Origin of the sequence: Rheinheimera sp. 1928-s (assembly GCF_029269265.1) — a bacterium.
Classification (GTDB): Bacteria; Pseudomonadota; Gammaproteobacteria; order Enterobacterales; family Alteromonadaceae; genus Pararheinheimera.
Map to the genome: position 1 here is coordinate 516437 of NZ_JARIXP010000001.1, position 461373 is coordinate 977809.

Genomic DNA, 461373 nt, shown 5'->3' on the forward strand with positions numbered 1-461373 from the left:
ACTGACATTATTCATTGCCATTGTTCCTTGTGCCGCAAATCCAGCGGCACAGCCTACGCGACCAATGGTTTTGTTATAAGTGCTGAATTTAGTCTGGTGCAAGGTAAAGAACTGCTCAACGCGTTTTCGTTAAAGCAAGGCAGGCAACGGCATTTTTGTTCCCGCTGTGGCTCACCTGTATATAGCTCAAACGCTGCAGATCCGAATCGGATCCGCATTCGTTTGGGCATACTGGATTCCGCTATTACTGAGCGGCCCATAAGCCATAACTTTGTGTCTTCCAAAGCCAACTGGGAAAACCTGGATGCAGATTTGCCCCGCTATGATGGCCATGAACCAGGCAGAATCTAGAAAGGTCAACAGGCTCTAAGGCTTTACTGGGGTTCAGCTGCGATACACCAGACTAACAGATGGTGTTTCGCATCCAGTGGTAATTGCAGTACTCCCTCGTTGTAATACTGTGGATCAGCAGCTATATCTTTGCCATCTAAAGTGACTGAAGCTGCAGACTGATGTTGCTGCAACTCCAGTTGATAGACTGTACCAGCAACAGACAAGCTAATGCTAAAGCCCGGCCAGGCCGCTGGAATACAAGGCGCAAACTGCAGCCATTGGCCTTTGCGGCTCAGGCCTAAAATAGCTTCAATACCAGAGCGGTACATCCAGGCGGCAGCTCCGGTGTACCAACTCCAGCCACCGCGGCCGTTATGAGGCTCAACTGAATAAATATCGGCGGAAACCACATAAGGTTCGGTTTGATAACGAGCCACAGCTTCTGGTGTCAGCGCATGTTGAATGGGGTTCAGCATCTGAAACAGCTCAGTGGCTTTTTCCGCTTGATCCAGCTTAGCAAAGGCAAAAATAGCCCACATGGCAGCATGACTGTATTGACCACCATTTTCGCGTAAGCCTGCCGGATAGCCTTTGATATAACCGGGGTTGGGTTCGATATGTTCAAAAGGCGGGCTGAACAATAAGGCCAAACCTTGTTCTGTGTTGATTAAATGCTGACCGACTGAAGCCATGGCCACTTTGGCTCTGTCGGGGCGTGCAGCTGCAGACAACACAGCCCAGGACTGGGCAATAGAATCAATTTTACACTCAGGCGATGCTTTGCTGCCAAGCCAGCTGCCTTGATCAAAAGTCGCTCTTTTATACCATTCGCCGTCCCATGCATGTTGCTCCAGCGCTTGCGTTAATCTTTTGGCATACTGCTGCCAGCGACTGGCTCTGTCTCGTTCTTCATCGGGTACAAAAGGCAAAAACAGTTTAATGCTGGCAAGTACTAACCAGCCCAGCCAGATACTCTGGCCTTTACCTTCAGCCCCCACTAAATCCATACCATCATTCCAGTCGCCAGAGCCCATCAAGGGCAAACCCAGCTCCCCAGTAAGAGCTATACAAAGGTCCAGGCCTCTGGCGCAATGCTCAAACAAAGACGCGCTATGATCCGACGGCATAGGCTGATAAAAAGCGTCGTGTTGATCGGCCGTCAGCGCCGGGCCTTGCAGAAAGGGCAGCTGCTCTGCCAGCACAGCCTGATCGCCAGAGCTTTGGATATAACTGGCACAAGCAAAGACTAACCAGACTTTATCGTCAGAAATCCGGCTGCGTACACCGGCGCCTGAATGGGGTAACCACCAATGCTGCACATCGCCTTCAATAAACTGTCGGCCAGCGGCTTTTAACAAATGTTGACGGGCAAAAGCAGGATCGGCAAAACTCAGCGCCATGCTGTCTTGTAATTGATCGCGGAAACCATAAGCGCCGCTGGCCTGATAAAAGGCCGCTCTGGCGTAGAGCCGACAGACGATGGTTTGATACAGCAACCAGCCGTTCAGCATAATATTCATGGCCGGATCCGGTGTTTTCACTTGCACAGCGTTTAGTTTTTGTTGCCAGAAATCCCACACTTGCTGGTATACATTGTGTAAATCCAGCTGCTGATATTGCCGTACCAGAGCAGTTGCACTCTGGCTGTCAGCCGTTTGTCCCAGTAAAAATACCAGTTCACAACTTTCTCCCGGTGCCAGACTGAGTTCGAGTTGCAGGGCGGTGCAAGGGTCTAAAGCTGCACCACTGCGTTTGGATAAAGGCTGTGCGCAGGTTAAAGCCAATGGGCTGGCCAAAGAGCCATGCCTGCCAATAAATTCGGTGCGATCCGCTGTCCAGCCAGACAGCAGATCGACAGAACCAGGAGTGGTGTTGTGACGGCTGAAGGCGGCAAAAGCGATACGACCGGCAAAAGCTGTATTCCATGGATTAGACACCAGCATGGCCTGACTGTCCTGATGCAAAACGCTTTGTAAAAAGCCACTACTGGCACTGCGGTCTCTGCCCAGGACCCATTCGGTATAGGCTGTGACTGTTAAATTTCGTAGGGTAGCTGATGTATTGGTTAGGGTTAAACGCGATATCTTCACGGGGTCGGCCACTGGTACATACTGCAGTAATTGCATGTCTATACCTGCTGCCTGATGGCCGAACTTACTGTAACCGAAGCCATGGCAGGCCCTGTACAAACCGCCGTCATTGATTGGCTGTGCTGTTGGGCTTATCAGTTCAGAGCTGCCTTGATCCTGTACATAAAAAGCTTCACCACAAGGATCGGTCACTGGATCGTTTGACCATGGGGTCAGCTGATTTTCCCTGCTGTTTTCCGACCAGCTATAACCACTGCCCAAAGTCGACACCTGAAAACCAAAAGCCGGATTGGCAATCACATTGATCCAGGGCATAGGAGGGCGTTGATGCTGTTGCATATGAGTATGGTACTCGCGACCATCTGCGCTGAAGCCCCCTAAGCCATTAAAAAACTGCAGTTGTGGCTCAGCCTTTTGCTCCTGTTCAGGCTGTCTTCTGGCTGCTTTAGCAGTGCTGATCCTCAAAGGTTCAGCTGCAGCAGCAGGGATCCGGCTTAACTGAGTGGCCAGACTTCCGCGGTTTGCGTAAAGCACAACACGGGCCACGGCTGCTAACAAAGCCCTGGATTCGACTGTCATTAAATCTGCGCGCAGGCAAAATACACTGCCTCCGGCTAAACGTAAGCCCAGATTGGGTTTACTTTGGCTGCTGCGCACCTGAGTTTCGATAGCAGATTGTAATTCCTGCACATAAGACGCTGCTCTTTCATTGATAATAACCAAATCCACAGCCAGCTGTTTCATGCGCCAGTATTCGTGGGCTCGCAGCAGTTGCTGTACCACAGACAAGTCTTCGATATCGTCAATATGCAGCAGCACTATAGGTAAATCGCCGGAAATGGCGTGTTGCCATAAACCGGACTGAGCTGCTGCCCCTCTTGTAATAGTGGCGCCTGAAGCTCTGAAGCGCCGATCATTGTATAAAAGCGGGCCTGTCAGGCGCTGAAAATCAGCAGCTTCGGCGACGCTGATGGCCAGATGGCGCAATTGCACCTGAGCCTGAGTCCAGGCCAAGGTACAGGCTCTGTCATAAGCGCTGCGTTCATTATGCTGATCCACCAGATCCAGCAATTCCTGCCGCGATGACGCGACTAAAGTCCAGAACGCAACACGGCAGACCTGACTGGGGGCAATACGCACCGACTGACGCAAAGAAAAAATTGCGTCCAATACTGTGCCGCTGCTGTTGGTCAGCGCCTTGTGTTGCATGGCCGCTGCGTCTTCCAAATAATGGCCCTGACCAAAGAATAAAGCCCTGTTGGTTTCGTATTGTAAGGGTGCACAAATCTCACCTTCTACCACAGCAAAATGCGCGGCAAACACAGCAGTTTCATCGGCTGAACGCAAACGGCGAGTGGCAACTAAAGCGCCAAACTCGGCGACAAATTCGGTCTGGACAAACAATTTGGCAAAAGCAGGATGGGCATTGTCTGTGCTGACAGGGGCTAACACCACTTCTGCATAGGAGGTTAATTCAATATCCCGGCTGAATTTACTGTGATTGATCAGCGAAACCCTTCTGACTTCGCCATGATGTTCGGTGGAGACGACCACTTCGACAGTGCAGGTCAGATCATGATACTGACGGCTGAATTCGGCATGATCTTCGCTGAAGATAGCAACAGGTGCAGTGTTCTGGCTGAAGGTGGAGTGATCAGAACTGGCGAGAGCCGGTAGCTCTGGCGTCAGGGTACTGGACCAGATCTGCTCACTTTGCTTATCCCGCAACAACACAAAAGCTCCCCAGGGATCTCTGCTGCTGTCTTCGCGCCAACGGGTGATGGCTATATTGCCCCAGCGACTATAACCAGCGCCTGCAGCTGTTAACATCACGGCATAACCGCTGCTGGATAGCACATGACTGCACGGAGGGCCAGAAGCCTCTGCATGCATTCTGCGTTCTGTCAGTTGCTGTGCTGCAGCAGAGTTGGCTGCAATACTGACTTCTTCGGCTTTGGGGTGAGCTATGGCGACATAACGTGGCAATCGCTCCTGCAATAATAACTCACAAGCCTGGATCATAGGTTCACGGTGGAAGCGGCCACGCATCAGGCCCTGTTGCAAGGTATTGGCTATGGCCACTATCGTCATGCCCTGATGGTGTGCCATAAAACTTTGCACTAAAGCGAAAGAGGTGTCGTCTGGTAAGCGGGAAGGGGTATAGTCTATGGCTTCAAAAAAGCCATAATCGGCCAAAGCGCCTGACTGTTTTAACAACTCAAAATTGGCGCAGGCGGCCACAGGATCGACCATAGTGGCCAATGCCGTAGCGTAGGGCGCTATCACTTTGTTTTCCGCCAAACCACGTTTTAAACCAAGACCCGGCACACCAAAGTTGGAATACTGATAGGTAAATTCCAAATCTCTGGCATTGTAAGCCGATTCGGAAATGCCCCATGGAATACCCAACTGGCGGCCATAACTGATTTGCCGTTCAACAATAAGTCTGTTGCTTTGCTCCAGTAAACTGCCTGCAGCTGCTCTCATCACCAACGAAGGCATCAGGTATTCAAACATAGAACCTGACCAGGATAATAAGGCTGAGCCATAACCCAAAGGGGTAGCGCTGCGGCCTAAACGGAACCAGTGTTTGCTGTCTGCATCTCCTTTGGCTATGGCAAATAAACTGGCAAGCCGGGCTTCAGAGGCCAGCAGATCGTAACAACTGGTATCCATCCGGTTTTCTTCCACTGCATAACCTATGGATAATAAATTGCGCTCCGGGTCGATAAAAAAGGCGAAATTCATCGCCATGGCAAATTGGCGCGACTCTGTTGCCAGCTTCTGCAGCTGCAGTATTTGCTGTTGTTGTTCTGCTGCGGGCAAATGCAGCTGCGCCAGTTGTTCCGTCAGAGCCTGTTGTAATGCTTGTAAATAAAAGATCAGGCTATGCTGAGCTGACACTTGCTGATCTGTGTCGCGCTGAAAGGTAACACTTTGTCGTGCACTGGCAATCAGCGTGGCTTGCTGGCAGAGTTCCGTTAATTGCTCTGGCTGGTGCTGTAGGCAATCCGGCAGCTGCAGCACTACATTCAGCTGACTCAGAATGGCCTGTAGCTGCAAACCACTTTGGCTTTGCAGCATGGCTTCAGGAGCTTGTTGCAGGCTAAGCTGAGCTAAAGCTAAGTTATCGCATAAACCTGTTCTGGCAGTAGGGCTACAGAGCTGCTGTTGCCATTCATCGCAGGCATTGGCCAGAGCAATCAGGTGGCCAGCCAGATTGCCGCTGTCGACTGAGGAGACATAAGCGGGTTCAAGTGGGCGTAAATCACGGGTATCGTACCAGTTAAACAAGTGACCATGGCAGGTACGCAGTTGTTTCATAGTCGCAAAAGTAGCTTCCAGTCTTTGTATCGCCTGGCCTGTTGTAAGCCAGCCAAAATCCCGTGCTGCCGCCACAGATAACAAATACATACCTATGTTGGTTGGCGAAGTGCGGTGGGCTATTGCAGGTTGCGGCTGTTGCTGGAAATTGTCCGGTGGCAGCATATGATCTTCTGCTGTGACAAACCGCTCGAAGTACCGCCAGGTGCGTCTGGCGATCAGGCGTAGTTCAGTTTCCTGCAAGGGTGACAGCTGCAAAGCGGCTTTGAGGCGAACCGCTTTACTTAAGGCTAAAGCCACAGCAGGAGCTGCACACCACAGCAGTAGTACAGGTAAAAACAGTGGCCAGTTGGCCGGATTCAGCCATAGCAGAAAACCAAGGCCAGCACAGGCCAGCAGTACAGCTGGGCCCATCAACAGATAATATCGGGGCAAGGTTAAGCTGGAATCACGCTGGTTTTGCGCCGCAGTGGTCCATTGCAGCAGATGTTTTTTACTGACCAGCAAACGATACAAGGTAATGCCAATAGCATGCAGCATGCGCCAGCTATGGTCGGCCAGAAACACCAGATTCAACAGACCTGTACTCAAGGCCAGTTTGAAATCTGTCAGCAGGTTATTCAAATGGTTTGGCCATTGAATACCTTTGCGGTGTGGTAACAGATTCAGGCTGCAGGGTAATAAAGCGGGCAGCATCAGAGCACAACCAATCAACAGCAAAGCAGCAAGGGCAGCAGAAAATGGCAATAGCACAGATAACAACAGCAAAATAAAGCAGGCCGGTTGCACTAAAGAACGGCGTATATTATCCAGCATCTTCCAGCGTCCAAGCGGCGGCAATGGGGGGGGCGTTGATGATGGGCTTTGCTGCTTCGGCGGGCGACCTATCAACCATGGCAACAGTTGCCAGTCACCCCTAGTCCAGCGGTGTTGGCGTTTGACCGCAACATCGTAACGGGCGGGGAAATCTTCGACCACTTCAATATCAGAGACTAAAGCAGCACGAACATAGATACCCTCGAATAAGTCGTGACTGAGCATAGTATTGTCAGCAACGCGGTCGGCCATAGCGGCGCTAAAGGCATCCACATCATAAATACCCTTGCCTGTGAAAGAGCCTTCAGCAAACAGATCCTGATACAAATCCGATACTGCTGCGGCGTAAGGGTCTAAACCTGCAGGGCCTGAATACAGCAGCTGGTAAGCCGAACCTTGTTGACCACAAGTCAGAGCTGGTGTCACTCTTGGCTGCAACAGGCCATAGCCGCTGATCACCCGTTGCTGTGTCGGGCAAAACTGAGCCTGGTTTAACGGGTGAGCCAGCTTGCCCACCATCCGCAGTGCAGCATCTCTGGGTAATTGCGTATCGGCGTCCAGGGTAATGACATAACGGACGCCGCTCGGAACAAGGCTGGATAGCAGAGGATATTCAGCAGAGCTATCCATAAAGCTGGTGGTGGTTGCACCACGAAGCAATTGATTAAGTTCCACCAATTTGCCTCGTTTTCGCTCCCAACCCATCCATAGCTGTTCTTTTTCGTTCCATAAACGGCGGCGATGCAAGAGTAAAAATGCCGGACCGGCAGGGCCTGATGGGTAGCGTTGATTCAGCTGCATGATTAGCGTGCTGGCAAGCTGCAATAACGCTTGATCTGTGGGCTGTTCCTGCTCTGCTGCGTCCTGACCGTCTGTTAATAACGCAAAGCTTAAATCACCAACACCACAAGAGAGATAATGTACTTCCAGCCGGGAGACTAACTCTTCTACATCCGCTTCGTTCGTCAGCATGCATGGCACCACCACTAAAGTGCGCAATGCTGTGGGTACCCCAGAGGTTAAATCTAAAGCAGGTAGCAAAATTGGGCTTATAGAGCGGGTAATACAACACTGGAGCAATGCGCTTGCAAGTTCGCTGGCAGGTAATACAGCCAGAGGAATCAGCATCAACCACCACAGAGTGTAATCAGCCTGCTCAGAAAGAAAGACTGCTGCTACAGCTAAAAAAGCCAGAGTAAGCAGAGCCAAAGTTGTCAAATAACCGGCCAGTCCTGTCGTGGCCAAAGCTCTGTGCAGTGTTAAGCCCCTGCCAGGCTGAAAGCCAATACGATGTTCAAACTTCAGACGACCAGCGCCAATCAGGTAATAACCGGGGTCCGCTTCGCGTGCTTGTTGTACCGGATCCTCCCCAGCTTCTGCAGATAAAGCTGCTTCTACTGCGGCTCTGGCCACATCAAATTCAGGCAAGTCAGCGCCACGGGCCAATTGTTCGATGGCACTGCGGTATAAATTTCTGCTGGCAAAGTCCATTGAGGCAAAGGTGCTGTGTTTCGATGGCTCCTGACAAGCAGCGCTCACGCTATGCTGGCACAAATACCGGTCGACCAGACTGACTTGCTCAAATAATTCAGACCAGTCTATCGCGGAGATACGTCTCATGCTGGTCATGACATTACGCACACTGACATTGGAAGCGCCCAGCCTTTGCTGCGCGTACAACACCACCAGTTCAATACTGCTGTGTTGTTGCAGTAGCCGTTGTTCCAGCCAATGCAAAGCCGGGGTGCTGTGAGGGTCTTGTCCTCGTAAACGTTTAGCCAATTGAGCCGCAAAGGTATGGCTTAATGCTTTGTCCGCCAGAGTGTGGATATAAGAATGCAGTGCCTGTTGACTGGTTTCGGGTTGCAGCAACTGGTCGGCAAGCTCGTCTGCTGCAGTTCTGTCTGTTAAACCCAGACTGATTTGGTCTGTTAAGCGGCGTAAGTTTTCAATCAGCACTATGCGTAAGGTAATAGCGACAGCCCATAATTCGCCAATAGTCAGTACATCCACTTGCTGATAAGCATTTAAAAAGCGTTGCAAAATAACGGGGTCAAAGTGACTGTCGGTATGGGCAATAAAAGCCCAGGCTATAGCAAAAACTCTGGGGTAACCGACAAAAGGGCCTTGTTGTAGTTTGGGCAACTGCCGATAAAAACCTAAGGGTAGATCGTCATAAATTTCACGGATCTGTTGGTCGACCAGATGGTAGTTGTCCAGTAACCACTCGGCGGCCGGAACTATAGCGTGACCTGCTGTAAGTTCTGCGGCACTGGTGCGATAGGCTGCCAGCAGCACAGTTGCATTGCTATCCAGCCTGGTATGCAAAGGGCTTTGCCAGTCACGCCAGCCTGAAGCACTTTGTTTTTTATTGAGGATCCGCTGTTCTGTAGCCAGACTGACTGCATGTTGCTCCAGCCGTTCAACACTAAAAAGCTCAGCGCGAACCGGGTTTTTGTCCTGCCAGACTAAAGCATTTTTTTCAGGCCAAAAGAGTTGGGCATAACCAGAGGCTGTGTGGAGAAATGAATTCATAAAGCTGGAGCCTGCTTGGGAAGTAGGCTAACAGGCTAGAATACCAGCTGATTTTTCTCAGTTCGCTGTCGTACAGACTGGGAGCTATAAGAAGCCAGAGCCTGGGCTCTGGCCCACAGATCGTTTTTCTGAGAATCAGGCTTCGATATTATCAATCAGACGGGTGTTGCCCAAAGCAGCAGCAGCCAGTATGACCACGGCAGTTGTTGTATCTGTCGCTGGTACTAAGGTTTGGCGATTGGAGATATTAATGTAATCCGCTTTAAAACCTGAGGCAGCAAGCTGCTCTTTTGCTTGTTGCTCCAAAGCCCGTAAATCGCTGAAGCCTTGATTTAACTGCTGTTTCATCCACTGCAAAGTGCGGTACAAAACCGGTGCTGTGGCACGTTGTTCTGCTGTCAAATAACCATTGCGAGAACTTAATGCCAAACCATCTTCAGCTCTGATTGTTGGCACCCCAATGATTTCAATCGGCATGGACAAGTCAGCCACCATCTGGCGGATAATAGCCAGTTGCTGATAATCCTTCTGACCAAAACAGGCGATATCAGGCTGTACCAGATTAAACAGTTTGGTGACTATGGTGGATACGCCCCTGAAATGTCCGGCACGACTGGCACCACAGTGATAATCACCCAATAGCGGTACTTCAACAAAAGTCTGCACATCCAGACCACGTGGATAGATCATTGCAGGTGTGGGGGTGAACACTGCATCAGCACCATGTTCAGTCAGACCCTGGCAGTCCTGCTCTAAAGTGCGGGGGTATTTGTCTAAATCTTCATTGGCACCAAACTGCATCGGATTGACAAAAATACTGACAATGACTCTGTCGGCATGTTGCTTCGCCGTATCGACCAGTTGCAAATGGCCCTGATGCAAGTTGCCCATGGTGGGCACAAAAGCAATACGTTCGCCCGCCTGACGCCATTGGCGTATTAAAGCACGTAGCTGGGCTATATCCTGAATCATTAACATAGGAAGCTGACCTTTAGAAACTATGTTCCGGACCAGGAAACTGGCCTTGTTTCACGTCCTGAATGTATTTGCCGATGGCTTGTTTAATTTCACCGGTTTCCTGCAGGAAGTTCTTGGAGAATTTTGGAATATAGCCAGAGCTGATGCCTAATAAGTCATGCATCACTAAAATCTGACCATCCGTTTCTTTGCCTGCACCTATGCCAATCACCGGAATAACCAGTGCTTTGGAAATACGTTCAGCTAAAGCAGATGGAATGCATTCAACCACCAAAAGCTGAGCGCCTGCTTCCTGCAAGGCAATAGCCTGTTGCACCATTAGATCTGCGGCCTGCTCATCGCGGCCCTGCACTTTAAAGCCACCAAATACATGCACAGACTGCGGAGTTAAGCCTAAATGACCACAGACCGGAATACCACGTTCTGTCAGAGCTTTGATGGTGGGCAGTAAGAAGTCACCGCCTTCGAGCTTGACCATATTAGCGCCAGACTGCATCAGTGGCGTGGCGTTTTGCATCGCCTGTTCCACTGTGGCGTAACTCATAAAAGGCATATCGGCAATGACAAAAGCCAAAGGCGCACCAGCGCGGACGCAGCGGGTGTGGTACGCAATTTCGGCAGTGGTGACTGGCAGCGTATCGCTATGGCCCTGTAACACCATACCCAAAGAGTCACCGATCAGAATGACTTCTACACCGGCATCGGCAAACAATTTAGCGAAACTGGCATCATAGGCCGTTAAGGCGGTAATTTTTTCGCCTTTTTGTTTCAACTTCAGCAATTGAGCAGTGGTAATTTTTGCCATTTTTCTCTCATCCGACCACAAGGGAATAATTCGGGGCGCACCTTGGCATAAAACCAAGTGTTGCGCAAGTTATCAGAGACGACTCAGGCCATTGCGCGGCACTGTGGCCAGTAATTCTGTAAGCAAAGTGCCATCAGGTAACACCAGGCTTAAGTTTAGTTCTGCCAGCGGATAAAGCACAAACTCACGCACCTTCATGCCGTAATGTGGCACTGTTAAACGTTCTGTCTGAATCACTTCATCACCAAACAACAGAATGTCCAAATCCAGAGTACGAGGCCCCCAGCGTTCATCTTTGCGCTGCCGGCCTTGTTCCAGTTCAATTTGTTGTAACTGAGTCAGCATGTCTTCGGCAGATAAGCAGGTACTCAGCAAAGCTACTGCATTGACGTAATCCGGCTGGTCTTGTGGCCCCATAGGTTTGGAGCCATAAAAACCAGAGACCTTTACCAGTTCAGTATCTTTGATGTGCTGCAAGGCCAAAACAGCGCGTTCTAACTGCTGCACAGGCTGGTTTAAATTCGCACCCAGTCCGATATAGACCTGAGTACCAGAAGCCTGCATACAAACAGCTTGTGTATCAGCCATTCGCTGCAGGGCCAGGTGGGCGGCGTTTAGTCGGCGGGCGACGACGGCGTGGCCGACGTTCAATGCCTTCTTTGCCGAGGTTTTGCACTAAAATTTCACGACCAGCTTCGTCATCCTGTTGGAAACGTTGCCACCAGTTGGCCAGTTCCAGCAGTTCGCCGCCTTCGGCTTGCGCACGCAGTTGCAGGAAATCGTAAGCACCACGGAATTTCACCTGTTCCATCAATTTAAAGGCACGACGGCCAGCGCGTTTGCTTAAACGGCTTTGTAGGAACCAGATGTCTTTAATGGTCAGGCTAAAACGTTTTGGAATAGCGATAGAACGCTGCACTTCGTCCAGCACTTCCATCATGGCAATATTCAGTGCGTCGACTTCGTTTAAACCACTTTCAACCAGTAATTTTTCTGCGCGTTGTTCTACCGGATACCATAACAAAGCGGCAAAGGTGAAAGCCGGAGTCACAGGTTTATCAATGGCAACCCGCTGATCTGTGTCCTGCATGGCTTTGGTGATCATGTTAAAGACTTTGCCATTACTGTCTTGTTTTAACACCTTGGCCAATTGTGGCAATAGCTGTTTGATAATGCCTAAGTCATTCAGCATCACAAAGTTATCAAAGGCTTTGCCCGCCATAAATAACTTGAGGAATTCTTCAAATAAACGAGCGGCCGGAATGTTTTTTAAAAGCACAGCCAGCTCTTTAATCGGCTCTTTGCTTTCTGGCGCTATATCCATATTCAGCTTGGTGGCAAAACGCACAGCACGCAGCATCCGCACCGGATCTTCCCGGTAACGGGTTTCAGGATCGCCAATCAGCTCAATTTTTCGCTGCGCTATAGCTTCAATACCATTAGCGAAGTCGTAAATGGCAAAGTCAGCGACTGAGTAGTACAAGGCATTGATGCTAAAGTCGCGACGTTCTGCGTCTTCTTCAATAGTGCCGTAAACATTGTCACGTAAAATCTGGCCTGCATCACTTTGGCTGGCTTTAGGGCTGGTTTCATCATCCCCTGTATGGTGGCCACGAAAGGTAGCGACTTCAATTACTTCACGGCCAAACACCACATGAGCTAAACGAAAACGGCGGCCAATCAGGCGGCTATTTTTGAACACCTGACGCACTTGTTCAGGGTGAGCATTGGTCACCACGTCAAAATCTTTTGGTTTTAATCCAAGCAGAATGTCACGAATACAACCACCGACCAGATAGGCTTCATAACCTGCATCTTTTAAGCGGTATAACACCTTGAGTGCATTGGGGCTGATGTCTTTGCGCGACACAGAATGAGCATCACGTGAGATTTTTTTCAGCTCAGGCAGAATGGACTGACGGCTTTTTTTGGGTTGAGCAACGCTCTCAACGCTTTTGCTGCCAAGGGTGCGGCGGCAAAAATCCAGGACTCGCGAAATAATGGCAGTACTCCTTGTGAGCATCTATAAATGAACTCGATGAAAAAAGCGGCTAATGATACCGCAGCAGCCAGAAAAATAGAACGTGCGGCCTTGTGCTTTATAAAAAATCTGTAGCTTTTTGTTCAGTTTGGCTGGGTATTTGTCTGATTTGCCAGTGAGAACCAGCCCAGGCCAGTAATTCTCTGGCATCTGCCCCAGCTAATTCTACTGGTGGCTGATGACCCAAAAAACGTAAAACAGCAGTTAAAGTTTCACTGACAGGCCAGAATTCGACGCTCGGTGCGTGGTTTTGTTTACTGAGTTTAAAGCCAGGTTCAGTCACAGCCAAGGGCAAATGCAGATAATCAGGTGCTGCTGCGCCAAGTAAATGAAACAGCGATTGTTGTCTGGTGGTCAGGTCAATTAAGTCTGCACCTCGCACCACTTCAGTAATGCCCTGATCCATGTCATCCACCACCACCACTAACTGATAGGCAAATAAGCCATCACGGCGTTTTAAAATATAATCTTCAGCGGCAAGAGTGGCCGGAATTTGTATTTCCCCTGCCAGTATGTCGATAAAATTTGTGTCTGTGGCAGGCGCTTTTAAGCGCCATGCAAGCGTACCTTCAGCCAGGTTTTTGTCGCGGCAAAACCCATCATAACCTTGCCCCAGGCTTTGAATACGGGATCTGTTGCAGTTGCAGGCGTAGGTGAGTTGTTGCTGTTTTAATTGCTCCAGTACCTGCTGGTAGCGGTCTAATCTGTTGCTTTGCACCCAGACCTCGCCATCCCATAACAACTGATAACGCTCTAAAGTACGTAAAATACTGTCGGCTGCACCAGCTTGCATACGGGGTGTATCGATATCTTCCATCCGCACCAGCCACTGGCCTTGTTGGGATTTGGCTTGCAGATAGCTGCCCACAGCAGCAATGAGGGATCCAAAATGCAAAGGGCCGGATGGCGATGGCGCAAACCGGCCCCTGTAAGCAGGAGGTACAACAGGCATCATTAACCGCCCAGTTGTTTTTCCTTGATTTCAGCTAGTGTCTTGCAGTCGATACACATATCGGCAGTAGGACGGGCTTCTAAACGTTTGATACCAATTTCGATACCACAGGTGTCGCAGTAACCAAAGTCTTCGTCTTCGATTTTCTGCAGAGTTTTTTCAATCTTTTTCAGTAATTTACGTTCGCGATCACGAGCGCGTAATTCCAGACTGAACTCTTCTTCCTGAGCAGCACGATCCACTGGGTCCGGGAAGTTTGCTGCTTCATCGGCCATATGGTTTTTGGTGCGATCCACTTCTTCACGTAACTGTTGACGCCATGCGTCCAGAATGCGGCGGAAATGGTCCAGCTGTTTTGGGTTCATGTATTCTTCGCCTTGCGCGGCCTGATATGGCTCTACGCCAGCAAGGGCTAACAGTCCCAAGGTTTTTACGGTTTTGCCTTCTGGCATGATCATCTCCTGTAAAACAGTGCCAAGCAAAAAGTTGGCGGCTAGTGATAGCAGAAAAATATGACAGCTGCAATCACTATTAAAAAAGCCGCCGAAGTATACAGAGCAGAACCGCCTCCGTCACCTTTTTTCCTGCAGTCCACAAATTTGACTGCGTTTAAAAAAAACACACTCTAAACCGCTGAAACACCTGTTGGGAAGCATTGTTCTGCTCTACCTAAACTAACTTGTTAAAAACTGAAGATTTTTACCACTTGTCTTTGTTAAAGTAAGGCTCTTTTTCTGACCAAAAGGCAGGCTGATATGGCCATTGAATGGATTGTTGCTTATTTGCTGCTGGGTGCCGCTGTAGGGTTTTTTGCCGGATTATTAGGGGTTGGCGGTGGCGGTATTATGGTGCCCGTACTGACAGCTTTATTTTTAGCCCAACAATTTCCTGCTGAATTATCTGTGCATATGGCACTGGCCACTTCGATGGCGGCTATTATTGTCACTTCTTTTTCCAGTATGCGCAGTCACCAGCGGCATGGTGCTGTGTTATGGCCTGTGGTCTGGAAATTAACTCCGGCTATTTTAATAGGCACAGTGGCTGCTGCTTATCTGGCAGCTGCTTTATCTTCTTTGGCTTTGGCGATATTTTTCTGCTGTTTTATGAGCTATGTCGCGCTGCAGATGCTGCTGAATGTCAAACCCAAAGCCAGCCGACAGCTGCCCGGACTGGTTGGGTTTAGCCTTACAGGTCTGGTCATTGGTGCGGTATCGGCTTTAGTGGCTATAGGCGGTGGCTCTTTGACTGTGCCTTTTTTAACCTGGTGTAATGTCAAAATTCAGCAGGCCATTGGCACTTCTGCCGCAGTGGGTTTACCTATTGCTATCAGCGGTACTTTGGGGTATTTCCTCGCTGGTGCTTCGACAGATGCTGTGTTGCCAGACTACAGTCTGGGTTATGTCTATCTGCCAGCTATGCTGCTGATAGCTTCCGTCAGTTATTTTACTGCGCCGCTTGGCGCTTCGTTGGCGCACCGTTTGCCAGTGGCCACCTTAAAGAAAGTATTTGCCGCTTTGCTTATCGCATTAAGCGCTAAAATGTTACACAGCGTCTTAACCTCTTAAAGGGCTGTGAAGGCCTGTGATACACTCGGGCCTATACGTTATCCGGACTTTATAGCCAGAAATGAAGAGAATAAAAACTATGTCTGACCTGATCCAAATTCGTTTAAGTAGTGCTGTTGCAGATGCCAAATGGGGCAAAAATGTGCTGCTGACACCAGACGCAACTGGCTATCAATTGCATGTCAAAGTTGCTGATTTACGCTCTGTGCAAAAAGCAGGTCGTCAATTAGATGCTTTAGGTATTCAGCAATTTCAGCTGTCAGGTGATGGTTGGACTGTCGACAGTCAGTGGGCTTTGTATCAGGGTTTTTGTAACGCGAAAAAGCTTGGCGCTATCGGCTGGACAGGCACTGAAGCAGAACAGCAACAGTTGCAGCAATTGCACCAGACCTTTAGCTGGGCTAAAGCCATTATTAACCAGACGCCTGAAGATTTAGCTCCTGTGGCTTTGGCTGAGCAGGCTGTGGCTTTTATCAGCTCAATTGCACCAGTAGGTACAGTGTCCAGCGAAATTATTGAGGGCTCTGCCTTGTTAGAACAGGGCTGGGTAGGTATTCATGCGGTTGGCCGTGGCAGTGAGCGTGCTCCTGCCATGTTAGTGCTGGATTACAACCCAACAGCTAAAGCTGACGCACCGGTGTTTGCCGCTTTAGTAGGTAAAGGCATTACCTTTGATTCGGGTGGTTATTCGATTAAAGCCAGCGAAGGCATGGTCACCATGAAATGTGATATGGGCGGTGCAGCCACTGTCACAGCCGCTTTAGCTTTGGCAATTTTGCAGGGCTTAAACAAAAGAGTGCAGCTGATTTTATGCTGTGCCGAAAACCTGATCTCAGGTGGTGCCTTTAAACTCGGTGATATCCTGACCTATAAAAATGGCGTGACAGTAGAGATCGTCAATACGGATGCTGAAGGCCGTTTAGTGCTGGCTGATGGTCTGCAAAAAGCTGCAGAGTCAGGTACCGGATTGATTATTGATGCAGCCACTTTAACTGGTGCTGCGATGAATGCTTTAGGTTCTGACTACAATGCAGTGTTTGCTTTAGATAAAGACTTAGCACAACGTGTGTTAGGTTATGCCGAACAAGTGCAGGAAGGTGCCTGGCAATTGCCGCTGGAGAAATGGCATCAAGGCCAATGTCCTTCACCTTATGCTGATACGGCCAACAGCCGACCGGTGAAAGGCGGCGGTACAGGTGGCGCCAGCAATGCCGCAGGTTTTTTAAGCCGTTTTGTGCCTAACGATGGCAAAGGCTGGGTGCATTTAGATTTAGCTGCAGCTTTCCATAACTCAGCTAATGGTTTCTGGGCCGCTGGCGCTACAGGTATGGGCATCCGTTTAGTGGCTCAAACCCTGACACAGGAATAGTTTTCTGATATTTAGGTTCACCTTAAAAAGCAGCTAAGATAAGGCTGCTTTTTACTTTTTGTTTTTGTTTTTAGCGAGACGTGATTTGTTACCTGTTGCAGAGATTTGCCCAGCGCTGATCCAGAGCCTGAAGCAGCACAATAAACTGATTTTATCTGCACCGCCCGGTGCAGGTAAGTCTACCTATCTGCCGCTGTTTTTATTAAAACATGCCGATTTTTCCGGAAAAACTATTCTGCTGTTAGAACCCAGGCGATTAGCGGCTAAAAGTATTGCCTGTTATCTGGCCAGCCAGCTCAATGAAGCTGTGGGTCAGCAGGTGGGTTATCAAATCCGCCATGAAAAAAGTGTCAGTAAAAATACCCGACTGTTGATAGTCACGGAAGGTGTGTTGATCCGGAAAATTCAGCAAGACCCTGAGCTTGCAGGCATAGACCTGATTATCTTTGATGAATTTCATGAACGTTCCCTGCAAGCGGATTTGGCATTAGCCCTGGCATTAGAAGTACAGCAACTGAATAGCGATTTACAGCTGCTGATTATGTCTGCGACTTTAGATCAGCAAAAACTTGCATTAGCTTTGGATGCACCTGTGCTTAGCAGCGAAGGTCGCAGTTATCCTGTGGATGTTGTGTATCAGCCGCCGACATCCGAACCTATCTGGTTACAAAGTGCCAGATTAAGTCTGCAAGCCAGCCAAAAACATCAGGGCAGTATTCTGACCTTTTTACCGGGGCAGCGTGATATTAATCAGGTAAAGGACTGGCTGCTGGAGCAAAACAGCGACAGCAACTTAGATATTTATGCTTTATCCGGTGCTTTAACTTTGGCTGAGCAACAGCAAGCTATAGCACCAAGTCCTGCTGGGCGGCGTAAACTGGTGCTGACCACTAATATTGCGGAAACCAGTCTGACTATTGAAGGTATTCAGGTGGTGGTGGATTCAGGCTGGTGTCGTCAGGCTGTGTATCATCCGAAACATGGTTTAACCAGGCTCGACACTGTTGCCGTCAGTCAGGCCGCTGCTATTCAAAGAGCGGGCCGGGCCGGGCGTTTATCGGCTGGGATCTGTTATCGCCTTGACAGCGCTGAATTATGGCAACGTCGTATTGCTTTTACCCCAGCTTCTATACTGCAATCGGATTTAACCTCGCTGCTATTGGAAATCTCGGCCTGGGGCTGTTCAGCAGAGCAACTCTTCTGGTTGGATCAACCGCCACAAGCCAACCTGAAATCAGCAGCCTGGGTGTTGTTGCAACTGAAAGCCATCACTCACAAAGGCCAAATTACCGACTTTGGCAGGCAGTTGTTAGCTACAGGTACTGAACCCAGACTGGCGGCTTTAGTACTGTATGGCAAACAACTGGAACAACAAGGTGAGCAAGGGGCTGGCTGGCTGGCCGTGGTGCTGGCTACTTTGCTGGAAAACCCGAATCGCAGCCGGGAGCAGGATATAGACCAGTTGCTGCAGCAACCCTTGTATGGCGCTTTACTGCAACAGGCAAAACAACTGGCGCAGCAGAATCAAGTTAAAGTTTGTGCATTTTTACCGCAACATTTAACTGCGATGTTATTAAGCCGGGCTTTCCCTGACAGAATAGCGTTGTTAAGAGGCAAAGGTTATCTGCTGACCAACAGCGCCGGAGCTGCGTTGTTTCCGGATAGCCCTTTGTCTGGCGCTGAAGTGCTGGTGATCTGTGATTTGTATTTTGGTCAGAGTACTCAAATTAGTCTGGCGGCCCGATGGAGCATGGCAGAGCTGGTAAAGGAGTGGCAGGCTGATTTACAACAACAGCAGTATGTGGGTTTTGATGCTCAGCAGGGGCGTTTTATCGCGGAACAACGTTTAACACTGGGCAGTTGTGTGCTGGAACGTAAACCGCTGAATATCAAACTAACAGAAACACAGCAGCAACAGGCCTGGCTGGATTGGTTAAAACAACAAGGTTTGCAGGCTTTAGCCTGGACAGAGCAAGCCCTGCAGCTGCGGTACAGGCTGCAGCTGATGCAAGTTTATATGCCTGAACATCATTTGCCCAAAGTGGATGAAGATAGCTTGTGGGCTGATGCTGAAGTCTGGTTAGCGCCCGCTTTGGGCAAATTTACAAAGTTGAATGATTTGAATAAGTTAGATCTTTACACTTTATTGTGGCAACGTTTAACTTATAAAGAGCAGCAGCTGTTAAATAGCTGCATGCCAGACAGTTGGCGTTCAGCTGTGGGATCTATGATCCCTGTTCACTACAGCGACGAAGGAGAAGCCATTTTGTCGATCCGAATTCAGGAAATGTTTGGTCAGCTTGATACTCCTGCTGTAGCAAACGGGCGTTTAGCCATGAAAATTCATTTATTGTCGCCAGCGCGTCGCCCTTTACAGGTGACGCAGGATTTAGCCAGTTTCTGGACCAATAGTTATGCCGAAGTGAAAAAGGAAATGAAAGGGCGTTATCCAAAACACTATTGGCCAGACAATCCTGCAGACGCCATGCCGACCAATAAAACTAAAAAAGCTATGCAAAAATGACTCAAAAACAAAGCCGTACCCCAAGAAAAAAACCAGCCGCTAAAACTACCAAAGGCTCCCAGTTTGCCCGGCAAATGCTGTGGCTTGGGCTGAAAGTAGGGCTGGTGCTACTGCTTACATTATTTATCTACCTGATTTATCTGGACAGCAAAATTACCACTTTGTTCTCTGGCCATAAATGGCAGTTTCCGGCTCAGGTTTATGCCCGTAGTCTGGAGTTAATACCAGGTAAAAGTCTGACACAAAAGCAATTAATCAGTGAGCTTGATTTACTGCAGTACAGAGCTGTGGATGCAGTCAAAGGTCCAGGGCAATACAGTCAGAGTGGCGATAAAGTGGTGGTGTTTCGCCGTGCTTTTCAGTTTGCCGATGGTTATGATCAGGAAGAGGCTTTTACTGTGTCTTTTGCCGGTCAAAGAGTGCATAACATTTATGATCATCAGCTGAAAAAGTCGGTACAAAAAGCCCGGATTGAGCCTCAACTAGTGCAGCATTTGGTCTCTTCCGAACAAGAAGACAGAGAAATGGTGTTTTTGGCTGATCTGCCTGAACATATTAAAGACGCTTTGCTGACGATAGAAGATCGTGATTTTTATCAACATCATGGTGTATCAGTCTGGTCTGTAATCAGAGCGTTCTGGGCAAATTTGCAAGCAGGAAGAACAGTACAGGGCGGCTCGACTTTGACTCAGCAGCTGGCAAAAAACATGTATCTGACGTCTGAACAAACACTGATCCGCAAAGTAAACGAAGCACTGATCGCGCTGATCCTTGATTACCGCTACAGCAAAGATCAAATTCTTGAAGCCTATCTGAACGAAATATTTATCGGCCAGTTCCATAACAATGCAGTGCATGGTTTTGCTTTGGGCAGTAAATTTTATTTTGGCAAGCCGTTGAATGAGTTATTGCCGGAAGAATATGCGCTGTTGGTGGCTATTGTAAAAGGCCCCTCTTATTACGACCCACGTCGTTTTGGCGCCAGAGCTAAAAGCAGGCGTGATCTGGTGCTGAAAATGCTGCATAACGAAAAGTTATTGTCAGAGGCTGAATATAAGCGTGCTGTCAGTAAACCTTTGGCCGTGATCCCTATGGGCCATCATTTAAAAGGCCGTTCACCTTCTTATCTGGATGCAGTAAAACGTGAACTGAAGGATTTAGTGACAGATCCGGCTACCATTGAAAGCGGTATGAAAATTTTTACTTATATGGATCCCCAGGCTCAACTGGCAGCAGAGCATACAGTGAAACAACGTTTGTCTGAGCTGGATAGCAAACTGGAAGCTGCTATGGTGGTAACGGATTATCAGGCCGGTGCATACAAAGCCATAGTGGGTGGCAAAGCCGTGCATTTTGCTGGTTATAACAGAGCCTTAGATGCCCGTCGTCAGATTGGCAGTATAGTAAAACCTGTATTGTATTTGCAGGCGCTGGCGAAACCTAATCAGTTCAGTCTGGCCACTATGCTGGATGACAGCCCTATCCATCTGAAAGGTAATCCGAAGGGCTGGAGTCCACAGAATTTTGACAAGAAATTCCGCGGCCAGGTCACCTTGATCCAGGCGTTATCAGAATCACTCAATGTCCCTACAGTGCGTTTGGGTTTAAAGCTAGGTTTACCTGCATTGCAGGATGGCTTTCAACGTTTAGGGCTTGAGCGTGAATTGAAACTGCAGCCTGCAGCCTTTTTAGGAGCTGTAGAGCTGACTCCTGCTGAAGTGGCGCAGCTGTATCAGGTTATTGCCAATAAAGGCCGTTATATAAAATTAGCCAGCATAGAGTCAATTACTAAAACTGACGGTACTATGCTTTATCAGCGCAGAAACATTGTGCAACAAAGAGTTACAGAAGAAGCAGACTACCTGTTGCAATATGCGATGCAGCAAAGCACCCGCAGCGGTACTGCAAAAACTCTGGCAAATCAGTTTGCAGGTATACGTTTTGCGGGAAAAACCGGCACCTCCAGTGATCACAAAGACAGCTGGTTCACAGGTTTTGAGCATGAAAGCTCGGTCACCATCTGGTTAGGACGAGATGATAATAAATCTATAGGTTTGACAGGGGGATCGGGTGCTTTAACCTTATTTAGTCAGTACTTCAGAATGGTGCCTCCGAACTCTTTGTTCAGAGCTGTGCCACCAGATGTCACTTTAGGGCGTTTTTCTGCCAGCACGGGCAGGGCTTTAGCCGAGCATTGTGGCGGAACTCTGTTATTGCCAAAAGTTGTCAGTGCGACACTACTTACGGAATGCGAATAAACGGGAATTATTGACTTATGTCGTTCAGGCCAGAGAAGCAGTTAAAAGTAGAAGAGTGGTGGTATTTGCCGCAGCTGGATAAGCTGGCAAAGCTAAATGACAGAATGGAAGTCAGTGAAGTGGCTGATCTCGATCATTTGTGCCAAAGCGTATTAAACTTTTTCCTACTGAACTCAGGCCGTTTGATCAGTAAGGAAGAATTACTGAGAGAAGTCTGGCGAATGACCTCTGTCACTGATGGCCGTGTTGCCAGGGTGATCAGTATTCTGCGTGATGTGTTGGGTGATGACGTAAAGTCGCCGCGTTATATTGAAACCATTCCAAAGCGCGGCTACCGCTTTATCGCTAAAGTGATTGAGCAGGAGCAACAAATCGCTCTGGCTTCCGATGGTCAAGATGAACCTCAAAGTGCAGCGGAACGCAAAGTCAACCGCATCTGGTGGGCAGCTCTCACTGTATCTACATTGCTGTTAGGCCTGTTAGCCAGTTGGATCTTCTGGCCTTCCAGCTCAGCTGTGGAAGAGCAAGCCCCTTTTGTGAACTGGAGCCCGGTGTCTTCGCTGGATGGGTTTGAGTATTATCCTGCTATTTCAAATGATAAAAACTTTCTGGTTTATAGTTATCAGAAAGATAAAAATCACTCTAATGTACTGATGCTGCAAAATTTGCAGACGCATCAGACTCAACAATTAACAGATAGTGATTCCCACGACTTTGGTGCCAGTTTTCGGCCAGATGGCAAAGCTATTGCCTATCAGCGAATCAAATACAGAGAACTTTGTGAAATTCGCTTATTGAGTTTTGCCGAAGACTCTGCTCAGTCTGTTGTGGAAGATAAATTGCTCACTTCATGTGGCCTCGATGGTACTTCTACTCGCATCTCTTGGGCTCCTGATGGCAGGTCTTTATTATTCGGTAGCAATGAAAACAACGCCCAGCGTATGAGCATTTTTTCATTAGATATAGCTTCAGGTACTAAAACGCAACTGGTTTTACCCAGCAACTCTGGCATAGGAGACTTTACTGCCCGTTACTCGCATGGTGGCGATAAAATAGCCTTTTTGCGGGATGTGGCCAGCAACTCAGTGCAAATTTGGATTATGGATTTAAATAGCAGAGAAACTTCGTTGTTGCTGCATCTAAAGCATAGTTATCCGGGAGATTTGGCTTGGAGTCATAACGATGAGTTTATTTATTACCCTGCCCGTAAATGGAATATTGAAAGTGTGAATATCAATACAGCTGAACAACAGACTGTGGCCTTAACCAATAATCATGCTTATGAAATTGCTTTAGGAGGCGACGGTGAGTTTTATGGCTCGATAGGGCGTTATGGCAATTATTATATTAAAAAATTTAATAATCCTATAACGAACCCAACAGCCTCAGAAGAAATAGTATTTAAGTCCAATCGCAGCGAACGCCTGGTCGAGGCTAACCCTGCTGTAGACGGACCCACAGCAGCTGTTTCTATGCGAACTGGTTTGCCGCAAATCTGGTTATTTTATCCGAATGGCAGACAAGAGATGATTAGTCAGTTTGAAAGTTCTGTGGTGATTTCTGATATGGAATTTTCAGGAGACGGCAAGCAGTTGTTGGTGCTGATTGATCAGGAGGTCTGGCTATTTAATTTAGCAGGCAAGTCTAAAAAAATCAGTGCAAAAGGTGAAGTGGTTAAAAATTTAAGCTGGGGTCAGCAAACCAATAACGTGTTTTATACGGTGAATAATAAAGGCAACTGGCAGGTTATGTCTTATCAGTTGGATAAGGAGAGCCAAACTGAGGTTTATCTGAATGGTGTGGATTTATTTGTTCAAAGTAAAGGTAGTGATCACCAGTTAAAAAGACTTGCCTTGACAGGCGATTACATTCTGTTCAGCGGTGAAGGGGAGGTGCTTTTAAACGCAAACACTCAAGATTTGATGTTTGCTGAGTCTTCTACTTTTGTACTTCGCGAAAACGGCATTTATTTTTCAGCCGTTAATGATAAGCAACAAAGTCAGTTATTTTTTTACTCCTATAAAGAGAAAGCAATATACCCTTTAGATCTTGTTTCTGATTTATATTCGTCCAGATTCTCTTTAAGCCATGATGGCCAATATATTTATATGGTGATAGGTGAAAGTCAGGATTTGGATATTGCCAAATTTGAGTTAAAAACCACAAATTAATCATTAATTTATAATCATTTCATCAGTTTATGTTTTTTAATGGAACCGATACTTCAGTGGTCAAATTCAACCACTCAACATTGGAACTCTATTATGAAACTGATTAAATTTATCGCTGCCGCTGCTTTAATTGCTTCAACTTCTTTAGTTTCTGGCGCTAACCCTGCGCCTGTTAGTGTGGCACCAGATACAATAGCTGCTTGCATGAATTGGCCATTTTGCCGTGATGTGGAAATTTCTGAGCAAACAACAGAGGTGAAACAATATATTGCTTATTGCATGAACTGGCCATTCTGCCGTGATGTTGAAGTGACAGACCAGGTGCTGCCACAACAACTGCAAACAGAAACAGTTCGCAAAGCCGCATAACTCCCGCTCTACTTTTCGCCTGAATTGGTTATAATCCGCCTACTTGTTTATGTAGGCGGATCCTTATGCAACATACAGCAGACTACCTGACCTTTGGTCAATGGCGGTATCTGCGTACCATTGGTCAATTACAGCCTCTGTCAGCGTCCGCTGATCCGGAGGTGCTGACATTGGAACCCCGGTTGCATAAGCTGCTTAATTTTTTCCTCGATCATAAAGATTTGGTGGTCAGTCGCGAGCAAATTCTGTCCGGAGTCTGGGGAGAAGGGCTTGGATCGGATGAGTCGTTAACCCGAGCCATAGCTGCACTAAGGCGTGCTTTACAAGACAGCAGAGTGGAACCGACTTATATCGCAACCTTGTCGAAAAAAGGCTACTGCTGGCTGGCTCCTGTGGCAGCGGTTGATTTGCCTCCAGTCAGTCATACTGCAGAACCAGACACGGCGGCTCCTCTGGATTTGCTTAGCACTCAACACGCCATAGACAGCTGGCACAGTGGTAAAAAGAGTAAACTAAAACGTATTCGCTATATCTGGTTCAGTACCTTAGTCTTGTTACTTTTTAGTCTGAGTTTTGCTTTGCTGGTCATTAAAATGAACGAAAAAGCAACCTTACCCCGTTACTTGCAAGTCACGCCTGTCAGCGCTTTGGACGGTAAAGAGCAAACGCCATTATTATCCAGTGATCAGTCTTTATTGCTATTTCAACATCAGTTGCCCAATGAATCCAATTGGCGCTGGGTGGCGCAACAATTACCTTCGATGCAATCCCGCCGTGATGAGCAAACTTTTCAGCAGCTTTCTCAGCCTCATTGGGACAAGGCAAATCAGATTATATTCCGCGCTCAGCAGCAACAGGATTGTGTGTTCTGGCGTAAAACTGTTAAACCCCAGTTTTCGGCCGCTACTCCGTTGTTTTCCTGCCATCAGTTTATCGCCGCAGGGCAAGCCATAACGGCCGATGGCCTCTATTGGCTGGATTTAGATCCGGCTACCGGACAAAGCCAACTCTGGCTGTGGCAGCAGGACAGCTCGCAACGCTTGTTGATGCAGTTTCCAGCCTGGTGGCGCGGTGTCAGCCATTTGATTGTCAGAGATAAAACCGCTTATGCCTTAGCTCAGTTAGGTTACAGTCGTTCTTCGCTGATCGAACTTGATTTGACAGATTCGGACTGGAAACTTATTGCGGACTTTGACTTCTCGGCGAATCAATTAACCTGGTGGGGGGAGCATGACTTGTTGGTGAATAAGTCTGCTCACCAGCTTCAGGTGTTGTCGCTGCGTACAGGCAACAGCAGGGTCTTTGGTGAAATGACCTTCAATCTGGCCGATAGTTCTGTATGGAAACAGTCTTTACTGGCAGTTTATCCTGCGCAAGCTGTGACGGATTTACGTCAGTTGCAATGGCAGGAGCAAAGCAGTCATATAGTGGCTCTGCCTTTTGTGGAAAGTAATAGATCCGAATCTTTATTACTGGTGCTACAGGACCAGTATTTCTTTGTATCAGACCGCTCAGGTTTACCCCAACTGTGGCGTTCGGACGGGCAAAACACACAGCAAATCAGCCATTTTAAAACACAGTTGGCGATTCAGCAGCTGTTATGGTTTGGCGGCAAATTGGTGCTATTGATTGATAGACAACTCTTTGAGTATTCATCAGCGCAAGATGAGTTGTTGCCTTTGACCGAAATATTGCCAGGCAGTGAACGTTTTGTCGTCTGCAATGACGCTTTGTACTGGACGTCCTATGGTCAGAAAGGCTGGGCATTACATCAGCTAGAGCAAGCTAAGGTGAGTCAACTGTTGACGGATATAGTGAATGTGCAGTGCGGACCGGATCAAAGCCTGGTTGTGCAGCAGCAGGATTCATCTTATCTGAAACAATGGCAACAAGGACAGCTTATGACACTGCCAGTGCAAATCAACTGGCGGACAACGCCAGCAGAGGCATGGGCCAGCACTGAAACCGGTTTGTATTGGTTATCTGACAAGGGATCAGAGTTAAATTATTACGACTGGAATACTAAACAGCAGCAACAATGGCCGCTGTCAGAAGCGGCTCATGCCTTGATAGCAGGGAAGGGCGCTTTGTTTACAGAGCAATTCAGGGTTCAGGACACAGACATTGTCTGGCTGCATCCTGAGCCTGATTTGTGATAGCGAAGACTTTAAGCCTTCAGTTGGATAAAAGCTTTTTTGGCTGCAGCTATGGTGTAGGCCAGATCGTCATCTGTATGAGCGACAGACAAGAAACCCGCCTCATAAGCTGAAGGGGCCAGATAAACGCCCTGGTCCAACATCAGATGGAAAAAACGCTTAAAGGCAGCGATATCACACTGAGTGGCTTGCTGATAGTTGGTGATTTGCGCTTCATTGCTGAAAAATACCCCAAACATACCACCGACCTGAGTGGTCGCAAGTGGAATGCCCACTTCCTTAGCCGCTGCTGCTAAACCTTCAATCAACTGCGTGGTTTTGGCTGTGAGTACATCATAAACACCAGGCTTACGGATTTCTGTCAGTGCAGCTAAACCAGCAGCCATAGCTATAGGGTTACCTGATAAAGTGCCCGCCTGATAGACACCACCTAAAGGTGCGATGTGCTGCATAATGTCGCGACGGCCACCAAAAGCGCCAACCGGCATACCACCACCTATAATTTTACCTAAAGTGGTCAGGTCAGGTTTGATGTTGTAATAAGCCTGAGCGCCCCCTAAAGCAACCCGGAAGCCTGTCATCACTTCATCAAAAATCAGCACAGCACCGTACTGGTCACAAAGGGCACGTAAACCTGCTAAAAAGCCTGGGGCAGGCGGAATACAGTTCATATTGCCTGCAACTGGTTCGACAATAATACAAGCCAGATCAGCACCTTGTTCGGCAAAAATCTGTTTCACCTGCTCTAAGTTATTAAACTCTGCCGTCAGAGTGTATTTAGCAAAATCAGCTGGTACGCCAGGTGAATTCGGTACACCCAAAGTTAAAGCGCCAGAACCGGCTTTGACCAATAAAGAGTCGGCATGACCGTGGTAACAACCTTCGAATTTTAAAATGCTGTTGCGACCGGTAAAACCACGGGCTAAGCGAATAGCGCTCATAGTGGCTTCTGTGCCTGAGCTGACCATACGAACCATTTCCATGCTGGGCACTAATTCGCAAATGGTTTCCGCCATGGTTATTTCAGCAGGGCAAGGTGCACCAAAACTTAAGCCTTTTTCAGCAGCTTTAATCACAGCTTCGCGGATAGCAGGGTGGTTGTGACCCAGCAACATGGGGCCCCAGGAGCCTATGTAATCGATATATTTTTTGCCATCGACATCATATAAATAGGCACCATTGGCGCTGTCGATAAAAACCGGTGTGCCGCCGACGCTTTTAAAAGCACGAACTGGTGAATTTACACCACCAGGAATAGTTTTTTGGGCTTGCTGAAATAACTGCTCTGACTTGGACATAGAAGATCCTTAAAACGAAACCTTTAAAAGAAGGTCGGGCACAAAGCCCGACTTAAAGATAATTTTGTTGTAGCTTACTTATTACTGTACCAGGGCACTTCACGTTCGTATTTACTAACCAGTTGATCCACACCTAAGGTCAGAGCAAACAAGGCCATACGTACTAAAACGCCGTTATCTGCCTGACGGAAAATCGCCAGATGAGGGTTCAGGTTTAAGTCGTTGTCCAACTCATTGGCTTCGATACGGGAATCCCGTGGCAGCGGATGCATAATCACGGTGTTGGATTTACAGTGCTTGGTATAAATATCCTGATTTAAGCGAAATTTACCACGGTATTTATTCGCTTCTTCCTGAGACGGAAAACGCTCTTCCTGAATACGGGTTTGATAGACAATATCAGCGCTTAAGTTACCGGCCAATTGATCCGTCACTGTCACTCTGTGACCAGCATTTTCGATCAGGGAAACAATATCATCCGGCATTGCCAGTTCGTTCGGCGCTATCAAAGTGAACTGAATATTTTTATACAGCGCCAGTAACTTTGATAGCGAATGAACGGTACGGCCAAACTTTAAATCACCAATCATGGCGATATGCATACCATCTATAGGTTGCTGAGACGCAGCCAGTTCTTTTTCAATGGTGAATAAATCCAGTAAAGCCTGAGTTGGGTGTTCATTGGCACCGTCACCACCATTGAGTACAGGCACCCGGCTGCCCTCGGCAAATTCTGCCACTGAACCGGCTTGTGGATGACGCATGGCGATGACATCACTGTAACTGCTGATCACCCGGGCTGTATCAAACAAAGACTCGCCTTTGGATAAAGCTGAGGACTGCATACCTGTAGTTTCGCGAACTTCGCCACCCAATAAATTAAAAGCGCAGCCAAAGCTGACACGGGTTCTGGTGCTGGGTTCAAAAAACAGATTCCCTAAAATCGCACCTTCCAGCACTGTAGTGCGCTTCTGGCGTTTGGCATAAGGTTCCATGCTGCGGGCAATATCAAAAACCTGCTGAATTTTGTCGCGGTCAAACTGTTTGACGGAGAGGATATGTTCGCCTTTAAAGCTCATACTGGGTGCTCATCTGCTAGAGGTTGCGGGGGCGCCGAAACTGGCTGAAAGTCGGCGCGTATCATAGCAAATAAGCCGCTTAAAATCAGCCTAGAGCGGCTTCAAAATCGCCAGAAAAATAATGGCAAAAAGCAACAGTACCGGGAACTCATTAAAGAAGCGGTAAAACCTGCTGCTTTTGCTGTTTTTGCCCTGTTTAAAATCGCTTAACAGCTTAAAACAGTAACCATGATAGATATAAAGCAAAATCACCAATATGAGTTTGTAATGCAGCCAGCTACTTGCTGCAAACCAGGCTGCACCATACAGATGGATCAGCCATAGCCCAAACACCAGCGTCAGCACCGCAAAAGGTGTGACAAAATACAGTAATCGCCTTTCCATCACCTTAAACTGCGCATCGACGGCTGGGTCTTTGGTTTCGGCGTGATACACAAAAAGCCGCGGCAGATAAAAAATTCCGGCAAACCAGGCCACCATAAAACTGACATGCAAGGCTTTAATGACAAGTAGTGTATTCATCAGATCAAATTATTCTGTTTAGTTAAAAGGGCGCGGACCTGTTCCCAGCGGATCAGACCCAGCAGTTGTTGGGGTTGTTGTGGGTCGAAAATATACACCACCCCACCTTTTTGTTCGTCCAGAAGGGTATGGACTTCAGCCATAGTCGCCTGATGACTTAACCCCTGTATTGGCAGATGTAATAAAGTCGACTGACCTGTCATGGATGCGTCCAGATCATAATCGATCAGCAGGAAAGGCTGTTCTGGATTACCAGTGTATTGGATCAATAGCTGGTGAGCTTCTTTTTCCGTCAGTTTTTGCTCAATCTGTTGCTGCTCTGCGGCTGTGATCAGCAAATAGTCTTTATCCAGCATCGCCAGCACACCAACCTTTTGCAGCACATCGTCGGCTGGTGCCAGTTTATAAGGCAGTTGTTGCAGTTCTAACTGCAGCACAAAAATGGATTTGTTTTTAAACAGCTGCACTGTGGTGACATAAGCACAGGTAATCACCAGCATGGCGGGCACTATAATATCCGGGTTGTAAGACAGCTCCATCACAGCGACTAAAGCGGCCAAAGGCGCATGTAAAGTGGCCGCCATAAAACCCGCCATACCTAAAGTGGCATAAGTGCCGGATAAGCTGGCATCGCCCGATACAAACACAGGTAAAAAGGCCAGTAAAGTACCAGCCAGAATGCCTATACCAAAAACCGGACCTATCACACCGCCTGGTACAGCCAGACCTACTGCGACTATGGTCAAAAGAAATTTCGCCAGCAAAATAGTCAGCAATAACCAAAATTCGGTGGATGCAGTCACAGCATAAAATATGGCCCCTGTTTCAGCGCCCATGGCCTGAGGAACCAGATGACCCACAGCTGCTGTAATAGCTGCAGCGAGTAATAACTTCAGCGCTAAATGCCATTTCTGAAACCATTTTAAAATACGCCAGATGCTTTGATTAAACACATAAGCTGCAGCGCCTATGGCGATACCGCAAAGCACCAGATAAGGCAGATGCCAGCCACTGATAGACACAATCTTTAATGCCGCCAAATCATTGCCCATACCAAACACACCACGGGTCAACAAAGCGCCCACTACTGATGCCAGCATCACAGGCACAAAGACATGAATTCGGTATTCCCGCAGTACCACTTCCATCACAAAAATTACTGCAGCTAAAGGCGTGTTAAAAGAAGCTGAGATTGCCGCTGCTATGCCACAGCCGGCCAGAATACGAATACTGTTATAAGGCAGGTGGAAATATTGTCCAAGCAAACCGGCACCAAAAGCACCTAAATGCACCGAAGGACCTTCACGTCCAACAGAGAAACCACTGGTCAGGGCGATAATGCCACCAAAAAACTGGTTAAAGGTATTCCAGAATGGCATCACCCCATAGCGGGTTTTTATACGGTGGATCACATAGGCTATACCCATACGATAGTGAGAAAGCCCCACCAGCATAGCCATAATACTGATCAGAATGGCAGCAATAAAAGGCAAAGCCCAACGATAACCTTCAGCTATACCTGAAAAGTCATCTGTGCGTTCTAAAAAGAAACTTTGGATGCCGATAATAGTCAGACGGAACAGCAGAATAATTAATGCAGCTAAAAAACCTGCCACTATAGCCAGTAGGCAGAGTTGTACTGACGTAAGAGGGAAAGCCAATCGAAGTCGTAATTTTGCTTGCCAGTCCGCTGGTAGTAACATGCTATAGTGTCTGAGTCCGCGATAGGCAAAGTGTAACATAACTATTTGAGTAGGTTGATGAATCGTATGCAGTTTATGCTCTGGCTCAAAGGCAGTTGGAGACAAGTATTGGTAACCGCAGGTCTGATGGGGCTTGCTGCTTTGGCCGGACAGTTGTTTGGCAATTATTATTATGTGAAACAAGTGAATGTGCTGTCGTCCAAACTGGAAGAAAGTCAGAAAAAAACCAACAGTCTGACAGCGAGTATGAATGAACAGTTAAAACAAAATGACTATTTAACGGCTGAACTTGCGGTAGAGAAAAGTGCCGGGCAGTTGATCCAGCAAGAACTAAAAGCCGAACAGCAAAAATTGTTCGATACCCGTAAAGAACTGGCTTTTTACCAGCGTATTATTTCCCCTGAATTACAGGCCGATAGCCTGATTATTGACAGCTTCAGCATCAGTCCTGGCGCTTCTGCCACTAAGTACAGATTTAATCTGGTGCTTATTCAGCAGGATAAACAACGTAATTTTGCCAAGGGTACAGTCGATTTAAAATTACATGGGTTTAGCGGCGATAAACGAGACAGTATCGATTTGTTGCAATTGGCCGGATTCAGCAAAAGTGACAAAGCTTTTAGCTTTAAATATTTTCAGATCATCGAAGGTGAGTTTTCTTTGCCAGAAGGCTTTAAACCAGAAAAAGTGGATGTGGCACTCAAGGTTGCCGCAGCCCGTTCGGCCAAGTCAGCTAAGGTCGATAAGAGCTTTTTCTGGCCTGCTGAACAGCCCGGCGAAATACTTGAATAAATTAGTCAGGTATTAGATAATCCGCGCCCAGTTATACCGGAGGACATATGTCAGAGTTACAGCTTCCTATTCAGTTTACCGACGCCGCCGCCAATAAAGTATTGGCCCTAGTCACCGAAGAGGAAAACCCTGAGTTAAAACTGCGGGTTTACATTACAGGGGGTGGTTGTTCAGGCTTCCAGTACGGTTTTACTTTTGATGAAAAAGTAAACGAAGGTGATCTGGTTGTCGAAAAAAATGGCGTGATTATGGTGGTAGACCCAATGAGTCTGCAGTATCTGGCAGGTGGCGTGGTGGATTACACTGATGGTCTGCAAGGTAGCCGTTTTATTGTGCAAAACCCCAATGCAACTACAACCTGTGGTTGCGGATCCAGTTTCTCCGTTTAGTCCATTCAAGTCAGTGCGACTTAGAAAGAGGCTTCTGCAGTGCAGAGGCCTTTTTAATTTTCACTCCTTACAAAACTTCATTCAGCTGCCAGTCAGACCTGTTGTGGAAACATAGCTGATAGTCGTTTGCATTGGTTGCTATGCCTTATGCAAAACCCTTTGTTCCCTTTATTTAACTGGAACGATTAATCGACAAAAATCAGAGATAAGTGGCTACTTTTTCAACCATGCAACTATACGCTCTGAACAACCTATGGTTTAATGAAATGCTTTTTTTGCTTATTGGGACATTCTCATAAGCTTTTGGATTTTTTTTGGCAGGAAGTTTAAGTCGTAAACAGAAGGCGTTCGCACGCCGGGAGAACAACAAATGAAAGGTACTAAAAGCGTTATTTCAGATGAAAATAAAAGATTGTGTGTATGGCTGAAGCGTCAGCGTCAGGAAAAAGGCCATACCATGCGTAGTTTGTCTGAAATTTTAGGCACTCCGCATTCTTTTATCGGTAAAGTGGAGAATCAGGAACGTCGTCTCGATGTTGTTGAATATGTTCGTTATTGCCAGGCCCTGGCCATAGATCCTATGGATGGGTTAAAGCAAGTTCTGATTGAAGCCTAATCCGCTTTCATCTGAAAAAAAACGCCGCATTAATGCGGCGTTTTTTTTATCAGTATCAAACAAAGCACTATGGCGGGTAATCCCATCAGTGCTGTCATGATAAAAAAGGCCTGATAGTCCATCACTTCTACCCAGCCGCCAGAAAAGCCGCCGAGGAACTTAGGTAATAACAACATCAGGGAACTAAACAAAGCATATTGTGTTGCAGTAAAGGCCAGGTTTACCAAAGAGGAGAGGTAAGCAATAAAAGCACTGGTCGCTATACCAGCGCTTAAATTATCAGCAGAGATCACCGCGACTAACAGTGGAATGTTGTGCCCTTGGGTACTCAGGTAACAATAAAGCAAATTGGTACATGCACTGAGCAGCGCACCCACTAACAATATTCGTAAAATACCAAAGCTGTTGATCAGCAAGCCACCCAAAGCTGCTCCAAGCAAGGTCATCAGCACACCAAATATTTTCGACACGCTGGCTACTTCTTCTTTGCTGAATCCCATATCGACATAAAACACATTAGCCATTACCCCCATCACCACGTCTGATACGCGATAACAGGCGATTAAACTTAAGATCAATAAGGCATTCAGACCATGGCGGGCAAAGAAGTCGACAAAAGGACCGACTACGGCCACCTTGAGCCAGTTCAGTAATTTTTGGCTGACAGAGCTCTTTGTTGTCTGGATATGGATTTGTGGTTCAACAACAGGTTCAGGAGAGAGCAGGGTCGTCAATAAACCTAAAGCCATACAACCAGCCATCACCAGATATGTAGATTGCCAGGCATTCAGATCATAACCTGTTTCAGAACTGCTGAATAAAGCGGCTATCCATAAAGTACCAGCAGACGAGAAAATCATCGCCAGCCGATAACCAGCCAGATAAGCAGCTGCCAGTACCGCCTGTAAACGCTCTGGTGCCGCTTCAATCCGATAGGCATCTATAGTGATGTCCTGTGTAGCCGAGGCTATGGCCAGTAACACAGCACACAATGCCATCCATTTCAGCTCTGTTTGTGGGTCCATACTGGCCATTAAAAGTACGGCCAGAATGATTAGACTTTGCGACAAAATCAGCCAGCTGCGCCGACGTCCCAGCCAGCGTTTCAGGCCTGGTAAACTTAAGTGGTCTATCAAAGGAGACCAGATAAATTTGATCGCATAGACCATAATCACCCAGCTGAAGTAACCTATTTGTTCACGGGATACTCCGGCCTCTCTGAGCCAGAAAGACAACACTCCAAACACCAGCATTAACGGCAGACCACCGGAGAAACCCAAAATAAAGATGGTTAATACCCGGCGTTGGCAATAGAGTTGCAAAGAGGAGAAAAACGTAGCGATGGCAGACAAGACAGCAGTCCGAGCAAAAAAAGATGAAACCAGCTTACAGCTTCAATAAATTAGATCAAGGCCTTACCCCGACACAATAGTAAGGCAGTTGGCCGTAGCCATGTAAAAAGCTCAAACAATACTGTAATTCGCGCCGTACTCTGAGGTTTTGTTTCAGTTCTGGCTCCGACCAGTATTCAATCTGGTACAGCAAATGCCAGAACACCTGTTCACGCAAAGTTTCAGGCCGCCAGCTTCTGACACGAAGCTGTGACCATTCTTCCAGCGTATCCCAGACAAATAAATGCAGTTCTCTGTGCGGCAGACGGCCACGCAGGAAACGGGAAAGGTAAAAAATCAACTGTCGTGATTTTTGTTCAATAAAGGGCTCTAACATAGGTCTGATCCCTGTCAGAGCTGGCACCACGCCAGCTCTGTGCGCTCAGGGCAAGTATAGTCGGGCTTTATTGTTCTGGCTGTAAAATCACTTGTTTTAAAATGATGGGCTGTTTAGGCACATTTTGCCAGCCTGTTTTTTCATCGGTATGGGTTTCCAGCAGCTTTATTTTTTCAAGCACTTCAAAGCCATCCTGGATTTGACCAAAGACTGTGTAACCCCAGTTTCTGCCAGGATCTAAACTGGTATTGTCATTGAGGTTAAAAAAGAACTGACTGGTCGCACTGTGTGGATCGTTGTTACGAGCCATGGCTATACTGCCCAACTGATTTTTTGCGCCATTACCTGACTCATTAAATACAGCCGGAAATTCGTCTATGGGCGCCAGATCAGGTTTATAACCGCCGCCCTGTACAACAAACTCAGGCTCAAGACGGTGGAATACCGTATTGTCATAGGCTTTGATATTGACGTAGCTCAGAAAGTTATTCACCGCCAAAGGGGCTCTGGTTCTGTCCAGCTCAACAGTGATATCGCCCACTGAAGTGACCAGCTTTACTTTAGGGAACAAATTATCTTGCTGCACATATTTGCCAGTTGGTTTTTTCATATCAACTGCAGCCAAAGCAGATACAGAAAACAGCGCAAGCAAAGTGAAAGTAACCAGGCGCATAGCTTAGCCCTTCACGTAAGAATGCCAACTGCTGTCGTTCAGCAATTCAGCCAGCACTTGTTCAGTTAATACACGTAACTTCACTTCGGCCGCAGCGTTGTCTAATTTAAATGGGCCAGAGAAGCTACTTTTGCCTGCATAGACTTTATCAAAAGAGCCATTGTGGTTTTGAATAGCGATACGCAGTTCCACATCGTTTTTCACCACGTGCTCTACTGTACGTTGGTCTGCATCAGCGGACAGTTTCAGAATTTGAATGGTCATGGTGGTAACGCTGCTGGACGTTAATTTAGCGCCTTGAGCCGTCATCGCGTCTGTTAATGTAGATTCGAGCTGTTGAGCCAGGTTATTGCTGGTCGGCATGCTGGTGACAGCAGTGCCTTTGCGTAAAAACAAGGTTTGATCAGAAGGGCGCTGATCCACCACTGTTAATACAAATTCGGCACCAGACAGTGCTTTGCTTTGATTCCAGAACACTTGAGGTGTGACTAAAAAAGAAGACGAAGTGCTGCTACAGGCGGCTAAAGCCAGACTGAAAGCTAATAAAACCGGACGCATAAGAGAAGCCATAGTTATTTCCTTTTGGTTGATTCGAGGATCACAAATTTATTATTGCTGGCAATATGGCGGCAACCGCCCAGCAGTACTGTCATTTTTTCGTAATAAGGCAAATGTCTGTTGGCCACGATACGTAGTTTGCCACCGGCTTTCAAACAACGCTTTGCGTCATTAAACATCTGCCATGCAATATGTTCTGTTACAGCCTGCTGTTGATGAAAAGGCGGATTACAGATCACATAGTCCAGGCTCTGATCGGCCTGAGTGGCTAAACAGTCGTCTGTTCTGAACTCGGCCTGAGCTATTAGTTCAGGTACATTCGCTTCGACAGAGGCTTTGGAAGATGCCACAGCCATATAAGAGTCATCAGTAAATATTACTTTGGCTTCAGGCTGTTGTTTTAACAAAGCAATGCCAAGCACACCGTTGCCGCAGCCTAAATCAGCCACTAAAGCGCCTGCATCAAGCACAGGTAAATGTTCCAGCAGGAAACGCGCGCCTATGTCCAGTTGCTCTTTGGCAAACACATTGGCATGGTTCACCAGTGTTAACTGATAATCAGGTAATTCCCATTGAATAGGGTAAGTAAAAGCACGGGCTTCACCGCGAGGCTTACAATGGATAGTTCGGCATTTTTTCTGTGCCAGAGAAGCCTGAGTTGCGCCTAATTCCTGCTCAAAAATAGCCAATAAGTTTTTATGAATATCTTTGGCTTTGGCTGCAGCGATAATGATGGTGTCAGGCCGAACCACCTGACTCAATTGCTGCAACATAAAACGCAGATAACCATGGTTGTTGGGTACTTTTAACAGCACCAGATCCAAATCGGCTGGTAAAGCCGTAACACTGTCCAGAAAGCTGACGGCATCGGCAGACAAGCCGTTTTGTTGTCTGTTATGAACAGTTGCTTGCTGGCTTAGTACTGAATCGTTTTGCTGACTGTGTGGGTAGTTACCTAAAGCACAGGACAAAGCGCCAAACAAATCGTGCATCACTAATACCTTTAAGCCGGCGCGTTCATTGATCAAAGGCAGCGCTTGTTGCAACAGCAACTCATCGGCTGCATCCCAGGCTTGTAAGCTGCGATTACTTTGCCCCAGTGGTAATCTGTCCAGCTGCAGTTGCTTGTCAGCGACGGTAAAAATAGTATTCATGCCATTCAACTTAAAGAAGAGAAGGTTGTATTTTGACACGAGCACACCAGAGCGACAACCATGGATCGTTGCAACACTTTGTATTACCGCAAGCAGAGTTGTTATTTTGGCCGAAGTGGCTCTCGCCAGAGCAGGCAGAGCGCTGTTATCAGCAATTGGTGCAGCAATTAAACTGGCAGCAGCCAGCGATAAAAATCTTTGGCAAAGCCGTGCTTATTCCAAGGCTGCAGGTATGGATGGGCGATCCGCACTGCAGTTACAAATATTCAGGCGTATTATTTGAGCCTGAACCCTGGCATCCGCTGGTAAAGCAATTAACAGACAGGGTAAATCAGCTGTGTCAGACGCGCTTTAATTCGGTATTGCTGAACTGGTACGCTGATGGACAGCAACATATGGGCTGGCATAGTGATGACGAACCGGAGCTGGGTGAAAATCCACACATTGCGTCGTTAAGCTTGGGGCAGCAGCGATTTTTCGATTTAAAACACAAGAACTTAGGTACACTGCTTAAGCTTGAGTTGGGGCATGGTTCTTTATTGTTGATGACTGGTCAATGTCAGCAGTATTGGCAACACAGAGTTCCTAAAATGGCTGCGGCAACACAAGGTCGCGTAAACCTGACTTTCCGTGAAATCAAGCAAAAAACAACTTAATTATATTTTCTCTATGGCAGCAGTCGCTTAGCGGATTTTCCTTCACTTTCGCAAAAAATCGGGCTGACAAGGCGCATTGCCTTAACTAGAGTAGAGGTGAGGGAGCAATAAAGGGGTTCAGCTATGTTGGTTCATACCGCAATAGAACAGAAGTTATTGAGCGCATTTGATCCTGTGTTCCTTGACGTGGTCAATGAAAGCCATATGCACAGTGTGGCACCGGGTTCTGAATCACATTTCAAAGTCGTGATAGTAACAAATGCCTTTGATGGCATGAGATTGTTAAACCGCCACAGAGCAGTCAATGCCATAGTGGCCGAGGAGTTAGCCGAAAAAATTCATGCTTTAGCCTTGCATACCTATACGCCTGGCGAATGGTACGAGTATTACGCCGAAAAACCACCGGCTTCGCCTAAATGTTTTGGTGGCAGTAAAAAAGAAAAAACTGCCTTGCCGGAGTCCTGAGACCCTACTTAGTCAAAGCGTCGTAAGACGCTTTGACTTTATCCGCTGCTTTATTTTATTTTGTGTTTTTCATCCAGCTGCAGATGTGACTAAGTTCTTGTTTTTGAATGCTCAATGCTGCTATTTTTGCTGATCAGACCTGTTTTTTAAGCTAACGGCTTAAACTAGCTGACAATTTTCAACCAACAATAGGTTTTGTTATGGTTATCCAACCTAAAATTCGTGGTTTTATCTGCACTAACGCCCATCCAGTCGGTTGTGCGGCTCATGTGCAAGAACAAATTGATTATGTCAAAGCCAAAGGCCCTGTGGCCGGCGGTCCAAAAAATGTATTAGTTATTGGCGCTTCAACAGGTTATGGCCTGGCCTCCCGTATTACATCAGCTTTTGCTTCTGGCGCTAAAACCTTAGGGATTTTTTTTGAAAAAGAACCTACCGAAGGAAAAACAGCTTCAGCCGGTTGGTACAACACTGTAGCTTTTGAACAGGCTGCAGCAGCTGAGGGCTTGTGGAACAAGCACCTGAATGGTGATGCTTTTACTGACGAGCTAAAGTCTCAGGCTATTGATTTAATCCGCAGTGAAATGGGCAAAATTGATTTAGTGGTTTACAGCCTGGCTGCTCCACGTCGCAAAGACCCGGTAACAGGCGAAGTGTACAGCTCAGTTTTAAAGCCTATTGCTCAGGCTTATACCGCCAAGACGTTAAACACCAGTAAACGTGAAATTGAAAGTGTTTCTGTTGAACCTGCATCTGATGAAGAAATCTTCAATACCGTCAAAGTCATGGGGGGGGAAGACTGGGAACGCTGGTTGGATCAGCTGCATGCTGCAGGTGTTTTAGCTGAGGGTTGTCAAACCGTTGCTTACACCTACATTGGTAAAGAGCTGACCTGGCCTATCTATGGCAAAGCCACTATCGGCAAAGCGAAAGAAGATTTAGACCGTGCTGCTACTGCGATCACGCAAAAACTGGATTCGGTTGCTGGTCACGCTTATGTGGCTTCCTTAAAAGCTTTAGTGACTCAAGCCAGTTCCGCTATTCCTATTATGCCGCTGTATATCTCTTTGTTGTACCGGGTGATGAAAGCTGAAGGTACGCATGAAGGCTGTATCGAACAGATTTATGGTTTGTTCCAGCAAGCTCTTTACAACAACAGCCGTACTTTAGATGAAGGCGGTCGTTTGCGTATGGATGGCAAAGAATTGTCTGATCATATTCAGTCTGCGGTAAAAGACTTATGGGGACAGGTGACGACAGAAAACATTGATGAGCTGACCGATTACAAAGGCTATCACAATGAATTCCTGCGCTTGTTTGGTTTTGGTTACAACCATGTCGATTACGACGCCGATGTGCCGGCCTTATTGCCACTGAAAAATCTGGTGCAGTAACTTTGAAAAGCCGCTTCATGCGGCTTTTTTTTAATCATTCTTTGGTTTTTGGCCAAATTAACTGAATTTGAAAGCATTGAAGCTGCGGCAAAAGGCAAAGTTAAAAAACTTGGCTACACTGAGCTTCAGTCGGCTGAAATGCCGGATAATTTTGTTGATTAACATAGATAGCACTTATGTTTAGTGCTAGAATCCGCGACTTTGGTACGAGTGTCCGCCACCTGCAACAGAGGTTAGGCTGTTGAGGTCCCGGATGCTACGCGCGGCGAGCAGCCGATTAAACCAGGCCCTGTTTCTTCCCGTTAAAAAGTGCAAGTACGTATGATAAAAATCAAAAAAGGATTGGACATTCCCCTCTCGGGCAGTCCCAAACAAGACATACATGATGGCCCGGCCATCAAACACGTTGCTGTACTAGGCGAAGAGTACGTCGGTATGCGTCCTACAATGCTGGTAGAGGTTGGGGACCGTGTGAAAAAAGGTCAGGCTCTTTTTGAAGATAAAAAGAATCTTGGCGTGTTTTTCACGGCGTCTGTTGCCGGTACAGTCAAAGAAATCAACCGCGGTGCTAAGCGTGTGTTGCAGTCTGTTGTGATTGAAGCTGAAGGTGACGATTCTGTTACTTTTGATTCCTTTACCGCTGCAGAACTTGCTTCGTTAACTGTTGAACAAGTGAAGAAGAACTTAACAGGTTCAGGTTTGTGGACTGCTTTACGCACCAGACCATTCAGCACTTCACCAGCTGTTGACAGCACGCCACGAGCTATTTTCGTCACTGCTATGGATACCAATCCATTAGCTGCTGATCCGACAGTAGTGATAGCGCAGCGTAGTGCTGACTTCAGCAATGGTTTAACAGTGTTATCCCGTTTGTCTGATAAAGTCTATTTGTGTAAAAAAGCGGGTGCCTCAATTCCTTCAGTTCCTGCAGTGCAGGTTGAAGAGTTCGACGGTCCACACCCTGCTGGTTTACCAGGCACTCATATTCACTACCTTGATCCAGTCAGCATCAAAAAAGTGGTGTGGCATATTAACTATCAGGACGTCATTGCTATAGGCGCACTGTTCACTTCAGGTCAACTGAATGCTGAACGTGTGATCTCTTTAGCCGGTCCTGTAGTGAAAAATCCACGTTTGCTGAAAACTATTGCTGGTGCATCTCTGGCTGAACTGACCGCAGGTGAGCTGCAGGAAGGTCAGAACCGTATTATTTCCGGTTCTGTATTAGCAGGTGCGGCAGCCACTGGTGTTCACGGTTATTTAGGCCGTTTCCACAATCAGGTGTCTGTGTTGGCTGAAGGCTACGACAAAGAGTTTTTAGGCTGGGTTATGCCTGGTTCTGAAAAATTCTCAGTCACCCGTGCTTATTTATCGCATTTAAATCCAAAGCGTCTGTTTAACATGACCACTACTACCAATGGTTCATCTCGGGCTATGGTTCCTATTGGAAACTATGAACGTGTGATGCCACTGGATATTCTGCCTACTCTGCTATTACGTGACCTGTTGGTTGGTGATTCAGATGGTGCAGTCTCTTTAGGTTGTTTAGAGCTGGATGAAGAAGATTTGGCATTATGTACCTTTGTTTGCCCTGGTAAATATGACTATGGCGTAGCATTGCGTGAGTGCCTGACGACGATCCAGAAGGAAGGCTAAAAATGGGTTTAAAGCATTTTTTAGAAAGTATTGAGCCGCAGTTCGAGAAAGGCGGTAAGTACGAGAAGTGGTACGCTTTATACGAAGCCGTAGCTACAGTTCTGTATACCCCAGGTCTTGTGACCAAAGCGGGTACTCATGTGCGTGACAGTATCGATCTGAAACGTATCATGATTTTTGTCTGGTTAATGTTATTCCCTGCATTGTTTTTTGGCATGTTCAATATCGGTCATCAGGCGGTTATCGCGCTGCAGGCTGGTTTTGGTACGCCTGACACCTGGCAGGTGGCTTTGTTCCAGTTACTCGGTGGTGAACTGAGTGCTGAATCTGGCTGGGGCAGTAAAATGTGGTACGGTGCTGTTTGGTTCCTGCCTATTTACGCCACTGTATTTATCGTCGGTGGTTTCTGGGAAGTATTGTTTGCTTCAGTGCGTAAGCATGAAGTGAACGAAGGCTTCTTTGTCACCTCTATCCTGTTTGCCTTAATTCTTCCTGCTTCTATCCCTCTGTGGCAAGCCGCTTTAGGTATTACCTTTGGTGTGGTTGTAGCAAAAGAAGTCTTTGGTGGTACAGGTCGTAACTTCTTAAACCCGGCGTTAGCTGGTCGTGCTTTCCTGTTCTTTGCTTACCCTGCACAGATTTCAGGCGACAAAGTATGGACAGTGGCTGATGGCTATTCAGGTGCAACCTGGTTGTCTAAAGCAGTGAATGGCGAAGTGTCTGACTGGTCTATTAATGCCCAGTGGTGGGATGCTTTCTATGGTTTTATCCCAGGTTCAGTCGGTGAAACATCCTTCTTAGCTCTGATGATCGGTGGTTTAGCCTTAATTTATTTCCGTATTGCTTCATGGCGCATTGTGTTGGGTGTATTAGCTGGTACTGCTTTATTTGCCACTATGTTCAATATGATTGGTTCAGAAACTAACGCTATGTTTGCTATGCCTTGGTACTGGCACATTGTTCTGGGTGGTTTTGCTATTGGTATGTTCTTTATGGCAACTGACCCAGTCTCAGCGTCATTCACTAATCCTGGAAAATGGGCTTATGGTTTCCTGATCGGCTTTATGGTGGTGATGATCCGTGTGGTCAACCCTGCTTACCCTGAAGGCATGATGTTAGCTATTTTGTTCGCTAACTTATTCTCCCCATTGTTTGACTACATGGTGGCTCAGGCGAATATCAATCGGAGGCTTGCCCGTAATGTTTAGTAATAACGATAGTATTGGCAAAACCTTTTTTGTGGTGATTGCTTTATGTTTAGTCTGCGCCATTTTGGTATCAACAGCTGCTGTTCAGCTGCGGCCAAAACAAGTTGAAAACAAGTTACTGGACTCTCAGAAAAACGTTCTGGCAGTGACAGGCTTATTGAGTGAAGGCAATATCAAAGAGTTATACACCAAACATATTCAGGAGCGTTTAGTTGATCTGAATACGGGTGAATTCGTTGATATGGCTCCTGAAAGCTATGATTACCGCAGAGCAATGAAAGCACCAGAAACCAGCATCAAGTTGGAAGGTGCTGATGACAAGGCTTCGATTAAAAGCCGTGCCAATGTTGCTCCTGTGTATTTTGCTTATAACGAAGGCGTTGAGTCAGGCAAGTTGTCTGCCATTGTGCTACCGGTACATGGTTATGGCTTGTGGTCAACTATGCATGCGTTTTTAGCTTTGGATAATGACGGTAATACCATCAAAGGTATTAACTACTATGAACAAGGCGAAACGGCCGGTTTAGGTGGTGAAGTGCAGAATCCAAAATGGACAGCTCAGTTCGTTGGTAAAAAGTTGTTAGATGAGTCTGGTGCCCCAGCCATTAAAGTGATGAAACCAGGCAACGCCAATCCAACTTCAGCTTATGAAGTAGATGGTCTGTCAGGCGCCACTTTAACCAGCAATGGTGTGCAGAATACTTTCGATTTCTGGGCAGGAGCCAAAGGTTTTGCACCTTTCCTGACCAAAGTTCGTGACGGAGCATTAAACAATGGCTAGTGCAAAAGAAATTAAAACCGTTCTGTTTGGCCCTATATTTGCCAACAACCCTATAGCTTTGCAGGTTTTGGGTATTTGTTCTGCTTTGGCAGTAACAACCAAAATGGAAAAAGCCTTGGTTATGGGTATTGCACTTACTGTGGTAACTGCATTCTCTAACCTGTTTATCTCCTTGATCCGTAACCATATACCTTCCAGCGTTCGTATCATAGTTCAGATGACTATTATTGCGTCCCTGGTTATTGTGGTGGATCAGGTGTTAAAAGCTTTTGCTTATAATGTGGCGAAAGAGCTGTCGGTATTCGTAGGCTTGATTATCACCAACTGTATCGTGATGGGCCGTGCTGAAGCTTATGCGATGAAAACAGGTCCTGGTATGAGTTTCCTGGACGGTATTGGTAATGGTCTGGGTTACTCGGTGCTGTTGCTGATTGTTGCCTTTATCCGTGAACTCTTTGGTTCTGGTACTTTATTTGGTGTGGAAATTCTGCCTTTAGTCAGTGCCGGCGGCTGGTATCAGCCTATGGGTATGATGTTGATTGCACCTAGTGCGTTTATCATTATTGGCTTGTTGATCTGGATACTGCGTGCTTTCCGTCCAGAACAAGTTGAGAAGGCATAAGGGGCTATCGATGGAACATTACATTAGTTTATTTGTCCGTGCTGTCTTTATCGAGAACCTGGCTTTGGCCTTTTTCCTCGGTATGTGTACTTTTATTGCAGTGTCTAAACAAGTCAAAACGGCGTTCAGCTTAGGTATTGCTGTCACTTTCGTTTTGGGTTTATCTGTGCCTGTGAACAACCTGGTTTTCCATAACCTGTTAGCTCCTGGAGCTTTAGCCTGGGCTGGTTTTCCTGATACAGATTTAAGTTTCCTTGGCTTTATCACCTACATTGGTGTGATCGCGGCTTTGGTACAAATCGTAGAAATGTTCTTAGACAAGTACGTACCTGCTTTGTACAACGCCTTAGGTATTTTCTTACCTTTGATCACCGTAAACTGCGCGATTTTTGGTGCTGTAGCCTTTATGGTTGAGCGCGACTATAACTTCGGTGAAAGCGTAGTCTTTGGTTTAGGTAGTGGTGTTGGCTGGACTCTGGCTATCACATTAATGGCCGCCGTCAGTGAAAAACTGAAATATGCCGACATGCCAGCAGGCGTGCGTGGTTTAGGTTCACGTTTTATCATGGTTGGTTTAATGGGCTTGGGCTTTATGTCCTTCTCAGGCGTTTCACTGTAAGCAATTGCTGTAAAAGGAAAGAACAATGCAAGAGATATATCTTGGCGTTGGGATGTTCACCCTGCTGGTTGTAGCCTTAGTTGTTATGATTTTAGCTGCTAAAGCCAAACTGGTGTCTTCAGGTGACATTACCATTGGAGTGAATGGCGACCCTAAGTTAGCTATTCAGACAAAAGCCGGCGGCAAATTACTGAACGCTTTAGCTGACAGAGGCATTTTCCTGTCGTCAGCTTGTGGTGGCGGTGGTTCTTGCGGTCAGTGTCGTGTTCATGTTCATGCAGGTGGCGGCGACGTTTTACCTGTGGAAATGGGCCATCTGACTAAAGGTGATCGTCGTGAAGGTTGTCGTTTAGCTTGTCAGGTCAGTGTAAAAACTGACATGGAAATTGAAGTTGAACCAGAAATCTTTGGTATTAAAAAATGGGAATGTACTGTTATCTCTAACGATAACAAAGCAACCTTTATCAAAGAATTGAAGCTGGCTATTCCTGACGGCGAATCAGTACCTTTCCGTGCTGGTGGTTACATTCAGATTGAAGCCCCTGCGCACCATGTGAAGTATGCTGATTTTGATATTCCGGCTGAATACCGCGGTGACTGGGAACGCTTTAAGTTCTTTACGTTGGAGTCCAAAGTAGACGAAGAAACTATTCGAGCTTACTCTATGGCGAACTATCCGGAAGAAGAAGGCATTATCATGTTAAACGTGCGGATCGCGTCTCCGCCGCCAAATAACCTGAGCTTACCTTGCGGTAAAATGTCTTCGTACATCTGGAGCTTAAAAGCTGGCGATAAAGTAACGATTTCTGGTCCATTTGGTGAATTCTTCGCGAAACAAACTGAAGCAGAAATGGTATTCGTAGGTGGTGGTGCTGGTATGGCCCCAATGCGTTCGCACATTTTTGACCAGTTACGTCGTCTGAAATCCAAACGTAAGATGAGCTTCTGGTACGGTGCCCGTTCTAAGCGTGAAATGTTTTATGTTGAAGACTTCGACATGCTGGCTGCCGAAAATGAAAACTTTGTCTGGCATACAGCGCTGTCTGATCCGCAGCCGGAAGATAACTGGACTGGTTACACAGGTTTTATTCACAACGTATTGTTTGAAAACTACCTGAAAAACCACAAAGCTCCGGAAGACTGTGAGTTCTATATGTGTGGTCCACCGATGATGAACAAAGCGGTGATCAACATGCTCAAAGACTTAGGCGTAGAAGACGACAACATACTGTTGGATGACTTCGGCGGTTAAGCCAAAGCAAATTGAGAATGGGGTCCCTGGGACCCCATTTTTATTTGTCTGCTATTTGTTTTTACTTAGGGTATGTGGCCGAAACTTGTTACAATAGCGGCCTGTAACGGGCAAGCAGGCAGACTGTTTGTTCAGAACTTCTAAGTTTGATGAGGTTGCTATGGAAGTTTTTATTTTTACTTTTGTCATCCTGATAGTTGTAGTTGCTGCTATGGCTATCGGCTATATGGTGCAACGTAAAACCATAGCAGGCAGCTGTGGTGGTTTAGGTGCTTTAGGTATAGAAAAGGCCTGTGATTGCGATACGCCTTGTGAAAAACGCAAAGAGCGGATGAAAAAAGAGCAGGAATGGCAGCAGAATAAAATTATCTGATGCAGTATATGTTCATCTGTTAAATGTCCGTCAAGCCAGCTTTAGCTGGCTTGTCAGTTTTTAGCTACAAGCCCTGTACCTCTCCTCATTTCGCTCTATTGCCTCAAAGCCCAACCTATTCAATAATGCAGCTCATTTTTTTCCTGAGGTCATCTTTATGTCTTATCCTGTCGCTGTTGCTATCTCTTCTGTTCAGGCTGCACTGAATGACACCCAATGGGATGCACTGATTATTGTTGCAGCCGGTTTTACTGCGGTGACTGAATTACAGTCTGAAATCGACGCTGCTGCAGCGATCGACAGTCGAATTGGTAAAGAAACTGTACTGTTACTGTCAGGAAAAGCGCCGGGCCAACGTCTGGTGCTTTCGCCTACAGGCCCGCTGGACAGGGATTATGATGATGTCCGTAGCTTTTATGATGCAGCGAAGCAGGGGATTGCTCAGGCTAAAGCTGCAGGTGCTAAATCTCCTGCTTTATATGTGATAGCGCCAGACTCTGATGCTTATCAATATGCAGCTGAAGTGGCCTATTTAGGTGCTTGTCAGGCCTTATGGCAGCCTTTAGAGGGCCGTGAAGCCCGTGGTGAAGCAGTGCTTGAACCTGTTATCCAGATTGGTGTGATTGGAGTATCGGAACAGCAAGCCAGTTATATGAGTGCTGTGGAAGCCGGGAAGCGTGTCGCCCGTGACTTATGTGGTACTGAGCCTGAACGTATGGCTCCGCGTCGTTTTGCCGATTATTGTGTGGAAGCTTTTGCGGGTACTGATGTTCAGGTTTCGGTAGAAACCAAAGTCGACGTGTTGCAAAAAGACTATCCATTGCTGATGGCCGTAGCCCGTTGCTCTTTGCAGGTGGACCGCCATAAACCAGCAGTGATCCGGTTGGAATATCAGGGCGAAGGCGAAATCGAACAAACCCTGTTATTTGCCGGCAAAGGTCTGGTGTATGACACTGGTGGTGCCGACTTAAAAATCGGCGGCGGCATGGCAGGTATGAGCCGTGACAAAGGTGGTGCTGCTGCTGTGGCTGGTTTTCTGAAAACTGTAGCTTTGCTGAAGCCTAAAGGGTTAAAAATTATTGCTGAAATTGGCGCTGTACGTAACAGCATAGGTGCAGATGCTTTTGTGCCGGATGAAATTATTACCAGCCATGCTGGTATGCGGGTACGTATCGGTAATACGGACGCTGAAGGCCGTCTGGTACTGGCCGACTTACTATCGCATTTACGTGAAGACGCCAAAACTGCGGTCAATCCGACCTTGTATTCGATTGCGACTTTAACAGGCCATGCTGCACGTGCTGTTGGCCCTTATACTGCTTTGGTGGAAAACGGTGCCGCCCGTCGTATAGCTTTGTCCGCCGATTTAGCGATGATTGGTGATTTATGGGCAGACCCAAGCGAAATATCCCGCAGTCGTCGTGAAGACTTCAGCTTTATCAAAGGCCGCACTTCTGCCGATGATTTATTAAGCTGCAATAATGCTGCTTCTTCGGTAACTCCTCGTGGCCACCAGTTCCCAATGGCGTTTTTAGTGGCTGCTGCTGGTTTGGATCAACATGGATTAAATGCAGAACATCCACTGCCTTATTGTCATATTGATATAGCGGGCAGTGGTGTGGACGGCGGCGACTGGCAACATGGTAAACCATCAGCCGCACCAGTGGCTGCTTTGGCCGCTTACTACTGCCTCTAAACTAAAATTTGCTTGGCTGTTTAAAGACCCGGGGCTATGCTTCGGGTTTTTGCTTTATAGATCATGGCACATAGGCAAGTGACAGATTGGCTTTTCACAAATGGATAATTCTTTATGAATTTTATAGATCGTTATTTTGAGCTGACGGCGCGCCAGACCAGTATCAAACAAGAGCTGATCGCAGGTTTAACCACTTTTATGGCGATGAGTTATATCCTGTTTGTGAACCCCAGTATGCTGGCGCAAACCGGCATGGATCACGGCGCTGTTTTTGTTGCCACTTGTCTGGCTGCAGCTTTTGGTTCTATTGCTATGGGCATGCTGGCGAATCTGCCTGTGGCTTTGGCTCCGGGTATGGGGCTGAATGCTTTTTTTACTTATGTGATAGTGCTGGAACAAGGTCATAGCTGGCAGACGGCTTTAGCTGCAGTATTTTGTTCAGGTGTTTTGTTTTTATTGCTAAGCATTTTTAGAATTCGCGAGTGGATTATTCAAAGTATCCCTTTTGCGTTAAAGATGGGTATAGCTGCTGGTATAGGTATGTTTCTGGCGCTGATTGCATTAAAAACGGCCACTATTATAGTGGCTAGTCCTGCCACTTTGGTGACTCTGGGGGACTTACATGACCCTAAAGTGCTGCTGGCCATCGCAGGTTTTTTCCTGATTTTTGCACTGGCGCATCGTAAGCAACATGCTGCTGTGTTTATCAGTATTTTAGTGATCACTGCTATAGGTTGGTGGCGGGGCGATACAGAATTTAATGGCATAGTGGCTATACCCCCTTCTTTAGCTCCTACTTTTTTGCAGCTGGATTTCGCCTCGGTGCTGCAATTGGCCATGATTCCGGTCATTTTAAGTTTGTTGTTTTTAGACCTATTTGACACCTCAGGCACTTTGGTGGCGGTCAGTCAAAGAGCGGGTTTAATGAAACCCAACGGTGATATCCCCCGTTTAAAAGATGCTTTATTGGCCGATAGTTCTGCCACTATAGCAGGCTCTTTATTGGGTACCTCCACTACCACCAGTTATGTGGAAAGCACCGCGGGTGTCAGTGCAGGAGGGCGTACTGGGTTAACTGCAATAGTGGTTGGGCTGGCCTTTTTAGCTGCACTTTGGTTATCTCCGCTGGCGGCTATGGTGCCAGCTTATGCCACGGCAGGGGCACTACTTTATGTTGCCACTCTAATGCTGAGCAGTTTGCAGCATGTAGAGTGGAATGATCTGATCGAATCTGTGCCAGTGGTCGTAATCCTGATAATGATGCCGCTGACGTTTTCTATTGCCGATGGTATAGGCATGGGCTTTATTACCTATGCGGTTCTGTGTTTGGTCACAGGACGTTTATCGAAAACGACCTTGAGCGTCTGGGTGTTAACCGCAGTTTTTGCTGCGAAATTTTTCTTTGCATAAGGAAGGGTATGAAAAAAGTAACGGTTTTACTGGCATTGATGTTATCCGCTGCTGTCACTGCTCAGGATAAAGTACAGGTCACAAGCACTGAATTAGCACCGCATATATATATGATTAAAGGGGCTGGCGGTAATATTGCTGCTGTTGTAGGGCCACAAGGTGCGCTGGTGGTGGATTCACAGTACGAGCATATGGCAGCTCAAATCAAGGCTGAGCTTGAAAGCAAACAAGCCGGGGTGCAGATCAAGACTCTTATCAATACCCATTTTCATGGTGATCATGTCAATGGCAATGCGGCTTTAGCTTCTGGTGCTGAGATTATTGCACATACCAATGTATTAACCCGGTTAAAAGCGGACAGCAAATTCCCGGTGGCAGGTTTGCCTACAGAGACTTTTATCGGTGAAAAACAATTAAGCCTCAATGGCGTGAATTTAGAGCTGGTAACTATGCCTGTTAGTCACACCGATGGTGATTTGGTCGTCTGGTTTAAAGAGGCCAATGTGTTGCATTTGGGCGATTTGTTTTTTGCTGACCGTTTTCCTTTTATTGATCTGAATAGCGGTGGTTCAGTTGCGGGCTATATTAGCAACGTCAAACTGTTGCTCAGTCAGATTGATGACAAAACCAAGCTGATACCAGGCCATGGTGATTTGATGGATAAGGCTGGCTTACAGCGCTTTTTAGCCATGATGGAACAGACGCTGGCTGAAGTGAATGCGTTAAAAGCTGAAGGAAAAACCGAAGATCAAATAGTGGCACAAGGGTTATCAGCACAATGGAAAAACTGGAGCTGGAACTTTATTACTGAAGAGCGTTGGATCCGTACGCTATTTAAAGCTTAGTCTTGTAGTTCGTTAGCGCTCTGGTTATGCTTTGCCACATCATTGAGCGCTTTTAGGGCATAAACCAGGATCTTCATGAGGTTACGTGAAACTTTAGTAGTCTACATGCTGCCGATCCTGGTCTTGCCTTCATTAATTCTGGGTTATTTGTCTTATCACTTCAGTGCTCGCTATTACGAGCAGCAGCTTTTTCTACAGATTAAAAATGAGCTGGTGCAAAGGCAACAGGATATAAGGCTGAAGTTATCCTCCTATCAGCAAAGCTTACAGATTTTATCTGCTCAGCATCTTGTTGCACGTTTTATCTCAGGCGAACTGCAGCCAGCTTCAGAGTTGGTGCATGAGTTTGAGCGTTACCTCAGAACCGATCCGGAAATTAGCTCTGTTAAGTTTATTCGCTTAAATGGCGACTATCAGTTGACCATCCCTTTACAGAAAAAGACAGTAGAGACCAGCAGGTTCAGGAAGCAGTATTTTTCTGCCTTGCAGTCTATGCTGGATGACAATGGCTTTTTTCTGTCCAGTGAGCAAGGCTCCAGTCAGGTTAATTTGTATGTTGCTCAAAAGCTCTACTTATCGGGGCAGTCGCCCGGTGATATCAAACGTTTGTGGGGATACGTGGTTCTGGTGATAAAGCCTGAACTTTTCCGGACTGCTATCACTGAGTTAGCTGGTGAGTTTAGGGCTCCTCTGGTTGTGAGTCAGGCCGCTACAATAGCTTTCTCCGAAAATACTTTACTGATGGGCAGTGCATTTTCTCCGGTTCATTTCACTGAAATTCAGGCCAGTGTTGACCAACATCAGTTTGTGCCAACCTTGTTACTTGGCCAGTCTATGCTGGTGACTGGAGTGTCTCTGGCCGGACCTTATCAGCTAGTGATGGGGATCCAACCTGCATTGTTAGCCAGAAGTATGGAGTATAAGCCTTCATTAATTGCTTTGTTTTGTGTGCTGTTTTGTATAGGTTTGCCGGTATTGATTTACAGGGTGCTGGCCCGTTTTGTGTTGACGCCAATACGAGAACTCACTGCTGCTAAAACTGCGGTAGGGCGAGGGGATTTATCTACAGTACTGACCGTCAAAAAGCAGGACGAATTAGGTGATATGTTTGCTGCGTTTAATGTGATGGTGCGACAGCTGCGAGTGTACCGTGAACGTGAGCGGGCTTATCAGCTGCAGTTAGAAGACAAAGTCGCGGCCAGAACTCAGGATTTAGCCAATGCGAATCAGCAACTGGAAGATGCTAATCAGCAATTGATCCTGGCTCGCGAAGTGGCAGAACAAGCCAACCGATTAAAAAGCGTATTTTTGGCCAATATGAGCCATGAAATTCGCACACCTTTGACCGCTATTATTGGTTTTAGTGAGCAGGCCATTCATGAAAATGATCCTCACCGCCAACTGGATTACCTGAGTCGGGTGCTGCGTAGCGGTGATCATTTGCTGGCATTGATTAACGATATTCTCGACTTGTCTAAAATCGAAGCCGACAAGTTAGAGTTGCTGACCGAGCAGGTCAATCTGTTAGCCATAGTGGATGATATTTATCAGCTGACTAAACAACAGGCCGAACAAAAAGGTCTGCAATGTCTGCTGGAATTAAGCTATCCCTTGCCTCAGTTTATCTACACCGACACCTTAAGATTCCGCCAGGTACTGCTGAACCTGAGTTCTAATGCAGTGAAGTTTACTCAAAAGGGCAAGGTGGTGATTAGTATTTCCTACCAAACCCCGGAAGAAGTGCTGCGGATCAAAATTAAAGACACAGGCATTGGCATTACCGATCAAGAATTAAGTAAGTTGTTTCAGCCTTTTGTGCAAGCCGATGCCGCTGTCACCCGTAATTTTGGTGGTTCAGGGCTTGGCCTTTGTATTTCAAAAAAACTGATGGAGCAGATGAAAGGCGACATTCAGGTAGAGAGTGTCAAAGGTATTGGCAGTTGTTTTGAGATTGTGATGGCTTGTGAGCATCAACATATTAGTCTGGTGCACAGTTATCAGCGCACTGCTGCGGAAACCCCGGAAGTCGAAGCGCCGACAGACTACCACAAGCTCAAATTGCTGGTGGCCGAAGACAATCCTGACAATCAGCTACTTATTCAGGTGTTGTTGCAGAAGTTGGGTATTCAGGCTGTAATTGTGGAAAATGGCCATAAAGCCGTTGAGCGGGTGCTGCTTGAAAGTTTTGATCTGGTCTTGATGGATATGCAGATGCCGGAAATGGGTGGGGAAGAAGCCACAGCCTTGATACGCCATGCCGGCATGGACTTACCTATAGTGGCTCTGACTGCCAACGTGATGAGTGAAGATCAAAGCCGTTATCTCAAAGCTGGCTGCCAGGCCGTTTTATCTAAACCTATAGTGCAAAAAGAGTTCTTAGCTGTGATACAAAAGTTTTGTCAGGCAGGCACCATGCTGGATGAACAGCTAGAGGCACAACTGGCATCTGATCCTGTCATTATTCAGCTGAAAAAAGACTTTAAGCTGGCGCTGCCGGCCATGCTGAGCGACTTTCAGCTTTGGTTGTCTTCAGCCAACTGGAGTCGTATGCAATACGAAGCTCATAGTGTCAAAGGCAGTGCCGGCAGTATGGGCTATCCGAAGTTAACTGAATTGATGTCAAAACTTGAACTGGCAGCGCAAAGTGCCAATTTCGAGCAGGTGAACCAGCTTATGGCTGAATTTGCGGCTTTGGTGTCAGCAGATCAAGAGACAGAACAGGAGGTGAGTAGTGAGTCATCATGAGTTTAAGCTGGCGTCAGAGCTGGAACGCGATAGTATCTGGTTAGCCGATTGGCCTTTGTGCCAGTTACGAGTGCAGAACGATGCCAATTACCCTTGGTTTGTTTTGATCCCAAGGCGTTTGGACATGGTTGAAATTATTGATTTATCAGCAACTGAAAGACAACAGCTGTGGCATGAAAGTATGCATTTGTCGACATTTCTGAAAGTGGAGTTTCAAGCCAAAAAACTGAATGTGGCGGCGCTTGGCAATATGGTACCGCAGTTACATCTGCATCATATAGTGCGTTATGAAAATGACAGTGCATGGCCAGCTCCGGTTTGGGGTAAAGTGCCGGCCAGAGCTTATAGTGAAACCGCCTTGCAACAGTTAAAACAAAAGCTGGCGTTATTAACCTCACCCTCATGACGGTTCCGGCCTAAACTAGTAGAATTAGCGCGTTGTTTGTGGTGTATCTGAGTGAGCATCAAGCCTTGATTGTCTGAAATTTATTGTTGTAAGGAACCTTGTTATGTCGGCTGAAAATGCCTTATTGACCATATTGGTTGAGAAGATCCGCACAGATATGCTGGTGCTGCCAACTTTACCTGAAATGGCTATTCGGGTCAGAAGAACTGCAGACGATCCAGACAGCAACCTGCAAATGATGACGGATGTCATAGCACAGGATCCTGCTTTAGCTGCCCGTATGATCAAAGTGGCCAACAGTGCCTTTATGGGGCGCTCTATTAAAGTAAATTCGCTGAATCAGGCGATCACTCGTATAGGTTTAAGTCAGGTAAAAAATATCGCTACGGCTATGGCGATGGAGCAACTTTTTGTCTCTCAGCATGAACAAATCAAAGAAAGGATGTCACAGGTCTGGCGCGATAGCGTGAATGTCACCAGCATAGCCCTGGCTTGCTTAAAGCTGTATCTGGCAGAGAACAAACACTGCAATTTAAATCTGGACGTGATGACACTGGCTGGTTTGATGCACTTGATTGGCGCTTTGCCTATTCTGACTGAGGCTGAACGTTATCAAACCGTGTTTGGCGATCCGCAATTTTTAGAAAATGCCATCAGCACTTTATCTGGTCAGATAGGGTCCAGCATTATGCGGGCCTGGGACTTTTCAGATACTTATGTGCAAATAGTATTGAACTGGAACAATTCGTCCTATCAGGCTGGTGAGGTCAGTTATATAGACTTTATCCGGCTTGGCGCTCTGGTGCAGAGCCCATTGGAAGGAACTGCCCGTTTGCAGGCATTTCAACCTTATATTGAGCGCAATATAGTACCGGATGCTAATTTTATGGATATCGCAGAAATTCGTCTGATTTCTCAGGAAGTAAAAGCATTATTTAGCTAACTAAGTGGCGGCAAATGAAGCCCCGCAGCAATGCAGGGCTTCTCAGCGAGACCTTTACTGAGCGGCGATATTGGCTTTCAGTGGCAGCAAAGCGTGGCGCAGTGCGTCTGTCATCAGCAATAAATCTGCGTCTAAGCGACCAATCACATCATCCCACCCCATTTCTTCGTTGGAACCCGACAGCAAGTCGTGGAATTTCAGACGTTTAATACTGCCATCTTCACAGATCAAAAAGGTGACCTTTTCGTCTTGTTCTAAGGCCAGCTTAGTCACCAGTTTATCCTGTAAATGACTTTGTACTTCATCTGCACTCAACAAGTGGTTGATAAAGCGTACTTTAGCGCCTTCTTCATCCGGTGCTTTTAATTCAGCTTCGGCACCTAACTGAAAACCTTCCGGTAATTCTTTGCCTTGCAACCAGAAATGCAGTTGCTGATTGAGCTGATGATTATCCAAAAGTGGCATCGCAGGTAAGGAACCAAAAGCTTTACGTAATAAAGCCAGTAGTTCCTCAGCTCTGCTGGCGCTGCTGGTATCGACCAGTAACCAGCCTTGCTGTTTGTCATACAAAGCGGTAGTCACGCTGGATTTGCTGAAAGCACGGGGTAACAGAGTTTGGATCAGTTCTTCTTTTAACGCCTGCTTTTCTTTGCGGCTTAAAGGACGGCCTTTTTCCTGCTCCATTGCATCAATTTTTGGTGCCAGCTCTTCATTGACCACTGAACCTGGCAGTACTTTTTCCTGACGTTTCACCGCAAATAACATCACGTCATTGGTCTGGTGGCAATATTGCTTCAGGCTTGGATGCAAAGGGCTGGTGAAGCCCATTTTAATGGCTTCCTGTGAGGTGCAAGGGGTAAATTTGAATGCAGCTAAGGCCTGCTCTAATTGATCCTGGTCGGTGTTTAGGTTTTCGGTGACTTGATACAAACGTAAATTTTTAAACCACATAATTTGACTACTCTAGCTTGAAGAATTGCGGCTTAGTATACAGAGTTCAACTGCAGGATTTTGACTTTTTCCGCTGAAAATAATAAAGCCCGGTGCTTTAGACCGGGCTCTTTAATGATGGATCAGCGTCAGGAATTACGTTTTAAATTTTTCGGGAAACGAATATGGTAACTCAGGCCATGACCAGGTTCGCTGCTAACCTGAATTGAACCGCCCAGCGTCTGACGGACCAGATTATAGGTAATATGAGTACCTAAACCGCTACCGCCCTGATCTCGTTTTGTGGTGAAAAACGGATGGAACAGTTTTTCCAGCTGCTCCTGGGTCAAGCCCCGACCATTGTCGGAGTAGGTAATATCGACCATTTGCCCTTCATCCAGTACAGTAATACGGATATAACCTTCTTCCAGCTCTTCAAAACCGTGAATTAAAGAGTTCATTAAAAGGTTAGTAAAAATCTGTGAAATAGCACCGGCAGGGCAGCTGAGCATCAGGCTCTCGGGGCAGTTCACATCAATATGATGGCGGGTTTTTTTAAAGTTTGGCTGCAAGGAACGAATGACTTCGTGCAGGTATTCGGCCAGATTAATGGTACGAATGGCATCACTGGTCTGATCGACCGCTATTTGTTTAAAGCTGGCGATCAGCTCAGAGGCGCGGGTCAGGTTGGACTGCAGCAAAGAGGTACTTTGTTTGGCTTCTTCAATAAAATGCTCCAGCACTTTGGGTGACAAGGTTTTGTCTTTATAGGCCAAATCCAACGCAGCCAATTTTTCTGCCAGAAAACTGGTGGCTGTAACGCCAATGCCTACCGGAGTATTCACTTCATGGGTAATACCAGCGACAAAACCACCTAAAGCCGCCATTTTTTCCGACTGCACTAAGCGATCCTGAGCCTGCTTTAAATCATCCACAGTTTTTTCCAGCTCGCTTTGTTTACCACGCAAGGCTTCTTCACTATGGCGGCGGCGCTCTATTTCTTCCCGTAAGGCTTGTTGTTTAACTTCCAGCTCTTGTTTTTGCTGCTGTAAATCCATCATGGCCTGACTTAAGCCTGAGGTTTTACGTGCAACCTCCTGCTCCAGCAGCAAGTTATGCTGATCGAGTTTTTCATTCGAATGCAGCAGCTGTTTCTGCGTACTTTCCAACTGAACTTTATAATCCTGTACACGAGCGATCAGGCGGTTAAAGGCATCCGCCATTACACTGAGTTCATTGGCTTCGTCGTGGCGCACTTCAACTTTGGTGCCTTCCAGATGATCCAGCTCCAAATCTTCAATTTGTTGGGTCAGTTCGCTCAGAGGCAAGGTCAACTGACTGCGGAAAGCCAATAAAAACAAAATAATTAAAAAGGTGGTTTTTAATACTGCGTTACCGACCAGGAAATAAATACCAATTTTAATCCGGTCAAGCACCACAGCGCGGCTGGAGAACAGCGTGACATCGCCCACTTGAGTCGCGCGGCCGGAGAATTCAAAGATAAGCGGAAAGGTATAACCGAATAACCCCGAGTTTTGTTCTGTTAACCGAATACCTTCCTGCACCAACTGATTGCTGTAACGTTCACTGATATCGATATAACGACCCAGTTGTGTAATAACAGCGCCACTATCATCCCTTACTATAATGCCTTCAATAGCAGGAATGGCCAGCAAGCCATCAGCGATAATCAATGCTTGTTGGGTGTTTAGCTCCCAAATAGCCCGGGTCAGACTGCCGGAAAAGGTCTGTTGTAATGTCGCCAATTCACCATTGATATGATCTTTGGTGTTGAAGTACTCCGCAACAATCTGGCCTAAAGTCACAATAAAGGTCAGGATAAAATACACTGACAAAACTTTAGTCAGCAGCTTACGCGATAAACTTTTCTGCTGCATGAAACAACCTTGTTTGGTTCGGCTTAATGATGAATACCATTGAAACACTAACTTATAGAAGATCTGTTTAAATGAAAATACTATATGTAATAAATAACTTAGAGACTAGGCAACAAGAGCTGCTTTGGCAACACACTGCTGCAAATTGTTAGATTAGGGCAAAAGACGCATTTAATGGTGTTCAATTGCAGTGGCATTCAGTATGGTATCGATGTCCAATAATTGAACTGTGCGCTTCGACGTGAAAACAAATAAAACCATAATAAAGAGGCTGTGTTAATGGCGTTACCCGTATTAATTTGTGACGACTCTTTACTGGCACGAAAACAAGTGCGTAAATCTTTACCTGAGTCTTTTGATGCCGATATTCTGACTGCTGGCAATGGTGTGGAAGCGTTAGCTATTCTGCGCAGCCAGGAGATTGGCTTAGTATTTTTAGACCTGACGATGCCTGAGCTGGATGGTATAGGTGTGCTGGAAGCCATTAAACAGGAAGGTCTGGATTGTTTTGTCATTGTGATTTCGGCTGATATTCAGCCTGAAATGCAAAAACGAGTGACAGAACTGGGGGCTTTGGCTTTTGTCCACAAACCCGTCAATCCGGAAAAGCTTGTCGTGATTTTGAAACAATATGGATTGATATGAGTACAGTATTCTCTGAAGAACAAAGGGATTGTTTGCAGGAGCTGATCAATGTCGCTATGGGCCTGGCCAGCGACAAACTTGCCCGTTTTTTAAATACCTTTGTGCATTTACAGGTGCCGGCCATTGAGTTGGTAAGCTCGGCGCAAATTCCGGCTCAATTTGAAGCTCGTTACAGCAATACAGAAGCGGCTTTAGTTAGTCAGGGCTTTTTAGGCAATGACGGCTTACGAGGCGAGGCGATAGTTTTATACCAGTTAGATAACGCACATCGAATTGCTGCTTTGTTGGGATATGACACGGACAGTGCTTCTGAGCTTGAAATGCTGACGGACATCAGTTCAATTTTAACCACCACCTTTTTAAATGGGCTGGCCGATCAAATTGATAACGCACTGTCCTACAGTGCGCCGCGGGTTTTATCGTCACGGCAAACGAATGTGAGCCAGGCTTTGCAGGAAACCGCTTTCCACTGGGAACTGGCATTAAAAGTAGACATCAGTTATCAGTTAATCGATCATTCTTTTAATTGCGATATGTTGTTGTTAATTCCAGGAGAAGCTGTGTCAAATATACAGCACATTCTGGATCGGATTTTGGAAGAGTATTGATGTCTGAAGACTGGTTAACCGGCCCTGTATTAGAGCAACTGAATAGTGGCGTGCTGGTGGTCGATGAACACTTACAGCTGGTGTACCTGAATAGCTTTTTACAGCGCCATAGTTCAGTGCAGCTGTCTGAGGTAAAAGGAAAAAGCTTATTTCAGGTATTCACCGATGTACCTGAAGCCTGGCTCAGACGTAAGTTTGCCTCAGTACTGGAATTACAAAGCCCGTCGTTCAGCAGTTGGGAGCAACGCCAATATATTATTAAGCTGCCGCACCTGAGGCCCGTCACCAGTTCCAGCCAGTATATGGCGCAAAATTGCACTATGTTACCGCTGAAGGATCCGGCTGGCCGACGTTACGTATGTTTACTGATTGAAGATGCCACAGATGCTTTTGTCTACCAGCAACATTTACAAACTACCTTAGAAAAACTGGAACTCAGTAACCGCATTGATGGTTTAACTCAGGCGTTAAACCGACGTTATTGGGAAGAGCAACTGAAACTGGAAGTGCAACGCTCACAGCGCTACCAGCAGCCTTTGTCGCTGTTATTGTTTGATTTGGATAAATTTAAGCAGCTTAATGATCAGTATGGCCATTTAGGTGGAGATTCTGTGTTGATTGAGTTAACGGCGCGGGTAAGAGCTTTATTGCGTGATACGGACTGGTTTGGTCGTTATGGTGGAGAAGAATTTGGCGTAGTGCTGACCAATACTGCTTTGGCTGGTGCTATCGAAGTAGCTGAACGTATTTGTCTGGCGGTCAATAGTACAGCTGTCACATTCCATGAGCAGTCTATAGCTACATCAGTCAGTATTGGTGTGGCGCAACTGGATGCTGAGGGAGACAGAGCGCACGAAGTATTGATAGGTCAGGCTGATATAGCGCTTTATAACGCCAAAAGAGAAGGTCGCAACAGAGTGGTTTCTTTTAGTGAAGGCGAAACAGAGTTTCTGCTGAAGGCAAATTAAGCCTCAGCGCATTTTAGAATAATCTAAACATTTAGATTGACAGACGTCTAAAACTTTGAGCATATAGACAGTATGAAAAAGACACAAATCCGCAATACACTCACCATTATTATTACCACCAACCCTGCGGGGTAGGAGGTCGGCGGCGTATTGTTTTCAAAAAGGCCCGTGACCTCCCTGTCACGGGCCTTTTTCGTTTAGCAAGGAGTAAAACATGAGGGTGCTTAAGTTTGGTGGTTCGTCTCTGGCGTCGGTAACCCGCTTCCTCGAGGTGGCGGATATAGTGCAACAGCAAATTGGCAATCAGAGCGTAGGCTTGGTGTTGTCTGCGCCGCAGGGCGTCACCAACTTACTGGTGGAACTGACGGATCTGGCTTTTTTAGGCTCGGACTATCAGCCGCTGTTGCTGCAGTGGAAGCAGCGGCTGGCTCAATTAGTATCGGAAGCCAGTTTACGGGTAAGTAGCGAGCAGTTAAAAGCAGTGCAACAACTGGCTGATGAACAAGAGCAAAAGCTGACTGAACGTTTGCAGGGCATCAGTTTATTAAGTTATTGCCCCGATCATATCAAAGCGCAAATTTTGGGTATGGGCGAGCAGTTTAGTGTTTGCCTGATGACAGCGTTGTTTAAATCCCGTCAGGTCAATGTGGTGCTGCTGGACTCAGTGGCTTTAGTAAAAAGTCAGGGCGATTATTTAAATGCCGTGGCCGACATTCCTGCTTCTGAACAAACTTTTGCTGCAGCTTTGGCCAAACAATCGGCGCAGGTCTATGTAATGGCCGGTTTTGTCTCCAGCAATGCGCAGGGTGAGCTGTGTTTATTAGGCCGCAATGGCTCAGACTATTCAGCTGCTATTGTCGCTGCTGCGGTCAAAGCGTCAGTCTGTGAGATATGGACTGATGTAGATGGCGTCTACAGCGCCGACCCACGTCAGGTGAAACAAGCCAAACTGATTGACCATTTATCTTATGATGAAGCTATGGAGCTGTCGTACTTTGGTGCCAAAGTGCTGCATCCAAAAACCATTGGGCCTCTAGCTCGTTTTCAAATTCCTTGTTATATCAAAAACACCTTAAACCCTGCAGCACCAGGCACTTGCATTGATGCCGATAATAACGGTGACTCGCTGGTCAAAGGCATTTCCAGCCTTGAGCATCTGGCGCTGATCACTGTCTCTGGCCCAGGACTCAAAGGTGTGGTCGGTATGGCCTCCCGTGTGTTTGCCACTATGGCGCGTGAGCAGGTATCGGTTAGTTTAATTACTCAGTCGTCTTCTGAATTTAGTATCAGCTTCTGTGTGGCGCAGCTGGATTTAGCTTCGGCGAAAAAAGCACTTGAGGCTGAATTTGAACTGGAACTGCAAGGTAAGTTATTACGTCCGCTGCAAATATTATCCGATATGGCGATAGTCAGTTTGGTCGGCGATGGCATGCGCCAGCACCGTGGTGTAGCAGCTAAGTTTTTTGCCTCTTTAGCGCAAGCTCGTGTCAATGTGGTGGCTATAGCGCAGGACAGCAGCGAACGTTCTATCTCAGCTGTAGTAGAACAAAAGGCCTGTCAGAATGCGGTGAAGGTCTGCCATGAGAACTTCTTCAGCCATATCCCAAGCATCGATGTATTTCTGGTCGGTTGTGGTGTGGTGGGTAGTGAATTACTGGCACAGTTCCAGCGTCAGCAGCAGTTTTTGCAGCAACGTAACGTCAAGCTGAAGGTGTATGGTATAGCCAATTCCAAAGCTTTGTTGCTGGATGAAAAAGGCATAGATTTAAGCCAGTGGCAACAGCAAATGCAGCAAGCCAAAGCGCAGTTTTCTGTGGCGGATTTAAGCCGTTTTGTGCAGGAACAGCATTTAACCAATCCGGTACTGATTGATTGCAGCAGTGCAGAACCTGTGGCTAATTTGTATGTTGATTTCTTAAAAGCCGGTTTCCATGTGGTCACGCCCAACAAAAAAGCCAATACGGGTTCACTGGATTATTACCATCAGCTGCGTCAGGTGGCACAGCAGCATAGACGTCGTTTCCTTTATGAAACCACAGTTGGCGCAGGCTTGCCGGTGATCGATACCTTACAGGGCTTGTTTAATGCCGGTGACGAGCTGGTGGCTTTTGAAGGCATTTTATCTGGCTCTTTATCTTATATCTTTGGATTGTTGGAGCAGGGGCAGTCGTTATCTGAAGTTACTACTAAAGCCCGTGAACTGGGTTTTACCGAACCCGATCCTCGCGATGATTTATCCGGTATGGATGTGGCGCGTAAGTTATTGATCATGGCGCGCGAGTCTGGTTTGATGCTGAACTTAGCCGATGTCGAAGTGGAAGGTGTATTACCTGCTGATTTTGCGCCTGGCACAGATGTACCAACTTTTATGCAGCAGTTGCCAGAGCTTAATCAACAATTTGCAGAACGAATTGCAGAGGCTAAAGCCAAAGGTCAGGTGCTGCGTTACATTGGCGAAATTAACGAAGGTCGCTGCAAAGTAGCCATTAAAGCTTTGGATCTGGATCATCCGCTTGCCAAAGTGAAAGACGGTGAAAATGCCTTGGCTATTCATACCCGTTATTACCAGCCTATTCCTTTTGTGTTGCGTGGTTATGGTGCTGGTGCTGCGGTCACAGCAGCCGGTGTGTTCAGTGATGTAATGCGGACTTTGTCCTGGCAGCAGGAGATGTAATATGAAGTCGTATTTTGCGCCTGCGTCCACAGGGAATTTTTCTGTTGGATTTGATTTATTAGGTGCTGCTTTTGAACCAGTCGATGGTTCTTTATTTGGCGATGAACTGCGTATTCACTCTGAGCAGGCTGAACTGAGTTTGCAACTGACCGGCCGTTATGTGCATCAGCTGCCAAAAGACACGGACCATAACTTAGTGCTGCAGTGTTTTTACGCCTTTGAAAAGGCGATAGGGCGAACTTTGCCACGACTGCAACTGGAGCTGGTGAAAAACCTGCCGGTTGGCAGTGGTTTGGGTTCCAGCGCCTGTTCTATTGTCGTGGCCTGTTATGCCTTTAATGACTATTTCGGTAAACCTCTGGATGACTATCAGTTGTTGCAACTGATGGCGCAACTGGAAGGTGGCGTTAGCGGTTCAGTGCATTACGATAACGTGGCTCCGTCCTTTTATGGCGGCTTATTGTTGATGTTGCCGGATAGCCCCTTGTTATGCCGGGCTTTACCCTGGTTTGAACACTGGCAAGTGGTGCTTTGCTACCCCGGTACTGTGCTGTCGACCAAAGAAGCCCGCGCTGTATTGCCACAGCAATTGACGCTGAAGCACAGCATAGCTTTTGCCGGTATGTTAAGTCGTTTTATCAGCGCTTTGTATGCCAAAGATGAAACAGAAGCTTTTGCCGCTTTACAGGATTTAATAGCCGAGCCTGCCCGTCAGCACCTGATGCCTGAACTTTTGCCTATACGTGAAAAGTTAACAGCACAAGGGATTGGCCATGTAGGTATTTCCGGCGCTGGCCCTACTATTTTTGCGGTCTGCCAGAATGATACTCAGGCCCAATTTGCCGCTGATTATTTACAACAGCATTACGCTAAAAACTCAGATGCCATGACTACTGTATGTCGTTTGGCGAGACAAGGCGCACGTGCGCTGTAGGATGTAAAAATGCAATTAACAAATACGAAAGTCGCTTCACAACAAGTCAGTTTTTTAGATGCTGTCCGTATTGGTTTGGGTGATCAGCAAGGCCTGTTTTTCCCAACTCAGTGGCCAACCCTGGATATAGAAGCTTTATTGGAGCTGCCTTTTGTTGAGCGCAGCGCCAAAGTACTGGAAGCTTTAATAGGTGATGAGCTTTCTGCTGAACAAATCCATCAGATGGTAAGTAACGCTTTTCAGTTTCCGGCGCCTTTAGCGCAAGTGACAGAGGATGTGGCTTGCTTAGAGTTATTCCATGGTCCCACTTTAGCTTTTAAAGACTTTGGTGGCCGTTTTATGGCGCAGGCGTTAATTCAGGCGCAAAAGCAGCAGAATGTCAGTAAAACTACTATTGTCACTGCCACTTCGGGTGATACAGGTGCGGCTGTGGCTCATGCTTTTTATCAGCAGGCTGGTGTGGATGTAGTGATTTTATTTCCAAAAGGAAAAATCAGCCCACTGCAAGAGAAGCTGTTTACTACTTTAGGTCATAACATCCATACACTAGCGGTAGAAGCAGACTTTGACCAATGCCAGGCGCTGGTGAAAGATGTATTTAACGACCGGGATTTGGTCAAACAGCTGAATATCAACTCAGCCAACTCTATTAATATCAGCCGTTTATTTGCTCAAATCTGTTATTACTTTGAAGCTGTGGCTCAGGTGCCAAAAGATAAGCGTGATCAAATTGTCATTGCTGTGCCTAGTGGTAATTTCGGCAACCTGACTGCAGGGTTAATTGCCAAGGTGTTAGGTTTACCTATCAAACGTATGATTGCCGCTACTAACTTAAACGACACTGTGCCGCGCTATTGGAAAGATGGCCAGTGGGCGCCCAACAAAACTATCCCCACTTTATCTAACGCCATGGACGTCAGTGCGCCGAATAACTGGCCACGGGTCGAAGCTTTATTGGCGCAAGGCAAAATTTCCCGCGACGATTTAGAAGCTGTGATGGTTGACGAAGAAGATACCCAGGTCTCTATGCGCTTATTGGCGCATTTAGGTTATGTCAGTGAGCCTCATGCTGCTATTGCTTATAAAGCCTTAAAACGCAGCCTGCAGGACGGCGAATTTGGTATTTTCTTAGGCACAGCTCATCCGGCTAAATTTAAAGAGCAGGTCGAAAACATTCTTGGCAGTCCTATTGCCTTACCACCTGAGTTAGCTGCTGTGGCATCTGAGACAAGTTTAAGTGCAGATATGGCGCCGGATTTTGTACAATTACGCCAATTCTTACTGACTCTGGATGAATAAACTGTGTCTTTAAACTGGCAAGACGTGATTGGGGCTGAAAAAAATCAGCCCTATTTTCTGCAAACTATGGATTACTTAAAGCAACAACGTGCCGCAGGCCAGGTGATTTATCCACCTGAATCCCTGGTGTTTAATGCCTTTAAGTTAACGCCTTTTTCAGAGATGAAAGTGGTAGTCATAGGGCAGGACCCTTACCATGGTCCGAACCAGGCTCATGGTTTAAGTTTCTCTGTGCCTGCAGGAGTAGCTATTCCACCTTCGCTACGCAATATCTACAAAGAGCTCGCGCTGGAGTATGTGGATTTTCAAACCCCAAAACATGGGTGTCTGGAAAGTTGGGCAGAGCAGGGCGTGTTGTTACTCAATACCGCATTAACTGTGGTGGCCAATGAAGCTAATTCGCACCGTCACTTAGGTTGGGAGCAGTTTACCGATCAGGTGATCCGGGCTATCAGTGCTAATGCAGAAGGCATAGTGTTTTTGTTATGGGGCAGCCACGCGATTAAAAAATCTCAGCTGATCGATAAAACCAAACATCATATTCTGACTGCACCTCATCCATCACCTTTGTCAGCGCACCGCGGCTTTTTGGGCTGTGGACATTTTGCAAAGGCAAATGAGCTATTGCAGCAACAAGGTAAAACCCCAATCTGCTGGCAAGTTTAAATACCGTCGATAACGGGCGGGTGCAAGACCCGCCCCTACGTTAGATGACTGTAAAATAAAAAGCCCCGACATTGCTGTCGGGGCTTAATTTAACTTAATTCGATGTCTACTAATTCAGGTTCTATGGTCCAGTCTATATCTTCTAGTTCTCGTTTTAAGCGCTGGCGTTCTTTGACTGCTTCAATTTCCCGCCACTTGCGTTTGACTGCACGGCTCTTCGTCGCAGGACGTTCCAACATATTCAGTAAGTCTTCGAAGCTTTCCATGGTTGCCCCTCTGAGTTGTTGTTATTTTCAACAAATTAGTACCACACTTTGTTTAAAAATAAAATAACTCTTTGACACAAATATGAACGAAAAATGAATGTTTTTCGTTCATTCAACAGGTTAGCTCAAGTTCAACTGCTTAAATTTTGCGATAAGTGCCTCTGTGGACGCATCAAAGCTGTTTTTTTGTTGATCAGATAACACCTGATAAATAGGCGTCGACAGCTGTTTACCCAGCTCCACGCCCCACTGATCAAAAGAGTTGATATTCCAGAGCACACCCTGACAAAACACCTTCTGCTCATAAAGCGCTATTAAAGCACCTAAGTAGTAAGGGGACAGTTCTGGCAGCAATAAAGTGTTGCTTGGCTTATTTCCAGGTGACACTTTATGTGGTGCCAAAGCAATAGCTTCAGCTTCGGATGCACCGCTTGCTAAAACTTCAGCTTTGGCTTCTTCAAAAGTTTTGCCTTGCATCAGCGCCTGAGTTTGGGCAAAGCAGTGCGCTGCTAATCTGTGGTGGTGATCGCCAAGCTCGTGACTGACTTTGGCAGGCAGAATAAAGTCTGACGGCACAGCCAGTGCACTTTGGTGTAATAACTGATGGTACGCATGTTGACCATTGGTACCTGCATCACCCCAAATCACCGGCGCTGTGGCATCTGTTAGCGGCTTACCGTCAACATCTACCCCTTTACCATTACTTTCCATATCCAGTTGCTGCACGTAAGAGGGCAGGAAACGTAAATAATGGCTGTACGGTAATAAGGCTTGCGCCTGACAACCTTTGGCATTGATATACCAGACGCCAAGCAATGCCAGAATCACAGGCATATTCTGCTCAAGCGGGGCATGGATAAAATGCTGGTCCATATCGCGGGCGCCTTTGAGCAGTTGTTGGAATTGCTCCATGCCCAATTGCAATGCGACCGGGAAGCCGATGGCAGACCATAACGAATATCGACCACCGACCCAGTCCCACATCGGCAGAATATGTTCAGCCACTATGCCAAACTCGGCTGCGGCTTTGATATTGGACGAAGTCGCCCAGAAATGCTGAGCTATAGCGGCTTTGTCTGCACCTTTGTCGGTGAACCACTGACGCACAGCCAAAGCGTTTTGTTTGGTTTCTTCAGTACCAAAGGACTTAGAGGCTACAAACACCAGCGTAGTGGCAGGATTTAAGTTTTTCACCACATCAGAGACGACGGCGCCGTCGATATTACCAGCAAAGTGAATACGCACAGGGCTTGTATTAAAAGGCGCTAAAGCTTCACAGGCCATTTGTGGGCCTAATAACGAGCCACCAATACCAATCCAAATCAGATCGGTAATGGCATCGCCCTGATAACCTTTATAGTCGCCTTGATGCAACTGGCCAATCAGTTCTGCCATTTGCGCATGGCAGGCCTGAATTTCTGGCTGTAAATCAACACCATCTAGCACTAAAGCAGTTTTTGTATCTGCACGTAACGCCATATGCCAGACGGCACGTTGTTCCGTGTTGTTTATTTTGTCGCCATTAAGCATCTGCTGAGTTTTGCTGTGGATCTGGCTTTGTTTTGCCAACTCCAGCAGCTTTTGCCAGATGCCATCTGTGATCAGGTTTTTGGCAAAATCCAGGTGAATACCACAGGCATTAACCTGAAATTTTTCAGCACGCTTTGGATCTGCGGCAAACTCTTGACGCAAAGATAAAGGCTGTTGCGCCAGCTGTTTTAACTCAGCCCAGACTGCAGACGACATCATATAAACTCCTGTAGTGATCCGATGGTGATAAAGATTAAGCCTGTACCAGTTGTGTAACTAGGCCTGTAATTGGGCCTGAATTAAAGATTCCAGCTTACGTTGGTCTACGGCAAATTTACGGATACCTTCCGACAGTTTTTCTGTCGCCATTGCATCCTCATTCAGTGCCCAGCGGAATTCTGCTTCAGTTAAAGCCGCAGTTTCTTTGGCTGTAGCACCCGTATCTTGCAGATGAACTGTTAAGGTGCCTTGCTGCTGGCTGAGTTCTTCCAGTAAGCCTGGGCTGATGGTTAAGCGGTCACAGCCTGCTAAAGCTAATACTTCGCCGATGTTACGGAAGCTTGCACCCATCACCACAGTTTTATGGCCATAGCTTTTGAAATAACGATAAATCTCACGCACTGAAACTACACCAGGGTCAGTTTCTGCTGTGTAGTCTTGCTTGGTGTTGGCTTTGTACCAATCCAGAATACGGCCAACAAAAGGAGAAATTAAGAATATGCCAGCTTCTGCACAAGCACGGGCTTGCGCCATATGAAACAGCAGCGTCAGGTTACACTGAATACCTTGTTGCTCAAGATGGCGTGCTGCCTGAATACCTTCCCAGGTTGAGGCTATTTTGATCAAAATGCGATCTTTACTGACGCCATTTTCTTCATACAAAGCAACCAGTTGCAGTGCTTTAGTGATGCTGGCTTGGGTATCAAAAGATAAACGGGCATCCACTTCGGTAGAAACACGGCCTGGTACTAACTTGCTGATCTGAGTGCCGATATCGACTGCAAACTTATCGCTGGCTATGCTGATCTGTGTCGCCAGATCTGAGCTTTTGCTTTTGGCATAAGCCACGGCCTGAGCTAATAACGGCTTAGAAAACTCCAGCTGACTGGCGTTTAATAATAAAGAAGGGTTTGTTGTCGCGTCTACAGGGCGGAATTGTTCAATGGCGCCTAAGTCACCACTGTCGACTACGACTGTAGTCACTGCTTTTAGCTGTTCAAGTAAAGTGCTCATATTGTTTTATTACCGTTTTTCTGATCACAAGTCAGTGATGTGGGGCTTAATACTAAATAAATGTAGGAAAATTACAACACAAAAGCAGGCTTTTGTGGCAAGTTTCTGACATTCGGAATTCTGTTTGTTTTGCTGCTCATAGCCTTATTTTATAAGGTCTCTATAGTGTTCAGAGCTTACCATGAAAAAAAGTAAAAACCATGTCTAAGCCCCGTCCGTATTGAGTTTTGTTATCGAGCTCTGCCATAGTTTTTGTTATAGTCGCTTTATCTTGCTGTATAGGAAACCAAAACCCATGTTGATGGTGATATCACCCGCCAAAGATTTAGATTACCAAAGCCCTTTATCCGTCACTGCATTCAGCCAGCCTGCTTTGCTGGATCAAAGCCTTGAACTCATGCCCTATTGCCGCGAGCTGACGCCAGTTCAACTGTCAGGCTTAATGCATATCAGTGATAAGCTGGCTGGCCTGAATGCGGCGCGGTTTGCACAGTGGTCTACACCTTTTACGCCAGAGAATGCCCGTCAGGCTCTGTTTGCTTTTAATGGGGATGTGTATCAGGGCTTGCAAGCGTCCAGCCTGAAACAAAAAGATCTGGACTATGCTCAGCAGCATTTACGCATTTTAAGTGGTTTGTATGGGGTGTTACGGCCTTTGGATTTGATGCAGCCTTACCGTCTGGAGATGGGAACTTCGTTAGAAAATGGCCGTGGTAAAAATTTATATCAGTTCTGGGGCGATCGCATCAGTACTGAATTGAATCAACAGCTGGATCAGTTAAATTCAGAGATGCTGTTGAATTTAGCTTCGCAGGAATACTTTAAAGCTGTGGACAAAAAAGCGCTGAAGGCCAAAGTGCTGAATGTGGAATTTAAAGATTTCAAAAATGGTCAGTATAAAATTATCAGCTTCTTCGCCAAAAAAGCCCGAGGCCTGATGGCGCGTTATGTCATTGAACAGCAAATTGACCAGGTCGAAGGCTTAAAGCAATTTAACAGTGCCGGTTATCAGTTTAGCAGCGCCGAATCGAAAGCCGATAAACTGGTGTTTACACGAATGCAACAACAAGACTAATACTTCGTCTTCTTTAGGCGAAGTAAGCTGAAAAAGCCGCATAAAACTGCGGCTTTTTAGTGCGCTTTTTTAATTGGCTTTTGCTAAAATGCGCGGCTCTATTGATCCGAGTGTTGCCCTATGAAATTCCCTGGTCGTCGTAAACTCAAACATTATTTCCCAGTGTCTCAGCCTAAGCTGACTTTACCCAGCTACGAAGTGCGGCCTGAGCTGGACACTTATATTGTGGGTTTGGACCAAACCATAGTGGATGTGATTGCCAATGTCAGCGACGAATTTCTTGAAAAATACGGCATAGGCAAAGGCTTATCGAACTTAGTGGAACATGGCAAAGCGGATCTGATTTATCAGGAGCTGGTGGGTTCTAATGCGATTTCTGATCACTTTGCCGGCGGCACCATAGGCAATACAGTACATAACTATTCTGTACTGGCTGACGATAAATCCGTGTTATTAGGTGTGATGTCAGCCAATATTCAGCTGGGTTCTCCTGCCTATCACTACCTATGCCATACCAGCAGTAAAGTAGATATGAACCACCTGCAAGGCGTATCAGGTGATATAGGCCGTGGTATTACCATGATTACTCCGGATGGCGAACGCACCTTTGTGATAGACCCGGGTGATATGGACGAGCTGGCACCAGCTTATATTCCTACGGATATTATTTCTAAAGCTGCCGCCATTGTGGTCAGTGCCTATCCGCTGCGTGCCACCGATCAGCCTATCCAGCAGGCGATGGTTAAAATGTTATCCGATGCTAAAGCTGCAGATGTTCCTGTGGTGATGAGCTTAGGCACTAAACATTTAGTGGAAGAGCACAGGGAGCTTATTCAGCAAACGCTGGCTCAGTATGTCAATGTGCTGGCGATGAATGAACTGGAAGCTGAAGCTTTAACTGGTTTTTCTGATCCATTGCTTGCGGCCGAAGCTGCGCTGGATTATGTCGATATGGTGCTGTTAACCGCAGGCCCTGAAGGCTTGTATTTGTGTGGATACACAGACGCATCAGCCAAACGTGAAACCACCAATCCAATTAAATCTGGTGCTTTGGCTGATTACAACGAGTTTGAATTCAGCCGTCCTATGCAGAAAAAAGACTGCCAGCAGCCGGTTAAGGTGTACTCGCATATCGACCCCTACTTAGGCGGGCCTGAGCGGATAAAAAATACCAATGGCGCAGGCGATGGCGCTTTAGCTGCTATTTTGCATGACATAGCGGCTAATCATTTCCACCGCCAAACTTTGCCTTTATCCAGTAAACACGAGCAGCCTTATCTGGCTTATTCGTCTTTTGCTCAGATCTGTAAATACGCCAACCGGGTTAGTTACGCCATTCTGGTGCAAAATGCGCCACGTTTATCCAAGGGTTTACCGGAAAAAGAAGACTCTCTGGAAGAAAGTTACTGGGACAGGTAACCACAGTCTGTAGAACGGCAAAGACGAGTAGGGCTGAACTTGGGATCAAAACCTTTGAACTGATGGCTCTGCAAGTGATCGGATCTTAGATCAGCTTCAGCCCGATCAGGCCGCAGGGCTTATGACGACCAGGGGCGGAACCGATGCTGGGCAGATTGACACAGTTGCCGGAGGATTTCTGCCCTGTCTGGATTTGTCAGTAAAAGCACTGCCTGCAGAGCGCAGAGATAAATTAATTCGGCTTTATCACAGTCTATGTTGTTGAATTAATGTCGCAAAATCACTTTGGTCCGCTATGCTTTATAGCTTGTTGGCAACAAAGGTGGGCTCTGGATGCGTGTCTGTTTACTGCTGGTTGTATTCTTGATGGCACCTTGGCAAGCAAGGGCTATTGATGTTGATTTTCAAAGCAAAATGCCACCTGGTTGGCTTGATTCAAAGCCGCCTGTCGATGAGTCACTAGATAAACAGCTAATCCGCAAAATATTGCTCAGCGCAAAAGGGCTCAACTATAACTTTGTGCTGATTAATCATACCAAAGCTATGCAGTTAACTTTGCAGCAGACGAATAGTTGTATGGCTGGCGTGTTAGCAAGCCCTGAGCGACGTCAGCTTTATCACTTCAGCAAAGCTTTTATCCTCGTGCAAGGTATGCATCTGTATGTGCTCAAAGGCAGCGCCTGGCAGAAAAAACTGACGGCAATGCAGAATGAAGGAAAAGTCAGTATTCAAAATAGTTGGTCCAAAGACGCCCGCGCTTTACTGGGGCTGGATTATGAGCGCTCTTATGGTGCTGAATTGGACCCTCTGGTGCGAGACCCTGCAATGGCCAAGTACTTATATCAAAAACAAAGTGGCGTTGGTATTGGCGAGCTGTGGCCTATGCTAAAACAAAAACGGGTTGATATGATTCTGGAGTATCCATTTTTATTGCCTGCTGACTATGAAACGCTGGTGACAGGTTATCCTGTTGCGGAAGCTGAACCCGACACTGCTGCTTATTTTGCTTGTCACAAAGGCCCTGTAGGAGAAAAAATAATCAAAAGATTGAATGACGCAATAACTGAGTTGGTTATGGACGAAGAATACCTGCGGGTCCAGCTTGAACAAGTGGAACCGCAGTATCACAGAGCGTTTTTACACACTTACCATCAACTAATGGCAGAGCCTTAACACTATTAACCTTTGGCTTTGGCGGCTTTTTTCAGCGCTTTTTTCTTGGCTGCTGTTTTAGGTTTTTTCTGTTTAGTCGGCGCTTTGGCTTCTTTGTGTTTAGGGCGCATACCTTCAATAAAGCGACGTTTTAACGGCTGCTCTGTATAACGCTCCACTTTACCTACTACGCCAATATCGTGAGCTTCCACTAACGAAATTGCAGTACCTTTTTTACCGGCTCGGCCGGTACGGCCAATACGGTGCACGTACACATCGGCAGTACGTGGCATATCGTAGTTAATCACATGAGTAATATCGTCTATATCCAGACCACGGGCCGCTATGTCGGTGGCCACCAGAATACGCACCTGATTGTTACTGAAACGAGCTAAAGCAGTCTGACGTTTGTCCTGTGCCATTTCACCCTGTAACCAGCAACATTTTAAACCTGCGGCTTCAAGCTGACCTGTTAAGGTGGCTAAACGCTCACGGGTCTTCACAAAAACAATAACTTTGCTGACGTCTTCTTGTTTCAGGATATGGATAAGCAGCGCCAGTTTATGATCGGCGTCGTCAGCAGCGTGCATCCACTGCAGAATTTTGGCTTTTTCGCGGCGTGGCGGTGTGGCTTCAACCAGCACTGGTTCACGTAAAGCTCGTTCAGAAAACTTGTTGACGCCATTGCCTTCCAAAGTCGCCGAGAACAACATAGTCTGACGGCGACGTTTAGCTTCCAGAATAATGCGGTTCATTTCACCAACAAACCCCATATCCAGCATACGGTCGGCTTCGTCGAGGATCAGTACTTCTACTTCGTCAGCATGGAAGCTTTCGTTATCCAGATACTCAATTAAACGACCTGGTGTCGCTACCAGAATATCGTTATTTTTTTCTAAAGTTTCTTTGTGACTGCCGTAGTTGATACCGCCGGTGATCACACCAGCGTGCAGGTCGGTCAGCATAATCAGCTGTTGTACCTGTTCAAAAATCTGATAAGCCAGTTCACGGGTAGGCGTCATGATCAATACACGGGCGAAACCCGGATCACGGCGCGGAAAATCCAGCAGGTACTGAATAGCTGGCAATAAAAACGCCAGCGTTTTGCCTGTGCCTGTAGGCGCACTGGCCAGTATGTCGCGGCCTTCCAAAGCCACAGGAATAGCCAGTTTCTGAATGCTGGTCGCTTCTTTAAAACCCGCTTTACTCAGGGTTTTCTCTAAGCTCTCATCCAGTTGAAACTCAGCAAAGGTCATTTTTTCCTGTGCAGTGTTAATTTCGCTCACGCTGTTCTTACCTTCTGTTTAGATAGTCCGGGGATGCTGTCTGTCAGTGACAGAACTTCTAGCATCTTTTACACTGCCACTCTTTTGACCTTAGTAAGTAAGGACAGTAGTGAGCGGCTTTTGGTGTAAAGAATTTTTTGTTGGCCACGACCGCTGTGCGATGAAAGTCAGCACTGACGCCTTCCTGTTGGGCGCCTGGGCAACTTTACCCAAGGCTGGCACTGCACTGGATATAGGCGCAGGTAGTGGCATTTTGTCTCTGATGCTGGCGCAGCGACTGCAAAAATTGGGGTTGAACCCTATGGTTTATGCAATAGAGCTGGACCAGGATGCGGCCTTACAGGCGCAGGATAATGTGGCGGCCAGTCGCTGGGCGGCACAAATCCAAGTCATTCAGGCCGATATTCTAACCTATGCGGCGACGGATAACCAACCAGAGCATGGATTTGAGCTGATTATCAGCAATCCTCCCTATTTTCAGCAGAGTTTAGGCGCTTCAGATCCAAAGCGGCATCAGGCCCGTCATACCGATCGCTTGTCTTTTACTGATTTGGCTGTTGTTGCCAAAAAGCTTGCTACAGCTGATGCACATTTTTGCTTAGTGTTGCCTGCTGATGCAGATTTTGTCTCTGTCGCAGAACAGGCTGGCTGGACTTTACAGCGGCGTTGTCTGGTTAAAACCGCTGCGCATAAAGCGGCTAAGTTACAGCTGCTGGATTTTAGTGCCAGTGCCGTATCCAGCCAGGTTGAACAGACAGAACTCTTGATACAGCAAAGCCCAGGACAGTACAGTGATGACTATCGAACCCTTCTGGCCGATTTTTATTTAAGGTTTTAACTTATGACTGCTTCCTGCCCCTTTAGCCCAAAAGAGTTACGCCAGTTGGTGTTACAGCACCAAGGGTTGCTTCAACCAGCGTCAGGCAAAGCAGCTGTGGCAGAGGTTCTGAAGCAAATTAGCTATGTGCAGCTGGATTCTATTTATGTGGTGGAACGGGCGCATCATCATGTGCTGTATAACAGAGTAAAAAACTATCAGCCGAAGCTGCTGGACAAAGCGCTGGAGCAAAAACAAAGTTTTGAATACTGGTCGCACGCCGCTGCATTTTTACCAGCCGAAGATTATCGTTTTAGTTTGCAACGCAAACTCTTACTGCAAAACGGCAACAACCACTGGTTTAACCCTGAACAGCAACTGATGAATGAAGTGCTGGCCCGTGTTGAAGCCGAAGGGCCGCTGAAAGCCAGTGATTTTATCAGCTCTGGTCAGAAAAACGGTGCCTGGTGGGACTGGCAGCCGGCTAAACAGGCGCTGGAGCAGCTATTTATGCAAGGCAAGCTAATGGTGGCCAAAAGAGACAAGTTCCAGAAGGTCTACGATCTGGCGGAACGGGTTTGGCCTGATCATCATCAACATCAGCCACCTACAGACTCTGAGTTTGCTGATTATTTAATAGAGCGTTGCCTGCAAAGTCAGGCCGTGGCGACAGTGCAGCAGATAGGTTATCTGCGTAAGAATATGCAGTTGGCGTTAAAGCAGCAGCTAAAACAACAACTGGAGCAGAGCAGGCTGCAGACTTTTCTGCTGGATGGAAAAACCTGGTACTACAGGCCTCAGTTAGCGCTTACTAACGGTTTGCCTAATAAAGTGCCCAATAAAGTCTGGTTCTTGTCGCCTTTTGATAATTTAGTGATCCAGCGCGACCGGCTAAAGCAGCTGTTTAATTTTGATTACCAGATTGAAGTTTATGTGCCCGCCGCCAAACGGAAGATTGGTTATTACAGCCTGCCCGTGTTGTATAAAGACCAGTTTATAGGCCAGGTCGATGTTAAAGCAGACAGAGCTAGCAAAATCTTGTTGCTGCAGCATTTAGTGTTGGATGAGCAGGTGAAACTGACGGATGCATTAAAAGTGGCTTTGACCAAAGCTGTGCTGGACTATGCCGCTTTTAATGGGTGTGACTCCTGGCAACTGGTGAAAACCAGCGCCAGAACCCGCGACTGGTTTGTCGGTTAAAGCCGATTAGAGTTTTGTTCTGTAGATATACCTGGCTAGCGGATGTTGTTGTTTCTGTAGTTCCTGTACAAAAAGCTGAGCCACTTTAGAGGCTCCTTGCACTGACAAATGGGTGTTGTCGGTTTTGCCATCCGGGAACTTCTGATACAAGCCAGCTGGCACCTGAATAAAATACGGCTGACTGCCAGCAGGGCCTAACTCTTGCCATAAATCGCAGCTTTGCTGCTGTAAATCAAAAAAGTCGATTTGTGCCAATGCAGCTTGCTGTTTAGCTTGGGCTGCATAAGCTGCTAAATCCCGCTCTAAAGTTTTACCTTTAAAATTCCGCCTGCAGATAGAACTGGCAAGTAGTGGAATGGCGGCTTTGGCTTTGACCTCGCGGATAAACTGCTGCAGCAGCTCTGGGTAACGCGTATTCACTTCGGCATAACGCTTAGGGTCGTCTTGTTTTTGATCGTTATGACCAAACTGGATCAGCACATAATCACCAGCTTGCAGCTCATCGAGCAGCATTTGCCAGCGACCTTCGTTTAAAAAACGTAAAGTGCTACGGCCATTGGCCGCTAAATTGATGACTTGCAACTGCGGCAACATAAATTCAGGTAATAACTGACCCCAGCCACGCTCCGGATAAGCCAGGTTGGTTTTATCCGACATAGTGGAATCACCGACCAGATAGAGTTTGGCAGGCATAGGTTGAGCTTTGGCTTTTAACCAGCTACGGATGGTTTTTAACAACAGTTCTGGTTGCCACTGACCCTGATAGACCCAATCTTCGGTGATCTGAGATACTGCTTTAGGCCAGTTGTTTTGCAGCCAGCCGTAATTGGCACCACTAGACCCACTAAAATAACTACGCTCGCCCCATAAGTTAGCCCTGTCGCGGCTGGGTTCATCCGGATAGGTTTTACGGAATATAGGCTTATCCGCCATCAAGGGGGAATACTGATTATTCTGCAGGTAAAACTGGGCGTCATAATGACGACGGCCGAGTAAAAAGCCCTGAATACCAGAGAGCTTCGAGTCTGTGACCACTAACTTCGCGTTATGATCCAATTCGCCATCGTGCCAGAGTGAGGCTTCGGTGGCCTGACTATAAAACTGGCTTTGCTTAACCCAGGCTGTGCCGCGTGGGCAAACATAATCGACATGGCCTTCAAAGTAGCAGTTGCTGTGGTAATACAATCCTTTTTTATTCCATAAGCTTAAGCTGTCGGCGCCACCTGCTATCACTCGGCATTGGTCTGTGATGATACGGCTGGCTTGCTCAAAACCACGAATGGCAAACTGATGATCATGATCGCCATAGACTGCGCCGTAGCTGTTAAATACAGTTAAATCTAACAGCACTATATCCGAGGCTTTGATATTAACCACGGCAGAACCCCAGTCGTCTGAGTGCTGTTTTAAATAGTTTTTACGAAGTTCCGGAAATTCTATAGTGGTGCTGGTTTTGCCGCTGCCCGCCAAAACCACTTTGTCGCGATTAAGGTAGAGCTTTTCTTTATAAATACCGGGGCCAATCTCTATCAAAGCCCATTCTTTGGTCGAAGGTAAGGAGTCCAGCGCCTGTTGAATGGAGTTAAAAGGCGCTGAGCCATCTAAAGCCACCTGCAGGCGCAGTGGTTGCTCACTGGCGTGCAGGTTCAGGCAAAGCAGGTACAGCGCCAGTGCACTCAGCCAGGCAGTAATAAACTTCATCAGTTTAGTCTTTTAACAGCTGTGCCATTTGCACACCAGCCATAATAAAAGGCCCTGTGCCTTTGCTGTCGTTGCGGTAGATAGGCTCACTCATGTAATAATGATAGCTACCGTCGCGACCTGCACCTAAACCTGCGACCTGCACCATAGTGGTCAGGCTGATGCTGCCATCCGGATGCACCAGTACAAATTCATTTAACAGGCCTTGCCAGGCTTTTTTACTGATCTGCAGGTACTGCTCTTTTGGCAAATAACCTTTGTTGATGGCTTTAGCATAAAAATAAACAAACATGCTGCTGCCGCTCGATTCCAGATAATTACCACGCTCACCGGCTTTATCCATAATCTGATACCACACGCCCGTTTCGGCATCCTGATACTTGGCTAAATCTGCTGCCAGTTCGGTGACCATATTCAGCAGTGGCTGGCGTAATTCGGTGTTATCCGCTGGTATATAATCCAACACATCCACCAGTGCCATAGCTAACCAGCCAATAGCACGACCCCAGAAGTAAGCGGAGCGACCTGTTTCTTTATCAGCCCAATCCATTTGTTTGGATTCATCCCAGGCATGGAAATACAGGCCTGTTTTGTCGTCGCGTAACTGCTCCCGGGTCACGACAAACTCATGCACGGCTTGATCCAGGCTGGCACCTTGCTCAAACAGGCTGCTGTAATATGCTAAAAACGGCATGCCCATATAAACCCCATCTAACCACAACTGATGCGGATAAATATTTTTATGCCAGAAAGCGCTGTTTGAGGTTTTAGGATGATGCTTTAACTGCTCACGTAAGGCTTGAGCTGCCAGTTGATATTTGGGCTCTTTTGTTTGTTCAAATACCCGCAGCAGCAGGTTACCGCTATTGATACTGTCGATATTAAATTTGCTGGCGTCATAGCTGTGAATGCTGCCGTCTTCGGTGACAAATGTATCTGCCATTTTACTGATCACGGCCTGATAAGCTGGATCTGCGGCGTATTTATTTAAATCATCAAAAGCCTGGATCAATAAGCCTGTGGTGTATTCAAAGCTGACAGGGCGATCTCGCTCAGTGTCCCAACCACCCCAATAATACTGGCCTGCCTGACGATTCAGTTCAGAGTTAGCCAGTTGCTGGCTCCAGTATAAAGCCCGTTCGCTGGTCAGAGGCTGACTGGTTTGGGCTTTGGTAAGTTCTGTTTTTAATCTCAGGCGCGGCGTTAGAGTTAAACGCTCCACTTCCTGCTGCAAATACTCAATAAACTGTTGTTCGTTAGTAATGCCATTCAGCTCATGTTGCCAGGCACCTAACAGGTAATACTCCAGATGTTGCCCAGATACACTCATCACAGCTACATGGTTATGTTCGTCTGTAGTTAATTCTTTGAGCTTGCCGCGTTTAAATAAAATCGCCATGCCCAAATTGGCGCCATCCAGACTTTGTTTGCCATAAGTTGCCAGGTAAGTGTAGGTATGGCCGCTGCTTTCCAGTGTGCCTGTTAACAGCTTAGTGTCAGGGAGTTTTACTATACCCAGCGCCAGATTATCCAGTGGCTGGCTTAAGGTCAGACGATTTTGCAGCAAACGGCTGCCTGCTGTCATGGATAAATGTGCTCTGATATCCAGAGTTTTACCGGCAATTTGCCAGTTTTTGTAGTCTATGGTCAGAGCTGAATACAGAGCGCCATTTTCGATAATATTAACAGTATGGCCGTCCAGCTTGGAGACTCGTTCTACTTTGCTGCCATCCCAATAGCCAAAACCACCGGCGCCTACAGCTTTGCCTACTTTCAGTACATCCATGCCCCAGTCTGCTGGTTCATGGTAAGACTGGTAGCCGTCTAACCCCACTTGAAGCAGCACAGGCTGACCGGTTTTATTGCCAAAAATATCAAAGCCATTACGCCAGTCGAGATAAATACGATAAGCCACTTTATCGGATTCAATGCCCGGGCCTTCGTAACGGATAAATTCACTGTGATCGGTGTACTGTGGCGGGGGCGTCAGATGCTTTACATTTTCAAAATGGCCACCTATATATTTTTTGTCTTGCCACTGCCCGCCGGTTTTTTGCGAAATTTCAGCCTGAGTTTGTTTTGGCAACTCTGTGGCTGTGCCTGCAGTGATTTGCAGTGCTAAGGTTTCACCAGCGCTCAGAGTAGGGCTGATAAGTAAGGTATCTTTTTGACCATCAGCGTTGCGGTCAATCCACTGTGAAGGCAATGGGCCTTTTGCACTGGTAGCAATAAAAGCCGAATTCTGCACTGTGCTTTCTGTTAAACCTAAATCTGCAGCAGAAACATAGATGGCTTCTTGCACTCTGGCGAAATCAGAGGGGTTATGAATGCTTAAGCTGGCGACAGATGCGGTGGTAGCAGGCTGAGCAACCACTGCCAGTTGTTCCGGTGCTGGGGCTGGTTTACCGCAGGCTGCTAAAAAACTTAAGGTGAGGCTGGAAATCAGCAAAGGTCGCTTCAAGACATAGATCACGGCTAGTACCTATTGTAAAAGTAAAACAAAATCGTGACTTGCAGCAGAGCACCACAAGTCACGCCAAAGCCGCCATCCCTGGCTAAGCGATGAGATTCTTATCCAAAACTGGATTAGAACTTGTATTGAGCGCCTAAGTAGTACTGACGACCCGTTTCATGGTAGTAAGTCAGGCGGTCACCCGCTGAATCTACCCATTGGTCATCTACTTCGTCGGTCAGGTTCAGTGCTTCAAAACTGATTTTCCAGTTGTCGTTTAACGCATAGGAAACCGATGCATCCACGTTAGTGGTGGCGTTGGTGCCTTCCATATCGTTGTTATCACGACCTACTGCTGTGGTCAGGTATTTACCACGTTTCGCCATAGAGACTCGGGCATTTAAAGCTTCATGTTCGTAGTAAATAGTGGCGGCAGAGGTATTTTTTGACAAACCATTTAAGTCACGTGTGGCCTGTACTACACCGGCTGCGTTGATATAATCCATCTGCGCGTCGACATAAGTGTAGTTAGCAATAAAACCAAATCTGTTCCAGAACTCAGGCAAGAAGGTGAAAGGTAACTGGTAGCTGACTTCCATACCTTTTAAGTCACCACCAGGGCCGTTCAGTGGTGTAGTGACTTGCCAGTCTACATTTTCATTACAATCTGCATTGTAACCAGGGCCAGCAGTACAGGCGTCAATAGCAGCCTGAATAGGTAAACCCGTTTCAGTAAAGGCTTTGGTTTCACGTAAAGTCTGGACATGGCTGTCGATATCTTTGAAGAAAAATGCCACACCCAACATCGATTCGTCAGAGAAATAAAATTCAAAGCCTAAATCGTAAGTGCGGGCTTTGGTTGGCTCCAGTTGTGGATTACCACCACCTACAGAACGACTGCCGCCTGATACAGAAACCGATACATCAGGACGAATAGCACCTAAACCAGCTCGTGCCATTACTTCTGCTGCGCCAAAACGTATGATCACATCTTCCCAAGGCTCTAAAGCCAGGTTAAGGGACGGCAATACTTCGTTGTAATCATGTTCTGCAGTGATCTGAGTTGGACTGGCTGCAATTGTCGCCCAGGCTGTCGATTTCTGGTCTGATTTGACATGACGTACACCTATATTACCCCGTAAAGGCATATCAGCAATGTCTGTATCAAAACCTAATTGCAGGTAGGTACCTAAACTTCTTTCGTTGGCTGAATAGTTATCAGGACGACGGAAGTCTGCACTAACGGCAAACTCGCCTGTGTTGCTATAAATATCATACTGGGCATCAATGGCCGCAAAATCAGGCACTAACCAGACCGGCTGGCTGCCTAAACCTGAATCATGTTGTTTTAACAAATCCGGGGTATAAACAATACCTGCACCATTTTCAGATCTGCGACGGGCTTCGTAGGTTTCAAAGCTAAAATCTTTGTAATGCAAACCCGCTTTTAACGTCATATTGTCGGTGAGCAAATAAGTAAAATTCAGCTCAGCCGTATCAAAAGTATTTTCTGCGCCCAGTGGACGTAAACGTACACTGTTGGAGGTCCAGCCATTTGGATCAAATACACCGGCGCCATAAGTCAGAGCCGGGCTTTCTCTGTTACTGCCACGATAATCATATGCAAATTCAACACCTGATTTCTGTGCTACCAAAGTGGTTTGTACCGGGTTGTCAAATTCTGAAGTTGCAGAGCCTACCATGGCATCCATGCTCAGGTTATCTGTCAGGTGTTGCTTCAGCGTCACGTTGTACTGCAAAAATTCAGTGCTGAGTTCGTCAAAGCGGTTTTCGGCACGGATAGTGGCATTTTCAAAACTACCGTAAGTCATGGTATTGGTATTATCGATAAAATAATCCAGCACATTCATACCACCTGTAATGCCTGATGGTGGTACGTCTGGCCCGGTGATGTTTGCCCCGGCGTTTAAAATACCCTGTAAAAATACTTCGTTACGGCTTGCATCTGTTTTTGCATACAAAATATCTACATCAATTTTAGTATCGTCATTCAGTCTGAACTGAAAAGACGAACTTAAGCCCAGGCGGTCCATATCATGGGTGTAGGAGTCATAACGTGGTAAACGTGGTCTTGCAGCGGCGTTAATTTCAGCTAATTCCGGAGCATCTGCATCACCTTGATAACTACCAAAGTCATTGACACTGTTCCAGCGTACTGTACTGGCACCCTGATCTTTTAACTGACGTTCTGAATAAGAAGCGGAAAATAAAGCGCCAATTTTACCGTCAGCAAAAATATTGCTGACTAAAAATGAGGTTTTAGGATCAGATTTTTCCGACAAGTCGTTGTAACCCATCTGGCCTGATGCTGCAAAAGTAAAACCATCGTAGTCAAAAGGCTGAGCAGCTCTTAAATCAACAGTGGCACCTAGTGAACCTTCTTCGACATCAGCTGATGCTGTTTTACGCACGGTCAAAGAGCTGAATAAATCTGAAGAAAAGGTATTGAAGTCAAAACCACGGCCACGGTTGGCGCCACCAATCTGGTCTGTACCACCACTGGTCGACACTGCTTCCATACCGTTGATACGAACACGGGTAAATTCAGGGCCCAGGCCCCGCACTGAAATTTGACGGCCTTCACCTGCTGCACGCGAAATAGCAATACCTGGAATACGTTGTAAAGATTCGGCCAGGTTTAAATCCGGGAAGTCGGCAATATCTTCAGCCAGAATGGCGTCGATGGCACCATCTGATTGGCGTTTTTGATTTAAAGCGTTGGATAACGAATCGCGGAAACTGCCTTTCACTTCGATCACTTCAATTCTTTCTTCTGCTTGCGCAGTTTCAGCTGTTTCTTGTGCTGATACAGAAAATAGTGAAGTACAACCTGCGATAGCTAAAGCTAAAGCAACTTTATTCGGGTGAAATGGCGTGTTGGTTTTGGCCATGATCTCTACCTCGTCCTGTCTGGTTCAAAGCGTTCAGCCAGTACATGCCAGCTGTATTTTTAATAATGGAAGACGCTTTGTGCGACTCCCTGTTGATTTTGTCTACCGGTGGCAAAAAATGCTTGCAATTTTGTGCCACCGATGGCAAAAAGCTAACACCAAGCTTAGATTACTGTCAAACGTCGCACAAAAAAAAATCAATGATGTTCTGAGGTTTTATTTAGTGTTGATGGTTAACTTGTTGTTTTGTATTGATAATGTTGCACATTTTTGAGCGGGATAAAATAGGTTTTGTTCCAGATGTGAAATTAATTCTGATTGGACTGAACTTCACGGGCATTTTGAGCATTAAATGTGCAATGGTTTAGCAAAGAGTTTAGCGAACGGTTAGGCAATAACCATGCAGTAAAAAAATGCAGTGCTTCAGACAAAAAAGGAGTCAAACAATGTCGGCTTTATTTTCGTTACAAGGGCAAACAGCTTTAGTTACAGGTGCCAGTCGTGGCTTGGGCAAAGCTATTGCACAGGCATTGGCGCAAGCCGGCGCTTCAGTGATTTGTTGCAGCTCTCAATTAGACGGAGCCAGCGCCACAGCCAATCAGATTAAAGCTGAAGGTGGGCAGGCTTTTGCGCTGGCTGCTGATTTGTCTGATTTGGAACAGGTGCGTGCACTGGCACAAAGTGCTTTGGCATTGGGCGAAGTACATATTCTGGTGAACTGCGGAGGCACTATTTTCCGTGCTCCTGCTGTGGATTACCCGATGGAAGAGTGGCAGACGGTGATGCGGGTCAATTTGGATTCGGCATTTTTACTCAGCCAGTTGCTTGGCGCTGAAATGCTTCAACGTGGCAAGGGCAAAATTATCAATATTGCTTCTATGTTGTCCTACAGCGGTGGAATTACCGTGCCAGCTTACACCGCCAGTAAACATGCCATCACAGGGTTAACCAAAGCTTTGGCGAATGAATGGGCCGCTTCTGGTTTAAATATCAATGCGATAGCTCCGGGTTATTTCCGAACCGACAACACTTTTGCCTTACAGCAAGATCAGGTTCGCAATCAGGCTATTCTGGCGCGGATCCCATCTGGGCGCTGGGGAGAACCTGAAGATTTAGCAGGCGCAGCTGTGTTTTTAGCAAGCAGCGCCAGTAATTATGTCAATGGCCATGTGTTGGCTGTAGATGGAGGCTGGCTGGCCCGTTAAGGCTTGCCATAGCAGGAGAATAAAATGAACGTAATTTTTGAAAACCGTTTTGCCACAGCACCCTTGGATGTCAAACACTACGACACCGAAAAGCTACGGCAAAACTTTCTGATCGACAACCTGATGCAGGCCGATCAACTAGTGTTGTGTTACACCCACTACGAACGTTTGATTGTTGGCAGTGCTGTGCCTGTTCAGGCTCCCGTCCTGTTGCAAACAGTGGACGCGCTGAAAGCTGAGTATTTTCTGCAACGCCGTGAACTGGGTGTGATCAATGTCGGTGGCACTGGGTATGTGGAAGTCGATGGCAACAAATACGAGCTGGCGAACAAAGAGGCGTTGTATGTCGGTATGGGCTGTAAAAATGTCAGTTTCCATAGTGTAAACAGCGAAACTCCGGCCAAATTCTATCTAAACTCCACTCCTGCACATCATGCTTATCCGGTCCAGCATGTGCGGATGGCCGATTGTAAAAAGCTAGAGATGGGCGCTTTAGCCACCAGTAACGAGCGCATTATTTATCAGTTGATGATTAAAGAAGTAGTGCAAACCTGTCAGTTGCAAATGGGCTTAACAGTGTTGAGTCAGGGTAGTGTCTGGAACACCATGCCTGCGCATCAGCATGACAGGCGGATGGAAGCCTATTTCTATTTTGATCTGACCCCAGGCCAGGCTGTGTGCCACTTTATGGGCGAGCCTAAAGAGACCCGCCATTTGTGGATGGGCAATGATCAAGCTGTGGTCTCTCCACCCTGGTCTATTCACAGTGGTGTGGGTACAGGCAGCTACGCCTTTATCTGGGGTATGGCTGGTGAAAATCTGGATTATCACGATATGGATAAATTTGGCCCTGATCAATTGAGATAAGGACCACGAAGCCCTGGGGAGGGCTTCGTTTATCAGTAATAGCTTAGTAAAACAGGGCAGCAATCACTGCAATAGACAGTGTGCCCTTCGACAGCGCCAGCCTTACGAGCGCTGACTTATTATAAAAATGCAAAACAGGCAGGTTAGACGATGAAATCTTTTTCACTGCGCGGCGTATTGCTGTGCTGCGGTTTGGCGACTCTGCTATTCACTACAGGTTGTCAGCGCCAGCAAGAGCAGATCACCTTACGCATGGGCCATTCACTGGATCAGGAGCATGTGGTTCACAAAGCTATGGTCCATATGGCAGAACGGCTGGAACACTACTCCAAAGGCCAGATGCATATTCAGATTTACAGTGGTGGGCAGCTTGGTTCAGAACGTGAGCTGATTGAACTGCTGCAGATTGGCAGCCTGGCTTTAACGAAAGTGTCGGCCAGTCCGCTGGAAGGTTTTGTGCCTAAGATGCAAGTATTCAGTGTGCCTTATGTGTTCAGAGACAGTGCGCATTTATGGGCTGTACTGAATGGTCCCATAGGCCAGGATTTACTCAATTCGATGCAAAACGCCCGCTTGCATGGTTTAGGTTATTACGACGCGGGCAGCCGCAGTTTTTATACCACCAACAAAGCTGTGCATCAGCCTTCTGATTTAAAAGGTTTAAAGTTCCGGGTGCCTAATAGCCAAACTGCAGTGCAGATGGTGCAAACCTTAGGTGGCGCTGCGACTCCTGTTGACTGGGGTGAGCTCTATACCGCATTACAGCAAGGTGTAGTGGATGGTGCTGAAAACAATCCGCCTAGTTTCTATTTATCCCGTCATTACGAATTATCCAAATACTACAGTCTGGACGAACACACTTCAGTGCCAGACGTGATTTTAATAAGTTTACCTGTCTGGAAAAGCCTGAATGCGCAGCAGCAAGGCTGGGTGCAACAAGCCATGAATGATTCAGTGCGTTATCAGCGCGAGTTGTGGCAAGAGGCCAGTGATGATGCCTTAGCGAAAGTCAAAGCTGCTGGTGTGGAAGTGATTTATCCGGACAAAGCCGCTTTTGCCGAAGCAGTACAGCCACTGCATCAATCGCTGCAAGGCACGGAAGTGGGCGATTTGATGGCGGAAATTGCGTTGATCCAGGCTGAAACAGCAGGAGCGTCCAATGACTAAATTAGTGTTGTGGGTAGATTGGTTGTTAAAGCGCAGTTTAATGCTGCTGATGGCCACCATAGTGCTGGTGGTGTGCTGGCAAGTGTTGTCACGTTTTTTACTGACCAATCCCAGTTCAATGACCGAAGAAATTGCCCGTTGTTTATTATTGTGGATTGCCATGTTAGGCGCAGCTTATGCCTACCGGACAGGCCAGCATTTAGGTCTGGATATAGTCACCAGCCGGATGCCATCTTTGTGGCAGCACCGTATCGCTTTTGTGTTAACTGCTGCTGTGGTGGTGTTTGCGTCCATAGTGATGGTGTGGGGCGGTGGTGAACTGGTGTGGCTCACCTGGGAGCTGAACCAAATGTCAGCAGCACTGGGTATCCGCATGGCCTGGATCTATATGGTCTTGCCTTTAGCCGGGCTCTTGATCGCTTTTTATGGGGTATGTCAGCTACGTTGTCTGGCGGAAAAGATTCAATTAGTCCCGGCAGAGGAGGCTGAATAATGGAATGGTCTGTACTTATTTTAATCTCTGTATTTTTTACCTTGTTGTTACTGAATGTACCTATTTCATTTTGTATTGGTTTAGCCACTTTATGCACCATGTTGCTGTCGATGGATTTGCTGCCAGCTGTCACTACCCTGGCGCAGCGGATGGCGGGTGGTTTAAATAGCTTTGCCTTACTGGCTATCCCGTTTTTTGTGTTATCAGGACTCTTGATGGGGCGGGGCGGTATCGCCAAACGATTAATTGAAGCAGCTATGGCTTTGGTCGGCAGCTTGCCAGGTGGCTTGGCGCTGGTGAATGTATTGTCCTGTATGTTATTTGGCGCTATCTCAGGTTCGGCAGTTGCTGCGACTTCTGCTATAGGCAGCTTTATGGTGCCTGAGATGAAAAAGCAGGGCTATGATGTCAACTACAGTGCTGCTGTCACTGCCGCGGCTGCGACCACAGGCATGTTAATTCCCCCTAGTAATATTATGATTGTTTACGCCATTGCCAGTGGTGGTGTGTCTATTGCCGCTTTATTTGTGGCTGGTTATTTACCGGGCATTTTGTTAGGTACTGCTTTAATGCTGGTTTGTGCTGGCTACGCCAAAATGAAAGGTTATCCGCTGGCGGCCCGCTTGCCTTTGTCTTTAACCTTCAAAAAGCTGGCTGCAGCTATTCCTAGCTTGTTGATGATAGTGCTGGTGATCGGCGGCATTATCAGTGGTGCTTTTACTGCGACTGAAGCTGGTGCAATAGCAGTGGTTTATTCATTTATTCTTGCGGTCTGTGTGTATCGCGAAGTGAAAGTGAAAGAACTGCCGGCTATTTTACTGAAGTCTGCTGAAACTACAGCCATAGTGATGGCATTAATCGCCACCTCTGCTGCCATGTCCTGGATATTATCCTACGAAAACATTCCGCAAACTGTCAGTCAGGGTTTACTGACCTTAAGTGAAAATCCGCTGCTGATTTTATTGTTAATCAACATTATTTTGTTGGTGGTAGGTGCCTTTATGGATATGACGCCAGCAGTGCTGATTTTCACGCCTATCTTCCTGCCAGTGGCGGTGGAGCTGGGTATGAGCCCGCTGCACTTTGGCATTATGATGATTTTGAACCTGTCTATTGGTTTAGTTTCCCCTCCTGTTGGTAGTGTGTTGTTTGTCGCTTGTGCTGTGGCCAAAACCAAACTGGAAGCATTGATCAAGCCGCTGCTACCTATGTATCTGGCTATGGTGGTGGTGTTATTGCTGGTGACTTATGTGCCAGCCATCAGTGAATTCTTGCCTAATCTGTTTGGGCTATAGGAGCTGTTATGACCAGTTATTTGATCCCAAATCTTGCCAATGCCTGCCGCATGATGGAGTTAGTGGCGGCATCAGGTTCTGGTTTAACCTTATCCCAGTTGGAACAGCAACTGCAGGTACCCAGAACCAGTGCTTTTCGTATTTTACAAACCCTTTGTCAGCAGCAAATGTTGTACAAAGAGGGCAAAAAATACCGGGTGGGCAGCAGTTTATACAAGATGGGGCTGGATTTATTGCAGCACCATCATTTGCATCAGTTGGCTGTGCCTGTGCTGCATAAATTGACGATCAGTACAGGACTCACCAGCCACCTGGCTTTGCCTCGGCCCGATGGTGCTTTAATAGCCGAAGTCTGTGACAGTCCAAATCCCAGCCATCTGGCAGCCAGACCGGGTTTTTTAGCGGATCTGCATTGTTCTGCCGGTGGCAAAGTGTTTTTGGCTTTTAACTACTTTGATCAACTGGCTACTTTACCGGGGTTGCAGCAAATGAGCGCCAGAACAGCACAAAGCATTACCGATCTCAATCGCTTGCGGGTAGAATTGCAAAGCGTTTTGGGCCGGGGTTATGCACTGGACGATCAGGAGTATCAAGCCAACGTACGCTGTATTGCAGTGCCTATCCGCAATGCGCAGGGCATAGTGGTTGCTTCTGTTGGGGTGACAGGTTTAAGCAGTATTTTATGCAAACAACGTCTACCTTTGTTGGTTGCTGCCGTAAAACAAGCTGCTATCGATATTAGTCTCGCGTGCTACAGGCCTGCTTTGCTGGCCAATGATAAATAACAGGACAAGTGGATGATACAAAAAAGTTCGACCATTAATGATGTAGCCCGTTTGGCTGGTGTGTCCAAGCGCACAGTGTCACGGGTGATTAATGGCTCTTTAAGTGTGGGAGACAGTACCAGAGTCCGGGTCGAAAAAATTATCGCTGAACTGAATTATTCGCCAAACACTCAGGCTCGTGGCCTGGCCTCAAGCCGCTCGTATTTATTAGGCTTAATTTACGACAACCCGGATGCTTTGTATCTGGATGATGTGCAACGTGGTGTGCTGGAGATTTGTTCTACGCTGGGCTACGAGCTGGTGGTGCATCCTTGCCGTTATCGCAGCGAAACTCTGGTGCAGGATTGTCTGAATTTCATCAACAGATCCAAGCTCGATGGTGTCATTGTGTTACCTCCGGTTTCCGAACTTGAGTCTTTGGCTGAAGCGCTGAAAAACGCAGGACGGCCTTATGTTCGCCTGACTTCTGTGGCAATAGACGAACCGCAGCATATAGTGGTGTCGGACGACCGCTCTGCTGCTGCCGAAATGGCGCGTTATTTTGCTCAGTTAGGCCATCAGGACATAGCTTTTATCAGCGGTCCACAGCGTTATAAGTCGTCGACTGAGCGGATGGAAGGGTTTAAATTGGGTTTATCTGCTTATGGTATAGCCCTGAAAGCCGATCGCATTATGGAAGGTAATAATACCTATGAAACCGGTATTGAATGTGCCCGTAGTTTGCTAAGCCAAAGCCCTTTACCAACAGCAATTTTTGCCAATAACGATCAAATGGCCGCTGGCGTGCTGAAAGTAGCGCATCAAATGGGGATAGCTATTCCACAGCAATTGTCGGTGGCTGGTTTTGATGACAACTTACTGGCGTCCAGAGTAATACCTGCTTTAACTACAATCAGACGTCCGGTACGACAAATGGCGCAGCTGGCGACCACCAAAATGATTATGGTGATTGAACAAAACGATAAAGCAGCACAACAAGTCGCAGCGAAAGTTGCACCGACTCTGGTTGTGCGGGAATCCACAGCCCAGGTTGCAACAGCAGTTTCTTCATAAGTTCAGATGAATTTATAGTTTTTTAGTTTTCCCGGTCAAAAAAATAGAGTAAGGTAACTTTATTAGAAAAAATGAAACCATCTTTTGACTGGGATGGCGCTGATGTCTATTTTTGCAGAATTTATCAAAATATTACCTAACAAAAACTTCAGTGGCATAGTCACTGTACTTCTACTACAGCTTTTTTTGGTTCTGCCATTTTCTGCCACTGCCGCAACAGCGGCTTTAACGGATTACTTTCGCGAAAGCTGGAATACCCGCCAGGGCTTGCCCCACAACACTATTAACAGTATTAGTCAGACTCCGGATGGTTACCTTTGGTTTGCTACCTGGGAAGGTGTCGCCCGTTACAATGGCCGTGAATTTAAAGTGTTTGGCCGTGAACAACAAACCGGGTTGCCAGACTCTGGCATCCGGGCTTTGCATCTGGATCCCAAAGGGCGTTTGCTCGTTGGCGGATCCCGTGGTGGTTTGGCTTTGTTACAGGATCAGCAATGGCGTCCAGTGGATGCCGTATCTTCTTTAGTCAATGAAGTTAGAGGGGATGCCAAAGGACAGCTATGGGTGGGTACTGAAGGCGGAGGTTTGTTTTGTTTGCAAACGGACGGCTCTCGCCAGCAATGGACGCGGCACCATGGTTTACCCAGCAACACCTTGTACAGCCTGCTGCATGATGATAACCAAGGGCTCTGGATTGGCACAGCCGAAGGCTTAGCTTATTTGCATCAGGGCAAACTCAGTACTGTGGTCAGTAGCCCAAAACTTCCGGTGTTCGCTTTGGCTTATTACCAGGGAAAACTTTATCTCGGTACTGAACGTGGCTTGTATCAGCAACAAGAGAACGACTTTGTCTTAGTGCTGCCTGAACTGCATCAAACCGCCATCTCCAGATTATTAGTCGATCATCAGGGGGATTTATGGATAGGCACAGTCGAAGAGGGCGTGTTTCGCCTGAGTAATTATGGTTTAGAGCAACTGACAGCGCAGCACGGCATGCCGAATAACAGGGTGCTGGCAATCTATGAAGATAATGAACACAGCATCTGGCTCGGTACCAATGGTGGAGTGTTCCGTTTACGGGATGCACCTTTCACGACCTTAAGTACTGAACAAGGCCTGCCAGATAATTTTGTCCGCACCGTATTACAGCATTCGGATGGCAGTATCTGGATTGGCACAGCGCGTGGAGTGGCGCGTTACAAAGACGGCCGATTGCTTGCTGAAACTAATCTGTTGCCGGAGCAGTCGGTGTTAAGTTTAGCTGAAACACCAAAGGGAGATGTGCTGATAGGAACCTACTCTTCAGGAGTCTTTCACTATAGCCATGGCACCTTGACCAAATTGCTGGACCGCAATTCAGGTTTATTGTCCAACGAAGTCAGGGCCATTTTACCTTTGACTGATGGAGATATTTGGCTCGGGACAGCGCAGGGACTCAACCATTATCAGCATCAGCAGATGCGCAGTTACACCACTCGCGAGGGCTTGCCTGCAGATTTTGTGATAGCGCTGCACAAAACAAAGGATGTGTTGTGGGTGGGGACTGGCACTGGTGTCACCCGTCTGGTGAATGGCAAGTTTGAGCCTTTACCTTTGTCGGTTTTAGATCAGGCCGAGTATGCTTTTGACTTTTATGAACAACCTGACAAAAACTTGCTATGGCTTGCGACAGACCGGGGCTTGGTGCGTTATCGATTAGATACAGCAGAGTTGGCAATGGTAGGGCGTAAAGCCGGTATGCCTTTTGATAAATTTTTTCAGGTGCAGGCGGACTTGCATGGCAACTTCTGGTTGAGCAGCAACAGAGGCATTTTACGTATCAACCGTCAGGACGCGAATGCGGTAGCGGACGGCACCTTAGCTAATATTTCCTTTGATTTGTATGGTGAAAGTGACGGCATGCTCAGTGCGCAAGCCAATGGTGGATCAAACCCTGCTGCTATGATGGCAACGGATGGCGCTTTATGGTTTGCCACTGCTTCAGGTGTCAGCCGGGTGCAGCCCAGCCGTTTGGCTGCATTTGCTGAAGCTATTCCTCCTGTGGTTCTGGAAGAGCTGCTGGTGAATGGGGTTGCGAAAAAAATCAGTGGCAGCATTGAATTACCACCGGACAGTGACAGGGTGGAATTGCATTTCGCTGGTTTAGGTTATGTGATGCCGGAACGTATTCAGTACCGCAGCCGTTTAGTTGGGTTTGATGCTAACTGGCTGGACAGAGGCAAACAGAACTTTGCTGAATACACCAATCTGGCGCCGGGTCGTTATGAATTTTTGGTGCAGGCAGCAAATTCGGGTGGTCCTTGGAGTGAAGCTGCCCGCATAGAACTGATTAAACATCCACACTGGTGGCAAACCCGTCATTTCCAGTGGTTGGGCACCTTATTTACCATAGCAGTGTTGTTGTTGCTGCTGTATTGGCGTATGTCCAGCCTGCGCAATTCAGAGCAGCGTTTAAAGCGTCAGGTTGCAGAAAAAACGGCAGAACTGCAGCAAAAAGCCAATAGTCTGCAGGCTGCAGATGAAGAAAAATCAGCTTTGTTGGCTCAGTTACACCAGCAGACTTTAGCTTTGGCTTTGCAAGCCAGGCAGGATGGTTTGACTGGGCTTGCTAATCGCCGTGCTTTTGATGAGGTGCTGAGTAAAGAATTTATGCGTTCACAACGATTAAAGCAGTCGTTGGCTTTGGCTTTTATCGACATTGATCACTTTAAACAGATCAACGACACCTGGTCTCATAATGCCGGTGATTTGGCATTAGTGGCCATAGCAGAAAAAATCCGTCAGCACTCCCGCTCCGTCGATTGTGCTGCCCGTTGGGGGGGCGAAGAGTTTGCGTTACTGATGCCATCGACCAGTCTGGAACAAGCACAGTTAGTATGTGAACGGTTACGACTGGAGATTATGGCACTGGACTGGCTGGATATAGCCGAAGGTATCAGTATTACCGTCAGTATAGGTATTGCCATCAGCGACGAGCTGAATGACGCTAAACAACTGCTGTTTTTAGCCGATCAGGCTTTGTATCAGGCCAAACAACAAGGTCGTAATCGCGTCTGTGCAGCCTGAGTTTAAGGCTTTTCCCTGCCTTTTGGGTTCAATAATGGAATCTTGCCTTTGAAGTTCTCTGACCAGTTGCCATCGGTGGCAAAATTTTTTGTCAATCTCTTGCTACCGGTGGCAAATGCGTTATTATGCTTTTTAAATAAGCATAAAGCAGAAGAAAACCCATCGCTTTATGCAGAAAAAGGGAAAACTAATGCTGATACCTGATCTGAAAAAACGTTTTTTACTCAAAGCTTGTGCTGCTTCGGCGGTACTGCAACCTTTGTTAAGTTTTAAAGTGACGGCTGCTGCACCTAAAGTTGTGGACCCTGTCTGGGCTGTGGCTGAACAAATACTGCGGGATATAAAACTTACATCCTTTGCACAGCGGGATTTTGTTATCACTGCTTTTGGTGCTGAAAAAAATCAACGTTGTGATTTAGCTATTAAAAAAGCCATAGCCGCTTGTCATGAAGCTGGTGGTGGTCGTGTGGTGGTGCCTGAAGGTGTTTGGTCCACTGGTCCTGTGCATTTAAAATCCAACGTGAATTTACATCTGCAAAAAAATGCAGTCTTGTCTTTTGTCACAGACCCACAAGCTTATTTACCGGAAGTCTTTACCCGCTGGGAAGGGGTGGAACTGATGGGGTTTTCACCGTTAATTTATGCTTATCAGCAACAGAATATAGCGGTGACAGGTGAAGGTATTTTGGAAGGCAATGCCAGTAGTGAAAACTGGTGGCCCTGGAAAGGGGTATGGAAACATACACCATGGAAGCTGGACCCTGCAACGGACCAAAAACCAGGCCGTGATCAGCTGTTTGCTATGGCTGAAGCTGGTGTGCCGGTTGAAAAACGTTTTCTGGACAATAACAGATTAAGGCCACCTTTTATTCAGCCTTATGGCTGTGAAAGGGTATTGATTGAAGGCGTCACTATTCGTAATTCACCCTTTTGGCTGATCAACCCTGTGCTATGCAAAGACGTGGTGATCCGGGGTGTGAACTGTGTCAGTTTTGGCCCCAATTCCGATGGCTGCGACCCTGAATCCTGTCAGCGTGTGCTGATCGAAAACTGTTTGTTTGACACAGGGGATGACTGCATCGCTTTGAAATCTGGCCGCAATGCGGAAGGCCGCCGTTTAGCCAATCCTATACAGCAAGTGGTTATTCAGGATTGTCTGATGAAATCCGGTCACGGTGGTGTAGTGATTGGCAGTGAAATCTCCGGTGGTGCTAAGCAAATATTTGCCCGCCGTTGCCGCATGAGCAGCCCGGATCTGGAGCGGGGTTTACGCATTAAAACCAACTCAGTGCGGGGCGGCTTAATTGAACAAATTGCGGTAGACGATATTGAGATTGGTGAAGTGAAAGATGCCATTGTGATCAACTTCTATTACGAAGAAGGGGATGCAGGCAACTTTTTACMTGAAGTCAAAGATCTGAAGATCAGTAACTTCAGAGTGAAAAAAGCCCAGCGTGCTTTTGAAATTCGTGGCTTACCCCGTGCTGGTATCAGCGGTATTCAGATGACGGATGTTAGCTTTGAGCAAGCAAGCTTAGGTGTATTAGAACATAGCAGTGATTTTAAACTGGAAAACGTCAGTCTGAATGGTAAAGCACTCACTGCTGCTCTGTTAAAGCAGAGCAGCTAGTGTTTTTTTAAATTCAATTTGCCACCGATAGACAAGCTATTTAGCAGGTTAAACATGACAGAACAAACAAAAGGTTGTAGCCCACATATTGCCGACCCCGCGGCTATTCAGCTGAGCCTGTTACAGGTGCATCCACGCGATAATGTGTTGGTGGTGTTGCAGCCTTTGGCTTCAGGCCAATCTTTAATTGAACCCTGGCACGAAGTACAGGCAAAAGAAGATATTCAGCCTGGTCATAAAGTGGCATTGAAGTTGATTAAAAAAGGCGAAGCTGTGATCAAATATGGTTACGCCATAGGAGTCGCTCAAGAAGATATTCCCTCTGGCAGTTGGGTGCATTCACATAATCTGAAAACCTTATTGTCCGACCAAATTGACTACCAGTATCAGGGCTGCAACGCTGAAGATTTAGCTTTCCCAGCCGAATTGCCAACGCATTTTATGGGCTATCGTCGCGCCAATGGCAGAGTGGGGACCCGCAACGAACTGTGGATCTTAAATACTGTGGGTTGTGTCAATCGGGCTGCAATGAAAATTGCCGAAAAAGCCAATCAACAGTTCTCCGGTTTAACGGACGGTGTCTTTGCTTATACCCATCCTTTTGGTTGCTCTCAGTTGGGTGACGATTTAAACCATACCCGCGCCGTATTGGCTGGGCTGATGCAAAACCCCAATGCCGGTGCTGTGCTGGTGCTGGGTTTAGGCTGCGAAAACAATCAACTGGCGGCTCTACTTAAAGCCTGCCCTGAGTTGGATCAAAGCCGTTTACGTTCTTTCAATGCTCAGCAAGTGGAAGATGAATTAGAGCAAGGCCTGGAAGCCGCAGCAGAACTTATTCAACTGATGCAACAGGACCAACGCACTGCCTGTCCTGTGTCCGATTTAGTGGTTGGTATGAAATGTGGTGGCTCAGATGGTTTAAGTGGGTTAACTGCTAATCCGCTGGTGGGCCGTATTGCCGATTTAGTTTGCGCTGCTGGTGGCAAAGTGGTGCTGACTGAAACCCCTGAAATGTTTGGTGCCGAACAAGTGCTGATGAGCCGTGCTGTCAACGAGGCGGTGTTTTCCGACATAGTCAGCTTGGTGAACGACTTTAAACAGTACTTTATCGACAACAAACAGCCTGTGTACGAAAACCCAAGCCCGGGCAATAAAGCCGGTGGTTTAACCACGCTGGAAGAGAAATCCTTAGGTGCCATTCAAAAAGGCGGTTCAGCCAAAGTGACACAAGTGATCCCTTATGGCGCTTTAGTGCAGCAACACGGCTTAACTTTACTGCAAGGCCCAGGCAATGATGCGGTGTCGTCCACTGCTTTAGCAGCCAGCGGCGCGACAATGCTTTTGTTTACCACAGGCCGTGGCACACCGCTGGGGTTTCCTGTGCCTACAGTAAAAATTTCGTCCAACAGCGATTTAGCCAAACGTAAACCTCAGTGGATAGATTTTGATGCCGGCGCTTTGTTGCAACAAGGCCAGAATGCGCAGGATTTCTCTTACCAGTTTTTCCGCTACCTGATCGATATAGCTTCAGGTAAGCCCACGCAAAATGAATTATCAGACAACAAAGAAATTGCCATTTGGAAAAATGGCGTGACCCTGTAAGGAATTTATATGGCCAACTTTAAACCTTTAGTACTTGATCAAGACAGATTATTTCCGGCCGATCCAACAGTTCGCGCCATAGCCCGACGTTTGTATGCCGGCATTAAAGACTTGCCTATTGTCAGTCCGCATGGTCATACAGACCCAAGCTGGTTTGCCAGCAATGCCAATTTTGACAATGCCACCAGCTTACTGCTGCTGCCGGATCATTATGTGTTTCGCATGCTGTACAGTCAGGGGATTTCGCTGGAATCTTTGGGGATCCGCACTAAAGACGGCACGCCGGTTGAAACGGATTACCGCAAAATTTTCCACACTTTTGCCAAAAATTATCATTTATTCCGTGGCACACCTTCACGCATTTGGCTCGACAGCGTATTCCATGACGTCTTTGGTTTGGAGCACGCATTAAACAGCGATACCGCCGATTTGTATTACGACAGTATTAACGAGCAGTTGGTCAAACCTGAATTTAAGCCCCGTGCTTTGCTGGACAAATTTAATATCGAACTGATTGCCACTACCGAAGGCGCAGTCAATTCGTTAAAACACCATGCCGCCTTAAAAGGCACAGGTTATGAAAAACGGGTGATCACCACCTTCAGACCTGACGATGTGATAGACGCCGACCGTGCTGATTTTCTGAGTAATATCAAAAAACTGGCCGAACAAACAGGTCAGGACACGCATAGCTGGCATGGTTATTTACAGGCGCTGCGTATTCGTCGACAGTTTTTCCGCGACCACGGCGCTACGGCGACAGATCACGGTCATCCAACAGCCAAAACAGCCAATTTATCAGAGCATGAAGCAAGTGCTTTGTTTCAGCTGTGTTTATCAGGTACTGCCAGCAAAGAGCAAACCGAGTTGTTCCGTGGCCAGATGCTGACGGAAATGGCTGGTATGAGTAGTGAAGATGGCATGACGATGCAAATTCACCCTGGTGCGTTTCGTAACCATAACCCATCTATTTTTGAGCGTTTTGGTGCCGACAAAGGCGCCGATATTCCAAGCCCGACTGAATTTGTCAGCAACTTAAAGCCTCTGCTGGATAAATACGGTAACAATGCCGCTTTGAAAATTATTCTGTTCACCCTGGATGAAACTACTTATGCCCGTGAACTGGCGCCTTTGGCTGGCCATTATCCGGCGTTAAAACTGGGTCCTGCCTGGTGGTTCCATGACAGCCCTGAAGGTATGTTGCGTTTCAGGCATCAGGTCACTGAAACCGCTGGTTTTTACAACACTGTAGGCTTTAACGACGATACCCGTGCGTTTTTGTCTATTCCTGCCCGCCATGATGTGGCACGCCGCATTGATTGTCGCTTTTTAGCAGGTTTGGTGGCTGAGCATCGCTTAAACGAAGATGAAGCCCATGAACTGGCACAGCAGCTGACCTATCAGTTGGTAAAACAAGCTTATCAGCTGGATTAAAAGGACAAAAAATGAGCATCGATATTCCTCGTTTAGAGCCGGCTTTACTGGAACAGCTGCAAGGCAAATTGAAGCTGCCAGCTTATGACCCAGCGACTACTGGCATTGGCATAGTGCATATTGGCCCTGGCGCTTTTTTTCGCGCGCATCAGGCCTGGTACACAGACCTCGCGCTGAAATATGGCGGTGACTGGGGCATTTCTGTAGTGTCGATGCGATCGAACGATTTAGCCAAAGCTCTAACACCACAGCAGGGTTTATACAGTCTGGTATTACTGGATAAGACAACCGAATATCAGCTGGTAGGGTCTATTCGTGAGCTGCTGGTTGCGGCTGAGCAGTACGAGCAGGTGTTGCAGCGTTTAGCTGCGCGAACCAGCTGTTATGTGACTTTAACCATCACAGAAAAAGGTTACTGTTTAAATACCTTGGGTGAGCTGGATTTAACTCATGCCGATATTCAGCATGATTTAGAAACTAACGTCAAAGCCCGCTCTGCTATAGGTTTATTAGTGCAGGCGTTGGCTTTGCGATTCGCTGCCAATGTACCTCCTTTTGTCGTGCTGAGCTGCGATAATCTGACTGACAATGGCCATAAATTACGTAATGCGCTGCTGACTTTTGCCCGGCAAAAACAACCTGCTTTGGCCAACTGGCTGGAACAGCAACTGTTATGCCCTTGCACTATGGTCGACAGCATAACCCCTGCCACAGATGAAGAATTGCCAAAACAGCTGGCAGCAGAACTGGGGTATCAGGACAACTGGCCTATTAAACGCGAAAAATTTTGTCAGTGGGTGATTGAAGATATTCTGCCGGCCCACAGACCGGCCTGGCATCAGGTGGGTGTGACTTACACTCAGGACGTCAAAGCTTTTGAAAAAGCCAAACTGCGGTTACTCAACGCACCCCATTCGGCTTTGGCTTATTTAGGCTCTTTATGTGGTTTGGAAACTGTGTTTGATGCGATGCAGCAAACACAGCTGCGCAATTTTGTGCAAAAGCTGGCACAAGATGAAATTATTGGCTCTTTTCATGCACCGGCCGAATTAAACCCGGCAGAGTACAGTGGCGATATTTTCCAGCGTTTTGACAACCCGGCCATCCGGCATTTGTTGGCTCAAATTGCCTGGGATGGTTCACAAAAATTGCCGATGCGGGTATTTCCGATCATTTTGGATAACTTAGCCAGCGGCCGCTCTATTCGCTTATTAAGTCTGGTGGTGGCCAGTTGGATGCTGTTTATCCGGCTGCGTTATCAGCAACAACCTGATACGGCTTTGGTTGATCCGTTAGCCATAAGCTTATTGGATTGCGCTGCAGCTTGTACTGGTGATGCACAAACTGACACCACATTATTTTTAGCTCTGGGTCAGGTATTTCCCGCGGCCTTGCAGCAGTCAGATGCTTTTAAAGCTGAATTAACTACTGCTTACCAGCAGCTTTGCCCCTTACTTTTATTACTCAAAGGCACTGACGTTGCCGCTTTTTTACAGGACCTCGTTGAATGACCTCTTTATCTTCCTTACTCAAAGGTGGCTTGTTGTTACCTATCATTCAGGCCGATCAACCAGCCCAGGCTGTTGCAGTTGCCAAAGCGATGCAACAAGGTGGAGTCACAGCTGTGGAAGTGGTATTGCGCACAGCTGCAGCATTGGATTGCATCAGCGCTATTCGTGCTGAAGTACCAGAGCTTTTAACTGGGGCCGGTACTATTTTGTCGGCCAAAGATGCCACGAATGCCAAAGCTGCGGGCGCGCAGTTTTTGGTCAGTCCAGCCAGTACGCCTGATTTGCTCAAAGCTATGATCAATACCGAACTAGCCATAGCGCCAGGTGTGGCTACGCCTTCTGAAATGGCGATGGCGCTGGAATTAGGTTTAACAGAATTAAAATTTTTCCCGGCGCATTTAGCTGGCGGCATAGAAATGCTGAAAGCTTTGTCTGGTATTTTTCAACAGGTTAAATTTTGCCCTACAGGTGGTGTGCAGCTGAATAATCTGGCAGAGTTTTTGACTCTACCTAATGTGTTTGTTGCTGGTGGTTCCTGGTTGTCACCTAAAGATTTGGTACAACAACAAAACTGGGCTGCCATTACTGAATTGACCCGTCAGTCTGTGACTGTGGCAGAGCAAAGCCGTGTTCGGCATAGCTGCGTTGCCTGAGGCAAAACTTAAGGATTGATCCATGAAACAAGTGATAATTTTTGGCGAATGTATGGTCGAGTTATTCCAGCTCGTGGATAACGTTTACCATCAGGCGTTTGCCGGAGATGTTTACAACACTGCGGTGTACTGCAAACGCAGCGCACCACAGCAGCTGAACCTGAAGTTTTTATCCGCAGTGGGCACTGATTTAGTTAGTGACAAACTGATAGCCCAACTGGAGCAGGAAAAACTCGATAGCTCCTTGGTGTTGCGCAGCAAAACAGCCCGCCCTGGCTTGTATATGATCAATACCGACTGTTTTGGCGAACGTAGTTTTGTCTATTGGCGTGACAGCTCAGCGGCCAAACAAAGCCTGGCCTTGTTTCGTCAGCAGGGCTCAGTGGCGCAATTATTACCTGCAGATGTATTTTATTTTTCTGGTATTAGTCTGGCGATTTTATCGCTGGATGATCGCAGCTATCTGTTTGCGCTGATCAAAGAGTTAAAAGCTCAGGGCGTACAAATCGTATTTGATCCAAATTACAGGCCCGCACTCTGGCCTGATGCCGAAATTTGCCGTGCTAATTTTGATCAGGCTTATGCGTTGTCAGATATAGCTTTGCCAGGGCTGGATGACCATAAAGTGCTGTACGGCAGTACCTCTGCCGCCGATGTATTGGCGCAACTACAGAAGCTGGGTGTGAAAGAAATTATCGTCAAAAATGGCCCGGCAGGTGTGTTGGGTTATAGCGATGGCAAGAGTTTCCAGAGCCCTGCAGTGCCTGTTAAAAAAGTGATAGACACCACAGCCGCAGGAGATTCCTTTAATGGCGGTTATTTGTCAGGTCGTCTGAATGGCTTGTCGCCTTTAGCCTCTTGCCAGTATGCCGCTGCTTTGGCCAGCTTTGTGGTAGAACACACCGGAGCTATTGTGACCAAAGAGCAATTCCGTAGTTTTTCCGGTCGTTTTAATTTGAGTACATTTAGCTAAAAGGAAATTTGTCATGTCTGCTGATCTGTCTTTGTATTTTCCAACGCCTGCTGAGATCCCAAGCCAATGGCAACTCACAGGTCCGATAGAGCAGCGTGACTATTTACTCAATGGCACCCTCTGCCAGTGGCAGGGAGATTTAGCTCCTGTCTACAGCCCGGTCGCGCTTCGCAACAGTGCAGGTGAACTGACACCCACTTTATTAGGCGCAACGCCTTTAATGGATGAAGCAGCCGCCAAAGCTGCATTAGACGCTGCGTTAAAAGCTTATGATTTAGGCCGTGGCGTCTGGCCTTCGATGGCCGTGATGGAACGTGTAGTGGCGGTGGAGAAATTCCTTGCCGCTATGCTTTTGCAACGCGACGCAGTGATCCGTTTATTAATGTGGGAAATTGGTAAACCTTTGCCGGATGCAGCCAAAGAGTTTGACCGCACCTGCGATTATATCCGCGATACGATACAGGCTTTAAAACAGCAAGACCGCAGTGCCAGTCACTTTGTGATAGAGCAGGGCACTTTAGGCAAAATACGCCGGGTTGCTGTGGGTGTGGCGCTTTGTATGGGGCCTTTTAACTACCCGCTGAATGAAACCTTTACCACTCTGATCCCGGCTTTGATCATGGGCAACACTGTTATTTTTAAACCTGCTAAATACGGTGTGTTGTTAATCCAGCCGCTGTTAAAAGCTTTTGCAGAGTCTTTTCCGCCCGGTGTTATTAACGTGATTTACGGCCGTGGTCGGGAAACTGTGGGTGCTTTAATGGAAAGTGGCAGTGTCGACTTATTTGCTTTTATCGGCACCAATAAAGGCGCCAGTGATTTAAAAAAACTGCACCCACGACCACATCGCCTGCGTGCAGTACTTGGATTAGATGCCAAAAACCCGGCCATAGTACTGCCGGGCGCTGATTTAAATTTAACTATCAAAGAAGCTGTAGCTGGTGCTTTGTCCTTTAATGGCCAGCGCTGCACTGCGTTAAAGATCTTTTTTGTGCAGCGTTCAATTGCAGACGCTTTTGTCCAGCAATTGTCGGACGCCATCAGTGCCTTGCAGCTGGGGTTACCCTGGACCGACAAAGTGCAGATTACGCCTTTGCCTGAACCTGGCAAAGTCGACTTTTTACAAGGCTTAATAGCGGATGCTATAGAGCATGGTGCACAGGTGATTAACCCTGAAGGTGGCCAAAGCGCAGGCTCGTTAATGCGTCCTGCTTTGCTATATCCGGTCAACAGCCAGATGAGGTTGTATCAGGAAGAGCAGTTTGGACCTTTAGTGCCGGTAGTGCCTTATGACGATATCAGTGAAGTGATCCATTATGTGATTCATTCTGATTTTGGCCAGCAGCTGAGTATCTTTGGTCAGGACGCGCAACAAATAGGTGAGTTGGTGGATCTATTTGCCAATCAGGTGGGCCGTATCAATATCAACAGCCAATGCCAGCGCAGCCCGGATAGTTTCCCTTTTACCGGCCGGAAAAACTCAGCCGAAGGCACTTTGTCGGTGGAAGATGCCTTACTGCAATTTTCTATTCCCACCTTAGTGGCTTGTAAATACAATACTGAACAAATAGCGCTGATGAAAGAGATGATCAAACAAGGTTCATCACAGTTTTTAGCCACAGATTTTCTGTTTTAATAGAGTGGAAAAATACGATGAGATTTGAGCATGTGGCGCTAAATGTCGCCGAACCTAAAGCCATGGCTGCCTGGTATTGCCAGCATCTGGGGCTGAGAGTCCGGCGTGCTTTAGCTGATGACGCTCAGACACACTTTCTGGTCGATGATAGCGATCAGATGATGCTGGAGATTTATTGCAATCCAGCTGATCAGGTGCCGGATTATGCAAAGATGCATCCCTTGTTATTGCATCTGGCGTTGGTCAGCACCGATCCTTATGCCGATAGCCGCAGGCTGCAACAGGCAGGCGCGCAACAAGTCGATGAAGTGAATTTAGCTGATGGCTCTTTGCTTCTGATGTTACGTGATCCTTGGGGATTGGCACTTCAGCTGTGCAGACGTGGTGCAACTCTGAATCAGACTTAAGATGTTTAGGCTGCGCATGGCGCTACTGGCTTTGAGTCTTGTTGCAGAAGTCTTAGTAGCAGAACCACTTAGCAACTCCTGGCGGGAGCAATTGACTACGGACCCAGAGTGGCAGCTGTATTTTTTACGCTCAACACAGTTACAACAGCTGGATCAGCAACAACTGGATGATGAATTGAGTCAGTTGCCCCAAACAGCCCCGACCTTGCCAGCCAGACATCTGAAGTTTGGCTTTCCGACTGAGCCCGACAGTGCTTTCTGGTTATCCGATGAAGCATCCCGTATTGCGAAGGTTGTTTTGTCTTTTCAGACGCCTTCAGGCGGCTGGAGTAAAAGAACGGATATGGCCACTCAGCCCCGGGAGCCTGGTCAGCTGTATGGCACCGAAGCTGGCTATATTCCGACATTTGACAATGACGCCACCAGCACACAAATTCTCTGGTTGAGCGCTTTTTTGCCTTATGCCAGTGAGGCTATGAGGCCTGAGCTGCAGCAATCTATTGAGCGGGCTATTCGGTTTGTGTTGGCAGCGCAATACCCCAATGGAGGTTTTGCTCAGACCTACCCGCTGCGGGGTGGTTACCACGATGCTATTACTCTGAATGACAATGTGATGGTGCAGCTGTTGAGACTTTTACAAAAGGTAGCCACAGAGCCGCAATTTGCTTTTGTCGAAGCCGATATAAAGCAACAAGCGCAGCAGCAGTTTTTACGTGGCATAGAGTTATTGTTAAAAGCTCAAATCAGACTCAAGGGTGAACTGACCGTTTGGGCTGCCCAGCATCATCCGCTGACACTTTCGGCTGTAAAAGCCAGAGCTTATGAGTTACCAGCTTTGGTCAGCAGTGAAAGTGCGGAAGTCACCTTGTTATTGATGCAGTTGCCAAAGCCATCCAGAGCAGTGATCCAAAGTGTAGAAGCCGCAGTTGCCTGGTTTAAAGCCAAACAAATCCACAATACTGAAATGCAGCGCAGCGATAGCGGAGTACGTTTTTTCAAAAAAGCTGGCGCTAGGCCGCTATGGGCGAGATTTTACGATTTACAAAAGCAGCAGCCACTCTTTGTCGATCGTGACGGTACTATAGTTCGCAGCATGGCAGAGCTTTCAATTGAACGACAAAAAGGCTATGGCTGGTATCAATCTAATGCTGACGCTGTACTCAAAGCGTATCCGGTCTGGCAAACGAAGCTTGGCACTCAGAGGTAAAAAAACGAAGGTGTTGCTGTCTGTACACAAAAGCCCGGCGAACTCACCGGGCTGGCCTCTTCATTAAAAGTTATCTTTTTTACTTGCGTCTTTGGTGATTTTATCCAGATAACCCATAGCAAAAGCGGATAATACAAAAGTCAGGTGGATCAGCAAATACCACATGATTTTATCGTTCGGGATATTTTGGGTATCCATAAAGACTTTCAGCAAATGAATAGATGAAATAGCCACAATAGAAGCTGCGACTTTATTTTTCAGTGAGTTGGAGTCGAGCTTGCCTAACCAGCCCAGTTTATCGCCGTTGTCATTGATATCCATTCTGGAAACAAAATTTTCGTAGCCAGAAAACATCACCATCACCAGTAAACCACCAACCAGCGAAATATCTATTAAAGACAGCACCACTAAAATCAGGTCTACTTCTTTCATGCTGAAAATGACTGGCACTATATGCAGCACTTCCTGAAAAAACTTAATGCCCAAGGCCAGCAGAGCTAAACTCAACCCAAGATAAATAGGCGCCATCAGCCAGCGGGTGGCATACATTGTTTTTTCTATTAGCTGTTCCATTATTGCTCCCGTCTCATTATTGACATCACTTTATGGGGTAAATACTACAGAAATTCAAGCGTCTGGCCGTTTTACTTTGCTGTAAAATATCGCACAATGAGCGCCGTTACCCGAAACAGCATGCGCACTGAGCATTGATGCTGTTAGTTTGTCTGGGCCTCTATGCCAAGGAATTTCCGAATGAAAAAAACTCTGCTTGCGCTGGCTTTGTCTGCCGCTGCTTTTGCCCATGCCGACGAAGGTATGTGGCAACCTCATCAGTTACCTGAACTTGAACAACTCCTCAAAGAAAAAGGTTTAGAAATTGATGCCAAAAGTATTGCCCAATTAACAGCATTTCCAATGAATGCTGTGATTAGCCTGGGCGGATGTACTGCCTCTTTTGTCTCAAATCAGGGCCTGGTGGTGACCAATCATCACTGTGCTTATGGCAGTATTCAGCACAATAGTACAGCAGCGAACAATTTGCTGGCTAAAGGTTTTTTAGCCAAAGATTTAGATGAAGAATTGCCGGCAGCTCCGGGTTCTAAGGTATTTGTCACTCAGGAAGTGACCAATATCACTGCGCAAATTAACCAGGAGTTGACTCCTGCGCTTAAAGGCAAAGAGCGTTTTGAGCGCATCAGCGAGTTGCGTAAAGAACAAATCGCCGCTTGTGAAACGCCGGGCTACCGCTGTGATGTCTACAGTTTTCACGGTGGTCTTGAGTATTACCTGATCAAACAAATGGAAATCCGTGATGTACGTTTAGTGCATGCGCCTGCTTCAGGTGTGGGTAAATTTGGTGGTGATATCGACAACTGGATGTGGCCACGTCATACAGGGGATTATGCGTTTTACCGCGCTTATGTTGGCAAGGATGGTCAGCCGGCAGATTTCGATGCTGAGAATATTCCATTTACCCCACCTTCTTATCTAAAAGTGTCAGCAAAACCACTGAAAGAAAACGATTTTGTGATGGTGATTGGTTATCCGGGCCGCACCAACAGATACAACACGGCCGCTGAAGTGGAAAATCAGTTCACGCAAGTTTTGCCTTTATCCAAGGCCTACCGTGAAGAAGCTATTGAGGTCATTAAACAGCATTCAGCCGAAGGTTCAGAAGAGCGTATTAAATACGAAAGCATTCTGGCGTCTTTGGCGAACTATGCGAAAAACTTTGAAGGCATGATCCATAGCTACAAAACCGGTGATATTCAACAGCGTAAAAATCAGTTTGATAAAGCACTGAACCTGTGGATTAAATCCAGCCCGGCTCGTCAGGCAAAATATGCGCCAGCTGTGCGCAGTCTGCAGCAGTTACTGACAGAAGAGCAGGAAAATCAGCAACGAGATCTGATTTTAGGTTACTTAAGTTATGGTCAGCTGTTTAGCACGGCCAAACGCTTATACCGCTTAGCTCATGAACAGCAAAAACCAGATGCAGAACGTGAAATGGGGTATCAAGAGCGCGATTTAGAACGTTTTTCTGCCAGCATGAAAAGATTATCCCGCAGCTTCGATGCCAAAGTTGAGCAAGAGCTGATGCTGCATTTCCTGCAACATTACGCAAAATTGCCAAAGGAGCAGCGGTTAAAAGCACTGGATGGTTATTTTGCTATAGGTTCTGGTGAGCTTGAAGTGGCGGCGCTTCGCAGCAAACTTGAGGGCTTGTATCAGGCCACTAAGCTGTCGGATGAAGTGGAACGTTTAGCCTGGATGGGTAAATCAGTAGACGATTTTAAAGCCAGTGAAGATCCACTGATCCAATACGCTGTGGCTATGTACGACACTGATATGGCATTGGAAACTGCTGACAAAGAACACAAAGGTAAACTGGCCGTCGCTCGTCCACAGGTGATGGAAGCTATTATTGCCTTTAATAAAGCCAATGGTAAGGCAGTGTATGCCGATGCTAACAGCACGCTGCGTGTGACTTATGGTTCTATCAAAGGCTACCAGCCAAAAGATGCGGTGTCTTATCAGCCATTTACGACAGCTGCTGGTATTTTACAGAAACAAACAGGTATAGACCCATTTGATGCACCACCAGCTCAGGTTGAAGCCTTAAAAGAGGGCGACTTTGGTATTTATAAAGATGCGGTCTATAACAACCTGCCGGTGAATTTCTTAAGTACAGTAGATACCACAGGCGGAAACTCAGGTTCACCCACACTGAATGGTAAAGCCGAATTAGTAGGTTTGTTATTTGATGGGGTGATTGAAGGCATCATCGGCAACTGGGACTACGACCCGGCCACCAACCGCTCTATCCATGTCGACAGCCGTTATATGCTGTGGCAAATGGAGAAAGTAGACGGTGCTACCAACCTTCTGAAAGAAATGACAATAGTAAAATAGCCCTGTAGGGGCGGGTCTTGTACCCGCCCGTCTCAAATTCAAATCAAAACCGGGGACAGTTGCTTTAAGGCGTTACAGTAAAACTAATAGCCCCAAGCAATTGCCCCGAATCTGTCACTACACGAATTTTCCACTGACCTACAGCATGTTGCGGAAATTGTTGTTTGCGAGTCCAGGCTCTGTAGCCTTGTTCCCGTCCGCCGGAAATATCCAGTCGAATGCGTTCTACTGACTTACCATTGTGAACCCATTCATGATAAATCTGTTCTTTCAGGCCTCGTGGTGCCCGCACTGAGGTATAGGCATATACGCCTTGTTGCAATTGTGACAGGGTCAGCTCTGTAAAAGTTGAACCAGGTAAACGTTGCTCATAATCCAGTTGCTGACTCAATTGAATGTCGTTTAAGCGCAAGACAGGAGCGGGGATCAAACTGCGGCCAAACCATATGCCTGTGACAAGTACAACTAATAACAGGGATAACACAGGCAAGCGCCAGCGGCCTGGTTGCGCCAATAAAGGGCGGATACTGGGAATACTCAGCAAAGCAGAAATAATCAAAGCCAGACCCAGACTCTGGGTGGTGGTCATAAAAAATAACAGTGGCAATACCACCATCAATACGGCAAATAAAGAAAAGCAGTGATAGACCAGAAACAAGGCTCGTCGTCGGGTCAACAGTTTGTTGTACACCGGGTCAATGACCGCTACCACAGCACAAAGCAATAGCAATGAGGTAAAAAGAGCCTGAGGTTGGTCCCAGTCGGTGGCCGCCAGAAAAAAGGGTAAGGCAAAAAACAAACTTTCCTGGTGCAATAACTGGGTCACAAAGCTGGTTAAATCTTTGGATAAACTTACACCGAATTTTTTTAATAATCCTTTACGCAGCCAGTATTCGCCTGTCAGCCATACCCAGCCAACAACCATTAAAATGGCAAAAAACTGAGCGAACTGCTCACGCTGCTCCACTTGCCACAAGCTGAATAAGCCAGTGCAAAAACCAAATAAGGCCATCAGGCCGGAGTATTTTTTTGTTAATTCAATAATCCAGACAAAAGCACTGCTTATTTTATTCATCAAGCCCCCAACAGTATTCATCCCTGTCCTTCTGCGGCGGTTTGAATTTATGCTGCCGCACTATACGCTGTAATGACCCTGAAAAGCTGTTTTGGTTTCAGATTGACGGTGCTTGCTGTTAATTTCCATAATCCACAGCTAAAACCGCCTTTTTCTGCTCCAGCTATTCTTAGTAACCCTGCTTTTGCAGTAAGATACGCTTCGTTTCGTGACCATGTGGGTTGCGACTGCAGAAGTGACAGAAGGGTTAACGTTCGTGGATCAGAAAGTTCAGGTAAAACTTATCATACGCCGGGTGCCGATGCAGGCCGCTCTGTCATGGCTGAGCAAAGCCTGGGAATTATTCCGTCAGGCGCCGTCCACTATGATAGCTATGGTTGCCTTTATGACGGTGCTGGGTTTAGTCGCTCAGTTTCACCCTGTACTTGGCGTTCTGCTGGTGCTGGTGAATCCATTTTTAACGGCCGGTTTTTACAAAAGCATAGTGCTGCTGCAACAGCAAAAAGAAGTGAATTTCCAGCTGATGTTTAGCGTCTTTAGCGAAGCCCGTTACCGTCGTACTTTTATCCGGCTGGCTGGGGCTAATTTACTGGCGAATATTCCGTTAATATTGCTGATGGATCAGTTAATGGAACAGACACAGGCTAAAGCGGTTGAGCCGTTGACGGCTTTGTTCTTTGTGGCCGCACTGAGTTTGGTGTTTATGTTATTTGCTTATGCGGTAGCTATAGCTTATTTCCTGAATGAACAACGTTTACAGGCCATTTTAACCGCCAGTCTGACGGCCTGCTGGCGTAATGTCGGCGCCTTAACCTTGTTTGGTATGATGGCTGTGGCACTGGGACTCTTAGGTATTGTTACTTTTGGTTTTGCTTTTATTGTGATTGTTCCTGTGCTGCAAATCGCATTCTTTTTATCCTTTAGTGCTTTTTTTGCCCTGCAGCTGGATGATTCAGCACCTGCAGTGCTGGAAGTATAAGCATGACAGAGCCCGAGCCTTCGCAAGAGCCAAAGCTTCTAACAGAGCAGGAATTGCGGCAATGGCTGTTGGGTTTGTTGTCACGCCGTGAATACAGCGCACTGGAGCTCAAACAAAAGCTCAAACAAAAAGGTGCTTCGGCAGAACAAATTACTGAATTACTGGACTGGGCACAGCAACGGGATTACCAAAACGAGTTGCGTTATGCTCGTATGCAGGTCAATGCAAAGTTGCATAAAGGCTATGGATGGTTTTACATTAGCCAGTTTTGTGCGCAGCAGGGCATTAAAAAAGAACTACAACAGCAACTGCTGGAAGAATTAGACATCGATTGGTTTGAGGTCGCCTCACAGGCGTACCGGAAAAAATATGCTGATAAACCCATAGCGGATTATCAGGACAAACTTAAACGGATGCGTTACTTACAAAGCCGGGGCTTTGGCAGTGACACTATCCAACTTGTATTTGCAGAGCTTAAAGAAGAGTAAGATATGTATATGACTTCGGCACAACTTCGCCGCGCTTTCCTGGACTTTTTTGCCAGCAAAGGCCACCAAATCGTTAGCAGCAGTTCGCTGATCCCGGGCAATGACCCGACTTTACTTTTCACCAACGCAGGTATGGTGCAGTTTAAAGATGTGTTTTTAGGTCAGGACAAACGCAGCTACAACCGCGCAGTGACAGCACAACGTTGTTTACGTGCCGGTGGTAAACATAACGATTTAGAAAACGTAGGCTATACAGCCCGTCACCATACCTTCTTTGAAATGCTGGGTAACTTCAGCTTCGGTGATTACTTCAAACAGGACGCTATTCAATACGCCTGGGAATTTTTAACTGAAGTGGTCAAGCTGCCAAAAGAAAAACTCTGGATCACTGTCTACGCCACAGACGATGAAGCTTTTGATATCTGGACCAAACAGATTGGTGTGCCAGCTGAGCGCGCTATCCGCATTGGTGATAACAAAGGCGCACCTTACGCCTCTGATAACTTCTGGGCTATGGGCGACACAGGTCCTTGTGGTCCTTGTACTGAAATTTTCTACGATCACGGCGATCATATCTGGGGTGGCCCACCGGGTTCACCAGAAGAAGATGGTGACCGTTTTATTGAGATCTGGAACAACGTTTTTATGCAGTTTAACCGTCATGCCGATGGCCGGATGGAACCACTGCCAAAACCAAGCGTAGATACAGGCATGGGCTTAGAGCGTATTGCTGCTATTTTGCAAAACGTGCACAGCAACTACGAAATCGACACTTTTGCGGCGCTGATTAAGGCCACTGCAGCAATCACAGGCGCTACCGACTTAAACGACAAGTCGTTACGTGTAGTGGCTGACCACATTCGCAGCTGTTCATTTTTAGTGGCTGATGGGGTGATGCCATCCAACGAAGGCCGTGGTTATGTGCTGCGCCGTATTATTCGCCGTGCTATCCGTCATGGCAACAAGCTGGGTGCTAAAGGTGTGTTCTTCAGTAAATTGGTTGGCGCTTTGGCAGAACAAATGGGTGAAGCTTACCCTGAGCTTGTAGAAAAGCAGGCCGTAATTGAAAAAGTGCTGGCATTAGAAGAAGAGCAGTTTGGTAAAACCCTGGAGCGTGGTCTGGGTATTCTGGAAGAGGCTTTAGCAGAGCTTAATGGCAGCACTGTTATTCCGGGCGAAGTGGCCTTTAAGTTATATGACACTTACGGTTTCCCTTTGGATTTAACCAGCGATGTGGCGCGTGAGCGTGGTTTAACTGTGGACCAGCCAGGCTTTGAAGCCTCAATGGAAGCACAGCGTAAACGAGCTCAGCAAGCCTCTAACTTTGGCGCTGATTACAACCAGGCTTTAACTTCGACGCAGTGCACTGACTTTACTGGCTACACCCAAATTCAGGGCAAAGCCAAAGTGGTCGAAATTCTGCTGGAAGGCAATGCGGTTAACTCATTGACCGATGGACAACAGGCGCTGGTGATTTTAGATCAAACCCCATTTTATGCCGAGTCTGGTGGTCAATCCGGTGATGCTGGTGTATTAACACTGGCCAATGGCGCTGTGTTTACTGTGGCGGACACCATCAAAGTGGGTAAAGCTTTTGCCCATAAAGGCAGCTTAAAAGGTACTTTGGCTATAGGCGATTTAGTCGATGCGGCCATTGATAATACCCGTCGTGAAGCTATCCGTAAAAATCACTCTGCCACTCACTTATTACATGCCGCACTTCGCACCGTCTTAGGTGAGCATGTGACGCAAAAAGGTTCTTTAGTAGGTTCAGAGCGTTTACGTTTTGACTTCTCGCATTTTGAAGCGGTCAAAGCGGACGAGATTCGCCGTATCGAACAAATGGTCAACGAGCAAGTGCAACAAAACCATGAAGTGCTGACCCGTCTGATGAATGTCGATGAGGCCAAAGCTGCAGGCGCTATGGCGCTCTTTGGTGAGAAATACGATGACGAAGTGCGTGTGCTGAGCATGGGCGACTTCTCTATTGAACTCTGTGGTGGTACTCACGTATCGCGCACTGGTGATATCGGCTTATTTAAAATTGTGGTCGAAAGCGGCATAGCTGCCGGTATTCGCCGTATTGAAGCTGTGACAGGCGAAGGCGCTTTAGCTTTTGTACATAAGCTGGAACAGCAGGCTCAAACTGTAGCTTCCATGCTGAAGGGCGATGTATTTTCTATTGCTGACAAAGTACAGCAAGCGATGGACAGCCGAAAAGCTTTAGAGAAAGAGCTGGAACAATTAAAAGCCAAGCTCGCCAGCGCTGCCGGTGCTTCGTTATTGGATCAAGTACAAGTCATTAATGGCGTCAAAGTCTTGATTGCAGAACTGAAAGGCGCTGATCCAAAAGCTTTCCGTACTATGGTAGATGAGCTGAAGAACAAATTAGGTTCAGGTATTTTGTTATTGGCAACAGCTGCTGATGGCAAAGTGAGTTTAATTGCCGGCGTGACCTCAGACTTAACCGCCAAAGTTCAGGCTGGCCAGTTAATTGGCTGGGCTGCAGAACAAGTAGGTGGTAAAGGTGGTGGTAAGCCGGACTTAGCTCAGGCAGGTGGCACTGATGTGGCAGCTTTACCTGGCGTGCTGAAAGCTGCTGCCGACTATATTGCGGCTAAGCTGTAAAGCTCAGTGGCTTTATATGTACAAAAATTCGGGGGTACCTCAGTCGGTACCCCCGAACGTATCGAAGCTGTGGCAGAGCAGGTGATTCAAACTGTGCATGCCGGTCATAAAGTGGTTGTAGTGGTGTCTGCTATGGCAGGCGAAACCAACAGGCTGCTTGGGCTGGCGCATCAGATTGATAGTCGTCCTTCGACTCGCGAACTGGATATGCTCGCCGCCAGCGGTGAACAGGTCAGTATTGCATTGCTGGCGATGGCGCTGATTAAACGGGGTCATCCGGCCGTATCGCTGCTGGCCGATCAGATTGGTATTCTGACTGACAATAAATTCAGCCGTGCCCGTATTTTATCTGTCGGCACTGAGCGTTTGTGGCAGGAGCTGGAGCAGGGCCATATTGTGATCGCTGCTGGTTTTCAGGGCAGAGACATTGAAGGCAATATCACCACCTTAGGCCGTGGCGGTTCTGATACCACAGCAGTGGCTTTAGCCGCCGCTTTAAAAGCTGACGAATGTCAGATTTTTACCGATGTCGACGGTATTTACAGTATGGACCCGCGTATTTGTGCTGAAGCGTACCGACTGCCTTATGTCGACGCGTCCAGTATGCTCGAGCTTGCCAGTTTAGGCGCCAAAGTATTGCACTCCCGTTCTGTCGAATACGCAGCTATGCATCGGGTGCCGGTACGGGTGTTATCTAGCTTCAGGCCCGATCAGGGAACTTTAGTGTGTTATGAGGACCAGAGCATGAGTGTACCTGCAGTAACAGGGCTGGCATGCCAGACCGGCGAAGTCTGGTTGGAGCTGAATGAGTTAAGTAGTGAGCTGCATATCGCATTACTGAAGGAGTTCGCCCGTTTAGCTATTGAGACCGATATGTTAAAGGTGCAGTATGCGCCGTCCGGTTTAGTGCAGATGCAGTTCAGTTTGAACCAAAATGATCTGAATACTGTAGAAGATATTTGTAATGAACTGAAAAAGAAGCAAAATTTTACGCTACAAAGCAGGAAGTCTTTGGGCAAGTTATCTATAGTAGGGATAGGGCTGAAATCAAATCCTGCCATTACAGCGACAGTATTTGAACAATTGCAGTTATTAACAGTGCAGGTTATTGCTGTCAGTTGTGCCGAAATTAAATTATCAATAGTAGTGCCAGAAGCTGAATTGAATAAAGTGGCAATCACTTTACATTCCGCCTTATTGGGTTCAGTTAATTAATTTCAAGGTTTTCATAAATTTGTCGGCTGAGTTATCATAAGGCTGACAGGTCTGCGCAGTACGATCAAACAAGCGCAACCATTGGAAGCTGGGATCATACAAAAGGAGCAAAGAATGCTTATTTTAACGCGTCGTGTTGGTGAGACACTGATGATCGGTGATGAAGTCACGGTCACGGTTTTAGGCGTCAAAGGAAATCAGGTTCGTATCGGTGTGAATGCACCAAAAGAAGTTTCTGTGCACAGAGAAGAGATTTATATGCGTATTCAGGCTGAAAAAGGCACCCCTGGTGGCTTTAGCGGCGATGACGATCAATAAGTTATAAGCTTTATTATTTTTAGAAATTGTATATTTTTAACGCTTTGTAGCGAATATTTAGTCGAATTGTTTAAAAGGTCAGCAAACGCGCTTTCCAGCTCCAAAAATTGTTTGACTTATTTTCCTGAGACATTAATATACACGCCGCAACGTAGTGCGGAGAAGTGGCCGAGTGGCTGAAGGCGCACCCCTGCTAAGGGTGTATAGGGGAAACTCTATCGAGGGTTCGAATCCCTCCTTCTCCGCCAGTTGTACTGTTAAGATTGGATGCATAGCTCAGCTGGATAGAGTACTCGGCTACGAACCGAGCGGTCGGAGGTTCGAATCCTCCTGCGTCCACCACTTAACTACAACGACGATGTGAAAAAGAAAGTACCAGATGGATGCATAGCTCAGCTGGATAGAGTACTCGGCTACGAACCGAGCGGTCGGAGGTTCGAATCCTCCTGCGTCCACCACAACTAAACCTGCTAAGTGCAGGTTTTTTTGTGCCTAAAATTCAGCTAAATAGATCGGCGATGGTGGACGCAGTAGGTGAGAACCTCCGTCAGGTTCGACAAAATCGCCGGGAGCGATTTTGGACGAGCGAAGCTCGGCCCGCAGGGCAAGGGGCAGGACGCCACTTGCAATCCTCCTGGGTCCACCACAACTAAACCTGCTAAGTGCAGGTTTTTTTGTTTTTCGCATCCCTGCGAAAAATCCCTTCGGGACCCGCCGTGCGGCGGTCCAAAAACGCTCCAGGCGTTTTTGTGTATCTAAAATTCAGTTAAATAGATCGGCGATGGTGGACGCAGTAGGTGAAAACCTCCGTCAGGTTCGAGCCATTTGCCGGGAGCAAATGGCGACAGCCGAAGGCTGGCCCGCAGGGCTCGTGGCAGGACAGCCACGAGCAATCCTCCTGCCGCGAACTATTCGCTTCAACAGTTTCTCTTTTGCTCTTTCGAGTTCCTGCAGAGTTAAACCACCAAACCCCAACCAACTAAGCCGCTCTCTCCCCCCCAAAACAGTCCCCAAGCGACGCCTCAAGAGCTCTAACCACTTGACCTCTATTCAGTACCCCAACCACCACGCCATTTTCAAGCACAGGCAACTGATGTAAATGCAGACTGGTAAAGATCACTGCGCTATCCACCACGCTATCGGACGCAAGTACTGTCACCACCTTCTTACTCATCACTTGCGCTATGGTGTTGTGCAGGCTACAAAAATAGCTGGCATGTAACATAGCGGCTAAACAGTCCTGCTCAGACAAATAACCGACCAGGTTATTGTCTTTATTAAACACTGGTGCGCCAGTCAGGTTAAACTGTCGCAGTTGCTGCACAGCCTGAACTATCGTATCGTCTTGTTGCAGGCGTGGAAATTCGCGTTGGTATATATCTTGTACTTTGCTCATGGTTTTTCTCCTTTGAAGCTATGGAAGTAGCATAAGCTCGATAAATGCTTCGATGAAAACGAATTAATAAGCTTGTCAGTATCGTAATTTTTGATTAGAAAATTGGATAACAAGTGGGGAAGGGGCCTTAAAGGAATGAAACGTATGTTTTATGTGCAGTTAAATCAGTGCAGACAGATTTTTGCTTTACCTTTGATGCCTCTTTTGTATAATGGCGCCTCCAACGCTAGGGGCATAGTTCCAATTGGTAGAACAGCGGTCTCCAAAACCGATGGTTGGGGGTTCGAATCCCTCTGCCCCTGCCACTTCATTCTGATATGAATTCTTTATCGTCTAAGCAGCAACTGCTGCACTTACTCCAGATACAACCACTTGAATTACATCAAGAGTTTTCTGCTATGGCCAAAACGCCTGAAGCTGAAATTGGTGTGCTGGCAGAAGCTGTTGCTGATATAAAAGCTGTAGTTGAAGCTGTCGAACCAGCAGTGCCTGTTTACTCTGAACCTGACGCAGAACTGACCTTATCCAAAGACGTCTTCATGGCACTCAGCGAGTATCAACCAGAGCTGCAGTGGCGGTTAAACCCGGCCAGTACTGAACCTATGTTGCAAAACGGACTCTTAGTAACACCTTCGATTGAATTATTACAGTCAGCCCAGCAGAAAAAGCTGCTCTGGTTGTGCCTCCAGCAAGAGAGCTGATGCATGCCGTTAATACGTAGTGCCACCCCTGCCGATATCCCTGCGATGCTGCAGATAGAACAAAGCGCTAATAGCCATCCCTGGTCGGAAGGCACCTTTCACACCTGCTTTAGCGAGCGTTATTTTAATGCAGTGCTGATGGATGATAACGACGCTATTATAGGTTTCTACATAGGCGAAAAAGTCGCAGTAGAAGCCAGTTTATTTAATATTGGTGTGGCGCCAAAAGCGCAGGGCCAGGGTTATGGCCAGCAACTGATGCAGCATTTTATTGCGCAGGCTCAGGATTTAGAGGCGCTGGACTGCTGGCTGGAAGTACGCCAATCCAATGCCAATGCCATTAAGCTGTATGAGAAATGCGGTTTTATTCAAACCGGTTTACGCCCCAGTTATTACCCAACAGCCACTGGCCGTGAAGACGCCATTTTAATGGCTTTGCCCTTAGGCTAAGATTAAATCATCTCCCCCGGAAAGATAATTTCCAGAGCAAAGTGGCTAAATTCTGTGCCTATGCTCTGCTTGCTGCTATAATCGCGCGAAATTTCCCTTTATACCCAAGTAACCCAAGCCCACTCTGCTTCTTGGCTATGTTGTGGGCTTCGTTTATTGATCAAGTTGGATGGCATGACTACCGAACTGTTTTTAGAAGAAATTAACAAACGCCGCACTTTTGCGATCATCTCTCACCCGGATGCCGGTAAAACCACTATCACTGAAAAAGTGTTGTTGTTTGGACAGTTGATCCAAAAAGCAGGTACGGTCAAAGGTAAAAAGTCTGGCCAATACGCCACCTCCGACTGGATGGAAATGGAGAAAGAGCGGGGCATCTCGGTCACGACTTCTGTGATGCAGTTCCCTTATGCGGATTGTTTAGTCAACCTGCTGGATACTCCAGGTCACGAAGACTTCTCGGAAGATACCTACCGTACTTTAACGGCGGTAGACTCCTGCTTAATGGTCATCGACGGCGCTAAAGGTGTTGAAGACCGGACCATTAAGCTGATGGAAGTCACCCGTTTACGTGACACGCCTATCATCACTTTTATGAACAAAATGGACCGGGATATTCGTGATCCTGTTGATTTATTAGATGAAGTAGAAAGCGTATTAAAAATCGCCTGTGCTCCTATCACCTGGCCAATCGCCTCGGGTAAAGAGTTTAAAGGTGTCTATCACATTTACCGTGACGAAATTATTTTATACAAGTCAGGTATGGGCCATACCATTCAGGAACTGGATGTGATTAAAGGCATCAACAATCCTGAACTGGATAAAAGAGTGGGTTATTACGCCGGTCAGTTGCGCGAAGAAATGGAACTGGTCAAAGGCGCAAGCCATGAGTTTGACTTAGAACTGTTCCGCAAAGGTGAACTCACCCCGGTGTTTTTTGGTACAGCCTTAGGTAACTTTGGTGTCGATCATATGCTGGATGGTTTAACCGAATGGGCGCCTGCACCACAACACCGTGCCACCACCAGCCGTGTTGTTGAGCCATCAGAGCCAGCCTTTACCGGTTTTGTTTTTAAAATTCAGGCTAATATGGACCCGAAACACCGTGACCGCGTGGCCTTTTTGCGCATCTGTTCAGGTAAATATGAAAAGGGCATGAAAATGCACCATGTGCGTATTGGCAAAGATATGCTGGTGCCACAGGCTTTAACTTTTTTAGCGGGCGATCGTGAACACGTCGAACAAGCTTTCCCAGGCGATATCATAGGTTTACATAACCACGGCACTATTCAGATTGGTGATACCTTCACATCAGGTGAGAAGTTTAACTTCACAGGTATTCCAAACTTTGCGCCTGAATTATTCCGCCGTATTCGTTTGCGTGATCCACTAAAACAAAAGCAGCTGCTCAAAGGTTTAGTACAGTTGTCAGAAGAGGGCGCTGTGCAGGTATTCCGTCCGCTGGATAACAACGATTTGATTGTAGGCGCAGTGGGTGTGTTGCAGTTTGACGTGGTGGTGCATCGCTTAAAATCTGAATACAGCGTCGATGCGATTTACGAAAGCGTCAACGTGACGACTGCGCGTTGGGTTTATAGCGACGATCACAAAGCCATGACTGAATTAAAGAGCAAAGCCAGCATGAACCTGGCGCTCGACGGTGGCGATAATCTGACCTATCTGGCTCCTACTATGGTCAACCTGAACTTGTCGATAGAGCGTTATCCGAAGATCAAATTCCATAAGACCCGTGAACATTAATTCAGGCTCGAGCAAAGGTTTGTTATGAATATCAAAGAATTATTATCCGCAAAAACTCAGGCCGCTATGCTGGCTTTAGGTTTGCCTGCCGATACCAATACAGCTGTGACCATCAGCACTAAAGTTGAATTTGGTGACTACCAGATCAACGGTGCTATGGCGGCTGCCAAGTTATTAAAAACCAATCCCCGCGCTTTGGCGCAGCAGCTGGTGCAACAACTGGATTTAGCCGATATGGCTGAAAAAGTGGAGATTGCTGGCCCAGGTTTTATTAACGTCACTTTACGTAAAGACTGGTTAGCAGCGCAGTTAGTTGGAGCTTCACAAAACCCACGTTTAACTTTAAGCGCTAATCCAGCCCCGCAAACTGTAGTCGTCGATTACTCAGCGCCTAACCTGGCTAAAGAGATGCACGTTGGCCATTTGCGCTCCACCATTATTGGCGACGCCGTGGTGCGCTGTCTTGAGTTCTGGGGTGACAACGTCATTCGTCAGAACCATATGGGCGACTGGGGTACGCAGTTTGGTATGTTGATTGCGCATCTGGAAGACAAGCTGGCAGCTGGTATAGACTTAGAGCAAGTAGCTTTAGCCGATCTGGAAGACTTCTACCGCGAAGCGAAAAAACGTTTTGACGATGAAGCAGGTTTTGCCGATAAGTCGCGTGACTATGTAGTGAAACTACAAAGTGGCGACGCCCACTGCCAGAAGTTATGGCAGCTGTTTATCGACACTTCTATTAAGCACAGCGATGAGGTGTATAAAACCTTAAAAGTCACGTTAGGCCATGAGCATATCAAGCCTGAAAGTGCCTATAACTCTATGCTGCAGCCTATAGTGGATAGCTTAAAACAGCAGGGTTTAGCTGTGGAAAGTGAAGGCGCTTTAGTGGTGTTTTTACAGGAGCTGGCGGATAAAGAAGGCAATCCTTCGCCTTTTATTGTGCAAAAAACCGGTGGTGGTTTCCTCTATGCCACTACAGATTTAGCGGCTTGCCAGTACCGTAGTGTTGATTTAGCTGCGGATCGCATCGTGATTTTTACCGACGCCCGTCAGGCGCTGCACTTTAAACAAGTGGAATTAGTGGCCCGCAAAGCTGGTTTATTAAAAGATCATGTCGCTTATGATCACTGCCCCTTTGGCACCATGATGGGTGAAGACGGTAAGCCGTTTAAAACACGTACCGGTGGCACTGTTAAACTGGCTGAGTTGTTAGAAGAAGCCGTAGTGCGTGCTCAAGCAGTGGTAGAGCAAAAATCATCAGACTTAAGCACCGAAGAAATGGCTGAAGTGGCGCGTAAAGTAGGTATAGGTGCAGTGAAGTTTGCTGACTTATCGAAAAACCGCACCAGCGATTATGTGTTTAGCTGGGATGCCATGTTAAGTTTTGATGGTGCCACAGCCCCTTATCTGCAATACGCTTATACTCGTGTCAGCGGTATTTTGCGCCGCGCTGGTATCGATGAGAGCTTTGTGGCTCCGCTGCAACTTCTGGAAGAGCAGGAAAAACAGTTAGCCGTCAAACTGTTACGTTTAGAAGAAACGCTACAGGCCGTGATGAAAGATGCGGTGCCTAACTTGCTTTGTAACTACTTATACGAGTTATCCAGCCAGTTTATGAGTTTCTACGAAGCTTGCCCTATTTTAAAAGAAGGCATTGAACCAGATTTAAAAAACAGCCGTTTAATGCTGAGTATTTTGGTGGCCCGTACTTTAAAACAAGGCTTAGACTTATTAGGTATTGAGGTAATGGAGCGGATGTAATCCGCTTTGCCCCAGTCGCGTCTTGATCTGAAAGGACAAACTGATGAAAATTGCTGATATTCGCCGCAGTTACAGCATGGACAAACTGGATCTGGATAAGCTCAATGCCGATCCTTTTCTGCAGTTTGAAGCCTGGCTGAAAGATGCGGTAGCTGCTGAATTACCCGATCCAACAGCTATGTGTGTGGCCACAGTGGATGCGTCAGGTCAGCCATCACAACGTCTGGTGTTGCTTAAAGATGTCAGCAGCAAGGGGTTCGTGTTTTACACCAACTTAGGTAGCCGTAAGGCTTCTGAGTTGGAACATAACCCTAAAGTCTGTCTGCATTTCCCATGGCATCCGCTGGAGCGTCAGGTCATTGTTTATGGCACTGCTGAGCGGGTTCCGACCAGCCAGGTGATGAGTTACTTCTTGTCCAGGCCTAAAGAGAGCCAGCTGGCGGCATGGGCTTCAGAGCAAAGCCGTCCTGTGTCAACCCGTCAGGTGTTGATGCAAAAGTTTGCTGAAATTAAACATAAATTTGAGCAAGGCGAAGTGCCGGTTCCTTCCTTTTGGGGCGGCTTTTTAGTCAAACCCCATCAGATTGAGTTCTGGCAAGGCGGTGAGCACAGGCTGCATGACCGCTTTATGTATAAGCAGCAAGCAGACAGCAGCTGGGCCATAGAGCGTTTATGTCCATAGTCCCTCCTTTACAGGCCGCCGATACGCGGCCTGTATTATTTGATAGCCACTGCCATCTGGATTTGCCAGAGTTGTTGCCACAACTAGAGTTGCATCTGGCGAACGCCAAAGCTGTGGGCGTTGAAGGCTTTTTAGTGCCTGCAGTGCAATCTTCAGCCTGGTTGCCTTTGCTGGCATTAAAACAACGTTATGGTTTTTACATTGCTTTGGGTGTACATCCCTGGTGGGCCAGCCAATCGGAGCTAGAGGCTTTATCCGGACTTGAGGCTTTAGCGGCTTTACCCGAAGTAAACGCCATAGGTGAGATAGGGCTGGATTTTGCGTTGGATGAACAAAGTTTCGCTTTGCAACGGCAGTGTTTTGAGCTTCAGTTGCAGCTGGCAGGCCAACTGAAAAAGCCTGTGGTTTTGCACCATCGCAAATCACAGAATGAATTACTGCAGGTCATTAAACAACAGCAGTTTAGTCAAGGCGGCATTTTGCATGCGTTTTCGGGCAGCTTTGCCCAGGGCAAAGCTTTTATAGATATGGGTTTTAAGCTTGGGATTGGCGGTACTATTACTTATGAGCGCGCTGAGAAAACCCGCAAGGCAGTAAAACAGTTTCCGCTCGATGCTTTAGTGCTGGAAACCGATTCCCCTTCGATGCCGCTGCATGGTTTTCAGGGGCAAATCAATACACCAGCCCAGTTGCCTTTGGTGCTGAAAGAGCTGGCGGGGTTAAGAGGCGAAGATCAGCAGCCGATAGCACAAATACTGTTTAACACTACGGTTCAGTTGTTCCCAACCTAAAGCAAATTCGCCGCATCCGCTTGTTTATTGCGACGCCATTTTTGCCATTGATGCACAATTTTGCTCCAGGTGCCGCGCAGCATAAAAGCCACTACCCCAGCGAGTAATAACATCCAGAATACTTGTCGCATCAACTGCTGCCAGGCTTGAGTCACAGGCAACAAGCTGGCATCAAGTTTCATACTGATTTTGATATAACCAATGACCCGATCGTCCTGCGTAATTTCCTGCACCATAGCAAGCAAAGCTTGTTCATGTTGAGGTGCATACAACAACTGAGCTGCGGCAGTACCTTGTGAAGCAGATAACTTCACGCCGTTGGCGTCATACACCACTACATCCTGCAGATAAGGTGTAGCGGCAATATTGGTAGTCAGTTGGTTTAAGCTTTCCAATTGGTCGTTGTTTATGAGATAAGCTGCGGTATGAGACAAAGCCACCAGAGTCGAACGCATCAGTTCGGCACTTTGTTGCTGGAACAAAAGTTCACCTTGCTGGTTACTGTTCCACCACCATTGTGAGAGCACCCAAATACCCAGCAATGCCAGCAACAGCTGGGCCAACCTGAAGTATTTTGAATTTTTGTTGTGCTGATATCCGCTTAATTGCATTAATTTGCCTGATTTTTACACTGACAATGGCTTAAAAATGTCGGTAGAATGCCACGGCAACAGAATGAAGTACAGGTGGCCCTTTGAGCTTTTATTATAAGATTGACCCAAACTCCTTTGCTGACAACAGTTTAATTCAGTGGCTGACGGCGCAAGGCGAAACACAAGGCGCAATAAAAGGCGCAGTACAAATGCATGCCTCCGGCTTTTATCAAAGCGAACGTGAGGCAGCTGGTTCGGTCTGTACGCCAGAATTCTGGTCTGGATTAGTTACAGGGCAAAGTACCGCCAGCCTGAGGATTTTTTCCGGAAGTTTCACGTTACAGCAGCTATTTGCTGTGTTGCAGTTATTGCCTGCTGATGCGGCTTATTCCTTAAGTTTGTATCGTCCTCACGCCGATTTAGCTTTGGCGGTGCGTATCGATTTACCTTTCGCCTTAAGCACAGCGCAAATTCAGGCCTTACGCCAGTTGAGTGAGCCCTGGGCTGCTGAATTGGTCTATCTGCCAGCGCCGGTGTTTTTACAGCAACCTGGCGTGCTGGTGATGGATATGGATTCCACTGCTATTCAGATTGAATGTATTGATGAAATCGCCAAATTGGCCGGTGTTGGTGAGCAGGTCGCTGCTGTGACTGCCCGAGCGATGAACGGTGAACTGGATTTTGCCCAAAGCTTACGTCAACGTGTCGCCACCTTAAAAGATGCCCCTGATACAGTGCTGAAGCAAGTGCTGGATGCTGTGCCGCTGATGCCGGGGTTAGAAGCCTTAGTGGCATTCTTACAGCAACATCAATGGCAAGTGGTGATCGCATCCGGTGGCTTTACTTATTTTACTGAAGCCTTAAAGCAGCGTTTACAACTGACGGCTACTTATGCCAATCAGCTGGAGATTGTTGATGGCAAGCTGACTGGCCAGGTGTTGGGGGCTGTAGTTGACGCTCAGACCAAAGCCGATGTGGTGCAGCAGATTGCCAGTCAATACCAGATCCCAACCAGCCAGACAGTGGCTATTGGGGATGGCGCCAACGATTTACCTATGCTGGCTGTCGCAGCCCTTGGTGTAGCTTTTCATGCCAAACCCAAGGTACAGGCTCAGGCCAAAGCGGCGATACGGCAAGGTTCGTTATTGCAGTTGCTGTATTTACTGGAGAGCTGATGCAACACCAGCAAAGCTCAGAATGGCTGACGGTCGCTGATTATCAGCTGCATTTGCGGCAGTTGACACCGGATCAGGCAGAGTCAGCTTATCCAGTGCTGATGCTGCATGGCGCTATTGAAAACAGCCGGATTTTTTACAATGAAAAAGGCCGGGGTTTGGGCTGCTTTCTGGCCGATCGTGGTTTTGCTGTCACTTGTGCTGATTTCGCAGGTCGTGGTTTATCCAATCCTCAAGCCAGCAGGCGTTTTAATCACAGTCAGCAGCAACTGATTTGCCAGGACATTCCAGCTTTAATTCATCATCTGTACGAGCAGCATCAGCAGCCCGCTGTGGTGATGGCACATTCCTGGGCTGGTGTGGTGTTGGCGGCAAGTTTAGCGCGTTTTCCAGAGCTGCTGCTGAAGGTCAAAGCCATCATCACTTTTGGTACCAAACGAGTGATTAGCGTAGGTGGTTTTAAAAAACGGCTGCATATTGATTTGGTCTGGAACAGGCTTTCGCCGCTGCTTTGTCGTTTTTATGGCTATTTACCGGCCAAACAATGGCGTTTTGGCGCAGACAACGAACCTGCGCAGTATTTGCTGGATACCATTGGTTGGATCCGTGGTCAGGCTTTTGTTGATCCAACTGATGGTTTTGATTATGCCGCGGCTTGCACTGATGTGAACTGGCCGGTCAGCTGGCATTTTGCCGCTATTAACGATCAGCTGTTAGGACATCCGCAAGATGTGCAGGCTTTTCTGGCAGAAACAGGGTTAAACTCAGGGCGTTATAGCTTGCTCGGCAAAGCGCAGGGTCATCAGCATGATTATGATCATATTTCCATGCTGACTCACCCCGGTGCCAGTTCAGATCATTTTTCCGAACTGCTGTTGTGGCTGAAACGGATTTAGCAGGCCGAATTTAAACAGGTTGTTTGAGACTGGCCAATAAAGCCAGCCGTTTGTGCTGTTGCTCTGCTATTTGTTCGTTGCTTAAGTTAAAACGCAGTAAAACTTCATCTGTGATATCTACGACATCACCTACGCCCACCACACTCCAAAGTTCTTCTTCGAGTACTTTCGCTTTATGAATGGCGTAAGTGCTGACATAACCCAGCTCTTTGGCAATATGTTCTGTATCAGGCCGGCCTGTGCGGGATAAAAAGATCTTAAAAGCAAACAGCAGATCGGTACTGACCACATCATCGACAAAAGCTTTTTTCGCACTATGGAGCTGGAAATCAAAATCAAACTTTGTTTCAAAGCTATGTTCTGTATTGTCCTGATCCGGCGTAAAACGCAAAAAGACTTCGTAGCTAAAGGGGATCTCCTGGCGCTTCATTTTTTTCAGCTGATTGGCAAACTGCAAATTGGTGGCATTGTTTTTCAGTAGTGGCAACATAGTTATAGAATCAGCTTCTTCACTGAACTGAGCCAGTAACTTGTGCAATGCACTGGGTTTAGCACCCAGTGCTACTACGTCCAGATTGTAACGGACGCCCTGACGATGCACATAAAAGGCGAAGGTGTCCAAAGCTTTAACGTACATATTACGCAAGGCAGGGCCCAGGCCCGGAAACTTAGGTGTCTCCTCGGCCATCGTCAGTTTGCTTCTGTTGTTATTAATGAGCTGCTGAAAGAATATTTTGCCTGGATGATCGTTGGTTGGATCTATCACTCTCATATTCATAATCAGTTTGTTTTTACTGACCGCCATTACTTCATAAGGCAGGCCTGAGAGCTGATGCTTAGTGGTGATCTTTTGCAATTCAGGCAAGCTGATTTGTACTGTATCGCCTTTTGAAAAACTGACAGGTTCGGCACATTCCAGTTGAATGCCCTTACTGGAGAAATCGCGGCTAAAGGACTGAATATCGCCGCCTTTATCCCTTTCCAGCAGTACTGTGGTTTTATATAAAAACCGACTTTCAGAACGTAAATTAACATACTGCACTGAAGCACTTTCAATAGGCGGGATCTGTTCAAGTTTGGCATGTCCAAACACTTTCAACTGATTCAACAAAGCCGCGTCGTAGGTCATGGCTTTATACAGACTGCTGCTTTGGGCCGTGCTGATATCGGTCAGCGCCACTATATAGCGCAAGTTGCGAATGAAATTTGCGATCAAAGGTGTTGGTGGTTGATTCAGCTTTTGTACTTCCTGATCCGCAGTAGCGGGTAATGACAGCGGAATATGGGCATGAGCAGGTACAGTGCGTAACACCGACATACGGAATGCGCGGAAGCTGGGTTTGGCTGCACCAAAACCGAAGAATACGGCTTTCAGTTCAGGGTGTTGCAGTAATTCTTCTGTCGTAGCCGAATAAAAAAACAATCGGCCTTTGGCCGCATGGGTAAAGGTATAAAGTACGGTGCTATTTTCATTGGCCTCTTTAGCCAGACATTGTTTTAACCGTCGCACGTGCAACAGTTGTGGCAAAACATTCTGCTGACGTTCATCCTGAAAATAGTGCATCAGGTGCCTGTTGTTTTCAGTGGTTAATACACAGGCGGGTGAGGCCTTGCCGTCGTTAACCGCCAGAAATACCGGTAGAGAGCTGATGCGGGGTAAATAAAATTGCTCATAACCTTTGATAAACACCGCTTCGTAGGTGTTATCCAGATTCACTTTGTAGCGTCTTTTATTGCCATGAATAAAATTTTGCAGGAAATCTGAAAAGCCTTTTTCATCAGCTAAAGGCAAGCGTTTTAACCGCACGTAATAACTTTTGTCGGCAGGTTCAACATCAATTACCTGATAAGGGATGCCGTTATTGATACCAAGGGCAAACTCCTGCTCTAAGCCGCGGAAAAATATGGCAACTTTTTGCCCGGCTGTCATTTCTATTGCCAGCGGGATTTTGATTTTACAGCCGGATACGGATAGGTCACTGGTGGTTGCAGGAAAACGTTCTTCATCCTGCAATACCACTTCAATATCGATAGAGAAATTCATTCGCTCTTCACGGCGCACGCTGTAACCGGCAAAGCGGATCAGTTGAGCTGCTTTGTAGTCATTGGCCGTAGCATCCAGATCTGAAGGAATAGCGGCTAAGTCTCTGGTGTCAGAAACTTCTCCTGATAATACGTCCTGCAGCCTTTTATTGGTTTCTTGCTGATGCCGCACTCTGAAGTTGTTATTGGTATTGGTAACGTCTTCAAAAATGCCAATAGTGTATTGGCCGTATTGCTTCAGCCCTTTCTCAAAGGTTTGGATCGCAAGTTCATCCAGATAATGGGTTTGGCCTTTATGCTCAAAAGGGCGAACTTCGCCGTCGACCCTGCCACGTAAATCGATATAATAGGTGCATGGCTGCGCCAGACGCTTTAATTCCATTTTGATCAGAAATTGCTGCGATTTGGCTAAGTCGCCGGTCAATAGCCGAAACTCCTCATCAAACAATTGAGTGTTGATAAGGGGTTTCAGACGTTCCAGGACGCTGCTATAAGCTTGTAAGTCGTTTGTTGTCATGCTCGCTTAAACACTGACAGGGGAGTGGCAAGCCCTGTATGAATAATTTGGGTTAGAGTAAAACCAGTACGATGTAAAAGCAATAATCGTGCCTTTTAATAAGAAGAGATAAAAAATGGCTAAAACTAAGAGCGCGTACGTCTGTAATGACTGTGGCGCTGACTTTGTGCGCTGGCAGGGCCAGTGTACTGAGTGTGGTACCTGGAATAGTATCAGCGAAGTACGTTTGCCCAGTGTAACAAAACAACAACGTTTTGACGGTTATGCCGGAGCCACCGCCGCTAAAGTGATTCGGTTGGATCAGGTTGACTTGCAGGACGTGCCACGTTTTAGTTCTGGTTTTGCTGAATTTGACCGGGTGTTGGGCGGCGGTATAGTGCCGGGTTCAGCGATATTGATTGGCGGTAGTCCGGGCGCAGGTAAAAGTACCTTGCTGCTGCAAATTATGTGTGGACTGGCAGTAACAGACAAAGCTTTGTATGTCACAGGTGAGGAATCGCTGCAACAAGTGGCATTGCGAGCCAACAGATTGGGCTTACCGACACAAAATTTAATGATGCTGGCTGAAACCAATGTTGAAACTATTTGCCAGCTGGCACAGCAAGAAAAACCGCGCATTATGGTCATCGACTCGATTCAGGTGATGCAGATGTCGGATATTCAGTCTGCTCCAGGCAGCGTATCTCAGGTACGGGAAAGTGCGGCTTATTTAACCCGTTTTGCTAAACAACATAATGTGGCTGTGATTATGGTCGGTCACGTCACTAAAGATGGTTCTCTGGCTGGTCCTAAGGTACTGGAGCACTGCATCGACTGTTCTATTTTACTGGATGGGGACACCGACAACAGATTCCGCACTTTACGCGGCAATAAAAACCGTTTTGGTGCTGTCAATGAGCTGGGCGTTTTTGCGATGACAGGCCAGGGTATGCGGGAAGTGAAAAACCCTTCCGCTATATTTTTAAGCCGTGGCAAAGAAGATACGCCAGGCTCTATTGTGATGGTGTTATGGGAAGGGACCCGACCTTTGCTGGTTGAAATTCAGGGGCTCGTAGATTATTCGCCATTAAATAATCCACGCCGGGTTACTTTGGGCATGGAACAAAACCGTATTTCGATGTTGCTCGCAGTATTGCACCGTCATGCTGGTATTCAAATGGCCGATCAGGATGTATTCGTCAATGTGGTGGGGGGCGTGAAGGTGAATGAAACCAGCGCTGACTTAGCTACTTTGCTGGCGCTTGTGTCGAGCTTTAAAAATAAAGCCTTGCCCAATGAGCTGGTGGTTTTTGGTGAAGTGGGGTTGTCCGGTGAGATTAGGCCTGTACCCAGTGGTCAGGAACGTTTAAAAGAAGCAGCAAAACATGGCTTTAAACGTGCCATAGTGCCAGTGGCCAATGCGCCTAAAGAAGCGATACCAGGTATGACAGTAGTAGCAGTCAGTAAGTTATCAGAAGCTTTGGATGCGTTGTAAATGCAAAGTTAAGCATAAGCAGAAATAAAAAAACGGCCTAAAAGCCGTTTTTTTATTTCTGTTTTTATACCCTAAGTCATAGTACGACTAGGATATTAATTCAGAGCGTTAGGAAAATTCAGTAATAACACAGCTTTGGCATCATCACGTAATTTCACTAAACCTAATTTGTCATAGCTTTCGACCATAATAACCAAGGCTTGCTCTACCTGAGGCGAATCACGGTAATACTCGACAATGTATTTACAACGGTTGGCTGCCGCTAAATGAGCGCCACGACGGACGTAATAATCAGCAACCAGTAATTCGTAACGTACCAGTCTTTCTTTAATGGCGAACATACGCTTTCTGGCGTCATCGGCGTATTTACTATTTGGATAAGTGCTGACCAGTATTTTAAAGTCATCAAAACCTTGTTTGGTGCTGGACATATCTCGGTCGGCACGGTCTATACCAACAAATTCCTGAAAAGAGTTTTCGTCAGCTTTAACGTTATTTAAACCACGCATGTAGTAGGCGTAGTCTAAATCCGGGTGGTTTGGGTTCAGACGAATAAAACGGTCTATGCTGGCTAAAGACTGAGTGGTATCACCGCTTTGGTAATAAGCGTAGATCAGATCCAATTGCACCTGACGGGACAAAGGACCAAATGGATAACGGCTTTCCATGCCTCTTAACAGCTCAATAGCTCTGTTATACAGACCTGAATCCAGCACATTTTTGGCTTCTTCATACATTTGCTGAGCAGACTGGTTGGTATTGACCAGTTCTTCTTCGGCTTTTTTGTTCCCCGCACAGGCGGTTAGTGTTAAAGCTAGGGCGATTATGGCTAAAAAATTCACTTTCATTTAAAAATCCGCTACTACTTAAACCTATTGGCTATTTAGTCTGGAGTAAAACCGTTAAAATAACCTTTTATGGCCCGATTCTAACCCAGACAGTTCGGGTATGCACACAGGATAACTGGTTCCGACATGACAAAACAGATAAAACTTGCAGAAATTGTACCTGACCATCTATTTGGTAAACGCTTAGATCAGGTATTGGCCGAAATGTTCCCGGACTATTCGCGTTCCAGAATAAAAGAGTGGATCTTAGCCGATTGGGTTCAAATCAATGGCCAGCTCTGTAACACCCCCAGAGAAAAGTTACTGGGCGGGGAGTCTGTGTTGATCCAGGCCGAGTTACCGGATGATGAACGCTTTGAAGCTGAGCCTATAGACCTGAATATTGTTTACGAAGACGAACATATTATGGTGATCAATAAACCTGCGGGTTTAGTGGTGCATCCTGGTGCGGGTAATGCCGACGGTACTTTGTTAAATGCCTTATTACACCACTGTCCTTCTATTGCTGAAGTGCCAAGGGCCGGTATAGTGCATCGTCTGGACAAAGACACCACAGGTTTAATGGTGATAGCCAAAACTATCCCTGCTCAGACCCATTTGGTAGAAGCTATGCAGGAGCGGGAAATTACCCGTGAATACGAAGCGATTTGCCACGGCACTATGACAGCGGGCGGTACAGTGGATGAGCCTATAGGCCGTCACCCCACCAAACGTACTCATATGGCGGTGACCAGTTCAGGTCGCCCTGCCGTCACTCACTACCGTGTGATGGAAAAGTTCCGTGCTCATACCCGTTTGCGTTTACGTCTGGAATCTGGCCGTACTCACCAAATTCGTGTGCATATGACCTACATTAACTATCCGCTGGTGGGTGATCCTGTGTACGCAGGCCGTCCACGCCCTCCGCGTAAAGCGGATGAAGCGCTGTTAACTGTATTACGTGCCTTTAAACGTCAGGCGCTGCATGCAGCTATGCTGCGTTTAGCTCACCCTATTACCAGTGAAATTATGGAATGGCATGCGCCAATTCCTGACGATATGGTAGAGCTGACTCAGGCCTTACGTGAAGACACTGACATTCACGGTCTGGATTTCGCCTGATGTTCAAAGCTGACTGGCCTGCGCCTTTGCATGTAAAAACTGCAGTTAGTACTCGGGAAGGTGGTGTGTCCTTGCCACCTTACGACGGGTTGAATTTGGGCAGTCATGTCAATGACAGACCTGAAGCTGTGGCGCAGAATCGTCAGCTTTTCAAACAACAGGCGGGGATGCCTGCTGAACCTTTATGGCTCAATCAAGTGCACGGTAAAGAGTGCGTCCTATTGGAACAGACTGATTTTTCAGTGGGTCCTTTTACAGCCGATGCCAGTACGACCAAAACCAAAGGTGTGGTGTCAGTGGTTCTTACCGCTGATTGCCTGCCGGTGTTGTTTTGTGATGCAGCTGGTACTCAGGTGGCTGCAGCTCATGCTGGCTGGCGTGGTTTAGTCGATGGCGTGCTGGAACAAACCCTGACACAGTTTACTGATCCTAGTCAGGTGATGGCTTGGCTAGGCCCAGCTATTGGCCCCACAGCTTTTGAAGTGGGGGATGAAGTACGGCTGGCTTTTATGGCAAAAGATGCCAAAGCTGACGCAGCTTTTATGGCTGTTCCGAATAAAACAGGTAAATGGCTGGCTGATTTATATCAACTGGCGCGTTTGCGTTTGAATGCTGCCGGAGTCTCACAAGTTTACGGTGGCGGTTTTTGCACTTACACCGACTCACAGCGTTTTTATTCCTATCGTCGTGATGGCCAAACAGGCCGGATGGCATCCTGTATCTGGATTGACTGATCTAAGTCAATTTTTTGACGTTTATCGCTTGATAATTAACCTGCTCTGCCCCATCTTAATGCCAACAGCAGTTTGATGTATGCGGAGATGTTATGAGACTCGACAGATTTACCAGTAAATTCCAATTGGCAATTGCCGAAGCTCAGTCTATGGCTTTAGGCCGTGATCATCAGTTTATTGAACCCATTCATTTAATGCATGCTTTGCTGAATCAGGAAGGTGGATCCACCAAAGATCTGTTCAGCAAAATTGGCATCAATACCAATGAACTGCGTTCCAAATTATCCCAGGCTTTAGAGCGCTTACCCAAAGTGGAAGGTGCAGATGCTAATGTGCAGCTGTCTGCTGCCACTATTAACCTTCTGAATCTGTGTGATAAATATGCGCAAAAACGCAAAGACCAATATATTTCCAGCGAGTTGTTCGTGTTGGCTGCCTGTGAGGACAAATCTGAATTAGGCCATTTATTACGCCTGCTGGGTGTGGATAAAGCTGTGGTAGAAAAAACCATAGAACAAATCCGTGGCGGCCAGAATGTCGATGACCCTAATGCCGAAGATAGTCGCCAGGCACTCACTAAGTACACTGTCGATTTAACAGCGCGGGCTGAAGCTGGCAAGTTAGATCCGGTCATAGGTCGTGATGAAGAAATCCGCCGTTGTATTCAGGTTTTGCAGCGGCGCACTAAAAACAATCCTGTGCTGATTGGTGAACCTGGTGTGGGTAAAACCGCCATAGTCGAAGGTTTAGCGCTGCGTATTATCAATAAAGAAGTGCCGGAAGGTTTAAAAGACAAACGTGTTTTGTCTTTGGATATGGGTTCTTTGTTGGCTGGAGCTAAGTATCGTGGTGAATTTGAAGAGCGTTTAAAAGCAGTGCTGAACGAGCTTTCTAAAGAAGAAGGCCGGGTTATTTTGTTTATCGACGAAATTCATACCATGGTCGGTGCAGGCAAAGCCGACGGTGCTATGGATGCCGGCAATATGCTCAAACCTGCGTTAGCGCGGGGCGAGCTGCATTGTTTAGGCGCCACCACTTTGGATGAATACCGCAAATACATTGAAAAAGATGCGGCGCTGGAGCGACGTTTCCAGAAAGTCATAGTGGATGAGCCTTCAGTGGAAGACACTATCGCTATTTTACGGGGTTTAAAAGAACGCTACGAGCTGCACCACGCGGTAGAGATTACCGATCCGGCCATAGTGGCGGCCGCTACTTTGTCGCATCGTTATGTCAGCGACCGACAGCTGCCGGATAAAGCCATTGATTTAATTGATGAAGCGGCGTCCAGCATTCGGATGCAGATGGACTCTAAGCCAGAAGAGCTGGACAGATTAGAGCGGCGTATTATTCAGTTGAAGCTGGAAGACAATGCGCTGGCGAAAGAAACAGACGAAGCGACCAAAAAACGCCGTGACATGATCCAGGAACAAATCCGTGAACTGGATTTGAAATACAACGAGCTGGATGAAGTCTGGTCTTCAGAAAAAGCGGCCTTACAAGGCACACAAAATATCAAAGCCGATCTTGAACAAGCCCGGCTGGATATGGAAGTGGCGCGCCGTGCCGGTGATTTAAACCGTATGTCGCAATTGAAATACGAACGTATTCCTGCTTTAGAAAAACGCTTGGATTTGGCGTCACAAGTGGAAATGCATGAAATGACGCTGCTTCGAAATAAAGTGACGGAGCAGGAAATTGCCGATGTGTTATCCAAAGCGACGGGAATTCCGGTCAGCAAAATGCTGGAAGGTGAACGCGACAAACTGCTGCGTATGGAGCAGGAACTGCAAAAACGGGTGGTAGGCCAGGCCGAAGCCCTGGAGGCCGTGTCGAACTCCATCCGTCGTTCCCGCGCAGGTTTGGCCGATCCGAATAAGCCTATAGGTTCATTCCTGTTTTTAGGCCCTACAGGTGTGGGTAAAACCGAGCTGACCAAAGCCTTAGCCCAGTTCCTGTTTGATACCGAAGATGCGTTAATTCGCATTGATATGTCGGAATTTATGGAAAAACACACTGTCTCGCGTTTGGTCGGAGCACCGCCTGGCTATGTGGGTTACGAAGAAGGCGGTTATTTAACTGAAGCTGTGCGGCGTAAACCTTATTCTGTAGTGTTATTGGATGAAGTGGAAAAAGCGCATCCAGATGTATTTAATATTTTGCTGCAAGTACTGGACGATGGCCGTTTAACCGACGGGCAGGGCCGTACAGTCGACTTTAAAAACACTGTGATCATTATGACCTCGAACTTAGGCTCAGATTTGATCCAGGAGCATTACCAACATCAGGATTATCAGCAAATGAAAGATATGCTGATGGACGTATTGAGCAAGCACTTCAGACCTGAGTTTTTAAACCGGTTAGATGAAACTGTGGTGTTCCACCCGCTGGACAGCGCGCATATCCGCCATATAGCGTCTATTCAGTTGCAACGCCTGCGTTTGCGTTTGCAGGATAAAGGCTTTGGTTTGTCGGTGACAGATGCTGCTTTGGATCTGTTGGCAGCAGCTGGTTTTGATGCAGTCTTTGGCGCGCGGCCGTTAAAAAGGGCTATTCAGCATTATATTGAAAACCCGTTGGCTCAAACCTTACTGAAAGGTCAGATTAAGCCAAATGCAATAGTGTCAGTCGATGCCAAAGCAGGACAATTTGTGATTGAGTCCGGACCTGTTCAGTAAAACTTGTGGTCACTAAAAAGCCCGCAGCTGCGGGCTTTTTTATAGCCAGAGGTTACTGGTTAAAGGTCTTACTCAAATTGGCAATCTCAGCAGCTTGCTGGTGCAGACGTTGGTTGTTGTCGGCGACCAGTTGCATATTGCCTAAGTTTTCATCTGCAATATGCTGAATATTTTGCACATTGCTGGCCACTTCACTGGCAACCTGTCCTTGCTGAGTCGCAGCGGTCGCAATTTGCGACGATAAATGATCGATGGTATTGACCATAGCGACAATTTCCGATAATTGCTCTGTGCTGTGAGTGGTCTGGGTCACACATTCTTCTACCTGTTCACGGCTTTGCGTCATGGTTTTGCCCCAACTTAATAGAGTTTGTTGGATTTCACCAATAGAACGTTGAATTTGCTCTGTAGCTTTATGAGTGCGGGATGATAAAGCCCTTACTTCATCAGCGACTACGGCAAAACCACGGCCATGTTCGCCTGCCCGAGCCGCTTCAATGGCTGCGTTTAATGCCAGCAAGTTGGTTTGATTAGCTATACCCTGAATTTCTGTCATCACAGCGCCAATACGTTCAGCTTCTACTGCTAAATTATCTGCAGTGCTGGCCGCACCTTGTACTTCTACAGCCAGTTTTTTTACTGTGTTGGCGGTTAATTGCATCACTTGTTCTGCCTGCTGGCAAATCTGCTGAGCTTCGCCCACTTTTTGGTTGGTTTCGCCTGTGCGTTCGGCGATATCCAGCACTGTACTGCTTAATTGCTGGGTGGCTGTAGCAATAGAGACTAATTCCTGACTTTGCTGATGAATGCCACGTTGTGTTAAATGAACGGCCTCTTCCAGCGTGTCGGCAATGCTGGTTAGTTTGTTAGTGCTGTCTTTGGTACGCCCTAATACGGTTCGCAAGCGGGCCTGATGCATCTGATGGCGGAAGTCTGCTACTGAAAATGCCGTTTTACCGCTATAGACATAACGGGATACAGAATCGAAGTCCTGACGCATTTTGCTTAACTGAGCCGGAATATCTACTAATTCGTCATACATCAGCACAAAGAAAATAGCCGGAATAAGCAACGCCAACCATAACGCATGAGACCACAGCAAAGCACCTGCCGCTATTAAAACAAAGCTGCTAAGCAGTGCAATAAGACGACGTAAATTGCTGTTACCATTCCACTGGCTGATGGTTTTACCTGTATTGATCGCCTGGTAACAGCGATCGGCTTTTTGGATTAAATCCGGAGTTGCTTTTACGCGTACTGACTGGTAGCCCACCAGTTGCTGCTGCTGATAAATAGGGGTGACAAAAGCATCCACCCAATAATAGCGACCATCTTTGCAACGATTTTTCACCATGCCACGCCAGGATTGTCCTTGCTTTAAGTGACTCCACAGATCAGCAAAAGCGGCGGCCGGCATATCAGGGTGGCGCACCAGATTGTGGTTTTTACCGACCAGTTCGTCTTCTGTATAACCGGCAACCAGGCAAAATGCAGGGTTGGCATAAGTGATCACCCCACGTGTATCTGTAGTTGAGACTAACTCTTGTCCGGCGTCGTATTGAACTTCCTGGTCAACAAGGTTCTGGTTGCGGCGGTTCATGCTTATTTCCTTTTTATTTATCATTCAGTTAATCTGAATCAAAGCGGCGGCATTATTTCAAAGATCTCTCGGATAAGCGAGCTTAGGAGCATTATGCAAGTATCTGCCATTATGACCAGAAAATTGACGATGGTTGACCCGGATATGAGTTTGTCTGCGCTAAAAGACATTTTTAATCAGTCTAAATTTCAGCATGTGCCAGTGATTGATGCCGGGCGACGTTTAGTAGGTATAGTTTCCGTCAAAGATTATTTCAAAGCATTGGCACCTGTGATGGATGCGGCCTCAGAGAAAACCTTGGATATTTTTGTCACCAGCCGCAAAATTAAACATGTAATGAGCAGTCCAGTGATAGCGGTGCCTGAAGATTATCCAGTGGTCAAAGCTGCAGCCTTGTTGCTCAAACATAATATTGGCTGTTTGCCGGTGACGGATCAGGATAATGTGGCTATAGGCATAGTGTCGTGGAAAGACATTATGCGAATAGTGGTGTTGCAGGCGGCGCGCAAAAGCAGATTGGCATATGGCGCTACTGCTGAAGAAGAGTAGAATACAGCGTCAATTTATCTCACAAAACTTAATTTCTGGACACTCTTGTTTTTTAATTTGAGTCGCCCCATTTTAACGTTTGCTCATTATCAGAAATAAGGGATCAGCTTGAGTCATTTCCTCGAACAACGTCTGGCTGCGCTTGGCACCACGTCATTTCAAACTGCAATTAAAGGTATCAGACGGGGTATTGAGCGGGAGACATTGCGGATTAAGCCGGATGGTCATCTGGCTCAAACTGGTCATACAAAAGCTTTAGGATCGGCTTTGACTCACCCTTTAATCACCACAGATTTTTCAGAGTCTCTGCTGGAGTTTATTACCCCGGCACAAACTGATATTGATGTGACTTTAAAGCAACTGACTGATATTCATAAATTTGCGTTATCTCATATAGGTGAAGAGCGGCTTTGGGCTGGTTCTATGCCTTGTTATATCGATCATCAGGATGAGATCCAACTGGCACAGTACGGTAGCTCCAACGTCGGAACTATGAAAACTGTTTATCGCCAGGGCCTTAAAAACCGTTATGGCAGCATGATGCAGGCCATCAGCGGTGTACATTTTAATTTCTCTATTCCAGAAGAGTTCTGGCAGCAGTATCAGCAGTTGTTGGGAGACTCGGGATCCTTGCAGGATTTTATTTCTGCTCAGTACCTTCACCTTATTCGCAACTACAAAAGATATGTTTGGCTGGTGGTGTATTTGTTTGGTGCATCCCCTGCTATGTGCAGCTCGTTTTTACAAGGCCGCGAACCTAAGTATAAGTTCCAAACCTTGGGCAAAGGCTCTTTATACTTACCTTATGCCACCTCTTTACGAATGAGTGATTTGGGCTATACCAACAGTGCACAATCCAGTTTAAATATCAGCTATAACAATTTGCCGGATTATATCGAAGGTTTACGTCAGGCTATTTCGACGCCTTCTGCCGAATACGCTTCCATAGGCGTTAAAGTCGACGGGCAGTACAAGCAGCTCAACAGCAATATTCTTCAAATCGAAAACGAATTTTATTCGACCATACGGCCTAAACGTACCACGCAAAGTGGCGAGCGCCCAACCTGCGCTTTAAAGCGCCGTGGTGTGGAATACATTGAAGTGCGGGCTTTGGATGTCAATCCGTTCAGCGCTGTGGGTATTAATGCCGAACAAATGCGTTTTCTGGATTTGTTTTTGATCTACTGTTTACTCGAAAAAAGCCCGGATTTATCGGCTGACGAACAGGCGGTGACAGAGCAAAACCTGCGTAAAGTGGTAACCGAAGGACGCAAACGTAACCTTGATCTGAATGAGAATGGCCAGCCTCGTTTAATGTTGGATTGGGCTGAACAGCTGTTCGCTGATCTGATGCCTATAGCGAACTGGATGGACGCAGCTCACAGCGGTGATTCGTACAGTGCTGCTATCAAAGAGTTTTATTTAGGCTTGTTAGACCCGAACCAAACCTATTCGGGTAAGTTATTAAGCCGTTTAATAGCTCAGCAGCAGGATAGTCCTTATTACGCTTTGGCTTTGGCTGAGCAGTACAGGCAGCAATTGGCTGCAATGGACTATCAGCTGTATACCGAAGCCGAGTTTGAACAAATGGCTACGGTATCCTTGCTTGAGCAACAGAAGATTGAACAGGCTGACTCGGTGAGTTTTGATCAGTACCTTGAACAGTATTTTGCTGATTTATAAGCAAAAAGTTGGATACTAAATCCGGCTTTTTAATATCCACTAAAACTCAGACATAAAAAAGCGGCCAGCAAGCTGGCCGTGAAAACTAAGGATAAGGATAATCCAGGGATGAAAAACAAAAACTTGGTTGAATCCATTCGTTAGGTTAGTCTGAGTTGTGTTTTGAAAAGTTCAGCGTGTTATGAAAAAAATTAAAAAAACTTTACTCTTCTTATCGCTCGCTACTGTATTAACAGGCTGCGCTACAGCCCCACCTAAAAACAGCTCCAATTTATGTGAAATTTTCCGCGAACATGACGACTGGTATGATGCGGCATCCGATATGCGTGATAAATGGGATGTGCCCATTCATGTGCCTATGGCAATGATGTATCAGGAAAGCAGTTTTAAGCATAATGCCCAGCCGCCTATGGAATATTGGTTTGGTTTTATTCCAGTCGGTCGTGCCAGCACAGCTTATGGTTATGCTCAGGTCAAAGACGAGACATGGGAAGACTATGGCCGTGAAACGGGCAGCTATTTTGCGGCACGCTCAAACTTTGATGATGCTTTGGATTTTATGGGCTGGTATATCAACAAAAGCAGCAAAATCAATAAAGTGGCAAAATCTGATGCCTATGCTCAGTATCTGAATTATCACGAAGGTTGGGGTGGTTATAAGCGCGGGACCTATTACAAAAAACGCTGGCTGATGGAGACCTCCCGTAAAGTACAGCAAAGAGCAACTATGTATCAGAAGCAATTGCAAAGTTGTGAAGAAGAATTTAAACGCGGTTGGTTTTTTGGTTTGTTTGGTTAACTGGATAAAGACAGATGTAAGAAGGGCGCCGCAGGGCGCCCTTTTGCTTTTATGCTTTTTGCAAATGCGGCATTAACCGCACTGTTTTAATCATATTATCCTGCACTTCGATAATCTCCATTGGGCACCCTGCCAGAGTCAAACCTAAACTGGCTTCAGGGATCTCTTCCAGATACTCAAGCACCAGACCATTTAATGTTTTAGGCCCATCCGTTGGGAAATTCAGTTGCATATCCCGGTTTAAATCCCGTAAGTTGATACCCCCATCGACCAGGAAGCTACCGTCAGGCTGAGGCTGAATTTCCTCGCTCTGGTGATCTGTGATATCAGTCGTGAAATTACCTACCACTTCTTCGAGTATATCTTCCAACGTCACCAGGCCCTGAATATCACCGTATTCGTCGACTACCAGACCTATACGCTCTTTGGAGCTTTGAAACTTATGCAGCTGGGTATTGAGTGGGGTGTTTTCCGGAATAAAATAAATTTCCCGCACTGAACGTAATAAAGATGCTTTGTTCAGTTGTTCTTTTAAAGCCAGACGGGCCAGATCACGGCTGTGAATAAAACCTAATGCATCGTCCACGCTGTCGCGATACAACAAAATGCGGTTATGCTGACTGTTAGACAACTGACGAACAATGTCTTTCCACTCGTCGTTGATATCAATGCCCACCAACTCGTTGCGTGGGATCATAATATCTTCCACTGTGGCTTTTTCTAAATCCAGCACGCCAACCAGCATACTTTGGTTGTGCTCCGGGATCAGAGCGCCAGCTTCATACACTACAGTGCGTAATTCTTCGCTGCTTAAGCTGTTGCCATGATGTTGCTCAGCACTGACGCCAAGCCAGCCCAACAGGGTGTTACAGATTTTGTTCAGTAACCAGACCACAGGATAAAGCAGTTTCATCAGAGGTTTGAGGACAACCGAACTTGGAAACGCAACTTTTTCCGGGTGCAAAGCCGCCAGAGTTTTTGGCGTCACTTCACCAAAAATAAGAATAATCAGGGTAAGAGCTATGCCCGCTATAAGGATACCGTAATCACCATATAGCCTCATACCTATCAGTGTCGCAATAGATGATGCGGCCACATTTACCAGATTGTTACCGACCAGAATTAAACCAATCAGCCTGTCGCGGCGTTCCAGCATAGCGGTTACACGCAAGGCAGCTTTATGCTGTTCATTGGCAAGATGTTTAAGCTTGTATGGGTTCACCGACATCATGCCGGTTTCAGAAGCTGAGAAAAATGCGGAACATAACACCAGCAGTCCCAATACAATAAAGAGGGTGCTGGTTGAGATCTCGTCCAAAAGTAGTTTACCTGTAGGGCTAATCGAAGCTATTTGATATTACGAACAGCCAATCAAGTCAAGACTTAATGGGCTATAGCGGGAAAAAGCTGTTATCCGAGCCGGTCTAACACCACTTCACGGACAAAACGGCTGCCAAAATAAGCAAGTGTCAGCAAAATGCTGCCAGTAAAGGTTAAGGCTATGGCCAGACGACCACGCCAGCCTAATTGAGCATGACCCCATAACAGCAGTACAAAGACCAGAAAAGCGATGGAACTCAGTATATTTTTATGCAGGTTTTGCGCTGCCAGCCAATTGTCAGTAAAAGCGGCACCACTGAATAAAGTTAACCCCAGCAACAAAGTACCAAGCAGCAAAACTCTGAACTGCAGCCGCTCGACCTGAAGCAGCGGCGGCAAAAACTGATTGCCCAGCATAAAGTCTTTTTGTTTCAGTTTTTTACTGATGTAATGCACTTGCAGCGAATGCAAAGTGGCCACTATTAATAAGGTGTAAGCAACGAATGCAACTATGATGTGCATCAGCAAAATAGGACTATGCTCAAAGTGCTGCATTTGCACTTCAGCAGGCAACACTAAAACGGCTAGCTGAGTCAGAGCTGAAAAACCATAAACTATAGGTAGCAATAATACGGTTGGGGTGCGAAGTGCCGTAATAGTAATTGCAGTGCTGATCAACCAGCACACCAGCGAAATGACGTTTAGCAAGCTGAAGTTCTGACCCGCGTCGGCAAAAATAGAATCAGCCAGAAACAGCATATGGCAAACAATAGCTAACAAGGCCGCACTGAACATTAATTTATAGTTAGGGCCTTGTGGATGCACCAGACGGGACAATACCATACCGGTTGCCAGCAAATAACCAACCAACGCCACACCGGGTAACAGCTCAACTAACATAAATCAGATCCTGTTGATTCGTGAAGATTTAACATTCTATTGCAAATTACTCGCATTTGACAGCTCAAGCTCGAGGAATTGCAGTGACAGCTTCAGCTAAGATGGCGGCTGACTCCTTACTCGCTCTGGGGTATAATCCGGCCATATTGTATATCAGGTGCTAAGTTATGTTTGAAAACCTGTCGGACCGCCTAACCAAAACGCTGAAGAACATCAGTGGTCGTGGTCGTTTAACTGAAGATAATATCAAGGAAACCTTACGTGAAGTACGGATGGCTTTATTAGAAGCCGACGTTGCTTTGCCTGTGGTGCGTGACTTTGTTAATCAGGTCAAAGAGCGTTCTGTTGGCATTGAAGTCAGCAAAAGTCTGACACCTGGTCAGGAATTCCTGAAAATCGTCCGCAAAGCCTTAGAAGATGCGATGGGCGAAGCCAACGAAGAGCTGGCACTCAATGTTCAGCCGCCAGCCGTTGTTTTAATGGCGGGTTTACAAGGTGCGGGTAAAACCACCTCTGTGGCTAAACTGGCGAAATTCTTAAAAGATCGCAAAAAGAAAAAAGTATTAGTGGTCTCTGCGGATATCTATCGTCCGGCTGCTATTAAACAGTTAGAAACGCTGGCTAAAGAAGTCGGCGTAGAGTTTTTTCCAAGCGATGTCAGTCAGAAACCTATCGATATAGTGAACGCTGCTATAGCGCATGCCCGCTTACAAATTTTTGATGTGCTGCTCGTCGATACCGCAGGTCGTCTGCATGTTGATGAAGAAATGATGGGCGAAATTAAAGCTCTGCATGCAGCGGTCAAACCTGTCGAAACTTTGTTTGTGGTCGATGCCATGACAGGTCAGGATGCGGCCAATACGGCTAAAGCTTTTAATGAAGCTTTGCCTTTAACTGGTGTGATCCTGACGAAAGCCGATGGTGATGCCCGTGGTGGTGCTGCTTTATCTATTCGTCATATCACAGGCAAGCCGATTAAGTTTATCGGTATGGGCGAAAAAATTGATGCCTTAGAGCCGTTCCATCCGGATCGTATTGCCTCCCGTATTCTGGGCATGGGCGATGTGATGAGCCTGATTGAGCAAATCGAGCAGAAGGTCGACAAAGAACAAGCTGCTAAAGTCGCTGCCAAAGTGATGAAAGGGCAGGGCTTTAGTTTAGAAGACTTCCGTGACCAGCTCGTGCAGATGCGTGGTATGGGCGGCATGATGTCGATGCTGGACAAACTACCAGGTATGAAAAACTTACCTGCTGGTGCTATGGATCAGATGGGCAATAAGCAGTTCAATAAAATGGAAGCCATTATTAATTCCATGACGAAAAAAGAACGTTTATTTCCTGATTTGATTAAAGGCTCACGCAAAAAACGTATCGCTGCAGGTTCAGGTACTCAGGTACAGGATGTGAACCAGTTGCTGAAACAATTTACCCAAATGCAAAAAATGATGAAGCAGATGTCGGGTAAAGGCGGCTTAATGAAGATGATGCGTGGCATGGGCGGTAAGTTACCACCTGGCCTGTTACCTCCACGTTAAGTCCAATTCCAGCCTGCCGTCAGTGGGTTTTGGTAAAAGCTGAAATATGCGGCCAAAGCCCGAAAAACCTTGCAATGCAGGCAAAAATCCGTACAATTCACCGACCCCACGGTCTGACCGCGGGGTTTGTTATTTTTTTAAATCCTGAACGATTATTAGAGGACGGTATGGTAACTATTCGTTTACAACGTGGTGGCGCGAAAAAGCGTCCATTTTACCAAGTTGTGGTAGCGGACAGCCGTTTTGCCCGTGATGGCCGCTTCATTGAGCGCGTGGGTTTTTTCAACCCAATCGCTAGCGGTACTGAAGAGCAAACGCGTATTGACTTAGAGCGTATCAACCACTGGGTATCGCAAGGCGCTTCTTTAAGCGACCGCGTTGCTTCATTGGTGAAAGCTGCTAAGAAAACTGCTGCTTAATAGCTAAAATAAATAAAGGTCGGAGTTTCACCTTGAACGGTAAAGATTTAGTTGTCTTAGGTAAGTTTGGCGCTGTTTACGGCATCAACGGGTGGCTAAAAGTAAACTCCTATACCGATATCCCGGAAGGGATTTTTGATTACACACCCTGGCAAATTCAAGTGCAGGGTAACTGGCGTCAAATGCAAATCTCCGGTAAAAAACGGCATGGCAACGGCCTTATCGTAAAACTGGCAGACGTGGCTGACCGCGACCAGGCTCAACTCTACGTAAATGCGGATATCGCAGTAGAGCGTTCTGCATTACCCCAGCTTGCTGAGGGTGATTTCTATTGGCGTGACCTGATGGGCATGGCAGTAGTGAACGAGGCTGGTTATCACTTAGGTGAAGTGGTCGACATGATGGAAACTGGCTCAAACGACGTTCTCGTTGTGAAAGCCAATAAATCCGATGCATTTGGCAAGACGGAGCGTTTACTCCCTTTCCTGACTGACTCTGTCATTAAGGAAGTGAATAACGCTGAAAGACGTATCTTAGTAGACTGGGATCCGGACTTTTAATGTCGCAGCAAGCTGGTTTGTGGGTTGGGGTTATTACTCTGTTCCCGCAAATGTTTGATGCTATTACAAAGTTTGGTGTAACAAGCCGTGCTGTAAAGCAAGGGTTGTTGCAGGTGGAGTGCTGGAATCCGCGGGATTATACTTCGGATAAACACAATACCGTCGATGATCGCCCTTTTGGTGGTGGTCCCGGAATGTTGATGATGGTGCAGCCGCTGACCGACGCTATTCGCGCCGCCAAGCAAGCTGCCGGAGGAAATGTACATACGGTGTATTTGTCGCCGCAAGGCCGCAAATTAGACCAAAAAGGTGTACAGGAACTTTCACGTTACCCGAAACTGCTGTTAGTGGCAGGCCGTTACGAAGGCATTGATGAACGCGTAATTGAAACCGAAATTGACGAAGAATGGTCAATTGGGGATTACGTGCTGAGTGGAGGCGAGTTGCCTGCGATGACGCTGATTGATGCGGTATCGCGACTAGTACCTGGCGTACTGGGGCACGAAGAGTCGGCAGAACAGGATTCGTTTGCAACTGGTTTGTTAGACTGCCCACACTACACCAGACCTGCGGTGTTAGCAGACAAAGAGGTTCCACCGGTGTTGCTGAGTGGACACCATGAAAATATACGACGCTGGCGTCTGAAACAGGCTCTTGGTAGAACCTGGTTAAGACGGCCGGATATGTTAAATGCCCTGGCTCTGACTAAGGAGCAACGCAAATTACTGGATGAATTCCAATTGGAACACCAGGCGTTGCAGCAACACGATAGTTAATTCCAGGTAAAGTGAGATTGTTATGAGCAAAGTTAGCCAAAACATTATCAAGCAACTTGAAGACGAACAGTTAAAAACTGACGTGCCAGCATTTGGCCCAGGTGACACTGTAGTTGTTCAGGTTAAAGTGAAAGAAGGTGACAAAACCCGTCTGCAGGCTTACGAAGGCGTAGTTATCGCCAAACGTAACCGTGGTCTGCATTCAGCTTTCACAGTTCGTAAAATTTCCAACGGCGAAGGTGTTGAGCGTGTATTCCAGACGCACAGCCCTATGATTGACAGCATTACGCTGAAACGCCGTGGCGCAGTCCGCCGTGCCAAGCTTTACTACTTACGCGATCGTTCAGGTAAATCAGCGCGTATCCGCGAAAAGCTTAACTAAGCGACTGGAAAGGCTGACCTTGTGTCAGCCTTTTTTTATTCGCAGCCATCCCTGGCGCTCACCCTTTGGGCCAATGCTTCGCATTGTTAAAAATTGATCCTGACAATTTTTTATTCGCAGCCATCCTTGGCGCTCACCCTTTGGGTCAATGCTTCGCATTGTTAAAAATTGATCCTGACAATTTTTTGGTCTGTAATGTGACTATGCATACCGAACTGCAAGCCGATTTAGTTACCGCACTCGAAGCTTTCCTGTTGTCCAGACAAGGAGAGATCAGCGAGCAGGAATTGCTGCACCAATTAAAAGCCTTTTTTCCTGAACCCCGCACTCTCGCTGTCGACTCTTTGTTATTCCAGCAACACTTTATTCTTTATCATCATTTATTTGTACTGCAGGCGCAGTGGCAGCAGGAACAGGTAGCCTTATTGCATATTGGTTACGCCAAAGTGATGGTTTATACCGTCACGGCACTGCCTGATAATGCGTTGGCGTTGTGGCAAGAGCAGCAGGAGAAAGCGGCTTATTATCTGGATTGGCAAAATATGCGGGCTATGACGGATGATAAATTGCAGGCTGTTTTGAATGAGTTTTGGAAAAAAATGGCGTTGTATCGGCAAAATAAAGCGCTCGATACAGGCCTGCTGCAACAAAAGTGGCAGTTAACCCCACCCTATTCTGTGGCTCAGATTAAAAAAATCTACCGACAGCAGGCGCTGCGTTTACACCCTGATAAAGGCGGAGATGCCGCCGCTTTTCAGCTGTTGCAGCAGGAATACCAATGGTTGCTGGCTGAACTTTCTTTGTAAACAGCATAGCTAACTTAGCGTTTATCAATCACTTAGCAATATCCTCTTCTATCCTTACTTTATAAAGCCCACTACAATAGCTGTATTGTGTTGCAACGCGACAAGGACCCTCAAGTGGATTCCGCCAGTTTTATTGAAAAACGCCGTTTTATCGTCAAGCTTGGCAAAATGCTGCATAAGTTTGGTACCCCTGCTTATCGTTTGGAGGCGCACTTACAGGAAGTGGCACAGTTGCTGAAAATTGGCGGCTCTTTTGCTATTACGCCTACAGTGCTGACTTTTGTGCTGTGGATCCCAGGTGATGAAAATGAATATACTCATGTTGCACGAGTCTTACCCGGCGAACTGGATTTAGGCTCCTTATCGTACACAGACGAGCTGGTGGATGCGCTTGCCAGCAGCAAGCTGACCTTGCAGGATGTGGATCAACGTCTTGATCAAATAGCAGCTGCGCCGAACCCTTATTCCCGTTGGGCGACATTAGCTGCTTTTGGTGCCGCAGGCGGTGCTTTTGCCATGTTAATGCGGGCCAGCTGGCACGATGTATTCTGGGCAACAGTGCTGAGTCTTATTGTGTATTTGTTTGTGCTCTGGTCTGTGAGGTCGCGTCGCGTGGCTCATATGCTGGAGCCTTTAGTTGCTTTAGTCTCTGCGTCACTGGCCACAGCTGTGGCTGTCTATATTGACCCGATGATCAATGTGCCCTTGGTGATATTGTCTTCCATCATTGTATTTATTCCTGGTTTAGCTTTAACCCTTGGATTAGCTGAGCTGGCGGCCCGTCACTTGGTATCAGGTACTGCCCGGGTGATGGATGCAGTCATGCTGTTGTTTAAGTTGTATTTTGGTGCATTTTTAGGTGTTGCTTTAGGGCAAGTATTATTTGGCCAAATTCCGCCACAAATTGCACCTTCAGTGCCGCAGTGGACCAGTTGGCTGGCTGTCTCGATTTTATGTGGCAGCTTAGTGGTGGTATTTAAAGCCAGGCTGAAGCATGCACTGTGGGGCTTGCTCTCAGGTTTTATTGCCTATGCCGCCAGCTTAATAGGCGCCTATTATCTGGGATTAGCATTAGGAGCTTTTGTTGGTGCTTTCGCTGTGGGTTTATACGGCAACTTATTTAACCGACTGATGAATGCACCTGCCAGCATCGTCTCTTTACAAGGCATGATAGTACTGGTGCCTGGCAGTAAAACTTATATGGGTTTAAATGCTTTTGTTTCAGGGCAACAGATGGTATCCACTGAGCAATTAGGTCAGCAAACCTTTCTGATTTTTATGTCGCTGGTGGCAGGCTTTATTTTTGCCAACGTGGCATTGCCACCGAGGAAGGCGTTGTAGAAAATTCGATTTTCACTCACATCGTCCATGATGCTCGCCTTCGGCAGCTGAAGCTGTGAAAAACGGCTATCTTGCCGTTTTTTTTAACATTGGAGCGAAGCGACGATGGCCCGTCAGGGCGAAGCCAATAAAAGCATTGCCAACAGTTTGGCAATGCTCGGGTGAGCGCCAGTGGCTCTGCCCGCTGGCCGGAACATTTTGCAGGACAGCAAAATGTAAAAAAGCTGCGATTAACGCAGCTCTTGTAGTAACTTCTCTAAGCGGTCTTTTAAGTCGCTGAACAGCAGTGGTTTGCGCATCAGTTGGACTGAATCCGGTAAACCGCCACCAGAGGCAATTTCTGCATCTGTTAAAGCAGTCACCACAATAATTTTCATATTCTCGTGGCGAGGAGATAACTTCAGTTCACGGATCATCTGAAAACCATCCAGTTCAGGCATTTGCAAATCTGAGATCAGAATTTGTGGTGCCCATTCGCCGATTTTTAATAAACCAGCTATACCGTTGGTAACTGATTGCAAACTGATAGGTAAACCCCAGGATTCAATTTGCAGACTATAAAGTTGTTTGAGTAACTCATCATCTTCCGCCAAGAGAATGCGAACTGAATTATCAACAGGTTGAGTTTGATTTTTCAGCAGAAGGCGTTCGACAGAAGATTGAGTGACGCGACGATGACCACCAGGAGTTTTCCAGGCGTCCAGAGCACCTTTCTCCACCCATAACTGCACGGTGCGTAAAGAAACACCAAGTAAATCAGCAGCTTGTTGAGTCGACAATAAAGGTTCTGTGTGCTTACTTTTGTTCATACGGGGCTAATGGGTATCATATTTTGTATTTTTATCAATTCTAGACGAGAACACAGGTCGCTGTCACTTTATTTTTTGTGATTTTAAACCGCTTTTTTTTCACTTATCGCTCCTGACTCTTTGACCTGAAAGGCAAAATGGTAGCACAAGGCTTTTTCGGCGGTTTTTGCGGCGCGCATAACTGCTCCAGGGCATCCTGCATCCGGCTCATTTCTGACAACATGAGTTGATAGGCTCTGGTTAGCCGGACCAGAGGCGCTTTATATCTTAACTGTTCTGACTGCAGCCTGAACAAGGTTTGTTGAATAGCTTTTTTCCCTTTGTCATCACTTTGTGCATCGATCAGTTCTTGATTTAATTTTTTCTGTAGTTCATCCAGCGCAGCCGGATTTTGTTTTGCCATGCTAAGCAGTTCATCAAAAGCGGGCAGTGGTGAATAAGGGGGCGCAGCCATACGCAAGCCTGTACAGAGTTTGAGTGGACTATGTTTTAGTGTAGACCATCCAATTCAGAGCGTTGTTCCTGTGATTTTAATACTCGCAACAGGTAGAAACCTGAACTATTGTGCCCATCGTTCTAGGGTGTAACTCTAAGTGTACGATTGGCTTTTTGTCATATTTTCCATAATTATCTTTATTTGTTTGGCTTTAATGGTTGACTTGTGGGCCTTTGGTTTTTAATATGCCTGAATTCGTAATTAATTAAATACGTGTTGTAAATATAAGTTTACTGGTGTTCTGCTTGCATTTATCAAGTAAAAACCGGCGCTTTGGCAACGCATGATGCAAACAGGAACATTTAAATGAGCAAGATTGTTGACGATTTACGTATAGTCTCGGAGCAGCTATTAAGCCCGCCAGCGGTATTGAAGCAGGCTTTACCTTTATCCGGTGCAGGTTCTGACTTTATTCAGAAATCCCGCCAGGAGATTGCAGATATAGTGCATGGTCGCGATCCGCGTTTACTGGTGATCACTGGTCCTTGCTCTATTCATGACCCTGTGTCGGCTATGGATTACGCCCGTCGCCTGAAACAGCTGCAACTGCAATACAAAGATACGTTGTACATTGTGATGCGGGTGTACTTTGAAAAACCCCGCACTACAGTCGGCTGGAAAGGTTTTATCAACGATCCTCATCTGGATGACTCTTTTGATCTGGAAACAGGCTTAACCAAAGGGCGTCGTTTACTGTTGGATTTAGTGGAGATGGAATTACCTGCGGCAACTGAAGCTTTGGATCCAATCAGCCCACAGTACCTGTCTGATTTAATCAGTTGGGCAGCCGTAGGTGCCCGTACTGTGGAATCACAAACTCACCGTGAAATGGCCAGCGGCTTGTCGATGCCTGTTGGTTTTAAAAATGGCACGGACGGTAATTTAAATATTGCACTTAATGCGCTGCAATCAGCTGCCAGTGGCCACAGCTTTATTGGTATCAACCAAAAAGGTCAGGTTTCTCTGGTGCAAACCGCAGGTAACCCAGACGGTCATGTTATTTTACGGGGTGGCACTAAACCTAACTATGACGAAGACAGCGTGCAAGCTGCTTTAGCTGCGCTGCGTAAACATGGGTTGCCAGAAGGTTTGGTGATTGACTGCAGTCATGGCAATTCCAGTAAAGATCACAACAGACAAGGTATTGTGGCTCAGTCAGTGATTGAACAGCGTATCAACGGCAATAAAGCTATTATAGGCATTATGCTTGAGAGCCATATTCATGCTGGCCGTCAGGATTTAGTGGATGGTAAAGCAGAACTCTATGGCGTGTCTGTGACGGACGCCTGTATCGACTGGGCAAGTACAGCCGGATTATTGGCTGGCCTGGATCAACAGCTGTCGTCCCAAAGATCGTCAGAACAATCATCACGTGAAGTTGCAGCCTGAGAACAGCAAATGAATGATGTAGAAGTTCAAGACCCAATGGCTGCTCTGCTGCCGCTGCGTCAGCAAATCGATCAGTTGGATAGCCAACTGGTCGAGTTATTGGCCAAAAGAGCCGCAGTAACGGCAGAAGTAGGGCGGGTGAAGCAGCACTATGCTTTGCCTTTGTATGTGCCAGAACGTGAGCAAGCCTTAATTAAAGCCCGTCGTCAGCAAGCGGAAGATGCAGGGGTTTCTGCTGATCTGATTGAGGATGTATTACGTCGTGTGATGCGTGAGTCTTATCAGACTCAGGAAGCAGGTTTTGTTTGCTGCCGTAACACCGGTGATAAAGTGGTGGTAGTGGGTGGCGCAGGTGCTTTGGGCAAACGTTTTGTCAGTTTATTTCAGCGCTCTGGTTATCTGGTTGAAGTGCTGGAGCAACGCAACTGGCATCAGGCTAAAGATTTGGTGCAGGGCGCGGCTTTAGTGCTTATTGCAGTGCCCATAGCTGTCACTGAACAGGTGATAACGCAATTGCCTGAATTGGATGCCGATACTGTACTGGCCGATTTAACCAGCACCAAAACCGGGCCTCTGAGCGCTATGCTGGCGAAACACAGTGGTGCTGTTGTTGGGTTACATCCTATGTTTGGCCCTGATATCAGCAATATAGCCAAACAAGTCGTAGTGCTTAGCCATGGCCGTGATGCTGAAAAGTATCAGTGGCTCGTTCAGCAATTCAAAGTATGGGGCGCTGTACTGACAGAAAAATCTGCGCAGCAGCATGATGAACTGATGCAGCTGATTCAGGCAATGCGCCATTTCAGTTCTTTAGTCTACGGCGTGCATCTGGCAGAAGAGCAGGCAGATTTAAAGCAGTTGCTGGAGTTGAGCTCACCTATTTACCGGCTGGAGCTGGCGATGGTAGGCCGCTTGTTTGCGCAAAATGCTGAGCTGTATGCCGACATTATGTTGTCTTCCAGCGCTGTCACTGGTTTATTGCAGCGGTATCAGCACAGGTTTAATCAACTATCGCACTTGCTCGCTGCGCGGGACAAAGCAGGTTTAATGGCCGAGTTTGCCAAAGGTCAGCAGTTTTTTGGACCCTTAGCCGAACAATTCTTACAGGAAAGCCGTCGTCTGTTGCAAAAAGCGTCGGATGAACGCAGTTAAAGTGTCGTGTTCCCCCAAATGATTCCACCTATATACCCAAAGCAATTGGAGTTGCAGTGCGGCGACCAGTGAGCGAGACCCCATGAGCATAGATACACTATGCGATTGGGGCGAGTAGCGCCGCCAACAATGCTGCGACTTCAAGTGTGAAAGGTATACAGTAACTAATGCTGGCTCATTTTGTTATGTCGCTTTACACTCAAATTCCAATAATGCTGACACTTATCTGGAAAGTCTTTGATTTCACTTTGGTTTGGTAAATTTCTAAAGCTTATTAAATACCTGATTGTTCTGGCTTTAAGCTTGGTGCTTATCTTTGCTTTTGTGCCAGTCCCTGTCACTGGAGTGATGATAGAGCGGCAAATTCAGGCGTTGTGGAATAATCATAAAAGTTATGAATTGCAGCATGACTGGGTGCCTTTTGAGCAAATTTCTGCCGCTATGAAACAAGCTGTAGTGGCTGCTGAAGATCAAAAGTTTCCGGAACATTACGGCTTTGATACTCAAGCTATCGAAAAAGCTTTGGAGTACAACAGCAGAGGCCAGAAAGTGCGTGGTGCTTCCACCATCAGTCAGCAAACAGCAAAAAATGTATTTTTATGGACGGGGCGCAGCTGGTTTCGCAAAGGACTGGAGCTGGTGTTTACCGGTCTGATTGAATTAGTTTGGGGTAAAGAACGTATTTTAGAAGTGTATTTAAACAGCGTGGAGTTTGGCCCTGGGGTATTTGGGGTGGAGGCCGCCGCACAGAAGTTTTTCAAGCGGCCAGCCAGTAAGTTGAGTCGTCATCAGGCGGCCTTGTTGGCAGCTGTGTTACCTAATCCGCTGCGTTTTAAAGTACAGTCCCCATCGCCTTATATGTATAAACGCCAGCAATGGATTTTAAAGCAAATGGGACAGTTGGCTCCTATTGAACAACGTTTAGCTGATAATTAAACAAGTGTGACTTTTTTATGACTCAGGTATGACTGTTCGATGAAGATTTCTGATTTTTAACGCTTTTTCGATGCAAACTTTGCTCAGGCTGTTTAGGATCCGGCGCAACTGAAGAGTTGAAGCGGAGTTTAATCATGGGCAAAAGAACATCTGAATTTATGCGCTCTGTGCATATAAAAACTATCCGGGCCGGTTTGTTGCAAGGTGAAACTATAGAGCAAGCAGAACAACATTTACGTTTTGTTGGCGTTTGCGAAGAGGAGCTGGCGGATTTGCTGCTTGAAGCTGGTTACAGCCCTGATCAACATGCTAACCAAGTCTCTTCAGAGCACTGCGGAATTTGAGCTGCAGTTTCCCATTGAGCACATATAAAAATGCAAAAAAGCAGGGACTGCATGCAGTCCCTGAATCGCAAGGTATAGAACAGGAATAGAGCTGCGTCTTGCTGCAGCCATGGCTAAGATGGCCAAAACTTGTGTCAGTTCTGTGACAATTTCTAATCCACCCCCTGTGAATACGTATTCAAGTTGTGATTTCAGCTCAAATTCGGCTGATTTACGATTTTTCTGCAGGAAAAACAGGTCGGATTAGAGGAATTTTCTGCAAAATAAAGTATTCTTTGCGCACTTTTAATCGGCTTGGGGTACTCCATGCGTTTTTACTTTCCTCTGATCATCATTGATGAAGATTTCAGAACCGAAAATACCAGTGGTTCAGGTATTCGTGAACTGGCTGCAGCCATTGAAGCTGAAGGCATGGATGTAGTGGGGTACACCAGCTATGGTGACCTGACCTCTTTTGCTCAGCAACAAAGCCGGGCCGCTGGTTTTATTTTGTCTATTGATGACGAAGAATTTGGTGGTGGCTCTGCAGAAGACAGCCATTCCGTACTGGCAAACTTAAAAGGTTTTGTCGATAAAATCCGTCATCGCAATCCGGACATTCCAATTTATCTGTATGGTGAAACCCGTACTTCACGCCATATTCCTAATGCTATTTTGCGTGAGTTGCATGGTTTTATTCATATGCACGAAGACACGCCGGAGTTTGTGGCGCGGCATATTATCCGTGAGGCGAAAAGCTATTTAGATACGCTGGCTCCACCGTTTTTCCGTGCTTTAACCAACTACGCACAGGACGGTTCCTACTCATGGCACTGCCCTGGACACTCAGGTGGTGTGGCCTTTTTAAAATCGCCTGTAGGTCAGATGTTCCACCAGTTCTTTGGTGAAAACATGCTACGTGCAGACGTCTGTAATGCGGTTGATGAATTGGGGCAGTTATTGGATCACACAGGTCCAGTGGCGGCGTCTGAGCGTAATGCGGCTCGTATTTTTAACGCCGACCATTTATTTTTTGTGACTAACGGCACTTCAACCTCCAACAAAATTGTCTGGAACTCCACTGTAGCGCCGGGTGATATCGTAGTGGTTGACCGTAACTGCCATAAATCTATTTTGCACGCCATTATGATGACGGGCGCTGTACCGGTATTTTTAATGCCAACGCGCAACCACTACGGCATTATTGGTCCTATTCCTCGTAGCGAGTTTGAACCTGCCACTATCCGTAAGAAGATGATGGCAAACCCATTTTGCCGGGAAAAACTGGAACAAAATCCAGATGTGAAACCACGGGTTCTGACTATTACTCAGTCGACTTATGATGGCGTCTTGTATAACGTCGAAGAAATTAAATCCATGCTCGACGGCGAAATTGAAACTCTGCACTTTGATGAAGCCTGGTTACCTCACGCTGCTTTCCACGACTTCTATGGCGATTACCATGCGATAGGTGAAGGCCGTCCGCGTTGCGAAACTTCGATGGTGTTCTCGACTCAGTCGACGCACAAACTGCTGGCCGGTATCTCACAAGCTTCGCAAATTCTGGTGCAGGACGCCAAGCAGAACAAGCTGGATCAGCATTTGTTTAACGAAGCCTACCTGATGCATACCTCTACCAGCCCACAGTACGCCATTATTGCCTCCTGTGACGTGGCTGCGGCCATGATGGAAGCGCCAGGTGGCACAGCCTTAGTGGAAGAGTCACTGGACGAAGCACTGGAATTCCGCCGTGCTATGCGTAAAGTCGACGACGAATACGGTGATGATTGGTGGTTTAAAGTCTGGGGACCGGATGATTTAACTGACGAAGGTTTGGATCACCGCGACGCCTGGATGTTAAAAGCGGGCGAAAGCTGGCATGGTTTCGGTGATATTGCCGAAGGTTTTAACCTGCTTGACCCAATCAAAGCGACTATTTTAACGCCAGGACTGAACGTAGACGGCGACTTTGATGATTCAGGTATTCCAGCTGCTATCGTGGCTAAGTACTTGTCTGAGCACGGTGTCGTCATCGAAAAAACTGGTTTGTATTCGTTCTTCATTATGTTCACCATCGGTATTACCAAAGGCCGCTGGAATACTATGGTGACAGCGCTGCAGCAGTTTAAAGACGATTACGATAAAAATGCGCCATTGTGGCGCGTGTTACCTGAGTTTATCGCCAAGTACCCTCAATACGAGCGTATTGGTTTAAAAGACTTATGTGATCAAATTCACCAAATTTACCGTGAAAACAACGTCGCGAAGATGACCACTGAGATGTATTTATCTGAGTTGGTACCAGCGATGAAACCATCCAAAGCCTTTGCTGCTATGGCACATAAAGAACTGGACAGGGTGCCACTGGATAACCTGATAGGCCGCATTACTGCTGTGATGTTAACGCCTTATCCACCAGGTATCCCACTGTTGGTGCCGGGTGAAGTGTTCAACACTATTATTGTGGATTACCTGAAATTCGCCCGCGAGTTTAACGGCCGCTTCCCAGGCTTTGAGACTTATATTCACGGTCTGGTTTGTGAAGAGCGTAATGGTAAAAAAGAGTACTTTGTTGACTGCGTAAAAGCTCAATAAGTTACAGGGTCAGAGCCTTGGCTCTGACCCTCACATTGAATTCCGCGACCTGATTTGCGGGTCAGAGCTGATAGCTCTGACCCTTAGTTACAACTGATAACAATGGCAAATCGCTTGCCAGGCTTGTTCCGGTGTATCGACAAATTGGATCAGCTGCATATCTTCCGCTTTAATCAATCCTTCCTCGACCAGTAAATCGAAGTTAATCAAACGGCTCCAGAAATTTTTGTCATACAGGATCACTGGTACTGTATTGGCTTTGCCGGTTTGCAATAAAGTCAGGGTTTCAAACAGCTCATCCAAAGTGCCAAAACCACCAGGAAAGGCGACTAAAGCTCGGGCTCGTTGTAGGAAATGCATTTTACGAATGGCAAAATAATGAAAGCGGAAACAAAACTCTGGAGTGATGTAAGGGTTAGGCTTTTGCTCGTGCGGCAGTACTATATTCAGGCCAATACTTTGCCCACCCGCCTGATAGGCGCCTTTATTCGCAGCCTCCATGACACCTGGTCCACCACCGCTGATAATCATCAACGAGGTATCGGGGCAACTTTGACTATGCTCTGTCACAATACGCGAAAACTTCGCCGCCGCTTCATAATAGGCACTGTTTTTGAGCTGACGTTGTGCCACTTTCAGCTTTTGCTGCAGTTCCAAAGCTTCAGGGTATTGTGTCAATTGAGTAGTGGCTTCGGCTACCATTTGCTCTGCCTGTTGACGCGATACAAAGCGGGCGCTGCCAAAGACTACCACAGTAGCTTTGATCTGATTTTGTTCAAGGATCAGCTGAGGTTTCAGATACTCCAGTTGCAAACGTACATGCCGCAATTCGTCCTGCATTAAAAAGTCGTCATCGGCAAAAGCCAGTCGATAGGAAGGGTGTTCGAGTAAATCCTGACTTTGTTGCTCCGTCGCTTCGCGGGCTGAACTCAGATGGCGTTGATATAAGGGGTTGTCACCGGACATAAAAGAGCTCCATACAAAGGAAAGCTGAATAAACTAACATGTTGTTTGATATAGACTAATCTTTTAACACTTCAGTTCAGTTATAACATGGACATAACACCACCACAGCCAAGAAGAAAGTCGGAGTGTACCCAATGCCATTAGATGCCAGTTTAACCTTTTTAGGGGCTGCCGAGCAGGTCACAGGCTCTTGTTATCTGCTGAAGCTGCAAGACAAACAAATTCTGCTCGACTGTGGCATGACCCAGGGCGAAAACCAAATCACCGAATGGAATAAATTCCGTTTTGCCTTTCGCCCCAAAGATATCGATTACGTGATTTTATCGCACGCTCATATAGACCATAGTGGTTTATTGCCATTGCTGGTGGCTAAAGGTTTTCAGGGCAAAATTTATTGTACTCAGGGTACGGCCTTATTGCTTGGCGTGTTATTAAAAGATTCAGTGCACCTGTATTTAAAAGATCTGGAATGGCAAAACAAGCAGTTGGCCCGACAAGGTAAAAAGCTGCTGGACCCTGTGATGGCGGTACAGGATGTAGAGCAGGTGCTGGAGTACTGTCATCCGGTCGGGTACAAGCAAAAAGTAACGGTCTGCGAAGGGCTGGAGCTGGAGTTTCTCGACGCCGGTCATATTCTGGGGTCTGCTATAGTGCAGCTTGCCGTCAAACAAGGCAAGGCGATGCGTCAGTTAGTGTTTTCCGGTGATTTAGGCAACCCGGCTACAGTGCTGATGCCAGATCCAAGCCCGGTCAAAACAGCCGATCTGGTACTGATGGAAAGTACCTATGGCGATCGTAACCACCAGCCATTACAAAATACCTTAGAAGAGTTTGCCACTGCGCTGGATGAAGCCCACAAAGCGGGCGGCAATGTATTTATTCCGGCTTTTGCCTTAGGCCGTAGTCAGGAAATATTGTATTACCTCGGACTCTTGTACCATCAGGGCAGGCTGAAACAAAAAATGGTGGTGCTGGATAGCCCTATGGCGATAGAGATCACTAAAATTTATAGTGAGCTGATGGCCGAGTTTGATCGCAAAGACACCAAAGTACTGCATGGCTACGGTGCCCGTGATTTGCAGTCCTTTTTGCCTATCTTACGGCTTGCATCCAGTATGGAAGAGTCTATGGCCATGAACCGCATCAGTGGCGGTGCTATTGTGATTGCAGGTTCTGGCATGTGTAATGGTGGTCGTATAGTGCATCACTTAAAACACAACTTATGGAAAAGTAGCAACCATCTGATTTTTGTTGGTTTTCAGGCTAAAGGCACTTTAGGGCGACGACTGGTGGACGGCGAAAAACGAGTGAAATTGTTTGGTCAAAATGTAGCGGTTAAAGCCGCTATACACACCATAGGTGGTTTTTCCGCTCATGCAGGGCAGGATGAGTTATTAGGCTGGGCTAGAATGATAGGCGGTCAGCCACGGTTCTATCTGGTACATGGTGAGCCTAAAGCTCAGGTAGCGCTGCAAAGCCGTATGCTGGAATACGGCCTGCATTGCCAAATTGCTGAAAAAGGTCAGCAAATTAAATTATGAAGTCTGTTGGTTCACCACTGTTGGACTGACATCCTCACTTGGATAACAGCCCAACACTTTGACAAAACGGGTGATGCGGTTCAGTTCATCCAAAGCACGGGTCATAGCGTAGTCATCCAGATTGGCGAACACATCCACATAAAACATCTCTTCCCATGGATTACCGGGAATAGGGCGGGATTCGAGTTTACCCATGCTGATACCATGTTGTTTCAACACAGTTAAGGCATCAACCAAAGCACCAGGTTGCTGGCCTGTGTACATAATGAAAGTGGTTTTGGCCGGTATGGCTTTCGCCACATTAATAGCCTTACGCGCCACGACAATAAAGCGGCTGGCGTTGTCTTTTTGATTGGCTAAACCCCGGCCTAATACTTCCAGGCCATAGAGTCTGCCACCTTCTTCACCGCCAATGGCGACCACAGATTTATCCTGAGCTTTGCGTACCCGTTCAAAAGCATCAGATGAAGCATCACAGTATTCAATTTTGACGTTGGATAAACCCTGTAAATAGTTACTGCACTGAGCTATCACCTGAGGGTGAGCACAAATCTGGCGGATTTTACTCAGCTCTGTACCTTCCACACCTAACAAACAATGTTCAATAGGGTGGGTCAGCTCGCCTACGATCGACAAACGGGTATGCTGCAGTAAGTCGTACACTTCGTTGATACTGCCGGACGATGTATTTTCAATAGGCAATACTGCATAGTCGGCATGACCTGTTTCTACTGCTTGTACTATTTCATTAAAACTGTCGCAGCCAATTTCAATCAGCTTTTCAGCACGACGGGTGAAGTACTTTTGTGTTGCCCAGTAACTGTATGAACCCTGACGCCCCAAAAAGGCGACCCGGCAAACCGGACCATTGTCACCATTCAGCTGGCCTTGTACTTTGGCTTGCTGCTGCAATACAGAGTCTTCAATAATCACATGGTAAATTTTAGTGACGTACTGAGCGTCCAGTCCCAGTGTTTTGCCGCGTTCAATCAGTGACACCAACAACTCTTCTTCCCGCTTTTGATCACGAATAGGTTTGTTTTGCGCCAGTTTGGCGTCGGCTACGCTTAAGGCGAGCTGACGTCGGCTTGCCAGTAATTGCAGCAGATCTTTGTCCGTACTGCTGATCTGCTGGCGAATGTGGTCTAAATCTATGCTCATAAAAGCGTCCTTTAAGCTAAAAAAAAACCTCCCGATGCTGGGAGGTTTTTTGGTTTATCACGCGCGCGCGACTTACCGCCTCCCCGTTGGGGTGGTAAAGAGGCGAAAAAAGCGAGCGATCTGAATTGGTTTCATGGCCACCACAATAGTAAGTCTGGACGTCTAAAGTCAAGCTTTAGGTTGCAACTTCAGTAAGTATTTTTGCTCACCAGGTAAAAAGCCTAAAGCCTGCTCCTTTAACCAGAAGTCGTGGTCCGCATCATAAAAGGGGGATAACGGATGGCCTGACTGACCTGCCGGTATCACTAAAATACCTTCAGCTTCTTTGCCTGGTGACACCACCATACGTTCTGACTGGCCATGCACTCTGTTTTGTACTCTTGGCATATGACTGTCACCATTCATCGGCATTGCAGGCATATTCAGCCAGTCGCCGAAGAAAGGTACTGCAGCTGAGAGTGGATGCACTATAGAGCTTTGATTGATGTTGCCCCAGCTTGCGCTGGCTAAAGAGCCATAATCTGTTTCCAGCTTTTGTTTACTTTGCAGAACGGCTTGTTGCAATAAGCTGCGCCAGGAGCTGAATGTGGCAGGTAGGGTGTCAGTTCGCTGTTGCTGCAGCATTGCCCAGCCTGCAGTCTCCAGAGAGTATTTCAGGTCCCGCCCTGATAAGTTATTTTCCTCCAGCAGAGCCGTTAAAGGCGCAAAGCTCAACTCCAGTGTTTTGGCCCGAAAAGAGCGCAGCAATGCGTAGCCCACTGAGCCAATACTGGCATGGCTGGCATCTTTCATCACGTAATCCAGATAAGACTCTAAGTTATGTTCTGCGACAAAGTCTTTGGTCAGCACTGTGTCTAATAACAACTGTTGCCAGCGGGCCAGCATTAAGGCGCGGTGATCCAGCTGAATGTCATGCAAACTTTGTTCGGTATGCAGGGCTGTTGCTGTTAAGGCATCACGGATTTGCTGGCCACGGGCACCTAAGTCGTAACCGCCATTACCAATCAATGCTAAGTCTTTGCCGCCTATCACTCTGCTGTTGGCTGTCCAGAGCTGACCGGATTGCGGCTGGTAAATTTGTGGGGAACGGCTTTGTGACAAATAACCTGTCCATTGATTCTGGCCATTGCTCCAGTCCTGAGGCGTATCCATGTGCTGCACTTTACGTTCTGGTAAAGCACCGATCAGAGTCCAGCCTATGGCGCCGTCTTTATCTGCTACCAGTAAATTTTGAGTCGGCACACCGGCACTGGCTGCCAGTTTTAACGTTTCACGTACGCCCTGACTTTTTTCCAGTGCTAATAAATTAAAGTTGGCACCTTCCACATCATGAGCCACCCAACGATAGGCATAGTTCTGAAAAGGCGGTGGCAACACCGGGCCCCAAATGGTTTCTTTTTGCAGCACCAGTTCATCCGGCTGGCCTTTGACTTTAAACACTTCATTCTGGTAACTGAATTCCTGCCAGCCATCAGTGGTTTGATACTTTTCACCTTTTTCATCCAGCTTCAAGGCTATGACATCAGACCAATCTGCTGTGCTGTTGGTAAAACCCCAGGCTATATGGCCATTGCTGCCTGCAACTATAGCCGGAGTGCCAGGTAAGCTGACTCCTGCAACTTCAAACGCCTGCTCGTTTTCTGTCCATTTCAACTGAGCTTTAAACCAGGTGCCTGGTACACGGATCCCCAGGTGCATATCGTCAGCCAAAATAGCACGGCCATCTTTGGTTCTTTGGCCGGACACTGCAAAGTTATTACTGCCAATGTCGGCACTGTCATGCAAAGAACAGTCAGTGCAGGCGGTTTTTTGTCCTGCCAGCAGCGCCGGATAGGGTGATTTTGGCATAGGGATAAGACTGACTTTGCTGTTGTCCATGGCAGCTTGCCAGTCCGGGCTGTGCTGGAATAAAAAATCGTACCAGTCTTGTGGCAGTTTTTGTTGCATCAGGCCCATTGCCAGCTCGTCTTTGCCCTCAGAGCCCTGTAAATCCAGATACATGCTATAGAGTGCCAAAAAGGAATCCGCTTCCACCCAGTTTCGTGGTGTTTGTGCTAATAAACCGTATTCAAAGGGCGGCCAGCCTAACTCGGCCAAACCTGCATTGACTCCGGCTGTATAGCGCTGAAGCAGTAGCTTTTGCTCTGCAGGTAAATGGGCAAAACCCCGCTGCGCTTTGGCTCTGAATCTGTGAATACGACGTTTTTTATCCAAATCCAGCGCCATTTCACCAAAAAGTTCGGACAACTCTCCGGCTGCATTACGGCGCAATAAATCCATCTGGAAAAATCGCTCCTGAGCATGGACAAAACCTAAGGCATAAGCCACGTCATTGCGATTTTGCCCTTTGATGCTGGCATAGCCTTGCGCATCCCGGCTGATTTCAACCTGTTGTCTGACTTCCGCAGGCAATTCGCCTTCATAGGCTGGTAAGGTGCTACGCAGAGCAAAATATAAAAAACCAGCGACCAGCAGGATCAGCATCAATAAGACAATAGAAATCCGTTTGAACCAAAGCATAGGTTTTTGCTTCCAATGGGGTAAAATCAATAACTTATCATAATAGAGGACTGAGAAAAGATGAAAGTGATTCAGTTATGGGATAAAGCCATACGATTTTACCACTGGAGTCAGCTGCTGTTATTGGCTGGCTTATGGTTTACCGCTGATCAGGGTTATCTGGTGGTGCATCAGGTTTTGGCGTATTCACTTGCTGCTATTTTACTTGGTCGCTTGATTTGGGGTTTTGTTGGCAGCGAGACTGCCCGTTTCAGTCATTTTCTGCAAAGCCCGTTTCAGTTAGTACGGATGTGGAATAAAGCCAAACATGGCATTGGTCACAGAGGCTTGTCAGGTTATATGAGTCTGGCTTTGATGACGCTGATTTTGTTGCAGTTTATCTCAGGGTTAATGACCACTGATGATGTGATGACAGAAGGACCGCTTTACGCTTCAGTGTCGTCTGACTGGTCTTCTTTTGCCTCCTGGTTTCACCATAACAATTTTGATCTGTTGCTGATACTGATTGCAGTGCATGTGGTTGCAGCGCTTGTTCACGGGGTGAGAAAAGATGGGGTCTTAGGTGCTATGTTGCATGGCAAACTGAACACGGACGCACAACAACCTGTAATCAAATCATCGCGTTGGTATTTGCTGTTGGTGCTGGTTTTTGCCGGGGTTTTTGCGCTGTGGCAAGGGCTGTCTTTGTATCAACAGTGGTAATGTGCCGTAGGGGCGGGGCTTGTCCCCGCCCGTCACTAAGGAGATCAGTCGGCTTTGTATTGGTCGTGACAAGCCTTGCAGTTTTTGGCGAAATTGCCAAAGGCTGGTTTAATAGTAGCCTGGTCGCCTGATTTAGCAGCAGTTTGTAGCGCTAAAGCATCAGTTTGGAATTGCTGGGCTTTTTGTTGAAAATCCTGCAGGTTTTTCCAGATATCTGCTTTGGCTTCACTTTTTACTTTATCAGCTCCAGCTACTTCAAAGGCTTCCCATGGTAAGGTGGTCAGGCTTGCCAGTGCATCAGCGCGTTTTTCTGCGCGTTTAGCATCAAAAGGCACTTTCCCGCGCATCATGTCGCCTAAATCGACGAAATTATGTCGGATTAATTGGAAACTGTGTTGACGGTAAGTGACCGCGTCTTCGGCGTCGGTAAAGGCGCTGCCTGCGATAGCACATGCAGAAGACAATCCTAAAGACAGTAAGATAAACAGATTTTTCATTGGCTTAATTCTCATTTGTTTGATTTTGATGCAATAATGGTTTGATGCTTTTGTGTGTCACAATAGCATTACAACTGAACCCCGTCGCTGTCAACTCAGGAAATCATGTGAAGGACGTTAATTTTCACAAACCTACAGGTATGAATTCCCTTAGCATCAAGTTTGCGCTACTGGTGTTTATGCTGACTGTAGTTGCAAGCGCAGCCATCGCCTATGCTGTATTAATGCTGCAACAAAATGTGCTGGTTCAACAAGAGAAACACGAATTAAAGCGGCAATCTGAAAAATATGCCCGCGAACTGGATGCCGATTTTTTAACTCGTGAGAAAAAGGCCATCAGTGCCAACAATATAGTAGTGCGCTACTTAAGCAAAACTACAGCCTCATCTCTGGAGTTGCCAGCGGTTCTGCCAGATGGCAGTGTACGTATTCAGGATGACTTGTCTGCTGCTTTTATTCCTCAGTCAAAATTAGATCCTCAGCAAAGTGCCTGGTTAATGCAAACTGAAGAGTTATGGCAGCAGTTGGCTCCTCTGATGCTGGAGGAGTTTTTTAACTTTTATTTTATTTCCAAGCAAGGCCTGATACGAATAGCGCCGGCAGACTGGGCGCTGGAAGTGCCTGTCACTCATGATTTCACCAAAGATATCTTCTTTGATATTGCCACGCCGGAACAAAACCCCAGCCGTTTACCACGCTGGACTCCGATTTATTACGATCCGATCTGGCAAAAATGGATGACCAGTCTGGTGATCCCAGTGTATGCCGCAGATGAGTTTTTAGGGGTGACGGCTAGCGATTATATTCTGGATGAATTGTTTCTTGATTTAGCCAGCATTGAACAATCGTCCAGCGGCTTGCGCAGTATGTTGTTTGATCCTCAAGGCAATTTATTACTCGATGGCAAAAAACCTGTGCCGCTGCAAAAAAGCGGACAACAAAACTTTGATGCCCGCTATAGTTCAGTGGCACCAAGACGACCTGAGCTGGCTGCTTTTATTCAACAAGTCACAACCAACCCAACAGCGTCGGAGTTGCTGCAGGCCGATTTAGCCAACTATCTGGTGTCAGCCGCCAAAGTGCAACGTTTGGATTGGTATCTGACCTTGTATCAGGATAAACAGGTGGTCGTTAGCGGCCTGCAGGATTTTCGTGACAATGTGATGCTGATTTTTCTGACTGTTGCAGTCGTGGTGGCATTGTCTCTGCAGTTTTTTATTTACCAGTTTATTTTAAAGCGCTTAACCCGTTTGTCTTCTGCCGTGCAACGGATCAGTAGGGGCGATTTACAGCAACTTACTCTGGATCAGAATGACGATGAAATTGGCATGCTCAATCGTGCTTTTAATGGCATGGCTGAAGAAATCCATCAACTGATCTCCGGGTTAAATACTCGCATAGGCGAAAAAGAAGAAGCCGAACGAGCTACCCGTAAACTGACCAAAGCCGTAGCCTTTTCCAGTTCGGGTATTTTGCTGACCGATAAAGAGTTGCATATCGAATACGTGAACCCTTTTATGCTGGAGCTGATGGGCTGCACAGCCGAGCAGATGATGCAAAAGCCATTGTCGTCTTTATTTGCCGCTGAGATGTTTTTTGTTGGAGAAGAAATCAGCCAAACTCTGAAAGAGCGCCATCACTGGCGTGGCGATATGCTGTTGCAACATGTGCTACGTAAAATTTGGGTGTCATTGGCGATAGCCCCTATCCGCGATGAAAAGGGAGAGGTCAGTAACTATGTCTGCGCTATGCAGGACATCTCTTTTATCAAAGAAAGTCAGCGAAAAATGGAGCAACTGGCTTACTACGATATGTTAACTGGCCTTGCCAACCGCAGTTATTTTCGTGACCAGTTACGCAAAGCTATTGCGATGTCGTCCCGTGGTTATTACCACTTTGCGTTGTTGTATTTTGATCTGGACGAATTTAAACGCATCAACGATACACTGGGCCATGACGCCGGCGACGAACTATTGAAAGAAGTAGCACGCAGGTTGATTAGCCGTTTACGGGAAGAAGACACCATAGCGCGTTTGGGCGGCGATGAGTTTGCAGTGATTTTAAGTGGTATTAAAGACAGGGCTCACGCAGCCTTGATCGCCGAAAACCTGCAGCAAAGTTTTGCAGCTCCGGTAAAACTGACTGGCCAGGAAGTTGCTATCAGCGCCAGTATCGGCATCACTATAGCGCCTGAAGATGCGGCCGATGAGGAACTGCTGCTCAAACATGCCGATTTGGCCATGTACGAAGCCAAGGCCCGTGGTCGCAATACCTATCATTTTTTCAGTCAGGATTTAAACGACGCAGCCAAAGAAAAACTGCAGATAGAAAACCATTTGCGTGAAGCCATTCGTGAACATCAGTTTGTATTGTATTACCAGCCGAAAATCGACATTCGTACTAATGTGGTGATTGGTTATGAAGCCTTATTGCGCTGGGTCCGGCCGGACGGTTCTATGATCCCGCCACTGCGGTTTATTCCTGTGGCGGAAAGCACGGGGCTGATTGTTGAAATAGGCGAATGGATTATCTGGGAGGCCTGTCGTTTTATCAGTCGCCAGCAATCCAGAGGCCATGATGTGACTATTTCTATTAACCTGTCGGCACGGCAATTTACCGATCAAAACCTGGCTGAAGTGGTGGAGCGGGTATTACAACGAACTGGTGCTCAGCCAGACAAACTGATCTTTGAAATTACCGAGTCGATGCTGATGGGGGACACTGATGCGGCTATTGCCCAGTTAAATGAGTTAAAAGGACTGGGGGTGACTTTATCTATTGATGACTTTGGTACAGGCTATTCATCGCTGAGTTATTTAAAGCGATTCCCGGTAGACGAGCTGAAAATAGATCGTTCTTTTGTCAAAGATATTCCGGCAGACACCAACGACATGGACATAGTTGCGGCCATTATCGCTATGGCGCAAAAAATGAACCTGCGAGTCGTGGCTGAAGGCGTTGAAACCATAGAACAGATCGAATTCTTAAAAAACAATGCTTGCTATCTGGTACAAGGTTATTACTTCAGCATGCCAAGGGCAGAGCAGGACTTATATAACCTGAGTTATCAACCATTACTAATAGGGGCTGCTTCACTGTAACCTGCTGTTGGGAGTACGCCAGCCCCGCTGAGTGCTTTTCTTCATACAGTTTACAGGGCGACACCCCAATAAAACCAGGAAACATCCATGATCAAACTAAGACTGTCCTTGTGCAGTACGGCAATGCTTTGCGCTTTATTGCCCGCTGCTTCGGCGGATCAAACCACGCCGGTTCAAGGGATCCGTGATAAATCACCACAACTTTATGCCTTAACGAATGCCACTGTGATCACTGAACCAGGCAAACGCCTGGACAATGCCACTGTACTGATTAGCAATGGAAAAATCAGCAAAATCCAAAATAAAGCTGATGTGCCAGCTGGCTATCAGAGCATAGATGCCAGTGGTTATTTTATTTATCCGGGTTTTATCGATTTATACAGTCAGTATGGTCTGCCCAAAGCAGAAAAAGACGCTAAAGCTGGCTTTGGTCGCAAGCCAAATTACAGCAATGATCGCAAAGGTGGCAACGCCAGTAATGCGGCTATTCATGCCCGTCAGCAGTGGGTTAATGAATTTAAACCTGATGCTGAACAAGCAAAAAACTATCAGCAACAGGGTTTTACCACAGTTCAATCGGCCCGTTTTGATGGTATTTTCCGTGGTCAGGCTTTTGTTGCGTCCTTAGTCGCAGGTTTACCGAACGAAGCTGTATTACGTGCTCAGGCCAATCAGTTTATGGCCTTTAGTAAAGGTACTTCAGTTCAAAGTTATCCATCTTCTTTAATGGGCAGCATAGCCCTTATTCGCCAGACTCTGGCCGATGCCAACTGGTACAGTCAGGCTTATGGCAAAGATAACTGGCGTTTTTATAACCAGCCTATTGAATTTAATGCTGATTTAGCTGCTTTAGCCCAGCTGAAAACTCAGGGGGTGGTATTTGAGGCGGCTGACGATCAGGCGCTGTTGCGTGCGGATAACCTGTTAAAGGAATTTGGACTGGATAAAGTGACATTGGTGGCTTCTGGCTACGAATACAGTCGTATTGAACAGGTCAAAGCGACTGGCCGTCCTCTGATTTTACCGCTGGCCTTTCCTGCCGCTCCTGCTGTGCAGCAGTTAAATGATCAACTGGATGTCGAGCTGGCTGCGTTACGTCACTGGGAAAGAGCGCCATCCAATGCTGCGGTATTGGAACAGGCTAAAATTCCTTTTGCCCTGACTCTGCATAAATTGGAAAAACCAGAGCAGTTCTGGCCGAATTTACGTAAAGCCCTATCTTATGGATTAAGCCAGCAAAAAGCTTTAGCAGCGCTGACCACAGAGCCGGCAAAATGGTTAGGTATGGACAAACAGATCGGTAAAATTGCTGTGGGTTATCAGGCCGATTTAGTGGTCAGTAAAGGTGATTTATTTGCTGACGGTGAAATAGTTGCGACTTGGGTTCGTGGTCAACAGCAGCAATTTACCGCCATGGATTTACCAGCCTTTGCCGGTACTTATCAGTTGAGTGTGAACGGCAGCAACTTGCCACTAGAACTGACAGATAAAAAAGGCTCAGTGGAAGGTTCGGTTAAACTGGGCGATAAAACCAGCAAACTGAATCATGTGGCTGTGCAAAAAAATCAGCTGCAATTTGCATTGGATTTAAAAGCGCTGGGACAAGGTTCTGGTGTGGCGCAGTTTAGTGGTGAACTTAAAGGCAAAACCTTGCAAGGTAAGTTAGTCACAGCAGAGGGCACTATTGTTGCCATCAGCAGCCTGCAACAGCCTCTGGTTGCTAAAACGGATCAGAAAAAGGCGGCGGAAAAGCCTGTTCTGCTGTCAAAAGTGACGATGCCAAATCGTGCGTTTGGTGTGACACAACAAGCAAAGCAGCAAAATGTGCATATTAAAAATGCCACAGTCTGGACTTCAGCAAAGGCTGGTAAGTTAGAAAATACGGACGTACTGGTGAAGGATGGTAAGTTTGTCAAAATTGGCAAAAACTTATCTACGCCTTCAGGTTATCAAGCCATTGACGCGACTGGCATGCACCTGACAGCTGGTATTATCGATGAACACTCGCATATTGCTATTGACCAGGGCGTCAACGAAGGCTCTGATGCCGTGACCTCTGAAGTGCGTATTGCCGATGTGTTAGACGCCGATGATATTAATATTTACCGCGGTTTAGCTGGTGGTACTACGACAGCTCAGTTGTTGCATGGCAGCGCCAATCCTATTGGCGGCCAGGCACAAATTATTCAGCTGCGCTGGGGCGATAGCTCAGATCAACTGAAATTCAAAGGCGCACCAGAAAGCATCAAGCTTGCTTTAGGTGAAAACGTCAAACAATCCAACTGGGGCGAAGATTTTGTCAGCCGTTACCCACAAACCCGCAGTGGTGTCGATACCATTATTCGTGATGCCTTCCAGGCCGCCAAAGAATACAAAGCGCAGTGGGCTGAGTATGAAGATTTATCCAGCTCTGAACGGGCAAAAACTGCACCGCCGCGGGTGGATTACCGCATCAAAACTTTGGTCGAGATTTTAGACAAAGAACGCTTTATCCATATTCACTCCTATGTGGCATCAGAAATTCTGATGATCATCAAATTAGCCGACGAAATGGGTTTTAACATCACTACTTTTACGCACATTCTGGAAGGCTACAAAGTAGCAGACGAGATGAAAGCGCATGGTGCCAGTGCTTCGAGCTTTGCCGATTGGTGGGCTTATAAAATGGAAGTGCAGGATGCTATTCCAACCAACGTCTGTTTAATGCAACAACAAGGTGTGTTGGTCAGCATCAACTCAGACAGTCCGGATTTGCAGCGCCGCCTGAACCAGGAAGCCGCTAAAGCTGTGGTGTATTGTGGCATGGATGAGCAACAAGCCTTGAATATGGTGACTATTAATCCGGCCATACAGCTGAAAATAGACTCTAAAGTAGGTTCAGTGGAAGAAGGTAAACAGGCTGACTTCGTCTTATGGTCTGCCCATCCATTGTCTGTGTACGCCCGTGCTCAGCAAACCTGGATTGAAGGAGCACCTTATTATCAGCTGACTGCAGACGAACAGTTACAACTGCAGGTCAAAAACGAAAAACAACAGCTGATCCAGAAGGTGTTACAGGCTTCTGACAGCGAAAAAGCAGGTTCTGGTGCGTCATACAAAGCCAATAACCCGGTTTGGCACTGTGAAGATAATCACGACGTGTTATCTGTTGCTTTTGGTCATCAGCATTAATGGAGTCATCAATGAAATTCTCTAAACTTTTTTTACTGGTGACTGCAGCGCTGAGCCTGACTGCACAGGCGAACGACATAGTGCCAGCACCTAAACAAACTGCAGCCATTTTGTTACAGGATGCCACAGTGCATACAGTGACCAACGGCGTATTAAAAGACACAGATGTATTGCTGGTGGACGGAAAAATCAGTGCTATAGGCACAGATTTAGCAGTACCTGCTGGTGCTCAGGTGCTGTCTTTACAGGGCAAGCAGTTGTATCCCGGCTTGATTGCTCTGGCGAATCAGCTGGGTTTAACTGAAATTGAAGCGGTGCGAGCCACGGACGACAGCACTGAAGTCACTCAGACCAACCCGGATATTAAAGCTCAGGTGGCGTATAACGCGGATTCTGAAGTAGTGCCTACTATTCGTGCCAATGGTTTTAGTTACACTTTGGTGTATCCAAATGGCTCTTTGATTATGGGGCAGTCCGCTTTTATGCAACTGGATGCCTGGAACTGGAAAGATGCCACAGTGGTGGATTCAGTGGCTTTGCATATCAAATGGCCACGAGCTGACGTGATGCCTCATCCATGGCGTCCACAAAAGCCTGAAGATATTCGTAAAGCCAGCCAAAAAGCGATGACTGAGCTTGAAGGCTATTTCAAAACAGCCAAAGCTTATGCGCAAGCTGTCGGCGATGGCGTGAAACTGCCAGTGGATTCACGCTGGCAGGCGATGATCCCGGTATTTAAAGGTGAGTTGCCGGTATTTGTGCATGCCAATGACGAGCGTCAAATTGAACAAGCGATGAAGTTTGCCCAGCACTATGGTTTTGCCCTGACCATAGTAGGTGGACGTGATGCATGGCGTATCGCACCGCAACTGGCTGCGGCCAATGTGTCGGTTATTTATACTTCGCCTTATGGCATTCCTGAACGTGCCGATGAAGCCAGCAGCCAGTCGTTCCAGACTCCGGCTCAGTTGGCTAAAGCAGGGGTGAAATTTGCGTTGTCTCTGGATGGGTACTGGGATACCCGCAATGTGGTATTTGCTGCAGGACAAGCCATTAGCTATGGCTTAAGCCCGGAGCAGGCGTTACGTTCTGTTACACTTGATGCCGCAGCTATTGCTGGCGTAGCTGATAAAATCGGTAGCATCGAAGTGGGTAAGGCTGCCACTCTGGTGGTGTCTGATGGTGATATTTTTGATTATCTCGGGCACAAAGTACGTTATATGTGGATTGATGGCCGTGCTGTTGATTTAAATAGCCGCCACAAACAACTGCATGACAAATACCAGCAGCGTTATCAGGCTAAAAACTGAGTAGTCAGGGGCGAAAGCCCCTGAATTTTTTAAGGAAATACTATGAAACTGATGTCAATCAGTGCTTTATCCGCCATGCTGGTGCTGGCGGGCTGTCAAAGTACCCCAACACCTTCTTCTGTGGCTGCGTTGCCAAAAGCCAGCGCCAAAGCCATTGAAGCTCATATGACGTTTTTAGGCGATGACAGCCTGGAAGGCCGGGATACCGGTAGCCGTGGTCATCAAATTGCGTCGAATTATATTGCCACTCAACTGGCTGCTTTAGGTTTAGAGCCGGCTGGTGAGCAGGGCTATTTCCAGTCTGTGCCTTTACGCAAAGCTATGCTGGTACAAAGCAGTGCCAAAATGTCGTTGACGAAAAATGGCAAAACCACAGACTTTGAGTATCCAAAACAATTTTTTACGGGTCCAAGCACTTTGCATGCGAAAGCCGATGTCACAGCGCCATTGGTCTTTGTCGGCTATGGCCTGGTCTCCAAAGAGTTTAATCTGGATGACTACGCCAATCTGGATGTGAAAGGCAAAATAGTGGTGATGTTGGGTGGTCGCCCTAAATCTTTACCCAGTGAAGAAGCGGCTCATATCCAAAGTTTAAAAGCCGAGAATGCTGCTGAACGTGGTGCTGTGGGTATCCTTACCCTGCATACTCCTTCAGAAGAGAAAGTACGGCCTTATGCCAATAGCCTGATGTATTTAACCAGCCCTCGTATGCGCTGGCTGCATAAAGACGGTAAAGCCGAAGGTGAATTTGAGTCATTACTGGGTGGTGCTTACTTACATCCTGACGCTGCCAAAAACCTGTTTGAAGGGGCCAGCCGTTCTCTGGACGATATTTTTGCTGACTTAGCCGCAGAAAAAGTGCCTACAGGTTTTGCCTTAGAAGGTACTGTTAATTTAAAACGTGAATCCACTATGGAAGATATCACCAGCCCGAACGTGGTTGCAGTATTGCCAGGTTCTGATCCGGTGCTTAAAGATGAATATGTGGTGGTGACGGCTCACTCTGATCACATTGGTTTTTCCAACGATGTACGCAGCAAAGATAAAATTAACAACGGCCTGATGGACAATGCCGCTGGTGTCAGCATTATGCTGGAAACTGCGCGTTTATTTGCTCAGCAGGCAGAACGGCCAAAACGTTCTATCTTATTTGTTGCTGTAACAGGTGAAGAGAAAGGCTTATTGGGTGCTGACTATTTTGCTCATAACCCAACCCGTCCAATCGACAAGCTGGTGGCGAACGTCAATATCGATATGCCAGTCTTGTTGTATCCTTTTGCTGACATAGTGGCCTTTGGAGCTAACCATTCCAGTTTAGGTGCAACAGTGGATACAGCTGCAGCTGCAGTGGGTATTAGTCAAAGCCCGGATCCGATGCCGGAGCAGGCTATTTTTACCCGTTCAGATCACTACACTTTAGTGCAGCAAGGTGTGCCATCTGTATTTCTGATGACAGGCTTTACGTCTAAAGATCCTGCTCAAAAAGGTGGCGAAGTCTGGGGCAAATTTTTTGCCAAGCACTACCACAAACCGACTGATGACAAGGCGGGTTTAACGGCTGACTTTGGTGCTATTCGTTACGATGCCGGCGCTACTTTCGCCGACATTAACTTCGGTATTACCACTGAGGTCGCGAACAACCCACAGCGGCCAGTCTGGTTAAAAGACAGTTTCTTTGGCAAGATTTTTGGCAAAGACTACAACCAACAGAAGTAGTTGATGCGGGTCAGAGCTTGCGCTCTGCCCCATCTTCTTTTTAGTGTTCCATAATGCGGCTTAATAAAGCCCGCACTGTTTCAGGTTCAAAAGGTTTATCACACAAGGCATTGACGCCCGACTGCGCAATATTAGCTAAGTGTGATTCATTGGCCTCACTGGTCACCATCAACACCGGTATATGGCTTTGCTGGCTATGTTCACGGATATACTGGGTTAGCTCCTGACCGTTCACTTCCGGCATATTAAAATCCGTCACCACCAAATCAAACATGTTGTTTTGCAGCAGCTCAATGGCTTGTTGTCCATCTTCGGCTTCGGTTAAATGCTGAATGCCCAGATTTTGCAGTACACGTTTAATATGGTTGCGGGCCAGGCGACTATCGTCTACCACTAACACTCGTACGTCATGCACATCAAATAAACTCAGTTCCAGCTCAGCCGGACTTAACAAGTCGATGGCCGCATTTAAGGCTTTGCCCAACTGAATTGAGTTAAAAGGTTTAGGTAAAATGGCCACCACACCGGATTGCTTAAACTGTTCCAACTGAGCCTTTTTGGTTTCAGAAGAAATTAATACAAAAGGCACTTCAGCTAAATCAGCGTCGTTTTTTAGTTTCGCCAGCAGTTCCAGACTAGTGCCTTGTTCAAAGTACAAACTACTGATCACTAAATCGGCTTTGTGTTGCTTCAGCTGCACCATGGCCGTGGCAATACTGTCGGCTGTGCTGACTTGAGTTGCGCCTTCTTCGGCCAGTTGTTTGATAATAATTTTGCGCTGAACATCAGAAGGTTCAATCAGTAGAATAGATAAATCGGCAGGGGAGAGTTGTTGCATCAGACACTCGCTTGATGATGGGGTGACGGCTTAACCACCAGCCCATTTATGTTTATAACCTAGTTTGGTTAACTCCTGCTGCACCAGTTCGCGTTGATCACCCTGAATTTCAATCACGCCATCCTTGACCGAACCGCCACAACCACACTTTTTCTTTAATAAAGCCGCGATTTCTGTCAGTTTTTCTGCGCTTTCAGCAAGGCCAGAAATAGTGATCACGGCTTTGCCATTGCGGCCTTTGGTTTCACGTTTTAAACGTGCGTGGCCATCCGTAAAACTTTGAGCCACAGCTTTTTGCTGTTTGGGTTTATCAATACGGCCTGAATCTGTACTGTAGACCAAATCATCTGCTTTTGCTGCTGTCGCAGCTTCAGCAGGTCGCCCCAATTGTTGTTGCCAGTCGGCTAACGAGATTTTTTTGCCACTCATAAAACAATCTGTGTAAGTCCTCAGAAAGCGCACGATAAACAACAAATGAATAAACAGCAAGCTTGAAAATAAGGAGGCAAAAAAAGCCATTGGCAAATAAAAGGCTTCTGGTAAACTACGGCTAATTTTAGAAATCTGGATGGCTGAAGTGTCTATTACCTTATATCTGGAACAGTCTGGGTTAGCGGCCGTATTGCAAGGGCAAGAAACGGCTATAGAGCAGGCAGTTACCGCATTAAAAAAACAACTTTCTATCGCAGCGGCTCCTGCTGTCACCTGGTCTTATCAGGTGCCTGAATTAGGTGAAGGTGGAGCTTGTTCTTTGTTTGGCCAACTGGCTGATGAACCTTACGACCTGGCCGCCACTATTGGCCAAAGTGAAGTAACAGCTGCAGCTTTAGCTCAGCTCACTGCGGTGGTGCAGAACTATCAGCAAACCAATGACAGTGATTGGTTTGGTATTTACCAAAAACGTCAGAACCCTCAAGGTGAAACCGTACTGGTGAAACTGGCCTATTTTGGAGCTGCTTCCCGTGCTGAGTTTCCGTTAACGGTTGAATTTGCAGCTATCAGCAATAACAGTACTGTTGGACTGACTGGCAAAGCGAAAGTGATTAACGATGTTACAGCTTATTTAACAGCGGGTGGTGAATATTACACCTGCGATCCGAAGGTCTTATCCGAAGCTTGTTTGCCTTTATTTAACGGCAAAGGTGAACTGGCAGGTATTATTGACGCTGAGGCTTTTAAACGTCAGGCCTACCATACAGAAGCGCTGATCCGCTTAGTCGCCATTTGTCTTGTGCTGCCGGGTCTGTTGCCCGCATGATAAGATGAAACCGAATTGATTCATTAACACCGCAAACTAACAGGTAATTACTATGTTTTCGCACTTACAGCCAACCCCTATCGATCCAATTTTAGGTTTAATGGCCGCTTATAAAGAAGATCCAAATCCATTGAAAGTGGACCTTGGGGTGGGTGTCTACAAAGACGAGCAAGGCCATACGGCTGTGCTGGATTGTGTGAAAAAAGCCGAAGCGCTGCGTTTAAAAAACGAAGACAGTAAAACCTATATTGGTATGGCAGGTGATTTATCTTTTAACAGCCATATTGAAAAACTGGCCTTTGGTCAGCACAAAGTACTGTTATCAGGCCGTGTCACTACAGCTCATACTCCAGGTGGCACAGGTGCTTTGCGGGTGGCTGCTGAATTTATTAAAAAAGCCAATCCGGACGCTACAGTCTGGGTCACTAACCCAACCTGGGCCAACCATATCTCCTTGTTTCAGGCCGCGGGTCTGAAAGTAAAAGAATATGCTTACTACGACTGGGATACCAAAGGCTTAAAGTTTGACGCCATGTTGACTGAACTGGCACAAGTTCCTGCTGGTGATGTGGTGCTGGTGCACGCTTGCTGCCATAACCCAAGTGGTATGGATTTAAACTTTGAGCAGTGGAAACAATTTGCTGACTTAGCCAAAGAAAAAGGTTTTACCCCGCTGGTTGACATGGCGTATCAGGGTTTTGGTTTAGGTCTGGATGAAGATACCCAGGGCTTACGCTATTTAGCGGATCAGGTTGAAGAGATGATCCTGTGCAGCTCCTGCTCGAAAAACTTCGGTTTATACCGTGAGCGTATTGGTGCCTGCAGCATAGTGGCAGCCGACAGCAAAACAGCAGACATAGCTAAATCTGTGCTGTTGAGTGTAGTGCGCAGTATTTATTCTATGCCGCCTGCCCATGGCGCTATCATCGTCAGTCATATTCTGGACAGTCAGGAATTAACGGCTTTATGGCATCAGGAACTGGCTGTGATGCGCAATCGTATCAATGACTATCGCCAGCTGATCATCGACAAATTTGCCGCTGAAGGCATCACACAGGATTTCAGCTTTATCACTAAACAACACGGTATGTTCTCTTTCCTTGGTATTAACAAAGAGCAAATTGAACGCCTGCGTCAGGATTACAGCATCTATATGGTTGGCTCAAGTCGCGTAAGTATTGCGGGTTTAAACCACAGCAATATTGATTACTTCGCTAAAGCCATGGCGCAGGTGTTAAAAGGTTAATAGCTTAACCTGCGTACAGAGGGCGGCGATAGCTGCCCTTTTTCATAGAGTAAAAAATCAGCTGTTGTCAGGAAAGCTCAGGATAACTAAGCTAGGATAGACAAAGTTTTGTATGCAAAGTGATCTGTCAAGCTGGAGTTGGGCTGTGAGAAAAAGCTTAGTGGTTGTGCCGTTGTGTTTATTTTTCACCTTCACTGTACATGCTGATGGTCCTGCGCTGAGAGTAGTGACTGAATTATCGCCCCCTCATCAGACAATCAAAGACGGCAAAGTGGATGGGCTTAGCACTCAGATTATAGAAGCGACGCTAAAACAAGCCGGGCTGCAAAGCCGTATTGAGGTTTATCCCTGGGCCAGAGCTTTTTATATCGCCAGCTCTACACCCAATGTACTGATTTACAATATGGCCAGAACACCGGAGCGGGAAAACGAGTTCCACTGGATTGGCCCTGTGGCCAAATACCGATTTGGTTTGGTGCGGTTAACGGATCGTACTGACTTAAGCCCAAACCATATCAAAGATTTAGGTTCTGCTGTTATCGCAGTACAACGAGGTGATTTTTCGGGGCAATGGCTTAAACAACAAGGCATGAAAGAAGGCAAAGAACTGCAGTTGTCGGCTGATATTCTGGAGTCCTGGCGTTTACTGCTCAAAGGCAAAGTGGACTACGTGATCGATGATCAAGCGGCTTTACCTTCTATGGAGCAACAATTAGCTCTGCCTGCAGGCATCACAACTTTTGTATTGGCTATTCCGCAACTTGAGCAACAAACCTACCTGGCCGCCAGCAAAAACAGTGACGCAGAGCTGGTGAAGAAGCTACAGCAGGCCCATCTTGAAGTGCAAAAAACTCAGCTGTATCAGGACGTGATGACTGGGCGCTTTTAAACTCTCTATGTTACAGGGCTATCAACTCATTCATCAGTTGAGTTAGCCATTGATCCAGGCGCTGATCGGTTAAATCGTATTGATTCTCTTCATCCAAAGCTAAGCCATAAAACCATTCATTGTCAGCCGTGACTGCTTTGGAGGCGATAAAGTCATAACCTTCAGTCGGCCAGAAACCAATACGACTACAGTCTTGTGGCGCTATGGCCTGATGCAACATACCTACAGCATCCTGGAACCACTCGGCGTAGCCCAGCTGATCGCCCATGCCATAAATAGCCACAATTTTGCCGCTTAAATCCACTTCAGCGATATCATCCCAATGGGCTTCCCAGTCTTCCTGCAGTTCGCCAAAGTCCCAGGTTGAAATACCTAAAATAAGCAGATCATAGTCAGCCATCAGTGCCAGAGGCTGATCTTTAATATTATGAAGTGTTACACTGCTGCCATCCGGCAGGCTTGGGTCAGCACTTAACAGTGCCTGAATTTTTTCCGCCACTATTTGGGTGTAGCAGGTGGTGGAGCCGTAAAAAAGACCAATTTTCATCTGGCGGGACTCAGCATTTTCGGTGGGCGGCAGTGTAGCAGAACAGCGCAAATCAACAAAGTCAGACAAGGTAAATTAACCAGGGAGCAGCAAGTGGCAGCAGTGTTGGCCATCTCAGAACAACAGCTTATTAAAGCCTTTTTAGACCAGCTCTGGCTGGATAAAGGCGTCAGCGAGCATACGCTAAGTGCTTACGGTACAGACCTGACTAAATTCGCGTTATTTTTGCAACAACAGGGCCAGCAACTGACGGCTGTGGATCAAATGCTGCTGAATAGTTATTTGGCGTTTCGGGTGGATCAAGGCTTTAGTCCACGTAGCACCTCAAGAACTTTAAGCAGTTTGCGACGTTTTTATCGTCATCTGCATAAAACCCGGCAAATCACCGAAAACCCGCTGTCGGACGTATTTAACCCTAAAATTGGCCGCTCTTTGCCTAAAACCTTGTCCGAGCAGGATGTGGATTTACTGCTGTCTGCCCCGGATGTCAGCGATTTAATTCAGTTTCGCGACAAAGTGATGTTAGAAATTCTGTATGCGGCCGGTCTTCGAGTATCGGAGCTGGTGGGTTTAACCTTACAGCAAATTAATTTGCGGCAGGGTTTAGTGCGGGTCACAGGCAAAGGTAAAAAAGAACGGCTGGTCCCTTTAGGCGAAACTGCGGTGGAATGGTTGGATAATTACCTGAAGCAAGGCCGTGCTTTGTTGCTTGATGGTCAGAGTGATGTGGTGTTTCCAAGCAACAGAGGCCAACAAATGACCCGACAAACTTTCTGGCACCGAATTAAGTTTTATGCCAAAGTGGCGGGCATTAGTGCAGAGTTGTCACCGCATACGGTACGGCATGCTTTTGCCACCCATTTATTGAATCATGGTGCAGATTTGAGGGTCGTACAGCTGTTATTAGGGCATAGCGATTTATCGACCACCCAAATTTATACTCATGTGGCGCAGGCGCGTTTGCAAAGTTTACATCAACAACATCATCCCAGAGGCTAGCTTTGGGTGCAGGAAATACAGATGAAGAAGTTTAGCTATCTCGCCGTTATGGCAACCTTTTTAAGTACTGGTTTAACAGCTCAGGTGAGCTCACCTGAAGTGAACAAAGCCTTTTCAGACATTGGTTTAAATGTTAAAGCTGTGGCAGATTCTGCAGTACCTGGCATGCTACAAGTGCATACCGACAAAGGTTTATTCTTTATTTCGGACAATCAACAGTATTTGTTTGAAGGCAATATTTACGATTTAAAAAATAAAAAACTGGTCAATGAAGACATTCTGAAGGATATCCGTAAAGCGGGCGTCAAAGAATTTACCGACTCAGCGATCGAGTTTAAAGCTGCTGATGAAAAATACGTGGTGCATATATTTACTGACACCAGTTGCGGTTATTGCCGTAAGTTACATAACGAAATGGCAGACCTGAACAAAGCTGGTATTACAGTGCGTTATCTGGCTTTTCCGCGGGGTGGCGTGCAGTCTGCAACTTATGATGAACTGCAATCCATCTGGTGTGCAAAAGACACCCAACAGGCGATGACAGACGGTAAAGCCGGTAAAGCGGTAAAGCAGGCAAGTTGCAAGAACACTGTGGCTCAGCAGTATGAGTTAGGCCAAAGTTTTGGTATCACTGGCACTCCGGCACTCATTTTACCTGATGGCCGTTTAATTCCTGGCTATCAACCAGCTGCCGCTTTAGCTGCCGCCTTGAGCCAAAATGCGCCATAAGCAGGTTTCAGTTTGAGTATTATTAAAGCATTACAACGCCGGCCTGTACCGGCTATTTCATCGGAACTCTCCCAATACCATCCGGTGATCCAGCGTATTTATGCCAGCCGTGGCATTGATAGCTCGCTGCAACTGGCCCGAGGTGCCGCTCAGTTACTGCCTTTCACTTTGCTCAAAGGTATTTCTGCTGCTGTGACTTTGTTGATTGAGGCGTTGCAGCAGCAACAGCATATTGTCATAGTCGGCGATTTTGACGCAGATGGCGCCACCAGCACAGCTACTTTGCTGACCGGTTTAAAAAGCCTGGGTTTTAAGCATGTGGAATATCTGGTGCCAAACCGTTTTGAATACGGTTATGGTTTGTCTGTCGAGATGGCAGAAATTGCTGTGGCTCAGGGCGCTCAGCTGATAGTCACAGTCGACAATGGCATTTCAGCCATTGACGGTATAGCGCTGGCGAAAAAAATGGGTGTCAAAGTGCTGGTCACAGACCACCATTTAGCTGGCAACGAGCTGCCGGATGCTGACGCTATTGTTAATCCAAACCAGCCAGGTTGTGATTTCCCCAGTAAACAGCTTGCTGGTGTCGGGGTGGCGTTTTACCTGTTGCTAGCACTGCGTGCTGAACTTCGTACTCAAGGTTATTTTACTGAAGCCTTTCCTGCACCTAATTTAGCGGATCTGTTGGACCTGGTGGCTTTAGGTACGGTAGCTGACGTAGTTCCGCTTGATACGAATAACCGTATTCTGGTGCATCAGGGCTTGCAGCGTATCCGCAGTGGCAAAGCAAGGCCAGGCATTCAGGCGCTTATTGATATTGCCAACCGCAAAGCGGAAAAGTTGACGGCGCAGGATTTTGGTTTTGCTTTAGCACCGCGCTTAAATGCAGCAGGGCGTTTGGATGATATGGGACTTGGCATCAGCTGCTTATTAGCGCCTGATTTACCCCGTGCCCGCATGTATGCTGCAGAGCTCGATAGCTTAAACGTCGAGCGTCGTGAAATAGAGCAGGGCATGCAGCAGGAAGCGCAAGCTTATCTGCAGCGGTTGTCTTTTGCCTCTGAAGAGCTGCCGGACGCTTTGTGTTTGTACCAAAGTGACTGGCATCAAGGCGTGATAGGTATTTTGGCTGGCCGGATTAAAGAGCAATACCACAGACCTGTGTTGGTGTTCGCACAAGGCGACGAAGGCGAGCTGAAAGGTTCTGCCCGTTCTATTCCAGGCTTACATATCCGTGATTTATTAGATGAAGTCTCTACTCAATACCCAGGCCTGATTAAAAAGTTTGGTGGCCACGCCATGGCGGCGGGTTTAACTATTGCCGAAGAGCGTTTTGAAACCTTTAAACTGGCACTGAATTTTGTGGCCAAAAAGTACCTGACGCCAGAGCTGTTGACCGCAGTGCTTTATACAGACGGCGATTTGAGCAGTGATTGTTTATCTGTACCTTTTGCCCAGCTGTTACAACAGGCTGGCCCCTGGGGGCAGGCCTTCCCTGAACCTGTATTTGAAGGCGAGTTTGTCATACGCCAACAACGTCTGCTGGCAGATAAACACCTCAAACTGATGTTGGAATCGAGCGATGGCGCTCTGGTCGATGCCATCTGGTTTAACGCTGACAACAAAGCCTGGCCTGATGCCAACGTGAAAAAAATCCGCGTCGCTTATCAGTTGGATATCAACGACTACCGTGACCAACAATCGGTGCAGTTGATTGTTCGGCTGATTGAAAAAATCTGTTAGTTCCATGCTAAACGGATCCTGCACAGCTTTTGTTGAAAAGTCAGTGCAGGATCCTGTTCAACTCTTTCAATAGAAAATCGTCGGGATGGCTGCATGTCTGCTGAAATATTGCTACAATCGCCACCAATTTTTTCCTAAGCGCCTTAAATCATGTTTGAAGTAAATCCGGTATACAACGCCATTAAAGATCTGACTGAACGCACGAACGTGCTTCGGGGGTATCTTTGACTACGACGCCAAAAAAGAAAAGCTAGAAGAAGTCAGCCGTGAGCTGGAAGATTCTGCCGTCTGGAACAACCCCGAAAATGCACAGGCATTAGGCAAAGAACGTTCAGCGCTGGAACAGATTGTTGGCACCATCGACAAGCTGGATCAGGGTCTGGAAGACGTGGCTGGCTTAGTAGAGCTGGCAGTTGAAGCCGAAGACGAAGATACCTTTATCGAAGCTCAGACTGAACTGGCCGACTTAGAATTACAGCTGGCTAAGCTGGAATTCCGTCGTATGTTTTCCGGCCAAAGTGATCCGGCCGATTGTTACCTGGATATTCAATCTGGTTCTGGTGGTACTGAAGCTCAAGACTGGGCCAGTATTTTAATGCGTATGTATCTGCGTTGGGGCGAAGCCAAAGGCTTTAAACCTGAGTTATACGAAGTGACAGACGGCGACGTGGCTGGTATCAAAGGCTGTACCATCAAATTTACTGGCGAATATGCCTATGGTTGGTTACGTACTGAAACCGGTGTGCACCGTTTAGTGCGTAAAAGCCCGTTTGACTCAGGCAACCGTCGCCATACCTCTTTTGCGTCAGTTTTTGTGTCGCCAGAAGTGGATGACGATATTGAAATCGAGATCAACCCGGCCGACTTACGTATAGATACTTACCGTGCTTCAGGCGCTGGTGGTCAGCACGTTAACAGAACCGACTCAGCGGTCCGTATTACTCACTTACCAACCAATATTGTGGTGCAGTGTCAGAACGACAGGTCACAACATAAAAACCGTGATAACGCCTACAAGCAGTTACGCGCCAAGTTGTATGAGTTTGAACTGCAAAAACAAAACGCCGAAAAACAAGCACTGGAAGACACCAAGTCGGACATCGGCTGGGGCAGTCAAATCCGCTCTTACGTGCTGGATGACTCGCGTATTAAAGACTTACGCACAGGCGTCGAAACCCGCAATACCCAGGCGGTGTTGGACGGCGATTTAGACAAATTTATTGAAGCCAGCTTAAAAGCCGGTTTGTAATTTAGCTTACTATCAGGAACTTACTATGTCTGAACAGAACACTCCTATTGAAGAACATCAGGACGTTAATAAACTGATTGCTGAGCGTAAACATAAGCTGGCCGGATTACGTGAACTAGGTAACCCATTTCCAAATGACTTTCGCCGTGATGCCACTTCCGATCAGATCCATGCTCAGTACGAGCACCTGAGCAAAGAAGAGCTGGAAGAGAAAAAAATCCGTGTCACTGTGGCAGGTCGTATGATGCTGCGCCGTATTATGGGTAAAGCCAGCTTTACTACGATTCAGGACGTGGGCGGTAAGCTGCAGTTGTATGTAGCACGCGATAGTCTGGCAGAAAATGTCTACAACGAAGGTTTTAAAAAGTGGGATTTAGGTGACATAGTCGGCGGTAGCGGCGTGTTGTTTAAAACTCAGACCGGTGAGCTGACGGTCTGGTTAGACGAAATTCGTTTACTGACCAAAGCGCTGCGTCCACTGCCGGACAAATTCCACGGTTTAACCGATCAGGAAGCTTGTTACCGTCAGCGTTATTTAGATTTGATCGTGAACGACCAGTCACGCAAAACCTTTTTAATCCGTTCAAAAACTGTGGCTTATATCCGTCAGTTTTTTAACAGCAAAGGCTTTTTAGAAGTAGAAACCCCAATGCTGCAAAGCATTCCAGGTGGTGCTTCGGCCCGTCCGTTTGAAACACACCACAATGCGCTGGATATGCAAATGTTCCTGCGTATTGCACCAGAGCTGTATTTAAAACGTTTAGTGGTGGGTGGTTTTGAAAAAGTATTTGAGCTGAACCGTAACTTCCGTAACGAAGGCGTTTCAACCCGTCATAACCCAGAATTCACTATGCTGGAATTCTACTGGGCTTATGCTGATTACAACGATTTAATGGATATCACTGAAGAGTTATTCCGTGGTTTGGCGCAGTCTGTGCTGGGCACGACTGAAGTGCCTTATCAGGGTAATCTGTTTGACTTCGGTAAGCCTTTTGCCCGTATGTCAGTGACTGAATCTATTCTGCACTACAACCCGGAAGTTAAACTGGAGCAGTTAACGACTCGTGAAGCTGTGGCTGAATTGGCCAAGTCGTTAGGTATTGAAGTCAAAGCCAACTATGGTCATGGTCGTATTCTGATGGAAGTCTTTGATGAGCTGGTCGAAACCAAGCTGCAACAACCTACTTTTATCACTGAATACCCGGCCGAGATTTCTCCGCTGGCCCGCCGTAATGACCATAATCCGGAAATCACTGACCGTTTTGAGTTCTTTATCGGTGGTCGTGAATTAGGCAATGGGTTCAGCGAATTAAACGATGCTGAAGATCAGGCTGAACGTTTCCGTGAGCAAGTTGCGCAAAAAGAAGCCGGTGATGATGAAGCCATGTACTACGACGAAGATTTCGTCACAGCACTGGAACATGGTTTACCGCCAACAGCAGGCCAGGGTATAGGTATCGACCGTCTGGTGATGTTACTGGCCGACGCGCCAAGCATTCGTGATGTCATTCTGTTCCCGCATATGCGCCATACCGATAAACACGGCTCATAAGTTTTGAATTTAAAAGGCAGCGCAAGCTGCCTTTTTCTTCTGCGCTCATGCAAAATCAGCGCCTTTCGCTGCGCTTTGCTGATTTATTATTTTTTTATCCTGCCTTTTGATTGAGCGGCAAGCCGCCCTTTGTTATAATTTTCACCCGTCCTAAGTTCGTAAATTCTTTATTGCCAATGGCGTCTCAGGGGTCTCATGACTACAAGATACATCTTCGTGACGGGTGGGGTTGTCTCATCCTTAGGTAAAGGCATTGCTGCTGCATCTTTAGCTGCTATTTTAGAAGCCCGTGGCCTGAAAGTGACCATCCTTAAACTGGATCCGTACATCAACCTGGATCCGGGCACCATGAGCCCAATTCAGCACGGTGAAGTGTACGTCACAGAAGACGGCGCAGAAACCGACCTCGATTTAGGTCACTATGAGCGGTTTATCCGCACCAAAATGACCAAACGTAATAACTTCACCCAAGGCCGCATTTACTCAGACGTATTACGTCGTGAGCGTCGTGGTGATTATTTAGGTGCCACTATTCAGGTGATCCCTCATATCACCAACGAAATCAAAAGTCGTGTGATTGCCGGTGCCGAAGGTTATGACATTGCCATAGTAGAAATTGGTGGCACTGTAGGTGATATCGAATCCTTACCATTTTTAGAAGCTATTCGTCAGTTAGGCACTGAACTTGGCCGCGAACGCGCCATGTATATGCACCTGACGTTGGTGCCGTACCTGGGCACTGCTGGTGAAATCAAAACCAAACCTACTCAGCATTCTGTCAAAGAACTGCGTTCTATTGGTATTCAACCGGATATTCTGGTCTGTCGTTCAGACCGCGCTATTCCGTCGAACGAGCGCGCTAAAATTGCCCTCTTCACCAACGTGGAAGAGCGTGCTGTTATTTCGTTAAAAGACGTGTCCAGTATTTACCAAATTCCTGCGCTGTTAAAATCCCAGGGGCTGGATGAATTAGTGGTGCGTCGTTTCCATATTACCTGCCCTGAAGCAGACCTGACCGAATGGGAACAGGTGTTGTATCAGGAGTCCAACCCTACAGGTGAAATCACCGTAGGTATGGTGGGTAAATATGTTGAACTGCCGGACGCTTATAAATCAGTGAACGAAGCCTTAAACCATGCAGGTTTAAAAAACCGTTTAACTGTGCATATCAAATACATCGACTCGCAAGACGTAGAAAGCAAAGGCACAGATATTCTGTCTACTGTGGATGCGATTCTGGTACCAGGTGGCTTTGGTGAGCGTGGCGTGGAAGGCAAAATTTTAGCGGCCCGTTATGCCCGTGAAAACAAAGTACCATACCTCGGTATTTGTTTAGGTATGCAAGTAGCGCTGATCGAATATGCCCGCCATGTGGCAGGTATGAAAGACGCACACTCGACCGAATTTAATAAGAATACGCCTTACCCTGTGGTGGGTCTCATCACAGAATGGCTGGACTCTGATGGTAATGTTGAACAGCGGACCGACAGGTCTGATATGGGCGGCACTATGCGTCTGGGCAGCCAAAACTGTAACCTCAAAGCCAATACAAAAGCCCGCGAGATCTATGGCAGCGACATCGTCAGCGAACGTCATCGTCACAGATACGAAGTGAACAACAACTATGTTGCTCAGCTCGAAGAGGCTGGCTTAAAGATCTCTGGTTTGTCGGCGGACAACCAGTTGGTTGAAATGATTGAAATACCTACACACCCATGGTTTGTGGCGGGTCAGTTCCATCCGGAATTTAACTCAACACCACGTGACGGGCATCCGTTATTCCAGGGCTTCGTGGCCGCCGCTTATAAATATCAGAAACAGCAACTCGTATAACCAGTTGCAGCCGGGCTATTAGTCCGGCTTTTTTATGCGACAAATAGAAGGGGATTTACATGTCTGAGATCGTCAATATCATCGCCCGTGAGATCATGGATTCACGCGGTAACCCAACAGTAGAAGCCGACGTTTTCCTGGCCAGTGGCGCTATGGGTCGTGGCTGTGCGCCATCTGGTGCTTCTACCGGTACCCGTGAAGCTTTAGAGCTGCGTGACGGCGACAAAAGCCGTTATTTAGGTAAAGGCGTGCGTACTGCTGTTGCCAATATCGATGGCCCAATCAAAGCCGCTTTACTGGGAAAAAATGCGTATAAGCAAGCTGAAGTGGACCAGATCATGATCGATCTGGATGGCACTGAGTCTAAATCTAAATTAGGCGCTAATGCTATTCTGGCTGTGTCTTTAGCTGTAGCCCGTGCAGCTGCGGCTGACAAAAAAATCCCACTGTATCAGCACATTGCCGACTTAAACGGCACACCAGGTGTGTACTCCATGCCAGTCCCTATGATGAACATCATCAACGGTGGTGAGCACGCGGATAACAACGTCGATATTCAGGAATTTATGGTGCAGCCTGTTGGTGCCAAAACTTTCGCTGAAGCTCTGCGTATGGGCGCCGAAATTTTCCATCAGCTGAAAAAAGAACTGCACAGTCAGGGCTTAAACACAGCTGTAGGTGATGAAGGTGGTTTTGCGCCGGATCTGAAATCAAACGAAGAAGCTTTAACTGTCATTTCTAAAGCTGTGGCTTCAGCAGGTTACGAGCTGAACAAAGACATCACTTTAGCCTTAGACTGCGCTGCATCTGAGTTTTATGTTGATGGTAAATACAAACTGTCTGGTGAAGGCAAAGAATTCACTTCGTATGAGTTCAACGACTTCCTGGCTGGTTTAGCAAGCCGTTTCCCGATCATTTCTATTGAAGACGGTTTAGACGAGTCGGATTGGGATGGCTGGAAAGACATGACCAATAAAATGGGCGATAAAATCCAGTTAGTAGGCGACGATTTATTTGTCACCAACACCAAGATTCTGACCCGTGGTATTGAGCAGGGCATTGGTAACTCTATCCTGATCAAATTTAACCAAATCGGTAGCTTAACTGAAACTTTAGCAGCTATTAAAATGGCAAAAGACGCGGGTTTCACTGCAGTTATTTCACACCGTTCAGGCGAAACTGAAGACTCCTTTATTGCTGACTTAGCTGTAGGTACAGCTGCTGGTCAAATCAAAACAGGTTCTTTATGCCGCTCAGACCGCGTGTCTAAGTACAACCAGTTACTGCGTATAGAGCAGGAATTAGGTGCTAAGGCTCCGTACCGTGGCCGTGTAGAAATTAAAGGTCAGGCGTAAGCCAGGTCAGATAAACCAATCAAGGGGTCGAGTACAGACCCCTTGATTGGTTTTGCTCCCTTGATTACCATCAACGGATGAAAAAACATTCAGCCGATCAACATCAGCTGTGGCATGGCCCGGCGCAGGACCTGACTTATACAGAGCTTTGTAATGCTTTGTATGAACGGGAGTTGATGCGTTATGCCAAAATGCCGCCCGAATTTTTAGCCAGTCTGCAAAAACGATTAGCCAGTTTACCTTTTTATATCCGCCGCGCTGCCAGCAGTATTTTGTCGCATAAATCCCCACTTGAAATTGATAGTCAAAATGCCAGTTGGATGGGACGTCAAAGCCCACAATGCCCGGCCAAAGAGCAGGGTATAGAACAAATTGAACAGTTTTACCTGAAACACAACAAACTGGCCTTATTAGTGCCTGTGTACCAGAACCAGCAGTCTCTGGAAACCGTCTGGCTGGATTCAGTGGATGAAATTGATTTGCCAGGGCAGAGATTACACTGCAATGAACATGGCTGGTTTAGTTTTAACGGCACCCCTCTTACCGACGAAAACAGCGATAAATTCCTGCTTAAGCCAACCAAAAGCCTAATGACGGCTGCTTGTTGTGGTCATCAATGGCTTAACAGCGAACGCAAAACCCCACGAGTCTTGAGTTTAAGAGAGTTATTGCTGGCAAGCCGACTGAATTGGCAGAACTTTGCTAAGCCTTTTCAGCCTTAAGTGGCGTTTTTGTGCAGCACGCCTTTATTTTCGGCCTTATTAGGGCTTTCCAGTCCGGCCGATAAGCTTCATAATACTTTCATCTCTTTATTTTTTGGTTCGATATGCGCCTGTTAGTTTTATTGCTTCTTACGCTGCTTGCAGCACTTCAACATCGCTTATGGCTTGGCCAGCACAGCGTGATGGAGTATTGGGCACATAAAACTGAACTCGCCAAGATGGAACAACAAAATGAAGTGCTGACTAAACGTAATAAATTGCTCAAAGCCGACGTCACCGACCTGCAAATAGGTTTGGATGCGATTGAAGAGCGAGCCCGCAACGAGCTGGGTTTGATTAGACAAGACGAAGTGTTTTTCCGGATTATTACCCCGCTGGACAAAAAATGACCGCTATTCCTGCTATTGCGACTGTGATCCCGGCCGCTGGTGTTGGCAAACGAATGAAGGCGGATAAGCCCAAACAGTACCTGCAGCTTTGTGGTCTGACTGTGCTGGAGCAAACTCTGCATCGCTTAAAACAAGTTCCTGCTTTACAGCAGTTTTATCTGGCGTTAAGCCCGGACGATCCTTATTTTCCCACATTGCCTTTAGCGACTGATTCAGACATTCAACGACTGGATGGTGGTGCTGAACGTGCCAACTCGGTGCTGAATGCTTTAGTGCAGATTGATGCCAAAGCCTTTCCATGGGTGCTGGTGCATGACGCTGCCCGCCCTGTGGTGCGGGTTAGTGATATCGAACTTTTAATTGATAGCTGCATCGAAGCTGGTCAGGGTGGCATTTTGGCTACGCCTGTGCGCGATACCATGAAACGCAGCTCTACTGCCGTAAAACAGACTGTCGACCAGACTGTTGATCGAGCCAATTTATGGCATGCCTATACGCCGCAATTGTTTCCGACAGCTTTGCTCAGAGATGCACTGCAACAGGCTTTAGCCCAAGGTGTGGCCATTACCGATGAAGCCAGTGCTATGGAATGGGCAGGATTGCCTGTACTTTTAGTACAGGGGCATGCCGACAATATCAAAATTACTCAGGCTGAAGATTTAGCTTTGGCCGCTTTTTATCTGGAGCATTCTGTATGATGCCGTTTCGTATTGGTCATGGTTTTGACGTACACGCTTTTGGTGGCGAAGGCCCCATCACTTTAGGTGGCGTTAAAATTCCTTATCAGCAAGGTTTGCTGGCGCATTCAGATGGTGATGTGGTGTTGCATGCTGTATCAGATGCGTTGTTAGGAGCTATGGCCTTAGGCGATATTGGCCATCATTTCCCCGACACAGACTCAGCCTTTAAAGGTATAGACAGCCGTATCTTATTGCGCAAAGTGTTTGCTGATGTCAAAGCTTTAGGTTATGAAGTAGGCAATCTGGACGTGACTATTATGGCGCAGGCACCAAAAATGGCTCCTCATGTCGATGCGATGCGTGCCTGTATTGCCGAAGATCTGGTCTGTGGTTTATCGCAGGTGAATGTAAAAGCTACCACTACTGAAAAACTGGGGTTTGTCGGGCGCAAAGAAGGTATTGCCGTAGAAGCCGTAGTGCTGTTGGTGAAGTCCTGATGCAAAAAAAAGTGGAGCTGCCAAAACTAAGTTATTTATACGGCCAGCCTGAAACTACAGCCTTATTGCGTGTACAACCTGATGATTTTATTGTGCACGAAGAATTGAGTTTTACGCCCACTGGCGCAGGCGAGCATATGTTGTTGCTGGTGGAAAAAATTGGTCAAAATACTCAGTATGTCGCCAAGCTGCTGGCTGAATTAGTCGGCTGTAAAGCCCGTCAGGTCAGTTATGCCGGTTTAAAAGACCGACACGCTGTAACCCGTCAGTGGTTTTGTGTGCCTGTACCAATCAAACAACAGCTGAACTGGCAGGAATGGAATATCGAGGGCGTTAAAATTCTCGACAGTATTCGTCATCAGCGTCGGTTAAAGTTGGGCTCGATAAAATACAACGAATTTACCCTGACGTTACGGGATGTCAGTGATATTCCTGCGCTTTTAACACGGTTAGAGTTAGTGAAACAAGGCGTGCCGAATTATTACGGCGAACAACGTTTTGGTATTCAGGGCGGTAATTTAGCTTTAGCAGAGCAGCTGTTTTGTGGTGGTGGTATTGAAGATCGGAAAATCCGTGGTTTAGCTTTATCGGCAAGCCGTTCTTTTTTGTTTAACTTGCAGGTTGATGCGCGGGTCAAAGCTGGTACTTTTAACCAGATTTTGTCAGGTGAAGTGGTGCAATTGGATGGTTCTGGTTCGATTTTTAAAGTCCCAGAAGTGGATGATACCCTGCGCCAACGTTTGTTGGAGGCTGACATTCACCCAACTGCTGGTTTACCAGGCTTAGGTGAGCCGTTAATCACGGCCGATGCGCTGGCTTTTGAACAACAAAGCCTGCAGCATTGGCAGCATTGGGTCGACAAACTGGCACAACTGAATGTCAGGGCCGAACGCCGTGCTATCCGGGTTCTGCCCGCAGAATTAAAGGCTGAAGTACAAGGCCAGAATGTAAAAATAAGCTTTAAACTCTACTCCGGTTGTTTTGCTACCTCCGTATTACGGGAGCTGGTGAATTATCAGGATGTGCAACGTAATTACGCCACACTGGATTAAGTGATTTTTGGGCTAGGGCGGGGTGTTGAATGCGGATTTTATTAAGTAATGATGATGGCGTTTACGCCAAAGGTATACAGGTTTTACAAAAAGCCTTAGCAGAAATTGCAGAGGTGACTACCGTTGGGCCAGACCGCAATTGCAGTGGCGCCAGTAATTCGCTGACGTTGCTGAATCCGTTGCGTACACAGCAACTGGAGAACGGTTTTATTGCGGTCAATGGCACACCCACCGACTGCGTGCATTTAGCTATTAGTCAGTTATTGGCTGATGCCCCGGATCTGGTGGTGGCTGGTATTAACCACGGCGCTAATTTAGGCGACGACGTGTTGTATTCAGGCACTGTGGCTGCAGCTACCGAAGGCCGGCATTTAGGTTTGCCTGCTATTGCGGTGTCTTTAGCTGGACGGGATGAACAACATTTTGCAACAGCTGCTTATGTTACAGTGCAGGTGATTAAAAAGCTGAAATCCCACCCTTTGCCTGCGGATCAGATTTTGAACATTAACGTGCCAGCACTTCCTTTAGAGCAACTTCGAGGCATTCAGGTGACTCGCTTAGGGCGGCGGCATAAAGCGGAAACCATGCAAAGCTCGACTGACCCATGGGGCCGGCCTATTTATTGGTATGGTTCTTTAGGACCAGAGCTTGATGCCGGGCCAGGCACAGATTTTTATGCCATAGCTCAGGGCTACGCTTCTATCACACCTTTGCATGTGGATATGACAGCCTATCGCAGCATGGAATTATTAACAGACTGGTTAGATGGAATTGAGTGTTAAGTTATGGCAGTAGTCACCCATCGTAGTGCCGCAGTATTGGCGCAAAAACTTCAACAAGATGGGATTAAAGACAGCAAAGTCTTATCCGCTATCGCGCAAACGCCGCGGCATTTGTTTGTTGAAGCTGTGTTAGCTCACAAAGCTTATGAAAATACCGCCTTGCCCATTGGGCAAGGACAGACCATTTCGCAGCCTTATATAGTGGCGAAAATGACTGAGTTACTGCTGCAATCGCCGCAGTGCCAAAAGGTGCTGGAAATTGGCACTGGTTCTGGTTATCAGACTGCTGTATTAGCCCGGTTGTTTTCACAGGTTTGTAGTGTAGAACGGATAAAGTCGTTGCAGTTTCAGGCCAAGCGACGCTTGCAGCAGCTGGATTTACACAATGTGTCAATGAAGCATGGGGATGGCTGGCTCGGCTGGGCCAGTAAAGCACCTTTTGATTGTATTATAGTCACGGCTGCACCGCACGAAGTGCCACAAGCCCTGCTGCAGCAGCTCTCTGAAGGTGGCCGTCTGGTGATCCCAGTTGGGGCTCAGGAACAGGTACTAAGAGTCTTTACCCGTGTGGGTGATGAGTTTGAACAAAAAGATGTTGAGGCGGTGCGTTTTGTGCCACTAGTGCCGGGCGAGCTGGCTTAATCAAAAGGATAAAGTAGTTGAAAATTTTTCAATGGATGTATGACAAAGCGCTGGTCTGGGCCAAACATCGCTACGCCGAACGTTACTTAGCGGGGTTGAGTTTTACTGAATCTGTTATTTTCCCTATTCCGCCTGATGTGATGCTGGCACCTATGGCTTTGGCTCAGCCAGAAAAAGCCTGGCGCTTTGCCTGGGTGACCAGCTTGTTTTCGGTATTAGGTGGTATCTGCGGTTATTTTCTCGGCATGTGGTTATACGAGCCCGTAGTATTGCCTGTGGTTGAATACATGGGATATCAGGAGACTTTTGCCAAGGTCGAGAATTGGTTTGTTACCTACGGAGTTTGGGTGGTATTTATTGCCGGATTTTCACCTATCCCCTACAAATTGTTTACTGTAGGTGCAGGTTTAATGAGCATGGCATTTCTGCCTTTTGTGATCGCTTCTTTTGTCGGTCGGGCCAGTCGGTTTTTTCTGGTGGCAGGATTGATGTACTGGGGCGGCGAAAAAATGCAGCAAAAACTGCGGGATATAGTGGACTGGCTAGGCTGGGGTACAGTAGCCCTTGGCGGGATTTTATATCTGGTGTATCGCTAACTAATGAAACTCTTTAGTGTGTTTTGTCTGGTGTTTATCTTAAGCGCTTGTAGCTCAAGAGAATCACCAGCGCCTGTTACTACACTAAATGACATCAAAAATTATTATAAAAAGTACCCTCAAGGTGAGCCTGGCTCTGGCCATATAGTTCAGCCGGGCGATACCTTATATTCCATAGCATTTCGGGCCGGTATGGATTACCGTCAACTGGCAAAACAAAATAATATTGCACCCCCTTATCGTATCCTGGTTGGGCAGAAGATACATTTCAATAACAATTTTTTATCATCCTCTGTGACAACGAAGCCAAATTTGACGGTCAAAGGCCAAAAAAACGCGACCAGTACTGTAAAGACTCCGACACAAAGCCAAAGTAAATTAACAACTGCTAACAAAGCTGTTGCGCGCAACAATCAAACGGGTTATGTTCAGAAACAGACAGTAAAGGAAAATGCGACTTCAGCAGCAAATTCTGTTTCCAGCTCTAAAGTGCGTTGGGCATGGCCAGTTCGTGGACCGATATTGGCGGGCTTTTCCAACGCTGAACATGGCAACAAAGGGTTAGATATAGGAGGAAAAGCAGGTACTCCTATAAAGGCAGCAGCAGCAGGAGAAGTAGTGTATGCGGGCAACGCACTAAGAGGCTACGGCAATCTGGTGATAATCCGTCACAATGACGACTTTTTAAGTGCTTATGCACATAATCGAAAATTACTGGTGGAAGAGCGTGATACTGTCGTAAGCGGACAAACTATAGCCGAAATGGGTAATACAGATGCACCTTCTGTCAGGTTGCACTTTGAAATCCGCTTCCGTGGTAAGTCTGTAGATCCAAAACGATACTTAAAATAATGAAATACAATAATAATAAATATCACCCCGAAAGGGCGAAGAGGTAAGGATACCAGGCAGTTCAGGTGATACCCAAAGCTTGTAGAAGTGGGAGAAGGATATGGGCCATAAAGATGATGACGATGTAATCGAATTTAAAGAAACTGAATTAACGGATGACGTTATTTTATCTGATGATGATAACGCCGAACCTGATTTAGCCGCTTTAGCAGCGGAAGAAGACAATACCCCTGACGACGTGTTTACCGCCAATGATAGCCAGCGCGCTATGGACGCCACTCAGATTTATCTGGGTGAAATTGGTTTTTCCCCTTTATTATCTGCCGAAGAAGAAGTGTATTTTTCCCGCCTTGCCCTCAAAGGCGATAAAGCCGCCCGTAAACGTATGATTGAAAGTAATTTACGTTTAGTGGTGAAGATTGCCCGTCGGTATATTAATCGTGGTTTAGCGTTGCTGGATCTGATTGAAGAAGGCAACCTTGGCCTGATCCGGGCTGTGGAAAAGTTTGATCCTGAACGCGGTTTCCGTTTTTCAACCTATGCGACCTGGTGGATCCGTCAAACCATAGAACGGGCCATTATGAATCAAACCCGCACTATTCGTCTGCCTATTCATGTAGTCAAAGAACTGAACATTTACCTGCGGGCTGCCCGTGAGTTATCGCAACGCCTGGATCACGAGCCAACACCGGAAGAAATTGCCGCAGCTTTGGACAGGCCTGTTGAAGAAGTACGTAAGATGTTGAAACTGAATGAGAAAATTACCTCAGTGGATACGCCAGTTGCTGGTTCTTCAGAAAAACAATTGCTTGATGTATTGGCAGATGAAAAAGAACTAGGCCCGGAAACTGAATTACAGGATGCAGATATTCGTCAGCATCTGGTGATTTGGCTGGACGAGCTGAATCCAAAACAACGTGAAGTCTTAGCCCGTCGTTTTGGTTTATTAGGCTATGAGCCTTCCACACTGGAAGATGTAGGTAAAGAAATAGGTTTAACTCGTGAACGAGTGCGGCAAATTCAGGTGGAGGCATTACGCCGCCTGCGTGAAATTGTCACTCACCAAGGGCTGAATATCGAAACTCTTTTCCAGGAATAACAGACGTTATTCTGCACGAACCACAAAAACCTGTTGCCTTGTGTAACAGGTTTTTACTTTTCTGCTTCTGCTTTTAAGGCTATTGCTGCTCAATCTTCTATAACTTAGCGTTCCTGAGACTAAACTTCAGTTACCGAACTTTATTGGTGAGGATAGCCGAATAAAATCCCTGCAAATGAGACAGCGAACACTTAAATTGAGATGATCTCTATTGCAATTGTTGGCCGTATTCATTTTTTTTCATGTCAGATTTGTTGTTTTTTTGAGAATATTCATTTAGGTTAATTTAACAAGATCATTATTGCGGTTAGATTTTGGTCATGTTTGAACTATAAGCGAGTTGTATCGTGGCTTCTGTTCAAAAAATCCATCCAGGGATTACATTAAAACTAAAAGAGAATATAAAAATGCAAAAAAAACACAACTTAAGCAGCCTCACACTTGCAATGTTGCCGCTCTTAGTTGCTCCTTCGGTTTTGTTCGCTCAAGATCAGGAAGCAGCAAGCGCCTCTGCGGAAGAACAGGAAATGGAAGTGATTACGGTCACATCACGGAAACGGGTGGAGTCTTTAATTGAAGTTCCAATGAACGTCACTTCCGTCTCTGCGATTCAAATTTCAAATCGTAACCTGATTAACAAAGATGACCTTTACAGGACCCTTGCGGGGGCCGCTTCACCAACTGGTACCTTAATTTTGCGTGGTTTGTCTGGAGGTAACGGTGCTGCGCCTTCTACAACATCTTCATTTACCGATGATATTCCGTTTAACTTTGTTGACTTGTATGACATCGAAGCTGTTGAAGTATTACGTGGCCCACAAGGTACTTTATGGGGCTCAAATGCTATAGGTGGTACAGTAAGGGTTATTACTCAAAAACCAAAACTGGATACGGTTGAGTTTACCTCTGCATTACAATCCAAAAATACAAAAAATGTGGAAGGCCTGGATTTACAAGGCTGGGCTGCAGTGAATATTCCTTTGATTGAAAATGCTGTGGCTATGCGTATTACGGGGCACAGCTCCAACAAACCTGGCTCAATTATTAACGCAGCAACAGGCGTACAACGAGAAGTAAAAGATCAGTATTTACGCACTCAGTTTTTGTGGCAGCTCAGTGAAGACATCAGTTTTAACTTAGGTTATTACAATGTCACCAATCGCACTGTAGGAACACGTTTCGCAGATTTGTCACGTCCTAATGGCAGGACATTTGCTAACACTGTTGAAAACCCGGATTCAAACTACGGGTATGACGTAAGCTACGGCTCAACGCCTTGTACTGAAGGACAGACCCGTGCAGCCTGTTTTGGCAATGTTTCCAACGTACCTGTTGGCAAATACCATATTTGGGAAAGTTTGGATGGTTGGTCTAAAGACAATACAGAACTTGTGACCTTAACGGCTAACGTGGACGACCTGATGGGGTTTGCAGATTTTGCCTATTCAGGTTCTTACCGTACTACTCAAAGTGATTCTTTGGATAACTGGTCACGTCTGGATATGGCTGATTTAGTCAAAACCTGGATTATTAACTACGACAAAACTGCACGAGTAACTCATGAGTTCCGTTTGCAGGATAAAGGCAATCTGGAAAACTTTACCTGGACTGTCGGAGCTTTTTACGACAAAGGCTGGCGAGGTGATATCCCAAATGCACAGTTTCAGTACCATGAAAGCGATGATCGCAGCATAGCTGTTTTTTCTGACTGGAATGATTGGGTGGATTGGGACGATTATTGGGGCGAAATCGGTATTTATAACGTAGGTCAGCTTGGTGAAGCCTTATACGGCGATAAAAGCAAAAACTACAATTTATACTATGATGGGGCACATAATACGGAGTTAGCATTCTTTGGTGAAACGACCTATACAGTTGATATGAAAGCTTCGGGTAGTTTGGAATTTACCGCAGGTATTCGTTATTACGATCTGGAAGATTACGCTTCATTTGGTTACAGCGGAATTTGGGAAGCCAGAGAAGGCCGGACAGCCCTGAGTGAAGGTGACGAATCCGGAAATCGGAAAAAGCTCAGCGTGGCCTGGATACCTGAATCTAAAGATATGTCAGTTTATGCTTTATATTCAGAAGGTTACCGCCCTGGTGGTAACAATACACCTTTAGCTGCTGCATGTCGTGATGATGAGTATGCATCGGGTCATACCACCCGCTATACAAGTGACAGCATTGACAACTATGAAATTGGTTACAAAGCCAATATGGGCAACCTGAGATTTTCTACAGCTGTGTACCAGATTGACTGGGAAGATGTCTGGGCTTCGGTCTATATGCCTACCTGTGGTTTCAGCTACACCGCAAACGCTGCGAAAGCACGGTCTCGTGGTATAGAGTGGGAAAGCAGCTACAGCTTTGAAAATGATCTGGAGCTGATCCTGAACGCTTCGTACACTGATTCTGTGATGTTATCAGATGTAGAAGCTTTGGGAGCTAAGTATGGGCAGGATATGACGCAGGTGCCTAAGTACAATGCGTATGTAGGCTTGGATAAAGGCTTTACCTTTTTTAATAAGCAAACCAATGTCCGCTTAGATGTTGAAGCTTATGGTGAGTACAGATCTCACTTTAATGCACGGGACGATGGTTCAGACACAGCAGATGCTTACCGTCGGGTCAATCTGTCATCACGTATTGAGTTAAACGACAATATACGTCTGTCCGCTTATATTCATAACTTGTTTGACTCTGAAATTGAGCAATTTAAACAAGCTCGTACCCGCGCAGGCAGTACAAATAACCTGAACGTGTTGTATGCGCCTGAGCGTAGTTTGACCTTAAGAGTGGATTACAGCTTTATGTAAAAGCTATGGTTCTGAATACAAAGCCCCGCTTTTTATAGTGGGGTTTTTTTTCGATTTTATTTCAGAGCATTAAAGCTCATCGCGTTCAAAACTTTGCTTCCTCAGTAGTTCAAGCCAAGGCTGTTTTTCAAGACTAAAGTAAGCCACGTAGCTGGTTGTTGTCGTCATCCCGAACTCATTTTCCGCACTGGCATAACCCTTGCTCTTTTCTGATACAGAACTAAAAAAATAAGCCTTGAACTGATGGTGTTCGGGTTGTATCGGACGGGAAGGAGTCGCCAATGGGTGCAAAAAGTTTTGGGCACTATCAGCAAATTGACCAGTGTTTTGATGAGCTGGTGCATAAGGACGGACAAATACGGACCCCTGCTGCGGCTATAGCCCGTTTTATTGACCGACATGGTTCAGGCGAACTTATTCAAAGACAAGAGCAATTAAATCAAACGATTAGCGCTATGGGTGTCTGTTTTACCTTGTATTCAGATGGTAATAATATTGACCGCTGCTGGCCTTTGGATGTGATGCCACGCACTATCCCAAGCTCTGAGTGGCAAAAAACCAGTGCAGGTCTCAAACAACGTTTAGCTGCTTTAAACCTGTTTATTGACGATTTGTATCATGATCAGCGCATCCTCAAAGACGGCATAGTGCCGGCTGATTTAGTGCTGGATTCGCGCAACTATCTTGCACCATGTAAGGGCATTTCGCCCCGTTATGGGGTGTGGGCCAATATCTGCGGGACTGATTTGGTGCGTGATGGCTCTGGCAAGTTTTTAGTGCTGGAAGATAACTTGCGAGTGCCGTCCGGTGTGTCTTATATGCTGGAAAACCGCACTGTGATGAAGCGCGTATTTCCGGAGTTATTTGCCGATTCCTTTATCTACCCTGTTGATGATTATCCACATCAGTTGTGGCGTATGCTGGCATCTTTATCGCCTCGTCCTGGTGATGTGCCTTGCATCGTATTATTGACACCTGGGGTTTATAACTCTGCCTATTTTGAGCACAGCTTTTTAGCTCAGCAAATGGGTGTAGAGCTGGCGGAAAATACTGATTTACTGGTGCAGGACGACATTGTTTATTTAAAAACTCTGCATGGCTTGCAGCGGGTGGATGTGATTTACCGCAGGGTGGACGATATTTTTATCGACCCAGAAGCCTTTAGACCCGATTCAGTCTTAGGCATTCCGGGTTTGATCAAAGCATGGGCCAAAGGCAATGTGTCTATCGCTAACGCACCTGGTTCCGGTGTGGCGGATGATAAAGTGATTTACGCCTACGTACCTGAAATTATTAATTATTATCTGGGTGAACAACCGCTGATTGACAATGTTCCTACCTATTTGTGTCTGGATAAAAAACAACGGGACTATGTGCTGGCCAATCTGGACAAACTAGTGGTGAAACCTGCCAATGAATCCGGTGGCTATGGCATTTTAATAGGCCCGCGCTCGACCAAAGAAGAGCAACAGCAAATGGCAGAAGCTATTAAAGCGAACCCGCGTAATTTTATAGCTCAGCCGACTCTGGCGTTGTCTACAGCTCCTACTTTGTGTGATGGTGTGTTGGAGCCACGGCATTTGGATTTACGGCCTTTTATTTTGCAGGGCAGAGATTTGTATTGCACCACAGGTGGTTTAAGCCGGGTGGCGCTGAAAAAAGGCTCTTTGGTGGTCAACTCGTCGCAAGGCGGCGGTAGTAAAGACACCTGGATCATCAACGATGAGGTCTGATCTATGTTATTAAAATCTTTGGATCATATATTCTGGTTAGGCCGTTATCTGGAGCGTTTGGATGACACGGCCCGCTTAATTAATGCCACCAGCCATTTACTGATCGACAGTCACAAAGACAGTCAGTTCAGCTGGCCTTTATTACTGGATGTATTAGGACAGAATGGTGCCGAACTCTTGAGTCAGTTGCCCGCAAGTGATTTGACGGTGGAGCAGCAGGTGATGGGGTATTTAATCACTGATGTGGACTGTCAGGTGTCTATTCGTGCCGCCTGTACTGCATTGAAACAAAATGCCAGAACAGTTCGGCAACTGATCCCACGTGATATGTGGGAAGAGTTGAATTCACTGGATTTATTTTTGCAGGAACATTGCCAGCAGTTACAAGGGCGTCAGCACAGATACCGTTTAATGACTGAAGTCAGCCGTCGTTGTCAGATGGTGGTGGGTGTGCTGGATGGTACTATGTTGCGTAGCGACGCTTTTGATTTATTTAATATTGGCCGACATATAGAGCGGGCTGATATGACCACCCGTATTATGGATGTGATGGTGTTGCAGCAGTTGCAACCGACGGATATTAAAAGACCCCGTTTCCGCTGGACCTCCATTTTAAATGCCTTGGGTGGCGTGGAGTCGTATCACTATTATCTGGCACATCAAAACACAGAAGTGGATGCGGTGGATTATTTGCTGACTTACGCTGACTTTCCACGCTCCATTGCGTACTGTTTGCATAGAGTGGCTGCATCAGCTAAAGGTTTGCCCCACAGTGCTGCTATATTGCAACGAGTATGGCAGTTACAGGACTTATTAAAAACGCAAAACTTATCAGAATTAACCACAGGTCAGCTGCATCAGCTGATTGACCAGTTTCAGACGGGGATTATTGAATTGCATCAGGTGATTAGCACGCCAAATCTTGAGTTTTCCAAAGATCTCAGCCAGCAAATGTCGGCTTGATCTATGGCCACTGTGGTGCAGGACATAGTGCAGGACGCCGCACATCATTCAGAGCAACAGCTCTGGACTGAGCTACCTCAGTGGCAGCAGTTGCAGCTGTGGTGGCAACAACAAAGCCAACAACATCTGCTGGAGTTGCATACCGATTTACAGCATCAGTTACGGGAAAACGGTGCTACTTTTGATCCCTGGCTGGAGCAACAACGTCAGCTGGATTTAATGCCATGGCTGATTAGTGATAGCCAGTGGCAAGAGTTGCAGGCCGGTGTCAAGCAACGTCAATTGTTGCTCTCGATGGTGTTGCAGGATTTGTATGGTCCGCAGTTACTGATACAACAAGGGCTGCTACCCGCTGAACTGATTTTTCAAAACAAAAACTACTTATTGCCTTGCCATCAACTGGTGCCTACTCATCAGCAGTGGCTAAGTTTGCTGGCGGTGGATATAGGCCGCGATGCTAATGGCAACTTTTGTGTTTATGCCGATCAAAGCCAGATGCCGGCAGGACTGGGTTTTGTATTAGAGCATAGGCTGGCCTTTAATCATTGTATTGGTGAGCTGAATCACAGCATTGGCAAAAGCCAGCTGGCTGGGTTTTTCCGTAAATTGCAGCTGGTGTTTGCACAGGGTACTGGCCACACAGCTGAAGGGCGACGACCGCTTTGTGGTTTATTGACTCATGGCAAACGCGACGCCGCTTATTTTGAACATGCCTTTTTAGCCAATTATTTAGATATAGCTTTGATGCACAGCGCCGATCTGATGTTTAAAGACGGTGCGTTGTGGTTAAAAACTGTCACTGGTTTACAACAGGTTGACAGCCTGATGCGTTATTTACCCGATGCGCGTTGTGATGCGCTGGAGCTGGATCCCGATTCAACGGGCACTGCAGGTTTACTGCAAAGTATTCGTCAACAGCAGCTGTTTTGCGCTAATCCGCCAGGAGCTGCATTGCTGGACTCCGGCGTGTTATTGCCTTTTTTACCAGCGCTCTGCCGTGCGCTATTAAATGAAGAATTGCAATTGCCCACCACTGCCGCTTTTTGGTGTGGTAAGCCTGAGCAGTTGCAACAGGTTTTATCTGAAGCCACTCATTATCGGTTCCGCAGGATCGACACTGCAGAAAGCTGGCTTTGGGCCGAACTGGACCCGCTACAACAACAGCAGTTACAGCAGCAGCTTTTGGCAGAACCCGGGCTTTTTATCGCCATCCGCTTACTGCCCTTAAGTTCTGTTCCCTGCTGGAACAGCACTCAAGGCAAACATCAACAGTTTGGTGTGTTGCGTTTATTTGGTTTGTTATCCGAGCAACACACACCAGCTGTAATGCCCGGCGCTCTGGCTCGTATCAGCGCTGATGCGAACAGTTTGCAGCATCAGTACAGCATGGGTTTTGTGGCCAAAGATGTCTGGGTGCTGGCGGATCAGGATCATGCGGTCAGCTTGCTGCAAAATACCCAAAAGCGGATTTTGTTATCCCGTCACAGTGGTTTATTGCCAAGCCGCGTTGCCGATCATTTATTCTGGCTGGGTCGTTATAACGAGCGGCTGAATTTAGTTTGTCGGGCTTTACGTTACACAGTGCCGCTTTTAACCAGTTTCCAGGTGACCGCCAGTCAACAAAATGACAGCAGAGCTTTAGTCCGCTTTTGTTTGCAGGCCAATGGCACTTTGCCAGACAGTGCAGCTTTGAGTTCGTTGCAACAAACCAGTGCCTTGCAGCAGGCATTAAGTGAATTGTTTTCACTGCAGCATCCGGCAGGTTTAGCGCAGGTGCTAAAAAATTTATTGTTTAACGCGCAGTCGGTGCGGGAATACTTTAGTGAAGACACCTGGTATGTGCTGGATAAATTGCAGCTGGCGCTGACGCAATGGCCTCATCCGCTGAACTGGCAGCAGCCGCAACAAATGGTGCGTTTGCTGGATGAAGTTATATTATTGCAGACCGCTATTTATGGTCTGAATAACGAAACCATGAGCCGAACCCAAACTTTAAGGTTTATGGATTTGGGTCAGCATATGGAAAGGGCATTACAAAGTGTCACTTTATTGCAGGAAGTCTTTGTGTTTGATCAGGGCCGCAACTGCAGCGCTTCGTTGATGGAGTCGGTACTGCGTATGACAGATACTTTAATGACCTACAGACGCCGCTACAAAACTGAGCTGCACCCGCTGGCGGTGATTGACTTACTGCTTTTAGATGACAGCACGCCACGTTCTGTGGGTTATCAGTGCGCCCGTCTTGCCAGTCAAATTCAGCAACTACCTAAACCCGGCGCAGCTGTGGTGCTGAGTCGTGAGCAAAAACTGGCGGTGGAGCTGGTATCTTTACTGCAACTGGCTGAACCTGAACAATTATTTGATGATCAGTTGCAGGCAACACCAGAGCTGGGGCTTTTACTACAGCAGTTGCATGCCGTGCTTCGGCAATTGTCCGACAGCATTACCTTATCGTATTTCAGTCATGCGGAAGCGGGCAAATCATGGCAGAGTTTTTAGATGGGCATTGATTTGAATTTCAGGGGGACAAGCCCCGCCCCTACAAGGCCAAACTTATGAAGTACCAAATCCGCCACCTGACCCGTTATTGTTACCAGCATCCTGTGGCTAACAGTTACAATTTGGCTTGCCTGCAGCCACGTCGATTGCCGACACAGGAGCTATGTAGTTTCTCCTTAGAGGTGTCGCCAACGGCCTCTTCTGTCTATGCCAGAACAGATACTTTTGGTAATACCCAGCATTTTATCCACTTGCAGCCACCGCATCAGCAACTGGCTGTGACGGCTTACTCTGTGGTTGAGGTTTTGCCACGCCAACAGAGTCTGGCTTTGGATTTAACTCAGCCCTGGCCACAAGTTGCCGCATTTTTCCGCCAGCAACAAGGTTATTCGCCAGAGCAACTCAAAGCACTGCTGTGCACTGGTCCAAGCCGGATGATCCCTGTGCTGGATGAAACAAAGGCGTTGATCCAGAGCATAGCTGACTCAACCTTGACCGTATTACAGCTGGCGCAGCAACTGACAGATCTGATCTTTCAGCAGTTTGAATACGACCCTGAATTTAGCTCTGTCGTTACGCCAGTGTCTGAAGTGCTGCTGCATAAAAAGGGCGTTTGCCAGGATTTTGCCCAGCTGGCTGTCAGTTGCTTACGGGCTTTAGGTATACCAGCGCGTTATGTCAGTGGGTATCTGGAAACCTCACCACCGGAAGGGCAGCCACGTTTAATAGGAGCTGATGCCTCTCATGCCTGGTTTGCTGTGTACGATCCTGAACTGGGTTGGGTCGATTTTGATCCAACCAACAACCTGATGCCGGCAGAGCGTCATATCACCTTAGCTTATGGCCGCGATTATGCCGACGTGGTGCCGCTGAAAGGCCTATTGCAAGGCCACGGCGTGCATCAGTTAGAAGTGGAAGTGGATGTGGTGCCGATTTGATGTTGGGGTCAGATCATCATTTGCGAAGCAAATGTGCTCTGACCCCTTAGATTTTCAATCACAATCCCTACTACTGAATAGTAGTCTTGCCTTGTGCTGTATCTTTTTGCGGCGTCAAACCAAACATCCTGCTGTATTCACGGGTAAATTGCGGCACGCTTTCGTAGCCTACGGCAAAAGCAGCGCTGCCAGCTTTTAAGCCTTCAGCACGCATTAAACGCCGTGCTTCTATTAACCGTAATTGCTTCTGAAATTGCAGCGGTGACAACGAAGTCACAGCGCGAAAGTGCTGATAAAAGGACGAAGGGCTCATGCCTGCAATGGCAGCCAGTTGCTCCATCTGCAGTGGCTGACGAAAATCTGCTCTGAGTACAGCCACAGCTTTGGCTATTTGCCGGATATGACTGTCCTGATAGCCAAGCCGCTGAATGGCAGCACCATGGCGTCCAGCTAATAACCAGTAGTGCATCTCCCGCACCAGTTGTTTGTGCAGCACAGGCACTGATTCTGGTCTGTCTAACAAGTTCATCAGGCGAAGTGCTGCGTCTGCAACTTGCTGGTCAGTAGGTTGAATCTGCACAGGATCCTGCGAGCTTTGTTTGGGCTGCACCATTTGTTCCGTTAATTCGGCTATCACGCTCAGATCCAAATCCAGTACCAGCGAGATATAAGGGGTATCAGGGCTTGCTTCGGTAATTTGGCTGATGGTGGGTACATCGGCACTGATCAACAAAGAATCACCGGCACTAAAGTCAAATACCTCTGAGCCCATCACCACTTGTTTCTTGCCCTGCAACACCAGACAAACCAGCGGGCGCGAGATGGCATATTCGAGCCCACTTGGGGTATGCGAACGGATAGTGGTCAGGCCGGTAATGGGCGTTTGTGCAAGGCCATATGGGTTGGCATAAGCCTCAACATAACGGCGTACAGTGTTTAATAGCGTATCTTTCATGGCTGATACTCTAGGCTACCAGAATTGATCTTCGCAAGAGCTTTGGAGAATTAAGCAAAAAATGCGGATCTTCGGGTAAATACCCGGAAGTAGCTTTTCTTTAGTATGCAGGGGTCTTAAACCACAGGAGAAAACGCATGACTAAAATCGCTTTAGTAACAGGTGCCAGCCGCGGCCTTGGCCGTAATACCGCACTGAATATTGCCCGTCGTGGCGCAGATGTCATCATTACTTATCAGAGTCGCGAGCAAGAGGCGCAAGCTGTAGTGACAGAAATCCGTGCTATGGGCCGTAAAGCTGTAGCTTTGCAGCTGGATACAGGCGCTGTTGCAGGTTTTGTCAACTTCGCAGCACGGCTGCGCACTTTGCTGGCCGATATCTGGCAACGCGATACCTTTGATCATTTGGTAAATAATGCCGGTCACGGTGACTATGCGCTCATTGAGCACACCACAGAAGCTCAATTTGACCAACTGGTGAATGTGCATTTTAAAGGCGTATTTTTTCTGACCCAGACGCTGTTGCCTTTATTGGCCGATGGAGGACGCATTGTGAATTTATCTACTGGTTTAACCCGGGTATCAGCACCTGGCTGGGCTGCTTATGCTGCAGCCAAAGCAGCAGTGGAAATGCTAACCCTCTATATGGCAAAAGAGTTTGGTCCACGTGGTATAGCGGTCAATACAGTAGCGCCAGGTGCTATCGAAACCGACTTCTTTGGCGGCGCAGTGCGTGATACGCCTGACTTTAACAAGTTCTTCGCGGATATGACGGCGTTAGGCCGGGTCGGAGTTGCTGATGATATAGGCCCTATGGTGGCCAGTTTATTGTCGGAAGACCAGCGCTGGGTCAATGCCCAGCGTATTGAAGTCTCAGGCGGGCAGGGGATTTAACAAAGTTACAGCTGCACCCGTAAGTTAAGCGGGTGCAGCTGTTGTATCCTGATGGGCCAATCTGCTACAAACTATAATCCTGCGTCAGTTCATCATCGCCTTTTTCCAGCTCAAAACTCACAGTGTCACCATCAGCGCAAAGTTGTTGAATTTTGCAGGGCACACCTTCAGCGGTCAGCTCCAATAAACCTATGCCAGCAGCATTCACCAGGCGGCGGCCTTTGGTTTCACCTATGGGCTTGTGGTGAGTGATTTTCATCCGGCGTCTTTTGGTAAACCAGTTCAGTGGCGAGCGGGAGGCGTAAAGCCAGCGGTTGGCTGTATCCAGAATGGCCAGTAGCCGGTGTGGAAACTCATTTTTCAGGCCACTGCTGGTAATTTGCCAGATAGAGGGGCTTTGCTGTTTGTGCCGTAACGCTATCTGAAATACAAAGCTGTAATGCACATCGCCGGATAAAATGACAAAGTTGCGCGGAGTTTTTGGATGACGGAATAAATTCAGCAGTGCATAAGCTGAACCCGGATGCGTCATCCAGTTTTCAGCATCCACCATCAAAGGTTTGCCGAAGCTGGTAAAGATACGCTGAATAGTTTCAATTAATTTCACGCCAAATACAGGGGCAGGGGAGACCAGCAATACAGCTTCATGCCCCAGTAGTTGTTGTTGTAGCTCAGTGATAGATTCCCAATCCATTAAACCTGAAGGCTTTTCCAAAGAAGTTTCTGAACGCCAGCGCTGAGTACGGGTATCGAGCACTAATAACGGCGGTTGGGTCGGCCAGCTGTAATGCCATTCAGAGAATTTGAGCAGGCTGTTGATGCATTCATCATGCGTTTCAGTGCCGGGTTGACTCAGAGCCTGTTGGCATAAAGGCAGCAGCTTTTGTACTTTTTCCGGCGCATTACCAAAGCCCTGAAACAGTAAGTATCCCATTAGCGCATTGCCAATAATACGGCGGGAAAACGGGTGCTCGTAGGCAGTCTTTTCCCACTCTACAGTTAAATTCCAATCGTCGGTAATGTCGTGATCATCAAACATCATGGCGACTGGCAGGTGAGCCATTAAACGTCTGACCTGGCCTAAACCTGCTTTAAACTCTGTCAGGTTTTGAGTGTAGCTGGCACAACGCTGCTGTCGCGCTGGACTAAAACTTTTCAGCAGTCCTTCCGGCACCTGCAAGTCGAGGCCTTGCCATGGCGCAGGCGACCAGACCAGCAGGTACATCGCAAACACTTCAGCCATAGAGATCAAATGGTTGTGCGCGCTGTCTGTGGTAAATACCGGCTTTTTTGCGCCTTGGAACAGCTGTTTTAATACCTGATAGCTGGCCTCGGTAGCAGGCAGAAGTTTCTCGCGTTGGTAATAAAAGGGCGTTTTGCTGTGAAGTTCGTGAGCAGAACTTAAGGTAGAGCAGGGGAGTTCTTCGTCAGCAAAATCCAGTTTGGCTATCAGTTGATGAATAGCATAAAGCGTAGGGGCTGCCACGTCGTCAGTGTAGACCTGATCACCACTTAGCATCAGTAAGGACGGCCATTGCTCCGGTGTTGTGTCTTCTAATTGCTGATCGGCACGGACTAACGCATCACCTGAAGTAAAATGTGGTTTACGACAGGAACCATGCAATACCGAATGCACTTTGGGTTTGAGAATAAAACCAGGCAAATCCCGTCCGGGATAAACTAAATCGTCCGCCCACTGCCGCCAGTTTTGCCAGTCGCCTGTGCTGGTTTTTAACTGCAGATCATAACTAATCCAGCATTCGGTTGGCAGCGCTTCATTCAGTTCCACATCCAAAAAATACAGATAGAGTTTGCCGGCAAGCTGAAGTTGTTGCACAAAAGGCTGCAGCTGTTTTGCGTCAAACTCTAGTGGTTCACCTTGTTCAGGTTGAAGCTGAAGTTTCAATGCCACTGGTTCACAAGTGGCTAACCAGATACATAGCCGCTTTGGTGTCAGGCGGCGTAGCATAGGGCCAACCCAGACTAAGGGAATACAACTGGCTGCTTTGGACAAACTTAGTTCAGAAATACCAACACTCCTTTTTCAACCCCATTTTTACAAGCTGGCTTTAAGCTGATACAACAAATCCAAAGCCTGACGGGCTGACAACTGATCCGGATCCAGTGTGGCCAGTTGCTCCAGTATTGGATGAGGTTCGGCTTCGACAAATAATTGCTGTTGCAGCGGCTCTGCTGTTTTAGCAGTTGCTGGTGCTTTGGCACTGACAACCGACTGTTGTTCCAACTGAGCCAGTTTTTGTTTGGCTTTTTGGATCACCACCCGCGGCACACCGGCCAGTTGAGCGACCTGTAAGCCATAACTTTTACTGGCTGCGCCATCCTGCACCTGATGCATAAAGACGATATGCTCGTCGTGTTCCACTGCATCCAGATGGATATTGGCTAAGCCCTGTAACTGGGATGCCAGTTCTGTCAGTTCAAAATAATGGGTGGCAAATAAGGTCATGGCTTTCAGTTGCTGCGCCAGATATTCAGCACAGGCCCATGCCAGCGACAAACCATCATAAGTACTTGTGCCACGGCCTATTTCATCCATCAGCACTAAACTCTGCGCTGTCGCATGATGCAAAATAGTGGCAGTTTCTGTCATTTCCACCATAAAAGTAGAACGGCCAGAGGCCAAATCATCGGATGCACCAACACGGGTGAATATCCGGTCGACCGGGCCTAACAAAGCGCGCTCTGCCGGTACAAAACTGCCTATATAAGCCATCAGGACGATCAGCGCGTTCTGACGCATATAAGTCGATTTACCGCCCATATTCGGGCCTGTAATCATCAGCATGCGCCGCTCTGGCGAGAGCTTAAGTGGGTTGGCAATAAAAGGTTCAGTCATTACCTGTTCAACCACAGGGTGACGGCCGGCTTCTATTTGTATACCCGGCTCTGGCGTCAGCTCTGGTTGATGGTAGTTTAGCTGTTCAGCGCGCTCTGCGAAGTTGGTCAGTAAATCCAGCTCGGCCAAAGCAGCTGACAGTTGCTGCAATTCAGCGAGGTAAGGCGCTGTTAAATCAAACAACTCGTCATACAGCTGTTTTTCCAAAGCCAAAGCTTTGCTTTGACTGCCAAGCACCTTGTCTTCGTATTCTTTTAACTCAGGAATAATAAAACGTTCATTGTTTTTTAAGGTCTGGCGGCGAATATAATCCGCCGGAACCTGATCGGCAGCGCTGCGGCCGGTTTCAATGTAATAACCAGCGACTCTGTTAAAACCAACTTTGAGTGACGCTATACCTGTACGCTCTTTTTCACGTTGCTCCAACCGCTCCAGATAATCCGTAGCACCTGTCGCCAGTTCACGCCATTGATCCAATGCGGCGTTGTAGCCTGAAGCTATCACACCACCATCGCGAATAAGCATAGGCGGGGTTTCGACTACGGCACGCTCTAATAAATCACAAAGCTCTGGCAACGGTTGGCATTTAGCAGCAAGCTGCGCCAATAAAGGGCTGTGTAACAGAGTCAGTTCAGGTGACAGCTCTGGTAATAACTGCAGAGCAGCACGTAAACGGGAGAAATCACGGGGACGAGCACTACGCAGTGCTAAACGGGCAATCACTCGTTCTGTGTCACCCACTTGTTTAAACAGGGGCTGCAAACTTTGGTGGTGTTGCTGCAATTCAGCCACGGCCTGATGACGACCTGACACCAAGGACTGATCGCGCAGCGGCGCATGGATCCAGCGCTTCAGTAAACGACTGCCCATAGCGGTCTGACATTGATCCAAAACAGCTGCAAGGGTGTGGTCAAATTGGCCTGCTAAGGTTTGGGTCAGTTCTAGGTTACGCCTTGTTGCCGCATCCAGAACTATGCAGTCCTGGTTGCGTTCAAGAGCAATAGAGCGGATATGCGGCAACTGAGCGCGCTGGGTGTCTTTGACATAACCCATTAAACAGCCTGCAGCCATCAGCGCAACCGGGGCTTGTTCCACACCAAAACTTTGTAAGTCGCGGGTACCAAATTGTTGGGTCAGTAAACGTTTGGCATTACTTAGTTCAAATTCCCAGACAGGGCGGCGGCGCACCCCTTTGCGGTTAATGACGCTATCCGGCCAGTCCTGCTCTTCAGCATATAAAATCTCTGCCGGATTTAAGCGCTGTAATAACGCCAGCAAATCATCCAGGTGGGTGACTTCGTTGACTAAAAAGCGGCCGCTGCTTAAATCTAAGTACGCAAAACCATAACTGCCTTTTTGCTGATACAAAGCCGAGACCAGGGTGTCCTGACGTTCATTCAGCAGCGCTTCGTCTGTGACAGTGCCTGGCGTGACAATACGCACCACAGCGCGTTCAACCGGGCCTTTGCTTAACGCCGGATCGCCGATTTGTTCACAAATAGCGGCAGATTCACCCAGTTGCACTAAACGGGCTAAATAGCCTTCAATCGAATGATAAGGCACGCCCGCCATAGGAATAGGCTGGCCCGCCGACTGGCCTCTTTTAGTCAGCGAAATATCTAACAGGGCAGAGGCCTTTTTGGCATCGTCGTAAAACAGCTCGTAAAAGTCACCCATACGATAAAACAGCAAAATATCAGGATGCTGGCATTTCAGGCCAAGGTACTGTTGCATCATCGGAGTGTGCGGGCTTAGGGCTTGCCCGTCTTTCTGTTCTGGCGGCATAATGGCTTAATAATTCCTGCGTTGGACCAAAGATGACAATTCCAGTAACCACCTACAACTTGGCGGCGGATCTCGGAGCGCTATTATTGCGGAAAAACTTCAGTATCACCACAGCAGAATCCTGCACAGGCGGTGGTATTGCTTATGTGTTGACCGCAGTACCCGGCAGCTCAGCTTATCTGGACCGCTCTTTTGTCACCTACAGCAATAAATCCAAGCAACAGCTGTTAGGTGTAAAAGCCGAAACTTTGTTGCAATACGGTGCTGTTAGCAAAGAAACAGTATTGGAAATGGCAGTAGGGGCAGCCAAAGTAGCTGGGGCTGAAGTGGCGGTAGCAGTGTCTGGTATTGCCGGCCCTGATGGCGGTTCTGCCACTAAACCAGTGGGTACTGTGCATTTTTGTTTTGAAATTCAGGGCCATCAGGTATTGTCGCACCGCATCTTTGATGGCGACAGAGCGACAGTACGCCAGCAGGCGATCGATTTTGTCTTGCAGCAGCTGATCTTGTTATTGACAGACTAAAGCAAAAAGACTACTGTATGAGCATACAGCACTTTGAGTGCATCCAAGAATCCACCGGAGAGAGCAATGGACGACAATAAACAAAAAGCACTGACCGCAGCCTTAGGTCAAATCGAACGCCAGTTTGGTAAAGGTTCCATTATGCGTCTGGGCGACAGCACTGCGCTTGATATCGACTTTATCCCTACAGGTTCGTTAGGTTTGGATATTGCGCTCGGCATAGGCGGTTTGCCTTGTGGTCGTATTGTTGAGATCTACGGTCCTGAATCTTCTGGTAAAACAACTTTAACTTTACAAGTTGTCGCTGAAGCTCAGCGCATGGGTAAGACCTGTGCTTTTATCGATGCTGAACACGCGCTGGACCCTGTATACGCGAAAAAATTAGGCGTAAACGTCGACGATTTATTAGTGTCTCAACCGGATACAGGTGAACAGGCACTGGAAATTTGTGACATGTTAGTACGTTCTGCTGCGGTAGACGTGATCGTTGTCGACTCAGTAGCTGCATTAACGCCTCGCGCTGAAATTGAAGGCGATATGGGTGACAGCCATGTAGGTTTGCAGGCACGTTTAATGTCTCAGGCGCTGCGTAAACTGACAGGTAATATCAAACGTTCAAACACTTTATGTATTTTCATCAACCAAATCCGGATGAAAATTGGTGTGATGTTTGGTTCACCAGAAACCACCACTGGCGGTAACGCTTTAAAATTCTACGCTTCAGTGCGTTTAGATATTCGTCGTACTGGTTCTGTGAAAGATGGCGACGAAGTGACGGGTAACGAAACCCGCGTCAAAGTAGTGAAAAACAAAGTAGCACCGCCGTTTAAACAAGCCGAATTTATTATTATGTACGGCGCTGGTATCAGCAAAGATGGCGAGTTAGTCGACTTAGGTGTGTTGCATAAGCTGATCGATAAAGCCGGTGCCTGGTATGCCTACAAAGGTAACAAAATTGGTCAGGGTAAAGCCAACGCCATGAAGTACCTGCAGGAAAACCCTGCTGTGGCCAAAGAAATTGAAGCTGAATTACGCCGTATGCTGTTACTGGAACCTTCGAAAGGTGCTCCGTCACCAGCAGAAGATTTTGGTATGTTGCCAGCTGACGCAGAAGCTGATCTGTAAGCTGCATTAGCCCACAGTTTAAGCTTAAAGAGTAAGTGCAAAGAACAGGCGTAAAAATTAAAACAAACCCGGCTCAGGCCGGGTTTGTTGTTTTTAACTGTACTGCATATGAGAAAACATAGATTTTATTTCCTGTCCTGCCTGGCTATTTTTAACATCAAAAGCTGATGATGCTGAGGCCTGAACAACTGGTATTCATTCATCGGCCATCTTTATTTTTATTTAGACGTCTAAACGTTTAGAAGTTGACATTTCCGCAGCTTTGAGCCAGAGTAACCTCATTTTTCAGCCTTGTCGGAGATGCTATGCCTATTAAAGTCATTGATCAGTTACCTGCTGTGGAAGCTCTTTCTGCGGAGAACGTTTTTGTCATGACTGAAAGCCGGGCTTTATCGCAGGATATCCGGCCGCTGAAAATTGCCATTCTGAATTTAATGCCGAACAAAGTCGCGACTGAAATCCAGTTATTGCGCTTGTTAGCCAATAGCCCGCTGCAGGTGGATGTGGAGCTGATACGACTGGATAATCATGTCAGCAAAAACACACCACAAAATCATCTGGACTGCTTTTACCGCTATTTTTCTGATGTGCAGCAGCAAAATTATGATGGTTTGATTATCACGGGTGCGCCTTTAGGTTTAGTAAATTACGAAGACGTTAGTTACTGGCCTCAACTGGCAGAAATTCTGACCTGGGCTGATCGTCATGTCACCTCCACTTTGTTTTTATGCTGGGCTGCTCATGCGGCTTTGTATCATTACTATGGCTTGCAGCGCGAAATTCGTGGTGAGAAGTTATCAGGAGTGTACTGGCAAAATGTCTCTCAGCCTTTAAGCCCATTAGTACGGGGCTTTGATGATGAGTTTTTAGTGCCACACTCGCGTTATGCTCAGGTGCCTAAGCAAAAGTATCAACATCACCCAGATTTGCATGTGTTGGCCGAAGCCGATGCGACAGGGGCTTATTTATTGCAAAACAGTACAGGCAGCCGGGTTTTTGTCACTGGTCATCCTGAGTATGATTTGACCACCTTAAATGATGAATACCAGCGCGATCTGGCTGCAGGTCTTGAGCCTAAAATTCCAGAGAACTACTATAAACAAAACGATCCGGCTAAAGGTCCACATAAGTTATGGCAAAGCCACGCCTTTTTATTATTCAGCAACTGGCTGAACTATTATGTGTACCAGGCCACACCTTTTGATATTCAGCAGATAGGGCATTCGTCATGACCAATCGTAGTGTGTTAACTCCAGACGACCTTCGTGCGTTGTTGGCGGAACGTATTCTGGTGTTAGATGGTGCTATGGGCACTATGATTCAACAATACAAATTGCAGGAAGCAGATTACCGCGGCACTGAATTTGCCGATTGGTCTACTGATCTGAAAGGCAATAACGATTTGCTGGTGCTGACTAAACCACAATTGATCCTGGATATTCATCGCCAGTATTTAGCTGCTGGTGCTGATATTCTGGAAACTAACAGCTTTAACGCCACGCCTATTGCTATGGCTGACTACGATATGTCACATTTATCAGCGCGCATCAACCGTGAGTCGGCAGCTTTGGCGCGTCAGGCCTGTGATGAATACAGCACGCTGGACAAACCACGTTTTGTTGCTGGTGTATTGGGCCCAACCAACAGAACTGCTTCTATTTCACCTGATGTAAACGACCCGGGTTACCGTAATGTCGACTTTGATACTTTGGTCAGCGCCTACTCTGAATCCACTCAGGCACTGATTGAAGGTGGTGCCGACATTATTATGCTCGAAACCATTTTTGATACGCTCAACGCCAAAGCCGCCGCTTTTGCGGTACTGAAAGTTTTTGATGAACTGGGATTCAGTTTACCTGTGATGATTTCCGGCACCATTACCGACGCTTCAGGCCGTACTTTATCCGGCCAAACCACAGAAGCTTTTTACCATTCATTAGCTCATGTAGAGCCTGTCAGCTTTGGCCTGAACTGCGCTTTGGGCCCGGATTTATTGCGGCCTTATGTCGAGACTTTGTCTGGTATTTCAGAATGTTATGTCTCAGTGCATCCAAACGCTGGTTTACCTAATGAATTTGGTGAATATGATTTAGGTGCAGTAGATATGGCCAAAGAAATTGCCGATTGGGCAGAGCAGGGCTTTTTAAATATTGTCGGTGGTTGCTGTGGTACTACACCTGAACATATCAAAGCCATCAGTGATGTAGTGGCCGGTTTACCTGCGCGTCAGCCGAAACAGAAAACGCACCAGTTTCATTTGTCTGGTTTAGAAGCTTTTGGTCTGGAGTGGTAATGCGACAACAAGCCCGTTTTATTAACGTTGGTGAACGCACTAACGTCACAGGCTCAGCCCGTTTTAAAAAGCTGATATTAGAAGGCGAATACGAAAAAGCTTTGGATGTTGCCCGTCAGCAAGTCGAAAGCGGCGCTCAAATCATCGATATCAACATGGACGAAGCCATGCTCGACAGCAAGGCGGCCATGGTGCGTTACCTGAATTTGTTAGCATCCGAGCCCGACATTTCCCGTGTGCCTATTATGGTCGACTCGTCCAAGTGGGAAGTGATTGAAGCGGCACTGAAATGTATTCAGGGTAAACCTGTCGTCAATTCGATTTCGCTCAAAGAAGGCATAGAGCCGTTTTTATATCAGGCTAAATTGTTACGCCGTTATGGTGCAGCAGTAGTGGTGATGGCCTTTGATGAAAAAGGTCAGGCTGATACTAAAGCGCGTAAAGTCGAAATCTGTCAGCGAGCTTATGACATTCTGGTCAATCAGATTGGTTTTCCGCCAGAAGATATTATCTTCGACCCGAATATTTTTGCGGTAGCGACCGGCATCGAAGAACATAACAATTACGCGGTCGACTTTATTGAAGCCACCCGCGAAATCAAACGCTTATGCCCTTACGCCAAAATCTCTGGTGGTGTGTCCAATATCTCCTTTTCGTTTCGCGGCAATGACCCGGTACGTGAAGCCATGCACTCGGTGTTTTTGTACCATGCCATTGGGGCTGGTATGGATATGGGCATAGTCAACGCCGGTCAGTTGGCGGTGTATGACGATATTCCAGAGTTATTACGTGAGCGGGTTGAGGATGTGATCTTAAACCGACGCGAAGATGCCACAGAACGATTGCTGGACATTGCGGCCGAGTTTAAAGGTGATGGTTCTGTTGCCGTCAAAGAAGACGAAGCCTGGCGCGCCTGGCCCGTCAATAAACGGCTTGAGCACGCGTTGGTGAAAGGCATTACCGACTTTATTGATCAGGACACTGAAGAAGCCCGCTTAACGGTAGAACGGCCTTTGCATGTGATTGAAGGTCCGCTGATGGACGGCATGAACGTGGTCGGCGACTTGTTTGGCGAAGGTAAAATGTTCCTGCCTCAGGTGGTCAAATCCGCCCGAGTGATGAAAAAAGCAGTGGCTTATTTACAGCCTTTTATTGAGCTGGAAAAAGCCGGTACCGGCGCCCGCGCTCAGGGCAAAGTGCTGATGGCGACAGTCAAAGGCGATGTGCACGACATAGGCAAAAACATTGTTGGCGTCGTGCTGCAATGTAATAACTATGAAGTGATCGACCTTGGTGTGATGGTGCCTTGTGCGACTTTGCTGCAAAAAGCCAAAGAGCTGAATGTCGATATTATTGGTTTGTCTGGCCTGATTACGCCGTCTTTAGATGAGATGGTGCATGTGGCGAAAGAAATGACCCGCTTAGGTTTTGATATCCCGTTGCTGATAGGTGGTGCTACGACCTCTAAAGCTCATACCGCGATCAAAATTGCACCCAATTACTCGCATGGTGTGGTGTATGTACCAAATGCTTCGCGCAGTGTGTCCGTGGTGCAGTCGCTGATCAGCAAAGAGCATAGACCAGCCTTTTTAGAGCGGGTGAATGATGAATACGACAGAGCCCGCGACCAGCATGCCCGCAGTCGACCAGGTGAAAAACTGCTGACTCTGGAGCAAGCCCGCGCTAATAAATTCCAGCTGGATTTAGCCAAAGTAGCTCCCGTGCCTAAACAGCCTGGGGTGCATTTATGGCAGGACGTAGATTTAGAAACGCTGCGCGATTACATCGACTGGACGCCATTTTTCCTAACCTGGCAATTGTCCGGTAAATATCCTGCCATTTTGAATCATCCTGAAGTGGGCATGGAAGCACGTCGTGTGCACAGAGATGCCAACGCTATTCTGGATTTAATGATTAAGCAGCAAAAAGTGCAGGGCAAGGCAGTATTTGGCTTCTTTCCTGCCAATAGTGACGGCGACGATATTATTGTTTACACCGATGAGAGCAGAACTACAGAACGTTGCCGTTTGTTTAACTTACGCCAGCAATTGCAGCTGCGTAACGACAACCCTAACTGCTGCTTAGCTGACTTTGTGGCTCCTGTGGATTCCGGCATTGCCGATTATATTGGTGGTTTCGCTGTTAGCACTGGTTTTGGTGCTGATGAGCTTGCTGCTGAATTTGCAGCTCAGCACGATGATTACAACAGCATAATGGTCAAAGCATTAGCTGACCGTTTAGCTGAAGCATTAGCCGAATATCTGCATATGAAAGTACGACGTGAATTCTGGGGTTATGCGCCGGATGAGACATTGGATAACGAGCAGCTCATTCGTGAGTTGTATCAGGGCATACGACCAGCGCCTGGTTATCCGGCTTGTCCTGAGCATACAGAAAAGGGCACTTTATGGCAGTTATTGGATGTGGAAGCCCAAACTGGCATCCAACTGACTGAAAGTTATGCCATGTGGCCAGGTGCCGCCGTCAGTGGTTGGTATTTTGCTCATCCGGATAGCAAGTACTTTGCAGTGAGCAAAATTGGTATTGACCAAAAAGATGAATACGCTACGAAAAAAGGCTGGAGCGAAGAACACGCGGAAAGCTGGTTAGCGCCGAATTTGGGATGAAAATGGGGTCAGATCACATTAGTAAACAACGTTAATGTGATCTGACCCCATTTTAACTAGCTGGCGATAGCCGGGTCGACGATAAAACGTTGCAGCATTTTAGCGACCTGTCGCTCCGGTAATTCAAACTTAATACCTAAAGACAGCTCCTGTAATTCCAGATGGCAGTTCATAATTTCGCCTGGGATCTGAATTCTTTCTTCTTCACCCGGTACCAGAAGTTCCATCAAAATTTGTACCTTGTTAATCTGACTGGCTTCCGCATGCAGCTTCATTGAAAAACGGCAGCCACAAGGTGATATATCAATGACAAAGCCGTTATAAAGGGAAAAGGTTTCTGGCAAGGCCCCTTGTTCCACTGGATTGACATAGGCCGGAATAAAAGCCCGGATCCGTTGTTTGGCCCGTAAAGATCGGTTTTCAATCTGCTGAGGATACTCCAGAAATAATAAATGCACCGGATGATGAGAAATGGTTTTTATCATGGCTCTGAAGGCAATACATTCACCTAAATCGCCTTCCAGCAGGCAACGCACAACCGTCATATTGCCTTCAACAAACACATCTTTATAGCCACCATCTATCACTTGTTGTGGTAGCTTCAACACCAGATAGCGATTTTTTTCATAACCAATCAAAGAGGTTCTGATCCTTAAACTACTGGGTTGTGAAAACTGTAAGTCGACTTGAGAGCCTGGATGCAAGTGCCTGATTTTTTCATGCACCACGGGTGAAAGTAACGACTGTTCCATCGATAGTCACTCCTGATTAAAAAGTGAACAAAAACGCATCTTTGATTAATAGTGCAAATATGATAAAAATGCAAAGTTATTTTCTGTTTTGGAGACTGATTTTATCAATTACGCCAAAGGGTGAAAAAACGTGATGAAATGGTATGCGAAAACATCAATTGTGGATAAAACTACCCTATAGTTTAACAATGAAAAACTAATACAGATGACGGCCATGAAACTTCTTCTGCCCATTGGTTTGGTGGTGTTTTTAACCGCATGCCAGCAAAACAACATTCCAACTACAACACCTGCTAGTCTGCTGAATGACGCTTTGTTTAATCCTGTCGATGTCGTTATTGAAACTCCTGAACAAATTTTTGCTTTACCTGAGCAAACCAAAGTGGATATTAGGGACTTAACTCGTGCTGCAGATTCACCTCGGGTGAAAACAGATTTGTTACTGAATTATTTGTTTGAGAAAAAAGGCAACAGCTTACTGTATCAAAATGATGCAACTCTGACCGCAGCGGAAACCCTGGCTGCCCGCCAGGCGAATTGTTTGTCTTTAACGATCTTGTCTTACAGCCTTGCACAGGAAATGCAACTGAATGCAGAATTCCGTGATATAAAAATTCCGGAATATTGGACTCAGAACAATGGTCAAAGTCTGTTGAATGGCCATGTGAATTTGAATATTGTTGGTGGTCAAAGTATTGGAAAAGGCGGGGGAGTACATTACAGTATTTTCAGTTATGTGGTTGATTTTGATATGCAAAGCAACAAAAACCATTTCCCTTCTGCTGTGCTGGATCAGCAGCAGATTGTAGGCCTGTTTTATAACAATAAAGCTGCTGAAGCTATGGTGTATGGCAAAGATGATCTGGCTTATGCTTATCTGAAGGCAGCAATTTCTGTTGACCCTCGGGCTGAAGAGAGCTGGAATAACCTTGCAGTGTTATACAGACAGAAACAGCAATTTGAGCTGGCTGAAAAAGCCTACCTGTTATCGGCACAATTGGCTCCTGACCAACTTAATTCAAAAGCAAATCTGGCTTTACTTTATGAAGTGATGGGAAAAACCGAACAGGCTGCTCAGTTAAGCGCTATGGTTGCGGCAAAAAGAAACCAAAACCCCTATTACCATATGATGTTAGGGAATGAGTCATTAACTTCTGGTTCTGCCCATAAAGCGATAGAGCATTATAAAAAGAGCCTTACATTAGATAAAAAGTTGGCTGAGGCTATGTTTGGCCTGGCTAAAGCCCATTTGTCATTGGGACAAACAGACAAGGCACAGCAATACTTACAGTCTGCTGAGAAGTCTGCGCCAAGTCGCAGTGAACGTGCACGTTATCAATACAAACTAAAACTGCTGACAGCTGCCGCTGTGCAGCATTAAGAGGCTTAAATCAGTGCTGTGTCGTGTTGTTTTTTCTGCGTTGTTTTTGTTCAGCACTGTTGCTGCTTTTTTTCTGCAGGCTCAATCAGCTTTATTACATGATATTCAGCAGTTATCTGATGATCGTATGAGTGGGCGGGAAACTGCTACTCATGGCTCTGAGCTGGCCCGTAATTACATCCAACAACGCTTTGCCGATTTAGGTTTGACCGCGCTGAAAGATAATTTTCAGCACCCTTTCAGCTACAGATCCGGTTTTTCTGACAAGCATGGTATTAACCTGATTGCTGAATTAAAAGGCTGCTCTCAAGCAGATACTTACATAGTGATGACAGCGCATTACGATCACTTAGGCATAGTCGCTGGCAAAATATACAACGGGGCTGATGATAATGCTTCTGGTGTTGCGGCTATGTTGGCGTTGGCGGAGTTGCTGAAAGCTCAGTCTTGTCCTCGTTACAGCTATCTTTTTGTCGCGACTGATGCTGAAGAAATCGGGCTCTATGGCGCGAAAGCTTTTGTCGCGTCACCGCCAGTGGCCATACAGCAGGTTGTGCTGAATATTAATCTGGACATGCTGAGCCGGGGAGAACGCGCGAATCAATTGTATCTATATGGCGCGTTTTCATTGCCCGGCATGGCGGATTATGTAAAAACTCAGCAGTTTGCGGTCAAGCTGAAATTACGCAAAAGAGGCCAGGGTTTAAGAGGAAAGCATCAGTTGGATTGGGCTAACGCCAGCGATCATGCGCCGTTTCGGCGGGCCGGAATTCCTTTTTTGTTTTTTGGCGTCGACTCGCACAAAGACTATCATACGCCACAAGATGATTGGCAGAGAATTAACCCTGCTTATCTGCAACGTATGTTTGATAGTCTGAGTCAACTGGTGTTATGGCTGGATCAGCAACCGCCTGAATGGTATCAGGCGGCACGAAAAACGAGATAATCTACGTTAAGTGTCAGATCAAGGTGCAGGGATCCATTCCGCATCGTCAGTCAAACGAGGAAAATTGCCACTGTTCCATTCTTCTTTCGCCTGAGCTAAACGCTCCGGACTACGAGCTACAAAGTTCCAGTTTAGCAATACTGGATCTTCCACCTCATCGCCGCCTAACACCATAAAGTGTGCTCCATCATCGCCAGCGACCACTGTTAAATCCTCTGTCATGACCAGCATTTGACCTGCACTGAGCACTGGTTCTTTCAGTGAACCAGCGGCCAGATAAATGGCCAGTTGCTGCTCAGATTTAGGCAAAGCCAGACTACTGCATGGATCCAGTTTCAGTTCGGCATAACAGCAACGCGCAGGGAAGCTCACTACGGATGTCTGGGAAAAATATTCACCTAAGAGTACACGTATCTCACTGCCTGGCACCTGAATAGCCGGAAATAATGCGGCAGGGTAATGCTGGAAAGCAGGTTCTGATTCGGCTTCATCTTCCGGTAAAACTAACCAGATTTGCATACCTTCCACTTTCACCTGTTCAGTACGGATATCTGCAGGAATACGTTCGGAATGGGCGATACCGCGACCAGCGCGCATCAGATTGACAGCACCAGGTTCAATTCGTTGATTATTGCCAAGAGTATCGCGATGCTGCATAGCTCCGGAAAACAAGTAGGTTACAGTCGCAAGACCAATATGTGGATGCTGGCGCACGTCACCTTCAGTGCTATTTGGGGTAAAAGTAGCAGGGCCCATATGATCCACAAAAATAAAAGGACCAACACGGCGCTGCACTTTGGCCGGTATCAATCGTTTGATGATAAAGCCAATATCACGTTCTTGTGGCTGAATAATCAAAGGTTCTGCCTCACTTGTTGCTGCTGGTTGTGCTTTCAGGCTGGTGTGCACTTGCACTTCGGTTTGAGTCATCAGTTTGTGGATAGGGCATTTGTCAGCAATGGCCAGCAATTGCTCCCGTTGCTCTGTGGTTAATTCACCAATTAACTCCAGACTGACATGCAACTGATACAAACCTTTTGCTTCAGCACTGTCATCCCGACTGATTTCAACTTTGATTTCTTGCAACGGGATATTTTTGCGTTTGGCATAAAGCTGTAGCGTCATGGCTTTGCACGTGGCCAGTGCAGCATCAAATAAATCATGTGGATCCGGTCCTGTCGCTGAGCCACCAGCAGCTTCTGATGCATCAGCATTAAGCTGATGACTGCTGATCTGGATGGTCTGACGTAATTGACCCGGTGTATGTTGGCTGACAGTAATGGTCATAAATAAATCCTTTTTAAGGTAACTGAACTCAGCATAACCTAGATAGACCTACCAGTGCTTTATTCGTTCAGATCTAAGCTCAACTGTCCTGCATTACCTGCAGATTTAACACTGCGTCCTGTTGCTCTTTTTCGGCTGGCATGGCGCTGTACCACTTGCCGTTTTTGTTCACGCCACCACTGCGGGTCTTGCTGTTGTTTGCATTCAGTGATGCGCTGTTTTGCCAATCGCATGGCCTGTTGCAAGTCCACAACTGGCATAGGGTAATCAGAGCCCAGCACGCATCCATACTGGCGCTGCAAGGATAGTGGCATGAGCCAGGGTTGATGCAGCCAGCTATCTGGCAGCAGCCTTAATTCAGGACACCAGCGTCTGATAAAGTGCCCTTGTGGATCTTTTTGCTGACTTTGCAGCACAGGGTTGTACATTCGGTTTGGATTGATACCTGTAGTACCAGCTTGCATTTGAATTTGTGGGTAATGAATGCCTGGCTCATAATCAACAAAACATTGCGCCAGATGCAAAGCCACAGGTCGCCAGTCCAGCCATAAGTGGTAGCAAGCGAAAGCCACTAACATGGCCCTGGCACGAAAATGTAACCAGCCTGTCGCCAGCAACGCTCTCATGCAGGCATCAATCAATGGATAACCTGTGTAGCCATTAGACCAGGCCCAAAACCAATCCGTATCAAAACTTTGTTTACGTAAGCGGGCATAACCCGGATGCAAGGCCTCAGTTTCAATCAGCGGGTCGGATTCAAGCTTCTGAATAAAATGGCAATGCCAGCGCAATCTGCTGTAAAAAGACGACAAACCAAAGCTTAAAGCTGGTTGTTGTTTAATCTGCCTTAAGGTCTGTTGCTGCAAAGCTCTCAGGCTGAGTTGGCCATAAGCCAGGTAAGGACTCAGGCGTGAGCTGCTGTGTTGCGCTTTTTCGGGCAACGAAATATGTCGGCTGTAGTCTTTGGCTCTGTAGTTAAAAAAGCTTTGTACTGTATCGGGTAGGGTGAATGCGGTTTGCCCTGAACTGCAGACGGGCAAATCCAAAGCCCTCTGTGGCCTAAAAGACTGTAGCGGCTGCCGGCCATGGCAGAGAAAAGCCAAAGCTGTTGGTGTTTGGTACAAAGCACCGGATAAATACAGATCCGCTTGTTTAGCCCACGAGTCGCGGTCTTTTAAAGCCCTAAACACAGCGTGTTGCTGGAATTGTCGCCATGGGATGGCCAGCTCTTTCAGTAGATGTTTTACCGCCAGATCACGCTGGAAAGTCCACAAGTTGCCGGTTTCTTCGTGGCTGAGGACCTGGGCGATCGGGAACTCCTGACACAACTGTCGAAGTACTTGTGTTGCAGGACCTTTGAGCACCAACAAAGGCTGACCTAAGGTGGTTAACTGTTGGTCCAGCAGCTGCAGGCTTTGTTCGATAAAAAGCCATTGCCGCACTGAGGTATCAGGCTGTTGCCAGTAATCAGGTTCAATAATATACAAAGGCAATACAGCACCTTGTCGTGCCGCTTCTGCCAAAGGGCCATGGTCATCAATACGTAAATCACGCTTAAACCAGACCAGACTGATCATGGGGTTGCCGTCAGTTGCTGTAGAAAAGGCAACCAAAAATCCTGCACAGGCACTTGCGGGGCGGGCAAATGCACTAAGGTGCCAACTGCTGTTTTTTCCGGTAGCCAGCGACGGACAAAGTCACCTTGTGGATCATGAGTTAAAGCTTGTTTGATTTGATTAAATTGCCGGGCACCACTATTACCGACCCCAGCTATGTAAGCCCAGTTACACCAGTTACTGGCACAATCATAATCCAGCAAATGATGTTCAAAAAAAACAGCGCCTAAACGCCAGTCCTGCTGTAATTCAAAAATAAGATAACTGGCGACATTCTGCCTGCCACGGTTTGACATCCAGCCTGTGTGTAACAACATCTTGATATTGGCATCGACAAAAGGCAGGCCTGTTTGGCCTTGGCACCAAAGTTCAAAGCGTTGATCAGGAACTGCTGCAGAGAAATCCAGCGGCGGACGAAAGGCATTTTTACTAAACCAGGCGCTGCTGTGCTGTCGCATTTGCCAGCGAAAATACTCGCGCCATAGCAGCTCAAAGCGGATCCAGTAGGTGGACTCGTTGTTGATCTGTTGTTGTTCAAAATCCAGTACCTGCTGCCAGGCATAACAAGCGGACAAGCAGCCGTTGGCCAGATAAAAGGACCACAAACTACTGTTCCATTCACCATCCAAAGCATCGCGGCTTTGTTTGWAGTGGCGGACTGCTTGTTGTTGCCAGATAAACTGCATCAGTCGCTCTAATGCTGCTGCTTCGCTGAGCAAAGCTGCTGCTGGATTGTGATACTGGCTGATAAAGTCTGCTGTGGCAGTATCTAAAGCCTGTTCAGCTTCGCCGTAAAACTGCGGAGAAACAGCGTAATGCTGTGGCTGTTGCACCAAAAGCTCTGGTTCACGTTCTCGTCTGAAGGCAGAGAAGCTTTTTGGCAAAGTGGCCAGCTCCGGTCTTAGCTGATGCTGTAACAAAGAGTTGATATCGTAAAGCTTTAGTTTCAAGCCTGTGTGCTGCAGTTGCTGGTACTGCTCTGGTGCTGTAGGTTCAGCTGCAATCAAGCTCTGTGCCTGATACTGCTCTGCTAACTGCTGCAGGCAGTTGGAGGTGCTGCCAATGCGAATATGCAGCAGCAGTTGTTTTTCCTGCCATTGCTGTTGCCAGTCCAGCATGAGCTTTAGTTGAGCCTGCAAGCGCTGCAGGCCGGCGCGGCGTATACCGTATTGCGTGCTGAGATACTCAGCAGGGTCTAACACCAGAACTGCGATCAGTTGGTCAAATTCTGCTTGTTCTGACAGCAGCCGATTATCGTGCCAGCGCATGGCTTGATTAAATAGCACCAAAGCCCGTTTCATAGCTGCTCCAGATGGATTAGCAACTGCTGAGCTTTTTCATTGATTTTTAAACGTTCTTCATCTGATTTACGAAACCAGTTCTGATAACTCAGCTGCATTCTGGCATTACCGGATAACAACGCCTGATTCCGTTCGAGAAAATTCCAGTACAAAGCATTAAAAGGGCAGGCTGTGGGGCTGGTGGTTTCACTGACATCGTAAGCGCAACTTTTGCAGTAATTGCTCATACGCTGAATGTATTTACCGCTGGCGGCATAAGGTTTAGACGCCAGTACGCCTTCATCGGCGAATAACGCCATACCGAGCGTATTTGGCAGTTCAACCCACTCGTACGCATCCGCATACACAGCCAGATACCAATCGCAGATTTCTTCGACGGACAAGCCCGCCAAGAGTGCAAAATTACCGGTGATCATTAAACGCTGAATATGGTGCGAATAGGCATGGTCAATAGTGTGACTGATGGCTTGTTGCATACAGCGCATTTTGGTTTCGCCTGTCCAGTAATAGGACGGCAAAGGGGTGTGAGCTTGTAAAAAGTTACGATTTTTGTAGTCTGGCATCAGTAACCAGTACAAACCCCGCACATATTCGCGCCAGCCAATCAATTGACGAATAAAACCTTCGGCGGCATTCAGTGGCACTTTGCCTTCTTTATAAGCCAGCTCCACTTTTTGGCACACCCAGCGCACATCCAGCAGGCCGCAGTTTAAGTACATAGAGCAAATGCTATGAAACAGATGAGGCTCATTCAACTGCATCGCATCCTGATAGTCGCCAAAGAGTGGCAACTGATGCTCAACAAAATGCAAAAACGCCTGACGTGCCTGCTTGCCTGTGACTGCGTAACTAAAACTGTCTGCATGCCCCATATTGTTGGCAAACTGCTGTTTCACTAAAGCTATGACTTGACTGGTTATTTCGTCGGGTTCGAACTTGAGAATGTCTGGTAACTGTTGCTTAGCCGACATGGCTTTTCTGTTGCTGGCATCAAAATTCCACTGTCCGCCTACAGGTGCTCCGTCTTGCATCAAAAGACCGGTATAGCGGCGCATTTCACGGTAGAAATACTCCATTCGATACTGTTTTCGACCTTGAGCCCAGTGCTGAAACATGGCTTTTGTGGCAATAAACCTGTCGTCTTCCAGCATCAATACAGGACGTTGAAACAAGCCCTGCCAGCTTAGAATTTCCTGCTCTAACCTGTATTCGCCACATTCAGTAATACAAATTTGCTCCAGCTCTGGATAGCTCGCCAGTTCTATGGCCACAGCTTCGGTCAGGCTGCTGACTTTTTGCTGGTAGTCTATATAGCTGACGTGGATCCCTTGCTGCTGCAGCACTGCAGCAAAATGGCGCATTGCACTGAAAATCAGAATAATTTTTTGTTTGTGATGGGGGGTATAACTGGCTTCACTGGCTACTTCAGCCATTAACACTCTGTCTTGAGGTTGCACGTCACGTAAAGATGAAAGCGCAGGACTGAGCTGATCACCTAATACCAGAATTAATTTCGCCATTCAGCTTTGCCATTAGTTTGCTTTTTGATACGGCAGGGACTCTTAATCAGATCAATTGGAATTTCGCAGGGCTGATACCGTTGGATCTACAAAAAACTGCGGCAAAAAGCCAAATCAGACCGCTTATACTAAGGGGGCTGAGGTTATGATAAAGCAGAATTTTTTGCTTTGGAGTGGGCCGTGATGAAATCAACAACAGTGAATACAAAAACAATAATGTCAGGTTTGCTTCTCAGTGGTCTGTTGACCGGCACTGCTGTGGCTCAGGAACACCATCATGAAGAACATGGCAGTCACACTCACGGTCAGGCAACTCTGACTTTTGTGCTGGAAGGCAATGAGGCAGAGCTGGCTTTTGCCACTCCAACCGCTAACGTTGTGGGTTTTGAACATCAGGCGACAGATGATACACAGCGCCAGTTAGTGCAGAAGATGATTGCAGACTTTACCTCGGCCAACTGGTTTAGTTTTGATGCTCAGGCACATTGTACAGTCACGGGCACAGATATCAGTTCTGACTTAACTGCGGAGCGTACCACTAAACCACAGCACGCAGATTTAAATGCCAATTACACCCTGGTTTGCCAGAATCCGGCGCGTTTACAGGCATTGACGCTTGACTTAGCAGCTATCGCCGCTGGTGTGGAGAAAGTCACAGTACAGTGGATTGTAAATGGTGAACAAGGGGCCGCAGACTGGGCCGCGGGATCAGGCGCTTTGTCTCTGACAGCGCAGTAAGCCAACAAAGCATTCATCACCAATAAAAAAAATCGGCAAAAGCCGATTTTTTTTATTTTGGGTGAAAGAAATCACTTACTCATAGGTATATTCTTCAATTTTATCGGCTTTCATAGAGTAGGCTGATTTTGCTAAATCATGACTCATGGTTTCAGTGGTTAAAGTGCCGCTGATCCAGAAAGGCGAATAAATCATATCACCCTGAATTTTTTGCTTGTTGGTGACAAAAATAATCTGGTTTGGTGGTGGTGGTGGCACGTGGATACAAGCACCAAAATAAGGCACTAAAAAGAATGCAGTGACGTTTTGGTCTGCATCGTATTCCACTGGCACAATAAAACCAGGAACCCTCACTTTTTTATTGTTCAGCTCGCCTTTGACATTGGCAGACATCAACACTTCATTCCAGGCCGCTGCGGCCGGGTCCTGATTACCAAAAGCCTGATTTAATGCACCTCCAGCTGGAGATTCGCCACCTTCATGGCTGATTTCCGGCAGTTGTTCCATCTTTTTTAAATCTTCTTCTGGCAATAAATCTGTCCATTCCAATGTCTTGTAGTCTTCAGCTTTTGCCGGTAACGCAGTAAATGCGACCAAAGTCAGAATTAACGCCATGTATAACGATTTAACCATTGGAGCCTCAGCCTCTGCTTATGTTATAAGGTCTCAAAAGAAGCCGTATCATAACATGAGCATTGTAATGTCAGCGCACACAGACCTGAAAATTCCGGCACTTGAACTCAAATCTTTGGTGTTCAGTTGGCCGGGTCAAGCCGCTTTATTGGATATACCGCAACTGAAATTAGAGCAGGGCCAGCACTTATTTATTTATGGCTCATCCGGCTCAGGTAAAACCACCTTACTGAATTTGTTGGCCGGGATTTACCCTTGTAAGTACGGTGATATTTTGATCGCCGGTCAGTCCATGGCTGAATTGTCAGCGGCTAAACGGGATCAATTACGAGCCTCTTCTATAGGGGTGGTATTTCAGCAACTGAACTTAATTCCTTATTTGTCAGTGTTGCAAAACGTCTTGCTGGTCAGTGCTTTTGCTAAAAAAATCCCACAGGCAGAACAGCGAGCTCGTTATCTATTACAAAAACTGGGTTTAGAGCAGCAGTTGTGGCAAGCGCCAGCCAATCAATTAAGTGTTGGCCAGCAGCAGAGGGTGGCGATAGCCCGTGCTTTGTTGAGTCAGCCGGCTTTATTGATTGCCGACGAACCCACTTCAGCTTTGGATCATAAACACAGAGACAATTTTATGCAGCTGATGCTCAGCGAAGCTGAACTTTGTGGCACCACAGTGGTGTTTGTTAGCCATGACCCTGCTTTGCGTGCGTATTTTAAGTTTGAACTGGATATGGAGCAGTTACATAAAGGAGTTCAGCCATGTTAATGCAGTTGGCAAGAGCCAGTTTATGGAACCGTAAAGGCACAGTGCTGATGACGGTGATTTCGTTAACTATCAGTATCGCTTTGTTATTGGGTATCGACCATATACGTCATGAAGCCAAAAGCAGTTTTACCAGCACAGTGTCTGGTACCGATTTGATTGTTGGCGCCCGTTCCAGCCAGTTGAATTTATTGTTGTACTCGGTGTTTCGTATCGGCAATGCCACCAATAATATTGGCTGGCAGAATTATCAGCAGGTAAAAACTCATCCGCAGGTAGCCTGGAGTATTCCGCTTTCCTTAGGGGATTCCCACCGCGGTTATAGGGTCATAGGCACCAACGAAGACTATTTTAAGTTTTATCAGTATGGCGAAAAACAGCCGCTGAAACTGGCACAAGGTAAAGTATTTGCTGGGGTGTATCAGGCCGTTTTAGGTTCTGTCGTTGCGCAGAAACTGGGTTATCAGTTGGGTGAGCAAATCATTTTGTCGCATGGTGTCGGTAGCATCAGTTTTGCTCAGCACAAAGATAAGCCTTTTGAAGTGGTTGGTATTCTGGCACCGACAGGTACTCCTGTGGATCAGAGTGTACATATTCCACTTGAAGGCATAGAAGCTATTCATTTGGGCTGGCAAGGCGGTGGTATGCCAGCGCCAGGCAAAGGCATTAGTGCTGAACAAAGTCTGGCTATGGATTTAGAGCCTAAAGTCATTACCGCTTATATGCTGGGGCTCAAATCTAAAATGGCGACTTTTGCGGTGCAACGGCAGTTGAATGAATTTAAAGGCGAGCCACTGTCCGCCATTTTACCTGGCGTTGCTTTAGCAGAGCTGTGGCAAATGCTCAGTATGGTGGAGAATATGCTGCTGTTGATCACCGTATTAGTCATAGTGGCGACTCTGGTCGGTATAGTCACAACCTTATTGGCAGGGTTAAAAGAACGTCAGCGTGAAATGGCAATATTACGTGCTGTAGGGGCTCCGGCTTCCACTGTATTTTTACTGATAGAGCTGGAGTTACTGCTGATGGCGTTATTATCCATTGGCTCTGCATTTGTTATTTTAGTGGCCGGTCTCTGGGGCTTCCGCGAATTATTAGCCAGTCAATACGGGCTTTTTATCAGCATCAATCCTTGGCATGACCAAACTGGTTTATTGCTTGCTGCTGTGCTTGGCCTGACTTTGTTGCTGGGCGCTATTCCGGCCTTTTTGGCCTATCGCCGAGCCTTAGCTTCAGGATTAATGGTCAGGTTATAACTGATTTGGGCATATCCGTTTTGGGATATGCCCAATTTTTGTTGTTGTTTTAAGCACATAGCACACAAATTTCCTGGCAAATTTGTATTTCTCACTGGGATTTGTTTAATCATTTGTTATAGTAGAACTGCACCTACCATCGAACAATGACTGAGCATGACTGCAGAACAATCTAAATTAGAGCAACAACTGGCTAAGCTTCACCATCAATATATGGAGCGCTTACAAGCCGATATTCCTGTTTTAGCCTCTCAGGTAGGTAGCCTGGTTACCTTATCTGCTCAGCCAGACTGGCGTTCTTTGGTTACGACTCTTAAACATAAATTCCATACTTTAGCCGGTTCTGCCGGCACTTTCGGCTTGCCGCAACTGGGCAAGCTGGCAAAAAATCTGGAGCTGCAACTAAAAGACTGGTTAGCTGAAGACTCTGTGCCTGATCTTGGCAAAATTAATAGTTTTATGACCAGTTTCCAGCAAGTGCAGTATGCCCATCAAAGCGGCCATCAGGTGATGAACCTAACGTCTGCCAAACTGGATCTGTTGCATGATCAAAAAGCGACCATTTACGTACTGGAAGATGATGAAGAAATAGCCAATCATCTGACCCTGACGCTGGCCACTTTTGGTTACCAGATCCAAAGTTACAAGCGGATTGCCGAATTGGATCAGGCGCTGAAAACGCAGTTACCCGATGCTTTGATCCTGGATATTTCCTTGCCTGAAGAAGAACAAACAGGTTTGGATTACATTGCTGGTTTTCAGCGCAGTTTAGCTGAGGCTTTGCCTGTGCTGGTGTTAACCAGTCATAACAGCTTTGCACATCATTTGCAGGCTGTGCGTATAGGTGCCCAGGGCTATTTTGTTAAACCTCTAAACACCACAGCCCTTGAAGCCCGTTTACAGCGTTTATTGGCAGTAAGGCGGCGTGAAGCCTTCAGAGTGCTGATTGTGGATGATGATCAGCTTTTAGCAGAACATTATGCGCTGGTGTTGCAAGGCGCTGGCCTGCGTGCAGAAATTTTACTGGACCCTTCACAAATTTATGATGGCCTGAGCCGTTTCCGCCCCGATGTTATCTTGCTGGATGTGCTGATGCCTGATTGTTCAGGGCCTGAATTGGCTCAACTGATCCGGTTGCAGGATGAATGGCTTAGCGTACCTATTATTTACCTGTCTTCGGAAACAGACGGTGAACGTCAACTGGCAGCTCTGGTAAAAGGGGGTGATGATTTCCTGACCAAACCTATTACTGACACTGCGTTGATAGTGGCTGTTTTTGCAAGAGCGCAACGCGCCAGGCAACTGGCCGATATGATGACAAAAGACAGCTTAACCGGCTTGTTGCAACATGCCAGAGTAAAAGAGCGACTGAGCCATGAGTTGCAACGCAGTGAACGTACTGGTGAGCCTTTAAGTGTGGTGATGCTGGATATTGATCACTTTAAAAAGGTCAATGATAACTATGGTCATCTGACAGGGGATCAGGTGATTAGCAGTTTAGCCAACTTAATAAAGCAGCAACTGCGTAAAACCGACATTATTGGCCGCTATGGTGGCGAAGAGTTTTTACTGATTTTGCCTGATTGTAATCAACAGCAAGCTTTTGGCCTGGTAGAACAACTCCGCCAGTCTTTTGCCAGCTTACCTTTTAGTTTTGACTACCAGAATTTCCAATGTACTTTCAGTGCTGGTATTTGCCAGGCTACAGCGACAGATCAAACCGATCAATTGATCGATCAGGCTGATAAAGCCTTGTACGCGTCCAAACATGCAGGGCGAAATCAAACCCAGCTGTATCAACCAGCTTCTTAACACTCATTAAACTAAACAGCCTGACGAGACTGTTGTCTCAACAGGCTGAGTTTCAGCTTTAGCTTGCTACTGCAACGGCGGCAGTAAGCTTTTTAACTGCTGTAGTAACGCAGGTAAGTCGATTCTGCTTTTTGCTAAGACTAAATCCACCTGATGCCGCTGCGCCTGATTTAACTCCTGAGCTGACCAAATCACCACAGGAGTCTGTGGCTGTCGAACCGCTAATTCAGGCAACAACTCCAGGCCTGAGCCATCAGGCAAGCCAATATCCAAAATCACTAAATCAAATCTTTGGCTATTTAATAGTTGCAGAGCCGATTTGACACTGGTGGCTTGTACTGACGAAGCAAAGTCAGCCAGATGCATGGCCAATATTTGGCCTAAATGGGGGTCATCTTCCACATGCAGAATTCTGATGCTCTGGTTTTTATCTGCTCCTAATAACAGCTCCAGTTTTTCAAGCAGTGAAGAGGGCGACACAGGTTTATCCAGCCAATCCAGAGCGTGGATCCCACCTAACAGCTGAGTGTGATCATCTTTGGATTCGGAGCTGACGATCAGTACCGGAGTGGTCTGGTAGTGGCTACGGCTGCGCAATTCTGCAAAAAGAGCTGAACCATGGCCATCAGGCAAGTTCAGATCCAGGGTCACAGCCTGATATAAGTCCTGATCTAAAGCAGCTATTGCATCTTTTAATGTGGCAGCGCAGTGGCTTTGGTAACCCTGGCTGTGCAGCAACTGCATCACAAAGCCTGCGACGTGAGGATCATCTTCCACCACCAGTATTTTCGGCTGGATCAGGCTGGCTTGCCTGGCTTGAGTAAAACTCAGATAAAAACAGCTGCCTCTGGGGCTCAGGTTGTAAAAGCCAACTTTGCCTGCCATATGCTCAGCCAGCTCTTTGACTATAGATAACCCCAGGCCTGTGCCTTCGCTTTGTCTGCTGTCTGCACCATCAGCCTGTGAAAATTTCTCAAAGATAAAAGCTTTAAACTCATCTGTGATACCCGGACCTTCGTCTTCCACTTCAATCCGGACCTGACCCTCGTCCAGCACAGAGCGTACTTTAACTATTGAACCACCAGGTGAAAATTTGGCCGCGTTGGATAACAAATTCGCCATAATTTGCTGAAATCTCATCGCATCCACCATCACCAGGGCGTCCGCTTGTTCACAGAGTTGCAGCTGAACTCCATATTTATCCGCGTAAGGCTGATTGCTTTGGACTGCTTTTTCCAGCAGATCGGAAATCAGGCATAGACTCATTTCAAAATGCATTTTTCCTGCGACCAACTTATCTATATCCAACAGATCATTGATCAACTGGCTAAGTCTGGAGCTATTGTCCTTGGCGATATCGAGCATCGGTATCATAGCCGCTGGTACAGGGCCCAACACACCGCCAGTGATTAACGCCAAAGAGCCGGAAATAGAAGTCAGAGGGGTGCGCAGTTCATGGCTTACCATAGAAACAAACTGATTTTTCATCTGCTCAATACGGCGACGTTCAGTAATATCCTGAATAATGGACCAGATTTGCTGTTCACCTTCGTGATTTTTAATCAGCACTCCTGTGGCGGACACAGGTACCTTGTGTCCGTCGTTATGCAGCAATTCATGCTCCAATGGGCCATAACGGCCATTATGTTGCAGCTGCATCATCGGCTCGGTTGCCATAGTGGCATCATCCACAAATGATGGCCTCTGAGTCATGGCTCCGGCATTCTGGTACCCCAGCATGCGGTAAAACTCGGGGTTCGCTTCAAGAAAAACGCCATCACTAAAACGGTTCAGCACTATAGCCAGTGGTGCCATCTGATATAAAGAGGACAGTTTTTGTTCGCTTGAGCTTAAGGCCAGCAAGGCTTCGTGTTGCGAAGATACATCCCAGATAAAGCCATCTATATATAACAGTTCACCTTGCTCATCAAAAACACCCTGACCCAGTTCCTGCACCCAACGCAAGCTGCCATCTTGGTGATAAAGCCGGTATTCCACATGAAAACGTTGTTTATTAGCCAGAGCCTGCTGCACTAACGTATTGGCTTGTTCTGCATCGTCCAGATGATAAAGCCTGGAAAAACTCATTTCTTTGCTGCGGATTAGTTGCTGGGCTTTATAACCCGTCAGTGCAAAAACCTCGTCACTGATAAAAAGCATGGTCCAGTTGGCGTCATTTCGGCAGCGATAAACCACACCAGGTAAGTTATCCAACATAGAACGGTAACGTTGCTCACTCATCAGTAAGGCATGGTTTAAGTGTTCCAACTGCGTAACGTCAATAGCGACTCCCAAAAAGCCACGGATATTGTTTTGTTCATCGCGCATTGCAGACACGCTCAGGCGTACTTGTTTTCTATCTCCATTTTTACAGATGTAGGTCCATTGTCTGGTTTCGCTTTGACCTTGCTTTGCCAGATAAACAAAGACGTCAAAGCCCTGAATGCTTTGCTGATGATGTGTACTCAGTAGCTGGCCGTGAGCTTCCACTTCTGCCGGGTCGTGAAACAAGGCTGGACTATGTTGACCAACCAGTTCGTCTGCGCTGTAACCCAGCATACGTTCAGCTCCTGTATTAAACAGCTGAATAGTGCCGCTTGGGTCAACAGAAATCAGTGCTGCTTCTGTAGAGGAGTCAATAATGGCTTGCAGCCAGGAGCGGGTTTGCAGTATTTCAGTTTCTTTTTCTAATGCCTGAGTAACATCGGTGTGGACACCAAACATCAGTAGCGGCTGACCATCGCTGGTCCAGCTCATCACTTTACCTATGGCATGGATCCATACCCAGTGGCCATCCTGATGCCTCATTCTGAATTTTGTGTCGTAATATGGGCTTTGCCGGGCGAAATGCTGGCTCAATAACTTTTTTGACTGAACTAAATCGTCTGGATGGGTGAGCTCAGCCCACAAGGTAACCGAAGTGCAGCTCTGCTGTTGCAGGCCCAGTAGCTCAAACCAGCGTTGATTGTAAACAGTAGTTCCGGTTTGGACATTCCACTCCCAGGTACCAAGGTTGGAGCCATTGATAATGGCGTCCATTCTGTCATGCTCCTGCTTGATCTGGGCTTGTTGCTGATGCACTTCTGTGACATTGGCTGCAATAATCAAAATGCTTTCCACTTCAGCACGTTGATTTTTTTGGGGCACAAAGTTGACTTCAAAAACCTGCCCGCTGGCCGGTTTTGCATAAAAGTGTACTTGTTCCCCGCTCAGGCAAAGTTCCAGCGAGGTTTTAGCTTCAGCAAAAGGGGCTTCGCCAAACACTTCAAGAATAGTTTTTCCCAACATCTTAGTGGGTTCCAGCTCAAACCATTCGGCATATTTGTGGTTACAAAAAATGTAGCGAAAATTCGTATCGACCTGACCTAACAGCAAAGGGGCATTTTCAATGACAGTGGTTAAAGTGCGTTGTTGCTGATAATAAAGTTCAGCCTTTTGCCGCGCTTCCAGCAGCTGTACCGCTTGCATGCCTAGTAGTGTCAGGCTCTGTTGTTGTTCAGGTGTCAGCTCTCTTACTTTGGTGTCCACCACACACAAAGTACCTAGCGCAACACCATTACTTAAGGTCAGCGGGGTGCCGGCATATAAACGTATACCTTGCGGTTTGATGACATCAGGGTTGTCGGCAAAACGTGGGTCTGCGCTGGCATCTGAGACATAAGTCAGGGTATTTGGAGCTAAGATGCTGTGAGCACAAAAAGAGACGTCTCTGGTGGTCTGATGATGATCAAAACCAATCTTCGCTTTAAACCATTGCCTGTCTTTATCCACCAGCGTCATCACTGCATAAGGGGTTTGGCAAATATGACTGGCTAACTGTACCAGCGCATCAAAGGCCGCCTCAGGTGCTGTATCAAGAATATTCAGCGAATGTAGTGTTGCTAAACGTTGTACTTCGTTGGGTGGAAAAGCTGCCCGCATACCAAATTCCAGACAAGAGATATGAATTGAGTGTAACTGTAAATTTAGAAGCTTTTAAACAAAAAGCAGAAACAAAGCAGGTATTTAGCAGTTGAACAGAGCAATAAGTGTAAAGATTTGCCCTGACTCTGGTGTTTAAGCTGGCTTGTTGTATTTAAAGGGAATGACCGAACTCGCCTGTGATAAGCCGTTTGACTGACTTTATTTTTGTCAAAGCAGAACATTTTTAACGTGCATATAACCCACTTTGCCGTGGCTTTGGCTGAAATTGCAGCAAAGTAACATGACAAAAAACAAAAAGTCAGCGAGCATGGGGTAAGGGGTAAAATGGGGAGCGCAGGCTTGTCGAGCCTGAAATCCTGCGGCGTAATGATCAAAGGGAGTTTTATGTTCTGCAGACTATTATTTTTATGCACTTTGTTGCTGGTGAGTGTTGCGCAAGCCTCAGAGGCGCAGCTGTTAAGGCAAGATTATCAAAGTACAGTAGATGGCTTAAAACGGCAGTATTTTGTTTATTTGCCTGCGGGCTATGATCAAAAGGCTGCACAAAAATGGCCGGTGTTGTTGTTTTTGCACGGTAACGGCGAACGTGGCAACGGCCTGGATGAGCTGGATTACACTATGGTTCACGGCCCTTTATACGAGGCCTGGGTACAAAAACGTGACCTGCCTTTTATTATGATAGTGCCGCAATTGCATATGTTTGATATGGGTAAACTGCCTTATATCGCCAACCGCAGCAAAGCTGATATTCCCAAGCGCTTAGCGGATGGCGTACCGCCACGCCCTGTGATGTTCCCATCCGATAAAACCATAGCGCCAGCTAAGGTGGTCACTGATATGTCGAAAGTGCCTGTGTTATTGCCAGATGGCTGGGAAAGGGCAGAGCAGGATCTGTTAGCGATGCTTGCGACTGTGCAGAAAAATTACAACACAGATACCAAACGGCTTTATATCTCTGGTATTAGCTACGGTGGTTTTGGCACCTGGTATATGGCCAGCAAACACCCGCAGTTATTCGCTGCCGCTGCCCCTGTAGTGGCTTGGGGTCATCCGGATCTAATGCCGCCTATAGCCAAAGCTAAGCTACCACTCTGGGTAATAGCTGCAGGCCGGGATTCGGCTATCAATAAAGACAATTTATATCCAGGCATAGAGACACTGCGCCAGTTAGGCCATACCAATGTACGTTTTAGTATGCTGGAACAAGCCGAACACGACGCCTGGCGCCAGGTGTATGAAGGCTGGGATATTTATGGCTGGTTGCTGGGGCAGGGGAAGTAGGGTTTTGATGATGTCTGTAGCTAGTACACCAAAAAGCCGCCGTTAGGTAGCTTCTTGGTTTACTAGACGCTCAATTGAACCTTAGTAACTTGAAGCGAGCTCTAAAAGGTACTGTTTCTTGCTATTACCGTTTTAGCTTTATCTGTTTGGCGCAGGAGGAGGAGGCGGCGGCGGCGCAGGACGAGAAAAGGCAACAGGCCTATTATTGGCTCCATTTCCTGTTAGCTGTGAAGGTGTAGGGTTAGATTGTTTTTTCATCTATGTTCTCGCTATGTTTCCAAGACGCTTCACTCATAAACTCGACCCATCGTACATCTTTTGCGTCTATCAGTATAGACTCTACTTTCGACTGAATCCCCACGATTTCTTGGGTAGGATCTGTAATCCAGCTGTAGTGGATCAGTAAAAAATGCCCAGAATCTGGTTGAGAAGGCCACTCTATCGGCCACCCCATTAAGCGTCTTTCATCTTTAAAATGTAATACAACAAAAGTTATTTGCTTACTAAATGCGCTAAACCATTCCGACGGGTAGGATGTGTCTTTTGTTATTTTCAAAAATCTCAGACATTTATGTAGTTTGTCTGAATTCGCCAAATAGGTGAAAAGTAACCCTAGGGTTAAAGCTACGATTAGGGACGTTAAATGTCTTTTGTCACTGTTCCATATGCCAAATGATTTGTAGTGGCCTATAAGTAAGAACAAAGATTCTGCAAGATAGGTTACTGCTTGAACAAATAAAGTGAAAATTAGTGCCTGTACAACACGCTCGAACTCAGACTGCTTAGCATAAGAGGTCAAAGCATAAAATACCCAAGCCGTAACAAAACCAGGCAACAGAAACTGGAGTATTTCGATCACACTTGACTCTAGATTTCCCATAATCTAAAAATCCTTAACTTTGCAGGTTTTATCATTAAAACGTCTCTCGTTTTTGCTGCTCTTGACTAGCATATTCAGTCATAAAATCTTCAGTAACTGCTGCGCCCCGAAGAAAAAATGAATCCCAGGTATTTGCTATAGGCGTAAGGATGCGATCTTGCCCAACAACCCGAACATAGACTTTTTCCACTGTCTCTGGGAAATGAGTTTCTACTGGCAGGCTAATGATCTGACTGTTGTTATGTTGAAAGACAGTACCTGTTTTCATTATGTGTTCTCCATATACTGATGATGAAAACATATACCCGAATGCTTAGGTGCTCAAGGTATGTAACTGTTTTAGTATAAGTCTTAAAGCGGCCACCTTGCGGTGGCTGGATAGTTGGGGGGATTTATTCGCGGCTTTGCCGCTCACCTCTCGTTTGGCAACGAGAGGCCGCCCTTTGGGCGTTGTCTACACTTGCTGCGCAAGCTCCGGCTGAACCCCTAACGGTGCTTCGCGTCCACCGCGAAACCACAATAAAGCAAAAGGCCACCTTGCGGTGGCCTTTTGCTTTATTGGTGGAGCCGGGGGGATTTGAACCCCCGTCCGAAAAACCTAGATCGTCGGTACTACATGCTTATCCAGTTATTTAGTTAACCCTATGAGCGCCAGCTGGCAGGCTATCGTCGGGCGAGTCTGATTGGTTTTAGCATCTTGGCTCCAGACAAAGCCGCCATGCGATCCTATTAGGGGTGATCTTCCAGAGTCTCAGCTTATAGGCATGCGTGAGGGGAAGAGCGCTCTACTGCTTATTAGGCAGCGAGTGCGTATGTTTCGTCGTTTGCGACTACTAGTTTGCGGCTTTTTTACGAGGCCTACCGCACCTCGGCATGCACCTAAGAGTTCGTGAATCCCGTCGAATCCAGTATCGGCCCCGAATTCTTTAGTACTTCTGAACACTTCTGTGTTGAGCGCATTCTACGCTCTGCAGTTCAAGGCAGCAAGGTAAGAACTGGTCTTTTCTTGCTGCGTTTTGCTGTTATTACTCTATATGGTGATGAATTGAGCAATATCAAGCTGAAGTGGGCAAGAACCCGGCTTCAATTATCTTTTGCTGTGCTTCATCATGCGTTCTTTTTCACGCGACCAGTCTCTGTCTTTGATGTCGTCACGCTTATCAAAGTGCTTTTTACCTTTGGCCAAGTGGAACTCTAATTTCACCCAACAGGCTTTCCAGTACATGGAAGTAGCTATTAAGGTGTAACCGTCCTGCTCTTTTTTACCGACCAGTTTGTTCAGTTCACGTTTGTTCAGCAACAGCTTGCGCGAGCGCTCTGGATCACAAACCACGTGAGAAGATGCGCTGTGCAGCGCCTGAATTTGTGCACCAATTAAAAAAGCTTCGCCATCTTTGAGAATGACGTACGAGTCGGACAAATTCACTTTGCCTTCGCGGATACTTTTTATTTCCCAGCCTTGCAGACAGAGGCCTGCTTCAAACCTTTCTTCCAGGAAATAATCGTGTCGTGCTTTTCTGTTCTGGGCTATGGTGCCGCCCTGATTTTTGTTGTTTTGTTTTTTGCTCATCTTTGCTAAACGAATTAACTCTGTAAAAGCCAAGGAATTTTATGGCAAAAGGCTTGCGCCTGGGACATTGAGGCTACGGCCAGATCTGTTACAATCGCCGCCTGCATTAAGGGGAGAGAGTATGCCACAAATTGAGCGCAGCGCACTGGTTTTTTACAGCGCGCGCCAGATGTTTGAGCTGGTGAACGATGTACCACGTTATCCGGAATTTTTACCCGGTTGCGCCAAAGCACAAATTTTACAGCAGTCTGCAGATCAGATGCTGGCTAAGTTACAGGTGAAAAAAGCCGGTATCAGTCAGGAGTTCACCACTCGCAATACCCTGGTGACTGACTCGCAAATTCAGATGCAATTGGAGTCTGGCCCTTTTAAAGCTTTATCCGGTGGCTGGACCTTCGTTCCACTGAGTGATGAAGCTTGTAAAGTGGTGCTGGCATTGGATTTTGAGTTTTCCAATAAAATAGTTGAATTTGCTTTTGGCAAAATTTTTAACGAGTTAACAGCGGCCATGGTCGGTGCTTTTACCCAAAGAGCGAAACAGGTATACGGAGAACAACATGGCTGAGACTAAAGCTGTCGAGCTGGCTTATGCCACACCAGCGAAACAAAGTTTGTTGAGTTTAACTGTTGATGCTGCGGCTACGGTGGAGCAGATTATTCAGCTGTCCGGTATGCTTTCTTCTTTTCCTGAAATTGATTTAAGTCAGAATAAAGTAGGGATCTGGAGCCGGACCTGCAAACTGAATGAAGTGCCAAAAGCAGGTGACCGAATAGAAATTTACCGGCCTTTAATTGCTGATCCGAAAGATATGCGTCGTCGCCGTGCTGAAAAAGCCAAGGACGAAGGCAGGGCAAATAAGACAACGGGTGGTAGGCAGCAACAGAGTCAGAGTGCTGACTCTGACTCACAATCTGACAGCTGATAAATAAGCAGAAAGATTACACTGAAGTAACGATGACATGACAGAGTCAAAGCTGAAGCTCTGACCCTGCAAAACATTATTGATCCAGCGGTGTATTAAAGTTGGCTGGTTTGGTGAAATCGCCACTGATATCAACCAACTTGTCGTCTTTAAAGTTAGCAATTAGTTGTTTTTCAAAATCTTCGCCACGACCACTTTTTAATGCATAAAAATAATGCCAGATGTCGTCGTCAAAAGCGTTCTCTGCAACTGGATTGCCTAACACAAAACGAACCTGCTCTTTGGTCATTTGAACACGCAGTTTGTCGATGTCTTTTTGCTCCAGAAAGTTGCCTTGTGGCACGTCAATCCGGTAAATCCAACTGCTGCAAGCACCCAGAGTCAATGCTGTGGCCAACACAAGGGCCGTTTTCACTACTGCTTTCATCTGTCTCTTCATCTGAATAAGTCTGTCGGCATCATACCGCAAGCACGGGCTGAAATTAAAGCCTTAATCAGACCTAAGTGTGTTGGCTAAGTTCGTGCCTGTTAAAAATAATTGATTGAAATCCGTTTTAAGGGGCACATAACAACTCTCGGGCATTGGCAATAGCGTTGGCGCTGACGTTTTCACCAGCCAGTAAGCGGGCTATTTCCTGTACCCGCTCTTCGTCTGCCAGTTCGCGAATTCGGGTTTCTGTGGCTATGCCATCTGTGTATTTTTCAACAAACAACTGATGATGGCCCTGACTGGCAACTTGCGGTAAATGCGTGACACAAATCACCTGAGTCGATTCACCTAACTGACGTAATAATCTGCCTACACCAGCGGCAACAGGGCCGCTGATGCCCACATCTACTTCATCAAAAATCAAAGTAGGAGTCGTGACTTTGCCTGCCAGTATCACCTGAATGGCCAGGCTGATACGGGATAATTCACCGCCTGATGCCACTTTGTGCAGTGCCTGTAAAGGTTGGCCCGGGTTGGTGCTGACCAGAAAGTCCACCTGATCCCAGCCTGTTGCATTGGCCTTATCTATACCAGCACTTTCGACTGCTATGTAAAACTTACCGTTAGCCATACTTAACTCAGCCATGCTGCGGGCAATTTTATCGGACAGCTCCAAAGCGGCTGATTGACGTAGTTCAGAGACAACTTCAGCGGCCTGACAATACAGCTGCTGCGCCTGCTGTATTTCCAGTTGTAACTGCACTATGCGATCATCATCGCCAGCCAGTTCAGACAGCTGTTGAGACAATTGCTGGTGAAACAGAGCCAGTTGATCGTGCGGAATTTGATGTTTACGGCTTAAATTCAGCCACAGGCCTAAGCGTTGATCTATCTCAGCTAAACGCTCCGGATCGACATCAACTTTTTCGCTATAGCGGCGTAATTCGCGGCCTGCTTCTTCAATTTGTACTAAAGCTTCTGTCAGCATTTGGTGAATAGGGGCTAAAGCCGGGTCTACTTCTTTATAGTCATCCAGTTGCTGGCAAGCATGGCTTAATAAGCGGTAGCTGTTGGCCTCTTCATCGTCATAGGCCAGTTGCAAGGCTTGCTGGCTGGCTTGGATCAGGCTGTGACTATTGCTTAAACGCTGATGCTCGCTTTCCAGTTCAGCAAACTCATCAGCACCAGGTGCAAATTGATCGAGCTCTGCCACCTGATATTCCAGCAACTGACGTTGTGCTTCACGTTGCTGCTGGTTACTTTGCAGTTCGCTGTATTCTTGTTTCAGTTGCTGCCAGGCTTTCCAGTGTTGGCGGCAATTGGCTAAAGCAGAGTGGGTGTTGGCATAAGCATCCAGCAATTGGCGCTGGTGATCAGATTTTAATAACAGTTGATGTGCATGCTGGCCATGAATACTTAACAGATGATGACCTAAAGCTTTCAGTTGTTGAGCTGGCACCTGTACGCCATTGATATAACCACGGGAGCGGCCTTCGCTACCCACCACACGGCGCACTATGCATTCGTTGCCCATGGCGAGGTCTTGCTCAGCCAGCCAGTGCTGAGCTGCAGCCAATTGACTGATATCAAAAGTGGCGACTATGTCGGCTTTGTCACAACCGGGGCGAACCACTAAACCATCGGCACGTTCACCTAAACATAAAGACAGCGCATCTAAGGCTATAGATTTGCCTGCACCTGTTTCGCCGGTAATGGTGGTCATACCGCCGCGCCAGTCGAGTTCCAGCGCGCGTACTATGGCAAAGTTGCTGATATGCAGATGGTTGAGCATGGTCCAACTCCCTTATACTGAATAACTGTTAATTTATACAGTAATTCGGTTTTTAGCAAGGGAGTGGCAAAGAGATTTTTTAGTAGAGTTTACTGCCCCAGCCGAGCTTGTTACGTAGTACGTTAAAGTAGCTGTAGCCAGGCGGGTGAACCAGTTTAAGCGGCTTAGGGTGTTTACGAATACGGATTTCATCACCTGGCATGACGGCTAAAATCACATGACTGTCGCAGCTGACCTGTAAATGTGCGTCGTTACTTGGCGATACTTTTAATACTATTTCACTGGTACCTGAAACCACCAAAGGGCGGCTGCTTAAGGTATGAGGAAACATTGGCACTAAACTCATCGCATCCAGCTCAGGGGTCAGAATAGGGCCGCCGCCTGATAAAGAATAAGCGGTAGAACCTGTTGGCGTGCTGACAATTAAACCGTCCGAGCGCTGACTGAAAACAAATTCGCCATTAATATGAGCTTCAAACTCAATCATATGCGCCACTTTATCAGCGTGTAATACGGCTTCATTGACAGCGCTGTTACTGCTTTTTACGCAGTCATTCCGATACACTTCCACTTCCAGCAGATTGCGTTTTTCAGTGACAAAATTACCTGCTAACACCGCAGCTAAAGGAGTTTCAAAATTTTCCGGTGATAAGTCGGTTAAGAAACCTAAGTTACCCCGGTTTACGCCCAGCACAGCGACACCAAAACGCGCCAGCACACGGGCTGCGCCCAGCATATTGCCGTCACCACCTACCACTATGGCCAGATCGCAGTTTTTACCCAGCTGAACTAAATCCATCACTTGCACATCAGGCAAGCCCAGAGATTCTGCCACCTTTTCTTCGACATAGACTTTTAACTGCCGTGCCGTTAAAAACTGATACAAGCTGATAAGAGTGGTGTTGGCGCCCGGATGATTTGGTTTGCCAATGAGGCCAATGGTTTGAAATGCGCTGCCAGGGTTTTGACTCATGAGTGTTCCTTTCAAAATGCCGTTTGAGTATACCCATAGTTTCTGATAGCGAACAGCTTTGTGCTCGTTGACGCACTGATAAAGGGCAAGGCTTGAATTTTTAATTAAAGACCCCACAATACATAGCAGTATAAGTCGGCAGTATTCACGCTTAGTATTTTGTGCAGTCTTTTTAACCGGAGTAACAACTGTAGTGGTTCAGTTAAGCAGACCAGAACTGATATTAAAACTCATTGTTGAGCAGTACCTGACGGACGGCATGCCGGTGTCGTCTAAGCTGTTATGTGAGCAGTCAGAACTTAGCGTCAGTTCTGCCACAGTGCGTAACACCATGATGTTGCTGGAGCAGCAGGGTTTTATTCGCTCTCCTCATACGTCGGCAGGCCGGGTTCCTACAACCTCGGGTATTCGGCTCTTTATCGATAAAATGCTGCAACTTGAGCCTTTGTCAGGACGTTGGCTGGATGCGATTCAGCTGAATCTTCCACCGCAATTACCCGTTTCTTTATTATGTCAGCAGGCAGGACAGTTATTAGCCAACTTAACAGGTATGGTCAGTATTGTCAGTGCGCCTAAAAGTCAGGGCAGGGTGATTCGGCAGGTGGATTTAGTACGTTTAGCCACGCAGCGACTGTTGCTGGTGGTGATAGACGAAGATGGTGACATTTTGCACCGGGTGCTGTTTCACGACGATTTAATTGATAATCCAACTTTAAGTCGTGTCTTGTGTTTACTCAATGCAGCTTTGTGTGGTCAGGATTGGTTGGATGGTATTTCGCGTTTAGCTTTAATAGCCAAGCAGGAATGCGGTACAGTGCAGTCTTTGGTGAAAACCGCTATGGCGCAGCTGAGTCTGGATGAGATGCAGCAGCATCAGCCCTTGATTTATGGTCAGCATCAATTAATGCAGGCGAGCGACTATCACCGCGACCCGGAGTTGCAGCAAGTGATAGAACTTTTAGATAATCCTGCCTGTCTGGTGAAATTATTAACGCCTGTCACTCAGGATCATCAGCCCAAATTAATACTGGGACGTGAGTCTGGTATTGAACCTTTAGCCAAGGTGAGTTTGATTTGTGCACGCTACCGTTCGGAGCCACATGGCTTTATTGCCTTGCTTGGACCACGCCGGATGAACTATGGCCGTTTTGTGCCTTTAGTTGAAGCTGTAGCACAACAAATGTTTTTTAACTTGAATCATCTTAATCAATCCCCATAATAAGCCAACCTATGGTGGAGTAGTAACTACAATGAGCGAGCAAGATAAAGTGCAAACTGAACAACAACAGGCTGCGGAAGCAGCGGCAGAGCAAGAAGTCGTAGAACTGACGCCGGAGCAGGAACTTATTGCAAAGCTGGATGCAGAATTACAGCAGGCAAAAGCCCAGTTGGCAGAGCAGCATGATTTAATGCTTAGAATTAAAGCTGAAGCAGACAACAGCCGTCGTCGTTCAGCCATGGATGTTGAAAAAGCCCATAAATTTGCGCTGGAGCGTTTCGCTGGTGATTTATTACCGGTGGTGGATAACCTCGAGCGTGCTTTAACCTTCTTAAATCGTGAAGACGACAGCCAGAAAGCTCTGGGTGAAGGTGTAGATTTAACGCTGAAAGGTTTACTGGATACACTGGCGAAAAACGGCGTGCAGCAAATTGACCCACAAGGTCAGCCGTTTAACCCTGAATTCCATCAGGCCATGTCGATTCAGCCAAGCGCTGATGTGGCGCCAAACACTGTCACTTTTGTGATGCAAAAAGGCTACGAGCTGAACGGCCGTTTAGTACGTCCTGCTATGGTGGGTGTCTCTAAAGCTGTTGAATAAACGGCGTCTTTGAAATAGGGGGTAGAAGCATGGGAGATAAGCATCTCATGACTCTGCCCCCTTATTTTTTACTGGGCTTTCTCCTTGCGGGCTTTTACAATAGCTTTATCGCAGTATAGGCATTTGCAAAGGAATCTTTTTGTCTGATCTGGAGTCTGGTAGAGCGCCCACGGCGCAACCTGTTACCGAACTGGTGCTTTGTCGCCACTGCGATCTATTGCAACAATTGCCGCTGTTAGCCATTGGTCAGGAAGCCGCTTGCAGCCGCTGTGGTTATTTACTGGATATGCGACAAAAAGATCCGGTATTACGTCCTGTGCTCTATGCCATAAGCTCACTGTTTATGCTGATTTTGGCCAACCTCTTTCCTTTTATTGGCATGGATGTGGCGGGTAACATCCACATCATGAGTTTTTTTGATACCTCCTCTGTGTTATTTGATGAGCATCAGCAATGGTTGGCTGTGCTGGTGTGGTTATTTATTCAGGCGATACCGGCTTTCTGTATGCTGGCCGTAATTTATATCAAGCTCGGCATGGTGCGCCGGGTGAGGGGCTTAGTCTGGACTGCCCGTGTGCTCTATATGCTCAAACCCTGGAGCATGGTGGATATTTTCCTGATTGGTATTCTGGTCGCTTTTGTCAAACTGGTGGTGTACGCCGATATTTCTGTGGGCATGAGCTTCTGGGCTTTTTGTTTATTTTGTCTGCTGCATTTACGCACTTTCCAGGTGATAGACCGTCATGCCTTGTGGGAGTCTATAGCGCCGGCACCTCAGCCCGTTGCCGCGCATTTTGCAGGAAAAACCGGTGTTTCACTGAATTTAGCCAGTTGCAGCTGTTGCACTGCTATAGTGCCGCTGGAGCAAAAATATTGTGATCGCTGTGGTACTAAAGTCACAGCCCGTATTCCGGCCAGTTTGCAGAAAACCTTAGCCTGGCTGATTACCGCTACTTTGTTGTATATCCCGGCTAACTTACTGCCTATTATGGAAACTGTGTCTTTGGGCAGCAGCATTCAGTCTACAATCATCAGCGGTATTATATTGATGTGGCAGGACGGGGCTTATCCTGTGGCCATAGTGATTTTATTAGCCAGCGTGGTGGTGCCCGTCGTGAAAATAGTAGTGATGTTCTGGCTCTGTTATCTGGCCAGTCACAGTGGGCATAAACGACAGCTGCTGTCGACCCGGGTGTATTTACTGGTCGACTGGATAGGGCGCTGGTCTATGGTCGATGTGCTGGTGGTCGCTATATTGGCAGCTTTGGTACGGTTTGATTTATTGATGGGTGTATATCCTGGTATGGGCGCTATTATTTTTGCGACTGTGGTGATCACTACCATGCTCGCCGCTATGAGTTTTGATCCACGTTTGTTGTGGGACCAACGGAATAAAAAAGAGGAGCTGCGACGTGGCTAAGATGCAGGGCCGGGTGGCCGCGGTGAAAAAGATCCGACAATTGTCACCCATTTGGATAGTGCCAGTTATGGCTGTAGTGATTGGCATCTGGATGTTGTATTACACCCAAAAAAATCAGGGACCAGTGATCACGCTGGTCACTCTGAATGCTGAAGGCATAGTGGCAGGTAAAACTCAGATCAAAAGCCGCAGTGTGGATATAGGCCGGGTTGAATCTGTGCAGCTGTCGGAAGACTTAAGCAAAGTATTAATCAAAGCCCGCATGGATCCTGGTCTCGAAGGCTTGCTGAATGAAGACTCACAGTTGTGGGTTGTCAAACCTACAGTTGGCCGGGGTGGCGTCAGCGGTTTAAACACGCTGTTATCCGGCGCTTATATTGAGTTACAGCCGGGCAAAGCCTCAGTACAAAAATACTATTATGAATTGCTCGACAGCCCGCCTATAGCGCCGGCGGATGCACCAGGGGTTCGGGTTACTTTATTAAGTGACGATGCGACAGCTTTGGCTGTAGGCGACCCTGTTTTGTATCACGGCTATGCGGTAGGTACAGTAGAGACCAGCAACTTTGTCGCTGAACAAGGCCATATGACCTATCAGTTGTTTGTACGTGCGCCTTATGATTCCTTAGTCACAGAAAACGTACGTTTCTGGCAAGCCAGTGGTATGGCTTTGGACGTGTCTGCGCAAGGGGTGCGGGTTGAATTAGCTTCTGTTGCTACATTACTTAGCGGTGGGGTGCATTTTGATGTGCTGGATGGTTGGCCTGCAGGCGACAAAGTGGCCAGCAACAGCGAGTTTCAGCTATTTAAAAATCAAAAAGCCATCAAAGAAGGTTTGTACACTGAATACAACGAATACCTGATGTTTTTTGACGAGTCGATCCGAGGTCTGAGCGCCGGTGCGCCTCTGGAATACAAAGGTATACGTATTGGTACAGTGGCTATGGCACCGTACTTCTTTAATATGGATAACCCTTTGGATGTTGCTTTTAAACGAGGCATTCCAGTGTTGGTACGAGTGGAAGCTGGCCGTCTGGCTGGTGAGATGAGCCTGAAAAAGCTGGCGCAGGAATTAGAAACTGCGGTGCAACAAGGTTTAAGAGCAGTACTGAAAACCGGTAGTTTATTAACAGGGGCCTTGTATATAGAACTGGTGCAAACCGATGCACAAATTGAAACTCCTAAAGTAAAAGTAGATGTGCCAGCTCTGGCTGATGCAGACAACTCTGAAAAAGTGCAGGTGGCAACAGCCCAGCCGTCAGCGTTTTCCAGTGAAGGTTTTGTTCCAGCCCCTTTTGCTTTGGCTGATCATGCTGGTCTGAAAATAATGCCAACAGCTCCCAGTGGTTTAGCCAATATTGAACAAAAAGTGCTGCAGGTGCTGGATAAGGTCAACCGTTTGCCTGTGGAAGATGTGTTGGCGCAAAGCTCTGCAACTTTGGCTCAAAGCGAAAAAATGCTGAAAAATGCAGAGCAATTGATCCAGTCTTTGGATCAATTTGTGAAGCACAATGCGGTACAGCAATTGCCTGCCGATCTGCAGCAAAGTTTGCTGGAACTGCGGAAAACTCTGGCTGGCTTTTCGCCGGGTTCACCTGCTTATGAGCGCTTAAATGGCAACTTACAGTCGATGGACCAATTATTACGTGATTTGCAGCCCGTAATTAAAACTATGAATAATCAAAGTAACTCACTGATTTTTAAAGCCGATCTGCCTAAAGATCCAGAACCTGAGAAGGGCAACTAATGCGTTATTTAGCTTTTGTATTCTTAAGTCTGGCCCTGGCCGGTTGTGGCAGTTCTCCGTCTGAACTGCAGTATTATCGCCTGCCTGCTGTTGCAGTAAAAGCGCCACAAGGCGACAGCAGCAAAGTACTGGTGATAGAGCCTGTCATGGTGGCCAGTTACTTAAACAGCAATGCTCTGGTGTATCAGAACAATACTGTGAATCTGCAATTGACCCGCACTCACCAATGGGCTGAAGCTTTGGATCAACAACTGACCCGCAATTTGCAGGCGCATTTATCCGCAGCTTTAACCGATTGGCGTGTAACTCAACAGGTGAATAGCTCAGCTGACAACCGCCTGACAGTGCAGGTAACTCAGTTTCATACCACAGCTGAAGGTCTGGTGCTGATCAGTGGTCAGGCTCATTTGCTGACAGGGGCTGTCGTCAAACAAATGCCTTTTGAGTTGGAATTACCTATTGCTGATGATGGTTATGACGAAGTAGTCAAAAGCCTGGGCGAAGGCTGGAGTCAGGTTGCCAGCCAGATAGCGGTGATGATTACAGAAAGTCCTGCTGCTTAGTTTTTCTAAGTACAGATACCGGCTTTGCCCGGTTTCAACTGAATAACGAGCCCCGCCTTATTGGTGGGGTTTGTTTTTTTACCTGCCTGATCACGTTCTGCGCCTACCTATGATTTCAGTAGATGTTTAGATTCTTAGCTGTCTAAATGGCCATTTCTTGCCTTTGTCAATAGAGTTACGTATAAGTTGTATAAATAACAGGCATCAATCAAAGTGATTAAGTAATGGCTTATGTTATTTAGAGAAAACTGCTATTAATCAATACAACTAATTTACGGAGAGGACACAAGATGGACGCGGAGCAACAAGTCAGTGTTTTACTGTTGGATGCAGCTGTGTTGATGGTCGTGGGCATGGGCGTTGTATTTGGTTTTTTGATGGTATTGGTTTTTGCTGTTCAAGGCATGTCCAGATTACTCCGGCATTCGAGTCCAGCTTTACCTGCAGCTGTTGCAACAACACCACAAGCTGCTATTTCTCCTTCTGTTGTTGCTGCTATCAGCGCTGCTATTGAACATCATCAAAAACAAAATAAGGGATAAAAATGAGCCAACCATTATTACTGACTGAGCTGGTGCTCAGAGACGCCCATCAATCCTTATTAGCCACTCGCCTGCGTTTAGAAGATATGCTGCCTATCGCAGCCAAACTGGATCAGGTGGGCTATTGGTCGATGGAATCCTGGGGCGGTGCCACCTTTGATGCCTGTATCCGCTATTTAGGTGAAGACCCATGGCATCGCTTGCGTGAGCTGAAAAAAGCCATGCCGAACACTAAACAACAAATGCTGTTGCGTGGTCAGAATTTATTAGGTTATCGCCATTATGCCGACGATGTAGTGCAAGCCTTTGTCGAACGCAGTTTTGCTAATGGCATAGACGTATTCCGTATTTTTGATGCGATGAATGACGTGCGTAACCTGCATACGGCTGTAGCTACTGCTGTCAAGGTCGGCGCTCATGCTCAGGGCACTTTGTCTTATACCGTCAGCCCTGTGCATACCATTGATGGCTGGCTGGATATGGCGATGCAGCTGGAAGATATGGGCTGCCATTCTATTTGTATTAAAGATATGGCGGGTTTACTGAAGCCTTATGTGGCGGAAGAGCTGATCACCCGCTTAAAGGAACGGGTCAAGTTACCTATAGCTATGCAGTGCCATGCCACCACAGGGTTGAGTACAGCGACTTACCAGAAAGCTATTGATGCTGGCATTGATATGCTCGACACCGCTATTTCGTCTATGAGTATGACCTATGGTCACAGCGCAACTGAAACTATGGTGGCTATCACTGAAGGCACAGCGCGCGATACCGGACTGAATTTAGTCTTACTGGGAGAAATTGCTGCTTACTTTCGTGATGTACGCAGCAAATACGCTCAGTTTGAAGGTTCACTCAAAGGGGTTGACGCCCGGATTTTATTGGCCCAGGTACCAGGTGGTATGTTAACCAATATGGAAAGCCAACTGAAAGAGCAGGGCGCTTTGGACAAAATGGATTTGGTGCTGACGGAAATTCCTAAAGTACGCAAAGAGTTAGGCTATTTGCCTCTGGTCACTCCCACCTCACAAATCGTCGGCACTCAGGCTGTGTTGAATGTGCTTTCGGGCGAACGTTATAAAACCATCACCAAAGAAACTGCTGCTGTGCTCAAAGGGGAATATGGTTCAACACCAGCTCCTGTTGATTTGGCATTGCAACAGCGGGTACTGGCTGGTGCTGCAGCTATTGTCTGTCGTCCTGCCGATTTATTGCAGCCTGAGCTTGATACATTAACCACTGAGCTTGAAAGTAAAACTCAGGAGCTGCAACTGAAGCTGACAGAAGACAAAATCGATGATGTGTTGACCTACGCTTTATTCCCACAAGTTGGCCTGAAGTTTTTACAGCACAGAGGCGATGCATCGAAGTTTGAACCAGCACCTGGCCAACAAAAACCAACAAACCAAAGCAACACTCAGGTGGAACAGAGCAACAGCACTGTTTCCGGAGTGGGTGTTTACAGTGTCAAAGTGGATGGCAAGCTGTATCAGGTTGAAGTAGGACCTGCTGGTGCAGTGCAACAGATCAAAACTGTAGTGGGGGAAACTATTCCGCAATCGGCCAGTATTCAGCCCGCCAGCAAGCTAAATTCACCTTTGGCCGGCAATATACTGGCGCTGAAAGTCAGTGTGGGTCAGCAGGTAGAAGCAGGGCAAGTGGTGTTGTTAATGGAAGCTATGAAAATGGAGACGGAAATTCGTGCCAGCCAGGCAGGTACTGTCAGTCAAATTCATATCAGTGTTGGGTCTGCAGTCACTACCGGCGATCTGCTGGTCAGTTTTGCCTGAGGATAGATCATGGACGTTTTGTTAACACTGATTGATTCTACCGGTCTGGTGCATTTGACCTGGCCAGCTCTGGTCATGATGGCGGTTGGTTTTTTGTTATTGTATCTGGCCATAGCTAAAGGTTTTGAGCCTCTGTTGCTTATTCCTATTGGCTTTGGTGCAATTTTAACCAATATTCCTCTGGCTGGAATGGGCGAACCAGGTGGTTTGTTGTATTCCATTTATCAGGTTGGTATTGAAAGTGGCGTCTTCCCGCTGCTGATCTTTTTAGGAGTCGGGGCTTTAACTGACTTCAGCGCTTTAATAGCCAACCCTAAAATGTTGTTATTAGGCGCTGCTGCTCAGTTTGGTATTTTCTCGACTTTGTTGGGCGCTATAGCTCTGAACTGGGTACCGGGTTTAAGTTTTTCTATGCAGGAAGCAGCAGCTATCGCCATTATTGGCGGGGCTGATGGCCCTACCGCTATCTTCTTAGCTTCAAAACTGGCGCCTGAGTTGTTGGGTGCTATAGCAGTAGCTGCTTATTCTTATATGGCGCTGGTGCCTATTATTCAGCCGCCTATTATGCGGGCTTTAACGACAGTGGAAGAGCGCAAAATTAAGATGGCGCAGCTGAGGCAAGTCAGTCAGAAAGAAAAAATCATCTTTCCTTTGCTGGTGCTGATTTTAACCTTTTTGTTTTTACCTACCGCAGCGCCGTTAATTGGTATGTTTTGTCTGGGCAATTTAATACGTGAAGCTGGTGTGGTGGAGCGTTTATCTAAGACTGCACAAAACGAGCTGATTAATATAGTAACCATCTTTTTAGGTTTAGCTGTAGGCTCCAAGTTAAGTGCAGATCAATTCCTGACCACTCAAACCTTAGGTATTTTGTTATTAGGCGCCGTGGCTTTTAGCATAGGTACGGCCTCAGGCGTGTTGATGGCGAAGCTGATGAATAAACTATCCAAAGACCCGGTGAATCCACTGATAGGTGCAGCTGGTGTGTCAGCTGTGCCTATGTCGGCCCGTGTCGCCAATAAAGTAGGGTTGGAGGCTGACCCTCATAACTTCCTGCTGATGCATGCCATGGGGCCTAATGTAGCAGGTGTGATAGGTTCGGCCGTAGCTGCAGGTATTTTACTGGCATTGGTTAAATAATTGCTTGAATAGAAAAAACCGGTGTGGGGTTTAGCTAACAGCTAAACTCCGCGCCTAATACCACAGCTTTACGGGCGCCTGTAACTTCAGGAATATTACCCGGAATTTTGTGATCGTAGGCATAAGCCAACCAGGCAAAAGCCATAGCTTCCACATCATCTGCTTTTACACCTAAATGAGCAGTTTGTTCTAGCCGCACTTTGGGGAATAATTGTTGTAAGTCGTCCATCAGCACTTGGTTATAAGCACCACCACCACAAACAAACAACTCATCTATGGCTTCATTTGCTAAGGCAATTTTTATGCTTTGTGCGGTAAAACGGGTGAGGGTTCGCTGCACATCAGCTGCAGCGTATTTTCCGCTTTGTAATTTTTGCTCTAACCACAATCCGTTGAAATACTCTCTGCCTGTGCTTTTCGGGCCTTGCAATTGAAAGTAGGGGTCTGATAAGAGATCTGCTAATAAATCCTGTCGTATTGCACCAGAAGCGGCATACTGACCGTCTTTGTCGTATAAACCTAAGCCTTGTTGCTGGATCCAATTATCCATCAGTCCATTGCCCGGGCCTGTATCAAAACCCCGCACTGGATGATCAGGTTGCAGCAAAGTGACATTGGCTATACCCCCAATATTTAAAATGGCGCGGTAACTGCTGTTGGCAAAAACTGCCTGATGAAAAGCCGGAACTAAAGGTGCACCCTGCCCACCATAGGCCATATCTTTACGACGAAAATCAGCAATAACCCGAATCTGTGTTTCAGCAGCAAGGCGGAACATATCGCCAATCTGATAGGTAAAAGGAAATGCTGCGTAAGGGCGATGACGGATGGTTTGGCCATGGCAGCCAATAGCGCTTATCTGCTCAGGTGTAACTTTAGCTTTAGATAATAACTGCTTCACCGCATCGGCGTATGCTAATGCCAGTTGTTGCTCTGCTAACCCCATCAGCTCAAGCTCATCCGGGCCGGACTGAGCCAATTGGCTAAGCTGCAGGCGCAACTGTTCAGGGAAAGGACAAAGCAGAGACTCTAGTAATTCGGGCTGAAGTTTTACAGTAGGGGACTGACCAAAACGAACCAGCACCAGATCGATGCCATCGAGACTGGTGCCGGACATAATACCTATATAAAGGCTGGACATTACTCAGCCGCAGCTACCGTGATCCGTTCATGGCTTTGCATTTGTGCTATTAATTGCTTAGCGTGATTAACGAATGCAATACGTTCGCTTGGTGACAAAGCCTGTGACTCAGGTAACTTTACAGTACGAGGATTGCGGTGTACGCCACCAACCACAAATTCATAATGCAAGTGAGCGCCTGTCACACGGCCGGTAGCGCCTAAGCGACCAATCACCTGACCCTGACGTACATTTTCGCCTTGTTTCACATCGCGTTTGGACAAATGAAGGTATTTAGTCACTATGTTGTTTTTGTGTTTAATAAACACATAGTTACCATTCACACTGTTGCGGGTTGAAGCAATAACTTTGCCATCACCAGCCGCCATAATAGGAGTGCCTACAGCAGCAACGTAGTCCACGCCATTATGAGGGCGGACCTTCTTTAACACTGGGTGTAAACGGCGCGGATTAAAGTTGGAACTGACGTACTGGAAAGCGACAGGGGCGCGTAAAAAGGCTTGTTTAGTGCCTTTACCATCCGGTTTATAAAAAGCGCCGTCTTCGTGACGAACAGCCTGGTACACCTGACCCTGGTTAGTAAACTGTGCTGCTAAGATATTGCCGTTACCGACAAACTGGCCGTCGGCATAACGTGTTTCAAAAATTACGCTAAAACTGTCACCTGCTTTGATGTCTAAACCAAAGTCGATATCGTAGCTGAAAATGTTGTTGGCTAGGGTCRGCATCTGAGCTTCAGTTAAACCAGCTTCCAGACCTGCGTTCCAGAACGAACCGTTGATCACGCCGCTGACGACTTCAGTTCGGGTTTCAACTTCCTTTAACAACTCTTCAGCCGCAAATTCGCCATTGGCGGTGCGTTGTACACGTAAAGTTTTCAGGTTGTTGATTGGATAACGGATTTCTTGCAATTTGCCCTGGTTATCTAAACCAAATTCAATTTGCTCGCCTGGGAAAATTCGGGTTAAGGTTTTCACTGGTTTACCCAGTTCCAACACTTCCAGCATTGTGGCCTGATCTAATTTAGCTTTGCGAAAAATTGCCGACAGAATGTCGCCTTTTTTCACATCAACTGTCACCCACTCCAGTGAGTTGTCTTCGTGTGGCAGAGTTGCAAGCTGCGAAGCTGCAATTTTCTCTTCCACCAAAGGAATATCAATACTGTATCTTTTTCCAACTTCCAGCTCAGATGTTTCTGTAGTTCTGGAGGCTGAAGCTTGTTCTGACGGGATCAACAGCATAACGGCAACAATGCCGCTTAGAGCGCCGATTAATAACCGATGTTTGATAGGCAAAGAAGAAATCATAGAAAGCGCATCTCTTATTATTATCAGACAAACCAATAAAAAAATGAGCATATAACGATTTTTTGTGCGATGCCACACTTTTGTTGGTTTGATCTAAAGAAATGTTTCAGTAGAATGCAGACTTGGAATTTTACCGAATACAAAAGAAGTAGGAGTACACCATGGCTCACTGGGAGCAGGCGCTGGCTGAGATAAAACGCGGCTGCGAAGAGATTTTGTTAGAAGAAGAGCTGATTGCTAAGTTAAAGGAAGGAAAACCTTTAAAAATCAAAGCAGGTTTCGATCCAACTGCACCAGATTTGCATTTAGGTCACACGGTTCTTATCAACAAATTACGTACCTTTCAACAGTTGGGTCATGATGTCATTTTCCTTATTGGCGACTTCACCGGCATGATAGGTGATCCAACGGGTAAAAACGTAACGCGTAAGCCGTTAACCCGCGAGGATGTGTTGGCCAACGCACAGACCTATAAAGAGCAAGTATTTAAAATTCTTGATCCGGCAAAAACCCGTGTGGCTTTTAACTCCGAATGGATGGAAAAGTTAGGTGCGGCCGGCATGATCAAGCTGGCGGCTCGCCAGACTGTGGCCCGTATGCTGGAACGTGACGACTTTAAAAAGCGTTACGCCAATAATCAGTCTATTGCTATTCACGAGTTTTTATATCCGTTGGTGCAAGGCTGGGACTCTGTTGCTTTAGAAGCCGACATTGAAATGGGCGGCACTGATCAACGCTTTAACCTGCTGATGGGACGTGAGCTGCAAAAAGACGAAGGTCAGCGCCCACAGACCATTATTATGGTGCCATTGCTGGAAGGTCTGGACGGTGTGCAAAAGATGTCCAAATCATTGGGCAACTATATTGGTATCACCGACACGCCGGGTGAGATGTTTGGCAAAGTGATGTCGATCAGTGATGAGCTGATGTGGCGTTATTACGATTTGCTGAGTTTCCGTCCTATTGCCGATATTGCTGCATTGAAACAACAAGCTGCAGATGGCCGTAATCCACGTGATATCAAAATTGAACTAGCGAAGGAAATTATTGCCCGTTTCCACGATGAGGCATCAGCAGATGCGGCGGAACAGGATTTTATCCAGCGTTTTCAGAAAAACGCCTTACCGGACGATATCCCTGAACTGACTTTGACCTTAACTGCTGACAGTATTCAGATCGCCAACTTATTAAAAGAAGCGGGCTTAGTTGAGAGTACCTCAGAAGCTTTGCGTATGATTAAGCAAGGCGCTGTGAAACTGGACGGTGAAACTAAAGTGGAAGACAGCAAAATGGAATTTGCCAAAGGCAGTTGCCATATCTTCCAGGTGGGCAAACGTAAATTTGCCAAAGTCAGTTTGGTTTAACTGCTGATTTAACTGAAAAAACCGGCTTTGATGCCGGTTTTTTTATACTTTGTTGTCAGTTGGCTTGTTGTAAGCGGGCAAAAAGCAGCTGCTGTAATGCTGTTTTAAACTGCAAAGGTTCAAAGGGCAGTCGTAACCAAATCACCTCTATGGCCAGCTTTGGCTGTGGATCTTCGACAGATAACAATGCCAGTTTCATCTGGTGTTGTGTCAGTTCCTGTTGCAGTAATGGCATATCAATACCTTGCTGATCAGCAGTCATCAACACCAGTTGCGGTTTCTTCTCGCCCATCATCAGCAGTGCGTCAACCGCGTTTCGTGCCTGCTGTAGTTCCACCGGGAAATGCCATTGCTGACATAAAACCTCTAATAATTTGAAAAAATCTGCATCCATGTTCACACAAAGCACATGAGTTAATGGATGTAATCTTTGTCTTTTATGCAACAAACCCAATAGAGATTCCTGCACTATACGCCGGTGTCCACCTGGCGTTTTCCAGGCCCTGAGCAGGCCTTGCTCAACCCACAGCTGTATAGTACGTACCGAAACACCTAAAAGTGTAGCCGCTTGTCGGGTGGAAAGAAGTTGATGTTGCTCTGACATAATAACTTTTTTGATTTGATTAAATTTATCATATTTATCAAATGGGCTAGTGTCAATGAAGTCATTTGTTTTTGCTGCTGATTGCCTGATTTTTGTACTTTTTCCTTGCATTTATTTTAAATGAAGCTAATTTGATATTAATTTGATATCAAATTGAGGGGAAAGGAATGAAAGAATATCTGGCAACAAGCCGCAGTGGCTTAATGATGTTAGCTGTGCTCCCGGCAGCTTTTGTTGTGTCCGGTTTGGCCCTGCTGGCTTTAGGTGGCCCGTTGAAACTGGTGGCAATACTGGCGCTGATTTTGGTGGGTATAGGTTTTTTTGGCTTTTATATGGTGCAACCAAACCAATGTGCTGTTTTACAGTTGTTTGGTCGTTATGTCGGTTCCGATTTACGAACAGGTTTACGTTGGGCGAACCCCTTTTATAGCAAACAAAAAGTGTCACTGCGGGTACGCAACTTTGAAAGTGGCAAACTGAAAGTGAATGATCACAGTGGTAATCCGGTTGAAATTGCGGCTGTTGTGGTATGGAAAGTGGTAGATAGCGCTGAAGCTGTGTTTGAAGTAGAAGATTATGAAAACTTTGTCAGTATTCAAAGTGAGGCAGCACTGCGCTTTTTAGCCTCAAGTTACCCTTATGAAGCTGCTGAAGATGGGGATATTAGTCTGCGCAGCAATGGCCCTGAAGTCACAGACTTACTCAAAGGCGAAATTCAGGCCCGTCTGGAAAAAGCTGGTGTTGAAGTACTGGAAGCCAGGATCAGCCATTTGGCTTATGCACCGGAAATAGCCAGTGCGATGCTGCAGCGCCAGCAGGCTCGCGCTGTGGTGATGGCCCGTCAGCAATTGGTTGAAGGTGCTGTGGGTATGGTGGAATTAGCCTTAGCCCGTTTGTCGGAAAAAAATATGGTGCAATTGGATGAAGAGCGCAAGGCCGCTATGGTCAGTAATTTGTTAGTGGTGCTTTGTGGTGATCATCAGGTGCAACCTGTGATTAATACCGGCACTTTGTACTAAGCGGGGACTATGTGGTGTCGAAAAAAGCCTTTGCGTTGCGTATTGATGAAACAGTGTTGCAGGCCTTGCAACACTGGGCTGATGATGAGTTTCGCAGTGTAAACGGCCAGATTGAATACCTAGTGCGGGAGGCGTTAATTCAGACCGGAAGGCTGAAGAAAAAACCTCCGGCAGAGCCCACTGCAGAACCAGATTAACTCAAGGCTTTAAGCAATAAACGGGCTTGTTTTTTAGCATGCTGAGCGACAGCCGCATCCGCATGCAATAAAGCCATACTGATGGCCCCTTCTTTTAATAACATCAGTCCGTCCAGCAATAAAGACTGGCCTTCCTCTGTCAGATGATAGCTCTGAAGGTGAGTGTTCACTAAGTGCTTCACCTTGAGTTTATGCTGAGCGCAAAGCTCTAATACCGCACTGTCAGGTCCATGATATTCGGCAGCACAGTTTTGAAAATAACAACCAAAAAAAGGCCCTAACAGGGTAGCCTTACCTTCAAACCAAAGACTTAATGCATCAAATAATGTATCTGCCGGATTTGCCGGATCGGCACTATTCAGTTGCTGTTCGAGCCACTGATAAAAACGCTGATGCCGAAGCTCCAGTGTCGCCATCAACAGCTCGTCTTTGCTGACAAAATGGTGATACAGCGTTTTTTTGGCAACAGCAGACTGTTCTAGAATCTGATTAATCCCTACCGCATGCACACCATAGCGGTAAAACAAACTTAAAGCTGTTTCGACAAGCTGTTGTTTTTTATCCTGTTCCATAAAAGTCCTCAGCAGATTGAACGCTTAGCTTGACATGGGTAGACCACTCTGTCTACCATGTGATTAATCAGTAGACAGAGTGGTCTACCTTGCTGAGGTGATACGGTGACTGAACATAAAATTTGGGTGCAAGCTGTTCTGGCTGGCTGTGGTGCGGCTTTGGTGATGGCGTTGTTAGCTTTGCTGCAACAATGGCAGCAGTTATGGCTGGTGGCACCTTTTGGTGCTACCGCAGTTATTTTGTTTGCCTTGCCGGGGAGCCCACTTGGTAAAGCAAAAAATGTGATAGCCGGGCATTTTTTAGCAGCGTTAGTTGGCCTGATTTTTGTGCATGCTTTTGGTTTGACGGTGTGGAGCTTGTCCATTGCAGTGGGATTATCTATAGGCTTGATGGTATTGTGGAAAATTACCCATCCACCGGCAGGCGCCACTACTTTACTGATTATGCTGACAGCGCCGGATTGGTGGTTTTTATTAAATCCCGTGCTGACAGGTTCTGTGCTGATGGTTGTGGTGGCTCATTATTATCATCAAAGCCACAGGAAAGGACATCAGCACCTTGTTAAACGTAAAGCTGCAGCAGCCAATACCAAAGTGGAAGACTGATAAAACTCAGCAGTAAACCCAGGCCTACCAAAGCTGGTACTAAACGCAGTGCCAGCCCAGCCCCTATAGCTATAGCTCCGGCAGACACCATAGGTGGCATAGCCGCTTCAAACACCACAACCTTCAGTAGTAATGGATCCGGCTGGAACAAGCTTAAAAATCCTAAAGCCAATACAGGCATTAAAAACAGTTTTACTCCTAACGCAAAAATCAGCGGTTTAGCTTCTTTATTGTCCAGCTGCAACCTGAATTGAAAACCTACTGCAATCATAATGACCGGCACCAAGGTAGCGGCAAGACTGTCGAGTACCAGACTGAAAAATGCTGGGTAAGGCACTGATTTCATACATAACGCCAGCAAAAGTGCAATAAAAGAAGGGAAGGTCAGTACACGTTTAATAATTTGACCGGCGCCAGGTGTGGCTGCATTTGGGTTGTACCAGGCCGCTAAAATAGTGGAGTAAGTCGCCAGAGCTAAAAAGGATCCAGCCTGATCGTAAATCATGGCATAAGGTAGCGCCTGATCACCAAAAAAAGCCTCGACCATAGGGAAACCTAAAAAAGAGGTGTTACCTAAAGGTAAAACCACCAGCAAGGCGCCGACTACAGTTTTTTCCCAGTGCCAGATTTTACCAGCCAGAATAATTAATCCGGCCACTATCAGCAGCAACACCCAAGGCGTAATGGCAGGTAACCACAGCTGGTTGGAGAATTCTAATAGCGGAATTTTTTGCAACACTAATGCAGGCAGCGCCACAAAAAGCACAAACTGATTCAGCACTAAACCTGTTTCTTGTGGAAACTGCGGTAATTTACGTAGCAAAGCGCCTATGCACAAATACACCAGAACTAAAGCAAAACTTTCCATGGTTACTCCTCTCTACAGAGCAAAGTCTAATCTGAAGCGGGTTCTGTGCCTATGCGACTTTCGCCTGATAGCTGTTCAAGCAGGTTCAGCTGTTTGGCCGCTTGCTTTAACAACAACTCTTTGTCGTTTTTTGTCCACTGTTTCAGCTGATATTCCAGTTTGCTGGCTGAAGATCGGCAGGGCATAGCGTACCTGAAGGCTAACTGCAGTGGGCCTTTGCCTTTGAGCGCTTTAGCGCCTCCTGTTAATTCCCCACTATGCTGGCGTAAACGCCGTTCAGGATTGGTAGTGATGCCTGTGTATAAAGCGCCTGCTTTGGTGCGTACCATATAAACAAACCATGGGGTTGATACTGCAGTCATGCCTTGTCCTGTTGATTCTGCTACACTAGCGCTGTTTTATAGCCGTCGTCCTTGAAGCTGCAGCTTTGTTGACTGCGCCATCTCGCCCCAGTCACATAGGACAACTATGCTCCTGGGGTCTCACTGGCTTGTCGCCTCGCTGCAACTCCAATGACTTAGGCTATATACCCTTTGTACCTGAAGCTGCGGCTCCACTTACTTTGGGTAAAGAGGTTTGAAAGTCGCTACTTTAAAGGAAATTGCATGTCATTTGCCACGCTTGGTTTAGATCCCCGTATTCTTTCTGCTGTGACCGCACAGGGTTACCACACCCCAACCCCTATTCAGCAGCAAACCATACCTGTGATCTTAGAAGGCAAAGATGTACTCGCTGGTGCTCAGACCGGCACAGGTAAAACTGCTGCTTTTACCTTGCCAGTTTTGCAATTGCTCAGTAAAAACACCAGCAAAGTAAATAATCTACAGGTGCGCTGTTTAGTGCTGACGCCTACCCGAGAACTGGCGCAGCAGGTGGCCGATAGCGTCAAAGCTTATGGCGCTGATTTACCGCTGAAATATGCAGTGTTTTATGGCGGTGTGTCTATTAATCCTCAATACGATCAAGCCAGCCGCGGCTTAGATATTCTGGTCGCTACACCTGGCCGGTTATTGGATCATTTGCATCAGGGCACTGTCAGCTTGTCAGAGTTGCAAATTCTGGTGTTGGATGAAGCCGACCGTATGTTGGATATGGGCTTTATTCACGACATTAAACGTATTATGGCGCGGTTACCCAAAGAGCGGCAGACACTGTTTTTCTCCGCCACTTTTGCCAAAGAAATCAAAGAGCTGGCAGATACTTTATTAAAGTTTCCTGTATTGATTGAAGTGGCTAAACCAAACAGTACAGCAGACAAGGTAGAGCAACTGGCGTACAGAGTGGATTCGCAGCGCAAACGCGAGATGTTGTCTTATCTGATTGGCTCGCGGCAGTGGAAACAAGTACTGATTTTCAGTCGCACTAAACATGGTGCCGACCGTTTAGCGAAGCAGTTGCGGCTGGATGGTATAGAGGCCGGCGCTATTCATGGCGATAAAAGTCAGGGTGCCCGCACCAAAGCGCTGGATGATTTTAAGAACAACAGATTAAGTGTGTTAGTGGCCACTGATATCGCAGCCCGCGGTCTGGATATTGAAGAGCTGCCTATAGTAGTCAACTACGACTTGCCGCAAGTGGCTGAAGATTATGTGCATCGTATTGGCCGTACCGGCCGGGCTGGCAACTCAGGTATGGCCATTAGTTTAATTACGCCAGATGATCTGGTGATGCTGCAAGCCATTGAAAAACTAACAAAACAAGTGATAGTACAGCAGGTTATTCCTGGTTATGAACACGACCCGAAAATGAATCACAGCAGTAAAAAAGCCGATGCTGAAGAAGAACGGGTACAAAAAGTGGCCAGCCGCAATAAACAGCTGGCTAAAGAAAAAGCCAAGTTACGTTCGCAGCTGGTGAATAAAAAATAACTACTATAGATAGTCAGAACCTAAAAAAGCAGCGCAAGCTGCTTTTCTAATGATGGGATATCAATCGTCTTTGGGATCAAGCGGAGTCGCCAGCGTCAGCTGATAAAAAGCTAAATCCAGATAACGACCAAATTTAAAGCCCGCCTGAGTGATAGTGCCGCTGTGGCTAAAGCCATGTTTGGTATGCAAGGCAATGCTTGCTTCGTTGGCTGCATCTATACCCCCAATCAGCAGGTGATAATTCTCCAGTTGGGCCTGCTCGATAATTTTTTGCAGTACCAAAGCACCATACCCTTTACCTTGCTGATCCGATGCCACATACACCGAATGTTCGACTGAATACTTAAAAGCAGGAAACGCCCTGAATGTGCCATAACTGCCAAAAGCCACCAGCTGATCCTGCTCGTTCAGCAGGCCCAGCACCGGGAAATTTCCCGCTGTTTTGTTCGCAAACCATTGTTGCATAGTCGCCATAGTGCGGGGTTTGTATTCATACAAAGCTGTGGTATTCACAATGGCGTGGTTAAATATTGCCAGAATAGCTTCGGCATGTTCGTCATAACTGCAGTGCACAAAACGCATCGGTTCTCCGTTCACTTATTCTGTCAGCTTCTGTACAGGGTTTTAATCAGATGATAACCAAACTGGGTTTTGATGGGGCCATGTACTTCCAGCACTGCTTTTTTAAATACCACTTCATCAAAAGCCCTGACCATCTGGCCAGGTTTAAACTCACCTAAATCACCGCCTTTTTTGCCCGAAGGGCACAGAGAATGCTTTTTAGCTAAATCATGAAAACTGGCGCCTTTGGCCAGTAGTTGTTTTAATTTTTCTGCTTCTGCAGCAGTTTTTACCAATATATGGCAGGCGCAGGCTTTGGGCATGGCGTTTATCCAGTCTGAACTAAATTGTAGTGCTAGTTTAAACAGCCCGGGCTGCATTGCCCAGATGATATAGAGCTTTGTAAGCATATAAGTAACTGATGAATAAATATCGTGCTCAAAGTTTGCGTGTCTGTAAACTCCTGCTAACACCAATGCAAAAGCGTGTGACAATCATGTTTTGATGTGTTAATTAATGTAATTGAGGTGTGCGTGATAAAAGTCATAGAACTTGAAGTGTACCTAAAACAATAAGATGGTCCAGAGAAATACATAACATCCTAAACGGAGATTACATGAAACACATTGGAAAAACAGCGCTGGCTTCAGCTATAGGCTTGGCATTATCTTGCGGTGCAACAGCTGCAACATTTGAACAATATAAAATGGGTACGCAGTCAGTTAAAGATTTGTTGGCTGGCAAAGAAGCAAAAGGCTCCATAGCTAAAAATCAAGCTCAAGGTATTCCGTCTTCCTATTATGTTGTTTTAAAACAAGCGGGTTTACAGGATTTAAGAAGCTCAGATCCGGCGTCTATACGAGCGGCCTCAGCAAGTATTGCTGACTCCGTACAATCAGTAACTTCCGCCTTATTAACTTTAGATCGTAACGCTCAGGTACTGGCTACTACAAAAAATCTGGCATCAGGTTTAGTGGTTCGTGCATCAGCCGATGCGTTGCAAACACTTCAGTCAAATCCAGCTGTCGCCTCTATTTATCCTGTTTATGACAGCAAACCAATGGCTGCTGACAGTGCTGTTTACATGAAAGCAGATGCCGTAGTCAACGCTGGCATAGCCTCAGGTAAAGGTATTACTGTTGCTGTGCTTGATACTGGTATCGATTACACTCACAAATCAATGGGCGGCGCAGGTACTGTAGCGGCCTATAACGCTGTAGACCAAAGAGCTATGCCAACCTGGCCTCAAGGTAAAGTGTTAGGTGGTTACGACTTCATTAATAATGATCCAAACCCTATTGATCCTCGCACTGGTGGCCATGGTACTTTTGTTGCCAGTTCAGTCAGTGCCATTGCACCTGACGTAGAGTTTTACGGTTATACCGTCTGTACCGGAACTTGTCCTGGTGCCGCTCAAATCGGTGCTTTAGATGCCGCTTTAGATCCAAATGGTGATGGCGATATTTCTGACCGTGTGGATGTGATCAATATGTCATTGGGTGGTGACGTAGGTACTACAAACGCCACCAGCGGTACTCAATTCTTAATCCAGAAAGCGGCCACTCTGGGCATCAATATGGTGATTTCAGCCGGTAACGATGGCCCGAATCCATTTATTGTTGGTGGTCCAAGTACTACACCAAACGCTTTATCTGTGGGCGCTATGACGCACCCGACCGGATCTTCACTTCTTTTCGAGGCTACCGAGATTGATGGCAAAGAAATTGAAATGATCCCATCTGGTTTCAACAAACCCGGTGTATCTTTTAGCTTTAACAATACAGCTAACCAATTAGTTTTTGTTCCGACTAATGCTCAAGGTTGTACTGCTTTTGAAGCTGGTTCATTAACAGGCAAAGCGGTGCTGATTGACCGCGGTACCTGTAACTTCACAGCAAAAGTGATTAATGCTCAAAATGCTGGCGCAGTTTTTGTGCTTATTGCTAATAACGCTAATGGTTTAGGCCCTGTGAATGCGGGCGGTGCTGATCCGGCCGTAGCTATTCCATCTGTAGGTATTTCAAAAGAAGATGGCGATGCGATTAAAGCTGCATTGGTCAACGGTGATGTGACTTACAACATAGTTGCGAACTCTATCAGCTCTGCCGGTGGTTTGGCGACTTTCACTTCGCGTGGCCCTTCTATTGAAGGTTTATTAAAACCAGAAATTACCGCTCCTGGCACTAATATAGTGATGGCAGCTGTAGGTACTGGTGATCAAACGGCCTTAAACTCAGGTACTTCATTTTCTGGCCCTATGACTGCTGGTGCTGCGGCTCTGTTGCGTGAAGCTATGCCAAACCGCACAGCTCAGGAAGTGAAAGCTACCCTGATGAATACCGCGGATATGGACGTTTATACGCTGCCAAAAGCGCACCCTGATGCTGAATTAGCGCCTATCTCTGCTATGGGTGCTGGTTTAGTCAATGTTGAGAAAGCAGTAAATCTGCCGGTTGCCGCTTGGGTTGAGGATCCGAAATTTAATACTGCTCAGGCTGCCTTGTCTTTTGGTCTGAATACTCTGACTGAAACTATAACTCTGACTAAAACGGTCACGCTGAAAAACTTTGGTACAGAGCCAAAAACCTACAGCCTGAGCATTCAGGATCGTTTTGCCGCTGATACTGAAACCGAAGCCTTAAGCTGGGTTATTCCTGAAACTGTTACTGTTGCGCCTGGTCAGTCGACTAATTTTGATGTGGCAGTGACTATTGATCCAACTAAGTTACCTGAGTGGGAGCTTGCTAATACATCAGTATTAACAGAGAAAAACGAGCAGCTGACGACAGTTGAATACGATGGAGCGTTAGTTTTTAACGATGCAAGTACTGAAGCAACCAATGACTTACATCTGGTTTATCATATCCTGCCAAGAGCTAATGCGGCTTTGGAACTGAGTAGCAAATTTGTTGATGATACATCAGTAAAAGTAGTGAAAAACGTTGGAGCTGTAGCTGCGGATATTTTTGCAACTCAGTTAGTTGGTACGTCTGAGAAAGATGAAAGTGTTGCGTACGATTTACGTGCGGCTTCTCTTGATGTGGTTCAGGTGCCAGCAACGTACTGTACTTCCGGCTTAATGCTGGCTCCTACTTTAACTCTGGAGAATGGTTTAAGTCATCTTCAGCAAGTGAACGTGGGTGTGGATTTAGATATCGATAATGACGGTGAATACGACCATCAGTTGAACAGCCTCTTGCTGACTCGTTTAGGTACTAACTTCGCTGCTTTCCCTGCTGTAATGGGTACTTTTGTTACACCATATGGCAGCTACAGTGGTTCTGTAATGGATTTGTTCCATTCAGTGGGTCAACGTAGTGTTACCTTATCCGCGTGTTTTGAAGATATTGGTTTGTCTACAGCTGATTTAGGCCGCACTATCGGTACGCGTTATCGCACCATTAATGATGGTAATGCTATTGGTGCAGATTGGGGTCCTGAACTGGATGATTCTATTGAAGCTTCTGCCCGGTTGGTTGCAGCTCCAACAGTCACTTTAGTTTCAGTAAGTGCAGATGTTGAGCCTACTTCTGATAGCGCATCACCTTCTGCAATAGGAGACGAGTTAGATAGCCTGGCACCAGGTCAGGAAGCTCAAATTGTGATTGAGGGTGCTGGTGGTGCTGGTGTAGTGCTGTTATCTGCAGTAGGTGATGTGGCTTTTGCTGCTGAAACACCATCGTCAACAACGGCTCCAGTTATGGCTGAAACTGTTGACTACAGTATCAACGAAAATAGCCCAGCAGGAACAGTATTAGGTCAGTTGACTGCTGAAATTGGCTTACTTGACCCTGAGATCGCAGAGTTCCTGGTTGCAGGTAGTTCAAGCCAGGCTTTCAATGTTGAGAAAAATGGTACTGTAACTGTAGCTAATGCCTCTTTACTGGATTATGAAGCTGGTTTTACCAGTGCTCAAATCTCTGTTGTTGCAGTGAACCAGGCGGGTAACATCTCCGCACCAGCTACTGTAAATATCGCAGTGGCTAACGTGCCTGATGCACCTCCAGTAGTTACTGCATCTGCCGCTTCTGCGAACGTAGTGGCAACAGTAACTGCAGCTGGTACTATGGTAGGTAATGCAGCGGTAACTATTAACGAAGCTGGTGCGACTCTGGATAAAGTGACAGTGACACCAGCTCTGTTTGCACATACAGATGGTAAAATTGTTCTTGTTCGTAAGCCGAACGCAGGAGAGTCAGGTACTGTGGCTGTGACTGTAGTTGCAACTGACAGTGCTGGTTTAACTTCTAATACGGCTACATTCAATGTAACCATTGCTCCTGAGCCGAAAAAATCAAGCGGTAGCTTAGGTTGGTTATCTCTGATGTTATTACCTCTGGCTTTATTACGCCGTCGTCGTAAATAACCGAACTTTATAGTTCAAGTCAAAAACCGCCGTTTTATCGGCGGTTTTTTTATGGACGCTATGCCGCAACTGTCGGGAACCTTGTTACGACTATATTGTTACGACTATGTCGCCTCAGATGCACCGGTGATGCAAGCCATAAAAAACGGGACTTGAAGTCCCGTTTTTCTTTGCTCACTTTAAATTAAAGTGAAATCAGGCTGGTTGTTGCTGGGTAATACAATGCACGTTACCGCCACCTAATAAAATCTCCCGACCAGGCACAGTGACCACCTGATGCTGTGGAAAGAGTTTCGTTAAGAGGTCGATCGCAACCTGATCATTGGCATCGTCAAATACCGGCAGCACCAAACCCCCATTGCATAAATAGAAGTTGATGTAAGAACCGGCTAAACGGGCTTCAGATTCACGAGGTACTGCTGCACCTGTTAAATCCACAGTAGCGTATTCGTCTGCTTTGGCCAGCATAGGAGCGGGCACAGGCAGCTTGTGTACTGTGAATTTACGGCCTTTGGCATCAGTGCTGTTTTCCAGAATTTCTAAAGCTGCGCGTGAACGTTCGTACTGTGGATCGTTTTTGTCGTCAGTCCAGGCCAGCAATACTTCAGCCGGGCCGACAAAACAGCACATATTGTCGACATGACCATCGGTTTCGTCGTTAAAAATGCCTTCTTTCAGCCAAATGACTTTATCAATACTTAAATAGTCCGACAGCATCTGCTCGATTTGTTCGCGCGTTAAATCCGGGTTACGGTTTTTATTCAGCAAACACTCTTCAGTGGTTAATAAAGTGCCTTCGCCATCGACATGAATAGCACCACCTTCCAGCACAAAGCCTTCAGTGCGGTAACGTGCTGTGCTTTCTATGTTGGCAATTTTTTGCGCAACCTGATCGTCTCTGTGCCATGGGAAATATAAACCACCGTTTAAACCGCCCCAGGCATTAAAGGTCCAGTCCACCGCCCGCACTTCTTTGCCATTGGTGACAAAAGTAGGGCCTGTGTCACGGCACCAGGCGTCGTCTGTTGAGGTTTCAACCACACGAATTGGGTGAGTGGTTGGCTCTAAGCTCAACTGCGCCTGAGCATTGGCAAACTGAGCAGCAGAAGCCAATACAGTCACAGGCTCAAAACGGGCAATAGCACGAATGACTGCACAAAAGGCGTGTTGCGCTGGCTTGGCGCCTAAACGCCAGTTGTCGGTGCGCTCTGGCCATACCATCCAGGTTTGTTTATGCGTGGCCCATTCGGCTGGCATAAAAAAACCATCGGCACGAGGTGTACTGTTTAAGGTAACAGCCATCTTAGTTGTTACCTTCAGTTGGGGTAGTTTTGCCGTCTTTGGTTAAGATAGCACCGTATAAGTCGATACGACGGTCACGGTACACGCCCCAGTTACGACGGTTTTTCGCTGTTTCGTCTAAATCGAAAGTGTGAACCAACACAGCTTCGCTGACTTCGTCGGCTTCTTCTACTTTTGCACCAAACTCGTTGGCAATAAAAGAACTGCCGTAGAAGGTAATAGCAAAGTCGTCTTCGGTTTCACGGCCAATACGGTTCGATGCAATCAATGGCACTAAGTTAGCAGCTGCATGGCCTTGCTGAGTACGTTGCCAGTGTTCACGCGAATTGACTGTTTCATCATGAGGTTCAGTACCAATAGCAGTAGGGTAGAACAACAGTTCTGCGCCCATTAATGCCATGCTGCGGGCACATTCAGGGAACCATTGATCCCAGCAAATACCAATACCAATTTTGGCATAAGCTGTATCCCAGACTTTAAAGCCTGTGTCACCTGGAGTGAAATAGAACTTTTCGCTATAACCCGGGCCATCAGGAATATGGCTCTTGCGGTATAAACCTAAGTTGCTGCCGTCGGCGTCAATTACAGCTACAGTGTTGTAGAAGCAGTTGCCGGCTTTTTCATAAAAGCTGATAGGCAGCACCACATTCAACTCTTTGGCAATTTTGCTGAAGTGTTTAATAGCCGCGTTGTCTTCGACACTAGTCGCGAACTCTAAATATTCATACTTTTGTTTCTGGCAGAAGTAGTTACGCTCAAACAGTTCCTGCAGCAGGATGATCTGGGCGCCCTGTTCAGCGGCTTCACGGACTAAGCGCTCACCACGGGCAATATTTTCTTCTACATTCCAGCCACCAATCATTTGGGTGGCGGCCACAGTTACCTTACGCATGCAAAGTCTCCTCAAGCCAGAGCTATAATTCAAAATAGAATTCAAAACAGAATTCAAATAAAAAGATGCAGCTACTCTAGTCAGTTTTGCCCTCAAGGGCAACCAAAAGCCAGGGCTGCAAGGGCGCGCAAAATGCCGTATTTTTGCGCGCTCGTCAATGAGTTTTACAGTGTTGGGGCAGAGTTTCAGGGCAGTTCGTGCTGCCCTGAATTAACTATGGGTGGATATGCATAAATACTGGGTTTTTAGTGAATGTATGTAGCTTATTTGCTTTCTTTGGCCAAACGAGCCGCCAGCAGCAACAGCTCAGGCTGCAGGCGGACTTTGTAATTAATATGTTGATAGCTGTACTGCACTAAACCCTCTTTGTTCAGGATATAAACAGCAGGCACGGGCAATACCACTTTGCCGCTGCTTTGTTCTTTATTCAGATTCAATTTGTAGGTGTTTAAATAGGTGGCACTGGTTTTTTCATCCAGATAATAAGCTACTCCAAAAGCAGAACTTAAATTGAACTGACTGTCCGATAACAAGGTATAAGTAATGGCAGCATCTTTAGTGTCTTTTAAACTGGCCTGAACTGCCGCCGGACTGTCTGGTGTGACGGCTATCAACTGGTAACCCAGAGCTTTGAGTTTAGGTTCAATCTCACGCAAAGCAGCCAGTTGCAGGTTGCAATAAGGACACCAGCCACCGCGGTAAAATACCAGCACTGTGTCTTGCTGCTTTAACACTGAATTGAATTCTACAGCTTTGCCTGTCGCATCCTGCAGACTGACCACAGGCGCCTGCATGCCATTTAATAAGGGTTTAATATCTTCAGGGCTTTGGGCAATACGGGGTTCTGCCAACAGGCTAAAACTGAAAAGGCTGAGGCTAAGTAACAGAATATGCTGAATTTTCATTTTGGTTTTTCCTTAAGTGATATGAGCTTATATACCGGAGTTGTCTGGATATTCTTTCAGCGGCTGCTGAATAAATGACGAATAATTGCTGATATAGCGCAAAGTAAAAATCGAAAAGCAGGGTAGAATGTTCTGAAGTGAGCAGGAGGTTGTTGTGCTGGATATATTAATTGTAGGTGGTGGTATGGTGGGCGCTTCAGTGGCGCTGAAGTTAAGTCGTGCTGGTTTACAAGTGGGCTTAATTGAAAAACAGCCTGTCTCAGCTTATGACCCACAAAGTACTGTTGATCTTCGTGTATCTGCTATTAACAGACGCAGCGAACAGTGGCTGACGGATTTAGGCGCCTGGTCTTTACTGCAGCAATGGCGTTTATGCCCTTATAAACGTTTACAGGCGTTTGAAGGCGAACAGGCTGGACTCACTTTTCATGCCGATGAAGTAGCACTGACCCATCTGGGCCATATTGTTGAAAACAATCTTATTCAGCAGGCGCTGTGGGCCAACTTTCCTGCCAACTTGCAGTTGTTTTGCCCAGCCACTGTGACTGGTTTTGAGCAGCATACTGACTATGCCAGTATCAGCACAGCAGAATTTGGTGAGCTGAACGCTAAACTGGTGATAGCCGCAGACGGTGGGCAGTCGCAGCTGCGCCAGTTAGCACAAATTGCTGTGTCGGGCTGGCAGTATCAGCAAAGCTGTTTAGTGGTCATAGTCAATACAGAGTGCGAGCAGCAGGATATGACCTGGCAGCAATTTAACGAATCAGGCCCACGGGCTTTTTTACCTTTGCCAGGTAAGCAAGGCTCTTTAGTTTGGTACGACCATCATCATAAAATTAAACAGCTGGCGGCATTATCTAAAACCGCTTTGGCTGAACAGATCCAGCAGGCTTTTCCGGCCAGGCTTGGCAACATTACTGTAGAACAAGTGGCCAGTTTTCCGTTAGCCCGGGTGCATGCGAAGGACTATGTCAAAGGACGGCTGGTGCTGGTAGGGGATGCAGCTCACAGTATTAATCCGCTGGCAGGCCAGGGCGTGAACTTAGGTTTTGCCGATGCGATGCTGTTGTCTGAGCTGCTGGAGCGCTCTTTTGCACAAGGTCAGGATTTAGCAGACCGTACTTTGTTAAAGCAGTACCAAAGCACACGTCAGCGTGAAAATGCGCTGATGATGTCGGCTATGGATCTGTTTTATCAAAGCTTCAGCAGCAGCTTGCCCCCTGTGCGTTTTTTACGTCAGTTGGGTTTAGCTGTGGCAGAAAAGGCTGGCCCGTTAAAGCACTGGGTCAGCCGTTATGCGGTGGGCATCAGTTAAGCGATAACTTCAGCAAACGCACCTGATAGAGTCCACCGGCGATGCTGCCGGGCTTGGCGACAAATTTGATCCTGAAATGATCGGCATTTTTCGGCAGCAAATCATTCGGGATTGGATAATCGACACTGTACCAGTCCGGCCCCAGGCCGCTTTTCAGCTCCACGTCGGTTAGCTTTTTATCATCCAGCCAGACTTCAAACGCTCGTCCGCCATCCAGACCAAAATACTCCAGCCTTAAGGTCAGATTTTGCTGGCCTTTGTGGCTTAACTGATAACTAAACCAGCTTTTACTGTGCCGCCAATGTCGGCCCAAATTGATACCCGCTTCGCTTTGTTCACCCTGATAAAAATGGTCCGATTCAGGCTGCTGTTCGCCTGGATAGACTTTATCCAGCGTTTGTTGTTCCAGTAAAGCTGCGGCTTTATCTTGCTGTTCTTGCGCTGTTTTTTGTTGTTGCCAGCCTTCAAGACTAGTGTGCTGAAAGTAAATTTGGTATCTGCTGTCATGCAGCCGGAAAAAAGGGATCAGCTCTGGCTGACCTTGTAAAAAGCCCTGGCCAGTGCTGAAGCTCAAGGGTTGATTGGGCAGACGCTTTAAACTGGCGAGGAAGTTTTTTGTATCGCCGATATAAAGTGGGGCAGCGGAGACAGGGCAGGTTGGGCCCGACGCTATATGGCCCATACGGCTGTCATCACCGATAAATTTTAAGCTTTCGTTTTTAAAAGGGGCACTGCGACTGGCAAGCACTATAGGGCCGTACAATACCGCATGATAATCAGGCTTAGCTGGCATAGGGTCCAGATTTAACTGCATCGGCAGCTCAAGTTTCACTTTGTCGCCTTGCTGCCAGGGGCCAGCAAGCAGAATATGTTCACCGGCTTTGGCGGTCAGCTGAACGGCTTTACCATTACGCCAGACTTTAACGGCACCAGCCCAGGATGGATAACGCAGCTGCAGGTTCAGTTCGCTTGCTGCGTCAAATACCAATTCAGTGCTGTTTTCATCTGGAAACAAGGTCTGCTGGTGCAGTTTTATTTGTGGAGTGTTCATGCTGGATGCTATCCACAAATTCACTTGCAAAGCGTTGTTATCAAAACTGTAAATAAATTCGCCATGTTTGCTATGGCTTTCTATGCCTGATCCCACACAGCACCACATGCCTTGATCCACTTTGGAATAAACCCGGTAATGTTGGGGCCGCATCGGGGTAAAATAAACAAAGCCGCCATGCTCCGGATGCTGGCTGGCCAGAATATGGTTCCACAAGCTCCGCTCATAATAATCGAGGTATTTGCTCTGGCCAGTCTGACGGTACAGCAGCATGGAGAGTTTCAGCATATTGTAGGTATTGCAGGTTTCAGGCCCTTCCACTTCATTTAACATAGGGTTGAAGTCGTCTTTGGGATGAAAATGCTCCCGCACGCTATTACCACCTATTGCGACAGTGCGCTGCTCTACCACTAAAGACCAGAAGTATTCAGCGGCTTTTAACCAGTTTTTATCGCCGGATAGTTCGGCAATACGGGCAATACCTACCACTTTAGGAATTTGGGTGTTGGCGTGCAGACCTGTCAGCTTATCTTCGCCTTTCAGCAGTGGTTCAAGAATACGTAATTCGGTAAAGTCTTTGGCTAATGTCATATAGCTATTGTCATCAAAAATGACCGCCATATCAGCCAGTACTTCGTTCATGCCACCATGTTCGGTCAGCAGCATTTGCTGTATCTGGGTAGGATTTAAATTTTTGACCAGACTTTTCAGCCAGTTGCCATAATTCAGCAACAGGGTCTTGGCGCGCTTATCGCCGGTTTGCTGATAGATATCCCGCAGGCCAGCGAAAGTTTTATGGATATTGTAAAAAGGCACCCAGTGTTTATTCAGGCTAAATAAATCGGCTTCAATCTGGCCTTGCTGAATTTGTTGCCATAAGGCTTTACTGCCGGGCACTCCGCCTAAATATCCCTGCTGTGCCTGCTGGATTTTCTCAAGTTCGGTTAGTAAGTAATCCAGTCGGGCTTTGATCTGCTCATTTGTTGTAGCGCTAACCATAAAAGCCAGAGCTGTTAAATAATGCCCCAGCATATGACCGTCTAAACCGGTATTTTCCCAGTTGCCATAGGACTCCACCTTGTTTTTAATACCAGCTTCACGGCGCAGTGGTGCCAGTAATTTGTCTGCATCCAGCGCCAGTAAGTACTTCAGATTGGTTTGCTCTGAATGCAAAAAGGGGCCGTCGGTCAGCTTTACTGCAGACAAAGGCAAGGATTCTACGGCAGCCAGCGATAAAGTTGTAAAGCAGAGTAGGGCAGTAAATAACCTGATCATCATCAATCCCCTAAAATTAGGGTCAGATCACATTGTTAACAGTTAACAATGTGATCTGACCCCATTTTCATTCTTGTAAAGAAGGGCGGCCAAATACCGGCATACCCTGATCATCCCAACTCAGCGCTTTAACATAGGTATGGCGGTTTGGATCCCAAAGTGGATCGCCAACTATTTCAGTGTAAGTGCGGGCGTGATACACCAGTAAATCGGTGTTGCCATCAGCCGATACTGTAAAGCTGTTATGGCCTGGGCCATAAACTTTATGCTCAAAGCAGCTTTGCAGCACTGGCTCTGGCAATTTATGCCAGCTCTGTGGGTCCATCAGGTTGGCATTTTCATCGGCCCACAATAGCCCCATGGCATAGTTTTCATCTGTGGCACTGGCGGAGTAGCTGATAAATACTTTGCCGTGACGAATCAACACGCTTGGGCCTTCATTAACCCAAAAACCACGGGTTTCCCAGTCAAATTCAGGTTTACTCAACAGCACAGGCGCGCTGCTGATGTTGTCCGGTGTATCCATAGTAGCCAGGTATAAATTGCTGTTGCCTTCAATCTGGTTATCTTTTTGCGCCCACAAATAATACAGCTGGCCTTGGTGCTCAAAGGTGGTAGCGTCCAGACAAAAGGTATCGATACCTGTATCTATCTGGCCTAAAAACTGCCACTGCCCTTCAATAGGGTTAGCGTCTTTGCAGCACATCACATACATACGGTGCTGAAACAGTTTATTTTTAATCTCGCGACTTGGGGCCGCTGCAAAGTAGATATACCAGGCACCCTGACGAAAATGAATTTCCGGCGCCCAAATAAGCTCAGAATAAGGGCCTGACTCTGGTTTTAACCAGGCAGTGATTGGAGTGGCCTGAGGCAGCTCTTCAATAGTACGGGCGCGGCGCAACTCAACTCTGTCATAGGCCGGCACAGAGGCGGTGAAATAATAATAACCATCACTATGACGATAAATACAGGGGTCGGCCCGCTGTTCAATTAAAGGCGTTAACAATCGCATAAAAACTCCAGTGCGCTATTTTAAAAGTGTTATTTGGCATTGACCAGCTGGACTGCCGGTGTTGCCGGCTCAGGCTTTGGGCTTTGAATGTGGCCTGCCACCATGTCCTGATAAAAGTTGTCGGTAATTTTGTATTTGTACATCAAAAGGCCCATGAGCAAATGGAAGAAGCCAGGGATCACCGACAACATCAGTGCTATACCCAATAAACTGAATTCGCTTTGCACTTGATCAGGTTGATAATCAAAGAAGGTTAATAAGCTACCCACCACAAAACCAGCTATGCCCATGCCTGCTTTCTGGCAAAACGAAATACCACCAAAAGCTAAACCTGATACGCGCTGACCGGTTTTGTGTTCGCCGTAATCTACGGCCTCAGCTATGGCCGACCAGAACACAGGCGCATGCAAATCCACGACAAAAGAGAGTAAAAAATACAACACAAAAGCCAGCCATAAATCACCGGGTTTCACCAGCACAAACAGCAGCACACTTAATACTGCTACCACAATCTGGCTTGTACGGAACAGTTTTACTTTGCAGTAATGTTTGGTGATCCAGGTCGATGCCACCATAGCCAGAATGGCGGCGACCACACCGGTAGATAAAAAAGCCGACAGCATAGTGGCATCACCACCCAGATAATATTTGGCGTAATAAGCAGCCACTGAGCCACGAATGACATAGCCAATAGTGCCTGTGACACAAACAGCACATAAAATCAGCCACTGATCATTTTTAAGCAACAGCTTTAGCTGACTGAAAAAAGGTTTGGTTTCCACCTGATGCTGCAAACGTTCAGTGGTATTAAAAAAGCAGAATAAAAACAATAAACTGGCCATAGCGCCCATCAATCCCATAGCGGCCTGATAACCTGCTGCCAGTTGGCCTTCGCCCCACTGTGCTGCTAATACTGGCACTATAATAGTGACTAAAAAGGCGGCAATTTTGGCGAAGAATAAACGGTAACCATTGGCGGATAAACGCTCCTTTGGGCAGTCGGTCAAAACGCCAATAATGGAAATATAGGGGATAGTGACAGCCGTAAACATCAGGGTGATGAAGATGTAGGTGGCATAAGCCCACACCAGCTTACCGTTGTAATCCAGATCCGGTGTTGAGAAGGTCAAAAATACCGAGATGCCAAAAGGGATGGCCATAAAGAGGAAATAATGCCGATAGCGACCCCAGCGGGTGGTAAATTTATCGGTTAGCATGCCCATCAAAGGGTCGGTCACTGCATCAATCAGTCGCACCACCAAAAATAAAATCGCAACGTCTGAGGCTTTTAAACCAAAGATATCAGTGTAAAAAAACGTGATGATCAGCATCATGGAAGAAATCACGACATTGACGGCCATATCGCCGGCGCCAAAGCCAATTTTCTCCATGACAGAAAGTTTATAACCTGCCATTCGACTCCCCTGTGGTTTACATCAGTTTTATGCTCAGTTTTTCTCATCCGTCGTTAAAACGCGGTTGGATCCTGATGCTAAAACCTAATTTATTTGGTTTATGATCTTATAGTATTACTATTGAATTCGGCTGGCAAGCCAGAAAACAGATTGAAGGCTCTGCCGAATGATAGTAATTATCTATTTGTTTTATATGGTTATTTTTAGAGTTTTCTTGTTGTCTTCAGCGCAACTTAAAGCAGTGGTGTTTCTGCCCGTTATTGCTTGCTGCGTTGAACTTATGCTATTTGTAATACAAATTCAACTAAAACAGGATGGACGACATGAGCAAGCTTAATTTCAGAGCTGCTGCACTTAGGTTGGCACTTTTTAGTAGCACTATGCTTTTGGCAAACCCATTACAGGCTGAACAAGTCAGTATTCATGATCCGGTAATGGCCAAAGAAAAAAGTCAGTATTTTTTATACAGCACAGGGCCAGGCATTACCTTTTATCAATCCAGTGATTTAAAAAACTGGCGTTTAGGTGGTCGGGTGTTTGCGACTGAGCCAGACTGGGCAAAATCTGTTTCGCCAAGCTTTGATGGCCATATCTGGGCGCCGGATATTTTTCAGCATCAGGGTAAGTTTTATCTGTATTACTCCATCTCCGCTTTTGGCAAAAATACCTCGGCTATCGGAGTCACGGTTAATACTACTTTGGATCCACAAGATCCAAAGTATCAATGGGTGGATCAGGGCATAGTGCTGCAGTCTGTGCCACAACGTGACTTATGGAATGCGATAGACCCTGCCATCATTCTGGATGAACAAGGCCAAGCCTGGATGAGTTTTGGCTCCTTTTGGGGTGGGCTGAAATTAGTGAAGCTGGACCAAAGCCTGACCCGTATAGCGCAGCCTGAACAATGGCATACACTGGCCAAAGCAGAGCGGCCAGCATTTTTAGATGATGCCGAACCAGGCCCTGCTGAGCTGGAAGCGCCTTTTATCTACAAAAAAGATCAGTTTTATTATCTCTTTGTTTCTTATGGCAAATGTTGTCGTGGTAAAGACAGCACTTATCATATAGTGGTCGGGCGCTCTAAAAGCTTAACCGGGCCTTATCTGGATAAAGAGGGCAAAGATTTAGCTGCTGGCGGCGGCTCTGTATTGCTTAAAGGCAACAGCGACTGGCCAGGTTTAGGCCACAACTCAGTATACGGCTTCGACGGCAAAGATTATCTGGTGTTTCATGCCTACGAGATGGCTGATAACGGCCTGCAAAAGTTGAAAATCACCGCCTTAAACTGGGATAAAAACGGCTGGCCGCAGGTTGATGACAAAGACTGGTTGGGTTATCAGAGTCTGTTACTCAAAAACTGATTGCTGCACTTCTTCGGCAATCAAAAGTTGCATTTGTGAATTTCTGTTCTAGTTTATTTAGTTGTTATTGTATTACAAATAACGATAACCACTAAAAATAATGATGACGACAGACAAGGACATACCTATGCAACATACAAAAAAATGGCCGTCAGGCTACTGGCGATCCGGCCTGCTGGGCCTTTTGAGTTTATTCTGTGCTGCTGTACAAGCTGTGACTATTACAGGAGTGCCTAACTCCCACGACCCGGCTGGTCTTATCAAAGACGGCGACACTTATTTTCACTTCACTACAGGGCAAGGGATCTGGTATTCCACCTCTACGAATCTGACCCATTGGTCTGCGACAGCCAGCCCTGTGTTTCCATCTGGCTGGCCTGGCTGGATCAACAGCGCTGTGCCAGGCTTTGCCGGTGCATTTTGGGCGCCTGATGTGATTCAGATGAAAGGCTATTATTACCTGTATTATTCGGTGTCTACTTTTGGTAGTTCGCGTTCTGCTATTGGTGTGGCGCGCAGTGTTTCGCTGAAAAATCCAAACTGGGTGGATTTAGGCATGGTGGTCAGTTCCAGTGGTGCCAGCACCGATATTAATGCGATAGACCCTGCCTTGTTTCGTGATCACGATGGCCGGATTTATATGAGTTATGGCTCCTTTTTTGGCGGTTTAGGGCTGGTCGAAATCAATCCAGCCACAGGCAAAACTCTTGGCAATGTGCAGCATATTTACGGCGGTAATCATCAAAGTATAGAGGCTCCCTACATCAGTCGTCAGGGCAATTATTATTATTTGTATCTGAACCGCGGCGCTTGTTGTCAGGGCAGTAACAGCAGTTATTACATTCAGGTTGCGCGCTCTACCTCAGTCTGGGGGCCTTATCAGAACGAGCGCAGTTTATTGCCTAATCAAAGTGGCAATTACAAAGGGCCAGGCCATGTCGGAGTATTAAAAGACAGCGGTTGCCAGTATGTGTCCACTCACTATTACGACTTAAACGACGCTGGTAATGCCAAGCTGGATCTGCTGAAAATGAGCTTTAGTTCGGGCTGGCCAAGCTTAACCCGCAATTTCAGTGTCACCAGTTGTGGTGGGGTCAGTGAAGGCACATATCGTATTAAAGCCCGTCATAGTGGCAAGTATTTGTCGTTAGACAATGCCTCAACCGCCAATGGTGCCATGGTGGAGCAGTACAGTTTAGGTTCGGGCTTACATCAGCAGTGGCAATTAATTAGCCTGGGCGATGGCAGTTATAGTTTGATCAATAGCCACAGTGGTCAGGCGCTGGATGTTTGGGAATTGTCTACCGCTGCAGGAGCCAGCATAGCGCAATGGCCTTACTGGGGTGGTGCCGGACAAAAATGGTTGATTGAAGATGCTGGTGCCGGTTATAGCCGTATTCGTTCTGTGCTAAGTAATCATGTACTGGATGTCAGTGGTGCCAGTACAGCCAATGATGCCAAAGTGCTGCAATGGACAGTCACAGGCGGCACCAATCAGCAGTGGCTGCTGGAGAGGTTGTAAGTCTGGGGGCGGATAGCAAACACAACTGTCCGCCCCTGTTGTTTTCGGCGGCTTTTCGTTTTAGACTCATAAAGTCTTATTGTAATACAAATATAAAATCAACAGACCAGACAGGGTTAGCTATGACTTTTAAAACCAAGCCTTTACCCGGCTTAAAAGGGTACTGTATGCCATTGGCGATCTGCTTACTTAGTGTGTTGGCTGCGTGCTCGCCAGAACAAAAAAACAGCGATGTAGTTTCAGTCGCTGCCGCGCCAGTTGAAGCGGCTACAGCAGCAATTGAAGACCAAAGTTTTACTAACCCTTTGTTTGCTAACGGCGCTGATCCCTGGCTGGAATACTGGCAAGGCAATTATTACCTGACCACCACCACCTGGACTTCTCAGCTGGTGATGCGTAAATCGCCAACTCTGGCCGGTTTAGCTACGGCCACCCCGGTGAATGTCTGGTCTGAAACCAACCCAAAAAGCTGCTGCAACTTCTGGGCTTTTGAATTTCATCGTTTGCAAGGCCCTGATGGTCCACGCTGGTACATGATGTATACCTCGGGCAAACAGGAAAATTTAGATGGTCAGCATTTGTCTGTGCTGGAAAGTGCTGGTGACGATCCTATGGGGCCTTATCAGTACAAAGGTTCTCCTATGCCGGATAGCTGGAATATTGACGGCAACTATCTGGAGCACAACGGAAAATTGTATCTGTTGTGGTCGGAATGGGTCGGGGACGAACAACTGAATTGGATCAGCGAAATGTCCAATCCCTGGACTTTAACCGGCGAGCGCATGGTGTTATCCCGCCCTTCATTGCCCTGGGAGCAATCAGGCCGTAAGGTGAATGAAGGCGCTGAAGTATTGAAACGCGATGGCCGGACTTTTGTGATTTATTCAGCCAGCTACTGTGACACACCGGATTATAAACTGGGCTTGCTGGAACTGGTGGGTGACAGTCCTATGGATGCCAGTTCATGGGTGAAAGCAGAGCAACCTGTGTTTGAGCGGGGGAATGGCGTGTTTGGTCCTGGCCATAATGGCTTTTTTACCTCACCGGATGGCACAGAAAACTGGCTGGTGTATCACGGTAATAACAAAGCAACCGATGGCTGCGGTGCCAGCCGTTCAGTAAGAGCTCAGCCTTTCAGCTTCAAGGCGGATGGTACACCGGATTTTGGCACTCCGGTGCCTGAAGGCCAGACAGTGGCAGCGCCTTCCGGCGAAAATGGTCCTCTGACCGTGGTACCACAAGGTGTGAAATGGCAGTTAATCAATCGCTCTAGCCAGCTATGTCTGACGCCAGCGGAGCAAGGTTTGACAGAACAAAGTTGTACTGAGCAAGGCCACTGGATTATTGATCCAACCACCAAAGGCCGTTATCGACTAGCTGATGAGGCTGGTTTATTTATTGGGGCAGAGCGCGAATTGTCGGCCTGGGTCAATCAGCCAACACAGCAATGGCAGTTGAAAGCGGGCACTGATGGCTACTATCAGTTATTAAATGCTGCGGAACAAAAGGCATTAAGCTCAATGGCCTGTAAAGCAGGGGATGAAGCAGAGTTATGTGACGACTGGTTATTGTTACCCACAGGCAACACTGTGCTGAGTAGCAGGCAAAGTGGCAAAGTCTGGAGCACTCAAGGCTGCAGTGCACAGAGCGGTGCAGCAGTGACTCAACAAAATTGGGTTGATCAAAGCTGTCAGCAGTGGAACTGGAAAGCGGGGCAACAAGGTTTTGTTCAGTTACAAAACAGCCAAAATCCAGAACTTTGTGTTCAGGTTAAAGAGGATGCTTTAGCCTCAGGGGCCGATCTGATACTAGGAAACTGTGCTGCCAGTTCCAGCCAGTGGGCTTTGCAACTCTTAGCCAATGGTGCCTTGTCTTTATTATCCCAACACACAAAACAAGTGGCTGACTTGCCCAGTTGTAGCTTGCAGGATCAGGAAAAGTTAAAACAGGCCCCGGCTTTGGCTGATGTTATATGCCAGCAATTTCAGCTGAGGACAGCAGACTAAGCGGTAGGACATCAAAGGGAAGCCAAATAGAGTACGGCTGCGCCATTGGCAGCAGCCGTAATTTTTTATTGCTGAACTTTTTAGTTTCAGAACTCTTTATTCTCTAAACTCTTTACTCCCTGAACTTGGACGACACAGTATTCAGTTCCTGAGCCAGACCACGCAGCTGGTCTGATATATCAGCCACTGTATTTTGCACCTGAATAGTTCTGCTGAATGAGTCGGCCATTTGGTGGGTATTGTCCAGCACTAAACTGGCCACCATAGTTTGCTCTTCAGTGGCCGTGGCGATTTGGGCATTGACCATATTAATTTTGTCAATTTCCTGATTAATCAGTTCGATAGAGCTGCCAGCTTCAGCTGTCAGCACTGCGCTGTTATTGGCTTTGTTCACTGCCAGATCCATTAAACGCACGGCGCTGTCGACGTTTTGTGTCAGTTTGCCAAGCAAGTCGCGAATAGTAGTAACTGAAGAGGCTGTGCGCGACGACAGTAAACGTACTTCATCTGCAACCACCGCAAAACCCCGGCCTTGTTCGCCAGCACGCGCCGCTTCAATAGCAGCATTTAATGCCAGTAAGTTGGTTTGGTCGGCAATATCGTTGATGCTTTTTAAAATACCACCCACTTCCTGAGTTTGTTTTGCCAGTTCAGTGATCACCGCGCTGGTATGGGCTATTTCGCCTGCCAAATCTTTAGAAGCCTGCACAGAAGAGGTGGTTTTTTCATACCCCAGTTTAGCCAAACGGCTGGCATCATTGGCACTGCCAGAAGCTGCATTGGCGGATTGGCTGATGTCCTTGACGCTGCTTTGCATTTCTTCCATGGAATGGGACACTGTATCAGCGTCGTTTTTCTGCTGACCTGTCATGCTATCCAACTCTTTCATGCCTTTGGCCAGGGCATCAGCAGTGCGGCTGACCGGATCCACTAACTGGGCTATGGCGACAAAGGAGCTTTGCAATAAGGAAATAAATTCGTTGAAGTTGCGGGCCACGGCGCCAAATTCATCTTCAGAGTCGATAGAAAGACGACTGGACAATGAACCTTTGCCTGAGGCTAACACCTGTAAAGAGCTGGCCAGGTTATTGGCTGTTTTGCTGATGTTTCTGCCTATCACATGGCCAACGACGGCCATAATAATCAACAAGACAGTGCCGCATAACACAATGATTAATACAGAGCGTTCTGATGAGGCCGACATATCCACCAGAATTTGCTGGAAGTTATCATCGGTTTGTTTTTCGTAGGCAACAAAACCACTTTTTGCCGTTTCATACAAAGTGGTCTTATTTTGAATAATGCTTTGGGCTGCACTCATGTCTAAAGTGCCATCTATCATCGACTGAGCAATTTCTGCAGCGGCTTTGGCATAAGCACTAAAGTTTTGCTCCAGCGTTTCCAGCTGTTTCAGATTGGCTGTGTCCAGTTGTTTTAGTTTGGCCAGATTAGCGAGCACCCGCTCTTGTGTTGTTTTTGCTGTGCTGAGGATATCCGGATCTGACAATGAAACAGACTGAGTAAAAAATTCTTCGACCGCATTAAATTCCACCACCATTTGGGAGGCAAGTTTAGAACTGTCATACATTTTGTCTTTAATCAGCACAATGCTGTCAGCATTGCGGGCCGTAAAGTAAATAGATGAGGTCAGTACTATTAAAAAAGCTAAGATTGCGATGGCAATAATAAGCCAGATTTTTTTTAGTAAACTCAGGTGTTTCAGCATAAGTAGTATCCAGAATAAGGCTTACAACAAAGGCAGGTGAGTGCGTCACCTGCCTGGACAACCTCTAGTTCAGTGTTAAGGCAACTTTGACACCGCCAGTTACTGCGCCCGCACTGACGTAACCAATAGCTGCAGGGTTTTTCGCCACTGCATCCAGCACTTCCTGTTCAGACGCCATTTCTTTAGGTGGGGTGCCTTTACCAGTAAATACCAGTTTAGACCAATAGGCTTTCATTTGGCTGGAAGAACGGCCCAAAGCTTTTTGGTCGAAGTCAGCTCGAATTGCAACGCCTTCGGCCAGATTCACTGGTTCAGCAGCTTTGCCATCGGTAAAACTTTTGGCGCGACCGGTAAATAGTTTATTGATGTCATCCTGCGACAAAGTCGCCGCATTGGATGGGTGAACTATCACTGCAACATTGGCAAAAGCCATAAAGCTCAGAGTCAGGGCAGGAATTAACAGTAATTTTTTAAACATAAGTGGATTCCTTAAAACACCAAATCTACGCCAACAACCAAGACGCTGTCTTTGCGATCAGCCGTTTTATTGTCTGCGTTGGTATATTGAGCTTTAAATGCAGCTGAAGGGTGGAAATCATAACGCACACCGACGTTGATGCTGTTACGTTCAGTCTCCATTTGGTTCACCAAACCAGCCACCGGACCAAAAATAGGTGAAGCTGTCGGCACACCAGCATAAATTTCAGTCTTGGCATCATTGTCTTCTTTTTCAAAAGACACATAAGGTGTGATGTTGTCAAAGCGGTGACCAATAGAAATGTAGTAGGATTCCTGATCAGAGATAAAGGAGTTATCTACTGAAGCTTTGGTGATTTCCGACACCACCAGCCAGTCATTTTTATCAATGTTAAAACCAATACCGGCAAAAGAGCTCGACTCATCTACTATATCCAATTCACCTGCCAATGCACCTAAGCCAAAAGCTCTTAATTGGGCATATAAACCTGTAGCGCTGTTATCCAGTTGGTCAACATAGAATGTGGTTTTACCGACCAGGTAAGCCATACGGAATGAATATCCATCCTGGCCCAGTTCCCAGGCTATACCTGTCACATTATCAATTTGGGCTTCTGCTGCTGCATCACCAATGGCGGCATCGCCGTCATAACTGCCGACAATTAACTGCAAGGATGAGTCAAAATTACCCAGGGTAGTCGTATGGTATAACGAAGCGCCTTCGATATTATCAAAGCCTAAACCATAGACACTTTGTGGCACGCGTGACCAATCGTAGGCATAACCCACATCACGGAAGTCTGAGTATTTGTAAAACGGAGTTCTTAAACGACCTGCGTTCACACGCAGAGTATCGGTTAAATCGTAACTTAAAAAAGCCCATTCAAATTTAACGTCCCAGTCGTTAGCGCCACGGCCTAACAGCTGAGCAGTGATCGATAGTTTATCGCCTAAATCTGACTTGACCTGCAGTGCTGCCAGACTTTCATTTTTAAAGCTGAAGTCATCGTCGTAGCCATACAGCTCGTCGCCACTGCCAAGTGCCATACCGCCTTTGATCGACGCAAAACCATTAATGTCTACTGCGGCCTGACTGGTGCCGCACAAAGTTGCGGCAATAGTTGCTGCCAGTAATTTACGTTTTAACATAGGGTATCCTCATCGATTTTATAGTGTAGTACTTCATCAAAGGCCAAATGATGTCAGCCTTCTTAGATATCTGCAGTCAACCTTGACTAAGTTTTTGGTTTCTATAAGGTATGCGACCTTGCTTCAGGTGAGGTGTCCTTGCCTACTTTGACTGAGTTAAGCCCTTGTACCTTTTTACAATTGCATTAACCTTTGTCGCACGAATTATACAGCTCGCCGAATCGAATTACTAGTTTTTTCATATTTATCAATTTTAGCATTGTGATTTAAGATAAATACGCAGCTATGGCCTGTTAAACATAGTCAAAGACAGTGCTGTAGTTGATCTTTTTATTTGATTTACAACACCTTTAGTTGTAATTGATAGCAGTTTGTATCCACTGCGAAGGGCTGATGGCTGGTGATGATCAAAATGTGCTGATGACAACGACGGCGAAGGTTGTGGATTAATTGCTGTGCGGTGGTTGGGTCCAGCCCGACGAAAGGCTCATCAAGCAACAGGATGCTGGTATTTTGTAATAACAAACGGGCTAGCGCTATACGTCTGGCTTGTCCACCAGATACAGCAACACCATATTCGCCGAGTTCTGTTTCAAGCCCTTGCGGCAAAGTGGTTACCCATTCGCTTAATACAGTATCAGCTAAGGCTTGGCGTAATTCTTCGTCACTGGCTTCTGGTTTCGCCAGACGCAAGTTAGCCGCCAGTGTCATATTAAACAAGCTGATATGCTGAGACTGCAGGCTGATCTGTTGCCTTTGAGTGTTGGACCTATACTGCTGTAACTCTGTGCCATTAAGCAAAACCTGGCCCGACAAAGGCGGCAGCCACCCAGCCAGCGTGCTGAGAAAAGCTGATTTCCCTGCACCTGATGGGCCTTGCAGCCATAACAGATCACCTGCTTTTAACTTGATCGTCAGTGGTAATGTGTGTTGCACAGCCCCCGGAAAACCCACAGACAGCTGTTGCAGCTCTAATCGCAAAGGCCCTTCCACAGTGCTGAATCTGCCGTTTTCGGTCGCTGGTTGAATTTGATTTAAGCGTCGTTTTGCCATCTTGCTGTCGGCCAGATGGCGATACAAAGTGGCCAGCGGTAACCAGATCTCTGGTAAAGCCATAGCCGACATCAGCAGAGCCACCAAAGCCGCTATGCTGATCTGTTGGTGTTGTAACAATGGCAAAGCTGTCACTAACAAATGAAAACTCATCAGGGCAATAGCGCTGAGCAGCAAAAACTGGCAAAACAAGTCCAGCAATTGCTGACGCCATAACAACGCTTGGTACTGTTGTTCTGTGTGTTGCCATTGTTGCTCTGCGCCTGACCAACCCTGATGCAGTTGCAACATAGTTAAAGCGGATAAAGGTTCCAATAACTCGTGTCGGCGCTGTGATGCCAGCTCAACTAAAGTACAGGCTCTGTGATAACCCAATGCAACTCCAAGCACTGGCACACACAGCAACACCAGCAGATAAATCCAAGCGATCTGAGCCAGTTCTGCTTGCCAAAACCAAAGCGCCGCCAGCCAGCCAGAGCTGATAAGACAAGCCCAGAATACCGGAGCGACTACACGTAAAGGCCATTGATCCAGTCGGTCTATGTCAGTGATTAGCCGTTGCAACAGATCCGCTGATTGGGTATCAGGCCTGAAACTGCTGGCTAAAAAGCGCCGCATAAACCAAAGTCTTAATTGTTGCAGCAATAACAAAACAGCCTGATGCGAGCTTAAACGTTCAAAATAACGGCTGGCTGTCCGGCTGATGGCAAAAAAGCGGATCAGAGCTCCAGGGCTAAAGTAGTTAAAAGTGCCTGCACCAGCAAGCTGTAAACCTGCCGCTGCAGCTGCTGTAATAAACCAGCCAGACACTGTCAGTAACCCCATCACACTGCCGAGAGTAACAGCCCCTAGCGTCAGGCTAAGTAACCACCAGCGCCAGTGCTGGCGCATCAAAGCTGAAAGCTTCAGTTGATCCTTCATGTTGATTCCTGGCTGTAGCTGGCCTGATACAGAGGGTGAGCCTGAATGTCTGCCACAGAACCTGTGGCAATAATCTGGCCCTCATTTATAAGCCACACTTGGTCCAGCCACTGCAGGTGCTGCAATTGATGTGTCGCCAGCAGTAAGGTTTTGCCACGGCTTAACAGCTCTAGTTGTTGAAAGTACTGCCTTTGTTGCTCAACGGGCAGCATAGACGCGGGTTCATCCAGCAGCCAAAGCCAGCTTGGTTTTAATAAGGCTCTGGCAAGCGCCAGACGCTGTAATTGCCCCCCTGAAAGGCCTATTCCGCCTTCTGTCAGTTCTGTGTCCAAAGCTTGAGGTAAAGCAAACACAAAGTCGGCACAAAGCGCCTGTTGCAACACCTGCTGCAGTTCTTGCTCTGTCGCTTGTGGTTTTGCCAACAGCAAATTGCTGCGCACTGTGCCACTTAACCACTGGCTCTGTTGCGACAAATACAGCAGTTGCCGTCGCCACTGGGTTAAATCCAATTCTGTCAGGTTGTGATCCGCAATCCGGATCTGACCTTGATCCGGCTGCTGAAAAGCCAGTAAAGCTTCCAGCAGACTGGTTTTTCCTGCACCGCTTGGGCCAATAATGCCAATACGTTGCTGAGGTTGAACTTGCAGCTGAATATCCTTAAGCAGTGCAGCTCTGTGTTCTGACCCCAATAGACTTAGGTGCTGAAACTCAATAACCACTGGCTCTGTCGGGGCCTGAGTATCGCCTCCAGTGCACACAGGCAGAGCCCAGATCGGAGCCAGACTGGCAAAAGCGGCTTCGGCCTGAGCTTTGGCATGATAATCAGCACCCAGTTGACGAAGTGGTGCATAAAACTCTGGTGCCATGAGTAAGATAAAAAGTGCCGGTTGATAAGAAACCGGAATTTGCGCTTTAGCCCAGGGCAACTCGCCAAGTAAACCCAAACCTAAATACAAAGCGACCAAGGCTATAGCTAAGGACGCAAAAAGCTCCAGTACAGCACCGGATAAAAAGGCTTTGCTCAGCACTGACATGGTGCGGCTTCTGTACTCTTCACTGGCATTGTTTAACCGGTTTAACACCAGTGGCTCGGCTTGCAATTGCCGGATCAAAGCAGCACCACGTAAAAACTCCAGAAAACGCCCGCCCAATAAACCCAGAGCCTGAACTTGCTGCTGACTGGCTTCTGCTGCTTTTTTACCCAACAAAATCATAAACAGTGGGATAAGTGGAGCTGTGGCCAATAGCAGCAGCGCGGCTAACAGGCTTTGACTGGCTACAGCGACAGAGATAAACAAAGGGCAGAGCACTACCAGATAGAGCTGTGGGTAATAACGACTGATATAAGGGTCCAGCGCGTCTACCTGTTCTAATAAGCGGGTAGATAAATCACCGTCTGCAGCAATACGTTGCCGCAGCGGTCCTGCCTGACTGATGATGCCAAGCAACTGATACCGGACAGCGGTGCGCAGCTTTTGGCTGGCAGCAAGCCCGAGTAAATCTTTGGCGGCCAGTAGCACAGGCCGCAGCAGCCAAAGCACTAAAATATGCAGCAGCAGATCGGCAGGGATCTGCTGCTGATGTAACGCCAGATTGCATAAAGTAGCCAGTAACCAGCATTGCCAGATCATCAGCAACGATGCCGTTGCACCCAGCGCTATAGCAAGGTGCAGACGGTTTCTCTCTGACTGGACTAATTGCCTTAATGACTGCATGGGCAGGCTGTCCTTAGTTACTCTGATGGCTTATCCTCTTCGCCGGGATAGCCATTAAACTCCAGCCACATCGCGTTAATAATGCCAAAAGAGCAGGCCAGTAATACGCCTAAAATCCAGGTGAAATACCACATAACTCTGCTCCTTAATACAATGAATGGCTGTTGCTGCTGATGGAGTTGCGGTTTAAGCGGCCCCACATTTTCCAGTAACACCACAAGGTGTAACCCAGCACTATAGGTACAAAAATACAGGCCACGACAAACATAATTTTTAACGTCAGCTCACTGGATGTCGCGTCCCACATGGTCAGGCTATGATTGGGCATGCTGCTGGACGGCAGAATAAATGGGAACATAGACACTCCTGCAGTCATAATGACCCCTGTGATGGCGAGTGATGACGCAACAAAAGACTGCCAGCCTTTGGCCAGTTTGCTGAAAAAAGCTGAGAGCAGGAAGGCAGCTACACCCAACACAGGGAAAATCCACAGCAACGGATAACTTTCATAGTTACTGAACCATGCGCCTGAGTTGTGTTCCACAGTTTTAGTCACAGCACTGTTAATCGCATTGCTGTCAATCACACTGGTCACTTTATAGCCCATACCTGCAGCAGCCAGCCAGACACCAGCTATAACAAACAGTAGTGCGGCCAGAGTTGCGCAGATCATTGATACAGCCTGAGCGCGCTGGCGCAGTGGGGCTTCGGTTTTCATTTGCAGATAACAAGCGCCCTGATTGATAAACATCAGCAAACTCAGTACCCCGACCAGCAAGGCAAAGGGGTTTAATAATGCCCAGAACGAGCCTGTGTAATAAATCCGCAGCAAGTCGTCAAAGTGGAAAGGAACACCTTGCAACAGGTTGCCAAAAGCCACACCAAAAATAATCGGAGGTATGGCAGAACCTGCGGTTAAAGCCCAGTCCCAGTTGCTGCGCCATTTGGCATTATCCAGTTTAGAGCGGTAATCAAAGCCGATAGGGCGTAAGAATAAAGCCGCCAGTGTCAGCATCATGGCCAGATAAAAACCACTGAACGCTGTGGCATACACCGGGGGCCAGGCCGCAAACAAGGCACCACCAGCGGTGATCAGCCACACCTGATTGCCATCCCAGTGCGGCGCTACTGCATTGATCAGAATACGACGTTCAGTATCGTCCCTGCCTATGACTTTTAACAGCGCACCTACACCCATATCAAAACCATCAGTCACTGCAAAACCAATCAGCAATACACCGACCAGCAACCACCAGACAAAACGTAAAAATTCATAATCCATGTTAAACCTCCCGGGCCTGTTCGCCGTGATACTTACCGGTATGAATAGACGCAGGGCCTTTACGGGCGAAATGCTGCATCAACCAGACTTCGATGATCAAAAACACTGTATAAAGCGCGGTAATAGCCAATAAGCTGATCCAAATTTCACCTGCTGTCAGTTGAGACGCGGCCATATGAGTAGGTAATATTTCACCTACAGCCCAGGGCTGACGGCCGTATTCAGCGACAAACCAGCCTGCTTCACAGGCAATCCATGGTAAAGGTAGGGAGAAAATAGCGGCCTTTAATAACCAGCGTGGTTTTTCCGGTGTACGTTTGGCACTGTGATAAAAGGACAATGCAAATACCAGCAGCATAATAAAGCCTGCCGCCACCATAATACGGAAGGACCAGAACAGCGGCGCTACTTTGGGAATGCTGTTTTGTACCGCTTGTTCAATCTGTTCAGGTGTAGCATTGACAGGATCTTCTGTGTAAGCCATCAGCAGTAAGCCATAACCCAAATCATTTTTTACTAAATCAAAAGCAGCGATATTTTCCGGCGTTTTTTCACCGGCCCGCAGTTTTTTCAACAGGCCATAAGCGAGCTGGCCATTGAGAATTCGTGCACGGTGCAGCTCTTTCAGTTCAGCCAGCCCCATCACTTCTTTATCCAGAGAACGTGTGGCTATCAGGCCCATAGCGCCAGGTATTTTGACGGCGTAGTCTGTGGTTTGAGTTTCTTCATTGGGCAGACCAAACAAGGTAAAGTCTGCTGGTGCCGGATGCGTTTTCCACTCAGCCTCTATAGCGGCCAGTTTTACTTTTTGCACATCACCCAGCTCATAACCAGATTCGTCGCCTAACACAATCACAGATAAAATACTGGCTAAACCAAAAGCTGAAGCAATGGCAAAACTGCGGCGGGCAAAAAGCTAAATCACGGCCTTTGAGCATATACCAGGCTGAAATCGCCAGCACAAACATAGCGCCTGTGACATAACCTGCAGAAACCGTATGCACAAATTTCACCTGAGCGACCGGGTTCAATACCACTTCGCTGAAGCTGACCATTTCCATTCTCATGGTTTCAAAATTAAATTCAGAGCCAACCGGGTGCTGCATCCAGCCGTTGGCAACTAAAATCCATAAAGCTGATAAGCTTGAGCCCAGAGCCACCAGCCAGGTCACCGTCAAATGCTGCACTTTCGACAAGCGGTCCCAGCCAAAAAAGAACAAGCCTACTAAAGTGGATTCAAGGAAAAATGCCATCAGGCCTTCAATGGCCAAAGGTGCACCAAAAATGTCGCCGACATAATGCGAATAATAAGACCAGTTGGTACCAAACTGGAATTCCATCGCTATGCCAGTGGTGACCCCCAAAGCGAAGTTTATACCAAACAGCTTGCCCCAGAACTTCGTCATATCGCGGTAAATTTCTTTACCTGTCATGACATAAACTGACTCCATAATAGCCAGCAAAAAGGCCATGCCTAAAGTTAAGGGCACAAATAAGAAGTGATACATTGCCGTAGCGGCAAATTGTAACCGTGATAGTTCTACAACATCCATTCGGATTGCTCCTCGATCTGGAACTGTGGGCCTGGTCTGGTGCTTAGAATGCAACACCAATAAGTTGCTAAAACTCATACATCAGCATAAGTGAACACTAAGCTACGCTTTTTGTCTGTCTGTTATGTTGATGCGGATCAATAAAGATCAGTGTGTTAGCGGAAATTACTTAAAATTTGATAAAAGTCGCAGTAGATATTCTGTTACCATCAAATTCATCAGTAAGTTTGGGAAGGTGTCAGAGATGAAAATTTTAGTGATAGGTGCAGGCTGGTTAGGGACTCAACTGGCAACCCGACTCAAGGCTGACGGGCATGAGTTATGGCTCAGCAGCCGCAATATCACCAAATCTTCAGTGGTTGCTGAACAGTTTGGTCATTTTGTTTTAGATTTAGCCCAATCCGTCAGGCCAACAGCAGAGCTGGAAAGCTTATTTAAAGACGCCCTTATTATTTGTACTGTGCCAGCCAGCCGCACCGACGGCGAAGGGTACAACAGAGCTGTTGCCCAACTTGCGACCCTGATGAAAAATTGTGGCTCTTTAGCTTGCATTCATTTGAGCAGCACCGGGATCTACGAAGGTTTAACCGGAGAAGTGGACGAGCAAACTGAGTTGCAACTGGCCGACGCACGTATAGAAGTATTGGCTACTGCGGAACAAGTGCTGAACAAGGCTGTCCCTTGTTGCACTTTACGCCTGGCAGGTTTAATTGGCCCTGGCCGTCATCCGGCACGGTTTTTATCCGGTAAACAGGCAGGTCCAGCTGATGTCGCTGTGAATATGGTGCACAGCAGTGATATTTGTGCCGCCGTCTCTGCCATTGTCCAGCAGCAGTTATGGCCAGAGCTGTTTAACTTATCCAGCCCTGTCTTTTGTTCCAAAGCTGAGTTTTACCTGACGGCCTGTGAACTGGCCTCCTTGCCTGCTCCGGAGTTTGAGCCAAAAACTACCACTGCTACACCAGGCAGAAGAGTATTGAGTACAAAATCGCAAAAAATTGCCGGTTTTTCCTATCAGTTTGAATCCGCTTTAGCTGCTTTGCCTTTTTGTAGCTGAGCAGCCAGAGCGCCATTTTTAGTCGCTCAGAGTAGCCGGGAAACCGGCTTCATCCAGAGCTGCAATCAGATCTTCTGTTGCTAAAGAACTTTCTACCTGTACCTGCTGCAACGCCAAATCTACTGTCACTTTGGCATCGGCCTGTAGTTTTGTGATGGCTTTGTTTACCAGGCTAATGCAGTGATTACAGCTCATGCCTGTTACTTTCAATTCTGTCTTCATTCACTATTTCCTCTTTGCGCTCTTTGTGAGTTCGCGAACATGATGAAAGCTTCTGCTGTGGTAAGGTCAAGTCTTACTATAAAATTTATTAAGTTGACCTTACCCTGAGGGCAAGCTTTAGCCTTATTCATATCGGGCCTTGGCCCTTCTTGTCCGGAGTCATATTATGTCTGAACAAATCCAACTGAGCATCAGCGGAATGAGCTGTGCTTCCTGTGTTGGCCGTATTGAAAAAGCTTTAGCTAAAGTCAGCGGCGTACAACAAGCCAGCGTGAATCTTGCCACTGAAACTGCAACAGTCACAGGGGAAGCGCTTGCACCACAACTGCTGATAGCCGCAGTAGAGCAGGCCGGATATCAAGCTGGTTTGCCGACAGAAACCCCAACAGCAGCAGTCACTACAACTGCTTTTTACCAACAAGAGTACTGGCCCGCTATCGCAAGTATTGCACTGACCTTGCCTTTGGTGTTGCCGATGTTTGGTTTGCTGTTTGGACTAGATTGGATGTTGCCATCTTTATGGCAATGGCTGCTGGCGACACCAGTGCAGTTTTATTTTGGCGCGCGTTTTTATAAAGCAGGCTGGGCAGCATTAAAGGCGGGCAGTGGCACTATGGATCTGCTGGTGGCTATTGGCACCAGCGCCGCTTATGGCTTGTCGTTGTATTTATGGTGGAGTTTTGATGCATTACATGGCCAGCATGGCGAGCCCCATTTGTATTTTGAAAGCAGCAGTGCGGTATTAAGTCTGGTTTTACTGGGTAAATATCTGGAACAGAAAGCAAAACGACGTACCACTGATGCGCTGCGGGCGCTGGAGAATTTAAAACCTGCTGTGGCTACTTTGTTTCAAAACGGGCTTTGGCTTGAAGTCAAAGCGCAAGTGGTAAAGAAGGGTGATCTGGTGTTGGTCAAACCTGGTGAACGTATCCCAGTTGATGCTTTAGTTGAACAAGGCCAAAGTCATGTCGATGAAGCGCTGATCAGCGGGGAGTCTGTGCCTGTCAGTAAAAGTCTGGGCGACAAAGTCACAGGTGGTTCTGTCAATCTGGATGGGGTATTACAACTCAGAGCGACAGCGGTTGGAGCTGAATCAACCTTGTCGCGTATTATTCAACTGGTGGAGCAGGCACAAGGCGCTAAAGCACCGGTGCAGGCCTTAGTGGATAAAATCAGCGCCATTTTTGTGCCTGTGGTGTTAGTCATTGCTGTAGTGACTTTACTGGGCTGGGGGTTGATCACCGCAGACTGGGTGGCAGGTATTTTAAATGCAGTGGCTGTGCTGGTGATTGCCTGTCCTTGCGCTTTGGGTCTGGCAACACCTGTAGCTATTATGGCAGGCACAGGCTCAGCAGCACGCTCTGGTATTTTGATCAAAGATGCCAGCGCTTTAGAGCAAGCCAAAGCAGTGACCTTAGTAGTGTTTGATAAAACCGGCACCTTAACTCAAGGCAAACCCGAACTGCAGCAATTCAGCACTTTTGTCGATGAGCCCAACCTTTTACTTTGGGCAGCTTCGTTGCAGCAACACAGCGAACACCCTTTAGCCAAAGCTTTGCTTCGTTATGCCACTGAACATCAGGTGACTGCTGTTGAAACAGAGCAGTTTCAGGTGATTGCAGGCAAAGGTGTACAGGGCAAGGTGCAAGGGCATCATTTAGTGCTTGGCAGCAGTCACTGGATGCAGCAACTTGAACTGGAGTTACCTCTTGAGCAGGTCCACACCAGCGGCGCTTCAGTGTCCTGGTTAGCAAAACAGCAAGGTAAAAGTTATCGCTTATTGGCATTGTTTTGTTTTACCGATCAGCTAAAGCCTGATGCGCTGCACGCTGTTCGTTTATTAAAACAACAAGGCATTACTGTGGCTATGTTAACAGGCGACAGTAAGGCCAGTGCTGCTTTAATAGCGCAGCAACTGGAACTCAGCGACTGGAAAGCAGAAGTGCTGCCAGCAGAGAAAGCTGCGGCCATTGGGCTCTGGCAGCAACAAGGTTATAAAGTGGCTATGGTCGGCGATGGCATTAATGATGCACCTGCTTTGGCGCAGGCAGATTTAGGTGTCGCTATGGCCAGTGGTACCGAAGTTGCTGTCAGCGCTTCGGCTATCACCTTGATGCGAAGTAAGCCAGTTCTGGTCAGTGCAGCCTTGCAGATAGCGCGGCTTAGCTACCGCAAAATTCAGCAAAACCTGTTTTGGGCTTTTATTTTTAATATAGTGGGCATACCTCTTGCTGCCTTGGGTTACTTAAATCCGGTGATCGCAGGTGCAGCTATGGCCAGCAGTAGTTTGCTGGTGATCAGCAATGCTTTGCTGCTACAGCGCTGGAAGGCTAAGGAGTGAAATGATGAATACTTTAGTCAAAACCTTGGTGACAATAGGGCAAGCCGCAAAGCAGACAGGGCTTTCTGCCAAAATGATCCGGTATTATGAAGAAGCGGGCCTGTTGCTGAAAGCCAATAGAACGGACGCGGGCTACAGATTATATAACAGTCAGCAGTTGCAACAGCTGGGCTTTATCAAGCAGGCCCGGACTTTGGGATTTTCTATAGCACAAATCAGCTCTTTGTTAGGCTTATGGCGCGATCCAAACCGAAGCAGCAGAGAAGTAAAACAGCTGGCTGAAGTACATCTTGATGAAATAAAACAAAAAGTGGCTGAATTGCAGCAGATGCAAAAGGTGTTACAGCAATTAGCTGACAGTTGTTGCGGTGACGATCAACCCCAGTGCGCTATTTTGGATGGCCTGCAAAAGTAAGTTCCTGAGAGTTGAAAAAAGAAGATCCCGGCAGATGCCGGGATCTTCACCTAAAAGCCCAGGGATTAAGGCTGATAAGACGTCGTTAACGTTACACCTGATACCGCTGTATAACCACGGATACCAATATGGTAAGTGGCTGCAACAGGGTTATTGAAGGTACAGCTTTCATTATTTCCATTCAGGTAAGGGCGGCAATCGTAAGCAGAAGTGGTAGGTTGTGAACCACGACGTACATACAAGTCAGCATCTCCAGAACCACCAGAGGTGTTCACTGTCAGCACGCTCATGCCAGCCGGAACTGTCACTGTGTAGTATCTCCATGCGTTACGCGCCACACTGATATTGTTGACTGTCGAGGTTGCGCCAGTGCCACCGCCGCCGCCCGTACCAGACGCAGCAGCTACAGCAGCAGCTGCATCAACAATACCAGTACCGCAGTTGTTACAGGTAGCAGGGAATGAACGGGTTGTGGTTTTCAGAATAGTTTCAATTTCATCTGGTGTAGCACCAGGTTTTTTCTGAGCAATTAACGCTGCAACACCAGCGACATGAGGTGCTGCCATTGACGTGCCCTGACTATAACCATAGCTGTCTGAACCAGGCGTTGTAGTACCAGTGTTATAGGTAGATAACACACCATTTGGATCGTTGGCTGAGTTCATGGCACCACCTGGTGCTGCCACATCAATTGAGGTGCCGTAGTTAGAATAATAAGCGCGACCACCATTGCGGTTGGTTGCTGCTACGTTCACTACACCAGCACAGTTACCTGGGTTGAAGTTGTTGGCGTTAGCATTATCGTTACCTGAGGCAATAACTATCACTGAACCACGTGAACGGGCTGAGTTAATAGCAGCCTGAGTGGTAGAGTCACAGGCTCCTGAACCGCCTAAACTCATATTGATTACTTTAGCCGGGTTAGCGTTGGCCGGAACACCAGATACGGTGCCGCCTGATGCCCAGATGATACCGTCAGCTATATCTGAGGTGTAACCACCACATTTACCCAGCACACGTACTGGTACTACTTTTGCACCATAAGCCACACCAGCGACACCAGAACCATTATTGGTTACAGCGGCAACTGTGCCGGCAACGTGAGTACCGTGCCATGAAGAATCCTGAGCAGCGTGTGTGCCACCACACTCGTTTGCTAAAATCCAGTCACCCGGATCACGGGCATCTGAATCGCGGCCATTGCCATCATTACCGACAAAGCTGTCTGAAATCATGTCGTAACCAGGCAGAAGGTTAGCGTTTAAATCAGCATGTGGGCGGTAACCAGTATCTAATACGGCAACCACTACACCTGTACCTGTAGCATTGTCCCAGGCTGTGTTCGCACGTAAACCACCAGTGGATTCATAATAATGCCATTGGCTGGTGTACTGAGTATCATTAGGTACAGCTGCAATTTGCAACATACGGTCTTCTTCAACCGATTCCACCATAGGGTCCTGAGCTAACAACTCGATGGTACGCGCTGTTTCAGCTTTAGACAGACGACGTTCGGCTTTCACTACATGGCGGTTAGCCACCGCTAAAGAACGCACAAAGCTCATAGGTTCACCAGCACGGCTGGATAATTCAGAAGCTGCATGAGTTTTTAACTGATTTACTGAGCTGGCTGCAGCACTGGCCAGACCCTGAGCAGATAACGTAGCTGCGTTTTTATATTTCACGATAAAGCGGGTTGGTGGTTCCACAGCTTGGGTTTCCTGAACCTCTAAAACTATGCCTGATTTTTGCGGAGCAGCCTGTGCAGCAGTAGCCAATAAGGAAAGTGCGGACAAGGTAAGCAATGAGACTTTGGATAGGTTGAATGTTTTATGTTGCATTTTTTTCTCTCAAATTATTGTTATGTGAATTGCCTCATCCGTGGAAGCCCCTGTCCCTTATTTAGTTAATGTGTTGGGCAGGCGGTATGATAATTGGTCAATATATTGTTAATGTAAATAGGTTTATATTTATCAAATTTAATCTTTTGTTTTCATTTTTTCGTGTTTAGATATTTTTTTTGCGATGAGTTGCGCTCTATGAGCGGCTAAAATGCTGGGTTTGATTACATTTGGTAACAGGTGTGTTATTTTTGTTTTGGTTATTAGGTATTTCTAAATGATATAAGAGGGGCGCGAATAGTTGTCATGATGCTGTTTTTTTGTACAGAAGTTGGCCAGAAAAACGTTTTTTCCAGAAACCTCAGCCCGGAAAGTGTGGGCTGAGGTTTCGCAGATGAAAGGGTAGTGAAAGAAGCAACTGGATCAGTGGTGGTGATGTGCACCAGGTTTTTTCACTTTCAGCTCCACAGTTGCTTCTGCAGTTTCAGCTTGTGCAGCAGTAACCTGTGGTACTTCTCCTGTCCATTCCTGTGCCACTGTGCCGGCTGGGTGTTGATACCAGCCCGGATCTTTATAATCACCAGGAGTCTGATCTTTACGCACTTTAAATACGCTGAACATGCCGCCCATTTCTACCGAGCCAAAAGGGCCATCACCAGACATCATCGGCAGGGTATTAGCTGGTAATGGCATCTGCATTTCGGTCATATCGGCCATACCCCGTTCGCCCATCACCATATACTCCGGTACCAGTTTATTGATTTTTTGCATCAACCCACTGTGATCCACCCCAATCAATGTTGGCACATCATGGCCCATGGCATTCATGGTGTGGTGCGATTTGTGGCAGTGAAAAGCCCAGTCACCTTCTTCGTCGGCAATCAGTTCAATCTGGCGCATCTGGCCTACAGCCACATCTGTAGTGACTTCAGGCCAGCGTGCTGAAGCAGGCACAGGGCCGCCGTCTGTGCCTGTTACGGTAAACTCATGACCATGAATATGAATAGGGTGGTTGGTCATCGTCAGGTTGCCGACCCTGATCCTCACTTTGTCGTTTTTGCGCACCACTAAAGGGTCTATACCAGGGAATACCCTACTGTTCCAGGTCCAAAGATTAAAGTCGGTCATCGTCATAATTTTGGGGGTAGCGCTGCCGGGTTCAATATCGTAAGCGTTGAGCAGAAAACAGAAATCTCTGTCCACTTCATCAATATGCGGATGCGCCTCTTTAGGGTGGGTGATCCACATCCCCATCATTCCCATCGCCATCTGCACCATTTCATCGGCATGAGGGTGATACATAAAAGTGCCGGGACGACGGGCAACAAATTCGTACATAAAGGTTTTACCAGGCTGAATAGCGCGCTGATTTAAACCTGCCACCCCATCCATACCGTTAGGTAAACGCTGACCATGCCAATGCACTGAAGTATGCTCCGGTAACTTGTTGGTGACGAAAATACGCACTCTGTCACCCTCTACCACTTCAATAGTAGGACCAGGCGACTGACCGTTGTAGCCCCATAAATGCGCTTTCATGCCGGGCGCCAGTTCACGCACCACGGGCTCTGCCACTAGATGGAATTCCTTGACGCCATTGTTCATACGCCATGGCAAAGTCCAGCCGTTTAAAGTGACCACAGGGTTGTAAGGCCTGCCAGTGTTTGGCATTAACGGATCCATAGTATCGGCGGATTGTTGAATAACAGGTTCAGGCAAAGCCGCCATTGAGCTTCGACTAACAGCAGCCACACCTACAGCAGCTGTAATGGTACCGACTTTTTTTAATAAATCACGACGGGTTAACATAACATTCTCCTGTTAGTGGCCAGCTGCAGAGGCAGCGCTGTTTGTGGTGTCAGTTTCTGTCGACAGTGGCAGGGAAGGGCTGCCCCATAAGGCTTGTTGCAGGCGCAGTTCTGACAAATAAAAATCCCGCTGTGCCGTCATTTGTCCTGTGACTGTTTCTACCTGAGCCTGGGTATCAGCAATCAGCTCAAATACGCCAATTAACATACCATTGTAACGCAGCACATTTTGTTGATTAATTTTTTGCGCTAAAGGCACTAATTGCTCCTGATAGTGCCGGGCTATCTGATACGAACTTTGCTGTAAAGAATAAGCCTGACGCACTTCAGAGCGGGCTTTTTTCTCCAGCGATTTGGCCTGCCACCAGGCTTGTACATACTCTGCTTCAGCCTTGCTGATGCGGGCTGAACCTGAATCGAACAAAGGCAGTTCAACACCTAATGCCAGTTCCCGTTCTGCGCTGTGCTGCACTGATCCTGCAACTTCAGCGGACAAACCCCGGACAAAACGGCTGTTTTTCTCTAATCCCAGCTGCAGTTCCAGTTGAGCTAACTTTGCTTTGGCTTGCTGTAGATCCAGTCGTTGTGTCAGCGCTTGTTGTTCCAGATCGTCCTGAAGGCGCAAAGTGGCTGGAATTGCAGGCAAATGGGCAGGTAATTGCAGTGCTGTATCTGAGGCTGATAACCCGAGCAGAAGGTAAAGTTGTTCACGGCTTTGTTGCTGTTGTTGCTGAGTTTTGGCCAATTGCAGGCGAATTTCCGCAGCAAATTTTAGCTGCCTGGCTTGTTGCAGTTCACTGTAATTGCCCACCTGATACATACGGTTAGCCAGTTCTGCTGACGCATCTATGGCTTCCTGCACTGTCTGCAGATAACTAAAACGCTGCTCTGCCACTACAGCTTCTATAAAAGCGCTGCGGCTTTTTGTCAGTAAATCCATCAGTTGTAACGCGACTTGCTGCTGTTGCTGATGTGCTTGTTGTTGAGCAATAGCTTTATTTTGGCTCAGAAAAATCAGGTTAAATAAATTCAGTGAAAAATCGAGCTCTGTGTTGTAACCCTCTTCTGAGCGGCTTCGGGTTACCCGAAAACCAGGATTTGGTAATAACCCGGCCTGAGTTAATTGTGCTTTGCTAATGGCCAGCGATGATAAAGCGGCCAGAAAATCCGGGTTATTTAATACCGCAATACGGCTGATAGTTTGCTGCGTTAAAGGTTCTGCCAGCAGCAGGGCAATTTCCTGCTCTGCCTCAGTCCTTAATGCAGGATCTATTGCGGATAGTTGCACCTGCTGCACAACAGCTTGTTGTTGCACCAAATCCGTTGTATTAAGTCCTGAAGTTCCGGCGCAGGCACTCAGCAGTACCACAGCCGCCAGCGGGCTCAGTTTAGTGATGATGCTCATGTTCATCTCCTGTTTTAACGGGTTGTGGCTTTGAGTGCTTTGAATGATCCTCAGGCATAGAATGCTGCGAATGATCCCCATGCTGCTGGTGATGCTTTGAATGATCCTCAGGCATAGAATGCTGCGAATGATCCCTATGCTGCTGGTGATGTTTTGAATGATCCTCAGTCGTAGAATGCTGTGAATGATCCCTATGCTGCTGGTGATGCTTTGAATGATCCTCTGGCATAGAATGCTGTGAATGATCCATTTGTTGATGCTGCTTATGATGGTGTTGTGAATGATCGACCGGCATCTTGTGCCCGGAATGATCCATCATTGCCCCTGAACCATGCTGGGAGTGATCCATGCCCTGATGAGCTCCCGCCTCACTGGCGTAAAATTGCCAGCCACCCAGTTCGGCAACTTTTTGATTGGCTTGTTTCCAGTCTGTAGTGTGGTTTTGCATGACCACTGAATGCAGTGGCTGAAGCTGTGTTTGCTCTTTTTCAGAGGCCATTGCTGGTTTTGTATAAAACAACGCCAGGGCGCCAAAAAGCGCCGGATAAATAAGCTGATACATAAAAAAATCCTGTTTAGTGAAGCTGAAAAGTCACACCAGATAAAAGCACTAAAACGGGCTTTTGATGGTGCAAGTAGAGAGATCAGCTGTATAAACGGGGAGGTCGTTCCAGGCCAGAACCTGTCAGAGGGAAAAGGAAAGGGGTGAAACTCACAATACGTTCGTTTTGTACCGGGTCAGCGATAAAATCCGCTGGATTGACCATCAGCACAGCCGCGGCACAACTGACAGCACAACCTGAGCAGGATAACTGATGCATATCCATCATCATCTGGTCGTCCATTGTCTGAAGTTCATCCATAAGCTGGTGATCTGAGCCATCCGGCATACTGTTGTGCTCAACTGCCGCAGAGCGATGGCCGTGATGCTCCATCATGCTGTGATCTGTATCTGAGGATAGCGAATGACTGGCGGGGTGTACTGAATGATCAGGGCCACAACATAACATAGCGGCAGCTGCCACTCCTTTAAACAGGAGTAAGCTGATAAGCACTATTAAACTAACCCAGGATACCTGACCCCGATTTCTGTTCATGCTGTTTTGCTTGCCAGTGTCACCAAAAAATACTGCCGCCACCCTAATACAAACAACCTTAAAACTCAAGCCAAAGCAGCTTAATACAAAGCCTTGACTGGGTGACAAAGGCGCGTCATTGTAAAGATTATTTAGCGATATCGGAGCTCTCTATTCATGTCTTCAGTTAAGTCTTCAACGGCAGAGCAAGCCTACCATCTTGAGATCAAACAAGCGCAGCAGGCACGGCACGAACAATTATGGCCACAAGCCTGGTTTCATTTAGAACGGGCTCATATTCTGGGTCAACACCATTTCGTGTTGCATCTGCAAAGCCACTGGCTAATGCTGAAGCTGGCAGCGGATCAAACAGACTGGCCTGAAATTAGAGGTCAATTGCTACGTATTGTGCTGACCCCTCTGGGTCATTTAACCGGGCAATTACCTTTGGGCAATCCTGGCTCCAGTCGCTATCCTGTATTACAGGCTCAGCCTGTCCCTGATGACTTAGTGCATCTGTTGTCTGAAGCTAAGGATCCGTTGTTATAAGGTACAGATTATCAATCTTGTGATATGTTTTAAGACTTAACTTTTGTGATTCAGTGGCTAAGGAGTGCATAGATGCAAGGTGCTGTAGTTCCCCATAATGAACAGGACAGACTCAAGGCGCTGCTTAAGTTGCAGATCCTGGATACCGAACCCGACGCTACTTTTGATGCTGTTACTTCGTTAGCCGCTACTTTATTCCAGGTGCCTATAGCACTGGTGTCTTTAATTGATGAACAGCGCCAGTGGTTTAAAAGTAGACAAGGGCTGGATGTGTGTCAGACCGATCGCAAACTGGCTTTTTGTGCCCATGCTATTTTACAGCCCGATATTTTTATTGTTGAGGATGCGTCGCAAGATGAACGTTTTGCTGACAATCCTTTAGTTTGTACTATTCCAAATATTCGCTTTTATGCAGGTTGTCCGTTGATCAACGAGCAAGGTTATGCCTTGGGCACCTTGTGCATCATTGACCGTGTACCAAGGCAAATGACGGAGCAGGACAAAACTGTATTGCGTAAGCTGGCCGCTTTAGTGATGGAGCGCCTGAACGAGCATAAACAAAAACTGCAAACCGAGCATAAACTGCAATTGTTGGACTTGTTACTTGATTCCATTCCTGACGCGCTGGTGGCTTGTGACAGCGAAGGGCAACTGGAACAGTTTAATAAGGTGGCACGCGACTGGCACGGTGTGGATGTACGCCAATGTGATTCAGAGTTGTGGAGCCATTATTACGATTTATATGAAGAGGATGGACACACTGTTTTGCCGGTGGAACGAATTCCTTTGCTCAGGGCCTTCCATGGCGAAACTGTGCTAGGGCAGGATATTTGTATTAAAGCGAAAAACCAGGCTCCGCGCTGGGCGCGTTGTCGGGGAGAGCAACTGAAAAGCCGTTCAGGTCAGCTATTGGGCGCTTTAGTGTTGATGCATGATATCAGCGAACAAAAGCAGCTGGAGCAGATGAAAACTGATTTTATTTCAACAGTCAGCCATGAACTGCGTACTCCCATTACTGCTATTAGCGGCGCCTTGGATCTGGTGACTAATCAGGTATTGGGTGCTGTGCCTGAAAAAGCGTTGGCCATGCTAAAAGTGGCCAGTCAGAACAGCAAACGCCTGCAACTGCTGGTGAATGATTTACTGGATATGGAAAAACTCAGTGCAGGCAAAATGGACTTTTATTTGCAACCTTGTGATTTAGCGCAGGAGTGCCAGCAGGCGATCAGCCAAAATCAGCCTTATGCCGACAGGTTTACAGTGCAACTGTCTTTACTGAACAACGAATCCTTAATGATGCAGCTGGACAGCCATAGACTGCAGCAAGTGCTGAGCAATTTATTGTCCAATGCCATCAAGTATTCAAAAAGCGGTGCCGGGGTTTTTCTGAGTTATTACCGGATAGACAACACAATCCGTATTCAGGTCGAAGACAAAGGTGAAGGGATCCCTCTGCATTTTCAGGAAAAAATATTCCAGCGCTTTGCCCAGGCCGATGGCTCAGATACCAAAGCCCGTTCAGGTACAGGTCTTGGCCTGGCAATCAGCAAAGCTATTATTGAGTCCATGGGCGGAAGCATTGGCTTTCATTCTGTACCAGGACAGGGCACAGTGTTTTTTTGTGACTTTCCGTGCTCTGACGGCCATTAGTCCGCTTTTTGATAGCTCGCCAGAATATGTGAAGCAGCTACAGCGGGCTCAAAATACTGTTGCCGTATCGCCAGATAATCCGGGTGGCTAAAAAAGTTATCCATCAGTTCCTGACTGGCAAAATAAATGGTGAACACTCTGTTGATTGCACTATCCGCAGGTTTCAGGCTTTGTTGCACCATAAAATCACAACCAAAACCCCCCTGATGCTGATGCAATAAAGGCGTCATCTGACGGCGATACTCAGCATAAAGTTCTGGGTTGCTGATGTGCAAGCCCACTAATAATTCAACGGCCATTGATGTGTCCTCTGTCTGAAACTGCACCAATTTAAACAGCAATCATCTATAGAACAAGCTGCTATTCGTCGGTATCAGCCAAAAGGCCAAACAACACCGCGATAGAAGGTGCCTGAATTTTTACTACACAACTTTGGGCTAAAGCAAAAAAATGGGCCTGCACCAGAGCTGTCAATTCCGGCAGTCCAATCAGCCGCAATGGCGCTGGCAAAGAACTGTGGTCTGGTTTTAGCTGATACAGCAGATAAGCCTGACCTGTGGCATCAATCAGCAGATCATCCGGCGTTAAATAAGGCTGTTGTAATTGATACTGCTGCTCGAAGCTGCAGGAGTCGGCCAGATAAATCAGTTCATCCTGACCTGCGAACTTAAAAATGGCGGGGTAGTGGATCATCATTAGCGCTCTTTAACTCTGTTATGCCATTGTATCTGCAAAGTAGCTGAAGTTTGAAAGATCACGGCATAAAAAAGCCCCTTGCGAGCAAGGGGCAAAAGGCGCGGATGGGCCTATGGGTTAAACTGTTACTGTGAAATTCAGCGGGAACTGTCACAACGAAGACAGTTATACGCTCTTTACTTTGTCAGTAAAAATCGAATATAACTGCCAATATGTTCGTAAATAATTGAGCAAAGATGACTCCTGTTAATTACAACCAACTCTATTATTTTTATCTGGTGGCCGAACACGGCAGTATTGCTCGTGTCAGCGAGCTGCTGCATATCACCCCCCAAACCATCAGTGGCCAAATCAGCGTTTTTGAACATGGTATAGGCACCGCCTTGTTTTCCCGCCAGGGCAAACGACTGATCCTTACTGAACTGGGAGTGGTGGTGCAACGTTATGCTGCTGATATCTTTCAGTTAGGAGACGAGCTGAAAGCTGTACTGACCCGTCAGCACAGCAGCTGGCAAAACTTCAGTGTGGGTATTACCGACGTACTGCCGAAGGCTTTTGTCTACGAAATGCTGAAACCTGTTCTGCAGCTGCCTATTAAACTGATTTGCCGCGAAGGTGAGCAGGCTGGGCTTTTGTCCGAATTGGCCATTAATAAACTGGATATGGTGTTGTCTGATCAGCCGATACCGCCTGGCAGTCATGTCAAAGCCTACAGTCATTTAGTCACAGAATCCCCTATGGCGGTGTATGCCTGCGAGGCGTTAGCAGGGCCGTTAAGTTCAGATTTTCCGCGTTCTTTGCACGATCAGCCATTTTTATTACAAGGTAAAAAATCCATTATTCGTCAGCAGTTAATGGGTTGGTTTAATGAAGTGGAGGTGCAGCCTGATGTAGTGGCTGAATTTGATGACAGTGCTTTAATGCAAGCTTTTGCGCAGCAAGGGCTTGGGGCTTTTGCTGCCCCTTTGCTGTTGGAAACTCAGTTGTTAACCAACTATCGTCTGTTAAAAGTAGGAGTGATCCACAGGGTGACAGAGCGTTTTTACGCCATATCACCCGAACGTAAATTGACTCACCCTGCTGTGTTGCAGCTGGTTAAAGCGCTGCAACAGGACAATAGGATTAATGATGAGAAAACAAGTAGTGAAGTAACTGAATAAGCGGCCATAGTTCAGGCCCCTGTATTGACGCATAAAATTTAACAATATATAAATAAGTAAATTCAATTTAGGTACGCAGTGCCTTGGCAAGCCCTGTTGAACAGTTGATGAGGTTCTTTGCCTGTTGATTATGTACATTTTTAACAAGGAGCGTTGGAGTGAGTATCATTTATAAGGCGGCATTACTGTGGCTTGTTGTGGTGTCTGGTTTTTGTAGTTTGTCTGCAGAAGCTGATACTGACCCTTGTTTTCAAGCGGTTCATCAGAACAAGGTGAGCTGTCAGATTTATAAATACGATAAGGTGAATTTTCACTTTCGTGACCGCATGGATGTTGAACAAAAAGTGCTGGCAAAGCGGGTATGGTCAAAACAATCGGGTAAGTTACTGCATGTTGATTATGACTTTGAAGTGCACTGCCATCCTCAACTGAATTGTGCGAATACCAACAGCCTTACGACCACAGTCTTATGGGCTTTTCGCAATGCTGTTCTGGAAAACCTTTTATATACAGCGACCTATTTGCCATGCGATCCCTTGGATGGACAGAGCTGTTTGGATGCGGGTAAGGCACAACTCAGTGCAGCTTCTGAAGTGGCTGAAAGCACTTTGGCAAAACAGTCAACTCACCGTAAAAAAGAGAGCTCTGTGAATAAGACGGAGTTAGTAACCACGACCCTGGATGAAGTCATGCGCAATTCCAGGAATGGTTCTGAGTTTCTGCAACAGAGTACAGAGCGGGTCTTTGTCGATATGCCAAAATTTGCCTACGCTGAGGCCAATACTGGCAGTTATATAGTATGCCAGTTGCTGGAGTCCGGGAGCTGTCAGCCAGTTAAAGGACGTCTGACCTATTCTGGTCGTTCAGGTTATGCTGAATTTAGCCATAACCAAGGGCAAGATTTTAATAAAGGCCTGCATAATTTTCTGTGGAATTTTTTTGTGGAAAACCGTGCAGCTATCTGCTCTGAAGAAATGAAATGTGATTTTGATAAAGGTTGTTCAATCCATATGAGTTGCGAAACACCTTAATGGTGTTTCGCAACTTTTTAGAAAGTCCCGGCAATAAAAGCTAAGCCGCTGAAAAAGGCTGCAGTTGTTGTTGAGTGCGTTTAGTGCCGGACAATAACTGCTCTGTGGCCTGATCGATAGCGGCCATTTGCTGATACGCCAAATTGGTCCCTTGTTCTATTTCGGTCAGATGATGATGGTTTTGCTCTGAACTATGCGCCAGTTGCTGCACATGCTGCTGAATATGGTTCAGCTGTTGCTGGGCATTTTTCAGTTGTTGCTCCAGTTGGCTGAAATCGCCACTGGTGTGTTGAATTTGCTGCTGAGCTTCACCAGCCTGCTGTTGCAGCTGTTCTGACTCATTTTTAGTGTCCCTTACCAATACATCCATTTCATTCAGAAAACCTGAGATCTGGCCTGTTGCGCTATTGACCTTGGCGGCCAAAGTACGGACTTCATCTGCCACTACGGCAAAGCCACGGCCAGCTTCACCAGCCCGTGCTGCTTCAATAGCCGCATTCAGCGCCAGCAGGTTGGTTTGATCAGAAAAGTTTTCCACCATCAATAAAATCTGCCGCACGTTTTCGGCGTTTTTCTGCAAACCTGTGACAGTGCCGCCAAAGTTCGCCAATAACTGCTCAATTTTATGCAGTTGTGTGGTCAGTTGGTTCAGTTGAGTGCTGGCTGTTTTCGCGTTGTGTACGGTGCTGCTGGCTACCACTATCACCTGATCGTTACTCTGTACTATCTCTGCCAGACGTTGTAAAGACTGATCACTTTGGGCACGGATCTGTTGGCTGCTTTGCTCGGCACCCTGCAATTGTTGTCTGGTGCTGTGCACTGCTTCTGCCACTTGCTGGTTGACATGAAAGTTACTGGACGCTTGCTGATGAATGTCCCGCAGCATGCTGGACAGTTGATCAACAAATAAATTGTATTGCTCAGACAAGGTACGGAATTCGTCAAAAGTAAAAGCAGGTAAACGGGTTTTTAAATCGCTGCCGGCCTGATTCGCTTGTTGCAGTGCATGCACCAAAGCTTTCACTGGCCGCACTATTAAGTGCATCAGATACCCTATGGTAAAGATAAAAGCCCCGGTGCCGAGGATCAGGATCCACCACCAGCTTTGTCCCGGACTACCTTCAGCTGGGTAAGCTGCAAACATCGCCAGCCAGAAAATCAGCGTTAAAAAGCCAATATTGCCAACAATTTTTAATGTCAGGCTATAAAAAAACTGTCGCTCGACTGCATTGTAAATATCGTTAAATAAGCTCATGTACTGACTCTCAGTCTAAGTTCCAAACCCAATTGCTGATGCTGAACTATAACCCACTGTTACAGATGGTTTATTGTTCTATGTCATACCATAACCAGTTTTTAACTGTTTTTTAAGTGCATCATGCTGATTATTTTCATACAATGAATATATATAACGTATATAAAGTGTATCTATGGGCATAGTAAAAATATCGGACGATCTACATGACGATCTGCGCGAAGCCAGTAAAGTGATGGCCCGTTCGATCAATGCGCAGGCTGAATTCTGGATCCGAGTGGGTATGCTCGCTGAGTTGCATCCGCAACTCAGTTACCAACAGTTGTGTCGTAAATTACTAAAAAATAAATCATCTACTTTGCAGGACTTGCTGAATGAACTCGATCCATCTGAAAACCCAGGCTGAACTGGATATCCAACACAAAGCCGGACAGTTATTGGCACAAGTTTTTCTGATGCTGGATGATTTGGTCAAACCCGGTATCAGCACTATGCAAATTAATGATGCAGTCGAAGCTTTTATCCGTGGACCTCTGGGGTCAAGGCCAGCCAGCAAAGGACAGTATGATTATTTGTATGTGCTGAACAGTTCGATCAATGAGGTGGTGTGTCATGGCATGCCTAAACAGACGGACATTCTCAAAGAGGGCGATATTGTTAATCTGGACATTACGCTGGAAAAAGAGGGTTTTATAGCCGATTCCAGCAAAATGTATTGTATTGGCAAGGTCAGCCCGCTGGCGCAAAAACTGGTGGATGTGACGTATCAGGCGCTGTGGCAGGGCATTTATCAGGTGAAACCCGGTGCTCGTTTAGGAGATATAGCCGCAGCTGTGCAACAGTGCGCTGAACAGCATGGTTATTCGGTGGTGCGGGAATACTGTGGTCATGGCATAGGCCGTGAAATGCACGAAGAACCACAAATTCTGCATTACGGCAAAGCAGGCACTGGCCTGACATTAAAACCCGGTATGGTGTTTACTATAGAGCCGATGATCAATCAGGGCGACAGGCGCATTAAACAAAAATCCGACGGTTGGACAGTGGTCACCAAAGATAAAAAACTCTCTGCACAGTGGGAACATACAATAGCAGTCACAGACACTGGTTTTGCTGTGCTGACGTTAAGACCGGAAGAGCAACATTTGTTACAGCGGGCTTCTGCATGACGAAAACCCTATTGATTACAGGTTGCTCCGGCGGCATAGGTAAAGCTCTGGCTTTGGAAGCCAAACGCCAAGGCTACCGGGTATTTGCCACAGCACGAAAAGAGGCCGATTTGCTTGCTTTACAGCGACATGGATTCGAGACCATTGCACTTGAAATGACGGATCCGGATTCAGTGCAACAGGCTGTAGCACAGCTGCAACAGCAAGCAGGCCAACTCGATATTCTGATCAATAATGCTGGTTTTGGCGTGATTGGGCCTGTGCTGGATGCTGGTGCTGAAGCTTTGCGCCAACAGTTTGAAGTGAATGTCTTTGCTGTAATGGATTTAACTCAGGCCTGCTTGCCTTTGCTTATACAAAGTAAAGGGCTAGTGGTGAACATTGGCAGTGTGTCTGGTGTATTAACCACACCTTTTGCCGGAGTGTATTGTGCATCCAAAGCGGCTTTGCATAGTTTGTCTGATGCGCTTCGGATGGAATTAGCTCCTTTGGGAGTCAGAGTACTGACAGTACAACCTGGAGCTATTGATACAGGTTTTGCCCGTAGAGCCAGCAAGGAAGCTGAACAACTGTTAAAACCAGATTCTCTCTGGTGGCCCATGCGGGAAGGTGTGATGTTGCGCGCCAATGCCAGTCAGAATCAGCCTACGTCAGCAGAAAGCTTTGCCAAAAGCTTCATGCAACAGCTACATAAAAAAGATTGCAGCGGTGTAGTGGCTATAGGTCATGGGGCTGTAACTTTGCCTTTATTGGCGCGGCTGGTGCCACAAAAATGGCTGGATAAGCTGCTGAGTCGAAAATTTAAGCTGGCCAAATAATCAAAAAAGGGATCTTGTACCGGATCAATAGCTTAGAATTTTTTTGAAAAATTGTGCAAATTTTCGTCGAAAATTGCTTGCCTGCTGGCTGATATTTCACCACTATGACAGTCGCTTTTTCTTCAGGGAGTGACTGCCATGACATCCAACTTTATGCGTACTGTGCATTTAAAAACTGCACAACAATTCAAAGAGCAAGGCCATGATTTGCAGTATGTGGTAAAGCATTTTCACAAAGTAGGCATTCCGGAAGATGAAATACCGGAGTTATTGCCTCTGCTGGGTTTTGGCCTGAACGCCGACCCTTTGGCCTTACGAAATAAAAGCCACAAAGACTAACTTCAAATTAAAACGCTACCTAAAAGGTGGCGTTTTAGTCTGTTTAGCAAAGGTATTGTTGTATTAAAAAAAACAGGCCCATTTGGGCCTGCTGTTTAGAATGTAAGCCTTTATGATCAAACAGCTTTTCTATTTTTTATCCTGTCGTGAATAAAAGAAGCGGCAACATAAAACACCACCAGTGGTAGCAAGCCAAATAAGATACCTTGCTGTAAGTCTGGCAAGTAAGCTTCTTTTAATGCCACAGCGACCAGATACCAGGTGTACGCAATATACAGCAGCATAAATAACAAACCTTCAATGCGGTTCAGTACAGAGCCGATGAAAAACAGTGGTACACAAAGCACTGCCACACCCACCATCACCGGAATGTCGACCATGGCCATTTGCTCGCCTGCCAGCAGTGGGATAGGAGAGACAACACCTGCAATTCCTAAGACACAAAGGATATTAAAAATATTACTGCCAACCACATTACCTACGGCTATATCACGTTCGCCTCTTAAAGTAGCAACCACAGAAGTCACTACTTCTGGCAGGGAAGTACCAGCTGCAATAATAGTCAGGCCAATAACGGCTTCATTAACCCCTAAAGCGCGTGCAATTTCTACGGCGCTGTCGACCAGAAAACGTGAACCTAAAACCAGCAGCGCTAAGCCACCTATTAATAACAACAGGTTTTGCCAGGTTGGAACTTTGGCTTTAAGCATTTCTTCCACTTCTTCATCCGCGGTGTCCACACCCTGAGCTTTACCCTGGCGGAATAAAAACCAGGTGTAGCTAACTAAACCCAAAGCCAGAATAGCGGCTTCAAAGCGTGTGATAGCGCCGTCAAACGTCATCCACATGGCCAGGACTGAGACTAAAACCATGATTGGCACGTCCTGGCGGATCAGCTGGCGTGAAATAATTAGAGGAGAAATCATCGCTGCAGCGCCTAAAATAAACAGCACATTAAAGATATTGCTGCCAACAGCATTGGCGATAGCCAGTTCAGCCTGTCCGGAATAAGCAGCTTTCACGCTGACTGCTAATTCTGGCGCACTGGTACCAAAAGCCACTACTGTTAAACCAATAACTAAAGCCGGTATACCAAAAGAGCCCGCCAAACGAGCAGCTCCTTTTACCAGTAAATCTGCGCCAACGACCAATAACACCAGGCCGACCACTAACAAAAACCAGGTCATGCTGTACTCCATCTGATTATTTCAACTGGGCGCTAATTTAAAGGAAAAACAAATGACAAGGAAGGGCGACGCCAGATTAAAGTAAGGTGGATAGCCCGATCATGGCTGGAACCTCCTCAATCGAAGATAAATAAAAAGACCCGTTGCTCAGGCGGGTCTTTGCCACAAAGTCAGTTTGACTTTTAGTATTGCAGACTGATTTTATAACCTGTTTCTGTGTCCGGGTCTTTTTCCGCCACCAGCAGGTAAGTACTACCCTGAATAAATTCAATTTCAGCAGTCTGTGCCAGCAAGGTTTTGTTGTTGTTTAAATCTTTACGAACCAGCAATACGGTATAGCTGTCCAGAGGTAAGGTGATGCTTGCACTGGTGGCGTCATTGATACTGCTGATGTAGTAAGCCGTAGTTTCCATAGTTTTGCCTGGTGGTACAAAATAAATGCTGACGTTGGCAAAGTCGGGTACCACATTTACCACGTTAAACACAAAGTCGTATACCTGCGGAGTGTCGCTGTCCGTGACGGCTAATACAGTTGGCTGATCATTTTCATCCCGATAAAACACCAGGCTTTTGCTTTGGCCCTGATTTAATGTCAATAAACCATTAGGGATTTGGCTGGCTCCTTCGTTTGCAGTTAAGGTCACTCTGTAATCGCCATGTGGAATTTCGACATAGGATGTCAGGGTATCAGCGGCCAGGTCGGTAAAAATTGGCGTGCCACTGGTACTGCCAACGAAAATCTGGGCTGGGTCTAAATCATTCAGGCTGTTGTATACGCGAAACTGAGCATTGCTGTTGACATCTTCAAGCGGGTACACAGTAGTAGTATTGCCTATCACATCCAACGCAATCTTGCGTTTTAACGGGCCTGCATTATCCCGCAAAGCCAGAATGTATTCGGTTTCGTAACTAAAGCTATAGACAGGGCTTTGTAATATAACCTCCTGAGTACCGGCATCTGTTAAATACAAAATATAGTTGCCGTTATCAAAAGTCATAGCTTCACTGAACCCATACTGAGCTGTGGTCGCAACAAAATCTGCATCAGAAAAATCTTCAGTAGAGCTACTGATATACAGGTCCATACTTTTGTTTTCTGCCAGAAGGTTGGCAAAGTAAATTTTAAATTGATCGTCCAGCTCATCATCCCGCACAAAACTTAAGTTCAGTAATTTTGGCGCTTCGTAGCTGTCCACCATAAAAAGCACAGTCTTCTGACTGGTCTTCATACTGACCTGATCTTCCAGTACGGTCTGAACATCGCCACTATTGTCGGTATAAGTGAAGGCCAGATCATAGCTTTCGTCGCTTACTGTGACCAGCGAGGTGCTGTCGCCAAAAGGAGCTGAACCCAGAGTACTTTCAACCTCATCGCTGTCGGTTAAGGTCAGGGTCGTGGTGGCACTGTTGGCCGAGCCGTTATAAAACTGCAGATAACTGCTCGGATAGGTATCGTTGCCTTCAGACGAACTGCTGCCGCAGGCACTAAGTAACACCAGGCTGGTGATAGGAAAAATAAACTGACGTAACAACATAATGGTTTTCTTGTCCTGTGATGATAAATACCGTCATCAGAACAAAAAAACAAAGCCGGGTTCAGCTCTTTACCCGGCATTTACTCTGCTTAACTTATCTTAATTTTTGCTTAACCAGGCTTTACTCCGTTTTGGGGTTTGCCTCTTGTTGTTTGGCCCATAACTGTGCATAGAGCCCTTGCTGAGCCAGCAATTGCTGGTGTGTGCCGGCTTCGGCCACTTCGCCTTGTTGCAATACTAAAATGGTGTCTGCATCAGTCACAGTAGATAAACGATGCGCTATGACCACAGAGGTATGGTGTTTTGCCAGTTCACGTAAAGCTTTTAAGATGGCGGCTTCTGAATGAGAATCCAGCGCTGAGGTGGCTTCATCAAATATCAGAATAGGCGAACCTTTTAGCAACACCCTGGCTATGGCAATACGTTGTTTTTCACCGCCTGATACTTTTAAACCACGCTCACCCACTAAGGTTTGATCGCCTTGAGGCAAACTTTGAATAAAGCTGTCCAGATGAGCCAGCTTAATCACTTGATCCACTTCAGCTTCGCTGGCCTCAGGTTTACCGTAGCGAATGTTTTCTCTGATGCTGGTATTAAACAGCACCGTATCCTGCGGTACTATCGCAATGCTTTGGCGTAATGAGCTTTGAGTCACATCACGAATATCCTGACCATCAATACAAATGCTGCCATTTTGAATATCATAAAAGCGGTATAAAAGCCGGGCTATGGTACTTTTTCCTGCGCCAGAAGCCCCTACTATCGCCAGTTTCTGGCCGGGTTCGACCACAAAACTTAAGCCGTTCAGAATAGAGCGGCCAGCCTGATAACTAAACTGCACCTGGTTAAATTCAATACGGCCTTGCTGTAATTGAAGTTCTGGCGCATCGGCTTTGTCTTTAATCAGTGCTTCTTTTTTCAACAGCCCCAGCATGTTTTCCAGATCGGTTAAAGATCGGCGGATTTCACGATAAACAAAGCCTAAAAAATTCAAAGGGATAAATAGCTGCAGCATATAGGCATTCACCATCGCCAGATCGCCCAGCGTCAGCTCTTTGTCGAGCACACCCTGTGCTGCCATCCACATCATCAGGGTAATAGCGATGGCAATAATCAACGCCTGGCCTGAGTTTAACGCTAACAACGACATACGGTTTTTCAGTTTGGCCTGTTCCCAGTTGGCTAAAAACTGATCGTAAGTACGCTCTTCATAAGCTTCGTTATTGAAGTATTTGACGGTTTCGTAGTTCAGCAGGCTGTCGACTGCTCTGCTATTGGTGGCCGAGTCGGCCTGATTGGCTTCGCGGATGTATTTATTGCGCCACTCAGTGACATAAAAAGTGAAGGCCACATACAAAGCGACAGCAACAAAAGTTAAAACGGCGTACCAGTACGAAAATAACAGCGCAAAAATCACGGCGACCAGCAGTATTTCCAACAGGGTAGGCACTATATTAAACATCAAAAACCGCATCAGAAAACTGATACCGTTGGTGCCTCTTTCTATATCGCGGCTTATGCCACCGGTTTGGCGGTCTAAATGAAAGCTCAGTTCCAACTGGTGCAGATGATTAAATACTCTGAGCCCCACTTTACGCATCGCATGTTCTGTCACCCTGCTAAACAAGGCATCCCGCACTTCACCAAAAAAAACAGCGCCAAACCTTAAGAAACCGTAAAAGAAAAGAAACGCCAGTGGCAAAGTTAATACGGAGTTTAAGCTGGGATCTAAGTCGTCTATGATGAGTTTTAAGGCATAAGGCAAATACAAAGTGGCAGCTTTAGCGGCCAATAGCGCGGCCACGGCCAACAACACCCGGCTTTTAAAGGCCCAGATATAGGGCCACATATACTGTACTGTTTGCTTTAGATTAAGAGCTTCAGTTTGTTTAGGCGCATCTGCTCTTTTGGCTGCTGTTCCCATACCACGCATACATCAGTTTTCCCTGAAAAGGCGTGTCGGATACACACCTTATTGATAAGTGCAGAGATAGGCGGTGTCGGTTTCAACTTTGAGTTGAAACTTCGCCTGGGCAGGCACTTCAAACACAGCTCCGCTTTTGAAGCTTTGCCACTCTGTCTGGCCCGGCAATAATACGGTTAAAGCGCCACTAATCACAGTTAAAACTTCATGCTGACTGGTACCAAATTCGTACTCACCTGGTGCCATTACACCGACAGTGGCTGGTAATGCTTCACCCTGAAAAGCGATGGATGTCACCTTGCCGTCAAAATAGCTATTTACTTTAAACATCTGATTTATGCTCCTGAAAGATTTCAGGACCAGTTAACCCGATTTTAGCTGTGAAATAAAGAGATTTCTGGGTGTTTAGATGTCTATAGCTAAAAAGGGGAAGTTGCATAGGCTGCGGGCTTTTTTTGAAACTCTTGCTATACCTTAAAAGCTAAAACAATGAATTTAATCTAAGTGATTGAATTTAATTCTTAATCGGCATTGGAGTTTTTATGCGGATGTTAAAAAAATTCGGTGTTCCCGCTCTGCTTATGTTGGTGCTTAGCCCGGCAGCTCTGGCGAACTTAAGCTCTACAGTGACTCTTACGTCCAACTATTTATTTAACGGTATTACCTTAACCGAAGATGATCCGGCCTTGCAGCCAAGTCTGGACTGGGTATCTGATTCTGGTTGGTATGTCGGAACCTGGGGATCGAACGTCAGCTTTGTCGAAAACACGGATTTTGAAGTTGATTTTTATGCGGGTTATTACACCGATTTAGGTAACAACTGGGCTTTGGATTTTGGTGTGGCTCATTACACCTATTATGGCAGCAGTGAAAGCAGCGCTTTTGATTATCCTGAAGCGTACATCAAAGTGTCTTATGAAAACACCAAACTAAGTTACTGGTATGCCAAGGATTATTTTGGTGCTGGTGGCGGGCATTACATCATTATGCTGACTCAGACGGTTCAATTGACTGACCATCTGACGCTGCTCCTGTCTGGCGATCGATCCACCTCGACAGACACAGACAAATTTTTGCGCGACACAGACGGCAGTTATCATCACTGGCGTGTGGCTCTGGTCAGTGAATGGTTAGGCGCAAAATGGACAGCTGCTTTTGATGACACCGATCTGGCACTGGATGATTTAGGCGAACCCACTTTTTCGCTGTCTGTAGCAAAAACCTTTAATTGGCTTTAGGTGAATATTATGCAGTTGAATTCATTACGTTTTAAACTCACTTTTGGCGTTGCTGTTTTGCTGTCGATCAGTATCGGCAGCATGGCCTTTATTGGCTGGTATTCCATGACCAGCAGCAACGAATCTGCAGTAAATCGTTTGACTCAGTCGGTACGGACTTTAGCTGAACAAATTCTGACTGAAGCTGCTCAGCGTACCGCACTGGAAACCAGCGCTGTGCTGGACCGTAATTTTGATACGGCCAAAAATTTTGCGGCAGTGTTATCCGGCTCAGCTTTGGGCAGTGGTCAAACGCCCTACAGCCGTGATCAGGTGAAAGTGATGGCTGGCCATATTCTGGGCAGCAACCCTGGTATTTCGTCTTTATTTGGTCAGTTTGAACCCAATGGTTACGATGGTGCTGACAGTCAGTATTCCATCGCTAATGATCACAGCTCTAAAACCGGTTCTATGGAAATTTATTGGATCCGTGAGCAAGGCCAGCTCAAATTTGTGCAAACACCAGATCCGGCCGTGAAATACAAAGAGGCTAAAAATGAATATGGTGTGCGTGAAGCTGAGTGGTATTTGTGCAGCCGTGACAGCAAAAAAGCCTGCCTGATGGAACCTTATTTATGGGAAATCACGCCGGGCAATCAGGTGCTTTTAACCTCGCTGGTTTATCCGGTCGTGACTCAGGATCAGTTCAGAGGGGTGTCAGGCGTCGATTTAAACCTGCCCGTATTACAAACCTTATTACAGGCCCAGGCTGATTTACTCTATGGTGGCAAAGCTGAACTTTATTTGATTAGCAAATATGGCCTGGTGGTAGCCAGTAACAAATATCCTGATCAACTGGGTCAGTCGATTAAAGCGCTTGATGCAGATTTAGCGGCGCATTTGCAGCAGCAACAAGCGGGCGTCAGCTTATACAAAGATTCCATGCTGGTGACACAACCGATAAAACTCGACAGCACAGAGTCGGACTGGAAGGTTGTGGTGGCAGTGCCTGAAGCGACAGCCCTGGCCATGGCGATTCAACTGGCCGATCAGCTCAATGCAGACTCAGCCCAAACCACTCAAAGTATGATTGGTTTAGGTCTGGTGTTACTACTCGTTTTTGTGGTGTTAATGGCCTTGGGTTTAAAAAGCGCCACAGCTCCTATTTTGCATATGAGTGTGCTGATGAAAGAACTGGCAGGCTCTGAAGGCGATCTGACCCGGCAATTAAAACAAAGCCAGCATCAGGAGTTAAATGATATGGCGGATGGTTTTAACCTGTTTACTGCCAAATTAAAGTCGATGATCAATAACTTAAAAGAATCCTCTAAGCTGATGCAATACCAGTCAGAACAAATGGTAAAAACCACAGATCAAACCAATAGCTCAGTCAGTATTCAGGCCAGTGAAATTCAGAATGTGGCTTCTGCTATGCATCAAATGTCAGCTACTGCACATGAAGTGGCTAATCTGGCGGGCAGTACTGCGCAAGGTGCTCAGGAATCACTGGCCGCCTTAACAGACGCCAATCATTTGTTTCAGAATACGGTTGAGGCTTTTAAAACGGTGTCTGTTGAATTTAGCCACACCAGTCAGGGCGTGAATGAAGTGGCGCAAAGCAGCCAGAAAATTAATGGCATTATTGATGTGATCCAGGCCATAGCCGAACAAACCAACTTATTGGCACTAAACGCTGCGATTGAAGCGGCGCGGGCCGGTGAACAGGGGCGGGGTTTTGCTGTGGTGGCCGATGAAGTGCGGTCATTGGCAGCCCGCACTCACAGCTCAACAGATGAAATTAAAAATCTGATCCATGCGTTGCAACAACAGGTCGCAGCGGCGGTACAACAAATTCATACCAATACCGACAAAGTCACCAGTACTTTAAAAGAAGCCGAAAGCTCCTATGAAAAGCTCTCTTTGGCCACAGCTGGTATTTCCAGCATAGCGGATAATGCTTTTCAGGTGGCTTCAGCTGCGGAGGAACAAAATCAGGTCAGTGAAGAAATTAACCGCAATATTACAGCCATAGATGATGCCACTAAGGCATTGCATCAACTGGCTAAACAAAACCTGTTAATCAGCAAGGAAATAGACACTATTACCGGAGCCATGGACGCTCAGTTGGCGCAGTTGCGCTGCTGAGGAAAAGTAGTGAAGAGTTACCTTGGCTGGTTATGCCTCTGGCCTTTGTTCGTTCAGGCTGAGCAAGCTGTCAGGTTGGCCAGTTTAGACTGGCCGCCTTACACTGGACATCAACTTGAGCAGCAGGGGGAAACCACTGTACTGCTCAGGCAAGTATTCGCCTCTATGCAACTGGAGTTGCAGACGGAGTTTTTACCCTGGTCCAGAGCCATAAGAGCCAGTGAAAAAGCTGGTGGGTTGTACTCAGGTTATTTTCCTGAATATCAAACTTACAACCCTAAGTTTATTCTGTCGGATAGTCTTGGCGTTAGCGAACTGGGTTTTGTTGAAGCCACAACAAAGCCACTGGGCCAGCTGAATGTTGCTTCGTTAGCGCAGTTTCAACTGGGAGTGGTGCAGGACTATGTCAATTTGACACTCGTTGATCAGATGATTACCAGAGGGCAACTGAAACCACAGCTGGCGTTGTCTGACAGGCAAAATGTTTTGAAAGTGGCGTTGGGCCGTTTGGACCTGGCGGTGATAGACCGCAGAGTTTTACTCTATTTGCTGGAGCACGATACCGAAGTAAAGCGGCTGGCGACAGATAAAGTACAGTTCAATAGCAGCTTCACTGAACTGAAAACTTTACATCTGGCATTGCGACGTGAACCAGCGCATCAGCAACTGATAGAAAAATTTAATCAACATTTACAAAAAGTTAAATCTGGATCTGCTGCAATACTTCAGGCTTCCGATTAAGTTTTGTTAATTTGTTACAAAGGTTAATCTGCTCTTGCGCTAATGCAAACAACCTCTAAACTTGTGCCAACTATGGAATTTTTCTTGCGGCTCACCCGGAGTCACCTGAGCCATAGGGTCATCATTCGCCTGAACGGAATCGGAGTCTGTTATGAACACAAAATTTGGTTTAGCCGCTCGTCTGTCATTCTCTTTTGCTATCCCTTTATTGCTGATGTTGTTGTTAGCCGCCACAGGCTTGCTGGCAATGAACAGCATGAATCAGGGGCTGAAAACTGTTTATCTGGACAGAGTGGTGCCATTAAAAGGCTTAAAAAATATCGCGGATTTATATGCGGTTTCGGTGATTGATGCGGTGAATAAAGCTCAGTCAGGCTTATTAACCTCAGAGCAGGCGATTGAACAAGTGCAAAAAGCCCAACAACAGATCGATGTTGAGTGGGCAAGTTTTATGGCTACAACTCTGACGACACAGGAGCAACAGCTTGCTGCCCAAGCTTCCGTATTGTTTAAAAATGCTGATGCTGATATCAAGCAACTGGTGCTGTTTTTGCAGCAACAAAGCGGTGATATCAGCGGCACTTTGCAGGACTTTAATGGCCCTTTGTATCACAGCATCGACCCTATCAGCGAAAAAATCACTGAACTGGTGAACTTGCAATTGCAGGTGGCAGAAACCGAGTTTATTGCCTCTGAACAGTTGTATAACAAGGAAGTCTGGTTGATCAGTATTTTGACTTTAGTGGCTGTGTTGGCGGCAATCACTGCCGCCAGTTGGATAGTGCGCCACACCCTTGGGCATTTGGGCGGAGAACCGGAATATGCCGCCATGATAGTGCGTAAAGTGGCGGCCGGAGAGCTGGATATTCAAATTGAATTAAAACAGCAGGACAACTCCAGTTTGTTGCATCATTTGCGCGCTATGGTAGCGCAGTTATCCGGCATAGTGGTGGAGTTAAAACTGGCATCTGGCGCTTTGGATCAGGCTGCTGACGAGTTGGCTGTTAGCAGTGAAAAAACCACAGATCAGTTGATTTTGCAGCACCAGGAAATAGAAATGGTGTCTACCGCTATGAATGAAATGAGCACTTCAGTGGCTGATGTAGCGCAAAATGCAGTGAGCGCAGCGCAAAAAACCAATGAAACTGAAACCAATCTGAAATTAAGTGACGAGGTGATGGCAAAAACTATCGCCTCTATCCAAGCTTTGTCCAAAGATGTCAGCCAGACCACCAGTGTGATAGAACAGTTATCAGCCCAAAGTGCTGAAATAGGCCAGGTGGTGGAAGTGATACGAGGCGTGGCAGAACAAACCAATTTATTGGCACTGAATGCCGCTATAGAAGCCGCTCGGGCAGGTGAACAAGGCCGTGGTTTTGCGGTAGTGGCGGATGAAGTTCGCACTTTAGCCAGCCGTACTCAGGATTCTACCCAAATGATCCAGGCCATGATCAGTCGCCTGCACGACGGAGTGCAAGCTACTGTCAGTGCTATGGCTGGCAGCCAGAAACAAGCTAGTCATACAGTGGATTTTGCGGCTGGTGCTCTGGAATCCTTCAGTAAAATCAAAGGTTTTGTGAATTTGTTAAATCAAATGAACGAGCAAATCGCCAGTGCGGCCGAGCAACAAAGCATAGTGGCCGAAGACATTAACCGCAATGTAATGCAAATTAAAGGCGCAACAGAACAAACCGCCAGCGCCGCCGATCAGGTCGCCCGCTCCAGTGTAGAGCTGAAACAAATTGCCAGCCGGCTGGCAGGCCATGTGAATTATTTTCGTTTAGCCTGAAAGTGAAAGCATCATCAAAGTGGAGCAGTCCATGGATATTGATGAAGATAAAATAGATGAAGCGGCGCTGGCGTTGCTTTATCTGACCTTGCATGAACAGCGCCGGGCATGGAAGCAACTGGATTGGGATGTGACAAACCGGCTTTATGAAAAAGGCTTTATCCTCGACCCGATAAGCAAAACAAAATCTGTAGTCTTTACGGATGAAGGTTTGAAAAAGTCAGAAGAGTTGTTTAAAAAACTGTTTTGCAAATAGCTTTAAAGCGTCAAACAGAAGTGGCCTTTACAGGCCACAACCTTCGTTCAAAAAGCGGTGATAGCAGTAGCTTCAACAGTTGGAATGTTCGATCTGACGAAATTTTCAATAATGCCGCAAGCAAGAAAAAATGAACGCTGCGTGATGTGGATAGTGCAGCGTTGTCCCGACACGGAAAATGTGCCCGCCACAGTGCCAAATACAGGCACTGGGACTGAGAAAGTGCCGCCACTTGGACCGCCTGAAACACTGCCGCCGTGTTGGTGGATTAATGCTGATATTTTGTTGAACAGATCTTGGGCACTGCCATGGAAGTCAACGCTAAACGGATCGCACGAAGCCATAATATAGTTCCTCATTTGAGAAGCCCGCAGCTTACATCTGTAAGGCTTACCTGCCGCAGGCGTAAACAGGTGCCTGACATAGTAAAATCCAAGAGAGAGCTATCACTGCATTGACCATCTTTGATTTTATTTGTCCGTACCTAAAATAGCATTTACCTAAAAATGATCCAGTTTTTTGGCTAAAATATGTACAAAAGTATTGAAAGGGAAAGCGTTGTCCCTTTGTATGTTGTAATCAGTGATGCTTCAGGCGGATCCCAAAGCTTACTTAGCGCTGGTTTACCTATTTAGTTTTTTGGGGATCTGCGCAAGTGCAAACGAAAAAGGCGCCAGCGGCGCCTTTCACTCAGAAAATAACGAACAACTCACCACATCAAAACTTCAATACCACAGACTCCAGTGGCGCTAAGTCGATTTGCACTGAAGCCTGATCACCTGTCACCTTTAGCGAAGCTTTACGCTCAGATAACAGATCTTTTAGTTCATAGCCGCTACCGTTTAATTTCCATTGTTGCACTAAATCTGCCGGCAGTTTTAATACAAAACTGGTGGCTGTAGTCGCGAAGTTGCTGGCTACTATCACTTTGGTTTTATCGTTAAAACGGGCAAAAGCGTAGGTTTTATCGCTGTAACCTTTTGTGGTTTTATTCACTGTATGCAGCTCTTGGTAAGCACCGTTAAAGACTGCTTCTGTGGCTGATAAGGTCATTAATTTTTTATAAAACTCACGCAGTTGCTTTTGTTCTGGCGTTAATTTTCCGCCATCGTATTTACCGTCGTTTAACCAGTTTTGATGAGCTGGCACACCAGCGTAATCAAAAATACTAGTGCGGCTAGGGTCGCCAAAACCTGAATCTAAAGCGCCTGCTTCACCGACCTCCTGACCAAAATACAACATAGTTGGCGAGCTGCTGATTAAGGCCGACACCACCATAGCGGGTTTGGCTTTATTGGCGTCACCGGCAAATTCAGGGGCGGCGATACGCTGCTCGTCGTGGTTTTCTAAAAAGTGCAGCATATGGTGTTCAATATCTGCCATGCCGTGTTGCACGCTGGCGATAGCATCAGTGCTGCCAGTGCCTTGCATTACTAATTTCAGGCTGTCGTACATTTCTACTTTGTCGTACAGATAATCCATTTTTCCGAGGCGAATATAGTCGCGGTACAAGGCCGGGTTATAGACTTCAGCCAATAAAAAGGCATTTGGGTTTTTGCTTTTAATGCTGGAGTTTAAAAAGCTCCAGAATTCCACCGGCACCATTTCGGCCATATCAAAACGGAAACCGTCTACGCCTTTATCCAGCCAGTAGAATGTGATATCACGGAATTTCAACCAGGAGTTTGGTACGTCTTTGCCCTGCCAGAAGGCGGCATGTTCTTGTACTGATTTAGTGGCGTAGTCGGCAGGCAGGCTGTCAAAGTCGTAACTGCCATCTGGTTTTACACCGTAGTTTACTTTTACGGTTTCATACCAGTCGTTAAAATCCGGCTGAGCTAAACGAGAGCCATTGCCTGTCCATTTCGCCGGGTTTTCTTCAAACTTACCGTCAGACAGTGGATGCGCTTCGCCGTCCAAAGGCTGGTAACCGTTTTGTGGTGTTGGCACCTGAAAAGGCTGGCCCACCACGTAATAGAAGTTGTTATCGCGTTTGTATTCCACACTGGTGTCGTCATTGGCACCAAAATCTTCAATACCTTCGGGTTTATGCAGTGAGTGGTAATGACGTGCCACATGGTTTGGCACTATATCAATAATGACTTTTAAACCTTCGGCATGAGTGCGCTGTATCAGTGCTTCAAACTCTTCCAGTCGTTTGGCTGGGTCTATCGCTAAATCCGGGTTCACGCTGTAATAGTCTTTGACTGCATAAGGAGAGCCGGCGCGGCCTTTCACCACATCAGGGTCGTCATGGCTGATGCCATAAGCGCTGTAATCACGGATCACCGCATGGTGCAAAATACCTGTGTACCAGACGTAGCTTGCGCCCAGCTCTTTAATGCCTTTCAGCGCGGCTTCGTTAACGTCATTAAATTTTCCGACACCGTTTTGTTCAATAGTGCCCCAGGGCTGATTGCTGCTGTTGGTATTGCCAAATAAGCGGGTAAACATTTGATACACCACCACCTTACCTGTTTGAGCTTCGGCTTGTGGTTTTACTGGGGCTGGTTTTTCTGCCGCTTTTTTGACTTCTGTGGCTGGCGTCTGGTTTTGCACTGGAGCCTTACCGCAGGATGCTACTAAGGCCAAAGCGAAGGCGCTGAGCAGCCAGGCTTTTTTGCGGCTGCATTTGGAATAAATAGAAAGATGCATTTTCGTCTGTATCCATATCGTTTTTCCTTATGCTAACACAGGCCATCGGCTCTGAACTCAGGCTGCATACGTTTGCAGTTGTGGTCAGACTTATTTGGCCTCTATACGTTTTAAGCGCTGGATAAACTGTTCTATATGTTCTTCATCTTTTGCATCTATATGATATTTTTGATGAAAACCTAAAGTGACAGTCACCTGATCAGCCACAAAATATAAATCGTAGCCATCAAAGCCGCTGGCAATAGTCATACCGTCCAGCTCAAACCCTTTGCCAAAAGGCGTGTCCACTGGCTTGCCCTGTTGTTCCACTTTGCTGAATACTTTCATCAGCAATTTTGCATCTATTAAGTTTTGCATCCGATTTTCCTGTTGTTGTGGTGCTTTGCGTTTTTGCCGTTATTAAAGGTATAGTGCGGTGACTAAAAAAGGAGTCCACTGATGCACATAACTAAAAAAACATTACTTATCAACACCTTTACCTTAGCAGCCACTTTTATGTCTTTGTCTGTTGCTGCGGCACCAAGTCCGGCACAGCTGCAGTTTTTTGATCAATTAAAATCGCTTTGTGGTAAAGCTTTTGCCGGTAAAACCACGCTGGATAATCAGCCAAGTGCGGCTTTTAGCGGCGATATGGTGATGCATGTGCGCGACTGCAGCGACACACAAATTCAGGTGCCTTTTGTGGTGGGTGAAAACCGTTCACGCACCTGGATTATTACTAAAACTGCTGATGGTCTTCAATTACAGCATCAGCATAAACATGAAGATGGCAGCGATGACATCTCCACTATGTATGGTGGCCATACAGACACTCCGGGCTGGACTGAAGCTCAAAGTTTCCCTGCTGATGATTATTCTAAAAACCTGTTTATCAAAACTAAAATGCCACAGTCTATCGGTAACACCTGGCATATGTATTTATACCCAAATGAAAGTTTTAGCTACCGTTTAACCCGCGAAGGCCGTGAATTTCGGGTCGACTTTGATTTAACTAAAGCCGTCGCCTTACCAAAAGCGAACTGGGGCGCGGCTAAATAAGCTGTTTTAACGCCATTCGCCTTTAACGGGGCAAAAGCTGCGACCACTGATCTGGTGTGTCGCAGCTGTCTTGGTTAGTATCGAAGAGTCCGTTTATATAGATAAACAAAACAATAATAATCCGGGAGTGTTATGAGACCACAATTTTGGTTTTCAGCCACAACGCTGACCATGATGGCCGCTTTAACCTTAACAGCTTGTTCTAAACCAGCTGAACCAGAGCAAAGCGCGACCACTGCAGCAGTTGAACCAGCCAAAGCCGCCAGTGCTTTGATGGGGACTGAGTTTAACTCAGCGTACAAAGACTACTTAAAAACTCTGGCTTCTGATGAATTTCAGGGCCGTATGCCTGCCACGCCGGGCGAAGAAAAAACTATTAACTATATCTCAGAGCATTTTAAGCGCATTGGCTTAAAGGGCATTAATGGCGATAGTTACCTGCAGCCTGTATCTTTAGTGCGTATTGATCCTAAAGAAGTGTCTGGCATGCAACTGTCGGGCGACAAGCTGAACACAGAGCTGAAATACAAAGAACAAATGATGGCCTGGACCACGCAAGTGACTGAACAGGTTGAAGTAAAAGACAGTGAACTGGTGTTTGTCGGTTACGGCATAGTGGCACCGGAATACAACTGGAATGACTACGAAGGCCTGGATGTCAAAGGTAAAACCGTGGTGATGTTTGTGAACGATCCTGGCTTTGCCACTAAAGATCCAAATCTGTTTAGTGGCAATGCCATGACCTATTACGGTCGCTGGACTTATAAGTTTGAAGAAGCGGCCCGTCAGGGTGCTGCTATGGCGCTGGTTATCCATGAAACTGAACCTGCCTCTTATGGTTGGCAGGTTGTAGCAGGCGGTTCACCTACGAAGTTTGATTTGATTAATGCCAATAAAAATATGGATAGATCAAAAGTAGAAGGTTGGCTGACCACTGAATCGGCTCAACAACTCTTTGCTGCTATGGGCACCGATATTGACACTATGCGTCAAAAAGCGCTGAGTAAAGACTTTACAGCTGTGCCTATGGGAGTGAAAGCTTCGGTTTCAGTGAAAAATAATATCAGTGAACTGACGTCCAACAATGTAATGGGTTATATCGAAGGCTCAGAAAAACCGGACGAAGTGGTGCTTTATATGGCGCACTGGGATCACTTAGGGGTGGATTTCTCCAATCCAAAAGACAAAGTGTTTAATGGTGCACAGGACAACGCCAGTGGTACAGCCGCCATCATGGCCTTAGCTGAACATTTTGCGAAAGCGCCTAAACCAAAACGTTCAGTGGCTTTCCTGGCTGTTACGGCTGAAGAGCGTGGTTTATTAGGTTCTGCCTGGTATGCACAAAATCCGGTGTTCCCACTGAACAAAACCGTCGCAGGCATCAATATGGACGTGATGAACGTCTATGGTCCGATGAAAGACATGGTGGTGGTGGGCTATAACAACTCAGAGCTGGAAAGCATTCTGACCAAATACACTGAACAGCAGGGCCGTTATGTGGCACCTGAGCCAAGTCCTGAGCATGGTTCTTTCTACCGCTCAGACCACTTCAATCTGGCCAAAGTAGGGGTGCCAATGCTGTATGCGAAAGGCGGCATCGACAGCTTTGAACATGGTAAAGAGTGGGGCGCTGCTCAGAAGAAAGAATACAACGTCTGTTGTTATCACAAAGCCGCTGACGAATTTAACGACAGCTGGGATTTACGTGGTGTGCAGCAGGATATGAATGTGTTTTATCAGGTAGGTGCTGATCTGGCGAATTCAGAACAGTGGCCAAACTGGTTTGAAGGCCGTGAGTTCCGTGCAATTCGCGACGCGTCTCTGGCAGCGAAATAAGGTTAGTAAAAGACCATAAGGCAGAGCATTGACTCTGCCTTATTTTTTTAAAAGGAAATCTATGAATAAGTTAATAAGTGCTCTGGCGTTGGGGCTGGTTTTTAGCGCCGTTGCCGCAGAGCCTGCATTAGTACAAACCGACTTTAACCCTAACTTCTCCCGCTATTTTGAAAAGTTAGCGTCGGATGAAATGCAAGGCCGGGCTCCTGCCACTGAAGGTGAAAAGCGCACAGTGGCCTATCTTGAAACTGAGTTTAAGCGTTTAGGTTTAACTCCCTATAAAAACGGCAGTTACCGCCAGGCTGTGCCTGTGGTGCAAATTGACCCTGTGGCTGTGTCTGGCATGACTTTAACAGGGGATAAAACTGCGGCTACTCTGGGTTATAAAACCGATATGATGGCCTGGTCGACCCGTATGTTGCCGGAGATTAAGCTTGAGAACAGCGAAATGGTATTTGCCGGTTACGGCATAGTAGCCCCTGAATACAACTGGAACGATTACAAAGATTTAGATGTAAAAGGCAAAACAGTGGTCGTGCTGGTCAATGACCCGGGCTTTGCCACTCAGGATGCCAAGCTCTTTACCGGCAACGCCATGACGTATTATGGCCGCTGGACTTACAAATACGAAGAAGCGGCCCGTCAGGGTGCAGCTATGATACTGATAGTGCACGAAACTGAAGCCGCCAGTTACGGCTGGAACGTTGTTGCAGGCACCAGTCCTATACGTTTTGAACTGGCCAATGCCAACAAAAACATGCACAAAGCCGAAGTGGAAGGCTGGTTATCACTGGACGCCGCCGAGCGCTTATTTGCCGCCAATGGCAGCAGCTTAAAGCAGATGAAAGAGCGTGCTTTAAAGCCTGACTTTAAAGCTATACCACTGAATGCCAAAGCCAGCATCAGTATCAAAAACAACCTGCGCGAAATTGATTCCAACAACGTGATAGGTTTTATTCCGGGCAGTAAAAAGCCGGATGAAGCTGTGATTTATATGGCGCACTGGGACCATTTTGGTCTGGATTTCAGCCGTAGCGACGACAAGATTTTTAACGGCGCACAAGACAACGCGGGCGGTGTGGCGGCTTTATTAGCGCTGGCTGAAAAGTTTAAGCAAGGCCCGGCACCAGAACGTTCTATCGCCTTTCTTGCGGTCACAGTAGAAGAACGTGGCTTATTGGGTTCCGCCTGGTATGCAGAAAACCCGTTGTTTCCGGTGAATAAAACTGTGGCCGGTATCAATATGGACATTATGAATGTCTATGGCCCTATGCGGGATGTGATGGTGTTTGGTTACGGCAGCTCAGAGCTGGAGCCTATACTGGATAAATACGCTAAACAGCAAAACCGTTATATTGCCCCTGAACCTACACCACAGGATGGTTTTTATTACCGTTCAGACCATTTTAATCTGGCGAAAAAAGGTGTGCCTATGTTGTACGCCCGTGGTGGCATCGACAGCGTAGCCCATGGTAAAGACTGGGGCTTACAGCAACGTAAAAACTACGTCACAGATTACTACCATAAGGTCAATGACGAGTTCGATCCTAAATGGGATCTACGAGGTTCACAGCAGGATTTATTTCTGTTTTATCAGGTTGGCTTAGAAGTGGCAAACAGCCAAAGCTGGCCCAACTGGTTACCTGGAAAAGAATTTAAAGCCATCAGGGATAAATCGCTGCAGTAGTGATTTGTTTTTGTTAACAAAAGCCGGCCTTAGTGCCGGTTTTTTGTTAAGACTTACTAACTACTATCTACAGCGCGATTGAAAATACGTTAGCATGTAGTTAGTTTTATTTTTTAAGCTATTTGTAAGTTACTGATCCAGTGAAACTAAAGAGGTGTGTATGTCGTTGTTCTGGAAAGGAGTCTTAGTGGTTGGATTGTTGAATTTATTTATTGCGCAGTCATTTTCTGCAGAAGTTCAACGACAGACCGTATTCAATGCTAGTGATATTGATGGCTATAGCCTGACTCAGGCTAATCGTCTTTGGTTTTTATCAAACAATAAGTTTATGGAAACTGAGTTTGTTAACGGCCAATGGGTGAATCTTCGCTTTATCGTGCCCGATGACAGTGAGTTGCCGTCGAAGTATATTTATGATTTTGCCGTGACGGGTCAACATTTATGGACGATCGAACAGGACAAAATTACCGCTTTTGAACTCTCGGAATCTACTCCTTATATAAAAAATGCGGTAGAGCTGCCACTGGCTTACTCTGTGGGTGAACGTGCAAATATGGTCGCTGCGCTTGATGATTCTGGTGTTGTAAGTCATGGAGCAAACCAATATGTAAACACTGTATCGGTTTTCACTTTAAGTGACGGTCAAATCAGACTTCAGGAGCTGGATCCTCCGCGTTGTGGTTTTCCAACAAACTTTCTTATGACCAGCCAATGGCTGGTCGTGGACTGTGGGTCGAATGAAACTGCAATTTACCGTAAAAATGGTTTGAATTACCAGTTCGAGACAATTCTTGAGGTCGAACCTCTTTATTTAAATCCAGATAGCTCAGCTTTGGTTGTGTACGATGCTGGATTATTCAAAATGATCACCTTAGATCTATCAACTCTGACAGAAATTAGCTCAGTTTCTTCAATTGCAGCGGTTTATCAGAACTCCACAGATTCGTTGTTTCTGGTTGATAAATATGAAAATCAAGAGCCCTCAGCTACCAGACAGGTTATCCGTTTGGACAGCAGTGGACATCTGATTGAGCAATTTAAGTTTTCATCTTTTAATAGAGCTGTCGGGTTAATCGACTATAAAGATTTTTCATCTTTTTTACATAAAGTCGGTGACAGGATCTTTATCGGTTTTGATGAATGGTTGAAAGCCCCTGATTCAGACCTTTATGACTTCAGAGGAAACAGCTGGCAGCACAAGTTGGGAGTCTCTAATCATGTGTCTGAATCCTTTCCTGAAGTAAATGCTGTTGTTTTTGGTGGATTCACTAAACAAATCTGGTTGAATGACTCATCCAAAATGCCTGTTGTTCGTGGTTATGCGCAGTTAATGACTGCTGATTATGAGCAAGTGAATATTGCTGCAACTGCTTATCATCAATACAACTGGTGGTTTGCAGGTATTCGTCACAATACTTTGTACTTGGGGTTATGGACTCCGGAACAGCAGTTCCGACAGATAGAAGTGCCATACCCCCATGGCTTTAGCTCCAGTATTTACGACATGAATTACTTCGAACTTGAAGATACATTACTGCTGCACACTTCAGATGGGATTTTCATAAGTTGTTCAAATGTCAGTAACTTTGAGGCATCTAAATGTCAATCGCTACTTTTGCCGGAGCAGATGCAATACAAAGTGGCAACTAAACATGGTTTGCTGGTTTACCAAAAAGAAGCCAGCGAACCAAGGTTTACCGCTTCTATGTTCGCTTTAACTTCTTCTGGCTTACAGCAAAGCTGGAGTGTTGCTCTGACTGAGAAACAGTTTGAAAGACCACCTCTTTTTTATGTGAAGGATAAAGACCTGGTAGTGGGCCAGAAAGCTCAAATACGACTATCTGATGGAACCGGAACTTTTGTGGAGACTTCTTCAAGCCCGAATTTATTCGGCGATTGTCTTTTCCTGGGGCGCACAGATATTTTATGCCACAGCAATGGTTTTGAGTTCTTCAGATTTAACGAAAACTATACTATTGCTCTTGCCATAAGACCAGGCCAAAATTCGTCACTCGTAAATTTGGGAGGTTCTTTACGTCATGCGACTCAAGACGGTTATGTATTGACGTCATCGGAGGACGAACTCGTATGGCATCGTCTGGATCTGCCGGAGATTTATTTCACCAGTGATGACATAGTGGTTGACGCCATTCAGGGCGAGAAAATTACATTAGATTTGAACAATCATCTGACATCGTTAACTGGGTTCGTTGTAAATGCAGATGAAACAGCCATTCCTAATCTGGGCAGTCTGCGTTTTCTTGAGCCTAAAACTGGTGATGCACGCTGGCCACTGAATACATCAAACGATTTAGCTCTTTATAATCCAAAAATCTATCTGAATTTCACCTTCAGCAAAGATATGTGGGATTTAAGTCTACCCTATGAATTTTCTTTGCGTAATGTAAATGATGCGCCAAGAATTAAATCGGGGCAGCTGATTAATAATCTCGATATTGGAGACATTTATGTCCTAGATTTTTATGAAGTATTTGAAGACATCGACAGGGATACTTTGAGCTATCAAGTGTCTGAATTACCAGTCGGTTTTATCCGTGAAGGAACTCAGATTATGGCTACACCTACTTCGCCGGGAAGTTACAAGTTTTCTATTACTGCTACAGACCCTGCTGGTTTATCTGTCAATGCGGATTTTTCAGGGGTTATTAAAGGTAAAGAAAGTAATAACTCAGCTGATAGCTCAGGTGGAGGGGGATTCGGTAGTTGGTCTGTTTTATTTCTCTGTGCTTTAGTATGGATAAGACGTTCGACGATGAAGTTTTGATCACTGCATTACGCAAGAGTTAAGTCAGATTAACCATCTTTTGCCAATGAGATCATCTGACCCCATTTGTTTAGGAAAAGAGTTTAAAGCGATACGTGATAAATCGCTGCAGTAGTAAGTTTTGGTCTAACACAAGCCAGCCTCAGTGCTGGCTTTTTTATGGACTTACTCAGCCCAATCTGCAAAATGTTGCACTAAATAATCAATAGCCAGCCTTGCCCGCAGCGGTAGAAATCGTTTGTTTTGGTACACAATCCAGCTATTGGCGCCTTTGCCCCAATATGCTTCCAGCACAGGAACTAAGCGGCCTTGCTCCACTGCAGCTTTAAAGCTACTTTTGGGCATATAGGCAATACCTAATCCCCGCTCTACAGCCATTACAACGGCGTGCGCATTATTACTGCGCCAGCGTCCGCTGACTTTGATGCTTTCCGCAGTGCCGGCATTATTGAACAGCCAATGATCATTGTTGGAAATAATGCATTGATGGTTTTTTAAATGAGCTGGTTCTGTGGGGACACCATGTCGCTGCAGATAATCCGGGCTTGCGACTGCCATCATGGGCCTGTTGGCCAGTTTTCTTGCTACCAGATTAGAGTCATTTAACTCGCCATAACGAATAGCAAAATCAAAGCCGTCATCGACAAAATTTACCATGCGGGTATTAAAATCCATTTCAATGGTCAGGTTGGGGTGTTGTTCGGCAAAAGACATTAATACCGGAGCGACAAATTGCTCGGCAAATGGCCCGGCACCGCTGACTCGCAAAGTACCACTGACCTGAAATTGCTGGGAGCTTACCTGTTCATTGGCTTGCTCCAGCCCATTGATCAAATCTTTGCACTGCTGATAGTAGGTCAGTCCGGCTTTGGTTAAGCTGATTTGGCGGGTAGTGCGGGCGAGCAAGGCTGAGCCTAAACGCTGTTCAAGCCGGGATACCTGACGGCTGACATGACTGACACTGCATCCTAGCCGTTTTGCTGCGCTGGAAAAGCCCTGCCCTTCAGCCACAGCCACAAATTCAATTAAACCTTCAAAGCTATCCATTGCTGGCTCCTCGTGTGGTGGTTCTTTATTGTTGCTGTACAGCAAAGATGATTTGCCATATTACCTAATTATCATCTTATGGGAAAAGAAATAAACTGCTTCCGTTGTCAAAACATCAACTGTTAAACAAAGGAAATCATCATGAAAAAAGTACTGATAGTTGTCACTAACCATGCCACTTTGGGCACCACTGACAAAGCCAATGGCACTTATTCCCCTGAACTGACGCATGCTTTGCATGTGTTTATGCAAAGTGGGCTGGATTATGAAATTGCGTCTATTCAAGGTGGCAAAGCGCCGATTTATGGCACTGACATCGAAGGTGATGAAGTGAATAGCCAGATTCTGAGTGATGTGAATTTTCAGAATCAGATGAATAACACTGTGCCTGTGCATCAGTTGAACATCGAAGACTACGACGCCATTTTTTACCCTGGTGGTTTTGGCTTGTTATCGGATCTGGCCAGCAATGAAGAGTTCGCTAAGCTGGCCGCATCTCACTACGAGAAAGGCGGGTTGATCGGTGCCGTATGTCATGGCCCTGCAGCTTTATTGCCAATTACCTTAAGTTCTGGTGAAAAATTGCTGGCAAGTCACATTGTCACTGGTTTTACCCGCGAGGAAGAAATCGACTACGGCACTATTAATGATATTCCATATTTAATGGAAGAATCTTTAACTCGCGCTGCTGCGCAATACCGCAAAGTGCAGCCTTGGCAGGTGTTTGTGATTGAAAGTGGCCGTGTTATTACAGGCCAGAATCCGGCTAGTGCTCATGATGTAGCCAAAGCCATGGTTAAACAATTAAGTCATTAAATGATCCGAGGTTCCGCAGCTTAATTGACGCGGAACCTCCCATTGAAACCTGGAGTTTAAAGTCATGGCGAGCAATTTGTTGTTTCCAACCCTGATGCTGACAGCTGGCATAGGTATACCAGTAATGGCGGCGTTAAACAGCCATTTGGGGGCTAAGCTTGGCAGTTCTGCATTGGCGACTGCATTGTTATTTTTTGTTGGTTTTACTCTGTCATTTGCGTTTTTGTTAAAAACAGAAGGTGTTTCAGGCAACATATTTCGCGCCAATATCCCCTGGTATTTTTATCTGGGAGGATTGCTGGTGGCCTTTTATGTATTAAGTGTCACCTGGGTGGCCCCTCAGTATGGCGTAGGCAACGCTATTTCTTTTGTGCTCTTGGGGCAGTTGATTGCCATTAGTTTAATTGATCATTACGGGCTTTTGGGGGCGCAGCAATCCTTGTTAGACGGCAAGCGTTTACTGGGTTTAGCCATGATGGTGTCTGGCGTGTTCTTAGTGATAAAACGTAGTGCCTGAGGTTGGATTCTGCTCAACAGAAAGGCAGCCTGTTCCATGCAAAACCTTAGTGTTTTACTAGATAGTTGTGCATTTTTAAGGAAGTTGAGATGACAAAAGTTTATGTCACGGCGGAGTTGTTCGTTCAGCCCCATTGCATTGAAGAAGCGAAGTTACTTTTAAGCCATTTGGCTACTAACTCTGTGCTGGAGGATGGCTGCGAAAGTTATGAAATACTGGCCTGCACCACAGATCTGAATAGATTGTCTACCTGTGAGTTATGGTCAGATAGCCTGGCTGAAACAGCACATTGGCAGACAGAGCATGTGAAAACAACAGTAGAGCTACTACAGGCTTTGTTACAGCAACCTGCTGTCGTTAAAAAATACAGCCGGGTGCAAAATAGTGTTGCTGCCATTTTACTATGACAGTTGAAGGTAAGCTCACTTACTGTGCTGCGAGATAGCGGCGGAGTCGCTCCGCTGCTATCGGTATCGCATTTCCCCGTGTTTTCCTGAGTTTTATTCCCCCTTTTTCTGATATTCCCGGAAATTGAACCGCCAGTTTTTTCTTCATCTCTTAGTTGACAGTCTATTAATCATACAATAGCATGATTTGAGAAATGATAAAAAAAATGCCTCGAAGGTCTGTTGTGTTTTGACCGGGAAGGTGTAATAAAACCACGACAAGGGGAGAAGAAGCTCATGTTTAAGCGATCCGTCTTAAGCAGTGCGGTGTCTATGGCTATTGTTCTGATAAGCCAGTCAGTTACCGCAGCGCAAGAAGATAACAAAGTAACAGAAGTAGAAATTATTGAAGTCAAAGGCATACGTGGAAGTCTGAATAAGGCTTTGGGCGTAAAACGTCACAACGAACAAATAGTCGATGCCATAGTGGCTGAAGACATAGGTAAGTTTCCGGATAATAACGTGGTTGAGTCCTTGCAACGTGTTACCGGTGTGCAAGTAACCAATCGTGCTTCAGGCGAAGTAGCTGCAGTCTCAATCCGTGGTTTAAGTGATATCACCACGACGGTCAATGGCCGCAATATTTTTACCGCCTCGGGCACAGCTGTGGCTTTGCAGGATATTCCTGCCAGCTTGCTGAAGCAGGTTGATGTGTATAAAACCCGTTCTGCCAGTCAGATTGAAAGTGGTATTGCAGGTTCTATTGATGTAAAAACCCACAGACCTTTTGATTTTGACGGTGCTAAATTCATTGCCAATACCCGTGGTATTTATACTGAACAAAATGACAAAGTGAACCCAACCTTCAGCGCGTTAGCCAGCAACAACTGGCAGTTGGATTCAGGCCATTTTGGTGCTTTGGTGAACATCTCTTATTCCAAAATGCAGTACCGTGACCAAAGTGTCACTGCAGGCGCTATGTTGCCTTTTATGACGGCAAACCCCACAGCACCTTTTACCCCTTATGAGCGTATTTTTTTAGATAAACCTGGTGTGGCCGAAAATCCAATTTGGCAACCCGGCTTGTTGGCAGGTTTACCTTCCAATGAAGGCGCCACTTTGGATATTAATGGTGTGGCGACCCCTTATATGCTGAGCCGTGACGCGGTATTCCAAAGCGATTACACCGGCAAGCGTGAGCGTCCTGCTGCGAACATTTCGCTACAATTTGCGCCCAATGAAAAATCAGAATACGTGTTTGAGTCCTTTTATAACGGTTTCCGTAATGAAGGTTTTAACAGTCTGCTGTTTTCATTTGCCGACTGGTGGGGCGGTTATGGCGGCATGACACCAGCTCAGGCCGCTGCTGCCGCTAATGTGCAGTTGCATCCAGGCACGAACATAGTGAAGTCGCGTTCTGTGAACGACCCATGGGTCTTTACCAGTGGTGATTTAGCCACAGGTAAAACCGACAGCTATTTGCATGCTTTGGGTGGTAAATGGGAGTTGTCAGATTATATGACGTTGAAATCTGAACTGGTGGTTCAGGACAGCGAATACAACAGCGATTTTTTTGCGATGCGTTTTGTTCGGCCTGGTAATAACTACAAACTCAATGTCGACTTTAATGAAAGTGGTGGTATTCCGGGTTTTAACTTTGAAGACAATCCGGCGACAGCTGGCATGGATGAATCCAGTATGGCTGATCCATCTGCTTATCTGACAGACGGTATGTACGACAATGCCAATAAGGATGAAGGTGATGCGGTGACCTTTACCTCAGATTTGGTGTATCGACTGGATGGCTTCTTTACTACAATGGAAACCGGTGTGCGTTATGACAAACGGGGTGCAACCACCTCGTTCAGTCGTCAGGACCGTTGTTGTGGTGGTGCTGTCAATGTTGGAACTCTGGATGGTTTGGCTTCGATCAACAGTGGCTTTATGGATGGTGAAGCCAATGTCCCTACATCCTGGGTAGCTGCTAATGGTCATCATATTCGTAACAATGCCGACCAGTACCGTGCTATGTATGGCATGAATAAGCTGGATTTACAGCGTTCTTTTGATATAGACGCCACCACTTTGTCTTTGTATTTGCAGGGTAAATTTGAAACCGAAGTCGCAGGTCGTGCATTAAATGGTGAAGTAGGAGCCCGTTATACAGGTATAGATACGGATTCCACCTTTTATCAGGAAACTGCACCGGGCACAGTACAAAACACCACGGCGGGTGAAAGCAAAACCCGTAAAATTCTGCCAAGCTTGTCGGCCCGTTATCAGTTGACCGACGACGTGCAGGCCCGTGTTGCTTACACCGAAACTTTACGTTATCCGGGCTTTGGTGATTTAAACCCGCTGATTATCTATAACGAAGACGTCACAGGCATAGGTTATGGTACTGCTGGTGGTGGTAATCCTGATTTAAAACCAACAGAATCAAAAAACTACGATCTGTCGCTGGAATGGTACTTTGCCGACTCCAGTTCATTGTACGGTACAGTATTCAGACGGGATATTGATGGCTTTGTTGTAGGTTTCCGCCGTTCAGTCACAGCGCCAAAATCTGCTACTGATCCAACACCTTACAAATTTGTATTAACTCAGCCGTACAATGCCTCTGAAGGTGAGTTATCTGGTGCTGAAATTGGTTTGGTCTGGTTCCCTTCCTCTTTACCTGAAGCTCTGGATGGTTTTGGTGTGCAGGCCAGTTATACCCGCTTGTCTTCCTCACAAACTACACCTGATACCAACAGTGAAGGTGAGATCACAGGCTACAGAGATACTGACCTGTTTGGTGTGTCTGATTCGTCCTACAGTGTGGTGCTGGCCTATGACAAAAATGATTTAGGCATGAGATTGTCGTATTCATGGCGTGAAGGTTTCTTATCGAACTATGAAGCCGCATTGTTTGCTAACCCGCTTGAGATGCGTCGTAAAGCAGAAGCCAGTATGGACTTTCAGTTAAGCTACAAACTGACAGAACAGTTTGAACTGACACTGGATGGCACCAACCTGACCAATGAACTCTATCAGAGCTACTACGGTAATAACGCCACTACAGGTAACTTTGGCACCTCTTTATACAGCCGTACCTTTGCCTTAGGTGTTCGCTACAGCATGTAATTATCGACGGTTAGCTAGACTTCAAAACACCGGACTTAGTGCCGGTGTTTTTATTCATGCAGGAAAGCGGTGAAGCCTTTTGCCTAACAAATTAACTACGCCTTGACTGTATTAATTTGTAATCAGTCTGGTATTCTGGACGTCCGGCCTGTTGTTGCAGGTTTTATCGTTTTACTGGGAAATGATAGCAGGATGCTGGTAATACAGAGACAAGGCAGAATATGAAGCAGTGGACCTTATTCAAATTTGCAGCGGGCTCTGATATCACGGCTTTAACTGCAACACAGCTAAAGCGACTGAAACAAATTGTCTGGATATGTTTGCTTGCAGTGATCTGCGGCTCGGCTGTTTCTGGCCCTAAATCGGCCACTATTTTGCTGGCGACTGCGGTAGGCTTAGTCTGTATTTTAATCTTGTTGCAACAGCGAAAAATCCGTTTTGCCATTGGGACCTTGTTGTGGCTGCTGACTTTAATGATCTGCAGCTTGATCAGCATCAACTCAGGTATTTTTGATTTGATGCTGCTGGGCTATCCGCTGGTGCTGGCTTATGCGGCTATGTACAGTGGCCGGCGTTTTTATCTGCTGTTATTTGGTTTTATTCTGCTGTTTTGCTCTTTTCTTGCTTTGGCCTCTTTGTATGGCTGGATCTATTTCAGGCCTACAGTGCCCACGCTGAATACCTTTATCACCTTAAATCTTTTGTTGTTAGTCAGTGGTTTTACCATGAGGCTGATAGCTCGTGATACCAAAGATGTGCTGCTGCAGTTAAAACAAGAAAATGAACGGGTGGTGAAATCTCAGCTGGAAATTCAGCGTTTGGCTCAGCACGATCCGTTGACGGGTCTGGTGAACAGAACTCAATGCGAACTGGGTTTTCAGCGTGCTGTGGCGGCCAGTCCACTGCAGTCCGTGGCTTTGTTATTTATTGATTTAGATAATTTTAAACCTATTAACGACGCCTTGGGTCATCAGGCTGGAGATGAAGTATTAAAGCAACTGGCTATTTTGCTGCAAAGCCAGTTGTCAGAGCAGGATGTGCTGAGCCGTTTTGGTGGTGATGAGTTTGTGGTGATTATAAGTCAGTGGCAAAGTCCGGCAGAGCTTGAACAACGCATTCAGAAGTTACTGCACAGTTGTCAGCAGGAGTTTGTAGTGCAGCAGCATAACGTCCAGTTGTCAGCTTCTATTGGCGTCACCAGAGCTCCGCAAGATGGGACTGACTTTCATCTGCTGTGCAAAAAAGCGGATACGGCTATGTATCAGGCGAAAAAGATGGGGCGTAACAGATTTTGCTGGTATCACGCTGACATGGAGCAGCAGCAGTTGGACAAATTCAACCTGATGATGCGCTTGCGTGTTGCGGTAAAGCAGCAGCTGTTTACTGTGGCTTACCAGCCAACCTATGACTTAAAAACCAATCACATCAGTGGGGCTGAGGCTTTGTTGCGCTGGTCTGATGCTGAATTAGGAGTTGTCTCTCCTGATGTATTTATTCCTCTGGCGGAAGAAACTGGGTTAATTCAGGAACTAGGGCTTTTTGTACTGCAAAAAGCCTGTGCTCAGGTAAAGCTATGGCAAGATTCAGGTTTTCTTTTAGGTATAGCGGTGAATATCTCTGCCATGCAGTTTAAACAAAGTGATTTACCTGCAGTAGTGACACAAGTGCTGGCAGATACTGGTTTAGAGGCGCATTGGCTGGAGTTGGAACTGACCGAGTCGGTGCTGATTGATGATACTGCTTTGGTGAAACAACAAATTGATCAGCTGTCTGCTTCGGGTGTGCGTTTTGCCATTGATGATTTTGGCACCGGCTATTCCAATCTTGGCTATTTAAGCCAGTTTAGTCTGAACAGTTTAAAAATTGACCGCTCTTTTGTTGCCCGTATTGGTCACAATGAAAAAGACTTAGCGCTGGTCAACGGCATTATTCAACTGGCAGCCAGTTTAGATTTACATACTGTGGCCGAAGGGGTAGAAGACAAGCAAAGCCTGGTGTTGCTGCAGCAGGCGGGTTGCCGTTGTGCTCAGGGCTACTTATGGTCAAAAGCTGTATCAGCACAAGAATTTGAATCGCTGTTAGTCCAATAAAAATGGGGTCAGATCACATTAGTTATGCGTAACTAATGTGATCTGACCCCATTTTCATGTTTTGATTTTACGCTGGTTTCACCTGATGATCTTCTTCATCATCTTCGTCCATCACCTTGTCATGGCTGTGATCTTTGGCAATCAGCATATAGACCGAAGGTAAAACAAAGAGTGTCATAAAGGTACCTATGGTCATACCTAGCACCAATACTATACCTATGGAATTACGGGCTTCAGCGCCTGCACCTTCAGCAAATATCAATGGTGTGTGACCGGCAATAGTGGCGAAGCTGGTCATCACTACAGGGCGTAAACGCAGCACTGAAGCTTCACGAATCGCATCTAGTTTACTCCTGCCTTGTTCTTGCAGTTTGTTGGCAAATTCCACCACCAGAATACCGTTACGCGCTATCAAACCCACCAGTGTGACTAAACCCACCTGCGAATAGATATTCAGCGTACTGGTAAAACCGTCGGTGAAAAATGGCATAGGAGCCGGGATTTTCAGGAAGGTGAAGACCAGCGCACCAAACAGAGCCAAGGGCACTGAACCTAACAGAATGACGATAGGATCGCGGAAGCTGTTGTACTGAGCCGCCAGCACCAGGAAAATCATAGTCACAGCCAAAGTAAAAGCGGGCAGGAAGGTATTGCCTTCACGTTTTAACTGGCGCGATTCACCGGTGTAATCAATAGAGTAACCACTTGGCAGTAACTTCTTCGCTTCAGTTTCGAGGAAGGTTAAGGTTTCATCCAACGGCTTTATCGTCACACCACTGATTTTGACGGCGTTGAGCTGCTGCATACGATTGATGCTGCGTGGCACAGTGCTGTGGCTCAGGCTGGCGATTTGATCGACTCTGATCATCTGGCCTTCAGGGCCTTTGATATAGAGGTTGGTTAAATCATCCGGCGTTAAGCGCTCCAGACGTTTCACCTGTGGTATCACTTTGTAGCTTTGGCCCGACATATTAAAGCGGTTCACGTAACCGCCGCCTAATAAGGTGCCCAGGTCCTGCACTACATCGCGCATATTCAGGCCTAAATCGGCCACTTTATCGCGGTCAATATTCAGCTGATACTCGGGCTGATCTACTTTCATATCAATCAGCTGGAACGGGAACATACCACTCTCACGCATCACTTGTTCCAGCTTCAGCGCATAGTCGTAAATCTCTTTTGAATCCGCAGTAGAGGCAATCACAAATTCAACCGGGAAGTTACCACCGCCTGGTAGGGCAGGAGGAGTAATAGGTAAGATCCGCACACCGGAAATTTCCGCCAGTTTCTGTTGCACTTCAGGCATCATTTCAAAGACGGTACGTTCACGTTCAGCCCAGGGTTTAGTCACCATGCCGCCAAAACCACCAGTCGGGAAAGTGATTTGGAAGGTAAAGTCGGTTTCTGGCACAGACATAAAAGCTTCGTTGACGTATTTGCCATAATAAGACGACTGATCCACTGTAGCATTGGCAGGCGAGTCGACTATGCCAAAAATAACGCCCTGATCTTCTACCGGCGCCAGTTCTTTCGGTGACATGCTGTACAAGGGTACACAGAGAGCCATAATGCCAAACCAGAACACATAGACGCCAATTCTGTTGTTTAAGGTGCTTTCGAGTTTACGGCTGTAAAAACCCTGGAATTTATTAAAAATACCATCCAGCGGTGCTTTGTTGCTGGTATGAGGCTTTAACATGCGGGACGCCATCATGGGCGACAGCGTAATAGCCACCACAGCTGAAATAGTCACAGCGCCAGCCAGGGTAATAGCAAATTCGCGGAATAAAGTACCGGTTAAACCGCCTTGTAAACCTATAGGCACATAAACCGAAATCAGCGTCACTGTCATCGCAATAATAGGGCCACCTAATTCACGGGCTGCGACTAAAGCGGCTTTAAAAGGTTTCAGGCCATTTTGAATATGGCGCTCAATGTTTTCTACCATAACGATAGCATCATCGACCACCAGACCAACAGACAGAACTATCGACAATAAGGTCAGCAGGTTTAAGGAAAAGCCAAAGACTTTCATAATAAACATGGCACCAATCAGCGACAGCGGAATAGCGATGATAGGAATAAGCACGGAGCGACTGAAGCCTAAAAACAGGAAGATCACCACTACAATAATCAGCAGGGTTTCGGCCAGTGTTTTCACCACATCGTCTATAGCGGCTTCAATGTATTTAGTGGCGTCGTAAGAGACTTCACCAGTTAAACCGCTTGGTAATTCAGCCCGGATTGCCTCCATCTCTTTGGTGACTGCTTTAATCACGTCCAGCGAGTTGGCATTGGGTGCAACAAAGACGCCCATAAAGACGGCGGTTTCGCCTGAATAGTTGACGTCTGTATTGTAATCGTCTGCGCCAAGTACAACGTCGGCTACATCAGACAAACGCACTATGCCGTCGCCATTCTGACGTAAAATCATGCGTTTAAATTCGTCGACGCCTTTCATGTCTGTGTTGGCGCGTAAATTTACCTGAGTGTAAGCACCACGGGTTTGACCAATAGTGGCCTGCACATTGTTATCGGTCAGTGCAGTACGTACATCAGAGGCCGTGATGCCTAAAGCCGCCATACGCTCTGGTTTTAACCAGACTCGCATAGCAAAAGTACGGCCACCTAAAATGTCGGCCTTTTGTACACCACTAATGGCAATTAAGCGCGGCTGCACAGAGCGGCTTAAAAACTCAGTGATCTGGTTCTGCTCCAGAATATCCGAACTGAAGCTTAAATAAGCTGCTGCGAACTGACTGTCCGCCGCTTCAATGGCAATAGCAGGTACTTCGGCTTCAGGCGGCAAATCACCGCGCACCTGATTCACCTTGGCACTGATTTCCGTCATGGCTTTCAGCGGGTCATAGTTCAGATGCAAATGCGCTGTCACTGTCGACACGCCCATAGTGCTCTGAGATTCGATGTAGTCGATACCACCGGCTGAGGCGATAGCACGCTCTATAGGCGTGGTGATAAAACCACGGACTAAATCAGCGTTGGCACCTATATAAGCTGTGGTAATTTTTATCACAGCTATGTCTGAACGTGGGTACTGTCGTACCGTCATATTGCTCATCGACTGGAAACCAGCCAGCAATATCAGCAGGCTGACCACTATGGCCAGCACAGGCTTTTTAATAAAAATATCGGTAAAGTTCATAATCTGCTCATTGTTAATGGCTGGTGATCAATGATTTTGGATATGGCGTCACATATCAGGTATCAGCTGGTGTTGGCGCAGCTTTAAATTCTGGTGGCTGAGTTTTACTCAGTACCACAGACTGGCCATTAAACAGCTTAAATGCACCTGCGCTCACTACCTGGTCGCCGGCTTTTAAGCCATCAACCACTTCAACAAAATCGCCACGTGCTTTGCCTAAACGGATAAATTGCTGGCGAGCTTTCAAACCACCTTTATCATCTTTTTCCACTACAAAGACAGTGTCACCAAAAGGAGCGTAAATAATGGCTGTGCTAGGCACCACCAGTAGCTGATGAGGCTCTGTTAAGGTCACAGTGGCAGAGACTGCCATACCCGGGATCAGTACATCAGTGCTGTTGTCTAAAATCGACTGCACTATGACATTACGGGTGTTGGTATTAATTTCTGCACCAATGGCACTGATTTCACCTTTGACTATCACTGCGCCGTCACCCACAGACACTTCTACAGGTAAACCTTTAGTAATTTGCGTCAGCCAGTTTTGTGGCACTGGGAAATTTACCCGCACTTTGTTGGTCGCTTGCAACGACACTATGGCGGTGCCTGTTTGTAAGTCAGTGCCTAAGTCCACCTGACGAATACCAATGCGGCCATCAAAAGGGGCACGAATGACTTTTTTCTGCAAAGTGGCTCTTAAGTTGTCCACTTGAGCAGAGGCGCTGTCGAGTTGTTGTTTGGCGTTGTCTAACTCACTTTGAGTCGCGATATTAGTGCGGCGTAACTGCACCAAACGGTCATAACTTGTTTTGGCTAACTTTAAACTGGCTTCAGCTGAGCGCAACTGAGCTTGCTCGTTAGTGGCCTCCTGCTCAATCAGCACTGTACCTGCAGTGACTTGTTGACCATTGCTGAAGCTGATTTTTTTCACCCGGCCCGGTACTTCGGCGGCAATAACAATACCTTCGTCGGCCAGCACAGTACCTATGGCGTTGTAGGTATTAGGCCAGCTTTGTTGTTCTACACTAAAAGTACTGACATATTCTGGTGGAGGTACAAAAGTTTCGCCTGATTCGATCATGGCTGCAATCTGACCACCTTTGACCCCTGCAAGTACCATAAACACGCAGATCAGGCCAAGAACGGCAAATAAAATGGATTTAAATCTTTTCATAACAGTGACCAGATTAAAAAGTTAATAGAGACCCAAAAGTACAGCTTTCAGTTTACGGCTTTACTGCACTTTTAGATTAGAACCATCTACAGGTAAATTTCAGATCATGGTTTTGATCTGAAACTTTGTTCATGCCTTTAGCAGGCTGGCTAGTTTGCCATGTTTTTTTGAATTTGTGACGATTAGTCATAAATTAATAAAAATTTAAGAAAAATGAAGCTGTTGATCCCAGGTTTTCTTGTCAGAAACTGCTTTTCCAGAGACGTTTACGCTTGAATTCACAGAAAAACTTCAGCTACTAGTGTAGCGATCAAAAGTAGTTTCAACTATCGAATAGTGGTAGAAAATTGTAACCAAATGACGGGAATGTTAAGGAGTTACAGGGACTGCTGCTACGGAGTAAAATACATTATGCGTCGAAACTATGAAGCGGTAAGGCCACCTGACAGGCAGCCTTACCGCTTTAGTTCTATTACAGGCTGATTTTCTCTACTGGATAACCCAGCTTTTCCAGTTCAGGAGCTAAGCTTTTAGCGTCACCCACCACCAGAATACTCATTTCTTTGGTATTCAGGTGTTTAGCAGCCAAGGCATTAATCTGCTCTTTGCTGATGCTGGAGACAATCTGATTACGCTCACGAACAAAATCCGGAGTTAAATTAAACTCCAGAATTTGCGCCATAAAACTTAACTTCGCATTAGGTGTTTCATATTTCAGCGCATCCGACTGATTGATCGCCAGGCGCATAAAGGCCAGTTCATCATCCTTAATGCCGTTCTGTCTGAACGCGTCAATTTCATTAATAAACTGACGAATAGAATCGACTGTGGCATCAGCTCTTACTGCTGCAGAAGCAGTGTAAGTACCTGTAAACTTGTCGGCGTTAAAGCTGGCACGGGCACCGTAAGTGTAACCTTTATCTTCACGCAGATTCAGGTTAATACGGCTGTTGAACGTGCCGCCTAACACAAAATTCATTAAGCCGGCCTGATAAAACTCACCCGTGATGTCCTGTGTCAGTGAACGCTTACCAATGCGAATTTCAGACTGAGGAGCATCAGGCTTATCCAGCAGATAAATAGTACCAGGCTTAGCTTTCATGTTGCCTGTATTCACCTGTATGGACGGACCTTTGCCTTGCCAGTCAGACAACTGATTTTTCAGCTCTGTAGCTACAGTGTCCTGAGGTAGATCAGAGACAACAATCAACTGACCACCTGCTGGTTTGAAGTATGTCTGGTACCAGTTCTTCACATCATCCAGAGTTAGCTTACTGACCGACTCCAGAGTGCCTTCGTTTGGTATCGCAGCAATACTGCCGTCGTACATCATTTTGTTATAAGCCGTTGCTGCCAAGTAAGCGGGGCTGGTGGCGCTGTGCTGAATACCCTGCAGGGTTTGTTGTTGCAAGCGGCTGAAGTCTTCGGCTTTAAAACCCGGATTGCGTAATTTTTCTTCCAGCAACACTAAGGTTTGTGGCAGGTTTTTACTTAAGCTGGACACAAACACGTTTATATAGCTGTCGCTATTGCTGATACTGATGCTGCTGCCCAGTTTTTCCAGCTCCAGGCTCATTTGCTCAGTGCTGTAATTTTGGGTGCTTTCGTTCAGCAGAGCAGCCATTAGAGCGGATACACCGGCTTTATCTGCTGTTTCATAATAACTGCCAACAGGAATTTTCAGTAATAAAGAGGTGGTTGGTGTTTCTGTGCTTTGGCTGCCCAGCACTTTAATACCGTTACCCAAATCTGTGGTCCAGGTGGCAGGCAATTCAACAGCTGGATTCATACCGGCAACAGGTTGCTTGCTGCGATCAAAATTATCTACGGCTTTACGTACCTGCAGATCTTCAGCCTTGGTGGTTGAAGGGCCACCAAAATCATGTTGCACCGGCTTAAAGTTATCCGCTTTGGCAATCAGCTGAGTTTGGCCTCTTGGTACCACACTCATCACCACAGAGTGCTGATTTTTGATGTAAGTGTTGTACACCCGCATTACATCGTCTTTGGTTACCGCGTTATAACGGGCGATATCGTCGCCAATAGTGTCAGGCTTACCTAAAAAGGTCTCGCTGGCGGCCAGTTGACTGACTTTGCCTGAAACACTTTGCAGGCCAAAGATACTGCCGGCTTCAATTTTTGCTTTTACTTTTAACAGGTCGTCGTCTGTCACACCACGTTGTTCAAATTCAGTCAGGCTGGCGCGGATAATTTGTTCTATATCGGCCAGGTTTTTACCCGAAGTTGGATTTGGCAAGGCATATAACGAAAACTCGCAAGCCAGTTCACGGCAAGGGTGAGATACAGCAGCCTGCACTGCCAACTGGTTTTTCACCAGATTCTTATACAGCAGTGAGTTGTTACCACCGCCTAAAATTTCTGCCAAAATATCCAAAGCTGCTTCGTCTTTGTGATGAGCATAAGCTGTTGGATAAGCGATGTAGACCAGTGGTAAATGCACATTGTCTTCCATCGAGATATAACGGGTTTCAGGCAGTTTGACGAATTTTTTCTCTGCATTGATCACTTCAGGACCACGAGGAATAGAACCAAAATACTTTTGTACCATAGGTAACATGTCTTCGGCTTTAACAGCGCCACCAATAGTTAAAGTCGCGTTGTTTGGGCCATACCAGCGCAGAAAAAAGGCTTTCACGTCATTGACGTTGGCGCGGTTTAAATCGTCCATGTAACCAATAACTGGCCAGGAATACGGGTGGCCGTCAGGATATAACGCCTGAGACACTCGTTCATTTAAACGACCGTAAGGTTGGTTATCAACTCGCTGGCCACGTTCGTTTTTCACTGTCTCGCGTTGTACTTCAAACTTCTTCTCTGTGACAGCGTCCAGTAAAAAGCCCATGCGGTCGGCTTCTAACCAAAGCATTTTCTCAACCTGATTGACGGGTACAGTTTCAAAATAGTTGGTGCGATCGGAGTTGGTGGTGCCGTTTAACGTACCGCCTGCTTCAGTGATGATTCGGAAGTGTTCTTCGTCACCGACGTTTTCAGAGCCCTGAAACATCATATGTTCAAAAAAGTGGGCAAAACCTGATTTACCTAACTCTTCCCTGGCTGAACCTACATGATAAGTCACATCCACATGCACCATTGGATCGGAATGATCTTCATGAACAATTAGGGTTAAGCCATTGTCCAGCTGATATTTCTTATACGGAATATGGATACCTTGCTGGGGTTTGGATTGTTCAATCAGTTTGATGCCAGCAGGTAAGTTCGTTTGTGTCTGTGTGCCACAGGCGGCTATGGTTAAAGCAAAAGCTATGGCTATTGTCAGTTTAGATTTGTTCATATCGTCCTCCTTGTTAAGCACCCGATTAAAGCACGTTTCCTTTAGGTTAAAAAGATACAATTATGTAACAAAGCGATACAATGCCAATGACACAGGCCCAAAAGTACTGGCCTGCTTTGGGTTTTAGCGCCAGACTAATAGATTGAATTCACTGACGATTCAGCCAAAGGGCTTAAAGTGAAATGAAGCAAAAAGGGGATGACGTGATAAAGGCTGGTTCTGGCGTAAAAAAATCAAGGTCTTGGTTAAAGTGGAATTTGCTGCTATTGCTGCTGGCAGGCATGTTGTTTGCTTTTATTCAGCTGCATTACTGGTGGAACCTACTGAACCCCAAATGGCAAGGCCTAGATTTATCCTGGGGTCAGGTGCGTGTTGAACAGCTTTCAGTGCAACTGCCGTTTTATGGCAATCAACAGCTGCAACTGGAACAACTGGAGCTGGGGTGGACAGGCTGGCCCTGGCCTTTAGAGCTGGTGCAGGCTCAATCGCTGAAGGCTCAACTGGATTTGCAACTGGCAACTGCTGAAACCCAATCCGAAACAGTACCAGAAACAGAGGGGGCGACTCTGCCTGTTTTGCCATTGTGGTTGCCACAAGTGTTAGTTTTTGAACAGATTGAGATTTCGTTACCTTGTGCCCGTCTAAACAGCAAGCTGAGCAACAGTGTTGAAAACTCAGACTGTTTGCTGCTGGGATCCTTAACCTACAGCGAACAAAGCCAACAAATACAGCTGCAACTGGCCAATCAACAAGCCGTATCTGTTGAAGGCATTGGTGATGTAAAGCTGGCCCTCAAAGCTTTGATCCAGCCGACGGCTGAGCAACTACAAATTCCTGAGTTTGAACTGAGCCTTGCAAGCAGCCAGTTAAACTGGCAGCAGCATCAGTTCTCTGAGCTTGATTTAAAGCTCAGTGGCAAGGCTGTCTGGCAAAACAATCAACTGAACTTTGAAGCGACTAAGCCCCTGCAGTTGAAATCTGGTTATCAGCACCCGGATCTGAACATACAACAGCTGGTGCTGGAGACTAAGGATTTGAAGCTTAAACTGGACCCGGCGGAACCTGCGAATGCTCAACTAAAAACTGAACTGAAACTTGAAGTAAAACAGCTGCAGCATGCTCTGGTAAAAACGCTGGACTGGAACTGGGCAGGAAAAGCCTCGTATCAACAGCAGCAGGCCGAGGTGGACGGTCGGTTGGCGAACAGTCAATCCTTGGCGTTGGAGCATAAAGTCAAACTTGCGGAGCAGAAAATCAGCCTGAACTGGACTTTGCCTGAACTGTTTTTTCTGGCGGGTAATCCATTACAAATTGGGCCTTTTTGGCCTGAACTTTTAACATTGCAAAAAGGCAAAGCATCAGGCAAAGGTCAACTGACGTTTGATATGGCCAGCATGGCGCTGATAAAACAGCAAACAGAGCTGGTAGTGCGCGATTTAAGCGGCATCTACGACAGAACTGTATTTAATGGTTTGACTACAAAGTTAACCTTGTTCAGCGAAGGTGCGGCATGGACTGTTCAGACTAATGACTTGAAACTACAGCAGGTGAATCATGGCCTGTTGTTTGGGCCTGTAGAGCTTCAGGCCGTTTACAAAACCAAAGCGCCAGACTGGTTTTCCGGACAGCTTGATCTAAAGCAACTGCAACTGGCTTTGTTTGGTGGTCAGGTGAAAGCGACGCAGCAGAAGATCGATTTAAGTAAAGATGCTAAAGTCTTGCTGCAACTGGATAAATTACAGTTGGCAGAATTACTGAAGCAACATCCCAGCGCCGATATGACAGGGCAAGGAACTATATCCGGCACTTTGCCTTTGAGCATAGAACAAGGCAAGCTGACGGTAGCTCAGGGCTCAGTGGCCGCTTTAGAACCTGGCGGCAAGATTGCGTACCAGTCGGATAAAGCCCAGGCTATGGCTGCCTCGAATCAGGGCATGAAGATCGTAATGCAGGCGCTGCAGAATTTTCATTTTTCAGTGCTGTCGGCTGGAGTCAGTTACAGCAAAGAAGGACAGTTATTACTGGCACTGAAACTGGAAGGCAATAACCCCGATTTTGAAAAAGGCCGGGCTGTGAATTTCAGTATTAATTTAGAAGAGAATTTACCAGCTATGATCACCAGCTTGCAGTTAAGCGGTCAGGTCAGCGAGTTAGTGAAAAAAAGGGTTCAACAGCGTCTGGCAGCCCAAAAAGCCAAAGACGCCCGCAAGGAGTAATAATGAAAAATTGGCAGGATAGACAATTTTCACAGCCGCAGGCAGCCAGCCAGGGTGCGGCACAGCGAGGTGCCGCATGAACCGAGGTTTAAGCCTTTGTTTGGCGATCTTAGTCAGCGCAGCCTGTACCCCCACAGTGCAGGTGGCTATGCCAAATGAGCCAATCAATATCAATCTGAATGTTAAAATTCAGCATGAAATTTTGATAAAAGTGGATAAAGAACTGGACGAATTGATCAGTGATTCCAGTGGTTTATTTTAAGGAGAGCCAAGATGAAAACTGTACATAAATTACTGCTATCAAGTGTGTTTGCTATCAGTTTGCCTTTGCTGGCGATGGATTTGCAGCAAGCCATGTCTGCTTTGGGGCCTGCGAAAACTCAAGGTCTGGTAGGCGAGCAACCTAATGGCTATTTAGGTGTGGTCAGCCCCTCTGCTCAAGCCAAAGAAATAGCCGACTTAATTAACAAAGCCCGCAAAGCCGAGTATCAGAAACTGGCCGCGAAAAACGGTATTCAGTTGTCAGATGTCGAAGCAATTGCAGGCCAAAAAGCCATAGAAAAAACCGAAGCTGGTCAGTTTATCCAACTGAACGGTCAGTGGCAGAAAAAATAAAAATGGGGTCAGATCACATTAGTTACGTATAACTAATGTGATCTGACCCCAATTTAATCTTTAGCGTATGGGGATTGTGGCGTCATGACCCACTACCGTATGCCATGGCAGGATACGGTAGCTGCTGACCAAGCCGTTGATCACGTAGGGATCCGATTCGGCAAAGGCTTGAACCTGCGCCGGATCTGCTACGTTAAACAGCAATAAAGCGCTCTCTATTGGCTCACCTACAGCTCCACCTAATACCAACTCACCTCGCTCTGCGGCCGACCAGGCCAGCTGCAAATGTTCGGCACGAAACAACACCCGCTTTTCCAGATAATCTGCTGATGTTTGATACTGCAATAAATAATGCATTTTTACTCCTTCATTTATTTATGTCCGCTGTCCGCTTGATTTGTGCGGACACTTTATCTGTCCGCGGACAGTTTTAATTAGTCAGTGGTTTTCGGTTTTTTCATTATAAAACAACGGCTTAACTTTATTCTTTGCGGTGGCACGTTCCCTGCTATATCTGGTTAATCAGATGATGGAGAACAGCGATGATCCAGGGCACAGAAAATCAGGATATTCAAATCCAACCGAACAAAACCAGACAGTGGCGTCGCCCTGTGTTGGCCACTTTATTTATGGCTGGTGTTTGTTATATCAGTTATAGCCTGTTGGCGGCCAGCTCGGCTCAGGCTTCTTTGGTCTTGCCTAAAGATCAGGTGCAACTGGCTATAGTGGAGCGCGGCAGTTTTACCCGTGATTTATCGGTGCAGGGCAGGGTAGTGGCGGCCAATGCGCCTACTTTATTTAGTCAGGAAGCAGGCCAGGTTCAGTATCTGAAACAACCAGGCGAAGCTGTACAACTGGGGGATTTATTGGCTGTTGTATCAAGCCCAGCGCTGGATAACGAACTGGAGCAACAACGTGCTTTACTCGCCAGTATGGAATCTGATTTTGAACGTTCAGCGTTGTTAGCACGTGAACTGCAGCTGGATATGGAGCAAGTGCAAAACACAGCTCAGGTCAACTTAATAGCCGCCAAGCGTGAGCTGGCCCGTGCTGAGCAATCAATTAAAGTGGGGGTCATTCGCCAACTGGATTACGACGTGGCGAAAGACAATCTGTTGCAGGCCGAGCTGGAGTTTGACCACGCCAAACGTAAGGTCGCACTGGCTTCAGATAAGCTGAGTTTTGAAAAAAAGTCTGGTCAGTCCGCTTTAGCCCGTCAGGCTTTGGTTGTGGCTGAACTGGATCGAAAGCTGGCGGCACTGCAAATTAAAGCTCCTGTCACAGGCCAGGTGGGTAACTGGCTGGCAGAGCAGCAAAGCCATGTTCTGGCGGGCACAGGTTTATTAACAGTGATCGATTTAAGCCGCTACGAAGCAGAGCTTTCGGTGCAGGAAAGTTATATCCGCGATTTAGCTGTGGGTATGCTGGTCGAAGTGAATTTAGGCAATCAGCAACTCAAAGGTGAACTGAGCCATATAGCCCCTGAAGTGAAGGACAACTTAGTGACTGCACGAGTGCGTTTTTCTCAAAACGACAGCACCAGCTTACGTCAGAACCAGCGTTTATCTGCCCGCGTTATTATTGAGCAAAAAGACAATGTGCTTCGCATCAAAAGGGGCGACTTTGTCGGCTCAGGTGCCAGCCGTATTGCCTATCAGGTGACGAATAATCTGGCGGTGAAAACCTCAGTGGTATTAGGTGCGTCATCAGTACAGTACGTCGAAATTTTACAAGGTGCCAAAGAGGGTGACCAATGGGTTATCTCTAATCTGGATGAATTTAAACAACAAGACAGAGTTCAATTGAACTAAGGCTTTCACAGGAATTGAGGGCTTGGGCCCTACAGGAGCAAACCATGATTAAAATTAATAACTTAAGCAAAATTTTCCGAACCGATTTAATTGAAACTCATGCCCTGCGACAAATTAATCTGCAGGTGAATGAAGGTGAATTTGCCGCTTTAACTGGCCCATCAGGTTCTGGTAAGTCGACTTTACTTAATGTGCTTGGCACTTTAGAAAGTTTTGATCAGGGCGATTATTTGCTGGATGGCCGTTCAGTCAAAGGTTTATCTGACCGTGAATTATCAGCTCTTCGAAATGAGAAAATAGGTTTTATTTTTCAGGGCTTTAACCTGATTAAAGATTTCAGCTTGTTTGATAATATCGAGCTGCCACTGCGCTACCGTGGTTTCAGTTCAGCCGAGCGTAAACGCCGGGTTGAACACGCATTAGAAACCGTGGGTTTAGCAGCGCGTCGTGATTATCACCCAAGTCAGCTTTCTGGTGGTCAGCAGCAACGTGTGGCTATAGCCCGTGCTATTGCCGGTGAGCCGCGTATTCTGCTGGCGGATGAACCTACAGGTAACCTGGATTCGTTAATGGCCCGCCAGGTCATGGAACTGCTGGAAAAAATTAACCAGCAAGGTTGCACCATATTAATGGTGACGCATGACCCGGATCAGGCCCGTCGTGCCAATCGACATATTCAAATTGTGGACGGTCAGCTCAATGACTCCAGTATGTACGAACCTTTAGCAGCAGGAGCTTAAGATGGAAGCTTTAATTCATAATCTGAAGCTGAGCTGGCACAGCATTAAAAGAGCCCCTTTGCCTTATGCATTAACCTTGCTGATTTTAAGTTTAGGTTTAGGCACTTTTTTCAGTAATGCCACTTTGTATTACTGGATGAACCGAGACCCGATACCAGAAAAAAGCCAGACGCTGTTTATGGCGCGGATGAATTCGACACCAGGTGATTGCACCGACTGTTTTGAACCACCGAGAGTGATAAGTTATATGGATGTGCAAAAAATGAGTGGCAGTGGCATTACATCAGCCGAAGCCGCTATGTACTCCAGCAACGCTTATGCCAAAACTGTGGAAAACCAGCAGGCTACACCCAGTCAGGTGGAATTGCGTGTGACTCAGCGCGACTTTTTTAAATTGTTTAATGTACCCTTTTTACAGGGTGAAACCTGGCCTGATAACAAAGCCAGGATGGAAGTGGTGATTAGCAAAAATACAGCTATTAAATTTTTTGGCCGCACTGAAGTGGTAGGGCAGGACATGCTGATTGATGATCAGTTGTATAAAGTCATTGGGGTATTAGATGACTGGAGCATGTTGCCCCGTTTATATGATGTCAATGGTCGCCGTTCGGCTGAGCCTGTCGAGGATATTTATATTCCGCTGGAAACCGCTTACGATTTAGCTATTCAGTCTAATACTCAAAATTCATTCTTTGATGTGGACTGGGACGGCGATATGGCCACCTACCCACAAATGGCCAGAACCAACTTTGTGAACCAATTACAGTTTTGGGTGCAATTGGATAGCCCGGAAAAAGTTCAGCAGTATCAACAGTATCTGAAAAACCTGGTACAGGATGAAAAAGCAGCAGGCCGTCATACCAGACCAGAAGGCAACAAACTGGACAATATTCTGAATGTGCAAAAAGCCTTGCGTGCAACCAATGATCAACTGGATGCTTTTGCTTTGGTTGCTTCATTATTTCTGCTGGTTTGTGTGGTCAACGCTAGCCATTTGTCACTGAACCGTTATATGGCCAACCAGTATGAATTTAGTTTACGCCGTGCTTTAGGTGCCAGTCGCTGGCAGCTGCAAAGCCAGATTATGGCCGATGTTTTAGTCAGTTCTGCTTTAGCTTTTGCCGCAGCCTTGCTGTTTGCCCAATTGGGCTTATGGACCATCAACTCGTTATTGCCTGGAACCCGCGCTTTGGCCAGTTGGGATTGGCAGATGCTGAGTGTGATGGCGCTGTTTGTAATGCTGATCAGCTATCTGGTGACCTTGTACCCGGCATTAAAAACCTCATTTAGCCCGCTGAATCAGCAGTTGAAACAATAAGGAGATCACCATGTCTGTATTTTTAATTATTAAATCCTTATTGCGCCGCAAAGTGGTCACAGCTTTGTTGTTGCTGCAACTGGCCGTTACTTTAGGTTTGGTAGTGAACTCCTTGCTATTGGCAAGCGCAGCTAAAGAATTGGTCGATCAACCTACAGGATTAGCGCTGGATCAAATTCTGACGGTGTGGGTAAAACCAACCAGCAAAACACTGCGCCTTCAGCCCGCTTTAACAGAGGTGATTTCACGACAGTTGACTGCGGTCAGACAAATACCGGGCGTGGAAGCAGCAGACTTTGTTAATCAGATCCCGTTGCGGCAAGGCGGATCAAACTGGAATATTTTTGAACGTGACCGTCAAGACGAAAGTAATGTGGATTCAGTGCCTTATTATTACAGCTCAGAGCAAATTTTCCAGGTGCTTGGTGTTCAATTAATCACAGGCCGTTTATTAACCCAACAGGACTGGGGGATTGATAATATTCTGCTGACTGAAAAGCTGGCTAAACAACTGTTTGCTGAACAAAACCCGATAGGTAAAGTGACCAACAATGGCACTGTGGTCGGGGTGGTGTCGGACTTTTATTCACAGCGTTACGCCAGCCATCCATTTTATGGTCAGATTATATTTGGCCCTCTTCACAGAGCTGAACAAGGTTATCATTTAATCGTCAGAGTGGAACCAGGCCAATCCGACGCTGTGCGTAAACAATTAGCAGAAGTGATAAGAAATGCTGAACCAGAAATAGATATTGGCACTGTACTGCGGATGGACGAAAACCGTGACGAAGTGTTCCGTTCAGAAATAGGTTTGGCAACATTGCTGGCGGTATTAAGTGGTTTGATGTTACTGGTTGCGATGATTTCTGCCTACAGTCACGCTCATTTTCATGCGCTGCAAATGCAAAAAGAAGTGGGCATCAAAAGAGCTTTAGGGGCCAGTAAAGCCCGTGTTTTGCTGGATGTACTAAGTGAAAGCTGGCTGACCACAGCCATAGGGGCTGGTTTTGGTATTCTGGTCTGTTACGGTTTAAACATCAGTCTGGCTAAAGTCATTAGCATACCTGCAGTACCAGTCTGGCTGCCGCTGCTGACTATGCTGTTACTGCTGCTTTGTGTCACGCTGGCCACATGGTATCCTGCCAGAATAGCAACACGGATATCTCCGGCCACAGCAACTAAGACCTTATAAACAATGAAAAAAATACTGGTCATCGATGATAACGAGGCGGTCTGTACCGCCCTGATGACCCTGTTTCAGTTGCAGGGGTATCAGGTGTTTATGGCGCAGCAGCCTGGTGTGGCTAAAAGCATTTTGCAGCAGCAATCTATCGATCTGATTTTGCAGGACATGAACTTTGCTCAGGGTGAAATGAGTGGCGCTCAAGGCAAAGAGCTGTTTTATCAGTTGCGCTCTGATCACCCGAGTATTCCTGTTGTACTGCTGACGGCCTGGACTCATCTGGATATGGTGGTGGAACTGGTGAAAGCCGGTGCCACCGACTATATCGCCAAACCATGGGACGATCAGCGTTTGCTGACCACTGTTGCCAACACACTAAAAATCAAACAACTGACTGAACAAAACTTAAAAGCCGAGCGCAAACAGCAGGAAAGATTGGGCCTCTTTGCAGGCAAAGATTTATGTGGCTTGGTGTTTGCCAGCACTGCTATGGAGCAACTGCTGCAAATGGCATTGCAACTGGCTCCAAGTAACGCCGCAGTTTTGATTACGGGGGAAAATGGTTCTGGCAAAGAAGGCATAGCTCAGGTGCTGCATGCCAATTCCAGCCGTAAACAGCAGCCTTTGATTAAAGTAAATATGGGCGCTTTACCGGCCGATTTAATGGAAGCAGAACTCTTTGGTGCCGAAGCCGGTGCCTACAGCGGCGCGACTAAAACCCGTATTGGCCGCTTTGAAGCTGCAGATGGTGGTACTTTATTTCTGGATGAAATAGGCAATCTGTCGTTATCTGGCCAGATGAAGTTACTGCGCGTGCTGCAAACCGGAGAATTTGAACGTTTAGGCTCCAGTCAAACCCGCAAAGTGGATGTGCGTATTATCAGCGCGACCAATGCTGATTTAAGCCATGCCATTAACGCAGGGCATTTCCGCCAGGATTTGTATTACCGGATCAATGTGGTACAGCTGCATTTACCATCCCTGAAAGACAGAGTGGATGACATTGTACCTTTGGCGCGGCATTTTCTAGCAGGTCAAAAAAGCCTGACTAAAAAAGCCGAACAGGCGCTGCAAAGTTACAGCTGGCCGGGCAACGTGCGTGAGCTGCAAAATTTATGTCAGCGCGCTTTATTATTGACTTTGGCTGATGAAATTGATGCTGGCGATTTGGGCTTGCCTCAGGAGCAAAGTACAGTTAAAAAAACGCTGGATGATTTGGATAAACAGCAGATAGAGCAGGCGCTGCAGCAGGCTCAGGGTGTGGTAGCCCGGGCAGCTAAGCAATTGGGTATTAGCCGACAGGCGCTGTACCGGAGAATGGAGTTTTATGGCATTGAACCAGTGTAAGAGCTTATGCAACTGATCCGGCGTTTATATCTGCTGGTGCTGGCCTTATTAGTGCCGGCTTTTTTGTTGTTGTCTTATCTGGAGGCTGAACCGCTTTGGTATGGGCTCTTTGTGGGCTTTGATGTTTTGGTGTTGCTGGTGCTGCGTTTTGCGTTAAAGCCTTTGCTGCAGGAAATTGAAGCGCTGAATTTACATGCTCAGAACTTACAGGACGGTAGTTTTAATGTTGATGCTAATCGCCATCTTTTACGTGAACTTAAACCTTTAGCTGAAGTGTTGCAGCAAATGTCTGCACAATTACGGCAAGAACGCGCCACTTTGTATCAACGCGAACTGCTGCTTGATACGGTTTTACAATCCAGCCCCAGTGCTATGGTGTTAACCGATCAAAGCGGCAGGGTGCTGATGAGCAATCCGGCGGCCAGGGTACTGCTGTATCAGGGCCGTAAGTTTGAAGGTTTGCTGTTTTCTGAAATGACGGCAGAGCTGCCCGAACTGGCTTTGGCTATTGAAAGTGGACAACAAGGGTTATTGCATCTGGGCGAACCCGCATCGATTTGGCATTTGTCTGTTAGTTTTTTCTCGCTGAACCAAAAATCGCATCAGTTGTATCTGTTAAAACCTATGACCCGCGAAATCCATCGTGAAGAAGTGAAAGCCTGGAAAAAACTGCTGCGGGTTATTGGGCATGAACTGAATAATACGCTGGCGCCTTTATCTTCATTAGCTTACTCCGGTAAGTTAGTGGCGACAGAGCTGCAGCATAAACAGCTGCAACAAATTTTCCAGACCATCAGTGAGCGTCAGCAGCATCTGAATCAGTTTTTACAGTCTTATATCCAATTTGCCAAATTGCCGACTCCCGCCTTGGCACCAGTGCACTGGGCCAGGCTGATTAATCAGTTGCAGGATCAATATGAGTTTGAGCTGGAGGGTGATTTACCACAGCGTATCTGGTTGGCGGACCCGTTGCAGTTGTCACAGTTGCTATTAAATCTTTTGAAAAATGCTCACGAATCCGGATCCAGACCAGAGTTTATTCAATTAAGTTTTACCGAATTACCGGATCAATTGCTTATTCGTATTCAGGATGCAGGCGGCGGTATGACAAGCGAAGCCTTAGCCCACGCCATGGTGCCTTTTTATACCAGTAAGGAAAATGGATCGGGCATAGGTTTAACCTTGTGCCGGGATATAGCTGAAGCTCATGGCGGCAGTTTAAGCCTGCAAAATCAGGACGCGGGCTTATTGGTCAGCCTGATACTCCCTGCCTCTGGGGCAGTCTCTGGTGCTGGCAATTCTGTTAGTGAACAGGCATGATAAAGCCTGAACTAAAACAGGGTGTTATAGCTGTGTCGGCAATAGAAAAACCAAAAAAATTAAATCTGAAAACCGTGGCTTCTTATCTGGGGGTTTCGGTCGCTACTGTCTCCAATGCCTATAACAGACCTGATCAACTTTCTCCTGAATTACGCCAGCGTATTTTGCAGCAATGCACTGAACTGGGCTACGACGGCCCTAATGCCGCAGCCCGCAGTTTGCGTACAGGCCGCTCTGGCATAGTGGCGGTTTTATTGTCAGACACGCTGGAATATTCGGTCAGCGACCCTGTTGCCAATCAATTTATCAAAGGGGTGGCTGAAGTGCTGCAGGAACATGGTATGGATATGCTGTTGTTATCCGGCCGCCATAACACCAGCAGCAGCAGTGCTGAAGCTGTGCCCGACGCCTTTATTTTGTATGGTGCGCCGAGCAACCCTGAGCAATTGAACCGCATTGTTAAAAGTGGCAAGCCGCTGATCACAGTGGATTGCAATCTGGATAATGTGGTGTCGGTGAACGTCGATAACTACGCTGCAGCCCATCGTATTGCTGAGCATGCCTTTGCTAAAATGCAGGGCAAAGTGGCGGTGCTGGGTTTGCGTTTAATTGAATCAGACAGAGTGTGTCGTATTCAGCCGCACGAGCTGTACAGCACAGAACAAGCCATTTCCCGCCGCCGTTTGGACGGTTATTTAGCTGCTGCTATAGAACAAGGCCGCGATTTACCCGCAGATGCGGTCTGGCATATTCCGTTGAATACCCATAATTTTGCTTTAGTGGCAGCCCGTGAAGCTTTAACTCAATTTCCACGACCTCAAGTGTTGCTCTGTATGAGTGATCGTATTGCATTGGCTGCTATGGCGGTGGCGCGTGAGCTGGGCATTAAAATACCGCAAGATTTAGTAGTGGTTGGTTTTGATGGCATTGAAGAAGCTGAACGTTTTTACCCCAGCCTGACCACTATTGCCCAGCACAGCGACGAAAAAGGCCGCACTGCAGCCCGTATGCTGTTGTCCGGTGATTTGGCTGCAGATTTGCTGATGCCTTCAGAATTAATAATTCGGCAAAGTTGTTAAGGTAGTTTTAGAGCTTCCTTTCATTTTAATAGGCTAACTGCATGAAATTTTTGCTGCTTATGTTATCCCTGCTGGTCTTTCCTTCATTGGCACAAGCCGAACAATTAAAACTAATGAGCTACAACATTCGTTGTGGTTTATGTGAAGCTGAAGGGACGCCGCAGTATTGGCCTGAACGCAAGTTCTTGCTGGCGCATTTAATTCAGACTCAACAACCAGACCTGATTGGCTTGCAGGAAGCCGAACTGTTTCAGGTGACTGATTTAGTGGCTATGTTGCCGCAGTATCAATGGTTTGGTGAAGGTCGGGACGATGGAAAAACCAAAGGCGAAAGCACGGCTGTGCTCTATCGCAAAGATAAATTACAGCTGCTGTCAGCAAAAACCTTATGGTTGTCAGAAACGCCAGAACAGGTATCAAAAGGCTGGGATGCAAACCTGAACCGTACTTTCACGAAGACTCAGTTTAAAGAGTTGAAATCCGGCCAGAGTTTTTATTTTCTGAACACGCATTTTGACCATATGGGCCAGCAGGCTCAGCAGCAAAGCGCTTTGCTGCTGAAAGCCGAAGTGGAGCAATTACCCAAACAGAGCAAAGTGTTGCTGACAGGGGACTTTAATGTCGAACCTGATAGCGCGCCTTACCAGGCTTTAAGTAAAGTTTTACATGACAGTGCTTTGGTGGCGAAAGATAAGCTTTCCAAAAATGCTGGCACTTTTAACGGTTTTGGCCGCGAGCCCAATAGCCCAAGCCAAACCATAGATTTTATTTTTGTCAGTAAAAACCTGCAGGTGCAAAGTTATCAGGTGGATAACAGAAGATACAACGGCTTGTATCCTTCTGATCATGAAGCGCTGGTGGCGGTCATTGATTTAAAAGGGTCATTGTAAAGCGGAACAGGATGGCTGCAGATATTGGCCTTCGTATTGGCGTTAGTATTGAAAAATCTGCTTGTTTTCAGCGCAATAACTATGCTGGACAGGGTGGATCTGGCTATGTTAAAACAAATAAATGTTAACTAAATAAGCTAAAAATGAAACGGATTTCAATTTTTATTCTGGCTGTAGTGGCGTTACTCTTTTGGTACTTCAAGCCAACAACAGAGTTAACTTCTGATATTTCTGCATCTGCCAGCATAGAGCCTCACCGAAATCTTACACAACGAACGACCGATCAAAGCTTGCCTCTGCCAAAGCAAATTAAACAGTGTTACGCAGAATCAACGCAAATCAGAACAACAATCTCGGATTTTGAACAACAGGTGAAAAAAGAGCTCGTGGCCGCCTTTGAACAGGGTCAGCTGATCGAAACATTACTGAGTTATGACAGCCAGAACAGCCTGAACAATTACCACTATAGTTCCATGGTGTTTGAAGCCGCAGCTCATTATGCTGGAAAAGAACTTCAGGTGGCGCAACCGGAGCACGCAGAGCAACACGTTGAACAATTCAATGAGCTTGCAGAGTTAGGTAAAAAGGAAATTGCTGAGGCTGCGGTGCAGCAAGAAACTTTTCAGCTTTTTTATCCTATAGCCCCACTGAGGATCCACGGAAGTTTTGTTTTTTCTTATTCTTTGTTGTTGCTGAATGTTGCATTGGAATTGCCTGAGACTGAGTTTGCTGAACTCATTCAGGGGAAAAGGTTTTATCCTCACGAAATTGCTCATGCGATAGACGTTGGGCTGCCGGCTGGGCATATAGCTTTGTTAATCCGCAACAGCATTACACTGCAAGGAGTACCTGCTTTTTACACCCTTAGCAACTCCCCCTTTGGTGCACTGAATCTGGCGGATGTAGCTGCGGCCAGATGGCGTACTGATGTGCTGAAGCTGTTGAAAGAACAGAATATAAAACCTACCAACATAGACGGTATGGTGACAGGACTGGATTATGCTTTGTTTAGCAGCCCTGCAACAGTGGGCACTGATACTCAGGTGCAGGTGGTGCAGTACCTGATTGCTGAAGGTTATAAAACCCATCTGCAACCAGTAGAAGAAGATTTATATGAAGTTAGCAGCGAATTTTTATCAAGCAGAAACCTTCAGGATCCAAAACTACTGGCACTGATAAAAAATCAGTTAATCAGCCCCTCAGCTTATGAAAAAACTCAGCCACCTGAAGCATTAAAAATGCTGTTTCGCAGCATCAGTGAGCAGGGAAAACTGCTCACTGCAAAACGACAACAATGTGATCAATTGGAACATCAGCGGAAGAAGCATGCTGAGTTGTTGTCCCGCGATGAAATCTCAAGTTTAATCAGAACTTCATCTTCAGAGCCACAAGGGAAAGTCTCGCTGGCTGAACTGCATCAGCTTGATCCTGCGCTGGTGGATCGGTATCTGACTTCTTTTTACCATACTGAGAGACCTCGTCAGGACGTTGAGCAGAGCCTGATCACATTAGCCGGAGACGGCTATGCACTGCAGGAGTTTACTGTCCGAACAGCACTAAATGCTGCTGAGACTGCTGTGCTGCTAACTATAGTCAGCAATAATTTAGCGCTGCTACCTGCCTGGCAATTCAGAAAACACCCTGTCGCTCCCACTGATTTGATGGCGTTTTACAACAAACCAGCGGTGTTTTGGTTGCAACTTCAGCAATCAAAATTTGATCTCCATCTGCTGGATAGTCAGGATCAGAATTTATATCGTATGGCATTTTCAAGCTCTGTCGAAGCGGTCGAGCTATTGATTGAACAAGGCGTTGATCCTTTACGTCCGCAATTTGGTTCGGATGCTTTGGATTATGTGCTGGATCACAGTTATATCAACGCCACTTTGCATCCTGTGTTGCCGAAGATCATTGAGTTTGTGCAACAGCCTGAACCCAGCCACTTGGCCAGAATGAAGCGGCTGCAAAAGTTTCAGCCAGAGATTTATCAACACATTATTCAGCTAAAGCCTGAGTTAATACCAGAGGACAGTCAACAAATGAACAAGGTATTAAGCAGTCCACGACTGTCTGGCCCAGAGTAGTTTTATTTAAAAAAAAGGAAGTTGTAGTGAAGACATCGATGTTGTTCATTTTATTAATCGCAGGGGTTCATCTGCCTGCTTTGGCTGAAGCAACAAGTACAGCACCAAAGGCAAAAGCTCCGGCCCAAACCGAACTCTTTAGCACTGCGGCCAGTTTGCAAAAAAGCCGTAGCTGTTTTGGCGGGCCTTTTCAAAGTTACGATAGCTACATTGCTTTCCGGCTCAAAATGGCAAAAAAACAGCCAAACTTTTCCGAAGCCAAACTACGGGCTCAACTGCCTCAGGCTGATTATGAAGGTTTCATACAGACTCTGGATTGCCAGGACTTTGTTTATAGAGTCGGGGACGTACCTGTTCGTGGTTTTATGATTAAACCTAAACAGATCAGCGGTAAAGCCCCTGTGGTGATTTATAACAGAGGCGGTAATGCCGGTTATGGTCAGTTGGTATTTGGTTTTGTAATGCATGAGCTGATGCCGATAGCTGCACAAGGTTTTGTCGTGATTGCCAGCAACTATAGAGGGCAACATAACTGGGGGAAAGCCGCAGTGAGCAATGCCGGGTTTGATGAATTTGGTGGTGCTGAGTTAGAAGACGTAAAAGCTTTAGTGCCTATAGCTCAGGGAATGAAAGACGTAGATGCCAACAGAATGGCGATGTGGGGCCAAAGCCGAGGTGGCATGATGACTTATATGCTGGCCAAATCTATGCCTGAACTGAAAACCATAGTCGTAGCAGCTGGTGCTACCGATTTAGCGAAAGAGCTGGAAATTCGTCCGGCCATGGAAAAAGTGTTTGAAGCACGGATCCCAAACTACAGCAGCAATAAAGTTGCAGCTTTGGCTGAGCGCTCAGTGTTGTTATGGCCTGAACAGTTACCGGCAGACATGCCAATTTTGATCCAACACGGTGATCAAGATAAACAGGTGTCGGTTCGTAATGCAGAACAATTAGCCTTGAAATTGAAGGAATTAAATCACCCACATCAATTGTTGATTTATCCGGGCGCTGATCATGGTTTTAACCCCGTGCGGGCCAAAGCGCGGCAGGATATGATCAACTGGCTGAAGCAATATTTAGGCTAAGCTGTTTTAGTCCATCGGCAGCATAAGGTTAAAAGGGGCAATGATGTTTAAAACTACTTTATTGATTATGCTGTGGTTTATGTCCTTTTACTCCTTTGCTGCCAAGGCGCAGCAACTGCTGATTAAATTACCACAACAAGAACACAACTGGACTCTGGCGGACATTAAACAAAAAGTACCAGTGCAGCACATCAAGCTATTTGACCCTGTCTACAACAGCGAAAAAAGCTTTGAAGGCGTGTCTTTACTGCAACTGTTAAAAGCTGCTGGTTACAAGCTGGGCCAAGCTGCAGATGAAGTGGTGCTGACGGCTTCTGATGGCTATGCGCCCAGCATGCCACTTGATTATTTGTTGGATGACCAGGCTGTACTGGTATTTGCCGAAACCGGCAAAAAGGATTTTGATTTTGCCCCAGTCGCCCAGGGCAAAGCTATGGTGTCGCCTGCACCATTTTACTTAGTGTGGAAACAAGGCAAAGCAGTAGAAAAAACCAGACCCTGGCCTTATCAGTTGGTAAAGCTGGAGCTGGTCAGTTTTCAGCAACAATACCCCAAACTCTATCCAACCAACGCGACACAAAACTCAGCGGCATATCAGGGCTTTTTGCTGTTTAAACAAAGTTGCATCAGCTGCCATTCCATCAACCTGCAAGGCGGCGAATTAGGCCCGGAGCTTAACGCGCCAAAAAACATCACCGAATACTGGACAGAGGATCACTTAAAAGCCTTTATCCCGAATGCATCAGGTTACAGATACAAAAGCAAAATGCCCACTTTTCCGCAGTTTAGCGCAGAGGATATCGACCACTTAGTGGCGTATTTAAAGCATATGAAGGATTATAAAATTCAGTTGCCTTAGTGGCTTAGCTGGCGTGTTAAAGATCCAACCTTTGTGTAGCAGTCAGGTAGCGGCGGAATGTGCATAGTCTACGCAGACACGCCGTAAACCCATCCATGGGGGCTCGCCTTTCGCTATCCCTGCGAAAGACGGTGTGCTTGGCACTTTGCCCATCCTCGCTTTGGCGTAGTGCTGTTTTGTTCGTCAAACTGGCTTTGGTTATATCTCTGGATTAGTACAGAGTGTTATTTGCTCTAATCTTAAAACAGCTAGGCTTTGAGCGAATCAACAGGTACATCTATTTGTTGCTGAAACAGGAAAATCGATCTAATTTAGAGACTTAGCGTGGATCGACCTAAAAATAACAGGCCAGAGAAAAGAAATAACGTGCCAGCACGCTTTGGGTCTCAGCTAGTAGTGCTAGGTTGCGATACGTTTTTTTTTAATAAGTTAACGCTGGTTTTTCTTCTGGTAGAACCAGAGAAAGTGTGCCGGCACAATATACAAATGTTAGGGTTCTTATGCTAAATCCAGTTGCAGTTAATAACCTTGAAGCGGAGTGCCAAGAACTATTTTCAAAACTTTCATCGCTTCAAAGTGAAATTAAAGAAAAAATGTCAGCCTATTCTGATGGGAAAAATCTCAAAGGAAATGAAATTGTTGGCTGGCTTGGCGAAATCTATGGAAAGCTTCTATTTGACGGAAAGCTTGTAGATGACCAAAAAGAACACGATTTTGTTTCAGCTTCTGGCTCTCTCGTATCAGTTAAAACAAGAAAAGGCTGGGCTTCTGGATGGAGAAAAACCAGCGCCATTCCAAAGATCGAAGGCGTCGAATGTCCCACACACCTGCTGTTCATCCATTTAAATGATGATTATTCAATTGACCTAATGTGGATGTTTGATTGGCATAAAATTATTTCAGAAGATCGCTTTAAAAAACACGTAGTACGAGGTGAGCAGCGCTCATTTACTTTTACTATTAATGAGGCAAAAGATAAAGATCATGTCATCTATGCTAAAAAACCCTAACAAGTGGTTCAAGCCGTTCGCTTCGCTCACTCGGGACGAGCTAAAGCCCGCCTCTTAACCAAGCGTTATGAGTTCTAGGGTTCTAAACTTTGAGAGGAAATAATATTTTGAGTTATAAGATTAGGTTTGAGGCTGCTCTAGGTAAGACTAAAGAGTTAGGTTTGATGTTTCAAGGTGTCCAATACCCTTTTCAAGCACCATTAAGCTTTGAAGTAAAGCGTAAAGTACTGCAGTCATGCGTAGATGTCCTATTCGCTCATGGCTACCAGAATTCGTCAAGTTTAGCTGGGAAATGCACACCAATTCATTTAATGATGCACCGATACTTAAAAGATGAACTAGGTATAGATAGTTATATAACAATAGGGGATTATTATTGGAATGATTATATCTACTGTGAAATGTCATATGAAATTATTAAATCCGAACTGACACAGCTTGATATTACTAAACCTCTTAAAGCACATGTTTGGTTGACTCTTACTGATGGGACAATAATTGATTGTACTCTCCAAGGTCATGCTGATTTGTTATTTAATCGAGGGGATTTTCCAGTAGAAAAATGTCTCACGATCGTTGAGATCAATAGCTCAGAAGATGAGGTGAGTGGCTATCATAGACCTTACTTAGTTGGTTCTGATTTTCTGATGAAAGCATGTGCTATGTATGTGATGTAGGCAACTCAAACGTATAACAAACGCCAGCACAACGAACCTTTGGCGATCGACTCACAACAAATTGCTCGCGTGTGTGACGTGCGTTATGTACCAGGGGGCCAAAGTGTTTAAATTCTGGTTTATTGCTATTTTTGTCATTTTCAGTAGCGAAACTCTCGCTTGCAGTTGCATCGGTTATGACATTGAGGAAAGCTACAATGAATATCCTTACGTATTTGTTGGTACTGTTGAAGGAATTGAAACTATTGAAAGAAGGGAACCCGGTTCATGGTTTAGTTATTACGAGTTGAGGCAAGTGACGCTAAAACTGGATAAGGGTTACAAAGGAAACTACGACAAAAAAATAGTAGTTACAACCCGGCCTGGTAATGGTGCCTGCGGCTTCCCTTTTAAATTAAATGTGCAGTACGCTGTGTTTGCTTATCAGGATAAAAAAGATCTAGCCGTAAGCTCCTGCAGTCCAACTATCCACACAGAAAAACGTGAGGAATATTACGAAAAAGAGCGGTTAACAGTATTAAACTTTTTAGTTCGGCAAAATGGTAAATAACCATCGCCATCAAAAATAGGCCCGTTGGTGCTGGACTCGCAACACATTGCTCGCGTGTAAGACTTTGGGGGCAGGTCTCGCTGCTTGCCACAAAATAATTTTTTTGATGTAGTTTCAATGAGTTTAACGAAAATAAAAGCGGAAAAAGCGAGAGAAAATAGCTATCAGATCTGTCCTTAATATAACGGGGCAAGATGCAAGACCTGACGCTGAGGGCACTCGCTACGCTCTCAATTTTACGGTGAGCAAGGCGTTATGTGCAGAGCGCTAGCCAATAGAACAAGGAAAGTCCATGAAATTACTAAAGTTTATTAGAGAAAAAGCATTTAACGTTCTTGCTTATGTTTTCTTTAACAGAAAGCACTCATTGATCTTCTGTATTACCTTTTCATTTCTATCTCTAGCCACTGAGCTATTTGCGAAAATACCTGCCTTATTCTCATGCTCAGGCGCGGTCATCACAATCGCCGGCCTGTTTCTCAATATCAAGTACAGCTTAAATTTCCATCTAAAAATCCCTAAGATAAACCTCTACAACAAATTATCCGGCGCCGGAGTGTTTGGCACTAAATTTATGACGCCAGAACAAGAACACTGGGTCGACAACATAATATCTGACGAAGTATTTGGAGTTTCGTTCATGGTTGTAGGAACCATAATATGGGCATACGGCTCGTTCTTTATTGAGCTTCTGTAATACACATCACAACTGGTTCAAACCGTTCGCTTTGCTCACAGGGACGGCTAAAGCCCGCCCCTTAACCAAATGTTACATTTCAACGATGGATCAAGCTCAATGCAAACATTAGAAGATGGGTATGAACTGATATGCAAGTTTTTATCTCACGATCAACTCGTTTCCATAAATAGCGAAATTCAAAGTGTTGTATTTCCAGCTAAGGCTGGCGGTATCAGAAATGCAGAGAAAAAGTTTTCTTCTATTCGCGAGCTTGCGAGTTCGGAACAACTAACCGCTCAGGCTGCAAAATATCTTTCAGGCAGTGCAAGTTTAGTTCGGGCTATTCAATAAAACAAAAGATAATAACTGGCTGGTGACATGGCACCAAGACAGAACCGTAGCAGTATCCGAAAGATTCAAAAAGCTTGAATGGGGGCCTTGGAGTTTAAAGGATCAAGTCCACCATGTTCAGCCCCCAGTAGATGTGCTAAATCAAATGGTAACCTTTCGAGTTCACTTAGATGATACAAGTCTAAAAAATGGCTGCCTAAAAGTTTTTCCGAAAAGTCATAAGTTAGGCATTCTAGATCCCGGTTCTATTCGGGCATATGTACAAGATCATGAAGCTGTAGTTTGTGAGGCGCCAGCGGGGTCCGTTTTGGTAATGCGTCCGCATATACTACATTCATCTAGCAAGGCCGAAACTCCATCACAACGCCGGGTTTTGCATCTTGAATACAGTAGCTTTAAATTACCTTCTGGTGTCGCATGGGCGTAAAAATGTAACAAAGAAAAACCTCAAGGACAGGCCTGAACTTCGGGGTCGGGTCTTGCACCTTGCCCCAAAATACTTTATTGATTTAGTTTCAATGAGTTTAATGAACATAAAAACAAAAAAGAACAGAGAAAATTGCCAACAGACCTTTCCTTGATAGAGTTGGGCAAGATGAAAGACCTGGCCCTGATAGGTTTGTACCAACACTTTAGGCTCCGCGTAAAGTCAAAGGTTTCACCACCAGATGAATGCTAAATAACAAACTGAATTAAAAGGAAAAAATAAGTGATGGATCGTATTTGTAAGTTAGTTATTTTGCTGCTTTCTACACTCACTATGAGTAGCAATAGTTATAGCCAAGATGAATTTCCTGCACTCAAAGGCCCTTACCTGGGGCAAACCCCACCGGGTTTAACCGCCAGGCCCTTTGCACCCGGTGTTGTGAATACAGAAGAATGGGGGGACGCTGGTGGTTTCTCCCCAGACATGAACGAGTTTTTTGTCACCAGATGGAAACACTCTCGTGACGCCAGAGAACCGGAATCTGTCATTTTTAGAAAGGCGGGCGATCAGTGGCAGAAGATAGCGGTGCCGGCTGAAGAGCGCAGACCCTTTTACGCCCCAGACGGCAAAACCCTGCATTATGGTGCCAACTATAAGCAGCGCACAGCTGACGGTTGGTCAGAGCTGAAAAGCCTTGGTCCTGCTTTTGAAGCAATACAGATTATGAGCCTTGCAGCGTCAGCCAAAGGTACCTTAGTTTTGGACGAAAGAGGCAGTTCAGCCGGTGATGGAATTCTTCGGTATTCAAGGCTCGTGAGTGGTAAATGGCAAGACCCGAAGCCGCTGCCGAAGGAGATCAATACCGGCATATGGAATGCCCATCCATACATCGCCCCTGACGAGAGCTACCTGATGTGGGACGGTGAAAGAGAGAGCGGGTATGGCGACGCTGACCTCTATATCAGTTTCCGCCAGAAAGATGGCGCCTGGGGTGAAGCTATTAATCTGGGGGACAAGATAAATACAGCAGCTGAAGAGAGGGGCGCACAGGTCACACCTGACGGTAAATATCTCTTGTTCAATAGAATGGTGCCAAATGCAAACGGCAAGGCGGGCACTCAATCAGATTTATACTGGATCGAAGCGCAAATCATCGAAGACCTGAGACCCAAAGAATAATCCATATAACAACCGCAGAAAGTGCGATGCCAAAAGATGGTGCGCCTTCTGCGGGCGTTGAGGCTTTTAGGGAGAAATAATGGAAAACTCAATAAATGGTGAATGTCACTACAAAGCTCCAATTTACGCATTAAGCGAGCTTTGGTGTCAGGTTTTGCATCTTGCTCCAACTACCGCAAGTTGCGGGCTTTAAAACGAATTGTTGTCACGACTTGATAGGGTTATCCGGCTTGAACACATCGAAACGCCCAGTTTGGCTTATAAGAATCATCTTGGCTATCGTTGTAATAAGCTGCGTGGTGATATTCGTGCCTTGGCTTGCCGCCCGTGCTTATTTAGCTCCATTACCAGATACGGTTCAACAGCAAGTGGATGATGCTATTCATTATGACCTGGATGGCATTGTCCTGTATGTGGATGTAAAAGGTCAGGCTCCTCAGTTTTATGCTGCAGGCTGGAAAAATAGAAAGAATAAAGTGCCTGCGGATCCACATGCTTTGTTCAAGATTGGCAGTATCAGCAAGTTATATATTGCTGCTGCAACAGCCAAATTAGTCAGGTATCAGCAGTTATCCTTAGATGACACTCTCGCAAAACACCTGCCGGAACTGGAAGGACGAATAAAAAACGCAAACAAGATTACCCTTAAAATGCTGTTACAGCATCGTAGTGGCATCCCCGATTGGATTGACGACCCTGAGTTTCCATGGACCACATCATTGAAGGATGTGAATGAATATCTTGAATTGGTACTCGATGAACCCGCGGAATTTGAGCCGGACAGTTGTTACGACTATTCCAATACGAACTACCTGTTGATTGGTCGTATTCTCGACAAAACGTTAGGCTATGGCCATCAAGACTATATCCATAGTGAGATTTTGGCTCCTCTTCACCTGTCGCACACCTTTGGAGTATTGAGTGATGTAGACCTGAGCAAAGTCTCCAGTGGCTACTACACGGATTATGATGGGGACGTGAAAATGCTGGATATTTTAGTACCCGGTGGTTCTATGGTAGCGACAGCGGAAGATACAGGAATATTTCTTCGGGCACTGAATGATGGAACTTTATTCGATGATGTGGAGCAGGGCATTTATTCTTCCATCTACCTGTATGAGCATACGGGGTTGTGGCCAGGATATTCGAGCATTGCACGCTACCACAAGGATATTGACGCAGTGGTTATTCAGTTTGTTAACACAAGCGGTGGAAACTCCTGGATGGTGTCAGAAATAGTGTATGACCGCATTGTCAAAATTCTACACAAGCATTAGGCATTTGTCGGTTATGTCAGCTGTTGCTATAAATTCAGGCAGGTTTCTGAGCTGCTAATCAAAAGGTTGCCGTCGCACGTGAGGTTGTTGCGAAATGGACAAAGTCTGACCCTTAGGTGCTCACTATAATTTTTTGCATCTCAGTATATTGGTCTGGCTCAACTTCTAATGACTAAAGCTCACCCTGCAGTAACTTAGTGCGGATTTCTGCTAACTCTGCCCTGCGTGCATCAGTGGTTTCTGGATAAGCTAAATCCAGTTTGGCCAGAGTTTCGTTAATAATGGCGGAAATGATTAAGCGGGCATTTTTCTTGTCATCGGCCGGTATCACATACCAGGGCGCAACTTTGGTGCTGGTATTGCTTATACACTCGGCATAGGCACTCATGTAACTGTCCCAGTGTTGGCGCTGTGCTGTGTCGGCTTCGGAGAACTTCCAGTTTTTGTTGGGGTTGTCGATGCGGTCGAGGAAACGGCGGCATTGTTCTTCTTTAGACAGGTGTAAAAAGAACTTGATGACTTTAGTGCCGTTGCGCACCAGATGTGCTTCAGAGCCAACAATAGAACGGTAGCGATCTCGCCAGAAAGGCCCGGAGTTCAGGTTTTTGTACGGCAGTTTTTGCGCCTCTAATAGCTGGGGTTGCACCTTTACAATCAGTACTTCTTCGTAGTAAAAACGGTTGAAAATACCTATTTGCCCACGCTCAGGCAGGGCACAGTGGCTGCGCCAGAGAAAATCATGATCCAGTTCGGTGGCACTTGGGTGCTTGAAACTGTGTACCCGGCAGCCTTGTGGGTTTATGCCCGACATCACATGGCGAATAGCGCCGTCTTTACCTGCAGCATCCATCGCCTGAAAGATAATCAGCAGGGAATAACTGTTGTCGGCATAAAATAATTCCTGAGCTTTTTTCAGTTTGTCGGTGCTGGCGCTCAGCTGTTTTTTATAATCTTTTGAGGAGCTGTAGAGTGGTTCAGCCAGCGTGGCGTGCTGGTGCAAATCCAGTTTAGTGCCTGGGGCTACGGCATAATCGGCACTGCTGATCGTTGGCTGTTTTGTCATTTGTTATCACTCGCTGTAGGTAAATTGGCGTACTGATCTGTATTCAGGGTTTTCGTCAGATCGGCCTCTGGGTCAGGTTTTGTAACGCAGGTCATTTAGGCCCTCCGCTTTGAGTGTCGATTGAGCAGACCCATTTAGATAGCCCCCAATGGTGATAACACATAGCAGCCGTGACTGCCACCACATCTTTAAGCAGATAAACGATAAACAGAGCAAAACAGCTATCTCAGGGGCTTGTGTGTCACTAACGGGCTGGTTTGATTACACCTGCTTAGCACGACCATGCACCAACCCCTGTTGAAATAAATTTACGCCATAGTTGAATTTTTATATTGCCACTTAAACGATTAAGTTGTAGTTTTAAAGCATAAATAAAAAGTAATAATCTGACATGCCAGATGACGTTGTCATTGAGCCCTGGGGAGGGTAAAGCGTGCCGGGTACCATGGAAGCCGACTACACTCAGCATTAAGCTGATTGGGGCGGTATTTCCTGATAAAAATCAGCATCGATAAAATCGAATGCGTTATGACAGGGTAGACCCATGCAACAAGTTCAAACTTTAAATGCGAGTTCGCCACCTTCATCCACAGCACCGCTTTCGCCCAGTGCTTTTACGCAGGTGAAGTGGATGACTTGCCTGATGTTTTTTGTCTTCGCTATGACCACAGATGCAGTGGGCGTCATTATTCCGCAAGTCGTCGCGCAGTTTCAGTTAAGCCTGACCGAAGCCGCAGCTTTTCATTATGTGCCTATGTTGTTTATTGGTTTATCCGGTTTGTTTTTGGGCCGTTATGCCGATCGCTTTGGCCGGAAAAAGGTGATCCTTGCCGGTTTAGCGCTTTACGCTATAGCTTGTGTGGCTTTTATTTTTGGCGAAAGCTTTTTGTATTATCTGCTGCTGTTGGGTGTCAGTGGTTTAAGCATAGGTTTATTTAAAACCGGCGCTTTGGCTTTAGTGGGCGATGTGAGTCCTGATGCCAACAGCCACACCAGACTGATGAACAGAGTCGAAGGTTTTTTTGGTTTAGGTGCGATATTTGGCCCTGCTTTGGTTGGCTTATTAATTGCGGCCTCCTTGGATTGGACTCAGCTTTATCTGTTGGCAGGGCTTATTTGTGCCCTGTTATTGGTGATGGCGTTACGACTGGATTACCCGGCTTATCAGCCACAACAACAAAGTTCAATTTGGCAAAGTCTGGCCTTGGTGAAAGATAAACATGCGCTGGGGTTTTCGCTGGCTATAGCTTGTTATGTGGCCACCGAAGTCGCCATTTTTGTTTGGTTGCCTACCTTGTTACAAAGTTACGATGGCAACTTCACTGTGCTGGCCGCCCACGCCATTACAGTGTTTTTTATTCTGCGCACAGCGGGTCGTTTTTTGGCCGAGTGGTTGCTGCTGCGTTTTAACTGGACAGCTTTATTAGCCTGGTTTGGCAGCGCTATTTTTATCTGTTTTGCGCTGAGTATGTATTTTGGCGTCGCTGCTGCTTTATGGCTGATGCCGCTGTCAGGGCTTTTTATGTCGATGATGTACCCTACGTTAAACTCCAAAGGCATCAGCTGTTTTCCACGTCAGCAGCACGGCGCAGCTGCAGGTTTAATTCTGGCTTTTACCGCCTTGGCTGCAGCTTTAGGGCCTTTGCTGATGGGGCTGGTTGGTGATGCGATGGGTGATGTACGTTATGGTTTTTATCTGGCGACAGGTTTTGCTTTGCTGTTAATGCTGGGGCTGTGGTGGAACCATTTTGTGCAACCTGCTGCCAGACGATTAGCGCTTGGGCATGATTAAGGTGTAAGGGCTTTGCACAAAACAAAGGCAGCCTTGGCTGCCTTTGTTGTTTTAGCTTAGAGCGGGGCGGCTTTACAGTATTGGTCTATATACTGCTGGTGAGTCGGTAAAGATAAAGCCGCAGCCTGCATCGCCTGACTGAGTTTAGCTAAGCGCTCTGCACCTTCAATGCTGCGATACGCCAGCACCGCATCGGTTTTTTGTGGGGTATTAAACTGGCCTATATGCACGGCCAACCAACTGGTGTTGCCAAATAAATCCATTTCACCCGGAATTAAACGGCCCTGACGTTTAAATTGCTCTATCCGGTAATGTAGTGAGTCTGGCACTGGCATGGCGGCACAGTAACGCCATAATTCGCTGTCATCCCGCTCTGTCAGCTTGTAATGCAGAATAATAAAGTCGCGGATATTTTCTATTTCGCGAATAGCTACTCTGTTGTATTCCTCTGTCAACAAAGGGTCAAAATCTTTATCTGGAAACAGCGCTAACAGCTTGGCTATACCGGCCTGAATTAAATGAATACTGGTAGATTCCAGCGGTTCTAAAAAGCCACTGGCAAGGCCTATGGCCACCACGTTTTTAGTCCAGAACAAGTTGCGTCGTCCTGTAACAAACTGCAGCATTCGGGGTTCAGCTAAGGCCTTGGCTCCGAGGTTTTGCAGCAGAATATCCTGAGCTTGCTGCTCACTCATAAAGTGGTTACTGAATACATGGCCATTGCCGGTGCGATGTTGCAGCGGAATACGCCATTGCCAGCCAGCCGCATGAGCTGTGGATTTGGTGTATGGGGTAAAGTCGCCACGTTCACTGGGTACTGCCCATGCTCTGTTGCATGGCAGCCAGTGTGACCAGTCCTGATAACCGGTTTTTAATGTGTCTTCAATCAATAAACCCCGAAAGCCGGAGCAATCGATAAACAGCTCACCTTCCACCAACTGACCGTTATCCAACTGCACTGCTTCAATAAAACCTGAAACAGAGTGTTGTTTTACCGCACTGATTTTACCTTCGATACGCAGCACGCCTTTGGCTTCGGAGTACTGGCGTAGATAGCGGGCATAAAGGCCAGCATCAAAATGATAGGCATAATCATGGGTAGATAATACATGGCGAGGATCTGTGACTGGGGGGGCGAAACGGCCCTGCTGTGCTGCCACCCAGGCCATAGAATACTGATCAAAAGCTTCGGCTTTACCCTCACCCTTTGCCTGTAACCAATGATGATGCAGGCTGACCAAATCAAACTGGCGGCCATAACTGCCAAAAGGGTGGAAATAACTATAGTTTTGCCGCCCCCAGTTGATGAACTGAATGCCTAATTTAAAAGAGCCCTGAGTGGCGCGGATAAAGTCGTTTTCGTTTATGCCCAGGCTTTGGTTGAATAAGCGAATGGGCGGAATAGTGGCTTCGCCCACTCCTACTGTGCCTATTTGCTCAGATTCAATCAGCGTGATCTGGCAGCCTTGTTGTAATGCATTACTTAAGGCAGCAGCTGTCATCCAGCCTGCTGTGCCTCCGCCCACTATCACTATTTTTTTTATGCTGTTGTTTTCAGAATAGCTCATCCGGGCTCTCCGCTAATAAAAGGCTGAGGTTCAATATCAAAGGCCAGAGTTAAACGTTCACCCGACTCAAAAGGTACTGTGTTATGCCATAAGATCGACGGAAATAACACCAGAGTACCAGCTTGTGGTTGGTGCTGCAGTTGAGGGTCTAATGGCAGCTGAAGCTCAGTTGGTGGCGCGCCAAATTGCAGCCAGCCAGCAGGTGCTTGCCCCAGCTGTTCTGCGGCTGGGATCTCAAGGTGCAAAGCTGCACTGATCCAGCCGGATGGATGGGTGTGGCTGACATTAAAGCCCTGAGTTTTTAATAAAGTGGACCAGCTGCCGCTAAAACGACTGCGGCCTTGTAAAGCCCGATCGCGTGTTCGTCCTAACAAAGGATGTGTAGCTACTGTGTCTGGCAGTTGCTCTACGTAGCTTTTTACTGCGGCTTTTAGCTTTTGTTTTAGCAGCTGCAGCGGTTGTTCATGGCGCAGTAGAATATTTTGATCAGTTTGGGTTCCACCACGCACGGATTGCTGGGCAAAAGGCGCTTTGGCTTTATGTAAGGAGCGCAACACAGAGCACAACACAGTTAATTCAGTAGCGCTTAACTGCAAATCAAAGGCTTTCACAAACATAGGTTCGGTGTCCAGCCACTTGGCTTTTTGCTCACCTGATTGAGCACCCAACAAGCGCCAAATCAAAGAGATATAAGGCCAGAACACAGTGGCTGATGCAGTTTCAAGCCAGGGCAGGGCACTTTGCTCTGCAGCTTGCACATCGCCATGGCGCAGCTGAAATCGGGTTAACGCCATAGCCCGCAGCGGATCTTGTACCTGACTTGTTTCTGCAAATAACAAGGCCGCTTTTATGCTGTCGCCTGATTCGGCTGCGACAAAAAGCCTGGCTAAGGTTAGTTGCAATTGCTGACCACAATGCTGTTCGGCTAACCCTAAAATCTGCTCACACTTTTGCCATTGTTTGAGCTGAGCATAACAGCGAAACCAGTCCAGCCAGAGTGTCAGGTTTTGAGGTTGTTGCGTGCAGGCTTGTTGATAACTGTCAGTAAAATGGCCCGCATCACCTGATGTAAAACGCATACTGCTTAGTAATTTATGACCATCCAGCCACAGCGGATGAGCCGCCAGATTTTGTATTAAAAGTTGCTCTGCCAGTTGCTGTTCACCATCAGCGGCCAACGCCAAAGCTAAGCCACGGTAGGCATGTAAATCACCCGGAGTCAGAGTGGTGAGCTGATAAAAATGATCGACAGCAGAGTAACCTGCAAAGAAGCGGCTTTGCGCCAACGCCATCAGGGTTGAGGCATCGGATGGTTGCAGAGCTGCGGCCTGACTAAAGGCATGCACTGCTTCTGCTTCATATTGTTCTTCATGCCAGGCAAAACCAGCTAATTTCCAGGCGATAAAATCGTCCGGCACCAGCTCCAGATGCTGACGCAGCAGCGGTAAGGCCAGATCGGCCCTGCCTTGTTGCAGATGCTGTTGTGCCAGTTGAACTCTGGTCATGCAGTGTCCTTGAAGCAAGTTAAAGCAGTAAACTGAAAAAGCTGGCAGAGTAAAACTTACTTTGCCAGCTTTTTTTCAGTGTTGTCTTAACTACAACTTAGAAAGTGACAGTCACTGAAGCTGTGGCTGTTCGGCCAATCACAGGATTACCTGAAATAACAGTCGGACTCACTGACGCGTCTGCCAATGCGCCATTACCACGAATATCAAACTCGTCTGTCAGGTTGTACACCTGAAAGCCAAATTCCAGATTATCAGTAGGGCTGTATCTGATGCTGCCCCCTAAAGTGTAGTTATCAGGATATTCGTTACCGGCACCGTCAATAGCTGTTGTCTGGCCTGTGATATTTAAACCCGTCACCCACTGATCATTAATATGATAGTTGGAGGATAAGGTATAAATTAAATCAGGAATACCGTCAGCCCGGGTCCAATTGGTTGCGCCTGCCGACAGTTTTTCTGCATCCGAATAAGTGGCATTACCCACCAGTGAGAAATCGCCAATCCGCACTGTACCTAGAATTTCAGCACCCTGAGATTTGTATTCAGCGTCAATAACACAACCACCTGCCACACCACCACAACGGGTTGCAGACAACTCATAGGTGCTTTGTTTAAAGTCACCTTTAAGTAAAGTCAGCTCAAAAGTGTAATAGCCATCCATCACTTCACCGCGGCGTTTTACACCCAGCTCGTACTGATTGACAAAGTCGACGGCTGAAGTTAACCCTTGCTGATTCAGCGAACCATCGGCATTAATTTTGCCGCTGACAGTCTGGCGGTCACCATTAAAACGGCCACCTTTGGAAGCTCTGGTAAAGAGGCTGGTGTCTTCGTTGAGTTTATACAAGCCACCAACTGTCCATGAAGTGTAGCTGACAGAGTAGTTCAGGTTTTCACGGGCACCATTGGAGATCAGGGTTGGAATAGCAACACCATCAACCACAGTGTTAAATACTTCACCGCCCGCTGCTGTCCAGCCTGAAGCGTCGACTGTATCGCGGCGTACACTGGCATCCAGCGTATAAAGATCAGTGTCAAAATCCAGCGCCAGATAAGGGGCTGTATCTGTGTAGGCTAAATCGTAATCACGGGCGTTGGCACTGCCCCAGTTGTCGTTAAAGCCTGCAATACCATTGGCTGTCAGTTGATTGCCTGCGTCATCAAATAAATCCAGCATTGCCGGGTTATCGCCGCTGAGTTCAGAATAAGTTCTGTTGGTATGCCAGTCGGCAGCCACATTCTGATTCATATAAAAATAACCAGCCCGGGCGGTAAAGGTGTTATCACCTATAGCAAATTCTTTAGAGATGGCTAAATCGTTGACAAAACTGCCGACATCACGAATGTTGGTGTTTACATTGGTGTTGTTGTTCAGATAAGCCGAATCGTAGAGCTCGCCTGCATTAGGGCCGTTAGCAAAACGAATACTGTCGACTACCGCACCATTGACGGTAGAACCTAAAACACTGGCTGTGGTGGCTGCATTAAAGAATGGCGAGGTGAAACCACCGCTCATATCAGTCCAGCGCATTTTATTGTCCAGTACTATTTCGTTTTTAAATTCGTAATGCAGTTCATTGCCCAGTGAAAACGACTCTGTGGTAATGCCTGACATATCCACACGCTCTGTTACACCGTCACGGTTGACGATCAGAAACTCCTGATTGTGGATAGAGTAGTTCGATTGATTACGGCCATCAAAACCAGGGTAGGGGCGTAAATCCGTGAAGCTGTTGCCATCATAGTTGGCCAGGGCAGGAGCTCCGGTGTAATTTGGTTCCTGAGTATCTGCAAATTTGACCAGTACTCGGAAATAGCTGCTTTGGTCTTCAAAAAACTTAGTGACGTTGGCTTTTACCTGTGCACTTTCGCTGACATTAAAAGCCGCGTCCAGTGGGCCTTTGCCTTGTTTCACATAACCACCGACATGGAAATTCACACTGTCACTGGCTGCACCACCATAACGGAAATCAACTTTTTTCTCGTCATGACCTACGCCAGTATTCAGACGAAGTAAACCACCATCTATGTCACCATAATTACTGATGTAGTTGATAATGGCACCTGGTGACTGAGAGGAGAAGGTTCCGGCCGTACCACCACGCACCCCTTCAACCCTGTCGACGCTGGAATCAAAGCGGGTCCAGTAGTCGTTATTACCAAACTGCAAGTCACCAAACAGCACTGTAGGTAAACCATCTTCCTGAATTTGTACAAAAGGCGAACCACCAGTAGCTACTGGCAAACCCCGCACCGCAATATTGGAATTACCACCAGGACCGGCAGTACCAGCCACCTGAATACCAGGGATCATGCGGAATACTTCAGCTTCTGAGCTGGGCTGGAAATCTTTGATCATCTCTGCATCGACGCTGGTGACCGCAATAGCAGATTCAATCTGGGTACGGCCCGGCACACTGCCTGTGACCACTATGGTTTCAAAGGCTTCGGTTTCAGCTTTTTCTGTGCTTGCAGCTTCTGTAGCTGCAGTGCTTTGTGCCCACAAAGGGCCAGCTGCAATAAGTGAAGATGCGAATAATACCTGCCGTACTGCAATTGAAACTTTCTGTTGCTTGAACATTGTATTTGCCCCCTGTCGGGTAGTTACTTAATCGATTAAGTTATTTTTTTATAAAAAAGCAACTGCCAGCTTTTTGCTATAGAGTCGCTTTTTTGAATCATTGGATGAAGTTTTTTAATTCATCTCTTAATCGTTTTACTTCCGAATTAAACTGATGTCAAGTCTGTCCATAAAATAATCAATGTTTAAGCGGGAGTTTGCTGCAGAAAAATACCAGTGACGAAAGGCCGGGGATGGAGCCCCCGGCTTTACTGACTGCTTTTACAACTTATCAGATCAGGCTAAAAGCGTGCTGAGTGCACTAAAACCCTGACGAATGGTTTCCACTCTGTTGTCGGTTTGGTCGCGCTCGACAAAAGCGTGTTTTAAACCTGCCTGTTTAGCTTTAGCAAAAATAGGTTTGAAATCAATCACGCCTTTGCCTACATCAGCAAAACCACCGGCTTTGTCCATGTCTTTGACATGCCAGAGCGGGAAACGGCCTGGTTGTCTGGCGAATAAATCCAGAGGGTTCAGGCCAGCTTTGACCACCCAATATAAATCCAGCTCCATTTGCACCAGTTTGGCATCTGTCTCATTGAGCAATACTTCGTAGGGCACCTCGCCGGACAGTTTAAAGAATTCAAAATCATGATTGTGGTAAGTCAGCTGCATACCTGCGGCCTGAATTTTCTCGCCCGCTTTGTTTAAAAACGCTGCTAAGGCTTTGTATTGGTCAATAGTTTTGCGGTCTGTGTCCATCAGATAAGGCAGTACCAGATATTTGTGACCCACTACTAAGGCTTGCTCAATCACCTTATCCAGATCTTTTTGCATCACATCCAAAGGCACATGAGCTGAGGGAGCGCTCAAGCCTTCGCTGTCCATAATCTTCTTCAGCTGAGTTGCGCTTTGATCGTAATAACCTGCAAATTCAACCTGGGTATAACCCACACCAGCCACCAGTTTTAAGGTATCGGCCACACTTTGTGACATCAAATCGCGCAGTGTATAAAGCTGCAAGCCGGGTACTACTTTAGCTGGCGTAGTTGCAACTTTCGTTTCTGCTGAAAGCGGCAACGAGGCCAGGCTCAAACCTGCCAGGCTCAATGCACTGAGTTTCAGAAATTTCCGTCTTTGCTGATCCAGCAATTCTGGCTTTTGTTTGAAGATCGAATGGTCGTATGGCATGTGTAGCTCCTGCTCTGGTGGCGTCAGCCAGCCGGTTAGATAAGGTCAGCTGAACCCTGCCGGAGCAGGACCTGTGCTGGCACGTTGAATAAGGTCAAAAGGTAAAATGACTTTAGGTGCTTTACCCAAACGACCTTCGAGTAAATCTATTAACAAAGTAACTGCTGTACTGCCAAATTCTTCTGCGGGCTGAGCTATGGTGGTCAGTGGCGGATCAGCAAAGGCAGCAAAAGAAATATCATCAAAACCTGCCACAGAGATATCACCAGGGACTGCAAAACCTTTTTGCTTAATGCCTTGTATAGCCCCTATTGCCATTTCATCGTTTTCACAAAACATGGCCGTAGGTGGATTGGGTAAGTTCAGTAGTTCAGTGGCAGCTTTATGGCCGGATTGCAAAGTAAAGTCGCCTGGATAAAGCAGGCTTTCATCAAAAGCGACACCAGCTGCATCTAAAGCATCCCGATAACCCGCTACCCTGTCACGGGTCAGCGGGCTGCGTGGTGGGCCTTTGATCATGGCTATACGTTTGTGCCCCAGTTGCAGTAAATGTTCCGTCATAGCACAGGCTGCAGCTCTGTTATCCAATAACACAGTAGGGCAGGCGATACGGTCCAGCACTTCACAGGCATTGACCATAGGCAATACAGTGCCGGTTTTCATTTCCAGCTGAGCAAAAGGATTATAAGCCCGAAGTTGAATTAAGCCGTCCGCTTGTGAGGTATGCACCATACGGGCATAACTTTGTTCCATCTCCTCGTCAGCAAGCGTATTGCATAACAACAAGGAATACCCTTTATCGTGGGCAGCCTGCTGCATACCGCTGATCACCCGGGCAAAAAATACGTTGGCAACAGTAGGCACCAATACCACCAGATTACGGGTTTTGCCTGAGCGAAACTTTACTGCCATCAGGTTTGGCTTATAACCCAGCAGTTTGACAGCTGTCAGCACTTTGGTGCGGGTTTTTAATGACACCAAATCAGGCTGTTGCAAGGCTCTGGATACTGTGGCGACAGAGACACCGGCTTGTTGTGCTACATCACGAATAGTGGACATGAATACCTTTCATCTTATGGGTTTGCTCCGGATTTTATCTGGATATTCAATACTGTGCATCTGTTTAGCCTGCGAAACTTCAACGACTGACTTTTTATAGGATTGTTGATGTAACCGATTTCATTTATAAATCACTTTTTTGCAAAAGTGAAGACGATTTTGACAAATGCTGTTCGCTAATTTAGTGCAAATGCTCTTATTTGGTGCGGTGTTTTTCTGCTTTTGTCTAATTAAAGTGCATGATTTGCGACAAATAACGGATTTTCTATTGACGACACAAAATGTAATCCGTTACATTTTTTACAGCTTCGATTTTTGATCTACAGTCTGATTACATCAGGTCCTGTAAACCACAAGGAAAAACCATGAAAGCCCCAGGCAAGCAAAAAATCCGTATGGGTATGGTAGGAGGCGGAGAAGGCGCCTTTATTGGTGCTGTGCACCGCCATGCAGCGGCTTTAGATGGCCAGATTGAACTGGTATGTGGCGCTTTTAGCCGGGATGCCGCTAATAACCAACGTACAGGTGAAGAGCTGTGTATCAGTCCAGACCGCCTTTACAGCGACTGGCAACAATTACTGAAGCAGGAAGCGGCGTTGCCGGAAACTGAACGCATGCAGTTGTTGGTGATAGTCACGCCGAATCAATTGCATGTGCCCATCAGCCGTGCCGCTGTAGCCGCGGGTTTTCATGTGTTTTGTGAAAAACCAGCTGGTGTCACGCTGGCTGAAACTCAGCAACTGGCGGTGGATTTAATTTCCGGCAACAGCCTCTATGGTTTGGCACACACTTACCTTGGTTATCCTATGGTGTGGCAAGCCAAAGAGCTGGTGCAAAACGGTACTTTAGGCACTATCCGTAAAATTTTTGTCGAATATCCACAAGGCTGGCTGACCGAAGATTTAGAAAGCAGTCAGAACAAACAAGCGAGCTGGCGTACTGATCCGGCTCAGGCCGGTGCCAGTGGTTGTATGGCCGATATTGGTACTCATGCTTTTGGTATGGCGGAGTTTATCAGTGGCCAGCATATCACCGAACTTTGTGCCGAACTCAAAAGCCATGTACCAGGCCGTCGTCTGGATGATGATGGTGCAGCTTTATTCCGCACTGATGGCGGTGCCAGTGGTGTGCTGCTGGCCAGCCAAATTTGTGCCGGTGAAGAAAACGCACTGAAAATCCGTATTTATGGTGATAAAGGCGGGCTGGAATGGCAGCAAATGGAACCTAATACGCTGATCATTAAACCTCACGGTGCGCCTGTGCAGGTATTGCGTGCCGGAGCTGGTCAGGCGGGTTTAGGCGCAGAAGCTTCACGCCGCTGTCGTTTACCTGCAGGTCATCCGGAAGGTTACCTGGAAGCTATGGGTAATTTGTACCGTGATTTTGCTGCTGCTATTCGCGCTGGTGAAAAAGGAACTCCAACTGGTGTACCAGGTATTAAGGCCGGTATGCGTGGTATGGCTTTTATTGAAACTGTCAGCAGAAGTCAGAACAGCAATGAAAAATGGCTGTCTTTACCTGTCATCGACTAGGCAGCTTTTCACTCACTAAGCAGAGTTCAGTTTTTGATTTGCCAGAGTGCTGGCCCAAGGAATACGAATGAATAAGATGAAAGGTCCGGCCATATTTTTGGCTCAGTTTATGGGCGACGAAGCGCCGTTTAACCATGTGGTTAGTATGGCAAAATGGGCGGCAGATTTAGGCTACAAAGGCATTCAGGTGCCGACTAATAATCCGGCCTTTTTTGATTTGGAATTAGCAGCCAGCAGTCAGGCCTATTGTGACGATATTCAGGCTCAATGCCGCGCAGCAGGTGTTGAAATCACTGAACTGTCGACTCATTTGCAGGGCCAGCTTGTGGCTGTGCATCCGGCTTATGACGAGTTGTTTGATAACTTCGCACCAGAAGCGTTGCGCGGTAAACCTGCAGAACGCACCGAATGGGCTGTGAAGCAACTAAAACTGGCCGCTAAAGCCAGTCAGAATTTAGGCTTAAAAGCTCATGCTACGTTTTCCGGCGCTTTGCTCTGGCATTTAGTTTACCCATGGCCACAACGTCCTGCGGGTTTGGTGGAACAGGGTTTTGCTGAACTGGCTAAACGCTGGTTGCCCATTCTGGATGCGTTTGACGAAGCAGGAGTGGACGTCTGTTACGAAATTCACCCGGGCGAAGATTTACATGATGGTGCTACCTTTGAGCTGTTTTTAGATGCCACCAACAACCATCCGCGCGCCAATATTCTGTTTGACCCAAGCCACTTCGTGCTGCAACAGCTGGATTATTTAGATTTTATCGACCGCTATCACAGCAGAATCAAAATGTACCATGTCAAAGATGCTGAGTTCCGCCCTAATGGTCGCAGCGGTGTGTATGGTGGCTATCAGGATTGGGTCAACAGACCAGGGCGCTTCCGTTCTTTAGGTGACGGCCAGGTAGATTTTAAAAGTATTTTCAGCAAGTTAACCCAATATGGTTTCGACGGTTGGGCTGTGCTGGAATGGGAATGTTGTTTAAAAGATTCAACCCAGGGCGCACGCGAAGGGGCTCCATTTATCGCGTCTCACCTGATTGAAAAAGCGGGCAGAGCCTTTGATGACTTTGCCGGAGCAAAAACAGACGAGGCGCGTAATCGTCGGATTTTGGGTTTAAAGCCGTAATCGCATAAAAAAATAACAAGCGCAGCACTTACATAACGGGGAAGACAAAGATAATGAACAGCATAAAAATACGCTTATGCAGCATGATGTTTTTACAGTTTTTTATCTGGGGTGGCTGGTTTGTCACTTTAGGTACTTTTTTAAGCCAGAACCTGCAGGCCACTGGCCCGCAAACCGGTATGGCGTTTTCTACTCAGTCCTGGGGCGCCATTATTGCGCCCTTTATAGTCGGCTTGATAGCCGACCGTTTTTTTAACGCTGAGCGTTTATTGGGTGTGCTGCATTTAGCCGGTGCTGTTTTACTGTACTTTATGTATCAGGCCGCCGATTTTACAACCTTTTATCCGCTGGTTTTAGGTTACATGCTGGCTTATATGCCAACGTTGGCGCTGGTGAACTCTGTGTCTTTTGGCCAGTTAAAACAACCAGAACTGGAGTTTGGTCAAATCCGCGTGTGGGGCACTATTGGCTGGATAGCTGCAGGTTTAGTGATTAGTTACGCTTTTGGCTGGGATGCTCAGCAGGCGATAGCAGATGGCGCACTGAAAAACACTTTCCTGATGTGTGCAGTGGCTTCGTTAGCTTTAGGTTTATACAGTTTTACCTTACCAGCGACGCCACCTGCTGGTCGTGGTCAGCAACTGAAACTAGGTGAGTTACTGGGACTGGATGCCTTGGCCTTATTAAAAGATCGTAACTTCGCCTTGTTCTTCTTAGCATCAGTGCTGATTTGTATTCCGCTGGCCTTTTATTACCAGAATGCCAACCCTTTCCTGACCGGTATAGGCGTGGAAAATGCCACAGGAAAAATGACCTTAGGCCAGGTGTCTGAAGTGTTATTTATGCTGGCATTGCCGCTGTTTCTGAATCGTTTTGGCATTCGCTGGACTTTATTAATTGGCATGGCTGCCTGGGTATTACGTTATATGTTGTTTGCTTATGGTGATGCAGGGCAGGGCTTATGGTTACTGGTGATTGGTATAGCGCTGCACGGTATTTGCTATGACTTCTTTTTTGTCTCAGGTCAGATTTATACCAACAGCAAAGCGGGCGCAAAAATTCGCAGTGCTGCTCAGGGCCTGATCACACTGGCGACTTATGGTGTGGGTATGCTGATTGGCTTTAGCGTTGCAGGCCAAATTACTCAAGCCTACAGCAGCGCTGAAGCAACAGACTGGACTTCTATCTGGTTGTTCCCGGCAGGTTTTGCCGCTGTAGTGCTGGTGCTGTTTGCGTTGATCTTCAAAAACGAACCACTGCAACAAACAGAGGATAAACAGCCATGAGCCGTACTTTGCCCCGTCGTGAATTGTTAAAACAGCTGGCAGCCGGGGCGCTTGGCGCTTCGGTACTGGGTTCTGGTTTGGTGTTCAGTAGCTCTGTATTGGCGACACCTGTGACTGGCGGTGCCCTGAAAGGCAATATCCGTCATTCGGTTAGTCGCTGGACTTACGGTGATTTATCCATCGAAGAGCTTTGTCTGCTGGTGAAGTCTTTAGGTTTTACGGCGATAGATTTAATAGGTCCGGAAGACTGGCCAATCTTAAAAAAACATGGCGTGGACAGCTCGATGTGCAATGGCGCTGAGCTGAACCTGGAGGATGGCTGGTCGGATCCGAAGTTTCATCCAGAGCTGATAAAACGCTACTTAAAACACATAGATTTAGTAGCAGAGGCTGGTTATAAAAACCTGATTTGTTTTAGCGGCAATGCCCGTGGCATGGACAGAGAAACAGCCTTACAAAACGCAGTGAAAGGCTTAAAACAGATTTTACCTCAGGCAGAAAAACGTGGCGTGGTGCTGCAAATGGAGCTGTTTAACAGCAAAATCGACCACCCTGATTATCTGGCCGATGGTTCAGCCTGGGCCATTGAGCTTTGTAAGCGACTGAACTCACAAAACTTTAAGCTTTTATACGACATCTACCATATGCAGATTATGGAAGGTGACATTATCCGCACCATTAAAAATAACCATCAGTATTTTGGCCACTATCACACTGCAGGCGTGCCGGGCCGCCATGAAATTGATGACTCGCAGGAGCTGAACTATGTCGCTATAGCCAAAGCTATTCGTGATACAGGCTTTACTGGCTATCTGGCGCAGGAATTTGTACCAACACCAAAAACTAAAGAAGGCCGGGCGCAGTCATTGGCTCAGGCTATTCGTATTTGTGACGTATAAACCGGGACTAAGCAGCCTGACTGCTTAGCTATAAAAAATGAAAACAGGACCTATACCCTAGATGTTGAACTGAAAGGGTATAAGGTGCCGCCCAACAGGGGACAACAACAGATGACAGTTGCGCAGAATCATTACGACGCCATAGTGGTAGGTTCCGGCATCAGCGGTGGCTGGGCTGCCAAAGAGCTGACCGAAAAAGGCCTGAAAGTTCTCTTATTAGAACGTGGTCGTGACATTGAACATATTAAAGGCTACACCAATGCCTTTAAAGAAGCCTGGGACTTTCCACACCGCGACAGACCGACAGAAAAAATGAAGGAAATGCATCCGGTGTTAAAGCGGGATTACCCGCTGAATGAAAGCACCTATGGCATGTGGGTTAATGATCAGGACTCGCCTTATGTCGAGAAAAAACGCTTTGACTGGTTCCGTGGTTACCATATGGGTGGTCGTTCTTTATTGTGGGGCCGTCAGAGTTACCGTTTAAACGAAGCCGATTTTGAAGCCAACTTAAAAGAAGGCATAGCAGTGGACTGGCCTATACGCTACGCCGACATAGCGCCATGGTATGACTATGTAGAGCGTTTTGCCGGTATTTCAGGTAACAGAGATGGTCTGGATGTATTACCAGATGGTCAGTTTTTACCTGCTTTTCCACTGAACGTGGTAGAGCAATCAGTTGCTGCTCGCCTGAAAAAATCTTTTGGTGGTACTCGTCATTTGATCTGTGGCCGTTCTGCCAACATTTCTCAGCCTAAACCTGAGCAAAACCGCGTGAATTGCCAGTATCGCAATAAATGTTGGTTAGGTTGTCCTTTTGGCGCTTATTTCAGTACTCAGTCTTCTACTTTGCCTGTGGCGATGAAAACCGGCAATTTAACAGTACGGCCTTTTTCTATTGTCACGCAAGTGCTGTATGACAAAGACAAAAAACGCGCCCGTGGTGTGGAAGTGCTGGATAGCGAAACCATGCAGACCTACGAATTTACCAGCAAAATTGTGTTTCTGAATGCTTCAGCTTTCAACTCCACCTGGGTGCTGATGAATTCAGCTACAGATATCTGGCAAGGCGGTTTGGGCAGCAGCAGCGGTGAGTTGGGTCACAACGTGATGGATCACCATTTAAATGCCGGTGCTTTTGGTGAAGTAGAAGGTTTTGACGACAAATACTATTTTGGCCGTCGTCCAACAGGTTTTTATATTCCGCGCTTCCGTAACTGGGGCGGCGATAAACGTGATTATTTACGTGGTTTTGGTTATCAGGGCGCGGCCAGTCGTCAGGGCTGGCAGAGAAACATTGCTGAGATGGGTATAGGTGCCGATCTGAAAAATGCGTTGGCAGAACCAGGCCCATGGACTATTGGTATGAGTGGCTTTGGTGAGATTTTACCGGATCACAGCAATAAAATTTCGTTAGACCGCACTGTCAAAGACAAATGGGGTCTGCCAGTTCTGGCGATGGATGCTGAGCTCAAAGCCAACGAAATCAAAATGCGTAAGGATATGATGCAGGATGGTATCGATATACTGTTCGCTGGCGGCGCTAAAAACGTTCAGGGTTTTAATGAAGAATGCCATCCGGGTAAAGGTATTCATGAAATGGGCACTGCCCGTATGGGCCGTGATCCTAAAACCTCGGTACTGAATGGCTTTAACCAGGTTTGGGATGCACCCAACGTCTTTATCACAGATGGTGCGGCTATGACGTCAGCCTCTTGTGTCAATCCGTCTTTAACCTATATGGCGCTGACTGCCCGTGCTGCTGCTTATGCAGTGGACGCGCTGAAAAAAGGAGACCTGTAACATGGACAGACGTGATTTATTAAAAATGATTGCGGCCGCTACCGGTGTGGCTATGGTGGGTGGGGATTTATGGGCTGCCGACCTGAAATCAGCCGATGCTGGCAAAGCACTTTTTACTCAGTCTGATATTGCCTTTTTAGACGAAATTGCTGAAACCATTTTGCCAAAAACCAGCACTCCAGGCGCAAAAGATGCCGGCTGTGGCGCTGTGATGGCCGTCATGGTGACAGATTGTTATGAGCTGAAATACCAGACGGTATTTTTTGAAGGCTTAAAAACCATTAAAGCCCTGGCCAAAAAACAATTTGGCAAAGACTTTATGCAGCTGACTGCACCGCAGAAACATGAATTGCTGTCAAAGCTGGATCAGGATGCTAAACAAGCTGCTGGCGGCCCGCTACCGCATTATTTTACCTTGCTTAAACAGCTGAGTCTGATGGTGTTTTTCACCTCCAAAGTGGGTGCAACCGAAGTACTACGTTATGTCGCAGTGCCGGGCCGTTACGATGGCAATCTGCCGTATAAAAAAGGCGATCGTGCCTGGGCGACCAACTAAGCAACAGATAAGGCGGGTCTCCGCCTTTTTTAAGGTATTGATGATGAATTATGTATGGATTGGCGTTGCTTTATCGTTAAGCACAGCAGCTATGGCTGCAACTGATATCAGCAAATTAACAGACGCAGAACGCCATGCGTTAGCTGCTAAAACTGAAGTCTGGACTCCGGTGCCGCCTGTGGTCAGTGCAGCAGAAGGCAAGGTTCCTTCAGATGCACTACAGCTATTGGATAAAAACTTGTCGCAGTGGCAATCCGTCAATACTGGCGCTGCAGCCCAGTGGACTATGACTGACGGTGTGTTAACGGTCAAACCCGGTACTGGTGATATCCGCAGTAAAGAGTCGTTTTGCGATATTCAGCTGCATCTGGAATGGCGTGTTGGCAAAGATCGGATGGATAAAGAAGGTCAGCTGCGTAACAACAGCGGCATCTTTTTACAAGAGATGTACGAAATCCAAATCTTAGATTCGTACCAGAATGACACTTACCCTAATGGTCAGGCCGGTGCTTTGTATAAACAAACCATACCGCTGGTTAATGCGACCCGCCCAACAGGCGAATGGCAACATTACGACATCATCTATAAAGCGCCGCGTTTTGAAGGTGAAAAGCGCTTATCGCCGGGTTATGTCACAGTGCTGCACAATGGTGTTTTAGTGCAAAATCACACTGAAATTGCTGGTACCACTGAGTGGATAGGGGCGCYGCAAGTCAAAGCCCACGGCTGCTTACCACTGAAATTGCAGGATCACGGCGACAGCGTCAGCTTCCGCAATATCTGGGTTCGTAAGCTATAACCTAAAAATGGGGTCAGATCACATAAGTTACGCATAACTAATGTGATCTGACCCCATTTTTATTACTTCATCTCTGCGATGATAGCCTGCAAGCCTTTAAGTGACGCTTCAACACTTTGCATCGGTGTCATACCAGCAGGATAAGATTCCTGTTCTACCACCAGCCATTGAGTACCACCTATGGTTTTATTGGCGGTGATCAAGGCTTTCCAGTCTGTGGTGTCTTTGCCGATAATAGGATCTTCGGTATTACCTGGCTCAGGTGCTGACGCTTTGTAGTGAGTGGTCACAGTGCGGCCCGGATAGGCTTTTATAAAATCCACCGGATCTTTGCCAGCAACTTCAGTCCAGCCCACATCTTGCTGCAAAATCACTTTGCTGTTGGTGTTTTTGCCAATCACATCCCATGGCGTTTTACCGGTTTCTCCCAACATTTCTGGTTTGTGGTTGTGATAACCGACGTGCATACCTAATGGCGTTAGTTTTTCCTGCACTGCGGCTAAATCAGCAGCTACAGCTTTGGCTCCTTCGACAGTAAAAGCCCGCTGATCCATAGGAATAATTAAATAATGACAATCTATGGCCTTATAAAAAGCGACTGTGGCGTCAAACTGCTCCGGGCTGAATTTTTCAAAAGGCACATGAGCGCCCGAAGCTTTTAATCCCAGTTGGTTTAAAAATACTTTTAAACCAGCGGCATCATTGGCGTATTTGCCGAAAAATCCTGCAAACTCAACACCCTGAAACCCCATGGCTGCAAGCTTGGTCAGAGTACCTTCAAAATCTGCCATCATGGCATCTTTGACAGACCATAATTGCACACTCAATTGAGGTTCAGTCGCTGTAACCGCAATTGTATCGGCATAGCTATAGCCTGCAGCAGTACTGGCTAAAACCATACTCAGTACCTGCGCAGTTTTTGTCAGTTTCTTCTTTAAAAAAAGCATACCCCTGTCCTTGTTATTATCATTGGAAGCGGTTTCAGAGTGCGTTATTTTTGTACTCAGATCAAGCCTAAATGCGTTGATTGGCGGGTTCTCAAAGGACTAAATAAACGGACTTCTCTCAAGGAGGCCAACTTTGGTATAAGCCATAAAAAAAGCCCCTTTGCAGGGGCATCAAAAGTCAAACACTATGGGGGAGTGTTATCAGGGAATAGCTCAGGAATTTGCCGGTGTTAACCACAGCACCTGATACGGATCTAACTGTAAAATTCCGGCGGGCAAGGTTTTATTGCTTAGTTCGTCGTGCCATAACTGGCCTGTTAGTGAGCTGCAAAGCTGGGTGCGTTCGGTAAAGTTCACTATAGCCACTAAGCGTTTTCCATCCAGTTGACGCTGGTATAAAAACAGCTGCGGATTGTCATCGTGCAGTAGTGTGGTGCTGCCAGCACCCAATAATGGCAACTTAGCTCTAGTCTGGATTAAGTGCTGTAACTGCTGATAGATCCGGCCCGATAAGGTATCGGCAGAGGTTGCCGAAGCGAGTTGCTGATCAGTGACTGCCACTCTGTTCACCCAGCGGCTGTCGTCTTTTTTCGCCGGGTCCAGCACATAGCTGTAATCATTTTTTAAGCCTAGTTCATCGCCCATATATAACAGCGGCAAACCACCAATACTTAAAATGACCGAATTCAGCAGATAGATGCGCTGCAGAGCATGCTCCAGGTGTAAGGCATTGTTTTCGATTTCAGCTTTTTCCACTCCAACCAAAGACGACAACATACCAGCCACCCGGCAATCGCCGGTCACAGGGTTTTGCTGAAAAGGCACGCCAGCAGCAAAACTACCTTCAAACTGACCTGTGTAAAACTGATTTAAAAACTGGCGGTGATGATCAGGATTGATACCCAATTGCCAGGCAATACTGTCATCAAAAGTCCAGCCGATATCGTCATGGCAACGAATGTAATTGACCCAGCTGCAATTGGGGTCAATGGCAAAACGTTTGCGCAAGGATTCTTTTAATAATCTGGTGTTGCGAGTGGCTAAGCTATCCCACAACAGAGCCATCAACAGAGGGTTATACGACAACTGGCATTCTTCCGGTGCTATGTATTTTACCACTTCGTCCGGATGCACTATTGCTTCAGATTTAAACTGCAAAGCCGGAGCTGCAATACGGGCTACTGCATTAAACGCCTTAATTAAACTATGGGCTTTAGGCAGATTTTCACAGTTGGTGCCCGCTTGTTTCCAGACAAAAGCCAAAGCATCTAAGCGCAATACTGAAGCGCCCTGATTGGCCAGAAACAGCATTTCTTCAGCCATCGCATTAAACACCGCCGGGTTGGCGTAATTTAAATCCCACTGAAAGCTGTTGAACGTGGTCCAGACCCATAAACCAGACGTCTTGTCCTGAGTAAAACAACCCCGGCGAATTTCCGGGAAAATTTCACGCAAACTGGGCGCAAATTGATCGCGTTCCTGTTCTGTCAGGAAAAAATAAAACTCACGATACTCTGCATCACCGGCTTTGGCTTTTTCTGCCCAGCGGTGTTCGTCAGAGGTGTGGTTAAAGACAAAATCCAGCACAGGTTTAATACCTTGCTGATGTAACTGCTGCATCAAATCTGCTAACTGCTGCATTGAACCCAGCTGAGGCATAGTATTGCGATAATCAGATACGGCATAACCACCGTCACTGTTCGGTTCTGGCGCTTTAAACAATGGCATCAGATGTAAATAGTTAATACCGCTTTGCTTTAAATAGGGGATGCGTTTTGCAAGGCCTTGAAAATCTTTAGCAAATAAGTCGACATAACAGGCAGCACCTAAAGCGGCTGGGTCTTTATGCCAGTCTTGTGGCTCTGCATCTTCTTTGCGTAAATAGGCAGGACGCTGCGCCGAACTTTTAGCCAGCAGCTTTAGCAGTTGCTCCAAATGGTAATAGCAATCGTAGTGCTCACCGTATAAGCTTAAATACAATTCAAGCAAAGCGGGCAGCTGTTGCTCCAGCCTGGTTTTCAGCTCAGGCCAGCTGTCTTTTGCTGTTGTTTTTAAAGATTGACTTAATCGTTTAAGTGTCTTTTCGCTTTCAAATTGCAGCAGCTCTGGGTTTTCCAGCAACTGTGCTGTGGTTTTTTGCATATAAACTGGTCCGGATCTACGGTGTAATAAGCCTAATAGAACTTCATTTTCTCTGTTTTTGCAAGACTTTTAACGGTGAAATCTTTAAATTCAGTGTTGAATATTTACACTTCAACTTTAAATGGCTAAAGTTGATCTGAAACGTTTTAGTTTATGGCCTCATTGTGCAGAGGTACTTAAGGGGATAAGGCAGATGAAACCGACTCCGGTTTGTTGTTTTGGTGAAGTACTGATCGACTTTTTGCAGGATAAGGCTCAGCCGGGTCTGTTTCATCGTTTTGCTGGCGGAGCTCCGGCTAATGTGGCTGTGGCAGTGGCCAAATTAGGGGGCCAGAGCAAATTTATCGGCATGTTGGGCAAGGATATGTTTGGTGATTTTTTGCAACAGGAATTGCAAAGTTATGGCGTGGATTGCAGTGCTGTGCGCCAGACTATGGATGCTAAAACAGCTTTAGCTTTTGTAGCTTTAAATGAGCAGGGCGACCGCAGCTTTTCGTTTTATCGGCCGCCTGCGGCGGATTTACTTTATAAAGTGGAACATTGTCCGGCTGATCTTTGGCAGGACAAAGGTATTTTGCATTTATGTTCCAACAGTTTGACTGAACCTGAAATAGCCCAAACCAGTTTTGCTTTAGTGCGACTGGCGCAGCAACATGGCTGGCTGGTGTCGGTGGATGCCAATTTACGTCACAATTTGTGGAGTGAAGGCAAAGCCAGCAGAGAGTTGGTGATCCAATTGCTGGAAATGGCTGACTTAGTGAAATTAAGTGAAGACGAGTTAGAGTATCTTGCTGATGGCCAAAGCACAGAGAGCTGGTTGCCGCATATCCTGGCTTTTCGCCCGACATGGCTGGTGGTTACAGCAGGAGCAAATGAAGTACAAAGTTACAGCAAAACAGATTGGTTTTCTGTGCCTGTTTCTTCAGTTCCAGTGTTGGATACGACGGCAGCAGGCGATGCTTTTGTTGGCGCCTGGCTAAATCAGGTCGCTATGCAACTGACTCAGGGGCTAAACTTCGCTGATGTGCTCAACCACAAAGAGCTGCGGCAGCAGATCATTGAGAAAGCCATTAGGGCAGGCTCGTTAACCTGTCAGAAATATGGTGCTTTTGCTGCTTTACCTACAGCGCAAGAGTGGGATTAAAGGTATTTTTCAGAACGGGTTTATTAGAAAAGAAAAGGGCTAACTTGCGTTAGCCCTTTTTTATTCATACCGAGATGTCAATATTCTGACCCAGGTTGCCGACAGAAACCGGACTTGGCGACTGCAATGCCGGAGACGAATTTACAGCGCTTTCCAGCAACTGCATGGTTTGTCTCCCTTCCTGTTTTTGCTGGGATTTTGCCAGACTGGCACCCAGTAGTTCATAGCTCTGGCTAACTGCAGCTGAGCCTACGGATTGTGTCATAGTCACTCCCATGCCATATTTCCATACATCATATCGGCAAAAGGATCGCAGACTTTAGAATTATTTTCAGGATCCGGAAAAAAAATGAAGCCGCTCGTTGCAGCGAGCGGCTTCGGTCTTTAGGCGAGCGGAGTGACTTATGTTCCAAATGCCTGAAGTTGTTGAACTCTTTTCTACCAGTTCATGGTTTAGCAGTGTTGCTGCTAGTGGATCATGGCCGTTGATTGAGAACGAATGCCACGCTCCGGAATAATCGAAGGTAAAGTAGCTGCCTGAACCACTGGTTCTAAAGGGCGTATCGGCCGTGTCGGGCTTTTCTTCACTGTACCTTTTAATAAAGGCTCTGGTTTTAAACCACTCTGGCCAATTTTAGCAGCTAAACCTTGCTGGATATCAGCTATGGTATAACCGGCTTTAATTTTCATTCGTACGTAGGGAATGCCTGCAGCTTCAAACGCGCCGCTGACAAACCAGTCTGGCACCGCTTTATGGCCGTCTTTACTGTTGTTGTTGACCAGATCCACAGCAGCCACAATGCTCATATCGGCCGGATCACAGAGTACAAAATCCAGATACTTGGCATTCAGTTTTACTGAAGCCGCTATACGGGATTTGGCATCAACATTGCTTTTTAATTCAAGAATATCGGCCATTTTCACTCTGTTCATGACTTTGTACTTACCTTTAACGGCTTGTTCCAGCATGTTGAGGTAAGAGCGTTCGACCTGAGTAAAAAGGCTGCTTTTTTTACTAAATGGAAAAGGATTGCCGTGGCTTATAAAACGGCTGGCTAAAAAAGCTGCAACCACAACCAACACGGCTAATACTAAAATTAAAACTTCCATTAATGACCTCCGACAAACTTTTGACTCTGCAGCTCTGAATTGTTGGCTGCACTTAGGTTAAAGCATAAGGCGTGCCAATAAGTTAGTGTATATGCTCTAAAGTGTATAAGTTTGCTGAATGTCTGGCATATGGCCTATTGATGGCTGAAATGGTGGGGTTCGACCTCTGTTCGGCTTATAGTGAAGTGACTTCCTATTGCTACAGACAAGGAGCAACACAATGACAAGCAGCAACACTGCAGGATTAGACATCAAAGGCCGTTTACCCGCCGAATTCCAGACTATTTTAACGCCGGAAGCTTGCCGCTTGGTGGTTGAACTGACCCGCGAGTTTCGTCCTGCTTTAAAACAGTTACTGCAGCAGCGTTCAGCAGAGCAAGCGCGTTATGACGCAGGCGCTTTACCAGATTTTCGTGCTGACACTGCCAACATCCGTGCTGGTGACTGGACAGTAGCTGCTATTCCAGCTGACTTGCAGGACAGAAGGGTAGAGATCACTGGTCCTGTCGATCGCAAAATGATCATCAACGCTTTAAATGCTGATGTAAAAGTATTTATGGCCGACTTTGAAGACTCGCAAGCACCCAGCTGGGATGGCGTGATTGAAGGCCAGATTAACTTACGAGATGCTAATTTAGGCACCATCAGCTACAGCGACCCACAGTCAGGTAAACAGTATGCGCTGCGGGACAAACAGGCGTTATTGATAGCCCGTGTTCGTGGTTTGCATCTGTGGGAAAAACATTTAGAAGTGGATGGCGAAGCTGTACCAGGTTCGCTGGTTGATTTTGCTTTGTACTTTTTCCATAACTACCAAACCCGTTTAGCCAATGGCTCTGGTGTCTATTATTACCTGCCGAAGCTGCAAAGCTATAAAGAAGCGGCCTGGTGGGATGCGGTATTCCGCTTTACGCAAACTAAATTTGATCAGCCTGTCGGCACTATCCGCGCTACGGTATTAATTGAAACCTTGCCTGCAGTCTTTGAAATGGACGAGATTCTGCATGCGCTGCGTGAACATATAGTGGCGTTGAACTGTGGCCGTTGGGATTATATTTTCAGCTATATCAAAACCTTAAAGAATCATGCTGACCGCGTGTTGCCAGACCGTCAGGTGGTGACTATGGACCAGCCGTTTTTATCGGCCTATTCAAAACTGCTGATCAAAACCTGCCATAAACGTGGCGCTTTGGCGATGGGTGGTATGGCGGCCTTTATTCCGGCGAAAGACCCTGTTGCCAACCAAGCTATTTTAACTAAAGTGACTGCGGATAAAGAACGTGAAGCCAGCAATGGTCACGACGGCACTTGGGTGGCGCATCCGGGTTTAGCGGCAACGGCCAATGGAGTTTTTAATCAATACCTGACGGATGGCAAAACCAATCAGCTGCATATCAGCCGCGCTGACGATGCGCCTGTCACTGCCGCCGATTTATTGGCGCCAAGCAGCGGTGAGCGCACTGAAGCTGGGATGCGTATCAATATCCGTGTGGCGTTACAGTACATAGCAGCTTGGATCAGCGGCAAAGGTTGTGTGCCTATTTATGGCCTGATGGAAGATGCGGCAACGGCGGAAATTTGTCGCACCTCGATTTGGCAGTGGATTAAACACGGCAAAAGTTTAAACAATGGCCAACTGGTGACCAAAGACTTATTTGCCCAAATGCTACAGCAGGAAGCTGCTGTGGTACGCGAAGAAGTAGGAGAGGAGTTATGGCAACAACAGCAGTTTGAGCGCGCTCAGGCACTGCTTTTGCAAATTACCACAGCTGATCAACTGGTCGATTTCCTGACATTACCGGCTTATGAGCTGTTAACTGCTTAATAAAATTGGGGTCAGATCACATTAGTTATGCATAACTAATGTGATCTGACCCCATTTTAATGTCTACAAATGCAACTCGTCTGCTACTTCTGTAATTAAGCGTCGCAGCCAGATATGACTGGCATCCTGATGCAACAACGGACTCCAGATCATTTTCAGCTCAATAGATGGGATAGGAAAGGGTGGATCCAGCACTTTCATCGTCGCGTCATTCTGATATAAAAGCGCCGCCCGCAAAGGCAAGGTCGCAATCAAATCTGTTTCCACCGCTAAATGCATAGCCACATGGTAGTTACGGGTAAAGACGCTGATGGTGCGCTGTTTGCCGAACTTAGCTAGAGCTTCATCCACCCAACCCAGTTTTTGTACATCGGCCGGATCCATACCTACGCCTACACCAAAACCAGTTTTACTGACCCAGATATGCTGGGCTTTTAGGTAAGTGTCTAAATTAAAGTTGCCAAGGATAGGGTTTAAGCTATTGACCAGACAGGCAAAACTATCGCGCCATATGGTCTTCTGGTGAAAAGATTGCGGCAGTTGATCAAAGCGGTTGATGGCCATATCCACTTTGCCGTTTTCCACATCATGAAAAGTCACGTCGGATGGCGTCATAATATCCAGCGAGGTGCCAGGCGCCTGAGCGCGCAGCTTTTTCAATAAGGCCGGAATTAGAGTAGAGGCCGCATAATCGCTGGCCATAATACGAAACACTCTGTGGCTATGCTCTGGTTCAAAATCTTTGTTTGGCTGTAAGGTTTCTTCCAGGGTTAGCAAAATGCCCCGTACCACAGGTGCTAATTCCTTGGCTCGTTCTGTCGGCACCATACCGTCAGAGGTGCGAACCAGAATAGGGTCGTTCAGCAAATCCCTCAGCCGTTTTAGGCCATTACTCATAGCTGGCTGGGTGATATTAAGTTGATTAGCGGCACGGGTGACGTTCTTCTCCCGTAATAATACGTCCAGATACACCAACAAATTCAGGTCAATTTTACTGATATTCATCTGCTTCCACTTCTTATGGCTAATTCGCTGCTGATTAAGCGCTGATTGGATGTTTTATATATTCACACAATGAATGATGGGAATCAAAAAAATCAGCTATATGAATCTTCATTTTGAAACCTATAGTGAATGTCAACAGGGGCACTTACCAAATGCCGGGTAAACAAAAGACAACATAACGAGGATGCATCATGTCAGCTTATCAACAGATCATTAAACAACTGGAACAAAGCTGCAAAGCGCAAGGAACAGGCTGGGCCGCTATTAATGCGGAGTCTGCTGCCCGTATGCAGTTACAAAACCGCTTTAAAACAGGTTTGGATATAGCGCAGTACACTGCTGATATTATGCGTGAAGACATGGCAGCTTACGATGCGGACAGTAGTCAGTACACTCAGTCTTTAGGTTGCTGGCATGGCTTTATCGGCCAGCAAAAACTGATCGCCATTAAGAAACATTTTGGCAGCACCAAACGTAAATACCTGTATTTATCCGGTTGGATGATTGCAGCGCTGCGCTCTGAATTTGGTCCTCAGCCTGATCAATCCATGCATGAAAAAACTGCAGTGCCTGCGTTAATCGAAGAGTTATACACTTTCTTAAAACAAGCGGATGCCCGTGAGTTAGGTGGGTTATTCCGCGAACTAGACGATGCCCGTGCTAAAGACGATCAAGCCAAAGCCGCAGAAGTGCTGGCTAAAATCGACAACTTTGAAACTCATGTAGTGCCAATTATCGCTGACATAGATGCGGGTTTTGGTAATGCGGAAGCCACTTACTTACTGGCGAAAAAAATGATTGAAGCCGGTGCCTGCGCCATTCAGATTGAAAACCAGGTGTCGGACGAAAAGCAATGTGGTCACCAGGACGGTAAAGTCACAGTGCCACATGCTGATTTCTTAGCAAAAATTAATGCGGTGCGTTACGCCTTTTTAGAATTAGGTATCGAAAACGGCATTATTGTGGCGCGCACTGACTCCTTAGGTGCTGGTTTAACTAAACAAATTGCTGTCACCAATGAAGCTGGTGATTTAGGCGATTTATACAACAGCTTCCTGGATGGTGATTACATTCAAAGCGCCTCTGATATTCAGAACGGCGATGTGGTAGTCAAAGCCAACGGCAAGCTGTTAAAACCAAAACGTTTAGCCAGTGGTTTATTCCAGTTTAAGCAAGGCAGCGGTGTGGATCGTGTGGTGCTGGACTGTATTACATCCCTTCAGCATGGTGCTGATTTACTGTGGATTGAAACCGAAAAACCTCATGTTGGCCAAATCGCTGAAATGGTCAATCGTATTCGTGAAGTGGTACCAAATGCCAAGCTGGTTTACAACAACAGCCCGTCCTTTAACTGGACGCTGAATTTCCGTCAGCAGGTATTTGATGCATGGAAAACAGCGGGTAAAGATGTATCTGCTTATGACAGAGCCAAACTGATGAGCGCAGATTACGATACGACAGAGCTGGCGCTGGAAGCGGACAACCGTATCCGTACTTTCCAGGCTGACGGTGCCCGTGAAGCAGGTATTTTCCACCACCTGATCACTTTGCCGACTTACCATACGGCGGCTCTGTCGACTGACAATCTGGCGAAAGAGTACTTTGGTGCTGCCGGTATGTTGGGTTATGTGGCTGGCGTGCAACGTAAAGAAATTCGTCAGGGCATCGCCTGTGTCAAACACCAGAATATGTCTGGCTCTGATATTGGTGATGACCACAAAGAGTACTTCTCAGGGGAAGCTGCGTTGAAGGCCTCAGGGAAAGACAACACCATGAACCAGTTCTCCTAACCAACTGATTTATGGCTAAGTAATTGCTGAAAAACGTGGTCGGGTAATACTGACATTGGCAGCCGCAAGGCTGCCTTTTTTGTTTTACAGAGTGTCAACTGGGAGTTTTATCGCAACACCTTGATCTCACTTCTTTATTCTGGCAATTTTATCGACAGGAGCCGGAGCAGCTGTCCGCAATTGTAATGATTCAGGGAGATTTCTAATGATGAGTGCAGTACAAAACGCCAAACGTAACGACTTAAAAAGCACCTTAAAGTTTGTTTTTATTGTTTTGCCTGCTGTAGGAGTGATGTGTGGGGCCGCTTTAGGCGTAGGTTTGGGAATGACATTCCACACAGGCATATCCAAGTCACCGCTTTTTATTCCTTTGATTGTAAGTGGCATGGGATTGATGGCTATAGGTTGGCATTACGCTAAAAAAATCGACCAGCTGTAAAACTGCCGCAGCTAAGTTCTGCGCCAATAAAAAAGCCGCTTGATCTTAATGAAGAACAGCGGCTTTTTGCATTGATTTCAAACTATTACAAGGACTGTAAGAAAGTTTTCACTGCAGTACGTTGTTCAGCAGTTAAGTTTTCATAGAGGCTGCGGCTTTGAGTCGCTTCGCCACCGTGCCATAAAATAGCTTCATCCAGAGTACGGGCGCGGCCATCATGCAGATAACGCACTTTATCTTCGCCACCCTGCACATACTTCAGGCTGCCTAAACCCCATAAAGGCGCAGTACGCCACATAGAACCAGAGGCTTTACCCTGTGGCAGGTTGTCCGCTAAACCAGGACCCATATCGTGTAGCAATAAATCGCTGTACGGCTGGATTTTCTGGTTACGCAGTTCAGCCAATGGGTGAGTGTTGCCTGTGGTAAAGCTGGCGGTATGACAAGCCACACACTGGCTTTGTACAAACAACTGCTTACCTTGGGCTATCAGCTGCGGATTGACATCATGTTCAGTTGATACCCGAATACCATCAGGGTAACCGCTGCGCAAACTCCGCTGTGCCGGTACACCTAATAAACCCAGATACTGAGTTAAATGTTGTAACTCGCCTTCAGATATATGAGTAGTGCCTGACGGTTGCTGACAATCTTCAGCATCTTTTTGGCAAGAACGTTGTGGATACACAGGTGACGTCACACCTATATCCTGAACTAAAGCTTCTGCTGCCTGATGACGGGCACTGACTTTAGTCGCTTTCCAGCCAAAACGACCCAGCTGAGTTGCACCTGTTTCCGGGTTTTCTACCCAATGCACCACACCTTTAACGCCATCACCATTGGCGTCATTAATGTCGACATTGGCCAGAATTGCCTGCTCAGGAATAGCTTCCAACAAGCCCAAACCTATAACTTGTGGCGCCTGACGTACTGAAAACAGTTCTGGCACCGGACCTTTAAACTCATACAGAGGTTTTTGCAATTCGACTGCAGTACCATCCGGCAGCGTTTTCATTTCAGTCTGATAACCCGCTACTGATACTGAATAATCATCAGCATTAGCAGCTCTGGCTTTGGCCTGAATGGTTAAACCGTACAATGGGTCAGCTACTACTTTATCGTCCGCTAACATGCCGGTAAACACAGAGTAGGTATCGAGTTTAGCGCCAGCTTGTAATGCCAGGCTGCGGCCGTTGTTCAGGTGGCAACCAATACAGCGTTCGTTGTTATAACGTGGTCCTAACTGATTCTGGTGCTCAGAAAATACCGGGTTTTGGGTGGGGGATTCTGAGTGAATACCTGATGCAAAAGAGGTATGAAATAAACGGCGGCCTTTGGCAAATCTTAAGCTATTGCCTATACCAATATTGTTTGCCATTTGCTGGAACATACGGAAAGGTTCTTCCGAATAGTTGTACGACACGCTGGTTTCGCCGCCGAGCAGAGTATGGTTTGGCAGAGGTTCTGAATCCAGGTTCGGCGCTATACCGTACCAGGGTCTCATACCTACACCTACAATATACAACTGTTCAAAAGAGTAATACCGCTCACCACCACCGTCCAGCACTGGTGCTAATAAACGTGGCGCTGGTGCCAGTTCAATTTTGTCACCCACTTTCAGCGGGCTATGAGGGCTGGTACGCCAGTTTGAATTAAAGCTCATCATGCATTCACGTTTACCAGAATGACATAAAGGTTGACCGCCTTCATTTGGATTATTAAAGCCATAGTTCAGCGACCAGCCAAAATCCCGCACATTTGGATTTTCGATATTGCGGAATAAGCTGAAGGTGGTACCGCGGAAACTGCCTTCATTGACATGTAACCAGACTTCGATAGTGTTACCACCGGCTGGAATAGTGTCACGTATTTCTAAACCAAAAGTACGGTTCTGGAAATAAAAAGGCGGAAAGGTCAGGTAACGACCTGGTCCGGTATCAGGCGCGTCCCATGCTTCACCCCGTTCACGGGCATGACGCTCGGTTGGACGTGCCCCCATCAAGGTCACCAGCGTACCATCTGCTTCTTTGTACTGAATTTGCTCAACCACTTCGGTATTTTCAGGGAAGAGTGGCAAAGCACCTTCAGGTAAAGGTACAGGTTCTGGGCCTGGCTCTGTTGGATCCGTAGGGTCTGTAGGTTCAGTCGGAATAGTTGGATCGGCAGGGTCAGCAGGATCAGCCGGATCTGTAGGCTCAATGGGCGGAATATCGCCAGTCTGGCCAAATACTTCCAGCTCCCGAATAGAGTAACCCCAGGCATTGCCGGAGCTTGGTGTTAAAGCATTGATGCGGATGTAGCGGTAGTCACCAGACAGATCCCATCTGTCTGTTCTGTTACCAAACTCATCCACATAAGGAGTGGCTAAGGTAGTCCAGTTGCTATTATCCAGCGAGCCTTGCACTTCATAACTTGCAGCGTTAGCTGCTTCCCAATGAACTGCCACTTGCTGCACTGTGCTGACTGAGCCTAAATCGACCGACATCCATGAAGGCGATTCCTGGTGATTTGACTCCCAACGGCTGTCGGTATTGCCATCCACTGCTTTGGCCGAGGACTGCAAATGGCTGCTGGCATAAGTCGTTTTGCCTTTGGCTATATTGCTGCTGCCTGCTGGTGGAGCATCAGGTGATGTTGGTGCGCCTTCACCAGCCGTACCTATTACTTTCAGCTCCCAAATTGAAAAGCCATAGCCGTTATTAGCACTGTGTTTGGTCGCAAAGATACGCAGGTAACGATAGTCTGCATTCAGATCAATAGTATCTGTTCTGTTGCCTTTTTTACCGCCTGTCTGCACTGACAAGGTCGTCCAGTTGCTGTTGTCGTCCGAGCCCTGAATTTCATAAATTTCAGCATTGGCATCTTCCCAGTCAATTTGTACCTGGTCGATATGGCTGATGCTGCCTAAATCTATTGCCAGCCAGCTTGGAGCCACTTTGTGTGCTGACTCCCAACGACTGCCTGCATCTCCATCTACAGCTAGTTTCGCCCGACGTAATTCAGTGCTGGCTGTGACTTTCTTATTTAAGGCTAAGTTAACTGGCTCGGCATAGGCGGTGGAGCAAAGCGCTAACAGCAAGGCTGAACTCAGAGCTTTACGGATGCTTGGCAGCCCTGACCTCAAGCTGGGTTGTGTTCTGTATAGGATGGCCGGTTTCATCTTCATCTCCTGTGAGATTGATTGTGTGGGGGGTTATAACGCCAATGTACTGCTGTGACCTGTGTTTTGTTGTTAAAAACTGTACTGGCTTTCAAACGGCTTCTTTTAAAAAAAGCAATACAGTTCAAAGATAAAGCGGCATGTATTAAACAAAACTGAATAAATTATGTAGCTAATTTGGGGGTGCGCTACTGAGTGGATGATAAATAGGCACTAATGACATTTTTGTGACGGTAAACTCTGGTGTTTTCAGTAAGATTTGGTGTCATGGCATAGAAAGTTTATTTAGATAAAGTCGGTCTTTAAAAAAATGCCGACTCAATCGAGTGAGTTTGCGCAGATTTATTTTGTCCACCGGAGGAGCCTATGGCCCTGATGCTTCACTCTATACGTCATAAAATTATTGCTGGTTATGCGGCTGTGTTGTTGGTTGCTCTGGTGTCCGCTGCTGTGCTGCTGAGCAATAACCAGCAAATCCGGCAACGGGTAGATAGTTTTACTGGCACCACTTTACCTGTATTGGCTCAGCTGGATTTATTGTTATCCAATAGCAAGGAACTGGTGCTGGCAAGTTATTCTCTGTATGGCACCACGCTGGATAGTGATAATTTCGCGATCAGGCAGCAGCAACTGAAGCTGAATTTAAAGCAAGCTAATCAACTTTTAAGTCAGCAATTGCGAGTTTCTTTGGACACCGAATTGTCAGCGTTTCATCAAGCGGTCAATGACTTGAGCGAAGTGATGGCAAAACCAGACGTCAATTGGGATTTAGCTCGTGAACAATTGACTGCTTTAACGCAGCAAGCTGACGTGCTGGCGAAACGTTTAGATAAGCTGCGAAGCGACGTAGCAGCAGAAGCTAACGCTGGTTCTTTAGCCATAGCAGAGCAGCTGTCACTGAGTTTTATGGTGATCATCAGTTTGCTTTCAGTGCTGGTTCTGGTTGCGCTTGGCGCTTTTGTCCTGGCTCAGCGACAGATCGCAGTCCCCATTCAGCAGTTGTCGGCTCAAATTACTCAACTGGCACAACAGCGCGATTTAACGGTGCAGTTTAACTCAGAGCAGCAAGGGGAAATAGGACAGATGTCAGGCAGTCTGACCACGTTATTGCAGGTGTTCAGTGCGGGGATGCTGGATGTTCGAAGTGCGATTGGGCGTATAGGCCAAGCGGTGACCGAACTAAGCAGCAGTACGGATTTATCTGCTCATTCAGTACAACAATTGCAACAAGATATAGTGCGTTTAGTGGACTTGATGCAGCAGCTGGAGCAACAGATGCTGCAAAGTGTTGAGTATTCAGCCTCTGCTGCAACCCATGCTCAGCAAGGCGCTAATCAACTGGCACAGGCTCAGCTTGAGGTAAAACAAAGCTCTGAAAGTATTCATACTTTAGCCAAAGATATCGAAACTACAGCATCCATGTTGCTGACATTGCGAGTGGCCGGAGATCAGGTTTCTATAGTGGTAAAAACTATTGCTGACATTGCAGCACAAACGAATTTATTAGCATTAAACGCGGCCATAGAAGCGGCAAGAGCGGGGGAATCAGGCCGGGGTTTTGCCGTGGTGGCCGATGAAGTCCGTACTCTGGCAACCCGAACCCACCAGTCTACAGTACAGATCAACAGCATGTTAGAAACTATAGTGCGGTCAATTCAAGCGGCTGTGACTACTATGGGATCAAATCAGCAGCAGGCAGCACAATCTGTAGAGCTATCTTTGGCCTTGGTAGACAGATTACAACAAAGTCGCTCTGTCATTTTGCAATTGGCAGAAGTCAGTCAGCAGTCCGCTGCTATTGCCAGCGATGCGCAGCAGGATGTTGCTCATATCAGAGGGCAGGTACAGCAGTTCAGGCAGTTGGGTGATCAAGTGCTGTCGGGCAATACGCAAATTGGTCTGGCAGCCCAGTCAATGACTGAGCTGGCTGACCAATTAAGCACTACAGTGTCGCAGTTTAAAACCAAGGCTTAGATGCCTCTGAATTTAAGGCGCTACAACATCAGAGATAGATACTTTGGATCGACGTTCATAGGGAGCCAGCATATCGACTACTTTGTCTGCATTTGCATTGCGGGCAAAAGTAACTAATGGTTGTCCATTACAAACTACCTTGTCGACTGCTGCTTGTTTGGAGAGTCTGTTGGCTTTCAGGGTTTTATGCAGCCCTAAACGATCGTCGTTCTGAGCATGGTTACAGGTTGCGACCAAAATATTGTAAATATGCGGAGTAAAAGAGTGCTCAGCGCTGGCAGTGGCAGATAGGGTCAGTGCGGCGGCTGCAAAAACTAATGATACTTTCATAGTGCTATCCTCTGGGTTAATTATGGCTTTTGCCATAACTGTATTTTGATGCCCAAAGCCTTTATTTTCCTGCCTTCTGTGACCAAAGGAATAGTAAAAGTGACCGGAGGTGACAGCTTACTTCTTGTTACTTTCTGCATAAAAAAGATACAAAAAAGCCCGCCAGTTTCTGAACTTTGGCAGGCTATTTTCCTACATGAAAATACTATCGGGCGGGCAATAACTGCGCAGACCAATCTGCTTTAAAACGTCTGGATGCAGCAACAGTCTGGCCATTGGAAAGTAACAGCTGATAGTCGTTATTGTGAGGTTGCACCTTATGCACATGATGCAAATTGACTATGGTGGATCGATGCACCTGAGCAAACTGATGAGGTAAACGTTGCATCAGCTCCTTAATGGTTTCGCGGATAATCAGGTTTTCACTTAAGGTGTATACACACATATAGTTTCCGGCAGCCTCAATCATCAGAATATCTACATCATCGAGCAGCAAGGTAGATGCACCGGTTTTAAACGTCAGTTTGCTTTGAGGTATGGCTGCTGGCATATCCTGTTGTTTATCCAAAGCTGTTTTGGCATCCAGCAGAGTTTGAGCCAGTCGCTGACGGGAAACAGGCTTGAGCAGGTAATCAAAAGCAAAATGCTCATAAGCTGAAAAGGCATAGTTGTCGTAGGCCGTCACCAGAATAATTAGAGGGGCTGCCATGGCTGAGGATTTATTCAGTTGCTTTAATACTTCAATGCCTTTAATTCCAGGCATTTGTATGTCTAAAAACACCAGATCCACAGCATTGCTTTGTAAATAAGCCAATACTTCATCCCCATTATCAAAACAGGCATCGATCTGAATATTGGGGTATGTGGCCAGTTTGGCTTTTAAATTACTGATGGCTAACGGCTCATCGTCGGCTATCACAGTTTTAATCTGCTGCATGCAGTAACTCCAGAGGTAAAGAGATTTGTCCGGTAAATTTATCCTGCTGCTGACTGAAGCTTAAACTGGCTTTGCCATGAAACAGCAAGGTCAGACGTTCTGCCAGATTATGCAGGCTGCCAAAACTGGCTTGTTGTGGCCAACCCGCAGCTAACTGAGTACCGGGGCCATTGTCAGATAGCTTTAACACTAAGATTGAAGACTGTTGGCTTACTTCGACATCGATACAGGCATGACCTTTAAGTTCAGACACCGCATACTTGATGGCATTTTCAGCCAAAGGTTGCAGTAAGAGTGGTGGAACTTTTTGTTGCATGGCTTCTTCGTCCAATTGCCAGTTTATTTTTAGCCGATCACCAAAACGAACCTGCTGGATAGCCAGATAAGAGGCTAAAGCGTCGAGCTCTTCTTTTAAAGGTATTAAATGTTCAGTATGGTTTTTCAGTGAGTGCCGCAAGAAGGTCGAAAGCTGCAGGATCAGATTTTCCGCATCAAGTCCTTTGTGTTGCACTATTAAGGAGTTCAACGCATTCAAAGTATTAAACATAAAGTGAGGGTTGAGCTGATACCGCAGTACTTTTAAACGGGCCATCCGGGCCTGACGGGCTAATTCCTGTTGCTGCCGGAATTCTGCTCTGTTCAACAGATTAGCTTTGTAGACTAAAAACAACGCAAACCAGCCAGCTATTGGCAATAGCACCAGATTAAAAGCCAAAGCATAACGCAGCAAAGAATCGGTTTCGGAAGGCATCAGGGCGTAATTCATCATCAGATGCTGACGCACAGGGGTTAATACCAGCCAGAGTGGAATCAGCCACCAGGCCAGTCGTAATGCCTGTTGTTTGATGCTGATATTCAGTGCCAGCTCTTTTTGCCCCAGATAACCTGTCACTACAAAGTTCACCAGGCTAATCAGAGTGTAAATCATCAGGTAAGGAAATACATCTCTGTTATCCAAAGGAACCAGCACGGCTAAATGAATAAATTTGATCAATAAATAACTTAGCCAGAACACTAAATGCCAGTACCAGAATCTTTCTTTGTTGACCTCAAATACAGCCATTGAACTCATGCAGTTGCCCCTTGTAACGGCAGCTGAATACAGACCAGAAAGCCCTGTTGTTTTGCTTGAACCACTAAGCTCGCTGCTGCGCCAAAATGTTGGTTCAGCCGGTTTTTAATATTGGTTAAACCTACACCTGAGCTTTGCCCCATTTGCTTCATGGCATGCTCTCCTGGGCCGTCGTCTTCAACTTGCAGGCAAAGCTGACCATTGTGCTGCTGTCCGGCAATAGTAATAGTTGCACCTTGTTGCTGGGTGGCCACCGCATACTTAATAGCGTTTTCTACCAGCGGTTGCAGCAACAACGCCGGGATCAAGTGCTGGCGAACATTCTGATCAATTTTCCAGTCGACTTTGAGTTTATTGCCAAAGCGGGTTTTTTGCAGGGCGAGGTAGGCTTCTATGGCGGCCAGCTCATCTGCCAGTTGCACCAGGCTGTCTGGTGAACTGCTTAACGAGTAGCGTAAAAAAGAAGCCAGTTGCTCAGACATCTGTTCGGCGTCCTCGAAACGTTCTGCTTCTATCAAAGCGCAGACCGAGTTCAGTGCATTAAAAGTAAAATGCGGATTTAATTGATGTCTTAGCGCCTGCAATTCAAGTTGTTGTATTTTCTGGCTTAAACGGGATGATTCGGCCAGACGGAAATGCCGTTGCTGGTTCAGAATGTAGGCCAGATAAAGTGCAGTCCAGACAAAAAATGCCAGTGTGTTGCTGTCCAGATTATTTAACAAGAAACGGGGATCAAAAGGTTCGTTTTTCATTAACAGCAGCCAGAACGCATTTTCCAGAGGCACATAAATACAAGTGAGTAACAAGGCTGTCACTACGAAGTGCCATATCGCAAAATTGTGTTGGTTAATTTTGTATTGAGACCAGAGCAGCAAAGCTCCGGTGACCACCATAGCCGCGGCATCACTGATAAAACTCATGCCCAGATAATGCAGTGCTTCCGATTTTTGCCAGATTAAAAAATCCAGCGTCCAGCTCAAAACACTGAAAGCAAAAATAATAAGCCAAAACAGGCAGTGGTAGCGCAGTAAAGGCTTGATTTGAAAACTAAACACTGGCTTGCTCCTGTGGCGGTTGTTGTAGCCAGTATAACCAAAGTCAGCATGAAATCGACAAGGGCTTTGGCTCACCGGACCTAAAGTTGTGACCAAAGGGTTTTGTCTGCTTGTGCCCGCATCGTCTTGATAGCTATTGTGCCAGATCCGATAAAATAACAATGGTCCTGTGCTTTTTGCTGCGGTATCTTGTTGCAGTTAAGTAAAGTGTTGATCAAAACGATCAGAACTGCGAATTAACGCAGAACTCTGGTCAACCAGCTTGCTACCTAGCTATTCCGTTTTTGATATGGCAAATTATGTGGCGTTTTAAAAGTTAAACTCAGAATAATTATAAGGAAGGGAAATGGAAGGCTTTATTAGTACGCTAAACGGCATCGTCTGGAGCCCCGCGCTGATTTACCTCTGCCTTGGTGCAGGCTTGTTCTACTCAATTCTTACCCGTTTTGCTCAGGTGCGTCATTTCAAAGAAATGTGCAAACTGATGTTGAATAACAGTGAATCCGACAAAGGTATTTCGTCATTCCAGGCTCTGGCTGTGTCTTTATCTGGCCGGGTTGGTGTAGGTAATATTGCGGGTGTAGCTGCTGCTATAGGTTTTGGCGGACCAGGGGCTGTGTTCTGGATGTGGATAGTGGCCTTTTTAGGTGCCAGTACCGCTTATGTCGAATCAACCTTAGGTCAGCTGTACAAAGTTGAAGAAAATGGCCAGTACCGTGGTGGTCCGGCGTATTACTTCGAACGTTGTCTGGGTTGGCGCTGGCTGGGTATCTTGTTTGCTATTTCCGCCATTATCGGCTGCGGTGTCTTTTTACCAGGTGTTCAGGCCAATGCGGTAGGTAACGCTATTACCCAAGTTTTTGGTGAAGGTACGGCAGTGGTTACCAGCTTTGGTGAAGTAGGAAGTAACAAGTTAATAGGGCTTGCTTTTATTCTGATCATTCTGGCTTTTATCATCTTCGGTGGTATTAAACGCATCGCTAACTTTACCCAAATTGTGGTGCCTTTTATGGCTCTGGGTTACATAGTGCTGGCGCTGATTGTTGTTTTCCTGAATCTGGACAGAGTGCCTGCAATTTTTGGTTTAATCTTTAGCGATGCATTTACTGCTCAGGCTGGTTTTGGTGCAGCTATAGGTTGGGGTGTGAAACGCGGTATTTATTCCAATGAAGCCGGCCAAGGCACTGGCCCTCATGCCGCAGCTGCGGCAGAAGTTGATCATCCGGCTCAGCAAGGTTTAGTGCAGGCTTTTTCGGTCTATGTGGATACTTTATTTGTCTGTACCGCAACGGCGTTAATGATTTTGATCACTGGGCAATACAACGTACAAACTGAAGACTTTAATGCGGTCACAGGTGCAGGCACTATGATCATGCAGAATATTGACGCATCCACAGTGGTTGCTTCACCTGCCTTTACTCAAATGGCTTTGCATAGTGTCTTTGGTCAGTTTGGTCAGGTGTTTGCAGGTCTGGCAATTTTCTTCTTCGCTTTTACCACTATTCTGGCGTACTACTACATCACAGAAACCAACGTGGCTTACTTAAACCGTATATTAAACAATAAATTGCCGAACCTGCTCTTTAAGTTAGTGCTGATGTTTATGGTGGCCTATGGCACTGTAAATAGTGCTGGTTATATCTGGAATATTGGCGATTTGGGTGTAGGTTTTATGGCATGGGTGAATGTCGTTGGCATCTTGGTTATTTTCTTTATGTACAAGCCGACCATGCGTTGCTTACGCGATTATGAAGAGCAGAAAAAGAACGGTGGTCCTGTTACTTTTGACCCGGTGAAGTTAGGTATTAAAAATGCTACTTTCTGGGAAAAACGCCTGGAACAACAGCAGAAAGATCAGAAGTAACAACTGATCACAGTGAAATAAGGAGCCATTTCGGCTCCTTATTTTTTAACTGAAAAGGAATTTATGTTGATTTGTAAAACCGAGCGTTTAACTTTACGTGAACTTCAGCTAAGTGATGCTGAATTTGCCTTACGTCTTTATAACGATCCCAGCTTTTTACAGCATATAGGTGATAAAGGTGTTCGTACTGTTGAAGATGCAGCACAGAATTTGCAACAAGGTGCGATTACCAGTTATGCACAGCATGGCTATGGTATGTGGCTGGTTGAACATCAGCGTGGGCAGGCCATAGGTTTATGTGGCCTGATTAAACGTGACTTTTTAGCAGAAACCGATTTAGGTTATGCCTATCTGCCAGAGTTTTTTGGTATGGGTTATGCCTATGAAGCTGCTGTGGCTGTATTGGCTTATGCCGCAGAACATACTGATTTAAACACTGTAGTCGCTATAGTGTCACCCGCCAATCTGGCTTCTAAGTCTTTATTGCTGAAACTGGGTTTTGAGCAGGATGGTCAGGTGCTGGTGCCGGATAAAAATGAAATGGTCGATTTTTACCGTATTCATTTAACGAAACAGCCTGACCTTTAAAAGCCAGGCTGTTTTTCATAGATCAGGCTGTCTGAGTACTCAGTTTCTGATCCAGTTTGCCACTGATATGAGTCAGTCCATAAGCAAGCAACACTATCAAGGCTCCTATCCAGGGGGTGTACATTAAACCAAACTGACTGACCACTAAACCTCCAGCCCAGGCACCAAAAGCAATGCCTAAGTTAAAGGCGGCTATATTCAGACCACTGGCTACATCCACTGCTTTAGGAGTGTAAATTTCGGCCTGACGTACTACATACAACTGCAAGCCCGGTACATTACCAAATGCCACAGCGCCCCATAACAACACAGTCAAAGCAGCCAAAATCGGATGAGGTGCGGTAAAGCTCAACAATAACAGCACGCCAGCCAATCCTAAAAAGATCACTTTAAGTGCTGCTATAGGGCCATTTTTGTCAGCCAGTTTGCCGCCCCAGATATTTCCTGCAGCCACAGATACACCATACAGCAGCATCAATAAGGCGATATGATCTGTGTCAAAACCTGATACGTCCTGCAATATGGCCGCAAGGTAAGTAAAGGCAATAAAACTGCCGCCATAACCCAGTGCTGTTTTGGCATAAACCATCAGCAACCGAGGTTCGGTCAGTACCTGCAATTGCTCAGCGAAAGTGGCAGACTTTTGCTGTGGTAAGTTGTTTGGCACCAGAATGGCTGAACCTATCATCGCAATAAAACCTAAAGCAGCGACTGCATAAAACACCGCCTGCCAGCCCAGATACTGACCAACAAAAGTACCCAAAGGCACACCTGTGACCRAAGCAACGGTTAGACCAGTAAACATTAAAGCTATAGCACTGGCGGCTTTTTCTTTAGGCACCAGACTGGTGGCTATAGTGGATCCTATAGAGAAAAACACGCCATGTGCCATACCTGTCAGCACACGAGCGAGCATCAACGAATAATAATCCGGTGCCATCGCCCCCAGCAGATTACCCAGAGTAAAAAGCGCCATCAGCCCTATTAACAGAGCCTTGCGGGGCATTTTGCTGCTCAGAGCTGTTAGCACCGGCGCGCCTATAGCAACACCTAAGGCATATAAACTGACCAGCAAGCCAGCTGAAGGTAAAGACACAGCCTGATCGGCAGCAATCACAGGTAATAAGCCCACTATGACAAATTCAGTGGTGCCTATGGCAAAGGCGCTTAAGGTTAAGGCCCATAAAGCGAGTGGCATAACAGTTCTCCGTTCATGATCAGGTGAATTAAAGTGGCGGCAGTGTGCTGGAATTTGTTATTGTGAAAAATAGTGTTAATGGCAAATGTTTGTTGCTTTAGGAGCAATAATGGCGGTTCATACTGAACAGTTAGATACTTTTGTCACAGTTGTGAAAACCGGCAGTTTTACTGCGGCTGCAGACCAGTTGGGTCAAGCTACTTCGGTGATCAGCCGCAGAGTGAAACAACTGGAGCAACGACTCGGCGTTGCTTTGTTGCTGCGCACCACCCGCAGTTTACGACTGACTTCTGAAGGTGAATGGTATTATCAGCAGGCCTGCAGCATTTTGCGGCAACTAAGTCAGGCTGATCATTTTTTAATGGACCGAAGCCACAAACCTGCTGGCAAGTTACGCATTGATTCGGCGACACCTTTTATTCTGCATCAACTGGTGCCGCTGGTTTCTGAGTTTCTGGCGCTTTATCCTGAAATTGAGCTGACACTGGATTCCTCAGAATCTTTTATCAATCTGATTGAAAAACGGGTCGACGTAGCAATTCGTTTTGGTGAACTGACAGACTCCAGCTTAAAGGCACGTAAATTAGGTTCAGGCTTCAGGCGTTTATTGGCTTCTCCAGAGTATCTGGCTAGCTTTGGCACACCAGACACCTTAGCTGATTTAGCCACACATCGCTGTATTGGCTTTAGTTCTGCTGAGAATTTAAACCGCTGGCCCATTCGGGATAAAGACGGTGAACTGTATAAAATCAGCGCCTATGTTTCGGCAGACAGCGGTGAAACTATTCGGCAACTGGCGTTGCATGGCAACGGTATTGCTTGCTTGTCGGGTTTTATGACGCAGGAAGATATCAGGGCAGGGCGCTTAGTACCAGTGCTGGAACATATACGTGAGCAGGTACTGATGCCTGTCTATGCAGTGTATTACAGTGAAGGAGAGGCGAACCCCAGAGTGCGTTGTTTTATTGATTTTTTGACTCAGAAGTTGGTGTTGTAGGGGGCTGTTGCTGATTTTGTTGTTTTAAATACTCTTCATAAGTTCCGCCCTGACGTTCAAGACATTGAGCTTTAACCTGAGCCGGAAGCTGATTGCACTGAGAACGATGATCTCGTTGCATTCTTTCATACCACCATTCATCTGAGTTCCTGGGGCTGTATGAACAGGCACTTTGCAACAGAACCAGCAGCAGTAATATGGCAAAACGCATAAAGAGTCTCCAGTTCAATGAGTGAATAAAAGTATGCATGGCTTAAGGGCTGATTACCAGAGTTTTGTCCCAGCGCTCTAAGGCCATTGCTGTCATTAAAAGTTCATCAAAAAAAGTAAAACGCCAGCCTTACAACCTTTTATTCTGTTGATAATTCAATTCATTGGCTTTGACTGTGCAAAACAAAAGACAACGTTCTCTGTTACCTGAACTGATCCGGCTGGAGGCGCTGATCGACACTTTACCTGCCACTGTAAAAGCCACAGAACTGGCACGCTTTCAAGCTGGCCTGCATTCATACCCCAGTTATCTAATTGAATTAGCCACTTTTGATGCGACTAAACCTACGCTGTTGTTAACGGGTGGTGTGCATGGGCTGGAGCGTATTGGCTCTGCAGTGCTGATTGCCTTTCTGGAAAGTTTGCTGCAAAGACTGGAATGGGATCATGGGTTACAGCATCAGTTAAGCCAGTTGAATGTTTTATTTTTACCTATGGTGAATCCTGTCGGTATGGCGACTCACAGACGCAGTAACGGCAATGGTGTGGACTTAATGCGTAACGCACCAGTGCACTGTGAAGAGAAAGCGGCGTTTTTAGTAGGAGGACAGCAGTATTCAGCTCGCCTACCCTGGTTCAGAGGCAACCCGGAACAACCCGAAGCTGAAAATCAGGTGTTGTTTGAGCTGGTGCGGCAAAAGTTATTTCAAAGCTCTTTTAGCATGGTGCTGGATTGTCACTCTGGTTTTGGTCAGGTCGACAGGATCTGGTTTCCTTATGCCAAAAGCCGTAAACCTCTGCCGCATTTAGCCGAACTCTACCGCTTACGCCAGCTGTTGTTTGACAGCTATCCGCATCAGGCATACCAGTTTGAACCTCAATCGCTGCATTATTTATGTCATGGCGATTTATGGGATTATTTGTACGACGAGTCGTTGCAGCACAGCACAGTGTTTTTACCTTTAACTCTGGAAATGGGGTCATGGAACTGGGTGCGCAAAAATCCCTTTCAGTTGTTATCCAGTTTAGGTTTGTTCCATCCGGTCAAACCGCACAGGGTAAAACGGGTACTGCGTACTCATTTAACCTTATTTCATTTTTTAATAGCAGCCACAGCGTCACACCAGCAGTGGCGGCGGGTGATGCATCCACGCATGCTCAGGCAAGAGGCAATGGAGCTATGGTACTGACTTATAGTACTGACCAGATGGAATTAACGACAGATCAAACCCCAGTGCTGCTGCTACGTGGTTTATTGCGCGAAAGCAGGCACTGGCTGGATTTTCCGGCCTTGTTAAGTGAAAAACTTCAGCGGCCGGTTTTGACGCTGGATTTACCCGGTTGTGGGGTGTTAAACCAACACCAGTCTGCTACTTCAGTGCCTGCATTACGGCAACAACTGCAACACCAATGGGCAGAGCGCTACCCACAATATCAGGGGCAGCCGCTTCATCTGGTGGCTATATCAATGGGTGGCATGCTGGCGCTGGATTGGGCGCTTGATGCGCCACAGCAGGTGAAGTCTCTGTCGATGATTAATAGCAGCAGTGCCGGTTTAAGTCCGTTTTGGCACAGACTGCAGATGCGTAATTACTTCAAAGTGCTGCTATCTGTGCTGGCAGGCCCGATACAACGCGAAGAGCTGATATGGCAAATGACAGTCAGTTCAACACTGCAGCCTGAGGTTTTAAAACAATGGCAGCAATGGGCCATAGAACACCCCGTCAGTCGCATCAATGCTTTACGTCAGCTTTGGGCCGCCAGTCGTTTTCGCTCTGAGCTCAGGCCGCTATGTCCGGTGTTTATTGTGTCTGGTCTGGCGGATCAACTGGTGTCGCCACAGTGCAGCGTAGCTTTAGCCAATCAACTCAATGCACCTTTACTGACACATCCTACTGCAGGCCATGACTTACCTCTGGATGCGACCCAGTGGCTGGTCAGCGTTATAGATCAAAATTTAAATGAGGTTTACCGGCAATATAATTGCGCCTGAAGGTAGTGAAATAACCAGCTAAATCTTCACTTGCCTGTTGATCTCCGGCCAACTCCAATACGGCAATGCCAACTTCAGCAGTACAAAGCTGATGCTCATGGGCGGCTTCGCGCAACTGATACAAGGAACTTTTTTCTGGTTGAATGCCAAGCACAGGAAAACCATCTAAATATGGGCTTTTGCTGAACATCTTTTTCGCTTCACGCCAGGTTCCATCCAGCATCACAAAAAGCGGAATTTTATCGCCAGTCTTGACCCCATCAATACAACGTTCAGCCGCCGCGTATTGCTGAGGGAATACCACTATCGGGGCGTAACGGGGATTTTCCAGCAGAGCCAAAAGCTCTGGGTCGGGTTGGGTTCTGTCCCATACAAAAGCAAAGTTTTCCGGCGCTACATCGGCAATTAAACGCCCTGTATTGGTGGGCTTATAGGCTTCGCCTTTGTACATAACAAAACAAAAGGCACTGCGGCTGGATGGTTTGGGTTTGGCTGCGCAAATACAATCCGGCACCGGCAATAAACACAAAGGGCAGCGAATAACACGGCTACCACGGGCATTAAATACCCGGACCGTTTTTTGTAATTCGCGCTCTCGCAGCGCCATCACTGAATTGATATGAGACACAAACCGGATCCTTTATTACCGCCAGACACCATGCCGAACGGGCGGCGGCATTGTACTTAAGCCTTAGTCTTTTGCATACTCTGCTTCATACAAAGCTTTAAAGCGCTGGCTTTGTGGATAAGGAAATACATCTTCCACTATGCCATCACGAATGCGCTGTTGTTTCTCCTGCCAGTAGCTTGCATCCATCAGTTCAGGATGGCTTTGAATTAACATCTGGCGGATATCATTTTGTGCTGTGACATAAGTGGTAATTTGTTCAGGGAATACGTCACCAGGACCCACCGAATACCAGGGCTCATTGCTTAACATATCATCGTAGTTATCGGTTTTTGGAATAGTGCGGAAATTGACATCCAGCAGGTACTGCACTTCGTCGTAATCATAAAAAATCACCCGGCCGTGGCGGGTGACACCAAAGTTTTTCAGCAGCATATCACCAGGGAAAATATTGGCGGCAATCATATCTTTCAGCGCCTGACCATAATCCGCCATCATCTTCGCTTTTTGCTCATAGCTTGCCTGCTCTAAATACAAGTTCAATGGCAGCATGCGTCTCTCAATATACAAGTGCTTGATAATGACTCTATCGTCTTCGATTTGCATAGAACCAGCTATGCTTTGTTGCAATTCTTCCAGTAGTTCAGGGCTGAATCTGCTGAGCGGCAGGGCAACGTCTGAGTATTCCATAGTGTCTGCCATACGGCCCACTCTGTCGTGTTTTTTCACCAGCAGATAACGTGCTTTGACGGTGTCGCGGCCAAATTCTTTGGTTGGGGCAAATTTGTCGCGGATCACTTTAAACACATAAGGGAAAGAGGGCAGGGTAAACACCATCATCACCATGCCCCTGATGCCTGGCGCTGCGACAAACTGATCGCTGGATTTATCCAGATGCGTCAGCAGTTCACGGTAAAACTCAGTTTTGCCTTGTTTATGCAGGCCAATGGATGAATAGAGTTCGGCCAGAGTTTTATGCGGCAGCAGCTCTTTCAGAAAATGCACCAAAGCCGAGGGTACCGTCATTTCCACCATAAAATAAGCGCGGGAAAAACCAAAAATAATGGTCATTTGTTGTGGATCTGTGATCAGCGTATCGACATAAATACCCTGATCTTCCTCATGCAGCAGTGGAATAATAAAAGGCTGCTGACCGTCTGGAGTCACCACCCTCCCCACAATGTAAGCGGCTTTGTTGCGGAAAAATAACGATTTTAAAATATCAAAGCGCACCAAGTGCACAGGGAAATGACCATGGCTGGACTGACCGATAAAAGTGCGGACCAGCAGGCGAATATCCCGCTCTAAATCCACAAAAGGCGCTTGCAAATGAAAGCTCGCAACAATAGCTCTGATACTTTGTTTTAAGCCATATTGGGCCGGAAAATAACTTTCATACACCGAAGCTATTGGAGCGGGCAGGCGTTGTTTGCTTAAGGTGGATTCGACAAAAATATTCTGATTATGAAAATACTTGCGCTCGTACAAACGGCAAAATACCGAGTTATAAAAGGTTTCAGCCAGTTCAGCCTGAGGATGAAATAACAAATACTGCTGATACTGTTGCTTCACCTGTTGCCATAAACAGTCATTTAATTCAGTACCTGTCAGTTTTTGCTGCAGTAAAGCCAGGGTTTCGCTCACCCGTAAATCGTAATAAGAAATACGTTCTGAGCTGATACGTTGCAATTCCAGCCAGTTCTTTTGGGCATAACTTTGCTGGGCCAAAGCAGTAATTTTTTGAAACAAGCTAAAATGGCGTCGAAAGCCTTTTAAAATAAGATCTGCTATTTCTGTAGCTTGCAGCATAACCACATTTCCTGAAGTACCTTCCTTCAGAAATAACTGAAATCCGACCAGATATCAATTGTTGTTGTTTTTAAAGTCGCTGCTTTGAAACCAGTATCTGCTGTTATTTACCGGAGTATCAGGGCTTAACAGTGGGTTTGTAATACTGATCCATTGCTCTGTGGTTTTATGTTGCAGCGGAAATACATGGCGCGTCAGCTGTTGCTGTTGCATATGTTCCAGCAGTTCGCCGTCATCGATCATTTGTTCCAGCCCTTGTTCAATCCATAAAGCCAAAGCTTCGTTATTTTTATGGGTAAAAAAGTAGATCGCAAAAGGGTAGTGCAGCATCAATGAGTCATAACGTATCAGTTCAGGGTATAAAGTGTGGCGTTGTTCCAGCTCAATCACCCCTTCGTGTATGCCGCGTGGAAAATAGTCACAACGTTTCGCCACCATTTGTTTAAAGATGTTTTCGTACACAGGAGCTTCTTCTACTTTTAAGCCTGAGTTTCGCATAATGTCGACATCTGGCCAAAAAGCCCCCTGACAAGCAGTGAATTGTTGCAGCTGTTGCACGCTGCGGATCGTATTAAATTTTGCGACTGAGTCTTTATGCAGAATAAATTTACGAAAGCCCATTAAGCCACGTTCCAGCGGAATTCGGATAGCACGGAATTCCTGTTCTTTTTTCAGATCTGTGCCGACCCAAAACACATCCAAAAATTCACTTTTATCCAGCTCGCGCAAAGCACGGCCCTGTTCCATCACAAAAGTGGTTTTGAGTTCTGGAACTGTGCGCCCGGCAGCAGCTTTGCTCAGCGCTTTTTTTAATAAGCTGGTGTAGTACTGATGATTGATATCAAATTCTGAGCGGGGTTTTGGGATCAGGATTTCTGCAGTGGATGCAGCCATCACAGGCGGGGATACAAAGCTCTGCAACATCAGCAGGCTGACAATGACCATATGCAACTTCATCCGCTTTATTCTCTCCTGACAAGCCCAATTTTTTAGGAGGGGAACTTGCAACCAGCTATCAGCAATCGTATTCAATGTTGCCTTTTGTGCTTTAACTATAAACTATAAGGCCTTGTGTTCTGGCTACGGCAGATTATATATGCGTTCTCTGATTTTGTGGTTCATTTTGTTTTGTCATCTGACACCTGTTCTTGCACTGGCTGGGCCAACGGTCAGCTCTGGCACAGTGCAGCGACTAAAGGATTTTCCTTCTGACTATGTCCCTGACCGAACTGTCGATATCTGGTTACCTGAAGGGTATTCAGCGGAAAAAAAACATGCGGTGATCTACATGCAGGACGGGCAAATGTTATTTGACGCCAGCAACACCTGGAATCAGCAGGAATGGCAGGTAGACGAAGTCGGTAGTCAACTGATAAAGAAAGGCCTGGTGCAGCCCTTTATTGTAGTGGCCATTCATAACGCTGTTGAAAAACGCCACAGTGAATATTTTCCACAGCGTCCTTTTACAATGCTCACTGCTGCGCAACAACAGCAGTTGTATCAGCTGGAATCTGCCTCTGGAAAGAAACTATTTGCGGAACCTGTGTATTCCGACCTGTATCTGAAGTTTCTGGTAACAGAGCTGAAACCTTATATAGAGCAGAATTTTTCGGTGTTCCAGAGCAAAGAGCACAACTTTGTGATGGGTTCCAGCATGGGCGGCCTTATTTCCTTGTATGCGCTACTTGAATACCCTGAGCAGTTTGGTGGTGTAGCCTGCTTGTCTACTCACTGGCCTGGCGTTTTTGCCATTGAGGATAATCCGGTGCCTGAGCAATTTTTGGCCTATCTGCAGCAAAAACTAACCACAGAAAAAGGAAGCCGGATTTATTTTGATTATGGCGATCAGACGTTAGATGCCTGGTATCCCCCCTTGCAGGCCAGAGTGGATCAATTGATGCGAGACAAAGGTTTTACTGCGAAAATGTGGCAAACACAGTTTTTCCCGGGAGAAAATCACTCAGAGCAAGCCTGGGCTAAACGCCTGGATCGGCCTTTTTTGTTTTTGCTACAAGGAGTAAAGCGATAATTGTTAGCAAATTGATGGTTAAACTTTAATTTACTGATAAATGCGGTAAGCTATAAGCCATATTTAATTAGTTCATTCTTAAGGACAAGTTATGCTCGAAACAAACTTAATTGTCACTGCAGCGCTGGTGCTGGCTGTGTTAATACTGATTGGCAAAACTGTCGTAATTTTGCCACAAAATATGGCCTACATTATTGAGCGTTTAGGCAAATATTATGAAACTCAAACCGCAGGTTTACAGTTTGTTATCCCTTTTATTGATCGTATTGCCTACAAGGTGTCATTAAAAGAAAGCGCTATTGATATTCCAAGCCAATCCGCCATCACCAAAGACAATATCAGCCTGACGATTGACGGTGTGTTGTATATCAAGGTGATGGAGCCTTACAAAGCTTCCTATGGTATTGATAACTATGTGTATGCAGTGATCCAGCTGGCACAAACATCGATGCGTTCTGAAATTGGTAAGCTGGATTTAGATAAAACCTTTGAAGAGCGTGACAGCCTGAACGTCAAAATTATCCATGCTATTAATCAGGCCTCGGCGGCCTGGGGCGTGCAGGTAATGCGTTATGAAATTAAAGATATTAATCCGCCGGCTTCTGTATTGGATGCGATGGAAAAACAAATGCGCGCTGAGCGGGAAAAACGCGCTTCTATTCTGGACTCCGAAGGTAAACGCCAGGCCGCTATCAATATAGCCGAAGGTGCCAAGCAAGCGACAGTGCTATCGGCTGAAGCCGAAAGGGAGCAGCAGGTATTAAAAGCTGAAGGTGAAGCCCTCTCTATTACCTTAGTGGCAGAAGCTAAAGCCAGAGCATTAACTATGATAGGTCAGGCCGCCGCTACTACTGAAGGTCAGGCTGCCGTGTTGCTGGATTTAGCCACAGAGGCCATTGCTGCGAAAAAAGCCATAGCCCGTGAATCTACAGTGGTACTGATGGATAACGATAAATCTTCAGCTGGAAACACAGTAGCTGAAGCTTTGGGTGTGGTGGCTGCGATTCAAAAATCCGGGGTTTTATCTTAAGGGCTATCTAAGGACTATCTATGGAACTGAATCTGTTATCTGGCTTGTTACTTCTGGCTTTGTTGTGTCTGGCCTTATTGCCTTTTGCTATTCCGGGTGTGCTTGAAGTTTTGCTGTCTTTGGCTATTGCAGCCTTTGTCAGTGCCGCCCTGATGTGGTTTGGTTGGTTGCCGGATGAGACCAGTCTGGTGCTGTTAAGCTTGGCTATGTTAACTGCTTTGTCGGCTGTGTTGCTGTGGAAACCTTTGCGGAAACTGCAAAAAACCGGCATTAGGTTGCAGGAAGACAGCGCTATTTCTGATTTTGTTGGTACAGAACTGGTGCTGACAGAACAAGCCCACAAAGACAGTGACAGCCATATTCAGTTTTGTGGTCTGGAATGGCGGGTCAGATTGGATCCGGAAGAAACGGCTTTGGTGGTTGACCCCGGCCAGACAGTAGTGATCAGTTCCGCTATGGTTGGGCTGTTGCTGGTAAAAAGCAAAACCAGCTGATGCTGTTGTATAGTCTGACTTAAAGCTGATGCAGAGGCTAACTTATACCAGCCCCTGCATCAGATGCTGCCACGGGGCTGAGCTTAGGGACTTAGCTTAGAGGCTTTAGCTTAATCTGAAACCTTGCCGCTCAAAATCAAGCAGCCACTGGCTAAAAGTAGCAAATGGCATAGGTTTAGCCAGCAAATAGCCCTGTACCGCATCAGCGCCTAAACGCCTTGCAAACTCCAGCTCTTTTAAGGTTTCAACCCCTTCAACCACAGTATAAAGCTGCAAGGATTTACCCAGCATCACCGCGTATCTTAATACTGTATCGTCATTTAATCGTACCGCCTGACACAGCAAGTCCCGATCAATTTTAAGTTCACCCAAAGGCAAACCTTGTAAGCGGGCTAAGGACGATTGCCCTACACCAAAATCATCTAATGAGATCCGAATATTAGAACGCTCCAATAATTTAAGAGCCTGTTCTGAGTCCTGGACTAAATCAACAAAAGCCGTTTCGGTCAGCTCCAGTTGCAATGGCACAGTGGAATAACTGGTGCTTTTCACGGCCTCTATCACCCGTGAAATCAAAGCTGCATTACGTAAATCCAGCGGGGATATATTCATCGATAACCGCAAGTTTGCGCCAGCATCCGCCAGTTGTTTTTGCAGGATCAAGGTTTTATCCAGCACCCACTCGGTAACCTGACTGATCATGCCGGTTTGTTCGGCCAAAGGTATAAAATCAGTTGGAGATATTTGGCCCATTTTTGGGTGATACCAGCGGATCAACAGTTCAGCAGCATGAATTTTCTGCTGTTTCATATCCAGTATCGGCTGCACATACAGTTCCAGTAAATCATCCTGCAGTGCAATATTAAGCTCTGACAATAAGTGGATATGCTCCAGGTTTTGTTCCAGATACAAAGGCTCATAAGGCAGGTAGTCGCCAGCTCTGTCGGCATGTTCTATGGCCGCTAAAGCTAAATCCAGCGTATCCGCAGCTTTGGCGCAATCAGCCGGATAGTGTACGGAGCTGTACACAGTGCCTAAATCCAGTTGCAGATTGTCCACTTTTAGCAAGGCATCCAGTTGGTGACGTAATTGTTCAAACTGCGAGCGGAAATCTGTTGGGGCAATCAGTACCGCATAACTGTCACGTTCCAGCGCAAACAAGCTGGGGTAGTGCGATTCTGTCTGGCGTTGTTGCTCGCCCCAGCGCTTGAGTATTTTACTAAAGCCAATGATGGTGTGATTGGCTTCCTCCACCCCTAAAGCCCGTTCAATCTGCCGAAAACGTTGATGCTCAATCATCACCAGATAAAAATCGCTGTTTCGTTGTTGATCCAGCTCTTCCAGCCTGTTCAGCAGCGCCTGTTTATTCGGTAAATCAGAGATATGATCTTTCAGTGCCTGTGCCAGCGCTTTTTGCTGAATACTTTGAATATGCTGTTGCTGATCAAGAATTTGCTGCTGGAAGGCAATTTTTTTATTTTTTTCCAGATACAAATTTTGCAGCATCGCAAACACAAAAAACAGCGCAGCTAAGGCATTGCCTATTTCCATGGCTGAATTGGTAAGAACTACCGCGGGAAGGTAACCTTTGCTGCGCAGTATCATCATAGCGACACCTGTCAGCATGGTCAGTAATGCCATGGAAAGAAACAGAGCATTGGTATGGCGTTTATGCAGTAACCAGAAACTGGCAAGCAGCATCAAACCGCCTGTCAGAGCAGTCAGCTCTACCCCTATTTTTTTTAACCAATACGCGCCCAGCCAAGGGCTGGCCAGAAGTAACAAAACAGCAAAAACTCTGATCAACTGAAAAGGCCACATTAACCAGTTGTGGGTCAGGGTGTTGCGGAAAAACGACAACATAAAGGCTGATGCAAGCAAAGATCCCAGCACAGCGCCATATTCAATGACCAGGTTATAGTCCGGTGAGTTTGGCCAGACGTAGGCGAACAACAGGCCGTTAAGCTCCAGCTGGATCAATACAACAGTTAAAAACATGCCGGAAAAAGCCAAAAAATAGCCATGACGATAAATCAGATAAAGTCCGGCTGAAAGTGCAATCAGACACAAAAAAATACCGCTGAACAGGCTTTGAATAAACACTGACAGATGTTCCTGTTGCTCCATTTCCACCATGCTGCTGCGCTGCAGCGGTAACATATTGGCACCCTGATTGGTCACTTTGGCAAAAAGCCATAAGTCTTCACTACTGGCAGGCAATGGAATAACAAAGTTCAGCGTGGGTAAAGGCCGCAGGCTATAGAGTTGCTGATCTCCGAGCTGATAACTCTGCAACAGGTTTAATTGTTGATCCACGACATAAAGCTCAAGTTTATCTAAAAAGGGCGCAAGCACAGACAGAGCTGTTTCTGTGTTGTTGGCAGCAAGCCTGGTTTTATACCAGTACGAACTCTGCTGATAACCCAGGCTGGCGATGGAGCTTGGCAGCAGTTGCCATTGATCGGCGGGCTGGAACATTAACTGCTGTAATTCTGAGGTTTGTTCAGTAACAGGAAAATAATGCAGTGTATTCAGTGGCTTTAATATGTGTTGTGGAACCAGGTGAACCAGCAGCAATGCGATGAGCAGCAGTCCACATAAGGTCAGAAAAAACAAAGTGTGGAACAAAGGGTTTTGGCGGAGGGTCATAACAGCTCAGACAGAATATACCTGATCTAACCTTAGCTGGCAGAATGGCAGATGCAACGCGCAAATTGACAAATCTACTAAATTTTCCACAGGTAAAAACTTTGTTCGAGTTTATTGAACAGCCTTATCAATTTTTATTGCTTTTTAATTGAGCAACTAAGGCTGATACTGTGCGCCACAGATTGATTGCAAGGTACAGATCCTTCTCCACTTCTGTCCGTATTATTTCAGGTAGCCAACTGCTGTCAGATTATTAGTAAAGAGGATGTTTATGCGAACCATTACCGGGATCAAAGCTGCAGGCTTAGCTGCATTAACAGGTATTTTGCTGCTGTCTTTAAGCGGCTGTTCGCAAAAGCAAGCCTTAACCTCAGTGGCCTGGCAGCAGCAATTGAATTTGCCTTCAGTATTGCATTCAGTTGAAGTGGCACAAAGCTTATCGCTGAATATCGACGAAATCAGTTTTGACTGGATGGATCAAAGCAGAGAGCGGATAGTACCTGCTTTACTGTTTAAACCTGCCCATCAGAAAAAAGCCAAAGCCTTAATCGTATTTTCCCATGGTTTAGGCGGCTCAAAAGAGCGTTACGCCTATTTGGGCCAGTATTGGGCTAGTCAGGGATATGCCAGTTTGCATGTGCAGCATGACGGTAGCGACCGAAAAGTATGGCGTGGCAACCGGCTGATGTTACCTTTTCGTTTAATGGATGCAGCGGATGCAAGCGAAGCTTTGGCCAGAGTGCAGGATGTGAAGTTTGCTTTGGATAAAATGCTGGCCTCTGACTATGCAGCAGATTTTGATCATCAAAATATTCTGATGGCAGGCCATTCCTATGGCGCTAATACCTCAATGTTGTTAAGTGGCGCTCAAGTGGAGCAAAACGGCGAATTAGTTAGCCTGAAAGATGACAGAATTAAAGCTGCTATTTTAATTTCAGCCCCGCCTTTTTATAACGATCAACCACTGGATCAGGTGCTGGCAGAAGTGACTATCCCCACTTTACATATCACCACCACTGAAGATGAAATTAAGGTACCGGGTTATTATTCATCTCCTGCAGACAGATTTGAGCTGTATTACGCTATGGCCAGCAGCTACAAAGTACTGGCGGTGTTCAGTTCAGGCAGTCACAACATTTTTTCAGGCTGGCGCCGCGATTCTGATACAGCGCCTCAGCAACAAGTGATTAAAGCTGCTACTCAGGCTTTATCCAGTGCCTTTATCGAACAAGTCACCACGGGAGATGGCCGTGCTATGGGCTTGTGGGCGCAACAACATCAAGCTGTGTTATCTGATTTCATTCGCTCAGATTTAGTGGCTGTGGTGAATTAAGAGTTGAATTTACCAATAGTAACCAAAAGAGAGGCCTACTTCGGTCTCTTTTTGCGTCTCCAGACTCAAGCGCAGATCCCAGTTTTTATGCTGGCCAAATCGGTTTAACCATTTGCTGCTAACAAACTTCTGTTGATGATCAGAAACATAATATCTGTATCCAAATTCCAATTGGCTGCGCCACCAGGGCGTAATATCAGTCACCAAACCTATTCTTGGTTCTGTGGAAACAACGCCTGTATTAAAACGATCCTGATGCAAACGGCCATCCAGCATAAAATACCAAAGTCCTGCATGCCCTTTAGCTGCTTTTCCTATGCCAGCATTGAATTGCAGGCTCTGACAATACCAGCAGCTTAAATTTTCTGGTTTATAAGCAAGATTCATTTTCCAGGCATATCCGCCGTCTGCTGGCAGTCCTGTCACGGACAAATTCATGTTTTCGATATGAAGTAGATCAAAACTATGCAAGTCCAGTTTGCCACCTTGCCAGCGTAACTTTAGATCAAACATAGATAATGCAGAGTAGGGGACTCTGGCTGTATCGCTAGTTAGCATATCGTAATAGGTAGCTCTGAACCTGAGTTGCAATGCAGCCTGCTGCTGATGGCTAACCGCACTGATTTGCAACAGAGAAGGTAAATGGCTTTGATGAGGTGCAGCCTGAGTCGTATGTTTTGTTTTTTCTGTAGCAGCGGGTAAGGCCAGGCGCGCCTTTAGCAGCTTACGTTTAGCTTGATCCGAGTAGAGTTCGTGTTTGCTGATCCGTAAAAACTCAAGATAATCAAACAGTAGCTCTAATACTTTTATTTTTTGCTTTGCAGGCAATTGCCGATAATCCTGCAATTCAGTGCTAAATCCATGTTGCACCATCGCAGCCACCAGCTCTTTTGTTGATTGTGGTAACTCAAGATAAGCCTGATGGAATCTTTGCTGTCTGGACGGATGTTGAATCACCTCGCTGACCAGAGGGAGTTCTTGCTGTTTTACCTCGGCGAGCTGATGGAAAATGGATACTGGCATAGCCCAAGGCTGGTTTTTATCAATGAGTTCAGCATTGATCACCAGTTCCAGTAATTCAGCCATACGAAATGCACAATTTTGTTTGAGAAAAAAGTACTGGTAGTTACGGCCTATAAGCTCCCAGGCATGCAAACTTAGGCTTCTGACTTGTTCTGGCTGAAGATCGAGTTTGTACTCCCACAGATCACGCAGTTCAGCTTCACCGTAACTTTGTATGTTCAAATAGAATAAACCGTGTGAAAACATCGCATCGTAACCACCAAACAAGCCTTTACCTATGTAAATCAGCGGGTTTTCCTGCTCGGGTACAGCAGCACCAAAGTTTAGGCTTTGCTGCTGAAGAATATTTTTTGTTTCAGATGAGCTATTAAACTTCAATAAAATGTGACCATAAAAAGAGGCTGGATTGCCCAGATAACCGCTGGCAAATACAGCACTGACAGAACTTACTTGCTCCTGATCTGTCCATTGTTCTAAAAGTGGACACTGAATTTGTGGAACTTTAGCCAATAGTTCTGGTAATTGTGTTTTTAACCATTGAAAGCGTGCCGGGAAGCGGCATTGGCTATGAGAGTTTGAGTCCTCACCTGAAGAGATGAAAAAGCTCTTTAAGCTGGCTTCAAGTTCGGCTTTGGCGGTTTTTTCTGTAGATGTTGACAGGAAAAAAGCAGGGTCGATGATTTCGCTGCTTGCAGTTGCTGTTGGCATATGCAGCAAGGCTAACCAATATTTCTGTGAGCTAAGTTCAGTGAGTTTTTTTTGTGTTGGCCAGACTTCATTGGCTTGGAGAGCTTCAGATACCAAACAAGATATCAGCAGTAAAAAAACATAAAATATGGAGCAGCGCATAGTAAGCCATAAAAATGAAGACCCGCTATGGAGCGGGTCTGAACAGCTGAAACAATAAGTTAAATCAATTTACACTGGGCAGCAAATTCACCTGATACTTTAGCATCGAGTTGCAGGTAGTAAGCTTCTGCTTTTGCGGTTTTCTCTTCGATATCCAGATCTAAATCTGTACGCACTTGATCAATAATAGCTGGATGAGCTTCAGCTTCACAGCCCATCATATTCAGCATAGCCGTTAAATGATCGCCACGACCTGTGACAGTTTCTTCTTCAATAGTCACTATAGTGTCATTGATAAACTGTGCTGCCGCGACACGGCTGCCTTTACAAGAACTATCAGAAGATATATTAGATGAAACCGCTGTAGTACCTAAGTCCCAAATGATGTTTGATATTGCAGCAGCTGTGCCGTTGTCATCAAAAATCATCGCGCCAATACCACAATGTTTCCATGGGTTGATCGAACCAGATTGAGCCTGAACTGAAGGAGTTGTGACTAAAGACAGCAGCACTGCAGAAGTTGCAGCAACCAAAATTAACTTCATAAAATCTCCGTATTTTAATAATTTATTACGCCTCAAAGCGCAGACAGAAATTACGATATCCTTAGGAGCAGGTCAATGGAATGTTGTTTTTTCTATGTTTTTTTTTAATTAAAAGTTTAATTTGCAGATGTTCTTATCGCATCCCCCAATAATTCAGCGCCTAAATGCCCCACTTTGACATAAATCAGTGCGCCTTCAGCACCAGTGAATGGCTGGTGTTTGCTCCAGCGTGGGCTGCGTAACCAGCTGCCTTTTGGATAACTGCCAAATTCGTCCTGAAACACACCTTCGAGTACATAAATTTCTTCACCCCCTGCATGCACATGAGGCTGGAATCTGGTGTTGGGTGCCCAGCGTACTAAGGCTGTGTTGATGCCATCAAACTGATGCAAAGGTAACACCTGTAAGCCAGGTACTAAACCAGGCAGCCAGTGCTGCTGTTCTGGTCGGATACACAGCTGCTCTGTGTCGCCTTGGCTGAATTGCCACAGTTTGACCAGTAATAAGCAACCCTCTTTGGAAAAAGGGGCATGTGAAGTGCCGGGTGGGTTACGTAAGTAAGTACCAACTGGGTAATCGCCGTATTCATCAGAAAAAGTACCGTCAAGCACAAGAATTTCTTCACCACCACCATGTTGATGATTGGCAAACTGACTGCCTGGTAAATAACGCACTATGCTGGTGGCTTTGGCTACTTCTGCGCCTATTCTGTCCAAAGGTCTTCTGTGAATATCTTTGGCAGGCGACTCGTACCAAAGCCCCTGCTCTGGCGTTTGCACTATGCGCTGATTGAAATCAGTATTTATTTCGGCGCTCATTTGAGTCCAGGGTAATAAGGTCATTGTGTTGATTTATCTCTTGTATTGACTATCTCTTGTATTGCGTAGGACAGTAGCCACGGTTAATTTCTGGCGATCGCAGCTTTAAATGTTTGGTGGTGCGCCCTGTGGTGCGTTTACGCCATAACTCAAAGCTGCTGCGTCTTAGCTCTTTACGCATAAGCTCAATCAACTGGTGCTGGTTTAAGCCATACAAATCCTCTATGGCTTCAAAAGGTGTTCTATCTTCCCATGCCATTTCAATAATGCGGGATAAGTCTTCAGGGCTATATTCAGTATTAAAAGTACTCACGCTATTGTTACTTCTGCTATCCGTCAGATATGTTAAATACGTTGCTTCGGGTTAACCGGACCAATAGGATTACCACTTGGCATAATGATCTTCTGCCAAGCCTTTTACAGCATTCAGTTGTAGTTTTGTGCCGTTTTTAAGTACAATAAAGCCCGTGTAAAGCCCAACATACTGACGGAAATTGCTGGCCAGTAAGCCGATATTGACCTTTTCCTGACGGCAATACAAAGGCGTAAATTCAAGCTGAACTTCTCCGCAGAGACTGCTGACTTGCCAGGGTTTTTTATCGTCTTTGCGATCAAAGACAAAAGTGGCTGGGCTTAAATGCTGGATTTGGCCATCAAACCAGAGTGCATTTTCACAAAGCCCTGTTTCGTTGACACCTGCTGCCATATTCAAACCAAAAGCTTTACCTTCGACTACGGCGTTGATACTGGCCCAGCGCCAGCTGGTTTGGCGGCGCATAAAACCTGCTGAAAAATCATAACCCGCTAAAGCCTGAGTTAAATCTAGTGTTTTGTCATGAAGTTCAACTGTACCAGATACCATCAAAGCGTTAGATTTTTCGGTGTAAGTAAAGCCGTTGTAGCCTGTCGGCGCACATAAAGCTAAAGGCATTTGGCTGGCTTTTTCTATGGTTAAACTGGCCTTTAATTCTTTGGTATCAATGTTTAATTGCCAGTTTGTTGCATTGGTTTTTATTGCGACTTTATAAGCTCCAAACTGTTGTTTGGCTTCGCCAGCTGAAGGGGAGTTACTCATTTGGCAACCTAAAGCGCCTGGCAATAACAGTCCTTTGCTGACAGCAAGGTTAGTATCAAAGCTATACAAATAAGCAAAACCTGAATTGGCATAACGAATATCGGCAATAGCCACAGCCAGCAACCAGTCTGCGCCTGTGACACAAATAAACTGAAACTGCTTGTAGTGAAAATAACGGGTTAGTGCGATGGCTTTGTTATCCATCAGGTTCTGATAAATAAAATCCTGCAGATTAAAATCCGGAATTGAGCCGTCGAATAAGCCAAAAGCTGGCTGGCCATTGCTTTGGATCAGTTGTGGTGGTGCTTTTGTCAGGAGTGGCTGGTAGTTGTTCATCGCAGTTTTTTATTGTTGTTTTGTTTTACTCTAACTGAAGTGAGGGTGGAGCTGGCAATAGTTTTTCGTTTTAGGCAGGGATAAAAACAAAAAGGGCATCAGTTTTAGCTGATGCCCTCGTTTTCAAAAATATTCTCAAAACTCTTAGCCAAAGTAATTGATGTTGCAGCTAGGCGACAAGTGCGCCATACCCCAGGAGCATAGTTGTACTATGTGACTGGGGCTGGCGTGCGCAGTCAACAACGCTGCAGCTTCAAGTATGAAGGCTTAAACCTGCAGGTAATCCAATATCCCCTCAGCGGCCTTACGACCCTGAGCTATGGCTGTGACTACTAAGTCTGAGCCTAAGACCATATCACCACCTGCGAAGATTTTTTGCTGGTTGGTTTGAAGTGGGTAAGTGCTTTTTTCGCTGGCCACGACGCGGCCTTTGTCGTCGAGCTCTACACCCATATCTTTTAACCACTGTGGTGGGCTTGGCTGGAAACCAAAAGCGACAATCACAGCGTCCGCTTCTAATACCTGCTCTGAACCAGGCACTGCTTCGGCGTTACGACGGCCTTTGGCATCGGCTGCACCCATAGCAGTAGTCACCACTTCGATACCACAAGCATGGCCTTCGTCGTTTAACTTGATGCCAAGTGGCTGCAGGTTAAACATAAATTCCACACCTTCTTCGCGGGCATTTTGTACTTCTTTGCGTGAGCCCGGCATGCTGGCTTCGTCGCGGCGGTAGGCCAATGTTACTTTGCTGGCACCTTGACGAATAGCGGTACGTACACAGTCCATTGAAGTGTCACCACCGCCTAATACCACTACTTTTTTACCGGCAAGGTTTACATACTGGTGTTCTGTCTGCCAGCCCATCAGATTATTGATATTACCAATCAGATAAGGCAGGGCTTCATAGACACCAGGGGCTTTTTCGTTGACCAAACCACCTTGCATTGGGGTGTAAGTACCTAAGGCCAGAAACACTGAATCGTATTCCTGCAGCAAGCTGTCAAAGCTGACATCCACACCCACAGTGGTATTTAAACGGAACTCAATACCCATAGCGGTGAAGATTTCACGGCGTAGTTTCAGTACGTCTTTTTCCAGTTTAAAAGGTGGAATACCAAAGGTTAATAAGCCACCAATTTCCGGATAACGATCGAATACTACTGGGGTAACGCCATTACGGATAAGTACGTCAGCACAAGCTAAACCAGCAGGGCCTGCGCCTATTACAGCAACTTTCAGGCTGGTTTTGACTACCGCTGATAAATCCGGCCGCCAGCCCATTTCAAAGGCTTTGTCGTTAATATACTTTTCAATAGAACCTATGGTGACTGCACCAAAACCTTCGTTGATGGTACAGGCGCCTTCGCACAAACGATCCTGCGGGCAAACCCGGCCGCACACTTCAGGTAAGCTATTGGTTTTATGCGACAGTTCAGCCGCTTCAATAATTTTGCCTTCGTTGGCCAGCTTCAGCCACTGCGGAATATAGTTATGCACAGGGCATTTCCATTCGCAGTAAGGGTTGCCACAGTCCAGGCAACGGTCGGCCTGACCTGATGCCTGGGTATCAGTCATAGGTTGATAAATTTCTACGAACTCGATGGTCCGCTCACGGTGTGACTTCTTTGGTGGGTCAACCCGCTTTACGTCGATAAATTGATAAACATTCTGTGCCATAGTTGCCTCCCTTACATCGCCTGAACCCGCAGCTCATCGGAAGAGCGTGCGCGGTGACCAAGCAAGGTGTTGACGTCACTTGTTTTGGGTTTAACCAGTTTGAACTTGCTTAAGTAGTTGTTGAAATCCGTCAGGATCCGGTGCGCTTTTTCGCTGCCGGTGGCCTCAACGTGTTGATGTAACAAGCTACGTAAGTGTTCCTGCAGAATTGGTGTGCTGACATCCAGCGCTTCCACCAGTTCAGGGTTCACCCGCAGGCATAAGTCATCCTGTTCATCTAATAAATAAGCAAAACCGCCTGTCATACCAGCACCAAAGTTGACGCCGGTCTGACCTAATACCATCACCACACCACCTGTCATATATTCACAGCAGTTATCGCCTGTGCCTTCTACAACCACTATGGCGCCTGAGTTCCGTACGGCAAAACGCTCACCGGCACGGCCAGCAGCGTAGAAACGGCCGCCGGTTGCGCCATATAAACAGGTGTTACCTGCAATAGTGGCGTCGTCTTTGGCATAGCTGACTCCCTTAGGTGGGAATATCGCAATTTGGCCACCTGTCATGCCTTTACCTACATAGTCGTTGGCATCACCTTGCAGAGATAAATGCAAACCACCAGCGTTCCAGACTCCAAAGCTCTGGCCAGCAGTACCTATGCAGTTAATCACAATAGGGTCGGTCGCCATGCCCTGATTGCCATGATGACGGGCAATAAAACCAGATAAGGCAGCGCCCACTGAGCGGTCGGTATTGCGGATAGGCACTGTTAAGCGGCCTCCGGTTTTATACTTCACCATATCGGCGCAGCGTTTCACCAGTTCCTGGTTTAAGGCGCCATCATCAAACGGGTCGTTATTTTGTACGCAGAACAAGGATTTATCTGATTTAACACCAGAGGCCAATAAAATCGGGCTCAAGTCTAATTTCAGTTGTTTCTGCGTCTGGCCTTCACGGATAGATAATAAATCAGTACGACCTATTAACTGTTCCAGTGAAGTGACACCCAGTTCAGCCATCAGCTCACGCACTTCATGCGATAGGAACTTAAAGTAGTTCATCACCATTTCTGGTAAACCAGTAAAGTGGTCGCGACGTAAGGTCGCATCCTGAGTGGCAACACCAGTGGCGCAGTTATTCAGGTGGCAAATCCGTAAGAATTTGCAGCCTAAAGCCACCATAGGACCAGTACCAAAACCAAAGCTTTCAGCACCTAAAATAGCGGCTTTGACGACGTCTAAACCGGTTTTTAAGCCGCCATCTACCTGCAGGCGAACCCGGTCACGTAAACCGTTTTCAACCAGGGCCTGATGCACTTCAGCTAAACCCAGCTCCCAAGGCGAACCGGCGTATTTAACCGACGTCAGCGGGCTTGCACCTGTGCCACCGTCATAACCTGAGACGGTAATTAAATCGGCATACGCCTTAGCCACACCAGTTGCAATAGTACCGACACCTGGTTCAGACACTAATTTCACTGAAATCAGTGCTTCAGGGTTCACTTGTTTTAAGTCAAATATCAGCTGAGCCAAATCTTCAATTGAATAAATGTCGTGATGCGGTGGTGGTGAAATCAGCGTGACACCTGGCACTGAATAACGCAGACGCGCAATTTCAGCTGTGACTTTTTCACCTGGCAACTGACCACCTTCGCCGGGCTTAGCGCCTTGGGCTACTTTGATCTGAATCACTTCAGCATTCACCAGATAATGCGGTGTGACACCAAAACGACCCGAAGCCACCTGCTTAATTTTGCTGTTTTTCTCAGTACCAAAACGGCGTGGATCTTCACCACCTTCACCTGAGTTAGAACGACCACCTAAACGGTTCATCGCTATAGCTAAAGCTTCATGCGCTTCAGGGCTTAAAGCACCAATAGACATGGCTGCGCTGTCAAAACGCGGATACAGCTGCTCAGCGCTTTGCACTTGCTCCAAATCGACCGGAGTGGCATTGGCTTTGTTTAAGCTGAATAAATCGCGTAAATGCGCTACAGGGCGCTGATTCACGAAGTCGGAATAGACTTTGTAATCTGCATATTTGCCACTGCGTACGGCTTTTTGCAGGCTTTGCACTACATCAGGGTTATAAGCGTGGTATTCGCCATCATGCACATATTTCAGCTGGCCACCGTGATTCAGTGGTTTGCGTTTTAACCAGGCGCTGTTGGCACGAATTTGTACGTCCTGCTGGAAGTCAGCAAAGTCGGCACCCTGAATACGCGAAGGTAAATCAGGGAAACACAGCTTCATCACATTCTGATTAATACCCACAGCCTCAAACAGGTTCGAACAGCGATAACTCGCTACAGTCGAAATACCCATTTTTGACATGATTTTGTACAGGCCTTTATTAATACCTTTACGGTAATTCAGCACGGCCTGACGGGCGGTCATATTCAGACTGCCTTTTTCCACCAACTGCTCGATAGTTTCATAAGCAAGGAATGGATAAATACCTGTAGCGCCTAAGCCTACCAGCACAGCAAAGTGATGTGGGTCACGAGTGGTTGCAGTTTCGATAATAATGTTCGAGTCGCAGCGCAGCTGGTTATCCACTAAAGCATGATGCACAGCGCCGACAGCCATAGCTGCTGGAATAGGGATCAGGCCTTGTTCGATACGGCGGTCTGTTAAGATCACCAGCACTACTTTATCTTCACGTACCACACGCACAGCTTCAGCGCAAACACGGCGCACTGCGGTTTCCATATCTTCGTCATTAGGGTCGAAGTTCAGGGAAATAGTGTGATGTTTGTAGTATTTCTCGTCAGCTGCTTTTAACTGTTTTAAATCGCTGTACATCATCACAGGCGATTCAAACTGAATACGGCGGGCATAACCTGCAGTTTCACTGAAGACGTTATGTTCACGGCCTATGCTGGTTGCCAGCGACATGACGTGAGCTTCACGTAATGGATCGATAGGCGGGTTAGTGACCTGCGCAAACAACTGACGGAAATAGTCGTAGAAAGTACGGGTTTTTTGCGACAATACAGCCATTGGCGTATCGTCACCCATAGAACCTACAGCTTCCTGACCGTCTTTTGCCAGTACTGTGACTACCTGTTCGATTTCTTCATAGCTGTAGTTAAACAGCTTATGGAACACCATCATCTGATCGTCAGTAAAGACCCGTTTGCCTATTAAGTCAGTTTCAAACTGCTCATAAGGTACTAAACGTTGCACATTGGTAGACAACCATTTGCGGTAAGGGTGGCGAACCATTAAATCCTGGTCAATTTCTTCTGAGCGCCAGATTTTTCCTGTCTGCGTATCCACAGCCAGCATTTCGCCCGGGCCAACGCGGCCTTTTTCCTGCACTTCATCAGGTGTGTAATCCCAGATGCCAACTTCAGAAGCCAGCGTGATTAATTTATCTTTGGTAATAACAAAGCGGGCAGGGCGTAAGCCGTTGCGATCTAAGTTACAGGCCACATGCTGACCATTGGTCATGACAATACCGGCAGGACCATCCCAGGGCTCCATATGCATGGAGTTAAACTCGTAGAAGGCCTTTAAGTTATCGTCCATCACCTTATTGCCTTGCCATGCTGGTGGCACCAGTAAACGCATAGCACGGAATAAATCCATGCCACCGGCCAGCAGCAATTCCAGCATATTATCTAAAGAGCTGGAATCTGAACCCGACTGGCTGACAAAAGGCGCAGCAGTGGGTAAGTCTGGTAATAAAGGCGACGAAAACTTGTACTGACGGGCGCGGGCCCATTGTCTGTTGCCTGTAATGGTATTAATTTCGCCGTTATGCGCTAAAAAGCGGAATGGCTGAGCCAAAGCCCAACGTGGCATAGTGTTGGTAGAGAAACGCTGGTGGAATACGCAAATGGCGGTTTCCATCCGAACGTCTGCTAAGTCCAGATAAAAACGCGGCAAATCTGCCGGCATCATCAGGCCTTTAAATACGGTCACCAGACAAGAAAAGCTTGGGATATAAAAATCCGCATCGTCTGTCAGCTGCTTTTCGATACGGCGTCTGACCATATAAAGGCGACGCTCTAAATCGTGTTCGTTCCAGCCTGGCTGGGCACTGACAAAAGCCTGCTTAATCTGAGGCATAGAAGTAAGTGCTAAATCACCCAGCACCGAGGTGTCTGTTGGCATATCACGCCAGCCGACTAATGTCAGTGTCTCACGGGTAATTTCCTGTTCAATAATAGCGCGAGCCAGTTCGGCCTTCACCGGATCCTGACTAAAGAAGAAGATGCCCACCCCATACTTTTTGCCCAAAACCCAGCCTTTCTCCTCTGCAACTGCTCGGAAAAAACTATCGGGTTTTTGCATTAACAGGCCACAACCATCGCCTGTTTTCCCATCCGCTGAAATTCCACCTCTGTGCTGCATGCGGTCTAAACCGCTGATTGCAGTGCGCACAATACGGTGGCTGGCGACGCCTTCTAAATGAGCGATCAGACCAAAGCCACAGTTCTCTCTTGCCTGACTGTGGTGATACAACGCCATGACTCTTCCTCCAACCTGTCCTGTATAAAATAAATATACCCTTAGTTTATGAAGCTGCCGCTTGGTTAACTGAGCTCTATCGCCCGAATTACATAGCTGGGCTATGTTGGTAAGAGCTCTATTACTGGTCAGTTAGCGTTAACTTCAATAAGTGCTGGGTAAAAATGTTAAATTTATGAATTATTATTCTTGTATTTGGCGTTTTTATCCCTGAAAGAAAACAACAGCTCTGCTTTCAGTCAGTTAGGTGGTCCGCATAGTTGTTTTTATGGCGTTTAGACGTCTATCCATAAATAGACGATTAGATATACCCAGTTCAGGCAGAAATTGCAAGACCAGTCTGGCGCATTTAACCGACTATTTTGTCTGAGGCTGTGAATAAGCAGGTTTGTAATTAAATTACAGAAATAAGGCTTTTTTGTGGCTTTTAGCTAGTGTGGAAGAAAAAAAAGGCCGCAGAAGCGGCATTTTTTTGTAATTTAAACGATATTTTTATGCGGAACTTATGCGTGATAACCGTTTGAAAGACCTTTGACCGTCACTGCAACCGCATCATGTGCATGCAGGGACTCGTAGTGGTTCACCCGCAGCCAGAAATCGTCAAATTCAGACAACTGGTTCAGGGCGTGTTTTAAACGACGGGCTGCATCTTCACAGAACATCAGGTTCTGACCGTTTAAGCGGGCAAACTCTTGCTCGTCAGCGCGTTTAACTGCGGCCTGTACCGGAGTCTGCAGCGCATCTTCAATCGCATCAATTAACGCTATCACAGGGAAGTCAGTGACTTTATGGTTCAGCTGTACTTTTATTTCAGCAATAGAGCGTTGGCTATGTGGTGTTGCCACTATACCCTGAGTGGTGCCTAACCAGTCTTTCACTTGTTCTGCATTCACTTGCTGGTGACCGGCAAATTTAGCCACAAAAGCTTCTTGAATAAGCTGACGGGCTAAAGCTGCTGAACAAGGACAAGTTGAAGAGTAAGGCACGTCGACCTTCATCTCTACGCCTAACTTGCCATCTTTCAGCTGGCCTGTAATAGTCACAGGGTAAGCTTTCCAGCCTTGTTTTTCGGTGATCAGCGCTTTACGGCGTAAATGCAGTTCAAAATCAAACTTCACAAAAGCATGAGTACTTAAATCTTCATGGCTGCTGATGAACTCGTTCAGCAGTTCGCTTAAGGTGGCAAAACTTAAACTGGATTCAATCGACAGCTGATCCAATAACAGGTAAAGCCGCGACATATGAATGCCTTTGGCTTTTGGATCTTTTAAGTTTACAAAAGCTTCAACTTTGGCGCTGACCTGGCGTGGTGCTTCTCCTGCCACACTAAACATCAGTGGCAGTTCAATATTGCTCATGCCAACCCATTCCAAAACACCTTCAGTGGTGGCGGAAGAATGGTTAGCTACATCTGGCATAGTGGTCGGCATGAATACTCCAATGTCGTCAAATGCTGAAATCATGTTCGACATGATCCCGCTAAAAATTTGGCGCACTTTATACCATATTTTGCTGCTCGGGCCGGTATAAAATCTGTGCTATATAAGCTGATTTTTTTAGAACAGCTTAAACGAAAAAAGCGAATACCCGACTAAATCTGTCGGATATTCGCTAAATTGGGATGCAGTCACGGAAAATCAACTCTTAACAACAGCTATTACTTTTCAAAAGTACCTTTTACCAGCGCCTTGCCGTCTTTTACCAATTGGCGACCTTTGGCAAAGACATCACGAATTGTTAAATCAGTTTTATTCAAAAGCACTAAGTCTGCGTCCATTCCTGCTGCAATACGGCCTTTGTGCTTCAATCCCAGCACTGCTGCTGGTGCTGCAGTTATAGCAGTGATGGCATCTGATAAAGGTACCTTATATTCAAGCACTGCCTGGCGGGCGACCTGATATAAAGTTTGTACTTTGCCTACTTCAAGCCCAATCAGTTCTCCATGGTCGTTATAGACTGGCAAACTGGCATTGCCATCTGAGCTTAATGTCAGATTCATTGCCGGAACACCTGCTTCTAAAGCTCTTGCTAAAGCTGCTGCAGCTGCTACTTCACCATGTTGTAAGTCGTAACTTGTGGTGCTGGTAGTAAAATCAATCACAGCTCCTGCTTTTGCAAGCTCAATACCGGCCTGAAACACAGCTTCATTGCGGTTGATATGAGTTGGGTAGAATTGGGACAGTTTAAGCTCTGTACCTTCTACAGCTTGCCACAATGGCTGTAACAACGACTCACCACTCCCTACATGCACACTGACTACACCAGCTTTACCTGACAAAATTCCACCCACTTTAGCCGCAGCTGCTACTTTACGGATTTCATCTAGAGTGGGTTGAGAAGAGCGGAAATCGCTGATGGCAATTTCGCCGACGCCGATAAACTTGTCGATGAGGATCAGATCATCCGTGATATTACCCATTAAAGTCCGGCACGGAATTTCGTAAGAACCTGTATGGCAATAAGTGCTGATACCTTCAGTTTCCAGCGCATGAGCTTTGGCTAACAGATTAGTTAAGGTTCTGGTGGTTGCGTCTGTGCCCAGCACGCCAATAGCTGTGGTGACTCCACCTAAAGTGGCATCTGTTAACTGCATTTCAGGAGTACGGCTGGCAAAACCACCTTCACCGCCACCGCCAATAAAATGTACTAAAGAATCAACAAAACCCGGCACTAAATAACAATGGCTGGCATCAATCACTTCAATGGGCAAATTACTGCTGCCAGCTTCAAAGCCAGAACCTAAAGCTGCGATTTGATTACCGGCTACCAAAAGATCCATCAAACCTAAATCCGTTGGGCTTACTATATGGGCATTTTTAAATAGTTTTATTGCGCTCATTTTATGTCCTTATTGATAACCAATGGCGACTGCGACCAGCACTGCTGTACTTGCAAGAGCGAAAAGCCAGAGCTGCAAACGCCAGGCAAACTTTGCCCATAACATCCAGTCAACCCGCACTACACCCAGGCAACCAATTAAAGAAGCGGAAGTGGGCACTATGCAGTTGGTTAAACCATCACCTAATTGAAAAGCTAAAACTGCTATTTGGCGGGACACTCCAACCAAATCCGCCAAAGGCGCAACTAATGGCATAGTTAAAGCTGCCTGGCCTGAACCTGAGGTAACAAAGAAGTTAAACACGGATTGGAAAATCAACATAAACCAGGCAGATACATAGCTGGATACACCATCAAAGCTGCTGCCAGCGTAATGCAATAACGTATTGAGAATAGAAGGTTCTGTGGCGTCGTCGCCTCCTAACAGCAGCACTATACCTTTGGCCATACCTACTATCATGGCGGCAGGTAATAATTCAGCTGCACCTTGTTTAAAGGCATCAGCAGCTCCATTCACAGTCATTCGTTTGCCAACAATACCTAAAATGGCTGTGGCTATACCTAAAGCAAAAAACTGAGTGGCAATTTCAGGAATGTAATAACCACGGGCCACTACGCCCCAAATTACCCAGGTAATACCGGCGACAAAGAGCAATAAAATGGCAGCATCTAAGGTACCGAAGCTGGTACTTTGTTGTTCTTGCTGTTGGGCGCGCAGTTTTTGATCTGAAGCAAAACTGACAGAAAGTTGTGGGTTCTTTTTAATTTTTGCCGCATAACGCATGGTAAAGATGATGCCGAAAAGGGTGAACACAACCCAAAGTGCAATACGATAGTCAGCCCCTGACATCAGAGGTAAACCCGCTATACCCTGAGCTATAGCGACACTAAATGGATTCATCCAGGAGGTTGCAAAACCAATCTGAGTGGCGATGTAAGTAACCAGCACAGTGGTAATAGCATCGTAACCTAAAGCCAGCATCAAAGGCAGTAAGACAATACAAAAGGCAATGGCTTCTTCACCCATGCCAAAAACTGCACCACCTAAAGAAAACAGCAAAAACATTAAAGGTATAAATAAATAATCTATATCTTTGGTTTTGGCTATTAATGCCAGAATACCGTTATTAACAGCTCCTGTTTTCATAATGATGCCAAAGGCACCACCGGTCAGCAGAATAAAGGCAATCACGCCTATAGCTGCGCCCATTTTGTCGCCAGAAACCATGCCCTCAAAGGCGTAGTTTAAAAAGCCAACCTGACCACCTTCACCAAACAAAGGCACTGCTTTGTTTTGTTCCTCAGCAAACTGGAAGCTGTTTGGGTCAATACGGGCTTTAACAGTTTCACCTGCGGCGTTTAGGGTTTCCGGTAACATCTGAAAATAACCAGCCGGAATAAGGTGGGACGCAATAGCTGCCGCTATCATCACAAAAAAAAGTATGACAAAAGCATCCGGCATGCTGACCGGTTTTTTGCTTGTAACTTGCATGAGATTTACCTGTTAAATGCAGCCGGGCTAAAAGCCCGGCTTCTATTATTCGCTTCGAGTGCTGTTAAAACTTGTGGCTTAGTGCAATACGGAAGCTACGACCTAAAGCATCATGGTTAATAGAATCAAAACCACGGCTTGAACCATAAGCTGTTGGTGGATCCCGATCAAACAGATTGTCGATATTAAAGCTGATCGTGGTTTGGGCAAAATCATATCCCAAATTCATTCGCCATGTAGTCCAGGACGAGACCTGACGGGTTCCATCTGCGTTTAATTGACCTAAGTCTTCCAGCTCGTCCAGTTCACGGCCACGCAGCCCTTCAATATCATCTTCGTAGGAATCCGTGTAATTCGCCGAAATGCTACTGAAGAAGTCACCTCTTGACCAGCTAAAGCGCACGCCAGCTACAGTTTCAGGGTAACGCCAGCTACCAATCAGCTCTTCGATTTCATCAGAGCCTGCTTTATTGCGCTCAAAAGATAAATAATGGGTGGCATCCAGGCTCAGGCCGAAGGTGCCAGCTTCAGTATCAAATCTGTGATCGTACGCCAGATCTATACCACTGACAGTTTGCTCACCGGTATTTTCCAGCAGCAATACATGGTCGCGGAACAGTGGTAACTCAGCAAAACGTGGGTCGTCGTAAGCTACCCAGGCATCCAGTATTTCTGTCATATTGGCGCCGTCTTGTTCGATAGTCAGACCTGCGTTGTCTGTTACATCACAAAGGGCTTCATCAAAAGAAATACCCTGACTACCTTCAGGTACTAAACCACAATGGCGTAAAGAAGCATCCCCAATAGCGCGGGCCAGAACACCAGTCATATTGGTATCGACCAGATTTTCATGTTCAAAGCGCCAGTAATCCACTGTTAATGTGCTGTTTTCTGACAAGCTTAAAGCAAAACCTAAACTGATGGAGTCAGACTCTTCTGCCTGCAGTTGTGGGTTACCCAACTCCAGCACATTGTTGCCACGTTCATCACCAAAACCTTCGCAGAATAAATCTGCAACGGCCTGGTTGGCACCACAATCAAAACTTGCTGTGGTGGTTCTGAGTTTTACTCCGGCCTGAGTTAACGAAGGTGCACGGAAGGACGTGGCGTAAGAAGCTCTGACGATCAGCTCTTCGACAGGACGGTAACTAAAGCCAATTTTTGGGTTAAAGGTGCCGCCAAAATCATCAAAGTGGTCATAACGTGCGGCAAGCTGCATATCTAAAGTACTGGCCAGCGGCACATTAAATTCAGAGAATGCCGCCCATTGAGTGCGTTCAGCTGCCGATAAACTGGAACCAAAACCAAAAACATCGACCAGATAACCGTTTTCAGCTCTGGCTATTGCATTGTCTGAAGGGGTATCAGTGATTTTTTCTTTACGAATTTCAAGGCCAAAAGCAGAGCTAATCACGCCATCGTTAAATTCCATTAAATCGCCATTAAAGCGCGCATCCCAACCTAGTACTGTACTTTTACCTTTGCGGTTTGGCATTTCCTGTGCAAGCGCCAGCAAAGCTTCGTTGCTGCTATCGTTTTGCAGGAAAGGGTTATAGATAGCGCCTAAAGAGCTGCTGCTGCAACTTAAGCTATCGTTATCAGCGTCATAGCTGGCAATAGTGCCGTTAGAGCAAAGTTCACCTGCTAAAGCGGCGTGGTATTTATATCTGTTGTAAACGCCTTTAGTGGCAACCTGATCAGATTTTGATTCAGAGTAAATAACAGCCGACTCCCAACCCCAATCACCCACTGAACCTGATAAAGCACTGACTAAACGCAAAGCGTCTGTTTCCACTTCTATAGTGCGTGGTGTACCAAAACGGGCATCAAAAGCAAAACCATAAAGCTCACGGCCAGCGACTGTATCAAAAGGGTCTATATACAATTGATCGAGTAACTCATCACGAAGGGCAGGGCCAAAAATATCCAGAGTGCTTTCGTCTGCAAAAGGGCCTTCACTGTCATCCAGTTGATTAATAGGAGCTGGGCTTGAGAGGGCGACAGATTTGGTATTGCTGAAAAACACATCGGTATTCCAGCTGATATCACCAAAGTCTTTCTGGAAAATAGCTCCAGTGGAGTAACTGGTTAAATCTGAGTTCAGTTGGTCATCTTCATTGGGGTAATAAGCGCAAATTTCTTCACCAAACTCTGTAGTCACAAGCTCGGTAGCGCAGCCTGGCGTAGCCAGTTCATTGCCCGAGCGTACAGAGTTGTAATAAATATTGGGTGTGTTTTTTGGCAGGTAAGAGTATGAACTTTGTAGCAGGGGAGAACGGGTAAAGTCTCTGTCCTGAGCACTAAAGGCGTTACGGTCAAGATAATCAGCGAATACAGTCAGTTGACCGCCAGCAACTTGCTGACCAAATACCAGATTCAGGTTGCGGCGGCTCTCATCACTGGACGCCGCACTGTCGCCATAAGAGGCATTAAGCTCCATGCCTTCATAATCTTTTTTCAGTATGTAGTTAATAACACCAGCTACAGCATCTGCCCCGTAAATGGCCGAAGCGCCTGTGGCTAAGACTTCAATACGTTCAATGGCAGCTAAAGGAATGCTGTTTACATCAACAAAATTCTGAGTGCCTGCCGCAAATGAACTGGCAGCAACACGGCGGCCGTTAATCAGCGTCAAAGTGGAAGCCGGGCCTAAACCACGCAATGATGCTGCGGCCTGACCTGCTGGCGTTGACGTTGAGGTTGCACCACTTTCACTGGTGGAAAAGGTGCCGTCACCGCCTCTCAATTGGCCTACGTCTTTCAATAAATCAAAAATACTATTAGCGCCCGATTTTTTAATATCGTCGCTACTGATCACGACCAGCGGCTGAGCACCTTCTAAATCAACCCCCTTGAGGCGGGAGCCTGTGACTTCGATTTTTTCTATTGAATCGTTTTCAGTTGCAGTTTCAGTTTGAGCAGATACGGAAAAGCAGCAAGCCGCAACGGCCAGCGAAAGCATAGATGGTTTAAACATTTTTTATTACCTGTTGCTTCATTACAGCACTGTCTGCTCTGGCAACCGGGTTGCAGAGTTATAGTCAGCAGGCTGTTAGTTGTTATGGTTTAGTTTTAAATAGCAAAACACCCAGCAGTGAGCTGGTGGTTTGGCTACTCGTTAAACCACTCCGACAGGTAGTAGGACGAGTAGTAATATGTTGAGAGCGAAACCGCTTTTTTAAGCATATTACTTTGCAGATGATTAAATTCAGATGGCTTTAAGATTTAACCGCTCTGTCATCTTCTGTCAATCATTCTTCGTTAGTAAAATCGATTTCTGGTTGAAAAATGCTCAACGCCTCAGATTTTTACCTGTTTTGGTTCAGCCGACAACAAAATTTAGCAGGACAAAAAGCTGCAGGATCTGGCAGACTTGCTGAACTAAAAGCAACAATACATCTCGGGTAGCTTACCCCTTGTTGTGAAGAATTTATTTTCAAAGGCAGATAATGCAGCAAAGTGTTCACCCGCTAGTCCGGCGTTTGGCTGGCTTCTTAAAGCAATGGGGCTGGTTACAGTGTTTTTGCCTGTGTTTTATTTTATTGCAGGCCTTAACCGGAGTCATTACAGGCTTATATAGCCTGTTGATCCACGATATGGTGCTTTGGTCCATGGTGTTGGGCGCTTTGCTGTTTTCCGCCTCCATAACACCAGCCTTTTTACTGAGTAGCTTTTATTTAGTTCGCCATCTGGATGAAGCGCTGTTTTATTTGCAGGATTCGATACGACAGGAAAAGCTGCTGAACCAGAATATGCAGGAAACCATTCGTCAGCTGAATTTTGAAATTGAAGAGCGGAAAAAAGCTTTCCAGGCCAAACGCCGTGCTGTAGACGAACTGCGCCGTGAAATTACTGAACGCCGCAAAACTCAGCAGGAGCTGGAAGAACAAAGTTTATTAATCCGCTCTATAGTCGACAGCTCTCCTGACTTATTTTATTACCGCGACGAAACCGGGCGTTTTGTCAGTTGCAATAAGATGTTTGAAGTCATAATGGGCAAATCGGCGAAAGAGCTGATAGGCCATTATCCGGCAGAACTATACGATGCTGAATCTACCCCTATAGCTATTCTGACCGATCAGGAAATCTCGGCCAGTCGGGTAGAGCTGACTTTAGATGTGGACTATCAGACCCCTGATGGCCGCATGTTATGGTTTGAAATGCGCAAAGTGCCGTTTTTTGATAAACAAGGCCGTTATATAGGTTTGCTTGGTTTTGGCCGGGATATTACCTCTCGTAAACTGGCTGAACAGGCGCTGGAAAAAGCTTATCAGGATAAAGGTAAATTTATTGCTACCTTAAGCCATGAACTGCGCACGCCGCTAAATGGCATAGTAGGATTAACCAGACGTTTACTGGAAAGTCCGTTGTCCACAGAGCAGCGCAGCTGGAGTAATACCATCTTCAGTAGTGCTGAGACTTTAGGTAATATTTTTAACGATATTATCGACTTGGATAAAATTGACCGGCAGGATTTAGATATTGTTTATCAGTCGGTGCAACTCAATGAATTTGTCCATGATATTTGCAATTTTGCCCATCTAATCTGTCAGCAAAAAGGCCTGTTGTTTATTGAACCTGAAGTTGTGCCAGGCCAGCTTTATGTTCGTCTGGATCCAACCCGAGTTCGGCAGGTGTTATGGAACTTAATTAATAATGCAGTGAAATTTACCGCTCGTGGTTCTGTGCAGTTGGATGTATCCATCACTACTGATAACCCGGCAGAGCTTTGTTTTAGTGTCACAGATACCGGCATAGGTATTGTTGAGGCTGAGCAGCAACGTATTTTTGATATGTACTATAAATCCAGCGACGGCAGGCGTTTAAGTATAGTGGGCTCTGGTATAGGTTTATCTGTGTCCCGGGCTTTAATCGAAGCTATGTCCGGTCAGATCAAACTGAAAAGCGAGCCTGGTCAGGGCAGTACTTTTACTATGCTTTTGCCGGCAGAACTTACTTGTGCTCCTGCTGCTGCGCCACAAATTGTGTATCCGGCTTTAACCATATTGCTGGTGGAAGACGTGCCTTTAAATGCTGAAATAGCCACTAACTTGCTGGAACAACGGGGTCATCAGGTGATCCTCGCTGAGACTGGCGAGGATGCGATGGCCTTACTGGAAACAGAGGACGATATAGATTTGGTGTTATTGGATATGCAGTTGCCGGATATGTCGGGTGATCAGGTTGCACGTTTTATCCGCTCTGAACCTGCTTTAGCCAGACTGCCAGTGGTGGTATTAAGTGCTAATGTGCGTAAAGCCGAGCAGCAGTTAAAGGATGTTCGGGTCGATGGTGCTTTGGCCAAACCTATTAATACCAATAAACTGGACCAGATTTTACATCAGCTGTTTGGCGCTCCTGCGCCTAAAGAGATCACAGCTGAAAAAGCCCATGAGCAGCAAATTCTTGATCAGCAAACTCTGGATGATTACCTGCAGTCTTTGGGTAAAAAGACCATGTTACGCAGTGTGCAGTTATTTACCCAATTGTTGCCAGGTTATATTAATAAAATGATGGAAACTGCAGTGCAGCAAGATGTCACTGAATTTCAGGAGGCGGCTCATAAGCTAAAAGGTGCCGCGGCTTCGGTCGGATTATTGTGGGTGCAACATCAGGCAAAATTACTGGAACAAAGTACAGAACTGCAAGGCATGGAAAAGCAGCTGATCAATTTCCATATAACAATAGAGCGGCACTTGGCCGCTCTAGAGGAGTATATCGAACAATCTGTTTAACCCGTCAGCATCCTATTGGAATTATAGAAGGACAGGTTGTACAGGATTATTTTTCTAGTTTGCCTACGAAGCGGTAACCTTCACCGTGAATGGTGCTGATCAGCTCTGGGCTTTCTACGTCGGACTCAAAATGCTTACGAATACGGCGAATAGTGACATCCACAGTTCTGTCGTTAGCTCTGAGTTCGCGGCCTGTCATATGACGGATCAGTTGTTCACGAGTGAAAATTTTACCCGGACTGTCCAGCATCAAACGTAAAGCACGATATTCACCTTTAGGTAAACGGCGTGACACACCTTCAGGTGACGTCAGGTTACGGCTGTTTTCATCCAATACCCACCCATTAAATTTCACCACACTTTTATGCTCTTCCACTACAGGTTGAGATACGGTGCGGTTTAACAGGTTGCGGGCACGGATAGTCAGTTCACGTGGGTTAAAAGGTTTGGTCAGGTAATCGTCTGCACCAATTTCCAGACCTAAAATGCGATCGACTTCACTGTCACGTCCGGTCAGGAAAATCAGACCTACGTTTTCTTTCTGGCGTAATTCACGAGCCAAAATCAGGCCGTTTTTGCCAGGCAGATTGATATCCATAACAATCAAATTGACTTTGTGTTCAGACAGTTTCTGGTTCATTTCTTCACCATTCACTGCTTCAACCACATCATAGCCTTCGCCTTCAAACAGGCTGACCAGATTCAGTCGTGTTACTTCTTCATCTTCAACAATCAGAATAACAGGGGTCTGCATTATGCTTAAACCTTATGTGAACTTAATTAAGTATTTGATTTGTATCTTTTTAGAAAGAGAGTGACCTATGGTCATTGTCTGAGCAATTATATAGACCACAGATTTTGTTAACAAGTTTATTTGTTAACAATTAGCCTAAGCTAATTTAATTAGTTGAAAAATATGTTGTTGTTCAGGTAGTTATCTTATTTAGGGATCACCGGAAAGTCGATTTGAATGTCGATGCCATGATCCAAAGAACTTTCTAGCTGAATTTTACCGTTTAGAGCCTGAGTCACCAGATTATAGACTAAATGCATACCCAGACCGCTGCCACCTTCACCCCTTTTGGTTGTGACAAAAGGATCGAAAATGCGTTTTTTAATATTCTCCGGCACACCGGCACCGTTATCCTGATAATGCAGGTAACAACGACTATTGGCCAGAGTCACACTAATGGTCATAGTGCCTTGTTCTTTATTTTCAAAGGCGTGGATCAGGCTGTTCATAATAAGATTAATCAGGATCTGGCTGATAGGGCCTGGTTTACTTTCCAGTTCTAAACTTTCATCACAATTTAGTATCACCTGATGCTGAGTTTTTTTCAGGTTAGGCCGCAGTGACAGCAGGACTTCATTCAGCAACTGGTGCATATTGAAGTATCTTCTGTTGTCGTTGGATTGGTCCACTGCCACTTGTTTGAAGCTACGGATCAGGTTAGCAGCACGTTCAAGATTACGGTAAATAATGCCAAGGTTTTCAGCGCTGTCGCTAAGAAATTTGGCTAACTGACTGGAGGTTAACTTCTTATCATCAAAAGCTTTTTGTATTTCTGCCAGCTTGTCCTGCATTAAAGTTGAAGCTGTCACCCCAAGCCCTATAGGCGTATTTACTTCATGCGCCACCCCAGCCACCATCTGACCTAAACTGGCCATTTTTTCAGTTTCAACAATTTGATTCTGATATTGGTGCAAGGTCGATAAGGTGTTCAGTAAATCCTGATTAGAGGTTTTCAAAGCCAGGGTTCTGTCACTGATTTTTTGTTCCAAATCCTGGTTAAGCTGGCGTATTTCACTTTCGGCGCTGCGCAGTTTAGTCATTTGCTGTTCAGTTCTGTCCAGCATAGTGTTGATTGCCCGGCCCAGGTTATGAAATTCTACTATCTCCATAGTGGGCACACGGATTTGATAATCTTTTTCTTTAGAAATTTTTTGTACTAAAGCCAGCAAGCTGTAAAGCGGTTTGGTAAAACGACGTTGTAATCTGTTGGCGATAATAAAAGCACCTATCAAGGAGCAGAGCGCAATTAATATGTCGAATAACACCCGGTTTTGCACATAACGGCTCAGTTCATCCAGACTGGCGCGTATATAGACATAACCTATTAATTTACCGCCAGATTCAATTTTTTTAGTCAGCTCCATTACCCCATCCCCTATGGTGGCATTTTGGTACTGTTCTACTTTGTTGAACTGAGTAGGATAGGGGCCAACATCTCTTCTGTTGTAACTGGCAAAAAAGCTCAGCTCGCCGTTTTCCTGAACTTTATAAATATGAATATTATGCAGACGGGATTCGGCAGTAAAAGACGCTATACGTTTGTCTTCAATTTCTGAATCATCTGTTTCGATAGAACCTACGGCGTTAAAGGCAATAATGGCGGCGTAAGAGTGAAGTTGTTCAGACAGGTTTTTCTTTTCAGCTTTAACATCTTGTAAGGTGGCAATGGTCAGGGACACACACAGAGTTATGCTGCAAATCAGCATGACAACCCATATTAGTGCGCTTTTGATTGAACTCGCTTTTAACGCTGGACCCATTAATCCTTCCGCCATCCGTCAATCTGTTATCAAAGCTATAATATTGAAGTTACACGCATTTGCAAACTTTCACCAGTAACTGCAGCTAATCCCCTGACAAAAAATAAAAACAGGTTTATAGTGATTGCACTTGTGGCGATGAGATAAAACCATGGACTTATGGGATAACTACAAAACGAGTGTTTTTTTGTGCCATCAACCCCTTGGCGATCAAATTAACTTTGCTATTATCAGTGCCCAAAACCCTTGTGGCCATGTACAAAACCCTTCCAGAAATTTATTGCTTGATAATCACTTTGCCAACACCCTCGACAGCATGAATGTGCCTTACCGTGAGATAGTCGGTTGTTCACCGGATTTAAGTTTTCAGGAAAAAAGCTGGGCTGTGCTTTGTGATAAATCCAAAGCTATTAAGCTGGCTATTATGTTTGAACAACATGCTATTTATTGGGTTGAGCAGGGTAAGTTATTTCTGGTACCGGCGCTGTTGCAACAAGCCGAAGAGTATTTGGGTGAGTTTAATCCACGACAAATTGTATTGAGCCAGTAGGCAGAGTCAGTCTCTTAATACTTGCAGGATCGGCTCAATTTTCTGACCTAAAGCGTATTCCAGCTTCAGGCGTTTCAGCTTTTGTTTATGAGCTTCATCTTCGTCGGCTGGCACCGTCAGGAACTCTTTAAAATCTGCTGCGCAAATACATAACATGCCGGGTTTTGTCATGTTCTCCAGTTGGCCAAGACGATAGATCTGATGAGGACAAGCTTGTGTTCTTTCCGGCGACTGAATACAGTTCGCCAAAGCGCCAGTATTGAAGGTTAATCCAGCCAGAACAACAAAAACCAGTCTCATCAGCAGATCCTTTTATTTGCGGTCTTTTTTACAATAATAAATCACAAAACCATCGCGGCGACCAAGCTCTTTTACCTGACCAAAGATTTCTGTCAACTGAGCCACATAAGGTAAATGCACGTTTGCTACTAAAGTCAGAGTGCCACCTGGCTTTAACTCATTAAAAGCATCCCGGAAAAACTGCTCACTGATATGATAGTCCGTTTTTAAACCTGTGTGGAAAGGTGGGTTACTGACAATATGGTCATAAGCCGCACTGCGTGACGGAATGCCATCTGCTGCTATGGCTTCGCCCGGCAGTTTATTCGCCTTTAACGTAGCAGCTGTGGAGCTGACTGCCAAAGTACTGATATCTGAAGCTGTTAGTTTGATTTCCGGATGTCTTTTCACTAAAAAGGCTCCGATAAAACCTGCACCACAAGCAAAATCCAGTACTTTACCTTGCTGAATATGGCCTAAATGTTCCAGCAGTAAGTTAGTGCCTAAATCCAGTTTGCCGTGGTTAAACACGCCAGGCAGAGAGCAAAGACTTAAGCTGATCCCCGCTTTTTCGATACTGAACTGATGAAACTCTGCAGTTTTGAGCTCACTTTGTAACAAACCATCCAGCTCAAACCATAAACAGTGTTTGGCATTGTCATGCTTAAAGGCTTTTAACCCCAGCTTTTCAGCCTGATTACCTAAGCTTTTAATACCACCTTTGTTATCGCCGACCAGATAGATTTCGGTTTTGTCGTTCAGTACTGTTTTAATTTGGGCTAAAGAGCTTTGCAGCTGATCTTTGCTTTTTGGGTAAAACAGTACCACCCGGTCCACAGTTAAATCAGCTGGCAAGGCATCACCCAAATAACAAGGGCTTTTGCTTTGCTGCTGCCAGTTATTGGCAACAGCAATGTTTGAGGTCAAACAAAACAGCTCCAGCTCTGGCGCTTTTTGTTTTAATTCAGCGGCCAGACGGTCGGCCATAGGTTCTACCAGCAGCACTTTGCCTGATAAAAAATCAATATTGCGCAGCAGCAGCTGACTGGTATTGTCCAACATATTAACTTTCCTTCCTGAACATCAGATCCCAAACGCCATGGCCTAAATTAACACCACGGTTTTCGAATTTTGTCAGTGGTCGATGTTCAGGGCGTGGCACGTAGTCATTGGTTTCTGACAGGTTGCTGTAACCTTCGGCAACTTTCATCACTTCCAGCATATGTTCAGCATAGTTTTCCCAGTCAGTTGCCATATGAAATACACCACCGACTTTTAACTTACGGCGTAATAACTGGGCAAACTCGGCCTGAACAATACGTCTTTTATGGTGACGTTTTTTATGCCATGGATCAGGGAAAAACAGCTGCACTGTACTTAAGCTGTTGTCTGCAATGGAGTCGTTTAAAATTTCGATAGCATCGTGTTCAAATACCCGCAGGTTTTTTACGCCTTCAGTTTCGGCTTCACCTAAACAAGCACCAACGCCTGGTTTATGTACTTCGATACCAATAAAGTCTTTATCTGGCGCAGCTTTAGCCATTTGCACCAAAGATTTGCCCATACCAAAACCAATTTCCAGTACTAAGTCGGCTTCACGGCCAAACACGGCTGTCATATCGTAAGGCGTGGCCTGATACTCAAGACCCATAGTTGGCCAGAATAAATCTAAACTGCGCTGTTGGCCTTTGGTCAGACGACCTTCCCTTAAAACAAAGCTACGAATACGGCGCAGGTATTTGTTTTCCTGAAGCTCATCGTTCTGTGGCTCTGTGTTTGGTTGTTCTGGGTGGGTCATCTTGGTCTCCAAAAAATGTGATGCAGCCTGTGTTTATAGCGCTGCGAATGCGGCGCACATTATCCTTGTTCTGCCGCCAATGCTCAACCGCTAATCTTGATTCAACAAAAACAGCAAAAATGCTAGGCTATGTATCGTTTTGAATCATTGAGCCTGAGTAGTGATAGCTGTGCTGACTTCTGAGTATTTAACTTGCCCTGATCTTTTTGCCGATACTGTTGTCGACTGGCAAAAAACCGATGGCCGTAATGCCTTGCCATGGCAACAAGACCCAAGCCCTTACCGGGTTATGGTCAGCGAGCTGATGTTGCAGCAAACTCAGGTCACTACAGTGATCCCTTATTTTCAGCGCTGGATGCAAAAGCTGCCTGATATTCATGCCTTAGCAGCTGCAGATACCGACACTGTGATGGCGTTATGGCAGGGGTTAGGTTATTACGCCAGAGCCCGTAATTTGCATAAAGCCGCTAAATACATAGTGCATGATTTAGGTGAGTTTCCTTTTGAATTAAATGACTTATTAACCATTCCCGGTATAGGTCGTTACACAGCTGGGGCTATCCGCTCTTTTGCTTATGATGCTTATGGCCCGATAGTGGATGGCAATGTCAGGCGTTTATTCTGCCGTTTATTTGGTATTGAAGGTGTGCCAACCACTTCTGCAGTGGATAAAAAGTTGTGGGCTTTGGCCGATTTGCTAACGCCAAAACAAAACAACAGACGTTTTGCTCAGGCCTTGCTGGACTTAGGCGCAACTGTCTGCAAACCCAAGCAGGCGGATTGTTTAAGTTGCCCGCTTCAAACTCAGTGTCTGGCTTTTAATACAGGCCGGGTAACAGAATTACCAACAGCTAAACCTAAAAAGACCACCCCAACCAAAGTAGGGCATTTTTTGTGGATAGAGCAAGGTGATAAGCTGTTGCTGCAAAAAAGACCGGACTCCGGCATCTGGGCTGATTTATGGTCTTTACCCCAGGTAGATGAAACAGCGGAAGCTTTGCAACAAGCCAAACTACAGGGACAGTTTCAGCATGTGTTTTCGCATTACAAGCTAGATGCTTCGGTCTGGCATCCAATGTCTGGTGTATCCGAGCCTGCAGGCAGCAGCTGGTATAACAAAGAGCAAGTGATGGAGATTGGTTTACCTGCTCCTATTCGTAGCTGGATTGAAAAGAACTGGCTGAATAAAAGCTAACTGCTTGCGATGAAGTCGTTTACAATATCGGCCTTTTTAAAAGCTAAGCATTGAGGTGAATAATGTCCCGTCAGGTATTTTGTGTTTATTTGCAAAAAGAAGCAGCAGGTTTAGATTTTCAGCTGTACCCGGGTGAGCTTGGCAAAAAAATCTTCGACAGTATCAGCAAAGAAGCCTGGGCTTTATGGCAATCGAAACAAATTATGCTTATCAATGAAAAAAAGCTGAATATGATGAATCTGGAACACCGCAAATTGCTGGAAGAACAGATGCAGCAATTTTTATTTGAAGGCAAAGAAGTTCAGATCGAAGGTTACGTTCCTAAAGCTAAATAATTCCTGTTAATCTCGAAGGCGTGGCTGGTTTAAAGTTGCGCCTTTCTTTATAATTCGCATTAGAAAAATTAATTCTATTTTACCTAAGGCTGCAAGCTATGGCTCGGCGCTTACCCCCTCTTAATGCGTTAAAGGCTTTTGAAACTGCGGCCCGTCATCTTAGTTTTACTAAAGCGGCAGAAGAGATGTTTGTTACTCAGGCTGCTATTAGTCATCAGATCAAAGCCCTGGAAGATCATTTAGGTTTAAAGCTGTTTATGCGGAAAAACCGCTCTTTGCTTTTAACCGAAGAAGGCCAGAGCTACTTTTTAGATATTAAAGAAATTTTCCTGCAGCTGCATGAAGCCACAGAAAAGTTATTAGCCCGCGGTGCTAAAGGTTCCTTAACCGTCAGTTTACAGCCAAGTTTTGCGATTCAGTGGTTGGTGCCACGTTTAAGTTTATTCAGCGAAGAACACTCCGACATAGACGTGCGGATTAAAGCCGTTGACTCAGACGAAGGCTCATTAACAGACGACGTAGACGTGGCTATTTATTATGGCCGCGGCAGTTGGCGGAATTTGCATGCTGACAAATTGCATACCGAATACTTGCTGCCGGTTTGTTCGCCATTGTTGTTAAACGGCAGCAAGCCATTAAAAGATGTAGCGGATTTACGCCATCATACGTTGCTGCACGATGGTTCACGTCAGGCCTGGAAAGACTGGTTTGTCAGTCAGGGTTTTAAAAACTTTAATGTGAATCAGGGACCAATTTTTTCGCATACGGCTATGGTATTACAGGCGGCTATTCATGGTCAGGGTGTGGCATTGGCGCATAACGTGCTGGCAAGGCCTGATATTAATTCAGGCCGCTTAATAGTGCCGTTTCACCATGTATTGCTGAGCAAAGACTCACATTATCTGGTGTGCCGTGAAAACCAGACTGAACTTGGCAAAATTGTCGCGTTCAGGCAGTGGATGGCGAAACAAGTAGAGCTGGATCAGCAGGACTTTGCTGAGCAACATTTTAATAATTCAACACCGGATTAATAAATGCCAGAGCAATTAGCCCAGAGTGTTCTTGTTAGAGCCCCAAAGCCTGTCGCCAGATTGCTGTTATCTCATGGCGCTGGTGCTCCGGTGCAATCGGAGTTCTGCCAGTTTTTAGCGCAGCAACTGGCAAATCAAGGTATTGAAGTCTGGGGGTTTAACTTTGTTTATATGCAAAAGACCCTTACTGGCAAAAGGCAGCTGCCAGCTAAAATGCCGGTATTAATGGCTGAACTTTTAGAGCAAATAAGCCAAATGCCGACAGATTTACCTTTGGTTATTGCGGGTAAGTCGATGGGCGGCAGGGTTGCCACTCTGCTTGCTGCATCTGATTTGTTACCTGAGCAAGTGAAAGCAGTGATAGCTTTTGGTTATCCTTTTCACCCGCCGAAAAAAGATAGTTGGCGAACAGCGCATTTTGCCGATTTAAAAAGGCCTGTATTGGTGTTGCAAGGGGAAAGAGACCCTTTTGGCAGCCTTCAGGAACTGGCTGGTAAAGGCTGGCCTTTGATAGATATAAGGTGGCTGGAAACTGGCGATCATGATTTTTCGCCGCTGAAGAAATCAGGTTTTAGCCAACAGCAGCTTATTGAACAAGCCTCTTTGCTAAGCAGGAGCTTTATTAATGAATGTATTCTGGAAAATTAACAGCAGCTTAGCGGCCTTTTATGGTGCCGTCACTGTAGGTTCAGCTGCTGCTTTAATGCATTTATGGCGTGGCACTATAGCTACAGAACAACTGGCTGTGCTTTTAAGCGCAGGTTTTATTTTAGCTTTTCATGTTGTGGCTTTATTGGCTTTATCTGCCTTTGACAAGCTGCAACAACAAAGCCCATGGCTAAGCCGTATTGCAGTAACTGCGATGCAAATTGGGCTTTGGTTATTTGTTTATACTCTGGTGGCTGGTGTATTTAAGCTGCCTTTACATTTTTCAGCATTGGCGCCTTTAGGTGGCCAGTTGCTTATTTTAAGCTGGCTGGCTTTGGCCATCAGCCCTTGGATCAGGAAATAACATGAAGCAACTTTTGCTGTACTGCCGTTCAGGTTTTGAAAAAGAATGTGCTGGCGAAATTCAGGATAAAGCAGCGCAGGAAGAGGTGTTTGGTTTTTGCAAACTGACCAAAGACGCAGCTTTTGTCATTTTTGAAGCCTACGACAGTGAGGCGTTAGCTGCCTTTTACCGTGACTACGACTTTACTAATTTTATCTTTGCCCGCCAGTGGTTTTTATTGGTGGAAGATATGCTGCAACTGGATCCGGCCGACCGTATTACTACAGTGGTCGAATCGGCAATAGCTGCTGAATTATCTGCTTTTGGTGAGCTTCGGGTCGAATACCCTGAAACCAACGACGGCAAAACTTTATCTACTTTGGCCCGTAAACTGACAGTGCCTTTGCGCCAGTCATTACGTAAAGCAGGCGTATTGCTGCAAAAAGAAAACTCCCGCGCCCCAGTACTGCATTTGTTTATGCAAAGTGGCAGCAGCGCTTATTTAGGTATTTCTTACCCTGAAAACAACAGCCCGCTGGAAAACGGCATTATGCGGCTGAAGTTTCCATCTGATGCACCTAGTCGTAGCACATTAAAACTGGAAGAAGCTTTTATTCAGTTTATTCCAAAAGACGAATGGGAAAAGCGTTTAACTTCAGGTATGAGAGCTGTGGACTTAGGCGCTTGCCCTGGTGGCTGGACTTATCAGTTGGTTAAACGCAGCATGATGGTAACAGCCATCGACAACGGCATGATGGCGCAATCTTTAATGGATACAGGCCAGGTAAAACATTTTCAGGTCGACGGTTTTAAATTCAGCCCGGACAAACGTAACGTGTACTGGCTGGTCTGCGACATGATTGAAAAACCACAACGTGTTGGCAAGCTGGTCTGTGACTGGCTGATCAATGACTGGTGTCAGGAAAGTATTTTTAACCTGAAACTACCTATGAAAAAACGCTACGAAACTGTGGTTGAAGTGCTGGATATGATGCAGCATAACTTCAACGAAGCAGGGCTGGACGTCGAAATTCAAGCCAAGCACTTGTACCACGACCGCGAGGAAGTGACAGTGCATGTGAGGAAGTTTTAACGCTGCTTAAACAAAGAGGGCAGGGATAAACCCTGCCCCTTAAATATCAGATATCCCATCAAACATAAGGCTTAACCAGCCCATCATAATCCATCACTTTTTGTACTGCAGGGCGGGCTAATACCTTTTGTACCCAGAGCGCTATAAAAGGGAAATCGCGGGCTTTTTTATCGTCAAAATGTCGGGTCCAGCGGCATAACATCATGGCGTAAATATCTATTAGTGTGAACTCTTCGCCTAAAAACCATGGGCTGCAGTGGCTGGCTAAATGTTTATCCATTTGTTCCAGTAGGCTTTGGGCTTTTAGCTCTGCATGACGTTTTACATCTGCTGCATTTTGCTCTGAACTCACCCAGCGATCCGCATAAAAATACACCACTAAAGTGCTTTGTAAGGTGGCAGATAACCAAATCAGCCATTTGTAAGCTTCAGCGCGTTGAAGAGTACCGGGGGCTGGGAATAAGTTCTTTTCTGGATGGCTATCGACTAAATGCAGGCAAATGGCAGCAGTTTCAAAAATAGCCTGACCACGGTCCACTAAAGTTGGAATAGTACCGTTAGGGTTTAACGCAAGATAGTCAGCTCTTTTATGTGAGCCTGTTGCTGTGTCTGTTAATAGCAGCTCGTAAGGAACAGCCAGTTCTTCCAGCAGAATATGCGGCGCCATACTGGCGGTGCTTGGTGAATAATACAGTTGGAACATCGATACTCTCCCTGAAATCAAAACTTATCAGAGCATAGTATTGTGAAGCGCAGATGATGGCAAAAAAATGGGGTCAGATCACATTATTCGCCAAACGAATAATGTGATCTGACCCCATTTTCAGTATATTACAAACGTTCCAGCATGGCTGCTGTAAAGTCTGTAGTGCCGTGGCTGCCACCTAAGTCGCGGGTGGTGCGGTCACCTGATGCAATCACATCAGTTAAAGCGGCCAGAATTTTTTCTGCTTTATCTTTCATGCCCAAATATTCCAGCATTTGGATAGAAGCTAAAATCACTGAGCTTGGGTTTGCCAGGTTTTTGCCTGCAATGTCCGGCGCGCTGCCGTGTACTGCTTCAAAAATAGCGCAGTCTTTGCCGATATTGGCACCTGGTGCCATACCTAAACCACCGACTAAACCAGCACATAAATCAGATAAAATATCGCCAAACAGGTTGGTTGTGACTATCACATCAAACTGTTGTGGGTTCATCACCAACTGCATACAAGCGTTATCAACGATCATCTCGCTGGCCTGAATATCAGGGTAACGCAAAGCTACTTCACGGGCAGTTTTTAAGAACAGGCCAGAGGTAGATTTCAGGATGTTGGCTTTGTGAACAATAGTCACTTTTTTACGGTTTTCGCGGCGAGCCAGTTCAAAGGCGAACTCAACAATACGTTCAGAACCTTCACGGGTCACTACGCTCATGGCTTCTGCCAGCTCGCCTTCGTTTTTCACGATTTGGCCAGCACCTGAGTACATACCTTCAGTATTTTCACGTACTGTAATGATGTCGATATTTTCGTAACGGGCTTTAGTGCCTTTGAAAGAAATTACCGGACGTACGTTCGAGTACAGGTTGAATTTTTTACGTAAAGTTACGTTGATAGAGGTGAAACCTTCACCTACAGGCGTAGTGAGCGGGCCTTTTAGGGTGATTTTGTTACGGGCAATCGCATCAAGGGTGGTTTGAGGCAGCAACTCGCCAGTAGTTTCTAACGCAGTTAAGCCAGCTTCAACATATTCGTAGTTAAAGTTACAGCCTACTTTATCCAGAACCTGGATAGCGGCTTCTACTATGCTTGGACCTATGCCATCACCTTTGATGACCGTAATAGTTTGTGAACTCATAACGTTCCTTTAATGACTTAATCTTACTTGGACTGTTGTACTAAACACAAAGCTGACGTTTATACATTCTTCTTATGACAGCTGTTGTAGCTGAGCTTGTGAAAAAACGCCGAAAATATACCAGTTTTGGTGTTTATTTTCCAGTTTATGCCGACATCTGCGACAAATCTGTCACTTCCTGCGGCATAACTTTAGAAAATGGAGAAATAAAACTACAACTGGCAATAAGTTGGCTGAATGGTTGGGTTTGTTCAATTAACAGCGCCTGCCAATCTGATGCAGAGCATAGCTGTGCTTCCAAATGTGGCTCTACAAATTTATAACTGTGATCCAGCCTGTTTTTATCGTCGCTATCGGAAAATACAGAAGCGGCCAGATCAAAAGTAAAAGCCAATACAAAGGCCATAGGGTAAGAATGCGTTGAGGTCGGTAAGGCTCGATAATGCAGGCAGGCATCTTGCCAGCTTTGATTAAACTGCAAATGTTTCAGCGTTTTTAGCGCCAGTTGCTGATAGTGCTCACTTTGCCACAACTGCTGTTTTAACCACGGGCTGATAAGACTGACGGGCTGTGTTGGATGCGACAAGGCTAAAAATCGCAGATCGGACTGTTGCCACAAAGGCCAGCATAAACACCAGGCCAAAAGCTCTGCTTGTTGGGACGTTAAAGCATAAAACTTTACTGGCTGAGTTAATAAATACAAAGCTTTGGCTAATACCCGTCTGAACTCCAGCAACCAGTTATGGAGGGGCTGATGTTGTTGCTGACAATGTTGCTCCAGCCAGGCTTGCTTTAACAAAGGCAGCAGTTGTTCCTGACCCAGCATGGCAATAGCATGTTGAGTGGACTGAATTTTTTGTTGTTGCCTGCTTTGTGCTGAGGCCTTTTCCCGCAGCTGTTGCATCAACCACGGATGTTGCTCTATCAGTTCTGCTTGCTGATTTACTTTGGCGGCATGGCTCAGTTGTTGTAGCCAGCTTAATGCAGGTAAATCTGCAGGTTCGGGCCATTGCGGCAGCAGTTTATTATCTTGTTGCCAGCCGTTAAGCCAGTCGTCCTGGTTGTATTGTCTGGGGTTTAATAACTGCCAGTCTGCTGCAGTTGCTGTTTGTGCTGGCAACAGTTGTTTTGTACTTTTGTCATACGGCTGGACTAACAGCTGCATCTGCTCTGTGCTGTTAACTTCACACAGCAACAGCGCAAGGTTAGCATCAGAGTCACGCCCAAATCGCCCTGTGCTGTAGCTGCTGCTGTTTAAACAAGACAGAGCCTGCCAGAACTGCTGCTCTGTTACAGTGGCTTGTGGCAGCAGCATAACGGCTATTTTTTCTAGTGCTATTAATTTGCCTGCTCCAGGTAACATCAAGCGTGTCAGCTGCCAGCAAAAACTAATCAACTGGCTGAAATAAGGGCTTTGCCAGGTCGCCAAGCCTTTGTTTTTGCCATAACACTGACGCAGCAGGTTGAATACGCCGGCTTTTTCCACTAATTCTTTGTGTTGTTTAATAGTCACTACTGCGGGGAACTTCAGCTGTTGTTGTTCTAAAACACTTAGCTCTTCAGCTTTGGCCGACTTTTCCAATAAAGCAGTGACAGACAAATGCTGCAGCAGGCAGCTTTTTAACAGCTGCACAAATAATTCTTCAGGCCAGCGCCCGGCCATAGCAATAGCTGTTAATAAAGCCGCTTCTTTGATAAAGAGTTTGCTTGAAATGCAACCAGTGGCTGGAGTCAGGGATAACTGAGATAACAGCAACAACGGAGATTGATAGGCCAGTTGGGCTGCAAGCTTGCAAATCTGTTGCAGCAATTCCAGTTGCTGCAGTGCAGTGAGCTCGTGCTTTTCTGCATAAAATTTAGTGCAGTGTTGATAAAGCCCTGTTAAAGATCCCAAAGTTGCCATCTTAATCCAGTTGGTTAAATTGCTCGACTGCGGTTTCACCTATAGCAATGAGTTGCTGATTTTTAAATAAAATAGCAGTGCATTCATCTTTGGTGGTAATGCCGTCAGTTTTTGTTCTGTGAGTGCGGTAATACAGTACCTGATAAACCTGTTGCTGGTGCTTTTTGGCTTCAGTAATGTCAGGTCCACCCAGAGAATCAATCACCTGATTTCGACTGATGGCTTTGGTTAAATCCAGTTTATAAATATATTTGGTGTTAAAGGCTTCTCTGTCCTGCCAGTTCATCTGATCAGGATCGTCTTTGTAAAACATCAGGGTAATACTGGTTAAACCGGCATACAGCACTAATCCTGCAAGTAAGAAGGCTATGGTTTTTACTTTCATCTTCTGCCTCAGCATGCTGTAAAACGTACTTGCTGTAAGTTAAGCCCCAACTGTAAATCAGTTCTCAGGCTTAAGATCTGCATAAATAGCTGCAGTTCTGCACGTGACGCCACAATCTTGTCTTTTAGTTTGGCCGGACAATCCGGATGAGCCAGAGCAGTTTTAATATCTGGCCCCAGTTTTAACAGTTCTGTTGCCGTTTTTGGCCCTATACCTGTCAGACCACTAATGTTATTCGTTTTATCACCCACCAGGCTCCAATATCGGACTAACTGCTCTGGTAACACGCCAAACTTCTGCTGCACTGTCTCAGCGCTATGCTGCTGGCGATTAAAATGGTCGTACACAGCCACACCTTCAGCTAATAAAGGTAAGTAGCCTTTGTCTGTCGACACTATAGTAACTTGCTGCTGATGTTTACGCATTGTCATAGCAAGGCTGGCTATCACATCATCAGCTTCCTGATCGGGCATTTGAAAGCTTTCGATGCCTATATCGGCCAGTTTTTGTTTAAGTGCAGGCAAAGCAGTTTGTAAATGCTCCGGCATAGGCAAACGATCTGCTTTGTAAGCAGGGTACAGTTGGGTGCGCCAGTTCAGATGCGTCACTTCAAAGACTGCCAGTGCATGGCTGGGCTTAAATTGCCGCGTTAGCTTGACTACGATTTGTTGCAGTTGCTCAGCGGTATTGTGCAGCAGTTGTTGGCCTGTAGCTTCGCTGTAAGGAGCAGGGGAGTTATGAAAAGGGCGTTCCTGTGCTGCGTATAAACGACGGACTAAGTTTAGTCCGTCGAGTAATAACAAATGTGCCATATCAGTTCAGAATTTGATAACAAGGCTCATATTTTGAACCAGGCAATTTCATCCGGCCCTGAGCAACAAATGCCTGCAGCAACTTATCCATCAGATTCATTAACGCAGGTTCGCCTGACAGCTTAAATGGACCATGTTGTTTGATGGCGCGAATACCTTCATCTTTGACATTACCAGCTACTATGCCAGAGAAAGCACGGCGCAGATGAGCTGCTAATTTGGCTTTATCCTGCTCCAGATGCAGATCTAAAGAGGCCATATTTTGGTGAGTAGGAGCAAATGGATGTTGGAAGTCAGGTGCTATATGTAAGGTCCAGTTAAAGTGATAAGCATCACCCGAACTCTTACGATATTGCCGTACTTCAGTACAACCTTGTTTCAGTTTGCGGGCCACTTCAGCCGGGTCATCTATCACTATTTCAATCAGATCCAGCGCTTCTTTACCTAAAGTTTGTTCAATAAAACTGGCCAGTTCAGCAAAATAAGCAGCGCTTTGTTGTGGCCCTGTCAGGATCACCGGCAGCTTCTGCTTTTTGTTTTTTTCGTGCAGCATAATGCCTAATAAATACAGCAACTCTTCAGCTGTGCCTGCACCACCAGGGAAAATAATAATGCCATGAGCAACCCGGATAAAGGCTTCCAGACGTTTTTCGATATCAGGCAAAATCACCAGCTCGTTGACTATAGGGTTTGGTGGTTCAGCGGCAATAATGCTTGGCTCTGTTAAACCTAAATAACGGCCTTTGGTATTACGCTGTTTAGCATGACCAATAGTTGCACCTTTCATTGGGCCTTTCATAGCGCCTGGGCCACAGCCAGTGCAGATATCCATACCGCGTAAACCCAATTGATAACCTACTTCTTTGGTGTATTTATATTCAGCTTCGTTAATCGAATGACCACCCCAGCAGACAATCATATTGGGTTCTACTGCTGAATCTATCACACGGGCGTTACGCAAAATGTCGTATACCGTATGGGTAATATGATCGCTGTTTTGTAAATCCAGTCTGTTGGCGTGGGTCAGCTGAGTATGAAAAAACAGAATGTCGCGCAACACCGCAAATAAATGCTCGTGAATACCACGGATGATCTGACCGTCGACAAAAGCGCTTTCTGGTGGATTAAAGAGTTCAATTTTGATACCACGTTCGCGGGCTAATAAATTCACGTCAAAGTTTTTAAATTGATCATAAATTTCACTGGAGCTGTCGGTATGACTGCCAACGTTCAGTACGGCAAGGCAACAATTACGGAATAAGCTAAAGGCGTCAGTGCTGGTGTTATTTTTCAGGCGGTCAACTTCAAGTTGAGACAAAAGCGCCATAGCGCCCAAAGGATTCAGTTGTACATGCATAGATTACTTCCTTATGACCCGGCTTGCGCCGTTATTCAGCTTTTCAGCACGACTCGATCCCTGCCTGCACGTTTGGCTTCGTATAAAGCTTCGTCTGCACGGTCAAAAGCTGCTCTGTTGTTGTCAGAGGTTTTGAGTTCAGTCGCACCAAAAGAAATTGAAATGGGAACGTTCTGGTCTTTGAATTTAAAGGGGATTTTCTTGATCCTCTCCCTCAGATTATCCAGAGGCTGTTTAAGTTCAGATAAATGTGTTTCCGGGAACAAAATAATAAACTCTTCGCCACCATAGCGGGCGATAAAGTCGGTTTCACGTAAGCTTTGTTTTAATGCCTGAGCTATGACTTTTAAGGTTTTATCACCAGCACTATGGCCATAGTTATCGTTAATTTGTTTAAAGTGATCCACATCAGCCAAAGCTATAGCCAGAGGTTTGCCATAACGCTGAGAACGGCGAATTTCCAGCTCAAAACGTTCGTCAAAAGCTGCTCTGTTAGGCAATTCTGTTAACGCATCCTGCAAGCTTCTGAATTTTTGTTCAGCCAGGCGTTTTTTAAATTGGGTCGCTTCCTGTTCCAGTTCTGACAGGCGGGATTCCATATGACGTAAGGTGGTGAGCATCAGCTCACGCTCATCTCTTTCCAATTGCTCTTTTTCACGCAAAGAATTGGTAATAGCACCCAGTTTAGTGCTGACCAAAGACTGCAACTGCTCCAGCGAAGTGGCTGATTTGGTATCTGCAGTTAAATTGGTGATTTGCAGCTCTATTTGCTGGTTCAGCAGCTGCATTTTTTCTTTGATGCTGTTGGAGCTATTTAGCGAAGAAACAACAGCTTGCTGCACCCCGGTCAGGGCTTCGTTTAGTTTTAGCAGGAAATGTTGAGCCGACTGACGCTCGTCAGTCACTGAAGCAATGATAATTTCAATAGTGCGTAAGCAGGATTCCAGCAGCGCTTCAATACTGACATCAGACAATAAAGTTAAGCGAATTCTTTCTATGTCCTGGCCATATTTACCTTCAAAAGCCAATTCGCTTAGCAGGTTAGTCAGTTCAATAGAAATTTGCCGGCAAATAGCCTGATACTTATTGTCATCAGCCGTGTCGCCTTGCTCGCTCTGCTGTTTGGTCGCTAAAGCTGACTGATATAATTCTGTTAAACGGGTGATATGAGGTAAAAACGCCTGCACTGTAGCAGAGGGCTCTTCTACTTTAGTCAGCAAATCACGCAGATCACGTCTTAACTGGTCTGGTAAACCACGTTGCTTTTGCAGTAGTTTACCTGCATCAGTTATGGTGCTTTGTGCTTTCTTTAATTCAGATTGCTGGCGTGATTCCAGTGTTTTCAGAGTTTCAACGGCGCTTTCTACTAAAGGCAGAATTTTTTCCAGATCTGTGCCTTTGGCAAATTCCTGACGCAAACGTGCCAGCTTATTATCCAGCTCAATATCTATGCCTTTACAGGTCAAAGATAACCTGGAGACAAACTGAGATAAAATTTTAAACTGACTTTCGTAGGTATCTTCCAGCTGCTTGCGTGCTTTTACTGCATTTGCCAGCTGTTGTCTTACATCACTTTGCTGCTCGGCCACCAGAATAATTCCCCAGGTACAAAACCCGCTCGGTTTGAGCTAAGTATATCTGCAATAATGATAAAAGCGACAGCATATTCTGGCAGGAAATGAAAAAAGCGGACTAAAAGTCCGCTTCAAATCAGCAATGATGTAGGGTATTTTTTTGTGATTACTTTTTGGTTAAATAGTAAGGTAACCAGCTTTGTTCTTCAGCAGAGGTCAGATAGTTCATCTTGTTCACTTTTAGTCTGAAGTTAATAGGGTTGTCCCTGTCAGGACGCTGTGCATTAAAGCAGAATTTGATCTGAAAGTAAAAGTTAAAATGTAATAGTACAAGGTGGGTTACATAATTTTGATCGCTTTTATCTGGCTTTTGGTGGTGTTTTATTCGCTATTTATTTGAATTTATGGTTGTTTTTCATTTTTGGTTTTGGAGGTTACAGCGTGAGTTTTCTGAAAGTTTTTTTTGCACTGATCATAATATGCAGCTCTGCATACAGTTGGGCACAAGTGGATTATCAAATCAGTATCACTGAACCAGAGCATCATTTAGCAAAAGTCAGAATGGAGCTGAATGTGGCAGAGGTCAAAGCTCTGACGTTGATGTTGCCTTCCTGGCGCAGTGGTAAATATAAAATTTTAGATTTAGCCAATGGCATCAGCGGCTTCACTGCTGTGGATGCGCAAGGCAAAGCGATCAGATGGCAAAAAGCTGAGAAAAGCAGCTGGACTTTAGAGCCTGCAACAACAGGTAAAGTTGTAGTGGAATATACAGTCTATGCCAATCAACTGGTGGAACGCACCCGCCATATTGATGAAACTCATGCTTATATCAACGCCAGCGCTTATTTAATGTTCAGCCAGCCACACAAAGCTGAAGCTGTATCAGTGCAGTTGGAGGTACCAAAAGGCTGGCGCTCTTTCTCTGGTATGGATAAAAAGGACAACGAACACAAATTTGTTGCCGCTAATTACGATGTGCTGGCCGATTCACCTATAGAAACAGGCATCAACCAGCACCACAATTTTCAGGTCGATGGCCGAGATTACGATCTGGTGATTTGGGGCGAAGGCAATTACAACGCAACACAAATGCAAAAAGATTTAGCAAAGCTGGTGCAGCAAACTGACTCTATTTGGCAAGGTTACCCTTACAGCCGTTATTTGTTTATTGTGCACGCCACAGACGGTGTTCGTGGAGCCACTGAGCATCTAAATTCAACTGTGATCCAACGCGACAGATTCACTTTTGCGCCCCGCGCGAATTATCTGGAGTTTTTAAGCACAGCGTCACACGAAGTAGTTCATACCTGGAATGTCAAAGCATACAGGCCCGCCGGATTGGTTCCTTATGACTATATCAATCCTAACTACAGCAGTCTGTTATGGATTTCTGAAGGCTCTACCAGTTATTTCCAGAATCAGTTGTTATTGCGCGCAGGTTTAATGACAACAGCTGAGTTTTATCAGGATCTGACCAAACGTCTGCACAGATTTATGCATACTCCCGGGCGTTTAGTGCAGTCGGTAGCCGAAGGTAGTTTTGATAGCTGGATAAGTTCTGGCGGAGATCATGGCGCTAACTTTAATGTCAGCATTTACTCAGAAGGTTATATTGCCAGTTGGCTGTTGGATGAATTAATTTTGCGGCAGTCAGGCCGCAAAGCCAGCTACCGCGAACTGCATAATCAGCTGTATCAGCGTTTCGCTAAAACCACAGCTTTTACCGCCGAAGACGTGATCCAGATTGCTTCCGAGCTGACAGGTGAAGATCAAAACTTATGGTGGCAACAACAAATAGAACAGCCGATGAAATTCGAGCCTGAACAGCTGTTAGCCAGCTTTGGTTTGCAATGGCAAAGGGGCAAAGAACGTGAACGTTTCGCAGGCATCACTGCTGAAAACAAAAGCGGTTTTGCGCTTGTGCAAAGGGTTGAACGTGATAGTCCGGCCTGGAAAGCGGGTTTTACCTCTGAAGATTTAATTGTTGCTATTAATGCTTTGCAGTTAAAGGGCGATTTGAGCCAACGTTTGCAGGATTTTAAAACAGGCGACAAGGTACAAGTCAGTTATTTCCGTCAGGGCAGATTACAGCATCAACAACTGGTGTTGGCTGATAAACCAAAAGGTATAGGAAAAATCGAGCCTGTTGCTAAACCAAGCCGTCAGCAAAAGGCTATGCATAAGGCGTGGTTGGGGGTGGATCTTTAGATATTGTAGGGCGGGTTTTGTACCCGCCCGTTTGGTATCAAAATCAGGAAAGTGCAGGAAGCATGTTCTAAAAGCCTAAGGCTGGACCAGCAGGGGCAATAATTGAGTGTAAAGTCACCCTTAAATAGCCAGAGCCTAAAGCAGATCAAAGGGTTTTCGGTCCAATAGACAGTCGATGAACGCACCGAGAAGGGCCGGTCTATGCTGTCTGCTCGGATAGTAGAGGAATAGCCCAGGGCGTGAAATTGACCAGTCTGCGAGTACTTGGACTAACCGTCCCTGCGCCAAAAGCTCACCCACGCCGTCTCGCTCAAAGTGATAGGCGATTCCGAGCCCGTTTAGCGCAGCAGCAATCCCGATGTCTGCATGATTGGTCACGACTGAACCTTCCACCGCAACTTCCAGTCGTTGTCCTTGCTTATTAAACTCCCAGCGGTAGTACCTACCGTCCATTTGTAGCCGCCAGTTTATGCATTGATGCTGATGTAATTCGTCAGGTGACTTCGGTGTTCCCCAACGCGCGAGGTAGTCCGGGGACGCTACAGCAACCATGTTCAAGTCTGGTGTGAGGCGGACGGCAACCATGTCTTTCTCCAGCTTTCCACCAACGCGAATGCCCGCATCAAAGCGGCCAGCGACAATATCAGTCAGCGAGTCGTCGACGACGATGTCGAGAATCACGTCAGGGTGTACTTGATGGAAGCGTGCAAGCCTGGGCGCAATGATAGTTCTCGCAGCTATCCCCAGCGTGTTGATGCGCAGTGTGCCGCTCACCTGTCCCGTTGCCTCACTGACTTCAGCAACAGCATCTGTCATCTCCCGAAACAATGGAGCTATGCGCATATAGAGCAGTTCGCCACTTGCCGATGGCGCAACACTTCGGGTTGTGCGATTCAGAAGACGTGCGCCGATGCGGCCTTCCAGCTGTCGAATGGTCTGGCTGAGAGCGGAAGGTGACAGGCCCAGATGCTCTGCCGCTCTGGCAAAGCTCTGACGCTCTACGACCGCTACGAATGCCTTCAGCTCAGCAAAATCGGATCCACGCATTATATATTGTTTCCTACATAACCCATCCTGATTGTGCTGTATTCACTAATGTAATGCAAGGGAGCATAGTGTGAACTTTCCCAACCAAGGAGTTCATCATGTCAGCTTTAACTCTGCCCGAACCAATTGCCGCGTATTTTGCGGCCGAACACAACCCTGAGGCCTTGGCGCATTGCTTCACGGCGCAAGCCGTCATGAAGGATGTCGGTCACACCTACACAGGGATCAACGCCATCAAGACCTTTATGGCCGAGGCATCGGCCAAGTACAACGCGACGAGCGTGCCGTTTGCCATTGAGCGGAAGGACGGCTTCCAGCTCGTCCGCGCCAACGTCAGCGGCAACTTCCCCGGCAGCCCGATCGTTCTGTCCTACCGCTTCCGTCTGGAACGCGGCCTGATAGCATCACTGGAGATAACACTATGAGCTTCGATCTTCATCTGAATGGCCTTCGGGCAGTTGTTACCGGTGGCACGCTGGGCCTTGGCGCTGCAGTCGTGAAAACGCTTGTGGAGGCAGGTGCCCGGGTGGCGACATCCGCGCGCACTTTGCCTGCGCAGCCGGTAGAGGGGGTAACCTACGTAGCTGCCGACCTGTCGACGGCAGAAGGTGTGAGTCATCTTGCTCAGACTGTCCTGCAGGATTGGGGTGGTGTAGATATCTTGATCAACGTGCTTGGTGGCTCAAAGACTCCCGGTGGTGGTTTCGCTGCCATTAGTGATGAGCACTGGTTCGTCGAGCTGAATCTGAACCTGATGCCTGCCGTACGCTTGGATCGTGCACTTCTGCCAACGATGCTGGCTCAAGGCTCGGGTGTCATTATCCACGTTAGCTCCATCCAGCGCGTGCTGCCTCTGCCCGAGTCCACTACCGCGTACGCCGCGGCCAAGGGGGCTCTCACTACATATAGTAAGTCGCTGGCAAGAGAGGTGACGCCAAAGGGAGTTCGTGTGCTGAGCGTTGCTCCGGGGTGGATTGAGACCGAGGCTTCCGTCGTATTCGCAAAGCGGATGGCTGCCGAGGCCGGAACGGACTACGAGGGGGGCAAGAAACTGATCATGGACTGGCTGGGGGGGATCCCGGTAGGCCGACCAGCCAAGCCAAACGAGGTTGCCGATTTAATCGCCTTCCTGGCATCCCCACGATCCGCTTCTATCGCTGGGGCAGAGTACAGGATTGACGGCGGCACAGTTCCCACCCTATAGCCGACAACCGCTTGCGGCTACTCGATGGCAAGCCCTGGGGCTTGCCACTCTTCAATCTTGTAAGTCGTGCTTTTGTAGTCTGGTTTCACGAACGTGATGCACAAATCGCCCACTTACAAACTGTCATTGAGACAGTCGAGTGGAAAAATGGGGTCAGGTCTTGCCCTTTGCCCCGCTCTTTGAGAGATAGATGTGTTAGCAGTTTTCTATGGTTTTTTCTTTAAACTCACTGAAATTAAATCAATAAATTATTTTGGGGCAAGAGGCAAGACCTGAGCCTGCTGGCTGCTCAAGCATCAGTTTAAATGAAGTAAATGACTAAATTCTTTTGATTTCCCTCCC

Annotated in this window: 379 protein-coding genes, 4 tRNA genes, 1 other RNA gene and 1 pseudogene (1 of these 385 running past the window's edge); 237 read left to right on the forward strand and 148 right to left on the reverse strand. The window is 46.6% G+C overall.

The annotated features are described in order from the left end of the window. Positions 1-351, forward strand: partial view of a GFA family protein gene (locus P3C17_RS02380; protein ID WP_300927932.1) — the 3' portion only. The gene continues 57 nt to the left of window position 1, outside the view; only the last 351 of its 408 coding nucleotides appear in the window; the start codon falls outside the window, past its left edge; it ends in the stop codon at positions 349-351. 23 nt (positions 352-374) lie between these two features. On the opposite strand, the gene P3C17_RS02385 is transcribed toward P3C17_RS02380, so the two are convergent. The 7 genes from P3C17_RS02385 to dksA form a co-directional block, all read right to left on the reverse strand. Then, positions 375-9098, reverse strand: a complete 8724-nt coding sequence (locus P3C17_RS02385) for a glucoamylase family protein (protein WP_300927933.1) — start codon at positions 9096-9098, stop codon at positions 375-377. A 135-nt stretch (positions 9099-9233) separates the two neighbouring features. Beyond that, the gene (gene panC, locus P3C17_RS02390) at positions 9234-10076 is read right to left on the reverse strand and encodes a pantoate--beta-alanine ligase (RefSeq protein WP_300927934.1); all 843 of its coding nucleotides are present in this window, start codon (positions 10074-10076) and stop codon (positions 9234-9236) included. Between the two features lie 13 nt (positions 10077-10089). Then, positions 10090-10881: a 3-methyl-2-oxobutanoate hydroxymethyltransferase gene (gene panB, locus P3C17_RS02395; protein ID WP_233078482.1), complete on the reverse strand. Its 792-nt coding sequence runs from the start codon at positions 10879-10881 to the stop codon at positions 10090-10092. Between the two features lie 72 nt (positions 10882-10953). Further along, positions 10954-11469: a 2-amino-4-hydroxy-6-hydroxymethyldihydropteridine diphosphokinase gene (folK, locus tag P3C17_RS02400; RefSeq protein WP_300927935.1), complete on the reverse strand. Its 516-nt coding sequence runs from the start codon at positions 11467-11469 to the stop codon at positions 10954-10956. Further along, positions 11462-12904, reverse strand: a complete 1443-nt coding sequence (gene pcnB / locus P3C17_RS02405; protein ID WP_300927936.1) for a polynucleotide adenylyltransferase PcnB — start codon at positions 12902-12904, stop codon at positions 11462-11464. The genes folK and pcnB overlap by 8 nt, the downstream gene beginning before the upstream one ends. A 76-nt stretch (positions 12905-12980) precedes the next feature. Then, a complete protein-coding gene (gene gluQRS / locus P3C17_RS02410) occupies positions 12981-13877 on the reverse strand; it encodes a tRNA glutamyl-Q(34) synthetase GluQRS (protein ID WP_300927937.1) in 897 nt (298 codons plus the stop codon). Then, positions 13877-14326 carry an RNA polymerase-binding protein DksA gene (dksA, locus tag P3C17_RS02415; RefSeq protein WP_008897238.1) on the reverse strand — a complete coding sequence of 150 codons (450 nt, stop codon included), beginning with the start codon at positions 14324-14326 and terminating at the stop codon, positions 13877-13879. Before dksA ends, gluQRS begins: the two co-directional genes overlap by 1 nt. 303 nt (positions 14327-14629) lie before the next feature. On the opposite strand from dksA, the gene P3C17_RS02420 reads away from it, so the two are divergent. The 7 genes from P3C17_RS02420 to P3C17_RS02450 all read left to right on the forward strand — a co-directional run bounded on the left by P3C17_RS02420 (position 14630) and on the right by P3C17_RS02450 (position 26286). After that, the gene (locus tag P3C17_RS02420; RefSeq protein WP_300927938.1) at positions 14630-15439 is read left to right on the forward strand and encodes a sulfite exporter TauE/SafE family protein; all 810 of its coding nucleotides are present in this window, start codon (positions 14630-14632) and stop codon (positions 15437-15439) included. A 79-nt stretch (positions 15440-15518) separates the two neighbouring features. Beyond that, positions 15519-16808 (forward strand): aminopeptidase PepB, encoded by a 1290-nt coding sequence (pepB, locus tag P3C17_RS02425; protein ID WP_300927939.1) that lies wholly within the window; start codon positions 15519-15521, stop codon positions 16806-16808. Between the two features lie 85 nt (positions 16809-16893). Next, complete coding sequence (gene hrpB, locus P3C17_RS02430) at positions 16894-19332, forward strand: ATP-dependent helicase HrpB (protein WP_300927940.1); 2439 nt, start codon at positions 16894-16896, stop codon at positions 19330-19332. Then, positions 19329-21590 carry a penicillin-binding protein 1B gene (mrcB, locus tag P3C17_RS02435; RefSeq protein WP_300927941.1) on the forward strand — a complete coding sequence of 754 codons (2262 nt, stop codon included), beginning with the start codon at positions 19329-19331 and terminating at the stop codon, positions 21588-21590. Before hrpB ends, mrcB begins: the two co-directional genes overlap by 4 nt. Before the next feature lie 17 nt (positions 21591-21607). Beyond that, a complete protein-coding gene (locus tag P3C17_RS02440) occupies positions 21608-23761 on the forward strand; it encodes a winged helix-turn-helix domain-containing protein (RefSeq protein ID WP_300927942.1) in 2154 nt (717 codons plus the stop codon). Between the two features lie 93 nt (positions 23762-23854). After that, positions 23855-24130 carry a hypothetical protein gene (locus tag P3C17_RS02445; RefSeq protein WP_300927943.1) on the forward strand — a complete coding sequence of 92 codons (276 nt, stop codon included), beginning with the start codon at positions 23855-23857 and terminating at the stop codon, positions 24128-24130. 65 nt (positions 24131-24195) lie between these two features. Continuing rightward, positions 24196-26286, forward strand: a complete 2091-nt coding sequence (locus P3C17_RS02450; protein ID WP_300927944.1) for a winged helix-turn-helix domain-containing protein — start codon at positions 24196-24198, stop codon at positions 26284-26286. Between the two features lie 11 nt (positions 26287-26297). Here P3C17_RS02450 and hemL read toward each other — a convergent pair whose 3' ends face one another. The 4 genes from hemL to P3C17_RS02470 all read right to left on the reverse strand — a co-directional run bounded on the left by hemL (position 26298) and on the right by P3C17_RS02470 (position 30888). After that, entirely contained in the window at positions 26298-27584 is a 1287-nt protein-coding gene (gene hemL, locus P3C17_RS02455; RefSeq protein WP_300927945.1) for a glutamate-1-semialdehyde 2,1-aminomutase, read from the reverse strand. A gap of 74 nt (positions 27585-27658) precedes the next feature. Next, a complete protein-coding gene (locus P3C17_RS02460) occupies positions 27659-28663 on the reverse strand; it encodes an aspartate carbamoyltransferase (RefSeq protein ID WP_300927946.1) in 1005 nt (334 codons plus the stop codon). 90 nt (positions 28664-28753) lie between these two features. After that, positions 28754-29185, reverse strand: coding sequence for a CopD family protein (locus P3C17_RS02465; protein WP_233078538.1), 432 nt, complete (start codon positions 29183-29185; stop codon positions 28754-28756). Next, complete coding sequence (locus P3C17_RS02470; RefSeq protein WP_300927947.1) at positions 29185-30888, reverse strand: chloride channel protein; 1704 nt, start codon at positions 30886-30888, stop codon at positions 29185-29187. The genes P3C17_RS02465 and P3C17_RS02470 overlap by 1 nt, the downstream gene beginning before the upstream one ends. 57 nt (positions 30889-30945) lie before the next feature. Here P3C17_RS02470 and P3C17_RS02475 point away from each other — a divergent pair, with 57 nt between their 5' ends. The 3 genes from P3C17_RS02475 to P3C17_RS02485 all read left to right on the forward strand — a co-directional run bounded on the left by P3C17_RS02475 (position 30946) and on the right by P3C17_RS02485 (position 32685). Next, positions 30946-31680 (forward strand): DUF6776 family protein, encoded by a 735-nt coding sequence (locus tag P3C17_RS02475; RefSeq protein WP_233078542.1) that lies wholly within the window; start codon positions 30946-30948, stop codon positions 31678-31680. Between the two features lie 47 nt (positions 31681-31727). Further along, positions 31728-32069 (forward strand): iron-sulfur cluster insertion protein ErpA, encoded by a 342-nt coding sequence (gene erpA / locus P3C17_RS02480; RefSeq protein WP_008897259.1) that lies wholly within the window; start codon positions 31728-31730, stop codon positions 32067-32069. Positions 32070-32439: 370 nt separating this feature from the next. Then, the gene (locus P3C17_RS02485) at positions 32440-32685 is read left to right on the forward strand and encodes a helix-turn-helix transcriptional regulator (protein ID WP_008897260.1); all 246 of its coding nucleotides are present in this window, start codon (positions 32440-32442) and stop codon (positions 32683-32685) included. Between the two features lie 29 nt (positions 32686-32714). Here P3C17_RS02485 and P3C17_RS02490 read toward each other — a convergent pair whose 3' ends face one another. From P3C17_RS02490 to P3C17_RS02510, 5 genes are all read right to left on the reverse strand, one after another. Then, the gene (locus P3C17_RS02490; RefSeq protein ID WP_300927948.1) at positions 32715-34037 is read right to left on the reverse strand and encodes an MFS transporter; all 1323 of its coding nucleotides are present in this window, start codon (positions 34035-34037) and stop codon (positions 32715-32717) included. Between the two features lie 55 nt (positions 34038-34092). Next, entirely contained in the window at positions 34093-34413 is a 321-nt protein-coding gene (locus P3C17_RS02495; RefSeq protein WP_233078549.1) for a hypothetical protein, read from the reverse strand. Between the two features lie 67 nt (positions 34414-34480). Beyond that, entirely contained in the window at positions 34481-35086 is a 606-nt protein-coding gene (locus tag P3C17_RS02500; RefSeq protein ID WP_300927949.1) for a peptidylprolyl isomerase, read from the reverse strand. A 3-nt stretch (positions 35087-35089) separates the two neighbouring features. Further along, positions 35090-35656, reverse strand: coding sequence for a YajG family lipoprotein (locus P3C17_RS02505; RefSeq protein ID WP_300927950.1), 567 nt, complete (start codon positions 35654-35656; stop codon positions 35090-35092). Positions 35657-35658: 2 nt separating this feature from the next. Next, positions 35659-36798, reverse strand: coding sequence for a methyltransferase (locus P3C17_RS02510; RefSeq protein WP_300927951.1), 1140 nt, complete (start codon positions 36796-36798; stop codon positions 35659-35661). A gap of 32 nt (positions 36799-36830) precedes the next feature. Here P3C17_RS02510 and P3C17_RS02515 point away from each other — a divergent pair, with 32 nt between their 5' ends. The 16 genes from P3C17_RS02515 (at position 36831) to P3C17_RS02590 (ending at position 53869) form a co-directional block, all read left to right on the forward strand. After that, a complete protein-coding gene (locus P3C17_RS02515; RefSeq protein ID WP_300927952.1) occupies positions 36831-37454 on the forward strand; it encodes an alpha-ketoglutarate-dependent dioxygenase AlkB in 624 nt (207 codons plus the stop codon). 123 nt (positions 37455-37577) lie between these two features. Next, the gene (locus P3C17_RS02520) at positions 37578-37919 is read left to right on the forward strand and encodes a BolA/IbaG family iron-sulfur metabolism protein (protein WP_300927953.1); all 342 of its coding nucleotides are present in this window, start codon (positions 37578-37580) and stop codon (positions 37917-37919) included. Between the two features lie 200 nt (positions 37920-38119). Continuing rightward, complete coding sequence (fabV, locus tag P3C17_RS02525) at positions 38120-39313, forward strand: enoyl-ACP reductase FabV (protein WP_300927954.1); 1194 nt, start codon at positions 38120-38122, stop codon at positions 39311-39313. A 321-nt stretch (positions 39314-39634) separates the two neighbouring features. Next, a complete protein-coding gene (locus P3C17_RS02530) occupies positions 39635-40969 on the forward strand; it encodes a Na(+)-translocating NADH-quinone reductase subunit A (protein WP_300927955.1) in 1335 nt (444 codons plus the stop codon). Between the two features lie 2 nt (positions 40970-40971). Next, positions 40972-42177, forward strand: a complete 1206-nt coding sequence (locus P3C17_RS02535; RefSeq protein WP_300927956.1) for an NADH:ubiquinone reductase (Na(+)-transporting) subunit B — start codon at positions 40972-40974, stop codon at positions 42175-42177. After that, complete coding sequence (locus tag P3C17_RS02540; protein ID WP_300927957.1) at positions 42170-42958, forward strand: Na(+)-translocating NADH-quinone reductase subunit C; 789 nt, start codon at positions 42170-42172, stop codon at positions 42956-42958. Before P3C17_RS02535 ends, P3C17_RS02540 begins: the two co-directional genes overlap by 8 nt. Continuing rightward, a complete protein-coding gene (locus P3C17_RS02545) occupies positions 42951-43580 on the forward strand; it encodes an NADH:ubiquinone reductase (Na(+)-transporting) subunit D (protein WP_008897272.1) in 630 nt (209 codons plus the stop codon). Before P3C17_RS02540 ends, P3C17_RS02545 begins: the two co-directional genes overlap by 8 nt. Before the next feature lie 10 nt (positions 43581-43590). After that, positions 43591-44199 carry an NADH:ubiquinone reductase (Na(+)-transporting) subunit E gene (nqrE, locus tag P3C17_RS02550; RefSeq protein WP_008897273.1) on the forward strand — a complete coding sequence of 203 codons (609 nt, stop codon included), beginning with the start codon at positions 43591-43593 and terminating at the stop codon, positions 44197-44199. Positions 44200-44224: 25 nt separating this feature from the next. Further along, on the forward strand, positions 44225-45451 hold the full coding sequence (gene nqrF / locus P3C17_RS02555; RefSeq protein WP_300927958.1) for an NADH:ubiquinone reductase (Na(+)-transporting) subunit F: 1227 nt from the start codon (positions 44225-44227) through the stop codon (positions 45449-45451). Between the two features lie 160 nt (positions 45452-45611). Next, positions 45612-45824: a (Na+)-NQR maturation NqrM gene (gene nqrM / locus P3C17_RS02560; RefSeq protein WP_233078599.1), complete on the forward strand. Its 213-nt coding sequence runs from the start codon at positions 45612-45614 to the stop codon at positions 45822-45824. Between the two features lie 157 nt (positions 45825-45981). Next, positions 45982-47520, forward strand: a complete 1539-nt coding sequence (locus P3C17_RS02565; RefSeq protein WP_300927959.1) for a leucyl aminopeptidase family protein — start codon at positions 45982-45984, stop codon at positions 47518-47520. 114 nt (positions 47521-47634) lie between these two features. Next, a complete protein-coding gene (locus tag P3C17_RS02570; protein WP_300927960.1) occupies positions 47635-48930 on the forward strand; it encodes an NCS2 family permease in 1296 nt (431 codons plus the stop codon). Positions 48931-48938: 8 nt separating this feature from the next. Next, positions 48939-49775: an MBL fold metallo-hydrolase gene (locus P3C17_RS02575; protein WP_300927961.1), complete on the forward strand. Its 837-nt coding sequence runs from the start codon at positions 48939-48941 to the stop codon at positions 49773-49775. A 75-nt stretch (positions 49776-49850) separates the two neighbouring features. Then, the gene (locus P3C17_RS02580; protein WP_300927962.1) at positions 49851-52520 is read left to right on the forward strand and encodes an ATP-binding protein; all 2670 of its coding nucleotides are present in this window, start codon (positions 49851-49853) and stop codon (positions 52518-52520) included. Beyond that, entirely contained in the window at positions 52507-52926 is a 420-nt protein-coding gene (locus P3C17_RS02585; RefSeq protein WP_300927963.1) for an HIT domain-containing protein, read from the forward strand. The genes P3C17_RS02580 and P3C17_RS02585 overlap by 14 nt, the downstream gene beginning before the upstream one ends. Positions 52927-53029: 103 nt before the next feature. Beyond that, positions 53030-53869, forward strand: coding sequence for an HDOD domain-containing protein (locus tag P3C17_RS02590; protein WP_300927964.1), 840 nt, complete (start codon positions 53030-53032; stop codon positions 53867-53869). A 54-nt stretch (positions 53870-53923) separates the two neighbouring features. On the opposite strand, the gene rdgC is transcribed toward P3C17_RS02590, so the two are convergent. Then, entirely contained in the window at positions 53924-54820 is an 897-nt protein-coding gene (gene rdgC / locus P3C17_RS02595) for a recombination-associated protein RdgC (protein WP_300927965.1), read from the reverse strand. 128 nt (positions 54821-54948) lie between these two features. Beyond that, complete coding sequence (locus P3C17_RS02600) at positions 54949-56697, reverse strand: ATP-binding protein (protein WP_233078607.1); 1749 nt, start codon at positions 56695-56697, stop codon at positions 54949-54951. A 279-nt stretch (positions 56698-56976) separates the two neighbouring features. Between P3C17_RS02600 and P3C17_RS02605 the strand changes: the two genes are divergently transcribed. The 7 genes from P3C17_RS02605 (at position 56977) to ung (ending at position 64491) form a co-directional block, all read left to right on the forward strand. Further along, the gene (locus P3C17_RS02605; RefSeq protein WP_233078608.1) at positions 56977-57342 is read left to right on the forward strand and encodes a response regulator; all 366 of its coding nucleotides are present in this window, start codon (positions 56977-56979) and stop codon (positions 57340-57342) included. Beyond that, positions 57339-57950, forward strand: coding sequence for a chemotaxis protein (locus tag P3C17_RS02610; protein WP_300927966.1), 612 nt, complete (start codon positions 57339-57341; stop codon positions 57948-57950). The genes P3C17_RS02605 and P3C17_RS02610 overlap by 4 nt, the downstream gene beginning before the upstream one ends. After that, positions 57950-58918 (forward strand): sensor domain-containing diguanylate cyclase, encoded by a 969-nt coding sequence (locus tag P3C17_RS02615; protein WP_300927967.1) that lies wholly within the window; start codon positions 57950-57952, stop codon positions 58916-58918. Before P3C17_RS02610 ends, P3C17_RS02615 begins: the two co-directional genes overlap by 1 nt. Positions 58919-59132: 214 nt before the next feature. Next, positions 59133-61592 carry a bifunctional aspartate kinase/homoserine dehydrogenase I gene (thrA, locus tag P3C17_RS02620; RefSeq protein WP_300927968.1) on the forward strand — a complete coding sequence of 820 codons (2460 nt, stop codon included), beginning with the start codon at positions 59133-59135 and terminating at the stop codon, positions 61590-61592. Between the two features lies 1 nt (position 61593). Then, positions 61594-62526, forward strand: a complete 933-nt coding sequence (thrB, locus tag P3C17_RS02625; protein ID WP_300927969.1) for a homoserine kinase — start codon at positions 61594-61596, stop codon at positions 62524-62526. 9 nt (positions 62527-62535) lie between these two features. After that, positions 62536-63825: a threonine synthase gene (gene thrC / locus P3C17_RS02630; RefSeq protein WP_300927970.1), complete on the forward strand. Its 1290-nt coding sequence runs from the start codon at positions 62536-62538 to the stop codon at positions 63823-63825. 3 nt (positions 63826-63828) lie between these two features. Next, positions 63829-64491 carry a uracil-DNA glycosylase gene (ung, locus tag P3C17_RS02635; RefSeq protein WP_300927971.1) on the forward strand — a complete coding sequence of 221 codons (663 nt, stop codon included), beginning with the start codon at positions 63829-63831 and terminating at the stop codon, positions 64489-64491. A gap of 89 nt (positions 64492-64580) precedes the next feature. Here ung and P3C17_RS02640 read toward each other — a convergent pair whose 3' ends face one another. The 3 genes from P3C17_RS02640 to tal all read right to left on the reverse strand — a co-directional run bounded on the left by P3C17_RS02640 (position 64581) and on the right by tal (position 67520). Beyond that, the gene (locus P3C17_RS02640) at positions 64581-64757 is read right to left on the reverse strand and encodes a DUF3545 family protein (protein WP_008897291.1); all 177 of its coding nucleotides are present in this window, start codon (positions 64755-64757) and stop codon (positions 64581-64583) included. Positions 64758-64877: 120 nt separating this feature from the next. Then, on the reverse strand, positions 64878-66506 hold the full coding sequence (pgi, locus tag P3C17_RS02645) for a glucose-6-phosphate isomerase (protein WP_300927972.1): 1629 nt from the start codon (positions 66504-66506) through the stop codon (positions 64878-64880). A 57-nt stretch (positions 66507-66563) separates the two neighbouring features. Further along, complete coding sequence (gene tal, locus P3C17_RS02650) at positions 66564-67520, reverse strand: transaldolase (RefSeq protein WP_300927973.1); 957 nt, start codon at positions 67518-67520, stop codon at positions 66564-66566. 295 nt (positions 67521-67815) lie between these two features. Here tal and yaaA point away from each other — a divergent pair, with 295 nt between their 5' ends. The 3 genes from yaaA (at position 67816) to P3C17_RS02665 (ending at position 71187) form a co-directional block, all read left to right on the forward strand. Then, a complete protein-coding gene (gene yaaA / locus P3C17_RS02655; RefSeq protein WP_300927974.1) occupies positions 67816-68595 on the forward strand; it encodes a peroxide stress protein YaaA in 780 nt (259 codons plus the stop codon). 120 nt (positions 68596-68715) lie between these two features. Continuing rightward, on the forward strand, positions 68716-70014 hold the full coding sequence (locus P3C17_RS02660; protein WP_300927975.1) for an inosine/guanosine kinase: 1299 nt from the start codon (positions 68716-68718) through the stop codon (positions 70012-70014). Positions 70015-70380: 366 nt separating this feature from the next. Continuing rightward, entirely contained in the window at positions 70381-71187 is an 807-nt protein-coding gene (locus P3C17_RS02665) for a hypothetical protein (RefSeq protein WP_300927976.1), read from the forward strand. 5 nt (positions 71188-71192) lie between these two features. On the opposite strand, the gene srmB is transcribed toward P3C17_RS02665, so the two are convergent. Continuing rightward, positions 71193-72452: an ATP-dependent RNA helicase SrmB gene (gene srmB / locus P3C17_RS02670; protein ID WP_233007838.1), complete on the reverse strand. Its 1260-nt coding sequence runs from the start codon at positions 72450-72452 to the stop codon at positions 71193-71195. Positions 72453-72561: 109 nt separating this feature from the next. Here srmB and P3C17_RS02675 point away from each other — a divergent pair, with 109 nt between their 5' ends. Then, on the forward strand, positions 72562-73290 hold the full coding sequence (locus P3C17_RS02675) for a methyltransferase (RefSeq protein WP_300927977.1): 729 nt from the start codon (positions 72562-72564) through the stop codon (positions 73288-73290). A 3-nt stretch (positions 73291-73293) separates the two neighbouring features. Continuing rightward, on the forward strand, positions 73294-74469 hold the full coding sequence (locus tag P3C17_RS02680) for a crosslink repair DNA glycosylase YcaQ family protein (RefSeq protein ID WP_300927978.1): 1176 nt from the start codon (positions 73294-73296) through the stop codon (positions 74467-74469). Between the two features lie 6 nt (positions 74470-74475). Here P3C17_RS02680 and P3C17_RS02685 read toward each other — a convergent pair whose 3' ends face one another. From P3C17_RS02685 to P3C17_RS02695, 3 genes are all read right to left on the reverse strand, one after another. Then, positions 74476-76170 carry a pectinesterase family protein gene (locus tag P3C17_RS02685; RefSeq protein ID WP_300927979.1) on the reverse strand — a complete coding sequence of 565 codons (1695 nt, stop codon included), beginning with the start codon at positions 76168-76170 and terminating at the stop codon, positions 74476-74478. Positions 76171-76174: 4 nt separating this feature from the next. Further along, positions 76175-78643, reverse strand: coding sequence for a glycoside hydrolase family 88 protein (locus P3C17_RS02690; RefSeq protein WP_300927980.1), 2469 nt, complete (start codon positions 78641-78643; stop codon positions 76175-76177). Positions 78644-78756: 113 nt separating this feature from the next. Further along, positions 78757-81534 (reverse strand): TonB-dependent receptor, encoded by a 2778-nt coding sequence (locus P3C17_RS02695; protein ID WP_300927981.1) that lies wholly within the window; start codon positions 81532-81534, stop codon positions 78757-78759. 446 nt (positions 81535-81980) lie between these two features. Here P3C17_RS02695 and P3C17_RS02700 point away from each other — a divergent pair, with 446 nt between their 5' ends. The 18 genes from P3C17_RS02700 (at position 81981) to pelA (ending at position 102518) form a co-directional block, all read left to right on the forward strand. Further along, positions 81981-82739 (forward strand): SDR family oxidoreductase, encoded by a 759-nt coding sequence (locus tag P3C17_RS02700; protein ID WP_300927982.1) that lies wholly within the window; start codon positions 81981-81983, stop codon positions 82737-82739. Between the two features lie 24 nt (positions 82740-82763). Further along, positions 82764-83606 (forward strand): 5-dehydro-4-deoxy-D-glucuronate isomerase, encoded by an 843-nt coding sequence (gene kduI / locus P3C17_RS02705; protein ID WP_300927983.1) that lies wholly within the window; start codon positions 82764-82766, stop codon positions 83604-83606. A gap of 150 nt (positions 83607-83756) precedes the next feature. Continuing rightward, positions 83757-84773: a TRAP transporter substrate-binding protein gene (locus tag P3C17_RS02710; RefSeq protein WP_300927984.1), complete on the forward strand. Its 1017-nt coding sequence runs from the start codon at positions 83757-83759 to the stop codon at positions 84771-84773. Continuing rightward, positions 84766-85266 (forward strand): TRAP transporter small permease, encoded by a 501-nt coding sequence (locus P3C17_RS02715; RefSeq protein WP_300927985.1) that lies wholly within the window; start codon positions 84766-84768, stop codon positions 85264-85266. The genes P3C17_RS02710 and P3C17_RS02715 overlap by 8 nt, the downstream gene beginning before the upstream one ends. Next, entirely contained in the window at positions 85266-86561 is a 1296-nt protein-coding gene (locus tag P3C17_RS02720) for a TRAP transporter large permease (RefSeq protein WP_300927986.1), read from the forward strand. The genes P3C17_RS02715 and P3C17_RS02720 overlap by 1 nt, the downstream gene beginning before the upstream one ends. Positions 86562-86569: 8 nt before the next feature. After that, complete coding sequence (locus P3C17_RS02725) at positions 86570-87346, forward strand: IclR family transcriptional regulator (RefSeq protein ID WP_300927987.1); 777 nt, start codon at positions 86570-86572, stop codon at positions 87344-87346. A 12-nt stretch (positions 87347-87358) separates the two neighbouring features. Then, the gene (locus tag P3C17_RS02730) at positions 87359-88399 is read left to right on the forward strand and encodes a LacI family DNA-binding transcriptional regulator (RefSeq protein ID WP_300927988.1); all 1041 of its coding nucleotides are present in this window, start codon (positions 87359-87361) and stop codon (positions 88397-88399) included. Positions 88400-88501: 102 nt separating this feature from the next. Further along, positions 88502-91465 carry a two-component regulator propeller domain-containing protein gene (locus P3C17_RS02735; RefSeq protein WP_300927989.1) on the forward strand — a complete coding sequence of 988 codons (2964 nt, stop codon included), beginning with the start codon at positions 88502-88504 and terminating at the stop codon, positions 91463-91465. A 48-nt stretch (positions 91466-91513) separates the two neighbouring features. After that, positions 91514-91669, forward strand: coding sequence for a hypothetical protein (locus P3C17_RS02740; protein ID WP_300927990.1), 156 nt, complete (start codon positions 91514-91516; stop codon positions 91667-91669). After that, positions 91656-93095, forward strand: a complete 1440-nt coding sequence (locus P3C17_RS02745) for a glycoside hydrolase family 28 protein (protein WP_300927991.1) — start codon at positions 91656-91658, stop codon at positions 93093-93095. Before P3C17_RS02740 ends, P3C17_RS02745 begins: the two co-directional genes overlap by 14 nt. Before the next feature lie 54 nt (positions 93096-93149). Next, a complete protein-coding gene (locus P3C17_RS02750; RefSeq protein ID WP_300927992.1) occupies positions 93150-94697 on the forward strand; it encodes an altronate dehydratase family protein in 1548 nt (515 codons plus the stop codon). 9 nt (positions 94698-94706) lie between these two features. Continuing rightward, on the forward strand, positions 94707-96131 hold the full coding sequence (gene uxaC, locus P3C17_RS02755) for a glucuronate isomerase (protein WP_300927993.1): 1425 nt from the start codon (positions 94707-94709) through the stop codon (positions 96129-96131). Positions 96132-96142: 11 nt separating this feature from the next. Next, positions 96143-97642 (forward strand): mannitol dehydrogenase family protein, encoded by a 1500-nt coding sequence (locus P3C17_RS02760; RefSeq protein WP_300927994.1) that lies wholly within the window; start codon positions 96143-96145, stop codon positions 97640-97642. After that, the gene (gene eda / locus P3C17_RS02765; protein ID WP_300927995.1) at positions 97639-98295 is read left to right on the forward strand and encodes a bifunctional 4-hydroxy-2-oxoglutarate aldolase/2-dehydro-3-deoxy-phosphogluconate aldolase; all 657 of its coding nucleotides are present in this window, start codon (positions 97639-97641) and stop codon (positions 98293-98295) included. The genes P3C17_RS02760 and eda overlap by 4 nt, the downstream gene beginning before the upstream one ends. A 22-nt stretch (positions 98296-98317) precedes the next feature. Then, a complete protein-coding gene (locus tag P3C17_RS02770) occupies positions 98318-99268 on the forward strand; it encodes a sugar kinase (RefSeq protein WP_300927996.1) in 951 nt (316 codons plus the stop codon). Positions 99269-99281: 13 nt separating this feature from the next. Next, positions 99282-100904: an NADP-dependent glyceraldehyde-3-phosphate dehydrogenase gene (locus P3C17_RS02775; RefSeq protein ID WP_300927997.1), complete on the forward strand. Its 1623-nt coding sequence runs from the start codon at positions 99282-99284 to the stop codon at positions 100902-100904. A gap of 17 nt (positions 100905-100921) precedes the next feature. Next, on the forward strand, positions 100922-101311 hold the full coding sequence (locus P3C17_RS02780; RefSeq protein WP_300927998.1) for a VOC family protein: 390 nt from the start codon (positions 100922-100924) through the stop codon (positions 101309-101311). A 1-nt stretch (position 101312) separates the two neighbouring features. Then, complete coding sequence (gene pelA, locus P3C17_RS02785; protein ID WP_300927999.1) at positions 101313-102518, forward strand: pectate lyase; 1206 nt, start codon at positions 101313-101315, stop codon at positions 102516-102518. A 63-nt stretch (positions 102519-102581) separates the two neighbouring features. On the opposite strand, the gene P3C17_RS02790 is transcribed toward pelA, so the two are convergent. Continuing rightward, on the reverse strand, positions 102582-103091 hold the full coding sequence (locus P3C17_RS02790) for a TIGR00645 family protein (protein WP_300928000.1): 510 nt from the start codon (positions 103089-103091) through the stop codon (positions 102582-102584). Positions 103092-103271: 180 nt separating this feature from the next. Here P3C17_RS02790 and P3C17_RS02795 point away from each other — a divergent pair, with 180 nt between their 5' ends. After that, positions 103272-105431, forward strand: coding sequence for a S46 family peptidase (locus tag P3C17_RS02795; RefSeq protein ID WP_300928001.1), 2160 nt, complete (start codon positions 103272-103274; stop codon positions 105429-105431). 64 nt (positions 105432-105495) lie between these two features. Here the strand turns inward: P3C17_RS02795 and P3C17_RS02800 are convergent, their stop codons facing one another. Then, positions 105496-106506 carry a DUF5924 family protein gene (locus tag P3C17_RS02800; protein ID WP_300928002.1) on the reverse strand — a complete coding sequence of 337 codons (1011 nt, stop codon included), beginning with the start codon at positions 106504-106506 and terminating at the stop codon, positions 105496-105498. 256 nt (positions 106507-106762) lie between these two features. Here P3C17_RS02800 and P3C17_RS02805 point away from each other — a divergent pair, with 256 nt between their 5' ends. The 8 genes from P3C17_RS02805 to P3C17_RS02840 all read left to right on the forward strand — a co-directional run bounded on the left by P3C17_RS02805 (position 106763) and on the right by P3C17_RS02840 (position 112592). Then, positions 106763-107485 (forward strand): hypothetical protein, encoded by a 723-nt coding sequence (locus P3C17_RS02805; RefSeq protein WP_300928003.1) that lies wholly within the window; start codon positions 106763-106765, stop codon positions 107483-107485. 2 nt (positions 107486-107487) lie between these two features. Next, on the forward strand, positions 107488-107973 hold the full coding sequence (locus tag P3C17_RS02810) for a regulatory protein RecX (protein ID WP_300928004.1): 486 nt from the start codon (positions 107488-107490) through the stop codon (positions 107971-107973). 9 nt (positions 107974-107982) lie between these two features. Further along, a complete protein-coding gene (gene alaS, locus P3C17_RS02815) occupies positions 107983-110601 on the forward strand; it encodes an alanine--tRNA ligase (RefSeq protein WP_346015652.1) in 2619 nt (872 codons plus the stop codon). A gap of 6 nt (positions 110602-110607) precedes the next feature. After that, positions 110608-111816: an aspartate kinase gene (locus P3C17_RS02820; RefSeq protein ID WP_300928006.1), complete on the forward strand. Its 1209-nt coding sequence runs from the start codon at positions 110608-110610 to the stop codon at positions 111814-111816. Positions 111817-111930: 114 nt separating this feature from the next. Then, positions 111931-112134 (forward strand): carbon storage regulator CsrA, encoded by a 204-nt coding sequence (gene csrA, locus P3C17_RS02825; protein WP_008897327.1) that lies wholly within the window; start codon positions 111931-111933, stop codon positions 112132-112134. Positions 112135-112292: 158 nt separating this feature from the next. Then, a tRNA-Ser gene (locus P3C17_RS02830) sits at positions 112293-112382 on the forward strand. A gap of 17 nt (positions 112383-112399) precedes the next feature. After that, positions 112400-112476: transfer RNA gene (locus tag P3C17_RS02835), tRNA-Arg, on the forward strand. Positions 112477-112515: 39 nt separating this feature from the next. Further along, positions 112516-112592 (forward strand) — tRNA-Arg (locus P3C17_RS02840). A 521-nt stretch (positions 112593-113113) separates the two neighbouring features. Here the strand turns inward: P3C17_RS02840 and P3C17_RS02845 are convergent. Next, positions 113114-113530: a CBS domain-containing protein gene (locus tag P3C17_RS02845; protein ID WP_300928007.1), complete on the reverse strand. Its 417-nt coding sequence runs from the start codon at positions 113528-113530 to the stop codon at positions 113114-113116. 228 nt (positions 113531-113758) lie between these two features. On the opposite strand from P3C17_RS02845, the gene P3C17_RS02850 reads away from it, so the two are divergent. From P3C17_RS02850 to P3C17_RS02880, 7 genes are all read left to right on the forward strand, one after another. Next, positions 113759-113835 (forward strand) — tRNA-Trp (locus P3C17_RS02850). 12 nt (positions 113836-113847) lie between these two features. After that, positions 113848-114231 (forward strand): hypothetical protein, encoded by a 384-nt coding sequence (locus P3C17_RS02855; RefSeq protein ID WP_300928008.1) that lies wholly within the window; start codon positions 113848-113850, stop codon positions 114229-114231. A gap of 3 nt (positions 114232-114234) precedes the next feature. Then, on the forward strand, positions 114235-114681 hold the full coding sequence (rimI, locus tag P3C17_RS02860; RefSeq protein WP_300928009.1) for a ribosomal protein S18-alanine N-acetyltransferase: 447 nt from the start codon (positions 114235-114237) through the stop codon (positions 114679-114681). 174 nt (positions 114682-114855) lie between these two features. Further along, positions 114856-116442 carry a peptide chain release factor 3 gene (gene prfC, locus P3C17_RS02865; protein WP_300928010.1) on the forward strand — a complete coding sequence of 529 codons (1587 nt, stop codon included), beginning with the start codon at positions 114856-114858 and terminating at the stop codon, positions 116440-116442. 24 nt (positions 116443-116466) lie between these two features. Next, a complete protein-coding gene (argS, locus tag P3C17_RS02870) occupies positions 116467-118206 on the forward strand; it encodes an arginine--tRNA ligase (RefSeq protein WP_300928011.1) in 1740 nt (579 codons plus the stop codon). A gap of 43 nt (positions 118207-118249) precedes the next feature. Continuing rightward, on the forward strand, positions 118250-118888 hold the full coding sequence (pdxH, locus tag P3C17_RS02875; protein WP_300928012.1) for a pyridoxamine 5'-phosphate oxidase: 639 nt from the start codon (positions 118250-118252) through the stop codon (positions 118886-118888). Then, positions 118879-119679 (forward strand): TatD family hydrolase, encoded by an 801-nt coding sequence (locus tag P3C17_RS02880; RefSeq protein ID WP_300928013.1) that lies wholly within the window; start codon positions 118879-118881, stop codon positions 119677-119679. Before pdxH ends, P3C17_RS02880 begins: the two co-directional genes overlap by 10 nt. Here P3C17_RS02880 and P3C17_RS02885 read toward each other — a convergent pair. Beyond that, the gene (locus P3C17_RS02885; RefSeq protein WP_300928014.1) at positions 119676-120290 is read right to left on the reverse strand and encodes a hypothetical protein; all 615 of its coding nucleotides are present in this window, start codon (positions 120288-120290) and stop codon (positions 119676-119678) included. The two genes, P3C17_RS02880 and P3C17_RS02885, sit on opposite strands and share 4 nt — an antisense overlap. 83 nt (positions 120291-120373) lie before the next feature. Between P3C17_RS02885 and serB the strand changes: the two genes are divergently transcribed. Continuing rightward, positions 120374-121447, forward strand: coding sequence for a phosphoserine phosphatase SerB (serB, locus tag P3C17_RS02890; RefSeq protein ID WP_300928015.1), 1074 nt, complete (start codon positions 120374-120376; stop codon positions 121445-121447). Further along, positions 121447-122343: an alpha/beta fold hydrolase gene (locus P3C17_RS02895; RefSeq protein WP_300928016.1), complete on the forward strand. Its 897-nt coding sequence runs from the start codon at positions 121447-121449 to the stop codon at positions 122341-122343. The genes serB and P3C17_RS02895 overlap by 1 nt, the downstream gene beginning before the upstream one ends. 10 nt (positions 122344-122353) lie before the next feature. Here the strand turns inward: P3C17_RS02895 and P3C17_RS02900 are convergent, their stop codons facing one another. Continuing rightward, positions 122354-124903, reverse strand: coding sequence for a PilZ domain-containing protein (locus P3C17_RS02900; protein ID WP_300928017.1), 2550 nt, complete (start codon positions 124901-124903; stop codon positions 122354-122356). Positions 124904-125018: 115 nt separating this feature from the next. On the opposite strand from P3C17_RS02900, the gene radA reads away from it, so the two are divergent. Next, the gene (gene radA / locus P3C17_RS02905) at positions 125019-126377 is read left to right on the forward strand and encodes a DNA repair protein RadA (RefSeq protein ID WP_008898065.1); all 1359 of its coding nucleotides are present in this window, start codon (positions 125019-125021) and stop codon (positions 126375-126377) included. A 95-nt stretch (positions 126378-126472) separates the two neighbouring features. Here radA and P3C17_RS02910 read toward each other — a convergent pair whose 3' ends face one another. Then, complete coding sequence (locus P3C17_RS02910) at positions 126473-127225, reverse strand: outer membrane protein assembly factor BamD (protein ID WP_233078666.1); 753 nt, start codon at positions 127223-127225, stop codon at positions 126473-126475. Between the two features lie 126 nt (positions 127226-127351). On the opposite strand from P3C17_RS02910, the gene rluD reads away from it, so the two are divergent. The 3 genes from rluD (at position 127352) to clpB (ending at position 131738) form a co-directional block, all read left to right on the forward strand. Further along, on the forward strand, positions 127352-128326 hold the full coding sequence (rluD, locus tag P3C17_RS02915; RefSeq protein WP_233007883.1) for a 23S rRNA pseudouridine(1911/1915/1917) synthase RluD: 975 nt from the start codon (positions 127352-127354) through the stop codon (positions 128324-128326). Further along, positions 128326-129060 carry a peptidoglycan editing factor PgeF gene (pgeF, locus tag P3C17_RS02920; RefSeq protein WP_300928018.1) on the forward strand — a complete coding sequence of 245 codons (735 nt, stop codon included), beginning with the start codon at positions 128326-128328 and terminating at the stop codon, positions 129058-129060. The genes rluD and pgeF overlap by 1 nt, the downstream gene beginning before the upstream one ends. A gap of 92 nt (positions 129061-129152) precedes the next feature. Beyond that, entirely contained in the window at positions 129153-131738 is a 2586-nt protein-coding gene (gene clpB / locus P3C17_RS02925) for an ATP-dependent chaperone ClpB (protein WP_300928019.1), read from the forward strand. Between the two features lie 52 nt (positions 131739-131790). Here the strand turns inward: clpB and P3C17_RS02930 are convergent, their stop codons facing one another. After that, entirely contained in the window at positions 131791-133338 is a 1548-nt protein-coding gene (locus P3C17_RS02930; protein WP_300928020.1) for a PAS domain-containing methyl-accepting chemotaxis protein, read from the reverse strand. A 93-nt stretch (positions 133339-133431) separates the two neighbouring features. Between P3C17_RS02930 and P3C17_RS02935 the strand changes: the two genes are divergently transcribed. The 3 genes from P3C17_RS02935 to P3C17_RS02945 all read left to right on the forward strand — a co-directional run bounded on the left by P3C17_RS02935 (position 133432) and on the right by P3C17_RS02945 (position 136369). After that, on the forward strand, positions 133432-133887 hold the full coding sequence (locus P3C17_RS02935) for a CBS domain-containing protein (RefSeq protein ID WP_300928021.1): 456 nt from the start codon (positions 133432-133434) through the stop codon (positions 133885-133887). Between the two features lie 108 nt (positions 133888-133995). Next, positions 133996-135570, forward strand: coding sequence for a glutamate--cysteine ligase (gshA, locus tag P3C17_RS02940; RefSeq protein WP_300928022.1), 1575 nt, complete (start codon positions 133996-133998; stop codon positions 135568-135570). 181 nt (positions 135571-135751) lie between these two features. Continuing rightward, positions 135752-136369 carry a hypothetical protein gene (locus tag P3C17_RS02945; RefSeq protein WP_300928023.1) on the forward strand — a complete coding sequence of 206 codons (618 nt, stop codon included), beginning with the start codon at positions 135752-135754 and terminating at the stop codon, positions 136367-136369. A gap of 49 nt (positions 136370-136418) precedes the next feature. Here P3C17_RS02945 and P3C17_RS02950 read toward each other — a convergent pair whose 3' ends face one another. Both P3C17_RS02950 and ccsA read right to left on the reverse strand, forming a co-directional pair. Then, a complete protein-coding gene (locus tag P3C17_RS02950) occupies positions 136419-137687 on the reverse strand; it encodes an HlyC/CorC family transporter (protein ID WP_300928024.1) in 1269 nt (422 codons plus the stop codon). 92 nt (positions 137688-137779) lie between these two features. Then, the gene (ccsA, locus tag P3C17_RS02955; RefSeq protein ID WP_300928025.1) at positions 137780-138589 is read right to left on the reverse strand and encodes a cytochrome c biogenesis protein CcsA; all 810 of its coding nucleotides are present in this window, start codon (positions 138587-138589) and stop codon (positions 137780-137782) included. Positions 138590-138756: 167 nt separating this feature from the next. Here ccsA and ffh point away from each other — a divergent pair, with 167 nt between their 5' ends. The 7 genes from ffh (at position 138757) to P3C17_RS02990 (ending at position 144408) form a co-directional block, all read left to right on the forward strand. Next, positions 138757-140124, forward strand: coding sequence for a signal recognition particle protein (ffh, locus tag P3C17_RS02960; RefSeq protein ID WP_300928026.1), 1368 nt, complete (start codon positions 138757-138759; stop codon positions 140122-140124). A gap of 167 nt (positions 140125-140291) precedes the next feature. After that, positions 140292-140543, forward strand: a complete 252-nt coding sequence (gene rpsP / locus P3C17_RS02965) for a 30S ribosomal protein S16 (protein WP_008898077.1) — start codon at positions 140292-140294, stop codon at positions 140541-140543. 32 nt (positions 140544-140575) lie between these two features. Beyond that, a complete protein-coding gene (rimM, locus tag P3C17_RS02970) occupies positions 140576-141103 on the forward strand; it encodes a ribosome maturation factor RimM (RefSeq protein ID WP_053423261.1) in 528 nt (175 codons plus the stop codon). 17 nt (positions 141104-141120) lie between these two features. After that, positions 141121-141879 (forward strand): tRNA (guanosine(37)-N1)-methyltransferase TrmD, encoded by a 759-nt coding sequence (gene trmD / locus P3C17_RS02975; RefSeq protein WP_040554621.1) that lies wholly within the window; start codon positions 141121-141123, stop codon positions 141877-141879. Positions 141880-141901: 22 nt separating this feature from the next. Then, positions 141902-142261: a 50S ribosomal protein L19 gene (gene rplS / locus P3C17_RS02980; RefSeq protein ID WP_008898080.1), complete on the forward strand. Its 360-nt coding sequence runs from the start codon at positions 141902-141904 to the stop codon at positions 142259-142261. Between the two features lie 203 nt (positions 142262-142464). After that, on the forward strand, positions 142465-143067 hold the full coding sequence (locus P3C17_RS02985) for a DNA-J related domain-containing protein (protein ID WP_300928027.1): 603 nt from the start codon (positions 142465-142467) through the stop codon (positions 143065-143067). A gap of 114 nt (positions 143068-143181) precedes the next feature. Further along, positions 143182-144408, forward strand: a complete 1227-nt coding sequence (locus tag P3C17_RS02990; RefSeq protein ID WP_300928028.1) for a threonine/serine exporter family protein — start codon at positions 143182-143184, stop codon at positions 144406-144408. Positions 144409-144638: 230 nt separating this feature from the next. Here the strand turns inward: P3C17_RS02990 and P3C17_RS02995 are convergent, their stop codons facing one another. Both P3C17_RS02995 and P3C17_RS03000 read right to left on the reverse strand, forming a co-directional pair. After that, positions 144639-145217 (reverse strand): response regulator, encoded by a 579-nt coding sequence (locus tag P3C17_RS02995; protein ID WP_233078679.1) that lies wholly within the window; start codon positions 145215-145217, stop codon positions 144639-144641. Positions 145218-145320: 103 nt separating this feature from the next. Continuing rightward, positions 145321-145671 carry a DUF3135 domain-containing protein gene (locus tag P3C17_RS03000; protein ID WP_300928029.1) on the reverse strand — a complete coding sequence of 117 codons (351 nt, stop codon included), beginning with the start codon at positions 145669-145671 and terminating at the stop codon, positions 145321-145323. A gap of 348 nt (positions 145672-146019) precedes the next feature. On the opposite strand from P3C17_RS03000, the gene P3C17_RS03005 reads away from it, so the two are divergent. From P3C17_RS03005 to P3C17_RS03025, 5 genes are all read left to right on the forward strand, one after another. Continuing rightward, positions 146020-147102 carry a 3-deoxy-7-phosphoheptulonate synthase gene (locus P3C17_RS03005; RefSeq protein ID WP_300928030.1) on the forward strand — a complete coding sequence of 361 codons (1083 nt, stop codon included), beginning with the start codon at positions 146020-146022 and terminating at the stop codon, positions 147100-147102. Between the two features lie 9 nt (positions 147103-147111). Further along, positions 147112-148254 carry a bifunctional chorismate mutase/prephenate dehydrogenase gene (gene tyrA / locus P3C17_RS03010; protein ID WP_300928031.1) on the forward strand — a complete coding sequence of 381 codons (1143 nt, stop codon included), beginning with the start codon at positions 147112-147114 and terminating at the stop codon, positions 148252-148254. Positions 148255-148491: 237 nt separating this feature from the next. Next, positions 148492-149190 (forward strand): monofunctional biosynthetic peptidoglycan transglycosylase, encoded by a 699-nt coding sequence (gene mtgA, locus P3C17_RS03015; protein ID WP_300928032.1) that lies wholly within the window; start codon positions 148492-148494, stop codon positions 149188-149190. A 134-nt stretch (positions 149191-149324) separates the two neighbouring features. Further along, a complete protein-coding gene (locus tag P3C17_RS03020; RefSeq protein WP_300928033.1) occupies positions 149325-149534 on the forward strand; it encodes a hypothetical protein in 210 nt (69 codons plus the stop codon). Positions 149535-149840: 306 nt separating this feature from the next. Then, positions 149841-152108, forward strand: coding sequence for an arginine/lysine/ornithine decarboxylase (locus P3C17_RS03025; RefSeq protein WP_300928034.1), 2268 nt, complete (start codon positions 149841-149843; stop codon positions 152106-152108). Between the two features lie 87 nt (positions 152109-152195). Here the strand turns inward: P3C17_RS03025 and P3C17_RS03030 are convergent, their stop codons facing one another. Further along, positions 152196-153074 (reverse strand): TIGR00730 family Rossman fold protein, encoded by an 879-nt coding sequence (locus P3C17_RS03030; RefSeq protein ID WP_300928035.1) that lies wholly within the window; start codon positions 153072-153074, stop codon positions 152196-152198. A gap of 134 nt (positions 153075-153208) precedes the next feature. Between P3C17_RS03030 and P3C17_RS03035 the strand changes: the two genes are divergently transcribed. Next, complete coding sequence (locus P3C17_RS03035; RefSeq protein WP_300928036.1) at positions 153209-154615, forward strand: MBL fold metallo-hydrolase; 1407 nt, start codon at positions 153209-153211, stop codon at positions 154613-154615. Here the strand turns inward: P3C17_RS03035 and P3C17_RS03040 are convergent. Together P3C17_RS03040 and P3C17_RS03045 are read right to left on the reverse strand one after the other, a co-directional pair. Next, the gene (locus P3C17_RS03040) at positions 154610-155776 is read right to left on the reverse strand and encodes a chorismate mutase (protein ID WP_300928037.1); all 1167 of its coding nucleotides are present in this window, start codon (positions 155774-155776) and stop codon (positions 154610-154612) included. The two genes, P3C17_RS03035 and P3C17_RS03040, sit on opposite strands and share 6 nt — an antisense overlap. Positions 155777-155944: 168 nt before the next feature. After that, on the reverse strand, positions 155945-158296 hold the full coding sequence (locus P3C17_RS03045) for a penicillin acylase family protein (protein ID WP_300928038.1): 2352 nt from the start codon (positions 158294-158296) through the stop codon (positions 155945-155947). A 60-nt stretch (positions 158297-158356) separates the two neighbouring features. On the opposite strand from P3C17_RS03045, the gene P3C17_RS03050 reads away from it, so the two are divergent. Next, a complete protein-coding gene (locus tag P3C17_RS03050; RefSeq protein WP_300928039.1) occupies positions 158357-158998 on the forward strand; it encodes a cytochrome b/b6 domain-containing protein in 642 nt (213 codons plus the stop codon). A 44-nt stretch (positions 158999-159042) separates the two neighbouring features. Here P3C17_RS03050 and P3C17_RS03055 read toward each other — a convergent pair whose 3' ends face one another. After that, entirely contained in the window at positions 159043-159495 is a 453-nt protein-coding gene (locus P3C17_RS03055) for a cytochrome c (RefSeq protein ID WP_300928040.1), read from the reverse strand. Positions 159496-159602: 107 nt separating this feature from the next. On the opposite strand from P3C17_RS03055, the gene P3C17_RS03060 reads away from it, so the two are divergent. The 4 genes from P3C17_RS03060 (at position 159603) to P3C17_RS03075 (ending at position 168793) form a co-directional block, all read left to right on the forward strand. Beyond that, the gene (locus tag P3C17_RS03060) at positions 159603-162596 is read left to right on the forward strand and encodes an EAL domain-containing protein (protein ID WP_300928041.1); all 2994 of its coding nucleotides are present in this window, start codon (positions 159603-159605) and stop codon (positions 162594-162596) included. A gap of 87 nt (positions 162597-162683) precedes the next feature. Continuing rightward, on the forward strand, positions 162684-165767 hold the full coding sequence (locus P3C17_RS03065) for an amidohydrolase family protein (RefSeq protein ID WP_300928042.1): 3084 nt from the start codon (positions 162684-162686) through the stop codon (positions 165765-165767). A gap of 11 nt (positions 165768-165778) precedes the next feature. Beyond that, a complete protein-coding gene (locus P3C17_RS03070) occupies positions 165779-167077 on the forward strand; it encodes an amidohydrolase family protein (RefSeq protein WP_300928043.1) in 1299 nt (432 codons plus the stop codon). Positions 167078-167119: 42 nt separating this feature from the next. After that, positions 167120-168793: a M28 family metallopeptidase gene (locus tag P3C17_RS03075; protein ID WP_300928044.1), complete on the forward strand. Its 1674-nt coding sequence runs from the start codon at positions 167120-167122 to the stop codon at positions 168791-168793. Between the two features lie 40 nt (positions 168794-168833). Here the strand turns inward: P3C17_RS03075 and P3C17_RS03080 are convergent, their stop codons facing one another. Both P3C17_RS03080 and P3C17_RS03085 read right to left on the reverse strand, forming a co-directional pair. Further along, positions 168834-169631, reverse strand: a complete 798-nt coding sequence (locus P3C17_RS03080) for a response regulator (protein ID WP_300928045.1) — start codon at positions 169629-169631, stop codon at positions 168834-168836. Between the two features lie 30 nt (positions 169632-169661). Further along, on the reverse strand, positions 169662-170060 hold the full coding sequence (locus tag P3C17_RS03085) for a translation initiation factor (RefSeq protein WP_300928046.1): 399 nt from the start codon (positions 170058-170060) through the stop codon (positions 169662-169664). A gap of 139 nt (positions 170061-170199) precedes the next feature. On the opposite strand from P3C17_RS03085, the gene P3C17_RS03090 reads away from it, so the two are divergent. From P3C17_RS03090 to P3C17_RS03100, 3 genes are all read left to right on the forward strand, one after another. After that, a complete protein-coding gene (locus tag P3C17_RS03090) occupies positions 170200-170889 on the forward strand; it encodes a histidine kinase (protein ID WP_300928047.1) in 690 nt (229 codons plus the stop codon). Positions 170890-170941: 52 nt separating this feature from the next. After that, positions 170942-172135, forward strand: coding sequence for an amino acid aminotransferase (locus tag P3C17_RS03095; protein ID WP_300928048.1), 1194 nt, complete (start codon positions 170942-170944; stop codon positions 172133-172135). A gap of 145 nt (positions 172136-172280) precedes the next feature. Further along, positions 172281-173024 (forward strand): transporter substrate-binding domain-containing protein, encoded by a 744-nt coding sequence (locus P3C17_RS03100; RefSeq protein WP_300928049.1) that lies wholly within the window; start codon positions 172281-172283, stop codon positions 173022-173024. Between the two features lie 10 nt (positions 173025-173034). On the opposite strand, the gene fldB is transcribed toward P3C17_RS03100, so the two are convergent. Beyond that, positions 173035-173571, reverse strand: coding sequence for a flavodoxin FldB (gene fldB / locus P3C17_RS03105; RefSeq protein WP_300928050.1), 537 nt, complete (start codon positions 173569-173571; stop codon positions 173035-173037). 93 nt (positions 173572-173664) lie between these two features. Here fldB and xerD point away from each other — a divergent pair, with 93 nt between their 5' ends. The 22 genes from xerD (at position 173665) to P3C17_RS03215 (ending at position 199294) form a co-directional block, all read left to right on the forward strand. After that, entirely contained in the window at positions 173665-174570 is a 906-nt protein-coding gene (xerD, locus tag P3C17_RS03110; protein ID WP_300928051.1) for a site-specific tyrosine recombinase XerD, read from the forward strand. Positions 174571-174591: 21 nt separating this feature from the next. After that, positions 174592-175299, forward strand: coding sequence for a bifunctional protein-disulfide isomerase/oxidoreductase DsbC (gene dsbC, locus P3C17_RS03115; protein ID WP_300928052.1), 708 nt, complete (start codon positions 174592-174594; stop codon positions 175297-175299). A 12-nt stretch (positions 175300-175311) separates the two neighbouring features. Beyond that, positions 175312-177042 carry a single-stranded-DNA-specific exonuclease RecJ gene (recJ, locus tag P3C17_RS03120; RefSeq protein ID WP_300928053.1) on the forward strand — a complete coding sequence of 577 codons (1731 nt, stop codon included), beginning with the start codon at positions 175312-175314 and terminating at the stop codon, positions 177040-177042. Positions 177043-177192: 150 nt separating this feature from the next. Beyond that, a protein-coding gene (gene prfB / locus P3C17_RS03125; protein WP_300928054.1) for a peptide chain release factor 2 occupies positions 177193-178291 on the forward strand; the annotation gives its coding sequence in 2 pieces (ribosomal slippage) (positions 177193-177267 and positions 177269-178291; 1098 coding nt in all). Between the two features lie 25 nt (positions 178292-178316). Then, positions 178317-179843, forward strand: a complete 1527-nt coding sequence (gene lysS / locus P3C17_RS03130) for a lysine--tRNA ligase (protein ID WP_300928055.1) — start codon at positions 178317-178319, stop codon at positions 179841-179843. Between the two features lie 195 nt (positions 179844-180038). Next, positions 180039-181676 (forward strand): CTP synthase, encoded by a 1638-nt coding sequence (locus tag P3C17_RS03135; protein WP_300928056.1) that lies wholly within the window; start codon positions 180039-180041, stop codon positions 181674-181676. A gap of 59 nt (positions 181677-181735) precedes the next feature. Further along, on the forward strand, positions 181736-183031 hold the full coding sequence (gene eno, locus P3C17_RS03140; protein ID WP_233081055.1) for a phosphopyruvate hydratase: 1296 nt from the start codon (positions 181736-181738) through the stop codon (positions 183029-183031). A 77-nt stretch (positions 183032-183108) separates the two neighbouring features. Continuing rightward, positions 183109-183753 (forward strand): hypothetical protein, encoded by a 645-nt coding sequence (locus P3C17_RS03145; protein ID WP_300928057.1) that lies wholly within the window; start codon positions 183109-183111, stop codon positions 183751-183753. Positions 183754-183857: 104 nt separating this feature from the next. Then, the gene (gene ftsB, locus P3C17_RS03150; RefSeq protein ID WP_300928058.1) at positions 183858-184142 is read left to right on the forward strand and encodes a cell division protein FtsB; all 285 of its coding nucleotides are present in this window, start codon (positions 183858-183860) and stop codon (positions 184140-184142) included. After that, positions 184139-184840, forward strand: a complete 702-nt coding sequence (ispD, locus tag P3C17_RS03155; protein ID WP_300928059.1) for a 2-C-methyl-D-erythritol 4-phosphate cytidylyltransferase — start codon at positions 184139-184141, stop codon at positions 184838-184840. Before ftsB ends, ispD begins: the two co-directional genes overlap by 4 nt. Further along, a complete protein-coding gene (gene ispF, locus P3C17_RS03160) occupies positions 184837-185319 on the forward strand; it encodes a 2-C-methyl-D-erythritol 2,4-cyclodiphosphate synthase (RefSeq protein ID WP_300928060.1) in 483 nt (160 codons plus the stop codon). The genes ispD and ispF overlap by 4 nt, the downstream gene beginning before the upstream one ends. Then, positions 185319-186371, forward strand: coding sequence for a tRNA pseudouridine(13) synthase TruD (locus tag P3C17_RS03165; RefSeq protein ID WP_300928061.1), 1053 nt, complete (start codon positions 185319-185321; stop codon positions 186369-186371). Before ispF ends, P3C17_RS03165 begins: the two co-directional genes overlap by 1 nt. 29 nt (positions 186372-186400) lie before the next feature. Continuing rightward, positions 186401-187153, forward strand: coding sequence for a 5'/3'-nucleotidase SurE (gene surE, locus P3C17_RS03170; RefSeq protein ID WP_233081060.1), 753 nt, complete (start codon positions 186401-186403; stop codon positions 187151-187153). Between the two features lie 3 nt (positions 187154-187156). Further along, positions 187157-187795, forward strand: coding sequence for a protein-L-isoaspartate(D-aspartate) O-methyltransferase (locus P3C17_RS03175; RefSeq protein WP_300928062.1), 639 nt, complete (start codon positions 187157-187159; stop codon positions 187793-187795). 17 nt (positions 187796-187812) lie between these two features. Next, positions 187813-188391: a YqaA family protein gene (locus tag P3C17_RS03180; RefSeq protein WP_300928063.1), complete on the forward strand. Its 579-nt coding sequence runs from the start codon at positions 187813-187815 to the stop codon at positions 188389-188391. A 3-nt stretch (positions 188392-188394) separates the two neighbouring features. Further along, the gene (locus tag P3C17_RS03185) at positions 188395-189243 is read left to right on the forward strand and encodes a peptidoglycan DD-metalloendopeptidase family protein (protein ID WP_300928064.1); all 849 of its coding nucleotides are present in this window, start codon (positions 188395-188397) and stop codon (positions 189241-189243) included. A 100-nt stretch (positions 189244-189343) separates the two neighbouring features. Beyond that, entirely contained in the window at positions 189344-190342 is a 999-nt protein-coding gene (rpoS, locus tag P3C17_RS03190) for an RNA polymerase sigma factor RpoS (RefSeq protein ID WP_300928065.1), read from the forward strand. A 527-nt stretch (positions 190343-190869) separates the two neighbouring features. Continuing rightward, the gene (locus P3C17_RS03195) at positions 190870-193161 is read left to right on the forward strand and encodes a TonB-dependent receptor (RefSeq protein WP_300928066.1); all 2292 of its coding nucleotides are present in this window, start codon (positions 190870-190872) and stop codon (positions 193159-193161) included. Between the two features lie 281 nt (positions 193162-193442). Further along, positions 193443-194894, forward strand: a complete 1452-nt coding sequence (locus tag P3C17_RS03200; protein ID WP_300928067.1) for a circularly permuted type 2 ATP-grasp protein — start codon at positions 193443-193445, stop codon at positions 194892-194894. 3 nt (positions 194895-194897) lie between these two features. Further along, positions 194898-195857 (forward strand): alpha-E domain-containing protein, encoded by a 960-nt coding sequence (locus P3C17_RS03205; protein ID WP_300928068.1) that lies wholly within the window; start codon positions 194898-194900, stop codon positions 195855-195857. A 3-nt stretch (positions 195858-195860) separates the two neighbouring features. Continuing rightward, positions 195861-198356, forward strand: coding sequence for a circularly permuted type 2 ATP-grasp protein (locus tag P3C17_RS03210; RefSeq protein ID WP_300928069.1), 2496 nt, complete (start codon positions 195861-195863; stop codon positions 198354-198356). Positions 198357-198412: 56 nt separating this feature from the next. Further along, positions 198413-199294 (forward strand): transglutaminase family protein, encoded by an 882-nt coding sequence (locus tag P3C17_RS03215; protein ID WP_300928070.1) that lies wholly within the window; start codon positions 198413-198415, stop codon positions 199292-199294. A 70-nt stretch (positions 199295-199364) separates the two neighbouring features. On the opposite strand, the gene P3C17_RS03220 is transcribed toward P3C17_RS03215, so the two are convergent. Beyond that, positions 199365-200249 carry an AraC family transcriptional regulator gene (locus tag P3C17_RS03220; protein WP_300928071.1) on the reverse strand — a complete coding sequence of 295 codons (885 nt, stop codon included), beginning with the start codon at positions 200247-200249 and terminating at the stop codon, positions 199365-199367. A 137-nt stretch (positions 200250-200386) separates the two neighbouring features. Between P3C17_RS03220 and P3C17_RS03225 the strand changes: the two genes are divergently transcribed. Then, positions 200387-201142, forward strand: coding sequence for an SDR family oxidoreductase (locus tag P3C17_RS03225; protein WP_300928072.1), 756 nt, complete (start codon positions 200387-200389; stop codon positions 201140-201142). 64 nt (positions 201143-201206) lie between these two features. Here the strand turns inward: P3C17_RS03225 and P3C17_RS03230 are convergent, their stop codons facing one another. Both P3C17_RS03230 and mutS read right to left on the reverse strand, forming a co-directional pair. After that, positions 201207-203111, reverse strand: coding sequence for an alkaline phosphatase D family protein (locus tag P3C17_RS03230; protein ID WP_300928073.1), 1905 nt, complete (start codon positions 203109-203111; stop codon positions 201207-201209). An 87-nt stretch (positions 203112-203198) separates the two neighbouring features. After that, complete coding sequence (gene mutS / locus P3C17_RS03235; protein ID WP_300928074.1) at positions 203199-205784, reverse strand: DNA mismatch repair protein MutS; 2586 nt, start codon at positions 205782-205784, stop codon at positions 203199-203201. A gap of 32 nt (positions 205785-205816) precedes the next feature. Here mutS and P3C17_RS03240 point away from each other — a divergent pair, with 32 nt between their 5' ends. The 5 genes from P3C17_RS03240 (at position 205817) to metH (ending at position 212353) form a co-directional block, all read left to right on the forward strand. After that, a complete protein-coding gene (locus P3C17_RS03240) occupies positions 205817-206308 on the forward strand; it encodes a nicotinamide-nucleotide amidohydrolase family protein (RefSeq protein ID WP_300928075.1) in 492 nt (163 codons plus the stop codon). Between the two features lie 66 nt (positions 206309-206374). Then, entirely contained in the window at positions 206375-207433 is a 1059-nt protein-coding gene (gene recA, locus P3C17_RS03245; protein WP_008898131.1) for a recombinase RecA, read from the forward strand. A gap of 305 nt (positions 207434-207738) precedes the next feature. Continuing rightward, positions 207739-208665, forward strand: coding sequence for a homoserine O-succinyltransferase (gene metA / locus P3C17_RS03250; protein ID WP_300928076.1), 927 nt, complete (start codon positions 207739-207741; stop codon positions 208663-208665). Continuing rightward, on the forward strand, positions 208662-209726 hold the full coding sequence (locus P3C17_RS21240; RefSeq protein ID WP_346015646.1) for a homocysteine S-methyltransferase family protein: 1065 nt from the start codon (positions 208662-208664) through the stop codon (positions 209724-209726). Before metA ends, P3C17_RS21240 begins: the two co-directional genes overlap by 4 nt. Further along, positions 209726-212353 carry a methionine synthase gene (metH, locus tag P3C17_RS03255; RefSeq protein ID WP_346015647.1) on the forward strand — a complete coding sequence of 876 codons (2628 nt, stop codon included), beginning with the start codon at positions 209726-209728 and terminating at the stop codon, positions 212351-212353. Before P3C17_RS21240 ends, metH begins: the two co-directional genes overlap by 1 nt. Positions 212354-212409: 56 nt before the next feature. On the opposite strand, the gene P3C17_RS03260 is transcribed toward metH, so the two are convergent. Beyond that, entirely contained in the window at positions 212410-213105 is a 696-nt protein-coding gene (locus P3C17_RS03260) for a flagellar brake protein (RefSeq protein ID WP_300928077.1), read from the reverse strand. A gap of 214 nt (positions 213106-213319) precedes the next feature. On the opposite strand from P3C17_RS03260, the gene P3C17_RS03265 reads away from it, so the two are divergent. After that, positions 213320-214486 (forward strand): tetratricopeptide repeat protein, encoded by a 1167-nt coding sequence (locus P3C17_RS03265; protein ID WP_300928078.1) that lies wholly within the window; start codon positions 213320-213322, stop codon positions 214484-214486. Positions 214487-214499: 13 nt separating this feature from the next. Continuing rightward, positions 214500-215432, forward strand: a complete 933-nt coding sequence (locus P3C17_RS03270) for a M28 family peptidase (protein ID WP_300928079.1) — start codon at positions 214500-214502, stop codon at positions 215430-215432. Positions 215433-215450: 18 nt separating this feature from the next. Here P3C17_RS03270 and P3C17_RS03275 read toward each other — a convergent pair whose 3' ends face one another. The 4 genes from P3C17_RS03275 to P3C17_RS03290 are packed head-to-tail and all read right to left on the reverse strand — an operon-like array spanning position 215451 to position 221156. After that, entirely contained in the window at positions 215451-216719 is a 1269-nt protein-coding gene (locus P3C17_RS03275; RefSeq protein ID WP_300928080.1) for a pirin family protein, read from the reverse strand. Positions 216720-216778: 59 nt separating this feature from the next. After that, positions 216779-218296, reverse strand: a complete 1518-nt coding sequence (locus P3C17_RS03280) for an FAD-binding domain-containing protein (RefSeq protein WP_300928081.1) — start codon at positions 218294-218296, stop codon at positions 216779-216781. Beyond that, positions 218293-219636 carry an FAD-binding domain-containing protein gene (locus P3C17_RS03285; protein WP_300928082.1) on the reverse strand — a complete coding sequence of 448 codons (1344 nt, stop codon included), beginning with the start codon at positions 219634-219636 and terminating at the stop codon, positions 218293-218295. Before P3C17_RS03285 ends, P3C17_RS03280 begins: the two co-directional genes overlap by 4 nt. After that, positions 219633-221156 carry a cryptochrome/photolyase family protein gene (locus P3C17_RS03290; RefSeq protein ID WP_300928083.1) on the reverse strand — a complete coding sequence of 508 codons (1524 nt, stop codon included), beginning with the start codon at positions 221154-221156 and terminating at the stop codon, positions 219633-219635. Before P3C17_RS03290 ends, P3C17_RS03285 begins: the two co-directional genes overlap by 4 nt. A gap of 216 nt (positions 221157-221372) precedes the next feature. On the opposite strand from P3C17_RS03290, the gene P3C17_RS03295 reads away from it, so the two are divergent. After that, entirely contained in the window at positions 221373-221894 is a 522-nt protein-coding gene (locus P3C17_RS03295; protein WP_300928084.1) for a DUF2796 domain-containing protein, read from the forward strand. A gap of 75 nt (positions 221895-221969) precedes the next feature. Here the strand turns inward: P3C17_RS03295 and P3C17_RS03300 are convergent, their stop codons facing one another. Beyond that, entirely contained in the window at positions 221970-222527 is a 558-nt protein-coding gene (locus P3C17_RS03300; RefSeq protein ID WP_300928085.1) for a DUF3299 domain-containing protein, read from the reverse strand. A 67-nt stretch (positions 222528-222594) separates the two neighbouring features. On the opposite strand from P3C17_RS03300, the gene P3C17_RS03305 reads away from it, so the two are divergent. The 3 genes from P3C17_RS03305 to P3C17_RS03315 all read left to right on the forward strand — a co-directional run bounded on the left by P3C17_RS03305 (position 222595) and on the right by P3C17_RS03315 (position 226355). Further along, positions 222595-223290, forward strand: a complete 696-nt coding sequence (locus P3C17_RS03305; RefSeq protein WP_300928086.1) for an ABC transporter ATP-binding protein — start codon at positions 222595-222597, stop codon at positions 223288-223290. After that, a complete protein-coding gene (locus P3C17_RS03310) occupies positions 223284-224543 on the forward strand; it encodes an ABC transporter permease (RefSeq protein WP_300928087.1) in 1260 nt (419 codons plus the stop codon). The genes P3C17_RS03305 and P3C17_RS03310 overlap by 7 nt, the downstream gene beginning before the upstream one ends. Positions 224544-224699: 156 nt before the next feature. Beyond that, positions 224700-226355 (forward strand): diguanylate cyclase, encoded by a 1656-nt coding sequence (locus tag P3C17_RS03315; protein WP_300928088.1) that lies wholly within the window; start codon positions 224700-224702, stop codon positions 226353-226355. Positions 226356-226421: 66 nt separating this feature from the next. On the opposite strand, the gene P3C17_RS03320 is transcribed toward P3C17_RS03315, so the two are convergent. Next, a complete protein-coding gene (locus P3C17_RS03320) occupies positions 226422-230276 on the reverse strand; it encodes a PAS domain S-box protein (RefSeq protein WP_300928089.1) in 3855 nt (1284 codons plus the stop codon). A 387-nt stretch (positions 230277-230663) separates the two neighbouring features. On the opposite strand from P3C17_RS03320, the gene P3C17_RS03325 reads away from it, so the two are divergent. Next, entirely contained in the window at positions 230664-231560 is an 897-nt protein-coding gene (locus tag P3C17_RS03325; protein WP_300928090.1) for an alpha/beta hydrolase-fold protein, read from the forward strand. 241 nt (positions 231561-231801) lie between these two features. Here the strand turns inward: P3C17_RS03325 and P3C17_RS03330 are convergent, their stop codons facing one another. From P3C17_RS03330 to smpB, 4 genes are all read right to left on the reverse strand, one after another. Continuing rightward, a complete protein-coding gene (locus P3C17_RS03330) occupies positions 231802-232440 on the reverse strand; it encodes a DUF6338 family protein (protein WP_300928091.1) in 639 nt (212 codons plus the stop codon). A 34-nt stretch (positions 232441-232474) separates the two neighbouring features. Continuing rightward, a complete protein-coding gene (vapB, locus tag P3C17_RS03335) occupies positions 232475-232708 on the reverse strand; it encodes a type II toxin-antitoxin system VapB family antitoxin (RefSeq protein ID WP_300928092.1) in 234 nt (77 codons plus the stop codon). A 291-nt stretch (positions 232709-232999) separates the two neighbouring features. Further along, positions 233000-233359, reverse strand: a transfer-messenger RNA (tmRNA) gene (gene ssrA, locus P3C17_RS03340). Between the two features lie 168 nt (positions 233360-233527). After that, on the reverse strand, positions 233528-234010 hold the full coding sequence (gene smpB / locus P3C17_RS03345) for an SsrA-binding protein SmpB (RefSeq protein ID WP_300928093.1): 483 nt from the start codon (positions 234008-234010) through the stop codon (positions 233528-233530). Between the two features lie 121 nt (positions 234011-234131). Between smpB and P3C17_RS03350 the strand changes: the two genes are divergently transcribed. Continuing rightward, positions 234132-234575, forward strand: coding sequence for a type II toxin-antitoxin system RatA family toxin (locus P3C17_RS03350; protein WP_233080476.1), 444 nt, complete (start codon positions 234132-234134; stop codon positions 234573-234575). Next, a complete protein-coding gene (locus P3C17_RS03355; RefSeq protein WP_300928094.1) occupies positions 234568-234933 on the forward strand; it encodes an RnfH family protein in 366 nt (121 codons plus the stop codon). The genes P3C17_RS03350 and P3C17_RS03355 overlap by 8 nt, the downstream gene beginning before the upstream one ends. A gap of 76 nt (positions 234934-235009) precedes the next feature. On the opposite strand, the gene P3C17_RS03360 is transcribed toward P3C17_RS03355, so the two are convergent. The 3 genes from P3C17_RS03360 to nadK all read right to left on the reverse strand — a co-directional run bounded on the left by P3C17_RS03360 (position 235010) and on the right by nadK (position 238128). Next, a complete protein-coding gene (locus P3C17_RS03360; RefSeq protein WP_300928095.1) occupies positions 235010-235360 on the reverse strand; it encodes an outer membrane protein assembly factor BamE in 351 nt (116 codons plus the stop codon). A gap of 127 nt (positions 235361-235487) precedes the next feature. Next, positions 235488-237155 (reverse strand): DNA repair protein RecN, encoded by a 1668-nt coding sequence (gene recN, locus P3C17_RS03365; RefSeq protein WP_300928096.1) that lies wholly within the window; start codon positions 237153-237155, stop codon positions 235488-235490. Positions 237156-237234: 79 nt separating this feature from the next. Beyond that, positions 237235-238128: an NAD(+) kinase gene (nadK, locus tag P3C17_RS03370; protein ID WP_300928097.1), complete on the reverse strand. Its 894-nt coding sequence runs from the start codon at positions 238126-238128 to the stop codon at positions 237235-237237. Positions 238129-238321: 193 nt separating this feature from the next. On the opposite strand from nadK, the gene hrcA reads away from it, so the two are divergent. The 8 genes from hrcA to P3C17_RS03410 all read left to right on the forward strand — a co-directional run bounded on the left by hrcA (position 238322) and on the right by P3C17_RS03410 (position 247150). Next, positions 238322-239347 carry a heat-inducible transcriptional repressor HrcA gene (hrcA, locus tag P3C17_RS03375; protein ID WP_300928098.1) on the forward strand — a complete coding sequence of 342 codons (1026 nt, stop codon included), beginning with the start codon at positions 238322-238324 and terminating at the stop codon, positions 239345-239347. 31 nt (positions 239348-239378) lie between these two features. Further along, positions 239379-239948 carry a nucleotide exchange factor GrpE gene (grpE, locus tag P3C17_RS03380; RefSeq protein ID WP_127020729.1) on the forward strand — a complete coding sequence of 190 codons (570 nt, stop codon included), beginning with the start codon at positions 239379-239381 and terminating at the stop codon, positions 239946-239948. 139 nt (positions 239949-240087) lie between these two features. Further along, entirely contained in the window at positions 240088-241368 is a 1281-nt protein-coding gene (locus P3C17_RS03385; RefSeq protein WP_300928099.1) for a PqiA/YebS family transporter subunit, read from the forward strand. A gap of 1 nt (position 241369) precedes the next feature. After that, complete coding sequence (pqiB, locus tag P3C17_RS03390; RefSeq protein WP_300928362.1) at positions 241370-243115, forward strand: intermembrane transport protein PqiB; 1746 nt, start codon at positions 241370-241372, stop codon at positions 243113-243115. Next, complete coding sequence (locus tag P3C17_RS03395) at positions 243115-243678, forward strand: ABC-type transport auxiliary lipoprotein family protein (protein WP_300928100.1); 564 nt, start codon at positions 243115-243117, stop codon at positions 243676-243678. Before pqiB ends, P3C17_RS03395 begins: the two co-directional genes overlap by 1 nt. A gap of 290 nt (positions 243679-243968) precedes the next feature. Next, positions 243969-244220 (forward strand): OadG family transporter subunit, encoded by a 252-nt coding sequence (locus P3C17_RS03400; RefSeq protein WP_300928101.1) that lies wholly within the window; start codon positions 243969-243971, stop codon positions 244218-244220. 2 nt (positions 244221-244222) lie between these two features. Next, positions 244223-246010 (forward strand): sodium-extruding oxaloacetate decarboxylase subunit alpha, encoded by a 1788-nt coding sequence (gene oadA, locus P3C17_RS03405; protein WP_300928102.1) that lies wholly within the window; start codon positions 244223-244225, stop codon positions 246008-246010. A gap of 9 nt (positions 246011-246019) precedes the next feature. Then, entirely contained in the window at positions 246020-247150 is a 1131-nt protein-coding gene (locus P3C17_RS03410) for a sodium ion-translocating decarboxylase subunit beta (RefSeq protein ID WP_300928103.1), read from the forward strand. 34 nt (positions 247151-247184) lie between these two features. On the opposite strand, the gene P3C17_RS03415 is transcribed toward P3C17_RS03410, so the two are convergent. Further along, positions 247185-248291 (reverse strand): anhydro-N-acetylmuramic acid kinase, encoded by a 1107-nt coding sequence (locus P3C17_RS03415; RefSeq protein WP_300928104.1) that lies wholly within the window; start codon positions 248289-248291, stop codon positions 247185-247187. Then, positions 248291-249598, reverse strand: coding sequence for a peptidoglycan DD-metalloendopeptidase family protein (locus tag P3C17_RS03420; protein WP_300928105.1), 1308 nt, complete (start codon positions 249596-249598; stop codon positions 248291-248293). The genes P3C17_RS03415 and P3C17_RS03420 overlap by 1 nt, the downstream gene beginning before the upstream one ends. 161 nt (positions 249599-249759) lie before the next feature. Here P3C17_RS03420 and tyrS point away from each other — a divergent pair, with 161 nt between their 5' ends. After that, complete coding sequence (tyrS, locus tag P3C17_RS03425; protein ID WP_300928106.1) at positions 249760-250962, forward strand: tyrosine--tRNA ligase; 1203 nt, start codon at positions 249760-249762, stop codon at positions 250960-250962. Positions 250963-251017: 55 nt separating this feature from the next. Here the strand turns inward: tyrS and P3C17_RS03430 are convergent, their stop codons facing one another. Continuing rightward, positions 251018-251566 (reverse strand): helix-turn-helix domain-containing protein, encoded by a 549-nt coding sequence (locus P3C17_RS03430; protein WP_300928107.1) that lies wholly within the window; start codon positions 251564-251566, stop codon positions 251018-251020. 167 nt (positions 251567-251733) lie between these two features. Between P3C17_RS03430 and P3C17_RS03435 the strand changes: the two genes are divergently transcribed. Both P3C17_RS03435 and P3C17_RS03440 read left to right on the forward strand, forming a co-directional pair. Beyond that, entirely contained in the window at positions 251734-252585 is an 852-nt protein-coding gene (locus tag P3C17_RS03435; protein ID WP_300928108.1) for an SPFH domain-containing protein, read from the forward strand. Between the two features lie 14 nt (positions 252586-252599). Then, positions 252600-252782, forward strand: a complete 183-nt coding sequence (locus tag P3C17_RS03440) for an Arc family DNA-binding protein (RefSeq protein WP_300928109.1) — start codon at positions 252600-252602, stop codon at positions 252780-252782. Here the strand turns inward: P3C17_RS03440 and P3C17_RS03445 are convergent. Then, positions 252779-253354 (reverse strand): TetR/AcrR family transcriptional regulator, encoded by a 576-nt coding sequence (locus tag P3C17_RS03445; protein WP_300928110.1) that lies wholly within the window; start codon positions 253352-253354, stop codon positions 252779-252781. The two genes, P3C17_RS03440 and P3C17_RS03445, sit on opposite strands and share 4 nt — an antisense overlap. 105 nt (positions 253355-253459) lie before the next feature. On the opposite strand from P3C17_RS03445, the gene P3C17_RS03450 reads away from it, so the two are divergent. Beyond that, positions 253460-253960: an HPP family protein gene (locus P3C17_RS03450; RefSeq protein ID WP_300928111.1), complete on the forward strand. Its 501-nt coding sequence runs from the start codon at positions 253460-253462 to the stop codon at positions 253958-253960. On the opposite strand, the gene P3C17_RS03455 is transcribed toward P3C17_RS03450, so the two are convergent. Both P3C17_RS03455 and P3C17_RS03460 read right to left on the reverse strand, forming a co-directional pair. Beyond that, complete coding sequence (locus P3C17_RS03455) at positions 253917-254828, reverse strand: AEC family transporter (protein WP_300928112.1); 912 nt, start codon at positions 254826-254828, stop codon at positions 253917-253919. The genes P3C17_RS03450 and P3C17_RS03455 overlap by 44 nt on opposite strands. A 26-nt stretch (positions 254829-254854) precedes the next feature. After that, positions 254855-255190 (reverse strand): GIY-YIG nuclease family protein, encoded by a 336-nt coding sequence (locus tag P3C17_RS03460; RefSeq protein ID WP_300928113.1) that lies wholly within the window; start codon positions 255188-255190, stop codon positions 254855-254857. A gap of 243 nt (positions 255191-255433) precedes the next feature. Between P3C17_RS03460 and P3C17_RS03465 the strand changes: the two genes are divergently transcribed. Further along, positions 255434-256696 (forward strand): DEAD/DEAH box helicase, encoded by a 1263-nt coding sequence (locus P3C17_RS03465; protein ID WP_300928114.1) that lies wholly within the window; start codon positions 255434-255436, stop codon positions 256694-256696. Between the two features lie 60 nt (positions 256697-256756). Here the strand turns inward: P3C17_RS03465 and P3C17_RS03470 are convergent, their stop codons facing one another. After that, positions 256757-257278, reverse strand: coding sequence for a GNAT family N-acetyltransferase (locus P3C17_RS03470; RefSeq protein WP_300928115.1), 522 nt, complete (start codon positions 257276-257278; stop codon positions 256757-256759). A gap of 23 nt (positions 257279-257301) precedes the next feature. Further along, entirely contained in the window at positions 257302-257580 is a 279-nt protein-coding gene (locus tag P3C17_RS03475) for a peptidylprolyl isomerase (RefSeq protein ID WP_233080453.1), read from the reverse strand. Between the two features lie 293 nt (positions 257581-257873). Between P3C17_RS03475 and P3C17_RS03480 the strand changes: the two genes are divergently transcribed. Continuing rightward, complete coding sequence (locus P3C17_RS03480) at positions 257874-261623, forward strand: S8 family serine peptidase (RefSeq protein WP_300928116.1); 3750 nt, start codon at positions 257874-257876, stop codon at positions 261621-261623. A gap of 195 nt (positions 261624-261818) precedes the next feature. On the opposite strand, the gene aguA is transcribed toward P3C17_RS03480, so the two are convergent. The 3 genes from aguA to P3C17_RS03495 all read right to left on the reverse strand — a co-directional run bounded on the left by aguA (position 261819) and on the right by P3C17_RS03495 (position 264722). Next, positions 261819-262925, reverse strand: coding sequence for an agmatine deiminase (aguA, locus tag P3C17_RS03485; protein ID WP_300928117.1), 1107 nt, complete (start codon positions 262923-262925; stop codon positions 261819-261821). A gap of 1 nt (position 262926) precedes the next feature. Continuing rightward, the gene (gene aguB, locus P3C17_RS03490; protein ID WP_300928118.1) at positions 262927-263817 is read right to left on the reverse strand and encodes an N-carbamoylputrescine amidase; all 891 of its coding nucleotides are present in this window, start codon (positions 263815-263817) and stop codon (positions 262927-262929) included. Between the two features lie 263 nt (positions 263818-264080). Beyond that, positions 264081-264722: a peroxiredoxin-like family protein gene (locus P3C17_RS03495; protein WP_300928119.1), complete on the reverse strand. Its 642-nt coding sequence runs from the start codon at positions 264720-264722 to the stop codon at positions 264081-264083. A gap of 154 nt (positions 264723-264876) precedes the next feature. Between P3C17_RS03495 and P3C17_RS03500 the strand changes: the two genes are divergently transcribed. Then, on the forward strand, positions 264877-266037 hold the full coding sequence (locus P3C17_RS03500; protein ID WP_300928120.1) for an FAD-dependent oxidoreductase: 1161 nt from the start codon (positions 264877-264879) through the stop codon (positions 266035-266037). On the opposite strand, the gene P3C17_RS03505 is transcribed toward P3C17_RS03500, so the two are convergent. The 3 genes from P3C17_RS03505 to P3C17_RS03515 form a co-directional block, all read right to left on the reverse strand. After that, positions 266030-268366, reverse strand: coding sequence for a beta-L-arabinofuranosidase domain-containing protein (locus P3C17_RS03505; RefSeq protein WP_300928121.1), 2337 nt, complete (start codon positions 268364-268366; stop codon positions 266030-266032). The genes P3C17_RS03500 and P3C17_RS03505 overlap by 8 nt on opposite strands. Before the next feature lie 64 nt (positions 268367-268430). After that, positions 268431-269378, reverse strand: a complete 948-nt coding sequence (locus P3C17_RS03510; protein ID WP_300928122.1) for a glycoside hydrolase family 43 protein — start codon at positions 269376-269378, stop codon at positions 268431-268433. A 29-nt stretch (positions 269379-269407) separates the two neighbouring features. Continuing rightward, the gene (locus P3C17_RS03515) at positions 269408-270793 is read right to left on the reverse strand and encodes an MFS transporter (protein WP_300928123.1); all 1386 of its coding nucleotides are present in this window, start codon (positions 270791-270793) and stop codon (positions 269408-269410) included. Between the two features lie 323 nt (positions 270794-271116). On the opposite strand from P3C17_RS03515, the gene P3C17_RS03520 reads away from it, so the two are divergent. The 3 genes from P3C17_RS03520 to P3C17_RS03530 all read left to right on the forward strand — a co-directional run bounded on the left by P3C17_RS03520 (position 271117) and on the right by P3C17_RS03530 (position 275682). After that, the gene (locus P3C17_RS03520; RefSeq protein WP_300928124.1) at positions 271117-272154 is read left to right on the forward strand and encodes an arabinan endo-1,5-alpha-L-arabinosidase; all 1038 of its coding nucleotides are present in this window, start codon (positions 271117-271119) and stop codon (positions 272152-272154) included. A gap of 127 nt (positions 272155-272281) precedes the next feature. Continuing rightward, positions 272282-273676: a family 43 glycosylhydrolase gene (locus P3C17_RS03525; RefSeq protein WP_300928125.1), complete on the forward strand. Its 1395-nt coding sequence runs from the start codon at positions 272282-272284 to the stop codon at positions 273674-273676. A 122-nt stretch (positions 273677-273798) separates the two neighbouring features. Next, positions 273799-275682, forward strand: coding sequence for a family 43 glycosylhydrolase (locus tag P3C17_RS03530; RefSeq protein WP_300928126.1), 1884 nt, complete (start codon positions 273799-273801; stop codon positions 275680-275682). A gap of 112 nt (positions 275683-275794) precedes the next feature. On the opposite strand, the gene P3C17_RS03535 is transcribed toward P3C17_RS03530, so the two are convergent. The 8 genes and pseudogenes from P3C17_RS03535 to P3C17_RS03570 all read right to left on the reverse strand — a co-directional run bounded on the left by P3C17_RS03535 (position 275795) and on the right by P3C17_RS03570 (position 285558). After that, entirely contained in the window at positions 275795-277408 is a 1614-nt protein-coding gene (locus P3C17_RS03535; protein ID WP_300928127.1) for a methyl-accepting chemotaxis protein, read from the reverse strand. 64 nt (positions 277409-277472) lie between these two features. After that, the gene (locus P3C17_RS03540) at positions 277473-277886 is read right to left on the reverse strand and encodes a phosphate ABC transporter substrate-binding protein (protein WP_300928128.1); all 414 of its coding nucleotides are present in this window, start codon (positions 277884-277886) and stop codon (positions 277473-277475) included. Between the two features lie 11 nt (positions 277887-277897). Beyond that, positions 277898-279034 carry a hypothetical protein gene (locus P3C17_RS03545; protein WP_300928129.1) on the reverse strand — a complete coding sequence of 379 codons (1137 nt, stop codon included), beginning with the start codon at positions 279032-279034 and terminating at the stop codon, positions 277898-277900. Positions 279035-279373: 339 nt separating this feature from the next. Continuing rightward, a complete protein-coding gene (gene cydC / locus P3C17_RS03550) occupies positions 279374-281008 on the reverse strand; it encodes a thiol reductant ABC exporter subunit CydC (RefSeq protein WP_300928130.1) in 1635 nt (544 codons plus the stop codon). Further along, positions 281005-282723, reverse strand: a complete 1719-nt coding sequence (cydD, locus tag P3C17_RS03555) for a thiol reductant ABC exporter subunit CydD (RefSeq protein WP_300928131.1) — start codon at positions 282721-282723, stop codon at positions 281005-281007. The genes cydC and cydD overlap by 4 nt, the downstream gene beginning before the upstream one ends. Before the next feature lie 17 nt (positions 282724-282740). Beyond that, positions 282741-282857, reverse strand: a complete 117-nt coding sequence (cydX, locus tag P3C17_RS03560) for a cytochrome bd-I oxidase subunit CydX (RefSeq protein WP_300928132.1) — start codon at positions 282855-282857, stop codon at positions 282741-282743. An 11-nt stretch (positions 282858-282868) separates the two neighbouring features. Next, positions 282869-284005, reverse strand: coding sequence for a cytochrome d ubiquinol oxidase subunit II (cydB, locus tag P3C17_RS03565; RefSeq protein WP_300928133.1), 1137 nt, complete (start codon positions 284003-284005; stop codon positions 282869-282871). 1 nt (position 284006) lies between these two features. Next, positions 284007-285558, reverse strand: a pseudogene (locus tag P3C17_RS03570) (cytochrome ubiquinol oxidase subunit I). Positions 285559-285802: 244 nt separating this feature from the next. On the opposite strand from P3C17_RS03570, the gene P3C17_RS03575 reads away from it, so the two are divergent. Further along, complete coding sequence (locus tag P3C17_RS03575; RefSeq protein WP_300928134.1) at positions 285803-286615, forward strand: NAD-dependent epimerase/dehydratase family protein; 813 nt, start codon at positions 285803-285805, stop codon at positions 286613-286615. An 18-nt stretch (positions 286616-286633) separates the two neighbouring features. Here the strand turns inward: P3C17_RS03575 and P3C17_RS03580 are convergent, their stop codons facing one another. Then, on the reverse strand, positions 286634-286837 hold the full coding sequence (locus P3C17_RS03580) for a heavy-metal-associated domain-containing protein (protein ID WP_300928135.1): 204 nt from the start codon (positions 286835-286837) through the stop codon (positions 286634-286636). Positions 286838-287003: 166 nt separating this feature from the next. Between P3C17_RS03580 and P3C17_RS03585 the strand changes: the two genes are divergently transcribed. Then, positions 287004-289178 (forward strand): heavy metal translocating P-type ATPase, encoded by a 2175-nt coding sequence (locus P3C17_RS03585; RefSeq protein ID WP_300928136.1) that lies wholly within the window; start codon positions 287004-287006, stop codon positions 289176-289178. A gap of 1 nt (position 289179) precedes the next feature. Continuing rightward, on the forward strand, positions 289180-289593 hold the full coding sequence (cueR, locus tag P3C17_RS03590; RefSeq protein WP_346015648.1) for a Cu(I)-responsive transcriptional regulator: 414 nt from the start codon (positions 289180-289182) through the stop codon (positions 289591-289593). A 65-nt stretch (positions 289594-289658) separates the two neighbouring features. Here cueR and P3C17_RS03595 read toward each other — a convergent pair whose 3' ends face one another. From P3C17_RS03595 to P3C17_RS03615, 5 genes are all read right to left on the reverse strand, one after another. Beyond that, on the reverse strand, positions 289659-291434 hold the full coding sequence (locus P3C17_RS03595) for a S8 family peptidase (RefSeq protein WP_300928137.1): 1776 nt from the start codon (positions 291432-291434) through the stop codon (positions 289659-289661). Positions 291435-291857: 423 nt separating this feature from the next. After that, positions 291858-293243: a copper oxidase gene (locus tag P3C17_RS03600; RefSeq protein WP_300928138.1), complete on the reverse strand. Its 1386-nt coding sequence runs from the start codon at positions 293241-293243 to the stop codon at positions 291858-291860. A gap of 12 nt (positions 293244-293255) precedes the next feature. Continuing rightward, positions 293256-294647: a TolC family protein gene (locus P3C17_RS03605; RefSeq protein ID WP_300928139.1), complete on the reverse strand. Its 1392-nt coding sequence runs from the start codon at positions 294645-294647 to the stop codon at positions 293256-293258. Further along, a complete protein-coding gene (locus tag P3C17_RS03610) occupies positions 294631-295209 on the reverse strand; it encodes a hypothetical protein (RefSeq protein WP_300928140.1) in 579 nt (192 codons plus the stop codon). Before P3C17_RS03610 ends, P3C17_RS03605 begins: the two co-directional genes overlap by 17 nt. An 82-nt stretch (positions 295210-295291) precedes the next feature. Then, positions 295292-295744 carry a hypothetical protein gene (locus P3C17_RS03615; protein ID WP_300928141.1) on the reverse strand — a complete coding sequence of 151 codons (453 nt, stop codon included), beginning with the start codon at positions 295742-295744 and terminating at the stop codon, positions 295292-295294. A 156-nt stretch (positions 295745-295900) separates the two neighbouring features. Between P3C17_RS03615 and P3C17_RS03620 the strand changes: the two genes are divergently transcribed. Together P3C17_RS03620 and P3C17_RS03625 are read left to right on the forward strand one after the other, a co-directional pair. Next, a complete protein-coding gene (locus P3C17_RS03620; RefSeq protein WP_300928142.1) occupies positions 295901-296272 on the forward strand; it encodes a DUF3703 domain-containing protein in 372 nt (123 codons plus the stop codon). Between the two features lie 72 nt (positions 296273-296344). Continuing rightward, positions 296345-297922, forward strand: coding sequence for an ATP-binding protein (locus P3C17_RS03625; RefSeq protein WP_300928143.1), 1578 nt, complete (start codon positions 296345-296347; stop codon positions 297920-297922). On the opposite strand, the gene P3C17_RS03630 is transcribed toward P3C17_RS03625, so the two are convergent. Both P3C17_RS03630 and P3C17_RS03635 read right to left on the reverse strand, forming a co-directional pair. Further along, a complete protein-coding gene (locus P3C17_RS03630; protein WP_300928144.1) occupies positions 297919-298221 on the reverse strand; it encodes a DUF1330 domain-containing protein in 303 nt (100 codons plus the stop codon). The two genes, P3C17_RS03625 and P3C17_RS03630, sit on opposite strands and share 4 nt — an antisense overlap. Positions 298222-298282: 61 nt before the next feature. Continuing rightward, positions 298283-298618, reverse strand: coding sequence for a DUF4144 family protein (locus P3C17_RS03635; protein ID WP_300928145.1), 336 nt, complete (start codon positions 298616-298618; stop codon positions 298283-298285). Positions 298619-298854: 236 nt separating this feature from the next. Between P3C17_RS03635 and nhaR the strand changes: the two genes are divergently transcribed. Both nhaR and P3C17_RS03645 read left to right on the forward strand, forming a co-directional pair. Further along, positions 298855-299778: a transcriptional activator NhaR gene (gene nhaR, locus P3C17_RS03640; protein WP_300928146.1), complete on the forward strand. Its 924-nt coding sequence runs from the start codon at positions 298855-298857 to the stop codon at positions 299776-299778. 158 nt (positions 299779-299936) lie between these two features. Beyond that, positions 299937-300809, forward strand: a complete 873-nt coding sequence (locus tag P3C17_RS03645; RefSeq protein ID WP_300928147.1) for a hypothetical protein — start codon at positions 299937-299939, stop codon at positions 300807-300809. A 40-nt stretch (positions 300810-300849) separates the two neighbouring features. Here P3C17_RS03645 and P3C17_RS03650 read toward each other — a convergent pair whose 3' ends face one another. Then, positions 300850-302064: a methyl-accepting chemotaxis protein gene (locus P3C17_RS03650; protein ID WP_300928148.1), complete on the reverse strand. Its 1215-nt coding sequence runs from the start codon at positions 302062-302064 to the stop codon at positions 300850-300852. 175 nt (positions 302065-302239) lie between these two features. Here P3C17_RS03650 and P3C17_RS03655 point away from each other — a divergent pair, with 175 nt between their 5' ends. The 4 genes from P3C17_RS03655 (at position 302240) to P3C17_RS03670 (ending at position 304390) form a co-directional block, all read left to right on the forward strand. After that, positions 302240-302470, forward strand: a complete 231-nt coding sequence (locus P3C17_RS03655) for a ParD-like family protein (protein WP_300928149.1) — start codon at positions 302240-302242, stop codon at positions 302468-302470. Then, positions 302439-303233 (forward strand): type I methionyl aminopeptidase, encoded by a 795-nt coding sequence (map, locus tag P3C17_RS03660; protein WP_300928150.1) that lies wholly within the window; start codon positions 302439-302441, stop codon positions 303231-303233. Before P3C17_RS03655 ends, map begins: the two co-directional genes overlap by 32 nt. Further along, positions 303230-304051, forward strand: coding sequence for an SDR family oxidoreductase (locus P3C17_RS03665; RefSeq protein WP_300928151.1), 822 nt, complete (start codon positions 303230-303232; stop codon positions 304049-304051). The genes map and P3C17_RS03665 overlap by 4 nt, the downstream gene beginning before the upstream one ends. Before the next feature lie 138 nt (positions 304052-304189). Continuing rightward, a complete protein-coding gene (locus P3C17_RS03670; RefSeq protein WP_300928152.1) occupies positions 304190-304390 on the forward strand; it encodes a hypothetical protein in 201 nt (66 codons plus the stop codon). Positions 304391-304506: 116 nt separating this feature from the next. Here the strand turns inward: P3C17_RS03670 and P3C17_RS03675 are convergent, their stop codons facing one another. The 4 genes from P3C17_RS03675 to P3C17_RS03690 form a co-directional block, all read right to left on the reverse strand. Further along, entirely contained in the window at positions 304507-305577 is a 1071-nt protein-coding gene (locus P3C17_RS03675) for a calcium/sodium antiporter (protein ID WP_300928153.1), read from the reverse strand. Between the two features lie 182 nt (positions 305578-305759). Beyond that, entirely contained in the window at positions 305760-307112 is a 1353-nt protein-coding gene (locus P3C17_RS03680) for a DUF4397 domain-containing protein (RefSeq protein ID WP_300928154.1), read from the reverse strand. 121 nt (positions 307113-307233) lie between these two features. After that, positions 307234-309045 (reverse strand): ABC transporter ATP-binding protein/permease, encoded by a 1812-nt coding sequence (locus P3C17_RS03685; RefSeq protein ID WP_300928155.1) that lies wholly within the window; start codon positions 309043-309045, stop codon positions 307234-307236. 39 nt (positions 309046-309084) lie between these two features. Next, positions 309085-309366 (reverse strand): pyrimidine/purine nucleoside phosphorylase, encoded by a 282-nt coding sequence (locus P3C17_RS03690; protein ID WP_233080413.1) that lies wholly within the window; start codon positions 309364-309366, stop codon positions 309085-309087. A 212-nt stretch (positions 309367-309578) separates the two neighbouring features. Here P3C17_RS03690 and P3C17_RS03695 point away from each other — a divergent pair, with 212 nt between their 5' ends. The 5 genes from P3C17_RS03695 (at position 309579) to P3C17_RS03715 (ending at position 315184) form a co-directional block, all read left to right on the forward strand. Next, positions 309579-310274 carry a TorF family putative porin gene (locus P3C17_RS03695; RefSeq protein WP_300928156.1) on the forward strand — a complete coding sequence of 232 codons (696 nt, stop codon included), beginning with the start codon at positions 309579-309581 and terminating at the stop codon, positions 310272-310274. A 9-nt stretch (positions 310275-310283) separates the two neighbouring features. Continuing rightward, positions 310284-312398: a methyl-accepting chemotaxis protein gene (locus tag P3C17_RS03700; protein ID WP_300928157.1), complete on the forward strand. Its 2115-nt coding sequence runs from the start codon at positions 310284-310286 to the stop codon at positions 312396-312398. Positions 312399-312407: 9 nt separating this feature from the next. Then, on the forward strand, positions 312408-313139 hold the full coding sequence (locus P3C17_RS03705) for a transporter substrate-binding domain-containing protein (RefSeq protein WP_300928158.1): 732 nt from the start codon (positions 312408-312410) through the stop codon (positions 313137-313139). A 151-nt stretch (positions 313140-313290) separates the two neighbouring features. Beyond that, complete coding sequence (locus P3C17_RS03710) at positions 313291-314928, forward strand: methyl-accepting chemotaxis protein (protein WP_300928159.1); 1638 nt, start codon at positions 313291-313293, stop codon at positions 314926-314928. Positions 314929-314959: 31 nt separating this feature from the next. Beyond that, complete coding sequence (locus P3C17_RS03715; RefSeq protein ID WP_300928160.1) at positions 314960-315184, forward strand: DUF6429 family protein; 225 nt, start codon at positions 314960-314962, stop codon at positions 315182-315184. A 47-nt stretch (positions 315185-315231) separates the two neighbouring features. Here the strand turns inward: P3C17_RS03715 and P3C17_RS03720 are convergent, their stop codons facing one another. The 3 genes from P3C17_RS03720 to P3C17_RS03730 all read right to left on the reverse strand — a co-directional run bounded on the left by P3C17_RS03720 (position 315232) and on the right by P3C17_RS03730 (position 318196). After that, positions 315232-315528, reverse strand: a complete 297-nt coding sequence (locus P3C17_RS03720; protein ID WP_300928161.1) for a hypothetical protein — start codon at positions 315526-315528, stop codon at positions 315232-315234. A gap of 373 nt (positions 315529-315901) precedes the next feature. Further along, positions 315902-317839, reverse strand: a complete 1938-nt coding sequence (locus P3C17_RS03725) for an alpha-amylase family glycosyl hydrolase (protein ID WP_300928162.1) — start codon at positions 317837-317839, stop codon at positions 315902-315904. Between the two features lie 90 nt (positions 317840-317929). Continuing rightward, positions 317930-318196 carry a DUF3081 family protein gene (locus P3C17_RS03730; RefSeq protein ID WP_300928163.1) on the reverse strand — a complete coding sequence of 89 codons (267 nt, stop codon included), beginning with the start codon at positions 318194-318196 and terminating at the stop codon, positions 317930-317932. A gap of 81 nt (positions 318197-318277) precedes the next feature. On the opposite strand from P3C17_RS03730, the gene P3C17_RS03735 reads away from it, so the two are divergent. The 4 genes from P3C17_RS03735 (at position 318278) to P3C17_RS03750 (ending at position 325185) form a co-directional block, all read left to right on the forward strand. Then, complete coding sequence (locus P3C17_RS03735; RefSeq protein WP_300928164.1) at positions 318278-318877, forward strand: hypothetical protein; 600 nt, start codon at positions 318278-318280, stop codon at positions 318875-318877. 132 nt (positions 318878-319009) lie between these two features. Continuing rightward, on the forward strand, positions 319010-320713 hold the full coding sequence (locus P3C17_RS03740) for a M28 family metallopeptidase (protein ID WP_300928165.1): 1704 nt from the start codon (positions 319010-319012) through the stop codon (positions 320711-320713). A 61-nt stretch (positions 320714-320774) separates the two neighbouring features. Continuing rightward, complete coding sequence (locus tag P3C17_RS03745) at positions 320775-322400, forward strand: M28 family metallopeptidase (RefSeq protein WP_300928166.1); 1626 nt, start codon at positions 320775-320777, stop codon at positions 322398-322400. Between the two features lie 160 nt (positions 322401-322560). Then, on the forward strand, positions 322561-325185 hold the full coding sequence (locus P3C17_RS03750; RefSeq protein WP_300928167.1) for a hypothetical protein: 2625 nt from the start codon (positions 322561-322563) through the stop codon (positions 325183-325185). A 165-nt stretch (positions 325186-325350) separates the two neighbouring features. Here P3C17_RS03750 and P3C17_RS03755 read toward each other — a convergent pair whose 3' ends face one another. Further along, positions 325351-326232 (reverse strand): LysR family transcriptional regulator, encoded by an 882-nt coding sequence (locus P3C17_RS03755; RefSeq protein ID WP_300928168.1) that lies wholly within the window; start codon positions 326230-326232, stop codon positions 325351-325353. 141 nt (positions 326233-326373) lie between these two features. On the opposite strand from P3C17_RS03755, the gene P3C17_RS03760 reads away from it, so the two are divergent. From P3C17_RS03760 to P3C17_RS03780, 5 genes are all read left to right on the forward strand, one after another. Further along, on the forward strand, positions 326374-327048 hold the full coding sequence (locus P3C17_RS03760; RefSeq protein ID WP_300928169.1) for a type 1 glutamine amidotransferase domain-containing protein: 675 nt from the start codon (positions 326374-326376) through the stop codon (positions 327046-327048). Positions 327049-327112: 64 nt separating this feature from the next. Then, entirely contained in the window at positions 327113-327565 is a 453-nt protein-coding gene (locus P3C17_RS03765) for a DMT family transporter (RefSeq protein ID WP_300928170.1), read from the forward strand. A gap of 89 nt (positions 327566-327654) precedes the next feature. Continuing rightward, complete coding sequence (locus P3C17_RS03770; RefSeq protein WP_300928171.1) at positions 327655-327972, forward strand: antibiotic biosynthesis monooxygenase; 318 nt, start codon at positions 327655-327657, stop codon at positions 327970-327972. A 276-nt stretch (positions 327973-328248) separates the two neighbouring features. Next, the gene (locus P3C17_RS03775; protein ID WP_300928172.1) at positions 328249-331077 is read left to right on the forward strand and encodes a TonB-dependent receptor; all 2829 of its coding nucleotides are present in this window, start codon (positions 328249-328251) and stop codon (positions 331075-331077) included. A gap of 221 nt (positions 331078-331298) precedes the next feature. After that, on the forward strand, positions 331299-333167 hold the full coding sequence (locus P3C17_RS03780) for an EAL domain-containing protein (RefSeq protein ID WP_300928173.1): 1869 nt from the start codon (positions 331299-331301) through the stop codon (positions 333165-333167). A 67-nt stretch (positions 333168-333234) separates the two neighbouring features. Here the strand turns inward: P3C17_RS03780 and P3C17_RS03785 are convergent, their stop codons facing one another. The 3 genes from P3C17_RS03785 to P3C17_RS03795 all read right to left on the reverse strand — a co-directional run bounded on the left by P3C17_RS03785 (position 333235) and on the right by P3C17_RS03795 (position 340817). Then, positions 333235-336330 carry an efflux RND transporter permease subunit gene (locus tag P3C17_RS03785; protein WP_300928174.1) on the reverse strand — a complete coding sequence of 1032 codons (3096 nt, stop codon included), beginning with the start codon at positions 336328-336330 and terminating at the stop codon, positions 333235-333237. A gap of 55 nt (positions 336331-336385) precedes the next feature. Next, on the reverse strand, positions 336386-337504 hold the full coding sequence (locus tag P3C17_RS03790; RefSeq protein ID WP_300928175.1) for an efflux RND transporter periplasmic adaptor subunit: 1119 nt from the start codon (positions 337502-337504) through the stop codon (positions 336386-336388). Positions 337505-337976: 472 nt separating this feature from the next. Beyond that, the gene (locus P3C17_RS03795; protein WP_300928176.1) at positions 337977-340817 is read right to left on the reverse strand and encodes a pitrilysin family protein; all 2841 of its coding nucleotides are present in this window, start codon (positions 340815-340817) and stop codon (positions 337977-337979) included. A 182-nt stretch (positions 340818-340999) separates the two neighbouring features. Here P3C17_RS03795 and P3C17_RS03800 point away from each other — a divergent pair, with 182 nt between their 5' ends. From P3C17_RS03800 to P3C17_RS03810, 3 genes are all read left to right on the forward strand, one after another. Beyond that, entirely contained in the window at positions 341000-343033 is a 2034-nt protein-coding gene (locus tag P3C17_RS03800; protein WP_300928177.1) for a YdbH domain-containing protein, read from the forward strand. Between the two features lie 76 nt (positions 343034-343109). Beyond that, complete coding sequence (locus P3C17_RS03805) at positions 343110-343295, forward strand: YnbE family lipoprotein (protein ID WP_300928178.1); 186 nt, start codon at positions 343110-343112, stop codon at positions 343293-343295. A gap of 11 nt (positions 343296-343306) precedes the next feature. Next, complete coding sequence (locus tag P3C17_RS03810; protein WP_300928179.1) at positions 343307-343648, forward strand: YdbL family protein; 342 nt, start codon at positions 343307-343309, stop codon at positions 343646-343648. Between the two features lie 60 nt (positions 343649-343708). Here P3C17_RS03810 and P3C17_RS03815 read toward each other — a convergent pair whose 3' ends face one another. After that, positions 343709-344005 carry a YciI-like protein gene (locus tag P3C17_RS03815; RefSeq protein WP_300928180.1) on the reverse strand — a complete coding sequence of 99 codons (297 nt, stop codon included), beginning with the start codon at positions 344003-344005 and terminating at the stop codon, positions 343709-343711. 185 nt (positions 344006-344190) lie between these two features. On the opposite strand from P3C17_RS03815, the gene P3C17_RS03820 reads away from it, so the two are divergent. The 18 genes from P3C17_RS03820 to P3C17_RS03905 all read left to right on the forward strand — a co-directional run bounded on the left by P3C17_RS03820 (position 344191) and on the right by P3C17_RS03905 (position 363514). Next, a complete protein-coding gene (locus P3C17_RS03820) occupies positions 344191-345459 on the forward strand; it encodes an HlyD family efflux transporter periplasmic adaptor subunit (RefSeq protein WP_300928181.1) in 1269 nt (422 codons plus the stop codon). Positions 345460-345503: 44 nt separating this feature from the next. Then, complete coding sequence (locus P3C17_RS03825; protein ID WP_300928182.1) at positions 345504-346199, forward strand: ABC transporter ATP-binding protein; 696 nt, start codon at positions 345504-345506, stop codon at positions 346197-346199. A gap of 1 nt (position 346200) precedes the next feature. Beyond that, positions 346201-347517 carry an ABC transporter permease gene (locus P3C17_RS03830; RefSeq protein ID WP_300928183.1) on the forward strand — a complete coding sequence of 439 codons (1317 nt, stop codon included), beginning with the start codon at positions 346201-346203 and terminating at the stop codon, positions 347515-347517. Positions 347518-347527: 10 nt separating this feature from the next. Beyond that, positions 347528-348709 carry an ABC transporter permease gene (locus P3C17_RS03835; protein WP_300928184.1) on the forward strand — a complete coding sequence of 394 codons (1182 nt, stop codon included), beginning with the start codon at positions 347528-347530 and terminating at the stop codon, positions 348707-348709. Between the two features lie 3 nt (positions 348710-348712). Beyond that, complete coding sequence (locus tag P3C17_RS03840; protein WP_300928185.1) at positions 348713-350047, forward strand: sigma-54 dependent transcriptional regulator; 1335 nt, start codon at positions 348713-348715, stop codon at positions 350045-350047. Between the two features lie 6 nt (positions 350048-350053). Continuing rightward, the gene (locus P3C17_RS03845) at positions 350054-351367 is read left to right on the forward strand and encodes an ATP-binding protein (RefSeq protein WP_300928186.1); all 1314 of its coding nucleotides are present in this window, start codon (positions 350054-350056) and stop codon (positions 351365-351367) included. Next, positions 351364-352446, forward strand: coding sequence for a LacI family DNA-binding transcriptional regulator (locus P3C17_RS03850; protein WP_300928187.1), 1083 nt, complete (start codon positions 351364-351366; stop codon positions 352444-352446). Before P3C17_RS03845 ends, P3C17_RS03850 begins: the two co-directional genes overlap by 4 nt. A 41-nt stretch (positions 352447-352487) precedes the next feature. After that, positions 352488-353336, forward strand: a complete 849-nt coding sequence (locus P3C17_RS03855) for an endonuclease/exonuclease/phosphatase family protein (protein WP_300928188.1) — start codon at positions 352488-352490, stop codon at positions 353334-353336. 143 nt (positions 353337-353479) lie between these two features. Continuing rightward, on the forward strand, positions 353480-355420 hold the full coding sequence (locus tag P3C17_RS03860; RefSeq protein WP_300928189.1) for a hypothetical protein: 1941 nt from the start codon (positions 353480-353482) through the stop codon (positions 355418-355420). A gap of 26 nt (positions 355421-355446) precedes the next feature. Then, positions 355447-356505, forward strand: a complete 1059-nt coding sequence (locus P3C17_RS03865) for a prolyl oligopeptidase family serine peptidase (RefSeq protein ID WP_300928190.1) — start codon at positions 355447-355449, stop codon at positions 356503-356505. A gap of 40 nt (positions 356506-356545) precedes the next feature. Further along, positions 356546-357364, forward strand: a complete 819-nt coding sequence (locus P3C17_RS03870) for a c-type cytochrome (protein WP_300928191.1) — start codon at positions 356546-356548, stop codon at positions 357362-357364. Positions 357365-357831: 467 nt separating this feature from the next. Beyond that, positions 357832-358374: a hypothetical protein gene (locus tag P3C17_RS03875; RefSeq protein ID WP_300928192.1), complete on the forward strand. Its 543-nt coding sequence runs from the start codon at positions 357832-357834 to the stop codon at positions 358372-358374. 107 nt (positions 358375-358481) lie between these two features. Further along, positions 358482-359051, forward strand: a complete 570-nt coding sequence (locus tag P3C17_RS03880) for a hypothetical protein (protein WP_300928193.1) — start codon at positions 358482-358484, stop codon at positions 359049-359051. Between the two features lie 103 nt (positions 359052-359154). Beyond that, on the forward strand, positions 359155-359601 hold the full coding sequence (locus P3C17_RS03885; RefSeq protein ID WP_300928194.1) for a hypothetical protein: 447 nt from the start codon (positions 359155-359157) through the stop codon (positions 359599-359601). A 292-nt stretch (positions 359602-359893) separates the two neighbouring features. Next, a complete protein-coding gene (locus P3C17_RS03890) occupies positions 359894-360298 on the forward strand; it encodes a hypothetical protein (RefSeq protein WP_300928195.1) in 405 nt (134 codons plus the stop codon). Positions 360299-360397: 99 nt separating this feature from the next. Next, complete coding sequence (locus tag P3C17_RS03895; protein WP_300928196.1) at positions 360398-360631, forward strand: hypothetical protein; 234 nt, start codon at positions 360398-360400, stop codon at positions 360629-360631. Between the two features lie 712 nt (positions 360632-361343). Further along, positions 361344-362237 carry a hypothetical protein gene (locus tag P3C17_RS03900; protein WP_300928364.1) on the forward strand — a complete coding sequence of 298 codons (894 nt, stop codon included), beginning with the start codon at positions 361344-361346 and terminating at the stop codon, positions 362235-362237. Between the two features lie 272 nt (positions 362238-362509). After that, positions 362510-363514, forward strand: coding sequence for a serine hydrolase domain-containing protein (locus tag P3C17_RS03905; RefSeq protein ID WP_300928197.1), 1005 nt, complete (start codon positions 362510-362512; stop codon positions 363512-363514). Between the two features lie 172 nt (positions 363515-363686). On the opposite strand, the gene P3C17_RS03910 is transcribed toward P3C17_RS03905, so the two are convergent. Beyond that, on the reverse strand, positions 363687-364577 hold the full coding sequence (locus tag P3C17_RS03910; RefSeq protein WP_300928198.1) for an ADP-polyphosphate phosphotransferase: 891 nt from the start codon (positions 364575-364577) through the stop codon (positions 363687-363689). A 544-nt stretch (positions 364578-365121) separates the two neighbouring features. Here P3C17_RS03910 and P3C17_RS03915 point away from each other — a divergent pair. Further along, positions 365122-366369 carry an MFS transporter gene (locus P3C17_RS03915; RefSeq protein WP_300928199.1) on the forward strand — a complete coding sequence of 416 codons (1248 nt, stop codon included), beginning with the start codon at positions 365122-365124 and terminating at the stop codon, positions 366367-366369. Positions 366370-366425: 56 nt separating this feature from the next. On the opposite strand, the gene P3C17_RS03920 is transcribed toward P3C17_RS03915, so the two are convergent. From P3C17_RS03920 to P3C17_RS03940, 5 genes are all read right to left on the reverse strand, one after another. Then, positions 366426-367937: a tryptophan halogenase family protein gene (locus tag P3C17_RS03920; RefSeq protein ID WP_300928200.1), complete on the reverse strand. Its 1512-nt coding sequence runs from the start codon at positions 367935-367937 to the stop codon at positions 366426-366428. Beyond that, positions 367934-369442: a putative 2OG-Fe(II) oxygenase gene (locus P3C17_RS03925; RefSeq protein ID WP_300928201.1), complete on the reverse strand. Its 1509-nt coding sequence runs from the start codon at positions 369440-369442 to the stop codon at positions 367934-367936. The genes P3C17_RS03920 and P3C17_RS03925 overlap by 4 nt, the downstream gene beginning before the upstream one ends. A gap of 97 nt (positions 369443-369539) precedes the next feature. Then, positions 369540-372026, reverse strand: a complete 2487-nt coding sequence (locus P3C17_RS03930) for a TonB-dependent receptor (protein ID WP_300928202.1) — start codon at positions 372024-372026, stop codon at positions 369540-369542. Positions 372027-372302: 276 nt separating this feature from the next. After that, the gene (locus P3C17_RS03935; protein WP_300928203.1) at positions 372303-373196 is read right to left on the reverse strand and encodes a sugar phosphate isomerase/epimerase; all 894 of its coding nucleotides are present in this window, start codon (positions 373194-373196) and stop codon (positions 372303-372305) included. A gap of 45 nt (positions 373197-373241) precedes the next feature. After that, a complete protein-coding gene (locus tag P3C17_RS03940; RefSeq protein ID WP_300928204.1) occupies positions 373242-374255 on the reverse strand; it encodes a LacI family DNA-binding transcriptional regulator in 1014 nt (337 codons plus the stop codon). 365 nt (positions 374256-374620) lie between these two features. Between P3C17_RS03940 and P3C17_RS03945 the strand changes: the two genes are divergently transcribed. The 7 genes from P3C17_RS03945 (at position 374621) to P3C17_RS03975 (ending at position 382256) form a co-directional block, all read left to right on the forward strand. Next, positions 374621-375787, forward strand: coding sequence for a Gfo/Idh/MocA family oxidoreductase (locus tag P3C17_RS03945; protein WP_300928205.1), 1167 nt, complete (start codon positions 374621-374623; stop codon positions 375785-375787). 67 nt (positions 375788-375854) lie between these two features. Then, positions 375855-376913: a sugar phosphate isomerase/epimerase gene (locus tag P3C17_RS03950; RefSeq protein WP_233079178.1), complete on the forward strand. Its 1059-nt coding sequence runs from the start codon at positions 375855-375857 to the stop codon at positions 376911-376913. 53 nt (positions 376914-376966) lie between these two features. Continuing rightward, positions 376967-378199: a nucleoside permease gene (locus P3C17_RS03955; RefSeq protein WP_300928206.1), complete on the forward strand. Its 1233-nt coding sequence runs from the start codon at positions 376967-376969 to the stop codon at positions 378197-378199. Continuing rightward, positions 378196-379098, forward strand: coding sequence for a TIM barrel protein (locus P3C17_RS03960; protein ID WP_300928207.1), 903 nt, complete (start codon positions 378196-378198; stop codon positions 379096-379098). The genes P3C17_RS03955 and P3C17_RS03960 overlap by 4 nt, the downstream gene beginning before the upstream one ends. Positions 379099-379209: 111 nt before the next feature. Next, positions 379210-380901, forward strand: a complete 1692-nt coding sequence (locus P3C17_RS03965) for a GMC family oxidoreductase (protein ID WP_300928208.1) — start codon at positions 379210-379212, stop codon at positions 380899-380901. A gap of 1 nt (position 380902) precedes the next feature. Further along, complete coding sequence (locus P3C17_RS03970; RefSeq protein ID WP_300928209.1) at positions 380903-381457, forward strand: gluconate 2-dehydrogenase subunit 3 family protein; 555 nt, start codon at positions 380903-380905, stop codon at positions 381455-381457. Positions 381458-381497: 40 nt separating this feature from the next. Next, positions 381498-382256: a DUF1080 domain-containing protein gene (locus P3C17_RS03975; RefSeq protein ID WP_300928210.1), complete on the forward strand. Its 759-nt coding sequence runs from the start codon at positions 381498-381500 to the stop codon at positions 382254-382256. Positions 382257-382318: 62 nt separating this feature from the next. Here the strand turns inward: P3C17_RS03975 and P3C17_RS03980 are convergent, their stop codons facing one another. Further along, complete coding sequence (locus P3C17_RS03980) at positions 382319-383203, reverse strand: sugar phosphate isomerase/epimerase (RefSeq protein ID WP_300928211.1); 885 nt, start codon at positions 383201-383203, stop codon at positions 382319-382321. A 213-nt stretch (positions 383204-383416) separates the two neighbouring features. Further along, on the reverse strand, positions 383417-385345 hold the full coding sequence (locus P3C17_RS03985; RefSeq protein ID WP_300928212.1) for an amylosucrase: 1929 nt from the start codon (positions 385343-385345) through the stop codon (positions 383417-383419). Between the two features lie 193 nt (positions 385346-385538). Between P3C17_RS03985 and P3C17_RS03990 the strand changes: the two genes are divergently transcribed. Further along, positions 385539-386489: a carbohydrate kinase gene (locus P3C17_RS03990; RefSeq protein ID WP_300928213.1), complete on the forward strand. Its 951-nt coding sequence runs from the start codon at positions 385539-385541 to the stop codon at positions 386487-386489. Between the two features lie 64 nt (positions 386490-386553). Here P3C17_RS03990 and P3C17_RS03995 read toward each other — a convergent pair whose 3' ends face one another. Together P3C17_RS03995 and P3C17_RS04000 are read right to left on the reverse strand one after the other, a co-directional pair. Further along, the gene (locus P3C17_RS03995) at positions 386554-386754 is read right to left on the reverse strand and encodes a hypothetical protein (RefSeq protein ID WP_233079187.1); all 201 of its coding nucleotides are present in this window, start codon (positions 386752-386754) and stop codon (positions 386554-386556) included. 203 nt (positions 386755-386957) lie between these two features. Continuing rightward, positions 386958-387599 (reverse strand): DUF2726 domain-containing protein, encoded by a 642-nt coding sequence (locus P3C17_RS04000; protein WP_233079188.1) that lies wholly within the window; start codon positions 387597-387599, stop codon positions 386958-386960. 220 nt (positions 387600-387819) lie between these two features. Here P3C17_RS04000 and aceB point away from each other — a divergent pair, with 220 nt between their 5' ends. Next, positions 387820-389424: a malate synthase A gene (gene aceB / locus P3C17_RS04005; RefSeq protein WP_300928214.1), complete on the forward strand. Its 1605-nt coding sequence runs from the start codon at positions 387820-387822 to the stop codon at positions 389422-389424. 63 nt (positions 389425-389487) lie between these two features. Here aceB and P3C17_RS04010 read toward each other — a convergent pair whose 3' ends face one another. After that, positions 389488-390429: a LysR family transcriptional regulator gene (locus P3C17_RS04010; protein ID WP_264345897.1), complete on the reverse strand. Its 942-nt coding sequence runs from the start codon at positions 390427-390429 to the stop codon at positions 389488-389490. Between the two features lie 191 nt (positions 390430-390620). On the opposite strand from P3C17_RS04010, the gene P3C17_RS04015 reads away from it, so the two are divergent. Next, positions 390621-392219 (forward strand): isocitrate lyase, encoded by a 1599-nt coding sequence (locus tag P3C17_RS04015; protein WP_233079191.1) that lies wholly within the window; start codon positions 390621-390623, stop codon positions 392217-392219. Between the two features lie 205 nt (positions 392220-392424). Next, a complete protein-coding gene (locus tag P3C17_RS04020) occupies positions 392425-392658 on the forward strand; it encodes a hypothetical protein (protein WP_300928215.1) in 234 nt (77 codons plus the stop codon). Between the two features lie 85 nt (positions 392659-392743). Here P3C17_RS04020 and P3C17_RS04025 read toward each other — a convergent pair whose 3' ends face one another. After that, positions 392744-395818: a di-heme oxidoredictase family protein gene (locus P3C17_RS04025; protein ID WP_300928216.1), complete on the reverse strand. Its 3075-nt coding sequence runs from the start codon at positions 395816-395818 to the stop codon at positions 392744-392746. Between the two features lie 366 nt (positions 395819-396184). On the opposite strand from P3C17_RS04025, the gene P3C17_RS04030 reads away from it, so the two are divergent. Then, positions 396185-397792 (forward strand): methyl-accepting chemotaxis protein, encoded by a 1608-nt coding sequence (locus tag P3C17_RS04030; RefSeq protein WP_300928217.1) that lies wholly within the window; start codon positions 396185-396187, stop codon positions 397790-397792. Between the two features lie 12 nt (positions 397793-397804). Here the strand turns inward: P3C17_RS04030 and P3C17_RS04035 are convergent, their stop codons facing one another. The 4 genes from P3C17_RS04035 to P3C17_RS04050 form a co-directional block, all read right to left on the reverse strand. Then, positions 397805-398122, reverse strand: coding sequence for a DUF3718 domain-containing protein (locus P3C17_RS04035; protein WP_300928218.1), 318 nt, complete (start codon positions 398120-398122; stop codon positions 397805-397807). A gap of 205 nt (positions 398123-398327) precedes the next feature. Next, the gene (locus tag P3C17_RS04040; RefSeq protein WP_300928219.1) at positions 398328-399059 is read right to left on the reverse strand and encodes a LytTR family DNA-binding domain-containing protein; all 732 of its coding nucleotides are present in this window, start codon (positions 399057-399059) and stop codon (positions 398328-398330) included. Then, a complete protein-coding gene (locus P3C17_RS04045) occupies positions 399046-400131 on the reverse strand; it encodes a histidine kinase (RefSeq protein ID WP_300928220.1) in 1086 nt (361 codons plus the stop codon). The genes P3C17_RS04040 and P3C17_RS04045 overlap by 14 nt, the downstream gene beginning before the upstream one ends. Then, positions 400128-401186: a sensor histidine kinase gene (locus P3C17_RS04050; protein ID WP_300928221.1), complete on the reverse strand. Its 1059-nt coding sequence runs from the start codon at positions 401184-401186 to the stop codon at positions 400128-400130. The genes P3C17_RS04045 and P3C17_RS04050 overlap by 4 nt, the downstream gene beginning before the upstream one ends. A 346-nt stretch (positions 401187-401532) precedes the next feature. On the opposite strand from P3C17_RS04050, the gene P3C17_RS04055 reads away from it, so the two are divergent. Together P3C17_RS04055 and P3C17_RS04060 are read left to right on the forward strand one after the other, a co-directional pair. Continuing rightward, positions 401533-403050: an alanine/glycine:cation symporter family protein gene (locus P3C17_RS04055; RefSeq protein WP_300928222.1), complete on the forward strand. Its 1518-nt coding sequence runs from the start codon at positions 401533-401535 to the stop codon at positions 403048-403050. A gap of 63 nt (positions 403051-403113) precedes the next feature. Further along, the gene (locus P3C17_RS04060) at positions 403114-403638 is read left to right on the forward strand and encodes a GNAT family N-acetyltransferase (protein ID WP_300928223.1); all 525 of its coding nucleotides are present in this window, start codon (positions 403114-403116) and stop codon (positions 403636-403638) included. A 22-nt stretch (positions 403639-403660) separates the two neighbouring features. Here P3C17_RS04060 and P3C17_RS04065 read toward each other — a convergent pair whose 3' ends face one another. Next, positions 403661-404836 carry an MFS transporter gene (locus tag P3C17_RS04065; RefSeq protein WP_300928224.1) on the reverse strand — a complete coding sequence of 392 codons (1176 nt, stop codon included), beginning with the start codon at positions 404834-404836 and terminating at the stop codon, positions 403661-403663. A gap of 109 nt (positions 404837-404945) precedes the next feature. On the opposite strand from P3C17_RS04065, the gene P3C17_RS04070 reads away from it, so the two are divergent. The 3 genes from P3C17_RS04070 (at position 404946) to P3C17_RS04080 (ending at position 408036) form a co-directional block, all read left to right on the forward strand. Then, entirely contained in the window at positions 404946-405833 is an 888-nt protein-coding gene (locus P3C17_RS04070; protein WP_300928225.1) for a LysR family transcriptional regulator, read from the forward strand. 386 nt (positions 405834-406219) lie between these two features. After that, the gene (locus tag P3C17_RS04075; RefSeq protein ID WP_300928226.1) at positions 406220-407233 is read left to right on the forward strand and encodes a DUF2817 domain-containing protein; all 1014 of its coding nucleotides are present in this window, start codon (positions 406220-406222) and stop codon (positions 407231-407233) included. Then, positions 407224-408036: an alpha/beta hydrolase gene (locus tag P3C17_RS04080; protein WP_300928227.1), complete on the forward strand. Its 813-nt coding sequence runs from the start codon at positions 407224-407226 to the stop codon at positions 408034-408036. The genes P3C17_RS04075 and P3C17_RS04080 overlap by 10 nt, the downstream gene beginning before the upstream one ends. Here P3C17_RS04080 and P3C17_RS04085 read toward each other — a convergent pair. The 3 genes from P3C17_RS04085 to P3C17_RS04095 form a co-directional block, all read right to left on the reverse strand. Continuing rightward, a complete protein-coding gene (locus tag P3C17_RS04085) occupies positions 407987-408664 on the reverse strand; it encodes a tRNA-uridine aminocarboxypropyltransferase (RefSeq protein ID WP_300928228.1) in 678 nt (225 codons plus the stop codon). The genes P3C17_RS04080 and P3C17_RS04085 overlap by 50 nt on opposite strands. Before the next feature lie 63 nt (positions 408665-408727). Next, on the reverse strand, positions 408728-410473 hold the full coding sequence (gene aceK, locus P3C17_RS04090; protein WP_300928229.1) for a bifunctional isocitrate dehydrogenase kinase/phosphatase: 1746 nt from the start codon (positions 410471-410473) through the stop codon (positions 408728-408730). A 54-nt stretch (positions 410474-410527) separates the two neighbouring features. Next, complete coding sequence (locus tag P3C17_RS04095) at positions 410528-411430, reverse strand: hypothetical protein (protein WP_300928230.1); 903 nt, start codon at positions 411428-411430, stop codon at positions 410528-410530. Between the two features lie 139 nt (positions 411431-411569). On the opposite strand from P3C17_RS04095, the gene P3C17_RS04100 reads away from it, so the two are divergent. The 3 genes from P3C17_RS04100 to P3C17_RS04110 all read left to right on the forward strand — a co-directional run bounded on the left by P3C17_RS04100 (position 411570) and on the right by P3C17_RS04110 (position 414026). Next, positions 411570-412502, forward strand: a complete 933-nt coding sequence (locus tag P3C17_RS04100; RefSeq protein ID WP_300928231.1) for an alpha/beta hydrolase-fold protein — start codon at positions 411570-411572, stop codon at positions 412500-412502. Between the two features lie 91 nt (positions 412503-412593). Then, a complete protein-coding gene (locus P3C17_RS04105) occupies positions 412594-413532 on the forward strand; it encodes a stomatin-like protein (protein WP_233079209.1) in 939 nt (312 codons plus the stop codon). Positions 413533-413552: 20 nt separating this feature from the next. Beyond that, positions 413553-414026, forward strand: coding sequence for a hypothetical protein (locus P3C17_RS04110; RefSeq protein ID WP_300928232.1), 474 nt, complete (start codon positions 413553-413555; stop codon positions 414024-414026). A 105-nt stretch (positions 414027-414131) separates the two neighbouring features. On the opposite strand, the gene P3C17_RS04115 is transcribed toward P3C17_RS04110, so the two are convergent. Then, entirely contained in the window at positions 414132-416675 is a 2544-nt protein-coding gene (locus P3C17_RS04115) for an EAL domain-containing protein (protein WP_300928233.1), read from the reverse strand. Between the two features lie 271 nt (positions 416676-416946). Here P3C17_RS04115 and P3C17_RS04120 point away from each other — a divergent pair, with 271 nt between their 5' ends. Next, the gene (locus tag P3C17_RS04120; RefSeq protein WP_300928234.1) at positions 416947-418008 is read left to right on the forward strand and encodes an alpha/beta hydrolase; all 1062 of its coding nucleotides are present in this window, start codon (positions 416947-416949) and stop codon (positions 418006-418008) included. A 9-nt stretch (positions 418009-418017) separates the two neighbouring features. On the opposite strand, the gene P3C17_RS04125 is transcribed toward P3C17_RS04120, so the two are convergent. From P3C17_RS04125 to P3C17_RS04175, 11 genes are all read right to left on the reverse strand, one after another. Continuing rightward, complete coding sequence (locus P3C17_RS04125; RefSeq protein WP_300928235.1) at positions 418018-419835, reverse strand: DUF4105 domain-containing protein; 1818 nt, start codon at positions 419833-419835, stop codon at positions 418018-418020. Between the two features lie 104 nt (positions 419836-419939). After that, positions 419940-420425 carry a DUF3015 family protein gene (locus P3C17_RS04130; protein ID WP_300928236.1) on the reverse strand — a complete coding sequence of 162 codons (486 nt, stop codon included), beginning with the start codon at positions 420423-420425 and terminating at the stop codon, positions 419940-419942. A 116-nt stretch (positions 420426-420541) separates the two neighbouring features. After that, complete coding sequence (locus tag P3C17_RS04135) at positions 420542-421243, reverse strand: cupin domain-containing protein (protein ID WP_300928237.1); 702 nt, start codon at positions 421241-421243, stop codon at positions 420542-420544. 49 nt (positions 421244-421292) lie between these two features. Next, positions 421293-421556, reverse strand: a complete 264-nt coding sequence (locus P3C17_RS04140; RefSeq protein WP_300928238.1) for a TIGR03643 family protein — start codon at positions 421554-421556, stop codon at positions 421293-421295. A 69-nt stretch (positions 421557-421625) separates the two neighbouring features. Continuing rightward, complete coding sequence (locus P3C17_RS04145) at positions 421626-422654, reverse strand: DUF2804 domain-containing protein (protein ID WP_300928239.1); 1029 nt, start codon at positions 422652-422654, stop codon at positions 421626-421628. A gap of 267 nt (positions 422655-422921) precedes the next feature. Next, positions 422922-424334: an FAD-dependent oxidoreductase gene (locus P3C17_RS04150; RefSeq protein ID WP_300928240.1), complete on the reverse strand. Its 1413-nt coding sequence runs from the start codon at positions 424332-424334 to the stop codon at positions 422922-422924. 11 nt (positions 424335-424345) lie between these two features. Then, entirely contained in the window at positions 424346-428812 is a 4467-nt protein-coding gene (gene gltB / locus P3C17_RS04155) for a glutamate synthase large subunit (protein WP_300928241.1), read from the reverse strand. Positions 428813-429315: 503 nt separating this feature from the next. Further along, entirely contained in the window at positions 429316-430275 is a 960-nt protein-coding gene (gene folE2 / locus P3C17_RS04160; RefSeq protein ID WP_300928242.1) for a GTP cyclohydrolase FolE2, read from the reverse strand. Positions 430276-430469: 194 nt separating this feature from the next. After that, on the reverse strand, positions 430470-431651 hold the full coding sequence (iadA, locus tag P3C17_RS04165) for a beta-aspartyl-peptidase (RefSeq protein ID WP_300928243.1): 1182 nt from the start codon (positions 431649-431651) through the stop codon (positions 430470-430472). A 9-nt stretch (positions 431652-431660) separates the two neighbouring features. Beyond that, entirely contained in the window at positions 431661-433142 is a 1482-nt protein-coding gene (gene yfcC / locus P3C17_RS04170) for a putative basic amino acid antiporter YfcC (RefSeq protein WP_300928244.1), read from the reverse strand. Between the two features lie 64 nt (positions 433143-433206). Beyond that, entirely contained in the window at positions 433207-436119 is a 2913-nt protein-coding gene (locus tag P3C17_RS04175) for a TonB-dependent receptor (protein WP_300928245.1), read from the reverse strand. A gap of 472 nt (positions 436120-436591) precedes the next feature. On the opposite strand from P3C17_RS04175, the gene P3C17_RS04180 reads away from it, so the two are divergent. Further along, complete coding sequence (locus P3C17_RS04180) at positions 436592-438877, forward strand: ATP-binding protein (RefSeq protein WP_300928246.1); 2286 nt, start codon at positions 436592-436594, stop codon at positions 438875-438877. Between the two features lie 46 nt (positions 438878-438923). Here P3C17_RS04180 and arcA read toward each other — a convergent pair whose 3' ends face one another. Both arcA and P3C17_RS04190 read right to left on the reverse strand, forming a co-directional pair. Then, on the reverse strand, positions 438924-439631 hold the full coding sequence (gene arcA / locus P3C17_RS04185; RefSeq protein ID WP_233079228.1) for a two-component system response regulator ArcA: 708 nt from the start codon (positions 439629-439631) through the stop codon (positions 438924-438926). A gap of 185 nt (positions 439632-439816) precedes the next feature. After that, positions 439817-441349, reverse strand: a complete 1533-nt coding sequence (locus P3C17_RS04190; RefSeq protein WP_300928247.1) for a HAMP domain-containing sensor histidine kinase — start codon at positions 441347-441349, stop codon at positions 439817-439819. Between the two features lie 232 nt (positions 441350-441581). Between P3C17_RS04190 and P3C17_RS04195 the strand changes: the two genes are divergently transcribed. Beyond that, a complete protein-coding gene (locus P3C17_RS04195; protein ID WP_300928248.1) occupies positions 441582-441980 on the forward strand; it encodes a DUF3293 domain-containing protein in 399 nt (132 codons plus the stop codon). Positions 441981-441986: 6 nt separating this feature from the next. Here P3C17_RS04195 and P3C17_RS04200 read toward each other — a convergent pair whose 3' ends face one another. From P3C17_RS04200 to trmB, 3 genes are read right to left on the reverse strand one after another with little or no spacing between them, the layout of a single operon-like run. Beyond that, positions 441987-442280 (reverse strand): hypothetical protein, encoded by a 294-nt coding sequence (locus P3C17_RS04200; protein ID WP_300928249.1) that lies wholly within the window; start codon positions 442278-442280, stop codon positions 441987-441989. 12 nt (positions 442281-442292) lie between these two features. Next, entirely contained in the window at positions 442293-443321 is a 1029-nt protein-coding gene (locus P3C17_RS04205; RefSeq protein ID WP_300928250.1) for a class I SAM-dependent methyltransferase, read from the reverse strand. A gap of 1 nt (position 443322) precedes the next feature. Further along, a complete protein-coding gene (gene trmB, locus P3C17_RS04210) occupies positions 443323-444057 on the reverse strand; it encodes a tRNA (guanosine(46)-N7)-methyltransferase TrmB (protein WP_300928251.1) in 735 nt (244 codons plus the stop codon). Between the two features lie 169 nt (positions 444058-444226). On the opposite strand from trmB, the gene mutY reads away from it, so the two are divergent. The 6 genes from mutY (at position 444227) to rlmM (ending at position 448702) form a co-directional block, all read left to right on the forward strand. Continuing rightward, positions 444227-445252, forward strand: a complete 1026-nt coding sequence (gene mutY / locus P3C17_RS04215; protein WP_300928252.1) for an A/G-specific adenine glycosylase — start codon at positions 444227-444229, stop codon at positions 445250-445252. Positions 445253-445314: 62 nt separating this feature from the next. Further along, positions 445315-445587: an oxidative damage protection protein gene (locus tag P3C17_RS04220; protein WP_008900661.1), complete on the forward strand. Its 273-nt coding sequence runs from the start codon at positions 445315-445317 to the stop codon at positions 445585-445587. Positions 445588-445685: 98 nt separating this feature from the next. Further along, a complete protein-coding gene (locus tag P3C17_RS04225) occupies positions 445686-446618 on the forward strand; it encodes a transcriptional regulator GcvA (protein WP_300928253.1) in 933 nt (310 codons plus the stop codon). Between the two features lie 3 nt (positions 446619-446621). Next, complete coding sequence (locus tag P3C17_RS04230) at positions 446622-447266, forward strand: alpha/beta fold hydrolase (protein WP_300928254.1); 645 nt, start codon at positions 446622-446624, stop codon at positions 447264-447266. Further along, on the forward strand, positions 447244-447630 hold the full coding sequence (locus P3C17_RS04235) for a hypothetical protein (protein ID WP_300928255.1): 387 nt from the start codon (positions 447244-447246) through the stop codon (positions 447628-447630). Before P3C17_RS04230 ends, P3C17_RS04235 begins: the two co-directional genes overlap by 23 nt. A 1-nt stretch (position 447631) precedes the next feature. Beyond that, positions 447632-448702, forward strand: coding sequence for a 23S rRNA (cytidine(2498)-2'-O)-methyltransferase RlmM (gene rlmM, locus P3C17_RS04240; protein ID WP_300928256.1), 1071 nt, complete (start codon positions 447632-447634; stop codon positions 448700-448702). A 58-nt stretch (positions 448703-448760) separates the two neighbouring features. Here the strand turns inward: rlmM and P3C17_RS04245 are convergent, their stop codons facing one another. From P3C17_RS04245 to P3C17_RS04275, 7 genes are all read right to left on the reverse strand, one after another. Then, complete coding sequence (locus tag P3C17_RS04245; protein ID WP_300928257.1) at positions 448761-449405, reverse strand: glutathione S-transferase family protein; 645 nt, start codon at positions 449403-449405, stop codon at positions 448761-448763. Positions 449406-449533: 128 nt separating this feature from the next. Then, entirely contained in the window at positions 449534-450541 is a 1008-nt protein-coding gene (locus P3C17_RS04250; RefSeq protein ID WP_127021037.1) for an isocitrate dehydrogenase, read from the reverse strand. Between the two features lie 145 nt (positions 450542-450686). Continuing rightward, positions 450687-452444 carry a hypothetical protein gene (locus P3C17_RS04255; protein WP_300928258.1) on the reverse strand — a complete coding sequence of 586 codons (1758 nt, stop codon included), beginning with the start codon at positions 452442-452444 and terminating at the stop codon, positions 450687-450689. A gap of 1 nt (position 452445) precedes the next feature. Next, a complete protein-coding gene (locus tag P3C17_RS04260) occupies positions 452446-452829 on the reverse strand; it encodes a DUF3192 domain-containing protein (RefSeq protein ID WP_233079240.1) in 384 nt (127 codons plus the stop codon). A gap of 8 nt (positions 452830-452837) precedes the next feature. Further along, entirely contained in the window at positions 452838-453641 is an 804-nt protein-coding gene (xni, locus tag P3C17_RS04265) for a flap endonuclease Xni (RefSeq protein WP_300928259.1), read from the reverse strand. Between the two features lies 1 nt (position 453642). Beyond that, a complete protein-coding gene (gene ppnN, locus P3C17_RS04270) occupies positions 453643-454998 on the reverse strand; it encodes a nucleotide 5'-monophosphate nucleosidase PpnN (RefSeq protein ID WP_300928260.1) in 1356 nt (451 codons plus the stop codon). 35 nt (positions 454999-455033) lie between these two features. Further along, complete coding sequence (locus P3C17_RS04275; protein WP_300928261.1) at positions 455034-456587, reverse strand: GGDEF domain-containing protein; 1554 nt, start codon at positions 456585-456587, stop codon at positions 455034-455036. Positions 456588-457079: 492 nt separating this feature from the next. On the opposite strand from P3C17_RS04275, the gene P3C17_RS04280 reads away from it, so the two are divergent. Then, complete coding sequence (locus P3C17_RS04280; RefSeq protein ID WP_300928262.1) at positions 457080-458780, forward strand: PDZ domain-containing protein; 1701 nt, start codon at positions 457080-457082, stop codon at positions 458778-458780. A gap of 135 nt (positions 458781-458915) precedes the next feature. Here P3C17_RS04280 and P3C17_RS04285 read toward each other — a convergent pair whose 3' ends face one another. Then, entirely contained in the window at positions 458916-459827 is a 912-nt protein-coding gene (locus tag P3C17_RS04285; RefSeq protein ID WP_300928263.1) for a LysR family transcriptional regulator, read from the reverse strand. Positions 459828-459925: 98 nt separating this feature from the next. Between P3C17_RS04285 and P3C17_RS04290 the strand changes: the two genes are divergently transcribed. Next, complete coding sequence (locus tag P3C17_RS04290) at positions 459926-460252, forward strand: nuclear transport factor 2 family protein (RefSeq protein WP_300928264.1); 327 nt, start codon at positions 459926-459928, stop codon at positions 460250-460252. After that, the gene (locus P3C17_RS04295; RefSeq protein WP_300928265.1) at positions 460249-461031 is read left to right on the forward strand and encodes an SDR family oxidoreductase; all 783 of its coding nucleotides are present in this window, start codon (positions 460249-460251) and stop codon (positions 461029-461031) included. Before P3C17_RS04290 ends, P3C17_RS04295 begins: the two co-directional genes overlap by 4 nt. Positions 461032-461373: the final 342 nt, after the last annotated feature.

Bases quoted from the DNA above. Each gene is read 5' to 3' on its own strand.
- P3C17_RS03755 (WP_300928168.1), bottom strand. From the start codon at position 326,232: ATGGATAGCTTTGAAGGTTTAATTGAATTTGTGGCTGTGGCTGAAGGG.
- P3C17_RS03870 (WP_300928191.1), top strand. From the start codon at position 356,546: ATGATGTTTAAAACTACTTTATTGATTATGCTGTGGTTTATGTCCTTT.
- dksA (WP_008897238.1), bottom strand. From the start codon at position 14,326: ATGCCAGAAGGCAAAACCGTAAAAACCTTGGGACTGTTAGCCCTTGCT.
- fabV (WP_300927954.1), top strand. From the start codon at position 38,120: ATGGTTATCCAACCTAAAATTCGTGGTTTTATCTGCACTAACGCCCAT.
- P3C17_RS02580 (WP_300927962.1), top strand. From the start codon at position 49,851: ATGAGGTTACGTGAAACTTTAGTAGTCTACATGCTGCCGATCCTGGTC.
- hemL (WP_300927945.1), bottom strand. From the start codon at position 27,584: ATGTCCAAGTCAGAGCAGTTATTTCAGCAAGCCCAAAAAACTATTCCT.
- P3C17_RS02695 (WP_300927981.1), bottom strand. From the start codon at position 81,534: ATGGCCAAAACCAACACGCCATTTCACCCGAATAAAGTTGCTTTAGCT.
- grpE (WP_127020729.1), top strand. From the start codon at position 239,379: ATGAGCGAGCAAGATAAAGTGCAAACTGAACAACAACAGGCTGCGGAA.
- P3C17_RS03275 (WP_300928080.1), bottom strand. From the start codon at position 216,719: ATGACCATTACTGTCAGCCAACATACACCGGGTCAATTACGTCAGACC.
- P3C17_RS03635 (WP_300928145.1), bottom strand. From the start codon at position 298,618: ATGATGATCCACTACCCCGCCATTTTTAAGTTCGCAGGTCAGGATGAA.
- P3C17_RS04295 (WP_300928265.1), top strand. From the start codon at position 460,249: ATGAGCTTCGATCTTCATCTGAATGGCCTTCGGGCAGTTGTTACCGGT.
- P3C17_RS02530 (WP_300927955.1), top strand. From the start codon at position 39,635: ATGATAAAAATCAAAAAAGGATTGGACATTCCCCTCTCGGGCAGTCCC.
- P3C17_RS04290 (WP_300928264.1), top strand. From the start codon at position 459,926: ATGTCAGCTTTAACTCTGCCCGAACCAATTGCCGCGTATTTTGCGGCC.
- P3C17_RS03210 (WP_300928069.1), top strand. From the start codon at position 195,861: ATGGCCACTGTGGTGCAGGACATAGTGCAGGACGCCGCACATCATTCA.
- ffh (WP_300928026.1), top strand. From the start codon at position 138,757: ATGTTTGAAAACCTGTCGGACCGCCTAACCAAAACGCTGAAGAACATC.
- P3C17_RS03525 (WP_300928125.1), top strand. From the start codon at position 272,282: ATGCAACATACAAAAAAATGGCCGTCAGGCTACTGGCGATCCGGCCTG.
- P3C17_RS02465 (WP_233078538.1), bottom strand. From the start codon at position 29,185: ATGAATACACTACTTGTCATTAAAGCCTTGCATGTCAGTTTTATGGTG.
- aceB (WP_300928214.1), top strand. From the start codon at position 387,820: ATGACAAGCAGCAACACTGCAGGATTAGACATCAAAGGCCGTTTACCC.
- P3C17_RS03290 (WP_300928083.1), bottom strand. From the start codon at position 221,156: ATGGCGAAATTAATTCTGGTATTAGGTGATCAGCTCAGTCCTGCGCTT.
- mrcB (WP_300927941.1), top strand. From the start codon at position 19,329: ATGACTCAAAAACAAAGCCGTACCCCAAGAAAAAAACCAGCCGCTAAA.
- pdxH (WP_300928012.1), top strand. From the start codon at position 118,250: ATGAAAATTGCTGATATTCGCCGCAGTTACAGCATGGACAAACTGGAT.
- P3C17_RS03845 (WP_300928186.1), top strand. From the start codon at position 350,054: ATGCAACTGATCCGGCGTTTATATCTGCTGGTGCTGGCCTTATTAGTG.
- P3C17_RS04110 (WP_300928232.1), top strand. From the start codon at position 413,553: ATGGAACTGAATCTGTTATCTGGCTTGTTACTTCTGGCTTTGTTGTGT.
- P3C17_RS04175 (WP_300928245.1), bottom strand. From the start codon at position 436,119: ATGTTTAAACCATCTATGCTTTCGCTGGCCGTTGCGGCTTGCTGCTTT.
- P3C17_RS03665 (WP_300928151.1), top strand. From the start codon at position 303,230: ATGACGAAAACCCTATTGATTACAGGTTGCTCCGGCGGCATAGGTAAA.
- lysS (WP_300928055.1), top strand. From the start codon at position 178,317: ATGTCTGAACAGAACACTCCTATTGAAGAACATCAGGACGTTAATAAA.
- P3C17_RS21240 (WP_346015646.1), top strand. From the start codon at position 208,662: ATGACCAATCGTAGTGTGTTAACTCCAGACGACCTTCGTGCGTTGTTG.
- iadA (WP_300928243.1), bottom strand. From the start codon at position 431,651: ATGAGCGCAATAAAACTATTTAAAAATGCCCATATAGTAAGCCCAACG.
- P3C17_RS03960 (WP_300928207.1), top strand. From the start codon at position 378,196: ATGAGCCGTACTTTGCCCCGTCGTGAATTGTTAAAACAGCTGGCAGCC.
- P3C17_RS02680 (WP_300927978.1), top strand. From the start codon at position 73,294: ATGACTGCTTCCTGCCCCTTTAGCCCAAAAGAGTTACGCCAGTTGGTG.
- P3C17_RS03410 (WP_300928103.1), top strand. From the start codon at position 246,020: ATGGACGTTTTGTTAACACTGATTGATTCTACCGGTCTGGTGCATTTG.
- P3C17_RS02640 (WP_008897291.1), bottom strand. From the start codon at position 64,757: ATGGAAAGCTTCGAAGACTTACTGAATATGTTGGAACGTCCTGCGACG.
- P3C17_RS04220 (WP_008900661.1), top strand. From the start codon at position 445,315: ATGTCCCGTCAGGTATTTTGTGTTTATTTGCAAAAAGAAGCAGCAGGT.
- P3C17_RS03725 (WP_300928162.1), bottom strand. From the start codon at position 317,839: ATGCATCTTTCTATTTATTCCAAATGCAGCCGCAAAAAAGCCTGGCTG.
- P3C17_RS03050 (WP_300928039.1), top strand. From the start codon at position 158,357: ATGAAAGTGATTCAGTTATGGGATAAAGCCATACGATTTTACCACTGG.
- P3C17_RS03675 (WP_300928153.1), bottom strand. From the start codon at position 305,577: ATGACCTGGTTTTTGTTAGTGGTCGGCCTGGTGTTATTGGTCGTTGGC.
- rimI (WP_300928009.1), top strand. From the start codon at position 114,235: ATGCCGTTAATACGTAGTGCCACCCCTGCCGATATCCCTGCGATGCTG.
- P3C17_RS02700 (WP_300927982.1), top strand. From the start codon at position 81,981: ATGTCGGCTTTATTTTCGTTACAAGGGCAAACAGCTTTAGTTACAGGT.
- P3C17_RS02780 (WP_300927998.1), top strand. From the start codon at position 100,922: ATGAGATTTGAGCATGTGGCGCTAAATGTCGCCGAACCTAAAGCCATG.
- P3C17_RS03655 (WP_300928149.1), top strand. From the start codon at position 302,240: ATGGGCATAGTAAAAATATCGGACGATCTACATGACGATCTGCGCGAA.
- prfC (WP_300928010.1), top strand. From the start codon at position 114,856: ATGACTACCGAACTGTTTTTAGAAGAAATTAACAAACGCCGCACTTTT.
- P3C17_RS03540 (WP_300928128.1), bottom strand. From the start codon at position 277,886: ATGTTTAAAAAATTACTGTTAATTCCTGCCCTGACTCTGAGCTTTATG.
- P3C17_RS03355 (WP_300928094.1), top strand. From the start codon at position 234,568: ATGGCTGAGACTAAAGCTGTCGAGCTGGCTTATGCCACACCAGCGAAA.
- P3C17_RS03040 (WP_300928037.1), bottom strand. From the start codon at position 155,776: ATGAGCATAGATTTAGACCACATTCGCCAGCAGATCAGCAGTACGGAC.
- P3C17_RS03415 (WP_300928104.1), bottom strand. From the start codon at position 248,291: ATGTCCAGCCTTTATATAGGTATTATGTCCGGCACCAGTCTCGATGGC.
- P3C17_RS02910 (WP_233078666.1), bottom strand. From the start codon at position 127,225: ATGAAAGTGAATTTTTTAGCCATAATCGCCCTAGCTTTAACACTAACC.
- P3C17_RS04035 (WP_300928218.1), bottom strand. From the start codon at position 398,122: ATGAAAGTATCATTAGTTTTTGCAGCCGCCGCACTGACCCTATCTGCC.
- P3C17_RS02475 (WP_233078542.1), top strand. From the start codon at position 30,946: ATGAATCGTATGCAGTTTATGCTCTGGCTCAAAGGCAGTTGGAGACAA.
- pelA (WP_300927999.1), top strand. From the start codon at position 101,313: ATGTTTAGGCTGCGCATGGCGCTACTGGCTTTGAGTCTTGTTGCAGAA.
- P3C17_RS02775 (WP_300927997.1), top strand. From the start codon at position 99,282: ATGTCTGCTGATCTGTCTTTGTATTTTCCAACGCCTGCTGAGATCCCA.
- eda (WP_300927995.1), top strand. From the start codon at position 97,639: ATGACCTCTTTATCTTCCTTACTCAAAGGTGGCTTGTTGTTACCTATC.
- P3C17_RS02735 (WP_300927989.1), top strand. From the start codon at position 88,502: ATGTCTATTTTTGCAGAATTTATCAAAATATTACCTAACAAAAACTTC.
- P3C17_RS03710 (WP_300928159.1), top strand. From the start codon at position 313,291: ATGAACACAAAATTTGGTTTAGCCGCTCGTCTGTCATTCTCTTTTGCT.
- rdgC (WP_300927965.1), bottom strand. From the start codon at position 54,820: ATGTGGTTTAAAAATTTACGTTTGTATCAAGTCACCGAAAACCTAAAC.
- erpA (WP_008897259.1), top strand. From the start codon at position 31,728: ATGTCAGAGTTACAGCTTCCTATTCAGTTTACCGACGCCGCCGCCAAT.
- P3C17_RS03765 (WP_300928170.1), top strand. From the start codon at position 327,113: ATGGCGAGCAATTTGTTGTTTCCAACCCTGATGCTGACAGCTGGCATA.
- P3C17_RS04095 (WP_300928230.1), bottom strand. From the start codon at position 411,430: ATGAAGTTGCATATGGTCATTGTCAGCCTGCTGATGTTGCAGAGCTTT.
- P3C17_RS03055 (WP_300928040.1), bottom strand. From the start codon at position 159,495: ATGAAAAATCTGTTTATCTTACTGTCTTTAGGATTGTCTTCTGCATGT.
- nqrM (WP_233078599.1), top strand. From the start codon at position 45,612: ATGGAAGTTTTTATTTTTACTTTTGTCATCCTGATAGTTGTAGTTGCT.
- P3C17_RS03315 (WP_300928088.1), top strand. From the start codon at position 224,700: ATGACTGCAGAACAATCTAAATTAGAGCAACAACTGGCTAAGCTTCAC.
- P3C17_RS03790 (WP_300928175.1), bottom strand. From the start codon at position 337,504: ATGAAAAGATTTAAATCCATTTTATTTGCCGTTCTTGGCCTGATCTGC.
- P3C17_RS03910 (WP_300928198.1), bottom strand. From the start codon at position 364,577: ATGACAAAACAGCCAACGATCAGCAGTGCCGATTATGCCGTAGCCCCA.
- P3C17_RS03785 (WP_300928174.1), bottom strand. From the start codon at position 336,330: ATGAACTTTACCGATATTTTTATTAAAAAGCCTGTGCTGGCCATAGTG.
- aguA (WP_300928117.1), bottom strand. From the start codon at position 262,925: ATGGCTGTTACCTTAAACAGTACACCTCGTGCCGATGGTTTTTTTATG.
- P3C17_RS03800 (WP_300928177.1), top strand. From the start codon at position 341,000: ATGAAGCAAAAAGGGGATGACGTGATAAAGGCTGGTTCTGGCGTAAAA.
- P3C17_RS02505 (WP_300927950.1), bottom strand. From the start codon at position 35,656: ATGGCTTCTCTTATGCGTCCGGTTTTATTAGCTTTCAGTCTGGCTTTA.
- P3C17_RS02845 (WP_300928007.1), bottom strand. From the start codon at position 113,530: ATGAGCAAAGTACAAGATATATACCAACGCGAATTTCCACGCCTGCAA.
- P3C17_RS02565 (WP_300927959.1), top strand. From the start codon at position 45,982: ATGTCTTATCCTGTCGCTGTTGCTATCTCTTCTGTTCAGGCTGCACTG.
- P3C17_RS03535 (WP_300928127.1), bottom strand. From the start codon at position 277,408: ATGCTGAAACACCTGAGTTTACTAAAAAAAATCTGGCTTATTATTGCC.
- P3C17_RS03890 (WP_300928195.1), top strand. From the start codon at position 359,894: ATGAAATTACTAAAGTTTATTAGAGAAAAAGCATTTAACGTTCTTGCT.
- P3C17_RS02540 (WP_300927957.1), top strand. From the start codon at position 42,170: ATGTTTAGTAATAACGATAGTATTGGCAAAACCTTTTTTGTGGTGATT.
- P3C17_RS02660 (WP_300927975.1), top strand. From the start codon at position 68,716: ATGAAATTCCCTGGTCGTCGTAAACTCAAACATTATTTCCCAGTGTCT.
- P3C17_RS04010 (WP_264345897.1), bottom strand. From the start codon at position 390,429: ATGAATATCAGTAAAATTGACCTGAATTTGTTGGTGTATCTGGACGTA.
- P3C17_RS03615 (WP_300928141.1), bottom strand. From the start codon at position 295,744: ATGAACAGAAATCGGGGTCAGGTATCCTGGGTTAGTTTAATAGTGCTT.
- gluQRS (WP_300927937.1), bottom strand. From the start codon at position 13,877: ATGATGCCTGTTGTACCTCCTGCTTACAGGGGCCGGTTTGCGCCATCG.
- P3C17_RS03695 (WP_300928156.1), top strand. From the start codon at position 309,579: ATGCGGATGTTAAAAAAATTCGGTGTTCCCGCTCTGCTTATGTTGGTG.
- P3C17_RS02750 (WP_300927992.1), top strand. From the start codon at position 93,150: ATGACAGAACAAACAAAAGGTTGTAGCCCACATATTGCCGACCCCGCG.
- P3C17_RS03805 (WP_300928178.1), top strand. From the start codon at position 343,110: ATGAACCGAGGTTTAAGCCTTTGTTTGGCGATCTTAGTCAGCGCAGCC.
- P3C17_RS02930 (WP_300928020.1), bottom strand. From the start codon at position 133,338: ATGAACCGCCGCAACCAGAACCTTGTTGACCAGGAAGTTCAATACGAC.
- P3C17_RS04115 (WP_300928233.1), bottom strand. From the start codon at position 416,675: ATGACCCTCCGCCAAAACCCTTTGTTCCACACTTTGTTTTTTCTGACC.
- P3C17_RS04135 (WP_300928237.1), bottom strand. From the start codon at position 421,243: ATGAGCGCCGAAATAAATACTGATTTCAATCAGCGCATAGTGCAAACG.
- P3C17_RS04055 (WP_300928222.1), top strand. From the start codon at position 401,533: ATGGAAGGCTTTATTAGTACGCTAAACGGCATCGTCTGGAGCCCCGCG.
- P3C17_RS03625 (WP_300928143.1), top strand. From the start codon at position 296,345: ATGCAAGGTGCTGTAGTTCCCCATAATGAACAGGACAGACTCAAGGCG.
- P3C17_RS03145 (WP_300928057.1), top strand. From the start codon at position 183,109: ATGAAAAAACATTCAGCCGATCAACATCAGCTGTGGCATGGCCCGGCG.
- P3C17_RS03575 (WP_300928134.1), top strand. From the start codon at position 285,803: ATGAAAATTTTAGTGATAGGTGCAGGCTGGTTAGGGACTCAACTGGCA.
- P3C17_RS03000 (WP_300928029.1), bottom strand. From the start codon at position 145,671: ATGGCTGCGCCCCCTTATTCACCACTGCCCGCTTTTGATGAACTGCTT.
- P3C17_RS03850 (WP_300928187.1), top strand. From the start codon at position 351,364: ATGATAAAGCCTGAACTAAAACAGGGTGTTATAGCTGTGTCGGCAATA.
- P3C17_RS04255 (WP_300928258.1), bottom strand. From the start codon at position 452,444: ATGGCAACTTTGGGATCTTTAACAGGGCTTTATCAACACTGCACTAAA.
- P3C17_RS02545 (WP_008897272.1), top strand. From the start codon at position 42,951: ATGGCTAGTGCAAAAGAAATTAAAACCGTTCTGTTTGGCCCTATATTT.
- P3C17_RS02460 (WP_300927946.1), bottom strand. From the start codon at position 28,663: ATGAGCTTTAAAGGCGAACATATCCTCTCCGTCAAACAGTTTGACCGC.
- nqrF (WP_300927958.1), top strand. From the start codon at position 44,225: ATGCAAGAGATATATCTTGGCGTTGGGATGTTCACCCTGCTGGTTGTA.
- P3C17_RS02535 (WP_300927956.1), top strand. From the start codon at position 40,972: ATGGGTTTAAAGCATTTTTTAGAAAGTATTGAGCCGCAGTTCGAGAAA.
- eno (WP_233081055.1), top strand. From the start codon at position 181,736: ATGTCTGAGATCGTCAATATCATCGCCCGTGAGATCATGGATTCACGC.
- P3C17_RS04045 (WP_300928220.1), bottom strand. From the start codon at position 400,131: ATGAGTTCAATGGCTGTATTTGAGGTCAACAAAGAAAGATTCTGGTAC.
- P3C17_RS03935 (WP_300928203.1), bottom strand. From the start codon at position 373,196: ATGCCATACGACCATTCGATCTTCAAACAAAAGCCAGAATTGCTGGAT.
- P3C17_RS04195 (WP_300928248.1), top strand. From the start codon at position 441,582: ATGGACTTATGGGATAACTACAAAACGAGTGTTTTTTTGTGCCATCAA.
- recN (WP_300928096.1), bottom strand. From the start codon at position 237,155: ATGCTCAACCATCTGCATATCAGCAACTTTGCCATAGTACGCGCGCTG.
- folE2 (WP_300928242.1), bottom strand. From the start codon at position 430,275: ATGATTTCAGCATTTGACGACATTGGAGTATTCATGCCGACCACTATG.
- P3C17_RS02935 (WP_300928021.1), top strand. From the start codon at position 133,432: ATGCAAGTATCTGCCATTATGACCAGAAAATTGACGATGGTTGACCCG.
- P3C17_RS02770 (WP_300927996.1), top strand. From the start codon at position 98,318: ATGAAACAAGTGATAATTTTTGGCGAATGTATGGTCGAGTTATTCCAG.
- P3C17_RS03930 (WP_300928202.1), bottom strand. From the start codon at position 372,026: ATGTTCAAGCAACAGAAAGTTTCAATTGCAGTACGGCAGGTATTATTC.
- P3C17_RS03205 (WP_300928068.1), top strand. From the start codon at position 194,898: ATGTTATTAAAATCTTTGGATCATATATTCTGGTTAGGCCGTTATCTG.
- P3C17_RS02885 (WP_300928014.1), bottom strand. From the start codon at position 120,290: ATGCAATTAAGCGGATATCAGCACAACAAAAATTCAAAATACTTCAGG.
- P3C17_RS03585 (WP_300928136.1), top strand. From the start codon at position 287,004: ATGTCTGAACAAATCCAACTGAGCATCAGCGGAATGAGCTGTGCTTCC.
- P3C17_RS03225 (WP_300928072.1), top strand. From the start codon at position 200,387: ATGACTAAAATCGCTTTAGTAACAGGTGCCAGCCGCGGCCTTGGCCGT.
- P3C17_RS04105 (WP_233079209.1), top strand. From the start codon at position 412,594: ATGCTCGAAACAAACTTAATTGTCACTGCAGCGCTGGTGCTGGCTGTG.
- P3C17_RS03860 (WP_300928189.1), top strand. From the start codon at position 353,480: ATGAAACGGATTTCAATTTTTATTCTGGCTGTAGTGGCGTTACTCTTT.
- P3C17_RS02710 (WP_300927984.1), top strand. From the start codon at position 83,757: ATGAAATCTTTTTCACTGCGCGGCGTATTGCTGTGCTGCGGTTTGGCG.
- P3C17_RS04025 (WP_300928216.1), bottom strand. From the start codon at position 395,818: ATGAAACCGGCCATCCTATACAGAACACAACCCAGCTTGAGGTCAGGG.
- yfcC (WP_300928244.1), bottom strand. From the start codon at position 433,142: ATGCAAGTTACAAGCAAAAAACCGGTCAGCATGCCGGATGCTTTTGTC.
- P3C17_RS02810 (WP_300928004.1), top strand. From the start codon at position 107,488: ATGACAGAGCCCGAGCCTTCGCAAGAGCCAAAGCTTCTAACAGAGCAG.
- P3C17_RS03310 (WP_300928087.1), top strand. From the start codon at position 223,284: ATGTTAATGCAGTTGGCAAGAGCCAGTTTATGGAACCGTAAAGGCACA.
- pcnB (WP_300927936.1), bottom strand. From the start codon at position 12,904: ATGCTCACAAGGAGTACTGCCATTATTTCGCGAGTCCTGGATTTTTGC.
- map (WP_300928150.1), top strand. From the start codon at position 302,439: ATGAACTCGATCCATCTGAAAACCCAGGCTGAACTGGATATCCAACAC.
- surE (WP_233081060.1), top strand. From the start codon at position 186,401: ATGCGGATTTTATTAAGTAATGATGATGGCGTTTACGCCAAAGGTATA.
- P3C17_RS03820 (WP_300928181.1), top strand. From the start codon at position 344,191: ATGATCCAGGGCACAGAAAATCAGGATATTCAAATCCAACCGAACAAA.
- P3C17_RS03360 (WP_300928095.1), bottom strand. From the start codon at position 235,360: ATGAAAGCAGTAGTGAAAACGGCCCTTGTGTTGGCCACAGCATTGACT.
- P3C17_RS04070 (WP_300928225.1), top strand. From the start codon at position 404,946: ATGGCGGTTCATACTGAACAGTTAGATACTTTTGTCACAGTTGTGAAA.
- P3C17_RS03940 (WP_300928204.1), bottom strand. From the start codon at position 374,255: ATGTCCACTATTCGTGATGTAGCACAACAAGCCGGTGTCTCTGTCGCC.
- P3C17_RS03595 (WP_300928137.1), bottom strand. From the start codon at position 291,434: ATGCAACATAAAACATTCAACCTATCCAAAGTCTCATTGCTTACCTTG.
- P3C17_RS02945 (WP_300928023.1), top strand. From the start codon at position 135,752: ATGAAAAAAATTAAAAAAACTTTACTCTTCTTATCGCTCGCTACTGTA.
- P3C17_RS02445 (WP_300927943.1), top strand. From the start codon at position 23,855: ATGAAACTGATTAAATTTATCGCTGCCGCTGCTTTAATTGCTTCAACT.
- P3C17_RS03175 (WP_300928062.1), top strand. From the start codon at position 187,157: ATGGCAGTAGTCACCCATCGTAGTGCCGCAGTATTGGCGCAAAAACTT.
- P3C17_RS02800 (WP_300928002.1), bottom strand. From the start codon at position 106,506: ATGAATAAAATAAGCAGTGCTTTTGTCTGGATTATTGAATTAACAAAA.
- P3C17_RS02570 (WP_300927960.1), top strand. From the start codon at position 47,635: ATGAATTTTATAGATCGTTATTTTGAGCTGACGGCGCGCCAGACCAGT.
- P3C17_RS03750 (WP_300928167.1), top strand. From the start codon at position 322,561: ATGTCGTTGTTCTGGAAAGGAGTCTTAGTGGTTGGATTGTTGAATTTA.
- pgeF (WP_300928018.1), top strand. From the start codon at position 128,326: ATGTTCAAAGCTGACTGGCCTGCGCCTTTGCATGTAAAAACTGCAGTT.
- P3C17_RS03085 (WP_300928046.1), bottom strand. From the start codon at position 170,060: ATGAGTGGCAAAAAAATCTCGTTAGCCGACTGGCAACAACAATTGGGG.
- smpB (WP_300928093.1), bottom strand. From the start codon at position 234,010: ATGAGCAAAAAACAAAACAACAAAAATCAGGGCGGCACCATAGCCCAG.
- rpsP (WP_008898077.1), top strand. From the start codon at position 140,292: ATGGTAACTATTCGTTTACAACGTGGTGGCGCGAAAAAGCGTCCATTT.
- P3C17_RS02510 (WP_300927951.1), bottom strand. From the start codon at position 36,798: ATGAATACTATTTTTACCGTCGCTGACAAGCAACTGCAGCTGGACAGA.
- P3C17_RS02605 (WP_233078608.1), top strand. From the start codon at position 56,977: ATGGCGTTACCCGTATTAATTTGTGACGACTCTTTACTGGCACGAAAA.
- P3C17_RS02485 (WP_008897260.1), top strand. From the start codon at position 32,440: ATGAAAGGTACTAAAAGCGTTATTTCAGATGAAAATAAAAGATTGTGT.
- P3C17_RS02590 (WP_300927964.1), top strand. From the start codon at position 53,030: ATGTCGGCTGAAAATGCCTTATTGACCATATTGGTTGAGAAGATCCGC.
- P3C17_RS03445 (WP_300928110.1), bottom strand. From the start codon at position 253,354: ATGGAACAGGATAAAAAACAACAGCTTGTCGAAACAGCTTTAAGTTTG.
- P3C17_RS03630 (WP_300928144.1), bottom strand. From the start codon at position 298,221: ATGGCCGTTGAATTATTAGTGGGCTTGCACATCAGCAACCCAGAACTT.
- P3C17_RS02500 (WP_300927949.1), bottom strand. From the start codon at position 35,086: ATGCGCCTGGTTACTTTCACTTTGCTTGCGCTGTTTTCTGTATCTGCT.
- P3C17_RS02985 (WP_300928027.1), top strand. From the start codon at position 142,465: ATGCATACCGAACTGCAAGCCGATTTAGTTACCGCACTCGAAGCTTTC.
- P3C17_RS03185 (WP_300928064.1), top strand. From the start codon at position 188,395: ATGAAACTCTTTAGTGTGTTTTGTCTGGTGTTTATCTTAAGCGCTTGT.
- P3C17_RS03925 (WP_300928201.1), bottom strand. From the start codon at position 369,442: ATGACCAGAGTTCAACTGGCACAACAGCATCTGCAACAAGGCAGGGCC.
- P3C17_RS02520 (WP_300927953.1), top strand. From the start codon at position 37,578: ATGTTGGTTCATACCGCAATAGAACAGAAGTTATTGAGCGCATTTGAT.
- P3C17_RS03945 (WP_300928205.1), top strand. From the start codon at position 374,621: ATGAAAGCCCCAGGCAAGCAAAAAATCCGTATGGGTATGGTAGGAGGC.
- P3C17_RS03915 (WP_300928199.1), top strand. From the start codon at position 365,122: ATGCAACAAGTTCAAACTTTAAATGCGAGTTCGCCACCTTCATCCACA.
- thrC (WP_300927970.1), top strand. From the start codon at position 62,536: ATGCAATTAACAAATACGAAAGTCGCTTCACAACAAGTCAGTTTTTTA.
- P3C17_RS03515 (WP_300928123.1), bottom strand. From the start codon at position 270,793: ATGGCAGGTTATAAACTTTCTGTCATGGAGAAAATTGGCTTTGGCGCC.
- uxaC (WP_300927993.1), top strand. From the start codon at position 94,707: ATGGCCAACTTTAAACCTTTAGTACTTGATCAAGACAGATTATTTCCG.
- P3C17_RS03855 (WP_300928188.1), top strand. From the start codon at position 352,488: ATGAAATTTTTGCTGCTTATGTTATCCCTGCTGGTCTTTCCTTCATTG.
- P3C17_RS04285 (WP_300928263.1), bottom strand. From the start codon at position 459,827: ATGCGTGGATCCGATTTTGCTGAGCTGAAGGCATTCGTAGCGGTCGTA.
- P3C17_RS03620 (WP_300928142.1), top strand. From the start codon at position 295,901: ATGTCTTCAGTTAAGTCTTCAACGGCAGAGCAAGCCTACCATCTTGAG.
- P3C17_RS04060 (WP_300928223.1), top strand. From the start codon at position 403,114: ATGTTGATTTGTAAAACCGAGCGTTTAACTTTACGTGAACTTCAGCTA.
- P3C17_RS04180 (WP_300928246.1), top strand. From the start codon at position 436,592: ATGCAGCAAAGTGTTCACCCGCTAGTCCGGCGTTTGGCTGGCTTCTTA.
- P3C17_RS03295 (WP_300928084.1), top strand. From the start codon at position 221,373: ATGTCAGGTTTGCTTCTCAGTGGTCTGTTGACCGGCACTGCTGTGGCT.
- P3C17_RS03025 (WP_300928034.1), top strand. From the start codon at position 149,841: ATGCGTTTTTACTTTCCTCTGATCATCATTGATGAAGATTTCAGAACC.
- P3C17_RS03650 (WP_300928148.1), bottom strand. From the start codon at position 302,064: ATGAGCTTATTTAACGATATTTACAATGCAGTCGAGCGACAGTTTTTT.
- P3C17_RS03685 (WP_300928155.1), bottom strand. From the start codon at position 309,045: ATGCGTGGTATGGGAACAGCAGCCAAAAGAGCAGATGCGCCTAAACAA.
- P3C17_RS03090 (WP_300928047.1), top strand. From the start codon at position 170,200: ATGGCTGAAGTGTCTATTACCTTATATCTGGAACAGTCTGGGTTAGCG.
- P3C17_RS02450 (WP_300927944.1), top strand. From the start codon at position 24,196: ATGCAACATACAGCAGACTACCTGACCTTTGGTCAATGGCGGTATCTG.
- P3C17_RS03950 (WP_233079178.1), top strand. From the start codon at position 375,855: ATGAATAAGATGAAAGGTCCGGCCATATTTTTGGCTCAGTTTATGGGC.
- P3C17_RS04245 (WP_300928257.1), bottom strand. From the start codon at position 449,405: ATGTTCCAACTGTATTATTCACCAAGCACCGCCAGTATGGCGCCGCAT.
- P3C17_RS03730 (WP_300928163.1), bottom strand. From the start codon at position 318,196: ATGCAAAACTTAATAGATGCAAAATTGCTGATGAAAGTATTCAGCAAA.
- cueR (WP_346015648.1), top strand. From the start codon at position 289,180: ATGATGAATACTTTAGTCAAAACCTTGGTGACAATAGGGCAAGCCGCA.
- P3C17_RS03770 (WP_300928171.1), top strand. From the start codon at position 327,655: ATGACAAAAGTTTATGTCACGGCGGAGTTGTTCGTTCAGCCCCATTGC.
- P3C17_RS03400 (WP_300928101.1), top strand. From the start codon at position 243,969: ATGGACGCGGAGCAACAAGTCAGTGTTTTACTGTTGGATGCAGCTGTG.
- clpB (WP_300928019.1), top strand. From the start codon at position 129,153: ATGAGACTCGACAGATTTACCAGTAAATTCCAATTGGCAATTGCCGAA.
- gltB (WP_300928241.1), bottom strand. From the start codon at position 428,812: ATGGCGTTGTATCACCACAGTCAGGCAAGAGAGAACTGTGGCTTTGGT.
- P3C17_RS03230 (WP_300928073.1), bottom strand. From the start codon at position 203,111: ATGCTACGCCGCCTGACACCAAAGCGGCTATGTATCTGGTTAGCCACT.
- P3C17_RS03465 (WP_300928114.1), top strand. From the start codon at position 255,434: ATGTCATTTGCCACGCTTGGTTTAGATCCCCGTATTCTTTCTGCTGTG.
- P3C17_RS03035 (WP_300928036.1), top strand. From the start codon at position 153,209: ATGCCATTAGATGCCAGTTTAACCTTTTTAGGGGCTGCCGAGCAGGTC.
- ispF (WP_300928060.1), top strand. From the start codon at position 184,837: ATGATGCCGTTTCGTATTGGTCATGGTTTTGACGTACACGCTTTTGGT.
- P3C17_RS03070 (WP_300928043.1), top strand. From the start codon at position 165,779: ATGAAATTCTCTAAACTTTTTTTACTGGTGACTGCAGCGCTGAGCCTG.
- P3C17_RS03045 (WP_300928038.1), bottom strand. From the start codon at position 158,296: ATGCTTTGGTTCAAACGGATTTCTATTGTCTTATTGATGCTGATCCTG.
- P3C17_RS03030 (WP_300928035.1), bottom strand. From the start codon at position 153,074: ATGTCCGGTGACAACCCCTTATATCAACGCCATCTGAGTTCAGCCCGC.
- P3C17_RS03600 (WP_300928138.1), bottom strand. From the start codon at position 293,243: ATGTTAACCCGTCGTGATTTATTAAAAAAAGTCGGTACCATTACAGCT.
- folK (WP_300927935.1), bottom strand. From the start codon at position 11,469: ATGGCTGATACACAAGCTGTTTGTATGCAGGCTTCTGGTACTCAGGTC.
- P3C17_RS04230 (WP_300928254.1), top strand. From the start codon at position 446,622: ATGCCAGAGCAATTAGCCCAGAGTGTTCTTGTTAGAGCCCCAAAGCCT.
- P3C17_RS02385 (WP_300927933.1), bottom strand. From the start codon at position 9,098: ATGAATTCATTTCTCCACACAGCCTCTGGTTATGCCCAACTCTTTTGG.
- P3C17_RS03840 (WP_300928185.1), top strand. From the start codon at position 348,713: ATGAAAAAAATACTGGTCATCGATGATAACGAGGCGGTCTGTACCGCC.
- P3C17_RS02610 (WP_300927966.1), top strand. From the start codon at position 57,339: ATGAGTACAGTATTCTCTGAAGAACAAAGGGATTGTTTGCAGGAGCTG.
- P3C17_RS03720 (WP_300928161.1), bottom strand. From the start codon at position 315,528: ATGGCTTCGTGCGATCCGTTTAGCGTTGACTTCCATGGCAGTGCCCAA.
- P3C17_RS03795 (WP_300928176.1), bottom strand. From the start codon at position 340,817: ATGAACAAATCTAAACTGACAATAGCCATAGCTTTTGCTTTAACCATA.
- P3C17_RS03605 (WP_300928139.1), bottom strand. From the start codon at position 294,647: ATGAGCATCATCACTAAACTGAGCCCGCTGGCGGCTGTGGTACTGCTG.
- P3C17_RS03470 (WP_300928115.1), bottom strand. From the start codon at position 257,278: ATGCGTTTTGTGCACTGCAGTTATGACGAACATGCCGAAGCTATTCTG.
- tyrA (WP_300928031.1), top strand. From the start codon at position 147,112: ATGAATGATGTAGAAGTTCAAGACCCAATGGCTGCTCTGCTGCCGCTG.
- P3C17_RS03435 (WP_300928108.1), top strand. From the start codon at position 251,734: ATGAAAGAATATCTGGCAACAAGCCGCAGTGGCTTAATGATGTTAGCT.
- P3C17_RS03530 (WP_300928126.1), top strand. From the start codon at position 273,799: ATGACTTTTAAAACCAAGCCTTTACCCGGCTTAAAAGGGTACTGTATG.
- P3C17_RS03305 (WP_300928086.1), top strand. From the start codon at position 222,595: ATGTCAGCGCACACAGACCTGAAAATTCCGGCACTTGAACTCAAATCT.
- pepB (WP_300927939.1), top strand. From the start codon at position 15,519: ATGTCTGACCTGATCCAAATTCGTTTAAGTAGTGCTGTTGCAGATGCC.
- P3C17_RS03780 (WP_300928173.1), top strand. From the start codon at position 331,299: ATGAAGCAGTGGACCTTATTCAAATTTGCAGCGGGCTCTGATATCACG.
- P3C17_RS03430 (WP_300928107.1), bottom strand. From the start codon at position 251,566: ATGTCAGAGCAACATCAACTTCTTTCCACCCGACAAGCGGCTACACTT.
- P3C17_RS03505 (WP_300928121.1), bottom strand. From the start codon at position 268,366: ATGATGATCAGGTTATTTACTGCCCTACTCTGCTTTACAACTTTATCG.
- P3C17_RS03825 (WP_300928182.1), top strand. From the start codon at position 345,504: ATGATTAAAATTAATAACTTAAGCAAAATTTTCCGAACCGATTTAATT.
- P3C17_RS03670 (WP_300928152.1), top strand. From the start codon at position 304,190: ATGACATCCAACTTTATGCGTACTGTGCATTTAAAAACTGCACAACAA.
- ppnN (WP_300928260.1), bottom strand. From the start codon at position 454,998: ATGCATGTACAACTGAATCCTTTGGGCGCTATGGCGCTTTTGTCTCAA.
- panC (WP_300927934.1), bottom strand. From the start codon at position 10,076: ATGTTAATGATTCAGGATATAGCCCAGCTACGTGCTTTAATACGCCAA.
- P3C17_RS03455 (WP_300928112.1), bottom strand. From the start codon at position 254,828: ATGGAAAGTTTTGCTTTAGTTCTGGTGTATTTGTGCATAGGCGCTTTG.
- P3C17_RS03135 (WP_300928056.1), top strand. From the start codon at position 180,039: ATGACTACAAGATACATCTTCGTGACGGGTGGGGTTGTCTCATCCTTA.
- P3C17_RS03325 (WP_300928090.1), top strand. From the start codon at position 230,664: ATGTTCTGCAGACTATTATTTTTATGCACTTTGTTGCTGGTGAGTGTT.
- recA (WP_008898131.1), top strand. From the start codon at position 206,375: ATGGACGACAATAAACAAAAAGCACTGACCGCAGCCTTAGGTCAAATC.
- P3C17_RS03095 (WP_300928048.1), top strand. From the start codon at position 170,942: ATGTTTTCGCACTTACAGCCAACCCCTATCGATCCAATTTTAGGTTTA.
- P3C17_RS03900 (WP_300928364.1), top strand. From the start codon at position 361,344: ATGGATCGTATTTGTAAGTTAGTTATTTTGCTGCTTTCTACACTCACT.
- P3C17_RS02685 (WP_300927979.1), bottom strand. From the start codon at position 76,170: ATGAAGTTTATTACTGCCTGGCTGAGTGCACTGGCGCTGTACCTGCTT.
- P3C17_RS03240 (WP_300928075.1), top strand. From the start codon at position 205,817: ATGACAATTCCAGTAACCACCTACAACTTGGCGGCGGATCTCGGAGCG.
- arcA (WP_233079228.1), bottom strand. From the start codon at position 439,631: ATGCAGACCCCTGTTATTCTGATTGTTGAAGATGAAGAAGTAACACGA.
- nhaR (WP_300928146.1), top strand. From the start codon at position 298,855: ATGACTCCTGTTAATTACAACCAACTCTATTATTTTTATCTGGTGGCC.
- P3C17_RS04145 (WP_300928239.1), bottom strand. From the start codon at position 422,654: ATGAACAACTACCAGCCACTCCTGACAAAAGCACCACCACAACTGATC.
- P3C17_RS03680 (WP_300928154.1), bottom strand. From the start codon at position 307,112: ATGTTGTTACGTCAGTTTATTTTTCCTATCACCAGCCTGGTGTTACTT.
- P3C17_RS03610 (WP_300928140.1), bottom strand. From the start codon at position 295,209: ATGTATCAGCTTATTTATCCGGCGCTTTTTGGCGCCCTGGCGTTGTTT.
- tal (WP_300927973.1), bottom strand. From the start codon at position 67,520: ATGAGCACTTTACTTGAACAGCTAAAAGCAGTGACTACAGTCGTAGTC.
- P3C17_RS03200 (WP_300928067.1), top strand. From the start codon at position 193,443: ATGGGTGCAAAAAGTTTTGGGCACTATCAGCAAATTGACCAGTGTTTT.
- P3C17_RS03990 (WP_300928213.1), top strand. From the start codon at position 385,539: ATGAAACCGACTCCGGTTTGTTGTTTTGGTGAAGTACTGATCGACTTT.
- P3C17_RS03300 (WP_300928085.1), bottom strand. From the start codon at position 222,527: ATGGTTAAATCGTTATACATGGCGTTAATTCTGACTTTGGTCGCATTT.
- rplS (WP_008898080.1), top strand. From the start codon at position 141,902: ATGAGCAAAGTTAGCCAAAACATTATCAAGCAACTTGAAGACGAACAG.
- ftsB (WP_300928058.1), top strand. From the start codon at position 183,858: ATGCGCCTGTTAGTTTTATTGCTTCTTACGCTGCTTGCAGCACTTCAA.
- P3C17_RS03980 (WP_300928211.1), bottom strand. From the start codon at position 383,203: ATGCTTTTTTTAAAGAAGAAACTGACAAAAACTGCGCAGGTACTGAGT.
- P3C17_RS04000 (WP_233079188.1), bottom strand. From the start codon at position 387,599: ATGGAAGTTTTAATTTTAGTATTAGCCGTGTTGGTTGTGGTTGCAGCT.
- P3C17_RS03280 (WP_300928081.1), bottom strand. From the start codon at position 218,296: ATGATCAGTCTGGTCTGGTTTAAGCGTGATTTACGTATTGATGACCAT.
- P3C17_RS03320 (WP_300928089.1), bottom strand. From the start codon at position 230,276: ATGCGGGCAGCTTTTCCACCCAACGAAGTACAACGTTTAGCAACACTA.
- nadK (WP_300928097.1), bottom strand. From the start codon at position 238,128: ATGAGTCAAAACCCTGGCAGCGCATTTCAAACCATTGGCCTCATTGGC.
- radA (WP_008898065.1), top strand. From the start codon at position 125,019: ATGGCTAAAACTAAGAGCGCGTACGTCTGTAATGACTGTGGCGCTGAC.
- P3C17_RS04235 (WP_300928255.1), top strand. From the start codon at position 447,244: ATGAATGTATTCTGGAAAATTAACAGCAGCTTAGCGGCCTTTTATGGT.
- P3C17_RS04040 (WP_300928219.1), bottom strand. From the start codon at position 399,059: ATGCAGCAGATTAAAACTGTGATAGCCGACGATGAGCCGTTAGCCATC.
- P3C17_RS03815 (WP_300928180.1), bottom strand. From the start codon at position 344,005: ATGCATTATTTATTGCAGTATCAAACATCAGCAGATTATCTGGAAAAG.
- kduI (WP_300927983.1), top strand. From the start codon at position 82,764: ATGAACGTAATTTTTGAAAACCGTTTTGCCACAGCACCCTTGGATGTC.
- P3C17_RS02855 (WP_300928008.1), top strand. From the start codon at position 113,848: ATGAATTCTTTATCGTCTAAGCAGCAACTGCTGCACTTACTCCAGATA.
- thrB (WP_300927969.1), top strand. From the start codon at position 61,594: ATGAAGTCGTATTTTGCGCCTGCGTCCACAGGGAATTTTTCTGTTGGA.
- tyrS (WP_300928106.1), top strand. From the start codon at position 249,760: ATGGCTCACTGGGAGCAGGCGCTGGCTGAGATAAAACGCGGCTGCGAA.
- P3C17_RS04100 (WP_300928231.1), top strand. From the start codon at position 411,570: ATGCGTTCTCTGATTTTGTGGTTCATTTTGTTTTGTCATCTGACACCT.
- P3C17_RS03690 (WP_233080413.1), bottom strand. From the start codon at position 309,366: ATGTTTAAAGTAAATAGCTATTTTGACGGCAAGGTGACATCCATCGCT.
- cydD (WP_300928131.1), bottom strand. From the start codon at position 282,723: ATGCAGTCATTAAGGCAATTAGTCCAGTCAGAGAGAAACCGTCTGCAC.
- P3C17_RS03580 (WP_300928135.1), bottom strand. From the start codon at position 286,837: ATGAAGACAGAATTGAAAGTAACAGGCATGAGCTGTAATCACTGCATT.
- P3C17_RS03700 (WP_300928157.1), top strand. From the start codon at position 310,284: ATGCAGTTGAATTCATTACGTTTTAAACTCACTTTTGGCGTTGCTGTT.
- pqiB (WP_300928362.1), top strand. From the start codon at position 241,370: ATGCAGGGCCGGGTGGCCGCGGTGAAAAAGATCCGACAATTGTCACCC.
- P3C17_RS02900 (WP_300928017.1), bottom strand. From the start codon at position 124,903: ATGACAACAAACGACTTACAAGCTTATAGCAGCGTCCTGGAACGTCTG.
- P3C17_RS04015 (WP_233079191.1), top strand. From the start codon at position 390,621: ATGTCAGCTTATCAACAGATCATTAAACAACTGGAACAAAGCTGCAAA.
- P3C17_RS03955 (WP_300928206.1), top strand. From the start codon at position 376,967: ATGAACAGCATAAAAATACGCTTATGCAGCATGATGTTTTTACAGTTT.
- P3C17_RS02600 (WP_233078607.1), bottom strand. From the start codon at position 56,697: ATGCAGCAGAAAAGTTTATCGCGTAAGCTGCTGACTAAAGTTTTGTCA.
- P3C17_RS03760 (WP_300928169.1), top strand. From the start codon at position 326,374: ATGAAAAAAGTACTGATAGTTGTCACTAACCATGCCACTTTGGGCACC.
- P3C17_RS03020 (WP_300928033.1), top strand. From the start codon at position 149,325: ATGGGCAAAAGAACATCTGAATTTATGCGCTCTGTGCATATAAAAACT.
- P3C17_RS02790 (WP_300928000.1), bottom strand. From the start codon at position 103,091: ATGGAACAGCTAATAGAAAAAACAATGTATGCCACCCGCTGGCTGATG.
- panB (WP_233078482.1), bottom strand. From the start codon at position 10,881: ATGGCAAAAATTACCACTGCTCAATTGCTGAAGTTGAAACAAAAAGGC.
- P3C17_RS04205 (WP_300928250.1), bottom strand. From the start codon at position 443,321: ATGTTGGACAATACCAGTCAGCTGCTGCTGCGCAATATTGATTTTTTA.
- P3C17_RS02760 (WP_300927994.1), top strand. From the start codon at position 96,143: ATGAGCATCGATATTCCTCGTTTAGAGCCGGCTTTACTGGAACAGCTG.
- metH (WP_346015647.1), top strand. From the start codon at position 209,726: ATGCGACAACAAGCCCGTTTTATTAACGTTGGTGAACGCACTAACGTC.
- mutS (WP_300928074.1), bottom strand. From the start codon at position 205,784: ATGCCGCCAGAACAGAAAGACGGGCAAGCCCTAAGCCCGCACACTCCG.
- P3C17_RS02730 (WP_300927988.1), top strand. From the start codon at position 87,359: ATGATACAAAAAAGTTCGACCATTAATGATGTAGCCCGTTTGGCTGGT.
- P3C17_RS03495 (WP_300928119.1), bottom strand. From the start codon at position 264,722: ATGAAAATTCAGCATATTCTGTTACTTAGCCTCAGCCTTTTCAGTTTT.
- thrA (WP_300927968.1), top strand. From the start codon at position 59,133: ATGAGGGTGCTTAAGTTTGGTGGTTCGTCTCTGGCGTCGGTAACCCGC.
- P3C17_RS03985 (WP_300928212.1), bottom strand. From the start codon at position 385,345: ATGCAAAAAACCACAGCACAGTTGCTGGAAAACCCAGAGCTGCTGCAA.
- cydC (WP_300928130.1), bottom strand. From the start codon at position 281,008: ATGAAGGATCAACTGAAGCTTTCAGCTTTGATGCGCCAGCACTGGCGC.
- P3C17_RS03460 (WP_300928113.1), bottom strand. From the start codon at position 255,190: ATGACTGCAGTATCAACCCCATGGTTTGTTTATATGGTACGCACCAAA.
- P3C17_RS04020 (WP_300928215.1), top strand. From the start codon at position 392,425: ATGATGAGTGCAGTACAAAACGCCAAACGTAACGACTTAAAAAGCACC.
- ispD (WP_300928059.1), top strand. From the start codon at position 184,139: ATGACCGCTATTCCTGCTATTGCGACTGTGATCCCGGCCGCTGGTGTT.
- aceK (WP_300928229.1), bottom strand. From the start codon at position 410,473: ATGCTGCAAGCTACAGAAATAGCAGATCTTATTTTAAAAGGCTTTCGA.
- P3C17_RS02880 (WP_300928013.1), top strand. From the start codon at position 118,879: ATGTCCATAGTCCCTCCTTTACAGGCCGCCGATACGCGGCCTGTATTA.
- P3C17_RS02420 (WP_300927938.1), top strand. From the start codon at position 14,630: ATGGCCATTGAATGGATTGTTGCTTATTTGCTGCTGGGTGCCGCTGTA.
- P3C17_RS03220 (WP_300928071.1), bottom strand. From the start codon at position 200,249: ATGAAAGATACGCTATTAAACACTGTACGCCGTTATGTTGAGGCTTAT.
- yaaA (WP_300927974.1), top strand. From the start codon at position 67,816: ATGTTGATGGTGATATCACCCGCCAAAGATTTAGATTACCAAAGCCCT.
- P3C17_RS03510 (WP_300928122.1), bottom strand. From the start codon at position 269,378: ATGCGATTGTTAACGCCTTTAATTGAACAGCGGGCCGACCCCTGTATT.
- csrA (WP_008897327.1), top strand. From the start codon at position 111,931: ATGCTTATTTTAACGCGTCGTGTTGGTGAGACACTGATGATCGGTGAT.
- aguB (WP_300928118.1), bottom strand. From the start codon at position 263,817: ATGCGTAAGGTAACTGTGGCCGCCACCCAAATGATTGGTGGCTGGAAT.
- P3C17_RS03195 (WP_300928066.1), top strand. From the start codon at position 190,870: ATGGAAGTGATTACGGTCACATCACGGAAACGGGTGGAGTCTTTAATT.
- P3C17_RS02575 (WP_300927961.1), top strand. From the start codon at position 48,939: ATGAAAAAAGTAACGGTTTTACTGGCATTGATGTTATCCGCTGCTGTC.
- P3C17_RS03260 (WP_300928077.1), bottom strand. From the start codon at position 213,105: ATGGAACAGTCGTTACTTTCACCCGTGGTGCATGAAAAAATCAGGCAC.
- P3C17_RS03735 (WP_300928164.1), top strand. From the start codon at position 318,278: ATGCACATAACTAAAAAAACATTACTTATCAACACCTTTACCTTAGCA.
- P3C17_RS04080 (WP_300928227.1), top strand. From the start codon at position 407,224: ATGGTACTGACTTATAGTACTGACCAGATGGAATTAACGACAGATCAA.
- P3C17_RS03265 (WP_300928078.1), top strand. From the start codon at position 213,320: ATGAAACTTCTTCTGCCCATTGGTTTGGTGGTGTTTTTAACCGCATGC.
- P3C17_RS03165 (WP_300928061.1), top strand. From the start codon at position 185,319: ATGCAAAAAAAAGTGGAGCTGCCAAAACTAAGTTATTTATACGGCCAG.
- P3C17_RS03895 (WP_300928196.1), top strand. From the start codon at position 360,398: ATGCAAACATTAGAAGATGGGTATGAACTGATATGCAAGTTTTTATCT.
- P3C17_RS02495 (WP_233078549.1), bottom strand. From the start codon at position 34,413: ATGTTAGAGCCCTTTATTGAACAAAAATCACGACAGTTGATTTTTTAC.
- P3C17_RS02715 (WP_300927985.1), top strand. From the start codon at position 84,766: ATGACTAAATTAGTGTTGTGGGTAGATTGGTTGTTAAAGCGCAGTTTA.
- P3C17_RS02895 (WP_300928016.1), top strand. From the start codon at position 121,447: ATGCAACACCAGCAAAGCTCAGAATGGCTGACGGTCGCTGATTATCAG.
- P3C17_RS03740 (WP_300928165.1), top strand. From the start codon at position 319,010: ATGAGACCACAATTTTGGTTTTCAGCCACAACGCTGACCATGATGGCC.
- P3C17_RS04225 (WP_300928253.1), top strand. From the start codon at position 445,686: ATGGCTCGGCGCTTACCCCCTCTTAATGCGTTAAAGGCTTTTGAAACT.
- P3C17_RS04260 (WP_233079240.1), bottom strand. From the start codon at position 452,829: ATGAAAGTAAAAACCATAGCCTTCTTACTTGCAGGATTAGTGCTGTAT.
- P3C17_RS03330 (WP_300928091.1), bottom strand. From the start codon at position 232,440: ATGGGAAATCTAGAGTCAAGTGTGATCGAAATACTCCAGTTTCTGTTG.
- xni (WP_300928259.1), bottom strand. From the start codon at position 453,641: ATGGCACATTTGTTATTACTCGACGGACTAAACTTAGTCCGTCGTTTA.
- nqrE (WP_008897273.1), top strand. From the start codon at position 43,591: ATGGAACATTACATTAGTTTATTTGTCCGTGCTGTCTTTATCGAGAAC.
- P3C17_RS03480 (WP_300928116.1), top strand. From the start codon at position 257,874: ATGAAACACATTGGAAAAACAGCGCTGGCTTCAGCTATAGGCTTGGCA.
- P3C17_RS02795 (WP_300928001.1), top strand. From the start codon at position 103,272: ATGAAAAAAACTCTGCTTGCGCTGGCTTTGTCTGCCGCTGCTTTTGCC.
- P3C17_RS03520 (WP_300928124.1), top strand. From the start codon at position 271,117: ATGAGCAAGCTTAATTTCAGAGCTGCTGCACTTAGGTTGGCACTTTTT.
- alaS (WP_346015652.1), top strand. From the start codon at position 107,983: ATGACTTCGGCACAACTTCGCCGCGCTTTCCTGGACTTTTTTGCCAGC.
- P3C17_RS03995 (WP_233079187.1), bottom strand. From the start codon at position 386,754: ATGACACAATCCGTAGGCTCAGCTGCAGTTAGCCAGAGCTATGAACTA.
- P3C17_RS03065 (WP_300928042.1), top strand. From the start codon at position 162,684: ATGATCAAACTAAGACTGTCCTTGTGCAGTACGGCAATGCTTTGCGCT.
- P3C17_RS04250 (WP_127021037.1), bottom strand. From the start codon at position 450,541: ATGAGTTCACAAACTATTACGGTCATCAAAGGTGATGGCATAGGTCCA.
- rluD (WP_233007883.1), top strand. From the start codon at position 127,352: ATGACAAAACAGATAAAACTTGCAGAAATTGTACCTGACCATCTATTT.
- P3C17_RS04200 (WP_300928249.1), bottom strand. From the start codon at position 442,280: ATGAGACTGGTTTTTGTTGTTCTGGCTGGATTAACCTTCAATACTGGC.
- rpoS (WP_300928065.1), top strand. From the start codon at position 189,344: ATGGGCCATAAAGATGATGACGATGTAATCGAATTTAAAGAAACTGAA.
- P3C17_RS03080 (WP_300928045.1), bottom strand. From the start codon at position 169,631: ATGCAACAACTCTCCCCTGCCGATTTATCTATTCTACTGATTGAACCT.
- P3C17_RS03830 (WP_300928183.1), top strand. From the start codon at position 346,201: ATGGAAGCTTTAATTCATAATCTGAAGCTGAGCTGGCACAGCATTAAA.
- P3C17_RS02665 (WP_300927976.1), top strand. From the start codon at position 70,381: ATGGCACCTTGGCAAGCAAGGGCTATTGATGTTGATTTTCAAAGCAAA.
- argS (WP_300928011.1), top strand. From the start codon at position 116,467: ATGAATATCAAAGAATTATTATCCGCAAAAACTCAGGCCGCTATGCTG.
- cydX (WP_300928132.1), bottom strand. From the start codon at position 282,857: ATGTGGTATTTCACCTGGATTTTAGGCGTATTACTGGCCTGCTCTTTT.
- dsbC (WP_300928052.1), top strand. From the start codon at position 174,592: ATGAAGAAGTTTAGCTATCTCGCCGTTATGGCAACCTTTTTAAGTACT.
- ccsA (WP_300928025.1), bottom strand. From the start codon at position 138,589: ATGTTAGTTGAGCTGTTACCCGGTGTGGCGTTGGTTGGTTATTTGCTG.
- P3C17_RS03475 (WP_233080453.1), bottom strand. From the start codon at position 257,580: ATGCCCAAAGCCTGCGCCTGCCATATATTGGTAAAAACTGCTGCAGAA.
- oadA (WP_300928102.1), top strand. From the start codon at position 244,223: ATGAGCCAACCATTATTACTGACTGAGCTGGTGCTCAGAGACGCCCAT.
- P3C17_RS02725 (WP_300927987.1), top strand. From the start codon at position 86,570: ATGACCAGTTATTTGATCCCAAATCTTGCCAATGCCTGCCGCATGATG.
- P3C17_RS03810 (WP_300928179.1), top strand. From the start codon at position 343,307: ATGAAAACTGTACATAAATTACTGCTATCAAGTGTGTTTGCTATCAGT.
- P3C17_RS02470 (WP_300927947.1), bottom strand. From the start codon at position 30,888: ATGTTACTACCAGCGGACTGGCAAGCAAAATTACGACTTCGATTGGCT.
- P3C17_RS02615 (WP_300927967.1), top strand. From the start codon at position 57,950: ATGTCTGAAGACTGGTTAACCGGCCCTGTATTAGAGCAACTGAATAGT.
- P3C17_RS04120 (WP_300928234.1), top strand. From the start codon at position 416,947: ATGCGAACCATTACCGGGATCAAAGCTGCAGGCTTAGCTGCATTAACA.
- trmB (WP_300928251.1), bottom strand. From the start codon at position 444,057: ATGACCCACCCAGAACAACCAAACACAGAGCCACAGAACGATGAGCTT.
- metA (WP_300928076.1), top strand. From the start codon at position 207,739: ATGCCTATTAAAGTCATTGATCAGTTACCTGCTGTGGAAGCTCTTTCT.
- P3C17_RS03775 (WP_300928172.1), top strand. From the start codon at position 328,249: ATGTTTAAGCGATCCGTCTTAAGCAGTGCGGTGTCTATGGCTATTGTT.
- P3C17_RS03920 (WP_300928200.1), bottom strand. From the start codon at position 367,937: ATGAGCTATTCTGAAAACAACAGCATAAAAAAAATAGTGATAGTGGGC.
- P3C17_RS04130 (WP_300928236.1), bottom strand. From the start codon at position 420,425: ATGAAGTTAATTTTGGTTGCTGCAACTTCTGCAGTGCTGCTGTCTTTA.
- P3C17_RS02720 (WP_300927986.1), top strand. From the start codon at position 85,266: ATGGAATGGTCTGTACTTATTTTAATCTCTGTATTTTTTACCTTGTTG.
- P3C17_RS03745 (WP_300928166.1), top strand. From the start codon at position 320,775: ATGAATAAGTTAATAAGTGCTCTGGCGTTGGGGCTGGTTTTTAGCGCC.
- P3C17_RS03350 (WP_233080476.1), top strand. From the start codon at position 234,132: ATGCCACAAATTGAGCGCAGCGCACTGGTTTTTTACAGCGCGCGCCAG.
- cydB (WP_300928133.1), bottom strand. From the start codon at position 284,005: ATGGATTATGAATTTTTACGTTTTGTCTGGTGGTTGCTGGTCGGTGTA.
- P3C17_RS03715 (WP_300928160.1), top strand. From the start codon at position 314,960: ATGGATATTGATGAAGATAAAATAGATGAAGCGGCGCTGGCGTTGCTT.
- rlmM (WP_300928256.1), top strand. From the start codon at position 447,632: ATGAAGCAACTTTTGCTGTACTGCCGTTCAGGTTTTGAAAAAGAATGT.
- vapB (WP_300928092.1), bottom strand. From the start codon at position 232,708: ATGAAAACAGGTACTGTCTTTCAACATAACAACAGTCAGATCATTAGC.
- P3C17_RS04150 (WP_300928240.1), bottom strand. From the start codon at position 424,334: ATGGCACAGAATGTTTATCAATTTATCGACGTAAAGCGGGTTGACCCA.
- P3C17_RS03215 (WP_300928070.1), top strand. From the start codon at position 198,413: ATGAAGTACCAAATCCGCCACCTGACCCGTTATTGTTACCAGCATCCT.
- P3C17_RS03395 (WP_300928100.1), top strand. From the start codon at position 243,115: ATGCGTTATTTAGCTTTTGTATTCTTAAGTCTGGCCCTGGCCGGTTGT.
- pgi (WP_300927972.1), bottom strand. From the start codon at position 66,506: ATGATGTCGTCTGCAGTCTGGGCTGAGTTAAAACAGCTGGCGCAACAG.
- P3C17_RS03005 (WP_300928030.1), top strand. From the start codon at position 146,020: ATGAGCAAGATTGTTGACGATTTACGTATAGTCTCGGAGCAGCTATTA.
- P3C17_RS04030 (WP_300928217.1), top strand. From the start codon at position 396,185: ATGGCCCTGATGCTTCACTCTATACGTCATAAAATTATTGCTGGTTAT.
- P3C17_RS03965 (WP_300928208.1), top strand. From the start codon at position 379,210: ATGACAGTTGCGCAGAATCATTACGACGCCATAGTGGTAGGTTCCGGC.
- P3C17_RS03075 (WP_300928044.1), top strand. From the start codon at position 167,120: ATGAAACTGATGTCAATCAGTGCTTTATCCGCCATGCTGGTGCTGGCG.
- P3C17_RS02440 (WP_300927942.1), top strand. From the start codon at position 21,608: ATGTCGTTCAGGCCAGAGAAGCAGTTAAAAGTAGAAGAGTGGTGGTAT.
- P3C17_RS03545 (WP_300928129.1), bottom strand. From the start codon at position 279,034: ATGTTAAAACGTAAATTACTGGCAGCAACTATTGCCGCAACTTTGTGC.
- fldB (WP_300928050.1), bottom strand. From the start codon at position 173,571: ATGAAAATTGGTCTTTTTTACGGCTCCACCACCTGCTACACCCAAATA.
- P3C17_RS03970 (WP_300928209.1), top strand. From the start codon at position 380,903: ATGGACAGACGTGATTTATTAAAAATGATTGCGGCCGCTACCGGTGTG.
- P3C17_RS02995 (WP_233078679.1), bottom strand. From the start codon at position 145,217: ATGAACAAAAGTAAGCACACAGAACCTTTATTGTCGACTCAACAAGCT.
- P3C17_RS03835 (WP_300928184.1), top strand. From the start codon at position 347,528: ATGTCTGTATTTTTAATTATTAAATCCTTATTGCGCCGCAAAGTGGTC.